Source organism: Mesorhizobium sp. NZP2234, assembly GCF_013170765.1.
GTDB lineage: Bacteria > Pseudomonadota > Alphaproteobacteria > Rhizobiales > Rhizobiaceae > Mesorhizobium > Mesorhizobium loti_D.
Window position 1 is genome coordinate 5772859 of the sequence record NZ_CP033364.1, and the last position, 461373, is coordinate 6234231.

At 62.2% G+C, this 461373-nt stretch carries 391 protein-coding genes, 3 tRNA genes and 13 pseudogenes (2 of these 407 cut by a window edge); 159 read left to right on the plus strand and 248 right to left on the minus strand.

Annotated elements, in window-relative coordinates:
• The 4 genes in view from EB230_RS28120 to EB230_RS28135 are tightly spaced (at most 54 nt apart) and all read right to left on the minus strand, a layout consistent with a single transcriptional unit that may run on beyond the window.
• Window positions 1-683: the 5' portion of a substrate-binding domain-containing protein gene (locus EB230_RS28120; RefSeq protein WP_172374346.1), read on the minus strand. 268 nt of this gene lie to the left of the window's left edge; 683 of the gene's 951 nt are visible here — the first part of the coding sequence; its start codon is at window positions 681-683; its stop codon lies off the left edge, out of view.
• Window positions 684-737: 54 nt separating this feature from the next.
• Window positions 738-1736, minus strand: a complete 999-nt coding sequence (locus EB230_RS28125) for an ABC transporter permease (protein ID WP_172374347.1) — start codon at window positions 1734-1736, stop codon at window positions 738-740.
• Complete coding sequence (locus EB230_RS28130) at window positions 1724-3319, minus strand: sugar ABC transporter ATP-binding protein (protein WP_172374348.1); 1596 nt, start codon at window positions 3317-3319, stop codon at window positions 1724-1726. Before EB230_RS28130 ends, EB230_RS28125 begins: the two co-directional genes overlap by 13 nt.
• A gap of 11 nt (window positions 3320-3330) precedes the next feature.
• Window positions 3331-4032 carry a GntR family transcriptional regulator gene (locus EB230_RS28135; RefSeq protein WP_056565107.1) on the minus strand — a complete coding sequence of 234 codons (702 nt, stop codon included), beginning with the start codon at window positions 4030-4032 and terminating at the stop codon, window positions 3331-3333.
• Window positions 4033-4243: 211 nt separating this feature from the next.
• Between EB230_RS28135 and EB230_RS28140 the strand changes: the two genes are divergently transcribed.
• From EB230_RS28140 to EB230_RS28150, 3 genes are read left to right on the plus strand one after another with little or no spacing between them, the layout of a single operon-like run.
• A complete protein-coding gene (locus tag EB230_RS28140) occupies window positions 4244-5470 on the plus strand; it encodes an iron-containing alcohol dehydrogenase (RefSeq protein WP_172374349.1) in 1227 nt (408 codons plus the stop codon).
• A 17-nt stretch (window positions 5471-5487) separates the two neighbouring features.
• Window positions 5488-6966, plus strand: a complete 1479-nt coding sequence (locus tag EB230_RS28145; protein WP_056565111.1) for an NAD-dependent succinate-semialdehyde dehydrogenase — start codon at window positions 5488-5490, stop codon at window positions 6964-6966.
• A gap of 10 nt (window positions 6967-6976) precedes the next feature.
• Complete coding sequence (locus tag EB230_RS28150; protein WP_065004915.1) at window positions 6977-7801, plus strand: alpha/beta hydrolase; 825 nt, start codon at window positions 6977-6979, stop codon at window positions 7799-7801.
• Between the two features lie 186 nt (window positions 7802-7987).
• Here EB230_RS28150 and EB230_RS28155 read toward each other — a convergent pair whose 3' ends face one another.
• From EB230_RS28155 to EB230_RS28210, 12 genes are all read right to left on the minus strand, one after another.
• Window positions 7988-9472, minus strand: a complete 1485-nt coding sequence (locus EB230_RS28155; protein ID WP_056565116.1) for an NAD-dependent succinate-semialdehyde dehydrogenase — start codon at window positions 9470-9472, stop codon at window positions 7988-7990.
• 499 nt (window positions 9473-9971) lie between these two features.
• On the minus strand, window positions 9972-10922 hold the full coding sequence (locus tag EB230_RS28160; protein ID WP_155772364.1) for a LysR substrate-binding domain-containing protein: 951 nt from the start codon (window positions 10920-10922) through the stop codon (window positions 9972-9974).
• Between the two features lie 7 nt (window positions 10923-10929).
• Window positions 10930-12807 (minus strand): hypothetical protein, encoded by a 1878-nt coding sequence (locus EB230_RS28165; RefSeq protein ID WP_056565121.1) that lies wholly within the window; start codon window positions 12805-12807, stop codon window positions 10930-10932.
• Window positions 12804-13268, minus strand: coding sequence for a hypothetical protein (locus tag EB230_RS28170; RefSeq protein ID WP_056565124.1), 465 nt, complete (start codon window positions 13266-13268; stop codon window positions 12804-12806). Before EB230_RS28170 ends, EB230_RS28165 begins: the two co-directional genes overlap by 4 nt.
• Window positions 13269-13296: 28 nt before the next feature.
• On the minus strand, window positions 13297-15492 hold the full coding sequence (locus tag EB230_RS28175) for a flotillin family protein (protein ID WP_056565127.1): 2196 nt from the start codon (window positions 15490-15492) through the stop codon (window positions 13297-13299).
• Between the two features lie 59 nt (window positions 15493-15551).
• Window positions 15552-16241, minus strand: coding sequence for a bacteriorhodopsin (locus EB230_RS28180; RefSeq protein WP_056565130.1), 690 nt, complete (start codon window positions 16239-16241; stop codon window positions 15552-15554).
• A gap of 9 nt (window positions 16242-16250) precedes the next feature.
• Window positions 16251-17651: an ABC transporter permease gene (locus EB230_RS28185; protein ID WP_172374350.1), complete on the minus strand. Its 1401-nt coding sequence runs from the start codon at window positions 17649-17651 to the stop codon at window positions 16251-16253.
• A complete protein-coding gene (locus EB230_RS28190; protein ID WP_065004914.1) occupies window positions 17648-19021 on the minus strand; it encodes an ABC transporter permease in 1374 nt (457 codons plus the stop codon). The genes EB230_RS28185 and EB230_RS28190 overlap by 4 nt, the downstream gene beginning before the upstream one ends.
• A 29-nt stretch (window positions 19022-19050) precedes the next feature.
• Window positions 19051-20007, minus strand: a complete 957-nt coding sequence (locus EB230_RS28195; RefSeq protein WP_056565134.1) for an alpha/beta hydrolase — start codon at window positions 20005-20007, stop codon at window positions 19051-19053.
• Between the two features lie 21 nt (window positions 20008-20028).
• A complete protein-coding gene (locus EB230_RS28200; protein ID WP_006326052.1) occupies window positions 20029-20433 on the minus strand; it encodes a hypothetical protein in 405 nt (134 codons plus the stop codon).
• A gap of 34 nt (window positions 20434-20467) precedes the next feature.
• Window positions 20468-22645 (minus strand): YbhB/YbcL family Raf kinase inhibitor-like protein, encoded by a 2178-nt coding sequence (locus EB230_RS28205; protein WP_065004913.1) that lies wholly within the window; start codon window positions 22643-22645, stop codon window positions 20468-20470.
• Between the two features lie 94 nt (window positions 22646-22739).
• Window positions 22740-23918 (minus strand): ABC transporter substrate-binding protein, encoded by a 1179-nt coding sequence (locus tag EB230_RS28210; RefSeq protein ID WP_155772362.1) that lies wholly within the window; start codon window positions 23916-23918, stop codon window positions 22740-22742.
• 269 nt (window positions 23919-24187) lie between these two features.
• Here EB230_RS28210 and EB230_RS28215 point away from each other — a divergent pair.
• Window positions 24188-24355 (plus strand): annotated as a pseudogene (locus EB230_RS28215) (histidine kinase dimerization/phospho-acceptor domain-containing protein); the annotation flags it as partial.
• A 275-nt stretch (window positions 24356-24630) separates the two neighbouring features.
• On the opposite strand, the gene EB230_RS28220 reads toward EB230_RS28215, so the two are convergent.
• The 9 genes from EB230_RS28220 to EB230_RS28260 form a co-directional block, all read right to left on the minus strand.
• On the minus strand, window positions 24631-25896 hold the full coding sequence (locus tag EB230_RS28220; protein WP_056565138.1) for an FAD-dependent oxidoreductase: 1266 nt from the start codon (window positions 25894-25896) through the stop codon (window positions 24631-24633).
• Between the two features lie 23 nt (window positions 25897-25919).
• Window positions 25920-26702 (minus strand): aldolase/citrate lyase family protein, encoded by a 783-nt coding sequence (locus EB230_RS28225; protein ID WP_056565140.1) that lies wholly within the window; start codon window positions 26700-26702, stop codon window positions 25920-25922.
• Between the two features lie 17 nt (window positions 26703-26719).
• Complete coding sequence (locus tag EB230_RS28230) at window positions 26720-28414, minus strand: GMC family oxidoreductase N-terminal domain-containing protein (protein ID WP_172374351.1); 1695 nt, start codon at window positions 28412-28414, stop codon at window positions 26720-26722.
• Window positions 28415-28428: 14 nt separating this feature from the next.
• The gene (locus tag EB230_RS28235; RefSeq protein ID WP_172374352.1) at window positions 28429-29907 is read right to left on the minus strand and encodes an aldehyde dehydrogenase family protein; all 1479 of its coding nucleotides are present in this window, start codon (window positions 29905-29907) and stop codon (window positions 28429-28431) included.
• 85 nt (window positions 29908-29992) lie between these two features.
• Window positions 29993-30850, minus strand: a complete 858-nt coding sequence (locus EB230_RS28240; protein WP_056565150.1) for an amino acid ABC transporter ATP-binding protein — start codon at window positions 30848-30850, stop codon at window positions 29993-29995.
• Entirely contained in the window at window positions 30847-31500 is a 654-nt protein-coding gene (locus EB230_RS28245; protein WP_056565153.1) for an amino acid ABC transporter permease, read from the minus strand. The genes EB230_RS28240 and EB230_RS28245 overlap by 4 nt, the downstream gene beginning before the upstream one ends.
• Window positions 31501-31574: 74 nt before the next feature.
• Window positions 31575-32417, minus strand: a complete 843-nt coding sequence (locus EB230_RS28250) for a transporter substrate-binding domain-containing protein (RefSeq protein ID WP_172374353.1) — start codon at window positions 32415-32417, stop codon at window positions 31575-31577.
• A 28-nt stretch (window positions 32418-32445) separates the two neighbouring features.
• A complete protein-coding gene (locus EB230_RS28255; RefSeq protein WP_172374354.1) occupies window positions 32446-33438 on the minus strand; it encodes a proline racemase family protein in 993 nt (330 codons plus the stop codon).
• 3 nt (window positions 33439-33441) lie between these two features.
• Window positions 33442-34122, minus strand: a complete 681-nt coding sequence (locus EB230_RS28260) for a GntR family transcriptional regulator (RefSeq protein WP_056565162.1) — start codon at window positions 34120-34122, stop codon at window positions 33442-33444.
• A gap of 111 nt (window positions 34123-34233) precedes the next feature.
• On the opposite strand from EB230_RS28260, the gene EB230_RS28265 reads away from it, so the two are divergent.
• Window positions 34234-35664, plus strand: coding sequence for an NAD-dependent succinate-semialdehyde dehydrogenase (locus tag EB230_RS28265; RefSeq protein WP_172374355.1), 1431 nt, complete (start codon window positions 34234-34236; stop codon window positions 35662-35664).
• Window positions 35665-36033: 369 nt separating this feature from the next.
• Here EB230_RS28265 and EB230_RS28270 read toward each other — a convergent pair whose 3' ends face one another.
• The 11 genes from EB230_RS28270 to EB230_RS28320 all read right to left on the minus strand — a co-directional run bounded on the left by EB230_RS28270 (window position 36034) and on the right by EB230_RS28320 (window position 48248).
• Window positions 36034-36963 (minus strand): LysR substrate-binding domain-containing protein, encoded by a 930-nt coding sequence (locus EB230_RS28270; protein ID WP_056565168.1) that lies wholly within the window; start codon window positions 36961-36963, stop codon window positions 36034-36036.
• Window positions 36964-37020: 57 nt separating this feature from the next.
• Window positions 37021-37935, minus strand: coding sequence for an SMP-30/gluconolactonase/LRE family protein (locus EB230_RS28275; RefSeq protein WP_172374356.1), 915 nt, complete (start codon window positions 37933-37935; stop codon window positions 37021-37023).
• 15 nt (window positions 37936-37950) lie between these two features.
• Window positions 37951-39453 carry an aldehyde dehydrogenase family protein gene (locus tag EB230_RS28280; RefSeq protein WP_172374357.1) on the minus strand — a complete coding sequence of 501 codons (1503 nt, stop codon included), beginning with the start codon at window positions 39451-39453 and terminating at the stop codon, window positions 37951-37953.
• A 26-nt stretch (window positions 39454-39479) separates the two neighbouring features.
• Window positions 39480-40940: an aldehyde dehydrogenase gene (locus EB230_RS28285; protein WP_210261354.1), complete on the minus strand. Its 1461-nt coding sequence runs from the start codon at window positions 40938-40940 to the stop codon at window positions 39480-39482.
• Window positions 40941-40975: 35 nt separating this feature from the next.
• Window positions 40976-41353 (minus strand): carboxymuconolactone decarboxylase family protein, encoded by a 378-nt coding sequence (locus EB230_RS28290; RefSeq protein WP_056565175.1) that lies wholly within the window; start codon window positions 41351-41353, stop codon window positions 40976-40978.
• A gap of 28 nt (window positions 41354-41381) precedes the next feature.
• The gene (locus EB230_RS28295; protein WP_172374359.1) at window positions 41382-41789 is read right to left on the minus strand and encodes a hypothetical protein; all 408 of its coding nucleotides are present in this window, start codon (window positions 41787-41789) and stop codon (window positions 41382-41384) included.
• 1 nt (window position 41790) lies between these two features.
• The gene (locus EB230_RS28300; RefSeq protein ID WP_172374360.1) at window positions 41791-43464 is read right to left on the minus strand and encodes a GMC family oxidoreductase; all 1674 of its coding nucleotides are present in this window, start codon (window positions 43462-43464) and stop codon (window positions 41791-41793) included.
• A 36-nt stretch (window positions 43465-43500) separates the two neighbouring features.
• Entirely contained in the window at window positions 43501-44472 is a 972-nt protein-coding gene (locus EB230_RS28305; protein ID WP_155772360.1) for an ABC transporter permease, read from the minus strand.
• The gene (locus EB230_RS28310) at window positions 44472-45422 is read right to left on the minus strand and encodes an ABC transporter permease (RefSeq protein ID WP_081294650.1); all 951 of its coding nucleotides are present in this window, start codon (window positions 45420-45422) and stop codon (window positions 44472-44474) included. Before EB230_RS28310 ends, EB230_RS28305 begins: the two co-directional genes overlap by 1 nt.
• Window positions 45419-46960, minus strand: a complete 1542-nt coding sequence (locus tag EB230_RS28315; RefSeq protein WP_172374361.1) for a sugar ABC transporter ATP-binding protein — start codon at window positions 46958-46960, stop codon at window positions 45419-45421. Before EB230_RS28315 ends, EB230_RS28310 begins: the two co-directional genes overlap by 4 nt.
• Window positions 46961-47033: 73 nt before the next feature.
• Complete coding sequence (locus tag EB230_RS28320) at window positions 47034-48248, minus strand: substrate-binding domain-containing protein (RefSeq protein WP_162258877.1); 1215 nt, start codon at window positions 48246-48248, stop codon at window positions 47034-47036.
• 315 nt (window positions 48249-48563) lie between these two features.
• Between EB230_RS28320 and EB230_RS28325 the strand changes: the two genes are divergently transcribed.
• The 6 genes from EB230_RS28325 (at window position 48564) to EB230_RS32775 (ending at window position 54747) form a co-directional block, all read left to right on the plus strand.
• The gene (locus tag EB230_RS28325) at window positions 48564-49328 is read left to right on the plus strand and encodes a hypothetical protein (RefSeq protein ID WP_056565190.1); all 765 of its coding nucleotides are present in this window, start codon (window positions 48564-48566) and stop codon (window positions 49326-49328) included.
• Window positions 49329-49331: 3 nt separating this feature from the next.
• Window positions 49332-50300: an electron transfer flavoprotein subunit alpha/FixB family protein gene (locus EB230_RS28330; RefSeq protein ID WP_056565194.1), complete on the plus strand. Its 969-nt coding sequence runs from the start codon at window positions 49332-49334 to the stop codon at window positions 50298-50300.
• A 1-nt stretch (window position 50301) separates the two neighbouring features.
• On the plus strand, window positions 50302-52257 hold the full coding sequence (locus EB230_RS28335; RefSeq protein WP_056565196.1) for a heterodisulfide reductase-related iron-sulfur binding cluster: 1956 nt from the start codon (window positions 50302-50304) through the stop codon (window positions 52255-52257).
• Between the two features lie 69 nt (window positions 52258-52326).
• The gene (locus tag EB230_RS28340; protein ID WP_056565200.1) at window positions 52327-53250 is read left to right on the plus strand and encodes an NAD(P)-dependent oxidoreductase; all 924 of its coding nucleotides are present in this window, start codon (window positions 52327-52329) and stop codon (window positions 53248-53250) included.
• Window positions 53251-53252: 2 nt separating this feature from the next.
• Window positions 53253-54047, plus strand: a complete 795-nt coding sequence (locus tag EB230_RS28345) for an N-acyl homoserine lactonase family protein (protein WP_172374362.1) — start codon at window positions 53253-53255, stop codon at window positions 54045-54047.
• A gap of 427 nt (window positions 54048-54474) precedes the next feature.
• Window positions 54475-54747 carry a hypothetical protein gene (locus EB230_RS32775; RefSeq protein ID WP_244493923.1) on the plus strand — a complete coding sequence of 91 codons (273 nt, stop codon included), beginning with the start codon at window positions 54475-54477 and terminating at the stop codon, window positions 54745-54747.
• Window positions 54748-54996: 249 nt separating this feature from the next.
• Here EB230_RS32775 and EB230_RS32490 read toward each other — a convergent pair whose 3' ends face one another.
• The 4 genes from EB230_RS32490 to EB230_RS28370 all read right to left on the minus strand — a co-directional run bounded on the left by EB230_RS32490 (window position 54997) and on the right by EB230_RS28370 (window position 59693).
• Window positions 54997-55197 carry a hypothetical protein gene (locus tag EB230_RS32490; protein ID WP_210261324.1) on the minus strand — a complete coding sequence of 67 codons (201 nt, stop codon included), beginning with the start codon at window positions 55195-55197 and terminating at the stop codon, window positions 54997-54999.
• A 289-nt stretch (window positions 55198-55486) separates the two neighbouring features.
• A complete protein-coding gene (locus EB230_RS28360; protein ID WP_210261325.1) occupies window positions 55487-57166 on the minus strand; it encodes a M28 family peptidase in 1680 nt (559 codons plus the stop codon).
• Between the two features lie 137 nt (window positions 57167-57303).
• Window positions 57304-58497: a M20 aminoacylase family protein gene (locus tag EB230_RS28365; RefSeq protein ID WP_172374363.1), complete on the minus strand. Its 1194-nt coding sequence runs from the start codon at window positions 58495-58497 to the stop codon at window positions 57304-57306.
• 53 nt (window positions 58498-58550) lie between these two features.
• Window positions 58551-59693 carry a CapA family protein gene (locus EB230_RS28370; protein WP_172374364.1) on the minus strand — a complete coding sequence of 381 codons (1143 nt, stop codon included), beginning with the start codon at window positions 59691-59693 and terminating at the stop codon, window positions 58551-58553.
• Window positions 59694-60129: 436 nt separating this feature from the next.
• Here EB230_RS28370 and EB230_RS28375 point away from each other — a divergent pair, with 436 nt between their 5' ends.
• The 4 genes and pseudogenes from EB230_RS28375 to EB230_RS28390 form a co-directional block, all read left to right on the plus strand.
• Window positions 60130-61446: an MFS transporter gene (locus EB230_RS28375; RefSeq protein ID WP_172374365.1), complete on the plus strand. Its 1317-nt coding sequence runs from the start codon at window positions 60130-60132 to the stop codon at window positions 61444-61446.
• Between the two features lie 205 nt (window positions 61447-61651).
• A complete protein-coding gene (locus tag EB230_RS28380; protein ID WP_172374366.1) occupies window positions 61652-62362 on the plus strand; it encodes an alpha/beta hydrolase in 711 nt (236 codons plus the stop codon).
• Between the two features lie 165 nt (window positions 62363-62527).
• Window positions 62528-63625 (plus strand): NADH:flavin oxidoreductase/NADH oxidase, encoded by a 1098-nt coding sequence (locus EB230_RS28385; protein WP_172374367.1) that lies wholly within the window; start codon window positions 62528-62530, stop codon window positions 63623-63625.
• 115 nt (window positions 63626-63740) lie between these two features.
• A pseudogene (locus tag EB230_RS28390) lies at window positions 63741-63905 on the plus strand (aldehyde dehydrogenase family protein); the annotation flags it as partial.
• On the opposite strand, the gene EB230_RS28395 reads toward EB230_RS28390, so the two are convergent.
• On the minus strand, window positions 63906-64991 hold the full coding sequence (locus EB230_RS28395; protein WP_172374369.1) for an AraC family transcriptional regulator: 1086 nt from the start codon (window positions 64989-64991) through the stop codon (window positions 63906-63908).
• Window positions 64992-65237: 246 nt separating this feature from the next.
• On the opposite strand from EB230_RS28395, the gene EB230_RS28400 reads away from it, so the two are divergent.
• The 5 genes and pseudogenes from EB230_RS28400 to EB230_RS32780 all read left to right on the plus strand — a co-directional run.
• Complete coding sequence (locus EB230_RS28400; RefSeq protein ID WP_172374370.1) at window positions 65238-65630, plus strand: carboxymuconolactone decarboxylase family protein; 393 nt, start codon at window positions 65238-65240, stop codon at window positions 65628-65630.
• On the plus strand, window positions 65623-66519 hold the full coding sequence (locus EB230_RS28405; protein WP_172374371.1) for an NAD(P)-dependent oxidoreductase: 897 nt from the start codon (window positions 65623-65625) through the stop codon (window positions 66517-66519). Before EB230_RS28400 ends, EB230_RS28405 begins: the two co-directional genes overlap by 8 nt.
• Window positions 66520-66604: 85 nt before the next feature.
• The gene (locus EB230_RS28410; protein WP_172374372.1) at window positions 66605-67486 is read left to right on the plus strand and encodes an alpha/beta hydrolase; all 882 of its coding nucleotides are present in this window, start codon (window positions 66605-66607) and stop codon (window positions 67484-67486) included.
• 76 nt (window positions 67487-67562) lie between these two features.
• Window positions 67563-67814 (plus strand): annotated as a pseudogene (locus tag EB230_RS28415) (aldehyde dehydrogenase family protein); the annotation flags it as partial.
• Window positions 67815-67823: 9 nt separating this feature from the next.
• Window positions 67824-67951 (plus strand): annotated as a pseudogene (locus EB230_RS32780) (acyl-CoA dehydrogenase); the annotation flags it as partial.
• On the opposite strand, the pseudogene EB230_RS28420 reads toward EB230_RS32780, so the two are convergent.
• The 6 genes and pseudogenes from EB230_RS28420 to EB230_RS28445 all read right to left on the minus strand — a co-directional run.
• Window positions 67948-68433 (minus strand): annotated as a pseudogene (locus EB230_RS28420) (Arm DNA-binding domain-containing protein); the annotation flags it as partial. The pseudogenes EB230_RS32780 and EB230_RS28420 overlap by 4 nt on opposite strands.
• A gap of 319 nt (window positions 68434-68752) precedes the next feature.
• Window positions 68753-70315: a glutamine-hydrolyzing GMP synthase gene (gene guaA / locus EB230_RS28425; RefSeq protein ID WP_056565210.1), complete on the minus strand. Its 1563-nt coding sequence runs from the start codon at window positions 70313-70315 to the stop codon at window positions 68753-68755.
• Between the two features lie 55 nt (window positions 70316-70370).
• Entirely contained in the window at window positions 70371-71036 is a 666-nt protein-coding gene (locus EB230_RS28430) for a 5'-methylthioadenosine/S-adenosylhomocysteine nucleosidase (protein ID WP_172374373.1), read from the minus strand.
• Window positions 71036-71494 (minus strand): PaaI family thioesterase, encoded by a 459-nt coding sequence (locus EB230_RS28435; RefSeq protein WP_013893903.1) that lies wholly within the window; start codon window positions 71492-71494, stop codon window positions 71036-71038. The genes EB230_RS28430 and EB230_RS28435 overlap by 1 nt, the downstream gene beginning before the upstream one ends.
• A 98-nt stretch (window positions 71495-71592) precedes the next feature.
• Entirely contained in the window at window positions 71593-72045 is a 453-nt protein-coding gene (locus EB230_RS28440; protein ID WP_056565217.1) for a TspO/MBR family protein, read from the minus strand.
• A gap of 75 nt (window positions 72046-72120) precedes the next feature.
• Window positions 72121-73410 carry an RsmB/NOP family class I SAM-dependent RNA methyltransferase gene (locus EB230_RS28445; RefSeq protein WP_172374374.1) on the minus strand — a complete coding sequence of 430 codons (1290 nt, stop codon included), beginning with the start codon at window positions 73408-73410 and terminating at the stop codon, window positions 72121-72123.
• Window positions 73411-73712: 302 nt separating this feature from the next.
• Here EB230_RS28445 and EB230_RS28450 point away from each other — a divergent pair, with 302 nt between their 5' ends.
• Window positions 73713-74390: an MIP family channel protein gene (locus tag EB230_RS28450; protein ID WP_172374375.1), complete on the plus strand. Its 678-nt coding sequence runs from the start codon at window positions 73713-73715 to the stop codon at window positions 74388-74390.
• A gap of 72 nt (window positions 74391-74462) precedes the next feature.
• Here the strand turns inward: EB230_RS28450 and katG are convergent, their stop codons facing one another.
• On the minus strand, window positions 74463-76661 hold the full coding sequence (katG, locus tag EB230_RS28455; protein ID WP_172374376.1) for a catalase/peroxidase HPI: 2199 nt from the start codon (window positions 76659-76661) through the stop codon (window positions 74463-74465).
• A 161-nt stretch (window positions 76662-76822) separates the two neighbouring features.
• Here katG and EB230_RS28460 point away from each other — a divergent pair, with 161 nt between their 5' ends.
• Window positions 76823-77731: a hydrogen peroxide-inducible genes activator gene (locus EB230_RS28460; RefSeq protein ID WP_056565229.1), complete on the plus strand. Its 909-nt coding sequence runs from the start codon at window positions 76823-76825 to the stop codon at window positions 77729-77731.
• Window positions 77732-77851: 120 nt separating this feature from the next.
• Here the strand turns inward: EB230_RS28460 and EB230_RS28465 are convergent, their stop codons facing one another.
• The 4 genes from EB230_RS28465 to EB230_RS28480 form a co-directional block, all read right to left on the minus strand.
• Window positions 77852-78658, minus strand: a complete 807-nt coding sequence (locus EB230_RS28465; RefSeq protein ID WP_056565232.1) for an amino acid ABC transporter ATP-binding protein — start codon at window positions 78656-78658, stop codon at window positions 77852-77854.
• Window positions 78655-79596 (minus strand): amino acid ABC transporter permease, encoded by a 942-nt coding sequence (locus EB230_RS28470; protein WP_056565235.1) that lies wholly within the window; start codon window positions 79594-79596, stop codon window positions 78655-78657. Before EB230_RS28470 ends, EB230_RS28465 begins: the two co-directional genes overlap by 4 nt.
• A gap of 57 nt (window positions 79597-79653) precedes the next feature.
• Entirely contained in the window at window positions 79654-80511 is an 858-nt protein-coding gene (locus tag EB230_RS28475; RefSeq protein ID WP_056565238.1) for an ABC transporter substrate-binding protein, read from the minus strand.
• Between the two features lie 90 nt (window positions 80512-80601).
• A complete protein-coding gene (locus EB230_RS28480; protein WP_172374377.1) occupies window positions 80602-81615 on the minus strand; it encodes an isopenicillin N synthase family oxygenase in 1014 nt (337 codons plus the stop codon).
• A 103-nt stretch (window positions 81616-81718) separates the two neighbouring features.
• Between EB230_RS28480 and EB230_RS28485 the strand changes: the two genes are divergently transcribed.
• Window positions 81719-82663 carry a nucleoside hydrolase gene (locus tag EB230_RS28485; RefSeq protein WP_172374378.1) on the plus strand — a complete coding sequence of 315 codons (945 nt, stop codon included), beginning with the start codon at window positions 81719-81721 and terminating at the stop codon, window positions 82661-82663.
• A 103-nt stretch (window positions 82664-82766) separates the two neighbouring features.
• Window positions 82767-83453, plus strand: a complete 687-nt coding sequence (locus EB230_RS28490; RefSeq protein WP_056565807.1) for a TetR/AcrR family transcriptional regulator — start codon at window positions 82767-82769, stop codon at window positions 83451-83453.
• 41 nt (window positions 83454-83494) lie between these two features.
• On the opposite strand, the gene EB230_RS28495 is transcribed toward EB230_RS28490, so the two are convergent.
• Together EB230_RS28495 and EB230_RS28500 are read right to left on the minus strand one after the other, a co-directional pair.
• Complete coding sequence (locus EB230_RS28495; RefSeq protein ID WP_246738995.1) at window positions 83495-83983, minus strand: hypothetical protein; 489 nt, start codon at window positions 83981-83983, stop codon at window positions 83495-83497.
• A 48-nt stretch (window positions 83984-84031) separates the two neighbouring features.
• Window positions 84032-84841, minus strand: a complete 810-nt coding sequence (locus EB230_RS28500) for a class I SAM-dependent methyltransferase (protein WP_246738865.1) — start codon at window positions 84839-84841, stop codon at window positions 84032-84034.
• A gap of 100 nt (window positions 84842-84941) precedes the next feature.
• Between EB230_RS28500 and EB230_RS28505 the strand changes: the two genes are divergently transcribed.
• On the plus strand, window positions 84942-85850 hold the full coding sequence (locus EB230_RS28505) for a LysR family transcriptional regulator (protein WP_172374380.1): 909 nt from the start codon (window positions 84942-84944) through the stop codon (window positions 85848-85850).
• Between the two features lie 41 nt (window positions 85851-85891).
• Here EB230_RS28505 and EB230_RS28510 read toward each other — a convergent pair whose 3' ends face one another.
• The 4 genes from EB230_RS28510 to hisS all read right to left on the minus strand — a co-directional run bounded on the left by EB230_RS28510 (window position 85892) and on the right by hisS (window position 91086).
• Window positions 85892-87664 carry an AMP-binding protein gene (locus EB230_RS28510; protein ID WP_056565252.1) on the minus strand — a complete coding sequence of 591 codons (1773 nt, stop codon included), beginning with the start codon at window positions 87662-87664 and terminating at the stop codon, window positions 85892-85894.
• 100 nt (window positions 87665-87764) lie between these two features.
• The gene (gene hisG, locus EB230_RS28515) at window positions 87765-88463 is read right to left on the minus strand and encodes an ATP phosphoribosyltransferase (protein WP_172374381.1); all 699 of its coding nucleotides are present in this window, start codon (window positions 88461-88463) and stop codon (window positions 87765-87767) included.
• Window positions 88460-89581, minus strand: a complete 1122-nt coding sequence (locus tag EB230_RS28520; RefSeq protein WP_172374382.1) for an ATP phosphoribosyltransferase regulatory subunit — start codon at window positions 89579-89581, stop codon at window positions 88460-88462. The genes hisG and EB230_RS28520 overlap by 4 nt, the downstream gene beginning before the upstream one ends.
• A gap of 11 nt (window positions 89582-89592) precedes the next feature.
• A complete protein-coding gene (hisS, locus tag EB230_RS28525; protein WP_056565810.1) occupies window positions 89593-91086 on the minus strand; it encodes a histidine--tRNA ligase in 1494 nt (497 codons plus the stop codon).
• A gap of 147 nt (window positions 91087-91233) precedes the next feature.
• On the opposite strand from hisS, the gene EB230_RS28530 reads away from it, so the two are divergent.
• Window positions 91234-91590 (plus strand): hypothetical protein, encoded by a 357-nt coding sequence (locus tag EB230_RS28530; protein ID WP_348646672.1) that lies wholly within the window; start codon window positions 91234-91236, stop codon window positions 91588-91590.
• 3 nt (window positions 91591-91593) lie between these two features.
• Here the strand turns inward: EB230_RS28530 and EB230_RS28535 are convergent, their stop codons facing one another.
• A complete protein-coding gene (locus tag EB230_RS28535; protein WP_056565261.1) occupies window positions 91594-92232 on the minus strand; it encodes a DNA-3-methyladenine glycosylase I in 639 nt (212 codons plus the stop codon).
• A 213-nt stretch (window positions 92233-92445) separates the two neighbouring features.
• On the opposite strand from EB230_RS28535, the gene EB230_RS28540 reads away from it, so the two are divergent.
• Window positions 92446-93186, plus strand: a complete 741-nt coding sequence (locus EB230_RS28540; RefSeq protein WP_056565264.1) for a L,D-transpeptidase — start codon at window positions 92446-92448, stop codon at window positions 93184-93186.
• Between the two features lie 263 nt (window positions 93187-93449).
• The gene (locus EB230_RS28545; RefSeq protein ID WP_172374383.1) at window positions 93450-94370 is read left to right on the plus strand and encodes a bifunctional 5,10-methylenetetrahydrofolate dehydrogenase/5,10-methenyltetrahydrofolate cyclohydrolase; all 921 of its coding nucleotides are present in this window, start codon (window positions 93450-93452) and stop codon (window positions 94368-94370) included.
• A gap of 10 nt (window positions 94371-94380) precedes the next feature.
• Here EB230_RS28545 and glcF read toward each other — a convergent pair whose 3' ends face one another.
• From glcF to EB230_RS28565, 4 genes are all read right to left on the minus strand, one after another.
• Entirely contained in the window at window positions 94381-95706 is a 1326-nt protein-coding gene (gene glcF / locus EB230_RS28550) for a glycolate oxidase subunit GlcF (RefSeq protein WP_172374384.1), read from the minus strand.
• A 10-nt stretch (window positions 95707-95716) separates the two neighbouring features.
• On the minus strand, window positions 95717-96922 hold the full coding sequence (locus tag EB230_RS28555) for an FAD-binding protein (protein WP_172374385.1): 1206 nt from the start codon (window positions 96920-96922) through the stop codon (window positions 95717-95719).
• A gap of 64 nt (window positions 96923-96986) precedes the next feature.
• Complete coding sequence (locus EB230_RS28560; RefSeq protein WP_056565817.1) at window positions 96987-98483, minus strand: FAD-linked oxidase C-terminal domain-containing protein; 1497 nt, start codon at window positions 98481-98483, stop codon at window positions 96987-96989.
• A gap of 273 nt (window positions 98484-98756) precedes the next feature.
• A complete protein-coding gene (locus EB230_RS28565; RefSeq protein ID WP_172374386.1) occupies window positions 98757-100079 on the minus strand; it encodes a DUF3422 family protein in 1323 nt (440 codons plus the stop codon).
• A 208-nt stretch (window positions 100080-100287) separates the two neighbouring features.
• On the opposite strand from EB230_RS28565, the gene EB230_RS28570 reads away from it, so the two are divergent.
• The 3 genes from EB230_RS28570 to EB230_RS28580 are packed head-to-tail and all read left to right on the plus strand — an operon-like array spanning window position 100288 to window position 103058.
• Window positions 100288-101091 carry an FCD domain-containing protein gene (locus EB230_RS28570; RefSeq protein WP_056565276.1) on the plus strand — a complete coding sequence of 268 codons (804 nt, stop codon included), beginning with the start codon at window positions 100288-100290 and terminating at the stop codon, window positions 101089-101091.
• 25 nt (window positions 101092-101116) lie between these two features.
• A complete protein-coding gene (locus EB230_RS28575) occupies window positions 101117-102253 on the plus strand; it encodes an alpha-hydroxy acid oxidase (protein WP_056565280.1) in 1137 nt (378 codons plus the stop codon).
• Window positions 102254-102290: 37 nt separating this feature from the next.
• A complete protein-coding gene (locus tag EB230_RS28580; protein WP_056565283.1) occupies window positions 102291-103058 on the plus strand; it encodes a metallophosphoesterase family protein in 768 nt (255 codons plus the stop codon).
• A gap of 35 nt (window positions 103059-103093) precedes the next feature.
• Here the strand turns inward: EB230_RS28580 and EB230_RS33030 are convergent, their stop codons facing one another.
• Window positions 103094-103225: a hypothetical protein gene (locus EB230_RS33030; protein WP_013893872.1), complete on the minus strand. Its 132-nt coding sequence runs from the start codon at window positions 103223-103225 to the stop codon at window positions 103094-103096.
• A 325-nt stretch (window positions 103226-103550) separates the two neighbouring features.
• Window positions 103551-104249 carry a type 1 glutamine amidotransferase gene (locus EB230_RS28585; protein ID WP_056565285.1) on the minus strand — a complete coding sequence of 233 codons (699 nt, stop codon included), beginning with the start codon at window positions 104247-104249 and terminating at the stop codon, window positions 103551-103553.
• Window positions 104250-104337: 88 nt separating this feature from the next.
• Between EB230_RS28585 and EB230_RS28590 the strand changes: the two genes are divergently transcribed.
• The 4 genes from EB230_RS28590 (at window position 104338) to EB230_RS28605 (ending at window position 108475) form a co-directional block, all read left to right on the plus strand.
• Entirely contained in the window at window positions 104338-104985 is a 648-nt protein-coding gene (locus tag EB230_RS28590; RefSeq protein WP_056565288.1) for a hypothetical protein, read from the plus strand.
• Between the two features lie 31 nt (window positions 104986-105016).
• Window positions 105017-105751 carry a 16S rRNA (uracil(1498)-N(3))-methyltransferase gene (locus EB230_RS28595; RefSeq protein WP_056565820.1) on the plus strand — a complete coding sequence of 245 codons (735 nt, stop codon included), beginning with the start codon at window positions 105017-105019 and terminating at the stop codon, window positions 105749-105751.
• Between the two features lie 247 nt (window positions 105752-105998).
• A complete protein-coding gene (locus EB230_RS28600; RefSeq protein WP_172374387.1) occupies window positions 105999-107372 on the plus strand; it encodes a glutamate--cysteine ligase in 1374 nt (457 codons plus the stop codon).
• Window positions 107373-107461: 89 nt separating this feature from the next.
• Window positions 107462-108475: a DUF937 domain-containing protein gene (locus tag EB230_RS28605; RefSeq protein WP_172374388.1), complete on the plus strand. Its 1014-nt coding sequence runs from the start codon at window positions 107462-107464 to the stop codon at window positions 108473-108475.
• 173 nt (window positions 108476-108648) lie between these two features.
• On the opposite strand, the gene EB230_RS28610 is transcribed toward EB230_RS28605, so the two are convergent.
• Window positions 108649-108939: a DUF1127 domain-containing protein gene (locus EB230_RS28610; protein ID WP_056565295.1), complete on the minus strand. Its 291-nt coding sequence runs from the start codon at window positions 108937-108939 to the stop codon at window positions 108649-108651.
• 233 nt (window positions 108940-109172) lie between these two features.
• Between EB230_RS28610 and EB230_RS28615 the strand changes: the two genes are divergently transcribed.
• The 3 genes from EB230_RS28615 to EB230_RS28625 all read left to right on the plus strand — a co-directional run bounded on the left by EB230_RS28615 (window position 109173) and on the right by EB230_RS28625 (window position 112913).
• Window positions 109173-110129, plus strand: a complete 957-nt coding sequence (locus EB230_RS28615; protein ID WP_056565299.1) for a LysR substrate-binding domain-containing protein — start codon at window positions 109173-109175, stop codon at window positions 110127-110129.
• Window positions 110130-110208: 79 nt separating this feature from the next.
• A complete protein-coding gene (gene xseA, locus EB230_RS28620) occupies window positions 110209-111774 on the plus strand; it encodes an exodeoxyribonuclease VII large subunit (RefSeq protein WP_172374389.1) in 1566 nt (521 codons plus the stop codon).
• Window positions 111771-112913, plus strand: a complete 1143-nt coding sequence (locus EB230_RS28625) for a P1 family peptidase (protein ID WP_056565306.1) — start codon at window positions 111771-111773, stop codon at window positions 112911-112913. The genes xseA and EB230_RS28625 overlap by 4 nt, the downstream gene beginning before the upstream one ends.
• Before the next feature lie 54 nt (window positions 112914-112967).
• On the opposite strand, the gene EB230_RS28630 is transcribed toward EB230_RS28625, so the two are convergent.
• The 10 genes from EB230_RS28630 to EB230_RS28675 all read right to left on the minus strand — a co-directional run bounded on the left by EB230_RS28630 (window position 112968) and on the right by EB230_RS28675 (window position 123496).
• On the minus strand, window positions 112968-113219 hold the full coding sequence (locus tag EB230_RS28630) for a DUF768 domain-containing protein (protein WP_056565310.1): 252 nt from the start codon (window positions 113217-113219) through the stop codon (window positions 112968-112970).
• Between the two features lie 396 nt (window positions 113220-113615).
• A complete protein-coding gene (locus EB230_RS28635; RefSeq protein WP_172374390.1) occupies window positions 113616-114305 on the minus strand; it encodes an SDR family NAD(P)-dependent oxidoreductase in 690 nt (229 codons plus the stop codon).
• Window positions 114306-114614: 309 nt separating this feature from the next.
• Window positions 114615-115634: an isopenicillin N synthase family oxygenase gene (locus tag EB230_RS28640; protein WP_056565826.1), complete on the minus strand. Its 1020-nt coding sequence runs from the start codon at window positions 115632-115634 to the stop codon at window positions 114615-114617.
• A gap of 261 nt (window positions 115635-115895) precedes the next feature.
• Entirely contained in the window at window positions 115896-116942 is a 1047-nt protein-coding gene (locus tag EB230_RS28645) for an ornithine cyclodeaminase (RefSeq protein WP_056565318.1), read from the minus strand.
• Window positions 116943-116967: 25 nt separating this feature from the next.
• Window positions 116968-117597: an FMN-binding negative transcriptional regulator gene (locus tag EB230_RS28650; protein WP_172374391.1), complete on the minus strand. Its 630-nt coding sequence runs from the start codon at window positions 117595-117597 to the stop codon at window positions 116968-116970.
• A gap of 65 nt (window positions 117598-117662) precedes the next feature.
• Window positions 117663-118544 (minus strand): branched-chain amino acid ABC transporter permease, encoded by an 882-nt coding sequence (locus EB230_RS28655; protein WP_172374392.1) that lies wholly within the window; start codon window positions 118542-118544, stop codon window positions 117663-117665.
• A 5-nt stretch (window positions 118545-118549) separates the two neighbouring features.
• Complete coding sequence (locus EB230_RS28660) at window positions 118550-119254, minus strand: ABC transporter ATP-binding protein (RefSeq protein WP_172374393.1); 705 nt, start codon at window positions 119252-119254, stop codon at window positions 118550-118552.
• Window positions 119255-119258: 4 nt separating this feature from the next.
• Window positions 119259-120425, minus strand: a complete 1167-nt coding sequence (locus EB230_RS28665; RefSeq protein WP_172374394.1) for an ABC transporter substrate-binding protein — start codon at window positions 120423-120425, stop codon at window positions 119259-119261.
• Between the two features lie 48 nt (window positions 120426-120473).
• Entirely contained in the window at window positions 120474-122318 is a 1845-nt protein-coding gene (locus EB230_RS28670; RefSeq protein ID WP_246738866.1) for a branched-chain amino acid ABC transporter ATP-binding protein/permease, read from the minus strand.
• An 11-nt stretch (window positions 122319-122329) separates the two neighbouring features.
• On the minus strand, window positions 122330-123496 hold the full coding sequence (locus tag EB230_RS28675) for an FAD-binding oxidoreductase (RefSeq protein WP_172374396.1): 1167 nt from the start codon (window positions 123494-123496) through the stop codon (window positions 122330-122332).
• 154 nt (window positions 123497-123650) lie between these two features.
• Here EB230_RS28675 and EB230_RS28680 point away from each other — a divergent pair, with 154 nt between their 5' ends.
• Genes EB230_RS28680 through EB230_RS28700 form a run of 5 tightly spaced genes read left to right on the plus strand, consistent with a single transcriptional unit; the run spans window position 123651 to window position 128632 of the window.
• Window positions 123651-124589: a MurR/RpiR family transcriptional regulator gene (locus EB230_RS28680; protein WP_172374397.1), complete on the plus strand. Its 939-nt coding sequence runs from the start codon at window positions 123651-123653 to the stop codon at window positions 124587-124589.
• Complete coding sequence (locus EB230_RS28685; protein WP_172374398.1) at window positions 124586-125233, plus strand: isochorismatase family cysteine hydrolase; 648 nt, start codon at window positions 124586-124588, stop codon at window positions 125231-125233. Before EB230_RS28680 ends, EB230_RS28685 begins: the two co-directional genes overlap by 4 nt.
• The gene (locus EB230_RS28690; protein ID WP_172374399.1) at window positions 125230-126552 is read left to right on the plus strand and encodes a glutamine synthetase family protein; all 1323 of its coding nucleotides are present in this window, start codon (window positions 125230-125232) and stop codon (window positions 126550-126552) included. Before EB230_RS28685 ends, EB230_RS28690 begins: the two co-directional genes overlap by 4 nt.
• The gene (locus EB230_RS28695; RefSeq protein ID WP_056565348.1) at window positions 126552-127319 is read left to right on the plus strand and encodes an N-formylglutamate amidohydrolase; all 768 of its coding nucleotides are present in this window, start codon (window positions 126552-126554) and stop codon (window positions 127317-127319) included. The genes EB230_RS28690 and EB230_RS28695 overlap by 1 nt, the downstream gene beginning before the upstream one ends.
• On the plus strand, window positions 127316-128632 hold the full coding sequence (locus tag EB230_RS28700; protein WP_172374400.1) for an aspartate aminotransferase family protein: 1317 nt from the start codon (window positions 127316-127318) through the stop codon (window positions 128630-128632). The genes EB230_RS28695 and EB230_RS28700 overlap by 4 nt, the downstream gene beginning before the upstream one ends.
• A 146-nt stretch (window positions 128633-128778) precedes the next feature.
• On the opposite strand, the gene EB230_RS28705 is transcribed toward EB230_RS28700, so the two are convergent.
• Window positions 128779-130218 (minus strand): FAD-binding oxidoreductase, encoded by a 1440-nt coding sequence (locus EB230_RS28705; RefSeq protein WP_172374401.1) that lies wholly within the window; start codon window positions 130216-130218, stop codon window positions 128779-128781.
• A 279-nt stretch (window positions 130219-130497) separates the two neighbouring features.
• Complete coding sequence (uxuA, locus tag EB230_RS28710) at window positions 130498-131682, minus strand: mannonate dehydratase (RefSeq protein WP_056565357.1); 1185 nt, start codon at window positions 131680-131682, stop codon at window positions 130498-130500.
• 100 nt (window positions 131683-131782) lie between these two features.
• Between uxuA and EB230_RS28715 the strand changes: the two genes are divergently transcribed.
• Together EB230_RS28715 and EB230_RS28720 are read left to right on the plus strand one after the other, a co-directional pair.
• Complete coding sequence (locus tag EB230_RS28715; protein WP_065005795.1) at window positions 131783-132568, plus strand: SDR family oxidoreductase; 786 nt, start codon at window positions 131783-131785, stop codon at window positions 132566-132568.
• A gap of 114 nt (window positions 132569-132682) precedes the next feature.
• Window positions 132683-133432 (plus strand): DUF1236 domain-containing protein, encoded by a 750-nt coding sequence (locus EB230_RS28720; protein WP_056565362.1) that lies wholly within the window; start codon window positions 132683-132685, stop codon window positions 133430-133432.
• 86 nt (window positions 133433-133518) lie between these two features.
• Here the strand turns inward: EB230_RS28720 and EB230_RS28725 are convergent, their stop codons facing one another.
• On the minus strand, window positions 133519-134133 hold the full coding sequence (locus EB230_RS28725) for an alpha-ketoglutarate-dependent dioxygenase AlkB (protein ID WP_172374402.1): 615 nt from the start codon (window positions 134131-134133) through the stop codon (window positions 133519-133521).
• A 137-nt stretch (window positions 134134-134270) separates the two neighbouring features.
• On the opposite strand from EB230_RS28725, the gene EB230_RS28730 reads away from it, so the two are divergent.
• From EB230_RS28730 to EB230_RS28750, 5 genes are all read left to right on the plus strand, one after another.
• Complete coding sequence (locus tag EB230_RS28730; protein ID WP_172374403.1) at window positions 134271-134471, plus strand: KTSC domain-containing protein; 201 nt, start codon at window positions 134271-134273, stop codon at window positions 134469-134471.
• Between the two features lie 81 nt (window positions 134472-134552).
• Window positions 134553-135515 (plus strand): SDR family oxidoreductase, encoded by a 963-nt coding sequence (locus EB230_RS28735; RefSeq protein ID WP_172374404.1) that lies wholly within the window; start codon window positions 134553-134555, stop codon window positions 135513-135515.
• Window positions 135516-135526: 11 nt separating this feature from the next.
• Window positions 135527-137239: an HAD-IIB family hydrolase gene (locus EB230_RS28740; protein WP_172374405.1), complete on the plus strand. Its 1713-nt coding sequence runs from the start codon at window positions 135527-135529 to the stop codon at window positions 137237-137239.
• 103 nt (window positions 137240-137342) lie between these two features.
• Entirely contained in the window at window positions 137343-137660 is a 318-nt protein-coding gene (locus EB230_RS28745; protein WP_056570559.1) for a hypothetical protein, read from the plus strand.
• A 57-nt stretch (window positions 137661-137717) separates the two neighbouring features.
• Window positions 137718-138161 carry a PPC domain-containing DNA-binding protein gene (locus tag EB230_RS28750; protein WP_172374406.1) on the plus strand — a complete coding sequence of 148 codons (444 nt, stop codon included), beginning with the start codon at window positions 137718-137720 and terminating at the stop codon, window positions 138159-138161.
• A gap of 34 nt (window positions 138162-138195) precedes the next feature.
• On the opposite strand, the gene EB230_RS28755 is transcribed toward EB230_RS28750, so the two are convergent.
• Together EB230_RS28755 and EB230_RS28760 are read right to left on the minus strand one after the other, a co-directional pair.
• A complete protein-coding gene (locus EB230_RS28755) occupies window positions 138196-139455 on the minus strand; it encodes a DUF763 domain-containing protein (protein ID WP_172374407.1) in 1260 nt (419 codons plus the stop codon).
• 100 nt (window positions 139456-139555) lie between these two features.
• Window positions 139556-140164, minus strand: a complete 609-nt coding sequence (locus tag EB230_RS28760) for an isochorismatase family cysteine hydrolase (RefSeq protein ID WP_056570553.1) — start codon at window positions 140162-140164, stop codon at window positions 139556-139558.
• Window positions 140165-140345: 181 nt separating this feature from the next.
• Between EB230_RS28760 and EB230_RS28765 the strand changes: the two genes are divergently transcribed.
• On the plus strand, window positions 140346-140738 hold the full coding sequence (locus tag EB230_RS28765; protein WP_281410925.1) for a GFA family protein: 393 nt from the start codon (window positions 140346-140348) through the stop codon (window positions 140736-140738).
• Window positions 140739-140740: 2 nt separating this feature from the next.
• Here EB230_RS28765 and EB230_RS28770 read toward each other — a convergent pair whose 3' ends face one another.
• From EB230_RS28770 to cyoA, 7 genes are read right to left on the minus strand one after another with little or no spacing between them, the layout of a single operon-like run.
• Window positions 140741-141277 carry a response regulator transcription factor gene (locus EB230_RS28770; RefSeq protein ID WP_056570570.1) on the minus strand — a complete coding sequence of 179 codons (537 nt, stop codon included), beginning with the start codon at window positions 141275-141277 and terminating at the stop codon, window positions 140741-140743.
• The gene (locus EB230_RS28775) at window positions 141267-142619 is read right to left on the minus strand and encodes an ATP-binding protein (protein WP_172374409.1); all 1353 of its coding nucleotides are present in this window, start codon (window positions 142617-142619) and stop codon (window positions 141267-141269) included. The genes EB230_RS28770 and EB230_RS28775 overlap by 11 nt, the downstream gene beginning before the upstream one ends.
• A complete protein-coding gene (locus tag EB230_RS28780) occupies window positions 142616-143428 on the minus strand; it encodes an SURF1 family protein (protein ID WP_172374410.1) in 813 nt (270 codons plus the stop codon). Before EB230_RS28780 ends, EB230_RS28775 begins: the two co-directional genes overlap by 4 nt.
• Window positions 143425-143802: a cytochrome o ubiquinol oxidase subunit IV gene (cyoD, locus tag EB230_RS28785; RefSeq protein ID WP_172374411.1), complete on the minus strand. Its 378-nt coding sequence runs from the start codon at window positions 143800-143802 to the stop codon at window positions 143425-143427. The genes EB230_RS28780 and cyoD overlap by 4 nt, the downstream gene beginning before the upstream one ends.
• Complete coding sequence (gene cyoC / locus EB230_RS28790; RefSeq protein WP_172374412.1) at window positions 143799-144425, minus strand: cytochrome o ubiquinol oxidase subunit III; 627 nt, start codon at window positions 144423-144425, stop codon at window positions 143799-143801. The genes cyoD and cyoC overlap by 4 nt, the downstream gene beginning before the upstream one ends.
• 9 nt (window positions 144426-144434) lie before the next feature.
• The gene (gene cyoB / locus EB230_RS28795; RefSeq protein WP_056570545.1) at window positions 144435-146432 is read right to left on the minus strand and encodes a cytochrome o ubiquinol oxidase subunit I; all 1998 of its coding nucleotides are present in this window, start codon (window positions 146430-146432) and stop codon (window positions 144435-144437) included.
• Between the two features lie 10 nt (window positions 146433-146442).
• The gene (gene cyoA, locus EB230_RS28800) at window positions 146443-147624 is read right to left on the minus strand and encodes a ubiquinol oxidase subunit II (protein WP_172374413.1); all 1182 of its coding nucleotides are present in this window, start codon (window positions 147622-147624) and stop codon (window positions 146443-146445) included.
• 214 nt (window positions 147625-147838) lie between these two features.
• Between cyoA and EB230_RS28805 the strand changes: the two genes are divergently transcribed.
• The gene (locus tag EB230_RS28805) at window positions 147839-149161 is read left to right on the plus strand and encodes an MFS transporter (RefSeq protein WP_056570568.1); all 1323 of its coding nucleotides are present in this window, start codon (window positions 147839-147841) and stop codon (window positions 149159-149161) included.
• A gap of 121 nt (window positions 149162-149282) precedes the next feature.
• On the opposite strand, the gene EB230_RS28810 is transcribed toward EB230_RS28805, so the two are convergent.
• Window positions 149283-150284, minus strand: a complete 1002-nt coding sequence (locus tag EB230_RS28810; RefSeq protein ID WP_172374414.1) for a bile acid:sodium symporter family protein — start codon at window positions 150282-150284, stop codon at window positions 149283-149285.
• A gap of 93 nt (window positions 150285-150377) precedes the next feature.
• On the opposite strand from EB230_RS28810, the gene EB230_RS28815 reads away from it, so the two are divergent.
• Window positions 150378-151220, plus strand: coding sequence for a LysR substrate-binding domain-containing protein (locus tag EB230_RS28815; protein WP_056570541.1), 843 nt, complete (start codon window positions 150378-150380; stop codon window positions 151218-151220).
• A 106-nt stretch (window positions 151221-151326) separates the two neighbouring features.
• Here the strand turns inward: EB230_RS28815 and EB230_RS28820 are convergent, their stop codons facing one another.
• From EB230_RS28820 to glmS, 4 genes are all read right to left on the minus strand, one after another.
• Window positions 151327-151650, minus strand: coding sequence for a hypothetical protein (locus EB230_RS28820; RefSeq protein ID WP_065005803.1), 324 nt, complete (start codon window positions 151648-151650; stop codon window positions 151327-151329).
• Between the two features lie 38 nt (window positions 151651-151688).
• Entirely contained in the window at window positions 151689-152405 is a 717-nt protein-coding gene (locus tag EB230_RS28825) for a L,D-transpeptidase (RefSeq protein ID WP_244494043.1), read from the minus strand.
• Window positions 152402-153370 carry a glycine betaine ABC transporter substrate-binding protein gene (locus EB230_RS28830; RefSeq protein WP_172374415.1) on the minus strand — a complete coding sequence of 323 codons (969 nt, stop codon included), beginning with the start codon at window positions 153368-153370 and terminating at the stop codon, window positions 152402-152404. The genes EB230_RS28825 and EB230_RS28830 overlap by 4 nt, the downstream gene beginning before the upstream one ends.
• 562 nt (window positions 153371-153932) lie before the next feature.
• The gene (glmS, locus tag EB230_RS28835; protein WP_171883291.1) at window positions 153933-155756 is read right to left on the minus strand and encodes a glutamine--fructose-6-phosphate transaminase (isomerizing); all 1824 of its coding nucleotides are present in this window, start codon (window positions 155754-155756) and stop codon (window positions 153933-153935) included.
• Between the two features lie 596 nt (window positions 155757-156352).
• Between glmS and EB230_RS28840 the strand changes: the two genes are divergently transcribed.
• Window positions 156353-157780: a hypothetical protein gene (locus tag EB230_RS28840; RefSeq protein WP_246738868.1), complete on the plus strand. Its 1428-nt coding sequence runs from the start codon at window positions 156353-156355 to the stop codon at window positions 157778-157780.
• A gap of 47 nt (window positions 157781-157827) precedes the next feature.
• On the opposite strand, the gene EB230_RS28845 is transcribed toward EB230_RS28840, so the two are convergent.
• From EB230_RS28845 to EB230_RS28885, 9 genes are all read right to left on the minus strand, one after another.
• Window positions 157828-159171: an HlyD family type I secretion periplasmic adaptor subunit gene (locus EB230_RS28845; protein WP_056567904.1), complete on the minus strand. Its 1344-nt coding sequence runs from the start codon at window positions 159169-159171 to the stop codon at window positions 157828-157830.
• A 26-nt stretch (window positions 159172-159197) separates the two neighbouring features.
• Window positions 159198-160949 carry a type I secretion system permease/ATPase gene (locus EB230_RS28850; RefSeq protein ID WP_065005144.1) on the minus strand — a complete coding sequence of 584 codons (1752 nt, stop codon included), beginning with the start codon at window positions 160947-160949 and terminating at the stop codon, window positions 159198-159200.
• A 364-nt stretch (window positions 160950-161313) separates the two neighbouring features.
• Window positions 161314-162231 (minus strand): class I SAM-dependent methyltransferase, encoded by a 918-nt coding sequence (locus EB230_RS28855; RefSeq protein ID WP_245303328.1) that lies wholly within the window; start codon window positions 162229-162231, stop codon window positions 161314-161316.
• A gap of 83 nt (window positions 162232-162314) precedes the next feature.
• Window positions 162315-163574, minus strand: coding sequence for a polysaccharide biosynthesis/export family protein (locus tag EB230_RS28860; RefSeq protein WP_172374416.1), 1260 nt, complete (start codon window positions 163572-163574; stop codon window positions 162315-162317).
• Window positions 163561-164829 carry a hypothetical protein gene (locus EB230_RS28865; protein WP_172375192.1) on the minus strand — a complete coding sequence of 423 codons (1269 nt, stop codon included), beginning with the start codon at window positions 164827-164829 and terminating at the stop codon, window positions 163561-163563. The genes EB230_RS28860 and EB230_RS28865 overlap by 14 nt, the downstream gene beginning before the upstream one ends.
• Window positions 164826-165830: an SDR family NAD(P)-dependent oxidoreductase gene (locus tag EB230_RS28870; RefSeq protein ID WP_056567893.1), complete on the minus strand. Its 1005-nt coding sequence runs from the start codon at window positions 165828-165830 to the stop codon at window positions 164826-164828. Before EB230_RS28870 ends, EB230_RS28865 begins: the two co-directional genes overlap by 4 nt.
• Window positions 165831-165875: 45 nt before the next feature.
• Window positions 165876-166550, minus strand: a complete 675-nt coding sequence (locus EB230_RS28875; RefSeq protein ID WP_056567890.1) for a sugar transferase — start codon at window positions 166548-166550, stop codon at window positions 165876-165878.
• Complete coding sequence (locus EB230_RS28880) at window positions 166547-167683, minus strand: DegT/DnrJ/EryC1/StrS aminotransferase family protein (protein ID WP_056567887.1); 1137 nt, start codon at window positions 167681-167683, stop codon at window positions 166547-166549. Before EB230_RS28880 ends, EB230_RS28875 begins: the two co-directional genes overlap by 4 nt.
• Window positions 167684-167734: 51 nt before the next feature.
• A complete protein-coding gene (locus tag EB230_RS28885; RefSeq protein WP_056567884.1) occupies window positions 167735-168457 on the minus strand; it encodes an NDP-sugar synthase in 723 nt (240 codons plus the stop codon).
• 573 nt (window positions 168458-169030) lie between these two features.
• Between EB230_RS28885 and EB230_RS28890 the strand changes: the two genes are divergently transcribed.
• On the plus strand, window positions 169031-169705 hold the full coding sequence (locus tag EB230_RS28890; RefSeq protein ID WP_056567881.1) for a response regulator transcription factor: 675 nt from the start codon (window positions 169031-169033) through the stop codon (window positions 169703-169705).
• Window positions 169706-169795: 90 nt separating this feature from the next.
• On the opposite strand, the gene EB230_RS28895 is transcribed toward EB230_RS28890, so the two are convergent.
• Entirely contained in the window at window positions 169796-171538 is a 1743-nt protein-coding gene (locus EB230_RS28895) for a PAS domain S-box protein (protein ID WP_172374417.1), read from the minus strand.
• A 290-nt stretch (window positions 171539-171828) separates the two neighbouring features.
• On the opposite strand from EB230_RS28895, the gene EB230_RS28900 reads away from it, so the two are divergent.
• Window positions 171829-172506, plus strand: a complete 678-nt coding sequence (locus EB230_RS28900) for a helix-turn-helix transcriptional regulator (RefSeq protein WP_172374418.1) — start codon at window positions 171829-171831, stop codon at window positions 172504-172506.
• A 178-nt stretch (window positions 172507-172684) separates the two neighbouring features.
• Window positions 172685-173815 (plus strand): NAD-dependent epimerase/dehydratase family protein, encoded by a 1131-nt coding sequence (locus tag EB230_RS28905; RefSeq protein WP_246738869.1) that lies wholly within the window; start codon window positions 172685-172687, stop codon window positions 173813-173815.
• A gap of 227 nt (window positions 173816-174042) precedes the next feature.
• Here the strand turns inward: EB230_RS28905 and EB230_RS28910 are convergent, their stop codons facing one another.
• The 6 genes from EB230_RS28910 to EB230_RS28935 form a co-directional block, all read right to left on the minus strand.
• On the minus strand, window positions 174043-175245 hold the full coding sequence (locus tag EB230_RS28910; RefSeq protein ID WP_172374419.1) for an acyltransferase: 1203 nt from the start codon (window positions 175243-175245) through the stop codon (window positions 174043-174045).
• 217 nt (window positions 175246-175462) lie between these two features.
• Window positions 175463-177697 (minus strand): polysaccharide biosynthesis C-terminal domain-containing protein, encoded by a 2235-nt coding sequence (locus EB230_RS28915; RefSeq protein ID WP_172374420.1) that lies wholly within the window; start codon window positions 177695-177697, stop codon window positions 175463-175465.
• Window positions 177698-177770: 73 nt separating this feature from the next.
• The gene (locus tag EB230_RS28920; RefSeq protein WP_172374421.1) at window positions 177771-179981 is read right to left on the minus strand and encodes an exopolysaccharide transport family protein; all 2211 of its coding nucleotides are present in this window, start codon (window positions 179979-179981) and stop codon (window positions 177771-177773) included.
• 1 nt (window position 179982) lies between these two features.
• Window positions 179983-181980, minus strand: coding sequence for an asparagine synthase (glutamine-hydrolyzing) (gene asnB / locus EB230_RS28925; protein WP_172374422.1), 1998 nt, complete (start codon window positions 181978-181980; stop codon window positions 179983-179985).
• A 1-nt stretch (window position 181981) separates the two neighbouring features.
• Window positions 181982-183241 (minus strand): polymerase, encoded by a 1260-nt coding sequence (locus EB230_RS28930; RefSeq protein ID WP_172374423.1) that lies wholly within the window; start codon window positions 183239-183241, stop codon window positions 181982-181984.
• Entirely contained in the window at window positions 183238-184455 is a 1218-nt protein-coding gene (locus EB230_RS28935) for a glycosyltransferase family 4 protein (protein ID WP_172374424.1), read from the minus strand. Before EB230_RS28935 ends, EB230_RS28930 begins: the two co-directional genes overlap by 4 nt.
• A 161-nt stretch (window positions 184456-184616) precedes the next feature.
• On the opposite strand from EB230_RS28935, the gene EB230_RS28940 reads away from it, so the two are divergent.
• The 3 genes from EB230_RS28940 (at window position 184617) to EB230_RS28950 (ending at window position 189572) form a co-directional block, all read left to right on the plus strand.
• Window positions 184617-187535, plus strand: a complete 2919-nt coding sequence (locus EB230_RS28940; RefSeq protein WP_244493989.1) for an AMP-binding protein — start codon at window positions 184617-184619, stop codon at window positions 187533-187535.
• A 224-nt stretch (window positions 187536-187759) separates the two neighbouring features.
• Window positions 187760-189265: a calcium-binding protein gene (locus EB230_RS28945; protein ID WP_056567853.1), complete on the plus strand. Its 1506-nt coding sequence runs from the start codon at window positions 187760-187762 to the stop codon at window positions 189263-189265.
• Between the two features lie 94 nt (window positions 189266-189359).
• Entirely contained in the window at window positions 189360-189572 is a 213-nt protein-coding gene (locus tag EB230_RS28950) for a DUF768 domain-containing protein (protein WP_065005147.1), read from the plus strand.
• 68 nt (window positions 189573-189640) lie between these two features.
• On the opposite strand, the gene EB230_RS28955 is transcribed toward EB230_RS28950, so the two are convergent.
• The 26 genes from EB230_RS28955 to EB230_RS29080 all read right to left on the minus strand — a co-directional run bounded on the left by EB230_RS28955 (window position 189641) and on the right by EB230_RS29080 (window position 219331).
• Window positions 189641-190660, minus strand: coding sequence for a Gfo/Idh/MocA family oxidoreductase (locus EB230_RS28955; protein ID WP_056567848.1), 1020 nt, complete (start codon window positions 190658-190660; stop codon window positions 189641-189643).
• Between the two features lie 24 nt (window positions 190661-190684).
• Entirely contained in the window at window positions 190685-192148 is a 1464-nt protein-coding gene (locus EB230_RS28960; protein WP_056567845.1) for an aldehyde dehydrogenase family protein, read from the minus strand.
• A 59-nt stretch (window positions 192149-192207) separates the two neighbouring features.
• Window positions 192208-192783 carry a DUF1349 domain-containing protein gene (locus tag EB230_RS28965; RefSeq protein WP_056567841.1) on the minus strand — a complete coding sequence of 192 codons (576 nt, stop codon included), beginning with the start codon at window positions 192781-192783 and terminating at the stop codon, window positions 192208-192210.
• A gap of 78 nt (window positions 192784-192861) precedes the next feature.
• Window positions 192862-193890 carry a proline racemase family protein gene (locus tag EB230_RS28970; protein ID WP_056567838.1) on the minus strand — a complete coding sequence of 343 codons (1029 nt, stop codon included), beginning with the start codon at window positions 193888-193890 and terminating at the stop codon, window positions 192862-192864.
• Between the two features lie 95 nt (window positions 193891-193985).
• Complete coding sequence (locus EB230_RS28975; protein WP_056567835.1) at window positions 193986-194669, minus strand: GntR family transcriptional regulator; 684 nt, start codon at window positions 194667-194669, stop codon at window positions 193986-193988.
• Between the two features lie 94 nt (window positions 194670-194763).
• Window positions 194764-195876, minus strand: coding sequence for an ABC transporter ATP-binding protein (locus EB230_RS28980; protein WP_056567832.1), 1113 nt, complete (start codon window positions 195874-195876; stop codon window positions 194764-194766).
• 8 nt (window positions 195877-195884) lie between these two features.
• Window positions 195885-196673 carry an ABC transporter permease gene (locus tag EB230_RS28985; RefSeq protein WP_056567829.1) on the minus strand — a complete coding sequence of 263 codons (789 nt, stop codon included), beginning with the start codon at window positions 196671-196673 and terminating at the stop codon, window positions 195885-195887.
• A complete protein-coding gene (locus EB230_RS28990; RefSeq protein WP_245303330.1) occupies window positions 196673-197581 on the minus strand; it encodes an ABC transporter permease in 909 nt (302 codons plus the stop codon). The genes EB230_RS28985 and EB230_RS28990 overlap by 1 nt, the downstream gene beginning before the upstream one ends.
• Window positions 197582-197624: 43 nt before the next feature.
• Window positions 197625-198773, minus strand: coding sequence for a PotD/PotF family extracellular solute-binding protein (locus EB230_RS28995; protein ID WP_056567823.1), 1149 nt, complete (start codon window positions 198771-198773; stop codon window positions 197625-197627).
• Window positions 198774-198911: 138 nt separating this feature from the next.
• Window positions 198912-200558 carry a choline dehydrogenase gene (locus tag EB230_RS29000; RefSeq protein ID WP_056567818.1) on the minus strand — a complete coding sequence of 549 codons (1647 nt, stop codon included), beginning with the start codon at window positions 200556-200558 and terminating at the stop codon, window positions 198912-198914.
• Between the two features lie 115 nt (window positions 200559-200673).
• On the minus strand, window positions 200674-201585 hold the full coding sequence (locus EB230_RS29005; RefSeq protein ID WP_172374425.1) for a dihydrodipicolinate synthase family protein: 912 nt from the start codon (window positions 201583-201585) through the stop codon (window positions 200674-200676).
• A gap of 140 nt (window positions 201586-201725) precedes the next feature.
• Window positions 201726-203849, minus strand: a complete 2124-nt coding sequence (locus tag EB230_RS29010; RefSeq protein WP_172374426.1) for a N,N-dimethylformamidase beta subunit family domain-containing protein — start codon at window positions 203847-203849, stop codon at window positions 201726-201728.
• 165 nt (window positions 203850-204014) lie between these two features.
• Window positions 204015-205166 (minus strand): inner-membrane translocator, encoded by a 1152-nt coding sequence (locus tag EB230_RS29015; protein WP_172374427.1) that lies wholly within the window; start codon window positions 205164-205166, stop codon window positions 204015-204017.
• A gap of 8 nt (window positions 205167-205174) precedes the next feature.
• Window positions 205175-205972: an ATP-binding cassette domain-containing protein gene (locus EB230_RS29020; protein ID WP_246683328.1), complete on the minus strand. Its 798-nt coding sequence runs from the start codon at window positions 205970-205972 to the stop codon at window positions 205175-205177.
• Window positions 205960-207087 carry a sugar ABC transporter substrate-binding protein gene (locus tag EB230_RS29025; RefSeq protein ID WP_056567802.1) on the minus strand — a complete coding sequence of 376 codons (1128 nt, stop codon included), beginning with the start codon at window positions 207085-207087 and terminating at the stop codon, window positions 205960-205962. Before EB230_RS29025 ends, EB230_RS29020 begins: the two co-directional genes overlap by 13 nt.
• Window positions 207088-207861: 774 nt before the next feature.
• On the minus strand, window positions 207862-209226 hold the full coding sequence (locus tag EB230_RS29030) for a Xaa-Pro aminopeptidase (RefSeq protein WP_348646673.1): 1365 nt from the start codon (window positions 209224-209226) through the stop codon (window positions 207862-207864).
• Window positions 209227-209319: 93 nt separating this feature from the next.
• Entirely contained in the window at window positions 209320-210378 is a 1059-nt protein-coding gene (locus tag EB230_RS29035) for an ABC transporter ATP-binding protein (RefSeq protein ID WP_172374428.1), read from the minus strand.
• Window positions 210379-211398, minus strand: coding sequence for an arginine deiminase family protein (locus EB230_RS29040; protein ID WP_056567796.1), 1020 nt, complete (start codon window positions 211396-211398; stop codon window positions 210379-210381).
• A gap of 46 nt (window positions 211399-211444) precedes the next feature.
• Window positions 211445-212254 carry an ABC transporter permease gene (locus tag EB230_RS29045; RefSeq protein WP_172374429.1) on the minus strand — a complete coding sequence of 270 codons (810 nt, stop codon included), beginning with the start codon at window positions 212252-212254 and terminating at the stop codon, window positions 211445-211447.
• Window positions 212251-213090, minus strand: a complete 840-nt coding sequence (locus EB230_RS29050; protein ID WP_172374430.1) for an ABC transporter permease — start codon at window positions 213088-213090, stop codon at window positions 212251-212253. The genes EB230_RS29045 and EB230_RS29050 overlap by 4 nt, the downstream gene beginning before the upstream one ends.
• Window positions 213091-213138: 48 nt before the next feature.
• A complete protein-coding gene (locus tag EB230_RS29055) occupies window positions 213139-214242 on the minus strand; it encodes an ABC transporter substrate-binding protein (RefSeq protein WP_172352118.1) in 1104 nt (367 codons plus the stop codon).
• 31 nt (window positions 214243-214273) lie between these two features.
• Complete coding sequence (locus EB230_RS29060) at window positions 214274-215380, minus strand: LacI family DNA-binding transcriptional regulator (RefSeq protein WP_172374431.1); 1107 nt, start codon at window positions 215378-215380, stop codon at window positions 214274-214276.
• A 119-nt stretch (window positions 215381-215499) separates the two neighbouring features.
• Window positions 215500-216213 (minus strand): GntR family transcriptional regulator, encoded by a 714-nt coding sequence (locus tag EB230_RS29065; RefSeq protein WP_172374432.1) that lies wholly within the window; start codon window positions 216211-216213, stop codon window positions 215500-215502.
• Window positions 216214-216279: 66 nt separating this feature from the next.
• Window positions 216280-217221 (minus strand): NAD(P)-dependent oxidoreductase, encoded by a 942-nt coding sequence (locus tag EB230_RS29070; protein WP_056567786.1) that lies wholly within the window; start codon window positions 217219-217221, stop codon window positions 216280-216282.
• A 3-nt stretch (window positions 217222-217224) separates the two neighbouring features.
• Complete coding sequence (locus EB230_RS29075; protein ID WP_172374433.1) at window positions 217225-217947, minus strand: class II aldolase/adducin family protein; 723 nt, start codon at window positions 217945-217947, stop codon at window positions 217225-217227.
• Window positions 217948-218356: 409 nt separating this feature from the next.
• Complete coding sequence (locus EB230_RS29080; RefSeq protein WP_172374434.1) at window positions 218357-219331, minus strand: sugar-binding transcriptional regulator; 975 nt, start codon at window positions 219329-219331, stop codon at window positions 218357-218359.
• A gap of 193 nt (window positions 219332-219524) precedes the next feature.
• Here EB230_RS29080 and EB230_RS29085 point away from each other — a divergent pair, with 193 nt between their 5' ends.
• From EB230_RS29085 to EB230_RS32785, 8 genes and pseudogenes are all read left to right on the plus strand, one after another.
• Window positions 219525-220868, plus strand: coding sequence for a sugar ABC transporter substrate-binding protein (locus EB230_RS29085; protein WP_172374435.1), 1344 nt, complete (start codon window positions 219525-219527; stop codon window positions 220866-220868).
• Window positions 220869-221032: 164 nt separating this feature from the next.
• On the plus strand, window positions 221033-221938 hold the full coding sequence (locus EB230_RS29090) for a sugar ABC transporter permease (RefSeq protein WP_056567771.1): 906 nt from the start codon (window positions 221033-221035) through the stop codon (window positions 221936-221938).
• 1 nt (window position 221939) lies between these two features.
• On the plus strand, window positions 221940-222794 hold the full coding sequence (locus EB230_RS29095) for a carbohydrate ABC transporter permease (protein ID WP_056567768.1): 855 nt from the start codon (window positions 221940-221942) through the stop codon (window positions 222792-222794).
• Window positions 222791-223735 (plus strand): carbohydrate kinase family protein, encoded by a 945-nt coding sequence (locus EB230_RS29100; protein ID WP_056567765.1) that lies wholly within the window; start codon window positions 222791-222793, stop codon window positions 223733-223735. Before EB230_RS29095 ends, EB230_RS29100 begins: the two co-directional genes overlap by 4 nt.
• Window positions 223732-224514: an amidohydrolase family protein gene (locus tag EB230_RS29105; RefSeq protein WP_172374436.1), complete on the plus strand. Its 783-nt coding sequence runs from the start codon at window positions 223732-223734 to the stop codon at window positions 224512-224514. The genes EB230_RS29100 and EB230_RS29105 overlap by 4 nt, the downstream gene beginning before the upstream one ends.
• An 80-nt stretch (window positions 224515-224594) precedes the next feature.
• Window positions 224595-225434 (plus strand): BtpA/SgcQ family protein, encoded by an 840-nt coding sequence (locus EB230_RS29110; RefSeq protein WP_172374437.1) that lies wholly within the window; start codon window positions 224595-224597, stop codon window positions 225432-225434.
• A gap of 33 nt (window positions 225435-225467) precedes the next feature.
• Window positions 225468-226538 carry a sn-glycerol-3-phosphate ABC transporter ATP-binding protein UgpC gene (gene ugpC / locus EB230_RS29115; protein ID WP_056567759.1) on the plus strand — a complete coding sequence of 357 codons (1071 nt, stop codon included), beginning with the start codon at window positions 225468-225470 and terminating at the stop codon, window positions 226536-226538.
• Window positions 226539-226694: 156 nt separating this feature from the next.
• A pseudogene (locus tag EB230_RS32785) lies at window positions 226695-226802 on the plus strand (Atu4866 domain-containing protein); the annotation flags it as partial.
• A gap of 87 nt (window positions 226803-226889) precedes the next feature.
• On the opposite strand, the gene EB230_RS29125 reads toward EB230_RS32785, so the two are convergent.
• Complete coding sequence (locus EB230_RS29125) at window positions 226890-227288, minus strand: Lrp/AsnC family transcriptional regulator (protein WP_210261326.1); 399 nt, start codon at window positions 227286-227288, stop codon at window positions 226890-226892.
• A 227-nt stretch (window positions 227289-227515) separates the two neighbouring features.
• On the opposite strand from EB230_RS29125, the gene EB230_RS29130 reads away from it, so the two are divergent.
• Window positions 227516-227866 (plus strand): hypothetical protein, encoded by a 351-nt coding sequence (locus EB230_RS29130; RefSeq protein WP_172374439.1) that lies wholly within the window; start codon window positions 227516-227518, stop codon window positions 227864-227866.
• Window positions 227867-228259: 393 nt separating this feature from the next.
• On the opposite strand, the gene EB230_RS29135 is transcribed toward EB230_RS29130, so the two are convergent.
• The 7 genes from EB230_RS29135 to EB230_RS29165 form a co-directional block, all read right to left on the minus strand.
• A complete protein-coding gene (locus tag EB230_RS29135; RefSeq protein WP_172374440.1) occupies window positions 228260-229438 on the minus strand; it encodes a Gfo/Idh/MocA family oxidoreductase in 1179 nt (392 codons plus the stop codon).
• A 4-nt stretch (window positions 229439-229442) separates the two neighbouring features.
• Complete coding sequence (locus EB230_RS29140; protein ID WP_056566324.1) at window positions 229443-229751, minus strand: putative quinol monooxygenase; 309 nt, start codon at window positions 229749-229751, stop codon at window positions 229443-229445.
• A gap of 1 nt (window position 229752) precedes the next feature.
• Window positions 229753-230727: an ABC transporter permease gene (locus tag EB230_RS29145; protein ID WP_056566321.1), complete on the minus strand. Its 975-nt coding sequence runs from the start codon at window positions 230725-230727 to the stop codon at window positions 229753-229755.
• Complete coding sequence (locus EB230_RS29150; protein ID WP_172374441.1) at window positions 230717-232303, minus strand: sugar ABC transporter ATP-binding protein; 1587 nt, start codon at window positions 232301-232303, stop codon at window positions 230717-230719. The genes EB230_RS29145 and EB230_RS29150 overlap by 11 nt, the downstream gene beginning before the upstream one ends.
• Window positions 232300-233469, minus strand: coding sequence for a Gfo/Idh/MocA family oxidoreductase (locus EB230_RS29155; protein ID WP_056566316.1), 1170 nt, complete (start codon window positions 233467-233469; stop codon window positions 232300-232302). The genes EB230_RS29150 and EB230_RS29155 overlap by 4 nt, the downstream gene beginning before the upstream one ends.
• Before the next feature lie 62 nt (window positions 233470-233531).
• Window positions 233532-234653 carry a substrate-binding domain-containing protein gene (locus tag EB230_RS29160; RefSeq protein ID WP_172374442.1) on the minus strand — a complete coding sequence of 374 codons (1122 nt, stop codon included), beginning with the start codon at window positions 234651-234653 and terminating at the stop codon, window positions 233532-233534.
• 41 nt (window positions 234654-234694) lie between these two features.
• Window positions 234695-235522 carry a sugar phosphate isomerase/epimerase gene (locus EB230_RS29165; RefSeq protein ID WP_172374443.1) on the minus strand — a complete coding sequence of 276 codons (828 nt, stop codon included), beginning with the start codon at window positions 235520-235522 and terminating at the stop codon, window positions 234695-234697.
• Between the two features lie 327 nt (window positions 235523-235849).
• Here EB230_RS29165 and EB230_RS29170 point away from each other — a divergent pair, with 327 nt between their 5' ends.
• Entirely contained in the window at window positions 235850-237217 is a 1368-nt protein-coding gene (locus EB230_RS29170) for an ROK family protein (RefSeq protein WP_246738870.1), read from the plus strand.
• Between the two features lie 49 nt (window positions 237218-237266).
• Complete coding sequence (locus EB230_RS29175) at window positions 237267-238295, plus strand: substrate-binding domain-containing protein (RefSeq protein WP_056566311.1); 1029 nt, start codon at window positions 237267-237269, stop codon at window positions 238293-238295.
• A 28-nt stretch (window positions 238296-238323) separates the two neighbouring features.
• On the opposite strand, the pseudogene EB230_RS29180 reads toward EB230_RS29175, so the two are convergent.
• Window positions 238324-238510: pseudogene (locus EB230_RS29180) on the minus strand (DUF1403 family protein); the annotation flags it as partial.
• 111 nt (window positions 238511-238621) lie between these two features.
• Window positions 238622-238726, minus strand: a pseudogene (locus EB230_RS33035) (hypothetical protein); the annotation flags it as partial.
• Between the two features lie 377 nt (window positions 238727-239103).
• On the opposite strand from EB230_RS33035, the gene bcsN reads away from it, so the two are divergent.
• From bcsN to EB230_RS29210, 5 genes are all read left to right on the plus strand, one after another.
• Window positions 239104-240159, plus strand: coding sequence for a cellulose biosynthesis protein BcsN (bcsN, locus tag EB230_RS29190; RefSeq protein WP_172374444.1), 1056 nt, complete (start codon window positions 239104-239106; stop codon window positions 240157-240159).
• A 197-nt stretch (window positions 240160-240356) separates the two neighbouring features.
• Window positions 240357-242552, plus strand: coding sequence for a UDP-forming cellulose synthase catalytic subunit (gene bcsA / locus EB230_RS29195; protein WP_056566305.1), 2196 nt, complete (start codon window positions 240357-240359; stop codon window positions 242550-242552).
• Window positions 242549-244894 carry a cellulose biosynthesis cyclic di-GMP-binding regulatory protein BcsB gene (locus EB230_RS29200; RefSeq protein ID WP_172374445.1) on the plus strand — a complete coding sequence of 782 codons (2346 nt, stop codon included), beginning with the start codon at window positions 242549-242551 and terminating at the stop codon, window positions 244892-244894. The genes bcsA and EB230_RS29200 overlap by 4 nt, the downstream gene beginning before the upstream one ends.
• Window positions 244891-245943 (plus strand): glycosyl hydrolase family 8, encoded by a 1053-nt coding sequence (locus EB230_RS29205; protein ID WP_056566300.1) that lies wholly within the window; start codon window positions 244891-244893, stop codon window positions 245941-245943. The genes EB230_RS29200 and EB230_RS29205 overlap by 4 nt, the downstream gene beginning before the upstream one ends.
• Window positions 245940-248093, plus strand: a complete 2154-nt coding sequence (locus EB230_RS29210) for a cellulose synthase (protein ID WP_172374446.1) — start codon at window positions 245940-245942, stop codon at window positions 248091-248093. Before EB230_RS29205 ends, EB230_RS29210 begins: the two co-directional genes overlap by 4 nt.
• A gap of 284 nt (window positions 248094-248377) precedes the next feature.
• On the opposite strand, the gene EB230_RS29215 is transcribed toward EB230_RS29210, so the two are convergent.
• Entirely contained in the window at window positions 248378-249706 is a 1329-nt protein-coding gene (locus EB230_RS29215; protein ID WP_056566292.1) for an aspartate aminotransferase family protein, read from the minus strand.
• A gap of 98 nt (window positions 249707-249804) precedes the next feature.
• Window positions 249805-250782 carry a LysR family transcriptional regulator gene (locus EB230_RS29220; protein ID WP_056566289.1) on the minus strand — a complete coding sequence of 326 codons (978 nt, stop codon included), beginning with the start codon at window positions 250780-250782 and terminating at the stop codon, window positions 249805-249807.
• A gap of 120 nt (window positions 250783-250902) precedes the next feature.
• Here EB230_RS29220 and EB230_RS29225 point away from each other — a divergent pair, with 120 nt between their 5' ends.
• The 8 genes and pseudogenes from EB230_RS29225 to EB230_RS29260 all read left to right on the plus strand — a co-directional run.
• Window positions 250903-253359 carry an FAD-dependent oxidoreductase gene (locus EB230_RS29225; protein WP_210261327.1) on the plus strand — a complete coding sequence of 819 codons (2457 nt, stop codon included), beginning with the start codon at window positions 250903-250905 and terminating at the stop codon, window positions 253357-253359.
• Entirely contained in the window at window positions 253356-255821 is a 2466-nt protein-coding gene (locus EB230_RS29230; RefSeq protein ID WP_065005675.1) for an FAD-dependent oxidoreductase, read from the plus strand. Before EB230_RS29225 ends, EB230_RS29230 begins: the two co-directional genes overlap by 4 nt.
• Window positions 255822-255835: 14 nt before the next feature.
• Window positions 255836-257398, plus strand: a complete 1563-nt coding sequence (locus EB230_RS29235) for a trimethylamine methyltransferase family protein (protein WP_056566282.1) — start codon at window positions 255836-255838, stop codon at window positions 257396-257398.
• Window positions 257399-257543: 145 nt separating this feature from the next.
• Window positions 257544-258509 carry a glycine betaine ABC transporter substrate-binding protein gene (locus tag EB230_RS29240; protein ID WP_172374447.1) on the plus strand — a complete coding sequence of 322 codons (966 nt, stop codon included), beginning with the start codon at window positions 257544-257546 and terminating at the stop codon, window positions 258507-258509.
• A 144-nt stretch (window positions 258510-258653) separates the two neighbouring features.
• A complete protein-coding gene (locus EB230_RS29245; RefSeq protein WP_210261328.1) occupies window positions 258654-259691 on the plus strand; it encodes a betaine/proline/choline family ABC transporter ATP-binding protein in 1038 nt (345 codons plus the stop codon).
• Window positions 259688-261214: an ABC transporter permease subunit gene (locus tag EB230_RS29250; protein WP_056566277.1), complete on the plus strand. Its 1527-nt coding sequence runs from the start codon at window positions 259688-259690 to the stop codon at window positions 261212-261214. Before EB230_RS29245 ends, EB230_RS29250 begins: the two co-directional genes overlap by 4 nt.
• 77 nt (window positions 261215-261291) lie before the next feature.
• The gene (locus EB230_RS29255; protein WP_172370967.1) at window positions 261292-261555 is read left to right on the plus strand and encodes a hypothetical protein; all 264 of its coding nucleotides are present in this window, start codon (window positions 261292-261294) and stop codon (window positions 261553-261555) included.
• A pseudogene (locus EB230_RS29260) lies at window positions 261549-261858 on the plus strand (integrase); the annotation flags it as partial. The gene EB230_RS29255 and the pseudogene EB230_RS29260, both read left to right, overlap by 7 nt.
• A gap of 109 nt (window positions 261859-261967) precedes the next feature.
• On the opposite strand, the gene EB230_RS29265 reads toward EB230_RS29260, so the two are convergent.
• The 9 genes from EB230_RS29265 to EB230_RS29305 all read right to left on the minus strand — a co-directional run bounded on the left by EB230_RS29265 (window position 261968) and on the right by EB230_RS29305 (window position 273144).
• Window positions 261968-262822: a hydroxymethylglutaryl-CoA lyase gene (locus tag EB230_RS29265; RefSeq protein ID WP_172374449.1), complete on the minus strand. Its 855-nt coding sequence runs from the start codon at window positions 262820-262822 to the stop codon at window positions 261968-261970.
• Window positions 262822-264324: a sugar ABC transporter ATP-binding protein gene (locus EB230_RS29270; RefSeq protein ID WP_172374450.1), complete on the minus strand. Its 1503-nt coding sequence runs from the start codon at window positions 264322-264324 to the stop codon at window positions 262822-262824. The genes EB230_RS29265 and EB230_RS29270 overlap by 1 nt, the downstream gene beginning before the upstream one ends.
• Window positions 264321-265463, minus strand: a complete 1143-nt coding sequence (locus EB230_RS29275) for a strictosidine synthase (RefSeq protein ID WP_172374451.1) — start codon at window positions 265461-265463, stop codon at window positions 264321-264323. The genes EB230_RS29270 and EB230_RS29275 overlap by 4 nt, the downstream gene beginning before the upstream one ends.
• Entirely contained in the window at window positions 265460-267574 is a 2115-nt protein-coding gene (locus tag EB230_RS29280) for an SMP-30/gluconolactonase/LRE family protein (RefSeq protein WP_172374452.1), read from the minus strand. The genes EB230_RS29275 and EB230_RS29280 overlap by 4 nt, the downstream gene beginning before the upstream one ends.
• Window positions 267575-267642: 68 nt before the next feature.
• Window positions 267643-268647, minus strand: coding sequence for a sugar ABC transporter substrate-binding protein (locus EB230_RS29285; RefSeq protein WP_056566257.1), 1005 nt, complete (start codon window positions 268645-268647; stop codon window positions 267643-267645).
• Between the two features lie 32 nt (window positions 268648-268679).
• A complete protein-coding gene (locus EB230_RS29290; RefSeq protein ID WP_196772402.1) occupies window positions 268680-269642 on the minus strand; it encodes an ABC transporter permease in 963 nt (320 codons plus the stop codon).
• A 62-nt stretch (window positions 269643-269704) separates the two neighbouring features.
• Window positions 269705-270457, minus strand: a complete 753-nt coding sequence (locus tag EB230_RS29295) for an enoyl-CoA hydratase/isomerase family protein (protein ID WP_172374453.1) — start codon at window positions 270455-270457, stop codon at window positions 269705-269707.
• A complete protein-coding gene (locus EB230_RS29300; RefSeq protein ID WP_081295166.1) occupies window positions 270458-271807 on the minus strand; it encodes a CoA transferase in 1350 nt (449 codons plus the stop codon).
• A 17-nt stretch (window positions 271808-271824) separates the two neighbouring features.
• The gene (locus EB230_RS29305) at window positions 271825-273144 is read right to left on the minus strand and encodes a hydroxymethylglutaryl-CoA reductase, degradative (protein WP_081295165.1); all 1320 of its coding nucleotides are present in this window, start codon (window positions 273142-273144) and stop codon (window positions 271825-271827) included.
• A 118-nt stretch (window positions 273145-273262) separates the two neighbouring features.
• Here EB230_RS29305 and EB230_RS29310 point away from each other — a divergent pair, with 118 nt between their 5' ends.
• Complete coding sequence (locus EB230_RS29310) at window positions 273263-274660, plus strand: PLP-dependent aminotransferase family protein (RefSeq protein WP_056566251.1); 1398 nt, start codon at window positions 273263-273265, stop codon at window positions 274658-274660.
• A gap of 149 nt (window positions 274661-274809) precedes the next feature.
• Here the strand turns inward: EB230_RS29310 and EB230_RS29315 are convergent, their stop codons facing one another.
• On the minus strand, window positions 274810-275049 hold the full coding sequence (locus EB230_RS29315; RefSeq protein WP_172374454.1) for a hypothetical protein: 240 nt from the start codon (window positions 275047-275049) through the stop codon (window positions 274810-274812).
• Between the two features lie 220 nt (window positions 275050-275269).
• Here EB230_RS29315 and EB230_RS29320 point away from each other — a divergent pair, with 220 nt between their 5' ends.
• Window positions 275270-276331: an aromatic ring-hydroxylating dioxygenase subunit alpha gene (locus EB230_RS29320; RefSeq protein ID WP_081295164.1), complete on the plus strand. Its 1062-nt coding sequence runs from the start codon at window positions 275270-275272 to the stop codon at window positions 276329-276331.
• Between the two features lie 591 nt (window positions 276332-276922).
• Here EB230_RS29320 and EB230_RS29325 read toward each other — a convergent pair.
• The 11 genes from EB230_RS29325 to EB230_RS29375 form a co-directional block, all read right to left on the minus strand.
• Window positions 276923-277612, minus strand: a complete 690-nt coding sequence (locus EB230_RS29325) for an SDR family NAD(P)-dependent oxidoreductase (protein WP_056566245.1) — start codon at window positions 277610-277612, stop codon at window positions 276923-276925.
• Between the two features lie 52 nt (window positions 277613-277664).
• Entirely contained in the window at window positions 277665-279119 is a 1455-nt protein-coding gene (locus EB230_RS29330; protein WP_172374455.1) for an NAD-dependent succinate-semialdehyde dehydrogenase, read from the minus strand.
• Window positions 279116-280420 (minus strand): 4-aminobutyrate--2-oxoglutarate transaminase, encoded by a 1305-nt coding sequence (gene gabT / locus EB230_RS29335; protein WP_172374456.1) that lies wholly within the window; start codon window positions 280418-280420, stop codon window positions 279116-279118. Before gabT ends, EB230_RS29330 begins: the two co-directional genes overlap by 4 nt.
• Window positions 280421-280567: 147 nt before the next feature.
• The gene (locus EB230_RS29340; RefSeq protein ID WP_056566239.1) at window positions 280568-280759 is read right to left on the minus strand and encodes a hypothetical protein; all 192 of its coding nucleotides are present in this window, start codon (window positions 280757-280759) and stop codon (window positions 280568-280570) included.
• A gap of 4 nt (window positions 280760-280763) precedes the next feature.
• Window positions 280764-282461, minus strand: coding sequence for a hydantoinase B/oxoprolinase family protein (locus tag EB230_RS29345; RefSeq protein ID WP_056566236.1), 1698 nt, complete (start codon window positions 282459-282461; stop codon window positions 280764-280766).
• Window positions 282462-282472: 11 nt separating this feature from the next.
• The gene (locus tag EB230_RS29350) at window positions 282473-284503 is read right to left on the minus strand and encodes a hydantoinase/oxoprolinase family protein (protein WP_172374457.1); all 2031 of its coding nucleotides are present in this window, start codon (window positions 284501-284503) and stop codon (window positions 282473-282475) included.
• A gap of 26 nt (window positions 284504-284529) precedes the next feature.
• Window positions 284530-285231, minus strand: coding sequence for a GntR family transcriptional regulator (locus tag EB230_RS29355; protein WP_056566229.1), 702 nt, complete (start codon window positions 285229-285231; stop codon window positions 284530-284532).
• The gene (locus tag EB230_RS29360) at window positions 285224-286285 is read right to left on the minus strand and encodes a branched-chain amino acid ABC transporter permease (protein WP_056566225.1); all 1062 of its coding nucleotides are present in this window, start codon (window positions 286283-286285) and stop codon (window positions 285224-285226) included. Before EB230_RS29360 ends, EB230_RS29355 begins: the two co-directional genes overlap by 8 nt.
• Entirely contained in the window at window positions 286285-287199 is a 915-nt protein-coding gene (locus EB230_RS29365; protein ID WP_081295163.1) for a branched-chain amino acid ABC transporter permease, read from the minus strand. Before EB230_RS29365 ends, EB230_RS29360 begins: the two co-directional genes overlap by 1 nt.
• An 11-nt stretch (window positions 287200-287210) precedes the next feature.
• Window positions 287211-287981, minus strand: coding sequence for an ABC transporter ATP-binding protein (locus tag EB230_RS29370; protein WP_056566222.1), 771 nt, complete (start codon window positions 287979-287981; stop codon window positions 287211-287213).
• Window positions 287982-288076: 95 nt separating this feature from the next.
• Window positions 288077-289273 carry an ABC transporter substrate-binding protein gene (locus EB230_RS29375; protein ID WP_172374458.1) on the minus strand — a complete coding sequence of 399 codons (1197 nt, stop codon included), beginning with the start codon at window positions 289271-289273 and terminating at the stop codon, window positions 288077-288079.
• A 165-nt stretch (window positions 289274-289438) separates the two neighbouring features.
• Here EB230_RS29375 and EB230_RS29380 point away from each other — a divergent pair, with 165 nt between their 5' ends.
• Both EB230_RS29380 and lhgO read left to right on the plus strand, forming a co-directional pair.
• Window positions 289439-290167, plus strand: a complete 729-nt coding sequence (locus EB230_RS29380) for an ABC transporter ATP-binding protein (protein ID WP_056566218.1) — start codon at window positions 289439-289441, stop codon at window positions 290165-290167.
• Between the two features lie 26 nt (window positions 290168-290193).
• The gene (gene lhgO, locus EB230_RS29385) at window positions 290194-291402 is read left to right on the plus strand and encodes an L-2-hydroxyglutarate oxidase (RefSeq protein WP_244493941.1); all 1209 of its coding nucleotides are present in this window, start codon (window positions 290194-290196) and stop codon (window positions 291400-291402) included.
• Between the two features lie 464 nt (window positions 291403-291866).
• Here the strand turns inward: lhgO and EB230_RS29390 are convergent, their stop codons facing one another.
• The 17 genes and pseudogenes from EB230_RS29390 to EB230_RS29470 form a co-directional block, all read right to left on the minus strand.
• Window positions 291867-292049: a hypothetical protein gene (locus EB230_RS29390; protein ID WP_056566212.1), complete on the minus strand. Its 183-nt coding sequence runs from the start codon at window positions 292047-292049 to the stop codon at window positions 291867-291869.
• A gap of 151 nt (window positions 292050-292200) precedes the next feature.
• Window positions 292201-292323 (minus strand): annotated as a pseudogene (locus EB230_RS33060) (acyl-CoA dehydrogenase); the annotation flags it as partial.
• Window positions 292324-292334: 11 nt separating this feature from the next.
• Entirely contained in the window at window positions 292335-293210 is an 876-nt protein-coding gene (locus EB230_RS29400) for a 3-keto-5-aminohexanoate cleavage protein (RefSeq protein WP_056566205.1), read from the minus strand.
• Window positions 293211-293220: 10 nt separating this feature from the next.
• Window positions 293221-293607: a RidA family protein gene (locus EB230_RS29405; RefSeq protein ID WP_056566377.1), complete on the minus strand. Its 387-nt coding sequence runs from the start codon at window positions 293605-293607 to the stop codon at window positions 293221-293223.
• Between the two features lie 44 nt (window positions 293608-293651).
• A complete protein-coding gene (locus EB230_RS29410; RefSeq protein WP_172374459.1) occupies window positions 293652-294962 on the minus strand; it encodes an aminotransferase class III-fold pyridoxal phosphate-dependent enzyme in 1311 nt (436 codons plus the stop codon).
• 21 nt (window positions 294963-294983) lie between these two features.
• A complete protein-coding gene (locus tag EB230_RS29415; RefSeq protein ID WP_172374460.1) occupies window positions 294984-297029 on the minus strand; it encodes an FAD-dependent oxidoreductase in 2046 nt (681 codons plus the stop codon).
• A 68-nt stretch (window positions 297030-297097) separates the two neighbouring features.
• Window positions 297098-298588 carry an aldehyde dehydrogenase gene (locus EB230_RS29420; protein WP_056566374.1) on the minus strand — a complete coding sequence of 497 codons (1491 nt, stop codon included), beginning with the start codon at window positions 298586-298588 and terminating at the stop codon, window positions 297098-297100.
• 258 nt (window positions 298589-298846) lie between these two features.
• Entirely contained in the window at window positions 298847-299653 is an 807-nt protein-coding gene (locus EB230_RS29425; protein WP_172374461.1) for an IclR family transcriptional regulator, read from the minus strand.
• Window positions 299654-299665: 12 nt separating this feature from the next.
• Window positions 299666-301024 carry an FAD-binding oxidoreductase gene (locus EB230_RS29430; protein WP_056566193.1) on the minus strand — a complete coding sequence of 453 codons (1359 nt, stop codon included), beginning with the start codon at window positions 301022-301024 and terminating at the stop codon, window positions 299666-299668.
• A gap of 4 nt (window positions 301025-301028) precedes the next feature.
• On the minus strand, window positions 301029-301829 hold the full coding sequence (locus EB230_RS29435; RefSeq protein ID WP_056566190.1) for an ABC transporter permease: 801 nt from the start codon (window positions 301827-301829) through the stop codon (window positions 301029-301031).
• A 2-nt stretch (window positions 301830-301831) separates the two neighbouring features.
• A complete protein-coding gene (locus EB230_RS29440; RefSeq protein WP_056566187.1) occupies window positions 301832-303136 on the minus strand; it encodes an ABC transporter permease in 1305 nt (434 codons plus the stop codon).
• Window positions 303137-303155: 19 nt separating this feature from the next.
• Window positions 303156-304205: an ABC transporter substrate-binding protein gene (locus tag EB230_RS29445; protein WP_056566184.1), complete on the minus strand. Its 1050-nt coding sequence runs from the start codon at window positions 304203-304205 to the stop codon at window positions 303156-303158.
• Between the two features lie 29 nt (window positions 304206-304234).
• Window positions 304235-305344 (minus strand): ABC transporter ATP-binding protein, encoded by a 1110-nt coding sequence (locus tag EB230_RS29450; RefSeq protein WP_244493940.1) that lies wholly within the window; start codon window positions 305342-305344, stop codon window positions 304235-304237.
• Window positions 305345-305737: 393 nt separating this feature from the next.
• Window positions 305738-306520 (minus strand): annotated as a pseudogene (locus tag EB230_RS29455) (IS481 family transposase); the annotation flags it as partial.
• 83 nt (window positions 306521-306603) lie between these two features.
• Window positions 306604-307089 carry a hypothetical protein gene (locus EB230_RS29460; RefSeq protein WP_155772546.1) on the minus strand — a complete coding sequence of 162 codons (486 nt, stop codon included), beginning with the start codon at window positions 307087-307089 and terminating at the stop codon, window positions 306604-306606.
• Window positions 307090-307156: 67 nt separating this feature from the next.
• Window positions 307157-307546: a Rid family hydrolase gene (locus EB230_RS29465; RefSeq protein WP_056566174.1), complete on the minus strand. Its 390-nt coding sequence runs from the start codon at window positions 307544-307546 to the stop codon at window positions 307157-307159.
• Window positions 307547-307571: 25 nt separating this feature from the next.
• Window positions 307572-308336 carry an SDR family oxidoreductase gene (locus EB230_RS29470; RefSeq protein ID WP_056566170.1) on the minus strand — a complete coding sequence of 255 codons (765 nt, stop codon included), beginning with the start codon at window positions 308334-308336 and terminating at the stop codon, window positions 307572-307574.
• 291 nt (window positions 308337-308627) lie between these two features.
• Between EB230_RS29470 and EB230_RS29475 the strand changes: the two genes are divergently transcribed.
• From EB230_RS29475 to EB230_RS29490, 4 genes are all read left to right on the plus strand, one after another.
• Window positions 308628-309485: a transporter substrate-binding domain-containing protein gene (locus tag EB230_RS29475; RefSeq protein WP_244493939.1), complete on the plus strand. Its 858-nt coding sequence runs from the start codon at window positions 308628-308630 to the stop codon at window positions 309483-309485.
• Window positions 309486-309563: 78 nt separating this feature from the next.
• The gene (locus tag EB230_RS29480) at window positions 309564-310340 is read left to right on the plus strand and encodes an amino acid ABC transporter ATP-binding protein (protein ID WP_056566167.1); all 777 of its coding nucleotides are present in this window, start codon (window positions 309564-309566) and stop codon (window positions 310338-310340) included.
• A gap of 9 nt (window positions 310341-310349) precedes the next feature.
• Complete coding sequence (locus tag EB230_RS29485; RefSeq protein WP_056566164.1) at window positions 310350-311021, plus strand: amino acid ABC transporter permease; 672 nt, start codon at window positions 310350-310352, stop codon at window positions 311019-311021.
• 12 nt (window positions 311022-311033) lie between these two features.
• Entirely contained in the window at window positions 311034-311705 is a 672-nt protein-coding gene (locus EB230_RS29490) for an amino acid ABC transporter permease (RefSeq protein ID WP_056566160.1), read from the plus strand.
• A 287-nt stretch (window positions 311706-311992) separates the two neighbouring features.
• Here the strand turns inward: EB230_RS29490 and EB230_RS29495 are convergent, their stop codons facing one another.
• The 9 genes from EB230_RS29495 to EB230_RS29535 all read right to left on the minus strand — a co-directional run bounded on the left by EB230_RS29495 (window position 311993) and on the right by EB230_RS29535 (window position 320784).
• Complete coding sequence (locus EB230_RS29495; RefSeq protein ID WP_056566156.1) at window positions 311993-312880, minus strand: hypothetical protein; 888 nt, start codon at window positions 312878-312880, stop codon at window positions 311993-311995.
• Between the two features lie 7 nt (window positions 312881-312887).
• Window positions 312888-313634 carry an SDR family NAD(P)-dependent oxidoreductase gene (locus EB230_RS29500; RefSeq protein ID WP_348646674.1) on the minus strand — a complete coding sequence of 249 codons (747 nt, stop codon included), beginning with the start codon at window positions 313632-313634 and terminating at the stop codon, window positions 312888-312890.
• On the minus strand, window positions 313615-314901 hold the full coding sequence (locus EB230_RS29505; RefSeq protein WP_172374463.1) for an acetoin dehydrogenase dihydrolipoyllysine-residue acetyltransferase subunit: 1287 nt from the start codon (window positions 314899-314901) through the stop codon (window positions 313615-313617). Before EB230_RS29505 ends, EB230_RS29500 begins: the two co-directional genes overlap by 20 nt.
• Window positions 314902-314914: 13 nt before the next feature.
• Complete coding sequence (locus EB230_RS29510) at window positions 314915-315889, minus strand: alpha-ketoacid dehydrogenase subunit beta (protein ID WP_056566145.1); 975 nt, start codon at window positions 315887-315889, stop codon at window positions 314915-314917.
• A gap of 1 nt (window position 315890) precedes the next feature.
• Complete coding sequence (locus EB230_RS29515; protein ID WP_056566143.1) at window positions 315891-316862, minus strand: thiamine pyrophosphate-dependent dehydrogenase E1 component subunit alpha; 972 nt, start codon at window positions 316860-316862, stop codon at window positions 315891-315893.
• An 88-nt stretch (window positions 316863-316950) separates the two neighbouring features.
• The gene (locus EB230_RS29520) at window positions 316951-317850 is read right to left on the minus strand and encodes an ornithine cyclodeaminase family protein (protein WP_056566140.1); all 900 of its coding nucleotides are present in this window, start codon (window positions 317848-317850) and stop codon (window positions 316951-316953) included.
• Between the two features lie 13 nt (window positions 317851-317863).
• Window positions 317864-319111, minus strand: a complete 1248-nt coding sequence (locus tag EB230_RS29525) for an FAD-binding oxidoreductase (RefSeq protein WP_056566137.1) — start codon at window positions 319109-319111, stop codon at window positions 317864-317866.
• Window positions 319112-319150: 39 nt separating this feature from the next.
• Window positions 319151-319903, minus strand: a complete 753-nt coding sequence (locus EB230_RS29530; protein ID WP_172374464.1) for an SDR family oxidoreductase — start codon at window positions 319901-319903, stop codon at window positions 319151-319153.
• Between the two features lie 200 nt (window positions 319904-320103).
• A complete protein-coding gene (locus EB230_RS29535; RefSeq protein ID WP_056566131.1) occupies window positions 320104-320784 on the minus strand; it encodes a GntR family transcriptional regulator in 681 nt (226 codons plus the stop codon).
• A gap of 180 nt (window positions 320785-320964) precedes the next feature.
• Between EB230_RS29535 and EB230_RS29540 the strand changes: the two genes are divergently transcribed.
• The 4 genes from EB230_RS29540 to EB230_RS29555 are packed head-to-tail and all read left to right on the plus strand — an operon-like array spanning window position 320965 to window position 325763.
• Complete coding sequence (locus EB230_RS29540; protein WP_056566128.1) at window positions 320965-321753, plus strand: aspartate/glutamate racemase family protein; 789 nt, start codon at window positions 320965-320967, stop codon at window positions 321751-321753.
• A 42-nt stretch (window positions 321754-321795) separates the two neighbouring features.
• Window positions 321796-323118 (plus strand): FAD-dependent oxidoreductase, encoded by a 1323-nt coding sequence (locus EB230_RS29545; protein WP_172374465.1) that lies wholly within the window; start codon window positions 321796-321798, stop codon window positions 323116-323118.
• 34 nt (window positions 323119-323152) lie between these two features.
• Complete coding sequence (locus EB230_RS29550; RefSeq protein ID WP_210261329.1) at window positions 323153-325198, plus strand: FAD-dependent oxidoreductase; 2046 nt, start codon at window positions 323153-323155, stop codon at window positions 325196-325198.
• A 37-nt stretch (window positions 325199-325235) separates the two neighbouring features.
• Window positions 325236-325763: a hypothetical protein gene (locus EB230_RS29555; RefSeq protein WP_172374467.1), complete on the plus strand. Its 528-nt coding sequence runs from the start codon at window positions 325236-325238 to the stop codon at window positions 325761-325763.
• A gap of 35 nt (window positions 325764-325798) precedes the next feature.
• Here EB230_RS29555 and EB230_RS29560 read toward each other — a convergent pair whose 3' ends face one another.
• The 5 genes from EB230_RS29560 to EB230_RS29580 form a co-directional block, all read right to left on the minus strand.
• On the minus strand, window positions 325799-326728 hold the full coding sequence (locus EB230_RS29560) for a DMT family transporter (protein WP_172374468.1): 930 nt from the start codon (window positions 326726-326728) through the stop codon (window positions 325799-325801).
• Window positions 326729-326819: 91 nt separating this feature from the next.
• A complete protein-coding gene (gene proC / locus EB230_RS29565; protein WP_348646675.1) occupies window positions 326820-327659 on the minus strand; it encodes a pyrroline-5-carboxylate reductase in 840 nt (279 codons plus the stop codon).
• A 266-nt stretch (window positions 327660-327925) separates the two neighbouring features.
• Window positions 327926-328609, minus strand: coding sequence for a hypothetical protein (locus EB230_RS29570; protein WP_172374469.1), 684 nt, complete (start codon window positions 328607-328609; stop codon window positions 327926-327928).
• Window positions 328610-328777: 168 nt separating this feature from the next.
• A tRNA-His gene (locus EB230_RS29575) sits at window positions 328778-328854 on the minus strand.
• 354 nt (window positions 328855-329208) lie between these two features.
• On the minus strand, window positions 329209-329667 hold the full coding sequence (locus EB230_RS29580) for a phasin (protein WP_056566362.1): 459 nt from the start codon (window positions 329665-329667) through the stop codon (window positions 329209-329211).
• A gap of 246 nt (window positions 329668-329913) precedes the next feature.
• Here EB230_RS29580 and EB230_RS29585 point away from each other — a divergent pair, with 246 nt between their 5' ends.
• On the plus strand, window positions 329914-333840 hold the full coding sequence (locus EB230_RS29585) for a PAS domain S-box protein (protein ID WP_172374470.1): 3927 nt from the start codon (window positions 329914-329916) through the stop codon (window positions 333838-333840).
• Window positions 333841-334084: 244 nt separating this feature from the next.
• Here EB230_RS29585 and EB230_RS29590 read toward each other — a convergent pair whose 3' ends face one another.
• On the minus strand, window positions 334085-336055 hold the full coding sequence (locus EB230_RS29590; protein WP_172374471.1) for an acetoacetate--CoA ligase: 1971 nt from the start codon (window positions 336053-336055) through the stop codon (window positions 334085-334087).
• Window positions 336056-336253: 198 nt separating this feature from the next.
• On the opposite strand from EB230_RS29590, the gene EB230_RS29595 reads away from it, so the two are divergent.
• Window positions 336254-338107 (plus strand): AsmA family protein, encoded by a 1854-nt coding sequence (locus EB230_RS29595; RefSeq protein WP_056566114.1) that lies wholly within the window; start codon window positions 336254-336256, stop codon window positions 338105-338107.
• A gap of 91 nt (window positions 338108-338198) precedes the next feature.
• Here the strand turns inward: EB230_RS29595 and EB230_RS29600 are convergent, their stop codons facing one another.
• The 6 genes from EB230_RS29600 to EB230_RS29625 form a co-directional block, all read right to left on the minus strand.
• Window positions 338199-339017 carry an ABC transporter permease subunit gene (locus tag EB230_RS29600; RefSeq protein WP_056566109.1) on the minus strand — a complete coding sequence of 273 codons (819 nt, stop codon included), beginning with the start codon at window positions 339015-339017 and terminating at the stop codon, window positions 338199-338201.
• Complete coding sequence (locus EB230_RS29605; protein WP_056566106.1) at window positions 339014-339982, minus strand: ABC transporter permease subunit; 969 nt, start codon at window positions 339980-339982, stop codon at window positions 339014-339016. Before EB230_RS29605 ends, EB230_RS29600 begins: the two co-directional genes overlap by 4 nt.
• A gap of 9 nt (window positions 339983-339991) precedes the next feature.
• A complete protein-coding gene (locus tag EB230_RS29610; protein ID WP_172374472.1) occupies window positions 339992-341131 on the minus strand; it encodes an ABC transporter ATP-binding protein in 1140 nt (379 codons plus the stop codon).
• Window positions 341132-341213: 82 nt separating this feature from the next.
• Complete coding sequence (locus EB230_RS29615; protein WP_056566100.1) at window positions 341214-342311, minus strand: polyamine ABC transporter substrate-binding protein; 1098 nt, start codon at window positions 342309-342311, stop codon at window positions 341214-341216.
• A 321-nt stretch (window positions 342312-342632) separates the two neighbouring features.
• Entirely contained in the window at window positions 342633-343586 is a 954-nt protein-coding gene (locus tag EB230_RS29620; protein WP_056566098.1) for a DMT family transporter, read from the minus strand.
• A 136-nt stretch (window positions 343587-343722) separates the two neighbouring features.
• Window positions 343723-345168, minus strand: coding sequence for an XRE family transcriptional regulator (locus tag EB230_RS29625; RefSeq protein WP_056566094.1), 1446 nt, complete (start codon window positions 345166-345168; stop codon window positions 343723-343725).
• A 236-nt stretch (window positions 345169-345404) separates the two neighbouring features.
• Between EB230_RS29625 and aceA the strand changes: the two genes are divergently transcribed.
• The 3 genes from aceA to EB230_RS29640 all read left to right on the plus strand — a co-directional run bounded on the left by aceA (window position 345405) and on the right by EB230_RS29640 (window position 347678).
• Window positions 345405-346694: an isocitrate lyase gene (aceA, locus tag EB230_RS29630; RefSeq protein ID WP_172374473.1), complete on the plus strand. Its 1290-nt coding sequence runs from the start codon at window positions 345405-345407 to the stop codon at window positions 346692-346694.
• Window positions 346695-346751: 57 nt separating this feature from the next.
• Complete coding sequence (locus tag EB230_RS29635) at window positions 346752-346994, plus strand: hypothetical protein (RefSeq protein WP_006202762.1); 243 nt, start codon at window positions 346752-346754, stop codon at window positions 346992-346994.
• A gap of 240 nt (window positions 346995-347234) precedes the next feature.
• A complete protein-coding gene (locus EB230_RS29640) occupies window positions 347235-347678 on the plus strand; it encodes a response regulator (protein ID WP_056566087.1) in 444 nt (147 codons plus the stop codon).
• Window positions 347679-347689: 11 nt separating this feature from the next.
• Here the strand turns inward: EB230_RS29640 and EB230_RS29645 are convergent, their stop codons facing one another.
• Window positions 347690-348406 (minus strand): HAD family hydrolase, encoded by a 717-nt coding sequence (locus EB230_RS29645; RefSeq protein WP_056566084.1) that lies wholly within the window; start codon window positions 348404-348406, stop codon window positions 347690-347692.
• 147 nt (window positions 348407-348553) lie between these two features.
• On the opposite strand from EB230_RS29645, the gene EB230_RS29650 reads away from it, so the two are divergent.
• From EB230_RS29650 to EB230_RS29665, 4 genes and pseudogenes are all read left to right on the plus strand, one after another.
• Window positions 348554-349990: a glutamine synthetase family protein gene (locus EB230_RS29650; RefSeq protein ID WP_056566081.1), complete on the plus strand. Its 1437-nt coding sequence runs from the start codon at window positions 348554-348556 to the stop codon at window positions 349988-349990.
• Window positions 349991-350011: 21 nt separating this feature from the next.
• Window positions 350012-350161: pseudogene (locus tag EB230_RS29655) on the plus strand (four helix bundle protein); the annotation flags it as partial.
• Between the two features lie 105 nt (window positions 350162-350266).
• Complete coding sequence (locus EB230_RS29660) at window positions 350267-351553, plus strand: FAD-binding oxidoreductase (RefSeq protein ID WP_056566078.1); 1287 nt, start codon at window positions 350267-350269, stop codon at window positions 351551-351553.
• Window positions 351554-351932: 379 nt separating this feature from the next.
• The gene (locus tag EB230_RS29665) at window positions 351933-352784 is read left to right on the plus strand and encodes an SH3 domain-containing protein (RefSeq protein ID WP_246738871.1); all 852 of its coding nucleotides are present in this window, start codon (window positions 351933-351935) and stop codon (window positions 352782-352784) included.
• 188 nt (window positions 352785-352972) lie between these two features.
• Here the strand turns inward: EB230_RS29665 and EB230_RS29670 are convergent, their stop codons facing one another.
• A complete protein-coding gene (locus EB230_RS29670; RefSeq protein ID WP_056566352.1) occupies window positions 352973-353719 on the minus strand; it encodes an SDR family oxidoreductase in 747 nt (248 codons plus the stop codon).
• Window positions 353720-354028: 309 nt separating this feature from the next.
• On the opposite strand from EB230_RS29670, the gene zwf reads away from it, so the two are divergent.
• The 3 genes from zwf (at window position 354029) to edd (ending at window position 358089) form a co-directional block, all read left to right on the plus strand.
• Window positions 354029-355498 (plus strand): glucose-6-phosphate dehydrogenase, encoded by a 1470-nt coding sequence (zwf, locus tag EB230_RS29675; RefSeq protein ID WP_172374475.1) that lies wholly within the window; start codon window positions 354029-354031, stop codon window positions 355496-355498.
• Window positions 355480-356196, plus strand: coding sequence for a 6-phosphogluconolactonase (gene pgl, locus EB230_RS29680; protein ID WP_172374476.1), 717 nt, complete (start codon window positions 355480-355482; stop codon window positions 356194-356196). Before zwf ends, pgl begins: the two co-directional genes overlap by 19 nt.
• A gap of 69 nt (window positions 356197-356265) precedes the next feature.
• On the plus strand, window positions 356266-358089 hold the full coding sequence (edd, locus tag EB230_RS29685) for a phosphogluconate dehydratase (protein ID WP_056566349.1): 1824 nt from the start codon (window positions 356266-356268) through the stop codon (window positions 358087-358089).
• A 66-nt stretch (window positions 358090-358155) separates the two neighbouring features.
• On the opposite strand, the gene EB230_RS29690 is transcribed toward edd, so the two are convergent.
• The 4 genes from EB230_RS29690 to EB230_RS29705 all read right to left on the minus strand — a co-directional run bounded on the left by EB230_RS29690 (window position 358156) and on the right by EB230_RS29705 (window position 364914).
• Complete coding sequence (locus EB230_RS29690; RefSeq protein ID WP_056566066.1) at window positions 358156-359823, minus strand: VWA domain-containing protein; 1668 nt, start codon at window positions 359821-359823, stop codon at window positions 358156-358158.
• Between the two features lie 389 nt (window positions 359824-360212).
• On the minus strand, window positions 360213-361211 hold the full coding sequence (locus tag EB230_RS29695; protein WP_056566346.1) for a GlxA family transcriptional regulator: 999 nt from the start codon (window positions 361209-361211) through the stop codon (window positions 360213-360215).
• 28 nt (window positions 361212-361239) lie between these two features.
• Entirely contained in the window at window positions 361240-362139 is a 900-nt protein-coding gene (gene folD / locus EB230_RS29700; RefSeq protein WP_056566063.1) for a bifunctional methylenetetrahydrofolate dehydrogenase/methenyltetrahydrofolate cyclohydrolase FolD, read from the minus strand.
• Window positions 362140-362322: 183 nt separating this feature from the next.
• Window positions 362323-364914, minus strand: a complete 2592-nt coding sequence (locus EB230_RS29705) for a GumC family protein (protein ID WP_056566059.1) — start codon at window positions 364912-364914, stop codon at window positions 362323-362325.
• A gap of 199 nt (window positions 364915-365113) precedes the next feature.
• On the opposite strand from EB230_RS29705, the gene EB230_RS29710 reads away from it, so the two are divergent.
• On the plus strand, window positions 365114-366409 hold the full coding sequence (locus EB230_RS29710) for a lipopolysaccharide biosynthesis protein (RefSeq protein ID WP_172374478.1): 1296 nt from the start codon (window positions 365114-365116) through the stop codon (window positions 366407-366409).
• A 12-nt stretch (window positions 366410-366421) separates the two neighbouring features.
• Here the strand turns inward: EB230_RS29710 and EB230_RS29715 are convergent, their stop codons facing one another.
• Genes EB230_RS29715 through EB230_RS29725 form a run of 3 tightly spaced genes read right to left on the minus strand, consistent with a single transcriptional unit; the run spans window position 366422 to window position 369305 of the window.
• A complete protein-coding gene (locus EB230_RS29715) occupies window positions 366422-367345 on the minus strand; it encodes a DUF6492 family protein (RefSeq protein WP_056566053.1) in 924 nt (307 codons plus the stop codon).
• Window positions 367342-368136 (minus strand): WecB/TagA/CpsF family glycosyltransferase, encoded by a 795-nt coding sequence (locus EB230_RS29720; protein ID WP_056566050.1) that lies wholly within the window; start codon window positions 368134-368136, stop codon window positions 367342-367344. The genes EB230_RS29715 and EB230_RS29720 overlap by 4 nt, the downstream gene beginning before the upstream one ends.
• The gene (locus EB230_RS29725; RefSeq protein WP_056566047.1) at window positions 368133-369305 is read right to left on the minus strand and encodes a glycosyltransferase; all 1173 of its coding nucleotides are present in this window, start codon (window positions 369303-369305) and stop codon (window positions 368133-368135) included. The genes EB230_RS29720 and EB230_RS29725 overlap by 4 nt, the downstream gene beginning before the upstream one ends.
• Window positions 369306-369476: 171 nt before the next feature.
• Between EB230_RS29725 and EB230_RS29730 the strand changes: the two genes are divergently transcribed.
• Genes EB230_RS29730 through proC (EB230_RS29740) form a run of 3 tightly spaced genes read left to right on the plus strand, consistent with a single transcriptional unit; the run spans window position 369477 to window position 372648 of the window.
• Complete coding sequence (locus EB230_RS29730; RefSeq protein WP_056566045.1) at window positions 369477-370475, plus strand: glycosyltransferase; 999 nt, start codon at window positions 369477-369479, stop codon at window positions 370473-370475.
• On the plus strand, window positions 370444-371772 hold the full coding sequence (locus EB230_RS29735; RefSeq protein ID WP_056566042.1) for an O-antigen ligase: 1329 nt from the start codon (window positions 370444-370446) through the stop codon (window positions 371770-371772). The genes EB230_RS29730 and EB230_RS29735 overlap by 32 nt, the downstream gene beginning before the upstream one ends.
• A gap of 60 nt (window positions 371773-371832) precedes the next feature.
• On the plus strand, window positions 371833-372648 hold the full coding sequence (gene proC / locus EB230_RS29740; protein ID WP_056566040.1) for a pyrroline-5-carboxylate reductase: 816 nt from the start codon (window positions 371833-371835) through the stop codon (window positions 372646-372648).
• Between the two features lie 2 nt (window positions 372649-372650).
• On the opposite strand, the gene EB230_RS29745 is transcribed toward proC (EB230_RS29740), so the two are convergent.
• Window positions 372651-373967 (minus strand): NAD(P)H-dependent oxidoreductase, encoded by a 1317-nt coding sequence (locus EB230_RS29745; protein WP_056566036.1) that lies wholly within the window; start codon window positions 373965-373967, stop codon window positions 372651-372653.
• Between the two features lie 339 nt (window positions 373968-374306).
• Between EB230_RS29745 and EB230_RS29750 the strand changes: the two genes are divergently transcribed.
• From EB230_RS29750 to EB230_RS29760, 3 genes are all read left to right on the plus strand, one after another.
• Entirely contained in the window at window positions 374307-375713 is a 1407-nt protein-coding gene (locus tag EB230_RS29750) for a PTS transporter subunit IIC (RefSeq protein ID WP_056566034.1), read from the plus strand.
• 74 nt (window positions 375714-375787) lie between these two features.
• The gene (locus tag EB230_RS29755) at window positions 375788-376249 is read left to right on the plus strand and encodes a PTS sugar transporter subunit IIA (protein ID WP_056566031.1); all 462 of its coding nucleotides are present in this window, start codon (window positions 375788-375790) and stop codon (window positions 376247-376249) included.
• A 20-nt stretch (window positions 376250-376269) separates the two neighbouring features.
• Window positions 376270-376557, plus strand: a complete 288-nt coding sequence (locus EB230_RS29760; RefSeq protein ID WP_056566028.1) for a PTS sugar transporter subunit IIB — start codon at window positions 376270-376272, stop codon at window positions 376555-376557.
• 37 nt (window positions 376558-376594) lie between these two features.
• Here the strand turns inward: EB230_RS29760 and EB230_RS29765 are convergent, their stop codons facing one another.
• Both EB230_RS29765 and EB230_RS29770 read right to left on the minus strand, forming a co-directional pair.
• A complete protein-coding gene (locus EB230_RS29765; RefSeq protein WP_056566025.1) occupies window positions 376595-377989 on the minus strand; it encodes a multicopper oxidase family protein in 1395 nt (464 codons plus the stop codon).
• A gap of 231 nt (window positions 377990-378220) precedes the next feature.
• Window positions 378221-379039, minus strand: a complete 819-nt coding sequence (locus tag EB230_RS29770) for an alpha/beta hydrolase (RefSeq protein WP_056566022.1) — start codon at window positions 379037-379039, stop codon at window positions 378221-378223.
• A 191-nt stretch (window positions 379040-379230) separates the two neighbouring features.
• Here EB230_RS29770 and EB230_RS29775 point away from each other — a divergent pair, with 191 nt between their 5' ends.
• The 5 genes from EB230_RS29775 to EB230_RS29795 are packed head-to-tail and all read left to right on the plus strand — an operon-like array spanning window position 379231 to window position 383852.
• Entirely contained in the window at window positions 379231-380484 is a 1254-nt protein-coding gene (locus tag EB230_RS29775; RefSeq protein ID WP_056566019.1) for an ABC transporter substrate-binding protein, read from the plus strand.
• Between the two features lie 3 nt (window positions 380485-380487).
• Complete coding sequence (locus EB230_RS29780; protein ID WP_056566016.1) at window positions 380488-381225, plus strand: ATP-binding cassette domain-containing protein; 738 nt, start codon at window positions 380488-380490, stop codon at window positions 381223-381225.
• The gene (locus EB230_RS29785; protein ID WP_056566014.1) at window positions 381222-381935 is read left to right on the plus strand and encodes an ABC transporter ATP-binding protein; all 714 of its coding nucleotides are present in this window, start codon (window positions 381222-381224) and stop codon (window positions 381933-381935) included. Before EB230_RS29780 ends, EB230_RS29785 begins: the two co-directional genes overlap by 4 nt.
• Before the next feature lie 10 nt (window positions 381936-381945).
• On the plus strand, window positions 381946-382821 hold the full coding sequence (locus EB230_RS29790) for a branched-chain amino acid ABC transporter permease (protein ID WP_056566011.1): 876 nt from the start codon (window positions 381946-381948) through the stop codon (window positions 382819-382821).
• Complete coding sequence (locus EB230_RS29795; protein ID WP_056566008.1) at window positions 382818-383852, plus strand: branched-chain amino acid ABC transporter permease; 1035 nt, start codon at window positions 382818-382820, stop codon at window positions 383850-383852. The genes EB230_RS29790 and EB230_RS29795 overlap by 4 nt, the downstream gene beginning before the upstream one ends.
• A 22-nt stretch (window positions 383853-383874) precedes the next feature.
• On the opposite strand, the gene EB230_RS29800 is transcribed toward EB230_RS29795, so the two are convergent.
• The 9 genes from EB230_RS29800 to EB230_RS29840 all read right to left on the minus strand — a co-directional run bounded on the left by EB230_RS29800 (window position 383875) and on the right by EB230_RS29840 (window position 394001).
• On the minus strand, window positions 383875-385191 hold the full coding sequence (locus tag EB230_RS29800; RefSeq protein ID WP_056566005.1) for an ArgE/DapE family deacylase: 1317 nt from the start codon (window positions 385189-385191) through the stop codon (window positions 383875-383877).
• 40 nt (window positions 385192-385231) lie between these two features.
• Window positions 385232-386137, minus strand: a complete 906-nt coding sequence (locus EB230_RS29805; protein WP_056566343.1) for a MurR/RpiR family transcriptional regulator — start codon at window positions 386135-386137, stop codon at window positions 385232-385234.
• Between the two features lie 170 nt (window positions 386138-386307).
• Window positions 386308-387957, minus strand: coding sequence for a DUF882 domain-containing protein (locus tag EB230_RS29810; RefSeq protein WP_056566002.1), 1650 nt, complete (start codon window positions 387955-387957; stop codon window positions 386308-386310).
• Window positions 387958-388180: 223 nt separating this feature from the next.
• A complete protein-coding gene (locus EB230_RS29815; protein WP_056565999.1) occupies window positions 388181-389323 on the minus strand; it encodes a hypothetical protein in 1143 nt (380 codons plus the stop codon).
• A 195-nt stretch (window positions 389324-389518) separates the two neighbouring features.
• Window positions 389519-390058 (minus strand): prepilin peptidase, encoded by a 540-nt coding sequence (locus tag EB230_RS29820; RefSeq protein ID WP_172374480.1) that lies wholly within the window; start codon window positions 390056-390058, stop codon window positions 389519-389521.
• Window positions 390059-390067: 9 nt separating this feature from the next.
• Complete coding sequence (locus EB230_RS29825; protein ID WP_056565991.1) at window positions 390068-390622, minus strand: tetratricopeptide repeat protein; 555 nt, start codon at window positions 390620-390622, stop codon at window positions 390068-390070.
• A gap of 52 nt (window positions 390623-390674) precedes the next feature.
• Window positions 390675-391631: a type II secretion system F family protein gene (locus EB230_RS29830; protein ID WP_172375202.1), complete on the minus strand. Its 957-nt coding sequence runs from the start codon at window positions 391629-391631 to the stop codon at window positions 390675-390677.
• A gap of 10 nt (window positions 391632-391641) precedes the next feature.
• Window positions 391642-392613 (minus strand): type II secretion system F family protein, encoded by a 972-nt coding sequence (locus EB230_RS29835; RefSeq protein WP_172374482.1) that lies wholly within the window; start codon window positions 392611-392613, stop codon window positions 391642-391644.
• Window positions 392613-394001, minus strand: coding sequence for a CpaF family protein (locus EB230_RS29840; RefSeq protein WP_172374484.1), 1389 nt, complete (start codon window positions 393999-394001; stop codon window positions 392613-392615). The genes EB230_RS29835 and EB230_RS29840 overlap by 1 nt, the downstream gene beginning before the upstream one ends.
• Before the next feature lie 530 nt (window positions 394002-394531).
• On the opposite strand from EB230_RS29840, the gene EB230_RS29845 reads away from it, so the two are divergent.
• The 11 genes from EB230_RS29845 (at window position 394532) to EB230_RS29895 (ending at window position 403016) form a co-directional block, all read left to right on the plus strand.
• Window positions 394532-394711 (plus strand): Flp family type IVb pilin, encoded by a 180-nt coding sequence (locus tag EB230_RS29845; RefSeq protein WP_172374486.1) that lies wholly within the window; start codon window positions 394532-394534, stop codon window positions 394709-394711.
• 117 nt (window positions 394712-394828) lie between these two features.
• On the plus strand, window positions 394829-395008 hold the full coding sequence (locus EB230_RS29850) for a Flp family type IVb pilin (protein ID WP_210261330.1): 180 nt from the start codon (window positions 394829-394831) through the stop codon (window positions 395006-395008).
• A 184-nt stretch (window positions 395009-395192) separates the two neighbouring features.
• Entirely contained in the window at window positions 395193-396248 is a 1056-nt protein-coding gene (cpaB, locus tag EB230_RS29855) for a Flp pilus assembly protein CpaB (RefSeq protein WP_172374488.1), read from the plus strand.
• 52 nt (window positions 396249-396300) lie between these two features.
• Complete coding sequence (locus EB230_RS29860; RefSeq protein WP_172374490.1) at window positions 396301-397737, plus strand: type II and III secretion system protein family protein; 1437 nt, start codon at window positions 396301-396303, stop codon at window positions 397735-397737.
• Between the two features lie 4 nt (window positions 397738-397741).
• On the plus strand, window positions 397742-398020 hold the full coding sequence (locus tag EB230_RS29865) for a hypothetical protein (protein ID WP_246738872.1): 279 nt from the start codon (window positions 397742-397744) through the stop codon (window positions 398018-398020).
• Between the two features lie 73 nt (window positions 398021-398093).
• Entirely contained in the window at window positions 398094-399527 is a 1434-nt protein-coding gene (locus EB230_RS29870; protein ID WP_172374494.1) for a pilus assembly protein TadG-related protein, read from the plus strand.
• On the plus strand, window positions 399524-400075 hold the full coding sequence (locus EB230_RS29875) for a TadE/TadG family type IV pilus assembly protein (protein ID WP_172374496.1): 552 nt from the start codon (window positions 399524-399526) through the stop codon (window positions 400073-400075). The genes EB230_RS29870 and EB230_RS29875 overlap by 4 nt, the downstream gene beginning before the upstream one ends.
• Before the next feature lie 2 nt (window positions 400076-400077).
• Window positions 400078-400713, plus strand: a complete 636-nt coding sequence (locus tag EB230_RS29880; protein WP_172374497.1) for a TadE/TadG family type IV pilus assembly protein — start codon at window positions 400078-400080, stop codon at window positions 400711-400713.
• Window positions 400710-401873 (plus strand): AAA family ATPase, encoded by a 1164-nt coding sequence (locus EB230_RS29885; protein ID WP_056565958.1) that lies wholly within the window; start codon window positions 400710-400712, stop codon window positions 401871-401873. Before EB230_RS29880 ends, EB230_RS29885 begins: the two co-directional genes overlap by 4 nt.
• Window positions 401857-402447, plus strand: coding sequence for a L,D-transpeptidase (locus tag EB230_RS29890; protein ID WP_172374498.1), 591 nt, complete (start codon window positions 401857-401859; stop codon window positions 402445-402447). The genes EB230_RS29885 and EB230_RS29890 overlap by 17 nt, the downstream gene beginning before the upstream one ends.
• Window positions 402444-403016: a hypothetical protein gene (locus EB230_RS29895; RefSeq protein WP_172374499.1), complete on the plus strand. Its 573-nt coding sequence runs from the start codon at window positions 402444-402446 to the stop codon at window positions 403014-403016. Before EB230_RS29890 ends, EB230_RS29895 begins: the two co-directional genes overlap by 4 nt.
• 90 nt (window positions 403017-403106) lie before the next feature.
• Here the strand turns inward: EB230_RS29895 and EB230_RS29900 are convergent, their stop codons facing one another.
• Complete coding sequence (locus tag EB230_RS29900; protein ID WP_056565949.1) at window positions 403107-403640, minus strand: hypothetical protein; 534 nt, start codon at window positions 403638-403640, stop codon at window positions 403107-403109.
• 442 nt (window positions 403641-404082) lie between these two features.
• On the opposite strand from EB230_RS29900, the gene EB230_RS29905 reads away from it, so the two are divergent.
• Genes EB230_RS29905 through EB230_RS29920 form a run of 4 tightly spaced genes read left to right on the plus strand, consistent with a single transcriptional unit; the run spans window position 404083 to window position 409670 of the window.
• A complete protein-coding gene (locus EB230_RS29905) occupies window positions 404083-405531 on the plus strand; it encodes a TolC family protein (protein WP_081295156.1) in 1449 nt (482 codons plus the stop codon).
• Between the two features lie 40 nt (window positions 405532-405571).
• The gene (locus EB230_RS29910; RefSeq protein ID WP_081295155.1) at window positions 405572-407704 is read left to right on the plus strand and encodes a type I secretion system permease/ATPase; all 2133 of its coding nucleotides are present in this window, start codon (window positions 405572-405574) and stop codon (window positions 407702-407704) included.
• Window positions 407705-407749: 45 nt separating this feature from the next.
• A complete protein-coding gene (locus EB230_RS29915; RefSeq protein WP_172374500.1) occupies window positions 407750-409039 on the plus strand; it encodes an HlyD family type I secretion periplasmic adaptor subunit in 1290 nt (429 codons plus the stop codon).
• On the plus strand, window positions 409029-409670 hold the full coding sequence (locus EB230_RS29920) for a ribbon-helix-helix domain-containing protein (RefSeq protein WP_056565941.1): 642 nt from the start codon (window positions 409029-409031) through the stop codon (window positions 409668-409670). Before EB230_RS29915 ends, EB230_RS29920 begins: the two co-directional genes overlap by 11 nt.
• A 144-nt stretch (window positions 409671-409814) precedes the next feature.
• On the opposite strand, the gene EB230_RS29925 is transcribed toward EB230_RS29920, so the two are convergent.
• Window positions 409815-410759 (minus strand): transglutaminase-like cysteine peptidase, encoded by a 945-nt coding sequence (locus tag EB230_RS29925; RefSeq protein ID WP_056565938.1) that lies wholly within the window; start codon window positions 410757-410759, stop codon window positions 409815-409817.
• Window positions 410760-411079: 320 nt separating this feature from the next.
• Between EB230_RS29925 and EB230_RS29930 the strand changes: the two genes are divergently transcribed.
• From EB230_RS29930 to EB230_RS29960, 7 genes are all read left to right on the plus strand, one after another.
• Window positions 411080-419998, plus strand: coding sequence for a VCBS domain-containing protein (locus tag EB230_RS29930; RefSeq protein ID WP_172374501.1), 8919 nt, complete (start codon window positions 411080-411082; stop codon window positions 419996-419998).
• A gap of 72 nt (window positions 419999-420070) precedes the next feature.
• Window positions 420071-420439, plus strand: coding sequence for a hypothetical protein (locus EB230_RS29935; protein WP_065005669.1), 369 nt, complete (start codon window positions 420071-420073; stop codon window positions 420437-420439).
• A 340-nt stretch (window positions 420440-420779) separates the two neighbouring features.
• Window positions 420780-421979: an ABC transporter substrate-binding protein gene (locus tag EB230_RS29940; protein WP_056565923.1), complete on the plus strand. Its 1200-nt coding sequence runs from the start codon at window positions 420780-420782 to the stop codon at window positions 421977-421979.
• Window positions 421980-421997: 18 nt separating this feature from the next.
• Window positions 421998-422726, plus strand: a complete 729-nt coding sequence (locus EB230_RS29945; RefSeq protein ID WP_244493935.1) for a thermonuclease family protein — start codon at window positions 421998-422000, stop codon at window positions 422724-422726.
• Window positions 422727-422857: 131 nt separating this feature from the next.
• Window positions 422858-423610 carry a GGDEF domain-containing protein gene (locus EB230_RS29950; RefSeq protein ID WP_244493934.1) on the plus strand — a complete coding sequence of 251 codons (753 nt, stop codon included), beginning with the start codon at window positions 422858-422860 and terminating at the stop codon, window positions 423608-423610.
• A gap of 506 nt (window positions 423611-424116) precedes the next feature.
• Window positions 424117-424383, plus strand: a complete 267-nt coding sequence (locus tag EB230_RS32795; RefSeq protein ID WP_244493933.1) for a hypothetical protein — start codon at window positions 424117-424119, stop codon at window positions 424381-424383.
• Between the two features lie 325 nt (window positions 424384-424708).
• Window positions 424709-425437, plus strand: coding sequence for a hypothetical protein (locus tag EB230_RS29960; RefSeq protein ID WP_155772542.1), 729 nt, complete (start codon window positions 424709-424711; stop codon window positions 425435-425437).
• A gap of 200 nt (window positions 425438-425637) precedes the next feature.
• On the opposite strand, the gene EB230_RS29965 is transcribed toward EB230_RS29960, so the two are convergent.
• Window positions 425638-425712, minus strand: a tRNA-Thr gene (locus EB230_RS29965).
• Between the two features lie 153 nt (window positions 425713-425865).
• Here EB230_RS29965 and EB230_RS29970 point away from each other — a divergent pair.
• The 9 genes from EB230_RS29970 to yacG all read left to right on the plus strand — a co-directional run bounded on the left by EB230_RS29970 (window position 425866) and on the right by yacG (window position 431472).
• The gene (locus EB230_RS29970) at window positions 425866-426042 is read left to right on the plus strand and encodes a hypothetical protein (protein WP_081295154.1); all 177 of its coding nucleotides are present in this window, start codon (window positions 425866-425868) and stop codon (window positions 426040-426042) included.
• 129 nt (window positions 426043-426171) lie between these two features.
• A complete protein-coding gene (murA, locus tag EB230_RS29975; protein ID WP_056565913.1) occupies window positions 426172-427464 on the plus strand; it encodes a UDP-N-acetylglucosamine 1-carboxyvinyltransferase in 1293 nt (430 codons plus the stop codon).
• Between the two features lie 178 nt (window positions 427465-427642).
• Window positions 427643-428074, plus strand: coding sequence for a DUF2948 family protein (locus EB230_RS29980; protein WP_056565911.1), 432 nt, complete (start codon window positions 427643-427645; stop codon window positions 428072-428074).
• A gap of 7 nt (window positions 428075-428081) precedes the next feature.
• Window positions 428082-429374, plus strand: a complete 1293-nt coding sequence (gene hisD, locus EB230_RS29985; RefSeq protein ID WP_172374502.1) for a histidinol dehydrogenase — start codon at window positions 428082-428084, stop codon at window positions 429372-429374.
• 6 nt (window positions 429375-429380) lie between these two features.
• Window positions 429381-429866 carry a UPF0262 family protein gene (locus EB230_RS29990; RefSeq protein WP_172374503.1) on the plus strand — a complete coding sequence of 162 codons (486 nt, stop codon included), beginning with the start codon at window positions 429381-429383 and terminating at the stop codon, window positions 429864-429866.
• A complete protein-coding gene (locus EB230_RS29995; RefSeq protein WP_081295153.1) occupies window positions 429854-430324 on the plus strand; it encodes a low molecular weight phosphatase family protein in 471 nt (156 codons plus the stop codon). Before EB230_RS29990 ends, EB230_RS29995 begins: the two co-directional genes overlap by 13 nt.
• Window positions 430325-430410: 86 nt before the next feature.
• On the plus strand, window positions 430411-430629 hold the full coding sequence (infA, locus tag EB230_RS30000) for a translation initiation factor IF-1 (protein WP_006200926.1): 219 nt from the start codon (window positions 430411-430413) through the stop codon (window positions 430627-430629).
• 22 nt (window positions 430630-430651) lie between these two features.
• Window positions 430652-431278, plus strand: a complete 627-nt coding sequence (locus tag EB230_RS30005) for a Maf-like protein (RefSeq protein WP_056565900.1) — start codon at window positions 430652-430654, stop codon at window positions 431276-431278.
• The gene (yacG, locus tag EB230_RS30010) at window positions 431275-431472 is read left to right on the plus strand and encodes a DNA gyrase inhibitor YacG (protein WP_056565898.1); all 198 of its coding nucleotides are present in this window, start codon (window positions 431275-431277) and stop codon (window positions 431470-431472) included. The genes EB230_RS30005 and yacG overlap by 4 nt, the downstream gene beginning before the upstream one ends.
• 99 nt (window positions 431473-431571) lie before the next feature.
• Here the strand turns inward: yacG and EB230_RS30015 are convergent, their stop codons facing one another.
• Entirely contained in the window at window positions 431572-432942 is a 1371-nt protein-coding gene (locus EB230_RS30015) for an alpha-glucosidase/alpha-galactosidase (protein WP_172374504.1), read from the minus strand.
• 399 nt (window positions 432943-433341) lie between these two features.
• Between EB230_RS30015 and EB230_RS30020 the strand changes: the two genes are divergently transcribed.
• Both EB230_RS30020 and EB230_RS30025 read left to right on the plus strand, forming a co-directional pair.
• A tRNA-Phe gene (locus EB230_RS30020) sits at window positions 433342-433417 on the plus strand.
• 212 nt (window positions 433418-433629) lie between these two features.
• Window positions 433630-434940, plus strand: coding sequence for an integrase arm-type DNA-binding domain-containing protein (locus EB230_RS30025; protein WP_109670623.1), 1311 nt, complete (start codon window positions 433630-433632; stop codon window positions 434938-434940).
• Between the two features lie 302 nt (window positions 434941-435242).
• Here EB230_RS30025 and EB230_RS30030 read toward each other — a convergent pair whose 3' ends face one another.
• Window positions 435243-436742 (minus strand): hypothetical protein, encoded by a 1500-nt coding sequence (locus tag EB230_RS30030; RefSeq protein ID WP_143972627.1) that lies wholly within the window; start codon window positions 436740-436742, stop codon window positions 435243-435245.
• Window positions 436732-439464 (minus strand): SIR2 family protein, encoded by a 2733-nt coding sequence (locus EB230_RS30035; protein WP_208760332.1) that lies wholly within the window; start codon window positions 439462-439464, stop codon window positions 436732-436734. The genes EB230_RS30030 and EB230_RS30035 overlap by 11 nt, the downstream gene beginning before the upstream one ends.
• A 426-nt stretch (window positions 439465-439890) precedes the next feature.
• Between EB230_RS30035 and EB230_RS30040 the strand changes: the two genes are divergently transcribed.
• Window positions 439891-442479 carry a DEAD/DEAH box helicase gene (locus tag EB230_RS30040; RefSeq protein WP_172374506.1) on the plus strand — a complete coding sequence of 863 codons (2589 nt, stop codon included), beginning with the start codon at window positions 439891-439893 and terminating at the stop codon, window positions 442477-442479.
• 262 nt (window positions 442480-442741) lie between these two features.
• Here the strand turns inward: EB230_RS30040 and EB230_RS30045 are convergent, their stop codons facing one another.
• Complete coding sequence (locus EB230_RS30045) at window positions 442742-443188, minus strand: DUF2971 domain-containing protein (protein WP_143977237.1); 447 nt, start codon at window positions 443186-443188, stop codon at window positions 442742-442744.
• Between the two features lie 354 nt (window positions 443189-443542).
• Here EB230_RS30045 and EB230_RS30050 point away from each other — a divergent pair, with 354 nt between their 5' ends.
• From EB230_RS30050 to EB230_RS30060, 3 genes and pseudogenes are all read left to right on the plus strand, one after another.
• Window positions 443543-443794 carry a hypothetical protein gene (locus EB230_RS30050; RefSeq protein ID WP_143977238.1) on the plus strand — a complete coding sequence of 84 codons (252 nt, stop codon included), beginning with the start codon at window positions 443543-443545 and terminating at the stop codon, window positions 443792-443794.
• A gap of 254 nt (window positions 443795-444048) precedes the next feature.
• Complete coding sequence (locus tag EB230_RS30055) at window positions 444049-445236, plus strand: Fic family protein (RefSeq protein ID WP_006329252.1); 1188 nt, start codon at window positions 444049-444051, stop codon at window positions 445234-445236.
• A pseudogene (locus EB230_RS30060) lies at window positions 445235-445719 on the plus strand (site-specific integrase); the annotation flags it as partial. The gene EB230_RS30055 and the pseudogene EB230_RS30060, both read left to right, overlap by 2 nt.
• 251 nt (window positions 445720-445970) lie before the next feature.
• Here EB230_RS30060 and ccoS read toward each other — a convergent pair.
• The 8 genes from ccoS to ccoN form a co-directional block, all read right to left on the minus strand.
• The gene (gene ccoS / locus EB230_RS30065) at window positions 445971-446120 is read right to left on the minus strand and encodes a cbb3-type cytochrome oxidase assembly protein CcoS (RefSeq protein ID WP_006329249.1); all 150 of its coding nucleotides are present in this window, start codon (window positions 446118-446120) and stop codon (window positions 445971-445973) included.
• Complete coding sequence (locus EB230_RS30070; RefSeq protein ID WP_143977239.1) at window positions 446117-448402, minus strand: cation-translocating P-type ATPase; 2286 nt, start codon at window positions 448400-448402, stop codon at window positions 446117-446119. Before EB230_RS30070 ends, ccoS begins: the two co-directional genes overlap by 4 nt.
• Window positions 448399-448896: a FixH family protein gene (locus tag EB230_RS30075; RefSeq protein WP_006329246.1), complete on the minus strand. Its 498-nt coding sequence runs from the start codon at window positions 448894-448896 to the stop codon at window positions 448399-448401. Before EB230_RS30075 ends, EB230_RS30070 begins: the two co-directional genes overlap by 4 nt.
• A complete protein-coding gene (ccoG, locus tag EB230_RS30080; RefSeq protein ID WP_172374508.1) occupies window positions 448893-450452 on the minus strand; it encodes a cytochrome c oxidase accessory protein CcoG in 1560 nt (519 codons plus the stop codon). The genes EB230_RS30075 and ccoG overlap by 4 nt, the downstream gene beginning before the upstream one ends.
• Window positions 450453-450656: 204 nt before the next feature.
• Entirely contained in the window at window positions 450657-451520 is an 864-nt protein-coding gene (gene ccoP / locus EB230_RS30085) for a cytochrome-c oxidase, cbb3-type subunit III (RefSeq protein WP_019856557.1), read from the minus strand.
• Window positions 451521-451522: 2 nt separating this feature from the next.
• The gene (locus tag EB230_RS30090) at window positions 451523-451672 is read right to left on the minus strand and encodes a CcoQ/FixQ family Cbb3-type cytochrome c oxidase assembly chaperone (protein WP_027033462.1); all 150 of its coding nucleotides are present in this window, start codon (window positions 451670-451672) and stop codon (window positions 451523-451525) included.
• A gap of 10 nt (window positions 451673-451682) precedes the next feature.
• Window positions 451683-452414 carry a cytochrome-c oxidase, cbb3-type subunit II gene (gene ccoO, locus EB230_RS30095; protein WP_006329238.1) on the minus strand — a complete coding sequence of 244 codons (732 nt, stop codon included), beginning with the start codon at window positions 452412-452414 and terminating at the stop codon, window positions 451683-451685.
• 11 nt (window positions 452415-452425) lie between these two features.
• The gene (gene ccoN, locus EB230_RS30100) at window positions 452426-454036 is read right to left on the minus strand and encodes a cytochrome-c oxidase, cbb3-type subunit I (RefSeq protein ID WP_097572454.1); all 1611 of its coding nucleotides are present in this window, start codon (window positions 454034-454036) and stop codon (window positions 452426-452428) included.
• 129 nt (window positions 454037-454165) lie between these two features.
• On the opposite strand from ccoN, the gene EB230_RS30105 reads away from it, so the two are divergent.
• Entirely contained in the window at window positions 454166-454705 is a 540-nt protein-coding gene (locus tag EB230_RS30105; RefSeq protein ID WP_019856553.1) for a hemerythrin domain-containing protein, read from the plus strand.
• A 3-nt stretch (window positions 454706-454708) separates the two neighbouring features.
• Here EB230_RS30105 and EB230_RS30110 read toward each other — a convergent pair whose 3' ends face one another.
• Complete coding sequence (locus EB230_RS30110; RefSeq protein WP_143977240.1) at window positions 454709-455464, minus strand: Crp/Fnr family transcriptional regulator; 756 nt, start codon at window positions 455462-455464, stop codon at window positions 454709-454711.
• Between the two features lie 156 nt (window positions 455465-455620).
• On the opposite strand from EB230_RS30110, the gene hemN reads away from it, so the two are divergent.
• Window positions 455621-456970, plus strand: coding sequence for an oxygen-independent coproporphyrinogen III oxidase (hemN, locus tag EB230_RS30115; protein WP_143977249.1), 1350 nt, complete (start codon window positions 455621-455623; stop codon window positions 456968-456970).
• 528 nt (window positions 456971-457498) lie between these two features.
• Here the strand turns inward: hemN and EB230_RS30120 are convergent.
• The 5 genes in view from EB230_RS30120 to trbL are tightly spaced (at most 12 nt apart) and all read right to left on the minus strand, a layout consistent with a single transcriptional unit that may run on beyond the window.
• The gene (locus EB230_RS30120; RefSeq protein WP_143977241.1) at window positions 457499-457771 is read right to left on the minus strand and encodes a DUF2274 domain-containing protein; all 273 of its coding nucleotides are present in this window, start codon (window positions 457769-457771) and stop codon (window positions 457499-457501) included.
• A 12-nt stretch (window positions 457772-457783) separates the two neighbouring features.
• On the minus strand, window positions 457784-458998 hold the full coding sequence (locus tag EB230_RS30125; protein ID WP_143977242.1) for a TrbI/VirB10 family protein: 1215 nt from the start codon (window positions 458996-458998) through the stop codon (window positions 457784-457786).
• Between the two features lie 11 nt (window positions 458999-459009).
• Complete coding sequence (gene trbG, locus EB230_RS30130) at window positions 459010-460026, minus strand: P-type conjugative transfer protein TrbG (protein WP_172375206.1); 1017 nt, start codon at window positions 460024-460026, stop codon at window positions 459010-459012.
• An 8-nt stretch (window positions 460027-460034) separates the two neighbouring features.
• Entirely contained in the window at window positions 460035-460760 is a 726-nt protein-coding gene (gene trbF / locus EB230_RS30135; RefSeq protein WP_109671454.1) for a conjugal transfer protein TrbF, read from the minus strand.
• Window positions 460761-461373, minus strand: the final stretch of a protein-coding gene (gene trbL / locus EB230_RS30140) for a P-type conjugative transfer protein TrbL (RefSeq protein ID WP_006329225.1). Its footprint extends 710 nt past the window's final position; the window shows 613 of its 1323 coding nt (coding positions 711-1323); its start codon lies off the right edge, out of view; it ends in the stop codon at window positions 460761-460763.

A 461373-nucleotide genomic window follows, 5' to 3' on the forward strand; every position in this document is an offset into this window, starting at 1 on the left:
AGCACGCCAAGCAGCATGTCGTCGTCATTGGCCCAGACCGCATCGATATGCGGATACTTGGCCAGGTAGTCCTGCATCAGCTTGAAGGCCTCGTCGCTGTTCCAATGCGCGTACTGGATGTCCAGCACCTTCAGTCCGGTGCCCTTGATCGTGTCCTCAAAGCCCTTGATGCGCTCATCGTCGATGACCGTCGGAATGCCGCGCAGCACCACGAGATCGCCCTTGCCACCCAGCTTGTCGATCATGAACTTCGCGGTATTGGAGCCCACCGCGATGTTGTCGCCGGCGAGATAGAGGTCCTGAATCGAGGAATCGGTCAGGCCTCGGTCGACGACGGTGATGAAGGTTCCCGCGCCCTTGATGGCCTTGACCGGCTGGGTCAGTTCTTCCGAACTGTACGGCAGGATGACCAATGCATCCAGTTTGCGGCTGGCGGACAGATCCTCGAGCGCGCTGACCTGCTCGGCGGCCGATGGCGACGTCTTGACGACCACTTCCACGCCCGGGAAAGCCGCGTTGATCTCCTTGGCGGCCTGCTGGGCATGATAGACGACACCCGCGGTCCAGCCATGGTCAGCCGCCGGTATCGACACCGCCACGACCTTCTTGTCCTGCGCCATGGCCTGTCCAGCCAGCAGCAGCGAGCCAAGGGCGGCCGCCGCGATCCATTTTCTACTCAACATTCTCTTCTCCCATGGACCTACAAAAACCTGGCTCCCGCGTGGTCCGGACACGGGCTATTTCGAATTGGAAAACCGCTGGATGAGCATGGCGATGATGATGATGACGCCCTGAACGGCGGCCACGAGGTACTCGGAGACGAAGTCCGACAACACCATCAGGTTTGCGATCAGTTCCAGGATGACCGCGCCGGCGACTGTTCCCCACACATGGCCCTTGCCGCCGCGCAATGCGGTGCCGCCGATCACCACGGCGGTGATGACCTGCAATTCCCAGAGCTGTCCGGTGGTCGGCGTGGCGGCGCCAAGGCGCGGCACGTAGCAGATCGCGGCGATCGCCACGCACGCGCCCTGGACTATGTAGGCGATGGTGCGGGTCTTGATGACCGAGATGCCGGAATAGCGCGCGACATCCTCATTGGCGCCCACAGCCGCGCATTTGCGTCCGTATTTCATCTTGTAGTGGATGAAGGATGCGACGGCGGCAACCGCGATGGATATCAGGATCGGGATCGGAATGCCGGCGACCGTACCGAAATAGACAGGTCGGTAGGCGTCGCGCAGCGACCGGTCGATCGGGATCGTGCCGCCGTCGGTCAGATAGGTGATCAGCGCCCGGAAAATTCCCATCGTGCCAAGCGTCGCGATGAACGGCTCGATCCGGCCCACCGTGACGATCAGCCCGTTGGCGAGCCCACACAGCAACCCGACCAGGATCGCAACGACCATTCCGGCGGGAATGGCCCACAGGCCGGCATGCGGTGCCATCGCGTTCATGAACATGATGGTGATGCCGGTGACGAAAGCGGCCATCGAGCCGACGGAAAGATCAAGCCCTCCCGACGAGATGACGAACGTCGCACCGACCGCGATGATCGCGATGAAGGCGCTGCGGGTGATCACGTTGGCAAGGTTGGTGGCCGAGAGGAAGTCCGGATTGATAAGAAAGCCCGCCACGAGCAAGGCAGCCAATGCCAGGAAGGGTCCGACGTCGGTCCAGGTGAGATTCAAATCGCTGATCCGGCGGGTCGTCGGGGATTCGGTCACGACAGCCATTCTGTTCCTCCCTTGGCCTTTGGCCCCGGCTTCGGGCCACTGGTTGCCAGCAGCGCCACATTGCTTTCAGTCATTTCGGCGCCGCTGAGTTCTCCGGTGACATGTCCTTCACGCATCACCAGGATGCGATCGCAGATACCGATCAGCTCCTGCATCTCCGAGGAGATGACGATGCAGGCCTTCCCCTTGGCGACCAGACCGTGGATGAAGGCGTAGATCTGCGCCTTGTTGGCGATATCGATGCCGCGCGTCGGCTCATCGATGATGACCACCGACGGGTTGGTCAAAAGGATCTTGGCCAGAAGCAGTTTCTGCTGGTTGCCGCCCGAGAGTTGGGCCGCCTTTGCGGCCGGGCTTTTCACCCTGATGTCATAAGTCTCGACGGCCTTTTCCAAGGCCTCCGTTTCGCGCCGGCGACCTATCGAAAGACCGGGATGGAAGACGCTAAGCGCGGAGAGTGTCAGATTGGGTGCCAAGCGCTCCTGCAGCAGCAATCCCTTGCCCTTGCGGTCCTCGGTCAGGTAGCCGATGCCGGCGTCGATCGCGGCGCGCTGCGACTGGAAGTGGACCGGCTTGCCCTCGAGCTCGACCGTGGCGGTTGCCGGGCGCAGGCCGACGATACCCTCGAACAGCTCGGTGCGGCCGGCGCCGACCATCCCGGCAAAGCCGAGAATCTCGCCCCTGTGGACCGTGAACGATACATCCTCGACATAGCCGGGAACGGTGGCGTTCCTGACACTCAGCATTGGGATATCGGATGATGCACCGGTCTTTTCGGGATAGAGCGCGGCCAACTCACGGCCGACCATGAGACGCGCCATGTCCATCTGGTTCAGCGTCCTGCCGGGATAGGTGCCCACCATCTTGCCGTCGCGCAGCACGGTCACCTTGTCGGCGACCCTTTGCACCTCGTCCAACCGGTGGCTGATATAGAGCACGGCGGTGCCGTGGGCCTTCAACTGCAGAACGATTTCCAGCAGCCGTTCGACCTCTCCGCCGGTCAGCACGGCGGTCGGTTCGTCGAAGATCACAACCTTGTAGTCGTCAAGCAACGCGCGAGCGATCTGCACCATCTGCCGGTCGGCCAGCGAGATGTCGCGCACCAACGCTGTCGGCGATACGAAACAGCCGATCTGCGCCAGCTTCTCGGCCGCCAGCCGCCGCATGGTACGGTCGTCCACGACCGGGCCGCGCGAAAGCTCACGCCCGAGAAACAGATTGTCCGCCACCGTCAACGCCTCGGCGAGCAGGATCTCCTGATGCACCAGCGCGATGCCGGCATCCTGTGCCTGGCTGGGCTTGGTGAATTTCACCGGGTGGCCGTTCATCGACAAGGTGCCGCTGCTTGGCTCGACATAGCCGGACAGCAGCCTCATCAATGTCGACTTGCCGGCCCCGTTTTCGCCGATGATGGCGTGGATCTCACCGGGCAGGATGTCGAGCGTGACGTCCGCGAGCACCGTCACCGGGCCGTATTGTTTCGAGAGGTGCCCGGCGCGCAGCACCGGTTCGACGGCGCCCGGCATGTCACCAGAGGACAGCGTGCTTCCTCCCTCCCCTGCGATATTGGCGGCAATGGACATCGGTTCCAGCCTCAATCGAATGCCGGAAGCAAGCGATCGCGGGAATGCTCGATATGGACGCGCATGGCCTCTTGGGCGGCGTCCGGGTCGGCCCGACCGAATGCGGCGAGAATCGCCTCATGTTCGTCGAGCGCTTCCTCGGTCACGCGGGAATGGTACATCAGGCGGAAGATGTGGAAGTGGGTGTGCTGGTGGCTCAGCGTCTCCCGAATGAGTTCGTTTTCGGAAAACTCCATGATCTTGTCGTGGAAGATCGCGTCCTGCCGGGCGAAATTCGAATAGCGCAGGCGATCATCCTTGCCTTCGCGCCGCGACATCACGCCGGCCGCTTCCAGCAAAGTGCTGAGCTTCGCTTCGTCCATGGCAGCGGCGGCTTTCGCCGCGGCATGCGGCTCAAGCAGAAGGCGCATCTCGTACAATTCGTCAAAACGGCGACGGGTAATCTGGGGTGCCGCGCGGTACCCAATGAGATGCGTCTTAAGCACCAGGCCTTCACCTTCGAGGCGGCCGAGCGCCTCCCGGATCGGTGTGTGCGAGACGTTGAATTCCTTGACCAGGCTATCGACGGTGATGCGTGAACCCGGCGCGATCTTCAGCGCCATGAGCTGAGCGAAGATGGCTTCGTAGACATCTTCGACCAGGCTGTTGGAGCGCTGGATACGCCCCGCTGCGCCAATCGTTTCGGTCGTATCGGGTGAGTTCGCGGTTTGCATCTTTTTGCCTCTTGACAGTAAGGACTGCTAACACGATGCTCCGGCCGATGCAATCCTATATCCTATACGATTTTAAAGCGGATATGTTTTTGGGCCGCCGCCTAGGTGTCGCCGCGGCGCGTCCAACGCCCTTCGCCGACAGGCGGCGGACATGTCGCGATAGCCTTTCCCAGTTCCCAGTTGAGCCGCCGTCAAAGGAAAAAAGATCATCATGAGCCTCTTCGCCGCCCTCCGGCTTCCGCGTGAAATCCTTTTCGGCAAAGGCCAGCGTCATGCGCTGCCGACAGTCGCCAGCAGGTTCGGGCGCCGCGCGCTGGTCTGTACCGACGAGCGCTTCGCCGGCACCGCGGTGTTCGCGGAGGTCGTCAAATCGCTCCAGGACGCCTCAATAGAGGTGCTGGTGCATGACCGCGTCCTTCCCGACGTACCGCGTGAAACAGTCAGCATCTGCGTCGACGAGGCGACGGGGTTCCGGCCCGAGATGGTGATCGGCATTGGCGGCGGCAGCTGCCTCGACTTTGCCAAATGCACCACCTTGCTGCTCAGCCATGGCGGCAAACTCCAGGACTACTATGGGGAGTTCAAGGTGCCCGGTCCCACGCTGCCACTGATCGCCGTGCCCACCACGGCGGGCACTGGCTCCGAAGTGACGCCGGTCGCGGTGATCTCCGATCCCGACCGGACACTCAAGGTCGGCATATCGAGCCCGTATCTGATCGCCGCGGTTGCCTTGTGCGATCCCGACCTCACGATGACCTGTCCGCCCGGGCTGACCGCGATCGCCGGCGCCGACGCATTGACTCACGCAATCGAGGCTTTCACCGCCATGCGGCGCGGCGAGGACCCGGACCTGCCGCAAAAGCACGTGTTCATCGGCAAGACGGCGCTGACCGATCATTTCGCGCTGCTGGCCATAAAGCTGCTGGGTCGCGGCCTGCAGAAAGCCTGCACGGACGGCACCGATGCCGATGCGCGTGCCGATGTGATGATGGGCGCGTTGGCGGCAGGGTGTGCATTCGGCACCGCCGGAACGGCGGCGGCTCATGCCGTGCAATATCCCGCCGGGGCGCTGACGCACACCGCGCACGGCTTGGGCGTGGCAACCATGATGCCCTACGTCATGACCTATAACAGGCGTGTGGCCGCCGCTGAAATGGCCGAGATCGGCCGCGCGCTCGGGCTCTCCGCAAATGGGCGCAGTGAAGACGAGCAGGCCGGCGCTGCCATAGAGGAGATCAGGCGGCTGTTCGCGGCGATCGGCATCACCTCGACGCTGGCGGATCTTGGCCTACCCGCCGATAAACTGGACTGGACCGCCGAGCAGGCGCTCGGCATCGACCGCCTCATCAAGAACAATCCGCGCCCATTCGATTTCGCCGCCATGCGACGCCTGGTTCAGGCAGCCCACGACGGCGACCTCGCGGCCTGCGCCAATTGAACGAACGGAAAAAGACGATGAACCTTGCCCAGCAAATCGACCAGGATGGCTATGACGTGCGCCGGTTTTCGCACGGGCTCTACATCGACGGCACGTGGCGCCCCTCTTCCGATGGCCAGCTCATCGATGTGGTCGATCCGTCCTCGGGAGCCGTGATCGCGGCGGTTCCCGATGCGACGCTCGACGATGCCGCAACCGCCGTCGAGGCCGCGGCCAAGGCCGCCAAGGGATGGCGAGAGACAGCGCCGCGCAAGCGCTCGGAAATCCTTCGGCGCTGTTTCGAACTCATGGTCGAGCGTTCTGAAACGCTCGCCATGCTGATCTCGCTGGAGAACGGCAAGGCGTTGCGGGACGCGCGTGGCGAGGTGGCATATGCGGCCGAGTTTTTTCGGTGGAACGCCGAAGAGGCCGTCCGGATCACCGGTGAATTCGGTACCGCACCATCCGGCACCAACCGGATCGTAGTCGACTATGAGCCGATCGGGATCTGCGTGCTGATCACGCCCTGGAACTTTCCCGCGGCGATGGCCACCCGCAAGATTGCGCCGGCACTGGCGGCAGGTTGTACGGTCATCCTGAAACCCGCCAGCGAAACGCCACTGACGGCATACGCTTTGGCCGCGCTCTATAGTGAGGCCGGCGTGCCGGCCGGCGTCATCAACGTCCTCACCACGACCAGTCCTGGTCCGCTGACATCGGCCATGCTGGCCGATCCGCGTGTCAGGAAGCTCTCCTTCACCGGCTCAACCGGGGTCGGCCGGACCTTGCTCGGCGAGGCGGCCAAGCATGTTATCTCCTGTTCGATGGAGCTCGGCGGCAATGCGCCTTTCGTCGTGTTCGACGATGCTGATCTTGACGCGGCGCTCGACGGTGCAATGATCGCCAAGATGCGCAATGCCGGCGAGGCATGCACCGCCGCCAACCGCATCTATGTCCAGTCAGGCATCCACGAACGGTTCGCTGACGGGCTTTCCAAACGCATGGCGGCGCTCAAAGTGGGAGCGGGCACCAATGCCGATACCGAGTGCGGCCCGATGATCACAAAAAAGGCCGTGGACAAGATCGACCGTCTCGTCAAGGACGCGGTGGATCGGGGAGCCAAGGTGCTTTGCGGCGGTTCTATTTTGGACCGCGAAGGCTTTTTCTATCCGCCTACCGTGCTGTCGCAGGTATCGCCCGAAGCCGACATGGCGCATGAGGAGATCTTCGGGCCGGTCGCGCCCATCACCATGTTCGAAACCGAGGCGCAGGCCATCGCATATGCCAATGACACGGAATATGGCCTTGCCGCCTATATCTATACGCGCGATGTGGGACGTGGAATGCGTGTGGCGTCGGGTATCGAGGCGGGGATGATAGGGCTCAACCGCGGGCTGATGTCCGATCCAGCGGCGCCCTTCGGCGGCGTCAAGCAAAGCGGCCTTGGCCGCGAAGGCGGTCAGCATCACGGCATCGCTGAGTTCATGGAGGCGAAATACATCGCCGTCACCTTCTGATCGGGCTCCCATGCAGAAAGACCCCTTCCGCACCCGCGACCACGTTGCCGATTTTGATGACATCGTGGCCGATATCGTGGCGCGCAGCGCCGCGACCCGGGCGACGCTGGCCATGGCGGGCGATCTCGCCTATGGCGAACACCCCGCCGAGAAGCTCGACCTGTTCTTTCCGCCGGGCCGGGGCGGCAATCTTCCGGTTCATATCTTCATCCATGGCGGCTACTGGCGCATGTTCTCCAAGGCCGACTATTCCTATGTCGCGGATACCGTGACCAGGGCTGGCGCGATCGCGGTGATCGTCGACTATGCGCTGATGCCCGAGGTGAGGATGGCGGCGATCGTGGATCAGGTCCGGCGCGCCAAGCAATGGGTGCTGGACAACATCGCCAGCCATGGCGGCGACCCCGGCCGGATAAGCCTCAGCGGCCATTCCGCCGGGGCGCATCTGGCGACATTCCTGTTTGAAAAGACGCCTGCGCCGGCACACATCCATGCGGCGCTGCTGCTGGGTGGCCTCTACGACCTGAAGCCCCTGCAGACGTCTTTCCTCGAGCCAATGATCGGCATCACCGACGAGGAGGCCGCGGCCTTCACGCCGATGACGCGGCAACACGATCCTGATACCGCGGTGACGATCGTGGTAGGTGCGCAAGAAACGCCGCCATTCCACAAGCAGGCGGCTGATTTCGCAACGCGATTGCGCGCGCTCGGGCTCGGTGTCCGCAACCTGTCCCTGGAAGATCGGAACCATATGAACAGCGTACGGGATCTGGGCATCAGCCGCACGCAAGCTGGCGATTGCCTGTTAGAAATTATCGAAGCGACGCGCGACTAGAGCGGCCGGGTTTCCGCGCAATGCCATAGACGGCGGCGGGCGGTATGTTCCGCACCGTCCTTCCGATCCATCTTGCTTCCGACCCAAGGTCTTCGAGCATCGCCAGGATCAGACCTGCCGCGTCAATTCCTGGTTCCATGCAACCGCCCCTCGGATTCCAAATGCAGCTCGCCAACCCTGCGTGCGTTAGGCGATACCGCCGAAGCAGAGATATTTGAGTTCCGTGAAGTCATCGAGGCCGTATTTCGAGCCTTCCCGCCCAAAGCCTGATTGCTTGATGCCGCCGAACGGCGCCACTTCCGTCGAAATCAGGCCAGTGTTGATGCCGACCATGCCGTACTCAAGGGCTTCGGCCACAGCCCAGACGCGCGACATATCCTTGGCGTAGAAATAGGCCGCCAGCCCAAACTCGGTGTCATTCGCCATGGCAATGACATCCTCCACCGTATCGAAACGGAACAGGGGTGCCAGGGGACCAAACGTTTCTTCACGGGCTACCGCCATTTTGCCTGTCACGTCGGTCAGGACGGTCGGCCAGATGAAATTGCCGCCCAAGGGGTGGTTCGGGCCGCCAGCCACGATGTTGGCGCCATGAGCGACGGCGTTCTCGATGTGGCGCCTGACCTTGGCGACGGCGCGATCGTCGACCAAGGGACCGATCTCGGTGCCTTCCGCGAAGCCGTCGCCCACCTTGAAGGCTTTCACACGAAGGGCAAGTTTTTCCGCAAACTCCTCATAAATGCCGGTCTGCACGTATAGGCGGTTGGCGCAAACGCAGGTCTGTCCGGCATTTCGATACTTTGAGACCACGGCTCCCTCGACAGCAGCGTCGATGTCGGCATCGTCGAACACGATAAACGGTGCGTTGCCCCCCAGCTCCATGCTGAGCTTCATCACCTGGGCGGATGCTTGCGCCATAAGTGTGCGGCCGACTTCAGTGGATCCGGTAAAGGTGAGTTTGCGTACCTTTTCGTTTTCGCAGACCTCATCACCGAAGTCCGAACTCTTGGTGATCGGGACTACGCTCAGCAAACCGGCGGGAACCCCTGCCCTTTCCGCGAGCACGGCCAGTGCCAAGGCAGACAAAGGGGTCAGGGCTGCCGGTTTGAAGACCATCGAACAACCGACCGCCAAGGCCGGAGCGATCTTGCGCGCCACCATCGCCGAGGGAAAATTCCAAGGCGTCACGGCCCCGACGACGCCTACGGGCTGCTTGATTACGACGATCCGCTTGTCACGAGCATGCCCAGGGATGGTGTCACCATAGACGCGCTTGGCCTCCTCGCCGAACCATTCGATGTAGGACGCGCCGTAAAGGATTTCGCCTTTCGACTCTGCGAACGGCTTGCCCATCTCGGCGGTCAAAATGGTGGCCAGATCATCCAGATTCGCGATTGTGAGATCGTACCAGCGACGCAGAACGGCAGCGCGCTCCTTGCCCGTACGGGCAGCCCAGGCCTTCTGCGCCACATGAGCTGCGTCGATGGCTTTCGCGATTTCCACTCGCGTGAAATCCGGCAATGTTGCCAGCACCTCGTTCGTCGACGGGTTGGTAACGTCGAAGGTTTGGCCGGACTGCGATCGACCGAGCCATTCGTTGCCGATCAATCCCGCTTCGCGGACCAGGTCCTTATCCTTGATCCTGCTTAGGAGTGTCGCTGATACGGCCATGACTATTCACCTCTACTGGATTGCTGGCGACCGCGCTTAAGCATCAGGCGCTCCGCGCGGTACGGACTTGGGGACGAGCATCCCCGGCGTCGAAGTGCCCCCAGCGAACGTATCGAGCGGTCGTAGGCAGGCCAAGCACGGCATTAATTCGTCAGCGCGACCTTCCGAACTGCCGCCGGCGACAAGTTGCGTGGGGGCTTTTTGTGCGAGTTCGGTCGCCGTCACCGGGTTGTCGGTACCGCCCTTGGTGTCGTGGCGTGCAACGGAGACACGTCTTGCAGGGGCGGTTTCCATCACGATCTTGGCTCTCCTTGATTCAGGTGACGGCCGTTCCCTCCAGCGCGCCTGGCATGGCTCGCTCCCTTACGTCCTTTTCCAATACCATCGCACCGGAAGGGGTCCCTCCGTCAAATAGCGTTTTGTAATGGGAGATATAGCGAAACGGCACACTCGACTCCCTACGGTGTGATGGTAAGGCCACGAGGCAATGCCTCTTATTCTAGCCCTGTCCCAACGACACCGTGTCTGCGCTACCCTGGGATTTCTTCAGTCGCTGCGCCAACCGGCGGATTTCGTCAATCAGGATGGGGAGGACGACATGCTGGGCCGCGCTTTCCTGCGGCCGCACCAGGGCGATGGTTCGCGTCATGTCCCTGTCGGCGATGGCGGAGGCACTCAATGCGTGTTGAGAGAGTTCACGGGCCACGCTTGAGTGAGGCAGAATGGTTGCATATTGCGTGGCCTTATCCGCGATCACGGTTTTGACCGCGCCAAGGGAATCGAGTTCCAGCTCTGGCTTGAGGGCAATGCCCCTTGCCTGGTAGACCCGATCGATAATTCGCCGCAACTCATGGATTTCGCTGGGGAGGATCAGCTTCAGACGGCCGATGTCGCTGAGCTGGCGCGGCGGTTGGAGCTTCACACCGGCATAGGACGTTACAAGTACAAGGCGCTCTGAGAACAGATCGATGATGTCGAGCCTTTCCGGCGAAGTAGGCCGATAGGTAAGCGCGGCGTCGAGACGTCCGCCGCGCATGAGGCTGGCGAGGTCGCCGCTGTAGGCCTCGACCACGTTCAGTGTCACGCCCTGACATTGAACTCCGACGAAACTGCGGATGTCCTCAAGGAACAGCGAAGCGATAGTTGGGCAGATACCCAGCGATATCTCGCCTTTCAGTTCATTGGAACGCCGACGCATCTCGCGAACGGCGTCATCCAGGCCATCTATGTGAAGGCGGGATCGACCCAGCAGGAACCGGCCTTCTGCCGTGGGCTCGGCTCCCCGTCCGCTGCGGTTGATCAGGGAAACGCCGACCTCCTTCTCAAGCAGTTTGATCTGCCGCGTCAGCGAAGGCTGCGCTACGCCGATGGATTGGGACGCCCGAGAAAAGCCCCCGTGCTCGCACACCGCAATGAAATAGCGCAGGCGCCTGAGATCGATGCCCTCCATCTCCCCGCTACCTGCCGGTGACACGGTCAAGGAGCCGGGCAATCCACGGCGTCGTGGTTGGCTCAAACAGGGGGTTGATGTCAGGCACGAGGTTTATCTGGTGGCGCGGTGGTTGATCTATCACGGATAGCCGGCCCTGATAGGCTAGCCACCACACGATAAAGACGCCGACGAACCAGAACAGCACCTGCCAGATTAGCAGCGATGGCACGCCCGGCGCCACGACAGTTCCTGCAAAAATCGGCTCGCTGAAGAACTTGTTGCCTAGGATCGCTCCAGGTCCGAGCGCGAAGAACGCCCAGAGCAGGGTCAGCGACCATTTCGCGGTCGTGGCCGCAGGGTTGCCATTGCGCGCCGGTTGGCTTTTCTCAAATGCATCGTGGAGGCGGTCCCTGCGATCTCTTTCAGCACCGCTTCGCGTGAACAGAGAGACCAGCAGGCACGCCGCAAAATTCGGGATCAGCCCCCATCCGGCCGAATGCACCGATAGAGGCCAACGACCCCACGGCAGGTCGATGAACAGTCGCTCGAACAGGACCAAGCCGAAGCTCTCTGTAAACACCACGAAGAGACCTCCGACAATTAGCCCCGTCAGCACACCGCTGCGGCTAATCCAACGCACCCAGCAAAGGCCTAACACTGCCGGCAGGAACTGCACGGACAGACTGAGCGTGAGAGACGAAAAGATCGTCGCGCCAAGCGGTGCATAACTCGCGGCGATGGCGACGGCGCCATAGACGAGGGCTAAGGTGACACGTGCCGCAAACCGCATCGTGCGTTGGTCCATGCCCGGAACAATATAGCGGGACGTGAGTTCGAGCGTGCAGATGGAAGCACCCGATCCAGCGAAAAACGCCACGGCAATTTGGGATGCCGCCACCAAAAGAACAATGAAGCCCACCGCCACCATCTGGTCGAGCGACGCCAGGCGCGTGGTGAAGGCGGTCAGGGTCCTTCCTGCCGCGATCTCGCCGGCTAGGATCGGCCCGACCAATATCAGTGCACCGGCCGCCACCCCCGCGATCATCCAGACCTGGCCAAATGCAAAGCCGCGATGCGGCTTACTTGTCATGCCGAGGAAGCTGAACCCGGGACTGATGGCGATGCCGCCCAAAGAGAGTGCGAACGTCAATCCCGCAAACGTCGTCCAGATGCCGCCGATCGGGAGTTCCTTGCCGATACCGGCTGTGAACTGGATCACTCCGGGGATCATGTCGGGCAGCACGCCCCCGGTGGTCGCAATGCCGCCAGCGGTAAACGCGAGCTTGCCAACTGTGAAGCCCGTGAAACCGCCGAAGAACAGGAGGAGGGCTAAGATCAGCAAGGACTGGGCGGCAACAAAATAGGCGGTGCCGCGCCAGCCGCCGATCACGCTGCAAACGAACAGCGCAAACGCAAACGCCCAGATTGCAAGCCCGGACGGGATGTCGCCCGCGGTTGAAGCCTCCACCAGTTCGCCCGCCTGAGACAAAGCCGTCGCCGCGAACGGGATGGTGAAGAGAAACAACAAGACAAGCATGAAAATGCGCAGGGTGGTGCTGCCAAAATAATCGCCGAGCAGGTCACCCAGGGTTCGCAACGAGGTCAGTCTCGAGGCGAGCCAAAGGCGCTTCTGCGTAAGGGCTGCGACGAGGGCGACGCAGATGATCCCGACAGCAATCTGATTGTATTGCAGGCCGAAGATGGAGAGCAAAACCAGGTGATCCGAAAGGCTAAGACTTGCCAAGGTAATGCCGGCACCAGCGAAGATGATCACCCAAGGCGGCAATGATTGACCGCCATCCACGAAGTCAGACGCCTGCTGGGTGTGACGGCCGCTGATGGTTGCAAGATAGAGACCGAAGACCGCAACGATAGCGAGCATGGAAACAAGCAGGGAGGTCATTCGGAGCCTCCCGTCGAACGGGTTGAATCTCGGTCACCCGAACGGAAGTCGCGGATGGCGTCGAACCCTTCAAATGCCTGTCGCGCGCCGTACCGGGTGATCAGGTAGAAAATCACCACGGCCCCTGTGGTGATAAAGCCGACGCTGAGCGGCATGAAGTTATTCACGGCCAATGGCGCGCCAACGAGCGACAGAGCTACGAAGAGGAGCAGGCCGATTCCATAGATGATGAGGCCAAGTCCCAATTCGCGGGGCGAGAATCCTGTGCCGTAAACAGCATTGACGATCACATGCGCCACAAATCCCGCCAGAATAATCGCGAACCCGGAGAGGAGATAGGGCGCCCCGCCTTGGCCGAATCCGTAGTCGAACAAGAATGCGGCCGGCAGGGCCGCTGCCAACCAGCACGCCATAACCAGGGCGTGGCGGTCTAGCGTTTCATTTGGGCCGAGCGGGGTCATGAAAAGTTCTCGCTAAAGTGGGCCGCGTTCAGTCGTCCTTGTCCTTAGGAGCGTCCGGCCCCTGGAAGTTGCGGAACGACATCCCGCCCGCGCTCCCGAGATTCTCGATCGGCAGCCCGAGGTCCTTCATGAGCCCGTCTACGAACGCCACCTGGGTACGGTACTTCATGGCGGAGTTCACGACGCGGTCGGTCATGTTGCCGCCACCCGAACCGCCATTGCCCGCGCCAGCTGTTTCCGAGGGACTGTTGAGGCCTGGCAGTCCATCGACCTGCAGGATCTTGATGGATTCGATATTTTCCATCGGCTTGACCGTCTCGCGAATAATACTCGGCAGATTGCTGACGAGGTTCTCGTAGATGGCACTCCGCCTGCTGGCGTCCGAACGGGTGTTCTCCGACTCGTTGAGCATGCGCTGCCCGGCGGCGTCCTTGGCGTAGCGGATTTCGGCTGCGTTGGACTCTGCGATTTCCGCCTGTGCCCTTAGTTCCGTAGCTTCCTTCTCGGCTCTTGCCGAAGAGACCACGCGCTGGGCGTCGCGCTCGATCCTGGACGAAGACTGGATAAGCTCGATCCGCTTGATGCGTTCGGCCACCTCTTCTTCGCGTGCGCTGTTGACCTGTTCTTCCTGTTCAACCTGCTTTTTCAGGGCTTCCGCAGCTTCCGTCTTCGCGTAGGCTTCCTCGATCGACTTGTTGATCACCGCGATGAGCCGTTCCTTGTCGACGATTTCAACCTCCTTCTGCTGTTCGATCTCATACTTATCGACAAACTTCCGCGCCGCGATGCGCAGTTCATCAATCTGCCGGTTGGCCTCGATCGACGCGTCCTGGATTTCTTGGAATGCCTTGGTCTCGGCAAGCTTGATTTTCTGGTTTTTCTCGATCTCGAGTTGCACGATTTCCTCGTCAACCCTCAAGCGTTCGACGTCGACATCGTAACGCTTCTGCAGGCGCGCCTTTTCCTGGTCTGCTTCGGCAAGCTCATTGCTGATGCGAACCTCTTTTGACTTCGCCACAGCCAGCAATTCAATGGTTTTGTCGGTTTCGATACGGTGTGTCTCGGTGACCCGTTGGCTCTGCAGTCTGGCCTGGTCGATCTCGGCCGATGACGTCGTCTCGATAATCGACAACTCCTGTCGCGACCGGATTTCCGATTCCTTCACATGCTGCTCGTTTTCGATCCTCTCGGCCTCGACTTCCCGGCGGTTCTGGATCCGTTGCATCTCGAGCTCGCGGCGCGACATGATCTCCGTCAATTCAGTCTCTTGCTGTTTCTTGATCTCCAGCGACCGCACCTCCGACTGGGTAGTGATCCGTTCGGAATCAATCAGTCGGTCCTTGGCGATCCGGATCCGCTCGCCTTCTTGCTCGCTGCGAATCCTGGCGTTCTGAATACTGATCGTGGAGCTGGACCGCTCTGCCTCGATTTCCGCCAGCTGCGAGGCTTTGCGGATTTCGATTGCCTGTGTCTGTTCGATGCGGGCGTACTCAAGGTCACGCTCGATCTCCAGAGCCCGCTGCTCCGTCTCGAAATCCTTGAGCTTGATACCGATCCGCGATTCGTTTTCGATGCGGTTGCGGAGCTGACGGCGCTCTTCAATCTGCTCGGTCAGCTGCGTCAGTCCTTCAGCATCGAACGCGTTGGACGGGTCAAATACGGAAATGGCGGTCTGGTTGAGGTTGGTCAGCGAGGCGTTTTCAAGCTCGAGACCGTTGGAGCCGAGAGTTGTCGCCGCCAGAGCGGCGACCTCGCTCATGTAACGACCGCGGTTGGTGTGGATCTCATCCATCGTCATTGTGGAAGCGATGGCCGACATCGCGTCGACGAACCGGCCCTGAACGATCTCCTTTAGCGCGGCCGGATTCTGGGTGCGCTCGCCGAGCGTCCTGGCGGCGGTCGAGACACCGACTTGCGTCGGCACGACCCGCACGAAGAACTCGGCGATGATATCGATGCGCATCTTGTTCCTGGTGATCAGGGATTGCTCGCCGAGCCTCCTGATTTCCACCGGGATCGCGTTCATGTTGACGCGGGTGATGTCGTGGACGATCGGGATGATCAGCGCACCACCGCCCATGACCACTCGCTCGCCCCCAAGGCCGGTCCGGACGAAGGACTGGTCTTTTGACGAATGTCTGTAAAGCCAGTGCAGCAGATAGACACCAATCGCGATGATGATCGTTATGAGAATAACGACTGCGATCACATCTGAGCCATTCATGGGAAGATCCTCCACTTAACCGCGAGCGCCGAGCACTTTGGCGCGAAGATTGACAGCCCTCAGAAACGCTCCTCGCCGGCGACGGCGAGTACGATCATTGAGACGGCGATGAGATTGACAAGGTCAGCAACGGTGTAGAGCACGATGATCGGCGCCACATGTCCCGTGCCGATGACGACATCCACGAAGTGCAGTATCGGGTAGATCGCCCAACCGATGGTCAGGATCAGCCTGATCCAGAAATAACCGAGCCGGATTGGCCGCGTCGACTTGCTGACGGCATCCGCCATCGCACCGAAATACATCTCGCCGAGAATGTAGAGCCAGAAGGCGATCGACAGCAGCACGCCGAGGGTCGGATTGAAAATCCGTGCGTCACCAAAGTATCGTGCGAGAACCATCAGGATTGCAGCTGCAAGTGTCCGCCAGAAGACACCTACAGGCACTTTTCCCGCAATGCTCGCAAAGAAGAACACCGATGCCACCTGCATCGGCTGAACCACAAACCACGCGACATAGCGCGAAGCCGCACTGAGCTGCTGGCCCGTCAGCCAAATGTTCGAAGCAGCGTAGTATTCAATGCCCGATGCGAGAAGGGCGACGCCTGACAGCGCCAGCGGAACCCGCCACCGCTCGGACGTCCACGTCAGGCCCAGCATCGCCAAGGCAGCGGTTGCAAACGTGGCAAGGGTAGCAACGCTGAGCGCGGTGCTCACAACGGCGCTGGACTGAAAGAGTGTTCCAAACATGGGCTTTCCCTAAACTTGGGCTCTGATGTCTGGGGCGCGGCCGTAGAGCGCGACCATCGGCAGGATCAGAAGACCGAAAATGAACTGTTGCCATTCGTATTTGAGCCCGATGCCGATCAGGAAGGCACTCAGGACTTGCAGGACGAGAACCCCGATCACTGTGTAGCCATAGCCGCCGTACCCGCCCATAAGCGAGGTTCCGCCGATCACCACCGCAGCCAGGGTTGTGAAAAGATACTGGTCGCCGACCCCTATGAATCCGCCGCCGCTCCATCCCAGCAGCAGGCATCCTGTCAGGGCGGCCGAGAAGCCGCTTATGGTGTAGGCCACGGTCCAGTATTTGAACTCAGAGACACCGATGAGCTTGGCGGAACGGCGATTGCCGCCAAGAGCATAAATATACCTGCCAAAGGCGGAATACCGCAGTCCGACAATGACGATGATCGCGATGACGATCCACAGGAGGATTGTCGGCGGAACGGCCAAACCGAAGGTACGACCGTTCATAGCAGCGAGGTTCTGGAGCCATTTGGGCACCGTCCCAAAAACATTGCCGCCAAATGACGACCCGATACTGGTCAGGATCTGGACCAGACCTGCAATCGCAAAGCCCATGCCGAGCGTCAGGATCAAAGCCTGGCCCTGCAGCCTGTATGACAGGACGCCGTTGAGAAAACCCAGAGTGGCGCCGATGAGCAGCACAAAGACGACTGCCAGCCACGATGGCACGCCGAGCCCGATCAGGAAGAGCAGCCCGATATTCGAGGACCCGATCACAAATGGGATCGACAGGTCCAAGCCGCCCAGCAGCGCAACCAGCGTTTGGCCAACGCAGGCGATTCCCAGGAAAGCGGCAAACAGCAGAATTGCCTTGATATTGGGTGCTGAGAGAAACCCGTTGATCGTGAAGGAGCTGATCACAATCAGCGCCAGCAGGACAATCAGCCCGATAAACGCGCTCCGGCCGTGAGCGAAACGGTTGCTGACCTTGAACGCGAAGACCAGGATCGCTTCCAGCAGCAGGAAGGCGATCAGGTTGCCAAGGCTTCTGAAAGACGGGACAGTAGCGGTAATCAGCAGGTACACGATCAGCATCACCGACATGGTGATGATCAGAACCCGGTTACCGGCCCAGACGCCGCCGGCAGCGGCGGGCGCGCTCCCGGTGTCCAGTGACGAAGGCCGTGGCTCAAATATGACCGCTATGTAGTTGATCAGGCAGAAAAGAACAGCGGCCAGCACGACCGTGTAGAGAATGACAACCTGGGCGCTGATCCCCTGCCAGAATCCCAAGCCAAAGCTGATCGCGGCAACTACGAACGTGACCGCCAGGTTAAGCCACACCAGAGCGCGCGATCGCGGAACAAATAAGCCGCCACCGCGGCTGCCGTCGCCAAACGTCTGGGTCATGCCGTGATCCCCACCAATTGTCCGGCCGCCGCAATGCCGGCCGCATGGCTTTGCTCGCCGACGACCAGAAACAGGAGCAGGATGAGTGCCGAGACGAACACATAGATGAACGCGCCGAGGCGCACTGATACGGCTTCAGACACGACCACACGGACCGTAAGGGTCAGCACGGCCAGTATCGCGGCGAAGCCAAAGACGGCCTTTTGAAGCGGGGAAAGGTCGGGTAACGCGACTCCGCTTCCCGACTGCGGGGGCAGCAGCAAATAGCGGGTCAACACGTCCGGATTGGTCTTCAAGGCATCACTGGCCACCGCCGCCACGCCATAGGTGTCGCGGGTGCTGACATACAGCATGATGCCGAGAACCACGCAGCCCAGGACGACAAATGCCGCAAAGGGCGAAATGAAATAAAGGTATCGCCCGATGACTGGGACGAGCAGGGTCAGCAGCAGCGAGAGAACGAGGATCAGCCCATAGAAAAGCTGTGTCACAAACGCTTGCGTCGAGCCGAAATTGAACGTGGCGAGCACATAGCCGATCAGGAAGAGGTTGAGCGCGCCGAGCAGCCCGCCCGCCACGCCACCGCGCCCGCCGGACAGGCTGACGCCCCCGAGCACGAGGGCGGTCACCGCCGTCAGCGTCATGGTGGTGCCCTGTGTCGGATCTCCGGACGAAATCAGCGCGGTATAGCAGATCGCGCCGAGGCCAACGAAGAGACCGGCGATGACATGAGCACCGATCCGAACCACGTTGATGCGCACGCCGCTGGTGTAGGCCGCGCGCTCATCGTAACCCATCAGACGCAGGTTTGTGTAGAACGAGGTCATGGTGAACAGCAACCATGCCGCGATAGCCAGCAACACGATCAGAAGGACCGGTGAAAAGATGGTGTTGCCGAGGCCCCAGGACGACATCCAGTCGGGCGCAGTGCCGCCAGGCCTCGGGAGGATGACGAGGTTGATGCCGGTCAGGGCCAGAAAGCCACTCAGCGCTACAATGATCGGCTGGACACGCACGAATATGATGATGAGCGCGAAAAAGAGCTGGTAGAGCACGCCGATCCCAAGGGCGACCAGGATGACACCAAAGGGACCCGTCACGATGCCAAGCCCGTTGAGCTTGACGATCGTAACATTGATGAAAGCGAGCAGCGGTCCGACTGCCAAGTCGACAGTGCCGCGTCCCGCCACAGCCAGGGCCACAAGGGAGAATGTCGCCAGTATCAAGGGCGCCGACACGATGATCGCGCTGCCGAATCCCGATAACGATACGAGGTTCGGCCCCCTGATGACCGCAGTGCTCAGGAGCAGCGCGATCAGCAGGATCGGGACCAGCAGGTAGGTGTTTTGGGAGGCCCTGGACTGAGACATTACCATTTGTCTTTCGTTGCTAACGCAACCTAGAACTCAATGACCTTCCGGCCCTCGTTGGGCCGCTCGTTGCGGGACGATGACCGGCTTTCGGAAATGCTCCGTCCCGACAGGGCATTGCTGCCTTGACCGCGTCTTTCCGGATCCGCATTGAGGATTTTCTTCAGCACGGGAGAGATGACCTCCTTGAATTTCGCCGGGTCTTCCGACGTCGGGAAGTGACCGCCGCCAAAGATGATGCACTCGGAATTCTTGACCTTTTCGGCGGTACGCTGGGTCATTTCCGGCGTACAGGCGAAATCGTACTCGCCAGTCAGGAAGTAGATCGGCACCTTCCCCGAGATTTTCTGGCACTGGTCGCGGAAATCCGAATCGACGCTGTAGAAATAGAGGTCGCCCTTGAAAATGCCCGGGCCGCCTTGCGCGTAGTACCACCAGGTCTCCCACCGGTAATCGTCGGGAGAGAGCGGCGCCATCAGACCGAACACCGAGGTCGCGACCACTTCGCCACCATGGATGTGGGGGTGATGCAGCGGATCGATCCACCATCCCGGCGAATAGTCGCAGGCTTCAAGAGCGATGAAGGCAGAAAACTCGCTTTCATAGCGCAGTGCCAATGCCAGGCAGATGTTGCCTCCCATTGACTGGCCCATCAGGACCGGTTTGCGCAGATCCAGCGCCCGGCAGAACGCCACGATGAACTCACAATAGAATTTGGTCGTGAGTTTGTATTCGTCTTCCATCAGATGGAAGTCTGCCGGCGGGATCGATTTGCCATGCCAAGGCATGTCGAAGGCAATGACACGGAAATTCTGGCTGATATCGGGATCGCAAAGCTGATGCCGGTACTGGCGCCCGTCAGTGCCGGCGGTATGCAGGCAGACCATCGGAATGCCTTCGCCGTGTTCCTCGTAGTACGTGCGATACGTTTTGCCTTCGCACTGGACATAAACGTAACGCCCCACAATCGGATCGTGTGTATTCATGACAACTCTCCTGCGCTGCCGTTAAACTTGTCGCATCAGCGAGAGCATACGCGTCAGCGCCCGCAGATTCTGCCAGAAGGGGAGCGAATTGCCCTCAATAATCAGCTGCTTGTGCAGCGGATGCGCCATCGCCCAGATGTCGTTGAACATCGGCGGTGGGATTTCCTGGGCAAACTTCGACCAGGCGCTGCTCGGAGCCTTGAGCCAAAACTCCACGCCCATGTCATTGGGGGTGAGACCCTGTGCAATCTTCTGAATCTTGCCCCCCCGAACATCCACCAGATACTCGGTGTCATCGAAACCCAGGACGAATTTGCTCGTAAAAAAACGGCCGACGACCGGTAAGATACGGTCATCGTTGACCTTTCTGGCCCATCGCTCGATCCACTCCAGATCAAAGCTGCTCCTGCTTCCATATCTACTCATATGATCCTCCTGATTGGGGAATTCCTGCCCGTTCCTAACCGGGTAATGACTTCTTTGCGGGCCCGTAAACTGCCACGAACGACGCGGCATCGATCGCAACCGGCATCACTGCAGCCGCAAATACCGCGAAATCGGCTTCGGCCGGCAACTCGACTTTGTCCACCTTCAGCGCATAGAGCGTGAAGAAGTACCGGTGCGCTCGATCCGGCGGCCAAGGTCCACCGTATCCCTTGCCAAATCCCGGGATCTTGAATGTCACGAAGTCGCTGTTGAACTCGACAGCGCCGTGCGGCATTCCCAGGCTCCCGCTCGCTCCTTCCGGCAGTTCCCTAAGTTCCGCCGGAATGTTTGCCACCAGCCAGTGTGCAAACGAGCGGGGAAAATTAAACGCCTCTGGCAGATCAGGATCGGTGATGGCCAACGCGAAGCTGCGCGTGCCTTCCGGAGGACCTGACCAAACCAACCTGGGCGAGAGGCGGTTGTCTTCGGCGAACCGGTCGGGGATAACGCGCCCCGGCGCAATATCCGGACAACTCAGCACGAAAGATGGTGTTGCCGCCATATGGTTCACCTCCTGGTTCAGCAGGGTCACAGACCTTGGCACCGGCCGGCCCTGTTCAAGTCTCGGACTATGGCTATCTGCGACCGGCATCGGGTTGTCCGGATCATTCTCGTTGGCGGCCTCCCCGGGCAATCGCGCCGTTGCGCGGCGACCGAACATGGCATTGAGGATGACATGTCCGTCGAACGGCGGCTCAAAATCAGCCGAAATCGCGCCATTGCGAAACACGTGAACCCGCGTGCACAGATTCAGGAATTCTTCGAGCTCGCTGGATAGGAACACCACCGCGTTGCCCCGGGCCGCGAATTCCTTGAGGTTGCGGTAAAGATCCAGCTTGGCCCCCACGTCGATGCCGCGGGCCGGATCGTTGAGCACCAAAACCACCGGCTTTTCGGCAAAGGCCCTGGCAATCAGCACCTTCTGCTGGTTGCCGCCTGACAGCGATGTGATCAGGTTCTGGGGGCTTCCCATTTTGACGGCCAGTTTGCTGGACTCCCACTCGAAAACCGGCGTCAGCTTGGTTCGGTTGACGAAGTTCAGCACACCGCCGGACCGGAATTCGCGATACACTGGGAGCAGCAGATTTTCGTATATGCTCAGATTGGCAAAGATGCCTTCTTTCTTGCGATCGCCGCTCACGTAGCTGATGTTGTTTCGTCGCGCCGATGCGAGATCAGTAACCTCGCTGGCCTTGCCGTCGTTAACCACCACCAGCCGGCCGGCAATCGGAGACTGGATGCCGGCGATGCACCTTACGAAGTCCGCCTGCCCTTGCCCGTCCAGGCCGGTGATCCCGATGACCTCGCCGGGGTACACCGTGAAATTGACAGCTGCAGCGTCTGACCAGACCCGAAGGTCAGTCGCGCGCAGAACCGGTCGGTCGCCAAGACGCGTCGGCAAAGGCTGATCACGGCTGGTCCCACTGCGCTCGGCGCCGGCAATGAGTTCGAGAATCCTGGACTCGGTGATCTCCTCTTTAGCCAGCTTGCCGACATCCACGCCGTCGCGCAGGACTGTCGCACGGTCTGCAATACGCACCAGCTCGGCGATACGGTGGGTGACGATCAGAATGCTCGCCCCCCCTTGCTTCAACTGCCGCATCTTGCGAAACAGCCTCTCCGTGGAATCGAAGTCGAGCGCCGCAGACGACTCATCGAGGATCAGGACCTTGGGATCGGTAAGGAGAGCCCTGGCGATCGTGACCCACTGTTTGACGCTCAGGGGCAGTTCGCCTACCAGGCCGGAGAGGTCGATTTCGAAGCCGAGGAGCTCGCGCATCAGCGCGGCTGCCTTGGCCTCCTTTTCCTCCCGGTTCATGGATGAACCCAGCAGGCTGTCTGCGCCCAGGTAAAGGTTGTCCAGCACCGAGCACTCATCTGCAACAAGCACCTCCTGAAAAACATTGGAGATGCCCAGCTGGCGCGCTTCGTGTGGAGACGTTGCCGACTTTCCAAGGATTGAGACCTGGCCGCTATCCGGAATCAGAACGCCCGAAATAACCTTCGCGAGCGTGCTTTTGCCCGAGCCATTACCACCAATGATCGCGTGAACCTCGCCCGCATAGGCCGTCAGGTTGCACCCGCCGAGCGCTACCGTCGGCCCGAAGGTCTTCCTGACCGATGAGAGTTCAACCGTGGGGTACGACATCATAGGTCCAGTTGGCCGACGTTGGTCGGCTAGACTTGCATGGAATGAAGGAAATGCCACCCCGTCGGCGTCGAAGGGGTGGCCAGACCGGTGGCAGTCACTGCGCCTTGAAGGTCTCGGGATCAGCCGGGCGCAGGAAAAACTGGTCCAGGTAATCCTTGCTTGCCCAGTTCTGTGCGCCGACGTTGTACCAGCCGTCAGAGTCTTCGCTGCAGTCGGCCGGGACGGCCTTTTCGAGCTGCTCGTAAGTGAGCGTCTGCGGCTTCGTTAGGATGGACTGGACCTTCGGCCCCTGTCCCTGAAGAGTGCGCATCATGATGTTCCACGCGAACTCAAAATCATCACCTGGGGGCCATGCCTGGACCGCCTGGCTGACGAAATCCTTGTTGTTGCGCCAATAGCAAAGCGCACCGATTTCGCCGCCGATCGAGAACGGCACCATGTCGCGTCCACTCTGTTGCAGAGCGCGCAAGGCACCCAACTCAGACGCCGACTGGATGATGATGCCGTTCAGGTCGCCCGGATTGGTGGCCAGCCATTTCTGGATCTCGGACTGGGCAACCTGGTCGGTCCACATGCCGGCAACTTGACCCACCACTTTGATGTCGGGGTATTTCGCCAGTGCCTTCAGCACGCCAACGTTCTGGGAATCCGATGCCGAAGCGCCGGGAATGCCTTCGACAACAAGGACGTTACCCTTGCCATTGATCTGCTTGGCCATCCATTCGCCGAGCATGCTGCCACCGACCACGAAATTCGCGGAGGAGTTCACAGCATATGGAGATGTCAGATACCCGGTGGCCGAAAACACCGGTATGTCACGCTGGTGAGCGTATTCAACGGTCTGGTTCAGCGAAGTCGGATTGGAGCAACAGACGATGATTGCGTCGACGCCCTGGTCAACAAGCTGCCGCATCTGCTGGATCTGCGTGGAGTCGTTCAGGTTCGACTGGGTAATGATCACGTCCTTGACGAGGCCGAGCTTCTTCCATTTCGGAATGAGTTCCTCCTGCAGACGTTTCATCACGTCAGCGCGCCACGTATTGCCCGCATATGAGCTTGCATAGCCGATCGTCCACGGCGGACCCTTCTTTGGCTTCCAATCGCGATACGCACTCTCCGCGAGCGGCTGCATCGGATCCATCATGTCCTTGTTGTAAAGTTCGTCCTGGATGTTCTTGGGCAGCTCATCCACGCCACCGGCAAATGCCGGACTGAAGCTGGCGATCGTTGCGACAACGGCAAGCGATCGCAACATGGTTGCGAATGTCGTCAATTTTTCCTCCCTTAGTGCCGGGCGTTGAGCCGTGTGCACGCTGAGTTCAGTGGAACCCGCGAGGGACTATCGGGCAATCAGGACCTTGGAGGTAATACATTTTTCAAATGCGCTCTATACGCTTTCGCTATGGAGATCTCTCGGCTGAAGGGTCCAAGATAGAAGCTATGGAGTTTCCCAAAGATTGGCGTGCTTTGGGGCCGAAGCGGCCAGTCAGCTCTTGAGCGATAGAACAGATCCCGCAGGCTCAAGCCATATGCCAGATACCAGCGCATGAGCTTCGCACCCCTCTGGCGGGCTTGAAGACCCAGGCACAGGTGGCGCTTGCAACCCCTGATGGTCCCGGTCGTGAAGAGGCGCTTCGTCATATCGTCACGTCTGTCGACCGCACCAGCCGAATCGTCCGTCAAGTGCTGGCGCTCGCGGCGCTCGAAGCGGCGCCGCCGCCCTCCGCAGCCTAGACCGAAATGGCGTGGCGATCTCCGATGGGGGCCAGGCGTGGATGACGATGAGCTGCCGCGCATCATCGAGCGGTTCCATCGAGGGCGCAACAAAGCGCTTCCGGCACCGGGCTTTGTCTTACGATCGCAACAATGGCGGCGGCGCGACTGGGAGCGATCCTTAGTTTCCGGAATCGACCCGACCGGCAGGGCTGGTCGTCGAGTTACAATGGCGCGCGACTTCCCGCTGAAGCCGCGTCACGCGTCCTGGATCAGAACCTATCCTTCCGGAAAGGTGCCAGATCGATCGCCGTCGGCAAACCGGCGGCAAGCTGCGACACGATCTTGCCGGTGACAGCGCCTCCGATCAGGCCCTGATGGCCATGGCCGAAGGCGTAGATGACGTTCCTCGCCCGCGACGCCCGGTCGATGACCGGAATGCTGTCGGGGGTTCCCGGCCGATGACCCATCCAGCGCGTGACCTCGCCGACCTCCAATTTCCGGAACATGGGTCTCGCCTGCTTCAGGAGAACATCCGCCCGGTGCATGTTCGCGGGCGCCCTCAAACCGGCGAACTCGACATTGCCGGCGATCCGCAGGCCATCTTCCATCGGCGAGGCGACGAACTTGCGGTCGGCCGAGATGGTCTGGATGCGCAAGCCGGTATCGGCGCCCTTGACCATGATGTGGTAGCCGCGCTCGCTTTCAAGCGGGATCCGGTCGCCAAGCTGGCGGGCAAGTTCGCCCGACCGGGCGCCGGCGCAAATCACCACGGTCTCAACCGGCATGCGATCGCCACCTTCAAGTCGCACCGCCGAAGGACCGCTGGCCCCCATGTCGAAGCCGATGACTTTCGCCCTGAAGAACCGTGCACCCTGTCGTGCCGCGTGTTCGGCGAGCCTGGCGACAAGCCGGCCAGGATTGGGGCACTGGCCCTGCTCGGGCAAATAGACCGCGCTCTTGAAGATCGGCGCCAGGGCCGGTTCGAGCTGACGGATTTCATCGGCATCGAGGATGTCCACCTTGACGCCGTGCTCGCGCCGCAGCCCGAGGCCATAGGCACCCTTCGACGGGCCATCGGCCGTTTCGTGGACGAAAAGCTGACCGCGCTTCTGCAGAAGATCCTCGCAGCCGGCTGCCTTGATCAGCGGCTCGTAGCACTCGAATGTGTAGCGGTGCAGCGAGCGCATCGCCGCTGATATCTCCTCGACGCGCGGTCTGCGGCTGGCGGCTAGGAAGCGCAACAGCCAGGGCAGCGCGTGCGGCAGATAGGCGAGCCGCACGATCAGCGGACCTTCCGGATCCATCAGCCATTTCGGCACGTTGCGAAGCACACCCGGCATCGCGTTCGGGATGCAGGATCCCGGGCAGATGCCGCCGGCATTGCCGAAGGAACATTGCTCCTCCGATCCGGGCAAGGCCGGATCGACCACCTCGACGGCAAAACCCTGCTCGAGCAAATAGTTCGCGGTGCAGACGCCGATGATGCCGGCGCCGATGACCGTCACCTTGCCGCGCGGCGTGCTTGTCGATGTCATGGCGATCGATCCGGATGTGCCGATCAGGGCGCGATCGCGCTCGGCGTGCCGGCGCGGAAGGCCGGCAGCGACCGCGCCACCATCTGCTGCAGCATGCGGAAGTCGGAGAGGTAGGCCATGAAGCGGTAGCCCATCTTGCGCATGTCGACACCATAGGCCACCGAGCCGCAATGGATGCCCGGAATGACGCCGGCTTCCTTGCACTTGGCGGCGATGTATTCGATCGCCTCGTAAACCGAGGGATAGCGCGGATCGAAGCCGGGCGCCTCGCCCATTGTGACGGCAAGGTCCGAGGGACCGACGAAGATGGCGTCGAGGTTCGGCGTCTTCAGAATGTCTTCCAGGTTCTTCACGGCCTGGTCGCTCTCGATCATCGCCATGGTGATGATGGTGTCGTTGGCGTGCTGAAAATAGTCCGCCCCGGCATAGAGCGAGGCGCGCAGCGGGCCGACGCTGCGGCCGCCCTTGGGAAAATAGCGGCAGGCCTTCACGAAGGCATCAGCTTCCTCGGCGGTGTTGACCATCGGGCAGATCACGCCATAGGCGCCGGCATCGAGCACCTTGCCGATGATCGCAGGATCGTTCCACGGCACGCGCACCATCGGCGTCGTATCGGTCGTCGAGATCGCCTGCAGCATCGGCACGGCGTCGACATAGTCGGTCGCGCCATGCTGGAGGTCGACGGTCAGCGCATCCCAGCCTTGCTGGGCCATCAGTTCGGCCGAGATCGACGACGGAATGCCGAGCCAGCCCGTCACCACTTCGCCGCCGGCGGCCCAGATGTCCTTCACCTTGTTCTTGCGCATAGCCTTGAGGTCCTTTGCTATTGTCGGGAATTCAAAATCAGGTCCGCCGCTTTTTCAGCGATGGCGATGGTGGTGATGTTGGTGTTGGCGGCGATGATCGTCGGCATGATCGAGGCATCGACGACGCGCAGGCCCTGCACGCCGCGCACGCGGCATTCGGCATCCAGCACCGCCAACCGATCGCCGTCGGCGCCCATCTTGCAGGTGCCGGAGACATGCCAGCCCGACCAGACGGATTGCTTGACCCAATCGGCGATCAGCTCTTCATTGCCGAGCATCGCCTGGATGCGGTCGGTGGTGCCGAACTTGCGCTTGAGCAAGGTTTCGCGGAAGAACGGCGCGTAGTCGAAGAGGTAGGCCGCGGTTGCGGTCTTGATCCAGTTCGACGGCTTGCGGACGCTGAGTGCACGCGCCTCGTCGCTGTAGCCGGCCAGGAACCAGGTGTTGACGTGCTGCTGGACGTCTGGCGACTGCATGATCTTGCAGATGCGCTTGAAGCCATCGACAAGGCGCATCAGGTCGCGGCCGTCGGAGGCCATGTTCAGATCGACGATCGGCTCATCGGTCTGCACCGCGGACTTCAACGTCACGGTGCCGCGCGAATAGGATTTGTTGACGCAGACATTGAGCGCGCCCATCGCCTTGCCGAGCGGATGCCAGCCGGCACGGTTGACGGGCATCAGCAGCATGTCGCCGGGATGGCAGTTGGCATGGTTCGAAGAGTATCTGACGCCCAGAAATATGTGGCGCCGCTGACCGGGCTTGAGCCGCGCGGATTTCTTGAAATGCGCGCCGACGGCCAGATGCGGATGATCGGTCAGGTTCTCGCCGACACCGGGGCGGTTGGCGACCACGTCGATGCCCAGCCGCTTCAGCTGCGCCGCCGGACCGATGCCAGCGCGCATCAGGATGGCCGGCGAATGCAGGGCGCCAGCTGAAACGATCGTCTCGTTGGCGCGATGAATCTTCGTGCGGCCAGCGATCGTGACCTCGACGCCGGTGATGCGCGGCCCCTCGGTCACCAGTCTCTCGACGAAGGCATTGGCGAAGATGTGCAGGTTCTTGCGGGCACGCGCCTCGGCGTCCAGATAGCCGATCGCGGTCGAGACGCGGCGGTCGTTCTCGTTCGACAAAGGCAGCGGGAACGAGCCGTCCTCGAAACTGCCATTGTAGTCCGGCCGGTAGGGATAGTCGCTTTCCGTCACCTTGAGGACGGATCGGGTAAAGCCGGCCCAGTCCTGCGGAAAGACGCGGCGGATCGGAATCCGCCCGGTCTTGTTGTGAAGCTCGCCATCGAAATCGAGATCGCGTTCCAGCTTCTTGAGATAGGGCAGCATGCCGTCCCATCCCCAGCCGGGCAAGCCGAGACCTTCCCATTCGTCATAGTCGTGCGGCATGCCGCGCACCGCGAACTGGCCGTTGATGCTGGAGCCGCCGCCCATCACCTTGGCCTGTTCGAGCTTGGCCGTCTTGACCACCTGCGCATTCTGCTTGGGCGAGCGGTTGAAGACGCGTAGCTCCGTCCAATGGTATTTCGGGTCGAAATAGGACAGGCCGGGATAGCTGTCGGCGATCACCTCCGGAACGTCGTCCGGCGGCGTGTCGGGCCCGGCTTCGAAAAGCGCGACCTGCTTCGTGCCGTTCTCCGAGAGACGGCTGGCGAGCACGGCACCCGCCGAGCCGCCGCCGACAATGATGTAATCGAATTGCATGTGCTTGCGCTCGCTCAGGCGTAGTTGGCCCAGATGGCCTTCTGGCGCAGGAACGCCTCGACGCCGGCACGACCCATGTCCTTGCCGAAGCCGGACCCCTTGTAGCCGCCGGCCGGGTAGGTGAACTCCGGGCCGCGCCCGTGCTGGTTGATCCAGACCATGCCGGCCTCGATCGAATCGGCCGCCTTGAGCGCTTTCTTCATGTCCGTGGTGTGGACGCTGGCGGCGAGCCCGTAGACCGGGTGCGCCGCCAGGGCGAGGCCTTCGTCGAGGTCGGCAAAGGTGCGCACCGTCAGCACCGGACCAAAGAACTCCTCCTTGAAACCGATATTGTCGTCGGCGACATTTTCAAGGATCGTCGGCGCGAAAAAACTGCCTTCGTTGCGTCCTTCCAGCACCGTGCCGCCAGTGATGACCGAGGCGCCTTCGCTGATGCTTGCGCGCACCATCGTATCGATGCGCTCAAGCTGCTTGCGGCTGATGATCGGCGCGAAGGTGGTCGTCTCGTCCCAGGTCGGTCCCGCCTTGATCGCCTTGGTCCGGGCAATGACGCGTTCTAGAAGTTGATCCGCGATCTTGTCCTCGACGATCAGCCGCGAACCGGCCGTGCAGACCTGGCCGGCATTGTCCATGAACGCCGCAGCGACGCGGCCGGCCACCACATCGATGTCGCCGGCATCGGCCAGCACCAGTTGCGGGCTTTTGCCGCCGAGTTCGAGCGTGACGGGCTTGATGCCGGACTGGGCAGCGAGCGTCATGATCGCCGCACCGGTCTGCGTCGATCCGGTGAAGGAGATTTTCAGGATGTCGGGATGGCGCACGATCGCCGCACCGGTCGTATGACCATAGCCGTTGACGACATTGAACAGACCGGCGGGAATGCCGGCCCTGGCGGCAAGCGCCGCCAATGCCAGAAGGCTGTGCGGCGTCAGCTCCGACGTCTTCATCACCACCGCATTGCCGGCGGCCAGCGCCGGGGCGAATTTCCAGGCGGCGGTGATCATCGGAAAATTCCATGGAACGATCGCGCCTACAATGCCGTAGGGTTCATGCTTGACGATGCTCAGCGCATTCGCCTCGGTCGCGGTGACCGTGCCTTCGATCTTGTCGCAGAACTCGGCGTAGTAGCGCACGACGCCGGCGGTACGTACCGCGTCGCGGACGATCGTCATCGAGATCAGCCGGCTCGACCCCATCGCTTCCAGCTGTCCGAGATAGGTCGCGTTCTCTTCGATCAGCGCCGCGAAGCGCATGAGCACGGCGGCGCGATCGCGTGGCGCGATCTTCGCCCAACGGCTTTGCGCCAGCCCCTTCTTCGCGGCATCGACGGCTTGCTGCACCGCGGCCTCCCCGCCATCGGTGATCAACCCCATGGGCTGGAGATCGGAAGGGCGCAGAACCTCGATCTCCGCGCCAGGCAGTTCAATGGACTGCCCGCCGATATGATGTCCCCTGGGAATGGCGATTGTGGCCGGATCGAAACTCAGTGTCATTGATGTCTTCCTTTTGCGGCCAGCTCGAAAGGGGGGCGCATTCGACGATGTCCGCTTGGCTGTTTTCGCGTGAAGCGGCGTGCCTTCAGCACGCCTTCTCGGCTTCACGCGCCTCGAGGAACGGGCGAAGCAGATCCGCCGATTCATGGAAGCGTCCGACAAATGTCTTCAGACGCGGATGTTCGGGATGCAGCAGCACCTTGGCTGGTGGCCCCTGCTCCGCCACCAACCCCTGATCGAGGAATACGACCCGGTCGGCGACCTCGAAGGCGAAGCCTAGCTCGTGGGTGACGATCACCATGGTCATGCCGCTCCTGGCCAGCTCGACCATCGCCTTCATGACTTCGCCGACCAGTTCGGGATCGAGCGCCGAGGTCGGCTCGTCGAACAGCATCACCTTCGGCTGCATGGCCATGGCTCTCGCGATCGCGACGCGCTGCTGCTGGCCGCCGGAAAGCTGGCGCGGATATTTCTCGACGTGCTGCCCCAGCCCCATGAGATCGAGCAGTCGCAGCGCCTTCTGGCGTGCCTGCTCCTTCGGCTCCCTCTTGACGATGACCGGGCCTTCCATGACGTTCTCGAGCGCCGTCATGTGCGGGAAGAGATTGAACTGCTGGAAGACCATGCCGGTCTTGGAGCGGATGCGGTTGACCTCCTGGGCCGGTATCTGGGCGCCCTTGCCATCGGCCCTCCTGTCGAACAGCGTTTCGTCATCGATGACGATGCTGCCGCTGGTCGGCATGTTGAGCAGATTGATGCAACGCAGCAACGACGTCTTGCCCGACCCGCTGGCGCCGATCAGCACCACCACCTCGCCTTCGACGACCGAGAGATCGATGCCGTTCAGCACACGCTTGTCGCCGAATTTGAGGCAGATCCCGTCCAGCCGCAGGACAGGCTTGTCGCTCTTGTCCGTCACGGCGCTTGGTTCAATGGCGCTCATTTCAGGCTCCCTCTTCTTTCGAGTTTCCTGGACAAGAGGGTCAGCGGGATCAGGATGATCAGGAAGATGACGCCGACGGCGGTGTAAACCTCCATCGGCCGATAGGTGAAGCTCGAGATGTAGCTCGCCTGATAGAGAAGGTCCGGAACCGTGATCATCGACAGCAGCGTGGTGTTCTTCATCTGGATGATCGACTGGCCCGCCAGGGGCGGGATCATCTTGCGGAATGCCTGCGGCAGGATGATCCGGCGCATGCGCTGGCCATAGGACATGCCGATCGCGGTCGCCGCATCCGTCTGGCCGGGATCGACCGACTGGACGCCGGCGCGCAGGATTTCGGCGTAGAAGGAGCCGACGTAGCAGCTCAGCCCGATGAAGCCGGCCCAGAATTTCGTGACATTGATGCCGGCGAAGATCGGGAAGGCGTAATAGACCCAGAGCAGCGTGACGAGCAGCGGAATGTTGCGGAAGAACTCGACATAGATCTGGCCGAGGATGACCAGCGGCTTGAACGTGCTGAGCTGGATAAGCCCGATGAACAGGCCGATCAGCATGCCGGCACCGATGGTGATGACGGTGAAGTAGAGCGTCATCAGCAGGCCCTGCCAGAGCAGCCCGATATTGTTGGTTATCACTGTATAGTCGAACATGGCGTCCTCACTGGTTCGATGCACGTCCAGTGGTGGCCTGACCGCCGCACCAGGCGGCGGTCAGGCTGTTGCGATCAGAAGGAGAACCCTGCCGGAAGGATCGACAGGTCGATGCCGCGGGCTTCCCACGAGCGGGCAAGCTTGCCCTGTGCAAGGCCGAGCGAACGCTCCTGCAGGATCCAGTTGGTCAGGAAGTTGATGTAGCCGGCATTGCCCGGCTTGCGGGCGACGGCCAGCGTTGCCGGATTGCGCAGGATCGGCTCGGGCAGCGAGACATTGCCGATCTTCTGGTTGGTGATCTGCAGCGCATCGAAGATGGAAAGCACGACGCCATCGGCGCGGCCGGCCTGCAGTTCCATCAACGCCAGGCCACGATCTTCCACTGGTGTGATCTTGGCCTTCGGCAGCAGCGCTTCGGCGACGACCTGCATGGTGCTGCCCTTCTGGACGACGACGGTCTTGTCGGGCGAATTGAGCTCGGCCCAGGTCTTGACCGGCTTGCCGGGAGGCGTCAGCACGGCCCAGGCGTCGGTGAACAGCGGCTCCCATAGATAGTCGACGACAAGACCGCGCTTCGGGTTCGGATTGACGCCGATGGCGATGTCGATCTTGTTGGACTGGAAGTCGGCGGCCAGATTGCCCCAGGTGGTCTCGACAGGCTCGAGCTTGACGCCGAGCTGGGTCGCGATCTCGCCCAGGAATTCGTAGTAGAAGCCGCTCCATTGGCCGGTGGCCGGATCCTTGATATAGCCCGGCTCTTCGCCGGTCATCACAGGAACCTTGAGCACGCCGCTGGCACGGATCTGGTCGATGACGGCGGACGGACTGTCGTCGGCGGAAGCAGCGATCGGCGCGGTGAGCAGGCCAAGACCGATGGTCAAAGCGGCCATGAACGTACGCATTACCGTGAATTTCATGTCATTCCCCTTTCTGAGTTATTTGTGGTTAGCGGGCTAGAAATCCCTTCGAGAGGGGGTCGCCCTTCTCGAAGTAGATTGTCTGGGTCGAGGTAATGAAGGCCGAGCCCTCGATCTCGATGATCATCGCTTCGCGGCCTTGCTCCTCGACGCGCCTTTGCAGGCGCGCTTCGAACGGAATGCCGAAGATATTCCTGGCGCGATAAGTCTGGTCGGGGCTGATCAGCCCCTTCCCGAGCAGATAGGTCAGGCGCGCCGAGGTGCCGGTGCCGCAAGGCGAGCGGTCGAACTTGTTGGATTCCAGGACAAGAAAATGCGTCGCCGAATGCGCGCTGTCGGCATCGTGGAAAAGCACGCTCGGCGCGGCAGCACCCGCCAGCAGAGGCAGGTCCTTCATCGCCGCCTTGATCGCGTCCTTGATCCTGGCGCCGGCCTGCATCAAGACCGATGCATTGTCCGGGGTCAGCTTGAAGCCGAGCGACGCGGCGTCCACCAGCGCATACCACATGCCGGCATAGACAATCGCGGCATCAACCTTGCCAATGCCTTCGACGGAAACACTCAAGCGCTCCAGCCCGACATAGCTCGGGACGTTGGCTATGCGCACCCGGTCCAGCGAACCGTCTTTGTTCCAGATCAGATGAACGGTCACGATGCCCGCAGGCGTTTCCAGCGTGAAGCTGTCGCCCGTTTCGACAGAGATCTGGCCTGTGAAGGCCAGCGTCCTGGCAAGGCCGATCGTGCCGTGACCGCACATATCGAGATAGACATAGGACGAGATGAAGAACGCGCCATAATCGGCGACATCGGAGGCGACCGGCACCAGACCGACCATGGCGGCATGGCCGCGCGGTTCATGCAGCAGCGCCGGGCGAAGATGGTCGAAGCGCCGGCGGAAATGGTCCCGCTTCTCCCGCACGCTCGAACCGGAGAGTTTCGGAACGCCGCTGAGGATGACGCGCGTGGGGTGGCCGGCGGTATGGGAATCGATGACGCTGAACGCTGACGAGAAGCTGGACACGGACTAGCCCTCTCCGAACGCGTCGCGAATGCCGGCCCGCATGCTTTGCCAGATTTCCCGGATGAGGTTTTCGGTCATGGCCTTGGCGCTTTCGCCATCACCTGCGGTGATCGCATCATAGATGCGGGCCGTGTCGTCCAGCGACAGCTGGATGATCTTCGGATCCTGCTCGTAGGCGTGATAGCGGTAGCGCAAGGCCTGCTTTTCCAGACCCCCTAGCAGGCGTGTCAGCGTCTTGTTGCCGGCCAGCGTGTAGGTCAGGAGAGAGCCGCGGACGTCGACGATGAAGAACTGCCGTGCATCGTTCCTGGCCTGTGCCTGCTTCAGCTCCGACAAGAGGTTCTTGAATTCGGCCTTCTTTTCGATGTCGGCGGATTCGGCCGCCTGCTTGGCGACCAGCCCTTCGAGTTCGATGCGACAGGTATAGACCTCGTCGAAATCGCGCTGCGACATCGGTGAAACCCAGATGCCGCGCCTGGCCTCGCGCATTACCAGGCCGTCGCGCTCGAGCAGCCTGAGCGCCTCGCGCACCGGCGACCGGCTGACGCCGTAACGCGCGGCGACCATTTCCTCGGTCAACCGCTCCCGCGACTTGAGGCGGCCGAAGATGATCTCTTCCTCGAGCATCTCAGCGAGATTCTCCGGGATGGCGACCGACAATTTCTGGATGCGCGCTAAAATCATGTCGACACCATACTGTATACAATGTACAGGTCAAGCCATCGCGGAAATTTTCTTGTGACGTGCAATCCGCCGGCGGCTTTCCGCGCCCGCCGGGCTGAAAGGGCCAGGAACATGTATCCAGAGACGATCGAGCTGCTGATTGACGGCGTGTGGTGCCAAGGGTCGGACGGCAAGTCCGAACCATTGATCAATCCCGCCACCGAGGAGGTGCTGGCCACCGTGCCGCATGTCACGGAGGCCGACCTCGACCGTGCTCTCGCCGCATCGCTCAAAGGCTTCAAGCTGTGGAAGACGATGACCGCGATGCAGCGCTGGGCGATCATGGACAAGGCCGCCGACCTGATCGAGCAGCGCAAGGAGACCATCGCGCGTGTCCTGACGATGGAGAACGGCAAGGCGCTGGCGGAGGCCACCGGCGAGGTGCAGTTCGCGGCGGACGCGACCCGCTGGTATGCGGAAGAAGGCAAGCGCGCCTATGGCCGCATCGTCCCTGCCCGGCTGCCCGGCGTGCGGCAGATGGTGTTCAAGGAGCCGGTCGGGCCTGTCGTCGCCTTCGCCGCCTGGAACTTTCCGGCCAGCAATGTCATCCGCAAGATTTCAGGTGCGCTCGGCGCCGGCTGCTCGATCATCCTGAAGCCGGCGGAGGAAACGCCGGGGACCGCGGTCGCCATCGCCCGCTGCTTCCAGGACGCCGGACTGCCGGCAGGCGTGCTCAACATCGTGTTCGGCGAACCAGCCAAGGTCTCGTCCTATCTGATCGCCTCGCCGATCCCGAAGAAGGTCTCGCTGACCGGATCGACGGCCGTTGGGAAGCTGTTGCAGAAACAGGCGGCAGATACGCTGAAGCGCTGCACCATGGAGCTGGGGGGCCACGCCCCCGTCATCGTTTATGAGGACGCCGATCTCGACAAGACGCTCGATACGCTCGTCGCCTTCAAGTTCCGCAATGCCGGCCAGGTTTGCACCTCGCCAACCCGCTTTTACGTGCATGAGGCTATCTATGACCGCTTCATCGAAGGCTTCGCCTCACGCGCCGAAAAGCTCAAGATCGGCGACGGCCTCGACGCAAACGTGCAGATGGGCCCGATGATCGCGCCGCGACGGCTCGACGCCATGGACGGCTTCGTCAGCGATGCGACAGCGAAGGGAGCGAGCGTCGTCACCGGCGGCAAGCGGATCGGCAAAAAGGGTTATTTCTACGCTCCGACCTTGCTGAAGAATGTTCCGGATGCCGCGCGCATCATGTCCGAAGAGCCGTTCGGGCCGATCGCGCCGACCACCACCTTCTCAACCTTCGACGGCATGATCGAACGGGCAAATTCGCTGCCTTATGGCCTGGCCTCCTTTGTCTTCACCCGCAATCTCAGCCTCGCGCAGAAGACCGAGATGGCACTGGAGGCCGGCATGGTCGGCGTCAACCACATGATGGTGTCGACGCCGGAAACGCCGTTCGGCGGCGTCAACGTATCCGGGTACGGCTCAGAGAGCGGCATCGAAGGCCTCGACGCCTATCTGCGGACGAAGTTCGTGACGGAGATGTAGAGCGCGCACATCGATGCGCTGCGGAGATGATTGGGGAGCGTGGGGATCAAGGCGAGGCATGGCTTCCGTTTTGCGAGCGCGATGCCGAGCCACCACACGATTTTCAATCGACCGCGAGCGCAATGATCATCTCGAGTTCCACCGTGATCTGGTTGGGCAGTGAACCTGCTCCAATGGTCGACCGGGCATGCATGCCTTATTCTCCAAACACGGAAACGAGCAGGTCCGAACAACCGTTCATGACAGCGGGATGGTCGGTGAAATCTGGGGGACGCGTTGATAAGTCCGAGGACCTTGACGATGTCCGCGACCCGGTCGATCGAGCCGGCCGCCGCGTCTGCGACGGCCAGCAGATGACGGCACCAACACTCATTCAGGATAAGTTGTCGGTTTCCAGATGTGGGTGGACATGATGTCCCGCAGTTCCGTGCGCACCGCGCGGAAGAGCGGCCGAAAATTCGAGGACATCGGTCGCTGCGACGAGGTCGCGAGGATCAGCTGTCGGGTGATCGGTGGGTCGAATGGCCAGACCTCGATGCGGCCAGCCTCGACAAGGAGATGGACGGAAGCATAGGGCAGAACCGTATAGCCTGTGCCCTCCTCGACCAGAAGCAAGGTTGACGGCATTGCCTCCAGCTCCATCTCGACACGCGGATAGATGCCATGCTCCGCCAGGGTGTTGTCGATAAGCCGCCGCAGCCCGTGCGGGCGGCTGGGCAGGATCATCGGCAACTCGGCGAAGATGTCGAGGCCGACCGGCGCGCGCGGCAGCACGCGCTCTGACAAGACCGGTCCGATCAGAAAAAGCTCGTCATCGGCCAGCGGTTCAGTCAGCACGGACGGATGGTTCGGCGAATTGTACAGCACGGCGGCGTCGATGCGGCCGGCAATCAGCCATTCCAGGATATGGCCGCTGAAGCCCTCGATCACCTGCAGCGCGACATTGGGAAACTCGTTCTTGATCTTCTTGACCAGCGGCACCGTCAACACGGTGCCGACCGAAGGCGGCACGGCCAGCACCAACCTTCCCTTCGGCGAGGATTTGAGGTTCGAGACTGCATTCTGCGCCAGCCGCATCCGCTCGACGATCTCGTCGGCATGAGCCTTCAGGAGCACGCCCGCCTCGGTCAGGACGACACCGCGTCCGTTGCGATAGAACAGCTCGACGCCGAGCTCCTCCTCAAGCCCGCGAATATGGCGCGTGACCATCGGCTGGGTGACGCTGAGGTCGAGTGCGGCCTTCGAGAAGCTGCCAGCCGCACCGACGGCGATGAATACCTGTAGCTGCTTCGTGTCCAACTCTCACCCCAACCATCCGCTGCCGCAGCGCTTCCAAGCCCCCCAGTGGTGTCCGTGTCACGTACCGAACGCGTACTTCTGGCCTCGGACATTCAGAAACACGGCATAGACCGATGTTGTCGCCGTGATGAACAGCCGATTGTTGCGCGGCCCGCCAAAGGCCAGGTTCGCAACCATTTCCGGCACCTGGATTTTCCCGATGAGTTCACCTTCGGGCGTGTGGCATTGTACGCCATCCCATGCGCTGATCCAGAGATTGCCCATAACATCAACGCGAAAACCATCCGGAATGCCAGGCGATATGTCGGCGAAGATGCGGGAATTCGCCAATCTGTCGCCGTCGACGTCAAACTGCCTGACGTGATGCGGAGCGCCGCGGTCGGTTAGAAAACCGGAGTCCGAAATGTAAAGGTGCTTCTCGTCGGGCGAGAAGGCGAGCCCGTTCGGCATGGAGAAATCATCGGCAACGACGGTGATCTTTCCCGATAGCGGATCGATCCTGTAGACGCGGCAGCCCGGCTGCTCCTGCAGGCCCTTGCGCCCTACATAATCGGAGATGATCCCGTAGTTCGGATCGGTGAACCAGATGCTGCCGTCGGACTTCACGACCACATCGTTCGGCGAGTTCAGCGGCTTGCCACCGTAAGCGGAGGCCAGCACCGTGATCGAGCCGTCCCATTCGGTACGCACGACACGGCGTTCGCCCTGCATGCAGGTCACCAGCCTTCCACTACGGTCGCGCGTGTTGCCGTTCGGGTTGGAGACATGGCTTCGGAACAGCGAAACCGCCCCCGTCTCCTCGTCCCATCGCAGCATGCGGTCGTTGGGAATATCGCTCCAGATCAACGAGCGGAGGTCGGCGAAATAGACCGGGCCCTCCGCCCAGCGATTTCCCGTGTGGATGGTTTCGAGGAATGCGACCGGATCGATCAAATCCCCGAATCGCGCATCGATCGTCTCGTAGCAGGACATCGGCCGCCCCCTCGCCTATGGCAGCCGGATCGCGACGGTCTTGGTCTCGGTGTAGAGCTGGAGCGCCTGTTCGCCAAGTTCTCGCCCCCAGCCCGATTGCTTGAACCCGCCGAACGGCATGGTGACGTCGTTGAAGTTATGGCAGTTCACCCAGACCGTGCCGGATTTGATCTTCGCGGCCAGCCGATGCGCGGCGCCTAGATTGTTGGTCCAGATCGATGCGGCAAGGCCATACTCGGTGTCGTTGGCATCCTTGGCGAGTTTGTCCAGGTCGTCGTCGTCGAAGGGCATCGCGCAGGCCACCGGCCCGAATATCTCTTCGCGGATCACCGACATGTCAGGCCGCGTGCGGGAAATGACCGTCGGCTTGACGAAATAGCCGACGTGGCCCGCACGCGCGCCGCCAGTGACGATCTCGGCGCCATCGCTCCTGCCTTCCGAGATCAGCCGGGTGATGCGTTCCATCTGCTGCTGAGAGACGACGGGGCCAAGCTCCGTCGCAGGATCAAGCCCGGCGCCGAGCTTCAGCTTTTCGGCCCGCTCGGCGATCCCGGACATGACCTTGTCGTAGATCTTCTTGTGAACGAAGAAGCGCGTTCCCGCGCCGCAGCTCTGCCCGGCATTGAAGAATGCCGCGCTCGAGGCGCCGGCCACCGCCATGTCGATATCGGCATCGCCAAGCACGATGGTCGGTGCCTTGCCGCCAAGTTCCAGGCTGACCTTCTTGAGATTGCCGGTCGCGGCGCGGGCAATCAGCCTGCCGACCTCGGTCGAACCGGTGAATGCCACCTTGTCGATGTTGGGATGGGCAGACATCGCCGCACCGACGGTTTCGCCAAAACCGGTCAGGATGTTGACCACGCCTTCCGGAAAGCCGGCGTCCTGGACCAGCTTGCCGAAATAGAGCGCGCCGAGCGGCGTCTGCTCGGCCGGCTTGAGCACGATCGTACAGCCGGCCGCCAAGGCCGGCGCCACCTTCCAGGCCAGCATGCTGAGCGGGAAGTTCCACGGGATGATCTGACCGACGACGCCGACCGGCTCGCGGCGGGTATAGGCGTGCCAGTCGCCGGGCGCATTGATCGTCATCGTCTCGCCATTGATCTTCGTGGCCCACCCCGCATAGTAGCGGAACGTCTCGGCCGTGAACGGCACCTCGCCATTGCGGGAATCACCGATCGGCTTGCCGCTCTCATAGGAATTGAGCGTCGCCAGCATATCGACATTGGCATCGATCAGATCGGCGAGTTTCCAGATCAGCCTGGCGCGCTCGGCCGGCACCATTTTGGACCAGGGGCCGTCGATCGCCTTGCGCGCGGCCTGGACCGCCAGATCGACATCGGCGCTGTCGCCGGCCGGCACGGCCGCAATGATCCGGCCGTTCGAAGGATCGACCACATCCAACGTCTTTCCCGAGGCCGCCGGGAGCCACGCGTTGCCGACAAGCATCGCATGGCTGCCGCCGACGAACGCCGCCACCTTGGGATCGAGTGGCGGCACGGCATCGAAACGTATGGTCATGGCTTCCTCCCGAAGCATCTGGTCGATCAGCGCTGGACGAACGGCGCGGGAATGGAATTCCCTGCATCGATCCAGATGCTTTTTTCCTGAAGATATTCGTAGATGGCGGTCTGGCCGTTCTCGCGGCCGATACCCGACTGCTTGTAGCCGCCGAAGGGGGAGAGATAGCTGGTGGCGCGGTACATGTTGACCCAGACGCTGCCGGCCTCGAGCCGCTCGGGCAGGCGGATCGCCCGACCGAGGTCCTGCGTCCACATCCCGGCCGCAAGCCCGTAGATGGTGTCGTTGGCGATAGCCACCGCCTCGTCCTCGTCGTCGAAGGGAATGACCGACAGCACCGGTCCGAAGACCTCTTCCTGGGCGATGCGCATGGACTGCTTCACGTTGCCGAAGATCGTCGGCTCGACGAACCAGCCGTCGGCAATCGACGTGTCCTCGGGTATCTTGCCGCCGAGCAATTGCGCAGCGCCCTCGCCATTGGCGATGCCGATGTAATCGAGCACTTTCGCGCGCTGCGGCAAGGTGGTGATCGGACCCACCTGGGTCTCGGGATCGAGCGGATCGCCGATCCTCGCGGTCTTTGCGAAGGCGACCAGCTTCTCCGTCACCTGGTCATAGACCGAGCGCTGCACGAGTGCGCGCGATCCGGCGATGCAGGTCTGCCCGGTCGCGGCGAAGATGCCCGAAACGAGGCCGGGAATGGCCGCGTCCATCTTTGCGTCGGCAAAGACGATGTTGGCGGATTTGCCGCCGAGTTCGAGCGTAACCTTCTTGAGCCCGCCGGCGGCGGCCTGATAGACGCGGCGGCCGGTGGCGTCGCCGCCGGTGAAGGCCACTTTGGCGACATCGGGATGCGTGACGAGGCGGTCGCCGATCTCGTGCCCGAAGCCGGTGACGATGTTGACGACGCCCTTGGGAAAGCCCGCCTTCTCGAAAAGCTGGCCGAAGAACAATGCCGACACCGAGGAGAATTCCGACGGCTTCCAGACGATCGTGTTGCCTGCGGCGAGCGCGGGAGCAAGCTTCCATGTCGCCAGCATCAGCGGCGAGTTCCATGGAGTGATCGCTGCCACCACCCCGAGCGGCTCGCGGCGCGTGTAGTTGAACACGCCCGGCTTGTCGATCGGGATGACGCGCCCCTCGATCTTGTCGGCGAGGCCGCCAAAGAAGCGGAACCATTGCGGGATGTATTTGCACTGCATCCGCATTTCATTGATCAGCTTGCCGTTGTCGCGGGTTTCGAGAACGGCCAGGTTCTCGGCCTCCTCCGCCACGAGGTCGGCAAAGCGCGTCATGATCTGTCCACGCACCGTTGGGGTCATTGTCCGCCACTCGCCACGGAACGCGGCCGCGGCTGCCTGAACGGCCGCATCGACATCGGCTATCCCGGCGCGCGGGACGAGCGCCCATGCCTTGCCGGTGAAGGGATCGAAGGATTCGAAATAATCCCCCGACCGCGCGGCGGCCGGGCGGCCGCTGATCAGCATGGAGAGCTTTTCCGTGGCGAGCGGCGGACGGGTTGTCATGCTCCGACTTCCTGCAAAGCTTCGCGCGCCACCCGGAAAGAATCCACGCCTGCGGGCACGCCGGCATAGATCACGACCTGTAGAAGGACTTCGCGGATTTCGTCCTTGGTCACACCGTTGGTCAGCGCACCCTTGACATGCATCTTCAGCTCGTGCGGACGATTGAGCGCGGCAAGCATGGCGAGGTTCAGCATGCTGCGGGTCTTCTTGTCGAGCGTGTCGCGGCCCCAGACGGCGCCCCAGCAATATTCCGTCACGAGTTCCTGCAGCGGACGATTGAAATCGTCGGCGCTGGCGAAGGACTTCTCGACGAATTCGGCGCCCAGAACCGATTTGCGGATTTCAAAACCCTTGTCGAATACATCTTTGCCCATTGGATTGTCCTTTCCGTTGATTGGGAGATCAAAGGCCGGGAGTCGGCCGATATTTGCGGCCGCGCGCAATGACGTGGCCGAGCGAGCCGTTGGTCAGGTAAATCTGCGTCGCCTTTGAATCGTAGGGGACGTTCTCCTGGCCGGGATAGCCGATCAGTTCGCGCACGCGCGGGGTCATGTAGTAGGTGGCGATGGCAATCGTTGTGATCGCCGAGAAGGCTTCGCCATCCTCCTCGTTAAGGCTTTCCAGGCAAGCCTCGGCGCCGCTGGCCGGATCGACCGTGATGCCGCGCGCAAAGCCCGGCTTCAGGTCCGTGCGAAAATCCAGTGACTTCTCGACGTCGGCGTAGCCGCAGACGTCGCTGAACTTCGGCATCTTGCCATGCGCGGGGATCAGGAAATCGGCGAGCGCGAAGAAGATGTTCTCGTTCGACATGTCAGGCCACCTTCTGGTTGCGGCGTTCGGCGATCATGCGGCGCGTGTTGCGCAGCGCGACCGCCATGATGGTCGCCGTCGGGTTGGTGGCGCCCGAGGTCGGGAAGGTCGACGCGTCCATGACGTAGAGGTTGGGCACGTCGTGGCAGGCGCCCCATTGGTCGACGACCGAGCGCTTCGGATCGTCACCCATCACGGTGGTTCCGATCAGATGCCAGCCCGATTCACGCACCGGTGTCGAAACCAGAGTCTCGATGGCGCCGGCGGCGCGCACCGATTCCAGGCAGCGATCGATATTGAACTTCAACAGCCGGTTGGAGTTCTCGTTGACCTTGTAGACGATCTGCGGCGCGGGCAGCCCGTCGGAGTCCGTCAGATCCTTGGACAGGATCACCTGGTTGCTCTCTTCGGGAAGATCCTCGCCGACAATGCCCCAGATCAGCGAGTGACCGAAGCGGCGCGCCACATTCTCGTGCAGGTTGGCGCCCCAGAAATCCTGGAACCGGCCGCTCTCGGCGACATAGACCTTGGATCCGGTTGCCCCGGACACGCCGACCGGTCCGCCCGAGGGCATGCAGTTCCATTTCGAACCGCGCACGAAGCCGCGGCTTTCGTCGGTCTCGTAGAACTCGAGCGAATAGACCTGCTGGCCAAAGGGGCCGCGCCAGGAATCGAGCGGATCCGTGTAGGAGGCAAGCACGCTGGCGAAGGGATGCATCATCAGCCTTTTGCCGACCATGCCCGATGAGTTGGCAAGGCCGTCCGGATTCCTGGACCCTCCCGACATCAGCAGCAGCCGGGGCGTGCCGACGCCATTGGCGCACAGGATGACCACCTTGGCGCGCTGGCGCCGCTCCCGGCCGTTCGCGTCTATATAGACGACGCCGGTCGCCAGCCCTTGCTCGTTGGTCTCGACTTCCTTGACCCGAGCACGGGTGACCAGCCGCGCGCCGGCTTTCAATGCCAACGGCCAATGCGACCGGTCGGTCGTGGATTTCGCGCCCTCCGGACACCCGGTAAGACAGGTTCCGCGGCGCACGCACGGATTGAGTTCGCCGAACGTCTCCGACGGTATGGCATTGCTGCCGGGCCACCAGTGCCAGCCCATCTTTTCCATGCCCAGCGCGCCGCGCAGACCGACGGAGCCGATGGGCAGCGCCGGGAAGGGATAGGCACCGCGAGGCGGATAGGCCGGATCGCCGGCGAGACCGGAAACGCCCACCTCGCGCTCGATCTCAAGCTGGTAAGGCAGCAGGTCCTCATAGCTGAACGGCCAGTCCTCGGCCACGCCGTCCATCGACCGCACGCGGAAGTCCGACGGCAGGAAATGCATCCATTGCGCGCCATAAAGCGTCGCACTGCCGCCGACGCCGGCGAACATCAGCGGGTTGATGTCCGTCGTCGACGTGTCGACGGGATAGTCGTTGGGATTGTCACGGACGTTGGGATTGGGATGCCAGAGCTTGGTGCTGACAAGCTCGTGCTCCGGACGCGCGCCGGTATAGTCGGCATAATCAGGCCATTCGCCCTGTTCGAGCACGACAACGGAAATGCCGGCACGCGCCAGATGAAGCGCGGCGACCGAGCCGGATGGGCCGGCCCCGACAATCACGACATCCACTTCCTCGTCGCGCCTTGCCCGTGCACCGCGATCCGCCAGAACTTCAACGGTCATTTTCTTCCTCCCTTGGGGTCCAACGGCAGCATCGGGTCAGGCGAGCCGCGTCCGGTAAAACGCCGCCGCGCCGATGATGATGACGCCCTTGATGATGAGCTGCATCTCGATCGGAAATCCGAGCAGCAGCACGAGATTGTTGATCACCACCAGAACAGCCACGCCAAGCAGCGCCGCGAAAATGTTGCCGCGCCCCCCGGTAAGCGCCACGCCGCCCATCACGGCGGCAACGATGGAGTCCAGTTCGTAACCTTGGCCGACCCAGTTCGAGACGGTACCGACATAGCCGAGCAGGAACAGGCCGCCTATTCCCGCGCAGACCGAGCAGATGACGTAGCAAAGGATGACCACGCGATCGGGCGCGACACCGTTGAGGAACGCGGCCTTCGGATTGCTTCCCACCATGAATATCTCACGGCCGAGGCGTGACCGGTGCAGCACGATGCCGAACGCGATTGCCAGGAACGCCAGGGTGATCAGATTGACCGGTACGCCAAAAATCCGCCCCGAGGCCAGAAAGCCCATGCCCGGCGGCAGGGTGCTGATCGGCGCCCCGCCGGTATAGGCGAAACGAATGCCCTGCAGGATGATCATCATCGCCAGTGTCGCGAGAAACGGGCTGACATTGCGCTTGGCGACGAGCCAGCCGTTCACCAGGCCCACCACGGCCGACAGGGCGATCGCGGCGATGAAGATCATCGGAATCGCTTCATTGGTGGTGGCTTTGAAAGCGGTCGCCAGCACCGCCACCGTCGCCATCAGCGAGGCCACTGACAGGTCCAATCCGCGCACCAGGATGACGAAGGTCTGACCGATCACAACCATGCCAAGCGGTGCCGCGATGGTCAGCACATTGACCAGGTTGGCCGGCCGCAGAAAGGTCGGTGAGGCGAGAGCCGCGACGATCATCAGCGCGACCAGGAAGACCACCAGCCCGTAGCGCTCGAAGACAGACGCCAGGGAAATGCCTTGCGATCGCGGCATCGGTGTATCGAGAGGCGCCATCATTATCTCCGCCTTGGTGTGTGGATGCCGACCGCGATGATGATGATAAGACCCTGGATGACCCACTGGTAATAGGACGAGACATTGACGAAATTCAGCAGGCTGTTGAGCATGGTGACGAGCAGCACGCCAAGGAAAGTGCCAAGCACGCCGCCTCTCCCGCCGGCCAGGATGGTGCCTCCGACCACCACCGGCGTTACCGACTGCAGCGTCAGCGCGGCACCGATGCGCGGGTCGCCAACGCCAGTTCGCGCAGTCAGGAAAATCGCCGCTATGCCCGCGCACAGGCCCGACAGCGCGTAGGCAAGCACCACGATGCGATCGACCGGCAACCCGTTCAGCCGCGCCGCTTCCCGGTCGCCGCCGACGAAGTAGATGCTGCGGCCCGTGCGCGTGCGCTGCAGCCAAAGCCCGGCGAGCGCGAAAATCGCGACGAGCACGACGGCGCTGAGCGGAACGCCGCCGACCTTTGCATAGGCAATATCCGCGAAGGCACGCGGTACGGAGCCGCCGGGCTCCTTGCGGTACATCAACGTTCCGCCGAAGATGATCGAGGACATGCCGAGCGTGACGATCAACGGATGGACACGCAGCACGACCGTCAACAACCCGTTGAGCGCGCCCACGGCGGTCGCGGCGACCAATGCGAGCGGCAGTGCAAGCCACACCAGATCGGGGCGCCATTCGAGGAAGTTCGCCAGAAAGACGGTGAGCGCACCAACCAGCGAACCGACCGCCAGATCGATGCCGCCCATCAGCACGACAAACGTCTGGCCTAGGCTGACCATGCCCAGCACGATGAGCTGCTGGAACAGGTTGCCGATGTTGCGCCAGGTCAGGAATCGATCGGACAGGAAGCCGCCGGCGACCGCAAGCAGGACCAGCAGCACCGCCACGATCAGATAGGAAAGCATCAGCCGGTTGCGGCGAAGATCCATCGTGATGGCACTCATCCTACCGGCTCCGCACGCTGATCGATTTCCGCATTGCGGTGCCCGACAGATCGTACCGCGAGATCCATGATCGCCTCTTCGCCGAGCGCATCGCCGTTGATTTCGCCGACGACATAGCCTTGAGCCATCACGAAGACCCTGTCGGAAAGGCCGACGATTTCGGGCAGTTCCGAACTGATCATCAGTACGCCGACGCCAGAATCCGCCAGCCGGCGCACGATGCGATAGATCTCCACCTTGGCCCCGATATCCACCCCGCGCGTCGGCTCGTCGAGGATAAGCAGCCTGCTGGCGATGCGCGACCAGCGGCTGAACAACACCTTCTGCTGGTTCCCACCGGAGAGATTGCCGATCTTCACGTCAGGCGACGGCGTCGCGACCGAAAAGTCCTGGATCTGCCGCATGGCCACCGCACGTTCCCGCTTGCGGTCGATCAGGCCATGTTTCGTTATGCCGCCGAGGTCGGGCGCTACGATATTGGCGGAAATCGGCAGGCCGAGAAACAGGCCGTCGTCCTTTCGGCTCTCGGTCAGAAAACCGAGTCCATGGCGTATCGAGCCCTTCGGAAGCTTCGCCGCAAATGGCTTGCCATCGAATTCGATCACACCATTCTCCACGGTGCGCGTGCCGAAGATCGCCTCGGCGACCTCAGTGCGCCCTGAACCGACCATGCCGGCCACGCCGACGATTTCGCCAACCTTGACGTTGAGGCTGACGTCACGGACGCGCGGACCAGCCTTGAGATTGCGAACGGCGAGCACATCCGGGCCGCTCGCCCGTGCGGTACGCCGAGGCGGATAGATCTGGCTGAGCCGGCGACCGACCATCCGGGTGATCATCTCCTCGCGCGTGAGCGCGCTTACCGGGCTCGTGCCGACGAGCTGGCCGTCCTTGAGGATCGTGACCGTGTCGGCGATCTCGAAGATTTCCTCCAGCCTATGGGAGACGTAGACGATGCCGACGCCTTCGTTGCGCAGCCTGCGCATGTTCTCGAACAAAAGATCGACCTCACGTCCGGCGATGACCGCCGTCGGCTCGTCCAGGATGAGCAGCCGCACCTTGCCGACCAGGGCTTTCGCGATCTCGACCATTTGCTGGTCGGCAAGCGGCAATTCGTCGATCCTGGCGTGGGTTGGGATGTCGACGCCGAGCTGTGAGAGGATTTCAGCGGCGCGGACGTGGCGGGCGCGGTTCGAAATGAGACCCAGCATGCCGCGAGGCTGCGTATCGACCAGGATGTTCTCGGCAACAGAAAGCTCCGGAAAAAGAGCAAGCTCTTGATGGATCACGTGGATGCCGGCAGCGCGTGCTTCCTTCGGCGACTGCCAGGAAACCGGCTTGCCGAGATAGGTCATGGTCCCGGAATTCGGTTTGGTCACGCCGCCCATGACGCGGATCAGCGTCGACTTGCCCGCGCCATTTTCGCCGAGAAGGGCATGAATCTCGCCGGGTTGCACGGCGAAATCAACCTTGTCCAGGGGTTTGACTCCAGGATAGTCCTTCTCGATCTGACTGAGTTCAATAACAGACGCTGACATATCCGGTGCTCGAACTGTTCAATGCACGTCCGGTGCGCGCCCAGGAGGGCGCACACCGGGTCGCTTGGGAGGCTTACTTCGGATAGTCGGGATTGAATGTGCTCGGATTGTAGCCGGCAGGCAGCCCGTTGCTTGGCGACAGATCACCCGGGTCGCTCATGCTGACATGGTCGAGCAGATGCCTGTCGCCCTTGACAGAGACCGTATCCGCGCCGGGCGACGTGACGACCTGGAAGCTCACCTCGACCTTGTCCGGGACCGAGATGCCCTTGAGCACGTCGAGCGCGGTCTCGATGCCGGTGATGCCCATCGACGTCGGATAGTCGATGCCGACCATCTTGATGTTGTGCTGGTTGGCCAGCTGATACATCCGGGCAACGTCGCCACCGGTCATCGGCGGGAATTCGCCGTCCTTGTAGCCGGCGTCAAGAAACGCTTCGATCGCGCCATAGCCCTGTAGGGCGCTGTCGGCCAAGACACCGTCGATGGCCTTGCCGTGCTTCTGGATCAGCGCGGCCATCACCGATTTGCCGGTTGCCGGATTCCAGTCGCAATACTGCTTCTCCAGCACCTTGATGCCGGGGAATTTCGAGAACACTTCCTCGTTCGCCTTGATGCGGATTTCCGCGACGCTCGATCCGGCGATGCCTGGCAGCATCACGATGTTGCCCTTGCCGCCCAGCGTCTCGCACAACCACTGCGCCTCGAGACGGCCCAACGCCCAGTCGGATGCCGTGACGTAGGTGATGTAGTTGGCCGGCGTCTTCACCTTGCGATCGACCATGACGACGGGAATGCCCTGTTCGGTTGCGCGGCCGACGACGGAATCGAGCGCGTCCTCGGTCGAGGCCGCAATGAGCAGGATATCGACGCCCTGGCTGATCAGATCCTGGATATCCGCGATCTGCTTGGAAGGATCGTCATTGGCGTCGGTGACGAGAAGATGGGCGATCTCGTCGCGATGCTGGCCGGCGGACCACAGAACGCCATGCTGAAAGGCGACGCGCCAGGCATTGGAAATCGAAGCATTGGAGAACCCGATCGTGTACGGACCCGCCTTCTTCCATTTCGAGGTGTCGACCATGGTATTGGCATTGGGGTTCCACATCCAGGTGCGCGGCGCGCCGTAGTAGCCAGGCTTCTTTTCCGCCGTCTCCGAAGCGACGGCCGCGCTGGTCTGGGCGAGTTGGATGGCCGGCGCGGCGGCCATGGCTGCCGCCACGGCCGGCATGCCCCGGATAAAGCCCTTGCGGGAAATCTTGTGGTCTAGGATGCTCTTTATTGACATTGGTTCCTCCTCCTTAACGCTCGACAGAGCGTTTAAAATTCTCCTCAGGAATTCTCGCACACGAGAAATTATAAACAAAGAATAGATGTTTATATCTCGGGCAAATCGCACGAGCATTCTCCTGACAACCTCCAACTCAGGAAAATTCGATTGGACGCGATTTGACGCAAATTAGCAGTCGATTACCCACGATCGTCAATCTGCCGTCTTGTAATAGCTGCTATTACCTTTTTGGCCATTGGGAGGAGCGAGGAATACGACTTATCTAGCAGTCGGTGCTGGGCGCTCGAGGTGCGTTCCGTCGGAGGAGAGGCCGTGAATATTCTTGTCGTCTTGCGCATGATCCCGGATTCCGCGGGCGAGCTGCAACTCGCCGAGGACGGCCGCAGCATCGATCGGGAATGGCTGGATTTCCAGCTCAACGATTTTGACGATCATGCTCTCGAGGAAGCAATCCTGCTCAAGGAGGCCTGCGGTGCCAAGGTGACGGCGGTGGCCGTTGGCGAAGGCGCCAACCGGGTCCTGCAGATGGCCGCAGCGCGCGGCGCCGAGGAAGTCGTGGCACTTCAATCAGAGGAGGACGCCATGATCTCCTCACGAGAGATCGCGGCTTCCATCGCGGCGATGGCGAGGGCAAAGTCGGCAGACTTGGTTCTGTGCGGCGTCCAATCGACCGAGGATGTCTTTGGCCAGCTCGCGCCCTATGTCGGCGCGCTGCTCGACTGGCCGCATGTGTCGGGAACCAACCGTATCGTTGCGAACGGCGCCGTGCTTCGGGTCACGCAAGAGCGCGGCGCGGGTGTCGCCGTCACCTATGAGTTGGCCACGCCGGCGGTGCTCGGCGTTCAGACCGCGTCGAAGGCGCCCCGTTATGTCTCGGGCAGCAAGCTTCGCGAGGCGTCCAAGACGCCCATCGGCCGCGCCACGCCCGAATTGTCGGGTTTCGAGCGTTCCGCCGAGATCATCACATTGCGCCTGCCAGTCCAGGGCGGCTCCGGCGAGAACCTCGGCGGCAATGCCGAGACAGTCGCGGATCGCTTGATCACCATCCTGGCAGCCAAAGGCCTGGCGAGGAACTAAGCCATGAAATTGATTGCCTGTACCGAAGGCCATTCCGGCAAGATCGAAGCCTTCTCCCTTGAAATGATCGCCGCGGCGCGGTCGCTGGCCCAGGCCGACGACGAGGTCGTTGCCTTTTTCGCCGGCCGTGACGCGGAAGGCGCATCCGCTTGCCTTGGTGCCGCCGATCGCCTGATAGTGGCCTGCTCCACAAGATTGGATGTCATTCCCGCCGAGGCCTACACGCTGCTTCTGCGCGACGTCGTCACCGCCGAAAGCCCCGGCCTGGTCCTGGTTCCCTATTCGGCAAACGGACTGGACGTGGCAGCGGACATCGCGGCGCGAACCGGCTGGCCGCTCATCTCCTATGTCAATGAAATCAAGCGGCATGGCGAAAGCCTGACGATCGTCGCGCAGATGTATGGTGGCAAGATACTCGCCGAATGCGAAGTGCGGCTGCCCGCGGTTCTGATGATCAACCCAGGGGCCTTCGCAGCGGCAGTGCCGGATCCGATCGCGGCCGTGAACGTGCAAACGATCGATGCCGAACCCGTACTCACCAGCGGCAAGGTGAAGATGGTGGCCATCGACATGCCGGATTATGCTGACGTCGATCTGACGGCAGCCGACAGGATCGTGTGCGTGGGCCGCGGCATCGGCGACGAGGCAAGCATCGATCTTGCTCGCAATTTGGCGACGATGCTGGGGGCGGAGATCGCCGGCAGCCGTCCTGTGGTCGACAATGGCTGGCTGCCGAAGCTGCGCCAGGTCGGCAAATCCGGCCAGAAGGTGAAGCCGAAGCTCTACCTGGCGCTCGGCGTGTCCGGCGCGCCCGAACATCTCGAAGGCATGTCGCAGGCCGAGCTCATCATTGCCGTCAACACCGATCCGAAGGCGCCCATCTTCAATGTCGCGCATTACGGCGCGACCTGTGACCTGTTCGATCTCGTCGCCAATCTGAGCGACAGGCTGCGGGCCGGCTCTGGCCGTTGAGATGGCATCGACCCTGCCACTGTGGATCCTGGTCGTCACAGCACTCGCGCTGACGGCCTGGCGCTCTCGTCGTTACGCGGTTGCTCTCGCCAATGCACCGGCAGCGGCCCGCTTCGACCGCCCGATGCTGCGTCTCCAGGGCGTGATGGTCGCCATCGGCATGCACCGGAAAATGCTCCGCAAGCCGCTTTCCGGCGTGCTCCACGCAATCATCTTCATTTCATTCTTCGTGCTGTTCACCGCCACGATCGATGCCTTCGGCTCGCGGCTGTTTCCCGGGTTCTCGCTAGCGGCCATCGGAGGCGAAACCTGGATTGCCGCTCTGCAGGATATCTTTTCGGTGCTGATGCTGATCGGCGTCGCACTTGCACTCTATCAGCGCTACGTGCTTAGGCCTGCCCGCTTCGATGGCTCGAACGGCAGCGATGCGGCAATCATCTACGTGTTGATCGTTCTGATCGTGGCGTCTCTGCTGCTCGAGGCGGCGGCGCGCATAGCCGGCGGCGCCGACGGCTCGTGGCGGCCCGTCGCGTCGGCGCTGGCAGGACTGCTCGAGCGTGCCGGCATACCGGGACATGCGGGCGAAGAGCTGTTCTACTGGGTTCACGTCGGTGCCATCCTGGCGTTCCTCGTCTATATCCCCGGTTCGAAACACCGGCACATGTTCCTTGCCGCGCCCAATATCTACTTCCGCAGCCTCGAGCCCCGCGGCCTGGCACCCGCGGTCCCGGAAGCGCGCGAGGCTCCAGGCATCGACAACCTGGGACAGTTCGACTGGAAACAGCAGCTCGACCTTCTGTCCTGCACCGAATGCGGCCGTTGCCAGGCGGTCTGCCCAGCCTATGCCGCCGGCCTGCCGCTCAGCCCGAAGTTGCTGATCACCGAAATGCGCGATGCGCTTGCCGCGGGACCATCGGCGGCCCCACTGGTCGGCGGCGTGATTTCCGAGGAGACGCTGTGGGCCTGCACCACCTGTCGTGCCTGCATGGAAGCATGCCCGGTCGAGATCGAGCATCTGCCCAAGATCATCGACATGCGCCGTCATCTGGTCGACGAAGGCCGTGTCAGCCCCGGTCTGCAGGAGGCGCTGTCGAACCTGACCCGTCTCGGCAACTCCATGGGCAAGCCTTCCAAGATGCGGGCCCGCTGGACCAGGGAACTCGGCTTTCCAGTCAAGGACGCACGCGAGGAACCCGTCGACGTTCTGTGGTTCGTCGGAGACTACGCGTCCTACGATCCGCGTGTTCAGGAAATCACCCGCAAGGTTGCCGAACTGCTGACCGCGGCCGGTGTCGACTTCGGCATTCTCTTCGATGCCGAGCGCAACAGCGGCAACGATGTGCGGCGTGCCGGCGAAGAAGGTCTGTTCGAGACGCTCGCTCAGTCCAACATCGATGAGATCAAGGCGTGCAGCTTCAACCGGATCATGACCACCGATCCGCATAGCCTGAATGCGCTGAAGAACGACTATCAGCATTTCGGCGCGGCGTTCGAGGTGCTGCACTATACGGCGCTGCTGGCGGAACTCATCGCGGCGGGAAAACTCGACCTGCATGTCGCCGACGGCGCCAGGGTCACCTATCACGATCCCTGCTATCTTGGACGCTACAATGGCGGCTTCGATGCGCCGCGCGAACTGATCCGGGCCGCCGGCTATACGCTTCATGACATGCCGCGCTGCCGGGAGAATTCCTTTTGCTGCGGCGCCGGCGGCGGCCGCATCTGGCAAGGTGACGACGGCGTGACCGAGCGGCCGAGCGAGAACCGCATCCGCGAGGCACTGAGCCTGGGCGACGTCGCTTATTTCGTCGTCGCCTGTCCCAAGGACAAGGTGATGTACACAGCCGCGATCGATGCACTCGGCGTGGCCGACAGATTGAAGGTCGTGGACATAGCGGAACTTCTCGTGCCGCGTACAAGCCAGGCGCTCGAAATGCCCACGGTGGAAACGACCTGACAGAATGCGATCCGGGAAATCGAGACCAAGCACCATGGGCAATAGGCCCCGAAGGAGGAGAGAGCGATCATGTCGACCCTGAAAATCGGCTTTGTTGGCATTGGAAAAATGGGCACGCCGATGGCCACCCGTCTCATCAAGGCCGGCTATGAGGTGATAGTCCACGATATCGACGCCAACGCCGTGCTGGAACTGACCAATTCGGGCGCAAGGGCCGCGGGCAGCGCAGGCGAGGTTGCCGATGCCGCGGAGATCGTCTTTGCCAGCTTGCCGAGCCCGCAGATCCTGGAAAAGATCGTGCTCGGCGATGGCGGCATCGCCGACGGCAAGGCGGTCCGCATCTTCGTGGACATTTCCACCACCGGCCCGCGAACGGCCGCCAGGGTAGCCGAAGGCCTTGCAGCCAAGAACATCGCCATGATCGATGCGCCGGTCAGCGGCGGATTGAAGGGAGCACGCAACGGCACCCTCGCCGTCATGGTCTCGGGTCCCAAGGCCGCCTTCGAGACCGCGAGGCCGGTCATCGAGAATTTCGGCCGGATATTCTTCATGGGCGAGGTTCAGGGCGCCGCCCAGACCATGAAGCTAGCCAACAACCTGCTTGCGGCGGCGGCCCTTGCAGTCTCCTCCGAGGCGGTGGTGATGGGCGTGAAGGCGGGCCTCGATCCGAAGGTCATGATCGATGTCATCAACGCGTCGAGCGGCCGCAACAGTGCCACCGAGGACAAGTTCCCGAAATCCGTGCTGCCGCGGACCTTCGATTTTGGTTTCGCGACGGGGCTGTCCTTCAAGGATGTGCGGTTGTGCGTGGATGAGGCGGAGGCGATGGGCGTGCCTATGGTGGTGGGCAGTGCCGTGCGCCAGTTGCTGAGCGTGACGAACCAGCTCTACGGGCCGGATTCCGATTTTACCTGTATGGTCAAGACGGTTGAGACATGGGCGCATGTGGAGGTCGGCTCGGCCCAGACCCCGGATGTCGCCAAAGCGAGCTGATCATGGGTGACGCCGAACTTTATGAGATCCATGCCGTTCGCTACGGCCATTTCGAACGCCGCTCGGGTGAGAATTTCCTGGGCGGAGACACACATGATGTTCCCATGCCGCTCGACTACTTCGTCTGGGCGATCGTCGGCGAGAAGCGCACTTTCATCGTCGACACCGGTTTCGACAAACCGACCGGTGACAAACGCGGACGCAGTGTCGTGAGGCCCGTCGATGACGGCCTGGCGGCAATCGGCATCAACCACGCCGATGTCAGCGACGTCATCGTCTCACACATGCATTACGACCATTGCGGGAACCATCATCTGTTTCCGAAGGCGACCTTTCACCTGCAGGATGCGGAGATGGAGTTCGCGACCGGCCGCTGCATGTGCCACCATGCCATGCGCCATCCCTTCGAGGCCGAAGATGTCACCACCATGGTGCGGCGCGTCTTTGCCGGAAAGGTTTGCTTCCACGACCCCGAGTCGAAGATCGCGCCCGGCATCACGCTCCACAAGGTTGGCGGCCACTCGCGCGGATTGCAGGTGGTGCGGGTGGAAACCGACAACGGCGCGGTCGTGATCGCGTCCGACGCAGCCCATTTCTACGCCAATATGGAGCGCGAAAAGCCCTTTCCGGTCTTCGACCGACTGAGCGACGTGATCTTCGGAGTGGAACGGATGAAGCAGCTTGCCAGTTCGCCCGCTCACATCGTACCGGGGCACGATCCGCTGGTGCTCAAACGCTTCGCGCGCAGCCGCCAGGACGTCGAGGACATTGTAAGCCTTGCCCACCCGTTGGACTGATCACGTCGATGACGGGACGGCTGGGATCCAGCGACACGTTCGGGCAACGGGCGGGTCACGGCCTTCGCCAGGAGCGCACCGGGCATTCGGACACGCGCGGCCTCGCCCGGATCAAGGCGACGACCGGCTTCATTGCCGAAGACCACATGGCCGACCTCGGAAGGCTCGATGCCGGCGCGCTTGATCGCTTCGGCGGCTACCCTGGCGCCAAGCGCGGCCTGCTCCTCGCCGCTAAGCGTTTCCACCTAAAGTACCGATGCCGGTACGTACACCCGAAAGGATGTAGGTCGTCTGGATGGTCATATGCCGTCACCGTTCCTTCTGGCATCCTGAGGAAGCGCGGTCTCCATTGCCGGATCCTACTCTTTCCGCCGAGCGAAAAACTCCGCGATGCGCGCCTTGATAGCCGGGGAACGGCCGCCTCGCCTTGCAGATCCTGCTCAAATTGAAGCTGTTCGCTCGCACCGAAATCAGCCGCGACCGCCTGCGCGTCGAGAGCCGCGAGCCGCGCGCAAATCGCCAGAGCGGCGGCATGCATACCGTCGTCCTCTGCGATCTCCCAGACAGGGCCGAGCGTTCCGCTGTGATCCGGTCGCCCAACAACATCATGCCGGACGCGCGTACGCGGCCAAGGGTGCGTGAAAGAAAAAGCGGGTTGCCGGCATCGGCCACGAGCGCGATGCCGACGAAAGGCTCATAGAAATAGGCCGAGCGGGCGGCGATGACGATGTCGGCGGCGAGCGCGATACCCACGGCAGCGCCGGCGCGGGGCCGTTCACGGCTGCCACGATGGGCAAACGCGATGCCCGCATGGTCTCGATGAGAGGATTGAAGTGGCGCTCCGCCGTTTGTATCCCGTCATTGCCACTCGATTATCTCGTAGCACCTAAGTCGTTGATTTTACGTATCAAATAATTTTTCGCGGAGCGCCATACCGTCAGGCACACCGTCAGAAAAACGCACTCCTGAAAACATTGGCTTTTTCGGCTAGATTTCGGAAACGCATCTTCCGCCATCTATCGCCGTCCACGACAAAGCGCCACCGCGTGGCGCTGGCCAGGCCGTAATTGTTCGCTTCCCGATCGACCGGATCGGACAGGACGAGCTGGATATGGCGTTCCAGGTCGTCGCGGGTTACCGATCGCCTCATGCGGCATCGAGGCGTAAGCTCCAACACCATCGCCTCCTATCGCGACACCTTCCGGGTCCTGTTTGCAGTCGCGGCAGACGCACCTTGGCAAGTTCCCATCGCAGTTGACACTACGGGATTTGGACGCGCCTTTCATCGGCGCATTCCTGGAGGACCTTCAGACAAGGCCAGACCGGGGCTTTGCTGACCGGCGCCTGCCTGCAGTTCCCCGGCTTGGCGTCGATCGGGGTCAAAGTGCGCAGTATGCGTCCTGTCCGTTCACGAAGTGATGGAGCGCGCTGCCCGGCTCTCAAGGGCCGGAGCGCAAGATCCTCAATGCATTGTTCAGAGCCGCCTCGACCCGGTTCGAAGCGCGGCGGCAATCCAGCTTCAAGAATGGGATCATTGGGCTCCCGGCACCTTCCGCCGCCAGAGCACGCAATGGATCCAGGACAGGATAGGGATTTTGAGGCAGCGCGGGATCGTGGACAAACCGGTCACCGGTCGTGTAGTCGAGCGGAACGAGCTCACGGCACAAAGCCATGGTCTCACGATCCGTGAGGCTTCGGCTCTCAAGTTCGTGTTGAAGTGCGGCTATCCTGCCCAATAGGCAGGTGACGTTGAAGCGATCCGAAATCTTCTTGCCAAGCAACTTAACCTCTGCCTGAAGTTGATCCACCTGAGCGCCAGGATCGATCGGAAGCCGCTCATCGGTGAGCAAACGCCAGATTGCATGGACATAGACGCGCGTATCGCGGACCAGCACTTCGTCATCCATCTTGTCTAGCGTGTCTTCCGGCGTATGCCACCACCAGCCAAAACTTGGCAGGTCCATTCCCTTCGTCAGGGTCGAGGATGCATCAGCGTCACCAGACAAAGACTGTTCACCGATCCCCATGAATATCGAGGGAACGCCAATGCCCCAGAACGACTGGTCCCCCGCTCGGCTTACTCTCTTTCCGCTGATTGTCTGCTTCCCCTGCGTCTGAACCGACTCGCGAGCAAGCTCCACGAGTTCGACCGAGGCAGGCGCGTGGATGAGCACATTGTTGTTCCTGCCGCCCGTCGAATCGACGTTCACGTGAGCGACACAGCGCGATTCCAGTTCCGACCAGTGGCTGTCAGCATACCATGCAGACCCGGTGTATCGCCCATGTGAATGGCCGGACCAGAAGCAAAGCCTCAATTCCCGTCTCATTTCATCCCGATATGACGAGAATATGCGGGCCACCTCCAGCATGGTGGCGTTGGCACCACCATTGTCCATGACGCCATAGTGCCATGTGTCGTGATGTCCGGAGAACAGTACGAAGGATGCCCCCGACTCGCGACCGGAAAGTGTCGCCTCAAGCAAGGGCGTGTCGCGCCAGCCTGTGTCGACTTCGGCATGAATAACCGCTTCAACGTGATCCGTGTTCTGGAGCCGGACCTTCAATGCGTCGCCGTCTTCCTTCGAGATCGTGACGACAATCGTCGTCGGAAGGCGTCCGAAGGTTGCCGAACCAGGACTTCCCCAGACAGGTGAGACGCACATCTCGTGAAGGTGTTCGTGCGGGCTGACGTGGATTATTGCAGCCACGTTAGCCTTCGAAGCCAGGAGTGCAGCGGCCGGTCGTGCCATGCCTTCAAGCACCACGATCTTGCCGCCGACATCATGGTTTTCCAGGTCCTCTGGCGCGCCGTCAGCGACGTAGACCACCGGACCGCGAAAACCGTCTTCTGGCGACGAGACTGAAAAGGAATGAGTGATGGCCTCGACTTCAACTCCTGCCACTTCCAGGGACGCGTTGACAGGAAGGCTGATGTAGGCAGGGTGCGATATCAAGCTTGTCGAAAAGCCGTACCCCTGGAGCGTGGCTTCGAGATACCGGAAGCTTTCTCGCTCCGCTGGCGAACCCGACAATTTCACGTACTTCGCAAACTCCTCGAGATGCCGGCGCATCGCGCTTCCGTCTACCTGATCGCAGAGCGCTTCGATCGTTGTGCTCACGTTGGTTTCCTTCACTCGATCTCTCTTGGACTTACAGCATCATGGTGCGGTAACGACCTTTGCCGACGCGCCTTCGTTTCTCACAGGCATGGACGTTTTTCTTGCAACAGAGCTGGAGGGCGAAAATTGCTCTAGAATCAGGCTACGAGCTCTTGCTCGACCAGCTTGATCCAGTACTTGATCCCCAGCGGTATGATGTCGTCATTGAAATTGTATTCGGGTGTATGCGGAGCGTGAAACGAACCGTCTTCGGCAACACCGTTTCCGAGACGCATGAAGGCGCCGGGCTTCAGCGCCATCATGTCTGCAAAGTCCTCTGATCCGGTGGTTGCGCGAAGATTCCTGTTGACGCTTGCCGGACCGACCACAGCCTCGGCAGCTGCAATTGCAGCCTTTGTCTCAGCGGGCTGGTTTATGATCGCGCCAGGTCCGCGACCAAACTTGAATTCCGCCGAACAACCCCAGCTGTCCGCCGTAAGTGTCGCCAGCCTTTCCATCCTGTCCTGTATCGACTGCCTGACCTCGGCAGAAAAGGAGCGGACGGTGCCTTTCATTACCAGTTCGGACGGTACCACGTTCCAGCTTTCGGTATTCCCGCCCGATATGTAACCAACGCTGATCACGGCGGTATCCAGCGGAGCAATGGTCCGACCTACGATGCCCTGCAGACCCAGTACGAAATGCGCCTGGGCATAGGTGATATCGGTCGAGAGGTGGGGGGAAAGACCGCCGTGTCCACCCTTGCCGCGAAAAGTCACCTCCCAGATGTCGGCAGCGGCCATCATCGCGCCTTCGCAAATTGCGAACTGTCCGACAGGCATTCCCGCGGTGTTGTGAAGCCCGAAGATGGACTCGCAGGGGTACTTATCGAACAATCCGTCCTTGATCATGCGCTTGGCGCCATTCAGGCTCTCCTCGGCCGGCTGGAAGATGAAGTGAGCGGTTCCAGCGAAATCGTTGTGGGCTGCAAGGTATCCGGCTGCGCCCAGCAACATGGCGGTGTGGCCATCGTGGCCACAGGCATGCATCTTCCCGGGGATAGTGGAGGCGTAGGGCAGACCGGTCGTCTCGAAGATCGGCAGTGCGTCCAGATCCGCGCGCAGCCCGATCCTCCTCCCCGATGGTCCCTTCCCGTGAATTGTGCCAACGACGCCCGTGACCCCAAGGCCGGTTGATGTTTCGATTCCCCAGCTTCTCATCTTCGCCGCCACGATCTGCGAAGTGCGCTCCTCTTCGAAGCCGAGCTCCGGATTCGCGTGGATACCGCGTCGTATTTCGACGAGCTCAGAAAGGTTCTCTTCGAGCCAGCTTTGAAGGTTCGTGGAGAGCATCTTCAATTCCTCATACTATTGGAAGCGGTTCGCCGTGCTGGGGCGCGGCACGGTCAATGCTTGAGAGGCCTGAACGCCAGTGACCAGTAGCCATCGATCTGTCGCAGCTCGACGAGCGTGCCGACTTTTCCAGATGGTTGCGCCAGCCGCTCGTGCAACTGTCTTGCATCGTCGCTCGACGCAGCCCGGGATTCGCCGTTGTCATCGAGTTTTGTAATCAACAGCTCGACGGTCGGCAGTTCCTGGGGGTTGCGCCAGGCAAGCTGTGCAATGCAACCGATCGAGTTCCAGAACGTGCGGAGGGAGTCCCACTCGTAGTTCGGAAAGGCGCCTGCCGAGGCAGCAGTCTCGGGCAATATGTCATGCATGATGAAGTTGCCGATGCTGTATAGGATCGGCGAGTTTCGGTGAAATTCGACGGATTGGATTACGTGGGGGCCATGGCCGATGATCACGGAAGCGCCCGCTTCGATCGCCGCATGCGCCAAAGGTCGTTGATAATCAGCAAGCTCATTCTGATGAAGGGCTGTCCACCCGAGTGGAACACCCCAATGAATATTCACGACCACGAGGTCGCTTCGCTGCGAGACGTCACAGATGGCTGCGCACAAACGCTCAAGGTCGTCCGTGACCACTTCGGTCTGCACATAAGGGGCCATTCCGGGGGTCTCGCCCAAGGTTATGGGATCGATGAGGTACCGGTTGCTAATGCGTACAGGAGCAATGCCGGCCCGTCTGGAGCTAGCGGCGCTGGCAGTCGGCAGGTGGGTGGAGATTCCGAAAAAGGCGATACGGGATCCGCCAATTTCAATGATGTGCGGATCCAGGCTTTGCTCCAGGGTGTCGCCGGCTCCCACGGGCACCATGCCCGCCGCTTTCACGGCGGCGATGGAGTCAAGAAGCCCGGCCGTTCCGAAGTCCATTGCGTGATTATTCGCGAGAGAGAGAACATTCACGCCCCAGGCCGCGATGTCCCCGGCAACCTTCGGATCCGCTCGAAGGGCAATGAGCTTTTCATTAGGAGCGCGGTCGCCGGTAAGCGTGAATTCCAGGTTACCGGTTGCCACATCCGCAGAGGAGATAATGCCGAACAGCCCATTGTTCGGGTCATGCGGCGGTCGTGACAAGATAATATCGCCAAGAGCCACCAGCCTTATCTTCCTGTCGACATCACTCAGACTTTCCTGCTCTGCCATCTTATCCCTCTGCGCTACCTACACTTTGCCGCATAAAAGCAAGGGACACGAGGATGGGTGTGCCATTTGGGGCGCCGACTATGCCAAGTGGGACGGCACTCACGAAGCATTGGTCGGCCCTGATGTCCGTCCTCGGAATTCTGCGCTACGGCCACTCCGACGCATCGCTCGCGTGCTGCGGCAGACAGGCAGCAGAGCCATGCATCTGCCGGAGGGACCTGGCTTCTCGAACCGTCACGCGCTGGCTCGGGACCACCTAGCCGGAGTTGTAACCGGCACACTTATTTCCGCACAAAGCGAGGGGTGCCCCGAAGCGTGAAAACAGCGTCCCATTTTGCAAAGAACGATGTCGTGGTGCTGTTTCCAATACACGTGTGGGTCTTCCTGCCTGGAAGTGCGCCACGCGTTTCATCAGCCATAAAGTGTGGGGAACACCATGACAATCTCTACGACAACGAGATATGAGGGGACAGGCGATGCCCGAAACAATGTGCTTCGTCGAGCCGTGACATCGTGTGCAGCAGGGCAAGTCTTCGAGGTCTTCGACTTCGGCATCTATGGGTTCATGGCTGCGTCAATCGCAAAGGCGTTTTTTCCGTCCAGCGACCCCCTAGCTGCTTTGCTTGGCACGTTTGCCGCGTTTGCGATCGGTTTTGTCGTCCGGCCTTTTGGGGCAGTTGTCATCGGGGCTTATGGAGATCGTCGCGGGCGCCGCGAAGCGCTTGTGGTGACGATCGGAATGATGGCTTTCTCGACAGGAGCCATCGGGCTAATCCCCAGTTACCAGACCATCGGGATCGCCGCTCCGATTCTGCTCGTGATATGCCGCATTTTCCAAGGATTTTCTGCAGGAGGCGAATGGGGTGGGGCGGCCGCCTTCTTAGTTGAGTACGCGCCCGACAATCGTCGCGGATTCATTAGTAGTTTTCAGCAGGCTGGTACGGCACTGGGGCTTTTGCTGGCGACTGTGACTGCGGCAAGCGTCAGCTTTTTTCTTGACGCGGAAGCTCTGCAATCCTGGGGCTGGCGGATTCCCTTCTTACTTGGATTTGTCCTCGGCCCGATAGGACATTACCTTCGTACACATGTAGCCGAGACACCGGCGTTCTCGAAGACCGCAAGTGGAAGCAAGTTGACCCGTTCGCCTTTCACGGAGGCTCTTGCCACACAAAAGGGGCCAATGATCGCAGCGTTCGGATTTAGCATTCTGCCATGCGTACTTTACTGGGAATTTTTCGTCTTTCTCCCGACTTACGCTGCCCAGCAGTTGAGCCTCAGTACATCTTCGACATTCTTTGCCAGCACGTTCTCGGTCGTGCTGTATCTCGTCTTGGCGCCAGCCGTAGGCGCTTTGTCAGATCGTATTGGAAGGAAACCCCTTGTGGTCCTTTCCGCGACCCTCGCAATCATCTTCGCGTATCCGCTATTTTCCCTCCTCTTTTCGATGAAAACCATCACCGGTTTCGTATTGACCCAGGTAATCGCGACACTCATATTTCTGCTGGTTACCGGCGTAATATGCGCCGTGCTGTCGGAAATGTTTCCAACGCGGATCCGTTACACTGCCCTATCGGTTAGCTACGGCTTCGCTGTTGCGATCTTTGGCGGCTTCGCGCCGCTTGTCTCTACGTATCTGGTTCAAGCAACCGGCGATCCGCTCGCCCCCTCCTTCTATGTCATCTTCGCCGGTGTGGTGAGCCTGATTTCGAGCTTCTTCATTCGCGAGGGGGCACGAAAGCCATTGCCCGAATAGGACAGGGGCCGAGACTGGGCGGTGCTGAGGCTCTCGATGCGAGATGCGTTGCGGTGCTGCCCGACTCACGATCGTAACCCGGTGCATTGCAGTGCTGGTTTCAGGATCAGCTGGCCGTCCCAAAATATCAAATCGTGGCCCCGTAATGATAACAACGCGATGTCTGCGTGATTATCTTAGTCCGATTGAAAACCGAGGAGCCGTGATGGCCACTTTCGTTCTTGTCCCGGGCGCCTTTCACGGCGGCTGGTGCTACGATCTTCTACGGCCCCATCTGGAACAGGCCGGGCACAAGGTCTTGACCCCAACGCTATCTGGCGTCGGAGAGCGAGCGCACCTTGCGCATCAAGGCCTCATTGATCTCGAGACTCATATTCTTGACATCTTCAACCTCATACAGCATCGCGACCTCAGAGATGTCGTGTTGTGTGGACATTCATACGGTGCGTTTGTCACGACTGGAGTTGCGGACAGGGTGCCGGATAGGATTGCAGCACTTGTCTACATCGACGGCATGATCCCACAGGATGGGGACACCCTTTTCTCCGTATTGCCCAATTTGGCCATTCCCTTCACCAAACTGGCATCCGGACACGGTGGAAGGCTTGTTGCGCCGCTCTCTGCGGCTACTTTCGGCGTGGGGGCATCCCATCAGGTCTGGGTAGACTCCAGACTCACCCCGCATCCTCTTCCATGCTTCACGCAGCCGATCAAGCTGAACGGATCCTCCAGAAAAATTAAGACCAACGTCTTTGTTTACAATTCAAGGGACATCGGTCTGCCGAGCCCCATTCCGGACCAGTACGAGTCATTCCGAGACAAGGATGGCCACCACGTCTTCTCTCTCAGTGGCGGCCACGATTTGATGATCGACTCGGCCGAAGATTTGGCTCGGATCATGCTCGAATTTGCATGATGTCCTGCGGCGGCGAGGCGTCATACTCCATTTGATAGAACAGGTCTCTTTCCGGTTATTGACCAATGGCGGAATTTTTCGCGTCGCGGGCGCGCGAAATGTCCTGCATCCGGGCGCGTACCACGCAGATCAGCTTCAACTGCCAACTCTGAAAGACTTAGGTTCATGAGCGCTCATCTTTTCTCTCCTGTCACTCTCGGTCCGAACACGTTCTCCAATCGCGTCGTGATAGCGCCGATGGCGCAGTACAGCGCTGTGAACGGGAATGCGAATGACTGGCATCTGATGCACTGGGGCAGTCTCGTCACGGGTGGGGCCGGTTTGGTGATGATCGAAGCCACAGGTGTCGAAGAGTTTGGGCGGCCAACGCCTGGCGACATCGGCCTGTACGATGATGAAAGCGAGGCAGCGCTCCGTCGGGTGGTTTCCGCACTCCGATCCTTCGGTTCGGCCAAGCTTGGGATCCAGCTCTTCCACGGAGGACGCAAGGGCTCAACGGATGTGCACTGGAACGGTGGTGGAGAGCTGCTGATACGGCAGGGAGGTTGGGAGACTATCGCTCCGTCTCCTATTCCATACCGCAATGGATGGCAGGTACCACGCGAGATGACCGAGCCAGACTTCATACGGGTCAAGAACGCTTTCGTCGACGCCACGATCAGGGCAGCGCGCATAGGTTTCGACGTCATCGAGGTTCATGCGGCCCATGGCTACCTGCTTCACCAGTTTCTGTCGCCGATCACCAACCTGCGAAGCGACCGATACGGGGGACCGATCGAAAACCGCATGAGGTTTCCGCTTGAGGTGTTCGAGGCGATATCGCTGGCTGTTCCGAACTGGATCACCCTGGGCGCGCGCATCACCGGGTCTGACTGGATTGAAGGCGGCATCGATGAAGACGAAGCTGTCATCTTCGCCAGCGCGCTGAAGGATCTCGGGTGCCACTATGTCGACGTCAGCAGCGGAGCGATCGATCCTCATCTTCAGAAGATCGTCATCGGCCCAAACTACCAGGTTGGCTTCGCCGACACAGTCCGACAACGGACCGGCATTGCCGTCAGGGCAGTCGGTCTTATCGTCACGCCAACACAGGCTGAAGACATCATCGCAAGCGGAAAGGCTGATCAGGTCGCAATCGCCCGAGCGGCTCTCGTAAACCCCCGCTGGGTTTGGAAGGCGGCTCGGGAACTCGGCGTGTCGATCGACTACCCAAAGCAATACGATCGCGCTGCTCCCGATGCCTGGCCGGGCTGGACATATTGATCAGTAGCGCGGGCAAGATGGAAACATGGTTCTGGAAACATGTCCCTCCTCCTGGATGCTGCACTCGTTGGGTCACGATGGATCGAATCCGATCTGAAGAAGTCCTCCGAGATACGAAGCCCTTGAACACGGGGTGGTAGGCATCAATACCGGCCTGATCCCGACCGCCCAGGCCCCCTTCGGAGGAATCAGGCTTTCCGGGATTGGTCGCGAGGGATCACGTTACGGGATCGAGGATCTCTTCGAAACGAAATATGTCTGCGTCGGCGAAATCAGTTGATTAATGCCCAGCGCTGTCCAGCAAGGACGCAGTGATAGGAAGCACTATATCCGACGCCCCATTGCGTCCTCTCCCGGCCCCCGACTGTTTTCGCCATTTTGTGGCAGAGCATCCGAAGGTTACTTGAAACCAGCGGCAAAACGCGCTCAGGCTCTGGAAACCAAGCGCGTCTGCCAGTTCCGTCAGCGAACAGTTTTGTCTACCGATGGCGCGCTGCGTCGCTTCGATGCGGACCTGCTGCACGATCGATGAGAAGTTCTCCCCTTCCTGTTCAAGTCGCCGATTGAGGGTGCGGCGGTTGATGTTGAAGCGAGATGCGACGGCCTCGGCCGAGCATTCACCATGCTCAAGCATGCGTTTGATCATCAACTTGACCCGAACGGAAAAACTGTTGGCCGGCCCATGTAAGACGGGCTCCAGGTGCTGAAGCGCAAGCTTGCGCAGAAACGGAGGCGAGGTAACAAGAGGCTTTGCCAGGATCGAGCGGGGTATTACCATGCCCGACAGCACTTGGCCGTATGTGACCGGACAGTTGAAGAATCTCTGCGCAAAAACGCTCCCTGCACCCTTAGCATGGGAGAATGACACCAACTCCGGCCGGAAGTCACCGCCCGTCAGCCACCGGATCTGCATCGTTACCCCGACCACGCAATATTGGGTTCCCTGGATCGACTGTTGCAGCGTGTTGCCGCATACCTCCATCACGATAAAGGGACTTTCAAAACGCTTGTCCAGTTGGATGAAGGTTCCATCGGCATGGAGGCTGAGATGGGAGCTGTATAGCTGGATTGCGGCCTCGACATTCTCGGCTTCACGCATCAGGAGTGTCACCGGTCCATAATCCGGAATTCCGCGCGCTACTGCGGCTCGGATTCCAAAATCCGGACAGCCAGATGCCTCGGCGGACTGTGCCAGCAATTCGAGCCAGTCATCGAACGAAATCATTCTGTCGGGGTCGTCGAAGAAGCTTGGATCCAGGCCCACCTTCACCAGCATGGCCGTGGGATCAAGGCCTACTGCTGATGCTGCTTCCGCATAGCCTCTCAGCGTCGCACTTCTAATCAGTCGCTTGGCGTGGATCGCCATGACGTTTCCAGACCCAATATGTCTACTGTCCCAAATAATCAAATGAATGCCATGTGTGTCAATAGCGGCGAGCACGCGCTCATGCTGCTGGCGCGGGGCGATCCTGACCGCTGCCCCAAAATGCAAAGCTCCTGCCTCACCATGCGAAGCGCCTGCCCCTCCAGTTGGTCTCTATGCACGATCATTCGATCGGCTCCGGCTGACGATAGGGGCTATCGGCGCCAGAAACCCGAGGAGGGACGTTGCATGGAAAAGAAGCAGAGTGAGAAGTTCAAGCGTGGCCTTGATACGCGCCGAGCCGTACTTGGCCCGGAATATGTAGATCGCTCGATAGCAACTGCAGACGACTTCAACTGGCCAATGCAGCAGCTGGCAACGGAATACTGCTGGGACGAAATCTGGAATCGCCCAGGTCTCGACCGGCGTACCCGCAGTGTCCTAAACCTTGCGATGATCTCGGCTCTAAACCGCCCCCATGAGTTGAAGCTGCACATCCGCGGCGCAATTAACAACGGCCTTAGTCGGGAAGAAATCCAGGAGGTCTTCCTTCAGGTCTGCATCTATTGCGGCGTGCCAGCTGCGATCGAAAGTTTTCGGCTCGCTCGGGAGGTGTTCCAGGAGATTGAACAGAATGGCTGAGGTTCAGAAACCAGTGGTCGCGTTCATCGGCCTCGGAATGATGGGCTTGCCGATGGCCAAGAATCTACTCAAGGCAGGTCACGATGTCGTAGCAACAGACCTCTCTGCTGGCGCTCGTGCAGATTTCGACCATGCAGGCGGGCAGAGCGTCGAAAACATCGCCGATCTTGCATCTTCCGCTGACCTAGTAATCACGATGCTGCCAAACGGCCGGATCGTAAGGGAAGTATTAATTGGCGATGCTGGTATCGCCGCAGGTCTGCGGGCAGGCACACCCATCATCGACATGAGCTCATCTGCGCCCTTCGAAACTCGCGAACTTGCAGACGACCTGAAGACGCTCGGTTTGAGATTGGTCGACGCTCCTGTCTCCGGCGGCGTCCGCCGGGCCGTAGACGGTACGCTGGCAATCATGGTGGGAGGAGTGGAGGAGGACATCGAGATCGTCATGCCGGTTCTGAACGTGATGGGAAAGAGCATCACAGTGACGGGTGCGGTCGGCTCCGGGCATGCAATGAAAGCCTTGAACAACTACGTCTCGGCTGCGGGACTTCAAGCTGCATGCGAGGCACTGTTGATCGGGCAGGAGTTCGGCATCGAGCCCGACGTTCTCGTCGACGTCCTGAACGTTTCGACAGGCCGAAACAACTCTACCGAGCTGAAGCTCAAACCTTTCATCATCCGAGAAGACTTCGCCTCCGGGTTCTCTATGGCGCTGATGGCGAAGGACATCGAGACGGCAGCCGAGCTTGCTCGCCGGCTGGGAAGGCCCGAACCAGGGCTGGAAGGAGCCGCAGCACTTTGGAAAGCGAGCCTCGCGCGTCTCGGCAAGTCAGCGGATCACACCGAAATCTATAATCACCTGAAGACCGAACGGTCCCGCCGTTAGGTGAATCGCGCTTTGGCGTGACGGCGGCTCAGGACATCCAAAGTGCCAGGACACGCTTAGGAGCGCAACATGTCAAGAGGATAGCATGAACACGAAAACGTTCGAGATGTCTCGCCGTGCTTTAATGAAGCTGACCGGAGCTGCAGTCGCCTTGTCTTCCGCATACAGTGGTTCAGCAGCGGCAACGAAACCGGCCGCCGAGCTTTTTTTGACGGATACCGGAACCGGCAAGAATCTGATGCTTCTGCATGGATGGTCCTGCGACTCGCATGATTGGAGCTGGCAGCTACCGGTGTTCGAGAGCAAATACCGAGTTGTCGCCGTCGATCTTCGAGGACATGGCAGGTCACAGGTTATGCCCTCCGGTGGGTACGCTCCCGAAGATTATGTCAATGACATCGAAGCTTTGATGTCCGGGAAATATGCAGGGCAGAAGTTCATCGTCATGGGGCATTCGATGGGCGGTCAGATCGCTGCTCGTCTGGCCGCTAAAAGGCCGGATCTTGTGACAGCCGTTGTCTCTGTTGATGGCTCTTTGGGGTTTTCGGAAGAGGTGGCGTCTGTGTTCAAACGGACTGCCGATGATTTGCAGGTCAGCGATCCCGGTGTGGTTGGTCCGGCGCTCTTCAAGTCCGCTTATGACGCGGCTACCTCACCGGCGATGACGCGCTGGCATGCAAGACGTCTCCAAGGGACACCAACTCACGTCGTGAGGGAATCATTCGGGCCATTGTTCTTTGGTCCCGACCAAGTAGGTATCGGGAAAGCGAGTGAAGATTTCTGCATACGGCTAACGGTGCCCTTATATCATCTTTGCCGAGATCAAGGACAAGCCGAGCGCATGCAAAATTGGTTCAGCAATCCAAAGTCCAAGGTTGATGTCTGGAGCAACGCGGGGCACTGGATCATGCAGGATCGGCCGGAAGACACGAACAAGGCAGTTACGGCTTGGGTTGATTCTCTATAGGCGGGTACCCCTCTGCCGGGAAGACAGTTGATTTGCCATCTGCATTGTATGGCTGTTCCGAAGAGGGGTACGACTCTCCGGCGATGTCTCCAACAGCATGCGCATCGCCCGCGAAGATGTCTTCGGTCCGATCCTCTCGATCATTCCTTTCGAGGACGACAGGATCTACAGGCTGGCATCGGGCGTCTGGACCTCGAACGTCCGCCGCGCCTTCACCATGGCCGACAGGATCCGGGCCGGCACGGTCCGGGTCAACACCTATCGCGCCGTCAGCTTCATGGCGCCGTTCGGCGGCTACAAGATGAGCGCCATCGGACGCGAAAGTGGATAGGCGGCCATCGATGGCCAGAAGGTGTGGATCTCCCGCATCCGGCATTCCGACCTGATGATCCTGCTCGCCCGCACCACGCCGGTCGACCAGGTGAAGAAGAGGTCGGAGGCATGTCGATCTTCATCGTCGACCTGACGATGTCACGGACGTGTATAGCGGTCGCCGGCGCTCCTCGGTCCTTCACTTTCCCGCAGAGCGCTCGGAGGTCTTCCGGTGCAATCTCCTTGAGGAGTCGGTTTTTCCAGGTCGGTGCAATGTCGCGATCGAAAATCGACCGGCGCATCGCGCGCGCGTGCTGTCGGCCATCCGTGCCTCCTTGAACCAGCGGTCCCCAAATTCCCCGAAGCTCTTTGTTTCCCTCAGGCGGCGCGGGCGAGATACCCTCCCCAACCATGCGGCGTGCATCGAGGCACAACTCGCGCGCGCGGACGAGTGTTATGCCGTCCGGCCCATATTGTCCGAGCGTCACGGTCTCGCGCCGGCCGTTCATCCGGTAGTCGTACCGGAAGGTCAACGCGCCCGAGCTCTTGATCAGGACGTACATACCGCCACGGTCGGCAACCTTGTAATCTTTTGCCTTGGATTTCAGATGTTTAAGCGCTGTGTCCGTCAGCAAGATGACCTCCGTTTCTGGCGGAAATCGACAGATTTGCGATCCAAAAACCGTCAGGCAAAATTCGGCCTGCTGGAACGCTGCTTTCTCCAATGAATTCAGCGTTTTAGCTTCCAAAAAAAAGACCGTCATCAGTCGAATTGGCCTGACGGTGCTGCGATTTTGGCGTACGGACAAGAAAACGGATTACCGTCAAAAAGACCGTCGGAACGGTCCTTTTGTACGCGATAGTCCGCGATCGATTATGAAGGTTTCTGCTTTTTAAATCAGCAGCTTAGAGCGGGTTGGCGATAGTTCGCGATAGGCCGCGAACGTCCCCAAATCATTCCCACTCGATCGTACCAGGCGGCTTCGACGTCACGTCGTAGACGACGCGGTTGATGCCTCGGACCTCGTTGATGATGCGCGTGGCGGCGGCGCCCAGGAAGGCCATGTCATAGTGATAGAAGTCCGCCGTCATGCCGTCGACCGAGGTGACGGCGCGCAGCGCGCAGACGAATTCGTAGGTGCGGCCGTCGCCCATCACGCCGACGGTCTGCACCGGCAAGAGCACGGCAAAGGCCTGCCAGATGGCGTCGTAGAGGCCAGCCTTGCGGATCTCGTCGAGATAGATGGCGTCGGCTTCGCGCAGGATCTCCAACTTTTCGCGCGTGATGCCGCCCGGGCAGCGGATGGCCAGGCCAGGACCCGGGAACGGATGGCGGCCGATGAAGCTCTCGGGCAGGCCGAGTTCCTTGCCGAGCGCCCTCACCTCGTCCTTGAACAGTTCGCGCAGCGGCTCGACCAGCTTCATGTTCATGCGCTCGGGCAGGCCGCCGACATTGTGGTGCGACTTGATGGTCACCGACGGACCGCCGGTGAAGGAGACGCTTTCGATGACGTCGGGATAGAGCGTGCCTTGCGCCAGGAAGTCGGCGCCGCCGAGTTTCTTGGCCTCTTCCTCGAACACTTCGATGAACAGCCGGCCGATGGTCTTGCGCTTCTTCTCGGGGTCGACCTCGCCTTCCAGCGCCGAGATGAATTTTTCCGAGGCATCGACCAGGATCAGCGGCAGATTGTAGTGCTGGCGGAACATCGCCACCACGCCCGCCGCCTCGTCCTTGCGCATCAGGCCATGGTCGACGAGAATGCAGGTGAGCTGGTCGCCGACCGCCTCGTGGATCAGCAGCGCCGCGACCGAGGAGTCCACGCCGCCCGACAGTGCGCAGATGACCTTGCCCTTGCCAACCTGCTTGCGGATCGCCTCGACCGCGTGCTCGCGGTAGGCGCGCATCGTCCAGTCGCCCTCGATGCCGGCGATGTTGTGGACGAAGTTCCTGAGCAGCCTCGCGCCATCGGGCGTATGCACAACCTCGGGATGGAACATTATGCCGTACATGCGGCGCTCGACATTGCCGAAGATGGCGAAGGGCGAACTTTCCGACTTACCGAAGACCTGAAAACCCGGCGGCAAGGCGATGACGCGGTCGCCATGGCTCATCCAGACCTGATGCCGCTGGCCCGTCGCCCACAGGCCCTCGAACAGCGGGCTGTCCTTCTCGATCTCGACGAAGGCGCGGCCGAATTCGCGATGATTGGAGCTTTCGGCGACACCGCCCATCTGCACGCACATCGCCATCTGGCCGTAACAGATGCCAAGCACCGGCACGCCGGCATCGAAGACGATCTGCGGCGCTCGCGGGCTGCCGATATCAGATGTCGAGGCCGGACCGCCGGACAGGATCACAGCCTTGGGATTGATGCGCTTGAACGCGGCTTCGGCCGACTGGAACGGCACGATCTCGGAAAACACGCCGGCCTCGCGGATGCGGCGGGCGATGAGCTGCGTAAACTGGCTGCCGAAATCGACAATCAGGACGGTGTCGGGGTGATTGGCTGTTGTCATGGCGAGCGTTTAGAGAAAGAAATGAGTCTGCGCAATGGGTTGCGTAGCCTGACTTTCAGACGGGTCTTGCCTGGCCATTGGATGGAGCAGTCCGCAGCAGACCCGACCCGATCGCCTGTTCGAGGCGCATGACGGCCTCAGCCAGCTTCTCGTCGATGACGTGCAGATATTCCGTCCAGTCGCCGACATGCCTGAGATCAGCCGCGCCGTCGGAAATGCCGCGCAGCCCGATCAGGGGCACATCGAACAGCTGGCAGGCGCGCAGGCAGGCGAAGGTTTCCATGTCGACCATGTCGGCCGCGATCGTGTCGTAGGCCCCGCCGGTGACGATCGCGCCGCCGGTCGACAGCGTGGCCTCCCTGATTTCGGGTATCCGCAGCGGCAACGGCACGATGGCCGGCAGGTCGAGGAACGGCGTCGCGCCTTTTTCGAAACCAAGCGGCGAAGCATCGATGTCGCGATAACCGACCGAGACGGCCTGATAGATTTCCGTTTGTTCCAGGGTCCGGCTGCCGGCCGAGCCGAGCGACACGACGAGATCCGGCAACGCCTTTTCCGACTTCAACCAGGAGAGTTCGGCGCCAAGCCGAACAGCGGCTTCGACAGGGCCGACGCCCGTCATCAAGGGCGTGAACAGCCGCTGCAGATGTGGACCATATTCTGCCTGCGCCGCCATGACGAAGAGGACATCCCTGCCGCCAATTCGCGTAACATTAGCCATCAGCCCGCAATCCCATCGCGGCCCACCACCGTCATCATCGTCCCCGTCATGGTCGCGATCAACTTGGCTTCGCCGTCGACGGCAAAAGCATAGGCCTGGCCATCGGCGACGATGATGGTGCGGCCAGGCTTGGTCACCGAGCCGCGAAACAGGAAGCGCTCGCCCCTGCCCGGCGCCAAAAGGTTGACCTTGAACTCGATAGTGAGCACGCCGGAATTTTCCGGCATCAGGGAAAAGGCCGCATAGCCGCAAGCCGAATCCAGCGCCGTCGAGATGACACCGGCATGCAGGAAGCCGTGCTGCTGGGTCAGTGCCGCGGAATAGGGCATCTCGATTTCGATGATGCCGGGCGTCACCAGTGTCAGTTCGGCGCCGATCGTGGCCATCGCCTGCTGGCGCGCGAAGGACGCCCTGACACGATCCTCATAGTCCGGAGCCGGTACGATCTTTGCTGCCATCGCAATTGCCTTCAGTTTTGCCGGAGAAGCTTATCGCAGAGGCATGGGCGGCAGGCAAATGCTTTTGCTGCACTGCAACAAAACGACATTGGAGGGACCTAGTTCAACCACAGGAGCGAAGCGTTGAGGGTGGCGGCGAAGGCCACCCATGCCGCGTAAGGCACGAACAGCCAGCCCGAAAGCCGGTCGCGGTTCCAGGCTCTCACGATGAACAGCACGATGCTGGCGAGAAGGAGCACGATGACGACCAAGGCGGGTCCCATCATCCTTGCGCCGAAGAAGGTCGGTGACCATAGGAAATTCAGGGCGAGCTGGAGGCCCCAGATCTTCATCGCCGCTCCTGCCGGTGCTCGCTCCCACGTTCTCCAGCCGGCCACCGCGATCAGCACGTAGAGCAGTGTCCAGGCGGGCGCGAAGACCCAGTTGGGCGGATTGAAGGGCGGCTTCACCAGCGATGCATACCAGGCGCCCGGCAACGTCGCATAGCCGATCAGCAAGCCTCCACCGAGCACCAGGACAAGGAAAAGCAGCAACGACAGATATTTTTTCAAGAATCCCACCCCCACAGCGACACGGCGCCGCGCATCTGCAACTGGGGCACCGGCGCTCCTTGTCAACGGCAGCGTTCAACTCACCTTGCGCATGGCGCAGAAGTAAAACCCGTCAGTGCCGCTCAGCGCCGGAGACAGCGAAATATCCACGCCAGCGCCAATTCTCGCGGCCGCCTCGTGGCCCGGAAAACAGCTATCCCAGAGCGCGCGGTGATCGAGCGGGGCAAAGCCACTGTCGCGCTCGCGAAACGCGGCGACCTGTTCGCCGTTCTCCTCGTCGAACACAGAGCAGGTGATGTAGACCAGCAGGCCGCCGGGCTTCACATACGCCTTGGCGGCATCGAGGATCGCGGATTGCTCACCCTTGCGGGCATCGAGCTGCCTTTGCGTCAGCCGCCATTTCGCATCGGGACGGCGCCGCCAGGTGCCGCTGCCGGTGCAGGGCGCGTCGACCAGCACGATATCCATATGGCCAGAGAGCGGAGCGAGTTCGGCCGGCTTGGTGACGACCTGCACATTGCGGTTTTCCGAGCGTCGGATGCGGTCGAAAATCGGCGCCAGCCGCGCCTTTTCGGCATCATGGGCAAAGATCTGGCCCCGATTGTCCATCGATGCCGACAGCGCCAGTGTCTTGCCGCCGGCGCCGGCGCAGAAGTCCAGCACCTGCATGCCGGCCTCGGCGCCGGCAAGCGTCGCCGCTATTTGCGAGCCCTCGTCCTGCACCTCGAACCAGCCTTTCTGGAAGGCCGGCTCGGACTGAACGTTCGGATGCCTGCCGTCGCCATCGATCGGCGGAATGCGGATACCGAGCGGCGCGATCCGCGCGGCCTGCGCCCCGGTATCGGCCAGTTCCTTGAGGACCTTGGCACGATCGGCCTGCAGCGTGTTGACCCTGATGTCGAGCGGCGGGCGGGTCGCCAGCGCCGCGCCCTCCCCGACCCATGCCTCGCCAAAGGCCCGTTCGAAAAGCGGCTGGCACCAATCGGGTATGTCGGCCCGCACCGCAGATGGGGCATCGGCAAGCCGGCGACCGGCGATCGTCTGCAGCTCGGTGGTGCTGAGCAGCGGCGGTGCGAACTTGTCACCGTCGAGCGTGTCGTTGAGCGACTGCGCCGTCTGGCTCCATTCCAGCAACAATGCGCCGAAGCCGATGGCGCGCGGCGTGTCTTCGCCAAGCAACCAGCCGGCGGAGCGTTTGTGGCGCAGCGCGTCGTAGACGATGTTGCCGATGGCCGCGCGATCACCGCCGCCAGCGAAGCGATGTGACAGGCCCCAATCCTTCAGCGCATCGGCCACCGGCCGGTGACGCCGGCCAATGTCCTCCAGCACTTCGATGGCCGCAGCCAGCCGTCCGCCCAGTCGCATCGGTCATTCCATCAAATCGTGATCTATCGCCTGCTCTTAGAGCCTTTCGCGTCCGGATTGAACCCCGCTCCGTCTCGCGACGAAGAGGCCGTCCGAAATCTGTCCGATCAATAAATCTCGCGCGCCGGCAACAGCAGATCGATCAATAAATGCAAGGTGTCTAATGTTCGCAACTGCCGACCGCAAGCACGACCTGTGGGACAACCGCTCTGCTTTCCAAGTTTTTCGGTTGGTAATACTCTTCACACCATGATTCGCGGCGTGGAAAACGCGGACCGGCGGATCGCTACGAGGAGAGGGCAATGAAAACTTATTTGGCGGAAGTTCTGGGCACATTTCTGTTGGTGTTCATCGGCACGGCGTCGGTGGTGACGGGCGGCTTCGGAGGCGCGCTGCCACTCGGCCAGGAAGGCATCGGTCTGGCGTTCGGCATAGGCCTCATCGCCGCTGCCTACGCGATCGGCCCGATTTCGGGCGCGCATCTCAATCCGGCGGTGACGCTCGGTGTCTTTCTTGCCGGGCGGTTGCCGGCCAAGGACGTCATCCCCTATTGGATCGCGCAGATCATCGGTGCCATCCTGGCTTCGCTGGCGCTGTGGATCATCGTCTCCGGCAAGACCAGCGAACCCATCACCAACTTCGGCGCCAATGGGTGGGACGTGGCAAAATGGGGGATGAGTTCGGCCTTCCTGTGGGAGCTGATCGGCACCTTCACCTTCGTCACCGTCATCCTTGGCGTTACCGCTGAAAAGCACTCGACAGCATTTGCCGGGCTGGTCATCGGCCTGACGCTGGCGGGTATTCACTTCGCCATGATCCCGGTCACCGGCACGTCGGTCAATCCGGCGCGCTCGATAGGCCCGGCGCTGTTCACCGGCGGCACCGCACTCAGCCAGCTCTGGCTGTTCATCGTCGCACCGCTTATCGGCGGCGCCATCGCCGGCGTCGTCGCCAAGGCGCGCGTCTTCGAGAAGGATTGATTTCAAGAGCCTGAATGCAAAAGGCGCGGGCCGTGGCCCGCGCCTTTTTTGTTGGATAGAGCTCTTTCTTGATCAGCCGGCGATGTCGAAGCGGTCGGCGTTCATCACCTTGGTCCATGCCACGACGAAGTCTTTCGCGAACTTCGCCTTGGCGTCCGCGGTCGCATAGACTTCGGCAAGAGCGCGCAGCTGCGAGTGTGAGCCGAAGATGAGATCGGCACGAGTGCCGGTCCACTTGACTTCACCGGTCTTGCGGTCGCGGCCTTCGAACACGTCCTTGGCATCGGACGTCGCCTTCCACTCCGTGCCCATGTCGAGCAGGTTGACGAAGAAGTCGTTGCTCAGCGTTTCCGGCTGCTTGGTGAAGACACCATGCTTGGACTGCCCGACATTGGCGCCGAGAACCCGCAGTCCACCGACGAGGACGGTCAATTCCGGCGCCGTCAGCGTCAGCAACTGCGCACGGTCGACCAGCGCCTCCTCGACGGTCAGCCGCTGCGTGCCGCTGACATAATTGCGAAAACCGTCAACGGTCGGTTCCAGCGGCGCGAAGGAGTGAATGTCGGTCTGCTCCTGCGAGGCGTCCATGCGGCCTGGCCAGAAGGGAACGTCCACGCTGTGGCCGGCGGCCTTCGCGGCCTTCTCGATGGCCGCGTTGCCGCCGAGAACGATAAGGTCGGCAAGCGAGACCTTCTTGCCGCCGGCCTGCGCGGCGTTGAAGTCCTTGGCGATCGCTTCGAGCTTTTCGAGCACCTTGGCGAGTTCGGCCGGCTGGTTGACGGCCCAGTCCTTCTGCGGGCTGAGGCGAATGCGCGCGCCATTGGCGCCGCCGCGCTTGTCAGAACCACGGAAGGTCGAGGCCGAAGCCCACGCCGTCGAGACCAGCTGCGACACCGACAGGCCGGAGGCCAGGATTCTGGCCTTGAGCGCTTCGGCATCCTGCTCGTCGATCAGCACATGATCGACCGCCGGGATGATGTCCTGCCAGGGCAGCTCTTCCTTGGGAACGAGCGGGCCGAGATAGCGCGCGACCGGGCCCATGTCGCGGTGGGTCAGCTTGTACCAGGCGCGGGCGAATGCGTCGGCGAACTGATCCGGGTTCTCGTGGAAACGCCGCGAGATCGTCTCGTAAGACGGATCGAAGCGCAAGGCGAGATCGGTGGTCAGCATGGAGGGGGCGTGGCGCTTGGCCGAATTGTGCGCGTCCGGCACCGTGCCGGCGCCCGCGCCACCCTTCGGCGTCCACTGATGCGCGCCGGCCGGGCTCTTGGTCAGCTCCCATTCGAAGCCGAACAGATTGTCGAAGAAGTTGTTGCTCCATTTGGTCGGCGTCGTCGTCCAGATGACTTCCAGACCGCTGCCGATGGCGTCACCGCCCTTGCCGGTGCCGAATTTGCTCGCCCAGCCAAGACCCTGCTGCTCGATGTCGGCGCCTTCCGGCTCTACGCCGACAAGTGCCGCATCGCCAGCGCCATGGGTCTTGCCGAATGTGTGGCCACCGGCGATGAGCGCGACGGTTTCCTCGTCGTTCATGGCCATGCGGGCGAAGGTGTCCCTGATATCGCGCGCCGAAGCCAGCGGATCAGGCTTGCCGTTCGGCCCTTCCGGGTTGACGTAGATCAGGCCCATCTGCACGGCGGCGAGCGGGTTCTGCAGGTCACGGTCGCCGCTGTAGCGCTCGTCGGCCAGCCACTTGCCTTCGGGGCCCCAGTAGACGTCCTGCTCGGGCTCCCACACATCGGCGCGGCCGCCGGCAAAGCCAAAGGTCTTGAAGCCCATAGATTCCAGCGCGACGTTGCCTGTCAGGATCAGAAGGTCGGCCCAGGAGATCTTGCGGCCATATTTCTGCTTGATCGGCCACAGCAGCCGGCGGGCCTTGTCGAGGTTGACGTTATCCGGCCAGCTGTTCAGCGGCGCGAAACGCTGCTGGCCGGCTCCGGCGCCGCCACGGCCGTCAGCGATGCGGTAGGTGCCGGCGCTGTGCCACGCCATGCGGATGAATAGCGGCCCGTAATGGCCGAAGTCGGCCGGCCACCATTCCTGCGAATCGGTCATCAACGCATGCAGATCCTTGATGACGGCGTCGAGGTCGAGGCTCTTGAATTCCTCGGCATAGTCGAACGCTTCGCCCATCGGGTCGGACAGAGACGATTGCTGATGCAGGATCTGGACATTCAGCTGGTTCGGCCACCAGTCACGGTTGGCCCGGCCGGCGGATCCATGCGCCACAGGGCATTTGCCCGCGCTGTTGTCGTCGGTTTTCGCGTCCATCTTAGTGCTCCGATTTTGCCGAGGTTTGTTTTTGCCGAGGTTGATTTTGCCGAGATCTTGGGGCCGGCCAGCGACCGCACCAATCTGGAATGATTCCAGACTAGGCCGCATTGCTGATAAAAACAAATTGCCTTTCCTGTTCATTTCGATAGGATTTTCTTATGATAGGCTTGACTGTCCGACAGATGCACTATTTCGACGCGCTGGCGCAGACGCTGCATTTCGGACGCGCGGCAAAACTCGCCGGTGTCAGCCAGCCGGCGCTGTCCTCGCAGATCGCCGAGATGGAGCAACGGCTGAACTGCCGGCTGTTCGAGCGCGGCGGCAAATCGGTCCGAATGACCGACGAGGCGGTTGCCCTTCTGCCGCGTATCGAACGCATCCTGGCCGACATACGCGACGTCGAAACGACAGCCCGGCGCGGCCGCACGGCCATGGAGGGGCGCTTCCGGTTGGGCATCATCCCGACCGTCGCGCCCTATCTTCTGCCGCGCGCCCTGCCCGAACTGAAGAAGCATTTTCCGGCCTTGCTGCTGGAATTGCGCGAGGCCGTCACGACCTCCCTGGTCGAGGACACCGCATCACGCAAGCTCGACGCTTTCATCGCGGCACTTCCGCTCGATCATCCGGGCCTGACCACCGAGGCACTGTTTCCGGACCGGTTCTTCCTCGCCGTGCCAGCCGGCGATCCGGCCTTCGCCTCGCCGCCGGTTCCGCCTGAGAGCCCGGCACTGGAGCGGCTGATGCTGCTGGAGGAAGGACATTGCCTGCGCGAACAGGCGCTGGCGGTCTGCGGCAATGTCCGTCCGGTGGCGATGGCAAGCTACGGCGCCACCAGCCTGACCACGCTCTTGCAGATGGTGGCGCATGGCCTCGGCGTCACGCTCATCCCCGAAATGGCGGCCGGACCCGCCGGCACCATCCCCGACCTCAAGATCGTGCCGTTCCAGGAGCCGATGCCGCAACGCATGATCTGCCTTGCCTGGCGGCGCAACAATGCAAGGCATGGTGAATGCGTCGAACTCGCCAAGATCATCCGCAGCCTCGGCGCGGCGATGCTGGCGGCGTGAGAAGCGACCAGCCGGACGATGGAGCGGTTTCATCGTCTCGCGGAGACACCGAACCACTCTATTCCTTTGTTTTGACGTAATTCCGGACGGAAAACCGTTTCACACTTTTCCTGGAATTGCCTAGAGAACCCGAGACAAGAACTCGCGGGTGCGCGGCGATTTCGGGCTGGCGATCATCTCGCGCGGCACGCCGCGTTCGACGATCACGCCGCCGTCCATGAAAACGAGCTGATCGCCGATCTCGCGGGCAAAGCCGATCTCGTGGGTGACGACGACCATCGTCATGCCGCTCTCGGCCAGATCATGCATCACCTGCAGCACCTCGCCGACCAGTTCAGGGTCGAGCGCCGATGTCGGCTCATCGAACAGAAGCACCTTCGGCTTCATCGCCATGGCACGCGCGATGGCCACGCGCTGCTGCTGGCCACCGGACAGTTCGCGCGGATAGCGGTCGACCTTGTCGGCAAGGCCGACGCGGCGAAGCAGGACTTCCGCCTCGGCCTTGGCCTGGTCGACGGGGATGCGCCGCACCTGTGTCGGCGCCTCGATCAGGTTCTCCATCACCGTCATGTGCGAGAACAGGTTGAACGACTGGAACAGCATGCCGATCTCGGCCCGGCGCTGACACAGGAGATCGTCCTTGACCTCGTAGAGCTTGTCGCCCTGGAGGTCGTAGCCGACGAACTGGCTGTCCACCAACAGGATGCCGCCGCTGAGTTTTTCCAGATGGTTGATGCAGCGCAGGAACGTGCTCTTGCCGGATCCCGATGGACCGATGATGCAGGCCACCGTCCCCTCGGCCACGTCGAAGTCGACGCCCTTGAGCACTTCAAGCTGGCCATAGGTTTTGCGCACGCCGCGCGCGAACACCATGGAATCGGCCGGGACGCCGAAGCGGGCGCGATTTTCGGACTTCACGTCGCTCATCGGGCAACGCCGCGCAGGCTGATCAAGTTGCGCAAGGCGCGCATCGCCAGGGGATCACGGCGCGTGTCGCTGCGGCCGAAATGGCGCTCCAGGAAATGCTGCCCGACCGACATGATGCTGACCACGGCCAGGTACCAGAAGGCGACCACGATCAGGAGCGGGATCGTCTCGAAGGTACGGGCATAGATGCTCTGCGCCGTATAGAACAGGTCATCAACGGCGATGAAGGTCACCAGCGAGGTCATCTTCAGGAGGTTGATCGCCTCGTTGCCGGTGGGCGGCAGCACGAAGCGCATGGCTTGCGGCAGGGTGATGCGCTTCAGGATCATGCGGTAGGGCATGCCGAGCGCGCTCGCCGCTTCCGACTGGCCCGACGGCACGGACTTGATGCCAGCGCGGATGATCTCGGCCATGTAGCCGGCCTCGCACAGCGAAAGCGCAACGACAGCGGAGAAGAACGGGGTCATGAAATCATTTGTTCGTACGGAAAAAAGCGTGCCCAGGAAAGGCACAGTGAGCGAGATTTCGCGCACCAGCAGCGACAGGTTGAACCAGAAGATCAGCTGGATCAGCGCCGGGACACCCCGGAAGAACCAGACATAGACGCCCGCGAAGGCGCGCAGCACCTGACTTGGCGATACCCGCATGATGGCGATGACAGTGCCGACCACGATCGCCAACACCATGATGATGACGGTGAGTACCAGCGTGTTGCCAAGGCCGCGCATGATCGAGGGGTGGAACAGGTAGCCGGCGGCCGTGCTCCAGGCGAAGGCCGGATTGCTGGCGAAGGCGCGAATGATGAGGAACGCCAGCAGCAAGGCGAACGCCGTGCCGATCCAGATGCCATAGCGGCGCTGCGGCACGACGGTCAGTCGCGACACGGCAGCGGCAACGCCCGGCTCGACGCCGATCTCGGTCGGGTGGGCCACGCCCATCAATCGTCTCCTGATTGCTGGCCGGCGCCTGACCGATGATCAGGCGCCGGGTCGTTTCTATTCGGCGCGCAGCGCGTCCATGGTCCCGACGAAGTAGGGTTCCTTGATGGCGTAAGCGCCCATGCCGTACTTGTCGAGAATAGCCTTGTAGGTGCCGTTCTTGAACAGCTCGGCGAGCGCGCCCACCATCATGTCGGCGGTTTCCTTATCGTCCTTGGCGATCGCCATGCCGAGCGGCGCGACCTCGTAAAGCGTCGGCAACACCACCAGCTGGCCCTTGCTCGTCACCTCGAAATAGCTCGACGCGGTCGCATCGTCCATGCGCGCGTCGACACGGTCGGACAGCACGGCCTGGACGATATCGGTCGAGGAGTTGAAGACCGACTTCTCGATGGCCGCCTGGCCCTTGTCGGTGCACTCCTTGCCGAGCTTGTCGACCAGGAAGTCGGAGGCGCTGCCGGCCGAAACGCCGATGCGCTTGCCGCAAAGCGGCATGTCGCCGCTGAAGCTCGCCTTCTTGTCGGGCGAGGTCGAGACGGCGAGACCGGCCTTCAGGAACATGACGAAATCGACCTGCTTCAGCCGTTCGGGCGTGGCCGAGAACGTCTCCCAGGCGATCTTGAAGCGACCAGCGGCCAGGCCGGGGATCATCGAGGGGAATGGCGTGCGCTGAACATCAAGCTTGGCGTCGACCAGCTTGGCCACCTCGCCCGCGAGTTCGATGATGATGCCGGTCTGCTTGCCGTCGGCATCCAGATATTCGAACGGCGCATAGTCCAGCGTGTTGGCGACAGCGAGCGTTCCGCTCTGCTTGACGTCGGTGGATTTCGCAACCTCGGCGGCCCGGGAAACCCCGCCCCAGGCCATGGTGGATATCGCCAGCGCAAGGCTGGCCGTTCGCAGATATGCATTCATGCTGTTCCCCTTTCTTGCTTGTTTGCAGTCTTCACCAGGCAAAGCCCGAGCCGGCCTCCGTTCAGGGACCTGCTCGGGCTCGACATTCGCTTAAGCGCCTGCCGCTTCGGCCGCCTTCTTCTTGCGATAGTGGTAGTTCTTGTCGATGCGCTCCATCAGATAGTCGCCATAGAGTACCGGTGCGTATTTCGGCTGCGTGCCGGCCGGCACGCAGACCGGCAGCGCCTCGATGATCTCGTCCATGGAGGGATCGAAGAAGAAGGGCTGCGAATAGCGCTCGCGTCCCGACCGGTTGATGACGCGGTGCGGCGTCGAGACAAACTGGTCATTGGACCAGCGCGCCAGGATGTCGCCGACATTCATCACGAAGGAATCCGGGACCGGGGGCGCGGGAACCCAATCTCCCGCCTTGTTCTTGACCTCGAGGCCGCCGACATTGTCCTGAGCCAGCAAGGTGATGAAGCCATAGTCGGTATGCGGCGCAGAACCGAAGAGCCCTTCTTCCTGAGGCTGGGTCGGATAGTGCAGCAGCCGCAGAAAGGTCGTCGGCTGCTCGAAATAGCGGTCGAGGCTGTCGGAAGGCAGTCCCAGCGAGAGCGCGATGGCGCGGACCATCTTGCGGGCAAGCGTGCCCATCTCATCGACATAACGCTCGATCGTCTGCCTGAAGCCCGCCACCGTGGCCTCGTCCGGCCACTGGTTGGGACCTTGCAGCGGCTTTTCGGCCAGGGCCCTAGGATCGTCGGCGCCGACCTCGTGCATGAAGAAGATCGATTCGCTCTGGTTCGGCTTGCTGACGGTCGCCACCGACGAGGTCACGATGGTCGAGCCGGCAAAGGGCAGGAAGCCGCGGAAATTCTTGTCGATCTTGAGCTTCGCCTTTTCCTCCTCGGGCAAGGCAAAGAAGCGCTTGGAGGCTTCGCGAACGGCTTCGACGTCGGCGCGCGGAATGGGATGGCCGGTCACGTAGAGGAAGCCGATCGTCTCGAGATAGCGGCGCAGCGTCGCCGCCGTTGCCCGGATCGCGGCTTCGTCGTCGCCATAGAGCGCCGAAACGTCGAGGATCGGAATTTCGGAAAAATCGCCGCGCTCTTGTGCATCCATTTTCGAACACCCTGTCTTGAACATAAGATACAGTACTGTATTTCTACACATCCGAACGGCCTCATCAATAGGCTTTCGATGGCAAAAGGAGAGTCGCGGCATCATGGCACCACGCAAGATCATCATCGACACCGATCCGGGCCAGGACGACGCGTTCGCCATCCTTTTCGCACTGGGCTCTCCGGCCGAGCTCGACGTGGTTGGCATCACCACGGTCGGTGGCAATGTGCCGCTGGCCCTGACGTCGAAGAATGCACTCAAGGTCGTCGAGCTTGCAGGGCGGCCCGATGTGCCGGTCCATGCCGGATGCCCAGCGCCGATGGTACGCAAGCTGATCACGGCCGAGTATGTCCATGGCGAAACCGGTCTTGACGGCGCCGACCTTCCCGAGCCGGTGACGCGGCTGCAGGACGAACACGCCGTCAACTACATGGTGCGGACCATCATGGATGCACCGGAGGGCGAGCTGACCGTCTGCACGCTCGGGCCGATGACCAATCTCGCCATGGCGATGACCATGGAGCCGAGGATCGTGCCCCGGCTGCGCGAAGTGGTGCTGATGGGCGGCGGCTTCTTCCAGGGCGGCAACGCCACGCCCGCGGCCGAGTTCAACATCTTCGTCGACCCGCATGCGGCGCACAAGGTGTTCGACAGCGGCGTGCCGGTGACCATGGCGGGCATAGACTGCACCTACACCGCGCTGATGACGCCCGAGTGGCTCGACCGCCTGCGCGCCACCGGCAGCCGCGCCGCGATCGAGGCGGCCAATCTGGCCGACTTCTTCCGCCAGTACGGCACGCACAAATTCGAAACGCCGGCGCGCCCCATCCACGATGCCTGCGTCACCGGCTATCTGCTGGCGCCGCAGATCTATGAGCAGCGCCAGTGCGCGGTGACGGTCGACATCGTCTCGCCGGAGACGATCGGCATGACCGTCGTCGACTGGTGGCACGTGACCGGCCGGCGCAAGAACTGCAACGTGCTGCGGCGCATCGACCCGGCGCCGTTCTTCGAACTCATGCTGGAGCGGATCAGCGCATTGCCCTGAGCCCGGCGTTCCGCGATAGATGGACACTCGAAGAGTCGCGAAGCGCATCGGAGCCGGCAAACAGATTGCAGGCGTTGGGCATGGCGATGAAGGTCTTGATCAGATGAAAGCGGACAGCACCCCTGCCAGAGGCAAGAGACCGTCCAAAGCCGCCCCGCCTGCGAAGGCGGCGCGGCAGACGCTGAGTCGCGAGGCCTGGATCGCGGCGGCACGCAAGGTGCTGGAAAAGCGCGGCATCGGCGAGGTCAAGATCGACCGCCTCGCCCAACAGTTCAAGGTGACGCGCGGCTCCTTCTACTTCCACTTCGCCAGCCTGGCCGACCTTCGCGACAGCCTGCTGCAGGAATGGCGCGACATCAATTGCGCGCCGTTCTGGGCGATGCGCGACATGCACGACATAGACGGCCTGCAGTTCTTCACCGACATCGTGCATGTCTGGGTGGACGAAGCGCCGTTCAGCCCTCTGCTTGACCTGGCGGTACGCGACTGGTCGCGCACGTCGAAGAAACTGACGCAGGAGGTCAAGGACATGGACGACCTGCGCATCGCGCTCCTGATCCGCTCCTTCCGCGCCATGGGCTATCCCGAGGATGAAAGCCTGGTCAGGGCGCGCATCACCTATTTCCACCAGATCGGCCAGTACGCGCTGTCCTTCAAGGAGGATCCGGCGGTGCGCAGAAGCTACCAGCCGCTGTTCGGAGAGGTGCTGCTTGGACCGCTCGTGCAGGAGCCGGGTTCGGCGCCGCGACCGAGCGAAATGCGGACCGGCCGTCGCCAGCAAGGGGCGTAGCGGCGGCGGGTTGCGGGACGCCCAGCCGATCTCCAAACAATCTACGAAGCCGTCGCCTCGTTGGCGACGGTGCGTGTCGCGTTCCGGTGCGGGCGCAGCAGAAAATAGAATGCGGTGACGTGCGTGATCATCAGCAGCGGCACGTAGATGACGGGGATGGCGTAGGTGGCGCCAAACAATCCTGCATGGGCCGGGAGGTCGGCCTGAATGGCTTGATAATAATCCACGATGAGGTCGACCACCCCGACGACATTGAAGGCGACGACGAACGGCCGGAAGAGCTGGCGTATCCGCACCGTGAGCAGCGCCAGCATGGCCAGCACCCCCGTTGCGAAGTCGCCATAAGCGGCGAAGGTGGCAAAGCTGGCGGGCAGGTCTGGGCTGACGACGCCCGGAAGGATAAAGACGAGCCCGAAGAAGCGAAAGCTGTGCAGCGTGGCGATCGCGCGTTGCGCCGCGACGCGGTCGATCGAGCTCAGCCACGGCCAGATATACGCAGCGAAGCAAAGCAGCCACGCGACATAACCCAGAACGAGATGGGTCTAGAAAAGGATTTCCGTCGACATTGCGGTCTCCTGTCAACTGTTGGTCGATGCGGCCTCGAACACCGCTGTCAGGACTCCGAGCCGGCTTTCCATGAGATTTCGTCCCAGATTGGCTGCAAGCTCGGCAAAGTCCGATCCCATCACCACGCCGAGATTTGGCGACGGCGGCGGACCAGACGCACGCAACTGCGCGAACCAGGCCTTGGCGGCCTCCGTGTCGTCTTGCCATGCCAGCATATGGAAGCCGGCCGGTTCGATCGCCTTGCGCGTCGCGTCGCTTGTCAGGAGGAAGCTCGTCGCCGGTGTTCGCGCCCAGGGAAGCGGATAGTGCGGCTGGCCGCTGCCCAACACGACATCGAAAGTTGCAAACCTGCCGCCTGACTTCAGCACGCGCCGAATCTCGCGGTACAGCCGCGCCCGCTCGGAGATGTTCATCGCCACATGCTGCAGCAGCACGATGTCGAAGCAGCCGTCATCGAACGGAAGCTCCAGCGCACTGGCGGTCTGGAACGACAACTGCCCACCCTGCCCCGTGCGCCCGGTCAGATAGCGCGCGGCATCCACGAAAGGCTCGCTGAGGTCCACGCCGGTAACCCGGCAGCCATAGGTCGCAGCCAGGAAGCGCGCCGGCCCGCCGACGCCCGAACCGACGTCGAGAACCGACATGCCGGCGGTGATGTCAGCCAATTGGGCAAGCTCAGCCGTCGCGGCAAGCCCGCGGGTGTGAAACTGGTCGAGGGCGCCCAGCTGCTGCGGCGTGAGAAGCTGATCCTCCGGGCCGAGGTCGGCCAGCACCGCCCTCAGCCGCTCGGTCAGGCCAGTCGCGCGATAGTGGTCGCGCACTCCATCAAGTTCATTGGTCATGGCAAGATGCTCCTGTCTCTCGGGCTCTTACCTAAACCCGCTTCCATCGTTCGACTATCCGCTGTAATCACAACAACCCATGAAGCAGAACTACACAATCCGGCACGGTGCGCTCGACGGCGTCGAGGTGTTCCTGGCTGTCGCCAGGCGCCGCAACTTCCGCCGCGCCGCCGCCGATCTCGGCGTGACAGCGTCGGCCGTGAGCCAGGCGGTGCGCGCGCTGGAAGCGCGGCTCGGTGCGGCGCTGTTTGTCCGCACGACACGCAGCGTCGGCCTGACCGAGGGCGGTCAGCGGTTCCTCGACCGTGCCGGCCCCGCCTTCGAGGAGATCGTCGCGGCCGGCGAGGCCGCGCGTGATCTCGGCCAGCGCCCGACCGGCCTGCTGCGCCTGTCCGTCCCGCGCGCCGTCGTGCCGTTGATCCTGGAGCCGATGATCGCCTCGTTCTGCCGAGCCTATCCCGAGATCGAACTGGAGATCGCCGCGAGCGACGAGATGGTCGACCTGGCGACCGGCGGGTTCGATGCCGGCATCCGCCTCGGCCAGTTCATCGCACCGGACATGATCGCGGTACGGCTCACTCCGGCATTCTCGTTCGTGGTTGTCGGCAGCCCCAACTATCTCAAGCGCCGCGGCCGCCCCGAGCGCGTCGACGACCTTCGCCACCACGCCTGCCTGCGCTTGCGCCGCTCGAACGGCGCCATCGCGCCCTGGTCCTTCGTCGACGGCAATGGAACGATCGAGGCGGCGGTCTCAGGCCCGCTGATCGCGCATGACTATCCGACATTGCTGGGGGCCGCGATGCAAGGCGTAGGGCTGGCGCAGATCCCTCGACCGGTCGCCGAAAATCCGATCGCCGCGGGAAAACTCAAGCCGGTGCTGGAAGGCATCTCCGCCACGACGCCCGGCGTCTTCCTCTATCACCCGGGCAAACGCCAGATCCTGCCCAAGCTGCGCGCCTTCATCGATCACCTCAAATCCGAAATGTGAGGTAAGGAACGATGCTGAAACCCTCGGCGCTTCCCCCCTGCTCACGCCGTCTTCTGCGCCACCAGCCCCAGCTCTTCCACCATCGCCTGGCGCATCAGGAACTTCTGCGGCTTGCCGGTCACCGTCATCGGCAATTCGGTGCGGAAGCGGATGTGGCGGGGGATCTTGTAGTGCGCGATCTGGCCGGCGCAGAAGTTCTTGATCTCTTGTTCGGTGGCGATCTGGCCGGGCTTGAGCACGATCCAGGCGCACAGTTCCTCGCCATATTTTTGGTCGGGAATGCCGAACACCTGCACTTCCCTGACCTTGGGATGGCGATAGAGGAACTCCTCGACCTCGCGCGGATAGACATTCTCGCCGCCGCGGATGACCATGTCCTTGACCCGTCCGACGATGTTGCAATAGCCCTCGGCATCGATGGTGGCGAGGTCTCCGGTGTGCATCCAGCCGTCGCTGTCTATCGCCTCGCGGGTCTTGTCCTCGTCGTCCCAATAGCCTTTCATCACCGAATAGCCGCGCGTGCACAGTTCGCCCGGCGCGCCGACGGCAACGGTGGCGCCGTCGGAATCGACGGCCTTGACCTCGACATGAGGGTGGATGCGCCCAACCGTCGAGACGCGTTTTTCCAGCGGATCGTCGACGCCGCTCTGGAAGGAGACCGGGCTGGTCTCGGTCATGCCGTAGGCGATGGTCACCTCAGACATATGCATCAGCGACACCACCTTTTTCATCACCTCGATCGGGCATGGCGAGCCGGCCATGATGCCGGTGCGCAGGCTGGAGAGATCGAAGGCGCTGAAATCGGCATGATCGAGCATGCCGACGAACATGGTCGGCACGCCATAAAGGCCGGTGCAGCGCTCCTGCGCCACGGCCTTCAGCGTCGCGCCGGGATCGAAACCCTCGCCCGGGAAAACCATGGTCGCGCCCTTCGACACGCAGCCCATCGTGCCCATCGACATGCCGAAGCAGTGATAGAGCGGCACCGGGATGCAGAGCCGGTCGTCGACGGTGAGCTTGATCGCCGAGGTGACGAAATTGCCGTTGTTGACAATGTTCAAATGGGTCAGCGTCGCACCCTTGGGCGCGCCCGTCGTGCCCGAGGTGAACTGGATGTTGATCGCATCGTTCGGCTTCAGTCCCTCTGAAATGCGGTCGAGACTGTCATGCTCGTCGCGGCCGGCCATGGCCAGCACGTCGGCGAAATTGAACATGCCTGGCGAATTCTCGTCGCCCATGCGGATGACGATCCTGAGCGACGGCAATTTGCTTGCCTTGAGCTTGCCCGGTGTCGCCTTGGCAATCTCCGGCGCCAGCGTCTCGATCATGCCGAGATAGTCCGAGGTCTTGAAACTGGCGGCCGTCACCAGCGCCTTGCAGCCGACCTTGTTCAGCGCATATTCGAGTTCGGTCAGCCGGTAGGCCGGGTTGATGTTGACCAGGATCAGGCCGATGCGGGCGGTGGCGAACTGCGTCACCAGCCATTCCCACCTGTTGGGCGACCAGATGCCAACGCGGTCACCCTTTTCGAGACCGAGCGCCAGGAAGCCGGCGGCCAGCGCATCCACCGTGTCCGACAGTTCGCTCCAGGTGAAGCGCTTGTCCTGGCCGACGAAAACGGCGGCATCCTGCGTGGCGTATCTGCTGGCGGTGTCGGAAAAAAGTGCCGGAATGGTCTTGTCGAGCAGCGGTACCTTGCGCTCGCCCGAGACATGCGCCCTGCCATCGACGGGTGCGATAAAGACGCTGCCGGCGCGCGCGCCGCGGCCGCGCAGATTGGTGGCGTTCTTCAGCTCGTCGAGATTGACCGGCATCGCTGTCTCCTCCCAGGCCGCATCGAGCCTATCAGCCTGCCGGGACGGTGGAAATCCCGTCGATGGTACTGGAGTTTTGTTCCGTGGAGGGGAGCGATCGTTACCCGACCGCCGCCGCCATCTTCGTGACGATGTCGCGCAAGATGGCTTCATCACCTGTGGCACGCGCCTTCTTCGACGCGACCAGACAGGCTTGCGACTTCAACACGACGCCGTCGCCCAGCACCTTGAGATGGTTGGCCCGCAGCGTCGAACCGGTCGTGGTGATGTCGACGATGACATCGGCAAGTCCGGCCGCCGGCGCGCCTTCGGTGGCCCCCAGGCTTTCGACGATGCGATAGACCTGGATGCCGTGCTTCTGCGAGAAGAATTGCTGCGTCAGCCGCCAGTATTTGGTGGCAATCCTCAGCCGCCTGCCATGACGCTGGCGGAAATCGGCGGCAACGTCGTCGAGGTCGGCCATGGTGTCGACATCGAGCCAGATCTCGGGCACGGCCACCACGACGTCGGCATGGCCGAAGCCTAGACGGGCGACGATTTCCGCGCGCGCTTCCCAGTCGGCCAGGTTTTCCCGCACCAAATCCTCGCCGGTGATGCCGAGATCGACCGCACCCTGGCCGATCTCGCCCGCTATTTCGGACGCCGACAGGAAGGCGACCTCGACATTGTCCAGACCCTCGACGCGGGCGTGATATTTGCGCTCGTCGCCGGGCAGGCTGATGGCGAGGCCGGCCCTGGCCAGCACGTCCAGCGCCAGCTCTTTCAGCCGGCCCTTCGACGGAATGGCCAAGGTGATCATGGTGCCGTCTCCCGCAACGCCTCGATGCGGTCGAGCCAAACCGAAAAGCCGACGCCGGGGATGGCCGTCTTGGCGCCAAGCAATGTCAGCAACCGGTCGTAGCGGCCGCCGCCAGCCAAGGGGCGCTCGTTATCCTGCACCGCGATTTCGAAGACCACACCAGTGTAGTAATCGAGCGGACGGCCGAAGGCGGCGTCATAGCGGATGTTTCCTGCCGGCAAGCCATGCGCCTCGATCGCCCGGGCACGGGCGGCGAATTTTTCCAGCGCGGCACCCAGTGAAAGCCCGGCACCAGCGGCGAAGGTCTCCAGCGCCTCAGCCGCGCCATCGAGTGGCACGTCGATCGCCAGAAAGCTTTTCAATGCCGCGAAGGCCTCATTCGACAGCCTCACGCTGCGCAATTCGGCCTTCTCGATCAATCGCCGCGCAATGTCGGACGGTGAGCGCCCGGCCGTTGCCGAAAGCCCAGCCTCTTCCATGCCGCCTGCGATGTGGGTCGAGAGACCTTCGAGATCGCCATCGAGGACAAGGGCGGCGACATCGCCTGAGAGCTGGCCGTTGCGCGGCGGGTTGGCGAGATCGGCAAGTGCCGCCTGCAGCATCGGCGCCGAGCCGAAGGCACGGGCCAGCCGCATGCGCCAGCCGCGCGGCAGACCGAGTGCGGCCAGCACCGCTTCGAAGATGCCCTGGTCGCCGAGCGTGACCGTCAGCGGCTGGCCGGGCAGCACCAGCGACAGCAGCGCATGCGCATCGGCCACCGAGCGGGCATCGGCTTGCGCCGTGTCGCGGTCGCCAAGATCCTCGATGCCGGCCTGGAAGAATTCATTGCCGCCTTCGCGACGCTGGCGGAACACTTCGCCCAGATAGGAATAGCGGCGCGGCGTGCCGGCCTGCGAGCTTATGTGGTCGAGACAGACCGGAATGGTGAATTCAGGCCGCAGGCACAATGTTTGCCCGGTCTCGCTTTCGGTGAGGAAGATGCGGCGCCGCAGATCCTCTCCGGCCATGTCAAGGAACGGGTCCGCCGGCTGCAGGACGGCAACCTCGACCGCGTGCGTGTCGCGCGCGGCGAAGAGGCTGGTGATGTCGGCTGCAATGGCGGGATAGCGCGAGGTCACTGGCCGCGCTCTTATTTCGCGCGATCGGCAGCCTGCGCCACCAGGATCTTCTTCACCTCGGCGACCAGTTCACTTTCCGCCACCGTGACTTGCGCCGGGCGGGCGGCGCGCCATTCGGCGTTGTCGGTGATTTCGGCGGACATGCGCGCGCCTTCGATCAAATCCTTGATCTGCAGCTCGCCCTTGGCGCGCTCGTCGCCACCCTGGATGATTGCGACCGGGCAGCCGCGCCTATCGGCATATTTGAGCTGCGCCTTCATCCCGGCGCCGCCGAGATACATTTCGGAGCGGATGCCGGCCGCGCGCAATTCGCCCACCATCTTCTGGTAGCGGCCGAGGCTCTCGGTATCCTTGTCCATGACCAGCACGACGACCGGTGCTATCACGTCGGCGCTGTCGAGCTTGCCGAGGTTCTTCAGCGCCGTCATCAACCTGGAAACGCCAATGGAGAAGCCCGTCGCCGGCACCGGTTCGCCACGGAAGCGCGAGACGAGGCCATCATAGCGGCCGCCACCGCCAACCGAGCCGAAGCGCACGATCTGGCCGTCCTCGTTGGGGATTTCGGCCAGAAGCTCGGCCTCGAAGACCGGGCCCGTGTAATATTCGAGGCCGCGCACGACGGAGCGGTCCATGGCGATGCGATCTTCGCCGTATCCGGCGGCCCGGACCAGGGCTTCAATCGTCGCGAGTTCGCCGACGCCTTCCTGGTAAGTCGCGTTGGCGTTGACGCTGGCATCCTGGCCCTGTGCATTGCGCGCTGTCGCCAGGAGAACCGCCCCGGCCTGCTTGTCATCCAGGCCGGCACCCTTGGCGAAATCGCCCTCGCCTTCCTTGCCGCCATCCCAGCGCCCCGGCCCAAGCAGAAGCTTCACGCCTTCCGGGCCGAGCTTGTCCAGCTTGTCGATCGCGCGCAGCACGGTCAGGCGGCGTCCGGAATTTTCATCACCGCCGAGGCCGATTGCCTCCAGCACGCCATCGAGCACCTTGCGGTTGTTGACCCGGATCACATAGTCGCCGCGCTTGATGCCGAGCGCTTCCATCACGTCGGCCATCATCATCGCCATTTCGGCGTCGGCGGCGACACCCGGCGTGCCGATCGTGTCGGCGTCGAACTGCATGAACTGGCGGAAGCGGCCGGGGCCGGGCTTTTCGTTACGGAACACCCAGCCGGAGCGGTAGCTGCGATAGGGTTTTGGCAGGCGTTCGTAATTCTCGGCGACGAAACGCGCCGTCGGCGCGGTCAGGTCGTAACGCAGCGACAGCCACTGGTCGTCATCATCCTGGAACGAGAACACGCCTTCATTGGGCCTGTCCTGGTCGGGCAGGAATTTTCCGAGCGCATCGGTGTATTCGATCAACGGCTGGTCGGCGGGCTCGAAGCCGTAGAGCTCGTACACCGAGCGGATCGTCGCCATCATCTTCTCGACGGCGCGAATGTCCTCGGCGCTGCGGTCGGCAAAACCGCGCGGCAGCCGCGCTTTCGTCTTTTCCGATTTATCGGCCATGAGATGCTTGCCCGGAGTTTCGTGATGCTTGCAGGTCAACAATGTTGCGATTTTCGCAACGCGCGTGTCCTAACCGATGAAGCCCAGAGCGGCAAGGGTCGCCGCCTCGGACCAGCCCGGATCAAGAGAAGACAGAAGCGAACTTCCGTGAAACAAAAACGCACGGAAAATGAAACAATCGCGCATGAGCGCGGCATCGTACCGACACAATCGGAGCCGATACAGCGCATCGACATGAAGGGGTTCGGGAATATGACCAGCGCAGTGAAATTCCATGCCGATGGCGACGCTGGCGCGCTGCCGGCGCGGCTGCGCCCGGCGGGCATCCATGCACCGAAAGTGCTTGGCCAGGCTGCGGGCCCGTTCGATGTGCCGGCCGCCACCGACAACGGGACTTCCCTGCGCGAAGCGCTGGTGACCGGGCTGCTGGTCATCTATCCGACGGTGGCGACGGTGGTGGCAATCATTGCCGGACTTTTCCTGGCCAGCGCCAACGGCACCTGAACGTCACTTCGGCCGCTTGAAAGCCTTCCGTTCCTTCTCGACCTGCTTGCGGCAGACGCAACCTTCGAGATGGTCGTTGACCAGGCCCATGGCTTGCATGAAGGCATAGACCGTGGTCGGGCCGACAAAGCTCCAGCCGCGCTTCTTCAATTCCTTCGAAATCCGCACCGAGACCGCCGTGGTCGGATTGGCACGCAAATGGGCGAGATCGACAATTCTGGGCCGCTCCTCCTTGCCGGGTTCGAATTTCCAGAACCAGGCGGCGAGCGAGCCGAACTCGTCCACCATCTCGCGGGCGCGCTTGGCGTTGTTGATGGTCGAGACGATCTTGCCGCGATGGCGGATGATGCCGGCATTGCCGAGCAGGCGCTCGACATCCTTGTCGGTGAAAGCGGCGACCTTGTCGAAGTCGAAGCCGGCGAAGGCCTCGCGAAAATTCTCGCGCTTGCGCAATATGGTCAGCCACGAGAGGCCCGACTGGAAGCCTTCGAGGCAGATTTTTTCAAACAGCCTGCGGTCATCGGCCACCGGCCGGCCCCATTCATGGTCATGGTAATGGAGATAATCGGGCAGGTTGCCATGCCAGAAGCAGCGCGCGACACCGTCGGGACCGGCAAGCAGGCCGGTGTTTTCATTGCTCATTGCGAAAAATCCATCCGTTAACGCGCTTCCGCGCCGCTTTTACCGTGGCTTTACCAGATTCCTGAACCGGGCGGTAACCACACCAAAGGGTTTACTGGCAGAACCGCATTTTACGCATTCCGATTCATGTTTCGGTTGCTGCTTGCGCGCCAATGATCGCTGAACCGGGAGCGTTTCCACCCGGTTGTATCAGACGATCAAGGTGCGTTCCCGATGAAGAGAGTTTTGTTTTCCGTGCTCGGCGCCGTGGCTGTATTTGCCGGCGTCACCCCCTCGGCCGCTGGCGACCGCTATGCCGACAGGCCGCCGGTCATGGTGAGCCCCGATCTTTCCGCCCCCTGGGTGCTGCAGCTTGGCCGCGCGCCCGGCATCGTGCGGCAGAGCCGCCAAATCGTGCAGCAGCCGCGCCTGCGCACCGCGCAACCGGCACAGCCCGACCGGGTGCAGACGGCCGCCGTGCAGCCGCCGGCCAAGCGCATGGTGATGCGCCCACAGATCAACCCGGTCTACCTGCCGCAGGAAGTCGCCTATGACGGCCCGCAGAAGCCGGGCACGATCGTCATCGATACGACGCAGAATTTCCTCTTCCTGGTCGAGAAGAACGGCAAGGCACGGCGCTATGGCGTCGGCACCGGCAAGCCCGGCTTCGAATGGTCGGGCACACACAAGATCACCAACAAGCGCGAGTGGCCGGACTGGCGTCCGCCGGCGGCAATGATCAAGCGCGAGGCCGCCAAGGGCCGCTATCTGCCGACCTACCTGGCCGGCGGCATCGAAAATCCGCTTGGCGCCCGTGCGCTCTATCTCGGCACGACCGAATACCGTATCCACGGCACCAACCAGCCGTGGACGATCGGCGGAGCGGTGTCGTCGGGCTGCATCCGCATGCGCAACGAGGACGTTGTCGATCTCTACGAACGGGTCAATGTCGGAACAACGGTCGAGGTGATATAATAGCTCCAGCGAATCACCTGACCGGGAAATACGTCGTTTCCGGAATTTGGAAGGAATAACGGGGGACGGGCCGTATGGGGATGCGGTCGGTCGAGAAGGGCAGTGCGGGAGACCGCGCTGCCCTTATCTTTTTTGATCGGCGTCGGGTGCCCGCGACACGGCCCGCGTCGTTGCGTGCGCAAAAGGCATGGCGGTTCGCTTTCGTGCTGCCATCTTCGATGTTCTTTTGCTATGTCGGCGCCAACGAAAGAAAGAGTTCATCCATGTCCCTGTCCGATGACAGCCGCTACCTCAAGGGCGGCCCGGTTGCCCAGCGCATCATCGCCGCCGTGCGCGAGGATGCGGCAATCGCCAAAGCCGAGGGTTTTCCGCCCAAGCTGATCTCGATCACCGTCGGCGATACCGACGCGGTTGACGTCTATGTGCGCAACCAGCGCGCCAAGGCTCAGCTCGCCGGCATCGATTTCGAGGAACGGCGTTTTCCCGCCACCATCACCGCGGGTGAACTCGAAGCCGCCATCCACGGCCTGAACGCGGATCCACGCGTCACCGGCATCATCATCCAACGGCCGGTGCCCGCCCATATCCCGATCAAGACGCTGCAGGCGGCGGTGCATCCGCTGAAGGACGTCGAGGGCATGCATCCGGCCTCGATCGGCAACATCGTCTACAACCAGCTCGATCTGGCGCCCTGCACGGCGGCGGCCTCGGTCGAACTGCTCAAGGAAACCGGCCTCGACCTCAAGGGGCTGGAAGTCGTCATCGTCGGCCATTCGGAAATCGTGGGCAAGCCAATCGCGTTCCTGCTGATGAGCGAAGGCGCGACGGTCACGGTCTGCCATCACATGACGCGGTCGGTCGCCGCACATGCGCGCCGTGCCGACGCGCTGTTCGTCGCGGTGGGCAAACCCCGGCTGATCAAGGCCGACATGGTGAAGCCAGGTGCGGCCGTCATCGATATCGGCATCAATTCCGAGGTCGGACCGGATGGGATGAGCCGCATCGTCGGCGACGTCGACACCGAAAGCGTGCGTGAAGTCGCCTCCTGGATCACGCCGGTGCCGGGCGGCGTCGGTCCGATCACGGTCGCGATCCTGCTGCGCAACACGATGGTGGCGCTCAGCCGGCAGCGCGCGCGGTACGAGGCGACCTACGGCACGGCGGACAAGCTCGCGGCGGAATAAGCGCCGACCCCTACTCGGCGGCGATCGGGCTCCCGTCCAGAACGCCGTCCGGCTTTGGCCCGCCATAGGCCCAATCGAGCAGTTTTACCGTGTGCACCACCGGCATCCTGGCGACGGAGGCAATTTGCGTGATGCAGCCGATGTTGCCGGTGGCGACGATGGAAGCTCCCGTCGCCTCGATGTTTTTCACCTTGCGGTCGCGCAGCTTGGCCGAAATCTCGGATTGCAGGATGTTGTAGGTGCCGGCCGAGCCGCAGCACAGATGGCCCTCGCGCGGCTCGCGCACGATGAAGCCGGCCCTGGCCAGCAGATCCTTCGGCTGGCGGACGATCTTCTGGCCGTGCTGCATGGAGCAGGCCGAGTGATAGGCGACGACAGTGCCCGGCTTGCGCACCGGCTCGGGCAGGTCGAGACCGGCCAGATATTCGGTGATATCCTTGGCCAGCGCCGACACACGCGCGGCCTTGTCGGCATAGGCCGGATCAAGGCGCAGCATGAAGCCGTAGTCCTTGATCGTCGTGCCGCAGCCGGATGCTGTTATGATGATGGCATCGAGCCCGCCCTGGTCGATGGCACGCGTCCAGGCATCGACATTCCGCCTCGCCGAGGCAAGGGCTGCCTGTTCGCGCCCCATATGGTGGACCAGCGCGCCGCAGCAGCCCTCGCCCGGCGGCACCACCACCTCGACGCCGAGGCGCGTGAGCAGCGAAATCGTCGTGTCGTTGATTGCCGGATCGAGCACCGATTGCGCGCAGCCGGTGAGGATGGCGACGCGACCCTTTTTTGCCCCCTGTCCGGCATGGATGCCCGGCGTGGCCGTCGGCGAAGCCGCCGGGATCGATATCGGCGCGAGCTTGAGCATCGCTCCAAATGGCTTCAGCGCCGGGATTGTCTCGAACAGACCAATGAAAGGCCTTCCCAGTTTCGCCAGTCTGAGCGCGGCGCGAAAGCGCGTGGGATAGGGCAGAACGAAGGCCAGCATGGCGCGGGTCAGGCGGTCGAGCAGCGGCCGCTTGTAGGTTTCCTGGATGTGAGCGCGCGCATGGTCGACCAGGTGCATGTAGTTGACGCCCGACGGACAGGTGGTCATGCAGGCCAGGCACGACAGGCAGCGGTCGATATGGGTGACGATCTCCTTGTCGGCTGGGCGGCCGTTCTCCAGCATGTCCTTGATCAGGTAGATGCGCCCGCGCGGTGAATCGAGCTCGTTGCCCAGCGTCACATAGGTCGGGCAAGTGGCGGTGCAGAAGCCGCAATGCACGCATTTGCGCAGTATCTTCTCCGATTCCGCGACATGCGGATCGGCAAGCTGGGCAAGTGAAAAATTGGTCTGCATCGCTGATTTCCTAGGCCATGCGGCCGGGATTGAGGAGGTTCCTCGGATCGAACTCCTGCTTCAGCCGTTGGCTGAGCGCGGCCAGTGCTGGCGCCTGCGGCTCGAATACCGGCAGGGCGGCGCGATGAGCGGGAGCGGCGCGCACCAGCGTCGCATGGCCGCCGCCATGTTTGCGCAACAGTCCACGCAGCAGAGCGGCTTCCGGGTCGCCCTGTTCCATGCGCAACCACACCAGTCCGCCCTGCCAGTCGTAGAAGGCGCTGACGGCGGCCTGCATGCGCAGTGTCAGGACCATCTGGTGACCTTGGGTAGGTGTCATCGAGACCCGCCAGACCGGTTTCTCGCTGCCGTCGGCGAAGGGCCTGATATCGCGCACATCTTGCCAGATCAGCCGGGAAGCCTCGCCCGAAATCTCCTCCAGCGGCCCGGCCTTGCCGAGCAGCGTCTTCAGCGCGGCGACGCGATAGGCGACGGACGGGCCAAAACCTTCGACCCGAAGCAAGGTGGCGGCTTCACTGCCGAGCGTGCCTCCCGCGACGCGCGCGGCGATCCGCTCGGGCAGATGGGCGGCACTCGACACTTCCGCGCTGGAGCCAAGCGCCAAGGCCATGGCGCTTGCCGCGGCATCGTCAAGCAGGCCACGCACGGCGAGCGTCACCTCGGTTTCGGCAGCCGGCAGCACCTTGAAGGTAACGTCGGTGAACACGGCCAACGTGCCCCAGCTGTTGGCCATCAGCTTCGACATGTCATAGCCAGTGACATTCTTGACCACGCGCCCGCCGGACTTGAAGGCCTCGCCCCGGCCGGAGACGACGTTGATGCCGAGGATATGATCGCGCGCCGCCCCCGCCTTCAGCCGGCGCGGCCCGGACAGGTTCGCGGCCAGCACGCCGCCGATCGTGCCTTTGCCCGGCTCGCCGCCGAGCAGCGGGCCGTAATCCATGGGCTCGAAGGCCAGCTGCTGGCCGTTTTCGGCCAGCAGCTTCTCGATTTCGGCCAGCGACGTGCCGGCCTTTGCCGACAGCACCAGGTCTGCGGGTTCGTAAAGCGTGACACCGGTGAGTTTCGACAGGTCAAGCGTGTGCTCCGTCTGCAGCGGACGGCCGATGCCGCGCTTGGAGCCGTGACCAAGGATTTCGATCGGCGTCTCTTCCACCACCGCTGAGGTAACGGAGGACAGGACTTCTTCTGACGTGGTCGGGGTGAAGGTGGTCATGGCCGTCCCTGGTTCCTCGCCCCCGCATTGCGGGGCGAGGAACCCCCGTTCTGATAGGCCATCCTCAGAACCTCGGAATATCCGGGAACGCCACCTGTCCCCGATGCACATGCATGCGCCCCAGCTCCACGCAGCGGCGCAGTTGCGGGAAGACTTTTCCCGGGTTGAGCAGATGGTTGGGATCGAAGGCGCATTTGACGCGCATCTGCTGGTCGAGATCGGCCTGGTTGAACATTTCCGGCATCAGGTCGCGCTTCTCGACCCCCACCCCATGCTCGCCGGTGAGCACGCCGCCGACCTTGACACAGAGACGCAAGATATCGGCGCCAAAGCTTTCGGCCTTGTCGAGTTCACCGGGCACATTGGCATCGTAAAGGATCAGCGGATGCAGATTGCCGTCGCCGGCATGGAAGACGTTGGCGACGCCAAGCCCGTATTTTTCCGACAGCTCGCGCATGCCGGCCAGCACGCGCGGCAACTCCTTGCGCGGGATGGTGCCGTCCATGCAGTAGTAGTCGGGCGAAATGCGGCCAACGGCGGGGAAAGCCGCCTTGCGCCCAGCCCAGAAAGTCAGCCGCTCCTGCTCGGATTGCGAGATGCGACAGGTGGTCGAACCATTGCGGATGGCGATAGCCTCGACCTCGGTGATGAGATGATCGACCTCGACGGCCGGCCCATCGAGTTCTACGATCAGCAACGCCTCGACATCCAGGGGGTAGCCGGCATGGACGAAATCCTCCGCCGCATGGATCGCTGGCCGATCCATCATTTCCATGCCACCCGGAATGATACCGGCGCCGATGATGTCGGCAACGCACTGGCCGCCCTGCTCGCTGGTGGGGAAACCGATCAACAGCGCGCGCGCTGTCTCCGGCCGCTTGAGGATGCGGACCGTGACCTCGGTGACGACGCCAAGCAGGCCTTCCGAACCCGTCATGACGCCAAGCAGGTCGTAACCTTCGGCGTCGAGATGGCTGCCGCCCAGCCGCACCACCTCGCCATTCATCAGCACCATCTCAATGCCGAGCACATTGTTGGCGGTAAGGCCGTATTTCAGGCAATGCACGCCGCCGGAATTCTCCGCGACGTTGCCGCCGATCGAGCAGGCGATCTGGGAGGATGGATCGGGGGCGTAATAAAAACCCTCCTGCTCGACGGCAATGGTGATGCCGAGATTGGTGACGCCCGGCTGGGCGACAACGGTGCGGTTGGGATAGTCAATGGCAAGGATGCGGTTGAAGCGGCTCATGACCAGCAGGACCGCGTCTTCCAGCGGCAGCGCGCCGCCGGACAGCGAGGTGCCCGAACCGCGCGGCACGACGCGGATGTTGCGGTCGTTGCAGTATTTCAGCACGCGGGAGACCTGCGCCACCGTTTCGGGCAGCACGACGACCAGCGGCAATTGCCGATAGGCGGTCAGGCCATCGCTCTCGAAGGCGCGCATTTGATTGGTCGCGTCAACGACGCCCTCGCCCGGCACGATGATGCGCATATCCGCGACAATCTCGTCGCGCCGGCGCATCGTGGCGTCGTCTGGTTTCGGCATGGCCAGGCCGGACATCAGCAGCCCCATTCGCTTTACTGGTCAATATCTTTTACCAGTTAAGCGAGCCGGTTGCAAATGCCGCGGCGTGAAGACACTCGTGCAAGGCGCGTGAGAAGCTTCCGTAGCGGCAATCTGCCGCTGTTTCCCCCTCCTTGTGGCGGGGTCGCGAACCTAGCGAGCGGGCTGGGGGTCAGCGCGGCGTTTCATGAAGCATCTCCCCGGCTCGCGATCTTCGCTTCGCTACGACCATGAGCCGACCCTTCCACAAGGGGGAGAGTGAGGCAGCCGCTACTCGCCTGGGTGCTTCGACGGCTCGGAATGCATCCGGCGCACGCGGCGCACGCCCCACCAGACCAGCAGGATGGCCACCGGCACCGAAGCGGCGGTGACGACCTCCGGCGCGAAGGCGTGGCCGAAGATCGAGGCGCCCTTGGCGACATAGCCGATGAGGCCGACGACGTAATAGGAGACGGCGGCGACCGACAGGCCTTCAACGGTCTGCTGCAGGCGCAGTTGCAGGCGGGCGCGGTTGTTCATCGAGGCGAGCAGGTCGCGGTTCTGCTTTTCGACCTCGACATCGACCCAGGTGCGCAGCAGCGTCGTGGCACGGGTCAGCTTTCGTGACAGATTGGCCTGGCGCTCCTCGACCGAACGGCAGGTGCGCATTGCTGGCGCAACGCGGCGCTGCAGGAACCCACCCCAGGTGTCGTAGCCCGGCACGGCCCCTTCCTCGAGCGCTTCCAGCCGCTCGACGACGATGCCGTCATAGGCGCGGCTGGCGCCGAAACGGTAGAGGCTCGACGCGGCGTCCGCCTCCAGTTCTGCGGCGAGTTCGGTCAGGTCCGCCAGCAACGTCTGGCTGTCGCGGGTCTCGGCGACCTTCATTTCCAGCGTGGTCTGAGCCAGCCTGTCCTCGATGCGGCGGGCGCGGCCCGACAGGGTCAGGGCCAGCGGCAACCCGAGCATGGCCAGCGTGCGGTAGGTCTCGATGTCGATCAGCCGCTGCGACAGCGCCCCGGTACGGGCCGGCGTCAGCCCGCGATCAAGCACCAATATACGGGTCATGCCGTCGCCATCCTGGCGAAAATCGGTGACGATTGCCGCGTTGCCGCGCTCGACCAGCGAGTAGCACAGGCTGGTCGGGTCGAAAGCCGCGATCAGCCGCTCGCTGACTTGCGTCCATTTGCGGATTTCGAGCCGGATGCCCGAGATGACGGTTCCCGGCGGCGAAAAGCCGTTGCCGAAGGGCGAATCCTCCTGGGTCCTGCCATTTTCAGAAAGCGGTCCTTCCCACAGATAGGTCGAGAATTCCGTATGCCGCTCCCAGCGCAGCGAGCCCTTGCCCCACTTCATCGCATGGTGGCGGGCCTGGCGATCGGGCGCGGCAATGCCGAGGCGCCGCGACAGTTCGGAAAGCACGGCGTGGTCGACGCCGGAGCCGCCCTCCGTCATGAAGGCGAGTTGCACGAGGACGCGCGGCTTTTCAATGAGCGGATGCGGCCGGGCGTGGACCTCGCCGAGTGCGCCGGGCCGGCCCTCATGCGCGGGAAAACCCATGACGCTGCCCTTGGCTCGTGGCTGGAACTCGAGATTGGACGGGTCGTCTGACACGGCTTGTCCCCCGGGTTTCTCTGAACCCTCTTGCGTTCGCGTCCCTCTAGGGCCAATCGCCTGACGACGCAAACAGCAAGTTTAGCCGAAGATCACAGAGCGCCGAGCGGTGAAACCGACGCGCTTCGACCAATTGGATAAATAATTTGACCAGTTGGCGACGCAGGCTTTATCCTATGCGACACCGGTTCACCGTCCAGGCATTCCGTTGAGCGACATTTTTTCCAGGATTGAGCATTCGCGCACCGCCGACGAGGTCGTGCAGCAAATCGAGAGCCTCATCCTCGAAGGGGTGCTGCGCACGGGCGATCGCCTGCCCGGCGAGCGCGAGCTGGCACGCCAGTTCGACGTGTCGCGGCCGATCCTGCGCGATGCCCTGAAGGCCCTCGAAGGGCGCGGGCTGCTGACGACCAAGGCCGGCGGCGGCACGCATGTCGCCGACATTATCGGCCAGCTGTTCACCAAGCCGGTGGCCGACCTGATCTCGATGCATCGCAAGGCGGTGACCGATTATCTGGAATACCGCCGCGAGATCGAGGGCATCGCCGCCGAATATGCGGCGCGGCGCGCCACCCCGGAGGACCTTGCGCTGCTCGACCGCATCATGGCGCGCATGGACGAGGCGCACCGCACCGGCGATTTCGACGACGAGGCTGAAATCGACGTCGAGTTTCATCAAGCAATCTGCGAATGCGCGCACAATATACTGCTCCTGCACACGCTGCGCTCCTGCTATCGGCTGCTGTCGGAAGGCGTGTTCCAGAACCGGCTGCTGGTGTTCAGCGTGCCCGGCGCGCGCGAGGCGCTGCTTGCGCAGCACAAGGCAATCCATGCCGCTGTAAAGGCCGGCGATCCCACGGCGGCCCGGCAGGCGGCGATGGACCACATGATTTATGTCGAGCGGTCCATGGCCGAGGCCGAGCGCAGCGGCGACTGGCAACGGGTGTCGCGGCTGAGGCTGCGGCAGCGTTCGGAAGCCGGCGATAGCGAACCAGCACGCAGACGCTCCTAGTCATTTCGATCAAGCGGGGACCATCATGAGCGACATTCTCACCATCGCAGACCTCAAGGATCTCGCCCGCCGGCGCGTGCCCAAGATGTTCTTCGACTATGCAGATTCCGGCGCCTGGACCGAGAGCACCTATCGGGCCAACGAAGAAGACTTCCAGAAGATCAAGTTCCGCCAGCGCGTCCTGGTCGACATGAGCAACCGCTCGCTGGAATCGACCATGATCGGGGAGAAAGTGTCGATGCCCGTGGCGCTGGCGCCAACCGGCATGACCGGCATGCAGCACGCCGACGGCGAGATGCTGGCGGCGCGGGCGGCCGAGGAATTCGGCGTGCCCTTCACCCTGTCGACGATGAGCATCTGCTCGATCGAGGATGTCGCCTCGGTAACGAAGAAACCGTTCTGGTTCCAGCTCTATGTGCTGCGCGACAAGGATTTCGTGCTCGACCTGATCGACCGGGCGAAGGCGGCAAAGTGCTCGGCCCTGGTGCTGACGCTCGACCTGCAGATCCTCGGCCAGCGACACAAGGATGTCCGCAACGGGCTTTCGGCGCCGCCCAAGATGACGCTGGCCAACATCATCGACCTGGCCAGCAAACCGCGCTGGTGCCTGGGCATAGCCGGCACCAAGCGCCGCACCTTCCGCAACATCGTCGGCCACGCCAAAGGTGTCGGTGACGTCTCTTCGCTGTCATCCTGGACGACGGAGCAGTTCGATCCGCAGCTGTCGTGGAAGGATGTCGCCTGGATCAAGGAACGCTGGGGTGGCAAGCTGATCCTGAAGGGCATCCTCGACAAGGAGGATGCACTGATGGCGGCCAAGACCGGCGCCGACGCGATCGTGGTTTCCAACCATGGCGGGCGCCAGCTCGACGGCGCGTCGTCATCGATCATGGCGCTGGAAGAGATCGCGGACACGGTCGGCGACAGAATAGAAGTGCACATGGATGGCGGCATCCGCTCCGGCCAGGACGTGTTGAAGGCGCTCTGCCTCGGCGCCAAGGGCACCTATATCGGCCGGCCATTCCTTTACGGCCTGGGCGCGCTCGGCAAGGAAGGGGTTACCAAAGCGTTGGAAATCATCCGCAAGGAGATGGACATCACGCTGGCGCTGTGCGGAAAGCGTCTGGTCACCGACATGGGCAAGGACCAGCTCCGGCGCTAGGGCCCGGTGACAGCCTGACCACGGAGACCACGAGGCGTTGGCGGAACCCGGCATCCATTTTCTCGACGCGCATGGGCCAGAGGATGTGCGCCTTTACGCGATCGGCGACGTGCATGGCCGGCTTGACCTGCTGGCCGCCATGCACCAGCGGATCGCGAGCGAGCTGGAATGGAAACCGGTTCGCGATTGGCGGGTGATCCATCTCGGCGACTATGTCGACCGCGGGCCAGATTCCAAGGGCGTCATCGATTTTCTGATCGAAGCCCGAGAACGCGATCCGCGCAACCTGATGCTGGCCGGCAACCACGACATCGGCTTTCTCGATTTTCTGGGAAACCCTGAACCGGAAGGGCTCTTCATGCGCTATGGCGGCGTCCAGACGGCGCTGTCCTACGGAGTCTCCCTCACCCCGGACGCCAGCTGGTTCGGCAAGACGGAGACGATGAGACGCGGACATCAGGCCTTGCTCGAAGCCGTGCCGCAAAGCCATGTCGATTTCCTGCGGTCGCTGCCGTTCTCGGTGACATCAGGCGACTTCTTCTTCTGCCATGCCGGCATCAGGCCGGGCATTGCGCTGGACAAGCAGAGCCCGCAGGACCTGATCTGGATCCGCGACATTTTCCATGATCACACCGGCCTGTTTCCGAAGATCGTGGTGCATGGCCACACCCCGGTCCCCGAGGCCGAAGTGATGGCCAACCGCGTCAATGTCGACACGCTTGCCTGGCAATCAGGCATGCTTACCGCGCTCGTCGTCGACGGAGCGGACAAACGCATCCTGGAAATGACAATAAAAGAAGCTTGAGCCGCGCCGCGGGAAGCGTCGCCAGCGAGCCGGCTTTAGCGAAGCGAAGCGGTAACGCCGTAGCCGTCGACGGCGTTGTGGTTGTTGGCGGCATCGGCGGCATAGATGCCGAGACCGCAAAGCACGATGGCGGACAACATGGCAAAGGACAGAAGCGCTGCTTTCACGGAGGTCATCTCTTGTTGAGCTTTCTGCATCTGTGCACCAGGCGGTTACCAATGCGTTGAAACGGAGAATTCGCTTCAAAGTTTCGACGATTTCGCGCTTCTAGGCGCGTTCTGTATCGAGGGTGTGTCGCACGGGTCACACAAAAGGTTCATCGCGGTTGCACTTCAGATGCAGAGCGCGCGCCTTCTAGAATGGCGGGCGGACACAAGCCAAGAAGGAAAGAGGTTTTCCCCAGCCGGTTTCACGGCCGCGTGCCAATTATGTCACGTGGCAGCGATGGACGCTCAGAGGCTGTTTCGAAATTCGCTCTGGCGAGTGAGTGTCTCAGATGGTCGCCACCCAGGCGCGGGCAATGGCCAGCCCGGCGGCATCGGCGTCGGGTCCGTTGCGGGCCATTTCGCCATCGAGCTTGCCGGCCCAGTCGGGATGGCGCGCGGCAATGGTGGGGGCGAAGGAGGTGCTCCAGTTCTTCACCATCGGCCGATCGGCCTCGAAATGGAACTGGAAGCCATAGACGGCGCGGCCGACACGAAACGCCTGGTTTTCGGCGACATCGTTGCCGGCGAGCCGTACGGCGTTTTGCGGCAGTTCGAATGTGTCGTCGTGCCACTGGAAGATCGGGAATTCTTCCGGCAGTTCAGCCAGCACCGGATCGGCCTTGGCATCCCGCGTCAGCGACACGCCGCGCCAGCCGAATTCGTTGGCGGCGCCGATGCGATTCTCACCCCCAAAGGCGCGGGCGACGAGTTGGCTGCCAAGGCAGATGCCGAGCACGGCGCGGTCCTTGCCGGCAAAATCGCGGGTCAGTTCGAGCAAGGCCGGGAAATAGGGATATTCATCGTCGGCCAACGCATTCTGGCCGCCGCCGAGCACCACCATGGCATCGTGCCCGGCCGCATCCCGCGGCAGCGGATCGCCCTTGTAAGGGAGGCGCACATCGAGATCGGCACCCGCTTCCGCGAGTGCGGCACCAACCTGGCCGAGGCCGGTATTGTCGTAGTTCTGGACCACCAGCACCCGCATCGCAAAACCCTGCTGACATGAAAATGATGCGACGAGCGATATCATGCCGCCCGCATAGCAGCCAAGATGCGTATCCCAGGAGAGAACTATGCCACTGCAGAACCGGGTCGATCCGTTCGGCGCCATCCACGCCGTGCCCGAGCGCGGCCTGTTCACCGGCAATCGCGGCATCATCCATGATCCCGAAACCAGGACGCTCTTGAAGAAACGCTGGGCGCTTCAGGCCTGGATCGTCTGCGTGTGCCGATTCCGCAATGTGCGGCGCGAGCCGATGGGCCGCAACAGGCCCGGCGGCAAGGCCGGCTGGACCGAGCTTTTCTTCCTCGACGAGGTTACGGCCTTGGCGGCGGGACACCGCCCCTGCTTTTTCTGCCAGCGCGAACGGGCCAGGGAGTTTGTCCAGCGCTTCGGCGAAGCCTTCGACATTGCCGAGCCGCGCGCCCCGCAGGTCGACAAGCTGCTGCACCAGGAGCGGCTGGCCTCGGGGGGCGAGCCGCCTGTGGTTGCCGTTGAAGACCTTGGCGGCCTGCCGGACGGCGCCATGGTTGCGGATGGCGGTTCAGCCTATGCCTTGCGCGGCGGCAAGGCACTGCGCTGGTCGTTCCCCGGTTACGGCCCGCCCGCTGATTTCGGCTCACTCGGCGAAAAGACGCTTTTGCTGCTCACTCCAGCGACGACGCTCAATGTCCTGCGGCATGGCTTTCGGCCGGTGTGGCATGCATCGGCCGAGGCTTGACGCAGGCGGCCGGCTCGCTCATTCCTCGGCGATGCGCGCCAATTACAAGATGCAACGCCTGTTTGTGCCCGACGACCTCGGAGCGGATGCCGAATTCGACGCCGGCCAGCAGCAAAGCCATTATCTGATGCATGTGCTGCGGCTTGGCGAAGGCGCCGAGATCCTGGTCTTCAATGGCCGCGATGGCGAGTGGTCGGCGGCCATCGCGGCGAAGTCGAAGAAGGCGGTCAGACTGAGGGTGCTGGCATTGCAGCGGCCGCAGCCGCCACTGCCCGACCTCATCTACTGTTTCGCGCCGCTGAAGCAGGGCCGCCTCGACTATCTCGTGCAGAAGGCGGTCGAGATGGGTGCGGGCATCCTGCAGCCGGTCATCACCCAGCATACGCAAGTCGCCAAGCCGTCCATCGATCGGCTGCGCGCCAACGTCGTCGAGGCCGCCGAGCAATGCGGTATCCTGGCGGTGCCGGAGGTTCGCGAGGCGGAAAAGTTCGAACGCCTGCTGACCGGCTGGGACAAGGAAAGGCGGCTGGTCTTCTGCGACGAGGACGCCTCGACCAACAATCCGCTGCCTGCCCTGCAGCAGGTGAAGGAGAAGAAGCTTGCGCTGCTGGTCGGACCCGAGGGCGGCTTTTCCGATGACGAGCGCAAGATGCTGCGCGCCCTGCCCTTCGTCACCGCCATTCCGCTCGGACCGCGCATCCTGCGCGCCGACACGGCGGCCGTGGCGGCACTTGCGGTGATGCAGGCAACTGTCGGAGACTGGTAGGATGTCATGTCTTGCAAGAGGCAGGGCGGATCGTGGCCTTCAATTCCTCTTGACCTGTGGCTCAGGATTTTTCGCTTGATCGGCTACTGACATTTCGTCCATTTACCGCCGGCGGCTCCACTGGCCGCTCTACAGTGCCGCGCGTCCTTTCGGACGCGCAAAGGACGCTGTAGCATTTTCATTTGGCCCATGATCCTTTCCGAAAATCGAAGATCGATTTCTGGGGTCATGTGCGGAGGGCTTGATCATGGCGCGCGACACAACCGATTTCCGGCCGATCGAAGGTGTCGACGAACTCGTCGAGCATCTGGCCGAAGGCAACAAGCCGCGCGACAAATGGCGCATCGGTACCGAGCACGAGAAATTCCCCTTCTATGTCGATGGCAACGCGCCCGTGCCCTATGGCGGCGAGCGCGGCATCCGCGCCATCCTCGAAGGCATGCAGGAAAAGCTGGGCTGGGACCCGATCATCGATGACGGCCGCATCATCGGCCTGGTCGAGCCGACGGGCCAGGGCGCGATCTCGCTCGAGCCCGGCGGCCAGTTCGAGCTTTCCGGCGCGCCGCTGGAGACCATCCATCAGACCTGCCGCGAGGGCAATGCGCATCTGGCGCAGGTGCGCGAGATCGCCGAACCGATGGGCATCCGCTTCCTCGGCCTCGGCGGCAGCCCGAAATGGTCGCTGGCCGACACGCCGAAAATGCCGAAATCGCGCTATGAGATCATGACGCGCTACATGCCCAAGGTCGGCACCAAGGGCCTCGACATGATGTACCGCACCTGTACCATCCAGGTTAACCTCGACTTCGAGAGCGAAGTCGACATGCGCCGCAAGATGCAGGTCTCGCTGAAGCTGCAGCCGCTGTCGACGGCGCTGTTCGCCAACTCGCCCTTCACCGAGAGCCGGCCGAACGGCCTGCAGAGCTGGCGCGGCGACATCTGGCGCGACACCGACAACCAGCGCTCCGGCCTGCTCGAATTCTGCTTCTCGCCCGAGTTCGGTTTCGCCGACTATGTCGAATGGGCGCTCGACGTGCCGATGTATTTCGTCATCCGCGACGGCCGTTATCACGACATGACGCACATCACCTTCCGCCAGTTCATGGCCCGCGCCGCGCGCAACGAAGTGCCGGACGGGCTGCCGACGATGGGCGACTGGGCGAACCACCTGTCGACGCTGTTCCCCGACGTCAGGCTGAAGCGTTTCCTCGAAATGCGCGGCGCCGATGGCGGCCCGTGGCGGCGCATCTGCGCGCTGCCGGCCTTCTGGGTCGGCCTGCTCTATGACGAGGCGGCGCTCGACGCGGCCGAGGCGTTGACCTCGAGCTGGACCTACAAGGAAGTGCTGGCCATGCGAAACGCGGTGCCGGAGCTGGGCATTTCCGCGCCCTTCCGCAACGCCACACTGCGCGAGATGGCGCGCGATGTGCTGGCAATCTCGCGCACGGGGCTGAAGAACCGCGCCAAGAAGAACCGTGACGGCTACGACGAGACCTCGTTCCTCAACACTTTGGACGAAGTGGTTGCGCGCGGCACGACCAGCGCCGAGGAGATGCTTTCGGCCTATCACACGCGCTGGGGCGGCTCGATCGAGCCGGTGTTCATGGAATACGCCTATTAACCGCGCGCGTTGAGGAGCGGCAGAAGCTGCTTCAATCGAGTGTTGAAACGAATTAGGCTCTCTTCCGAGGAATTCACGAGGAGAAGCCGATGCCTACCTTGTTCGACATGCTGACCCAGGCCCAGAACGGCAACGGCATGCAGGCGCTTGCCCAACAATATGGGCTTTCGATGCAACAGACACAGGCGGCGGTCGCAGCACTGCTGCCGGCCTTTTCGCAGGGGTTGCAACGCAACACCGCCGATCCCTACGGTCTCGGCGCCTTCATGACGGCGATGGCAAGCGGCCAGCACGCCAAATATTTCGAAGACGCGACCCGGGCGTTCTCGCCGCAAGGCGTCGATGAAGGCAACGGCATCCTCGGACATCTGTTCGGGTCCAAGGACCTGTCACGCGCCGTGGCCAGCCAGGCGGCGCAAGCGAGCGGCGTCAGCCAGCAGGTGCTGCAGCAGATGCTGCCCGCGATCGCCTCGATGGTGATGGGCGGCCTGTTCAAGCAGACGACAAATCAGATGCAGTCCGCGGGAGGTTTCGGCGGCGGCAACAATCCGCTCGGCGAGATCATCGAGCAGATGATGCGGCAAGGCGGCATGCAGGCCCCGGCACCACAACAACGTCAGGCTCCGCCGCCCCAGAACCCGATGGACAACCCGTTCGGCAAGGTCTTGCAGGACATGTTCGGCGGCGGCACGCCACAACCGCAAAACCAGCCGCAGCAAGCGCCCAACCCTTATGGTGACAATCCGCTCGGCAAGGTGCTGCAGGACATGTTTGGTGGCGGCGCGCCGCAGCCGCAAGCCCGACCGCAGCCCCAGCAGACGCAGAGCCCGTATGGTGACAATCCGCTGGGAAAGATCTTCGAGGAAATGCTGCGGCAGGGCGGCGGGGGAGGATTGGGCGGCGGGCAGCCGGCGCCTCAGCCTCAGGCACCGCAGCCGCGCCAGGCGCCGCAACCGCAGGCCAACCCGGGCGGCAGGCCGAGGAACCCGTTCGACGATTTGTTCGGCAAGATGTTCGAGACCGGCGCCCAGCAGCGCGACGACTATCAGAAGGGCGTGGAAACGATCTTCGATCAGTTCAAGCGCGATATGGATCGCAGGTAGGCGCCAAGGCGGCAACCATTTCCGAACACGCCGGAAAAAGAAAAGCCCGGTCCTTGGGAGGACCGGGCAGCGTGCAGGCAGGCCGGCGGGGAACCGGCAGGGAGTGGGAAGCCTGCAGAACCTTTGGTCGCGCTGAGCCCTGAAAAGGTTCAACGCGGCCGAAACTCAACCGATCAGGCCACCTTGCGGGCAAGATCCTCGATCGTCTCCACGCGATCGCTGGCGATTTCACGCAGCATCGCCGTCGGGTCGCGGCCAAACGGCACGTCGATGGCGACATGCAGGTCGGCGCGCGTCAGGCCGATATCGGCGAGCTCGGCGTCCGACATCTCGCCAAGGCGATAGAAGGCGCGGCGGTTTTTCCAGGCGCGGTAGAAATTGAAGACGGTGTTGGCCACGCGCATCGCAACAGCCGGACGCGAGGTGATGCGCGAGGTCTCGGTGGCGAAATCGATCGTGGTCACAGCAGTCTCCTTCGGAGTCGAGCGGACAAAGCCAAGCGATCGGCGCTGGCGACAGCGGCCGTTCCGGCTTCGATTCATTTTTAAAGATGCATGTCGTTGTCCCAAAACCGGTGTCCACTTTTGGGCGACATGCGTTGGCTTCATGTGGACGATACCAACTTGCCATCGGCCGATTGATTAATCCAACGAATGTTTCTAATCTTTAGCATCAACATCAATGATGGATTAGACCGATGAAAGCGCCGCTCGATCTCGATCAGTTGCAAACCTTCATCTCAATCGCCGATACCGGCAGCTTCACGCGGGCAGCCGAAGAGGTGCACCGCACCCAGTCGGCGGTATCGATGCAGATGCGCCGGCTGGAAGAGCGGATCGGCAAGCCGCTGTTCGAGAAGGAGGGGCGCAGCAACAGGCTGACGGAGGAAGGCGACAAGCTGCTCTCCTACGCAAGGCGGTTGCTCTACCTCAACCGCGAAACGCTGGCCGCCTTCGACGACCAGCGACTCGAGGGCACGATCCGCATCGGCACGCCGGACGATTATGCCGACCGTTTCCTGCCTGAGATCATGGCGCGCTTCACGCGCTCCAATCCGCGTGTCGAACTGACTGTCATCTGCGAGCCCACACCGGGACTGGTCGAACATATCAAGCGCGGCAATCTCGACCTGGCGCTGGTGACGCACAACGATGTGCGCGGCCAGTCGGAGGTGGTGCGGCGCGAACCGCTGCTTTGGGTCACCTCGGCCAACCATGCGACACATGAACAGGTAACACTGCCAATGGCCTTCGGCCGGCCGAACTGCATCTGGCGGCGCGCCGCCGTCGATGTGCTGGACCAGCAGAACCGCGACTATCGCATCCTGTTCACCAGTTTCTCGGCGACCGTCATCACCGCCGCCGTGCTTTCGGGCCTGGCGATCTCGGTGCTGCCGGAATGCGCGCTCAGGCCCGGCATGCGGGTGCTGGGCGAGGCCGACGGTTTCGGCGCCCTGCCCGACTGCCGCATCGGCATCATGCGCGGCCAGACCTCGCGGCCGGAGATCGTCGATGCGCTTGCCCGCCACATCTCGGAGAGCCTGGACAACATCTCGGTGCCGCTTGGCGAGGAGACGGGAACATTCGACTTCGCCGCACTCGCCTTTGCCAAGATGAAGCGGACGAGACCGAACCAGATCCTGCCCGGCTGGTAGGGAAGAATCGAGGCGCCTTGAGCGCGTGGCCGGATACGCGCGCCTTGACGTGAGGCGCCAACCAGCCCCCAATCGGCCGATGAGCGAAGCAGCATCCGAATCACGCACCAACGCCACCGAATACACGGTGAGCGAGATCTCCGGCGCGCTGAAGCGCACGGTCGAGGACGTCTTTGGCAATGTGCGGGTGCGCGGCGAAATCTCCGGCTATCGGGGCCCGCACTCCTCCGGCCATGCCTATTTCGCGCTGAAGGACGACCGCGCCCGGCTCGACGCCGTGGTGTGGAAAGGCACGATGAGCCGGCTGAAATTCCGTCCCGAGGAAGGGATGGAGGTGATCGCCACCGGCAAGCTCACCACCTATCCCGGCAAGTCCAACTACCAGATTGTCATCGACAATCTGGAGCCGGCCGGCGCCGGGGCGCTGATGGCGCTGCTGGAGGAACGCAAGCGCCGGCTGCAGGCCGAGGGGCTTTTCGATGCCGCACGCAAGCGCCGGCTGCCCTTCATGCCTCTTATCATCGGCGTCGTCACCTCGCCGACCGGGTCCGTCATCCGCGACATCATCCATCGCATCAAGGACCGCTTTCCGCTGCATGTGCTCGTCTGGCCGGTGCGCGTGCAGGGCGAGACGTCAGGCGTGGAAGTGACCAATGCCGTCGCCGGCTTCAATGCACTGGCCTGGGATAGCCCGATCCAGCGCCCCGATCTCTTGATCGTCGCGCGCGGCGGCGGCAGCCTGGAGGATCTGTGGGGGTTCAACGACGAAGCGCTCGCCCGCGCCGTTGCCGCCTCCGGAATTCCGGTGATCTCGGCGGTCGGCCATGAAACCGACTGGACACTGATCGACCTCGTCGCGGATGTGCGGGCGCCGACACCAACGGGCGCGGCCGAAATCGCAGTGCCCGTGAAGGCCGACCTCGAAGCGACGCTTGCCAGCCTTGGCGCGCGGCTCAAGGCGGCCGTCTCACGCAATTTCGAACGCAAGCGGCAGGCCGCGCGTGCGGCGGCGCGCGCACTGCCCTCGCCCGATCAATTGCTGGCGCTGCCGCGCCGGCGCCTCGATGAGGCGACATCGAGGCTCGGCCGCGGCCTGTCCGTCAGCGTCGATCGCAAGCGGGCGCGGCTCCAGGGCCAGAGGCTGACGCCGGCCACGCTGTCGCGGCGCATCAACGAGGCCCGCACGCTCACCGGCCGTGACCTCGCCCGCGCTCAGGCGGCGTTCTTCGCCATCGTGCGCGAGCGACGCGCGCGCTTTGCGCGCTCCGCGACGCGGCTGTCGCCGGCACCGATCGCACGAAGGCAGAAGCAGCAGACCGATGCACTGGCGGCGCTCGCAAGGCGGCAGGATCGCGTCATCTCGCTGCGGCTCGAGCGGCTGCGCGGCCAGTTGAGCCAGGCAGAGCGCCTGCTGACCACGCTGTCGCACAAGGCCGTGCTGGCGCGTGGCTTCGCGCTGGTGAAGGACGCCGACGGCGCGGTCATCAAGCAGGCCGCCGACGTAACATCGGGGATGGCGCTTTCGCTGGAGTTCGCCGACGGCACGGCGGATGCGGTGGCAACCAGTGGTGCGGCGCGGCCGAAGCCGGCTGCCAAGCCAGCGGCCAAGGCCAAGGAACCCGGCAACCAGGGATCGCTGTTCTGACCACGACCGGAAATCCGCACCATCTGGCCACGCCCGGCGGCAAGCCGCGCGCACGGAGCTTCGGCATAGGCTTCGACGGTACGCCCGGGCCGTTCAACGCAATCACCGACGTGTCCGGCGTCGCTGTCGGCCATGCGACATTGATTTCCGGGGAAGGTGCGCTCGTCGTCGGCAAGGGGCCAGTGCGCACCGGCGTCACCGCGATCCTGCCCAGGCCACGCGTCGATCTGGCCACGCCGGTCTTCGCCGGTATCTTCAGCCAGAATGGCAATGGCGAGTTGACCGGCTCGCACATCGTCGAGGAAACCGGTGCCTTCAACTTCCCGATCACCATCACCAACACGCACTCCTGCGGCGTTTCGCGCGACGGCACGCTGCGCTGGATGCACCAAGTGCTGCCGGCCGCGCTCGACAGCGGCTGGGGCCTGCCGGTGGCGGCGGAAACCTATGACGGGTTTCTCAACGACATAAACGGTAACCATCTGAGCTTTGAGCACGTGACCGAAGCCCTTGACGGCGCAACCAGCGGGCCGGTCGAGGAAGGCAGCGTCGGCGGCGGCACAGGCATGATCACCTTCGGCTTCAAGGCCGGGGCGGGCACGGCGTCGCGCGTCGTTGGATGGCAGGGACATTCCTACACGGTCGGCGCCTTCGTGCAGTCGAATTTCGGCAAGCGGCGCAATTTTACCCTTCGCGGCCTGCGTGCCGGGCCGGAACTCACGGAACCGGCGATCCGCGAAGGCACGCCCCGCGCCGAAAAGGGTTCGATCATCGCCGTTGTCGCCACCGATGCGCCATTCCTGCCGCACCAGATGAAGCGACTGGCCCGCCGTGTGCCGCTCGGCGTCGCCATGACCGGCGGCTTCGGCTATCACAGCTCGGGCGATATTTTTCTCGCCTTCACGACGGCCAATCCTGCCGCGGCACTGGCGCCGTCCGGCCGGATCGCCAATGCCGATTTCATTCCCGATACGGACATTGACCCGTTCTTCGATGCCGTGATCCAGGCGGTCGAGGAATCGATCCTCAACGCCCTCGTCGCCAATGACGACATGAGCGGGCGCGACGGCAATTTCGTGCCGGCACTGCCGAAGACCTGGTTGAAAGAAAAGTTCGGGTTGAAAGAAAAGTTCGGCTGAGACGACAACGCGGGCCGACGGGCCCGCGCATTCAGACAGAATGGCCGTTAAAATCTATTCCGCGGCCTTGCTGGAGGCCTGCTGGTGCTCGTCGGCCTCGGCCGCTTCCTCGAGCCGGGAAGCAATGAGCTCCTGGATATCGCCGACTTCTTCCTGGATGTCCTCCAGCGGGATGCCGACCTCGGCCGCCTTGGCGGCGCATTCCCTGGCCAATGTCTCGGCCTGCTTGTCGATCCTGGCCTGGGACTGGCAATGGACCTTTTCGCCGATCCATCCCCGCAAGAACTCGATGGCGTGTTCACTCATACTGCTGTTCCCTGGCGGCAAAGCCGGTTGGTAATCATAAACGTCGGCATCCCGCAAAGGATGCATCTTCCCATTCCAGCCGAGTCGCGGCCAGCCGGCAAGTCAATGCCGTCCAGGGTCCACAGAGCCGAAGGAAATCGAGGGGTGAAGAACATTTTCTGATTCTGAAGGACTGTACCGTTGGCGGGATCTGGCCCGCGCCGAGCAATTGCTTCTACCTTTTACGGCTTTCAGTCCGTTTCTTAATCTCAATGGCTGTCGCTACAGCCGCCTTTTGACGTTCGCCCTCAAGGCGCGAGCCAGCGAGGCCGCCGCTATATAGTGATATCCTCCCGCAATGTCGACTCCTGCCAACCGTGCCCACAGGTTGCACCAAAGTCGCACTCCCGCGCCCCATCAGAAGGTCTCAACCCAGGGCCTCAGCTCCATTTCCCAGGTCCAGGCGCTGCGGTGCTGGCGATGGATGGAGAGATAGGCTTCGGCGATGGCGCCCGGAGACAGTCGGCGATCCGGCGGACCGGGCTCCTGCCCGGACGAAACCGAGGCGATGGCGCCGTCGATGATGAAATGCGCGACGTGGATGTTCTTCGGCGCCAGCTCACGAGCCATGGACTGGGCCAGCCCGCGCAAGCCGAATTTGGGCATCGCAAAACCAGCGGACCCGGCGAACCCCTTCACGCTTGCCGTCGCACCGGTGAAGAAGATCGAGCCAGCCCCTTGGGCGACGAGCCGGTGCGCCGCCTGCTGGCCGACCAGGAACCCGCCATAGGCCCCAACCAGCAAAGCCTGCCGGACCGCCTCGGGATCAAGCTCGGCTATCGGCCCGCGAGCGCGTCCGCTGGCGTTGAAAACCACCAGCGAGAGCGGACCGGCCTTGTCGGCGACATCGAACAGACGCTCCACCGAAGCGGGGTCGGAGACATCCGTTGCCATGGCCTGCGCGCCTGTCTCAGCCTGCAATGCGCCGAGTTTCTCGATGTTGCGGGCGGCCAGAACGACGCTGAACCCTTCCTTGGCGAGGAGGCGCGCCAGCGAGGCGCTCAAGCCGGAACCCGCACCGGCGATGACGGCGACATTGGATGTCATGAGACCTCTCCTTCCTTGCACGGATCGCGGTCGGTGACTGGCGAATGAACGGGGGTGAAGCTTGCCGGATCAGCGCGGCGGCGGCAACGCCGAGGCACCTGGAATTGCTCCAGAAAAATGGCCGGGCGCGAAAACGGCCCGGCCAAAAAGAAGGTCATAACCTTCAGAGGGGAACACCGCTCGGCGAAATGGGAGGAAAACACCGAACGGATTTTTCTCTTTTGTACCGATTCTCGGACAGATACGACGGACGATTTTCTAAAGATTGGCCAGAATTGCGAAAATTCTATTCCTTCTTCGGCAGGGCGCTCAACCAACCCGGCTTTCCCCTTCAAGCAGATCCGCATAATGGCGCCGCGCGACGTCGGGATGCGAGCGCAGCCGGCTTTTCAGCACATTGGTCCCGACATCGCGAAACAGCGGATTGTCCGGATCGCTGGCCGGTCCACGCGCCTGCGCCGCCAGTTCCTCGGAAAGGCCAAGCAGCGGTATCGTCGCATCGAGCCTCGCGCTGAAGAAGAACGGCACGGAAATGCGCTCGACGCCGGCGGGTGGCGTCACGACCCGATGCACGGTCGCGCGCAAATAGCCATTGGAGGCCAGTTCGAGCAATTCGCCGATGTTGACGACGAGCGTGCCGGGAATGGGATCGACATCGACCCAGCTGCCGTCATAGTCGACCTGGAGTCCCTTGTTGTCATCCTGGAGCAGCAGCGTCAGGAAACCGCCATCCTTGTGCGCGCCCACGCCCTGGTCGCCGCCAGTTGCATCGCGGCCGGGGTAGCGCACGATCTTCATGCGGTGATTGGGTTCCCCGCGATAGATCGGGTCGAAGGCGTCCTCGGGCTGATCGAGCGACAGCGCGAAGGCTTTGAGCAACCGGATCGCCACGGCCGTCACCTTGCTCTGCCAGGCAAGCAGCGCCGGCTTGAGATCCGGCAGCGCCGCGGGCCACTGGTTCGGCCCCTGCAGCCGCGTCCAGGCCGGAATTCCCGGCCCTTGCGCGATCGTCTGACGTTCGACGCCGATGTCGAGTTGCTCGCGCCAGTCCTGCTTGCCCCTGGTCAGTTCGCCGCCTGCGCGCGTATAGCCGCGGAACTGCGAGGATTTGACCATCTCGATTGCAAGCTTGTCGGCTTCCGGCAAGGCAAAGAAGTGACGCGACGCGGTGAGTACCTCGCTGATCTCCGCCCAGGAGATGCCGTGTCCGGCCAAGTAGAAAAAGCCGATGTCACGCGAAGCGGAGCGCAAGTCCGCCAGAAATGTCCGGCGCTCGGACGCGCCTTGCTCAAGACGGCTCAAATCAAGCACGGGCACTATTCTTGGCATATCGGGCTCCTTTCCCAGTGCCTTCCGGGCGTTGTTTGAAATCACCGCTTCGGAAAACCCAGCCGATTGAACATGCAGGCACGTTTGCGCGACCATGGCCGCCATCAATGCGCGCAAGTCTCATCGACTTCGAATTGCCGGGAAAGAAACGATCGGCCCTTCGGCGCAGCCGCGACGAACAATTTTTCCATTCGGACGACCAGACTGATGATGATCGCGATCATGCCATGACAGACAGGCGTTGGGCGCGCCCAATCGCCATCAATCCTGCCGGGCCGCCCTCAACAGCATGCCAAACAGGTCGCGCGGCTCATCGGGGTCGGCCAGCATGTCGAGTTCCTGGTAGAGGCCGGTCGACTTCAGCTGATCCCTGACATAGCGCAGTGCCGAAAAGTCCTCGATGGCGAAGCCGACGGAATCGAACAGCGTGATCTGGCCGGTATCGCGCCGGCCCTTAACGGCGCCTGATATGACCTGCCACAGTTCAGTGACTTCATGATCCGGTGCGAGTTGCTGGATCTCGCCTTCGATGCGGGTCTGCGGGGGATATTCGACGAAAATATCGGAGCGCAGCAGGATATCGCGGTGCAGTTCGGTCTTGCCCGGGCAGTCTCCGCCGACCGCGTTGATGTGGACGCCGGAACCGACCATGTTGTCGGTGAGAATGGTGGCATACTGCTTGTCGGCGGTGACGGTGGTGATGATGTCGGCGCCCTCGACCGCCTCCTGCGCGGTCGTGCAGGCGGTCATGTCGAAGCCGAGCCCGGCCAGATTGCGGATGCATTTCTCGGTCGCCGAACGGTCGATATCGTAGAGGCGCAATGTGTCGATGCCGAGCAGCGCCTTGAAGGCCAGCGCCTGGAATTCGGCCTGGGCGCCATTGCCGATCAGCGCCATGCTGCGGGAGCCGGCCGGCGCCAGATGTTTTGCCGCCAGAGCCGACATCGCCGCCGTGCGCAGCGCGGTCAGGATGGTCATTTCCGACAAGAGCACCGGATAGCCGTTGTGGACATCGGCCAGCATGCCGAAGGCGGTGACGGTCTGGCGGCCCTCGCGCATGTTCTTGGGGTGGCCGTTGACATATTTGAAGCCGTAGACCTCGCCGTCGCTGGTCGGCATCAGTTCGATGACGCCCTCGGCGCTATGCGAGGCGACGCGCGGCGTCTTGTCGAACAGGTCCCAACGGCGGAAATCATCCTCGATATAGCCGGCAAGCTCAACGAGGAAGCGTTCGACGCCGATCTTCAGCACCAGCTTCATCATGTGGTCGACGCTGACGAACGGCACGATGTTGAGATTGGGGATCATTTTGTTTTCCTTGCCGGCGTTCCGGTCAGTCCTGGCGATGCGCGTTGTGCGTCTTCATCATCGCGGCAAGCGCCGGATCTTTCTCCTCCAGCGCGCTGATGGCTCCGCCCGTATCATGAAGGCGCTCATCCTGCCCCATCTTGAATTTGGCTTCGATCCGTTCGATCGGCAGGTCGAAGCCGATGATGTGGGGTATGCGCCGTTCCATGCCGCCCGGACCGAGTTCGCGCATGCGCCAGCGGTCCTCGCGATCCTTTTCCAGTACGTCGACCAGTTGCAGCAAATGCCGGGCAGTGGCGTGCGCGTCGAGCGGCACCGGACGGCCATGGCAATGCACCACGGCAAAATTCCAGGTCGGAGCGCTGTCGCGGACCGGGTTGCGCGGATACCAGGAGGACGAGATGTAGCCATGCGGCCCCTGGAAGACGGCTACCGTCTCCAGGCCCTGCGCAATCAGCTCGTTGTGCGGATTGGCCCTGGCGAGATGGGAGACCAGTGTTCCGTTTGCGCCCCGCGTGCGGTCGAGCACGAACGGCAGATGCGAGACGACGAGCCCTTGCGGCCCTGATGTCACCACCGTGGCGAAAGCGGCCGCCTCGATCAGGCCGAACACGGCGTCGCGCGACAAAGGCGCGAATTCCGGCTTGCTGTACATGAAGCTTCTTCTTGTTTGAGCATGATCCTATCCGAAAACCGATTCCCACTTTTCGGGATCATGCTCTAGCTACGCTGGACCCGGACCGCCGGGATCAAGCCTTGCGGCCGCAGCAGCAGCACGGCGATGACACCCGACAGCACGATGGCGTCGCGATAGGGCGCGATCGCCGCCGGCAGCGTCGCCTGCAGCAGCACCTCGATGATGCCGAGCAGGAAACCGCCCGCGACAGCCCCCGGCAGGCTGCCGAGGCCACCGACCACGGCGGCGATGAAGGCTTTCAGCACCGGCGTGAAGCCCATCAGCGGATCGACCGAGGCGCGTTGCGCCACCCACAGCATGGCCGCCAACCCCGCCAGCAAGCCGGAGAGCAGGAAAGCGGTGGCGATGATGCGGCTGGCCGGAATGCCCATCAGGCGCACGACGTCGAAATCCTCCGCCGCTGCGCGCATCGCTGTGCCGGTCACCGAGCGGCGCAGGAAGACCTCCAGCGCAATCAGCGCCAGCGCCGAGACGACAATCGAGATGCTGGGACCGACGCCGATGGTGAAATCACCGAAGGAGAAGGCGCCGGTCATCCAGCCCGGCATGGCGACGGCCTGCGGCCGGGCCGAAATACCGTTCTGGAAGATAACTTTCAAAAGGCTCGACACGGCGAAACTGGTCAGCAGAAGACTGGTGACGCTGGCGCCACGCATCGGCCTGAAGGCGATGCGCTCCATGGCGACAGCGGCGAGCGCGCCGCAGGACACGGCGACAAGCACGGCCACCGGGAAGGGAAAGCCGAGCACCAGCGACGCCAGAAGCGCATAGCCCGACAGCGTCATCAGCTCGCCATGGGCGAAATTGATGAGGCCGACGATGGAGAAGACAATGGCCAGGCCGAGCGCCAGCAGCGCATAGACGCCGCCGAGGCTGACCGCATTGATGATCTGCTGCGCGACCATGCTTCTTAAGCTCCCAGATAGGCTTGGCGGACGAGGTCCGAAGAGGCGAGTTCTTTAGCCGTGCCCGACAGCACCACCTCGCCATTGGCAAGCACGACGGCGCGGTCGGCGATTTCCAGCGCCAGTGCCGCATTCTGCTCGACCAGAAGGATGGTCAGGCCCTTGCGGCGCAGTTCGGCGATCAGGTCGAAGACGGTGTCGATCAGTTGCGGGGCAAGGCCGAGCGACGGCTCGTCGAGCAGTATCATGCGCGGCTTGCCCATCAAGGCGCGGGCGATGGCCAGCATCTGCTGCTCGCCGCCGGACAGGTTGCCGCCCTTGACGCGGTGGTAGCGACGCAGGATCGGAAACAGCTCCAGCATCTCCTCCTCGCGCACGCGCGCCTCGGCCGCCGGCTGATGCACCGCGCCGCCGAGACGCAGATTGTCGGCGACCGTCAGGCTAGCGAAGATGCGACGGCCTTCGGGAACCAGCGCGACCCCCTTGCGGGCGATGGCCTCCGGAGCTAGGCCCGTGATGTCGGCCCCGTCGAACACCACCTTGCCGGACGCAGCCGGCACCAGCCCGGCGACGGCGCCGAGCGTCGAGCTCTTGCCGGCGCCATTGGCGCCGACCAGCGCGATGATCTCGCCGCTGTCGACGGTGAGGTCGACACGGCGCACCGCCTCGACTTCGCCGTACCGGATCTTCAGGGCTTCGACGCTCAGCATGGCATCACGGCGCGGGAACGTCGGCGGCGGCGGGGATCAGGGTCTCGACATGCTTGCCCTCGCCGCCGTCGTAGCGCATCAGCGCCACGGGCCTGAGCGGCATGCGGTCGGTTCCGGCATAGGTGATCTTGCCGGTGATGCCTTCGAAATCCTTGAGGTTGGCGATGGCGTCGCGGATGGCCTTGGGATCATCGGAGCCGGCGGTCTTCACCGCCTGGTCGAGGATCAGCCCGATCTCGTAGCCATTGACCTCATAGGTCGATTCCGGCGTGTGGCCGGCATATTTGGTGAAGGCGGCGTTGAAGGCCTCGAGCTTGCTGCCCGGCTCGGCATAGCCGGCCGCGGTATAGACGACGCCGTCGACGAGCTTGCCAAGGGCCTTGATGGTCGGCGTGCCGATGGCATCGGCTCCATAGACCGGGATGGTAACGCCGGCGCCACGCAATTGCTGGATGAAGGCCGGGAAATCCGGCTCATAGGCGGCCGTCATGATCAGGTCCGGCTTATCGGCTAGGCCTTTGATATTGGTGATCTCGGCGGAGAAGTCCGGCTGGCCCATTGTGAAGGTGCCGCGGCCGACGACGGCGCCGCCCTTCTTCTCGAACACCTTGCCGAAATATTCCGGCAGATTGGCGGTATAGGTGGAGTCCGGCGAGGTCAGCAGGAACACCTTCTTCTTGCCTTCGGAGACGGCGAAATCGGCCACCGCCGTCGCCTGCACGTTGTCGGCCGGATAGGTGCCGAACATGACGTCGCCGACCGCACCTGTGAGCACGGGAGCGGAGCCGCACAAAGTCAGGGTCGGAATGCCGAGCGGCTGGGTGAGCTGGCCGGCTGAGATCGAAGGATCGGCATCGCAGGGCGTGATCATGACCTTGGCGCCGGCGTCGATCAGTTCCTGGGCGACGGTGGCGGTCTGCGCGGTGTCGGAGCGCGTGTCCTTGATCAGCAGCTTGACGGTGTATTTGCCGCCGAGCCCGCCCTTGGCGTTGAGCTCGTCAAGCGACATGCGCAAGCCGGCAAGGGCCGGCTGGTCGTAGGGGGCAAGGCCGCCGGTCTGCGCGGTCGCCGCACCGATGATGATCTCCTCGGCACTCGCCGTCGAAACGGCGGCGATGCCGGACACCGCCGCGCACAGGGCAGCGCGGTGGAGGCGATAGAGGCTTGGCATGTCGGTTCTCCTTCTGGATTTGTTATCGTTGGCTGTCGTCGTTGCGGTCTATGCGGGCTGGTTTTCAGGTGCCGCGGTCTTGGCGCGCGCCGTGCGGCTGCCGAGATAGGCGGCGATGACGGCGGGGTTGTTCTGGACATCGGCCGGCGTGCCGTCGGCGATGACGCGGCCATGGTCGATGACGACGATGCGCTCGCAAAGGTTCATCACCAGCCGCATGTCGTGTTCGATCAGCACGACGCCGATACGGCGCTCGGCGCGCACCGCTGACAGGATGGAGACGAGTTCTGCGGTCTCGACGGCGTTCATGCCGGCCGCCGGCTCGTCGAGCAGCAGGAAGCGCGGCTTGAGCGCCAGGGCGCGCGCCACTTCCAACCGACGGCGCTGGCCGTAGGCGAGCCGGGCCGCCGGCTGGTCGGCTGACTTCTCAAGGCCCATGCGGGACAGTTCGCGCATTGCGGCGGCCTCGGCGCGGCCGAGATCCGGTTCGACCTGGCGGGCGGCGACGACGACGTTTTCCAGCACGGTCATGTGCGCAAAGACGCGGATGTTCTGGAAGGTGCGGGCAATGCCCGATCGCGCAAAGCGAAAGGCCGAGGCCTGCCGCACCACGCCACCGACGGACACGGTTCCCGCACTGGGTTGCACATCGCCGGCCAGCATGTTGAGCAGTGTCGTCTTGCCGGCGCCGTTGGGTCCGATGATGCCGGTGATGCTGTCGGTCTCGAAGCTCAAGCTGACGTCGTCCACCGCGACGACGCCGGCATAGCGACGCGACAGATGGTCGGCCACCAGCCGGTCGACACCAACCTGTTGCGGCACCGCGGCCGAAGCCATGTCCGCCTGGCGCCCGGACCGGCGCAGAAGGTTGAGCTCATGCTCGCCGAAAAGGCCGGTGGGCCGGCGCCAGATGACAAGGATCATGGCGATGGCCAACACGCCCTGGGTCAAGCCGAAGAGGACCGGCAGATGCAGGCCGAGTACCTCGCCGCCGCCCTCGAAGCGGCGCACCACCTCGATCACCACGATGGTGACGATGACGCCGGCGAAGGCGCCGAGCGAGGAGGTCATGCCGCCGACGATCAGCATGGCGAGCATGGTGAAGCCGAGATCGAAATAGAAGTCGCGTGGCGAGAACGCGCCGAGGAACTGTGCCATCATGGCGCCGGCGGCCATGGCGGCGACCACGCCCGCCACCCAGGCGGCCAGCCGCGCGGTGCGCTGGTCGACGCCGACGGCGGCGGCGCCGCGCTCGTCATTGGCGGCGGCGCGGGTGGCAAGACCGAAGGAGGTCTCGCGGAACAGCCTCGCCGCGATCAGCGCCACCGAGGCGATCGCCGCGGCGGTCCACAGCCCGACCTCTCGCGGCACACCGTAGAAGGGCTGGCTGCCCCGGGTGATCTCGCGCCCGGCGACCAGCAGCGTGTAGACGATGATCAGCATGGCGAGCGTGGCGATCGAGGCACTCGATCCGGTCAGTCGAAGCAAGGGCGTGCCGGTCAGCAGGCCGATGACGACAGCCAGAACCAGGACGACGGCCAGCGCCGCGAAGAAGGAGAGTTGGTACCCGGCAAGGAATTCCGGCAGATCGCGCAACGCCGTGCGCTGCAGCGCGCTCGGCATGGTGAGAATGCCGGTGGCGTAGGCGCCAAGGCCGACAAAGGCGGCCTGACCGAAAGAGACGATGCCGCTATTGCCGGAGAAAATCTGCAGCCCAAGCACGGCCGTCAGCATGATCGCGGCATAGGTGACGACGCGCTGCATGGCGGCGCCGCCGAAGATGAAGGCGGCAAGCGCCACCAAGAGCAGCACCGCTACCATGCACAAGGCATCGGCCGTGGCGTTGCGGAACGCGGCCGGCATGAAGCCGCGCGGCTTGCTCTCGCTCATCATAACCGCCGCCATCACGCGGCCTTGAAACGGCTGAGCGAAAACGGCGCCAGGATCGGCTGAGGGCCTTCGGTTACCAGTTTGGCGATTGCCTCGCCGACTGCCGGCCCGGTCTTGAAACCGTGACCTGAGGACCCTGCCGAAACGACCAGACCTTCGACACCGGGCATGGCGCCGATGACCGGCAGATCGTCGGGGCTCATATCGTAGAGCCCGGCATAGCCAGGGCGGATGCCAAGCTCGGCCATTGCGGGCACACGGGTAGCAAAGGTCTCCAGAATCTCGACTGATTCGGATTCTTCGACGCCTTCCATGTAGGCGTCGGGGTTCTCGACGAAACGCGGCCGGCCGGCGTGCTCGTGACGCAGGCCAGTGCCGCCGCCCGCCCAGGTGCCGGCCAGGATGACGCCGTCATTGTCGGGCCGAGCGTAGTTGCAGGAAATGTCATCGCACCAGGCGAACGGCATCACCTTGCGGGCCTGGCCGGCAGCGTCGAGCACGGCCATCGGATGACGCTCGACATGCAGCGGCAGATCGAGGCCCACCGTCGCCAGCAGGCGGCGCGTCCATGGGCCGGCGGCCAGCACAACCGTATCGGCCTCCAGCACCGTGCCATCGGTCAAGGTGACGCCGGCGATGCGGTCTCCCTGCCGCCGAAGGTTTTCGACAAGCGTGTTCTGCAGGATCTTAGCGCCGTTGGCACGGGCGGCGCGGGCGATGGCGTTGGTGGCGCCGAAGGCATCGGCATAGCCAAATTCCGGTTCCCACAGCGCCAGCGCGACATTGTCCAGCGCGAAGCCGGGCGCTGCATCGGCAAACGCTTGTGGCGACAAGGTCTCGATGCGCGCGCCCTCGCCGCGGATGCGTTCGGCGGCCGTTGTCCAACTCGCCTTGTTGTCGTTGCCGCAGACCCACATCATGCCGATCTCGGTGACGAAGGACCCCTCGCCCGCGATCTCGGGCAGCGACACCAGGATCTCGCGGCCACGGATGGAAAGCTGCGACAATTCCGGCATCAGGTAGAATGCATGCAGCAGCGCCGAAGACTTGCCTGACGGACCACCAGCGGGATGGGTCTGCTCGACCAGCAAGACATTCGCACCGGCCTTGGCCAGATGATAGGCGGTGCTCGATCCAACAATTCCAGCACCAACGACGATGACGTCGCTTCCGTTTCGCATGGCTGTTCCCCACAGTCTCTTGGCTGCTTTCCGACAAGGTAAGGCTACTCTTCCGACTATGTCAACATCTCTTCATTGTTGACCTGAATTAAAATCCCTGTAATAAACTCGACATAACGAGGCTAAGAGCCCAACACCTATTTCGGGGAGGCCAATGGCGATACGCGATGTTCTGATGCGCGGGGATCTGGCGCTGACGCCATCGGAAGAGAAGATCGTCCGGCTGCTGTTGACGGACTATCCGACCTCCGGCCTTGGTACCGCCTCGTCGCTCGCCCGACGTGCCGGCGTCAGCGATCCCACCGTGGTCAGGCTGGTGGTCAAGCTCGGCTATGAAGGCTTTCCGGACTTCCAGGCAAAGCTTCTGGCCGAAGTCGAGGCCAGGCTGCATTCACCGCTGTTGATGATGGAGGCAAAGCGGCAAAGCGGCTCCAGCGACAGCGCCGTGCTCGCCTATCTCGATTCCGTCACAGCGGCCCTGCAGAAGGCCACCGCCGCGACGCCGGTGCAGACCTATGAGCGGGCCGCTCGCCTTTTGATGGAGGCCAAGGGAGAGATCGTGCTGGTCGGCGGCCGTTTCAGCCGCCACATCGCCGGCATGCTGGCCGGATACCTCGTGCAGTTCCGCACCGGTGTCCGCGATCTCGGCGTGCTCTCCCCCCAGGCGTTCGACACGCTGGCCGACCTCGGCCGCCGTGACGTGCTCGTCGTCTTCGACTATCGCCGCTACCAGCTCGACGTTATGGCCTATGCAAGCCAGGCAGCGGCGCTTGATGTACGCATCCTGCTTTTCACCGACCAATGGCTGTCGCCGATATCGGATTTCGCCGAAGTCACGATCGTCAGCCCGCTCGAAGTCGCCTCGCCCTACGACACGCTGGCGCCGGCAATCGCACAGATGGAAGCGCTTACCGCCCACATCGTTTCGACGCTGGGCGACGACGCCCGGGCTCGCATCGAGAGGATCGAGAAAGTGCGGCACGCCAACGCGGTGACGCTCGATAGCGACCCGCAAGAGAACGGCGCACGCCAGGCAGCCGGACCACGCAAGACACCCGGACCCAAATCACCAAAGCAGGACGACAAAGCATGACCCAAACCTTACCCAGGCGAGACGAAGCCTTCCGTGCCGGCGAGACGGCGCTGCTGGTCGTCGACATGCAGCGCATCTGGCTGGAACCGGGCGCCGATCCCTCGCATCCGGAGCGCGGCCCCGACCATTATTTCTATCGCAAGACATCCTCGCAGACGATCCCCAACCAGGAGCGGCTGCTTGCGGCGGCGCGCGCCAATGGCGTCGAGGTGCTGCACACCATCATCCAGAGCCTGACCGAAGACGGCCGCGATCGCTCGCTCGACCACAAGCTGACGCCGATCCATGTCGCGCCGAGCCTCCCCGAGGGCCTGCCGGTTGCATCGCTGGCGCCGGTCGGCGACGAGATCATGCTGCCGAAGACCTCGTCCGGCATCTTCAACTCGACCAATGTCGACTATCTCCTGAAGAACCTCGGCATCCGCTACCTTGTCGTGGTCGGCGTGCTGACCGACCAATGCGTCGACATGACCGTGCGCGATGGCGCCGACCGCGGCTATCTCGTCACCTGTGTGTCGGACGCCTGCGCCACGATCACCCAGGAGCGCCACGACATCGCGCTGAAGGCCTTCGGCGGCTATTGCTGGGTCACCGACACCGACACCGTCGTCGACCGTTTCAACGCCCTGGGAAAAAAGGCATGACATCGACCGTCGAGCCCCTCGTTGCCGTCGTCACCACGGATCTCTGCGCCGTCACGCGGGGCCGCTTCGTTGTCGAAAGCAGGCTGCAGAAGACCGCAGCGACCGGTGTCGGCTGGCTGCAGGCCAATCTGTCGATGACGCCGTTCAATTCCATCGTTGATCCCAATCCCTGGGGGTCGTCCGGCGACCTGCGGCTGATCCCCGATCTCAAGGCGCGCTTCCGCACCGAACGGACCGGAGCGGGGACGCGCTTCGACATGGTGGCCGGCGACATCGTCGAGCTCGACGGCAGCCCTTGGCTCGGCTGCACGCGGACCATGCTCAGGGATGCGTTGGCGGAGCTGAAGGCGGCGACCGGCCTTTCCGTCATCGCCGCCTTCGAGCATGAGTTCCACATTGCCGGCGGCAGCTTCGCGCCGGCGCATTCGATGTCCTTTGCCGCGCTGCGCCGCACCGATCCGTTCGCCCCCAATCTGATGGCGGCACTGGAGGAGGCGGGCGTCGGCCCCGAGGTGGTCATCGCCGAATTCGGCGACGAACAGTTCGAAGTGACGCACGAGCCCGCCGATGCGCTGACGGCGGCCGACCGCGCTGTCGCCATCCGTGAAATCACGCGCGAAGTGGCGCGCAATGCCGGCTGGCGCGCGAGCTTCGCACCCAAGACAGCGCCCAATGCCGTCGGCAACGGTGTGCACATCCACTTCAGCTTCGTCGACGAGGCCGGCAAGCCGGTGACCTACGATGCGGCGCAACCTGGCGGCCTGTCAGCCAAGGCTGGCGCCTTCTGTGCCGGCGTGCTGCGTCACCTCCCGGCGATCACCGCCATGACGGCCTCGAGCGTATCTTCCTTCTACCGGCTGAAGCCGCACAGCTGGAGCTCGTCCTACACCTGGCTCGCCGACCGCGACCGCGAAGCATCACTGCGCATCTGTCCGACGGTGACGATCGGCGGACGTGATCCCGCGCGGCAATACAATGTCGAATACCGGGCAGCCGACGCCACCGGCAACCCCTACCTGTCGCTGGCGGCGATCATCCGCGCCGGGCTGGAAGGGCTGAAGGCGGACCTGCCATCGCCGCCGCTGGTCACCGGCGACCCCACCCTGATGAGCGAGGCGGAGCGGACTAAGCTCGGCCTGGTGCGGCTGCCCGAGACCTTGCCGGCGGCGCTGGACGCGCTTCTCGCCGACAAGACCGTCACGGGATGGTTCGCGCCTGTCTTCATCGATACCTTTGTCGGACTGAAGCGACATGAGGCCGAGCGTCTGGCCGGCCTCGACCCGGCAGCCATCTGCGATCTCTACCGGACGCTTTATTGATGACTGCGCAGACTGAAAAAGATTGGCCCGACGCCGTCGAGGTTCTCAACGAGCACGGCCACTCGGATATTGTCCTGCTGTGCGAGCATGCGTCCAACCACATGCCAGCCGAGTATCGGCAGCTCGGGCTCGATGCCAGCCATCTGCAACGCCACATCGCCTGGGATATCGGCGCCGCGGAGGTGACGCGCCTCTTGTCGGCACGGCTCGATGCGCCCGCCTTCCTCAGCGGCTATTCGCGGCTGCTGATCGACCTCAACCGGCCATTGCACACGCCAGGCAGCATCCCGGTTCTGTCGGAAGATACCGGCATTCCCGGCAACGTCGGCATCGATGCGGCGGAACGGGACCGACGCGCCAAAATCATGTTTTCGCCGTTCCATGACCGGGTGGCCGCACATCTCGATCGACGGGCAGCCGAAGGGCGGTCGACTCGGATCGTGACGATCCACTCTTTCACGCCGGTCTTCCTGGGTGTCGCCAGGCCATGGCATGCGGGTGTGCTGCATGAGCATGCCGCCGGTCTCGCCGAAGCGATTCTTTCGGGCCTGCGCACCGACACGGCACTCAATGTCGCGGCCAACGTGCCCTATGTGATCAGCCGTGACGCCGATTACGCCGTGCCCGTTCACGGCGACGATCGCGGCATCCCCGCCGTCCTTATCGAAATCCGGCAGGATCTGCTGGCAAACAGGGCCGGCATCGAGGAGTGGGCGGACCGCCTTGCGGCGGCACTGCCGGCACACGAGACGGAGACGGTTTCGTGAGCAATCCGAGCCTGCGCGAACGCGACGCCGCGACAATCGCGCGGATCGGCAAGCTGCGCTTCTCGCCGCTCAGCGTCGTCGGAGGTCAGGGCAACAGGCTGATCGAGGAAGGCGGCCGCTCGCTGCTTGACCTGTCAGGATCGGCCGGCCCAGCGGTGCTCGGCTATGGCCATCCGGCTGTTGTCGAGGCGGTCGAGACCTCGGTCCGGAACATGGCCGGCGCCAGCCTGCTGCTCTATCCGAACGAGCCCGCCGTCTCGCTGGCTGAGCGGTTGCTCGCGATCACACCGGGAGAAGGAGAGCGACGCGTCTGGTTCGGCCATTCCGGATCGGACGCCAATGACTGCGCGGTGCGGGTACTGCAGGCGGCCACCGGCCGTTCGCGCTTCATCTCCTTCATCGGCTCCTATCACGGCAACCTCTCCGGCTCGATGGGCATCAGCGGCCACACCGCCATGACGCACACGCTGCCGCGACCGGGCGTGGTGCTGCTGCCCTACCCCGATCCGTTCCGGCCGAACTTCAGCGGCGAGGAGGTGCTTGCCCTGCTCGACTACCAATTCGAGACCACCTGCCCACCGCACCAGGTCGCGGCGGTGTTCATCGAGCCGCTGATGTCGGATGGCGGGCTGATCGTGCCGCCGCCGGGGTTCCTGAAAGCACTGCAGGAGCGCTGCCGCAAACACGGCATCAGGATCGTTGTCGACGAGGTCAAGGTCGGGCTTGCCCGCAGCGGCATGATGCACTGCTTCCAGCACGAGGGACTGACGCCGGACCTTGTCGTGTTCGGCAAGGGCATCGGCGGCGGGCTGCCGCTGTCGGCCGTGGTCGGGCCAAAGGAGATCATGGACCATGCGCCGGCCTTCGCCTTGCAGACCACCGCCGGCAATCCAGTGGCGACATCGGCAGGCAATGCGGTGCTGAAGACGATCGAGAGCGAAGGCCTGGTCGGGCGCTCGGCGCGGATCGGCACGCTGTTCTCAGACGCACTGCGGGCGCTTGGCGCAAAGCACGAGATCATCGGTGATGTGCGCGGCCGCGGCCTTGCCATCGGCATCGATCTGGTCAGGGACCGCGTCACCCGCGTGCCGGTGCCTGCCACGACCACGGCCAAGATCATTTATCGCGGCTATGAGCTGGGCGCGGCCTTCACCTATGTCGGGCTGAAGGCCAATGTGCTCGAATTCATGCCGCCGCTGACATTGACCGAGGACGAAGTGGCCGAGGGCGTGGCGATCGTCGACCAGGCGATCGCCGACGTGAACGCCGGCAGGGTCTCGGATGCGGACGTCGCCTCCTTCATGATGTGGTGAACGCGAAACGGGCGCTCCATCAATTTGCGCTGGCGGGTCGGTCCTGTCTCTCGAGGCATGAATGGAAGCGCCGTGACCCATGGCTATGCGAAAGGCCCGCGCCTCTGGCCGAGGCGCGGGCCTTTCGTCACTGCAACGCGGGCGGCTCAGGCTGCGCGCTGGCTTTGTTTCGGCCGCAAGTTCTGGTTCATGCGGAACAGGTTCAGCGGGTCATAGCGCTGCTTGATCTCCAGAAGCCGCTGGTAATTGCCGCCATAGGCCGCTTCGACCCGGTCGACCTCGTCTTCAGGCATGAAGTTCACATAGGCCGTGCCGGCGGCATAGGGTTTGGCGGCCTCATAGAGGCTGCGCGCCCAACCGATGCAGGCCCTGTCCATCGCCGGCTCGCGCCAGCGGGCATGGACATTCATGACGAAGTGCGAGCTGCGTTGCGGAAACGCCGTTGCGTTCTGCGCCACTCGGCCCGCCGCACCGCCGACATGGCCGATGAATATCTCGCATTCCGGCCCAGGAAGCTCACGTATCGCTTCGGTGACGATCTCGGCTGCCCTGTCGGAAAGCTCGGTGAAGTCATGGCTCTTCCAGTAGTTGCGGGCGCCCGGGGTGAGCAATGGGTCGAATGCCTGCTGCCAGCCGGTGAACGGGTTGGGGCCGACGACATCGGCAATCGGCGAGCCGATGGCGCGAAGCTTCTTCGTCGCCTTTTCACCTGCCTGGAGATCACCGCAATAGCACATGGCCAGCACTAGAACATCCTTGCCATGCCACTCGGCCGGCAAGAAGGGCAGCGGCGGCGCTTGCCGCATGACCACCCAGCAGGTCAGTTCGTCGGGCGCCGTTTCGAGCGCCTTGCGATACTCCTCCAGCACCTTCTCGGCATCGGCGAAAGGATGGACGACAAGCCCCGACAGAACCTGCGGACCCATCTGATGGAGCTGAAACTCGAATGCCGTGACAATGCCGAAATTGCCGCCGCCGCCACGCAGCGCCCAGAACAAGTCCGGATTTTCCGTCTCGCTGGCCCGCAGCAACCTGCCATCGGCGGTGACCACATCGGCGGAGACAAGATTGTCGATGGTCAGGCCGAATTTGCGGGTGATCCAGCCAAAGCCACCGCCCAGCGTCAGGCCTGATATGCCGGTGGTCGAATTGATGCCTGTCGGCACCACCAGCCCAAAAGCCTGCGTTTCGCGGTCGACATCGGCAAGCGTAGCGCCCGGCCCGACCCATGCCCGCCGGGTAGCGGGATCGACCCGCACCGACTTCATCGGCGACAGATCGATCATCAGACCGCCGTCGCAGACGGCGCTGCCGGCAATGTTATGGCCGCCGCCGCGCACGGAGACAAGAAGCCTGTTTTCCCTGGCGAAATTCACGGCACGGATGACGTCGGAGGCGCCGACGCAACACACAATCAGCCCGGGCCGTCGGTCGACCGTGGCATTCCAGATGGTGCGGACTTCGTTGTAGGCGGCATCTCCATGCTGGAGCAGCGTGCCGCGCAATTGTGCGGAAAGCACTTCGATGGCTGCGGCGTCGACTGTCGTCTTGCCGCGATCAAGCGTGGTGAGGCTCATGCTGTTCATGGTTTCCTCCCGATTTGCTTATGAGCCGTTCTCCTTCAAACGCCTTCAATTCTGCTCCCATATTAGATATCGCGCAAGTTTATGCGGGCTTTGAGCCAGATGGTGGGCCGCCGCTTGGTGCGCATCGAGCTCTCAGCCGCCGCCACCTCATCAAACCGGTGAGACTGCGTGCTTCGCGGATCAATGGCTGCGCCAACATCGAGGACGGCAAGATCGCGGCCATCTATGTCGTGCGCAATCCCGACAAGCTCAGGCACCTGCACTAGGAGCCGGATTCGATCAGGCCAACCCGAACGTCTCCACGGCGCGCATGATGCCGCGCAGTTCGGCGAGACCTTTCAGCCGGCCGATCAGCGAGTAGCCGGGATTGATCTTCTTCTTGCCGATATCGTCGGCCAGCAGATGGCCATGGTCCGGCCGCATCGGAATGCGCCAGTCGGCGCGACCTTCCTTGCGGCGGCGCGCCTCCTCCTGCATCAGCGCGAGAATGACCCGCGCCATGTCGGTGCCGCCCTCGAGATGCTCGGCTTCGTAGAACGAGCCGTCTTCCTCGATGGTGATGTTGCGCAGATGGACGAAATGAATGCGGTCGGCGAATTCCTTGATCATGGCGACGATATCGTTGTCGGCGCGCGTGCCGTAGGAGCCGGTGCAGAAGGTCAGCCCATTGGCCGGGCTGTCGACGGCATTGAGGATGAAGCGCGCATCCTGCGCGGTCGAAACGACGCGCGGCAGGCCGTAGAGCGAGAAGGGCGGGTCGTCGGGGTGGATGCACATGCGTACCCCCTCCTCTTCGGCGACCGGGATGATTTTGCGCAGGAACCAGGCGAGGTTGTCGCGCAATTCCTTCGGTCCGATCCCGTCATACTCCGCCAAAGCCTCGCGAAAACTGTCACGGTCATACTTGCGCTCGGTCGCCGGCAGGCCGGCGATGAGGTTGCGCTCGATCTGGTCGACCTGCTCCGACGTCAGCGCCTTCAGGCGCTTCTCGGCCTCGGCGATACGCGCCGGCGTATAGCTGGCCGCGCCGTTCTTGCGCTGCAGCACGAAAAGGTCATAGGCGGCAAAATCGATGGCATCGAAACGCAAGGCATAGCCGGTTGTCGGCAGGCGATACATGAGGTCGGTGCGCGTCCAGTCCACCACCGGCATGAAATTGTAGCAGATCGTCCTGATGCCGGCCTTGGCAAGCGTGCGGATGCTGTCGCGATAGTAGCCGGCGTAGCGCTCGCGTTCGGGCGCGCCGATCTTGAAGGAATTGTGGACCGGGATGCTCTCGACGACAGACCATGTCAGGCCGGCGGCCTCGATGATGCGCTTGCGCTCGAGCACATCGGCTTCAGGCCAGGCCCTGCCATCATAGATGTGGTGAAGCGCCGAAACCACACCGGTAGCACCAGCCTGCCTGACATGCTCAAGCGTCACCGGATCATCCGGGCCATACCAGCGCCAACACTGTTCCATTGCAACTTTCCTTTTTGCGAGAGACCGGCAACCTATTGTTTGACTCCGATGAGTGTCAAACTCAGAACCGGGTTTGATAGCGCATGAAGGAGCTCCCGCGATGAAGGATTTCGACGGCAAGGTGGCATTGGTGACAGGGACGACCGGCATCGCGCTCGCCACCGCAAGACGGCTGGCGCAAGGAGGTGCGGCGATCATCGCCTGCGGCATCGACCGGGCCGCCAATGCAGCCATTCAGGAAAGCCTTGCCAAGGCCGGAGCGGACGCGCTGGTGCAAACGGTCGACGTCTCCGTTTCCGATCAGGTGCGCGACGCGGTCGCGGCCGGCGTCGCGAAATTCGGAGGCATCGACGTCATCGTCAATTCCGCTGCGGTGCATCCCTACGGAACCGCGACGACGACCGACTGGGAAACCTGGAACCGGGCGATGACGGTCAATGTCGGCTCGATCTATCTCACTGCCCATTTCGGCATTCCGGAAATGATCAAGCGCGGCGGCGGGGCCATCGTCAACGTCGCCTCGGTGCAAGGCTTCGCCTGCCAGCAGAACGTCGCCGCCTATGCCACGACCAAGGGGGCCATCCACACGCTGACCCGCTCGCTGGCGCTCGACTACGCGGCATCAGGCATAAGGGTGAATTCGGTCAGCCCGGGCTCGATCCGCACGCCGATTCTCGAAAAGGCCGCGCGTGGCAACCATGGCAGCGATGCCGACGTCGAAGAGGCCTACAGGCGCTTCGGCGCCGCCCATCCGCTTGGCCGCATTGGCGAGCCGGAGGAAGTGGCTGAACTCATCGCTTTTCTGTGCTCGTCCAAGGCCGGCTTCTGCACCGGCGCGGACTACAAGATCGATGGCGGCCTGACCGCCGGCATTGGTGTGAAGTAGCGCCATGAAGGTCCCGGGCCATCGGGGGTGGCATTAACGCATCCCGTTCGGAACAATCTTTTTTGGCCGAAGTTCTCTCCATTGAAGGGACGAACTCTCCGAAGGAGATTTCCTATGAAACATGTTCTCATGACCAGCATGCTGGCGATCGGGCTCGGCTGCGGGACGGCGATGGCTCAGACGCAGCAGCCCGCCGAAACCCAATCAGGAGCGGACACAAACTGCGCTTCCGGCACGACCAACTGCCAGAACGGCACGAAGATGAAGGACCAGGCCCAGGGTACCAAGTCCCAGACTGACCAGCAGGCTCAGGGCAAGGCCAAGACGAAGACGGACGAGCAGGCGCAGGGTAAGGCAGCCACCAAGACCGACCAGCAGGCCCAGGATAAGGCCAAGGTCCAGACCGATCAGCAGGCCCAGGGCAAGGCCGGCGCCACCACGAACCAGCAAGCCCAGGACAAGACCAAGGTCCAGACCGACCAGCAGGCCCAGGGCAAGGCCGGCGCCACCACGAACCAGCAGGCCCAGGACAAGACCAAGGTCCAGACCGATCAGCAGGCCCAGGGCAAGGCCTCCGCGCAGGACAAGACCTCGACCGCGTCCATCAACAATGTGACGGTCGAACAGAAGACCCAGATCACCCAGGTGTTCAGGGAGACGAAGGTAGAGCCGGTCGCCAGCGTCAACTTTGACGTCTCCGTCGGCATCGAAGTTCCGCGGCACAAGATCAGGCTGCATCGTTTGCCGGCTCGCATCGTCAAGATCGTTCCGGCCTACGAGGCCTACGAGTATTTTGTTCTCGCCGACGGCCGGATCGTCATCGTCGATCCGGATACCTACAAGATCGTGCTGATACTGACCTAGCACGACATTGCTCAACCCGCCCGCAACACGCGGGCCGGGTTGAGCACTCATGTCAAGATGGATGCGAACAACTCCCCGCGCAAACCTCAGGGATTCCGAGGCCGCAACGTCCGCACGGTAATCGAGTAACGATGTTCGGCTACTGGCGGGATGCTGTGCTCCCATTCCGTGCGTGAAGCGCCGGTCATGAGATAGGCCGACCGTGGCTCGACGACGATGGTCCGGCGCTCCCATTTGTCACCATGCTTTCGCCGCAGCCGAAAGCTGCAGGGCGCCAGCAGGGAAACGCCGGCGACATCCTCGAAATGGGGCTTGTCGCGATGCCAGCCGATACCGGCGCCAGGCCGGTATTCATTGATCAGCACCTGCGCGAAGGCCTCGGCAGGCCGGTGCGCAAAGGCCGCGACCTGCTCACGCAAAGGCAGCAGGAAGTCGGGGATCGGCAGCGCCTCGACGACTTCGCGACGGTCATAGTCATAGCGCAGACCGAAACCGACGACCCGACGGTTTGCGAGATGGCCGTGGAAATCGAACGCCTGGAACGGCAGTCCTTCGAGATGCCGGGCAAGCTCCGTCTCTTCCCGCGGCGTGATCAATCCGGGCTGGTAGGCAAAACCTTCGGGCAGATCCTCCGCGGCACCAAAGAGATCATGCTGGAGCACCGGAGTGCGGCCGGTGGCTTTCGATTTGAGCGACGACATCCCGCCTAGATGGTGAGGACTGGACCGCAAGGCAATACGGAGCCCTTGCCGCGTGCGGACGGGTGATGCGATGAGCAAAGGCAGGGAACCGGGCCTGCGGCTGGCGGGTTATCTGGCTGAGCAGTCAGGTTGCCAACATGCCGTCGACCGCGATCCGGAACACACAATACGATCCCGCGACCAGAACCCTCTCCGTCTGGTTCGTGCCGAGCGGCCATCGCTACGATTACGCGGATGTTGCCCCGGCGACCTATGCCGCTTTCAGGAAGGCCGTCTCGAAAGGCCGCTTCTTCAATGAATTCATCCGCGATCACTACAGCTACCGCCGCGTGGCATGACGCGAGCGGCATGATGGCCTTTTTTGCGCAAACCTTTTTGCCTGACATGCGTTGTTCTTCCTCGAAGCCGAGGAGACAGCCATGCAGAAGACAGCCAGCGAAGCCGCCAAGCAACGTCACATTCAGCGCGGCATCGATGCCAAGGACAGATCGAGGGAGAACGGCAAGGCCGAGCACGCCATGCAGGCCGGCGCCCGAAAATATCCGGAGCCGCCTTTCCCCGAACAGCACCAATCCAAACCGGGGCATGAATGGGCGGTCGAACCGGCGCCGCTCTACGATGCGCCCTTTTACCTCGGGTCGAAAAAGCTCGAAGACAAGGTTGCTCTCATCACGGGTGGTGATTCCGGCATCGGCCGCTCGGTGGCGGTTCTGTTCGCTCGCGAGGGCGCGGACATCGCCATCGTCTATCTGGCCGAGGACAAGGATGCCAAGGTGACAAAATCCGCCGTCGAATCGGAAGGGCGGCGCTGCATCCTGGTGAAAGCCGACGTCAGCGAACGCGACCAGTGCCGCAATGCGGTGGAGCAAACGGTCAAGGCATTCGGCGGTATCGACGTGCTGGTCAACAACGCGGCATTCCAGATTCATTCAAAAGAATTCGGCGAACTGACCGAAGAGCATTTCGACACGACGCTGAAGACGAACCTCTACGGCTATTTCCATATGGCGCAGGAAGCGGTCCCTCATATGAAGTCGGGCTCGGCCATCATCAACACCGGTTCTGTCACCGGCATAGACGGGTCGAAGACACTGGTCGACTACTCCATGACCAAGGGCGGTATCCATGCCTTCACGCGCGCCCTTTCCGGCAATCTCCTTGCCAAGGGCATACGGGTAAACGCGGTCGCACCTGGCCCGGTATGGACCCCGCTCAACCCTTCGGACAAGGACGCGGGCGATGTTTCGAAGTTCGGCGCGGACACACCGATGAAGCGGCCTGCGCAGCCGGAAGAACTCGCACCGGCCTACGTGTTTCTCGCCTCGCCGCATTGCTCGAGCTACATCACGGGCGAGATATTGCCCGTGATCGGCGGCTATTGAGGTCCCGTGCAATGTATTTCATCGCTTTGGCGACGGATTACGACGGCACGCTGGCGCATGACGGGATCGTCTCCAGGAAGACGCTTGCTGCCCTTGAACGGTTCAAGAAAAGCGGCCGCAAGCTGGTGCTCGTCACGGGGCGCGAACTGCCAGACCTCAAGCGCGTCTTTCCCGAGATCGGCCTGTTCGACAAGGTGGTCGCCGAGAATGGAGCGCTGATCTACACGCCGGCAAGTGAGGAAGAGCGGGTGATCTCGCCGTCGCCCGATCCTAAGTTCGTCGCCAGATTGAAGAAGCAGGGCGTCAAGCCGCTTTCGGTCGGCCGGTCGATCGTCGCCACCTGGGAGCCGCATCAGGCGACGGTGCTCGAAATCATCAAGAAGACGGGACTGGAACTGGAAATCATCTTCAACAAGGGCGCGGTGATGATCCTGCCAAGCGGCATCAACAAGGCCACCGGCCTGGCCGCGGCGCTGCAGGATCTTCGGCTGTCGCCACACAATGTCGTCGGTATCGGAGACGCCGAGAATGACCATGCCTTCCTGAAGGCTTGCGGCTGCAGCGTCGCCGTCGACAATGCAATTGCCGCGGTCAAGACCACGGCGAACCTGGTCACGCGTGGCGCACGCGGGAAAGGCGTGGAGGAACTGGTCGACCGATTGATCAAGCGCGACCACGACATCCTGCCAAGGCGACATGACGGCATCGCGCTCGGCGCCGCCGGCGGCGACGACATCTATCTGTCGCCGACGGACACGGTCCTCATCGCCGGCAGTTCCGGCATCGGCAAATCCACCTTGGCCACAGCGCTCACGGAACGCTTCGTCGAAGGCGGGTTTCAATTTTGCATCTTCGATCCCGAGGGCGATTATGACGGCCTCGAAGGTGCCGTGCGTCTGGGCGACGGTTCGAGCGCACCGACCAAGGCACAAGTGCTGGACCTTATCGAGAAAGCCGACAGCAATGTCGTCATCAACGGGCTGGCGCTGCGCGTCAATGAACGACCGGACTTCTTCGCCGACCTGCTGCCTGGCCTCGGCAGTTTTCGGCGTCGAACGGCAAGGCCGCACTGGCTCGTCATCGACGAAGCGCACCATCTTCTGCCCAAGCGGCGCGACGATACACGCGCGGTCCTGTCCCTGGAATTGCCGGGCACGGTTCTGATTACAGTGCATCCCGAAGCGATCTCGACCGACGCGCTGCGCCTGGTGACCGCGATCATCGCCCTTGGTCCCAAGGCGAAGGACGTCATCAAGGTCTTCTGCAGCGAGACCGACATCGACCCGCCAAAGGACATGGCGTCGCCCAAGGGCGAGCGCGTGCTGTTCTGGCGACCGCGGAAACGCAAGAAGATCGCCAAGGTCAAGGTTATAGAGCCGCGCCAATCGCTCAAGCGGCACAGCCGCAAATATGCCGAAGGGCAACTCGATGAGGCGGGCAGTTTCTATTTCCACGGCCCCGACGATGCAATGAATCTCAGAGCCCACAACCTGATGATTTTCGCTCAGATCGCCGAGGGCATCGACGACAAGACCTGGGAGTTCCACCTGCGTGCCGGCGACTATTCCAAGTGGTTCCGCAATCAGATCAGGGACAAGGACCTGGCGCGCGAAACCGCCGAGGCGGAGAACGATAAAAAGCTCTCGGCCGAGGAGAGCCGCAAGCGTGTGCTTGACGCAGTGCGCCGCCGCTACACGGCTCCCGCCACGGCACCGGAAGACTAGCGCGCAACGCGTCCGCCTTGCCTGTTCATTGCGCTTTTCAGGCATCGCTTGGAACTCACCCGCCGGCTTCACGTTCAGACCCTGTTCAACAGGAGACACCGCCATGCCACGAGGCGACAAATCGAAGTACACCGACAAGCAGGAACGCAAAGCTGACCATATTGCGGAAGGCTACGAGAAGCGCGGCGTCTCGGAGAAGGAGGCCGAACGCCGTGCCTGGGCTACAGTCAACAAGGACGACGGCGGCGGCAAGAAGGAAGGCGGCTCCGGGCGCGGCAAGCATACCGGCCACCCGGCCGCACACAAGGGCGGCAAGAGCGGCGGCAATGCATCGGCCTCACGCTCTGCCGCAAGCCGGTCGGAATCGGCGAGGAAAGCCGCGGCAACGCGCAAGCGGAATGCCGAGCATCACGCCCATTGACCTCGACGACTAGCCCCTTGGCTTGTCTTGAAAGGCTGCCACGATGAGAGCACGGGCATGAAATCGCGGCTTGTCAATGAGACCAGCGGACAGCGAACATTCGTCGTCGTGCTCGACCCGGGCGAAGAAGCGTTCGGCGCGCTGACCTCCTTCGCGATCGACCAGGGGGTTGGCAGTGCTTCACTGACAGCGATCGGCGCCTTTGAAAGAGCGATTGTGGGCTGGTTCGACCCCAATGCGAAGACGTACCGCAAAATCCCGATCGACGAACAATGCGAAGTGCTGAGCGCTATCGGCGATGTGGCGCTGGGCGACGACGGCAATCCTAGCCTCCACATCCATACGGTGCTGGGATTGAGTGACGGCACGACCCGCGGCGGGCACCTGCCCGAGGCCATCGTGCAACCGACGCTCGAAATGACCTTGGTAGAGGCTCCCGGCCACCTGCGCCGCAGCAGACGTCCGGAATTGGGCGTGGCGTTGATCGACCTGGACGAGTGATTTCCGAGTTCGGACAGCAGAGGGCAGGCTGGCCTCATGCCCTCTTGTTCCGTTCCGCCGGCTTGTCCGGCGCCGGTTCCCAGCCAAAGACACTGCGGCCGCCAAGCAGATGCGACTGGTCGAATTCGCCGGCGATGATTTCCTTCAGGCTGGGGCCGGTGACGTATCGCTCAACCCGCCGCGACTGATCGTCGAGCCTCCTCAGCGCGCCGACTTCTTCTTCTCGACCGAGCTTGGCCTTTTGCACGGCCGACTTCAGCACGCCGATCGTCTCGTCATAGACCTTGAGCGGAACAGGGAACGGGTGCCTGTCCTTGCCGCCATGTGCCAGCGAGAACCGGCCGGGATCGGAAAAACGGCACGGCGCGCCATGCACCACTTCGGCGACGAGGGCCAGCGCGCGCACCGTGCGCGCGCCCACGCCGGGAACCAGCAGAAGCTCGGAAAAATCTTCCGGGCCGCGTTCGGCGGCGGCCGCCATGTTCCCGTGAAGACGACGCATCACGACATCGCTTTCGCGAACATCGTGGTGGGCCGGCATGACCAGATGCGGCAGCAGCGGCTGGTCGGAAGCGGATGCGGTGCCGGGGTCCAAGGCAGCGAACTCTCGCAGAATGCGGTCCGGCCCAAGGTCGTGGAGCAGATCCAGCTGTCCCTGGCGCGAGGCCTCGGCGCGATGGTCGGTCAGATTGACGATCTCGCCCTGGTTGGCGCCCTCGATCGCGGCGTGCGGCCGATCGACAAAACTCTTCAGTCCTTCCGACAGCCAATGGTAGCGGCGCGCCACCTTGCTGTCGCCGTTCATGCCTTGCTGCACCACCACCCAGTCGCCGTCATCGGTGACGATGAAACCGTGCAGATAGAGGTCGAAGCCATCCTGAACAGCGGCACTGTCCACCTTGGCGACCAGCCGGCTGACGGTTGCCAGGCGTGCTCCGTCGAAGCCGATCCGCTCGCCTATGGCGGCAAGTTCATGCGGGGTCTTGCGCGAATGCGCGCCACGGCCGCCGCAGACATGAATGCCGAGTTCGCCCGACAGCGGTGTCAGGCCGCGTTTCAAGGCGCCGACGACGCTGGTCGTGATGCCGGAGGAATGCCAGTCCATGCCCATCACAGCGCCAAAGGACTGGAACCAGAATGGATGCGCCAGACGCCTTAGCAGCTCGTTGCGACCGTAGTGATGAATGATCGCCTCGCACATGACGGCGCCAAGACGCGTCATGCGGTCGCCCAGCCATTTCGGCACGCGTCCCCCGTGAAGTGGAAGATCAGCACTGCCCGATCGTTGCGCCAAGTCCGTTGCCTGTCTGGTGTCCGTCCTGTCTCGACAGATAGGTATCCGAGTTCGCGCGAAGAAGCACCTGAGGCTTCAGCCTCCTCGACGCCTGGTGCCATCAAGTCCAGTTGGAAAGAACCGTCTCCATCTCGACCGTTTCGACCTGCTGCGCAAAGCGTTGGTGATAGACGGAGAGCAAGGCGTCATGCGTTTCATCGGACGAACTGCACAGCGCGTCCGTGACAAGAACGACACGATAGCCGAAATCGATGGCGCCGAGCACCGTGGCCAGGACACATACGTCGGTTTCACCTCCGGTGATGACCAGCGTATCGATCTCGTGTTGCATCAGAAAGGCTCGAAGATGGCCTTCAAACCAGGGCGAATAGATATGTTTGTCGATAACCGTCGCCGGCGGACAGCAAGCAGCCAATGACGGCAACAGCTCGACCATTTCCGGACCGATATTGTCGATCGCCATCGAGGCCCAGCGCTCATAATAGCGCTTCCATGTACCAACACCCAGCCCGGGCTTTTGCGCAGGCAGGAAGCGCGTGAAGACCGTCTGTCTTGCCCGTGTTTCCACCAGTCTCTCAATCTGCGGGAGGATACGCCTGATCCAGGGTGTCGCCCACGGCGACGGTTCGGCAAACAGCCGCTGCATATCCACGCAGACATGCATGCACCCGTGCCCCAACGGCCCATATGCCAAGCCCGGCACCGACATCAAGGCATCTCCGACCGGTGGCGCTTTCCCATGGACTTCTCCCATTGCCGTCCCGGACACGGGAACGTCACAAGCCGGGACTCGTTCCCCGAGTGGGCTGGCGGCAACCAACGCAACCGATCGACGTTTCCGTTGCTGCATTCGGATGAGACCATCGGAGAGGCCACGAGACGCCAAGATGATGCTGAGCGGCGGATGTCTCTGCGGCAGGGTTCGCTTCAATGTTCGAAGCGAACCGAGGGTGCACTACTGCCATTGCGATATGTGCCGGCGAGCAACAGGCAGCGCGTTCGCGGTTCTGGCGTGGGTGCCCTCTCAGAGCCTGACCTGGATCGGCGCGGAGCCGAACTGCCGCAGGTCGTCGCCAATCGCCCAAAGGGGCTTCTGTTCAGCCTGTGGATCGCCGCTCAGCCTGACCTATGACGCGTCGCCCGACGAAGTCGCGCTGCATGTCGGCACGTTCGACGATCCAGCCTCGCTGCAGCCCCACTACAATTATGGATCAAGCCGGCGGCTTGGCTGGGTCTGCTGCGGAATAGACCTGCCGCACCACGACACTGAAGAGCGATGGTAGAGCTATCTCACCACACGCTTCTCGAGCTTCCGGGCCAAGGTGCGCCGGTGCAAGCCGAGCCGGCGCGCGGTTTCGGAGATGTTGAAGCCGGTCTCGACGAGCGTTTCGTGGATGCGTTCCCATTCGAGATTCTTGATCGAGGTGGGACGGCTGCTCAGCGAAACCGAAACATCGCCTTCGGCGCGGCCGAAGGCGGCTTCGATATCGTCGGTGTTGGCGGGTTTGGCCAGGTAATGACATGCGCCGAGCTTGATCGCCTCGACCGCCGTGGCGATGCTGGCAAAGCCGGTCAGCACGACAATCCTCATCGAAGCATCGCGGGCGCTGAGCAGCTTGACGCACTCCAGCCCGGAGCCGCCGGCGCCAAGCTTGAGATCAACGACCGCGTAAGCCGGAACCGCTGTCTCGAGGGCGCGAGCCAAATCTTCCCTGCCATGGCAGACCATGACGTCGTAGTCGCGCTTTTCGAACGAGCGCTTCAGCGTTTTCGCGAAGGTGGCGTCGTCCTCGACGATAAACAGGGATCGATCAGGCCGCATGATCATCTCCATCGGTCAGCGCCGCAAGCGGCAGCGAGAGGGTAACACAGGCGCCCCGCTCCATATTACGCGCAGAAAAGTCGCCGCCGAGCTTTCGAACCACGTTGACGACAAGGAAAAGACCAAGGCCACCGCCCGGCCGTCCCTTGCTCGACATATAGGGCTGGCCGAGCGCGGCCAGAATACCCTGGTCAAAACCCGGCCCACGATCACGTACGGAAATCACCAGTTTCTCGCCCTGCCGCTCGGCGGTGACGTCGACCCAATCCTGTGATGCTTCCTGGGCGTTGTCGAAGACGTTGAAGATGACCTGCTTCAGCGCCGTGTCGGAAACGATCTGCTCGTCGGGTTCGAAATCGTTGCTGTAGCGCAGATTGAGCGGCTGGCGGCTGACACGCCATTCCTCGACAAGATCGTCAAGGAAATGGCGGATGCTGGTGCGGATCGTGCCTTCGCCCCGTGCCTGCCCCGAAGACATCAGGATGCCCGAGACGATGCTTTTGCAGCGCTCGATCTGCGCCTGCATTTCGGCCATGTCCGCCGCGAGTTCGCGGTTGCGCGTGACGCTGCGCATCTGGCGCCAGTCGGAGAGGATGACGGAGATGGTGGACAGCGGCGTGCCCAGCTCATGCGCGGCGCCCGACGCCAGCAGGCCCATGCGCACAATGTGGTCCTCCTCAGCCGATCGCTGGCGCAGATCCGCGAGATAGGCATCACGTTCGCGCAGATTGCGATTGATGCGCGTCATGAAGATCACGATCAAGCCAGCAGCCAGCACGAAGCAGATGAACATACCCCTGATATGCAGAACCAGCAGGTCGCTGCCGCCGTGATGCGGGATCGCGATAGGCTGGAACTGGAAGGTGAGGAAGACGAAGCAGGCGGAAGCGGCGGCCACCAGGCTCCAGGTGGACCAGGGTGTCAGCAGCGCGGCGCCAAGCGTGATCTGCAGCAGATAGAGCGACACGAACGGGTTCGAGGCGCCGCCGCTGAGGTAAAGCTGGGTCGTCAGCGCCGCCATGTCGAAAATGAGCGCGACGAACAGTTGCGCGTTGCTGATCGGACGCTGACCGCGCAAGGCGAGCAGGCTGAAGATGTTCAGCCCGACGAGGAAAAACACCACGCCCGCCATCTCCAGCAACGGAAGCGGGATATCGAACCAGTATTCCGTCACCAGAATGGTGAGGACCTGACCCGCCACCGCCAGCCAGCGCAGCTGGATGAGCAGGAGCAGGTTCTTCCTGTTCGCCGCGTCGGGATTGGCGACCGCGCCGCCCTTGCCGGCAAGGGTTGCCGCCGCGAAGGATTTGTCGTTGCGGAGCATTTGGGTCGGGACGCTCATCTTGCCGGTCCTTGCCGCCGACGGCGACCGATCATCGGCGCGGCCAGGGCAGCGGCAAGCATCGCAGCGAGCGTGAACCAGGTCAAAGCATAGACCAGATGGCTGTTGCGGAAAGTCACGACTGTCAGGCCGCCGCGCGGCCAGTCGCCGGATGCCCCCGCATCAACGAAATAAGGCGCGACATCTCTCAGGCCGCGCGCGGTTGCGATGGCGGCGACGTCGCGCGAATACCAGCGATTGGCCGCGGCATCGTTGCTGCGCAGGAAGCCGCCGCAGGGCTCGCTCATGCGCAACAACCCATCAATGACGGCCGGCGACGGAAAACCGCCGCTCTCCCGTTCGAATTCGGCCTTGCGCTCCTGGGGAATAAAGCCGCGATTGATCAGCACGACAAAGCCGCTGTCGGTTCGCATCGGCGTCAGCACCCAATAGCCGCCGCCAAGCTCCGTCACCGCCTGCACCAGCGTGTTGGCGCCGCCCAGAAAGCGCCCGGCCAATCGCACATGGCTGTATTCGCTGCTGGCCGCGGTCATTCCGTCCCAGGCGCCTGGGCCAGGCGCGTCGACAACCGGAGCATGGATACGTTGGTCGACGCGGGCGATCAGGTCGAGCTTCCAGACCCGCCTTTCCAGTTGCCATATGCCGAGCCCAACAAGCACCAGCACGCCGAGGAGGCCGAGCAGCCCAAGGAAAAATCGCGACGCGGGCGACCTGCCGGCGTCCCTGCGCGGCGCGCCGGACACGCCGATGCCAGCCTGTCCGATCCCTGTCTCGACAGTGGTCCTCCCCGCGCCCGGCGACGGGCTCATGGCATCTCGCGCATGTCGTGAAGCCCGGGCATCATGTTGGCGTTGAGATGGTACATCACCCAAAGCGAGCCGGTCAGCACGATGACGACCAGGATCAGCGTGAAGATCAGGGCCAGCATCGACCATCCGCCCTCCGAGGCGGTGTTCATATGCAGGAAGAACACCATGTGGACCACGATCTGTACCGCGGCGAAGACCATGATGACGATCGCCGTGGCCTGCTTGTTGTCGAGGGCGCCGGTCATGACCAGCCAGAACGGGATGGCGGTGAGGATCACCGACAGGACGAAGCCGGTCAGATAGCTTTTGAACGATCCATGCGCGGCTCCGCCATGGGCGTGGTCGTGACCGGCGGCATGATCATGGGCGCTCATCGCAACATCCCCATCAGATAGACAAAGGTGAAGACGCCGATCCAGACGACGTCGAGGAAGTGCCAGAACATCGAGAGGCACATCAGCCGGCGGCGATTGGCTTCGATAAGGCCGAACCGGGCGACTTGCGTCATCAGCGTCACCAGCCAGACAATGCCGAAGGTGACATGCAGCCCGTGCGTGCCGACCAGGGTGAAGAAGGACGACAGGAAGGCACTGCGCTGCGGCGTGGCGCCTTCGTGGATCATGTGGGCGAATTCGTAGAGCTCGATGGACAGGAAGGCGAGGCCGAACAGGCCGGTCACCGCGAGCCAGGCCTGGGTCGCCGCGATCCGGCCCTTGTCCATGGTCAGCATGGCAAAGCCATAGGTGATCGAGGAGAAGAGCAGCATGGCGGTGTTGACCGCCACCAGATTGAGGTCGAACAGGTCCTTGGGCGCCGGGCCCGCGGCGTAGTTGGTGCCGAGCACGCCATAGGCCGCGAACAGCATCGCGAAGATCAGGCAGTCGCTCATCAGATAGAGCCAGAAGCCGAGCATGGTGCTGCCGCCTTCGGCGTGCGCATGCTCTTCTTCCAGATGAAAGACCGGTTCGGTTCCGGTCGTGGTTGCCATCGAAGCCATGTTCGAACCCTAGCCCTGAGCGGCGAGGAGCGTCGTCCTCGCCTCCTCCGTCTGCGTGACCTCGGCAGCCGGAATGTGGAAGTCTCTGATATAGTTGAAGGTGTGGCCGATCGCGGTGGCTATGAGGCAGACGAAGCTCAGCGCCGCCAGCCACCAGATGTACCAGATCATGCCGAAACCGAGCGCGACGCTGAAGGCTGCCAGGATGATGCCGGTGCCGGTATTGCTGGGCATGTGGATCGGCTTGAAGCCCGAGAGCGGCCTCATATAGCCGGCCTTCTTCATGTCCCACCAGGCGTCGTTGTCGCGCACGACGGGCGTGAAGGCGAAATTGTAGGCGGGAGGCGGCGAGGACGTCGACCATTCGAGCGTGCGGCCATCCCAGGGATCGCCGGTCGGATCGGCAAGCGCCTCGCGCCTGCGGATGGAGACGAAGATCTGGATCAGGAAGGCGGCAATGCCGACGGCGATCAGCACCGCGCCGAAGGCGGCGATGACGAACCAGATCTGCAGCGAAGGATCGTCGAAGACGCGCATGCGGCGCGTCACGCCCATCAGGCCGAGTATGTAGAGCGGCATGAAGGCGAACCAGAAGCCGACCACCCAGCACCAGAACGACACCTTGCCCCAGAACGGATCGAGCTTGAACCCGAAGGCCTTGGGCCACCAGTAGGCAATGCCGGCAAACAGCCCGAACAGCACGCCGCCGATGATGACGTTGTGGAAATGCGCGATCAGGAACAGGCTGTTGTGCAGCACGAAGTCCGCCGGGGGGACGGCAAGCAGCACGCCGGTCATGCCGCCGACGGTGAAGGTGAGCATGAAGGCCACCGTCCACATCATCGGCAGTTCGAAGCGGATGCGGCCGCGATACATGGTGAACAGCCAGTTGAAGATCTTCGCCCCGGTCGGGATCGAGATGATCATCGTGGTGATGCCGAAGAAGGAATTGACGCTGGCGCCTGAGCCCATCGTGAAGAAGTGGTGCAGCCAGACAAGGTACGACAGGATGGTGATGACCACCGTAGCGTAGACCATCGAGGTGTAGCCGAACAGGCGCTTGCCGGAGAAGGTCGAGGTGACCTCGGAAAAGACGCCGAACAACGGCAGGATGAGGATGTAGACTTCGGGGTGACCCCATATCCAGATGAGGTTCACATACATCATCGGGTTGCCGCCGAAGTCGTTGGTGAAGAAGTTCGTGCCGACATAGCGGTCGAGCGACAGCAGCGCGAGCACCGCCGTCAACACCGGAAAGGACGCCACGATCAGCACGTTGGTGCACAGCGACGTCCAGGTGAAGACAGGCATGCGCATCATCGTCATGCCGGGCGCGCGCATCTTGATGATCGTGCAGATGAGGTTGATGCCCGATAGCGTCGTGCCGACGCCCGCCACCTGCAGCGCCCAGATGTAATAGTCGACGCCGACATCGGGGCTGTAGCCGATGCCGGAAAGCGGCGGATAGGCGAGCCAGCCGGTGCGGGCGAATTCGCCGACAAACAGCGACGCCATGACCAGGATCGCGCCGCCGACCGTCATCCAGAAACTGAAATTGTTGAGGAAGGGGAAGGAGACGTCGCGCGCGCCGATCTGCAGCGGCACGACGAAGTTCATCAGTCCCGTGACGAAGGGCATCGCCACGAAGAAGATCATGATCACGCCGTGCGCCGTGAATATCTGGTCGTAGTGATGCGAATTGAGGTAGCCTTCGGAACCATTGAAGGCGATGGCCTGCTGCAGGCGCATCATGATGGCGTCGGAGAAGCCGCGCAGCAGCATGACCAGGCCCAGCACCATGTACATGATGCCGATCTTCTTGTGGTCGACGCTGGTGAACCACTCGCGCCAGAGGTAGCCCCACAGCTTGAAATAGGTGATCACACAGAGAAGGGCGAGGCCACCGAGCGCCACCGCGACGAAGGTGGCGACGACGATCGGCTCGTGCAGCGGCAGCGAGTCCCAGGTGAGGCGGCCGAAGATGAATTTGGTCAGCGTATCGGGCATCGGCTGTCTCTCACAATTCGCGCCGCAGGAGGCCGAGCGACGGCGCATCCGCCTCGGCGCGACGGCTCTCGGTCCCGGGCCTCAGCAGCCCCGCCCCGCGCAGCGGGGAAAGATTTTTGGCCGGCCAATCCGTCGCCGTGGCATTGCTGGCCGCGCGCGCCGCGGCAGCCGCCTCCTCCGCCGTGCAGATGCTGGCGACATAGGACGGATCGTTCCCGAACACCGCGCCGCGCCGGGCGAGCTTGTCGTATTGCAACGGCAGCGTGTTGCGGACACCGGCAAGACCGAGGCCACCCTTGGCATCGATCGACATCATCTCGTTCATGCACATCTTGCCGCGCTCGACGCACAGGTTGAGGATGGCGCCGTAAAGGTCGGGATCGACGGAGGCATAGTGGCGGACCGGTTCGTTCTCGCTCGGCTTTTCGAGTTCGAGATAATTCTCGCGGTTGAGCGCCGCCGAGGCTGTCTTGCCCTGCGCCACCCACTGGTCGAAAGCCTGGTCGGACAGGCCGTGGAAGGCAAAGCGCATTCCCGAGAAGCCGGCGCCGCTGTAATTGGCCGAGAAGCCGCTGTAGGTGCCCGGCTGGTTGATGACGGCGTGCAGCTTCGTTTCCATGCCAGGCATGGCATAGATCTGCCCGGCCAATGCCGGGATGTAGAAGGAGTTCATCACCGCCGACGAGGTGATGCGGAAGTCGATCGGCTGGTTGACCGGCGCCGCCAGTTCGTTGACCGAGGCAATGCCGTAGTCCGGATAGATGAACAGCCATTTCCAGTCGAGCGCCACGACCTCGACCCTGAGCGGCTTGTGGTTTTGCGTGACCGGCTGGCCGGGCTCGATCCGGTCGATCCGGCGGTATGGGTCGAGCAGGTGCGTGCCGAGCCAGGTCAGCGCCCCGAGACATATGATAATGAGCAGGGGCGCGGCCCAGATCACCAATTCCAGTTTCGTCGAATGGTCCCAGTCCGGCGCATAGGTCGCCGAGGCGTTGGATTGCCGGTAGCGCCAGGCAAAAAAGACGGTCAGCGCCATGACCGGCACGATGATGATCAGCATCAGCAAGGTCGAGACCACGAGCAGGTCGCGCTGCTGGACCGCGACATCGCCGGCGGGCGCGAGCACGACCAGATCGCAGCCGCTCAACAATCCGGCCAGGGGGAACAGAAGCAAGGCTCCAAATCGTTTCATCAAACGCTGCCCTCGATGGACCGCGGCAACGGTTCATGTTGCAATGCGGTATCGATCAAGGGCTACTGCTCGCGGCGGCGCGGTGACATTGGACAATTTGTCCAATGCCCAGGTGGCATGGCTTTGGCCCAGTGTGCAGCGCACAATGGAACCTTTGGGGAATCCCCAGAATTGGGTCCCGGACACTTCATTCAACGCGGTGGCGACGGACAAGATGGCTCAGACTTCGACTGCCGAAACGAATAGCGAGCTGATCGGCTCGCATCATGGCCAGGTCAGCGCGGGCGATATCGCGGTTGGCGTGATCGTCGGCAGGACGTCGGAATTCTTCGACTTCTTCGTCTATGCGATTGCCTCCGTCATCGTGTTTCCCAGGCTGGTGTTTCCGACGCACGATCCGCTTGTCGGAACGCTCTATTCCTTTTGCATCTTCGCGCTGGCCTTCGTCGCCCGCCCGTTCGGCTCCGTGCTGTTCATGGCCGTCGATCGCGCCTATGGCCGCGGCGCGAAACTGACGATCGCGTTGTTCCTGCTCGGCACATCGACCGTGGCCATCGCGTTTCTGCCTGCCTATGGCGACATCGGCGCGGTCGCGGTGTGGCTTTTGGCGCTTGCCCGCATCGGACAGGGGCTGGCGCTAGGCGGAACATGGGACGGGCTGCCCTCGCTGCTGGCGCTGAACGCGCCGCGGAACCGGCGCGGCTTCTATGCCATGATCCCGCAACTGGGCGCCCCGATCGGCCTCATCGTGGCAAGCTCCCTCTTCGCCTTCTTCGTCGCCAACCTGTCGGCCGACGACTTCTTCACCTGGGGCTGGCGCTATCCCTTCTTCGTCGCCTTCGCCATCAATGTGGTCGCCCTGTTCGCCCGGCTGCGCATTGTCGTCACCCCTGAATTCTCGAAACTGTACGAGAGCGGGGACCTGCAGCCGACGCGCATCAGGGACACGATCCGGGCCGAAGGCCGCAATGTCGTCGTCGGCGCCTTCGCGCCACTGGCAAGCTTCGCCCTGTTCCACATGGTGACGGTGTTTCCGCTCTCCTGGGTGTTCCTGTTCACCAATGAAGGGCCGGCGCGTTTCCTGGCGATCGAAGCGGTGAGCGCACTGTTCGGCATTGCGGCGATCGTCGCGTCAGGGCCGCTGGCCGATCGCGTTGGACGCCGTGCGCTGCTTGGCGGTTCGGCGATCGCCATCGCGACGTTCAGCGGCTTTGCCCCGCAGCTTCTGGATGGCGGCGCAGTCGGCGAAGCCCTGTTCATGGTGCTGGGCTTCATCCTCCTGGGGCTGAGTTTCGGTCAATCGTCCGGCGTCGTTGCGTCGAGTTTTTCCCGGCAGCATCGCTATACCGGCTCGGCAATAACCTCGGATCTGGCATGGATGTTCGGCGCCGGCTTCGCGCCACTCGCGGCCCTGCTGCTCGCCGGCAATTTCGGCCTCATCGCCGCCGGCGCCTATCTGCTATCGGGCGCGGCTTGCACGTTGCTCGCCTTGTGGATCGACGGACGTCGTCCGGCCGCGGACCGCCAAGCCGATTGATCAGGTGCCTTCGATTGTGGATATGAGGCTGATCGGATTGGTGACCCAGCCCGTTGCCGCATTGCCTGCTCGGGGTGAAGCCCTCCGCGGCGCGCGATCCTCCTGCTACACGCAAACCCAACTAAGCCACCGAAGCAGCCGGCTTGGCTTGCCGTGCGGCGGACCGGTGCGCCGCACTGGCATATTTCTGGGCGATCATGGCGCAGACCATGAGCTGTATCTGGTGGAAGAGCATCAGCGGCAGAACGATCGCGCCGACGCCCTGGCCGGCAAAGATGACGTTGGCCATCGGGACGCCGCTCGCCAGGCTCTTCTTCGAGCCGCAGAAAGTGATCGTGATCTGGTCGGCCTTGTCGAAGCCGAGAAGCCGACTGCCATAGGCAGTGAACAGAAGCACCAGGCCGAGCAGCGCCATGTCGGCGACAACGACCACGGCGATGTCGCGCAGCGAGAACATATGCCATAGCCCCTCGGCGACGGCCGTGCTGAAGGCCAGATAGACGACCATCAGGATCGAGCCGCGATCGACAGGCATCAGCAGCGTCTTGCGAGAGCGTATCCAGTTGCCGATCCGCGGCTCCAGCAGCTGTCCGAGCGCAAAGGGCAGGAGCAATTGCACCAGGATCTGGCTCACCGCATTCCATGAAAATCCGCCGTGACCGCCAATGGAGAAGAGCAGTCCGACGAGCAGGGGCGTGAGGAACATGCCGAAGATGTTGGAGGCGGAAGCCGAGCAGATGGCCGCGGGGACATTTCCGCCAGCCATCGAGGTGAACGCGATCGAGGACTGGACCGTCGAGGGCAGGACACACAGAAAAAGGATGCCGAGGTAGAGCGGCTTGGGCAGGATCGAGGCAGGCAGATAGCCAAGCGCCAGACCCAGCAGCGGGAACAGGCCAAAGGTCGTCAGAAGGATGAGGAGGTGCAGGCGCCAATGCATCAGGCCGGCAATCACGACATCGCGCGAGAGCCGCGCACCATGCAGGAAGAACAGAAGCGCCACGGCAAGATTGGTCGCAACCGCGAACCATCCCGCGAACGCCCCGGTTGCTGGCGCGACAGACGCAAGCGCAACGGTGCACAACAGCAGGATCAGAAACGAGTCCGGCAGATAGCGGCGCATGACATGTTCGCTCCAGAATGGGTCCAAGGTCGTCTTTTCGTGCATTGCAAAATAGGATACAAGGAATAACAGTTATCGTGAATTGAGATATCAATGCTCGATCTGGTCCAACTTCGCAGTTTCGTCACCGTCCAGCAGATGGGAAGCTTCACCTTCGCGGCCGAGCGGCTGGGGTTGGGGCAATCCACCGTCAGCCAGCACATCAGCAAGCTGGAAGCCGCGATTGGCAGGCGGTTGCTGGCCCGGGATACGCACAAGGTGGTGCTGACGCCTGATGGTGAAGCCCTGCTCGGCCATGCCCGGACCCTGTTGTCCATAGAGGGGCAGGTGCAGGCGCTGTTCACCGCGCAGAGGCTGCGCGGCACGTTGAGGCTCGGCGTGTCCGAGGACCTGGTTGCCAGCCGTCTGCCACTGGTGCTGGAGGATTTCGTCCGGTCCCACCCATCCGTCGATCTCGAACTGACCGTTGCTCTCAGCGGCTTGCTCTACGAAATGCAGGATAATGGCGAACTCGATCTCGTCCTGGCGAAGCGCCGGCTGGGCGACAGCCGTGGCCGGCTCGTCTATCGTGAGCCGCTTGTCTGGCTCGCCCGCGATCCGGAACACGTCCTGTCGCTCGCGGCCTTGCCGTTGATCGCCTTCCCCCCGCCGAGCGTCACGCGCAGCATCGCGCTGGAAGCGCTCGAGCGACATCGCATGCCATGGCGCATTGTCTGCACATGCGGAAGCTTGAGCGGGCTGACGGCCGCCGCACGCGCTGGGATGGGGGTTCTGGTGCAACCGCAAAGCATGTCGCCTTCAGGCCTGAAGGAGATCGGCAGCCTGCCACAATTGGAGGATGTGGAATTCGTCCTCATCCCGAGCAAGGGCGCGGACAGGGCGCTCGTCTCAGCGCTTTCGGATGATATTCTGAACAAGGTGAAAGGCTTGCGCTGACCGGCAGCGTAGGTGGCGGTCAAGGCTAAAGCCCGGCCGAGCGCGCCCGTCCAATACGCTCAGCTCCTGGACGCCGCTCTTCGATGCTTATCGGCGTTTTTTAAAATCAGGCCGGCTGAACTGAAGCCACTTTACCGTCGGTATCGACGATGCAGCTGGTTGGTTTTCCCGCGACGTTCAGTTCGACCTGGAAGCTCTTGGAATCGAGCTTTCGCGAGCTGGTCGGCAACGCCTTGCCGCTATCGACGCCGCTCGCTTTCGCCGCCGCGCCGGCACAAAGAAGCTGGAGATCGGCCGGTGCTGTTTCGACCGTCGTCCTCGACATCTGGTCGGGCGTCGGCGCGCTCTGGCATGCCGCCAGAGCCGTTGCGATGGCGATCAAGGCCGCTCCGGCCCAGTGCCTCATCCTGATCTGTCTGCCGGTCACCATGGTGTTGTCCCCTGTGTTTATCGAACGTCCGTCCTCGCTCACACACCCTTGTAGAGCGCCGCGCCCTGCATCAGCACGATGACCTTCGCCCCGACCTTGATGCGGGAATGCAGATCGATGATGTCGCCATTGTTCATGCGGATGCATCCGGACGATACGTCCAGACCAATGGTCCACGGTTCGGGCGTGCCATGGATCCGGTAGATGGTGTCGTGGCCGTCTTCATAGAGGTAGAGCGCCCGCGCGCCGAGCGGATTGTCGGGCCCACCGGGCATGCCATTGGCCCAGGGCCGGGCTTTTGGATCCCGGGCAACCATTTCGGCCGGCGGTGTCCAGGTCGGCCACTCCGCCATGCGCCCAACCTTGACGATGCCGGCCCATCCGAAGCCCTCCCTGCCCACGCCGATGCCGTAGCGGATCGCCTGCTGGCCGGGCTGGACGAGATAGAGGAAGTGCTGGTTGCCGTCGATGATGATGGTGCCGGGCTGCTCGGCGGTCCGGAACTTGACCACCTGCGGGCGGAAGGATTCCGGTACCTGCCTGTGAAGCTTGTAGTACTGGTAGGCCTTGGTGCGATTGTAATCCGTCCACTGCCGCGTCTTGGGATCGTAGACCTGCGTTCCCGCGGCAAGGGACGCGGTGGTGGAAAAAACCAACCCCAGCGCCAGCACAACCGCGAGGCTTGCCGCATGCCTGCCGCCGGTTCCCGCCGCCCGTTCGTCCGTGCCGAACCTTGTCTTCCTGCGTCTGGTCATTGCTTGGCCCATCCTTCGACGCGCGCCTCGTTCCTGGCCACCCATTGCTCGGCGTAGGCAGAGGGCGCCTGCCGCTCGACCTGGAGCGCGTAGCTCATATCGATCGCCTCCTCCGGCTTGAAGTCGACGTGCTCCAGGAAGCGAACCACCTCCGGATGTTTCTTGCGCAACGAGGTCGCGTAGGCGATGTGGTAATGGGCCGTGTCCCAGCCGACCGCGGCGCTCGATTTCGAAAGCCATTGCGGGTCTTCCGTCGGCAGGACGATCTTCCATTTGGCGGCGTCGTATGGCGGCTCCGTCAGGCGGACTATGTCGTGCAATTTGAAGACCACATGCGGCGCATAGCAAGCGAAGACCATCGGCCAATCCGAGGCCTCCGCCGCATCCACAGCCGCCATGCCCACATCTTCCGGCATTTCGAGCAACGTCAGGTTCCTGGCATAGCCGTAGCTGTTGGCGCGGATGCGCTCGATGATGGTCGACGACCACGTTTGGGCGCCAATCCACATCTCGCCCTTGCCGTCTCCGTCCGTGTCGAGCGCCTCGGTCTTCTTCGGATCACTGAGGTCGGAAATATCCTTGAAGCCGTATTTGTCGGCCGCTGTCCGGTTGGCGCAGATGCCCTGCCAGGCCGGAACCCCGATCGGGCTGATCGCGACCGTACCGGCCTGAGTGACATACTTGTTGACCAAGGTGTCGAGGTTCGGCAGCCACACTTCCGGATGGATGTCGACCTGGCCGGAGTCCAAACCGGCGAATGCAATCATGGTGCCCATCTCCACCACATCCGCATCGAGCCCGAACTCCTTCTTGAGACTCACTTTCAGGATGTTGGCCGTCGCCTGGCCCGACGACCAGTTCGGCATTGCAATAACCAGATCAGCAGCGCGGGTGCGAATATCGCCGAACACAATCGCCGAGGCAACAACCGCCACTTTCAATGCCAGTTTCACCAGGTCGGCCATCAAGTGATCCTCTTCACGTGCTCATTTTGGTCGGAATCTTCGAAGACACCCAATCACTCAGCGAGCAGTCCATCGACAGCCGGTGTCGTTCGTCGATCGCCACCGAAGGTGCCTCCAACCTCTCAGCCAGATTGTTGGTCTGGCCCGAAGGTTGCGTGTGTTCGGATCCACAACGGACAAAGTAGCGCTTGCCGCGAAGCGGCGCCACCGCTGCTCCTGCGCGGTGACGTTGGCGGTCGGAATCATCGCAGGAGCCAAGATGAGCTGCGATTGCTTCGCGACGGTCATTGGAGCCCCCGAATCTGATTGGCGTTGCTGCCAAGCTTGCATCTGAGGCTGCATCGAAGGAGTACGTAACAGTAACAACCGTCAGCCCACGCAGGAAGCAGCGGGAACTGCAACCGCCGCCAGCACATGGTCGATGGAAGCAAACCCACTATTGCCATCACCGCCGAAGCGGCCTCCCGCCTCCGCCACATGGATGGAAAATCAGGGCGTCGTGCTGGATCCGGTCAGCAGTTGCCGGATGGTGCGGCCTGCCCCGGAAAGCGCGACATCCTCGTCACTCCACCGTGACCGATTTTGCCAGGTTGCGGGGTTGGTCGACGTCGGTGCCCATGAAGACGGCGGTGAAATAGGCCAGCATCTGGATCGGCAGCGCATAGATGATCGGCGAGATGATTTCGGGCACGTCCGGCAGGATGATCGTCTCCATCGTCTTCACGCTCGCCTGGGCCGCCCCCTTGCCGTCGGTGATCAGGATGATCTTGCCGCCGCGCGCCGCCACTTCCTGCATGTTGGACACGGTCTTCTCGAAGATGCGGTCATGCGGCGCGATGACGATGACCGGCATGTTCTCGTCGATCAGCGCGATCGGCCCGTGCTTCAGCTCGCCCGCCGCATAGCCTTCGGCGTGGATGTAGGAGATTTCCTTGAGCTTCAGCGCGCCTTCCATGGCCAGCGGGAAATTGGTGTCGCGGCCGAGATAGAGCACATCGGAATAGCGCGACAGGTCCCGCGCGATGCGCTCGATCTGCTCTTCGAGCTTGAGCACCTGGTTGGCATAGCGCGGCGCTTCCGAAAGCGCCCGCACCAGGGTCTTCTCCTCATCCTTCGAGATCGTGCCGCGCGCCACGCCGGCGCGCACCGCGAGCGAGGCCAGCACCGAGAGCTGGCAGGTGAAGGCCTTGGTCGAGGCGACGCCGATCTCGGGTCCGGCCAGCGTCGGCAGCACGACATCGGATTCGCGCGCCATGGTCGATTCCCGCACATTGACGACGGCGCCGATCTTCATGCCGGCCTTGCGGCAGTAGCGCAGCGAGGCCAGCGTGTCGGCGGTCTCGCCCGACTGCGAGATGAAGAAGGCGGCATCGTTGGCCGACAGCGGCATCTCGCGGTAGCGGAACTCCGAGGCGACATCGATGTCGACCGGCAGCCGCGCATAGCGCTCGAACCAGTATTTGCCGATCAGGCCGGCGAGATAGGCGGTGCCGCAGGCCGAGATCGCCAGCCGGTTGATCCCTGCGAAGTCGAACGGCAGGTCGAGCGGCTTCGAGACGCCGGAGACGAAGTCGACATAATGCGCCAGCGTGTGCGAGATCACCTCGGGCTGCTCATGGATCTCCTTCTCCATGAAATGGCGGCGGTTGCCCTTGTCGACCATGAAGGAGGTCGACAGCGACTGCTGGCGCTTGCGCTCGACTTGTCCGCCGTCGATGTCGAAGATGGCGACGCTGTCGCGGCGCACCACCGCCCAGTCGCCGTCCTCCAGATAGGTGATCGAATTGGTGAAGGGCGCCAGCGCGATGGCGTCGGAGCCCAGAAACATCTCGCCGTCGCCATGGCCGACGGCCAGCGGCGGGCCGTTGCGGGCGCCGACGATCAGGTCTTCGTCGCCCTTGAACATGATGGCCAGCGCAAAGGCGCCTTCGAGCCGCTTCAGCGCCTGGTGCGCCGCCTCGACCGGCTTCAGCCCCCTGGCCAGTTCGCGCGCCACCAGATGGGCGACGACCTCGGTGTCGGTCTGCGAGGAGAAGGAATAGCCGTCGCGGGTCAGTTCATCGCGCAGCTCGGCGAAATTCTCGATGATGCCGTTGTGGACGATGGCGACACCGTCGGAAAAATGCGGATGCGCATTGGTCTCGTTGGGCACGCCATGGGTTGCCCAGCGCGTGTGGCCGATGCCGATCGTGCCACCGAGCGGCTCGTCCTTGAGCCGGCGTTCGAGGTTGATCAGCTTGCCCTCGGCGCGCCGGCGGCCAAGCTCACCCTTCTCGATGGTGGCCACGCCGGCCGAGTCATAGCCGCGATATTCGAGCCGCTTCAGCGCGTCGACGATGAGCGGCGCAACCTGCGAATGGCCGACGATTCCAACGATACCGCACATGGCTTTGCCCCATAGCCTGCAGAATTCCAGCCCCATTGCACACGAGAGCCATGCTATCCCTCCCCGACCACGGGCTGATCGTTCATTTGAAGGAGCCCATGGACTTAATCGAAAGCCGACCTGTCGTGCTTGAAGTCCGAAGTCGCCCAAAGAGGGCGCAGTTCCGTGGCGGAGCCTGCGTGGTCGGCCAAGAGACATCTGAAGACGGGCAGTTCGTTCGAATGATGCGCTTCCGCCAGCCGAGGCGCATGTTGACTCAGCCGGCAAACCAAAACACACCCAACAGCCGGTTAGGCCCGGCCGCCTGATGCCCCCCTCCAAGAGGCTGTCGGGCCGCTTGATCCACATGGGGCCCGGACTGCCCCGGATGCCTGCAAGCGAGCGGCACTTGAGTCCACGCAGGAGACCAAACCTTGGCCTGTCGCTCATGATCTCGACCGCTCCTTGCCGTTAAGGCGCTGAAATCGCTGGCGCTCGGCATCGTTTGATTGCACGAAGACGCCGAACTGACCTCTCGATACAAAGGGGAAGCTTAATCCTCGCCTTGCTCGATCCAGGCATGCTGAAGGGGGATGTAGGGCATGAAGTTCAGAGATTTGATCAGGCGTGCCGACAACGCCGAGAAGTCCTTCGAGGATCTCGAAGCCGACTTGGCGAACGCCGTCGACGAGTGCCTTGGTTTGTCCGATCTGTCAGAGCAGGCAAGAGATGCCGTCGCGGACGAGACGCCCATGCAAGAGGACAACAGCGAACAGGACAAGAGCGCCCAAACCGGAGACAGTGCCGGCACTGCGGAACCCGCGCGACGACTGACCTCTCATACGCAGAGCCGTATGGCCGCCTTGACTTCGTTCGATGGACTGTTTCGCGATGCGAAGCTCCATTTCGAGGAGATCAACGCGAAACTGTCGGAGATCGCAAGCACACATCACCTGACCCGCGAATTGTTCCACATTCTTCACGCCGACATTCTGCGAGCCAACGAACTCGAGCTGGCGAATCTGAACCTGACCGCGGAGCAAAGGAGCCTGTCGGACAGGCTCAATGATCTGAATCGAAGGCAGCACGAGCGGGAAGGCATTGTGGAGGCCTTGCAGCAGCGCGAGGCAAGCCTGGTTCAAGACTGTGAGGCGCTTCGCGGCGCACTGGCCGGGGCAAGGCTGGAACTCGTGGAGGCCGCGAACACGAACGCAAAAAACGAAGCGGAATTCGGAGACCTCACTAACGCACTTGCAGCGGCTACCGTCGAGGCCGACAGACGCGCGCGCGAAAACAAACAGCTGCGGGAAAAGAATGTCAGCCTGTCGATCGACCTCGAAAAAGCGCTGAAGCGGGAAGACGAGGCGCGGCACAGGCTCGACGGGTTTTCCACGATCCATGCCAACGAAGCGGCACGAAACTCCGAATTGCTGGCTGCACTCGGCAAGAGCGAAAAGGAAGCGACACGACTCCATACGTCGCTTGAGGTCGCCCAGGCGAAACTGTCCGAGCTGACGGAAGCCGCCCGTATCATGGAAGCGGAGAAGAACGCCGAGATCGAACGCTGCCGTGCCGAAATTCGAGGATCGCGTTCCGAGATCCAGAACCTCCATTCACGACTGGAACTCGCATCAAACGCAAACAGCGAAGCCTCGAACGAACTCGCCAAGCTCAGGCTTCAATGGAGCGAGGCCGTGGCGGAAAAGCAGGTCGCGGATGAAAGGTTGGCCGCTCTCACCAAGGAGGCTGAAACCGACAAGCTGAACCTCTCGAAGATAACCGCCAATTTTTCACAGCTTTCCCTGCAGCAGGCGTCCGATCAGATACAACTCGATGTCCGCCGGCAGGAATGCGAAGACCTGCGGGCCGAAATTGCATCGGTAAACGCCAGGATCAGGGAACTCCTGCCGCTTGAGAGGCTCCATGCGACGACGAAGGCGAACGCCTTGCCGCACAAGAGCGATGCAGCCAAGGTTCCCGTGACGGCGGAGCGAACACCGCGCTCCATGCGCCGCGTTCGTCGCAGGGCGCTCACCGCATCGTAGGAAGAGGGCTGCCCATATCCGCGGCCCGGTTGCAACGATCCGTCACGTCACTGACGGAAAGCCCGCGACATCTGATCCGTGAGAGGCTTCAGCAGATAAGACCAGACGCTGCGTTCGTCCGTGCTTATATGAACCTCTGCCGGCATGCCTGGTTTGAGCACCTTGGCGTCGGTCAGGCAGGCTGCCTTGTTCTCGACATTGATACGCGCCGAGAAATACGAAAGCTGTTTCTGCTGATCCTTGATCAGGTCCGCCGAGATGCGCTTGACCGATCCCTGGCAAGCAGGCGTGGTGCCGGCGTCGAAAGCAGGAAACCGGATCGAGACCCGCTGGCCGGGACGAATATCATCTATGCGCGACGGCGGAATCAGCGCGTCGACGACGAGGTTGTCGGTGTCGGGGACAATCATCATGAGCACTTCGCCGGGGGCGATGACGCCGCCGATTGTATGGATAGAGGATTCCTGCACCGTTCCCGATTGCGGAGCGCGGATGGTGGTCTTGGTCAATTCGTCTTGCGCCACAACCTTGCGCTCTTCGAGTTCGGTCTGCTTGGCTTCGGTTTCGCGAAGCTCGCTGGTCACCTCACTGCGCCTCTGTTCATCGAGCTGAAGAATTTGCAGTTCGGTCTCGCTGATCCGGGCCTGCGCCTCGGCAACCGCCGCCGCGAGGCGCCCTGACTCTCCGTGCGCCCGGGTGGCATCCAATCTGATGTTGCTCAGTCGCTCCTTGGACACCAGCTTTTTTGTGAAAAGCGCCTGGACGTCGGCAAGATCCCCATCCAGCAAGACCACGGATTGGTCTTCCGCGGCTTGCTGTGCCTTGAGGCCATCGATCTGACGCTCGAGTTGCTTTGAGCGACTTTGCAACTGTGCCTTCTGCCCCGTCAACGCCGTGGCGCGGCTTTCAAACAGGGCGCGCTCGCCATTGACGAGTGCGGCCAGTTCCGGGTCGCCCATCCGCGTCTGGAGGCCGGAAGGAAGCTGCATCTCCGACAGGCCTTGTCGCTCGGCTTCCAACCGCGCAAGTCGAACGGTGGCGCGATCGAGATCCTCACTGATTATCTGCAGGTTGGCCCGCGTCAGCGTGTCATCCAGCCTGGCCACCACGTCGCCGGCCCGGACATGATCGCCATCTTGCGCGAATATGCCGCCAATCGTGCCGCCGGTCAGATGCTGCACTTTCTTTATGTTGCTCTCGACCACCACGGTGGCAGGCGCAATCACCGCGCCGGCGATCTTGGTCAAACCGAGCCAAAGCCCGCCGCCGACAATCAAAAGGGCCGTGATCGCCGCACCCAGGATCAGGTTGGCCCGGATATCATCCCGCGTCTCGGCCGAATTCGCCTCGGTCCTTCGGGTCGCATCGCCGAGCGGCACGTATGAAAACATCGTCGCGTCAGACACGGAGCAGCACCTCACGCATGACCGCTTACTCCCTTCTGCATCGGGACAACCGACGCCGGCCGTTCAGCGGGCGAGGGGAAGGGCCGGATAACGTTGGCCAGGACCTCCTCGCGCGAGCCGAAGGAGTGAAGCGTCCCATTCGACATTACGAGTACCTTGTCGATGTTGGTGAGGGCGGAAGGACGGTGCGCAACGACGATGACTATGCCTCCGCGCTGGCGCACCGCCAGGATCGCGCCGGCCAGGGCGGCATCGCCATCGACGTCCAGGTTTGAATTCGGCTCGTCGAGGACGACAAGAAACGGCTCGCCATAAAGTGCCCTGGCAAGCCCGACGAGTTGCCTCTGTCCGGCCGAAAGGGCTGCCCCTCCCTCGCCCACGCGTGTTTGAAAACCATTCGGCAATCGCATGATCATCTTGTCGACGCCCGCCGCCCTGGCGGCTGCCAGCACGCCCTTGGCGTCGCCCTTGCCGCCAAATCTCGAAATATTGTCGGCAACCGTTCCATCAAACAGTTCAACATCTTGCGGCAGGTAGCCGATATGGGCGCCAAGCTGTTCGTGACCCCATTGGTCGAGCGAGGCTTCGTCCAGCCTTACCGTTCCGCGAAGCGGCTGCCACACGCCCACCAGCGCGCGCACAAGTGTCGTTTTCCCGGAACCGCTTGGGCCGACAATCGCCATTCCCGCGCCCCCCTGCAGGCGGAAACTGACATTGGCCACGGTCGGTTTTTGCTGGCCTGGCGGGGCAATTGTCAGTTCCTCGACCGCAAGCATCGCCTGCGGGGCTGGCAGCTCCATGAGCTCGTCATGGCTGCCGAAGGCGGTCAGCGCCCTTGCCAGTTGGGAATAGCTCTGACGGAATGCCACAAACCCTCTCCAGTTTGCCATCGCCGCGTCAACCGGGGCCAACGAGCGGCCCAGCAATATGGAGGATGCTATGATCACGCCGGGCGACGCTTCACCTCCGATCACGAGATAGGCACCAAGTCCCAGGACGCAGGACTGCAAGGCCATCCGCAGCGCCCTCGACGTTGAACCGGTGGCGCCTACGATGTCGGAAAGGCGCTCCTGGTGCGTGAGATATGCGTGATTGACCTCCCCCCATCGGCGGGCGAGCCGCCCGGAAAGGCCCATCGCGCGGACAACCTCCGCATTGCGGCGGCCAGAGTCGGCAAGATTGCGCTGTGACACAAGCGTCTCGGAGGCGCGCGCGGCCGGGCCGCGGCCAAGGATTTCCGCGACAACCGTGAGCAGCACGACAACAATCGCGCCGCCCGTCGCCAGCAGACCGAGCGAAGGATGCAAAAGAAAGATGACCAGTAGATAAAACGGTATCCACGGTGCGTCGAAGACGACAGTCGGCCCTAATCCGGAAAGGAAGCCGCGCAACTGATCCAGGTCACGAAGCGGCTGTACCCGGCTCGCGTCCTGCCCGCCGATGAGCGGCAAGGACAATGAGAGCCCGAAGACCCGTTGCTGCAGAGTCTTATGGAGGCGATTGCCGATTCGAACCAGGAGGCGAAGCCGCACGAAATCCAGCAGGCCGTAAACCGCGTAAAGGCCCAGCATCCCGATCGTAAATCCGACCAGCGTCGGAACGCTCTGCGAAGGCAGAACGCGGTCGTAGACTTGCAGCATGTAGACAGAGCCGGTCAGGGCGAGAATGTTTATGACCGCCGAGAACACGCCAACGCCTACCAGTGCGGGCGCGGCGCCAAGCATAGCGCCACGCAGATCGGGCGAGTTTCCACCAAGGTTCATGGCTTGCGACCTCCGGTAAGAAGTCGTCGGGCAGGTTCACTGGCTCCGCCGGCCGTCAACATTTTTTTGGTTTTCAGGAGCGTTTCCCTTTTTGCCTTATAATATTACGCCCCACTAACGTACGTGGCCTTCGGTCAAAATGTAGCAAAATCGTGACGCTGGCCCGAAAAACCGGGAATCGACGCATCAAACCAGGGGAAAACTGCCGTTTTAAGGTGCGAGGGTGGCTGTACAGATCGCGTTTCAGGCAAACGAAATCGAGCCTGCGTCATTTTTCCTGGGGGTGAGTCGCCGCTGAGGCAAAGCCACGGCGCCCGGCTCATAGCCGCTTCACTGAACCATTTGAGTAAGCGATCTCGCCTTTCTAGTGCTTCCTCGCGATAACAAGGAAATGCTGCGCCAATTGTCCGGGAACGCGCAGGGTTCTGGATAGCTTCTCGAATGGCTCGATCAGTGCTTCACAGATTCCCGGCAGGAAGCGTCCCGGCCGAGGCAGATAGCCGTAAGGTATCACCTCCTCCACGAGGAAGCCCGAAGCGGTCAGGAGTTTCTTGAATCTGGTTTCGCTTAGCGTGTTGCGAACCGTGCGTCCAAGCGACCAATTGAGCAGCCGGCAAACCAGGCCGATGGGCGAAGTCGCATTCATATGAACGTTGCACACGAGCCGTCCGCCATCCTTCAGCTGCTGGTTTATCGCTTTCAGCGCCTCCCGTTTCAGCTGATCCTCGGCATTCAGAAAGAAGCGAAAAGCGGTTACGACATCGAAGGTCTCTTCGAGGGATTCCATCGTCATATCGATGTTGCGCAGTTTCACATTGTTCGGAACTTGCGCGCAGGCAAGCATGGATTTGGAAACATCGACGCCGACCACCTCGCCGAAAACCTGAGCCGCGACGTTGGTGATGCGGCCTGTTCCGCATGCAAAATCGAGGCAGTTTCGACCGGCTCCGCCCATTGGGCGAAGAATGTCCAGGATCATTGGCCTTTCGATTTTGTCCCACAACGCACCATAGTAGCCGGACTCGTACGTCATGTTGTAGTGCGTGCCGTAGCCCGGCGCGCAATGACTGGTCCTGTAGTCGTCCGACACCCGGTCGCCCTGAGTGTGGATCTGTTGGCTGGACGCCAGGTCCTGCCAAACTGCGCACTTGCGGGGTTGGGACTCGGCCATGAGAATTCGAACCGCCGAAGGCGTATCGACGGCATAAGCCGCCGGCTGCACCATCCGAGCCGTGTTCGTCAACCATTTCCGCTTCGCATCTCGCTTGGAACTGAGCCTCACCAGGATCTCCTGTTCGGTTCGTTCGACCCTCCAATCGAACAGTTTCCCAAGCCCCCTTCTATCGGCCGGCGGATCGAAGCCGCCTATTGGATCGCGGCACTTTGCAGATCACTGCTGAACTTGGCTTCGACGGTATCCCCCGGCATCACAATCGTATCTTCGTCAGCCGAGATTTTGCGCCACTCGTCGCCTATCTTGCGCACAATGGTGACTTGAGCCTGGATCGTTTCGCCGGCAATCGGCAATGGCTGGGCGGACGCTCCGGTCGGCTGCAACTTCTCGCTGGCGGCGCGGAGTCTGGCGGTGACATCCCCCAGCCGCGCGTTGGTGTCCTTCAGATCCGTCAGCAAGCCAACTTTCCTCTGATTGTCATTGCGTTCGCGCTGCCTGACATAGTCCTCCTGCTGGCGCCGCGCTCTCATGAGCTCGACCGAGGTTTGCAGCGCACCGCTTGAAGAGAGAAGCAAGGCGCGCCTGACATCGGCGAGCCGGGTGTTGGTCAGATTGCCCGCGTCGAACGCCTTCGTTACTTTCGCCAGGTCGTCCTGATCCGCCTTCACGCTCTCGGATTCGACCTGTTCGCGCTTCTGCAAAAGATCGATCTGATCGGCCGCGTCCTTCTGGCCCTTCTCAAGGAAAGCCTGTTCCTGCTGGAAGTCGCTCAGCGCTATCTTCAACGCATCCGCCTCAGCCTGGGCGATCGCTGCCCCGACGCTGGGCGACAGAGGCGACCCCTGCGGTGTCTGCTTGTCGAAATCCGCCTGGTCCTGAAGTTCAGCGCGGAGACGGGCGGCGTGAAAATACTCCTTGGTGTAGTCCCCCCAAAGTGTTTCGTAATCACGCCTGAGATCGACCGGGTCGGGTCCGGTCTGGCCCGCCCGTGACCGCAAGAGGCTGAAGCCGCCGGAGACGGCGAGCGCCTGCCGCACGGTCATGAGCGGACGGTAAGCCTGCTGTCCCGGCGTAAGCACGTCGCCCGTCACGTAGATCGGACGATAGTCGGCGATGATGGCCGTTATATCACCTGGTTTGACGACAACCATCTGCTCTCGTCCATCCGGCAAACGCAGGTGAAAGATCGTGGCCGGCAGAAGCGTCTGCATCCGGTTCTGCAACTCGGACGCGGTCAACCCCCCGACCATAACCATCCCGACTTCGGGAAGGGCGATATTGCCGTCCATCTGGACCACGGCTCGCTGCGTCCGATCCGGAATTGGCGCTATCCCTATCTCGACTGTATCGCCAGGTGACAGGCGATAGGGCTCGACCTCGCCGGCGGCAGCCATCGATGTCAGGAACATCCCGGCAACCGAGGCAAGAACGGTTCGTTTAGTGAAGGCCATTTGCGACAATCTCCTTCTGGTTCGGCACCGGCTCCGAAGGCCATTCAAGACGAGAAACGAAATCGTATACCGGGCCACCGGGCACGCCCCAATTGCTCGACCAGATCACCTGTGAGCCATCCGGAGACGGCGAGGCATGCGTCTCGCTCCAGTAATCGAAGTGCGCGTTTTGCGTGTCGACGACACGGCGGACCTCTCCGCTGCCGTCCAGGCGCAGTGCAATGACCTGCTGAGCGTAAGGCGCCCAATCCGGGTGCTGCGCTATTTCGGCTGGCGTACCGCCATAGCTCAGAAACACCCAGCCCGGCCTGTCCAGCGCCCTGAGCGACGCATGCATGGCCTCGCCATATTTCATCAGCGAGGTGACCTTGCCGTCAGCCAATCGGCGCTTGATCACCTGATATTTGTCGGGATCCGATTTGCTGATCCCGACATAGATTTCGCTGCCGTCGGCATCGACCGTCATGTCGCCGTGACCGGGCCGGTGGTGCTCCATCCACTTCTGGCGCAGGACGCCGTCGATGGAAAAGATGAAGTTCGGTTCATTGCCGTCCGGCAATGCCTGTGAGCACAAAATGTTGATCCCGAGCGGGGAGATCGAACAGGAGCCGGTGGTTCCTGGAAGCTGGGCAAGATCGATATCCGGGAACTTCTTCCGCTCCTTCAGGTCGTAGCCGAAGACCACCGCCTTGCCGTCATTACGCGTCGCACGCACGGCAATGCGGTTGCCATCGCGGCTCGGATTGCCTTTGTTAGGCCCGAACTGAAGTTTGCTGTAGGCCGACGAGGCGAACACGACATCCTCATGGTTGGTGCGTGGCGCCCAGGTTGAAATCTGCCGGCCGGCAACGCAGATCATCAGCTGGGCATCCCTGGGATGCCATTCGCATTCAATCGAGCGGTCGCGGTGGAATAATGGCACGTAGCTGTGGCCGTCGAGAAAGCACATGCCACCGCAACCATTGACGATCAAAAGAAGGCTCTGGTCGGCATTCCAGGCCTGTGCGCTTGAATAGCGGTGGGTGCAGTATTTCGTCCCGCATACACCGGCCAGGCCGAGAATTCCGGGTTCTGTGATCCGCAAGAAGACCGTGCCGGACGCCGGATCCCTTGTTTCACCGAGATAGTCCGGAAGGTTGGCCGCCACCGGCGGGCCCGATGCGTTGCTTGCCCGGCCGCCGGCCATGTAGAAGTTCAGGAATACGGCACCGGCAATCAGCAACAGTGCCACCACATGCCGGCGTAGCAGGGTCATGTCATATAACCCTTTTCGCGCCGCACCCGGCCTTCGCCAAGGCGCGCGCGCCACCATGCGATCGTCCGCTCGAGCCCATCGCGCAGACTGGTCTGCGCCCGCCATCCCGTCTCGCTTTCAAAGCGCGAGGAATCGGCGAGCAGGGCGCGAACCTCCGAATTTTGCGGCCGCAAACGGCTTTCGTCGCGATGGATCGGTTTTTTGGAACCGCTCAATTCGAGGACGAGGTCCAATACGTCGGAGATGGTCACCGCACGTTGGCTGCCGGCATTGTAGGCGTGGCCGAATTCGAGCCCCGCCAAGCCTGCCGTCAGGAACGCCGCGGCGGTGTCTTCGACAAAGGTCAGGTCACGGATCGGGCTCGTATCACCGACCATGATCGCCGGGCAGTTGGGGTCGAGGGCCTGCCGAATGATGGTCGGCACGATGGCGCGCTCACTCTGGCGAGGACCATATGTGTTGAAGGGCCGCATGATGACGACTGGAACATCAAACGACCTGGCGTAGGACTCCGCCATCATGTCGGCGCCGATCTTGGATGCCGAATAGGGTGACTGTCCCTGCAGCGGATGCGTTTCGCGAATGGGCATGGTCTGGGCAGTTCCGTAGACCTCGCTCGTGGAGGTATGCACTACCCGCTCCGTCTCCCATTGGCGCGCCGCTTCGAGCACGTTCACCGTGCCCAGGATGTTGGTTTCCACATAAGACTGGGCGGCCGCATAGGAATATGGAATCGCGATGAGGGCAGCCAGATGAAACACAACAGCCTGGCCACGCATGATCCGGTTCAGGAAGGCGCTGTCGCGGACGTCACCGCGGACGAGCTTCAGCCGGCCGCGGATGTTGTCCGGCAAATCGTCCAGCCACCCATGGCTGTCGAAGGAATTGTAGAGCGCCAGGGCCGTGACATCCGCCCCGTTGCGAACAAGCGCTTCGGTGAGATGCGAACCGATAAATCCATCCGCGCCTGTCACCAGAACTTTCTTGCCATTGTAGCTCATGACTGCGCATTCCCTTGACTTGATGAAGCGCTTTCCATTTGGAGTTCATACGTCGATCGGCGGTGATGGAACCCAGCCGACAACCGCCAGGAAGCCGCGTGCCATCCACATGATGTCGGAGCCGATGGTGCGCTGCGGATAGTAGGACAGGTCGAGTCTTGCCTTGGCCGGGAAAATGACCTCCCGGTAGAACAGGATCGGATCCACGGATTGGGGAAAGAAACGCGCCTCGTGCCGGAAAAGAACCTGCGTTGGGCCCAGCAGGCCAGGTTTGTAACGCAGAACGGCCTCCAGGCCACCGTGGAAGCAATCGGCGAAAGCCAGGCTCTCGGGTCGTGGTCCAACGATCGCCATCTCGCCTTTGAGGACATTCCATAGCTGCGGCAGTTCGTCGAGTTTGGTCGCGGCGAGGAACCGGCCTACGGTCGTCATGCGGCTGTCGCCAACCATGGTCAGGGCGAGGCCCTGGGAGCTGCAGTCCACCCTGAACTTGCGGAACTTGTACATGCGGAAGGGTTGGCCGCCGGCGCCCATACGGGTTTGCACGAACAAGACGGAGCGGCCACCTTCGAGCAGAAGCGCCACGGCAATCAGCAGCATCAGCGGTGCCAAAATGACGGACGCGGCGCCGGCGACCGCGAGATCGATCGAACGTCTCACGAAGCCATGCGTGGGGCTTGAGACGAGACGCCGGTGGAGGGAGAGGTCTGATGCATTCATGCCGCGGTTCCTGTCTGGGCGCCGCTGCTGAGCGCGGCTGCCAGCGCAGCCACAACTGCTTCCGCGACAGGTGACGTGATCTGGGGGTGCAGTGGAATTGTCAGCTCTCGCTGAGCAAAATCCTCTGTGCGCGGCAAATGAGTGTCGGGATACCGCTCACGATAGAACGTCATCTGGTGCACCGGCGGATAATGGATCGTGGTCTGTATCCCCAGCGTCCGCAGTTCGTCGATAACATCCTGCCGCCTCGCATAGCGCGGCAGGAGGATCGGCATGATGTGGTAAGCCGACGTCCGGGGTTCGCTGAAGGGAACTGTCACGGCAGGGCAGCGTTCCGCGATGAGGCGCCGGTACAGTACGGCCAGGATGCGCCTGATTTCGTTCCACTCCTGCAGGTTCTGCAGCTGAACCAGTCCGATCGCCGCCCGCAGCTCATCCATGCGGTAGTTGAACCCGAGCATGGTGACATCGTATTGCGGCGTACGACTGTTCAGCCGCTGATGTGTCCCGGTGGTCATGCCATGCCCGCGGGCCTGGCGAATCCTGTCGAGCAGATCGGGGTCGCGCGCAATCACGGCGCCCCCTTCCGCCGTTGTCATGTTCTTGTTGCCATAGAAGCTGAAGGCAGCCGCTGCGCCGAATGTCCCCACTTCCCTCAGGCCAGGGGCATGCGCGGCATCTTCGATGATATGCAGCCCTCTAGCCCGGGCGAAACGCTGCCATTGCTCCCGATTGGGGAGGTAGCCCGCGAAGTGGACGAGAATGACCGCCTTTGTGCGTGGCGTGCACCGCGCTTCGGCTTCCGCGAGCGACATCAGCGGCACGTCCGCCGACTCTATGTCCACAAAGACCGGCGTGGCCCCGACATACAGCACGGCATTCGCGGTCGCCACGAAGGTCAGTGACGGAACCAGCACCTCGTCGCCCGGGCCGATTCCCAGCGCATGCAGGATGAGATGAAGCGCCGCGGTACAAGAGCCGACCGCAACGCAATCCTGCGCGCCATGGATGTCGGCAAAGGCCTGCTCGAAAGCTTGTACCCGCTCTCCCATGGTAAGCCAGCCGCTATCAATCACCTTCGATAGGGCTACCTTCTCCGGTACACCTAGAATTGGTGCGCTCACCAAGAGCATCTTGACCTCCTGAACTGTTATTTGCTGGTTCGGCCTCTACATCTGAAGTCTTCACGCGGCCGCGGCGGCGACCTCGATCGAGGTCGACTGCTCTTCCCAGGCAATCGCCTGTGCGTTCTGGAAGTCGTCAACACGACCGATGTCGAGCCAGAGACCGTCGTGCTTGTACACATGCACGGCCGTGCCGCCCTGCATCATCTGGAGCATCAGATCGTCGAACCCGAATGGGATGCCGGAAGGAATGAACCGCAGGACATCCGGGTTCATGCAGTAAATGCCCATGCTGACGAGATGGGAAAGTGTCGGTTTTTCCCTGAAGAGCTGAACGGCATTGTCGACCTCGTCGATGACGCCGAAGTCCATCTTGATCAGTCGGCAGGCAGTGGCGATCGTAACCGGATCCTTGTGCATGCGGTGCGCGGCCACGAACCGGCTGAGGCTTAGATCGGTAAGAACATCGCCGTTGAGCACGATAAATGTATCGTTCAGTTCTTCCCTGATCAGGGACAGAGGCCCGATGGTGCCGAGCGGCTCCATTTCCTGGGTGTATCTGATCTTCAGATTCCATTGCGATCCATCTCCACAGACGCTGCGGATCAGGTGCCCGAGATAGCCGGTCGTGATGTAGACCTCTTCTATGCCGTTGCGCCGCAGCCACTTGAGAAGCAACTCAAGAACGGGCCGGGCTCCTATCGGCATCAAGGGTTTCGGCAAGACCGACGTGAAGGGCCGAAGGCGCGTGCCCATTCCGCCACATTGAATCACCGCTTTCATCCGATCCTCCCTGAATTACAATTTGGTTCTGTCCGGGCATCTCGTGTTCGAGTTCATTCGGACTGGCATCCGGTCCGACCCTCGGCGGCAATCCGAACATCATACGAGAAGGGTATGTGACAGCTGGGGTGGCTGTCGTCGTGCATTCGAATGGCAACGAGCCAACGCTTTTCCGGTATTGAATTTTCCGCGAAATCGAGGCCTGCCTGAGCGGTCAGGACTTGGCCGCGAGCAGCGTTCGCCGAGTACGGGTATTGGCCCTTGGGGCCCCAGCGAAGGCAGGTGCTGGCATCAAAAAGCCGTGAGGCACCGCGACCTCTCGTGCTCGATATCGCTCAGCAGGCCAGGTAGCTCGCGCAGGGTTAAAAAAAATAACAGAAGCTTTTTCGCAATTTAGGATTATATTATCCATGCGTGATGTTCGCGGGTGGGGACGCCGTGGATATCACTGTGATGTCACGACAGGTGGTTGATCACGACTTTCAGCATCGCCACAGTTGTGTCCATCACGGAGGAATGGGAGGTTTCAGCGGGTTTTCTCGTCGGGAACCGAGTGAGCGTTGGGGTAGTTCAATGTATCGGATCGTCATCGCTGACGATCACGGCTTGTATCGGCGCGGCTTGCGGCTGGCACTTATGGCTGGCATTCCGAATGCCGAAATATTCGAGGCTGCGTGTTTCGATGCCGTGGTCAATCTTCTTGAGGAGCAGGCATCCATAGACCTTGCGATCCTCGACCTTAACATGCCCGGACTGTTCAATCAGGAGGTTCTCGGTGACGTTCTATCGGCCTATCCTGGCACGCGCTTTGCGATCGTTTCCGGGGATGATTCGCGCTCTGAGATACTGACCGCTCTTTCGATCGGACTTCACGGTTACATCGTCAAGTCGCAGAAAGACGAGGAAGTCGTGCTGGCCGTAAACGAGATCCTCTCCGGCCGGATCTATGTGCCGGCGCTGTTGTCTCGAGCGTCGGCTGAGAGGCAATATCCGACCTTGCCCCCGGCGAAAAATCCAATTCGTCGGAGCGTGAACGGCGCCAATCTCGACAGACTCACACCGAGACAGCAGGATGTCCTCAAACTGATGGCGGAGGGATATTCGAACAAGGAGATCGCCCGCAATCTGGATATTGCCGAGGCGACAACGAAAATCCATGCTGCCGCCATTCTGCGCGAGCTCGGGGTCCGAAACCGGACCGAAGCAGCCGTTTTGCTGCAAAGCTGGCTGTCGAGGAATGTCAACTGACGACGGATCGCTCAAGGCGGGTGGTTTGGGTGACATGCACGGTATGAGAACTTAAAGCGTATCACGAGGCCGTCGCGCAAATGGCGCGCTTCAGAGTTCGATTTCCTTCCGCGACAGTCGCAATGAATACCGCAGTCCATGCTCCGATATTTCCAGTTTCGGGGAATGGCCGACAAGCGGCGTGCCGTCGACTCCGATTATCATGGAACCGAAACCGTGGCGCACGACCTTTGCGTTCTTCCGCCGCCCCGATTCCACCCAGTCGAACACAAGATCGTCGCCCGCGCCGGCGGGTGCGAATTGCCACTTAACCTCAACCCTGCCTTGTGAGTCACCCAGCGCACCGTGTTTCACGGAGTTTGTCGTCAGTTCGTGAAGTATCATCGCAAAGCTCTCGGCGGCGCCACCTGGTACTAAAACGGAGGGGCCGCTGATCGTTATATCCCGTGTTTCCTTGAAGGGCTGCAGTTCCTGGGCCACGAGCTCGTGGAGCAGCCCTGAAATATTGCTGTGGCCTGAAAGGAGCATGTGAGTCGCTTCCAGCGTTCTGATCCGATCGATCAGCATTTCCTTGTATTTGGCAACGTCGTTCTCGGGAACATTGATCATCTTCACCAGGGCCGTGATGACCGGGAACAGGTTGCTGAACCGATGGCGTTCTTCGCGCATGATGCGCTCGCGCTTCTTCACGGCAGCGCGAAGAAGCGTGGTTTGTCGACGCTCGGTGAGATCGGCAGCCACCCCGATGCGCAACGGTCGATCGCCGTGTTTTTCCTGCCGACCACGCAGGGCAATCCAGCGCACATGGCCGTCCGTCCGTCGGACACGGATCTCTATGTCGTAATTCACACCGGACGATGGTTTTGCCGAGGCCGCCAGCTTCAGCCAATCGGCCGGATGAATCACGGTCGAGAGCTCTTCCAGGGGGCGGACGCGCGTTGGCGGCAGGCCAAGGATGTCCCAGAACTTGTCGGAGCCCGTGACTGTCCCCTCCTTGAGATCGATACGCCACGTGCCCAGGCGTCCGGCAGACAGGGCGAGATCAAGCCATTCCTTCTGAGCCCGGAGAGCCTCGCGTGCGGCTCGGCGCTCGGAAATATCGTCGATCACCACGAACACGCTCTCGGTGGAGACCTCGTCGGGTCGCGACGAAGACAGGGCCAGACGAGCCCAGAATGCCTTGCCGTCCTTCCTCAACAGGCGAACATCCGCAGCGGATGACGCGGCGCCATTGCTCAGATCCTTCAACAAATCCCGCACGGCATCTCGATCGTCAGGAAGAACAAGCGCCTCCAGCTCCAGTTGCGCAAGTTCCTCTTCTCCGTAGCCGGTCATCTCAAAAAGACGTCTGTTCGATTGCAGCAGTTCGCCACTTCGATTGGCATTCGCAAAACCCAAAGCCGCGCGCTCGAAGGCCCAACGATAGCGGCCCTCGGCGGCATCGATGGCAGCAAGCCTTGCCTCAGCGACCTCAAGCGCCTCGCGCAAATCCTGTCGCAGGCGGTGAAACACAAACGCGATCAGCCCACCCGAAACCAGAAGGAAGATGGCGCGCGTCCAATCCTCCGCAGAGATTTGAGAGTTCAGGACGCGCCGTTCCCACAAGCCGGCGGCTGCCATGAGAAGTGTCGCGGCGATGGCGAGCAATCGCCCTTCGAGATATGCAATGACAATAATCGCCGGAATAAATGCAATAAATGCTGCATCCTGTCCAACATGTATTGTATTTTCTGCTTCGAATACTAAAGAGACCGCCAGCACCAACAGCGAAGCTACATGAGCTAACGGGGAGCCTGACACATTCAATTTCAGTCGGCGCAGAAATGAACCCATGCGCCAGACTACAACCTTCCGTCTAGTCCGTCGAGACTAGGCCATGAAAGGGCAACCTAGTACCACTGCCGGATTGCCACGCTTTTCCCGGCGAATAAGATCGAGGGTTGGAAGGGCTCATCAGAACGTACATTTCGACGAACGCTGCAGAATCGTTCTGCCGCGGAGTTCTTCAACTATGTCGAAACACAAGACAGAGGAGCGCGCTCTGGGCGATATGTAAAATTTAGAGCAAGTAAATAATGCGTAATTTACTTGCGTCAGAAGCAACTAGGGTTGGGGTAGAAGCTATGACACTGATTGACAGGCACAACGACGTGGCTGCGGGCAGCCAATACATCGTACTGAGGAATACTCGCAATGCACGCTCGACACAGCTCCCGGATCGATCGGACGCCAGAATTGGCGGGGCGCGGCGACGCAGTTTGGAATCCATAACCGGCATGCTCGACCGCATAGGCTGCGGCTATCTGGTGCTGGATCGCGACAGAAAAGTAATCGAATGGAACTGGGCCGCTCAAGACACACTAGAGCGCCAGGGCGAAGCGGCCGAAACGGCCAGCGAGCTTTCCGCGGGGCTAAGGCGACTGGTCGCGAATGTTCCGGTCCATTTCCAGCCAGGCTCGCTGTCATGGGTGGTGATCCGCAGCAGAGGCGACAGGCCGGTGATCCTGAATGAAACGGGTGTCATCGCACCCGACGGGACGAGCATCGTCGCCTTGCTGGATCGGGAGAACACCTCAGCGGCCAATCCTCAGACATTGCAAAGGATGTTTGGCCTGACCAGCGCGGAAACGCAGCTGGCATTGCGCCTGGCTCAAGGCGATGCGCCGCTGGAGATCGCTCGCAGTTGGCGCCTCAGCCGCACGACGATCCGCTCCCAGCTTGCCTCTCTGTTCGCCAAGACCGAGACGAAGCGCCAGGCAGAGCTGGTTGCTCTTCTGGGGCGCATTTCGGTCCTGCCGTGAGATAGGCAACCCCGCCGGATATCAGCATCCGTCCGGATCCACACGATCGGGAGCCAGCGTTGCAACGCAGCCGGCGGCTGCGTTGCTCAGGTCGTGGAACTGACGCCGCTCTCTCTCACCATTTCGATGCGGTCGCACACAGGCAGCGCCTGGGGTCTCGAAACAGGAGTGACTTGCTATGGCCGAACTGAATTCGACAGGGCGGAAGCTGGCGGATGCCGCTCGCGTGCAGTCTGACGGCGCTGTCTCGGAACTTGCGCGCGCTGGGCCGGTCGTCGTCACAGGTGCCGCTGGATTCATCGGATTTCATGTCGCGTCACGACTTTTGCGACACGGCGTCGAGGTTGTCGGCGTCGACAATTTCACGCCCTACTACGATCCAAGGCTAAAGGAAGAGCGATTTGCACGCCTCTGCGCCGAGCCGAGGTTCACGCCAATGCGGATGGACCTCGCGGACCAGGCGCTCGTGAAAGCGCTGTTTTCGGACTTCCGGCCGTCGCATTTTGTGCACCTCGCCGCTCAAGCTGGAGTGCGCTATTCGCTCGTCGACCCGCATGCCTATGTGCAGTCGAACATCGTCGCGTTTCTCAATGTCCTGGAGGGTTGCCGGCGCACCGGCGTCGGCCATCTCGTCTATGCTTCGTCGAGCTCAGTCTATGGCGCCAATCGAAGCATACCGTTTTCCGAGCACCATGGCGCCAGCCATCCGGTCAGCTTCTACGCCGCGACCAAAAGCGCCAACGAATGCATGGCGCATTCCTACAGCCACCTGTTCGGCCTGCCCGTGACCGGATTGCGCTTCTTCACCGTCTATGGTCCCTGGGGCAGGCCCGACATGGCGGTCTATACATTCACCCATGCCATAGCCGAGGGACGAACGATCGAAATCGCCAATGCCGGCCACGTGTGGCGAGATTTCACCTATATCGACGACATCGTGGAAGGCGTGGTTCGCGTGCTCGCCGCGCCGCCGCGCGCCGATCCCGATTGGGACAGTCAGGCAGCCGATCCCGCCACCAGTTCGGCGCCCTATCGGATCTACAATATCGGCAATGACCGGCCCGAGGAGATCAACCGCCTGATCGCCATCATCGAGACGGCGCTCGGCCGCCGCGCACTTCGCGTCAATGTGCCTTTGCCTCCGGGCGACGTTCTGGAAACCCGCGCCGACGTCGGCGATCTTCGCCGCGCTGTCGGCTTCGCGCCGGCAACCGCACTCGAGGACGGCGTGCAACGGTTCGTGGAATGGTACCGGTATTTTCACGGAAAGCAGGCCAGCCGGGAAAGGCAAGCGTTCATTCCGGCATAGAACAAGACAGCGGGTGGCTGGCGGTAACCGGAAAGAGGACAACGCCGGTTCATCAACCCAAAGCCCATGGGATCCACGTGCGAACGGATGGCGTTCGCCCTGCCCCCTGGAGCAGTTCATCATCTCATGGACATGGCGAACTTCTCTTAACTATTTGTTTTTCATTATTTTTTCTGGAAACCCGTTTTCCCTGGAATTGCCCTGGCCGGCAGCACTGTGGCGCTCGATCAGTCTGCCTTGGGATACGCCGGCACCGGAAATGGACGCAACTGCTGCCGGGCGCCGGACCCGACTCCCAAGAGGCGCCGGGCACGGCCAGTCAGCGGCTTCTCGAACAGGCGGTAAGTGATGAGTGCCACGCCGAAAGTGGTCGCCAGCGCCAACGCGATGAAGGTCCATGGGCCAAGCAACAAAATCAGGCCAGTTCGCCAGAAGATGATACGCATGGCGCGGATCACGAACGGATGCAGCAGGTAGAGAGCGAAGGACGCATCGCCAACACCAGCACCCCATCGCGCGGCCCGGCTTTCATGCCTCAACTCACTTGGCGCCAAGGCGGCACTCCAGACGATGAGAGATGCCGGGATGCCATAAACAACGGGACGGGCAATGCCGACCGAGATTTCGGGAAATGCAGCCGCGAGCATCAGCGCGGCCAGTCCCGTTGCAGCGACGCAGGCCCTGATGAGACCGGATGGCCGCAGGCCAGAGGCGCACATGATCCCGACCATCACGCCAAGGGCGAACTCGAGAATGATCGGATCGGTCCAGAACGCGAATGGCTCTCGCAAAGGCGCCGCGAGACGGCCCGCGAACACCATCCCAACCAGGGTCGTGAGCAGCACCGTGACGGCCCAGCGCATGGGGAGCACGATCGCCGCCGCAAACAATACGTAGAAAAGCATCTCATAGTTGAGTGTCCAGCCTAGCTCGTAGAGCGGCTGAACGACGCCGTCAGGGCGAGTGGCGGGGATGAAGAAGTAGGATTCGATTACGAACCTGGAATTGATGTAGGTCTGGTTGAGGAAGGTGGGAGCGAGCAACGCCACGACAAGATAGAGCGTGGTGACCGACCAATAAAGTGGGATAATCCGAGCTATCCGGCGAGAAAGAAAGAGACGCGCGCCACCCGTCTTTGCGAACAGCTGTCGCGACGTGTGCACCATGATCAGGCCGGAAATCACGAAGAAGATATCGACTCCAGCGCTCCATGGTATCGGATTCCAGGCTTGAAAGGTTCGGCCGGCCTCCAATTCCAGGCTCGCCGCATCATGTTGGGCGTGACGCAGCGCAACCGAAGTTGCCGCGAGGGCGCGCAGAACCTGGACCTGTGTGAGGGTTTGACGTTGACCGGGCTCGACAGGCGTCGATCTTTCGGACCGATGGCGCATCGAAGACGTCGAGGCCGACTCCATTGGTTCTTGTCCCATGGATGCTCCGCAGCTTGCCACAACACGGTGACGACCGTCCGGAACTCACGCATCCTTCGAATGACTGACACTGCCCGTAAAATATGATGGCCCTGCCAGCAGGCTTTCAGCCATCTCGGAGGTGCCAAGCCCATTCGCCGCGTGCCGATGAACATGCACCAGGCTTTCGTTCACCGACTGTTCGATGACGCGGACCGGCGCCGATGGATGAAGTGCCTCATTTGCCCGCCCTCAAGAACCAATTCCCCTGTTGGGCGTCAATCGCGCTCGGCCTGATCGAGAGCAGAGCAAAAACCAAGCCCGGCAAGATTTTCAGTCGCTTGCCGATATAGATGGCCATGGCAACGCTCCAGATACTCAAGGCAAGCGCGACACCCACGGCAGCGCCGATCGGGCCGTACATCGCGACGCCGACGGCACAGGCCACGATGTTGGCCGCGGCGCCGGCGACCATCGTCGTTGCGGCGGCCCATTCGTTTCCAGTCATGGTCAGGAGATTCTGCTGAGGCCCGCACAGCGCGACAAAGACATATCCCAAAATAAGAACACGCGCGATTGGCGCTCCCGCGCTGTAGCCCTCACCGAAATAGCTCAAGAACGGCTCGACGATCAACATCATGGGGATGGCCACCGCTATGGCGCCACCAGCGGAAAGCAACGTGGCTCGTGCGAAGAGCAGCTGCAGGGCCTGACGATCTCCCCTGGCATGCAGATCGGCCGCGGTTGGCGAAAACATGGTAGCGACGGCGATGCGAGAGAGCCCCACAAGCATCGCGACATTCAACGCCAAGGCGAAAATACCGGCTTCACGAATATGGTCTGTCCAGCCCAAGACCAGCACCCCTGCCCGGCTGACAAAAACATCGAGCCCGGTGATGAGCATGAGCGGTGGGGCCGCAAACCACCATTCCCTTGATTCATAACTAGGCTGAGTCTGCCGCAGCCCAGGTGGTTCAAACCTCCTCGCGGTGATGAACACCAGCCCTACCGTGAAGGCGGAACTGATCAGCACCGCCACCATCACCGCCGGCGCGTCCACAACCCGTAGTGCGGACTTGGCTATGATCGCCACCAATATCAGCAGGAGCCCATCTCGCACGATGCGCTCCGGCAAGAGCGCCGAGACGACGCCCCCAAAGGCACGTATGAGCGTAGCGCCAATGGCATAAGCGGTAATCAAGGGTACGGCCGCCATGCCAAGCACGATACTGATCTCAAGTCCGCTTCGCATGTGATCCGATTGCGCATGATCCGAGAAGACGAGGACCAGGGCAGCGCCCGTCATCCCGAATAGCGTCGCCGCAAGAAGCGATTTCTGCAGGGCGAATTTTATCACCCCCCGCGCCAGATCAAGCCTGCCGTTGGCTCTGTAGGCGGGCACAAAACGCAACAAGGATACATTGAAACCAAGCGTTGCCAGATAGGCGAGCACTGAGGTCCAAGCCAGAACATAGGAGTAGATGCCGTAATTGCCGGGCCCGATGAGACGTGCAATGGCCAGCTGTGCAAGGCTCGTCAGCCCGGCACCTCCGATATATATCAAAAGGGCGAAGACGCTTGCTCGAGCGAGCCGCGAGCCGACGTCCTTGTTCCGTCGAGGTGTGGCTGTTGAGGGAGGGGCGGCGGGATAAACTGAAGCCTTTCGAGACACGCGACTGTCGAGACCCATGACGTGGGTATCGGGGACGCCTTCTCTTCGGTCTTGACCTGCCAATCCCCTATCCATCCGCGAAAGCGCGGAAATGACTTGCTTCTCGACCGTACAAATACCCTTGAACGTCGATTGACTGTCGACATTGTCGACGGGAATGATTTTTCGGCCGGAAGTCGCGAGGAGGTCATTTATGGATTCGAACACACCAACGGAGAGCATATTCACGTTCAAGTCGGCCTCAAAAACCCGCTCCGCCGGCGGTTGGTGCTTGATCCGCTGCCGTAAACGGTTCTCCACGACATCGGACGGCACCACCAGCCTGATGGTGAGATCGGCCCGCGGCGCGAGGCTGAGCGCCGTTGCGAGCACGTCGTTGTCTGTGTTCCCATTGAAGGTCGCCAGCGTTCCAATCGCTTGAACGTATCCCTGGTCGAAAATTATAATATCAGGCGATCGCTTGGCCCGGCTCCAGCAATGCGAAAGATGCAGAAGATATCGCCAGATACGAGCGCGCCAGATTCTCTTCTTTGGCGTTATCAATCTTACAATCGACAGCGAAAAGGAAAGATCGTTCGCTATCCCCCCCGACGAAAGCAATATTCTTAAAGTCGAGAATATTGCCGACGCGATTCTCGTGATGAACAGAACGATTCCAAGATCAAGGCTTCCCGCCCTCGTGCTGGGCTTATAGCTGAGGGCGACCTTGGCGTTATAGCCTTTCCCACGCAATTGCTCCGCCAGCGCGTGTGCAAAGGTTGTCTTGCCGGATCCTGGCGGTCCAAAAAATTCAATGATCATTCCGGGTCAGGTCCGATTGTGGGAACGCACCTGGTTCCCTGTGGTATTGTCAGGAAGCGGAGGCGACGGCCCATCAAACCTTCGCCAACAGGAGGTCGGCGTTGTCCCCGACCCGGTAGCCGCCGTGCCTCTTTAGATTCACCTGGGTGAGCACGCTCCCCACTGGAACGGCGACGGATCCACCGCCCCGGAGCGACTCCAGAACACCACGGGCAATGCTGCGCCTCGTCCTGTCCCAGCGAACGGCGAAAAGCACCGCGTCAGCCCAGCGCTTCAGAAGTCTGGTTTCTGGGCCGCCGAGTCCCAGCGGCCCGTTCATGATGACGACGTCGTAGACCGAGAGCAGTTCGTCCGTGAACTGCGATTTGTCGACCGTCGACAGAAGCGTCAGCAGATCATCCGAAGGGGCTGGAGCGGCCATGAGATCGATGCCGATTTCTGGCATTCTCGTGATTGCATCCTGCAGCGTGCAGCGTTCACTCACATAGTCTCCGAAGGAGTTGTGGGCCTTGACGGTGCTGAATTCGCCACGAAACTCGTTCGTGAGCCGCACGTCCTTGCGATCGAGGTCGAGGAAAAGCACCTTTCCGCCCAGTCTGGTTGCCGCCAGCGCCAGGCTCCATGCCAATTCTGTCTTGCCCTCGTCCTGGATGCTGGACGTAACGAGGATGATATGCGGCGGCTGACCCCTGCCCTGGGTTGGCGCCGCGGTGACGAGAAGGGATGTCGCGGCTCGACTGAACGGTGAGTTCTGCTGGCCCAGTACCAGATGCCGCAGCTGTCTCGCGTGAAGTCCCGAAACCTTGGGAAGCAGCCCTATGCACGGAATCCCAAGCTCGGCCTCGGCTTCAGCTTCGCTGCGCAAGGTCTGATTGAAATTGTTGCGGATCAGAACGAACACCGCCCCCATCAGGCCAAACACGATCATGCCGGGTGGAATCAGGAAAATTGGCGACAGGGTCTTGGGATTTGACGGCGGCCATGCCGTTGAAAGAACCGCTACGCCTGGCGAAGGAGCGGCGATGCGCCGTATCAGATCCTGCTGGCGGCCAAGGAGCTCGTTGTAGTGCTGTGTCACGATGGCCACCTGCGGCTCGAGGGCACGCAATCCGGAAAGCTGGCTCGCGGTGTCGGCCACGGCCGCGTCGAGCACTCTCTTGCGGTCCTCGAGAGCCGCGACCTGCGCGCGGTAGACATTCGCCTCCGCGGCGATGTGCGCGATGGCCTGTTCCATCTCGAGGGTGATCGCGCTGCCCGGATCGCCGTTCGCGGCGGCCGGCTGGCGTGCCATCAGGTCCGTCAGCACAGGCGATCCGATCTCTTCGGCTATGGCCGAGACAGGGGCGCCCGCCTTTCGCAGGTCCTCGATATGGCTAAGGCGCGATTCCGAGGCGGAAAGATTGGCTTTCGACAGGAAAATCTGCCGGCCGAGTTCCGCTGTTTCATTGGCTGCGTTGTTGGCCGCACCTTGATCAACGGCGCCGTGTGTCAGCCGGTAGGTCTCCAGCCGATCGGTCGCTTCGACCAGATCCTTTTGTACTTGCGGCAGACCGGCGACCAGCGACTCCAGCTCGTGCTGATCCGATGCACGGCGTTTCTGCACGAGGTCTTCGATATAGACCTGAGCGAATGTGTTGGCGATGAGCGCCGCACGCGCCGGACTGGCATCGGTGAAGCCGATGGTGATGACGCGCGAGCGCAACTCTTGTCCGACCCTCATCCCGTTCCGCAGCGTCTTCAGCTCGGCGGCATCGGCGGCCTCAGCCGCTTCCGGACTTCCCGCCGCTGGCTTGTCCTGCGACCAGATCCGGTTCAGGAGATTGCTCACGAATGAGCCAGCGGCGGGCGGGACGGCACTGACGCCGTTTTTTCCGGCAGCATCGGCATCCTGAGCCTTGCGTAGCGCGACCAGAACTCGACGCAGGTGGGCTTGCGACGAGAGCATCGTCAGATGGTCATCTATGCTCGAATCCAGCGAGTCTTGAACGAGCGCCGTGCCGCCCGGATTGCCGGTGCTTGGGGCGTCGATGATGACCTGCGTCGTCGCCTCGAACAGTACCGGACGGGTAAGACCCGCCAAGCCGGCCAGGATGCCACCCAGAAGGGCAACGGTAAGCAAGAACCATTTTCTCGTCGCCAGGGTGACGACGAGCTGATGGAAGGGAGACGACGGTTGCATATGCTCGCGTGGCGGTCGCCTCATCCGCGAATTGGTGTCAAGCGTAGCGACGGCCATTTGCGTAGCGCGCGGAAGCCTGGCGCGGCTGGCTATGGAACCTTCCATCTCAATCCCCTGTCAGTTCTATATCGTAAGAAAGATGTGTTGACGGCACCGATGGCCGCATGGCTTCGTTGCGCCACGCCTGGAACATCAGCAGCGGCCACAAGTCGCGGAAATGATCCTGGTTGCCACGCAGGTGATCGCGCCAACATGCGTCGACCTTCGCACAGTCGATGATCCCGTCTCCGGACAGGCGTGTCGTGGCTATGATATCCGTTGCCCAATCGCGCAGGGGTCCTTTCAGCCAGGCTCCGACCGGAACGTCGAAACCTTGCTTCGGCCGATTGACCAGCGAGCGCGGGACATACCGATCGAGGAGCTGGCGAAGGATCCATTTGCCCTTGCCATTTCGGACCTTGGCACTGGTCGGCAGGCGCCAGGCGAATTCCACGACGCGATGGTCTAGGATCGGGCACCGCCCCTCGAGGCTGTTGGCCATGGTGGCGCGATCGAGCTTCACCAATATGTCGCCCGGCAGATAGCCTGTCATGTCGTCGAACAGGAGACGCGAAAGCAGGTCGTCGAGCTCTGCCGCAACGGCAAGCGACGCCGGCGGCTTGCGATGAAGGAGGCTGTTGGTGGAAGACCCCGTCAGTTGCCGAAGCAGCTCGTCTTCGTCTCGCGCCGCGAGCAGGCCGGCGAGGCGGTTCAACCTGTCACCGCGCAATCCGTGCCGCATACTCGCCGAAAGCGGCAGGCTGCCGAAGATGTCTCGGTGGGAGGCCTGGGCCAGCAATCCAGCCCCCGCTGCCAACATTCGACGAAACGATGATGGCAGCTCATGCTGCCTTCTGAGGCGCGTTGCCAGGAAGTGCCGGGAATAGCCCGCGAAACATTCGTCGCCACCATCACCCGATAGAGCCACGGTTACGTGCTGCCTGGCGAGGCGCGAGACCAGCAGCGTCGGTATCTGCGACTCGTCGGCGAACGGCTCGTCCCAGATCCGCGGCAGTTCCGGAATGACTTCAAGCGCCGCGGCCGGTGAAAGGTGAAGTTCGGTATGATCGGTGCCCAGATGCCGAGCAACCGCGGCCGCATGAGGGGCCTCGTCGAACCCGCTCTCACCGAATGCTATGGTGAAGGTGCGAACGGGCTTCCGGGACTGAGCCTGCATCAGCGCGACGACCGCCGAGCTGTCGATTCCGCCCGACAGGAAGGCGCCAAGCGGGACATCTGCAATCATCCGTTCCTTGACGGCAAGGCCGAGCAGCCTGTCGAGCTCTGTCGTAAGCTCCTCGTCGCTGCCGGCCATCGGATCCCGTTGCGCCTTGCTGGCGACATCGGCCAGCGACCACCAGCGGCGAACACGATGCGCAAGCGACCCGGCGCCGCGGGCATTGGCGAAATCCGCCGCCGTCACCGACAGAACTGAACCGGGCGGCAGCTTGAACACGCCCTGCCAGATGCAGAGGTCGTCCGGCACCCACCCTTTCGAAAGCATCGTCGCCGCCGCATCGACGTCGACTTCCGGGTTGAAGGCCGGGAAGCACGTGATCGCCTTCAGCTCCGAGGCGAAGACGAGCGCTTCACGTGTCGAGGCGACATAGAGCGGCTTTTTGCCCATTCGGTCGCGGGCGAGGTGAAGAATCCGTTTCTTCAGATCCCATAGTCCGAAAGCGAACATGCCGGCGAAGCGCTGGAGTGCCGTATCGAGGCCCCAGCTCTCGATCGCGCACAGCATGACTTCCGTGTCGCTGGTGCCGCGGAAATGATGGCCCTCCCCCTCCAGTTCGCGACGCAGATCGCGGAAATTGTATATCTCGCCATTGAAAGTGATGACGTAGCGGCCGCTCGCGGAATGCATCGGCTGGCGCCCCGCCTCCGACAGGTCGACAATGGCCAGACGTCGGTGGCCGAAGGCGATCCCGGCCTCACGGCTCATCCAGAATGCCTCGCCATCGGGCCCGCGATGACGAAGGGCCATCGCCATCGGCCCGATCGCCCTGAGGGCATTGGTATCGGCTGCATCTGGCGCCAAGAGAATTCCGGCGATCCCGCACATTCTAATATCTCCTCTGGCGAATGATCGTGGGAACCGACTGAGGCGTTCCAGCGACGAGGCAGAGGGTCAAAGAGAACCACACGATCGGGTGCCGGATGATCAGGTGCGGAGCACTGAAGACAGCGATAGATGCTGTAAGCGCCACGAGAGCGTCCAGCCTCGCACGCCAGGCGGACCAGGCGGCCGAGCCGAGGATCCACACCAGGGCCATGACTGAAATCAGGCCGCCCTGGGTGTAGAGATCGAGGATCGTGCTATGGGCCTCGAAGGGTCGCGGCAGAAACTGCTGATTGACCACGGGGGGAGTATCAAGGTGTGGGCCTGGGCCCAGCCCCAGAGATCCGGATCTTGCCCCCTTGTCCAATGCCGCGTCCCAAAGGTAAAGGCGAAGTGCCGCGGTTTCCGCGGTCGCTTCCCCGCCCTTGTCCTTGGTGAGGCTCTTGGCGAAATCTTCGGCGCTGGCGGCCTCGCTGATGGCGTAAGGCGCCATCGATACCGCCAATGGAAGGAACGCAACAGCGAGCAGGAGGCCAAGTTGTCGCGAAAGGCTGGCCTTGCCGCCATCGCCCGCCAGCAAGGCCCGCATCCGCAATCCGAGAAGGATCAGGCAGGCCAGGACTGTCGTATAGAGATAGGTATCGCTCTTTGTCAGCCTTCCGACGTAGAAGGTGAGGATCAGGCTGAATAGCCCAAGGCATCTTCCCAACGGATTGCTGGTGGTCATGGCAAGATGCAGGGCCAGGGGACCAAGCAGAGCGCAGTAGAGTGCAAGCTGGTTCGGATTCTCAGACCAACCGCAAAAGCGATCCCAGTACCAGGGACGGACGCCAGACTGATGGATCCAGCCGAAACCAACCCCTACCTGAATGACAAAGCAAGCACTCGCGATAGCGATCATCCACCAGGCGATACGACGTAAACGGACAGCCGCGTTCGGCTCCGCGGCGGCCAGGCAGGTGACGCAGGCCAACAACGCATACGCCATCGTGTCGTGCAACAAAGGATCGAGGAACAGCGTGGTCGTCAGAAAGCCGATGATGGAACCAACGCCCAGGGCAAGCGTCAGGATCAGCCAGAAACGTGCAAGTTTGGCCAGGGCCGGCGTTACCTCCAGCCGGCCGCCAGCAAGGACCCGCGTGATCGACAGCAATATCCAGAGCGTGAGGAAGAGTTCGCTGTAGCCGAACGGCAGCCCCGGGATGCTGAGCTGCACCGCGTAGGACATTGCTATGCCGAAGGCCAGGAACGCATCACGAATCATTGCCGCGCCTCACCCAATCGGGGGTTTCGCGCACGCTCTTCCATCATTGTCGCGGGGGCCGATCGAGCAAGACTGCCGCTGCCACCGAGCACGGTCTTGTATAGCTCGCAATACTGGTCGACGACCCACGACAGCGAAAAGCGCTCCCGTACGAGTCCGACGGAACGGCCGCCCATGATTTTTCCACGGGCGCGGTCGGACAGGATCTCAATTATTCTGGATGCGAATCCTTCCGCGTCGCGCGGCGCGACGAGATAACCGTTCCAGCCATCCTCGACCACGTCATTGCAGCCGGGCATTCTCGAGGCCACGATAGGCAATCCGGACAATCCCGCTTCCAACAGCACGCGCGGAATCCCCTCGCGATATTGCGTCGGAAACGCGAACAGATCGGCCATGCCAAGAAGGGCCGGAACATCCCGCCTTGGCCCCAAGGCGATCACGTGAGGAGCATATCGCTCGATATCGGACTTGTTGACCGCAAATGGACCTTCGGAATCCTGCGGGCCAACGAGCACGAAACGCGCGTTGGGCCTCTCGGAGAGGATGCGGGGAACCGCCTTGAGCAGGGTCGGGATCCCCTTCTGGCGGGTCAGCCGACCGACAAAGATTACGACTTCGGCCGAATGAAGGCCCAGTTCCTCGCGCACAGTGGCGGCTGACGGACCACGATACCGAGCTGTCGAGAATGCATTCAAGTCGATACCAGAACTGCGGATCAGTCGCGCTTTGCCGTTGCCCACCAGCCGGTAGCGCTCGAAGAAGGCTTGATCGTCGCGATTCTGGAAAACGGTCATCGCTGTCCACAACGATGCGAGGCCCTGGAGAGCGCAGAAGACCGGACGCAGCGCCAGAGCGCGCGGCTCCAGCGACGAGAATGTCCAACCAAGGCCATTGATGGTGCGGATGACCGGAACCTGCCCGCGCACGGCCAAGGGCGTCAGGAGGTTGGGCTTGGTGTCGAAACTCTGGACGATGTCCGGACGCAGTTCGGACATCAATTTGCGGACCCTTCCGAGAGCGCCCCATTCCCCGCCGCCGCTGCTAAAGCGGTCGAACCCAAATCGGCGATGTGGGATGCCATGGAGGGAAAATACCCCCCCCACATCGCTCGACACGGCAGTGACTCGAAAACCCTTCTCGCGCATCGCCAGCAGGAATGGGATTCTGAGACGGTGATCCTCGCCTCCGATGCAGACAAGGTGCGGGTTCATCCCATGCCCCCAGGATGCCGGCAGTATCCCGACCGCATCAAATGGCTGGCTCTTGGATCCGCTCTCATGACCGGTTCATCGCCCCTACACGCACAACGCCCAAACCCACGCTACCAAACCCACGCTAGGAGCAGGGCTTCCCGCTGTCCTCGTCTGTTTGAATGAAGCAGGCGCTGGACGATGCGGCGATGATAGGTCGGCGCATATCGGATCGCCGAGTCCGATCCGGAATCATTCGTTCTAACGATGCCACGACCAGCATGGTCGCGTACGACACTGCAAAGCCAATCAGCAAAAGGGGAATTGCGTTGGAAGCGTTCGGGCGCCCGCGTTCAAAAAGCCCGTTTCCACGCGCTTTGGCGTCTGTTGGCGGATTGGCAAGCCGGCAGGATGTTGCGATTATCCCCAATATCGGAATCGGACCTCCAGACGGCTTCACATGGAAACAGGCATCGACGCGCCCTCTGGACGTGGACGGACCAACCAGCCACCCGTTCCAATGGATGTGCGACGATTTCTCCGAAAAACCGGCGTTCTGGCATCTGAAGCGAGTTGTCGAAAGATATCCGGACAAAACCGCGATCAGTGACGGCTCCACATCGCTCAGCTTTGCGGAATTGTTGAACGCAGTCCAAAACCTGGCGAGTGCCATCGCTGGTTCGGTCCCGCCGGGCAAGGCGGTCGGGCTCCTTATCGGGAATGCGCTGTGGTATCCCGTGGCCATGCTCGCCGCCATGCGCGCTGGCAGGCCTGCCGTGCCGTTAAATCCCCGGGATCCGTTTCAGCGCCTCGCTGCAATTGCCACCAGCGCGCGGCTGGCCGCGATCGTCAAGCCAGGACCAGGTGGGCCGGCGGGCTGGCCGGATGCCTCGCCCCTGAAATGGATCGATGCGGCAAGCTGCATGGGCGCAACGGAAGGCAGCTTTCCGGCGCTGCCGTCCGATCCGTCGGTCGATGCCCCGGCAATCGTTCTGTACACGTCAGGCAGCACCGGGACTCCCAAGGGTGTCGTAAACAGCCAACGGGCGATCCTTCACCGCGTTCAGCAATATGTGGATGCCTGCCACATCGGCCCCGATGATGTGTTCATGCCGCTGACAGGGCCGGCGACAATCGCGGGATGCCGCGAGATGATGACCCCCATGCTGTGTGGGGGCACGTTGTATCTCCTGGATATAGAGAGTGCCGGCATTCGCGCGGCCCGCGACAATTTCAAGAGATGGCAGGTGACGGTCGCCTATCTCGTGCCCGCGCTGCTGCGTGTGCTGATGAATGGTGCCGCGTCCGACACATTCTCTTCGCTGCGGATCGTGCGCGTTGGTGGAGAAAAGATCTTATGGTCGGACATCGACCGGCTCCGCGCCAGCGTTCCCGAGTCCTGCTTTGTGCAGATCAGCTACTCATCCACGGAAACAACAGGCACGCAGTGGTTCCTGCCGAGGGATTATCCGGAGCAGGGCGCAACGGTCCCGGTTGGCTTCGTCCTCCCCGGCATCGAATACACGATCGTGGGGGAAGACGCATGCGAGGTCGCCTCGGGGGAGGAGGGCGAGCTCTTGATCAAAAGCAACTATACCACGCTGGGCTATTGGGTGGATGGGGAAAACGTTCCTCTTCAGGCAAGCTCCGCCGATCCCCGACTTCGGATCTTCGCAACGGGCGATCTGGTCAAGGTCGACGACACTGGACGGATGTGGATCGTCGGACGAAAGGGACGCCAGATAAAGATTAATGGAAGACGCGTCGAGCCCGCCGAACTGGAACTCGTCCTGCGCCGCGCGCCTCAAGTGAACGACGCCGTTGCGGTGGTGACGGACGCGAACGAACTGGTGGCCTTTGTCGTCCCGGCGAGAGCTGGCGGAAGCGAGTTCATCACTGAATTGCGCGACTTGATCAGGACAGCCTTGCCGCCGGCGGTTCATCCAACGCGGCTGCACAGTGTTGCCGAGATACCGCAACTCAAGGGCGGCAAGGTTGACGGCGTCAAGTTGCGGGATCTGGATCGCGCGCTGAATGCGCAAAACGCCCAAAACGCGCAAGATGTCCGGCCGGCGGCCGACCCACTTGACATCGCGGGCGTCGCGGCCGCCGTCTGGGAGAGGATACTCCCGGGTAAAAAAGCGGCTGGCAGCCACTGGGACGATGCCGGTGGCGATTCACTGAAGCTGCTGCAATTCGTCATGGAACTTGAGACAGCCTTGGGACGTGAACTCAACCTGGAGGCGTTCACCGTCGGGATGAGTTTCGCAGATGTCGTCAGGGCCGCGTCGCCGGGACAAGATACAAGCAAGTCGCGTGTCGATGCCTCCGACGCCAAGCCCATCCTGTTCATTGTGCCTGGATCAATCGGCTACGGTCCAAGCCTGGCGGCCTTCGGCGCCGAAATGGGCACTGTCGCCAAGGTTGTTGCGGTGCGCTACGGGGACCTTAACGATCTGCTCAAGGGCCATGACACAATACCGCTAATGGTGGATGCGGTCGTCGAGCAGATCAGCCAGGCCCAGCCGGAGGGCAATGTGAATCTGATCGGCTATTCGCTTGGCGGCGGCGTCGCGTTCGAGGCTGCCGCCAAACTTGCTGCCGCGGGTCGATCGGTCACGTTTCTGGGAATCCTCGACACCAACATCGGGCCTGGGCGGCACAACTACCGCGAAACCCTCGCGCGCACCGTCCAGCGCATCCGCACGCATAGAGTGACGGTGGATCGCATGATCTTGCGGGCGCTCGCAAAATTGTTTGCCCAATTTGGTGCCGAGGCTGTCCTGGCAAGGGGCATCGACTGGCTGAAATGGGGGGCTTTGGCCAGGACGCGATTCATTCTGCGCCTCGAGCTCGAGGAAATCCTGCGGATGCGTGCATTTGGCCAGTGGCTCGCGCGACCGAAGCCCGCATTGCCTATTACCGCCACCTTGTTCCGGTGCAGGCGCACAGGCGTTCCGGCAGACCTTGGCTGGAGTGCTTTCGTTGCCGATCTGAGCATAGTCCCGATCGTGGGCGGACACCTCGACATGCTCATTGAACCCTATCTCAGCCATAACCGTCCGTTGATAGAAAGGGCCTTTCTGGTGCGCGGCGCATAGCAAATAAACGGTCGCCATGAGCGCTCCGCAGTCGAGCGTGAAGCGCCAAATATCCTTGGATAGTCAACAGGCCTCGGAGCCAAGTCGGCCGTCCGAGTCCGCGGCGTTTTGCTCGCTGTGATCAACGATTCTATCAAGGGACGCCGGTTTTTGATTTGTCTCTAATGTATCCTCTCCACTAGGCAGGTGTGGGGCACCTACCGAATCGGACGAAGGATATCTGCATGACAACCCTCCACTATGCCTCGGGTGGGTCGGCCTCCCAGGTCGCAACCGCCGGATTCAACCTTGTCGACGTTTCATCCGTGGACGAACTCAACGCCCTGCCGGCTGGCACGAAAGGCCTGGTCTGGCTCGATGAAGCCAATGGGGCGACCTCGTCCTTTATCCAGAAAGTCACGCCCTTCATCGGCAATCCGAAGGTGTTTGGCTTCTTCCTGGTCGATGAACCGGACCCAACCGGCAAATGGGGAACCTACGCCACCGCCGCGAATTTGAAGGCGGAATCCGACTGGATCCATTCGAATTTGCCGGGCGCCAAGACCTTCATCACCATGATGAACATGGGGTCTTCCGCAAACCCTGATTTTTCGAACACCTATAATCCGGCCAACACGCATATCGACTATTACGGGTTGGACCCGTATCCGGTGCGCACCGGAACAAGCACGGTCGATTACAACATGATCGACAGGACCGTGGCCGCGGCTGTTGCCTCGGGCATTCCGGTCAGCCAGATCGTTCCGGTTTACCAGACATTCGGCGGCGGCAGCTTCACGACCGACACCGGCGGCCAATACGTCCTTCCCTCCGTCACCCAGGAGCAGACCATGCTGGACCACTGGTCCAAGCTGGTTCCGACCCCCGCCTTCGACTATGCCTATGCATGGGGTTCCCAACAGGGTGACACGGCGCTTGGCAACTCGCCGGCGCTGCAGGCCCTTTTCCTCCAGCACAACCAGAGCGACGCCGGCACGTCGTCAAGCGGCGGCACCGGTTCATCCGGCGGCACCACCACCGTGACGCCGCCGCCCACCACAACCACGCCGGTGCCCCCGACGACCAGCACACCTTCAAGCAGCGATCACGTCTTCTACGGCACTGGCGGGGCGGACGTAATGCACGGCACCACCGGCGCCGACACGATGGCCGGCCGTGGCTACAACGACACCTATTATGTCGACAACGTCGGTGACAAGGTGGTGGAAGTGAAGGGCGGCGGCAACGACACCGTGCTGGCATCGGTGAGTTATGCGTTGTCGGCCGGGTCGGAGATCGAACATCTCGCCACCACGAGCCGATCCGGAACCACCGCCATCAACCTCACCGGAAACGAGTTTTCCCAAACCATAGAGGGCAATGCCGGCAACAACGTCATCAATGGAGGTGGCGGGCGAGACGTACTGACCGGACATGGAGGCAAGGATGTCTTCGTCTTCAATTCCGCCCTCAAGGCCGGCAATGTCGACAAGATCACCGACTTTAATGCGTACCAGGACAAGATCCAGCTCGACCACTCTATATTTTCCGGCCTTCAAAAGGGCGCCCTTCCCACCTCGGCCTTCTTCGCCGGCGCGGGTGCTCACGACAGCAATGACCACATCATTTACAACAGCTTGACCGGCGCGCTCTCTTTCGACAGCGATGGGACAGGCAGAGCACATCAGATCCAGTTCGCCACTCTTTCTCCGCACCTGTCGTTGACGGCATCCTCGTTCATCGTAACGTGAGCCTTGGGGACGTCAGGCCCTGATCAACAGGGTCTGACGTTTTCTTGAATGCACCTCGGCGGAACGAAATCGCTCCAACGAGCTTTTGTTCGTCATGAGCGCTCGCGGCATCGAATTCCTGCAGAAATGGGTGGAGGAAAACGTTCCACCTTTTTCGAGGGCCGATCCGGCCCTTGCGGCTAAACTCGCCGAACAAGCGACCGCGGACGCCATCAAGGCGGGGATTCGGCCCGAGGAAATCTCGGAAGAAGTCGGAAGCATGCTGACCACCATGCTTGAAGTCCTCGATCACCGCGACACCGAGTGATTGCGCATCCGGCTGCATCGGCAGCCGGCATCGCCGCAGGCAGCGGTGTGTGGGGCCTGTATAAGGGGCTATCCTCGGTCCCTGTGGACCAGGACACGCGCCCTATCCGCGGCAGACCGCCTGATGGCATCGAGTACATGCATTCCCGCCACCGCGTCGCTGATTGGCCAGGACTGCTTGATCTCCCCCCTTATGGCGCGCGCAAACTCGCGGACCTCTTCTTCATATTGGTTTGCCGGCGCAAAGCGGATGACTTCGACATCCCGGTCATAAATATCGTCACGCTTGCGCAGCTTGATGATCGTCTCTTGTTTTGCCGAGGGCCAGACGGCGACCGGGATTTCCATCCAGCCGTCCGTACCGATAACCATGATCCAGTGTGCCCATGCCTGCAGCAGGGCGCCACTGAACAGAAGATTGCGGTTGTCGGGAAATTCGAGCAGGCCGGCGACGGCAATATCGACACCATCGGGCGCAAGCTTTTCGAATGTCGCGGTCGCGGCGATCGGCTCAGCCTCGAAGAGAAAGCGGGCTGCCGTTATCGGATAGACGCCAACGTCTCCCAAGGCACCACCGCCGAGTTCCGGCTGGAACCTGATGTCCTGCGGATTGTCGTTGGTCACACTGTAGGTTGCGTGGATCTGTGTTACGCGTCCGAGCCTGCCACTGCGGATGATTTCCCGCGCGGCGAGCCATCGTGGATGATATCGGACCATGAAGGCCTCCGATATCTGCACACCTGTCTGCAGTTGAACCTCGGCCAGGCGCAGGGCGTCCGCCGCATCCAAGGCAAGTGGTTTCTCGCACAAGACGTGCTTGCCAGCCCTCGCCGCGGCAATTGCATCTTCGACGTGCCGATTGTTCGGCGTCGGGATATAGATTGCCTCGACCTCGTCGTCGTTCAGCAGGTCGGAGAAAGACGTATAGTGCTTCGAAATACCGAATTCCGAGGCGACGCGGGCCGCACGAGATCCGTCGCGTGAGGAGATGGCTACAACTTCACACTCCGGTACGGCTTTCATCGCCGGTATCACCCAGTCGCGGGCGATCTTCGCTGTCGACACAATACCGAAACGGACCGGCTTCATCGTCTTGCTCTCTCTTGCATTTGATCACGGGTTCGGACGCAGGCGAATAAATGTGGATTTCGCCTGCATGAATTCCAGTAACCCGTCGGGACCGTTTTCCCTGCCGAGTCCGCTGGACTTGCTGCCGCCAAACGGCAGCTGGGGAACCGTCTCAAGATAGGTGTTGACATAGACAAACCCGCTTTCAAGGGCACTGGAGACAGCCATTGCGGTGTCGAGGTTAGAGGTCCAGATGCCATTGGCCAGGCCGTAATGTGTCAGGTTGGCCAGCGCGACTGCTTCGGAAACATCCTTGAAAGTGGTGACCCCAAGCACCGGTCCGAATATCTCCTCCCTGAAGATCGTCATGTGTGGCTCGACGCCAGTGAATATGGTCGGTTCGACGAAATAGCCGTCGTGCAGCCCCGGGCTCGTCGGCGCTCTCCCGCCTGTCACGAGCGTCGCACCTTCCTCCCGGGCCTTTTCGACGTAATCTAGGACCTTCCGCTGATGCTGCGCATGAATCATCGGGCCGAGATCGGCATCGACGTCGTCAGGCGTACCAAGCTTCAGCGCTTTGGCCTTTTCGGCCAGCTTCGCGACAAACTCCGATGCGATAGTTTCCTGGACCAAAAGCCTTCCGCCGGCGCAACACTCCTCACCCTGATTGATCGTGAAGGCAGCGAGTGCACCGGCGACCGCCGCATCGAGATGCGCATCGGCGAACACGATGTTGGCGCCCTTGCCCCCGAGTTCAAGCGCCACCTTCTTCAGCGACTGGCCGGCAAGGCTGGCGATCTTGCGCCCAACGGCGGTGGACCCCGTGAAGGAGATCATGTCGATGTCCGGGTGCAGGCACATGCCCTGGCCGACCACCTCGCCCGTGCCGGGCAGGACCGCAAGAACCCCGTCGGGGATACCAGCATGCTTGGCCAGTCGCGCATATTCGATCGCAGTGCCCGCTGTGAGCTCCGACGGCTTGATCACGACGCAACATCCCGCGACGAGGGCGTAGGGCAACTTCTGAAACAGGGTCACCGTCGGAAAATTCCAGGGAAGGATCATACCGATGACGGGAAGCGGCTCGTAAGTCACGAGGCCCAGTTTCTCGGCGCCCTCGTGATTGACGATACGGCCGGGAATGCTCCAGGCGAGCGATGCAGCATAGCGCAGCAACTCTACCGACCACTCGATCTCGCCCTTGGCGGCAGCGATCGTCTTCCCTGCTTCATCGGCCTCGATGCGGCTGAGCGTTACGAGATTCTCCAGGATGAGATCGGCCCAGCGCAGCAGGATCTTCCCGCGCTCGCTTGCCGCAAGCCCCTTCCATCCGCCTTTCCTGAACGTCTCCTTCGCGAGTACGACGGCACGGTCAAGTTCTGTTGTCCCGGCCAGATGAACTCTGGCGACGCTTTCGCCTGTGGAAGGCGAATTTCTCTCGAAGAGAGCGCTTCCCGCCGGCAACTCGGCAGCCCCGTTGATCCAGATGCCGTATTCACGTTTGGTCATTTCAGAATCTCGATGAAGATCGGCAAGGCAGGAGACGCTTCGCACCCTTGCGGCTCAGGTCAGTCATGCAGCTCTTTGGAGATCGGCGGCCCGACCACGAAGTCAGCGAAAGCCACCTCGAATCCCGCACGTTGAGGAGAGCAGCACATCATGCCGACATCCACCCGGTCGGATGGCGGGAAATAGCCTAGCCTTACGGGCTTCCAGCTGTTGTCGCCGGAGTCCAGATACTGGACGCGAACCGCTTCGCGATGCCGGGTGAGGCGGATCCTCACGCCCGCCGGGTCCGTCGGAATGGCAACCAGGGACCAGTCGGAAACATCGTTTGTGATAACGACGGAAAAGTACATCCGCCCGTCGGTAAACTCGATTCCGGCTTTCACCCAATGTGTTTCGCCGAGCCGCATCATCAGGCCGGCCTGATCGTAGAGGGCTTCATATTCACCCTTGATCGTCACCTCGGCGGTGAAATCCCCGGTGACGCTGCGATACAGAAAATGGCCATTGTCGCGCCAGAAGCCGTAAAAGGTTTCTCGCCAGAAGTCGGTTTCGTGGCCTGTCGTGACACGAAGGAGAGCGCCGTCGTTTGTGTATCGCGGTGGCTCGTTGAGCCATTTCAACTGTTCTTCCGCCATCTCCCCACCTTCCCATTCGTTTGTGCCTGTGGTGCCGAGACACTCAGTCAGCGCCTGGGCCACAAGGGTGCCTGTCGATCAATTGAACCAGGTGTCGGATAGGCGGTAGCCTTCCGGGAACGGATCCTCGGGATCCACGCCGTAGTGGCTCACACCCGTCAACCAGGCGCGACCAGAGACCTGCGGAATGACCGCTGGCACATCACCTGCCTTGGTTTCGGCGATGATCTCGCAGTCGAAAACCGTGTCGAGAATGGAGAGGTGCCTGAACTTCTCACCGACAGCGAGATCACCACGGGCATGAAGAAGCGCCATGCGCGCCGAAGTGCCTGTCCCGCATGGGCAGCGATCGAGCCGCCCGGGCGACACGACGACCGCGTTCTTGGACGTCTTGACGCCGTTGATGACCTCCACCGGGCCAGCAAACTCGGTTTGATTGATCGTATGGATGAGCGGATTTTCGGGATGAATCGACGGCAGCTGGACGGCTGCCGCCGCCTTGATCCGCTCGCCGATCTCGACAAGCTGCCTGGCCTCGCCGCGCGCGAGCGTCAGGCCTAGATCCGCCGAATTCACGATGCAGTAGATCATGCCGCCATACGCGACATCGACCCGCAGCGAACCGAGCCCCGGAACGTCGATCATGCTGTCGCGATGCATGACGAAGGAGGGGATATTGCGAAAGGTAATGCTCCGGCACTTGCCTGCCCGGCATTCGGCGATCACGTCCACCAATCCCGCAGGCGTGTCGACCCGCACGATCGTCTGAGGTTCCTTCATCGGTATCATTCCGGCCTCGAGCGCGACGGTCACCGTGCAGATCAGATTCGAGCCGGACATCGGCACAAAGTAATCGGACTCCATGACGATCATGCCGATGTCGGCATCAGGATGGATTGGCGGCGTGATGAGGTTGACGGCGGCATTCACGCTGCCCCTCGGATCGAACAGCAGCATGTTCCTGAGCCATGAGCTGTCGCGCTCCAGGTTTTCCATCCTTTCGAACATCGTCGCCCCGCGCGGGGGGAGAATGCCGCCCGTGATGACCCGGCCGACCTCACCTTCGGCGTGTGCGCCAACGACAGTTATAACGCGATCCAACTGCATGCCCGACTCCAGTGGCTTCTATATCCAATATCCAATATTTATTGAGAGCAAGCAATAGCCAATGGCGGCTTCGCCCAAAAATTACCACCCAACGATCAGGAGTTTTCGAAATCCGGCAGCGCCTGCAGGCCAGCCATCACGTCGTCGCGAGCGTCCTCGATGTGCTTCCTGAGAAGCTTCTGCGCCAGGGTCTGATTGCCCTCGGCGAATGCAACCGCCAGCGCCTTGTGGTCTTCCAGGGCTTTGGTCTGCGCCGATCGGGCATCGATCTGAAGACGGAGATATCTGTCGGCGGAATTGTAAAGCGATGACAAAAGGGCGAGAGATCGCGGCCGCCTTGCGGAACGGGACATCGCCTTGTGGAACGACCAGTTGAGTTCACTGAGCTTCGCTGGCGATTCCTTTGCCTCCACCCCTCTGGTATAGTCATCCAGGGCGCGTCGCACATGCTCGATGTCGACCTCGGTTGCCCGTTCGATCGCCTTCTTCAGGATGAACGGCTCAAGCGCAAGACGTGCTTCGAAGATATCGATCGCATCATCCACGGTCAGAGACGCGACAACCGCGCCCTTATGAGTGTGAATGACGACAAGTCCCTCCGCCTCGAGCTGCAGAAGAGCTTCACGGATCGGTATACGGCTGACCCCGGCTTCCTCGGCGATCGCTTCCTGCCTGATTTGCTGACCGCCTTTGTAAAACCCGGATATGATCCTGTCGCGGATCAGGTCAACGACCGAAGACGTGACGGTGCGGCGCTTGATGGCGACAGACGGATCCATTTATGACCTATCAGGAAAATTCCAAGCATATTGAATATAGGATATAGAATTGCAGCGCTAGTGCGGCGCTCCGTACTGCACGTGCAAATGGATGTCACGATGACGTCCGGGCAAGCGGCAGAACGGTCGCGCTGTCCTTTCGCCACGAGACATGGACCTTGTCGCCCGCCGTCGGAAGGGCCGCACCAGGCATGTTTTGAACCTGGACCCGGAATTTTTGGCCGCCCCGGCTGACCAGATGGAAGAAAGAGCGACTGCCTGAAAAAATCACGTCGGCAACTTCGGCATCCATCGCATAGTCGAGCTGCGCGTCGGATTGCCGGAAGGACATCGCTTCCGGCCGGACGGACATTACCGCGGCGTCATTCGCGGACACCGGGACATCATTCGAAACCACATCAAACGGTCCGTCCCTGGTCTCCAGCGAAAGCTGCCCGATGCCAGACCCAGTCAGTCTTCCCTCGAACAGATTTGTTTCGCCAAGAAATTTTGCCGCAAACAGCGATCTTGGGCGAAAGTACATATCCTGAGGTCTGTCGATCTGAACGATCCGGCCGTGATCGATCAGCACAACCCGGTCCGAAAGGATCATCGCTTCATCCTGATCGTGCGTGACATAAACGAACGTAGCACCCGTCTCCAATTGGATTCGTTTCATCTCTCCGAGCATATGTTGGCGAATCTTGAGGTCGAGCGCAGCCAAAGGCTCGTCGAGCAGCAGAACCCGGGGGCCATTCACCAGGGCCCGAGCCAGCGCCACCCGCTGGCATTGGCCACCGCTGAGCTCGCCGATGAAACGATGCGAAAGGCTTTCCATCTGCACGGTCCGGAGCATCGCCTGGACCCTTTTGCGGCGCTCGTCCTTCTCGACACCTTTGACCTTGAGGCCGTATGCGACATTGTCGAAGACGTCCAAATGGGGGAACAGCGCGTAGCGTTGGAACACCATGTTCACCGGCCGTTTTTCCGGGGGCAACGCAGCGACGTCCTTGCCGTCGATCTTCAGAGTACCGGATGTGAGCGCCTCGAAGCCGGCGATGATGCGCATCAAGGTGGTTTTGCCGCAGCCGCTCGGGCCGAGCAAGGTCACGATCTCCCCCTCGTTGATCGTGAGATTGATGTCGGTCAGGGCCTGAAAAAGGCCGAACTGTTTTTGACCGTTCGACAGTTCAATCAACGGTGCTTCTGTTGATATTCCAGTGTTCATTCGTAGCCTCAAGAGGACGCGCGTTCTGACAGGGCCGATGCTCGCTTGAACCGCCCGACGAGGAAGCCGATCGCCATGACGGCGATCGAGAACAAAAGGGCGAGCGTCGAGACCGAGTTGATCAGTGGCGTGACCGTGCGGCGCATCATCGACCAGATGTACATGGGCAAGGTGGTTTCGGTGCCGGCAACAAATGACGTGACGACGAACTCGTCAAACGACAAGGCAAAGCTCAGGATCGCGCAGGAGATCAAGGTCGGCGCGATCAGCGGAAGCGTTACCCTCCTGAATGTCCCGATCTGCGAGGCGCCAAGGTCGCGGGAGGCCTCTTCGAGTGTTCGATCGAAAAGCGCAAGCCGGGCCCGCATGGCGATCATGAGCATCGGCACGGACAGAACGACGTGAGAGACGACGATCGTGACCGTCGAAAGACGGATGCCCAGCTGCGCGGCCAAGACCAGCAATGAGACACCAAGGAAGAGGCCAGGCAGGGCGATCGGGGTGATGCACAGGATTTCGAGAACGCTTCGGCCAATCCTCCCTAGCCGCAACCAGGCAAGGGACGCGGCCGTTCCAAGGACAAGGGTGACGATAGCTGTTGCCGTGGCGATCATCAGACTTTTGACGAGAGCCTGGCCAAGCTGCGGATCCTCGAAGATCAGCGCGTACCATCTCAGACTGTAACCGTTGATGGGAAAGGAAAACGATTGCTCCGCATTGAAGCTGAACAAGACGATCACGACGAGCGGAATCAGGAGATACGCCAAGGTCGCGTAGACGACCGCCTTCAGCAACATCACGCAACCTCCTTGGCAGGTTTGGTTTTACGCCTGGCCGGAATGAGTCCCGTGAGGCGGCCTAGGGCAAGCACGAGCGCATAGATGACCAGCGACACAAGGAACATGAGAAAGGCCTGGGCGGCACCGAGCGGCCAATTGCCGGTCTTTCGGAATTGATCCGCGATAAGAAGGCCGGTCGTTTGGCCTGAGGACCCGCCGACCATCTGCGGCGTGACGTAGTCGCCTGCGACAAGGATGAATGTCAGCATGAAGGCTCCGATAAGGCCTTGCGCGGCGTTGGGAGCGACAACCCGGAAGAAGGCCCCCAAGGCCGATGTGCCGAGATCGCGCGACGCCTCGATAAGCTCCGCCTTGATCTCGCTCATCGCCGAAACGACCATCAGAATCGCGAATGGCAGATAGATGTGGGTCAACGTTATCGCGACCGCAAATGGGCTGAACAGGAACGCCTGGACGGGTGTGTGGACGATCCCGAGTTGAAGCAACACCGCGTTGAGCAGGCCGTTGGTGCCAAGCAATGTACGCCAGGCGTAGATTCTGACGAGGTAGCTGGAGAACCACGTGACGAGAACGAGATAGAAGATAATCTTCGATCTGGCGACGTAAGTCAGGTAATATCCGACAGGGATCGATAGACAGAGCGTTACGGACGCGGTGACGAGACCGATTACGATTGCGTTGTAGGTCACCCGCAGGAAGAGCGGCGATCGTACCGCCGATATGTAATTGGTCAGCACGAAGTCTGGAACGATGCGGAAGCCGGATGACATCCAGAAACTATAGGAGAACAGCAATATAGCGGGCACCACGAAGAACAACAGCATGTAGATTGCCGCCGGCGCGGCCAGAACGCCTCCGGTTCTTTGTGATGGAGTCATCGCAATTCCTTCAACAAGAAAGCGCAAGAGCCGGTCTCGTCGACCGGCCCCGACGACTGGTTACGGTGGATTACAAGCCTGCCTTGAATTCCTGCCAGGCCTGGACCCAGTCCGCATAGGTCGCGTGCTCGCCATCATCGTCGACGGGGGGAATACCCGGCAAGCCAGACGCGAATATTTCGTTGATCTTCGAATAGTCGATCCGCTTGCGAGCGTCGGCATCCAGAAGCTCGACGGCCTTCTTCGAAACCGGCGCCTGTACGACCGCCGTCGCGACCTTGGCCTGGATCTGGGGATCGAGAGACTGGTTGATGAACGCGTGCGCGGTATCGATGTTGTCGGCCGATATGGGAATGAACCAAGCGTCGACCCACAGCACCGGACCTTCTTCGGGAATCGCCATTTCGAGTGGCACGCCTTGCGCGCGCACCTGCGTGATAATTGACGGATCCGCGACAAGAACCGCCGCGACCTCCTTCGATGCCACGAAATTCGCAACATCGCCCTGATTGATCGAGATCAGGCGCGCCTGGTTTCGATACAAGACGTAATTCTCGAACGCCTTGCCTAACTCCTCGCGGGTCAGCAGAGGATACTTGTCTCCCAAGCCGACCAGACGGGCGATCAACGGCCAGTTGCCCGTCGCATCGTCCATTATCGCGATCTTTCCTTTCAGGCTTGGATCCAGCAGATCCTTGTAGGACGTGGGCTTTTTAATCATGTCGGAGTTATAGAGGAGGGTGTTGAAGCCCCATATGTAGGGCGACCCCCAATGCTTTCCGTCCGAGAACCATGTCGGCTTGTCGAAGAATACGTCAAAGAGATTGTCGGCGTTGTAATTCGGTATCTTGGACATATCGATTGGCGAAACGATCTTCATATCCTTGATATAAAGCTTGCTGTAGGCCTGATTATATTCGGCAAGATCGATGGGGGGAGGATTGCCGGCAATAAATTTGGCCTGGACATCATCCTGAGACGCTATCGAGGAGGTTTCCGCGGTGACACCATTGGTCGACCGCCACTCCCGCAGCTCATTCGTCATGTCGTAGCCTTCCCACGCCATGATCTGCAACGAGCCGCCAACCGCCGCACGGGCCGGTGTTACGAACAGTCGTCCCGTCGACACTCCAAGGCCGGCCCCTGCCAGGCCGAGCAGCGCGGTACGTCGGGTGAACTGGATTGTTTCAAGCATAGACGTCTTCGGTTCTTTCGCCATGTCATTCCCCTTTCGTGTTGGTTCACTCACGTTTTTATAATGGATATTGGATATAATAAATCAGCAGTCAAATCATTTATGGAGCGCGGCGCGGGCCAGGCAGTCCGGCTCCGCGGCCGATCGGCCTCCGGTGGATTTTCAGATCAAGCGCTTCTCGTCGGCGTAGTGCGCCACTTGCGCTGGCAGCGCCTGGCGACCTCGCACGCGATCGACCATCTTCTCGGCGATCATCATTGTCGGGCAGTGGAGATTGCCGTTGGGAATGCGCGGCATGACAGAAGCATCGATCACCCGGAGGCCTTCGACACCATGGACCCGGCCTTCGTCATCAACGACAGCCATATCGTCATTGCCCATCCGGCAACTCGAGCACGGATGGTATTGCGTCCCCATATTCTCCTTGAGCCAAGAGAAGACCTCTTCGTCGGATTTCTTGCGCAGGCCGGGAACGATGGCTTCGCCGCGGATGCTATCCCAACCCCTTTGTTGGATGATCTCGTCAGTATGACGAACGCCGTCGATCAGATTCCGCCTGTCCTGCTGCTGCTGGAGATAGTTCAACACGATTGACGGGTGCAGTCTCGGGTCAGCAGATTTGAGCGTCACCGCCCCTCGGCTTTCCGGCCGGCCAAGGCACACCTGATATTGGAATCCTTCCTCGATGTTGACCTTTCCATGCATCAGTTCGCCGAGCATCGGCAGGAACTCGTGCTGGATGTTGGCATACTCGACGGAATCGCTGCTTTTGAAGAAGGAGCCGACTTCCCACAGATTGGTAATGCCCAAGCCCTTCCTGAAGAACAGCCATTGTGCGCCGATGAACGCCATCTTGATGAGGTTCATGTCGACCGCCGGAGACACGCCTCTATGCGAGGCCCGGTACTTGACGGATACGGCGACATGATCCTGCAAGCCTTTCCCCACACCGGGAACGTCAGCCACGCTCTTGATCCCATACGAGGCAAGTTCCGCGGCGGGACCAACACCGGAAAGGAGAAGCACATGGGGCGAGTTGAAGGCGCCACCGCACAAGATAACCTCGCGCCCGGCTTCCACTGACTGAACCACGCCATCCTTCTCGAAGGTGACGCCGACAGCTTTCCGCCCACTGAAATCGACCTTGTGAACCAGGGCGTTCAAAAGCAGTTCGACATTGCCGCGCTTGATGGCTGGGCGAAGATAGGCCCTACCCCCACTCGCGCGGATACCATTATCGATGTTGGCCTGATAGGCATGGACGCCTTCCTGGCGATAAGCGTTGTAGTCTTCGCTCAACGGGTGCCCGGCCTGTTGCCCGGCTTCCAGGAACGCACGGAAGGGCTCGAGCTCGGCCTTCAGCGTCGTGATCCGTATTGGCCCCTGCCCGCCCCTGTATTCATTGCTTCCCTTGTCATACGATTCCAGTTTCTTGAAATAGGGAAGGCAATGGGCATAGGACCAGTTGGGAAGACCATCTTCCGCCCAGCGGTCGAAGTCGCGCGGATTTCCCCGCACATAGACCATGCCATTCAGGGATCCCGAGCCGCCAAGCATCTTGCCGCGAAGATGGGTGACCATGCGGCCATCGAGAGCCGCCTCGGGCCCTGTTTCGAATTCCCACGTCCGCTTTTTGTCAGTCAGCGGATAGGACATTGCGGCGGGCATGCGAACATAGATCGAATTGTCGTGCGGCCCCGCCTCGAGGACGAGAACATTGACATTACGGTCCTCGCCGAGCCGGGCGGCCACAATGGAGCCGGCCGCTCCAGACCCCACGACAATATAATCGTATTTCTTCGAACGCACCTGTCTCACTCCGGCTTCAAAATTCGGCGATGAAACCGGCGGACAACCGTAGTGCCACTGTCCGCAAGGTTCTTCTCAATATGACGATCCGAAGATCATGACGATGATCCAGAGATCATGCGGCCTGCGGCAGCGAGTAGTTTTCGAGCTGCTTGATCGCGTCTTTGATTGTGCGCGTCACGAATTCCCGCTCGTCGCCAACGAGCGGCAGGCGCGGTCCACGCACCCACTCGGGCGCGCCGTAGACTAGGCTCTCGGAGAGCTTGATGTACTGGACGAGCTTCACGTGAGTATCGAGGTGGAAAGCCGGCGTCAGCAATCTGTAGAGCTGCAGCGCCTCATCCTTGCGCCCCTGGTTGCAAAGGTTGAACAGCGTGACGCATTCCTTGGGCCATACATTTGTCATGCCCGACACCCAGCCGACCGCACCGAGCGCGACGCTCTCGACGACCTGATCATCGACGCCACAGAAAATCTGATACCGATTGCCGAGCGCAACATACATGTCAGTCACGCGACGGACATCGCCGGTCTCTTCCTTGACGGCTACGATGGTCGGAGAGTCCGCCAGTTCCTGCAAAACCCGAGGGGTAACGTCGACACCATAGGCGATCGGATTGTTGTATATCATGATCGGTAGCCCACTGGCCCTGGCAAGGCTCTTGTACCATTCGGCTGTCTCTCGAGCATCGGACTTGTACCCAAGGGTGGGGAACGCCATCAGGCCCTCCACACCAAGTTTCTCGAATTCACGGGCACGAAAATTGGCGTCGGCCTGGGTGATCTCGGCGAGTCCGGACAGAACTGGAACCCGCCCGCCCGCCGCTTCCTGTGCGCTGCGGATGACGAGTTCCTTCTCGGAAGGAGTGAGGCAGGCATTTTCGCCGAGCATCGGCAAAACGATCACGCCCGAAACCCCGTTGGCGATCAGCCTGTCAATGGCAGACTGATTAGCCTGTACATTGATCGAGCCGTCCTGATTCAGCTTGGTGGTTACGGCGGGAAACACCCCAGTCCAGTTGTTCATTTTTTCCTCTTGCGTTCGATGGCATACCGCACACCATCATTATATCCAATCTACAATATCCAATTTTTCGAGTCTAGCCCCGACCTTCCTGGCAGTTCGAAAACCTTGGACGAAGAGCTCCGTTTTCGGAATTGGGTGGCCTACGCCTTCCGCAGAAAGTGACGGAGCACGTTGCCCGTCAGCGTCGCAACATTGTTGTCGTAGTTGTCGTAGGCAAGCGACCCGGCCCAGCAGATCGACCCGACGGAGAATATCCCGCCGCCAGCACCGGTTTCGATGAAGACGACATCGGACCTGACATTCGGGTTGTTCGGTCCGCTGACATTCGGCTCGACCTGCGTGACGGACTCGAGGAACGGGTAGTAGGTGTCATTGTGCCGCGAGTTCAGGATCACGCGGGCATTGCCCGGCGTCCCGGCCGCGAAGTCAGCGCTGTCCAACTCGTCGCCCGCGGCGCCCCCGAGGACATAGCCAAAGTCGCCGATCATCTCATCGCCGATGCCCTCGAACATGAAGGCGAGGTCGGGACTGTACGAGTCCTGCGTGCGAGAATAGCCCGAAGCCGTGCCCCAACCGACGCCAGCCGATGCGACGCCGAAAAACAGGCGGCTGCTTTGACCTCGGTGGGAATAGAGGCCTCCGATCTCTCCCGTCGTGGCATGCATCAACTCAGCCGGATGAGACGTCCAGTTGCGCTCACCCGAATAGCCGCGCCGGCACTCCAGCGTCATGGTGTCGTCGCCGTCATAGCTCGTCACCCAATACCAGCCATTGCCGCCGAGATACATCAGGCTCCCGCCCTGGCCGGCATAGGCCTTCAGCGCATCCATCTCCAGTGATGTCGGATATTCCGGGTGAGATCCTGAGACAACGACATCATAGCGGGCCAGAAGTTCCAGGCCCATTCGATGCAGGTCCTCGTCCGTCGCCACGTCGAAACCGACGCCGGATTTCTCCAGCCAGCCAGTGATGTAAAAGTCAGCCGCAAAGTGCCGGCGCGCGGCGTTGAGCCAGGTGATGTAGTTAGGCGAAAAATTGACGACAGGCCGCTTCCAAGAGGAATGCATGACCCCGCTGCCATCCGCATGTCGATCGTAAATCGAAAGCCCCAGTTCGGGGTGCGTATGAACGAAAACATCCGTCTCATTGAGCTGGATCTTGTCGCGCATGCGCTTTTGGTGAGCCTCGCCGCGTTCACCGTATCCCAGATGCTCGTTGGCATAGGCGAGATAGGTGTTGGTGGGCGCCAGAAACAGGACCTTGTTTTTGGATCGCTCGGTCGGCTGGATGTAGAAGGGCAGATGCTCGACCTGATCGCCCTGCGTGAGCTTGGCGGCATAAATGCCGCTCGGCGTCGCCTCGGGAAACGTGGCACTGAAGTCAGTTTCCCATCGTGCATCGTTCAGATCATCCTCATGGAAATGGATGGCGGACCACTCGGATGGATTTTCCTGATAGCGGACCTTCGTTCCTTTCCACAGATGCCCCCGAACCCCGCGAGCCGGCCGATTGACAAGCGTCCCATGCAGGCCGTTGCCTGAAACATCGGTGACGATGCGTGTGTCGATCCCCATCGCAAAATCCCATGACGCGATCGGCCTTGCCCCCTCTCCGGGTGCGGACAACACGGAGGGATTGTCGATCCGGCCGTTGAACCGGTCCACCGGGCGGTCGCGCTCATCCAGGTTGGAACCTATGAGAATGCGATCGACTCGGGTGGGTTCGGGCGTATCCGGCAGCGCGAGAAACCGCGTTTGCCCAAAACGTTGGGATGGCCACAATCCATCGACGGCAAACTCAAGGGCGATGCCGCGATCGCTGCGCCCGCCCTTGATATGGATCCACTTCCCCTCGTGGTCATCGAGGTTCATGGAGAGAACCCTGGCGTCTTCTCCCCCGCCGACGCGCAGTTCAAGCTGGTCTCTCGCGATGACGAGAGACCAGGAAGCCGTGGTCCGGTCGGTGGCGACAGCCAGGATTGTCTGGCACTCGCGATCTTTGAGAGTTGGCTGGACCCAGACCTCGAAACCAAAAGTTGAGATTAGCGGGAAAAACGCGGGCACCACGATCGCGTACGAACCCGGGGCAAGATCCTGAAGCCGCCCCTGATAGAGACCGGCCGCCGCGTTGCCGATGCTTTCTTCTCTCACTGATTGGTCATCGCCATTGATCGCGACGCCATGCAGCCGGACAAACTCGACCGAATATGGCGCCTGGGCCGCGCTGACCTTGAAATCGATCGTACCGCCCGGCTGGATGCTCACATGGCTTGAATACCCTAGGATTTTCACCGTGTTTCCTCGACATACGCTGCCGCACACCCGGCTAAAGCCGCGGCCGAAGCGGGTTGCGTGCCCAAACTCATGATTTTGCATCCCGCGACAGGAGCCCATCGGCGGTGACGGCAAGCACCAGTATCAATCCCTGAACTAGGTACTTGATCTCGGTTGGGCACTGAGCAGCGAAAGCCCATTGGTGATGCTGCCGATAAGCAAGGCCCCAAGGAGGGCCGCCCATACGGACCCACGGCCGCCAAAAAGGCTGGCCCCGCCGATGACAGCGGCGGCCACCGCCTCGAGCAAGAGCGTTCCGCTGCCGGATTGAGCGGAAACGCCCAATGTGCGTGACGCGGAGATGATGCCGGCAATGCCGGCCAGCGCGCCAGCAATGATGAACGTATAAATGCGGATCTGGCCAACATTGATGGCGGCGCGTCGGCTGGCCTCCACGTTTCCGCCAATGGCGTAGAGATAGGTGCCGAACTTCGTCTGGGTCGTGACATAGGCCATGATCGAGAGGAGAACGATCAATATCGCCACCGGCGTTGGAACGCCGCGATCGAGGTTGAGAATGGCGACGACGAGACCGCCGGCGAGGCTCAAGGCCGCGATTGGCAGCAAAACATTGCTCGGGATTGATTGGTGGATGCCGAGACGCCTCTTGTGGTTTGACGATTGGACAAGGAGCGCGGCAACCACGCCGATACCGATGGCCAGAAGCAGGTAGCCGGCCATCGGCGGCAAGAAGCTGTTGGCGATCCACTGGATATCGGTCCCCGATAGCGGGATCGACCCGCTCCTCGGCAAGAGCATCAGCAGCACGCCCTGCATGGCAAGCGAGGTGCCGAGGGTAACGATGAAAGCGGGCGCCCGGAATCTCGAGATGATCAGACCCTGGACCAAGCCGACCGCCGATCCCGTGACAATTGCCGCCAACAGGCACAGCCACGACGGAAGGCCGACCGTTACCAACAAATAACCCATGACACCGGATGCCACCGCGCTAAGTGCGGCCACCGAAAGATCGATCTCCTTCACGATGAGAACGAGCACGAGACCCAGCGCCAGCATGGCCGTCACAACGATCTGAACGGCGAGGTTCGTCAGGTTTCGCGGCGAGAGGAAGCGGTCGTTCATCGCATAGAAGAAAGCCCAGACGAGCGCGATCGCGATAAGGACGGGGATAAACCGATACTTGCCGCTGACCCCACTCAGTATCCGTCTCTGCAGATCCCGGGAGCCCGTACGATCATTTTGCAAATTGGCACCCTTGCTTATCCGCAGGCCTTTTGAATTGTTCATGGGCTTTCCTAGGCGGCTGATGCGGACAGGCCGGTGATTGCCGAGACCAGATCGTCACGCGAGAACGTTCCACGGCTGAATTCAGCCACTTTGCGACCAAGCCGCAGGACGACAACCGTATCGGCCATCTCCTGCACATCGGCCAGGTCGTGCGAAATGACGATGACGCCATGATTGGTCTGGCGAAGTCGCATGATCAACGCCATGACCTCCTTGCGCTGGGCGACCCCGAGTGCCGCCGTCGGCTCGTCGAGCAATACAACTTTCGGCTCCCAGAGCACCGAGCGGCAGATGGCGACCGACTGGCGTTGCCCGCCCGAGAGACTGCCCACTGGCACCGTGAGGTCGCGCAAAGTACTGACCCCCAGTTCGCGCAACACCTTCCGCGCCCGGCTCTCCATGTCGGCACGACGCAAACGGCCGGCGGTCAGGATCCCGCCCTGCAGTTCACGCCCCAGAAACAGGTTCTGGACCGTATCGAGATTGTCGCACAGGGCGAGATCCTGATAGACGGTCTGGATACCCAGCCGCATTGCATCATGTGGCGCGGTGATCCTGACCTTTGCGCCGTTGACCCGCATTTCCCCGGCATCGGGCATGTTGATGCCGGCAATGGTTTTGACCAAAGTGGACTTTCCGGCGCCATTGTCGCCAACCAGTGCGACAACCTCTCCAGGACGAACCGCCAGGGATACGCTTTCGAGAGCGTGGACGCCGCCGAAGTGCTTGCTGATATTTATGAGTTCAAGAACGGGCTGGCTGTTCGTGTTTGTGGAACCCATCGCGCTCACCGTCACTTGGTGCACAAGGCGCTCTTGATGGCAGGGCCCGCGCAGACTTCCTCACGTGTCAGAATTCCCTTGTCGATCAGTTCCGCCTGCACGTTGTCGCGGGTGATGAAGACGTTCTCGTTGAAGATCGCCGGAACCGCCTTCATGCCGTTATCGTAGGTCCCGTTCACCATCTTCTTTTCTTCGCCATTCTTCTCGAGAAGGGCGACGACAAGCCGGACGGCGCTGTCGGCCATCGCACGATATGGCGGCACCATATCGTTCTCGATGTTGCCGGCGAGAAGATGCTGGATCGTTCCGGCCTGACTGTCATAGCCGCCGAAAACCTTGACCTTTCCAAGCAGATCCTGTGCCGCCAATGCGGCTATGGTGCCGTTCGCGGAACTGTCATTGTGGACAAGGATCGCGTCGATATCGCCACCGGCCTGCTGCAGGCAACCGTCCGTCGCGACGCGGGCATTTTCCTCCGAGAGCTGCAGGTTGTCGCTCTTGCAGACGATCTCGACTTCGCCTTTTTGAACCAGGGGGGCAAGCACCCTCTCGGTGCCGCTGACGATCTCGCGGTCAAAGAAGAAGGATGGGTCGCCCGTAATCAGGCCAATCCGGATTGGCTTCTTGGCATCCGCCAGCGTCTTTACCGCAAAGTTGGCAGCCGCCTCGCCGATCGGCTCAAACGGCACGGTGACATAGTAGTCGATGTCGCTGTTGTCGGAATTGTAGGCATACCCGACAATCGGAATGCTGGCATCGTGCGCCACCTGCACGATGCCCTGGCTTTGATTGGGCACAGCCGGCGCCAGAATGATTGCCTTGGCGCCTTGGGTCACGGCTGCCTGGGCCTGCTCGAGTTGCCTCGACGGATCGTTGTCGGCGCTCAGAACGACAAGCTTGAGATTGGGAGCGTATTTCTTCAATGCCTCATCCATCCCCGGTTTGTCATAGGCTTCAAACCGCGTGATTTGGGAATTGGGCGTAAGAAAGTATACCGTTCCCTCGATCTTTGAGGCCGCTTCCTCGGCTTGGGCCGTCAGGGTCTCCATCGCGCCCAATCCCGAAAAGGCAACCGTCAATGCGAAAAGGCCACGCGCAACATTCCCGGTGAGTTTCATACCATTCCCCTTGGTCTTCATATTTATAAAGGATATTGGATACAAAATAAAAGGCTGTCAAGCCGCATGATGACGGGTATGAGGGCCTGAGCTTCAAAAAAACGCTGTTCGCCCTTGAGCAGGCGCGCGCGCTGGTGTTCACGCGCTGATCCCGCAATTTCGGGCGAAGGGTGACCGGCAAACGAAGCCGAGGGATTATGCGCGCCACATGGCGGGCCCGTCGCGAACCCGTGCTGCTTGGGAGCTTTCTCCGAGCAGCAAGGCAGCCCCACAGAGGATATCCGCAGCCTCATGAAGGTCGCGGACCGCTATGGCCTTTAGCCGACGACACCGTTGACTGGGATCGCCTGTCGCATCAATGTATTGTTTTTATTTACTTTTTCGGCCGCAACTCTCGATCTGCATCACAATACGTAACACATTCCCGGTGTCGCTTATTGCGGTGCGGCTGGCGAGCGACGTCGAGGTTTGCGCGGCCGTTCGGAGCCTCGTTCCGGAATGACCGCGATGGGCCGTGAGCAGACCGCCAGCTTTTGGGTTTAAGTCGATCGAGACGACCTTGGCGCCAGCGCCCCTGGCGTAACGAGCGATCTTGAGCGCGTCCCGACAGGGTCATAACAGAGCAGCCGACCGACGAAGCGTTGTGACCCGGCGGCCTTGCAGAAAAGCTTTGGGCTTGCCCGATCTGATGGCCCGCAGGAAGCTTCTCGCCGACGTGCGCAACTTCCGTTTATTCGCAAGCCCGCCGAAGGTCCGGAAAGCGCTGGTTAGGCAACATCGACGGCCGGCCGGGACTCAGTCGCGGCCTAGAAGTTTGCCGCTGGTAAGCCAGAAGGGCGGCAGACAGAGCGGGATGGCGGACAGCAGCAGGATATCCTCCTTCACCGTGATGCCGATCCGCTCGGCGACAAACCGGCGGCGTGCCTCGAACCTCTTCGACAGCGCCGGGTGGCGGTGTGCGATCTCGGCACGCAAGCCGACATCGGCGAAAGTCACCGCATCCTCGCAATTGAGCGTCCATCCAAAGGGCATCGGCACGGGTATGATGTCGACCTGGAACGGCATGCCGGAGACGATGCGTTCTGTCGAGCCGGGCCGGATCGGGGAATTCATCCACTCGTCGAGGCCGACGAGATGGCCGGGATTGAGGGCGGGGCGCAGCTTGCCCGCCGCCAGGGTCGAAATCACGGCCTCATGGATCGCGCCGCCCTCGGTGCCGATGCCGGCCGCCTCATACCAGGCGATGAGGCCGCGGAAATAGGCCTTGGCCACGTCCAGAAATGCGTCGTCATGCTCGGCGAGCAGGCCGGCTCGGGCCGTCAGTCCGCCCCAGTAGCCAACCGCCGTGGTGACGCCGTCGCCACGGCCGGGCACGCGCGCCGTGGGACCGCGCAGGCCGATCACCTGGCCGGACGCATCATTGGTCGCGAACATCGGATGGCAGTTCATCGGCTCGCCAGCATACCCCATGCGCGAGGCCGCGGTCAGTTCGGTGTCTCCGAGCGTGAAGCCGCTCAGGATACGCCACACCGCCATTGAAGACCGGGCCGCGCCCCATTCGGCCTCGGCGATCTGATCGGCATCGACGACGGCGCGCAGCCCGTCCGTCTGATGCATGAGCACCGCCGTCGCATCGGCGATCGACGAGGCGGACACGATCAATGCGATCGCGTCGACGATGAAGGCCGGCACGAAGAAGGTGGGGCGTGGCGCGGACCATTCCTTCTTTTCGAGATATTTCCAACCGACCAGGCCGACACTGTCGCCCGCCGTGATGCCGGCCTCGCGCAGCACGGCCACGAGGTCCGGCTTCTGCATGCGGTCCTGCGCCATCAGGCTCAGGGATTGCGCCAGCATTGTGATGATGCCAGGCAGTCCGGCGACAGGCGTATAGCCGAGGTTCTCGTTGCCGGTGACGACGATGCGCTGGCCCGATTTGCCGAGCAGCAGGATCGCCTCCTCGAAACGCGGCTCGAAACCGGTCAGGAAGGCGATGTTGGCGGCATGCTCGCGATCGGCATAGACGGCGAGCCAGTCCGTGCCGGCGCGATCGAGCGCCTTGGCGCAACGGGCCTCATAGGTCGCTGGCGGAATGGCAGGGCGCTCGACGGGGATGCCGAAATCGGGAATGTCGACGGTGCGAAGGCTAATGCTCATCATGTCTCTCAATCTGTCAGGAAATGCGGATTTTCGGCTGAAGCCGATCGTCAGTTGGATGCGACGGCGACGGATGCCGTCCTGTTTGCCGGCACGTCATTCATCGGCAAGAAAGCCGATGCTGGAGGGCAGCACGCTGCAGGTGACCTTGTCGCCGGCAACGATGCCGCGCGCCGTCGCCGAGGATGCCAGGACCAGGAGTTCCTGGCCGTCCAGAGTGGACATGGTCATGCGCTCGGACGAGCCGACGAAGGAGATGTCGGCGACAATGGCGGGAAAGGCAATGGCCCCGTGGAGCGGCTCGCCGATGGCTATGGCCTCCGGACGCATCCAGACCGTCAGCGCCGATCGGCCATGCCGAGACGCATCGTAGCCACCGGGCATCGGCGCCCGGCTTCCGAACAGCTCGATGCCGCCATCGACGGCGCGCGCCGAAACGATGTTGTTGCCGCCGAGGAAGCCCGCGACGAAGCGCGAGGCGGGCGCGCGGTATATGTCACGCGGGGTGCCGACCTGAACGATCGCGCCATTGTGGAAGACGGCTATGCGGTCCGACATGGCATAGGCTTCCTCCTGGTCATGGGTAACATAGACGAAGGTCACACCGGTCTGCCGATGAAGCCGTTTGAGTTCGCGTTGCATGGTGTCGCGCAGCGTACGGTCGAGCGCCGATAGCGGTTCGTCGAGCAGCAGAATCTTCGGGCCGAAGGCCAGCGCGCGGCCGATCGCCACGCGCTGCTGCTGACCGCCCGACAATTCACGCGGCTTGCGCGCGGCCAGCCTGTCCAGGCCGACGAGATTGAGGATCTCCTCCACCCTCGCGGCGATCCTGGCCTTGTCCCATTTGCGGACCTTCAAGGGGAAGGCGATGTTGTCCGCGGCGTTCAGGTGGGGAAACAGCGCATAGCCCTGGAAGACCAGTCCGAAATTCCTGTCCTCCGGATCGACGCGCGTGATGTCGACGCCATCCAGCAGGATGGCGCCGTCGTCCGGCTTGGTGAACCCGGCGACCGACATCAGCAGCGTGGTCTTGCCAGACCCCGAAGGGCCGAGCAAGGTTACGAACTCCCCCGCCTCGATCGACAGATCGATGCCGTCGAGCGCGACGGCCGAACCGTAGGCCTTGCGGAGGTTTCGGACGTCGAGAAAGGACATTCAGATCGGGTCCCGGGCAAGCGGACCTGTCGAGCAGTGAATGCCGCCGCCGTTCAGTTCGATACATTCATAGTCCAGCGTCAGGATCTCGATGCCGGCGGCGTCGAGCCGGTCGGCCAGGCGCGGCGTGCGGGTGGCGTGCATGACGACCCGACCCGGTGCGATCGCCAGGCAGTTGAGCGAGAAGGCGTTGTCTTCCGGCGGGAGTTCGATCAGCTTCATGCCGCGCTTGTTGAGGTAGTCGATGAAGACATAGGGCAGTTCGTTGATGTTGATGATCGCCGTCTCCTTGTCGATCATCATGAAGCTGCCGTCGATGTGGATGCGATAGCCGGGCATCGGCACCTTGATCAGCTCGACGCCCAGGCTGTTGAGGATCATCTCGACCTGCCGCACGCCCTCGGCGTTGCAGGCGACGGAGACCGAGCAGACGGCAGTCTTGTCGTCGAGGAGCGCGAACCCACCGCCTTCGAACACCGCTTCGCCATGCAGCGTGCCGAGGATCGGGCAGCCGGCCCTGGCGAGCGCCTGGGTGACCATCAGTTCCTCGCCGCGGCGCGCCCGGCGGGCAAGGCGGGTGACGATCGCCCCGCCCTTCACGCCGATGACGCTGTCGCGGCAGAAGGTCGACTTGAGAGCGCCGGGGGCTGCCTTCTCGGTAAGGATGACGTCGACGCCCTCGGAGCGCAACAGCTTGGTGAAGCTATCGTGCGCTGCCTGCATGGCGGCGAGATCCGGCGGTGTCTTGCCCATGAAGTACCAGCCTTTTTCCGGATCGCCGAAACCGCCGATCTCGGGCATGGGCTTGTTCTTGTCGACGACATTGATCTCCTCTCCAGGCCGGTGCATCAGCACGGCGCGCAGCTTGCCGACATCATTGGTGCAACCCCAGGGCCGGCCCCAGACGCGGGTCTGCTCCTGCGGGTCGTGGAAAGCCGGCGTCGGGACGGAGCCGAAGGTCTGAAAGAACTTGGCCTCGCGGTATTCGTGCTCGCTCATTGCGGCGCTGTGGGCAGTCATGTCTTCGATTTCCTTTCTGAAACAAGCGAAGCGATTGAAGGTCGTGTCATGACCGGCGCTGGGCGATACGTTCCCAGACGGTCATGCGCAGGATGAGGCCGACGATGGTGACCGCCAGCATGACGGTAGCGATCGCGGCCAGCGCGGGATCGACGGCATCGGCGATGCTCGTCCAGATCTTGCGCGGCAGGGTGACGATGCCGCGGCTGGTGATGAAGAGCGTCACGGTGATCTCGTCCCAGGAGACGATGAAGGCGAGGATCGCCCCGGCGACCGTGCCCGGCACTATGTTGGGCAGGATCACGCGCCCGAAGATCGTCGCCGGGCGCGCGCCGAGCGAGCGGGCCGCCTGCACCAGACGCGGATCGAGGTTCGACAGCGAAGCGCCTATCGCCAGCACGGCGAGCGGTATCGCCAGGATCACATGGACGATGGTGACGCCAAGCCATGTGTCGAGAAGGCCCAGCTTCGACCACAGGCGCACCATGCCGACCGCATAGATGATCGGCGGCACGATCAGCGGCGAAAGCAGGACAATGCGCAGGATCGTCGGCCAGCGTCCGACATAGACCCATGCGCCCATGGCGAACGCCGCCGAAACGGCGGTCGCGACGATGCTTGAGGCCACGGCGATGCCGAGGCTGGTGAGGATGCTGGGCATCCAGCCCGCGCGCCAGTTGGCCAGGGCCGCGAAATGGTCGAAGGAAATGCCGTTGTTGGGCAGCGACAGATAGTCCCGGTCGGTCAACGCCACGGGAATGACCACGAGCACCGGAACGAACAGGAAGGCGAGCAGCAGCCAGGCCAAGAGCTTCGGCAGCGCGCGTTCGAGCAGACGGCGGGTGCGTGGCGTCATTTGCGGCCGCCTTCGAAGGCGGCGCGCAACGCCGGGCTGCGCATCGCCAGCGCGATGAGGGCGCCGACGACGAGCAGGAGCATCGTCGACAGTGCCGTCGCCACGCCCCAGCGCAGGGTCGAGGATATCTGCACGGAGATGTACTCGGCGACCATCAGCACCCTGCCGGCGCCAAGGATCGCCGGGGTGACGAGGAAGCCGAGCGAGAAGATGACGATGAACAGGCTGGCGATTGCCAGGCCGGGCATGCTGAGCGGCACCCAGACGCGAAAGAAGATGGTGACCGGGCGCGCGCCGAGCGATCGCGCCGCCTGGATGATCCTGTGGTCGATCTCCGAGAGGTTCGCGTAGAGCAGCATGATGGCGAAGGGCATCATGTAATGGACCATGCCGACGATGACGCCGAACTGGTTGTAGACCAGTTCGAGAGGTTCACCGACGGCTCCGCTGCCCACAAGGGCCGAATTGAGCACGCCGTTGCGGCGCAGGATGGTGATCCAGGCAAAGGCGCGCACCAGCACCGATATCCAGAACGGCACCATGACCATGAACAGGGCGACGCGGCGCTGCGCCGACGGCATGTGGACCAGCGCGAAGGCGACGGCATAGCTCATGACGATCGTAAGCGCGGTCGTCACCGCCGAGACGAAGACGGTCGTGCGCACGACGCGGCCAATCGCGGCATTCTGAAACAGAGCCACGTAATTGCCGATGCCGAAGGTCGGCTCGGTGAAACTGAGCGCCAGCACCTGAAGGATGGGCAGCACGTAGAGACACAGGGTCAAAAGCGCCGCCGGCACCGTCAGGCAGAAGGCCCAACGCTGGAATGACGTCATGGTCTTTCGAACCACCACCGGCCGATGGCCGGTGGTGGTCTCCAATGGTTAGCGCGAAATGAAGTCGAGGAACTTGTTCTGCAGTTCGGCCTCGTTGTCGGCATAGTATTGCGCCGAGACGGCCAGACCTGTCTTGGCGTTCTCGGGTGCCAGCGAATAGACCGCCTTGTCCTCGTCGGTCATCAGCGCCAGCGCCTTCGGGTTCGACGGTCCGTTTCCCATGAGGCGCAACAGCGTCACCTGGCCTTCCGGGTCCATCGACGAATTGATGAAGTCGAAGACCTTCTTGCCGGCGGGATTGCCCTTCGGCACCGACCAGGCGCTGGCGAACATCAGGTTCTGGTTCCAGGTCCAGGTGTAGTCCGGGTTTTCCTTGCGCAGCAGGTTGGCGCGCGTATGCCAGATATTGCCCATGACCACCTCGCCGTCGCGGAAGAGCTGCTGGCTCTGCGCGCCCGACTCCCAGAAAATCAGATTGGGCAGCAGCGGTTCGAGCTTCTTGAAGGCGCGGTCGACATCAAGCGGATAGATATCCTGAGGCTTAACGCCGTCGGCGAGCAGCACGGCTTCGAGCTGCCCCTGGATCCATTTGCACATGGTGCGCTTGCCGGGAAACTTTTCGAGATCGAAGAAGTCGTTCCAGCTCGAAGGGGCCGTGGCGCCGACCTTCTTGGCGTCATAGGCCAGCACATTGGAATAGGTGTAGTTGCAGATGCCGAACTCGGCCGAGAGCCCTTCGCCGACAAGAGACTTGTCGACGATGGAATAGTCGATCGGCTCGAGGTAACCGCCCTTGCCGAGCACGACGGCGTCCGTCATGCCGCCATCCGTGGCATCCCAGGTGACATTCTTGGAATCGACCATGGCGCGGATCGCGCCGGTCGCCGGGCCGGTGCCATCGATGACGACCTCCATGCCGGACTTGGCCTTGAAGGGCGCGCCATAGGCCTTTTGGAAGGCTTCGAGAGCGGCCCCGCCCCAGTTGCAGACAACGATTTCCGAGGCCGCGGCGGAGGCCCGCCCAGGCTTGAACGCGACTGCGATACCAAGGCCGGCCATGGCGGTGATGAAGCCTCGGCGATCGATCTTCCCAGTTTTGAACTTATCAAGCGCAATCAACGCTGCGTCTTGACCAAAGCGATTGATGGACATGTGTGTTCCCCTTTCACGTCCGTGGAAGCGACTAGTTTTCTTGCTTCTCCTCCCTGGCCGGCATCGGGAGCCCATCTGGGCCTCCAGTGCCGGTATGCACTATCGAACGTCCTGACGGACGGCCGTGCGGCGGCGCCACCGAACCGCGTATGACGAGTTCGACGCCGACCCGTTCGATCGCCGTTCCGGATTTCCTGCCGGCGATGAAATCGAGCAGCATGTTGACGCCGCGCGTGCCGAACTCGGCCGCCGACTGACGCACGGTGGTCAGCGCCGGCGCCAGCAGGTCCGCATTATGGATATCGTCGAAGCTGACGAGAGAAATGTCGTCCGGAATGCGGATCCCGGCCTGCCGCGCGGCCCGCATGGCGCCAGTGGCCAGCATGTCGCCGAAGGTGAAGATCGCGGTGGGCGGCTCGTCCTGCCGCAGAAGGTCGAGAAACGCCATCGAGGCCGGCGCCTCCTCGTATTCGCAGAATCTCAAAAGGGCGGGATCGGCATCAAGACCAGCCTCGCCAAGCGCCCGCGTGAAGCCGTCGAGACGTTCGGTGGTGCTGAGAAGCCCCTTCGGCCCGCCGATTGCGGCGATACGGGTATGGCCGCGCGATATCAGATGGCGTGTCGCCAGGAGGCCGCCATGGACGTTGTCGGCGAACAGGCGCGGCGCCTTCGCGCCCGGCACGTCCTCGTCGAGAAGCACGACGTTTCCGGTCTCGTTGATCCGCCGCAACAGCCGCCCGTCATCATGATGGTTGGTGAGGAGCAGGATGCCGTCGACCTGCCGGTCCTCGATGCGCGACAGGAAGGAGACTTCCTTCTCCACCAGGTTCCGGCTGTTGAACATCAGGAGATTGTAGCCATGCCGCGCGGCCTCGGCCTCCGACGCGCTGGCGATCTCGGCAAACAGGGGATAGGCGATGTCGGCGGTGATGAGGCCGAGTGTCTCGCTCTTGCCGCTGCTGAGCCTGCGGGCGATCGCGTTGGGGTGATAGCCGAGGCGCTCCGCCGCCAGCTGGATACGGCTCGCCGTCGGCTCGGGCAGGCTGATCTGCCCGTTCAGATAACGGGAAACGGATGTGACGGATACGCCGGCGGCCCGCGCAACGTCACGAATGGTGACCTTCAATCTTCCCGACAAGCGGCTCCACTCCCGCGAGACATGTGCAGATAACCGATTCAGTAAACCGGTTTCATAAACGGGCCAAAAAAAATCGCGCGCGCCTTCCGCGATGGAGAGGGAGCGAAGGACGGCGGCGCTCACGGGAGGTCTCCGGTCCGGAAGAATTCCTTATGTTCGCGCTCCAGGCTCAGCTGGTCGAAATCGGCATTTCGGATGTGCGCCGCCATCAGCAGTGCAGCTTCGGCCATGTTGCCGGCCCGCACCTTGTCGAAAATGGCACGGTGCTCGGCGATGATCGAGCGGATGTGATCCGGCTTCATGCCGATCAGGAACTGGACGCGCATCATGTCGGCCGAAACGTGCTGGCATGCGGTCCAAGCCCGAGGATGCGCGAAAGCGCCGAGCAGCCCTGCATGGAAGGCCATGTCGGCGCGGTGCAGGGCACCCATGTCATCGCCGAGGACGAGACGCTCCTGCGCCCGAAGCAACAGCTCGACCTCGTCCAGCAAGGCCGGATCCGGCTTGACACCACTGTTGGCGATCACCGCGCTTTCAAGCGTGGAGCGGATGAACACCGCCTCGCGGACGCGCGCCATGTCGATCAGCGAGACGCGGGTGCCGGTTTGGGGTGAGATCTCGATCAGACCCTCGTCGAAAAGCCGCGTGAACGCCTCGTGCACGGGGGTGCGGCTGATGCCGAGCGACTGCGCGACATCCGTTTCCGAGAAGTTGGCGCCGGGCATGACGCGCGCGGTGATGATCGCCTCGCGCAACTCGACATAGGCCTTCGACGAGATCCTGTTTCGACGCTCGTTCTGATCCGCTAGGAGTGAGGTGCCCAAGTTCAGCATGGCGGTATGCTGGCATTCAGGCACATTTCGAGTCAAGCATAATCTTTGTGCAGTTGCGAAATCGGCTCAATTTTCAACCAGCTTCCCAGGCCGGATCAGCTCCGGAACGCCGTGCCCCTGTTCGAGCGCCGTCGCGACGGCGGCAATGGATGCCGCGGCACCCTGAGGGGTCGGCAGGCCGGCGCGATGCGGCGTCAGCCGGACCCGGTCGTGCCGCCAGAACCAGTGTTCGGGCGGCAGGGGTTCGACGGCAAAGACATCCAGCCACGCGGCGCCGAGCCGTCCCTGATCGAGCGCGGCGCGCAGCGCCTCCTCATCGAGGTGGTCGCCGCGGCCGAGATTGACGACGTAAGCGCCGGGCGCGAGGCGGGAAAACAGCCGGTCCGACAATATGCCCCTCGTCTCGCGCCTCGAGGGCAGGAGATTGACGAGGACATCGGCGCCGTCGACGCAAGCGCCGAGCCCGTCGTCGCCGTGCAGGCAACCGACGCCGTCGATCCGACGGGCGGTTCTCGACCAAGCGGACACCGGGAAGCCGGCGTCCGAAAGCCCCCGCGCGACATGCAGGCCGAGGGGACCCAGTCCAAGCACGGCCATCCGCAGCGACCCGCGGGTCCGGTTCTGGCGATCGGGCGGGCGCCACAGGCGGGCCTGCTGATCCGCTCTGACAACAACATCGTCAAGCAGGCGCGCGAAAGCCGCGTGCATCGCATAGTCCAGCAATTGCTCGGCCTGACCTTGATCCCGCAGGCGTGCGACCGGGAGGTCCGGCGGAATGCGGGGATCGTGGAGAAGCTGATCCGTTCCCGCGCCGAAACAGAAGATCGCGCGCAGCGACCGTGGCAGCGCGGTCATGTCCTTCGGCAGATTCCAGGCGACCAGGAGATCGTATTCGGCGCCATCCGCCAGGTCGGGCCATCGGACGAAGTCCGCCGAGGGAAGCGCGGCGCGCAGCGCGCGCTCGAAGGGGGCACTGTAGGCAAGCGGATCGGCGATGACGATCCGCATCGATCAATGCCCGTCGAGGGGCATTCCGGCGAGCCGGCGCAGCGCCAGCCATTCCAGTTCCGCCGCGCCATCGGGATCGGCCGCATACTGGCTGGCGGTGCGCTCGCACACTTCCTCGCTCGGCAGGTGGATGGGGCGTCCGCTGCCCAGAGCGGAAAGCTGGATGCGACAGGCTTGTTCGAGATTGTACATCAGGGAGAAAGCCTCTCCGATGGATCGCCCGACGGTCAACAGCCCATGGTTTCTCAGGATCATGGCGCGATTGTCGCCGAGGTCGGCGACCAGGCGCTCCTGCTCGCCGGGATCGAGCGCGATGCCCTCGAATTCGTGATAGCCGATCTGCCCGTAGAAGAGCAGCGAGGTCTGGTTGAGCGGCAGCAGTCCTTCCTCGAGGCAACTGATCGCGACACCGGCCGCGGTATGCGTGTGCATGACGCAGACCGCATCCGGGCGCGCGGCGTGGACGGCAGTGTGAATGACGATACCCGCGGTGTTGATCGGCACCTGCTGGCCGCGCATCTGCTGGCCATGGTGATTGATGACCGCCAGCGATTCCGGCGTCACCTCCCGAAAGAGATCGCCGTAGCGGTTGATAAGCAGCAGCTCCGGCTCTTCGGGCAGACGCGCGGATATGTGCGTGTGGATGATGTCATCCATCCCAAACCGCGCGATCAGCCGATAGGCCGCCGCCAGATCCTCGCGCATAGCCATTTCAGCGGTCGACATCGGTGTGGATCATCCTTCCTGTTGATGCTTGCCGCATACTTGAATTCCTGTATGCAGTCAACTTTTCCAAATGAACCGACAGCCGGTCGCGCACGTCGGGTCCGCTTCTCCGGCCCGCAACCAGGGAAACTCGCTTCAGGAAACGCGTAACCACCCAGGACAACCGCGACGGCGAAGACAGCACCGACCCGCGCTCTTCGATCATGGTCCACGGGTGTGCTTCAGGGATAGAAGGGCGGCTCAGTTTGGCCGCGGCCTTGACCTACTACACCCGGCATTTGATCAAGGCCGCCGAAGCGCCTCCCCATTGCGGAACGCGCCAAGGCGCGAGGTCGCCTTGGCGTCATGCAAATGCAGGTGGCCGCCACGAAGACTGGGGCAGTCACCGGGCCGCGATGAAGAAACGGACCTAGCCGCGGCCGATCAGCGGAAGAAGGCCGGCCGCAAGATCGCCATCGACGATCAGCCGGTTGATCGTGCCCGAGCGCAGCAGGGCGACAAGCGCCTTCGCCTTGGACAGGCCGGCCGCAAGCAGGACAACGTCGCGGCTGCGAATATCCTCATAGGACACGCTCGGCGTGCGGCGGTTCAACGTATTGTCCAGCAGGGCGCCGTCCTTGTCGAAGAACTTGCCCAGCATGTCGGCGACGGCACCGGCATTGATGACCTGGTCGATCTCGTCGTCGTGCAGCAGGTCGTGATGGTAGATGAAGGACTGTTTCGAGCAGTCGCCAAAGGAGGCGATATAGAAATCGGCCGAGCGAGCAAGCTTCAGGGCCTGCTGGACGAGCTTCTGGCTCATGATCACCTGATAGTCGGCCTCGCTGTCGGCGATGAACGGGGCCGGCAGGATATAGGCCTCGCCTTCGCAAAGCTGTGCCAGGGAATGGACGCAATCGAACGGGTTGGTCCTGGCATTGCGGCTGAGCGAGCCCATCAGCGAGACGATCTTCAGGTCAGCCTTGTAGAGCTTTGGAAGTTCGTCGACCATCGCGGCGATCGTGCGTCCCCACGCCAGGCCGATCGTCACCGGCTCCGGCACGCGCAGCCGCCTCTCCAGGAACGACGACGCCGCGATGCCGACCGCGCGTCGTGCATTGTTCTCGTCCTCGTCCGCATTGCCGCCAGGCACCGCAATCGCCGGCGTGACGATGCATTCCCTGAGATCGAACGCCGCCTGGATCCGACCGGCAACATCGAGCGATTGCGCCGTCTCGTGCTGGATGGCGATCTTGACCAACCCTTTTTCACGAGCCCGCGCCAGCATGCGGTTTATCTTGAAGCGCGACAGGCCCAGCTGGTTGGCGATCTCCTCCTGATTCTTGTTGCCCACGTAATAGAGCCAGGCGAGCTGCACCAGCAGGTCTTCTTCATTATGCGTCATGCGTAAACTTTCGTGCAGAGCGTGCACATTTGTGGTTGACCGGCCTTTTCAGCTCATCTAGCTTCATTTGTGCAGCCATTGCAACAAAGTGCAACCGCCGCCAACAAAAATTCAAAGTCCGCTCTCACGCCTTGAACAAGGGGAACTGCCAATGTTGTCGTCCTTACTCCGGCGCGGCCTGAGCCGCAGCCGCGTGACTGTTGCTGCCGCGCTCGTCGCGACCTCGGCCCTGTCGCTTGCATCCGATCCGGCCAACGCCGAGATGAACTGGAAGGCCGCCGACGGCCAGACCATCAACCTGATGCTGATCTCGCATCCGTTCGTCGAAAGCCTGAAGCCGCTGCTGCCGGAATTCACCGCCAAGACCGGCATCAAGGTGACCTATGAGGAACTGGCCGAGCAGTCCGGTTTTGAAAAGCTGCTTGCCGACCTGTCATCCAAGACCGGCACCTACGACGTCTTCATGACCTCGCCGCTCAACAACTGGCAGTATGCCGCCGCCGGCTGGCTGGAGCCGCTCGACGGCCTGATCGCCAATACCGACAAGACCGCCGCTGACTACGACGTCAATGATTTCATTCCCTCCATCCTGTCGGCCGGCCGCTGGGACCTCACCCCGCTCAAGGGCATCGGCGAGGGTTCGCTGTGGACGCTGCCGATCAATTTCGAATCCTACCAGCTGGCCTATCGCCCGAGCCTTCTGAAGAAGCTCGGCCTCCAGGTGCCCAAGACCTATGCCGACCTGCTGGCCATGGCCGACAAGCTGGCCATCGATGGCCCCAACGGCAAGATGCACGGCATCATCACCCGCTTCGATCGCTACTGGGACCTGCCCTACCTGACCTTCGGCACGATGCTGCAATCCTATGGCGTCGAGATGCTGGACAAGGACGGCAAGCTGCAGATCTGCTCAGACAAGAGCATCGCGGCAACGCAGGATTTCGTCACCCTGATCAAGAAGGCGTCTCCCGAGGGCGCCGGCGCGTTCACCTGGTACGAGGCCATGCAGGGCTTCGCATCGGGCCAGTATGTGTTCTCGCTCAACGAGGCGAACCTGTTCGCACCGACCTATGAAGACCCCAAGCAATCCGCCATTGCCGGCGATGTCGGCTATGCACCGACCCCGCTCGGCCCCGACGGCAAGCGCGCCGCCGCCGCATGGATCTGGTCGCTGTCGATGAATTCCGCCTCCACCCACAAGGACGCCGCCTGGCTGTTCATGCAGTGGGTGACGTCCAAGGAGACGATGATCAAGACGCATCTGGCCGGCAACATGAACCCGGTGCGCAAATCGGCCTGGGATGCGCCCGAAGTGGCGAAGCTGATGGAGAGCTGGGGTGAGACGCCCGGCCAGTACATCCAGGCCGCCAAGACCGAAGCCGAGGTCGCGACCATCCGCTTCCCGCCGCATCCCGAGTTGACCCGCATGCTCGACCGCTGGGCCGAGGCGATCCAGAAATCCTATTTCGGCCAGGGCGACGTGAAGACGAATCTGTGCAACGCGCAGGCCGACATCCAGAAAATGCTCGACGAATAGTCGTCCTGCCCGGCTCCCGGGCTTGACCCGGGAGCGCCCTGTGGGTCTCAACAGGATCCGCCCCGCGCAAGCTCGCTCGCGCGCCGCATCGTTCTTCCCACACGGCGTCCCTTCGACGAAAATCGCCCACGGGCAATGTGACACCAGCAACCAGAACAGTTCCCATGGCCCGCATCACAGCCCAAGCCGACAAGACATGGATGAGCAAGGCCGCCTTCTATGCCATGCTGGCGCCGGCGCTCATCCTGCTCATGTCGACGACATATCCGTTCCTGAGCGGCATCTACACCAGCCTCACCAACCAGAAGCTCTACATCCCGGCCTCGAAATTCGTCGGCCTCAACAACTACATCAACCTGTTCGAGACGCCGCTGTTCTGGAATGGCCTTGCAAATACGCTGATCTATGCCGGCGCGGCGCTGGCGATCCAGCTGCCGCTCGGCCTCGCCTTCGCCATCCTGCTGGACGTTCCCGGCCGGCTGCAATCCTTCTTCCGCTCCGCCGTCGTGCTCCCGCTGCTGGTGCCGCCGGTGGTCGCCGGCCTCATCTGGAAGACCATGATGCATCCCCAGAGCGGCGTGCTGAACTGGCTGCTGGCGCAGATCGGCATCGAGCCGCTGTCCTGGCTCACCAGCCCGTCGACGGCAATGATGTCGATCATCCTGATCGACACCTGGCTCTTCACCCCACTGGCCACCATCATCCTGCTCGCCGGCCTACAGTCCGTGTCGGGCGAGGTCGTCGAGGCCGCACGCATCGACGGCGCCAATGCCTGGCAGGTCATCCGCTACGTGAAGCTGCCGCTGCTGGCCCCCTATCTGCTGCTGGTCGCGCTGTTTCGCGTCTCCGATTCCCTGAAGTCGCTGGAGATCATCTACTCCACCACCAAGGGCGGCCCGCTCGACGCCACCCGAACCCTGCATGTCATGGCCTATGAGGAGGCCTATCGCTGGTCGAGCCTCGGCCGCGCCATGACCATCGTCTTCGTGCTCTGGCTGGTCTGCTACACGATCAGCGGCGCGCTGCTGGCTTTCTGGCAGAAGCAGGAGGCGAAGAACCGTGGCCTCTAGCATGTTCCTTCGCACCCTCGCGCAAAAACTCGCGCTCGCGCTTTGCTACCTCGCCTTCGCCGGCTTCGTGCTGTTCCCGCTGGTCTGGATCTTCATGATGTCGATCAAGAACTTCGGCGACATCATCGCCTATCCGCCGCGTTTCCTGTTCACGCCCACGCTCGAAAACTATGTCGAGGTGCTGTTGGGCAACGATGCGCAGCGCGCCGGCGGCCAGGTCCCCGACCTCCTCAAGTTCCTGATGAACTCTGTCATCATCTCGGGCGGTGCAGTGCTGATCTCGGCGCTGCTCGGCATCCCCGCCGCCTATGCACTGGCGAGGCGCCGGGACAAGACGTCGGACAAGCTGCGTTTCACCTTCCTGTCGTTCCGCTTCGCGCCCGAACTCGCCGTCATCCTGCCGCTCTACGTCATCTACACGCGCATCGGCCTCTACGACAGTTATGTCGGCATGATCCTCGTGCACCAGTTGATCACCTTGCCGCTGATGATCCTGATCCTGGCGAGCTTCTTTCGCGACATGCCGATCGAGATCGAGGAGGCCGCGCGCATCGACGGCGCCCGCATCTGGACCATGCTCACCAGGATCGTCGTGCCGATCGCGAGGCCGGGCATCGCCAGCGCCATGATGATCGCCTTCATCTTCAGCTGGAACAACATGATCTTCGGCCTCGTGCTCGCCGGCGGCAGCACGCGCCCGGTCACCATGGGCATTCTGCAGGCCATGACCTTCGACCAGATCAAGTGGGGCATGATGGCGGCCTCGGCGATGGTTTCGGCGCTGCCCGGCATGATCGCCGCCGTGCTGTTCCAGAAACAGATTACCCGCGGACTGACTATGGGAGCGGTGAAATGAAGGACCTGGAACTCTTCTCCATCGGGTCGTGGACGATCTTCGACCATCTGCTGCGCATGAAGCGGCTGCCGCGCGACGGAGAGACCGTGCCGCTCGACATGCCCATGGAAGAAGTCGAGACCATCCATTTCGGCGATTGCAGCGCCAACATCGCGGCGGTTGCCGGTGCGCTGGGCATGAAGGTCGGGCTCGGCATGGTCGTCGGCGACGATTTCCGCAGCTCGGGCTACGCCGACCACATGACCCGCAACGGCGTCGACCTCGCCGGCGTCGAGGTGATCGAGGGCGCCCGTTCAGGGCATAGCTTCAATTTCTTCGACGCCGCCAATGGCGGCTTCTGCGTCTCCCATCTAGGCGTCGCCGAGAAGCAGGATGATTGGCGCACGCCCTATGGCGAGATCGACCGTTCCGGCGCCGTCGTCATCAGCGAGATGTTCGGCGCCTATACGCTGAATGCCATCGAGCACGCCCGCAAGACCGGCGCGCTGACCGCCATCAACGGCATGGTCGCCACCGCTGGCGATCTTGCGCCACGCTTCCTGGAAGCCTGCGAGGTCCTGTTCCTCAGCCGTGGCGAGGCCGACGCGCTGATGCAGGCGCTTGGCGTCGCGTCGGCGGCCGACATACTGACGCATGGTCCGCGTCTGGTGATCGTGACGCGCGGCGGCGAAGGCAGCGCCTGGTACACCGCCGGTGGCCGACAGGACATGCCCTCGGTCGCGCCCGATGCCTTCGTCGATTCCACCGGTGCCGGCGACTCCTTCGTCGCCGGCACGCTGAAGGGCCTGATCGGCGGCCATTCGCACGAGACGGCGGCGCGCATCGGCGCCACGGTCGCCAGTTTCATCATCGAGAAATGGGGATGCCAGTCGAACCTGCCCTCGCCGCAACGCGTGGCGCAGCGCTTCGAGGCAAACTTTGGAAGGAAGCTATCGCTGTGAGAGTAATCGACGCCCATATGCACTACGGCACCGACAAGAATGTCGCCGCCAACACCTGCGTCCCCTATCTGGTCAGGGGCGAACCCGACAGCGTCATCCGCCTGCTTGACGAGCAGGGCGCGTCGCATGGCGTGCTGTTCCCGCACGACCGCCGGCAGACGCCGCCTTGGGATGCCGACTACAACGAGGCCAATGGCGATGTCGGCCTCGCCGCGCTGAAATACCCCGACCGCATCGTCGGCGTTGCCCGCATCGACCCGACCTTCGGCGCCAAGCACACCCAGGAGCTCATTGACCGCTATGTCGGCGAATGGAACTGCCGCGGCCTGAAGCTGGTCGCCGGCTATGATTTCTACCGGCCCAACGACATGAAGGTCATGGGTCCGCTGCTGGACAAGGCCGAGGAGCACAATCTCACCGTCCTCATGCATTCGGGCGATGCGCCGCGCGACCTGCCCTATCTCCAGGCGCAGGCGGCCAAGGCCTATCCGAACGTCACCTTCGTGCTCGCTCATATCGGCATGCACGCCTTCCTATGGGAGGCGATCCTCGCCTGCCAGGAATACCCCAACATCAATGTCGATATGTCTCAGGCCTATCCGTTCGACATCATGACCTTCCTGAAAAACGTCTCGGTCGACCGCCTGCAATATGGCTCTGACGTGCCCTACCAGTCGCCGCGCGTCGAGCAGGAGAAGCTGCGCGTCGTCGGCCTCAGCGAGGAGGACCTTGAAAAGGTCTTCTGGAAGAACGCGGCGCGCATCTGGCGCATCGCTTGAAGACAAAAGAACACGAAGGCGCATCGGCTGACTTGTCGTCGTCGGCGCGCCCAAACACCGGAAGCCAAGGAGAGAAGAAGATGTCGAATCTCGACACGAAAAACACGCCGGTTCTGCAGCGCCTGTTCGGCACCAGCAAGCCCATCATCGGCATGGTGCATGTGCTGCCACTACCCGGCTCGCCCTACTACCGGAACGGGTCGCTGCAGGCTGTCTATGACCAGGCGGTCGAGGAAGCGCTGATCCTCGAGGAAGGCGGCGTCGACGCGATCCTGCTCGAGAATGCCGGCGACATCCCTTTCCGCAAGCCCGACGACATCGGCTTCGAGACGATCGGCGCCATGTCGGTCATCGGCGATCGCATCCGCCGCGCCGCGAAGCTTCCGCTCGGCTTCAACATCGTCGCCAACGCCGCCAAGGCCTCGCTTGCCTGCGCCAAGAGCTCGGGCGCGCAATTCGTACGCGTCAACCAGTGGGCCAATGCCTATGTGGCCAATGAGGGCATCATCGAGGGTGCCTCGGCCCAGGCCATGCGCTACCGGCGCGAACTCGACGCGGAGGATATCGTCGTGTTGGCCGACGTGCACGTGAAGCATGGCAGCCACGCCATCGTCGGCGACCGCGACATCGAGGACCAGGCCCGCGACGTCGAGTTCTTCGGCGCCGACATCCTGATCGCAACCGGCACCCGCACCGGCCATCCGACGGCGCCCGCCGAAGTCAAGCAGATCCGCGCCGGCGCCGTCGGGCCGATCCTGGTCGGCAGCGGCTTCAGCAGCGACAACGCCGCCGAGCTTCTATCAGTCGCCGACGGCGCCATCGTCGGCAGCTACGTCAAGGGCAACGGCAAGATGCACGGCGACAGGGTCGTGCTGGCCAAGGTCCAGGCGCTGATGGACGCGGTACGCAAGGTCCGCTGACATCCACACGGTCCGGAAGAGAGGGGCTGATCCATGGCATCCATCGAACTGCGCGGCGTCGAGAAATCATTCGGCGCTGCCGCCATCATCCGCGGCATCAACCTCAGCATAGGGGATGGCGAGTTCGTGGCGCTCGTCGGGCCCTCCGGCTGCGGAAAGTCGACGCTGCTGCGCATCATTTCCGGGCTGGAGAGCGCCTCGCGCGGCGACATCCTGCTTGACGGGCGCAAGGTCAACGACGACAGCCCGCGCGACCGCAACGTGGCGATGGTCTTCCAGAGCTATGCGCTCTACCCGCACATGACGGTGGCCGAGAACATGGCCTTCAACCTGAAGCTCTCCGGCAAGGGCAAGGCGGAGATCGCCACCCGCGTCGAGGAGGCCGCGCGCATGCTCGACCTCTCCGACCTCCTGCACCGCAAGCCCGGCCAACTGTCCGGCGGCCAGCGCCAGCGCGTCGCCATGGGCCGTGCCATCGTGCGCAACCCATCGGTGTTCCTGTTCGACGAGCCGCTGTCCAATCTCGACGCCAAACTGCGCGTGCAGATGCGCGGTGAAATCAAGCTCCTGCATCATCGCGTCCGCACGACCGCCGTGTATGTCACGCACGACCAGATCGAGGCGATGACGCTGGCGGACCGCATCGTCGTCCTCAACGGCGGCAACATCGAACAGGTCGGCTCGCCGCTCGAACTTTACAACAGGCCGGCCAACCTGTTCGTCGCCGGCTTCATCGGCTCGCCGGCAATGAACGTGGTCAAGGCCGAGCTTCGCCAGACGGCGGCGGGTATCAAGGCCGTGCTTGGCGATGGCTCGGAGATCGCCCTGCCGGCCCGCGCCTACACTTCGTCGACGAACCGCATCGTCTTGGGCATTCGGCCCGAAAGTGTGATCGTGGACCGCCAGGCCGGCGATCTTGCCGGCACGCTGAAAGTGGCGGAGCCGACAGGGCCGCAGACGCATCTGGTGGTCGACGCGGCGGGAACCGACATCCTCGCCATCGTCAAGGCCGATTTCGCCTCGCGCGACGGCGACCGTCTGTGGCTGTCGTTTCCGGCCGAAGCCCTTCACGTCTTCGACGCGGAAAGCGGAAAAGTCATCTGAAGCACCAGTCGGCCCCACGCGCCAACGTATCGGCTCCGTGCGTGGTCGTCGGGCCATCCCTCGCCGATTTTCCGAGGGATCGCGCGGAGTAAGTTCGAGGATCGGGAGGTTCCGGATCCGGCCGGCTATTTCTGCGTGGCGACCAACAATCGGGCCAAGGACCCCTTTGTCGGCCTGTGGATCACCACGGACGGCCACATTCGCCATAATCTGTTCCCAAACGGTCGCTATGACGAAGCGCGCGGCCGCCGAGAAAGTGCATACCCGGCTGCAGCCACGACATCGGATACAGCTTCACCCAGCCGGGCCATGACTAGTCCAGGTTCAGCACCACCATCGTGGAGGTCTCGGCTACCGACGGGATCGACTGCAGGACGTTGCTGATGAAGTTGCGGAGCGCGGCCATGTCCTTGACCCAGACACGCAGCAGGTAGTCGATGTTCCCGGTCCCAGCAGGCATTCGGTGATCTCCGGCCGTTTGGCGACTTCGCGCAGGAATTCACCGGCCCCTTCAGGGCCTTGCTTGCCCAGACGCACCGAGACGATGACACAGATTGCCAAGCCCATCGCGGACGGGTTGATCCGCGCAGCGTAGCCCTGGATCACACCGCCGTCCTCCAGGCGTTTCACGCGGCGCGCGCAGGGCGTCGGAGACAGGCCGACGCGCGCGGCCAGATCGACCGTCGAGACGCGCGCGTCGGCCCGCAGTTCGCGCAGGATCTTGCGGTCGATGGCATCCAGGATCGTCATGGCTGATTTCACCACACTTTACGCTGATCATAGAGAGAAACTGCAAGAAATCTCAAGATGGCGATGAGGACCCGTCGTCTACACGGGCACGCTTTCCAAGGAGGTCGCGCCGGGCTTGCGTGTCGGCTGGGTAGTCGCCGCACCGGAGATGATCCGGGCGCTGACCGTCGCCAAACAGGGCTCGGATATGTGCCCGCGGGCTCGGCCAGCGGCTCGTGCTGGACGCCATGAACGCCGGATTGCCCGAGCGGATTCAGCCGCAAATCCTGGCGCTCTACCGCGCGCGCCGCGACGCCTTGTGCGAGGCGATGGAAGGACATCTGGGCTCGCTCTTCGCCTGGGAAAAGCCGCAAGGCGGCATGTTCGTCTGGGCGACGGCGCGCAATCCATCGCTCGACACAGACGAGCTGATGCGGTTGGGGCTGGAGGAAGGCGTCTGTGTCACGCTCAGCAGCGTGTTCGACGTGACCGGCGAGGACCGTCGCGCCATTCGCGTCAACTTCACGCTCAACGCGCCCGAGCGGCTGCACAAAGGGGTGCGCCGGCTGGCTGCCGCGGCCCGCAGGCTTGGTCAATGACCGGAAGGGCTGCTTGATCGCTTGAAGGATGCCTTGTCGAACCCCGCTGGGCTGCGCGGAAGCTGGACGCGGGTCTGTGCGCTAACCACACTGGCATAGGTGAAAACGACGGGTGTTGCCGCGTCAAAAAGCGGACGTTCAGCCCGGCTGGACCTAGAGCTGAAGCTGACACGAAGCGAACTCATCGTGACCACGCCGTGATGGTCAACCCGAGCCAATTCCAAAACTGTTACGCGCGTCGCCTTGGCCTGGTACCATGGCCCGTTGCAGCAGCTGGGAAACACTGATCACACCAAAGGTCAGCATCGCGATCACGATGAGCAACGCGCGGATGCGTATGTTCTCGCATGGCCGGCAACCCAAACAAGGGGCCTGAGCAGTGCAGACCATATCTCAGATCGGAGCCAACCTCGTCCACGCCCCATTCTTCTTGGACGATTTCACGCAGGCCTCGATGAAGGCCATGCCTTCGACGCCATCCTCGATGGTCGGGAAGACCACATCCCTAGCCGGCTTGCCGCCCTTGCGGCGCGCCGCGCGGATGGCGCGCGCGGCTTCCTGGTAGATGTTGGCGAAACCTTCGAGGTAGCCCTCGGGATGGCCCGACGGCACCCGGCTGACACGGCCCGCCACCGGCAGCGCGCCGGCGCCGTTGCGGGTGATCAACTGCTTGGGCTGGCCGAACGGCGTGTACCAGAGATAGTTCGGATCGGCCTGCACCCATTCCAGCCCGCCCTTCGAACCATAGATGCGCAGCTTCAGCCCGTTTTCGTGGCCCGGCGCCACCTGGCTGGCCCAGATCATGCCCTTGGCCGGATGCGCCTTGCCCGGCGCCTTGAAGCGCAGCATGACGTTGACATTGTCGTCAAGCTGCCGCCCCGGCACGAAGGCGTCGAGATCGGCCGACAGCGAATCCAGCTCCAGTCCGGAAACGAAGCGGGCGAGATTGTAGGCATGCGTGCCGATGTCGCCCAGCGCGCCGCCGGCGCCCGCCTGCTTGGGATCGCCTCGCCATGACGCCTGCTTCTGGCCTGTCGCGGCAAGGTCCTCGGTCAGCCAGTCCTGCGGGTACTCCGATTGCACGATGCGGATGTCGCCGAGCACGCCCTTGGCCACCATTTCGCGCGCCTGCCGCACCATCGGATAGGCGGTGTAATTGTGGGTGAGCACGAACACCTTGCCGGTCTTCTCGACGATCGCCGCCAGCTTCTTCGCTTCGGCCAGTGTCGTTGCCAACGGCTTGTCGCAGATGACGTGGATGCCGGCCTCGAGAAAGGCCTTGGCTGCAGGCACATGCACATTGTTGGGTGTCACGATGGCAACCGCCTCGATGCCGTCGGGGCGCTTGGCCTCGGCCTTGGCCATCTCGGCATAGGACGCGTAGCTGCGCTCCGGATCGAGGCCGAGTTCGACCGCCGACGCCTTGGCACGCGCCGGATCGGACGACAGGGCGCCCGCGACCAGCACGAAATCATTGTCCATGCGCGCCGCGATGCGATGCACCGCGCCGATGAAGGCGCCCTGCCCGCCACCCACCATGCCCAGACGAATGGGTTCGAAACGATTGCTCATGGGTTTACTTCGCCATCTGGCTTAGCATGACGAAGCGACGGACATCGACCGGCCGTGCGACGAGGTCGTCGAGGCGCCCAAACAGCGGCTTCAGGTGGGGCATCGCCAGATGCCGGTCGAGATCGTCCTTCGAGCGCCAGTTCTCGTAGAACATGAACACGCAAGGGTCGGCAGGGTCGACATGAAAATCATAATTGATGCAGCCCTCCTCGGCCCGTGTCGGCGCGACGAAGCCCGACAGGATTTCCTGCAGTTCCTCGCGTGTTTCGGGTTTGGCAACGACAGTGCCGATGACCGTGTAGGGAACCGTCATATCACTTTCTCCCCTGGCTGAGCGCAACGGCAAGGATGATGATGGCGCCCCGCGCGATCAGCTGCTGGCTGAACTCCAGCCCCATCAGGATCAGGCCATTGTTGATGAGACCGATCATCAGCGCGCCGACAATCGTGCCGATCACCGTGCCGGAACCGCCGAACAGGCTGGTGCCGCCAAGCACCGCCGCGGCGATGACCGACAATTCGTCGCCCTGGCCGAGCTGGAAGCGTCCGGATTGCAGCCGACCGGCGTAGAGCATGCCGGCCAGTGCCGCCGCCATGGCCGAGATGATGAGGACACGGAATTTGATCGACTTGGTGTCGATGCCGGAATAGCGCGCCGCGATCTCGCCGCCACCGGTGGCCAGCACGCGCCGGCCGAAGCTCGTTCGCCTCAGCACGACATGGCCGACAGCGCCCAGCACCAGCATCCAGATCAGCAGCACCGGCACCGGCCCAACATTGCCGCCGCCAAAAATCCAGGAATAGCTCTTCGAGATGATCGGCACCGCCGCCGTATCGCTGATCCACATGGCGGTGCCAGTGGCAATGCCCATCATGGCCAGCGTGGTGAGGAAGGACGGAATGCCGATCCGCGTCGTCAACAGGCCATTGAAAGTGCCGACGATGACACCGGTGGCGAGACCGGCCATCACACCGGTGAGCGGTCCGCCGGCGTCGATTGCCATTGCCGTCGTCACCGAGGCCAGTCCCGCCACCGCCCCAACGGACAGGTCGATCTCGCCGGCCGACAGCACATAGGTCATGGCGATCGCCATCACCGCGATCATTGCCGTCTGACGCACGATGTTGAGCAGGTTGTTGGGGTTGAGGAAGCCTTTGTCGAACAGCGTGACCGCGAAAATGACGAAGATCACGACGAAGCCGATGTAGATGATATTCTGCCGCCAGTTGGTGAGGCCAAGCCTCGCCGTGAGCGAGGACGTCGATCCGGCAGGCTGGCTAGTGGACATGTGTTCCTCCCTGGCTCTTGGTCAGAGCGTTCTGGATGACGATCTGCAACTTGCGCTCGGCCGCCTGCAGCCGCGCGATCGGATCGTCCTTGGGCGCCGACGGATCGTCGAGATCGCCGCGGCTGATATCATCCATGACACGGCCTTCCGAGATGACGATGATGCGATCGCAGGCCGACAGCATCTCGGACAGCTCGGAGGAGATCATGATGATTGCCTTGCCGGCCTTGGCGAGTTCGCGCACCAGCATGATGATCTCCGACTTCGAGCCGATGTCGATGCCGGAGGTCGGCTCGTCGAGGACAAGGATTTCAGGTTCGGTCGACAGCCATTTGCCGATAACGACCTTCTGCTGATTGCCGCCCGAAAGCGTGCGCACCGCGCTGTCGCGCGAAGCTGTCTTGACGCGCAGTCTTGCGATCTGGCCGTCGGTCACGTCGCGTACCTTCTTCGTCGACACGAACGTCTTGCTGCTCAGCCGGTCGAGCACGGCGAGCGTCATGTTGGAAGCGACCGAATGCTCGGCGATGACGCCCTGGCGCAGCCGATCCTCCGGCACCAGCGCCACGCCGGCCTCGATGGCATCGCTTGGCCTGATGATCGCGACCGGCTTGCCGGCAATGCGGATCTCTCCCTCAACGATTGGGTCGATGCCGGCAATGACGCGCGCGATCGCCGAACGACCGGAGCCGAGCAGACCGGCGAGGCCGACAACCTCGCCGCTGTGGACGACAAAGCTGGCATTCCTGGGCTTCAGGGCTCCCGAAACATTGTCAAGCTCAAGGAGTGGCTTGCCGATGTTCGATTCGCCGCGCACCACATCCGACAGGCCGCGCGAGCGTTTGCCGACGATGTGCTCGATCATCGCCTCGATCGGCAATTCCGACAGCGGTGCGGTGATGACGTGGCGGCCATCGCGCAGGATGGTAGCGCGGTCGGCGATGCGGGCGATCTCATCCATGCGGTGCGAGACATAGATGATGGCCACGCCTTCCGATCTCAGCTTGCGCAGGAAGGTGAAGAGCCGCTCGACATCGGACACCGCCAGCGCCGTGGATGGCTCGTCCAGCACCAGGACCCTGGCGTTCTGCGAGATCGCCTTGACGATTTCGGTCAGCTGCCGCTGGCCGGCGCCCAGATTGCCGACCGTCGCCTTCGGATCGACCTCGACCTGCAGCATCTCGAACAGCTCCCTGGCGCGCCTTTCGGCGGCGAGGTCGTCGATCAGGCCGAACGCGCCCTTGGCTTCGCGGTTCAGAAAGACGTTCTGTGCCACGGTCAATGTCGGGATCAGGCTCATTTCCTGGAAGATCATGGCGATGCCCGCCCGGCGCGAGGCCTCGGGCGAGATCTCCGTCAGTGGCTTGCCGTCGACGAGAATGGTGCCACTATCGGGCACATGCACGCCGTTCAGCACTTTCAGGATGGTCGACTTGCCGGCGCCGTTGCCGCCCAGCAGCGCATGGATTTCGCCTTTCTCCACCTGCAGGTCGACGTCGACCAGCGCCTTGACGCCGCCGAAGGATTTGGTGACGCCCTTCATCTCAACCGCATGAACAGGCGTCGCTGAGGTCATGACCGTACCTTGGTCCACTGGCCGCTTTCGCCCGATTCGATCAGCGCGTCGGCGACCCGCTCGGTCTTGTAGCCATCCTCGAAATTCGGCGAAGGTTGTCTGCCCGAGACGATGGCCGAGAAGAAATCGAAGCACTCGACGATCTTGGTTTCTGAATAGCCGATGCCGAGCGCCGGGATCGGCCACAGTCCGGCCCCATAGGGATGCGCCGGACCGGAATAGACGGTCCTGAAGCCGCGAGCATCGGCAGGGTCATCGGCGAACATCACCTGCAATTCGTCGCGCCGTTCGTAGTTGAAAGCAATGGAGCCCTTGGTGCCATGGATCTCGAAGGTGATGAAATTGTTGCGGCCATAGGCGTTGCGGGTCGCCTCCAGCGAGCCGATGGCGCCATCGGCGAATTTCAGCAGCGTCACCACCTCGTCGTCGACATCGACTTCGGCGCGTTCGGCGCCAATGTTCTTCTCGGCTGCACCCAGCCTGTCGAGATTGCCGCGCTGGATCGGCCGCGTCTTGTTGTAGGTGCGCACCAGCGCGCTGACCTCGGCGATCTCGCCGACCAGATAGCGGGCAAGGTCGACGACGTGGGTGCCGATGTCGCCGATCGAACCCGACCCGGCGATCTTCTTCTGGAAGCGCCAGGACAGAGGCGAATCCGGATCGGCCGACCAGTCCTGCAGATAGGTGCCGCGGAAGTTCAGGATGGTGCCGATACGCCCCTCTTCTATGTACTGGCGGGCCAGCGCCACTGCCGGCGTGCGGCGGTAGTTGAAGGCGACCATGTGGATGACGCCGGCCTTGTTGACCGCGTCCAGCATGGTCTTTGCCTCGTCGCCGCCGCGCGCCAGCGGCTTCTCACAGATGATGTGCTTGCCGGCCTCGGCGGCCGCGATCGCGATCGCCGCATGGCTGTCGTTCGGGGTCACGATATCGATGACGTCGATGTCGGGCCGCTTTACCACCGCGCGCCAGTCGGCCGATGATTCCTCGAACCCGTAGCGGCGGCGGCCTTCGTCGGCCAACGCCTCGGTGACGTCTACCACCACCTTGCGTACGGGAATGGCGGGGGCCGGCCAGAAGAACATCGGCATTGCCGCGTAGGCAAGCGCATGGGCCTTGCCCATGAAGCCGCCGCCGATCATCGCCACGTTGAGCGTCCTGGTCATGATGGTCTCCTGTCGAATTGAAAAAGGTGCGGCCGGCAGAGAGGGCGCCGGCCGCGGGCGCGCTACATGCTGCTCTTGATCTTGTCGGTCGCTTCGGTGTGATAGACGGCCTTCCAGCCTTCCAGCAGTGTGTCCTTGGTGACCGGGAGTGCCGGCAAGGCGACGAAAGCCGGTGCCTCCTTGCCGAGCAGGCCGTAGCCGGCGAGCAAGGCTTCGGTGACGCCCTGGTCGAAAGGACGCTGGGCACCGAGGCCCTTCACGAAGCCGCCGCTGGCCATATTGATGGCGACGTTTTCGCCGAGGTCGCAAGTGGTGATGACGAGGTCATCGCGACCGGCGGTGCGTGCCGCCGAGATAACGCCTTCAGCCGGCACGTCCCACACGGCCCAGATGCCATTGATGGTCGGGTGGGAGGTGAGGATTGCCGAGGCCGCCTTGTCGGCGTCGCCGGTGAAGTCCGGGCCGCCAATGCCTTGTTCGGCGACGATCTTGATGTCGGGATAGTTGTCGGCGATCGTTTTCTTGAAGCCGTCGTAGCGCTGCTTGGTGACGAAGAAATCGGCAGCGTGGAAAACCAGGCCAATGTCGCCCTTGCCGCCCAACGCCTTGGCCATCAGATGCGCCGCCGCGACACCATTGCCGTAATTATCGGCGGAGACGACTGAGACATAATCCTTGCCGGCGACGAAGCCGGTCGGCACGTTGTCCATGAACACCAGCTTCACGCCCTTGTCGGCGACAGCCTTGTAGGCGGAGGCCGTCGCCGAAGGATCGGTCGGGATCGAAACGATGATCTTCGGATTCTGCGCCATCACCGTTTCGAGGTCGGCGACCTGCTTTTCCGGTTTGAAGCCGGCATCGGTGGTGGCGATCACGTCGATGCCCATCTTGCCGAACTGATCCTTGAGGCCGGCGACCTGCGCACGAGACCAGTCATTGCCGCCATAGTGCATGACGATCGCCACCGTCGCCTTCATGTCCTTGATCTTTGCCAGTTCCTCATCGGTCAGCTTGATGGATGCCGCCGATGCCGGGGTTTCGCCGTTCGGGCCCTTGGAGAGCACCGTCTTCTGCAGTTCGGCAAGTGCGGAATCCGGGTCGGCGAAGGCGGGCGACGCGGTGTAGAGACTGGTGGCTAGCAATGCCGCCGTGAAAGCCCCGGCTATTGTCTTGAAACGTGTCATCTTAGGTCTCCTCCCTGATGACGGGCGCAGTACCCGTCGGTTCAACTCTGTTTCAACGCCTCTTTCAGATAGTTCATGCTGAGTACCGCCCCTTCCCTAGGATCGGGCCAAGCGTCGAGTTCGGTGGCGATCCACCCGGAAAATCCGGTGTCCTTGAGCGCTTGGATGATCGGCGCCATGTCGAGGTCGCCGCGATCGAGCGGCGTGAAGGCAAAGGGATCACGCTGCAAGCCCTTCAGGTGCACGTAGCTGATGCGCTTGCTGAATTCGCGGATCTGCGCGGCCGGATCACCGCCCGCGGCCGCCAGATGCGCGGTGTCCGGACAGAAATCGATCGCGGTATGCTTGAAAACCTCGCGAACGTCGTCAGGGCCTTCGACGATGGTCGACAGATGCGGGTGATAGTGCGCGCGCAAGCCCGCCCCGGCCGCGATGTCGATGACCTTGTCGAGTGCCGCGCCGAGGCGCTTGAAATCATCGGCCTGGCGGCCGTTGGCGCGCTTGGCACCGCCGCCGACGACCAGATGTTCGGCGCCGAGTTCGGCAGCGACAGCCGCCCCGCGTTCGATCCGCGCCAATTCCTCGTCAAGGATATCGTCGAAGATGAAGTTCGCGCCGGAGTAGCCGGCGACGAGAGCGACGCCGGATTGGTTCAAGACAGCACGCAGGTCGCCAAGCCGTCCTTCATAGTCGAGGAGATTGCCGTCGAAGAGTTCGGTCCCGACATATCCGGCCGCGCCGATGTCGCGGATCGCCTGCTCCATGTCACCGAAGGTACGATAGGTGAGTTGGGTGATCGACGTGACGCCGACGGCATTGCCGCCGAGCGGGCCCCAGCAATTGGCGTGATAGGCGAGTTTCACCGGCATCTCGTATCCTCCCGTGCATAGTCGGCGCGCGACCCAGCCCAGCGTGGATCCCGGCATTGTTGTTCGGCCGATACTCGTGCGGCATCCGTCGCCTTCGCGAGGTCTGCCAACCTTGGCTCTCCTCCGAGCCTGCCGATACTTATGCGCTCTTTTCGGCCTTCGTCAATCATTAAAATGCAGAAGTCGGCATACTTTTGTTGATAAACAGCATAAGTTATCCCTTGATCCGAAAATGAGGCCACGTTACCCATGGCAAAATGGTGCGTTGCGCTGGGACGGCAGGGAGACACCTTGGCCGTCGACCAGACAGCACAGCGGGACCGGCGGATGAGGCGCGGCAAGGATATGGACGAGGGCAGCACCGAGGTAGCCGCGCCACGTCGTGCGGCTGGCCGGCCGCGCGCCAGCGAATCCGCGCATGGCAGCCTGGCCGCGCTGCTCAACCTTGTGCGCACCGGCGCGGCGACGACCCGTCAGGAGCTGGAGCACCAGTCCGAGCTTGGGCGTGCCGTTGTCACCGACCGCCTTGCCACACTGCTTCGGCTGGGACTTATCGAAGAAGGCGAACTCGGCCCCGCCATCGGCGGACGCGCGCCCCGTCATGTCCGCTTCCGTCCACGCATGGGTATAATCCTTGCCGCCGTACTCGATCATTCCTCGCTGGCGGTCGGTGTCTCCGACCTGTCTGGCCGCTTGCTGGCCGAACATCACGAGGCCGTGGAACTTGGGGCAGGACCCGAGCCGGTGCTGCAGCGGCTGGCGACGCTGTTTGCCTGGATGCTTGAGGAGCACGGCGGCGACGCCAGCATCTGGGGGGTGGGGCTGGCGGTCCCTGGAGCCGTCGAGAAGCCCGACGGCCAGCGGCTGTTCGCGCCGGCATTGAAGGCGTTTCAGAACTGGGATGGATTTCCCTTCGTGGAGCAGTTGGCCACGCTTGTGGATGCACCTGTCTGGGTGCGAAGCGGCGTTCAGACAATGACGATGGGTGAGCTGAAGTCTGGCAGCGGCATCGGCCTGACCGACATGATCTTCGTCAAGCTCGGACGCTCCATAAGTGCCGGCGTCGTCTCGGAAGGCACGCTCCATCGTGGCGCCCAGGGTGCTGCCGGCATGATCGGCTACACTTTTATAGAGGGCGGAAATCTTGAGTCTGTCGCCGGCAGCGAAGCGCTGGTGCGCGAGGCCCGTCAGGCGGCCGAAAGCGGGCGCAGCCCCTATCTTGCCGAAGTGCTGGCCCGTGCCGGCGAGGTTGCGGTTACCGATACCGGCCACGGCGCCCAGTTGGGCGACCCGTTTTGCATCGACCTGCTCGGGCGTTGCGGTCGCGCCGTCGGCGAGGTGCTGGCGCCGTTGGCCAATCTGCTCAACCCGTCGCTGATCGTGCTCGGCGGCAACGTCGCCGAGACCGGTGATATCCTGCTGGCGGCCGTTCGCGAGGCGGTCTATCGCCAGTCGCATCCGGTGGTTACGCGCGACCTGCGCATCGTGCGCTCTCAGATGGGCGGGTCGGCCGGGCTGGTCGGCGCCGCGCAGGTCGTGGCTGAAGCGCTGTTCGATCCGAGATTCCTGCAGGGATGGATTACCTTGGGCTCGCCACGCGAGCATCCGGAATTCAAGGAATTTCTCTCACGGGCCGCGCTCGACACCAGCACCCGGCCGGCCAAACCCCGGCCACCGGCTGGGACGCGTGGATAGTATCGGCGGAATCGATCGAGCGCTGCTGGCGCCTGAGGAGGATTGAACTATGGCAATCACCGGCCTTGGGCCGCATGGCGAACGAGCGGTTCCGGCCGACCAGGTCGGACTGTCGGATGCCGACGCCGATGCCGCCCGCAACCGGCACTTTTCGGTGGCCGTCGTTCTCCACACCACGATGAGCGACTGGGCCAAGGAGGAACTGGCCGGAATCGTCACCACGCTTGGCCGCTATGGTGCGGCGGTCGTCGAGGTCATCGACTGCGCCTTCGACATCGACAGGCAGATTTCCGAATTGCAGCGGCTTGCCGCCGAACAGGTGGATGCCGTCGTCTCCATTCCGATCGGCAGCAGCCGTGCGGCAGATGCCCATCGTGCGATACCGGCGGCCGGAAAGAAGCTTCTGCTGCTCGACAATGCCCCGACTGGGATGCTGCCCGGCAAGGACTATGTCAGCGTCATCTCCACCGACAATTTCGGCCTGGGGCAGATCGGGGCGGAGTTGCTGGCGCCTCATGTGGCCCAAGGTGGCAAGATCGGGGTCCTGGCCTATGGCGTGGATTTCTTCGCCACACACGAGCGCGAGATTGCCTTCCGCAAGTGGATGGCAGCCCACCGGCCGGATCTCTCGCTGGTGCGAGGCAAGTTTGCCGATGTATCGCAGGCGAAGGCCGCGACCGCTGGCCTGCTGCAGGCCAATCCCGATCTTGCCGGCCTGTTCGCAGTCTGGGACGTGCCGGCGACTGGCGCCGTCGCCGCGATCCGCGATGCGGAAAAGACGATCCCGGTGACAACCGTCGACCTCGGCAATGAGGTGGCGGCGGACCTGGCCGCAGGTGGCTTGATCAAGGGCATTGCCGCACAGCTACCTTACGACCAGGGCGTTGCCGCCGGCATCGCCACCATTCTCGGTCTGCTCGAAAGACAGCCGCCGCCCTGGATCGCGCTTCCCGGTCTCAGCGTCACCGTCAGCAATGTAGTGGAAGCCTATCAGGTCGTCTGGCGCACGCCGGCCCCTGCAGCCTTGCTCAGGGCGCGAAAACCACCGAAGAAAATGCTTAGCGGCAAGGCCGGCTGACATGCGGCGATCGGCACTCCTGAGAATGAGCGTCGCGCAGGGCCGCCTCGTCTTCTAAGCGGCCGGCGAGCAGCAAGCTGGCGGCGGCACAGCGGAGCGCGAACCGCTGCCGCCAGGCCCCGGCCCAGCCGGCTTGCGCGCGGGCCAGCAGGTCGAGCGAAGGCGCCGGCCTGGAAAGCGGCGTCGACCTCACAAGCGTCACTGCCAGGAATCAGACGGACCGATCGAACGGTAGCACAATATGTACCACATTCTCGGCGAACGAACGGACCGCAGGCGAGTGTCGAAGCCAGGGCATCATCCTCGCACAGTATCGGCCTTGGCGCTTCGACCGCACAGCTTTGCGGCAGCGATGTGATGCAGCCATGGTTGCGAACATTGCCATAGATGACCGCCGGCTCGCCGGTCCACACCGAGTTCACGATAAGGCTGTTGACTGTTGCGACTTTGCTATCGGCGAAAGCCAGGAGCCTTACGCCAATAACGCTCCGTATGCCGCGCAAGGCCGCAATGTAGTCGTTGTAGTCGTTGGGGTCGCAAGCGGAACGACAGCTTCAGGCCTTGAAAAGGTAATTGCGGACGGCCGGTGTCACCTGGCCCAAAAGGCTGACACGGCCTGCTGGAGATTCCGAAATTAAGGACGTTGGCCGATTCCAGTTCGGATCGGCTTGCCGCAGTGTCGAGCGTTTCGACCTCTGACGGCACGAACGCGGCAATTTTGACTCAGCTTCCGCTTTCCTTGGGGGCAAGTCCGGATTCTCCGTATTAGTTCTTCGTCGACGCGCGCGAATCTCTTAGCGTCGCCGACATGGACTTTGCTTGGGCCCGCCCAATCTGCCTGTTTGCACGAAAGCCCGCCGCTCCAAATGGCGACGCTGCGCTGTCGTGCGTTGGCGTGGCATCCGTTGCGAAGGCGATTGGCCAGGCACTGGTGCTGATGCTTGCCGGCTGTGCCCAGCCGCCCCCCCTTGTGCATTCCACCGGAACGAGCCTCGTCGCGCCCGAGACCGCGTTCGCGCTTCCAGCACCCGGCGGCCCGGCCGTCACTGCGGTGCTTGAGCGGCGGTTCGCCAATGCCACCCAGCAGGAAATCCTGCTGTCGACCTCGGCGCACACACCCGGCCAGAACATGTTGCGGGTGCAAATGTTCGGACCAGTGGACGCTGCCGCAGCTGGCGAGAGCCGGCTCCGCGAAGGCTATCTTGCCCTCGGCAACATCGGCTCGGAAATCCGACAGGCGCTGCCGGGCATCCGGATGCAGACATCGCCCTACTACGTGCAGAATAAATACGGCCCGTTCGGCTATGCGGCGGGCCGCTCGGCTTCCGGGGATACCTGTCTTTATGCCTGGCAACGTATCAGCTCGACGGGCATCACCCAGACCTGGATCGGTAACAAGGGCTCAATCCAGGTGCGCCTGCGCATCTGCGACCAGAACGAGCCGGAGCAGAAGCTGCTTGAGGTCATGTACGGCTACACGATCACGTCCTCCTTCAAGACGCGCAACTGGAACCCCTACGGTGAACCGCCTGCGCCGGAGGCTTCGCTTGGCAAGCCCGGGCAACCGATCTACCCGGTCGGGGTTGCGCGCTTCGAGACGGTGACATCACCGCAGGCCACACCACGGCCACGTCTCACCGCCCTTTCACCAAGGCAGGTTGTGGCCGACCCGCTGCCTGTGCTGCCTGCTCCCGTGGGCCCGATCGTTCCGCCGCCGCCTGGATCGTCGGCAATCACGCCCGCGCAGTCGACATTGGTGCCGTCTCCGCCCCCCGTGCCCTCGAAAGCCGCCGACAAGCCAGCGGCGCCGATTGTTCCGCCCCCGCCTTGCGCGGCGGCCGACGGGTCGGGGACGTGCAACTAGGCGCTGCATACGGTTTGTTAACCACCAGCGCAACTCGCTGGCGGACACGAAACCCATATCAACCATTGCGTGTTTCCATTAAACACCGGCCATCGGTGGTCATGCCCCCAAGATGTGGCGTCCGCCAGGTTCGCAGCCGGTTCCCGGGATGCCATCGACTGAAAAGCGGTGGGTGTCCGAATGCAAGGACGCAATGAATGCGAAAATTGCTGATCATTGCCCTCTGGGCACTGGCGTCGGTATGCGTGATCACACTGGTAACGCTGCCGATCAGCCTGGAAACCCAGTTGGTCACCGGCCTGTGCGTGCTGTTCGCCATGATGGTGTTAAAGCTCATCCGGCCTGATGGGATCTGGCGACTGGTTGCTCTCGCTTTCGGCACTGCCATCGTCATGCGCTACGTATATTGGCGCACCACCAGCACGCTGCCGCCAATCAATCAGCTTGAGAACTTCATCCCCGGCTTCCTGCTCTATCTCGCAGAAATGTACAGCGTGATGATGCTGGCGCTCAGCCTTTTCGTCGTGGCGCTTCCGCTGCCCTCACGCCCGTCGCGAGCGAATATGAACGACAGGCTGCCACAGGTCGATGTGTTCATTCCCACCTACAATGAAGACCCGGATCTGCTGGCCAACACGATGGCGGCGGCCAGGGGGATGGATTATCCGGCCGACAAGGTGCGGGTCTGGCTGCTGGACGATGGCGGTACGCTGCAAAAGCGCAACTCCGAGAAGATCGGCGATGCCAACATTGCCGAGCGGCGATACGCCCAGTTGAAGAAGCTGAGCGCGGAACTCGGCGTTACCTATCTGACGCGCGACCGCAACGAGCATGCCAAGGCCGGCAATCTCAACAACGGCCTTGCCCATTCGACGGGTGAACTCATCGCGGTTTTCGACGCCGATCATGCGCCGGCGCGTGATTTTCTCAAGGAGACCGTTGGCTACTTCGATGAGGACCCTCGCTTATTCCTGGTGCAAACGCCGCACTTCTTCCTCAACCCCGATCCGGTCGAGCGAAATCTGCGCACCTTCGAGAAGATGCCGTCCGAGAACGAGATGTTCTATGGCATCATCCAGCGCGGCCTGGACAAATGGAATGCATCCTTCTTCTGCGGCTCCGCCGCGGTTCTGCGCCGCGCCGCGCTCGCGGAAACCAACGGCTTCAGCGGCGTCAGCATCACCGAGGATTGCGAAACGGCAATTGAGTTGCATTCGCGCGGATGGCACAGCGTCTATGTCGATAAGCCGTTGATTGCCGGCCTGCAGCCGGCGACCTTCGCCTCCTTCATTGGCCAGAGAAGCCGGTGGGCGCAAGGCATGATGCAGATCCTGCGCTTTCGGTTTCCGCCCTTCAAGCGCGGCCTCTCGATACCGCAGCGCCTGTGCTACATGTCGTCGACGCTGTTTTGGCTGTTTCCGTTCCCGCGCACGATCTTTCTCGTTGCGCCGCTCTTCTACCTTTTCTTCGACCTGCAGATATTCACCGCCTCGGGCGGCGAGTTCATGGCCTACACGCTCACCTACATGGTCGTGAATCTGATGATGCAGAACTACCTCTACGGCGCCTTCCGCTGGCCCTGGGTCTCGGAACTCTATGAGTATGTGCAGACGGTGCATCTGCTGCCCGCTGTGATTTCGGTGATCCTCAATCCGCGAAAGCCGACCTTCAAGGTCACCGCCAAGGATGAATCGATCGCGACGAGCCGCCTTTCCGAGATAGGCAAGCCGTTCTTCGCCATCTTCGGCATCCTGCTCGTCGGCGTCTTCGTCACGGTCTGGAAGGTTTACGCCGAGCCTTTCAAGGCCGACGTGACGCTGGTGGTGGGCGGCTGGAACCTGATCAACCTGATCATGGCCGGCTGTGCACTGGGCGTCGTCTCCGAGCGGGGAGAGCGCGCCGCGACCAGGCGCGTCAAGGTCAGCCGGCGCTGCGATTTCGAGATCGGCGGCAGGTGGCTGCAAGGCACAATCGAGAATGTGTCCGCCAACGGTGCCCGCGTGCTGGTGTTCGGCGCGAACCTGGAAGAGTTGGCCAAAGATGCCACGGCCGGCATTCGCTTCAAGCTGTTCGCCGACGGCACGGAAGCCGTGTTGCCGGTGGTAATCCGCAACTTCGAACGGACAACCGACAGCATCGCGGTAGGCTGCCTCTACCAGCCGACGGAAGCCGTTCACCACCGCCTTGTGGCCGATCTGATCTTCGCCAACTCCAAGCAGTGGGAGCAGTTCCAGCTTTCGCGCCGGGGCAACCCGGGCCTGCTGCGCGGCACCGCATGGTTCCTGCGGCTGGCGATTTTCCAGACCTATCGCGGGCTGGTCTATTTCTGGCGCGACCTGCGTGGCCGCACCGGCGGTGAACCTGTCGCAACACTTGCCGAGAAGCGTCAATGAGACGTCGTCTGGCTTCGATCGCGCTGTTGGCGCTTGCCGTGTCGCCGGCCATGGCCCAGACCAGCCCGTTCGACATGTCGAAAGAAGCGCCGGCGATCGTGACGCCGGCGCCGCAACCCGCCGCGCCTGTTGCACCGCCGGATGCGTCCGCGCCGGGTAGCACAGCACCGATGGCGGCCGCGACGCCGCAACCGGCCGTGCCTTCCGCACGACGCTATGTCGTGCCGTTCGCCGAACTGGTGTTTTCCGGCGAATATTCGCGGCGCTCCTGGTCGATCTTCCTGACACCGGAACAGGCGGCTTCGAAGGCCGACTTCCACCTCGGCTATCAAAACGCCGTCGTCGTGGCGCCCGAAGCGTCGCGTCTGAAAGTGTCGGTCAATGGCAGCGATCTCGTCGATGCGCCGATCGCCTCCTCGGACAATCCCTCCGATATGTCTGTCGCCATCCCGGCAAAGCTGCTGCATGCCGGCCTCAACGACATCACCATGTCCGCGGTGCAGCGGCACCGCACCGATTGCACCGTCGAATCGACCTATGAATTGTGGACGCAGATCGATACGAGCAGGACCTTCATTTCCTTCGACGATCCCGAGGCCGGGCGCTGGAAACGCGTCGAGGACCTGCGCGCCATCGGCGTCGATGAAGCCGGCGCCACGACATTCAACCTCATCGTGCCGTCGATGAGCCAGACCGTCTCCACCGCGCCGGCGGTGCGCCTTGGCGAGGCCATGGCGCTGATGGCTAACATGCCCAACCAGGCCTTCGCCGTGAGCGAGGCCGGCCCCGCCGCGACGAAGCCGGGTGTGGCAAATATCGTCCTGGGGCCGGCCGCAGACTTGTCCAAGGTGCTGGCGGCCGTACCAGCCAGCGCGGAGGCCGGGCCAAGCGCGACGCTGATCGACGATCCCACGCTCGGCCCTTCGACATTGGTGGTGAGCGGGCCGAGTTGGCAGGCGGTCGACCTTGCTATCGACGACATCGCCAAGCAGGTCGACCGGCCGCGCGGCAGCCTGCGGACCAGCCTTGCGACGCGCACATGGCGCACGCCGGACGTCCCCATGCTGCTGGGTCCACGCCGATTGACGTTTTCCGAACTGGGGGTCAGCACGCTCGAATTCGCCGGGCGCAGGGTGCGCACCGACTTCGCGGTGGGCGTGCCTTCGGATTTCTACGCCGAGTCCTACGGTCAGGCGACGATCCTGCTTGATGCCGCCTATTCGCAGCAAGTGCTGCCGGGAAGTCATATCGACGTCTATGTCAACGACAGCATCGCGGCGACCGTGCCGATTACCACCTCGGGAGGCGAGATCCTGCGCCACCTGCCGATCAAGGTGACGATGCGGCACTTCAGACCAGGCGACAACACCATCGCCATCGAGGCTGTACTCATGACCGGGGTCGACGCGATCTGCGCGCCCGGCGCCACGGCGGAGGGCGCTCAACGTTTCGCCGTATTCGACAGCTCCGAATTCGTGATGCCCGCCTTCGCGCGAGTGGCCAGAATCCCCAATCTCGCGGGGACAAGCGGAACCGGCTATCCCTACAGCATCGCCGAATACGCGACTCCGCTGATCATGGATCGTACACAGCCCGAGACGGTCTCCGCCGGGGTCACGCTCTTGGCGCGCATGTCGGTCGCGGCGGGCCGCCTGATCCCGGTCGACACGTTGAGCGCGGCAACCGCCGTCAACGACAGGAATGCACTGTTCATCAGCGCTATTTCGCAAGTGCCGGCGGCGGTCCTGGCGCAGGTGGGCGTGGCGAGCGACGCCGGCTCGACATGGGGCGAACGCGTGAGCTCCATTCATCCCGACACCGACGCGACATTCAACCAGTGGCGTGAAAAGCTGCGCGGCAGCGGCTGGCGCGGCCAGGTCAGTTCGTTCGAGGACTGGATGAGTCGGACTTTCAACATCTCGATGAATTCGTTACGCATATTCCCTGGGCCGGAGGCACCGTTTGCGCCGCAGGGAAGTGTGGGCATCGTCGTGGCCCAGCAAGAGAGCCCAACGGGCGAGGCAACCTGGACGCTGGTCACGGCGCCATCCGTCAATGCGTTGCAGGACGGTGTGCGGTCCTTGAGCGGTCAGAGCGCCTGGCGCAAAATGACGGGTCATATCACCTCTGTGGATGCTGGAGACGATAAGGTTGTTTCCATGCCCGCCACCCGTTTCGACTTCGTCGAGACACAGCCGTTTTCGCTGTCGAACTATCGCCTGATCATCGCCAATTGGCTCTCAGCCAATGCGCTGTCCTATGCCGTGGTGCTGATTGTGCTGTCGATCCTGCTTGGCTTCGCCACATCCGTTCTGCTCGGTTCTCTGGGCAGGAGACGATGAGTAGGCTGAGGGTGATGATGCTGGCAGCGATGGTTTCCATCCTGACCGCCCAATCCGCGCCCGCGGTGGCAGGCGCAGCCATCACCACGGCGGAATGGACCCTTTACCGGGACAAGTTCCTCGACCCGGCCGGCCGAATCGTCGACAATGCCAATGCCGGCATCAGTCACAGCGAAGGTCAGGGATACGGACTGCTCTTGTCATATCTTGCCGACAACAGGGGTGATTTCGATCGCATCTGGGCATTTACCCGCACCGAGATGCTGTTGCGGAATGACGGGTTGGCGGCCTGGAAATGGGACCCCTCCGCGACGCCGCGCGTAACCGACACCAACAACGCTACCGATGGCGATCTGCTGATCGCCTATGGGCTGGCGCTCGCCGGATCCGCCTGGCGTCGCCCCGACCTGACCACCGCCGCCGCCACGATCGCCTCGGCGCTGGCCGCAGGCGGCCTGGAACGGGTGGGCGATGCTGTTCTGCTCAAGCCTGGCAATGCCGGGTTCGGCGCCGCCGACCGCCAGGATGGTCCCGTCGTCAACCCGTCCTATTGGGTGTTCGAGGCACTGCCGGTGATGGCCGAGCTGGCGCCGGACGGTCCGTGGCGCGAGCTGGCCAACAATGGCCGCGCCCTGATCGCGACCACAATGAAGATCGGGGAAGCGGGCCTGCCGCCGGACTGGGTGTCGCTGAAGGCTGCGCCACGCGCCGCCGACGGGTTTCCCCAGGATTTTGGCTACAACGCGATCCGCATCCCGCTTTATCTCATCCGCGCGGGAATTCGCGACCGTGCACTGCTGGAGCCGTTCGCAGTGCATATGGCCGACCCCGAAGGGAGGCTGCGCATCGTCGACGTCGCCAACGGCCAGACGCGGCAACTGCTCGACGATGCGGGCTACCGCATCATCCCAGCGCTGGTCGCCTGCGTCATCGACGGCAAGAAACTGCCTGACAGCGTGCAGTCATTTGCCCCGACCGACTACTATCCCTCGACCTTGCATCTGCTTGCGCTCTCCTATGCACGGCGTCACGAACCGGAGTGCCTATGAAGCTGTTCATGCTCACGGCCGCCGGTATAGGGCTACTCGGAGCGGTCGCGCTCCACGGCGGTTATTTCGATATGGTTCCGCCGATTCCGAGTGACGTTCAAATCGCCACCGGCGGCGGACAATCGCAGGCAGGCTACTCGCAGCCGCCAACGGTCGCGCAGGCGGGGCGGAGCGCGACGACGACTGCCCCAACGACGAATTCGGCGTCCACGACCGGTCCTCCAGCGGCGAATTCCGCTGCCACGCCGCCGCCACAAGTTGACGAAACGGCGCTGCGCTATTTCGCGTCCAAGGGCGACACGAGACGGCTCGAGGCGGAGATCGCCAGGTTGAAGGCACTGTATCCGCAATGGACACCGCCGGAGAACCCACTGGCGCCCAGCCAGGCAGGCGACCCGCGACTTGACCAGATCTGGAAACTCTATTCCGAGGGCAAGCTCGCCGAGGTGCGCAAGGCCATCGCCGACAGGCAGGCCGCGCAACCGGGCTGGCAGGCCCCGCCGGATCTGCTCGCCCGGCTGGCCGTCGCGGAGGCCAGGGAACAACTGGTCAACGCGTCCGACCTCAAGCAATACGACACCGTCATCCGTATCGGGTCGGCCAATTCCAGCCTGTTGACCTGCGGTGATGTCGATGTGCTGTGGCGGGTCGCGGAAGCCTTCGCGCAGACGGACCGCAAGGACCGTGCGCGCGACGCCTATCTTTACGTGCTGAACAATTGCAAGAAACCCGAGGAACGTGTCGCCACCATCCAAAAGGCGCTGCCGCTGCTGTCACGAGCGGACCTGGACCAGCTTCTCGCGACCGAGCAGAAGACAGCAGACGGCAAAGGTGAGTTCGCAAGCGTGCGCAACGACATTGCGAGGCAAAGCCTGGCCAATGGCGATGCCGATCCGAAGCTAATCGTGGCGCCGACGGACATCGCCACCGTCCAGACGCTGGCAGATCAGGACGGCCTGTCCTCCGACGACCTGCTGCTGGGTTGGTACTTCGTGCGCCGTGAGAACCCGAAAGAGGCAGAAAACTGGTTTCGCAAGGCCCATGACAAGGAAAACACGGCCGCCGCCTCGCAGGGCTTGGCATTGGCGCTGATCCAACAGGAGCGCTCGGCCGATGCCGAGGACATCCTCTATCCTTGGCGCGACACCAACGACGACACGCGTCGCGTCTACCTGGCCGCGGTAGCCAATCTGCTGGCGGTGACGCCGCAAGCGCCAATTAGTCCGGACGTGCTCCAGCGCATGGTCCAGGCCATCTATGCAGCAAAGGACGCCGCCGCCGCGCAACAACTGGGTTGGTATGCGGACGGCCTCAACCAATCGCAAACGGCGGCACAATGGTTCAAGCTGGCGCTTGACTGGAAGCCAGACGACGAACCTTCCGCCTATGGGCTGGCGCTGACGCTGTGGAAGACCGGCGACAAGGCCGGCGCGCGGGCCATACAGGCCGCCTGGGCGGGACGTTCCGAACGCATCCCCACGGTGGGCGAGCGAAGCATCGAGACGTCGGCGTTCGGCAAGGGCGCGGGGACCGGCGCGCGCGCGCGTCAACGTGCCAGCCGGGAGCAGGCGACAAACCAGACCGGCACAGGCCAGGACAATGTGCGGGTGGGCGGAATGACAAAACAGCAGGCGCGCGGCTGCTCCAGCACACTTGACCCGACCGGGTTGGCGCCGGCTCGGGCGTTGACGCGGGGCTGGTGCCTGATGGGCGCGAACCGGCCGATGGAGGCGGTCGCGGCTTTCGAAGTGGCTCTGCACGGTACCGGCAAGACCCGCGCTGATGCCGCCTACGGGCAAAGCCTAGCGTACCTGCGCGCCGGACTGTCGGATATGGCCGCGGTCGCGGCGTCCAAGGCGCCGCAAGATGCCGACCGTAGCGCGCAACTAAAGACAGCACTCCTGGAAGACCAGGCCAACAGCGCCTTCGATCAAGGCCGTTATGTCGAGACGATCATGGCGCTGGATGAGCGGTCGCGCATTGCGCCGGAGCGCACGGGCCTCATGGTACTGCGCGGCTATGCCTATCTGAAGCTACGCCGCTTTGCCGATGCCGAGCAGGTTTTCCGCGCCGCCGCTGGGACTGGGAGCCGCGAGGCCCTGAAGGGCCTAAACGACGTGAAGACTGCGAGAGAGGCAAAAATCCAGTAACCGCTGCAGGACTCGCGAGGGGTCGCTTCCTCCATACGGGTTTTCATCCGGGCCGATCGGCGCATCATGTTGCCACCAGAGCGCAATCAAATCCGCAATTCGGCTGACCTCGCTGTAATCAGCTATCAACGCCCGATTTTGCCAAAAGCTATCGGTCGGAAAATGTTCATGTTAGCCGCCGCCCGAAGGTGAGCGTACGGCAGCTTTCGGGCTTGGAGAGAGGATCGGCGGATGGCCACTATTCGATTCACTCTCCGTTGCCCATCGAACGCGGATATCAGTCATCAGAGTGTCGCTGTCCGGAAGCTGCGGACGAAGCGGTCCATTACGTCCTCGACATCCGCCATCGAAAGGCAAAGTGGCGGGCACATACGGATAACGTTCCGGTAGGGACCCGAGCGGCTCGCAACGAGGCCGTTGCGTCGGGTCTCCTCGAATACCGCGATTGCCGCCTCCGGTGCAGGTTCCTTCGTAGTCCCGTCTTTCACCAGTTCGATCGCAAGCATCAAACCTTGTCCTCTGATGTCGCCGATCAAGGGATACTGCTTCTTGAGTTCCTCCAGTCTCGTCTTCAGGGCGCCGCCAACGGCGCGTGCATTCTCTTGCAGTCGTTCTTCACGGATGACCTTGAGCACCGCGCGTCCGGCAGCGCATGCGACAGGATTGGCTCCGTAGGTATGAAACAGGAATTTATCAGCCATGGACTCGGCGACGTCTCGCTTCGCGATGACGGCGCCCAGCGGGATGCCATTGCCGACGCCTTTGGCGACAACGACAATATCAGGAACGACGCCATGGGATTCGAACGCCCAGAAGGCATCGCCCGTACGTCCGACGCCGGATTGCACTTCATCAATGATGCAAACGCCACCGGCTGCGCGAACGCGTTCGAAAGCGCCAGAAATATAGCCCTGGGGCATCGGTACGATGCCGCCGTAGCCCTGGACCGGCTCCACAATCATCCCGGCAAGCCGGCCGCTGGTCGAACTGGCTATGGCGCGCTCGACCTCGCCCAGATACGGCTCGACCCCTTCGCCATGAGCGCCACGATATTGGTTGGGCTCGGCCACGAAGGTCACGCCTCCAAGCTGGGGGACGGGGTGACGAAATCCCGAGATTCCGGTCACCGACTGAGCCCCGAAGGTGGCGCCGTGATAGCTCGAGGCAAGCGCAAGCATGTCGATATTGCCCGTATGCGTGCGCGCCATCAGCAAGGCGAGATCGATTGCTTCCGCGCCGCTGTTTGTGAAATGCACCACCCAGTCATGCCCCGCAGGCATCGTTGCAGCGAGTTCCTCGGCATACTGGGCGGGAACCGGATGATAGAACATCGTCGTACAGTGGGTCAGTTCAGCCAGTTGCTCGGTGGCCGCCTTCACCACCTGCGGGTGGGCATGGCCGACCGAAATGCAAAGGTTCATGCCAAGAAGGTCAATGTATTTCTGGTCCTTTTCGTCCCAGACGTATTGGCCTTTTCCACGCTTCAGGATCAGCGGCTCCTTGTAGGGAACGAACTTCCGCTGCGAAGCGGAATAGAAGCGGTTCCTTCGCTCGACGATGGACTCGGTCGACCAGTCGACCTCCAGATTCGAATGAACGTGAGGAGCATTCATGCCCGCCTCCTGCGTGTTTGAAACCGGGGGGATTGAACACAGAATGTGAAGGGCGCGCACGGGGCAAAATCGCCCATCAGGATAAATGATGGAGCCGATTAGTCATGCGATGCGGGACTGTCGACGACGTAGCAGTCGGCGGGAAGGTCGGGCAGGCGTGCGCTGATCGCTTGGGTCAGGACTTCGGCGGTGCGCGCGGCGAAGGCTTCCGGCAGGTTCCCCAGTTCGCGCTCCCGCGCGACGAGCAGGATGTTGCGCGTCAGTCCGGTGAAGGGCAAGGGGTGTACATCAATCTCCATGCCTTCGGCCAGGCCATCGATGAGCAGTGTTGGCGTCAGGATCGCAAAACCCATACCGGACGCGACCGGTGCCATCACCACACTGGAGCGGTCTCCTTCCATGGAGCGGGGTATCTCGATGCGCAGCCGGCTCAAATGCTGATCGACCCGCAGCCCCACCGGTGTCTCGCGCGAAAACCGTACGAAGGCGAGCTTCTTCGAAAGCTTCGTTATGTCACCGACATCCCCCGCGAACCCTTTCGGCGTCACCAGCAAGAACTTCTCAGTCATGATCGGATAGCGCGTAAGGCCTTCGATTTCAAAGAGTTCGCCGGATGTGACGGCGAGATCCGCTCGCCTGGCCCGCAGCAAGGCAACGTGGTCCGTAGCCAGGCCCGCGAAGAGGCTGAGCTCGGGAATGCCGAAGGTCTTGCGGGCAAGCACGGACAGGGCTGGCGCCAATGTTGTGGCGATGGATGCAAGGAGAGCGACGCGCAGCAGTGGCAGCGGCGCGGCATTGACGCGGCGCGCATCCGTGCGAAGCCCCTCGACCTCGGCCAGTATGACGATGGCGCGCCGATGAAGTGCTATTCCCGCCTTGGTAAGTTCGATCGGCCTGAGGTTGCGATCGATCAGGCTGACGCCAAGGGCGGTCTCCAGGTTCTTCAGATGCTGGGACGCTGCGGACTGCGTCATGCCCAGCATTTGCGCGGCTTGGGTGACATGTCTTGTCTCGACCACGGCGGCGAAAACCTCGATGGATCGGAACAGATTGAAATCGAAACTGCCGGTCTTCACTTACCAACTCCCAACGCATCGAGGCTTCATAAGTTTTCCTAATGTTGCAAAAATTCGGTTGAGTGCAAGTGGTTCGATGGAAAAGATCGCGCCGTTGCAACCAACAAAGGTATCGACTCGGTGAATGACAGCGCACGCATCGTGATCATTGGCGGCGGCGTCATCGGCCTGGGCATCGCCTATCATCTCGCCGAACTCGGGATGACCGATGTGGTCCTGCTGGAGCGCAACCAACTGACCAGCGGCACGTCCTGGCATGCCGCCGGGATCGTCGGCCCGCTGCGCGCCAGCCTCAACCTGACGAAGCTTGCGCAGTACGCGACGGAACTGTTTCCGCGCCTTGAGGAACTGACCGGACAGGCCTCCGGCTATCGGCGGACGGGCGGCGTTTGGCTGGCGCGACGGCCGGAGCGGATGGACGAGCTGAAACGCATCGCGCATATGGGCGATGTCTGCGGACTGAAGGTCGAGATCGTCGATCAAGCCAGCATATCGGAGCGCGTGCGCGGTATCGTCGTCGACGATATCGAGGGTGCGCTGTGGGTCGAGGAAGACGGTCAGGCCAATCCAGTCGACATCTGCGCGGCCTATGCAAAACGCGCCCGTGTCGCCGGCATTCGTATCCTGGAGGGGGTGGCCTGCGCAGGCTTCGTGACGAAGAACGGCCGCGTCGCCGGCGTCAAGCTCGCTTCCGGCACTATTATCGACTGCGAGACGGTCGTGAACTGCGCCGGCGCCTGGGCACGCGATATCGGCGCTCTTGTCGGCGTACCCGTGCCGCTGCAGGCCGTCGAGCATATGTATGTGGTGACGGAGCCGGTTGCGGGCCTGCAGGATCCGTTCCCGATCGTTCGCGACCTTGATGAATGCATTTACATCAAGGGTGATTCCGGAAAGCTGGTCCTTGGCGGGTTCGAGCCGAATGCCAAGATTTTTGACATTCGCGGACCGGCGGGCAGCAGGCCTTTCCTCGAATTGCCCGAGGATTGGAATCAGTTCGAGCCGTTCATGTCGGCTGGGCTGAAGCTTCTGCCGGCGCTCTCCGAAACCGGCATCAGGCACTTCATGAATGGCCCGGAGAGTTTCACACCCGACACAAGGCCGCTCATGGGAGAGTCACCATATCTGCGCGGTTTTTATGTCGCCGCCGGCTTCAACTCGACCGGCATGATGTCGTCGGCGGGAGCGGGCAAGGCTATGGCCGAATGGATCGTCGACGGAGAACCCGGCCTCGATCTGTGGGCGCTCGACATTGCCCGCTTCGACCGGTCCGCTGCGGCGCGGTCCTTCGTCGGGGCCAGGATGGAGGAGGCGGTCGCCGATCTCTTTCGCATGCACTGGCCCTACAAGCAGGCGACCGCGGGACGCGATATCAGGCGTTCCGGCTTTCACCAGGCCTTCGCCGATGCCGGTGCCGTGTTTGGCGCGCCAACCGGCTGGGAACGTCCGCTCTGGTTCGGCCAGGATGAGGCCGGTCGGACCCCCAACTATTCCGTGGGCGCCCAAAAATGGTGGGCTGCCGCCAAGGCCGAAGTCGACCGCATGTCTCGAGGCGTCGGCCTGTTTGAGCTCTCTCCCTTCACCAAGCTTGAGGTCACCGGGTGCGACGCGGTGAAGCTGATGCAGCATTTGTGTGCCAACGACATCGATGTCGCCGAAGGCCGCGCCGTCTATACGCAAATTCTCAACCCGCGAGGCGGCATCGAGGCCGACGTGACGGTTCTGCGAAGTGGCGAGGACACATTCCGGGTCATTTCCGGCGCGGCGACGAGACAGAAGGATCTTGCCTGGATTCGGCATCATGCACAGGATCTCGATCTCAATGCTTCGGTCTTCGACCTGACATCGTCCGAAGCCGTCCTCGGTGTCATGGGGCCACGTTCGCGCGAACTGCTGCAGAGCCTGACCGACGCCGATCTTTCAGATGCGGCGTTTCCGTTCTCGACCTCGCGGCGCATCGACATCGGAATGACCGATGTCCGGGCAACGCGTGTCAGCTTTGTCGGCGAACTCGGCTTTGAGCTCTACGTGCCGGTTGAGTGCGCGCAACATTTGCTGGCCACGCTCGCGGCGGCAGGCGCCGCGCACGGTCTTGTCTTCTGCGGTCACTATGCACTGGACGGCTGCCGGCTGGAAAAAGCCTATCGCCATTGGGGACACGATATCGGGCCAAAGGATACCCCTTTGGAAGCGGGCCTATCCTTTGCCGTATCCTGGAAGAAAGGCGATTTCATCGGTCGTGAAGCGCTGCTGGCGCAAAAGGCCGAAGGCGTGAAGCGCCGGTTGATGCACTTCGCGGTGGTGGACGCCAACCCGCTCCTTCTTCATGACGAACCCATCTACCGGGACGGAAAGCTTGCCGGCTTGACGACGTCGGGCGGTCTTGGTTTCCGCACCGACTTGAGCCTTTGCCTTGGCTACATCACTTGCGAGCCCGGCGAGACAGCGGCGCGGATGCAGGCGTCCCGCTACGAAATCGCAGTCGCCGGCACACGCCATGCGCTCCGGCCGCTCGACAGGCCCCCCTATGATCCGACTGGCGCCAGGATGCGCCCACGCGAGGAGAGAAACTCATGAGACAGCATGCCCGCGTCGTGATCATCGGCGGTGGCGCCATGGGCGTGTCCCTGCTCTACCATCTCTCCAAGCGTGGTTGGAGCGACGTCACCCTTGTCGAGAAGCATGAGCTCACCGCAGGCTCCACCTGGCATGCGGCGGGGCTTTGCACGCATTTCGCCCACAACGCCACGATCATGGCGATGCGCGCTCATTCGGTGCGGCTTTACCGGGAAACACTGACAGCCGAAACCGGGCTGCCGACCGGCTTTCACCCAAGCGGCGCACTGCGCATCACCCGGTCAAAGGATCGAATGGATGAATTCCGCCATGTGCAAGGCCTCGGCCGGTTCGTCGGTCATGATTTCCATATCCTGAGCCCGCGTGAACTCCAGGACATCTATCCGCTCTGCGTGACGAAAGGCATCATCGGTGCGATCTTCGAACCCAATGATGGTCATGTCGACCCGACGTTGGCGACCAATGCGATGGCGGTCGGCGCGCGCTCGCGAGGTGCCGAGATCATCCGCCACAATCAGGTCTTGGCAATCGAGCGCAAGGCATCGGGCGAGTGGCTTGTGCGCACGGCGCAAGGCGACATTGTTGCCGAGCATGTGGTGAACGCCGCCGGCACCTGGTGCCGCGAGATTGGCACCATGATGGGTCTTGACCTGCCAGTCGTGCCGATGCTGCACCAATATGTCGTGACCGACACCGTTTCAGAGATTGCGGACCGCATCGCCGCCGGGGCCAAGGAACTGCCGATCATCCGTGATCCGGAGGAGAGCTGGTATCTTCGCCAGGAGCGCGACGGCTACATTGTCGGCCCGTACGAGAAGTCGGCCCAGCCCTGGGCGGTCGACGGCGTCCCGCCGGCGTTCGGCATGGAACTGCTGCCGCCCGATCTGGACCGCGTGGAGCACATCATTGCACTGGCGATGGAGCGCGTTCCCGCGCTCGCCAACGCTGGCATCAAGACGGTGGTCAATGGTCCAATCACCTTCACGCCGGATGCCAATCCGCTGATCGGCCCGGCCTTCGGTCTCGGCAATGCATGGCTGCTGACCGGGTCGAGCATGGGTGTCATGGAAGGCGGCGGCGCCGGAAGCTTCCTTGCCGATTGGATCGTCGGCGGTGCGCCGCCAAGCGATGCGCTCGCCATCGATCCGCGCCGCTTCGGCAATTATGCCGACCGCGATTATCGCATCGACAAGGCGGTCGAAGGATTCGGCCTGCAATTCGGCATTCATTTTCCCAATGAGGAACGTGAAGCCGGACGCCCGCGCCGCACGACGCCCGCGCTGGACATGCAGAAAGACCAGGGAGCGGTGCTCGGTGCCGCCTATGGCTGGGAGCGGCCGAACTGGTTCGCCGCCGGCGGAGGCGATCGACACGTGCCGCTTACCTTTCGCCGGCCCGGCTGGTTCAATGCGGTGCGGGACGAATGCCTTGCCGTGCGCGACGGCGTCGGCGTCATCGACCTGTCGGCCTTCTCCAAGTTCGAGATCACCGGCGCTTGCGCCGGCGCATTCATGGCTTCTCTCGGCGCCAATCGGCCGCCGGCACGCCAGGGCCGCATAGGCCTCGTCCACGCGCTGACGTCAAAGGGCGGTGTTGCCTCGGAATTCACCGTGACGCGCCTTGGCGACGAGGCCTTTTATCTCACCAGCGCGGCGGTCGCCGAAAGGCACGACGAGGATCTGCTGCGCGTGCGCGCAGCCGCCTTTGCGGACGTCACGATCGAGAACGTAACCGAAAAGCGCGGCGTGCTGGCCATCATGGGCCCGCGCGCCCGTGACCTGCTCGAAACGGTGAGCGAGGTCGACCTGTCGAATCCTGCTTTCCCCTGGCTCTCGGCCCAGATCATTCGCATCGCCGGCATCAAGGCCGCGGCCCTCAGGGTCTCCTATGCCGGCGAGTTGGGATGGGAACTCCACGTCCAGCTTGTGCAGGTCGGCAATCTTTATGATGCGCTTACGAGGGCCGGCCGGCGTTTCGACCTGCGGCCGTTCGGTATCTACGCCCTGAACGCGATGCGGCTGGAGAAGGGCTATCGCGCCTGGGGCGCTGATCTGACGACGGAGCGAACGCCGCTGGAAGCCGGACTCGACACTCTGGTCAAAACCGAGGGGCGCGCTTTCGTCGGCCGCGAGGCCATGCTCGCACGCGTTGGCGACGGCGCCTGGAAAATGGTTCTTCTTGAAATCGACGATGACGGTCAACAGCTGCCCTTCTACGCCCATTCTGTCATGCAGGCGGATCGGCCTGTCGGCATCGTCACGTCCGGCGCCCACGGCTTCCGCATCGGCAAGACCGTTGCCCTTGCCTATCTGCGGCCAGGCATCTCGGCGGATGGGCTGACCGTCTCCATCCTGGGCAAGGAGTTCCCGGCGCGAGAACTGCCAGAACCCCCTTACGATCCCGGCAATTTGCGCGTTCGCGGCCTCGGTGCCGGCGAACCGGTTGCCTTGACCCCTGCCTGAGATCGGAGAAGAAAATGGACAAGGATGCGACGATCACGACCGAAACGTCAGCGCCACGAACCGGGGGCCGTGCTGGAAGACAGGGCAGCCGTACCGCGCAGCAGGCGCCGCGCCGTCCCTATATCAATCGCAGGATCGGCACCTTCAATATCCTGGACGAAGAAGGTTTGAGCCTGATCGAGGCGAACGCCGACCGGCTGCTCAAGGAAATCGGAATGGAGTTCCATGACGATCCCGAAATCCTTGATCTCTTCCGCAACGCGGGCGCCGACGTGCAGGGCACGAGGGTACGCTTCGAGCCGGGCATGTGCCGCAAGATCATCCGCGCCACCGCTCCATCCCAGTTCAAGCAACATGCCCGCAATCCCGCCAATACGGTTATGATCGGCGGCGACAACACCGTGTTATGCCCGTCCTGGGGGCCGCCTTTCGTCCACGACCTCGACCGGGGCCGGCGCTATGCCACGATCGGCGACTTTCGCGACCTGGTGAAGATCCACCACATGATCCCGCATTTGCACCATTCGGGTGGCGTCGTCTGCGAGCCTGTCGACCTGCCGGCCAACAAGCGGCACCTCGACATGCTCTACACGCATATCCGTCATTCGGACCGGGCGTTCATGGGCGCCTTCATCGGTTCCAAGCGGGCACAGGATGCGGTCGACATGGCCAAGATCGTCTTCGGCGAGGAATTCGTCGCCAACAACGCCGTGCTCTACAACGTGGCCAACACCAATGCGCCGCTCGTTCTCGACGCCAACATGTCCGGCTCTTTGAAGGTCTATGCTCGCAACAACCAGCCGGTCGCGTGCACGCCTTGGACGCTGGCCGGCGCGATGAGCCCTTGCACGGTCGCCGGCACGCTGGCGCAGGTGCTGGCCGAAGCGCTCGCCTGTCTCTCTCTCGTGCAGTTGATCAACCCGGGAGCGCCGTGCCTGATGGGGAGCTTCGCCAGCACCATCTCGATGCAGAGCGGCGCGCCGACATTCGGAACGCCGGAAGCGGGAAAGATGGTGCTTGCATGCGGGCAGCTGGCGCGCCGCGTTGGTGTGCCGTTCCACACGGTCGGCTCATTGTCGGCCTCCAAGCTTCCCGACGCCCAGGCCGAACAGGAAGCGACGTGGGGCATTCTAATGTCGATGTTTGCCGGCGCCAACGTGATCAATCACGCCACCGGCTGGCTGGAAGGCGGACTGGTCACCGGCTTCGAGAAGACCATCATCGACGCTGATCTCTGCGGTAAGGTCGCCAGCCTGTTCGAGGGCATCGATCTCTCGGTCAATGCGCAGGCGATGGAAGCGATCGAAGCGGTTGGACCGGGGTCGCATTTCCTTGGCAGTGCGCATACGCAGTCCAATTTCCTCTCTGCGTTCTACCGGTCGTCCAGCAGCGATAACAATTCCTTCGAACAGTGGAACGAGGACGGGCGGCTCGACGCCGCACAACGCGCCAACCGGCAGTGGAAGCGGCTGCTCGACGACTATCAAGATCCCGGCCTCGACCCGGCAATCGACGAAGCGCTGCAGGCCTTCATCGCTGGACGCAAGGCGAGCGAGCCTGACCAGGCCTATTTCTGAGCGGGACGTTTCATCGCGATGTGTAGCCTTATGCGGTCCATCGTTTTTCCTAATGCGAGGAAATTTAGGACGGATTGGCTGCACGTTCCGCTAACCTGCTGAATAGACTGAAACGAATTCAGCGCAACTTCGATTGGGGAACGACATGAAATACCACCTTCTTGAAAGAGCTTTCGGCGTCCTGCTTCTCGCGCCCGTCTCATCGGCGATCGCCGCTGACGTTACGATGCCTGATCCTAACTACGCCACCGCGACGGCGGTCATGAACGTCATCAAGGACGCCGCCGAGCAGGAACTCGGGCTGGACATCTCGACCGTCACCACAACCGCTGTTCCAGTGATCTGGGAGGCGATGGCACGCAACAAGGGCGAGGTCGACATCTGGCCGGACGTCTGGCTGCCGAATCAGCAGGGCCTGGTCGACAAATACGTAAAGGGTGCCGGCACCGTGAAGCTGGCGCAGAACGGCTACGAGGCCAAGCAAGGCTACTGCGTCACCCAGGTCACCGTCGACAAATACGGCATCAAGGATGTCTCCGACCTCGCCAATCCCGACAATGCCAAACTGTTCGATACCAATGGCGACGGCAAGGGCGAAATGTGGATCGGCGCATCGGGCTGGCAATCGACCAACATCGAGAAGGTTCGGGCCCGCGACTACGGCTTTGCCGATTTCTTCGACTTACAGGTGACCGACGAGGCGGTGGCGGCAGCTTCGCTCGACCGCGCCGCGAAAGCCGACAAGCCATGGGTCGGCTACTGCTACAGCCCGCACCAGAATTTCGCCCGCTACAAGCTCGCTTTCCTGACCGAGCCGAAAAATGATCCGGCAAAATTTGTCGTCGTGCAGCCCAACGATGACCCTCAATGGTTCGAAAAGTCGAAAGTCTCATCGGCCTATGCTGACACCACCGTGCACGTCGCTTATGCTGCCTCGCTTGCACAGCGTCAGCCCGATCTGGCCGCCGCGCTGGAGCGGACCCAGTTCAATCCGGACGACATCAGCAAATGGGCTTATGCGATCATCGTCGACAAGAAGCCTGCCGACGAGGTGGCCAAGGAGTGGATCAAGGCTCACCCCGGCGACGTCGCAAAGTGGTTCGGCCGCTGATCGTCGCGAAGCGCTGGAATTGCGCCCGCTGGCTGACCGGTCCTTGGCAGCCTGAAGATAAATCAGATGGGATAATCGTGGGCGCCCCTTGGCATGGCCTTATCGTTGAAAACTGACCTTCATCCGGCCGCTACCGCGATCGCGATGAGGGGGGTCTGGAAGGTCTTCGGCGCCCGCGCGCCGGAGGCAATGGCAGCCATCCAGCGCGATCGGCTGGACAGGGACGAAGTCATCAAGCGCTTCGGCTGCGTCGTGGGCGTAGCCGATGTAAGCATATCGGTCCGCCCGGGTGAGATCTTCTGCGTGATGGGCCTGTCGGGCAGCGGGAAATCGACGCTGATCCGCCACATCAACCGCCTTCTCGAACCTTCCGCCGGAGAGATTTTCGTCGACGGCGAGAACATCATGGCGAAAGCTCCGGCCGAACTGAGGGCGCTGCGGTCGCGCAAGATCAGCATGGTGTTCCAGAGTTTCGGGCTGCTTCCACACCGGACCGTGCGCGACAACGTGGCGCTTCCCCTAGAGATCCAGGGGGCCAGCAAGCAGCAGCGTTTTGATGTTGCCGAGGCAGCGCTCGCCAAGGTCAATCTTTCCGATTGGGGCGACCGCTATTGCCACCAACTGTCGGGCGGCATGCAGCAGCGCGTAGGGCTGGCCCGCGCGCTCGCGGCGGATTCGGCGATTCTCCTGATGGACGAACCGTTCAGCGCGCTCGACCCCTTGATCCGGCGGCAGCTTCAGGATGAATTCCTGGCGTTGTCGCGTTCGATGGGCAAAACGGTCGTCTTCATCACCCACGATCTCGACGAGGCGATCCGCATCGGCGACCGCATCGCCATCATGAAGGATGGCGTCATCATCCAGATCGACACGCCCGAGGATATCGTCACCGTTCCCAAGCACGATTATGTCGCCAAGTTCGTCGCGGACATATCGCGGCTGAAGGTGATCACCGCCGGTCGCATCATGGAACCTGTCGAGAGCTTCAGAAGGCGGAACCCTTCAGGGCTGGACCTAGAGCGATTGCGCAAGGTGAGTTCCCAGCAGCCACTGGGCGAGCTTGTGGAACTCGCGGCGCGAGATGCCGCGCCGCTCGCGGTGATAGACGGCGACGGGGTCGTTGGCGGTATCGTCGACCGGCAGGTCCTTCTAGAAGGGTTGCGAAAGGGCGGACGGTCGTGAACGCCTATGATCCGGTTTCCAAACAGCCGCTCGAGCAGGATCGATCGGCGGAGAATCGTCTCGTCGCGGAATTCGTTGTTCAAAACCCGGCCTATTATGTCGATGCGTTCGCGCGCATAAGGCGCGCGCGCAACTCCGTCTGGCCGTTCAATGTCACTGCAGCCCTGCTCGGGCCGGTATGGGCCGCCGCCCGTGGCATCGTGGTCCTGTTCTGGATCGCTTTTTTCCTCGAGATGTTCGCCGTCGTGCAAATCGGCGTTGGCGTCGCCGGCAACCTTGGCACGGCCGAACAGGCACGCGCCGAGCGGCTGACCAAGCAGGCGACAGCACGCGAAGAACAGGCAAAGGCCGCGGAGGCAGCGGGAGCGGACAATGCCGCGGGCTTGAAATCGTCGGCGGCAGCCCTGCAGAAGGCGGCAGACGCCGCGAATTCGCAGGCGGACGCAGCCAAGGGGAAGGCCCCCCTGCTGATAGGGTTGGGCCTCTTCACGTTGCTGCTGGCCAAGCTTGCGAGCGGCTTTCTTGCCAACCGGTTGCTTGAGCGACGGTTTGCGCGATGGCGATCGACGCCCACGATGGGGCACGGAATCAGCTACCCTCTTTCGCTGTGCGCTCTCGTTTTCTGCATTCTGGCTTACGGGTTCTCAGCCTATCGCTTTGCCGGGGCGGCGCCGGCCGCCTGGCTTACGGTCGCGCCGTCAAATCGCGACTGGCAGGCTGCCCTGTCCTCGACCCTGGATGGGCTGATGGAGGGGATTTCCCATGCTGGAGAAGGCTTTTTTGGTGCGATAACCGGAGCCATCTCCCTGGTGCTGGACGGGCTGTCCTACGCGCTGACGGGAATGCCGTGGCCTGTGACCATGGCGATCATCCTCATTCTGGCCTGGCAACTAGCCGGGCCGCGCGTCGCTATCTTCACCGCCGCGGCACTCGCCTATCTCGCCGTCCTTGGTTTCTGGGAAAAGAGCCTTGAAACAGTCGCTCTGCTGGGCACAGCCGCGATCCTCTGCCTGGTGATCGGCATCCCCCTCGGCATCTGGTGCGGGCGCCGGCCGCGCGTCTACACGGCGCTGCGGCCGGTGCTCGATTTCATGCAGACGATGCCCGCCTTCGTTTATCTTATCCCGGTCATTGCTTTGTTCGGCATTGGTAAGCCGCCCGGAGTCATAGCCACGCTGATCTTCGGTACGCCGCCCGTAGTGCGCTTGACCGCGCTTGGCTTGCAAGGCGTCCCTCCGGCCATTCGGGAAGCAGCGCAAGCTTATGGTGCCACGAAATGGTTTGTCTTGACACGCGTGGACCTTCCGCTCGCGATGCCATCCATCATGGCTGGGATCAATCAGACGATCCTGATGTGCCTTTCGATGGTTGTCATCGCATCGCTGATCGGCGCGAAGGGCCTAGGCGAGGATGTCTTGAACGCCCTTCAATACGCAGCCGTGGGGCAGGGCCTTATGGCAGGCTTCGCGATCCTACTGTGCGCCATGATCATTGACCGGATTGTACAGGGACGAACCAGGTAGGGCTCGCATAAATGGATGTGGGCGCGGTGTTAAGACGTTTGAAATGAAGCAGCCAACCCTGTGGCCTCGACTTGAAGATGTCCGCTTTTGGCGGCCTTGGAGGGACGATCGGCGGCCGGTGCGCCCGCTCCTATACGTCGTATGTTCTCGAGGCCAGGCATCTGCTGGTGGGCATACGCAAGCTGGTCTATGTCGCACTACGCCAAGACTGGATCGAAATCGACCCCACAGCGGCGGTCGAATGGCGGCCCGCCTATTCCGGCTGGAAAGCGTGGTCGCGCGAAGCGATGACGCAATTCGAAAACCGTTGGCCGCTAGGCACCGCGGCACGCACTTGCTAGGGCTTGCACTTTGGCTTGGCAACCGTCGCGGCGACGTCGCGGGTCTGCGTTGGGACCAGAGGGGTCACCGGATGCGGCCGATAGGCGCGGCGAGACTGTCCTGGTCAACGGCAATGGCGAGGCGTTCTCCGCCAAGTCGCTGACGGGGATGGCGCATTGGTGCAAGCTCGCCGCCCTCCCAAAAGGCCTGACGCCGCACGGACTGAGCAAATCGCTCGGGGTTTGTCTGGCCGAAGCAGAGGCCTTATGGACGTTCTCGGTCATGACGATATCGATCATGCCGAGCTCTATTCGCGCGAGGCATCCCCAGGTTCGGCTGGCGGTGCAGGATGGATCGAGTCGTGCGTCTGGTGGTGGGCCCGGAGGGGAAGTCATCTCGTCAACGAAAACAAACAGTTAGCGGGTGATTGCTCTACCTCAAGCTACGAGCAAATTCTTCAGCAAGTCGAAGTCCGTCGGGATCAACTCCCGTCGCGTAACCTTTTTGTGTTAGATGGGAGTTGATAACTCCGGTGCCAATGTTGCCTGCAGCACCTGGAGCATAAGGACAGCCCCCTAGGCCGCCCGCGGAACTATCGAACGTAGCAATGCCCCAATCCAACGCGACGTCCACATTCGCACGAGCTCGACCGGAAGTGTCATGGAAGTGGCAGGCTACCATCGGTGCTGGAACCCGGTCGAGCACGCGTTCCAGCATGAGACTTACGCGTTCCGGCAATCCCCGGCCGATCGTGTCCGCTACCGAGATCTCATGGCAACCCAGGTCCATCAGTTGCGAAGAAACCATTGCGGCTGCTTCGGGCGCGATTTCGCCCTCGTAAGGACAATCGACGGCACAAGACACGTAGCCGCGAACTGGAATGCCGTGCGACCTCGCGAGGCTTATCGCCGGCACGAATCGTTCCAGGCTTTCAGCTATGGTGCAGTTGATGTTTCTGGACGCGAAAGTTTCCGAGGCGCTGGTAAAGACGGCCAGTTCGTCAGCGCCCGCGGCAATCGCGGCGATGGCACCCTTGTCGTTGGGCACCAGCACGGAGCGTATCAAGCCTTTCCGCGCCGGCGCCCGTCGCATCACCGCGTCATGATCGGCCATCTGGGGCACCCATCTTGGCGAGACGAACGCGGTGACCTCGATACGAGAGAGACCGGCATCTGCCAGCAGACGGATGAGCTTCAGCTTGTCCTCGGTCGAGACGATATTTTTCTCGTTTTGCAGGCCGTCACGAGGGCCCACCTCGACAATCGTGACCTTGCGATCGCCGCTCATTAATGGACGGCCGCGTACATGATCGTTTCTTCCGTGGCAATCCGGCGGTCCATTTCCTCGACGATCTTGCCCTGGCGGGCAATGAGGATGCGGTCGGAAAGGCTTAGTATCTCCGGCAAGTAAGACGAGATTACCGCGACTGCGATCCCCTGGTCAGCAAGCTGGTTTATGAAGGTATGGATTTCGGCGATAGCGCCGACGTCGACGCCGCGCGTCGGCTCATCGAAGACCACAAGTCTAGGCTTCTGGACGAGCGCTTTGGCAATCACGACCTTCTGCTGATTGCCGCCGGACAGTTCGATGACTTTCGCGTCCGGGTCGATGGCCCTCACAGTGAGACGTTTACGCCATTCATCGGCAACGGATCGTGCTTGCTTCATGGACACGATGTTGAAGCCGCCAAAGGATTGTCCGCCGAGCTGGCCCATGTAGATGTTTTCGGCAATGCTCATCGTCTCAAAGAAGCCTTCCGCCTTTCGCTCTTCGGTCACATAGACAATGCCGTCGCGCACAGCCGGCGCGGGCACCAGATAGCGCTTGGACTGGCCATCGATCTTGACTTCTCCGCCATGAAAGAAATCACGTTTCAGAACCCCGGATACCACCTTCAGCGTCTCGGTCCGGCCGGAGCCGACCAGGCCGAAAATCCCGGTCACCTGCCCCGCATACAGCGAAAACGATGTGTTGCGCACCATATTGCCCATCGAGAGATTTTCCACCGAGAGCACTTTTGCGCCACGCGGCCTTGGAGCGCGCATGCGCGAGGCACCGCTGTAGATCTCATCTGTCAGCGTTCGACCGACCATGGCCTGAATGATCTTCTGCCGATCGAACGCGGCGGCCTTGTCCGAGGCCACCAGCCTGCCATCTCTCAGGATGGTAATCCGATCCGCAACCATGAGCGCCTCTTCAAGCGCATGCGAAATGAATATGATGGAGACCCCCTCGTCCTTCAGCTTCCTGATCAGCTTGAAGAAGTAGCTCTTTTCCTCCGGTGTGAGGGTCGCCGTCGGCTCATCGAAGATAATTACCTTTGCCTTGTGATGCACCGCTCGCGCGATCTCGACCATCTGCTTCTGTGCGGCGCCTAAAGAGCCTACGATGGCAGACGGATCAACGTGGAAGTTCAGGGACTGGAGGAATTGCTGAGCGGAAATATAAATGCCGCGAAGCCGGTTCAAAGGCTTCTCTTTTCCCAGATAAATGTTCTGAGCGACCGACATAGATGGAACCAGGCTGTTTTCCTGGTAGACCATGGCTATCCCTTTCGCGAGCCCCTCAGCGGGCGTTGCGAGCTTCTCCTCACGGCCGTTAATGAACATCTTGCCGCTGCTGAGCGGATAGACCCCGGCGATGATCTTCGTCAGTGTCGACTTCCCGGCGCCGTTCTCGCCGAGCAGCGCATGAATCTCGCCGGGTAGCAGCTGAAAGTCGACGTCCGAAAAAGCGGGATTGCCGCGAAAATCCTTTGTAGCGGCCTTGAGTTCGACAATCGGTGTCATGCCGCCGACCCCATGAGAACCGAGAGGTCGTCCGGCTCGGTCGGAGAGAGATGATCGAGCGCAAGGATTTCGCCGCGACCTTTGGAGGTGATAAACAGCCTGTCGCGGATTTCAACACAGGATGTGATGCCATGCCGGCGGCCATCGGCCCTGCTGTGGGCGCTCCAAATGGGCTGAAAGCTGTCATCGAGACGAAGCAGGAGGCCATATGAACGGCTCGGTGCCCAGGGTTTGTGGATGCCCAGTCGGATGACGCTACCCGCTTGCAGCGGTTCCTTGAAACTGCGTCCGCTCGAAAGCGTAGGTGCGATCCAATATTCCGGCGCAATGGTTTCCATCATTTCGCGCCTGTAGCGGTTTTCGCGCAGCACAAATTCCTGCAGCTGGGAGCGGACCGCAAACATCGTTAGCCAGTATCCATTCTGGCTGGCTGGCTGAATCCGTCCGGGATATGCCGGCAAATCCGCAAGCACCGTTGCGATGCTGCGGTCGACAACGTCCAGCGCCAAAAGGCGATGTTTCCAGGCTTCAGAAATGACCAGCTTGCCGTCCCTTGCTACGGTGATGCCCGAGGGAAATCCCAGGCCTCCTTTGATGAGGCTCGCGTTTCCGGCTCCCAGATCAATTCTCACGACGCTTCCGCTGCGGCCAAGATTCAAGAGGTCCCGGCTCCATTCGAGGGCCGAATGGGCGCTCGAACCATTGCAAACGACCAGCGTGTCCTCATCCAGGAAAACGGCTGCCGTTGGACAGTTGAGCTGCTGGCCGGACAGATTCGCGGCAAGTCGCTTGCCGTCATGCCGACCACCGACGATCGCGATACCAAGATTGTCCAAGCCCACGGCAAGGACCCCTTGCGGTGATGCGGATAGGAAGGTGATCTCGGTATCGTAAGTGCTCCGAATGGAGGTACTTCCGTTGTCGTGAAGTTCAACCAGCTGATTGCCAGACGTGAGCAGCATTTGCCCCCTCGCAATCGTCAGATTGTCCGCTCCATCTATCATCGAGATGCTGGCAATGCGCTCCAGGTAGTTGTTGGGCTTGAGCGCACCATCCATGACCGGAACCGTGATGGAATGATCGCCGCGCCCACCCATGAACTTGTCGAAGATACTGCCGATGCGACCAGACATGTTCATGCGTTTGCTCCCCAATAGGACGCTTGTGACGTCCAGGTTGGATCAGCGTCGGGCAGCTTGAGACGGCCTATCCGATCATTGTAGAGCCCGCCGAGATACAGATATCCCTTGTGCTCGCGCATCGACGTCACCATCGGGTGGTTCTTGCCTCCAAGGTCCCAATAGGATTCCACGATTTCGCCGTTCGGCTTGAATTTGAGCACGCACCCCGTGTTGATGTTCGGGAACAGCCATTCGTCGCGGGCGACACGCTTGGCCATGCGTTTGCGCAGCGACGGCATTCTCATCGCCAGGTCGAGAGCCGGCGATCGCATGCCGACAAGAGCCACCCAGAAACTTCCATCCGAGGCTCGATTGATGTTGTCGGGATACCCCGGAAGATTCGGGATCGTCGTTTCGCACGTGCCCTTCTTGGGACCGTCGAACCAGTATCGATTTACACGGCAGCCCCAGGTCTCGGCAAAGAAAAACGATTGTCCGTCGCCGGCCATGCAGACCCCATTTGGGAATTGCAAATTTCTGAGGATCGTTTTGGTCGAACGATCGCGTGGGTCAAAGCAGATCAGGCGGCCGTTGCCCCTGCTCTCCAGCGCATCTGTCGCCCAGTCGTGCATGTCGTAACGGATGGTTGCTTCAGAAAAAAAGATGCGGCCGTCCGGCGCGATGTCGAGGTCGTCGGCAAGCTTCAATCGGGAATCGTCGATCACCGACAGGACCGTCCGCTTGGTCTCGTCGGTCAGCTTCGTGACCTGTCGATCCGGCGAAACCTGATAGAGACCCATCCCCCCAATACAGACATTCAGGTTCTCGTTGGCATCAAAGGCCAGGCCAAGGGGATGGCCGCCAATATGAACGAATATCTCCCACTTGGTGTAGTCCGGCGCGAAGAAGCGAACGATGTCGCCGTGCCGATTTGGACAATAGAGATTGTCGTTCCGATCGAAAATAACGTCCTCCGGGCCTTCGATCTCGCCCTTGCCGATGAGCGAAACATCCTTCAGCCGATCGTTGAGTGCGTAGGGACTGTCAGATCCCGGGTCGGTCTCTGGAAGTGCCGGGAGACGGAAATACCCGGGTGACACATACACCTTGTTCAGAAGCTTGTGCCGGTTCTTCAGCCAACGGACGTCGATGGCCACCACGACGAGCAGAACAATTCCAAGGATCATGGAACTGATGCCGCCGCTGATACCGACGCGAACCATGCTGTCGGTCAGAATGAGCACGACCACCGCGCCCAGTACGGATTTCACCACCGACCCACGGCCACCGCCCAGACTGTTGCCTCCAAGGACGGCCGCGGTCAGCGCCGCGATTTCGAGGCCGACTCCGGTATCTGATCCGGCGCTGCCTAGGCGTGCCGCGAAGAACACGCCGGCCAACGACGCAAGCACGCTCGACCAGACATAGGTGGTGAAGATGGTGAACTTGACCCGCAGGCCGGCATTGTAGGCGGAACGACGGCTGCCGCCGACAGCCGTAATATGCCATCCGGCGCGCGCCCTGGTGAGAATGACGTGCCAGAGCCCTATGACGACGATGGCGACGAGGAACGAGAAGGGAATGCCAAGGACCTCGCCTTCTCCGATAAAGAACCAGAGATCGGACTCCGGGAAAACCGCCGATATCTGAACCGCGTAACGCAGGAGGATGATATCGACGATCGATCGAATGATGATGAGCGTGACCAGCGTTGTCAGGAATGCGCGGATCCGCAAATAGCCAATCAGGAAGCCATTGACCGCCCCGCACAGGGCGCCGACAGCCAAGGTCGCTATCACGGTGGCCCAGACCGGCCATTCCAGTAAGGTGATGCAAACAAGGGCCGTGATGTTGGCCAGGGCAAACACGCTGCCGACCGAGAGATCCAGGCCTCCCGCCAGCAGCACAACGCCCATGGCGACGACGACCAGCGAAAATTCCGACAGTTGGCGCGACGTCTCCGTTAGACTCGACAGCGTGAAGAAATGCGGATTCTGGAGAAGAAAAAAGCTGATCGTCATGATCGTCGCAAGCACGGGAACGGCGTTGTCGCTCCAGCGCTTGGTCAGCACTTCGCCAAGCACCTTTTCCGGAAAATAGCGAAAATAGAGGCGCTCGATCGCTTCCATCTTAAAATCCTAACTGCAGACATTGTCGGGAAGATCACCGCGTTTCCACGCGGTGACCCGATACAAAATTACTTTTTGAGCTGATCCAGATCCCAACAGCTGTTCGTCGACATCGTTTCCTTGCTGATGATCTTGTTTGGCGTGTACAGCGCGAACTTCACGGCGCCTGCCGCTTCTTTCGATTGCAGCAACACCTTGATCGCGTTGTTGAGATCGCGCCCCTGGCCTTCGACGTCGTAGGAAATGACCTCCTTGAACGTTCCGTTTTCCACGCCCTGGCATGCCGTCTTGTTGCCGCCGCCGGATGTGATGAGATAAATATCCTTGCCGGACTCCTGGATCGCGGCGCCGGTTCCGGCGTCCATCACATCCCAAAACCCGATGATGCCACACAGGTCTGGATTCTGCTGGATCACCGTCTGTGCGATACCGCGTGCCTTCGACTGATCCCAGTCGCCGGTCTGGCTGGAAACGATCTTGATGTCGTCATGACCCTTCAGCGTCTCGGAGATCGCATTGAGCTGATAGACGCTGGCCGCTGCTGTCGCCGGCCCCTGGATGATCGCGATCTTGCCGCTTTTGCCGCTCGCCTTGCCGCACTTCTCGATCATGCGATTGGCAGCATACTGGCCGATGCCATACCAGTCCGCCCCTACAAAGGCGTCCGTCTGGTAACTTGACTTCATGTTGACCTGGATCACCTTGATGCCCGAGTCCTCGGCCTTCTTCAGCGTGCGGGCGTAGGATGCAACGTCGAAATTCTGCACCACGATGACGTCGGGCTTCTCGGTGATTGCCTGGGTCAATGCACGCGTGCCGGTGTCCGTGCTCCAGTTGGCGTCGCGGATATCGAGGGTGTAGCCCAGCCGCTTCGCCTCCTTTTGCATGATCGCCGCCCACCCCTCCGGCAGATCGAAACTCATGGACATCGGCACGAAGACGACCTTCTTGCCGGCGAGTGAATCAAGCGTCGGCTGTCTCAATTCGTCGACCATGCCGTCCTGCGCATGGGCAGCTCCAAGTGAGAGAATGCCGGCCACCACCGCTGCCGCGGCATACTTTGCTATCATCATGTTGGTTTCCTCCCGTTGGATGATATTGAGCGTCAGATATCTCCCTGCTGCGACGTCTGTTCATCGCGAGGGTTGAGGAGTGCGTCCACGATCAAGGCGCCAAGCAGCACCGTGCTTTTGACCAGGTTCTGGACGGTGTAAGAGATGTCGAGGATCGTCATACCGTTGAGCAGGAGGCCGATCAGAATCGTGCCTACCAGCACGTTGCGGACCCCCCCTCGTCCACCAGTGAGACCAATGCCGCCCAGAATGACCACCAGCAGAACGTCGTAGATGAGTGTCGAATTGACCATCCTCATGTTCATGCTGGCGACGGAGGCCGCCGTCACGCAACCGGCCAGGAAGGCCATCACGCCCGAGAGCACGTATTGAAGAATGATGACCGGCCTGACGGGAATACCCGTGATCCGTGCGGTCGAGATATTGTCGCCGATAGCGTAGATGAACCGTCCGAATCCTGTCCTGCGAAGAAAGAAATAGAGGGCGGCGGCGCACACCGCGAAAAGCCAGATCGGGATCGGGATGCCTAGAAAGCTACCGCGCCCCAGAAACAGGAACCAGCTCAGATTGTCCGGCACATTGTTGACATCGAGCGTGGCGATCACGCCGCGCCCCAGTCCGTAAACGATCGCGGAAACAGCAAGCGTTGCGAAGATCGCGGGGATTTCGACATAGGCAATCAGAAAGCCCATGACGATCGCGACGACGATCACGAATGCAAGGCCGAGCACCAAGGCCGTTGAAAAGGCGTAGCCCTGGTTGGCGAGAACAATCGAGAACGTCAGCGACACGGCCATCACCGCGACCAGCGAAAGATCCACACCGCGGCCGATCACGACGACAGCCATGCCGAGGCTCAGCATCCCGAGCATGGCGACATTTCGGATCAGATTGAGGATGTTGTCCCGACTGAGAAAGTTGTCGAGCGTGATCGAGAAATAGGCGAAGAGAGCGATCGAGACCAGGAATACGATCAGTTCCTGCGTCACGCCTATGCGATGGCCGACGCCTTTGCCCGCGGCATTCGATGCCAGGTTTTGAGGGGTGCTGGACACGGTCACTTCCCCTTTCCGGCGAAAGCAGCAAGGCCACGCTTGGCATCGTCGCTCCTGAAAGTCCGCTGTCCCAGTATCGCTTCTTGGCGGAACGCCTCTGTCAGCGGCAGATCCTGCAATGTGAGTGCTGCTTCCTTGATCGTCTGGACGGCGGTTGGGCTCAGGCTTGCAATATGGTGCGCTGTTTCAAGAGCGACGCGCTCGACGTCCTGGCTGTCCACCGCCTGATTGACCACGCCTTTGGCGAGCATCTCGGCCGCCGTAAAACGCCTCGCGGTCAACATGATCTCCATCGCGTGAGCGTAACCGATCTGCCTGACGAGGCGCACCAGCGTCCCGCCGGCAGGCACAAAACCGAGCGTCGCTTCAGGCAGCTGGAAAATGGCGTCATGCGCCACAATCCGGATATCGGTCGCGAGCATGATCTCGAAGCCACCGCCAAAGCACATGCCCCGGATCGCGCTTATGATCGGCTTGAAGAACCCGGGAAACTTAATATGGGCCGGGTCCCAGGCAGAGATGTCGAAAGTATCCGCAGCAAGCGCCGGAATGGATTCTTTTAGATCGGCTCCGACACAGAAGGCGCGCTCGCCGCTGCCCGCCAGGACGACTACCCGAATGGCATCATCCTCCTTGGCGGCCTTGAAGACGCGGCCTAGATCCTCATACATGGCCAAGGTCAACGCATTGAGCTTCTCCGGTCGATTGATCCGGACAGTGGCGACGTAACCGTCTTGGGCAAGATCAATCGGCATCTAGATCACTCCCCCGGCCTTGAGCGCATGCAGTTCCTCTGGAGAAAGGCCTGCCAATTTCCCAAGGATCAGTTCATTGTGCTCTCCCGGCGCGGGCGCCGATTGGGGCGCGGCCTCAACCGCTCCCGAAAGCTTTATCGGCAGCCCAAACATGCCGATAAGTTTGCCGGCAATCGGAACTTTGACGATCATGTTCCGCGCGGCGATGTGCGGATCCTCGACGACTTCCGCAATGGTCTTGATCGCGCTCAGCGGGATCTTGTCGCCCGCAATTTCCTCCAGTTCGGCCTTGGTGTAGCGGCTGAACCAGCGGTTAAGCAGCGGATTGACCTTCGTCTCCGCCACTCTTGGATCGAAGCGCTTCTCCATCGTGTCGATCGCAGGGTCGCACGCCTTGTCCGGCTCGCCGAACAGAGCGCATGTGATGGCCCAGAACTTGTCCGTGTAGCCGCCGAAGAACACGTAACCATCCTTGCAGGGGAACTGGCCGTAGGGGCGCACGAAGGGATGTTCATTGCCCAGTGGTGACGCGATCTCGTTCTTCGCCGTGTAGCGGACAACGGCATTTTCCGTTAGCGTAAGCACAGAGTCCTGCTGTGAGACGTCAACCACCTGTCCGAGGCCGCTTTTTTCCGCCTCGCGCAGGGCGGCAAGAGTGCCTATGGCAGCATACAAGGACGCCGCGAGGTCGCCGATAATGGTGCCCACGCGAACCGGAGGCCGGTCCGCGTAGCCGTTCATCGACCACAACCCGCCTGAAGCCTGCCCGGTGTTGTCATAGGCAGGCTTTGACGCGTTTGGGCCGTTGCGACCATAACCGCTGATCGCGGTATAGATCAGCTTGCGGTTTTCGGCTTTGAGCACCTCGTATCCGAGATCCAGCTTGTCCATGGTTCCCGGTCGAAAATTCTCGACCAGGACGTCGGCTCGGCGTACGAGCTTTTTTAAAAGCGCCTTACCTTCAGCGGATTTGAGATTGATCGTAATTCCGAGCTTGTTGCGGTTGAACTGCGAAAAAAATGCGCTGAGTTCCTCTCTCTCTTCGCCGACGAAAGGCGGGAAGCCACGCGCGTAGTCCGGCTCGTCCGGATGCTCTACCTTGATCACGGTCGCACCAAGGTCAGCCAGCAACATCGAGCAGAACGGGCCGGCGACGACACGTGTGATGTCGAGAACAGTCAACCCGCTCAGGGGGCCCGTCCGTGTTGGAATCGCGTCATTCTGAAGTGTTTCGGTCACGTCATTCTCCCGGAAAACAGGCCTGGGAGATATCTGCCCGGATTTTTGGATCGCGCAATGAACATTGCCGGTCGCCGCATCGCCGACCGACCGCAAATGATTTTTCAGCATCGCGGTATCGCACGATCTCAGACCTTTTCCGCCCTGATCAGCTCAAGTACATCCTTGGCGCGATCGACGCGCACGTCATCATTCGCTGACAGCGTCGACGCCACTCTGTCGATCTCATCACCGGTTGCGCCGGCCACAATTGCGATGTTGCGGGCGTGCAGCGCCATATGGCCTCGCTGGATGCCCTCGGTGGCCAATGCACGCAACGCTCCCATGTTCTGCGAGAGCCCAACTGCCACCGCCACCTCGGCAAGTTCCTGAGCACTCTCGACGCCCAGGACCTTGAGGGCGGCACGGGCTGCCGGATGGGTCTTTGTAGCACCACCCACAAGGCCCAGAGCCATGGGCATTTCCAGAGTACCGACAAGATGGCCTTTGGCATCGATTTCCCATGTCGACAGCGAGGTGTAGCGGCCTGAGCGCGAAGCCCATACATGCGCGCCCGCTTCTATGGCGCGCCAGTCATTGCCAGTGGCGACCACAATGGGGTCGATGCCGTTCATGATGCCCTTGTTGTGGGTGGCGGCGCGGTAGGGGTCGACGATCGCAAGGGCACATGCTTCGACAATGCCGCGGGCGATACGATCACCCTTGTACTCGTCGGTCTGCAGCGTTTCGGGGGCGACCGTTACCATTGCGCGGGCGATGCGAAGATCGGCAAAGTTTGACAGAATGCGCAGCCGCACCACGCCGCCGCTTATCGCTTCAATCATCGGCGCGACGGCTTCAGCCATCGTATTGACGGTGTTTGCGCCCATGGCATCACGCACATCGACGATCAGATGAACGACAACCATGGGGCCGGCAGCCGTCTGATCAAACACATGTACTTCGATATCGCGGCACCCTCCGCCAAGCGATATCAGGACCTTGTCCTTGACATTTGCAGCGGCAATGATCGCCTCTCGTTCCCTCAGGATGCGGGCCCGCGCGCCGTGCGGGTCGCGCACTTCAAGAACTTGCACCTGTGCCCGCATGATCGGTCCGGTGCTCGAGGTGAAGAAGCCACCACTCTTGCGGGCAAGACGGGCCATGTACGACGCTGCTGCCACGACCGATGGCTCTTCGACGGCCATCGGAATCAGGTAATCTCGGCCATTGATTGTAAAATTTGTGGCCACGCCGATCGGCAGCTCAAATGTCCCAATGACGTTCTCGATCATGCCATCGGCCAGCGCAATCGGGAGGCCGCCGCCTGCAAAAACGCTGCGTTCGGTATCGGTGAGCGACATCACATCGCCCACCCGGCCAAGTCTCTCAGCTGGTGAGAGATTCCGCAGGTTCTCGATGCGCGAATTTATGGCGGAACGCGTTCTGCCGTTTTCTGTATCGGTCACAGGCGCCTCCCACGCGATGTGTAATTTTTCTTCTTGAAACAAGCATGATCATTGTTACCATCTCTCGAAAGGTACAGATTGCAGAATTTGTCTGAATCTGTACCCATAGGAGGCGACGTTGAGGGCGACAAATCCAAGCGGCAAATCCGGTGAAACTCTTGCGGAGAATGTCGCAGCGCGGCTGGTCCAGGACATTGCGTCGGGCAACCGGGCGCCAGGAAGCAAGCTCCCTTCGATCAGGAATGCGGCCCGCGAATACGGCGTGTCGAAGAACACCATTGTCGAGGCTTACGAAAGATTGGCCGCATCCGGTCATGTGACGCCGAAGGCACGGTCCGGATTCACGGTCAGCAAGACTGCGCAAACGAACGGAACGAGGCCAAAGCACGTATCGGAAGCCGTCGACATCGCTTCGCTTCTCAATGCGCAATTGGAGGAGAGTTTCGAGATTCGAGTTGGTGACGGCCGCCCGCCCCCGGCATGGACCGAGGAGTCCGAGATAAGGCGTCATCTTGGGTTGTTCGGTCGAGGCCCTTCCCCGGGGGCGGACGCCTACGGGTCCGCCTGGGGCTTTCCTCCTCTGCGGCAGCAGATTGCGCGACGCCTGGTGAACCAACACATTCAAGCCACTGAAAAGGAAATCCTGCTCACGTTCGGTGCCAATCATGCGCTCGATCTTGTCGTTCGGGCGTTCCTGGCACCTGGCGACGTCGTGCTCGTTGATGAGCCCGGATATTACCCTCTCTTTGCCAAGCTCAAATTGGCGCAGGTCCGAGTCATTGGCGTCCGGCGCCTGCCTGACGGACCAGATATCGAAGACTTTGCAGAGAAGGTTTCGGTGGAACGGCCGAAACTGTTCTTCACGCAGTCAATCGGCCACAACCCAACCGGCGGCTCCATCAGTCTGTCTGTCGCGCACTCTATTCTCACGGTTGCGGCGAAGCACAACGTAACCATCATCGAGGATGATCCTTTTGCGGATCTCTCCCTCGTTCCTCCCAATCGGCTTGCAACGCTCGACCAACTCAACCACGTGATTTCGATCGGCACCTTTTCCAAGACCCTGTCCGCGAGCTTGAGGTCAGGCCATATCGCAGGCCGCGCCGACAAGGTCGCCGCACTTGCAGAACTCAAGATGCTGACAACAGTGAACAGTTCTGGCCACGTAGAACGGCTCCTTCACCGCCTGACATCGGAAGGCCACTATGATCGCCACCTCAAGCGCCTTGCCCAACGCATCGAGACGGCAGCAACTCGCGTGCATTCAGCGCTCAGCCGGAATGGTTATTCGATCTTCGCCGGCAATGGCGGTGGCTACTACCTCTATCTCATGCTGCCCGGAGGCATCGACGACATAGAACTCGCCCGACTGGGCGCCAAGGAAAGCATTTTCATAGCGCCTGGAAGCGTCTTTTGCGTCGACAAACAGAGTCCAATGGCCGCCGGGATCCGCATAAATGTGTCACGGGCGGATGACGAAAGATTTTTCGACTTTTTGCTGCGAAAACTCTCCTAGTCTTGGGCATCGGCACAACAGGTGCCCGGCGCCCACATGGCATTGGTGCCGCCACGAATGGACCGATGACGCCATCGACCGCCGCGCGGAAAGGCTCCGCACAGTCATGTACGAAGCGCGTCCGCGACTTGGCGCGGATTTGTAATTGGTTAAGGCACGGCATTCTGGCTGCGAAGCAAATCCTCGATGGCCTTCGACTTGATCAGTTTGCTGAAGTGATGGCCCTGTATTTCGTCGCAATGGCTGTCGTGCAGGAGGGCAAGCTGCTCGTCCGTCTCGACGCCTTCGTCATCCTGATAGGCTTCGGGTATGCCGCTCAAAGCATCAAGAGTCTTGCGGCCGATCAGTGTGCGATGCGGCTGCGTGCTCTTCTGCGCCAGCCATTCCATGAATTCCGGCCCAGTATACCCGTAATAGGCAAAGCGATTTCTCGCCCCGCGCCGAGCCATCGATGGACAGCATGATTTCAGTGTCGGAGATGAACCGCAACTCCAGCAAATCTGCGTTGAGCAAAATTGCACGCTGGCTTACAGGCCGTGCGCAGCAGAGCCAGTTCCCTTGCGATGTCGCCCCGCTTACGACAGGATTGCCGCAACTGGAGGTTAGCCTATGACGCCAGATACCTTGCGACCCGACCACCCGCCACTCGACACTCCGCCCGTGCAATACCTGAACTTGGACCCGTCGCTCTATGTCCGCGATGATATCTGGCAGCAGGAGCGGTGCAATATCTTCGCGCACACCTGGCAGTTCATGGGGCCTGTCGCCTCGGTCGCGACATCAGGTCAATACCTTGCCATCGACATCGCCGGCACGCCGATCTTCGCCATCCGGGGCCGGGACGGGACCTTGCGCGGATTTAAGAACGTCTGCCGCCACCGGGGTGCGAAACTTCTGGCCGATGGCACGGGCAAATGTGGGTTGATCGTTTGTCCCTATCACAAATGGTCCTTTGCCGACACCGGACGGCTGGTGCAGGCCCCATGGTATGGCAAGGATCCCGCGATCATCGCCGAAGACTGGCCGCTGGAGACGGTGCAGTTGTCCGAATGGCGCGGGCTGCTCTTCGCGGCACTCGACCCGAAGGAAAGTCTTCTGGATCAACTTGGCTCTCTGCCCGCCGAACTGGCGGACGAGCCGTTGGAGACCTATGCCGCCACCGATCAGGCCACTGTCAGCTTTGCGGCGAACTGGAAGATCTACACCGACAATTTCGTCGAAGGCTACCACATCCCTGGCACGCATCCCTCGTTCTACGCTGCCATCGACTTCGAAGCTTTCCAGACCACCGCCCATCCCGGCTATGTCCGGATGACCGCACCGCCGAAAGACGGTCTGTTCTATCGCGGCAAATGGCTTTGGATGTGGCCGAACTGGACGCTGTCGCTTTTCGATGGCGGCATGAACGTTAGCCGGATCAATCCGACCTCACCGCATCACACAGACCAGCATTACCATTTCTTCTTTGCCGATATCGCTGCTGAAGCATCCGAGAGCAGGGCGAAATCAGTGCAAGGCACTCTGGCCGTGGTACGCGAGGACTACACCATCTGCGCCGATACGCATCGCAACTATGCCGCAGGGGCCTATAGCTCCGGCCCGCTCTCGGGGCGGCATGAGCGGGGCGTGCAGTATTTCCAGGAACGGGTCGCCGCGGCACTGGGACTGTGACAGCCCCTGGCGTTCCCTGTCCGCCGGAGAGTGCTCCGGCTCGGGGCCGGCACGAGCCCCCGGTGCCAGTCGAGAGTATCGGGCGGCCACGGTAAGACGAGTTACGAGCGTCGCGGCAATCGGAGCTCGCTCAAAGTGGAGAGCAGATCGGCGAACGCGGCTTTGACGACCAAGTTTAGCGCGCGCTGTCCGTACATTTTAGGATCAGTCCGAAAAATGATGCCCATCGAGCGGAAAAGCCCGCGGGCCGATCGCTGAGCTTCGGAAGGTGTAATCAATAGTTTTACGAAAAACCTGAAGTTTCGCCATTAGCTAATCGGTCAGCGTTTTCGTGGAATACGTCTGCTTTACGGCAAGATCCAAGACAAGCTGAATGACCGAAACGCGGCGCTAAGCTGGCCGTGCCTGGATCTGGCAAAGTCGGGCCGTTACCCGATCGACCGCTAGACTAGCCGGAAAGAAACGGCCTGGTATGGCCCGGCGAAGCTTTTAGCGATGAGAGCCAGCAGCGCGAGCACGATGATCGGCAAGGCCGAGCGACGCACTGTGGACAGAAACAACTGCGCGCGACGTCACTCCCTCTGCGCAGCGCTACCAAGCAAGAGGTTGGTTGCGGAAATCGACGAAATGAATGCCACCAGCGCCCGAACGGGCGATCAGTGTCTCGGCAATGCCGGCGGCGCTCGTCTCTATGTCGAGCGGTGCCCCATTGCCACCCATGTCCGTGCGTACCCATCCCGGCGACATGGCGATATAGGTTCGCCCGTCTCCTTTGCGGATCGCGAAACTTTTCATCATCTGATTGAGGGCCGCCTTGCTGGCGCGATAGATCTCCCATCCGCCGCCGGCATTGTCGTTGATGCTGCCCATGCCCGAAGACATCGCTGCGACAACGCCTTCGGGATCGACCAGATCGTGGAGCACTCCAATGACGCGCAGGGGAGAAAGCGCGTTCGTGACCATGACGTCCACGAAGTCCTGCGTCGGGACGATTTCCACGGCGATGGAAGGGTCGATGGCAACGCCCGCATTGACGAACAAAACGTCGAGCGCGCGCCCCGTGAGCGTCTTGCGAAGGGCCGTTATGTCTTCTGGTCTGTTGATGTCCATGTGCGCTATGGAAACCAGCCCATCGCCGGCAACGGTTTCCAGGGCGCCGTGGCCATGCGCGCTGCGTACGGTCGCGATCACTTCCCATCCGCGTGACACGAAGGCACGAACGAGCCCGAGACCCAGCCCTCGCGAGGCCCCGACGACGAGAGCGACTTTTCGATCTGGCATCCTAGTCCCTTTCTGGCCCTGCTCCTGTCTGGCGAATAATAAGCGCCATGCCTCACCCCACCTTCAGTCCGCCGAAGCAGGCATATTTCAGCTCCACATATTCCTCGATGCCGTACTTGGAGCCTTCGCGGCCGAAACCGCTTTCCTTGATGCCACCGAAAGGGGCAAGCTCGGTGGAGATCAGGCCTTCGTTGATGCCGACCATGCCGAACTCCAACTCTTCGAGGACGTGCCAGATGCGGTTGACGTGACGGGCGTAAAAATAGGCCATCAGGCCGTAGCGCGTGTCGTTGGCGAGGCGGATGACTTCCGCTTCGTCCTTGAAGCGAAAGACCGGAGCGATCGGACCGAAGGCTTCTTCCCGAGCCAGCCGCATCGGCGCCTGCATTCCGCTCAGCACCGTCGGTTCGAACCAGGTACCGCCGAGCGCATGCGGCTTGCCGCCAGTCTCGATGCGCGCTCCGCGATCCACGGCGTCGCCGACAAGCTCCGCCACTTTCGCCACGGCTTTCGCGTTGATGAGCGGCCCCTGCACCACCTCCGGCGCGGCGCCGTCACCGACTTTCAGGCTAGCAACCTGCTCGGTCAGCTTTGCCACGAAGGCAGCGTGGATGCCGTCCTGCACATAAATGCGGTTGGTGCAGACGCAGGTCTGGCCGGAATTGCGGAATTTCGAGGCGATAACACCAGCGACGGCGAGATCGAGGTCGGCGTCGTCGAAGACAATGAACGGTGCATTGCCGCCGAGTTCCAGCGACAGTTTCTTGAGCGTATCGGCGCACTGCCGCATCAGGAGCTTGCCGACTGCTGTCGAGCCGGTGAAGGAGAGTTTTCGGATGACCGGATGCTCGCAGAGCAGGCGCCCGATGCCGGCGGCGTCCTTCGACGGCACGATGTTGAGCACGCCGGCCGGAATGCCGGCCTGCCGGGCAAGCTCGGCCATTGCGAGCGCCGTCAGCGGCGTTTCCTCCGAGGGTTTGACGACCATGGTGCAGCCGGCGGCGAGTGCGGCCGCCGCCTTGCGGGTGATCATCGCCAGCGGGAAATTCCAGGGCGTGATGGCAGCACAAACGCCGATCGGCTGTTTCAACACGATGAAACGCCGGTCACGACCGGCCGACGGGATGACGTCGCCATAGACGCGTTTGGCTTCTTCCGAGAACCAGTCGACGAAGGAGGCGCCGAAGGCGACCTCGCCGCGTGCCTCGTAGAGGGGCTTGCCCTGCTCGGTCGTGATCATCTGGGCAAGGTCCTCGGTATGGGCGGTGATCAGGTCGAACCAGGCGCGCAGTAGCTTGGCCCGTTCCTTGGCCGGGCGCTGGCGCCAGTCCACGAGCGCGCGCTCGGCCGCCAGGATCGCCCGCTCGACGTCGGCGGCCGCAAGATCGGCGACGCGCGCGATAATCGTGCCAGTCGCCGGATTGCGAACCTCGAAGGTCGCGCCTGTGTCCGCCCCGGCCCAGGCGCCATCGATGAAGGCCTGGTCGTGAAGCAGCGCGAGTGTCATTGTCCGCTCTCCACCTTTTCCAGCGCTGCCCGCAGGCTGTCCTTGAGGATGGCGATGCCTTCGTCGAGATGGTCGAAGGGAATGGTCAGCGGCGTCAGCACACGCACGACATTGCCGTGCACGCCGCAGGAGAGCAGCAGCAGGCCCTTTTCGGCAGCGGTGTGCGTGATGGCTTTCACCAGTTCAGGCCAAGGCTGGCGCGTCTCGCGGTCACGCACGAATTCGATCGCCACCATGGCGCCAAGGCCGCGCACCTCGCCGATGCAGGAAAACTCGTTGCCCTCCTGCCAACCCTCGAAGACCGCCTTCAGCCGTCTGCCGACCTCGTTGGCGCGGTCAATCAGCTTCTCGTCCTCGATGATCTCCAGCACGGCGATCGACGCCGCGCATGATAGCGGATTGCCGGCAAAGGTGGAGCCGACGCCGCCCATCGGAATCTTGTCCATGATATCGGCGCGGCCGGTGACGGCAGCGATCGGGAAGCCGCCGCCAAGGCCCTTGGCCATGACGACGATATCGGCGGCAACGCCGGCATGCTCCATCGCGAACATTTTTCCCGTGCGGGCGAAGCCCGTCTGGATCTCGTCGGCGATCAGCAGGATGCCGTGCCTGTCGCAGATCTCGCGCAGCGTGCGCAGGAAGGTGACCGGCGCCGGGTAGAAACCGCCCTCGCCCTGCACCGGCTCGACGAAAATGCCCGCGACGCGCGTCGGGTCGACCTCGGAGCGGAAGAAGCGGTCGAGCGCGGTCAGGGATTCCTGCTCGGAAATGCCGTGATAGGGGATCGGAAACGGCAGGTGGAAGACATCCGGTACCAGCGGACCGAAGCCGGCCTTGTAAGGATTGGTCTTGCCGGTCAGCGTCATCGCCATCAGCGTGCGGCCATGGAAAGCCCCGGAGAAGGCGACGAATGCCGAGCGACCGGTCGCGACGCGGGCAATCTTGGCGGCGTTTTCCACGGCCTCGGCGCCGGTGGAGACGAGAAAAGTCTTCTTCGGGAAGTCACCCGGCACCAGGTCGTTCAGCTTCTCGCAGACCGCGACATAGTCGATATAGGGTGTGGTCTGGAACGAGGTGTGCGTGACCTTGTCGAGCTGGTTGCGCACGCGCTCGACCACCTTCGGATGGCGATGGCCGGTGTTGTTGACGGCGATGCCGGCGGCAAAATCGATGTAGCGCTTGCCTTCGACGTCCCAAAGTTCGGCGTTCTCCGCCTTCTCGATATAGACGTCGAGATGTTTCGACAGGCCAGCCGGAATGGCGGCAGCGCGCCGCGCCGTGAAGGCAGCGTTCGTGGACATGGGTATCTCCTTGGACAGTTTGTTATGGTGCGGCGCTATCGCGGCGCTTCAAGTGGCCGGCCCCATCCCTGACGGACGGGGCCGGCGCATCAATTGATTTGGAGGCGGATTAGGATTTCAGGCCACACGACCTGAAATCATCCGGCTCTAGACAGCGGCCTTGGCGCGGCGGGCGTCCCGTTCGATCTTCCAGTCGACGCATTCCTGAGAGCAATAGATGCTCCCGTCATGCATCTTCCTGCGAACGGAATCCTCGGCCGACGCCTCATAGATCAGCACGCCGCAGTTGGCGCATTTCGTGTAGCTTTCGATGTAAAGCCCGTTCAGCGAAAACTTCATGGTCTCAGGCCTCCTGATAGCCGTAGTGTTTGTGGGCGGCCGCCTTCGAGACGTAGCCCTCGCGGACATCCTCCGCGACCGCCACCGGATCGCGCTTTGCGGGATCGCCGTAGCCGCCGCCACCAGGAGTGACGAGCCGCACGCGATCACCGCGGCGAATGGAGACGTTGGAGTAGCGGCTGGTCGAGGCCTTGCCATAGGCCTCGCGCATCGTCTGCCAGTCTTCGCGGCCGTTCTTCATGACCAGCGTCGCGCCGACGCCGCCTTCCGTGCCGCCGTTCAGACCCCAGGGGGCGAGCAGATGGCGGTCGGTCATCTGCGAGCAGATGATTTCGTCGTTAAGGCACAGCATCTGCTTGGAATAGCCGACCCCACCGCGATATTCGCCGGCACCGCCGGCATCGACATTGAAGGCGAGGCTTTCGATGCGCCAGGGGAAGCGCGTCTCGTAAACTTCGACTGGCGTGATGCGGCAATTGCCGTTGATCGAGTCGACGCCGTCATTGCCATCGGCAAAGGCGCGGCCGCCCCAGCCGACCGCTTCGAGGTCGTAACAGGCGAAATACTCGCCTGTGTCGGCATCGACGCCGCCGAAGACGAAGTTGCAGTGGGTCGCACCCTCCGCCGCCATCACCCGGTTCGGGATCGCCGGGGCCATGGCGCCGAGGATCGTGCCGACGATGCGGGGATGGGTTTCGGTGTTGCCGCCGACTTCCGGCGCGGGGAAGTCCACGTTGACGATGGTGCCGGGCGGCGCCATGACGCGGATCGGCCGGAAGCAGCCGGAATTGCGTGGGATCGTCGGGTCGGTCATGTGCAGCACGGCGTTGTAGGCCGCCGATGTGGCAACGCCGAGCGTTGCGTTGATCGGGCCGGAGGCCTGCGGCGAGGAACCGTGATAGTCGACGATGATCTCGCCGCCGCGCTTATGCACCTCGACAGCGACCGTGTAAGTGCGGTCGGCGTCGATACCGTCGCTCTCAATCTTGTCGGAGAAGGCATAGATGCCGTCTGGGATCGCCTCCAGTTCGGCACGCATGCGGCGCTCCGAATAGAGCAGCAAGTCGTTGACCGTCTCCTTGATTTTCTCCTTACCGTACTTCTGGTAGATCTGCGTCATCTGCTTTTCGCCGAGGTCGACGGCGGCGATGAGCGCGCGCAGATCACCATAGTTGACGCGCGGCGTACGCACGTTGGCGAGAAGCAGCTTCCAGACCTCGATATTGTCCTTGCCGCGCTTCTTGATCTTGACCGGCGGAATGCGAAGGCCCTCCTGGAAGATTTCCGTCGCCTCGCCGCAGAAGCCGCCGGGCGCCATGCCGCCGACTTCGGCGATATGGCCGATGGCGACGGCAAAGCCCATGATCTCGCCGTCGACGAAGATCGGTTTGAAGAAGGTGTGCTCAGGCGTATGCAGGCCACCGCGATAGGGGTCGTTGTGCAGAATGACGTCGCCCTCCTCGATCTCGTCAATCGGGATTTCCTTGAGGCAGGATTTGACAAGCAGCGGCATGCCGCCGATCTGCGCCGGGCAATAGTCGGCGACCGCGATCATGTCGCCGTTCATGTCGGCAAGCCCGCAAGTGAAGTCGAGCGCCTCGTTGAAGATCGTCGAATAGGACGTCTTCATCAACACGATCCCCATCTCCTTGCAGAGAGAGACCATGCTGGATTCCAGAATGTTCATCGTAACGAAGTCCATGATGGTACTCCTCAGGCCGAAATGATCAGATTGCCGAGCCGGTCGACGCGGAGCGTCTGTTTCGGCTGCAAAATGGTGACGGAGGCGCTTTCCTCCACAATGGCGGGACCGGCGACGGTCTGCCCCTGCTTGAACGTGCCGCGGTCGTAGGTCTTCACCTCGTGCCAGCCGTCCTCGAAGCGTACCTTGCGGCTGCCCGAGGACGCCGGCGTGCCTTCGCCCTTTTCGAGCTCCCGCATCTTCGGCTTTTCGGAGACGGCGACGGCGACGACCTTGAGATTGACCGTCTCGATGGTCTCACCCGGAATGGAGAAGCCGAAGCGGTTCTGGTGCTCCTCGTGGAAGCGTTCCCAGAGGCTTGCTATGGTCTCCTCGGTGAACTGGTTGGCCGGGAAGCTCAGTTCCAGTTCGTGATTCTGGCCGAAGTAGCGGGCCTCGATGGAACGGTAGACCTCCACCTTCTGCTGATAACCCTGGGAGACCAGCTCGGCGATCGCGCCATCCACCAGTTCCGTCATCGCCGCCGTGGCGCGGGCACCGTCGAAGTATTTCGAGATCTGCTGCACCGTGCGATGCCGGTCAACACGCGCATCGGTCATGATGAAGCCGAAGGCTGAGAACTGGCCGGGATAGTTCGGCACTATGCCCTGCGGAATGCCGGAAATATCCATCAGGTCGCAGATATGCACCGGCCCCGCCCCGCCCGAGGCGACGAGCGTGAAGTCGCGCGGATCGAGGCCGCGCTGGAGGAGAACGGCACGCAGCGCACCCAGCATGTTGTTGTTGGCGATCTGCACCATGGCGAAGGCAGCCGCATCAACCTCGAGGCCGAGCTGATCGGCGATCGTCTTGACCGCGCGATGCGCTGCCTCGGCGTCGAGCTTCATTTTGCCGCCGAGGAAATAGTCGGGATTGATGCGGCCGAGTACGACATTGGCGTCCGTCACGGTAGCACTCTCGCCGCCACGGCCGTAACAGGCGGGCCCTGGTGCCGCACCCGCCGATTGCGGACCCATGCGCAACATGCCGCCCTTATCGATCCAAGCGATGGAACCGCCGCCAGCGCCGATCGTGTGGATGTCGATCATCGGGATCTGGATCGGCAGGCCCCATTCGATCTCGAAGTTCGTCGTCACATGCTCCATGCCGTCCACGACGGTAGAGCAATCGGTCGATGTTCCGCCCATGTCGAAGGTGACGAGGTTCTTGATGCCGGTAAGTTCGGAGAGGACGCGGGTGGCGACGACCGCACCGGTCGGACCGGAAAGCGTCATCTGCACAGGCGCATCGGCAGCGCCCTTCAGCGTCGATTCACCGCCGTTCGATTTGATCACGCCGATCCTGTCACCGATGCCAATGCCATCGAGGCGCTTCTGCATGCGGTGGAAATTGTCGGAGACGATGGGCTTCAGATAGGCGTCGGCAATCGTGGTCGAGGCGCGGTCGTATTCCTTCCACTTCGGCAGCACGTCGTACGAAATCGAGATCGGCATGCCGGGCAGTTCTTCCGCGAGGATGTCGCGGATGCGCTGCTCGTGGCTCGGATCGATATAGGAGAACAGCGTGCACACGGCGATCGCCTCGATCGTGCCGTCGGCCTTGATCGTTGCGGCCATCTGGCGCACGGCCGCCTCATCGAGCGCGGTGACGAGCTCGCCCTTGGCGCTGAAACGCCCGCCGATCTCATAGGTGTCGGCGCGCTTCATCAGCGGCTTGGTCTTGATCCAGGTAATGTCGTAGTGGCTGCGACGGTCGCCACGCTGGATGAAGGGAACATCGCGAAACCCGGTGGTCGTGACATAGGCGACCTTCGCGCCGCGGCGCGTCAGCAGCGCGTTGGTGGCGATCGTCGTGCCAAGACGGATCTTGTCGACGCTTGCGACATCCTCCACCTGTCCGAGCCCCTGGAGCACACCTTCGATCGGTTCGGAGGGTGTCGTCAGGTTCTTCCAGTTTTCGATGGTGCCGGTCGCCGCATCGTAGGAAACAAAGTCGGTAAACGTTCCCCCGATGTCGATGCCGATGATTTTCCTGTCAGGCATTATGTCCTCGTTTCTCATGGATAGGATCAGGACGAGCGGGGCTTTTCCCGGTCGTAAGCTTCAAGAAGGTGACGCCAGGAATCGCGGATGTGATCGCGGATGGCATCCATCGCCTTTTGGGGATTGCGGGTACGCAGCGCCTCGACGACCGGCCAGTGATCGACGGCCGCCGCCATCTGGCTCTCGAACTGGCGTTCCGCCATGGTAATCAGCATCTGCACTTCCGCCTGGATGTTGGTGAAGGCGTGCAGCGTCTGGCGGTTCTTCGAGAGCCGGCAGATCTCGAGGTGGAAGGCGAGGTCGTTCTCGACAAGCGCCATCTCGTCATTGGCATTGGCGGCAGCGACCATGGCATCAACGAAACCGGCAATGCGGTCGATGTCGGCGTCCGTCATCTGCGGCAGCGCCTGTTCCATCGCGAAACGCTCGACGACGACGCGGAAGGAGAAGATTTCGTCGATATCGCTGTGCAGGAAGGTGCGAACGAAGGTGCCCTTGCGAGGAACCGCGACGAGCAGACCGCGCTCCTCCAGCCGCCGGATCGCCTCGCGGATGGGGTTGCGGCTGATCCCGAGCTGGCGGGCCAGTTCCGCTTCGTTGATGCGTTGGCCGGGCTGGAGTCGGCCGAAGATCAGTTCGCGCACGAGTAACGTCGAAACCTGGTCGGACAGCATCCGGTGGTCGATGATGCCGATCGGCTCATCTGTATTGAAGAGATTGTTAGCCATTGATGAGCCCCTTCTCGCGCTGTGATTGCCCCGGCAGGCCTATCTCTCGCCCTGCCATGATCCCGTCTTTGCGGAAGACCAGTATCAACAGCATAATGCCCGCGATGATAAGTTCCTGCGTGCCCGCAGGCAGAGACCACTGCTGGCCGCCGATCGAAATCCCACCTTCGAGGCGGCGGAAGATATCGACCAACGCCGTGATGACGACAACGCCGACCACCGCGCCCGCAAGGCTGCCCACGCCGCCCACGATGAGCATGGCGAGCGCGAGGAAGGTGAAGCTCAAGAAGTAATTGTTGATCGACACGGTGCCGAGGTAATGCGCTTGCAACACGCCGCCGAGGCCGACCAGGAAGCCCGAGAGTGTGAAGGCAATGAGCCGCGACCAGTAGAGCGAGATGCCCGACGCGGCAGCGGCGACCTCATCTTCCCGCGTCGCTCGGATTGCGAGGCCAAAGGCGGAAATCTGGTAGAGATAGGCGATGACGATCGCGAGAACGGCGCAGATGAGCGCAATCCAGGCCGTCACATAGGTCGGCAGGCCGACGATCGAGGCGGAGCCCATCGTGACGCTGTCCCAATTGGAATAGACCACGTTCAGGATGAAGAGCACGGCAAGCGTGGAGATCGACGCCGCAAGGCCCGTGAGCCGCATGATGACGAGGCCGGTAAGGAAAGCGGCAGTGCCGGCGAGCAGCACCGAGACGATGGCGGACGGCAGCAGCGGAATGCTCTGGTCGCGCAGGAAATGCGGCAGGCCGGACATGGTGATCGGCTTCAGCATCTCGCAGCAGGTCTGCCAGGCCGAGGCATAGGCGGCTATCGCCACGAACGTGGCATGGCCGAAGGAAATGACGCCGGAATTGCCGACGAAGACGTAAAGTCCGACGACGATGACAATGCTGATCAGCATTTCTATGACGGTGCGCTGCAGGGACAGACCGCCGAACTGTCCGGTGACCACGACGATGAGCGCAAGCGGCACGACAAGCGCCAGCACCGGAAACCAGAAGCGGCCGATCGCTGCAAAGGATGGCATGGTCTTGCTCTTCATTACACACGTTCCTTCGCGGCGCTGGTGACGATCAGGCCTTGCGGGCGGACGAGGAGGATCAGGATGACGAGTGTGAACACACCGGCATCGCGGAAGGGGCGCAGATCGACCGGCAGGTAGGTTTGCAAGAGCACGCTGGCGACACCCACGAGGAACCCACCGAGTGCTGCCCCCGGCAGCGAGCCCATACCGCCGATGACGGTGGCGAAGAAGCCGTAGACGACGGGCATCAGACCCATGCGCAGGTCGAGCGTTCCCGTCTGAATCGTGAGCAGCAGGGACACCACACCTCCGAGCAGGCCTGAAATAGCGAAGGCGAGCGCGATCACCCGGTTCGCCGGCATGCCGAGCAGGCGGGCCATCTGGAAATTTTCCGCCGCCGCCCGCATCTGGATGCCTAGTGGTGTCTTCTTGAGGAAGAGAACCAGCGCGACGAGCAGGCCGGCGGTGACCCCCACGGTCAGGAGCTGCACTCCCGGTACGCGCACGCCGCCGATTTCCACCGCATTTGCGAGACTCTGCCCGATCCCGACCGATTTAGGTCGGCCGGTATGGATGAGCATGACGAGGTTCTGCAGGAAATAGCTGACGGCGAAGGAGGAGATGAGCAGCGTCGACGGGTTGGAATTGCGCAGCGGCCGGAAGGCGATGCGCTCCGTCAGCAGCGCCAGCACGACAACTACGAAAAGCACGCCGCCGATCATGAGGGCAGCGGGCAGCGCACCGAGCAGCAGCGGCGGCGTGACGCTCGCCGTCGGCACGACCAGCGCGTAGGCGCCGATGGTGATGTAGTCGGCCTGCGCGAAATTGACGAGCCGCATGACGCCGAAGACGAGGCCGATCGCCAACGCGACAAGGGCATAGAGGCTGCCCAGCGCGATGGCATCGACGAGAACTTGAACGATGTTGGCCATGGCGTCCGGTCCTAGATCGCAAGGGTACTGTCGGCCGCTTTTTCGCCCAGATAGGCGCGGCGCACGGCGGGATTCATCTGGATATCCTGCGGCGAACCCTCGGCGAGGCTCTGCCCGCCATCGAGCACATGGATGCGCTGGCACACCCCCATGATCACCTTCATGTTGTGTTCGATCAGCAGCACGCCGCAGCCGAATCGGGCCGGCAGCTCGGCGATGACCTCCATCAGCGCGTCGCACTCCGCGTCATTCATCCCTGAAGCCGGCTCGTCGAGCAGCGCGAAGGACGGCTGCAAGGCAAGTGCTCGGGCAATGCCGACGCGCCGCTCGTCGCCATAGGAAAGGCTGTCGCAACGGTGGTCGGCCTTCCCAGCGAGGCCCATCCAGTCGAGGATGTCGAGCGCCCGCTCCCGTGCCTCCCGACGAGACAGCCCACTGCCGATCGCCGCGACGGAGAGGTTCTGCTCCACCGTCATCGTCCGGAACAGCCGCGCCGCCTGAAAGCTACGGCCGATGCCGGCCCGGGCGATCTTGCGGGCGGTCAGCCGCGAGACGTCGATGCCGTCAAGGCGGATGCTGCCGCTCGTCGGCCGCTGGAAGCCGCTCAGCACATTGACCATGGTCGTCTTGCCGGCGCCGTTCGGGCCGATGAGGCCGAGGACTTCGCCGCGCCTGAGTTCGAGGTCGACCCCGCTGAGCGCCCGGATGCCGCCAAAGGCGACGGCAACACCGCGGGCTTCCAGCCGCTCTTTCGATCCCGATCTTTTCGATGGACGTGACATACCGGGCGAGACCTATCAGTAAGCTCGACTATGAATTTGCCAGGAGATTTGGTTCCGCCAGCCGCACCACCATGCGGCCGGCGGATCGCTGCCGGTTACTGACCGACGCGGAACAGGAGCTTCATGTCCGGCTTGAACGAGTTCCGGTAGACCTCGACGGCATGGAAGGAGCCGTTCTCGACCTTCATGATCAACCAGGGGCGGTCGACCTGGATATGCAGCTGATCGGTAAACGAGGTCGGGCCGGCCGTGAACGGCTGGTCCTTGAAGGAGTTCATGACGCCGACCACCGCTTCGGATTCAGTCGTCTTCGCCTGCTCGACCGCATACGCCCACTGCTCGATGAGGCTGTAGCCCAGCACCGAGTAGGAGGAGACCGGCGCCTCGCCGTAACGCGCCTTGTGGCTTTCAAGGAACTTGTTCATCTCCGGCCGCGGATCATCGCCGTAAAGCGACATGAAGGCGGGCAGGTAGAAATCCTTCAGGCCCGGTACGGCGTTGAGCCAATAATTGTCGACCATCGCCGTGTTGGCGAGGATTGGCTGGTCGATGCCGGCGGCGCGCAGCTGGCGCACTGCAGAAGCGCCACCCGGCGTGAACGAGCAGACGAAGACCGCGTCCGGCTGTTTTGCAAGCCCCTTGAGGCGGGTGATCTGCGAGGCGATCGACGGGTCGTCGTTCTTGAAGGTGTCGTTGCCGAGGATCGTTTCCTCGCCGCCACCCGCGGCCCAAGCCGCGCGGAATCCGGCGCAGGCCGACTTGTTGTATTCGATCGTCAGGTCTTCGAGCACGTAGACCGACTTCAGGCTCATCTTCTTTTGGGCATATTCGGCAATCGCGATGCCTTCCGACTGCGCCGCGCTGTTGGCGGTGAAGGTGAGCGGGCCGACGCCCTGCACGCCCATCTTCGGATCGGCGGCGCACAAGCTGAAGGCGATCTTGCCCGCCTGCTTGGCGGCGAGCGCAGACGGGGCGCCAAAATCGTAGTCACAGGAGACGACCAGCATGTCGACGCCGCTATCGACGAGCTGCGCGCCGACGGTTGCAGCGCGGGCCTGGTCCGTCTTGGTGTCCATGACGGAATACTTGATCTGGCGTCCCAGCAGGCCGCCAGCCTTGTTGATCTCCTCGATCTTCATGACCGCCGCCTTGTAGGGCGCGCTGTCGTAGTTCGAAAGCCAGCCGGATTCTGCGATGGCGAAGCCGACCTTGATCGGCTCTTCAGCGCGCACGCCAGCAATAGGCAACAGAAGGGCGATTGCGGCCGAGGCGGCCACAGCAACAGATTTCATCGTCGTTCCCCTTGGCGGTGAGCGGTGCACCGCTTCAATTATTTGTACATAGTCCTCTGTGGACAGAAGACAGAATGCGGGTTAGATTTTTTTTGTCAACGGCAAAAATGCGGCGGGGCCCTTCCGAGTTCGATCGGCGCCCATAGACCGTCAAAGGGGAACCACATGCTTGAAATACGCGGCCTCACCGCCGGTTATGGCCGGCTTGCTGCCCTGAAATCGGTCGATCTTGAGGTCAGAAAGGGCGAGATTATTTTCGTCGTCGGCCCCAACGGCGCCGGCAAGTCCACGCTTCTGAAGTCAATTTCCGGGCTCATGGCGCCGACGGGGGGCACGCTTGTTCTCAATGGCGAGTCGATCGCCGGCCAGGCGCCGGAAAAGCTGTGCCGGAAAGGTTTGGCACTGGTGCCGGAAGGCCGCAGCATCTTCCGGACACTGACAGTGCGGGAAAACCTGTTGCTCGGCGGCATGGTTCGCAAGGGCAAGGCCGAAGCGGCCGCCGACCTGGAGCGGGTTCTGGAAACCTTTCCGATCCTCAGGAACCGCTACCGCGGCGTTGCCGGCCACCTTTCCGGCGGCGAGCAGCAGCAGCTTGCCATTGCCCGCGCCATCCTGCAGCGCCCGTCGCTGATGATGATCGATGAACCGTCGCTTGGCCTTGCGCCGCTGGTGATCGACCAAGTCTACGAAAGCCTCCGCCAGCTTAACGCCAGCGGGCTGAGCCTGCTCGTCGTCGAACAGTCCACTGCCCGCATCCTCGACCTCGCTTCCCGCATCTACGTGCTGCGCAACGGCCATGTCGCGCTCGAGGGTTCGGCAAGCGAGCTTGCCGACGGGCATGCGCTGGAAGAGGCCTATTTCGGCTACGGCGACCGTCAGACTGCACACCCATAAGCAGGCAGACAGGGGCAAGGCATATGATTTTCGACTATTGCGTCATCGGCGGCGGGATCGTCGGCCTGGCGACGGCCATGCGGCTGCTTGAGACCTATCCCGGCAGCAGCCTGATCCTCCTGGAGAAGGAGGTGGCTCTCGGCAAGCACCAGACCGGCCACAACAGTGGCGTCATCCATGCCGGCATCTACTATCCCCCGGGCAGCCTGAAGGCCGAACTCTGCCGCAAGGGCGCGGATGCCACCAAGGCCTTCTGCCAGGAAAACGGCATCCGCTTCGATGTCTGCGGCAAACTCCTCGTCGCCACCTCCGCCCTCGAAGTGCAGCGCATGGAGGCGCTCCACGAACGCTCGAAGCAGAACACGATCGAAGTCCATAGCTTCAGCGAGGGTGAATTGAAGGAGCGGGAACCGAACATCAGCGGCCTCGGCGCGCTTTTCGTGCCCTCGACCGGCATCGTCAGCTATGCCGACGTCTGCCAGGCCATGGGCAGGCGCATCAAGGCGCTCGGCGGCGAGATCCGCCTGTCGACGCGCGTCACCGGCATTCGCGAAGCCAGGGATTCCGTCGACATCTCGTCGGTCGGCGAAAACTGGCAGGCGAAGCAACTGGTGGTCTGCGGCGGTCTCCAATCGGACCGACTGGCCGTGCTCGCTGGGCTCTCGATCGAGCATCGCATCGTTCCCTTCCGCGGCGAATACTATCGCCTGCCCGCATCGAAGAACGACATCGTCCGCCATCTGATCTATCCCGTCCCGGATCCCGCCTTGCCCTTCCTCGGCGTGCACCTGACGCGGATGATCGACGGCAGCGTCACGGTCGGGCCGAATGCCGTGATCGGCTTTGCCCGCGAGGGCTATCCACGGCTTTCGTTCAATGTTTTGGACATGGCCGACTACGCGCTGTTTCCCGGCTTCTGGAAGACCGTGTTCGCCAACCGCGGATCGGCGTTGGCGGAACTCCGTAACTCGCTCTGGAAGCCAGGCTATCTGGAGGAGTGCCGGAAATACTGCCCGAGCCTCGACCTCACCGACCTGCTCCCGCACGAAGCAGGCATCCGCGCGCAAGCCGTGCGCAAAGACGGCGCCCTCATCCACGATTTCCTATTCGCACAAACGGAACGCATGCTGCATGTCTGCAACGCCCCCTCACCCGCCGCCACGTCGGCGATCCCGATTGCGGAGATGATCGTGGGGCGCATGGCGGATGGACGTCGACGCATGCCAGCGAACTGAAAAAACGGCAGATCGGGATAGGGCCGGCTGGAAGCTGTGCACGGGCATCGCGAGACGCGCCCACAATCCGGCGCGATCACCCGCCGAGCAGTTCTATATTCCGGCAGCATGAACCGCGGATGTTGTACGCTCTGTGCTCGTAGCCTACCCGCAGCCAACCGAACGCCCGTTCGCCGCCGAAATGGGCCGAGTCCCGGACATTCCGCCACCGATGCGAAAGTCCGCTTTCAGATGACGCACAAGCTGATTTGAACGGCCGAGATGCTACGCAAGGCTGTCGTTTGACTACGGATCTGGAAATTCCGCTGCAAGCATGAAATTCGCCAGACAGTCGTCTGGATTCACAACCCAAGTGCTCGCTTCTTCCGATGGCCCAATCTACTCCGCCTCCTTCGCGGGCAACACCGGAAACATGCTCGCGAAGCGGCCGGAGGCGAGCGAAAAGCACTGTCGATAGATGCCAGCTACCTGGTCAGCTTCAGAAGCTCTCGCAACGGCAGTCCGGTCTCGGCAGCGAGTCGAGCGCCGAGCGCATTCACCTCTCCATCGCGTAGCGTGTCGATGAGGTTGCGAGCGAAGCCGCCCTCCCCGACTTCGACGGGCGCGCGCGACGAGTTGACGGTCGAGCTGCGTCCAGCGCTCGGCATCGACCTACCGTGCGATGTCGCTCGCCCGGTTGTGCATGCCCTGACGGATGTAGTCGCGCGAGATGACGAGGTTCTCACCATTGTCGGCGCCCCCTCGTACCAGCATATGAATGTGCGGATGTTCAGTGTTCCAATGGTCAAAGGCCTTCCATGGCGCGAGCTTGTCCGCGGCAAAGACGGCGACCCCGTCGCGCACCATGCGCTCGACTTCCGACAGTTGGTCTTCGATCAGGAAGGGATCTTCCCAGACGAATGCATTCTTGTCGACGGCCATGGCGATGCCCTCTAAGTTTTCAATAAAAGCTCAGATCTTGCCCGGCCTGGACTGGCGATAGTCGCGCCGAGCTTTTCCAGGAGCCATTTCGCCTTCTCGACGAGTTCGGCATTGCTCTTCACGAGTTCGGTCCGCGACATCCGGATAGTGTCCTCCATGCCGATCCGTACATGGCCGCCGAGCAGGTAGGACTGCATCAACATCGGATAAGCAGCCCGGCCAATGCCGAAACCTGTCCAGATGGCGTCCCGAGGCAGCATGTTGCGGGCGAACATCATCGTCTCCGGCGTCGTCGCGAAACCGTACTTCACACCGAGCACAAGGCTTACGAGTGGTGGACCGCGAAACACGCCGCTGGCGAGAAAGTCGTTGAGGAGATTGATGTCCCCGCTGTCGAAAAGCTCGAATTCGGGCCGGACTCCACAATCATAGATGATCTCCGCCATCTTCTTGACGTTGGGTGGCGTGTTGATCACGACCTCGCTGCCGAACGTCATCGTGTTGAGATCGAGTGTGCAGATATCGGGCCGTAAATCGCGGATATGCTCGACGCGGCGTTCGGCCGTCACGAAATTCGTCCGTGGGCCGGCAATTTTGGGATCCTCTTCACCGGGTTGGAACCGGCCGCCGGGGCCGGTGGTGATATTGAGGATCACCTCCGTGTTCTTGGCGCGGATCAGGCGAACAAGTTCGCGATAATGATCGAGTACCATCGATGGCCGGCCGTCGGGATAGCGGACATGAAGATGCAGGATGGCCGCGCCCGCATCGGCCGCCTCGAGTGCGGAGGCCGCGATCTGTTCCGGCGTGACCGGCAAATTTTCATTGTCTTCCAACCGCGTGAGGCTGCCGGTCACGGCGCAGGTAATGATGGTGTCCTTGGACATGTGATTTCTTTCAGCTTGCAAGGATAGCCGTGGCGGCGATCTCGACGAGCAGGCTGTCGTCGATGAGCGCCCCCGCCTGAACCATCGTCGTGGCCGGTCGAACGTCGCCAAAGACGGCGCCATGGGCCCTGCCGACAGCTTCCCAATCCTTCATGTCGCGCAGGAAGATACGCGTCTCGACGACATCCTCGATCGAGGCGTCGAGTTGGCGTAGCGCCGCGCCGATGCGCTCCAGGACCACGATGGCTTGCCCCTCCGCGTCACCGGGGTGAAGTACGCCGTTGGGTCCAGAGGCAGAGGTGCCCGATACGACAATGGTGTTTCCGGCGCGGACCGCCCGGGAATAGCCGATAGCCGATCCCCAGTTGTTGGTCACGGTGACCTTTTGCCTTTTCATACGCCGCTCCTTGGCTGTCCGGAGGTTTTCCTTGCCGCTGATCGTCATGCGAATGCCGGCAATGCTCGGTCGAAGGCCCGCACTATTTCATCGATATCCGCGTCTTCCATGACGGTGGAGAACGCCATCAGCCCGTTGCTCGCAATGATCACGCCTTGGTCGAACAATGCCTTGGCGAGGGCCGCAACCCGCGCGCCGCCATCGGCCGCCGCGAATGTGGAGCGGTAGTCGCTCAACGGTGCGTCCGTCAGGTGGACACGGCGCAGCGAACCCAGTCCGGTCACCTGTCCCTTGATTCCATGTCGGCTGAAACAAGCATGAATCCCTTGGTCGAAGCGATCGCCGAGCGCCTCGAGCTTCTCGAATAGAGGAGGCGTCAAATCTTCAAGAGCGGCTATCCCGGCCGACATCGACATGGGATTGGCACTGAACGTGCCGCCATGCGGCACCGCGGGCTGGCCCTTGCTCGGATCGAACACCGACATCACTTCCGCGCGACCGCCGATGGCCCCGATTGCAAAGCCGCCGCCGATAATCTTGCCGAGCGTTGTGAGGTCCGGGTCGATGTCGAAACGGCCCTGTGCGCCATTGTAACCAAGGCGAAACGTGATGACCTCGTCAAGGATCAGCAAGGCTCCGAGTTCGCGCGTGACGCGGCGCAGCATGGCCAGATATTCGGGCTTTGCCGGGACGAGACCGGCGCGGTTGGGCATGACATCAACGAGCACGGCGGCAAGGCTGTTGCCGCTGGCGCGCAGAATGGCCTCGGCGACCGGGGTATTATTGAAGGGAATGACGACGACATCGTCGAGCACGCCCTGGGGTGTCCCTTTGGCGGTCGGCACGGATCCCGGCCTGTCGATATCGCCCCAGGTAGCGGGGCTGGCGTCCTGGCTTGTCTCGGCCGGATCGTAGGTCCCGTGGTAGGCGCCCTCGCATTTTGCCATCTTCGGTCGGCCGGTATAGGCGCGCGCGGCCTTGATCGCGTTCATCACCGCTTCCGTGCCGGAATTGGTGTAGCGAAGCTGCTCGACGGACGGCAAACGATCGCACAGTATTTCCGACAGTCGGATCTCGCTCTCGGTGGGCATGCCGAAACAAGTTCCGGCTTCGAGCTGCCGTGTAGCCGCCTCGAGAATCCGGCGGTTGCCATAGCCATGGATCAGAGAGGTGAAGTTTCCCAAGGCGTCGATCCGGACATGGCAATCGACATCGGTGATCCGGCACCCATCGCCGCGCCAGGCATAAATCTGATGTGGTTTTCGATAGACAGTCGTACGGGTGTTTCCGCCAGGCATGACCTCGCGGGCGCGGGCATAGAGCTTTTCGGAATTTGGTGTCGCTGGTGCTGACATGAGAATGCTCATCGCTTGGTTCTAGGTGGCAAGGTTGATCCGCTCGCGACGCAACGTCGGGTTGCCGCTCTCGAATTCTTGGGCAAAACGGTGGCCTGAGTATACGGCGGCATAAATGGCAGCCGGCGCTTCGCAATCCCCGATGCGTGAGACGCGGCGCAGGCGGCCTGCATTGCCCTGATCAAGACGCGCGGTCAGTGCTTCAAACAGTTCGTTGCGCGGCAGCCGAGCCGTGACGAGGACAAGGGCGTCGACCTCCTTGTGCGCCGTTGCCCCGGTTCGCGCATCGACGAAGAGTGCCAGGCTGTCTCGGGTGCCGGCCAGCGCCATATGCGTAACCATCCCGACGCCGCGCTCATGGAGCCGCTTGGCCGTGCGGATGTTTTCAAGGGTATTGACGGTGAAGGAGGAGACGTCGGCCGCCGGCGTGACCAACGTGACTGTTTTGCCCGCTAGCGCCAGCTTTTCGGCGATCACGGCGCCCATGTAATAGTGGTCGTCGTCATAGACGATAATCCGCCCTGAAGGGATGTTGCCGCCCATAATGTCGTCCGGCGTGAAGACAGGCACTCCGGCCGACAGGGCAAGCGGTTTGAACGCCGCGCGCCCTACTCCATCGGCGCGCCATTGAGACCCAGTCGCCAGCACGACCTCATCTGCGTCGAATTCGAGAATGTCGGCCAATCCGAGATCGCTTTCGAGATAGACCCCGACATTCCTGAGCTTGTCGATCTGCGTGATGCGCCAGTCCCGAACCCTCAGCCACTCACGCAGGCCCGGCAGCTCGCCCTCGAGGGTCACACGGCCACCGAGACGGTTCTGCCGCTCAGCCAGGGTTACCTGGTAGCCGCGCTGCCCGAGGGCCCGGGCGCATTCGAGGCCCGCCGGTCCACCGCCGACCACGAGCACGGTCGCATCGCTTGATCTGGCGGAAATTCGTTCGGGGTGCCAGCCTCGCCGCCATTCCTCGCCCATCGTCGGATTCTGCGTGCAGCGCAGGTTCGTCATGGCAAAGTGGCTCGACACGCAGATATTGCAGCCGATGCACTCGCGGATGTCCTCGTAGCGACCCTCCTCGATCTTCTTCGGCAGGAAGGGATCCGCGATCGACGGGCGCGCGGCGCCAATCATGTCAAGCACGCCGCGGCGGATCAGGCTCGCCATGGTGTCGGGCGAGGTGAAGCGCCCTACACCCACGACCGGCCTGGTGGTGACGCCCTTGATCCCGGTCATGAACGGCTCGTGGTCGTTCTCCGATGCGAAGCGCGAGGTTGGTGAATCGTCCGCCCAGGTTCCTACCACGAGATCCCACAGGTCCGGCAGTTCGGCGAGCAGGCTGATCGCCTCGATCCCCTCCTCCGCGACACGAAGGCCCTCGGGGCCAAACAGCTCATCAATGATCAGGCGTACGCTGACAGCGCAGGCATCGCCGCCACCCTCTCGCGTCGCCTCGATCAACTCCTTCAGCAGGCGGACCCGGTTCTTCAGCGAGCCGCCATATTCGTCGGTTCGTTGATTGCGGGGCGAGATGAATTGGAAGGCGATGGTGGAAAAATTGCCGTCGACATTGAGGATGTCGAAGCCGGCCTTGCGCGCACGCTGCGCCGCGGCCTTCCACCAACCCAGCAGCGCCTTGATGTCGGATTTGTCCATGGCGCGAACCTGGACCGGATGGTGTCCGCTGACGGGCCGGTCCATCGGGCCGAGCGGCACTTCGCGGGTCATGCGATTGGCATTGTAGTAGGCGGGGTAGGCAAGTTGGACGCCGGCGAGCGAGCCGTGCTCGTGGACCGCTTCGACCATCAATGCGAGCGGAGGAATGTCGCCGTCATCCCACAGCATCTGCAGAACCTCCGGCATGAGGTCGCCAGAGGGATGAACCGAGCAATGCTCGGTGTTGACCACCGCCCATCCGCCTTCGGCCTTGATACCGCGCATCGCGGCATGGGCTTGCGGTCGCAAATTGCCCATGCCGTTGCAGTGAGGTGTCTGGTAGAACCGGTTGCGGGCGACAACAGGTCCGATCTGTACCGGCTCGAACAGGATATCGAAGCGTGGATCCCGCATGCGTGGCTCTTTCTGTACCTCGCATCATAGGGCGAGGAGACGTGCTTGGTCAGGGGGATGATCCGGCTCTAGGCGCGGATCTTGATCCAGGTTGCCTTGAGCTCGGTGTATTTGTCGATCGCATGCAGCGATTTGTCCCGTCCGAAGCCCGACTGCTTGTAGCCGCCGAAGGGCATCGTGATGTTGCTCTCGTCGAAATTGTTGACCCAGACCGAACCCGCTCTTAGCCGTCGGGCGGTGGAGAGCGCGACGTCGATGTTATCGGTCCACACCGCGGCGGCGAGGCCGTAGATGGTGTCGTTGGCAAGCGCGACTGCTTCTTCAGCCCCGGAAAAGGAGATCGTGGCAAGGACGGGACCGAAGATCTCCTCCTGCGCAATCCTCATCTTGTTGCTGACATTGTCGAAGACGGTCGGTTCGATGTAGTAGCCGCCGGTCTCGCCGAGGACACGCTTGCCGCCGGACTTGAGCTCTGCGCCTTCCCTGGCACCGATGTCGATGTAGTCGAGCACACGGTCCATCTGGACCTGGCTGACCATGGCGCCAAGCTTCGTGGCGGCGTCAAGGGGATCGCCAATGGTAAGCGTTTTCCCGACGGCGATAACCTTCTCCAGGAACACATCCTTGATCTTGGCGTCGACCAGCAGGCGCGAGCCGGCGTTGCAGACCTCACCCTGGTTGAAAAAGATGCCATAGGCCGCCGCCGTCGCGGCTTCATCGAGGTTGCCACAATCGGCCATGACGATATGCGGGGTCTTGCCGCCGCATTCGAGCGCAACGCGCTTCATGTTCGACTGGGCAGAATAGCTCATGAAGAGCTTGCCGACTTCAGTCGAGCCGGTGAACGTCACCGCGTCGACGTCCATGTGCAAGCCAAGTGCCTTGCCCGCGGTCTCGCCAAGGCCGGTAACCACGTTGAACACGCCATCCGGAATGCCGGCTTCCGCCGCGAGCTCCGCGAGCCGAATGGCGGAAAGCGGCGACTGCTCGGCTGGCTTGAGGATGACTGAATTGCCCGCTGCAAGTGCCGGTCCGAGTTTCCAGCATGCCATCAGCAATGGAAAATTCCATGGAACGACCGCTGCCACAACGCCTACGGGCTCGCGCGTGATCATGCCCAGTGCGCCGCCGCCGGTCGGAGCGATCTCGTCGTAAATCTTGTCGATAGCCTCGGCGTACCAGGCGATCGTATTGGCCGATCCCGGGACGTCGATGGACCGTGCATCGGAGATCGGCTTGCCCATGTTCAGCGTCTCAAGCAAGGCCAGTTCATCACCGTGTTGATGCATCAGCTCGGCGAACCGCTGCAGCACTTTCTTGCGCTCGCTCGGCGAGCGCCGCGACCAGGAACCAGAGTCGAAAGCCCTCCGCGCGGAACGTACCGCCAAGTCAACATCCGCCGCGTCGCAAGACGCGACCTGGGTCAGCGTTGTCCCGTTAGCGGGGTTGATCGCGCCGAACACGCCACCGGACACAGCGTCGACGAACCTGCCGTCTATGAAGGATTGCCCGCGCAGGGTGAGATTGGAGGCGGCCAGCCGCCAGTCGATCACGGTCATTGAATTGCCTTTCTCGATAATCGATACCATAAATCAATTTACGAGAAAGTAGGCTGAGGGCGTGTTTCGTGTCAATATAAAATCGACCGAGAGGTTGATTTCTCGCTGAAAAGGCTAATCTAGGAGAGTCCTACCTAGAAAAATACCAGGACGAAACCCGAAGATCCCAAATCAACGAGCGTCGATCTTTAATATAAATGCCAAATAGAGCGCCATAGAGCATTCCCAGCGCTTCGAAATAGAGAGATTACTTTCCAGTCAAGTGCTGGATTTCACGGTCAGCTGGAATTGCTTTTCGAGTATCTTGGAAAGTTTCTCCGCGAGTCGCTTGATGAGCGAGACGTTACGGTCTCGATTGGCCTCCAGGATCCCATGGATCGTGCCCGTCACGCAGAGGCTGTGCAGCGTACGCTGGCCCTCGATCCTGATCGGGGCGGCGATCCCGGCAAATCCATCCACATCCTCCCCGATGCAATATGCCACGCCGGTTTTGCGCACGGTCTCCAACTCGCCCAGAAGCTGGGCGAAGTCGATTTTTGTGGCTGCGGTGAACCGCTTCAACGGCCTGTCAAGCACGGAAGCGATAAAGTCGGGGTCCTGAAAGGCGAGGATCGCTTTGGCGGAGGCGCCGGCATGGGCCGGGATTTCAAGCCCTGGAACGATGTAGGCCCTGACCAGATTGCCAGGCGAGACCATGTCCACGCTGCGGACGGTATTGCCGGAAAGTCGCGCGATGAAGCAGGCTTGCCCCGTCTGTTCGGATAGTTCCTGGAGGGTGGGCCGCGCGACGACCTTGAGCCATTCGTCGCTGACGCCAGAAAAGAGCAGCCTTTCCAGCCGTCGCCCGAGCTTGAAGGTGGCCGTCTTTGGGCCGCTTTGCTCGATCAACTCAACATCGGCCAGACTCTTCATCAGCCTGTAGGCCGAGGCTTTCGGCAAATCGAGCATCTCGCCGACGGTCGTTCCCGAAATGCCGTCCGGAAAGCCGGCTACGATCTCGAGAATACGGACATAGCGTTCCAACGGCTTTTCTGTCGCCGTCTTGCTCGATGTGCTCTTGTCCATGATGTCCGCGCTCTAGCCCTTTGCGATTCGATCATCATGCCAGTCGAAATAGCGCATAGCCAAGGGCACGAACCACGGGGAGCCGCCATAGAACGGGGCCGTGGGGAATTTTTCGACATCGAAGACGGACGACGGGTCTCCTCGTTCAAGAATTCTGGCTGCAAGTTTCTCCCCGAAATGTGTTCCGAGCGGAATGCCGGCGAAGTTGTAGCCGAGAGCGAAATGCACGCCGTCCTTCGTTCCGATATGGGGCATGAAATCGAAAGTTCCAGCGCAGTGCCCGGTCCAGGCACGACTGAGCCGGACACCCTTGAGATCAGGCAGAATCCTCACCAGGCGATCGCGTAGCGCTCCGGCGAGAGGCGTCGCCGTCGGGCTCGCCGTACCGGTCATGCCACCAAAGAGAAGGCGGCTCGAATCGGGTGCCGGGCGCAGGAAATCGATATTCATCTTGGTATCGAGATAGGTACGGCGGTGCGGTATGACCCTGTCGATCGTTTCCGGCGGCAACAGCTCGGTTGCAATCAGAAAGCCGCGGAACGGAATGACCCGCCTTGCAAGCCATTTCAGGTCGCGGCTCGTATAGCCATTGGTCGCGATAATGACATGACGGGCGGCAATGCCGCCTCTCGACGTTCGAACGGTCTTCCCACGCGCGTCATGATCGACGCCCACGACATTCGTGAGGGGGTACAGCCTGACGCCGGCTTCGAGCGCCTTGCGGACAAGGCCTGCGTGATAAAGCCCTGGATGAATCGAACCGAGGTCTGGAATGACCGCGCCGCCATGGTAGCCGTCAGAGGCGATCTCCGATCGAACTTCATGCTTCTCGACCACGGAATAGTCAAAGCCGACGGCCTGTCGGGTCTGTTCGAGTTCTGTAACCAACGCTCGAAAATGGGCGTTCGAATTGGCGGCAATGAAGCGGCCGCAGGTTTGGTAGTGGCATTCGATCCGTTCGCGGTCGACGAAGGCCTGGACCCCACGGAGAGCGGCATCAAGCTCGCGATAGACCCGCACCGCGTGGTCGCGCCCGGACTTTGCCGTCAGCCATTCAACGGACCGCTTGAGCGTGCGGCCAACGAAACCGGCATTGCGGCGTGCGGCGCCTTCGCCGATCCTCTGCGCATCGAGAACGGCAACGTCACAACCCTCGCGCGCCAGATGCAGCGCGGCGACCAGACCCGTGATGCCGCTGCCAACGACGACGACGTCCGCCCTACCGTCAAGCAACGCCGGTTCCATGTTCTCGCTGACGGAGGGCAGCGGCGCCGCCGACCACCAATAGGGCTCCTCGAGATAATCGTCGGCGAACAATCCGGCTTCCGCCGCCCCGCTCGTCCCGGTCTCTTGCGACATGATGTGCAGCATCACCTTACCTATTCTTGTTGGCGTTGTAGGCTACGGCCATCAGGCAACTCGTCAGTATGATCATCACCGCGGCCGCAGCGAGGATCGTGGGATCGAGTTGCTCACGCAGTCCCGTGAACATCTGCTTTGGAAGCGTGCGCTGCTGAGGTCCGGCAATGAACAGGACCATCACCACTTCGTCGAATGACGAGGCAAAGGCGAAAACCGCCCCTGCGGCCACGCCTGGCGCGATGATTGGAAGCATCACCGTTCGAAATGCCGTTGCGCGGCCGGCGCCAAGACCTGCCGCAGCCCGCATCAGGTTGAAGTCGAAGCGCGTCAGTGCCGCCGTGACAGTGATGACAACGAAGGGCGAGGCCAGAATGGTGTGGGCAATGACGACGCCAGCGTAGGAATAGTTGAGGCCGAGCGGCGAAAAGAAAATGAACAGGCCGAGACCCAACACGACGACGGGAACGATCATGGGCGAGATGGCAAGCGCCATTACTGCCGTCCGGAAAGGAAACCTTGGATTGACGAGGCCGATTGCCGCGAGTGTGCCCAGCGTCGTGGCAACGACGGTGGTCGAAATCGCAATCACCAGACTGTTGATCATCGCCCCGATCCACAGGGGCGAGGAAAAGAGCTGTTCGAACCAGCGGAGAGACACTGCACGGAATGGGTAGGTGAACCAGGGATCGGCATTGAACGAAATCGGGAGAGCGACTGCCAGCGGCAGGACCAGCAGGAGAAGAGCGATCCCAACAAATCCGTAAAGCGGTATGCGAATGTAGGCGGGAAACTCGGTGTAGACGCGGCGGCCCATGGTCAGATCCGATCCGATGAGTGACGTGCGACATGGCGCGCCAGGGGGAGTGCCACAATTCCCGCTCCAAAAATGAGTATGACGCTAAGTGCCGAAGCGAGCCCCCAATTCAGATCTTCATTGGTAAACCTCGCAATGAAGAAGCTCACCATCTGATCGGACGGTCCACCCACCAATGCTGGCGTCAAATAGAAGCCAAGGCACAGCACGAAGGTGAGAAGTCCGCCGGCGGCGATGCCCGGAACCGCCTGCGGCAGAAAAATCGTCGCATGTGCCAGAAGAGGACCTGCACCGAGGCTGCGGGCGGCCTTTACATGGTTCGCTGGAATCGCGCGCATCACGCTGATCATGGGCAGGACCGTAAACGGCAACTGGATCTGGATCATCGCGATGATCGTCGCCATGCGCGTGTAAAGAAGGGGTAGCGGCTCGGATGTCAGTCCCGTTCCGGCCAGCGCATTGTTGAGAACGCCATTGGTCTGGAGGAAGACTATCCACGACATTGTCCGCACGAGGAGCGAGGTCCAGAACGGAAGGAGGATGAAGAACAGGAGGACCGCAGCGGTTCGCCCGCTCGAATTGGCGATGACGTATGCGACCGGGTATCCGATCACGATTGTGAGGCCCGTGACGACAAGGCTGATCAGGATCGTCCTGAGATAGATCGACCTGAAATCGTAGCTCGATTCCCGAGACAGGCTGCCATCGGCTTCGATCTTAACGGGAAAGCCGGTCGCCCAACGCAAATAGAAAGCGCTGTAGCGACTGTCATGTTGCTTGATGATGCTCCACACGCCACCTTGTCCCCACGCCCCGTCTGCCTTGATCAAGTGGGCTTTCCAGGCCTTCGGATCGGCGCGATCGAAATCCTCGGAAAGCGCCCGCTGAGCGTTGAGGATGGCACTCGCCCCACCGGTCAGTTCGTATCCCAGCCGACGGGCTAGCGGGCGCACGGATCCGACATGTCCCGCGGCCTCCAGTTCCTGCCCGAGCTTCATGAAGATGGCAGTGGCTGGAAGCTCGTCGCCATCCCAGGCCTGAAGTGCCTGCGTCGTCAGTGGCAGTGCCTTGGCGATTTCTCCGTCCGATATCGCCGTATGAACGACAGACCCTATGGGAATCACCAGGAACAGAAGCAGGAAGATCAGGAGCGGCGCCGCCGGAAGGGCAGCCCGAGTTGCCCTCCGGTTGTTGTCGCTCCTGATCGAGGACCGAACGACGACACCAGCCGTCGATGACGCGATGTTTCCCGTCAGGGCATCTTGCTGCGTCATTGCCAAGCCCACGTCGCCGTATGGCAGTGTCATCCAATAACTCCCACCCGGCCTACTGGGAAATCCAACTGGAGAAGCGCGCGTTCAGCGCGTCCCCGTTCTTGGCCCAGAACGCTCCGTCCTGGGCCAGCGCGCCCTCGCTGTTCTGAGGGGCGGACGGCAGGTTCGGCAGCACGTCCTTTGCTATGAGATCGCTGGCTGCCTTTACCGTTGGTCCGTAGGCGATGTAGTTGCTCAGTGTGGCGTTGACATCCGGCTTGACGCTGAAAGCCACGAACTCCTTGGCGGCGGCGAGATTCTTCGAACCGGAGGGGATGACCCACATGTCAAAGCCGCGGATCTGATTGGTCCAGGCGACCCCAAGATCGGCGTTTTCCTTGGCGTTGGCATCGGCAATGCGGCCGTTCCAGGCCAGCGCCATCTTCACTTCGCCGGATTTGAGAAGTTGTGGCGGCTGCGCGCCAGCCTCCCACCAGACGATGTCTTTCTTGATTGTGTCGAGCTTCTTGAAGGCTCGATCAACGCCGGCGGGCGTCGCCAGGGTTGCATAGATGTCGGACGCCGCCACACCATCCGCGAGCAAGGCGAGTTCGAGCGTGTCCACCGGGCTCTTGCGGAAGCCGCGTTTGCCCGGGAAGGTCGTCGTGTCGAAAATGTCGGTCAATTTGGTGGGCGCGTTCGGGAATGCCTGTTTCTGAAACGCCAGGATCGTGGCGTAGACGCTCGTTCCCACCGCGCAGTCGGTGAGGGCGCCTTCCACGAGGCCCGCGGACTTGAAGGCCGCGTCGTCACCAATCTTCTCGAGCAACCCCTGGTCGCAAGCGGTCGCCCCCGTTTGCGGATCGACGTCGATGACGTCCCAGGCGACATTGCCGCTATCGACCATGGCACGCAGCTTGGCCAGTTCGCCGCTCCAGGTATCCTGGGTCAAGGTGATGTTCTTTGCCTTCGCGTAGGGATCGAGGAAAGCCTTTGTCTGTGCCTCCTGCAAAGCCCCACCCCAGGAGACGACCGTCAGGCCGTCTGCCAGGGCTGGAAAACTCGCCGCAGTCAGGACAAGCCCGACAAGGCATGACTGTTTGAACGAACGCACTCCCAACATGTGATGTCCTCTCTGGATTTTCAGTTGTGTTATCTGCCGTCAAGCGCCCAGGCATCGTGGGGCTCCCAGTCGAGACGGACATGGCTGCCCATCTCCATCTGGATTCCGGCCGATGATGAGCTCTTCGCAATCAACCGTTCCCCGCCCGGCAGTTCGACGTGGATCCGGAACTGGTCGCCGCAATAAATGATGTCGCTGACCTGCCCGCTGAGCGTTCCGCCGCGGTCCTGCCCGGTGACGCGGACGCTCTCGGGCCTGATGGCGATCGTTGCCCGTCGATCAACCTTTGCGTGCGCGCTGCTGCGTGCCCAGATTTCTTGACCGCCGGCCAGTCTTGCGCGGGCCAAATCGCCTTCGATCGAGACGATTTTCGCATCGAGGCAGTTATTGTCACCAACGAACTCGGCTACAAAGCGGTTCGCGGGACGGCCATAGATATCCTGCGCTGAGCCGATTTGCTGGATGCGACCGTCGTTGAAGATGGCGATCCTGTCGGACATCGTCAGCGCTTCGTGCTGATCGTGTGTCACATAGACGACTGTCAGGGCAAGCCGGTCGGCGATTCTACGGATTTCGAGTTGCAGGTCCTCCCGCAGCTTCTTGTCCAGGGCGCCGAGCGGTTCATCCATCAGCACAAGGCTGGGCTCGAAGACAAGCGCGCGAGCGAGCGCGACCCTTTGTTGTTGGCCACCCGACAAGGCGGTCGGCTTGCGTTGCGCAAGGTTCGAAAGCTGGACCATCGCCAGCGCTTCGCCGACGCGAGCGGCGATCTGCTCCTTGGATGAGCCGCGCACTCGCAACGAATAACCAACATTTTCAGCGACTGTCATATGCGGGAAGAGGGCATAGTTCTGGAACACCATGCCGATGTTTCGCTTCTCCGGGGGTTTGTCCTGAATCGGCCTTCCATCCAGGGTGATTTCACCGCCAGACGGATATTCGAAGCCGGCGAGCATCATGAGCGTCGTCGTCTTGCCCGAACCCGAAGGACCAAGAAGCGTCAGGAATTCCCCCTTGGCGATGTCGAGGTTGAGATCGCGCACGACGAAGCTATGACCGTCGTAAGTCTTGGATATGCCGGTCAGGCCGACATGCATTGGCGGCTGAACCATGGCTGAAGATGATTGTCCCATTTGCATTGTTCTCGATTATTGAGAATCATTATTGAATATCGAGAATAGAAGCATTCGGGTTGGCCTGCGTCAATCCCCCATGCACAAATTGTGACCCACTGGGGTTTTGTTGCATTCACATCGTGCAGCATTCGCAATGCGCAGGATCAGCTTTCGCGGCGGCGTGATCGCACATCGAGCTTGCGGTAGAACGGCCTGTGCAGCATCCAACCCGCTCGCGTTAGGCGGATCAGATCGCTGACAAAACGCGTCCTAGGATCATGGTGGGATCAAGGAACGGCGATAACCTGTCAGCCCGCGGCCCCAAGCGGCGCCCATCGGCCATCGTTTCTTCTGATCAGAACTTTTGGTGCGGAGTCCGTCGCGGACGATCTCATCGAAGTAGAGCCTTGTGGAGCTCAAGAGGTTGTCCTGGGAAAGATCGAGGCGACTGATGGGTGGTTTTGACTTTAGGCTGCCGTGTGGGCGATGCCAGTTGTATCTGTGCAGCCAGACAGGCGGTTCAGCGGCGCGGTGATCTGAAGTGGGATAGGCGATTGCGTAGGCCCATTCTCGCAATGCCGTCTGGATGAAGCGCTCGGCCTTGCCATTGGTCTTGGGCGTATATGGCCTTGTCCTGACGTGCTTGAGACCGAGATCGCGGCAGGCCTTGGCGAAGGCCTTCGATCTGTAGCAGGGAGCCGTTGTCGGTCATGACGCGCGCTATCGAAACGCCGAGGCAGGCTTAGTAGGCGAGCGCCGCCTTGAGGAAGGCGATAGCGCTCTCCTTTTTCTCGTATCTCGCCTGGATGCTCGCGCTCGTAGCGTCGGATCGGTTCAGCCGGCTCGATGTCGCTCAGCCGCGACAGCCCGGCACGCTTGAGAACCCGGCTGACGGTGGCCGGCGACACGCCGACCTCATAGGCGATGTGCTTGCCGGTCCAACGTTGCCGCCGCAGCGCCACGATGGGCTCGGCGATCGACGCAGCAGTGGCCTGTGGCATATGGATGGGCCGCGAGGAAACGATCGATCATGCCGGCCCGCCCTTCGGCCTTGTAGCGCTCGACCCAGCACGCCACGATCTTGGCCGACACGCCATAGACGCGCGCCGCATGGGCTTGGGAAAGAGCGCCTTATATCACCGACAGTGCCATCTCCTCTCGACGTAGCGGTGCGAGACGGGCATTCTTGTGGATGTTCATTCGGACCTCCGGTGAGTGCTGAAGCGTGGTAACTCCAGTCTCCCCGGTCCGGTCCGAATGGACAACCTCCCGAAAGCTCACACCTAGCTCAGGCCGAAATAGAGGCGTTCAATTCGGTTGAGGACCAGCGATGGTTCGCTGTCGTGGTCGAGCAAGGTCGGTTGCTGGCCTTCCACCTCGACGAAAAGGCGCCATTTGCCATCCGCCCCGTTGAGCTTGCAGGCCGGAAACATCATGTGATGGTGCCAACTCTTGCCCGCCGTCGCGGCCGCACCAATCATATCAAGCAATTCGCTGCCGGCGGCGTCGATAGAGCCCTCGGCCGCCTTCTTGTCCGACAGGGCGTCAGTGCCATGGAGCAGCGCGAGCAGTTCCTTGTTTACGGCCACCGGCCTTTCATCGAAGAAGCAGCAGACCATCCGATCCTGATCTGTCAGTTCAAGAAGGAAGGTGTAGGCTTTCGGGTTCGGACTGAACGCGCAGTTCGGCGCCAGCACATGGAAATGCCATGCCTCCCGCTTTTCGTGGGCAGATTTCGCCGCCGCGGCCATCGCGTCCTTGTCCGCCATCTCGAAGGCGAATTTTCCATTGCAGGAATTGCACATCATCGATCCTTTCCGGCCGATCAGTTCCCGGTCATTCGCAACCGATGACGGCGACGGCGGCGATCTCGACCAGGACTCCCGGCACCGGGAAGCCGACCACGAGCGCGGCATTGGTCGGCGTGATGTCCTTGAAGATGACGCCAAGTTCCGGACCGACCTCCTTGAAGATTTCGGGCGCGCTGACATAGGTCGTGATCTGCACGATATCGCCAAGCGAGCCTCCAGCCGCCTGCAGCGCGGGCTCGAAGTTCTTGATGATCTGCCTGACCTGGCCGACGGCGTTGTCGGGCATGACGCCGGCCGCATAGTCCATCCCGATCGTTCCCGAGATATAGAGTGTGTCACCCGCCTTGACGGCGCGCGAATAGCCGTAGGCCTTTTCGAACTGCGAGCCTGAGGAGATGTTCTGACGCTTCGCCATGGTTTAGGTCTCCGATGATTGAAATTTACATGAGATAGCCGTTGGCCAGCCAACCGCCATCGACCCGAAGGTGATGCCCGGTAACCATGCCGGCCTCGGAACTGATGAGAAAACCGCAGGCAGCCGCTACCTCTTCCGGCTCAGCCAGCCGCCTTAGCGGCGTACGCCGCGACACAGCATCGACGTTGTATATGCCGCGATCGATCAGATCCTGCACCATGGTTGTGCGCGTGCCGGTCGGCACCACGCTATTGACGCGGATATTGAACGGCCCCCATTCCACCGCCAGCGAATCGGTGAGCGCGATCACCGCTCCCTTCGAGGCGCAATATGCGGTGCGTTTGGGCGCTCCTTGAAAGCCGTAGACGGATGATATGTTGACGATGGCGCCGCCGCCGTTGTCGGCCATTTGCCGGGCTACCGCCTGGCAGACGATCCACGTGCCTGTCAGATTGATGTCCACGACACGGCGGAACGTCTCTAAAGAAGCCTCAAGCGCCGGCTCGACCGCAACGACGCCGGCCGAATTGACCACCGCGTCGATACCGCCATAGCGCGCGACCATGTCGCCCACCGCCTCTTGCACCGCCGCTTCGTCGGTTACCGAAAGATGGAGTAGCGCGACCTCGCCTTGCCCGCGCAGCGCGAGGGTGCTTTCCTCAAGCGATGATCCGGGCAGATCGACCAAATAGAGCCTAGCCCCTTCCGCGGCAAGAAAGCGCGCCGTCGCAAGGCCGATCCCGGTGGCCGCGCCGGTAACCAGAATACGTCTGCCTTGATGCCGTTTCATCGAAACCCCTTCACGATCTTTTATATAACAAATTACATTTCTGCCATCATTGCAAGACGCGATATGGACAGACGCCAATATCCCAGAACCGCGACAACAGCGCTTTTTGGATCAAAAAATCGTTTATTTTCAAATTGATATATTGACGCACCCGGCCTGGTTGCGGTTCCGCCAAAACTCTTCGTTTGACATGATTTGAAAATTATGATATAACAAAATAAGAAAACCACAAAAATCGGCGGATGGAAGAGACCATGGCCGGCTAACCGACGAACAAGGGGATTTATGATCATGAAAATAGCAGATCTATGGAAACTTACCGCGGATCGTTTCGGCCGCGGTGCCCGGGCCGGCATGCTTGGCGTGGCCAGTATTGCCGCAGCCATGCTGGCAACCCCGGCCGCTCATGCCGACGGCTTCTGGAAAGCAGTGCAGGATCGTGGCGCATTGCGCTGCGCGGCCGCGATTTCTCCGCCCTACGTGATGAAGGATCTGAAAACAGGGGAGTATGGCGGCGCTTATCTCGACCTGTGCAAGCAGTTCGCAGACGTCCTCAAGGTCAAGGTCGAGTTCGTCGATACCACTTGGGACAATGTCGTCGCGGGTTTGCAGGCCGGCAAATGGGACATGTCCCCCGCACTGAACCGCACCCCTGCCCGCGCGCTCGTCATCAACTACAGCGCGATCGCCGGCTACGATGAGATGAACTTCGCCTACATGCTCGCCAATACCAAGGTAAAGGATCCGGCTCACGATCTTTCCACCTTCGACAAGCCCGGCATCCGCGTCGGCGTCATGTCCGGCTCGGCCCAGGATCACAAGGTCACCGAACGATTCAAGCAAGCCGAAATCGTTCGTCTTCCCGACGCCAACGGCCTCAATCTCGCCCTGCTCTCGGGCCGTGTGGACGTCGCGGGCGCGGACTCCACGACCAACTTGCTGCTACAGACCGCCAATCCCGAAAAGGTCGGCCTTGTCGACGCGTCGCCGGCTCTGATGAAGCAGGGCATCTCCTTTGGCCTGCCATCCACGATCTCGCAGCGCGATCTCGACGTCCTCAACATCTTCCTCGAGGAGAAGGTTGCGCTCGGCGAGGTTGACAGGCTGCTGAAGCACTGGAGCGAAATCTATCTCGCCGGTGCGAAATAAGATCTCTCGCCTTGCAACGGATGCCGCCTTGGTGGCATCCGTTCTTCATCCCAAAGAAAAACAAAGAGGGGTGGCGTCATGGCGTCTGGCTTCCTGAGCGTACACAATTTGCGCAAATCCTATGGCGGGCACGTGCACGTCCTGGATGGCATGAACTTCCAGATGGAGCCAAGCGAGCGCATCGTCGTCATCGGCCCCAGCGGCAGCGGCAAAAGCACCCTCCTGCGCTGTGTCATGGGGCTCGAAAAGATCGACAACGGTCGTATCGAGTTCGAAGGCGCGCGTTACATCGAGGCGCGGGCGAACGGCCGCAAGGACAATCTGATCGACACGGCTGTCCGTGCCAAGATCGGCATGGTTTTCCAGCACTATACGCTCTTTCCGCATCTGACTGTTCTCGGCAACCTGATCCTGGCGCCGATCCGGTCACGCGGCGAAAGCCGCGCGACCGCGACCGAACGCGCCATGCAACTGTTGAAGCGCCTCGGCCTGGAGAACCGCGCCGGCGCCTATCCAGGCATGCTTTCGGGCGGCCAGAAACAGCGCGTGGCCATCGCCCGCGCCCTGCTGCTCGATCCAAAGATCATGCTCTTCGACGAAATAACCTCCGCGCTCGATCCCGAACTTGTCGCCGAAGTTGAAGGGCTGATGCTTGAGCTCGCCGAGCAGAAGATGTCAATGATGATCGTGACGCACGACATGTGGTTTGCCAAGCGCATCGCCACGCGCGTCATCTTCTGCGCCGACGGCCGCATCGTGGAGGACGCCACGCCCGCCCGTATCTTCTCGGATCCGGCCGAGCCCAGAACAGCGGATTTCCTGAAAAAGGTGCTCCACGTCGAGACGATTTGCTGAGGGCACGCCATGAACGGCTATAGCTGGGATTTCTCCGTCATCTCCTCGGGCTGGCCGCAACTGATGAGCGGCCTCGCCATCACGCTGCAGTTGACCGTGATCTGCGCCGTCATCGGGCTCGTCGGCGGGTTCCTGGTCTGCCTGATGGCCATGAGCCGGTTCTTGCCGTTGCGTTGGCTGGCGGTCACGTTCATCGAATTGTTCCGCTGCACTCCGGCGCTCGTCCAGATCATCTGGATCTTCTATTGCCTGCCATTCTTCTTCGGCATCTTCATCGACCCGTTCACGATGGCGATCCTTGCGCTTGGCATGAACATCACGGCGTTCAACGCCGAGGCCTACAGGGCGGCGATCCAAGCCATCCCCTCGTCCCACTACGATGCGGGCACGGCGCTCGGCCTCTCTGCCTTCAAAAGGACTATATACATCGTCCTCCCCCAGGCGCTGCTGATTGCCATTCCGGTTCTGCTCACCAACACGATCGGCCTTCTGCAGCAGACGTCGCTGGTGGCGATCGTGGCGATCGGCGACCTGATGTACCAAGGCAAGAGCCTTGCCACGCAAAGCTACCGGCCAATCGAGATCTATTCGGCCGTCGCCCTCATCTACTTCCTCTTCTCGCTGCCCTTGTCGCAAATCGTCGGCTACTGCGAGAAGCGGCTTCGCGACCGTCTGGCCTGAGGAGCGACTCCCATGGATCTGGCAACATCGCTCTCCTTTCTCTACGATTACCGCTTGGCCCTGTTCACCGGTCTCGGCAATACGCTGTACTTTACAGCCATGGGCCTGGCGATCGGGCTGCCGCTCGGCTTTGCCGTCAGTGTCATACGTCAGTCCGGCCACCCGATCCTGAAGGCGATCGCGACAGCCTACGTGGAGATATTCCGCGGCACTCCGGTCCTGGTCCAGCTTTTCTGGTTCTTCTTTTGCCTGCCGGCGCTTCTGGGCATCGATCTTGGCAACGTCACCTCCACCATCGCGACGCTGGCGCTCTACATGGGAGCGATTTCCAGCGAAAGTTGCCGCGCCGCCCTCAAATCTATCGGCGCCGAGCAGCGCGACGCTTGCATCGCGCTTGGCCTCCCCTCCAGAGTCAGCGTGCCCTATGTGATCCTTCCGCAGACCATCATGCGCGCGGTGCCGACCCTGCTCTCAAACTGCGTGACGCTATTCAAGGAAAGCGCCCTGGTCTCGGCGGTCGGGATGGCGGATCTCATGTACCAAGGCCAGATGATCGCCGACGCCACGGCCCGGCCGATCGAGATCCTGACCGCGACGGCGCTGATCTACTTCTTCATCGCGTTCAGCGTCACGCGCATCGTGACCTACTATGAGCAGAGTTTCCTTGCGCGCCTGAAGCTCTGAGGCCATGGTGCGATTCACCGTTTTCACGGAAACGCCGAACCGTTCCGCGTCCTTTTTCATGCAGTTGCGGACGGAAAGCCGTTCGCTCCTTCCGGGATTGCCTCAGGCCTAAGATGTATTGAGAGGCCGGCTACGGGGCCATCCGTTCCAGCCTCAGTTGAGTCTGCTTCAACCCGCTCCGCGCTCGAGACTGTCGCCGTTGCGACCGGCTTCCCGAGAACAGCAAAGGCCGGAGCGCGAAATACGCTCCGGCCTGGTAGTGCACGAATACAGTGAAGGAACGGTCCCTATCGAACCCCTTGCCTTTGCAGCGAGACCAGCGTGGCCACGTTAAGGGCATTCCAGGGAATGTAGGCATCGAGCCATGCCGCCGCGCGGCCGGTGTAGAGGATCAACTCCTCGACGACATCGTCAACTGTTTCCGGCTGGGCGAGCAGGGATTTGGCCGATTCCAGCCTGGCACCGATCTCGTGGAGACCGCAGAAGCCGTCGATGCGCGCATTGAACGCCTCGATCAGAAAGGCGATGACCTCGCCGCGATTGCCGGCGTCGATGCCGTGACCGCCGCCACGCAGCCGCCAGAGCAGTTCATGCAGCTTGCGCAATTCACCCTCGGCCATTGCGAGCGGGCCATAGGGCAGCATCATGCCTTCGCGCTTCAGAAGCGTGAACATCTCTTCGGGCGCTTCCTGCCAGATGGCCTTGCGCGCCTCGCGCAGCGCAACGAGCCCAGGCGAAGACAGCGGCTTCTCCTTCGCGGCCAGCGGCAACGCGTCGGGGGCGGCCGTCAATTCGGCCAGGATCAGCCCCTGGCCGTGGTTCTCGACCACGTGGCGGCCGAATTCCTTGAGCCAGCCGATGTCGCCCTTGAGGCGGCCGAGCACGCAGACCTGCGCCTTCTCGGCCTGCAACTCGCCATAGATGAGTTCCAGGAACTGCCGTTCCGGCCAATAGAGGAACGTACCCGGCGGCAGGGTGAGAATATCCTGCGCCTTCTCGATGTCGGCGACAATCGGCGCATGCCAGAAGATATGCTGGCCGGCGATCTTGGCGCAGTGGATATCAAGCTTGGCCGGCAGCGACGCGACCAGTTTGCCGATCGTCTTCGGCGCCAGGTCAGGATAGAGCTCGACCTCGTGCGAGGCCCCGTTCAGATTAAAAAACAGCGATGGCATCCAGTCCTCATCCCTTGGAGAAGTGCGCGCCGCCGACAACCTGCCTGGTTGGCATCATCTCGATCGTTCCCAGGCTCACGGAAGGCGGTGTTTCAAGCATATGCAGAAGGGTTTCAGCCACGTCCTCGGGCATGACGCATTCAAATCCGCTGTAGAGGTCCTCGCCGCTTGCAAGTTGCTCATGGATGCCGGTGCGCACGCGGCCGAGCAGGATCTCCCCGACCCGTAGCCGGCTGCCGCGCAGATCATATCTGAGGTTCGCGGCCATGGAGTGCATCGCCGCCTTGGTCGCGCTGTACAGAGCAGGTCCCGTGCCCGGTGCGGTGGCGCAGATCGACCCGAGCAGCACGATCGTTCCCCTGTCGCGTTGCAGCATCGGCGGAACGAGCGCGCGCAGCACGTTCACGGTGCCGAGTATGTTCGTGGAAACCAGTTTGGAGGCCAGTTCGTCCGATGTGTCATAGAGCGCCACCTGCGGCCCGAGTAAACCCGCGCCATGGATCAGGACGCCCACGTCCAGACCTGCAAGCACCGCCTGGCTTGCACTGGCATCGGTGATATCGAGGACAAGCGTGCGGCAGCCCGTTTCCTCGCCCAGCGCGGCAAGTCCGGCACTCTTCGTTCCAAGAGCGATAACCGGGAAACCCGACCGCACCAACCGGCCGACGATCATCCTGCCTATCCCGCCGGTCGCCCCCGTTACGATAGCCGCCGGTTTCATGCCGCTATATTCCTTATGTTGCGCACGAAACATTCTGCAGGATTAGACGCGCCACCGTCGAGGGCTCCTCGACATGAGGCATGTGGCCGACGCCCGGCATGAAATGAACAGCCGCCGCCGCGCCGGCATGCAGCGCATGCCGCATCGGTATGATACGGTCCAGCTCGCCCCAGATGATCTTTTGCGGCTGGGTCAGGCGCTTCAGCACGCCGCGCAATTCCGATGCTTGGGTTCCATCGGGAAAGAACGCGGCGGCAAGCTCGATCTGCCGCTGCCTTGCGACATCGCCCCGCGCCTGCAGCGTGGCGGCGACGAAGCCCGGCGTCACGATCGAGGCGTCGGCGAAAAGCCTAAGCAGCCACGGCTTGAGACTCTCGGGCCGGGTCGCCCTGTTGTATCCGTCGACGAAGGCCCCATCGATCTCGGGGCCGAGGCCTGCCGGCGCCAGCAATGTCAGCGACTGGATCTCCAGCGCGCCGCTTTCCGCCAGTGCGAGGCAGACCGCGCCACCCAACGAATGCCCGACTAGGTGGACGCCTTCTATGCCCAATTCACGCAGGGCCGACGCCAGCACTTCGGCAAGACCATGGATGGAAGGCTTGCCTTCGGGCGGTGGCGACTTCCCATGACCAGGAAGATCAACGAGGATGATCGAAGCGCTGTTGCCGAGCGCGGCCACCAACGGCTGCCACGAAAGGCTGTCGCTCCCGAACCCATGGACGAGCAGGATCGGGATTCCGCCTGGCTTACCGCGCCGGGTGACATGGATGGCGCCGCTCGAAGGCCTTGCTGGCGCGACGGTCGCGGCCGGCCGGCCGATTCCTCGTGCTGTCGTTTCGTAGGCTTCGATATCCCGCAGCTTGATCCTGCCGGACACGCTCGACGCCGTCAGCTCGGAGAGGTCGATGCTCTTCTGCGCGGCCACGCGCCTGGCGAGCGGAGAGGCAAGCACCCGATTGACGGAGGGGCGACGGGAGCCGGTTTTCGCGACCTCCTTCGCAGCCAGGGTCGGCCGCTCCACAAGGGACTCGGCGGGTTCTGCGCCTGGCGACTGTATGGCGCCCGCTTCGGCAATCACGCCGAGAACGCCGCCCAATTCGATCTCCTGGCCGACCTCAGCCTTGATCTGTGCCAGGATGCCGGACGCCGGCGCCTCTATCTCCGTCGCAGCCTTGGCCGTTTCAACGGTGACCACAAGCTCGCCCGCCGTGACCGCGTCTCCCGGCTTCTTGTGCCATTCGACGACGACGACGGACTCCATATACTCCCCGCCGGCGCCCACAACTGTGATGTCGGTCACGATCTGGTCCTCCTCACTTCAGCGTATCGTGGACCGCCTGGGCGATCTTGGCAGCGTTGGGAAGAACAGCCATCTCGAGCGACTCGCTATAGGGGATCGGCATGTCCGGCAACGTCACCCGTGCCACGGGCGCGTCGAGATCGTCGAAAGCGTGATCCATGATCGTCGCCGACAATTCGGCGCCATACCCGCAGAAGCGCCAACCTTCATTGACCACCACCGCGTGATGGGTCTTGGCAATGGACGAGGTGATGGCCCCAAGGTCCAACGGGCGCAGGCTCCTGAGATCGATGACCTCGGCGCTTATCCCCTCGCCGGCCAGTGTCTCGGCCGCCTTCTGGCTTTCCAGGACCATGCGCGACGTGGCGAAGATGGAGACATCATTCCCCTCGCACACCGTTCTCGCCTTGCCGATGTCGACGATGAAATCAGCGTCGTCGGGAACCTCGTCGCGCAGATTATAGAGCAGCTTGTGCTCGAGGAAGATAACCGGCTGGCTGTCGCGAATGGCTGCCTTGAGCAATCCTTTCGCATCGGCCGGCGTCGCCGGCGCGACGACCTTGACCCCGGGAATATGGGCAACGAGTGAATCCAGAGACTTGGAATGCTGGGCGCCCGCGCCGGCGCCTCCGCCCCCCTGCGTGCGCAGGACGAAAGGCATGGACACGTCCTTCCAGAGATATTCATAGATGGACGCCTGGTTGATCAGCGCGTCCAGGACCAGCGGCATGAAATCCGCATACATGATCTCCAGCACCGGGCGCGTGCCGGTCATCGAAGCGGTCACGGCCATGGCGGCCAGGGCCTGCTCGGAGATAGGCGTGTCCCTGACGCGGCTTTCGCCAAACTCGTCCATGAGTCCGCGCGTCACCTTGAAGACGCCCCCATAGCGAGCGATGTCCTCACCGAAAAGGAAGACCGAGGGGTCGCGCAGCATCTCCTCGCGGAGTGCCTGATTGAGCGCCTCGGCATAACGCATCTTGGCCATGTCAGAGAACCTCTGCGTAAGGGGCGGTTTTTTCGTAGACCGCGAAAGCGGGGAATGGTGCAGCCAGCGCGGCATCGATCGCCGCCTCGACCTCAGCGGATGCTTCGCGTTCGATCTCCTGGAGGCGTTCGGCCCCGACGGCATCGACAAGCGACTGAAAGCTGATCGCTATCGGATCCCGCTCAGCCCAGGTGGCAAGCTCTTCCTCGCCCTGATATCCGCCCATGTCGGACGTCGAGAAGCCCTGCATCCGGTAAGTCTTGGCCTCGATCAGCGACGGACCTTCGCCTCGACGCGCTCGCTCGACCGCCGTGGCGACCGCGCGGTAGACCGCGACCACATCATTGCCGTCGATGATCTCGGACGGAATGCCGTAGCCGGCGCCGCGAATGCTGAGATCCTCGACCGGAGACTGCACCGAATGATGCACGGTCAGACCGTATTGATTGTGTTCGAGCACGAAGACGACAGGCAGCCTCCAGAGCCCAGCCATGTTCATGGACTCGTGGCAGATCCCTGTCTGCGCCGCGCCATCGCCGAAGAAGCACATGGCCACATCGGAGCCGCCGCGTATCTGGATCGACAGGGCCATTCCCGTTGCCGCAGGTATGCTGGCGCCGACGATCGCATTGCCGCCGATCATGCCGTTCGCCTTGTCGCCGATCAGCATGTGGCCGGCGCGCCCTCCGCAATAACCGGTTTCGCGGCCAAGGATCTCGGCCGCGATACCGTGCACGTCCAGGCCCTTGCCTACATAGTGGGCATGGCCGCGATGAGTGCTGGTCACGTAGTCCGAAGAGAACAACATCGCGGTCGCTCCAATTCCGACTGCCTCCTGTCCATCGCAGCGATGGATGGGGCCACGCGTCTTGCCAGCCTTGTGAAGATCGCCGAGGCGCTCCTCCAGCCGCCGCACGAGAATCATCCGGCGATGCATCTCGAGCCTTTCGGGAATCGATGGGGAGTTCTTCATGCGGCTTACCTTCGGGCGACAACAGTGACAGTACGATATTTGTTATAACAAATTAATTATCAAAGTCCGCCCGCCCATGCAAGCCTCATCAGCTCCTCTCCAGAGCCCGCAATACAAGATCGGCCGCGTAGGCATCCTCGGTGGCGATGCCAACCGAAATGAAAACCGTGGTGCTCGATGGATCGGCGACGGCCCGGCCCGCGAGGACTTCGCCGAGTTCGGCATGGATGCGCGCGCCCGACATGAGGATGTTTCCGGACTCCTGATTGGCGGCGTCCCTGGACTCGACCACAATGAGGGATTTCATCACCGTATCGTCCAGTTCGCGCCCATCGAGCCCGTTCCAGCCGACCGCGCTCACATGAGCGCCGGGCTTGAGCCACTCGCCTTTGACGATCGGCTCACGCGCCGAGGTGGTCGTGGCGATCACGTCGGCACCGCGCACGGCCGCCTCGCTGCTGTCGCAAAGCCGGGCGCCGGTCTTCTCGGCAAAAGCGCGGGCATGGTCGGCATTGCGGCTCCAGACACGGATTTCCTCGAAGGCACGCACCCGCCGCATGGTCTCGAAATGGCCGTGCGCCTGGGCTCCGCTACCCAGGATCGCCAGGACCTTGGCGTCCGGCGACGCCAACCGGCGCGCCGCCATGGCCGACACCGCGGACGTGCGCATCTGGGTGATATAGGTGCCGTCCAGCACGGCGCGCGGCAAGCCCGTCCACCGATCGAAGACTATGACAACGGCGTTGTGACTGTCGATCCCCCGCTCATGATTGCGAGGATAGTTGCCGACAAGCTTGACCGCCAGGATATCGGTCACGGCCGGCATCAGGCAGAGGTCGCCTCCCGCCTCCTCGTCGATGACCCGCATGCGCACCGGCTGGATCACCTTGCCGGTCGAGAAAGCGACCAGTGCTTGTTCCATGGCGTCGATCAGCGCATCGGTGTCCAGCACGGCGGCGATCTTGTCCCTGTCATAGTATGGCAGCATGGCAGGCAACTCCTCAGAAACGCTCGGGCCGGAATGGAGTGAGGTCCACGGGTGGCGTTTCGTCGGCGGCCAGCGCCGCGACTATGCGGCCGGTCACGCAGCCGCTGGACATGCCTACGTGCTGATGGCCGAAAGCGAGGATTATCTCCGGGGTTCGCGGCGATCGGCCAATCACCGGCAGCGCATCCGGCATTGAGGGCCTGAAACCCATCCAGGTCGACGACGGACTTTCTCGCAGGTCGGGCAGGAAACGCCGGGCCGTGCGTTCCAGATAGGCGTGGCAAGCCGGATTGGGACCTTTGTCCAGTCCAGCCAGTTCGACCATGCCTGCGCAGCGGAGCCCCTCATTCATCGGCGTCATGGCAAAGCCGGCCGTGGCGCTGGAACAGGTGCGGCTGATGATACCGCCATGGCCGCCGAAGACGACGTGGTAGCCACGCTCCGTCTCGAGCGGAACAGGCGCAATCGTTGTGCCAAACAGCCGCCTGGAGTGCGCACCGGCGGAAAGCACCGCCTGGTCGACGACATGCGCCCGTACGCCCTTCAGAACCAGCTTGCCGGCCGTATTCTTGTCGATCGACGCAATGTCCTCACGCAGGAAAGTGCCGCCCTCGGCACAGAAATGCCTGGCCAGCGTTGCGCAGACGTCGACCGGGCTGAGATAGTGCAGGGCAGACTTGAAATAGAGCCCCTTGACGAAGACGGGCGCCAGGTTCGGTTCGAGCCGGCCGACCTCGGCGGCATCGATCTCCTCCATGTCGCCGGCAAGGTCCCTGTACATCTGGATTTCAGTGGAAAGATCGCGGCAGTCGGCCTCGTTTTCATAGAGATGCAGGTAGCCACCGCCCCGGATGAGGCTGTCCGCGCCGCTTTCCCTGAAAAGCGGCAAGGCGAATTCGAGATTGCGCGACAACAGCGAATGCAGGGCATGCGAAATCCTGGTCACTTCGTCATGCGAGCAGTGGCGCAGAAAGGATATCAGCCAAGGCATCATCCGCGGCGCATAGGCCCAGTTGATGCTGAGCGGACTGCCGCCGGAGAACATAAGCTTCAACAGGCGTCGCGGTATGGATGGACTGTTGACCGGGACGAAGGCATGCGGGGCGATTGCGCCCGCATTGCCGAAGGACGCGCCGGTGCCAGGCTCGTTGCGATCGAGCAGAGTGACCCTAAACCCTGCCTTCTGAAGATAGAGCGCCGAGGAGATCCCGACGATTCCAGCGCCCACGACGGCAATATGCGTGTCACCTGGTGCAGACATTGGCATGGTCCCTGGCGTCCATCGGTGAAGCGGGCGGCGTCAGGCCGCGGGTAAGCGCTGGAACATCTTGGTGCCGCCAACAACCTGGTGGGTCGGAACCACCTCGATCTGGGCGACGCATACATGCGGCGGGGTCGACAGCACATATTGGATGGCGTCCGCGATGTCCTGAGGCCATAGGCACTCGTAAGGGTCATACAGCATCGCGTCGGACTTGGCGTGATCGCCGTCGAACATCTCGGCGTGCATCCCAGTGCGCACGCGTCCCGGACGAACCTCTGTTACGCGCACATCGGTACCAAAGAGCTCCATCCTGAGGTTGGCGCTCATATTGTGGATGGCCGCCTTGGAAGCGCTGTACATGGGCTGCCCCGCCGACGGATAGGGCCCGGCCAGCGAGCCGATGTTGACGATATGCCCACGATTGCGCTCGACCATTCCCGGCACCACAGCCGACAATGCGTTGTGCACGCCGATGACGTTCACATCGATGATGCGCTGGGCCGAACTGGTCGGCACTGAATAGAGAGCTCCGGTGACCCCGAGAACACCGGCGGCGTTGACCAGGATGTCGATATGCTGTCCCGAGAAGGCCTCCTTGAGCGCGGCTGCGTCGGTGACATCCATGAAGACGGTTTTGACATTATCTATGCCCTTGAGGGCGTCTAGTTTCTCCTGGTTATTCGACAAAGCGACCGTTTCGACGCCATGGCTGCCCAACATCTTCACCAGAGCCGCGCCAATACCGCCGCTGCCGCCCGTAACGAGCGCCCGCATCCCCTTCTCGAGCATTCCGCGATCCCTTCCTTACATGCCTTTGGTGTGAAAGCAATGTTATTTGTTATATCACATAAACGTCAAGTGCAAATTTTCCGCTGCAGGAGCGTCCCTGACGGCACCGTGGACGAGCACGCCTAGCCGAGGCCGTCCCCAGCACCGCAAGGGGAGGCGTTGGCGGCGACGGGAATGATGAAAAACGCAGCGCGTCGGAGCTACCGCCCTTCGCTCACAGCCTCAAAAAACGCCTGGGAAGAAAATTCAATGTCGTGAGCGATCGCCTTCGCCACGGCTTCGGGATCCGCTTCCCTGATGGCACGGATGATGGCGATGTGATTGAGCACGCCATTGTCCGTCTTGGCGAAGTCCGGATAGATGATCTTGAGGTAGGAGCCGGTCCTCAGCCAGCAGCTTTCGATCATCTTGACCAGGAACGGCATACGGGCCGCTTCATAGATGCTGAAATGGAAGCTCCAGTTCAGCTCCGTCAGCAGCTGGTAGTTCTTTTGTTGATTTGCTTCAATAAGTTGGTCATTCAGCGCACCGATGGCGATGATGTCTTTCGAGGTCAGGTTGGGCATCGCCTCGCGCGCCGCCAGACTCTCCAGCGATATGCGCACCTTGGTCAGCTCGCGGATCTTCTCCGTATCCAACTGCGGGATATAAATCGAGCCGTTGTCGCCCAGTTCGAGCACGCCCTCGGCCGCCAGATTGAACAGCGCTTCGCGGGCCGGTGTCAGGCTCACGCCAAGCGAGGCGGCAACTGCCCGCATCGTCAGCTTTTCGCCTGGCTGGAAGAGACCCGCCATTATGGCGTGCCGCAATTGCTCGCGGACCCGAACGCCGAGCGTCTCGGTACGTGGAAAGGGAGAAAAATTGGCAAGCGCTTCGACCATTGGACCGTCCCTTGGCGTCATTCCCGGTCATGACATATATCGCGCCCGACCTATTGATAAAGAAAATTCGCTTCTTTCCGCCACTTGTCCAGAAATTTGTTCCCGGATTCGTCGGCGGAGTTGCAAAAGTTTTATAACATATTACACTTAGCGGCAACCCGGGAGCAGCGGAGCCGTGACGTGAGAATTTGCTGGATTCATCCAACCACCCGTAATGACGCCCTCGAACCGTTATGGGCGAAGCTCGACGAGGTGGTCCGGCCCGTGCTTAACAAGGAGACGGAACTGGAGTTCCGCTTTCTGCCCAGGAGCGGCAATTTCGTCCGCTCCCTCTATGCCGAGCACATCAACTCTGTCCACATCGTCGAGGCGGCCATGCAGGCCGAACAGGACGGTTTCGACGGCGTCTTCCTGGGCTGCTGGAACGACCCTCTGTGGGAAGCGCGCGAAGTGCTCGATGTCCCCGTTGCCTCCGTCAGCGAGCAGTCCATGCTCGCCGCACTTTCCCTGGGCAGGCGCTTCGCGGTGGTGACCGTCTCCCAGAAGACCTCCGTGTCGATCGAGAATGACCTGCTGGCCTATGGCCTCAGCGATCGTGCGATCACCCGGCCGGTGCGCAGCATAGCCCCCGAATCCGACGGCGATCTGCTGGCGGGAGCGGTCAACGACCCCTACAAGGAATTCATCCCGCGCGTCGAGCAGGTGGCGCAGGAATGCATTCGTGACGGCGCCGACGTCATCCTCATCGGCTGCGCCTATTATGGCCCGCTGCTGCGCGCCGCCGGCTACACGGAAATTCCTGGGACCGGCGTCCCTGTCGTCGATTCCAGCACCGTGGCGCTGAAGTATCTTGAGACGATGACCGACATCGCGCTGCAGACCGGCCTGGTCAAGAGTAGGCGCCTCCAGCTCAAGCCTCCCGCCAGGGATGCGCTCGACCGGGCCCGTCAAAGCCTGGCACTCGCATAATCTTATCCAGATCGCGCAATTCGAAACGTGAGCGTGCGTGCAATGTCCCTGGCAAGTCCGATCGACAGCGAACTGCAAGGCGTGGTGTGGAAACGCACCCTGAAGGAGCACGTGCATCGCTATCCCGCTCTTTCCGGCACCGAGGAAGCCGACCTGGTCGTTGTCGGCGCGGGATATTGCGGCCTCAACATCGCCATCCATGCCGCGAAGGCGGGGCTGAGCGTCGCGCTGGTCGAGGCCGGCATCGTCGGCAACGGCGCATCGGGCCGCAATGGCGGGTACAATGTCCCCCAATTCCCCGGCGCCATAACGCCATCGGCGGTCCAGGCGATGATCGGCCGAAAGAAAGGCGAGCGCCTTTCCGCCCTTGTCCTTGACGGCGCCGATGCCGTTTTCCGCCAGATCGAGGCCTACCAGATCAACTGCTCGGCGGTTCAGAACGGCTGGGTGCAGCCAGCCCATTCCGAGGCGTCGCTTGGAAAGGTCCGCCGGGTCTTCGACGAATGGAAGGCATGGGGCGCGGATATCTCCTGGCTTTCGGCGGCCGACGTCGCGGACCTCGTGGGAGCCTCCGGCTATCTGGGCGGCTGGTCGAATCCGAGCGGCGGCACGGTCAACCCCTACGGGCTGGCGATAGGCCTGGGCAGCGCCGCAAGCCAGCAGGGCGTCAGGATTTTCGAACGCAGCCCGGTCGATGGCATCGACGATACGCCCCAGGGCGCTGTGGTGCGCTGCGGGCCAAACCGCGTGCGCGCGCGCCGCGTGATCGTCGCGACCAACGCCTATACGGGTGACTTCCTGCCCGAGGTGCAGCGTTCGGTGGTGCCGGTCTATCTCTATCACGCCGCGACCAAGCCGCTTAGCCAGAAACTGCGCAAGGAGATATTGCACAGCGGCCTTTGCTTCACGGACCTGCGCAAATCGGGCGGCTTCGGCCGCCTCGACGACGACGGGAGGCTGATCTCGGGTGGCGCTGTCTTTGCCTTCGGCAACAAGCGCGCCTACGGCATTGCCCACGCCCGAAAGAGAATGCGGCTGCTCTTTCCCCAACTCACGGCCGCCGATGTCGAATTCGACGACTATTGGGAAGGGTATTGCGCGGTCACCGACAGCTACCTGCCGCGCATGCAGCGCCTCGGCCGCGAGGTGTTCTCCGTCGTCGGCTTCTCGACGCGAGGTGTAAACCTGGCGCAGAATCTGGGCCGGGTCGTGGGTGAATTCGCGGCCGGCAAGCTGGCGCTCGACGACATCCCGGTCGAGGTAGCCGAAACGCGCCGGGATGTTCCCTTCTGGCGGATCAAGGCGCGCGCCGCGCGGCTGGTCTTCCCTTACTATCAGGCGAAGGACCGGCTCGGACTGAGCTGAACTGGTCCTTCATATTCTCGATCCGGAGCGTGTGATGGCAAACTACGATGTTCTTTTCCAGCCGTTGCGGATTCGCAACCTGACAATCCGCAACCGATTTCTCTCCACCAGCCATGAACCGGGCTACGTGCTGGCCGGCGACATCACCGACCGTTACATCGCCTATCAGGCCGAGAAGGCCAAGGGCGGGGTCGGACTGACCCAGTTTGGCGGAGCCACGGCGGTCTCGGCCGAAAACTCATTCTACTATGGCCAGATCAACGGCTCCGTCGACAAGGTCATCCCTCAGTTCAGGAAGATGGCGGCGGCCATCCATGAACATGGCGCCCTGTGCACCGTGCAGTTGACGCATGGTGGGCGGCGCGAGCGCTGGGACCTGACCAACTGGTTGCCAACCTTCTCGGCCTCGCCACTGCGCGAGATCATCCACGGCACCTTTCCCGCGACCATGGAAGACCACGACATCCGCAGGACCATCGACAACTACGCAGCGGCCGCCGCGCGCGTTCGTGATGGGGACGTCGACGGTGTCGAGATATCCTGTCAGGCCGGTACGCTGATCGAGCAGTTTTGGTCGCCAGCCATGAACAACCGGACCGACGGATACGGCGGCACGTTGGCCAACCGTATGCGCTTTGGACTGGAGATTCTCGAGGCGGTGCGCCGCAGACTCGGCGACGACTACGTCATCGGCATCAGGATGCCGGGAGACGAGATGTTGAAGGGCGGCCTCTCGCAAGATGACTGCATCGAGATCGCCAAGACCTACGCGGGCAGCGGCCTGATCGACTTCATCAGCGTCGTGGCGGCCCAGGCGGTGGACTACCAGTCGGAAGCCAGGATCTGGCCGACCATGTGGGTGCCCTCCGCCGCCTACCTGCCCCTGGCCAAGGCCATTCGCGACGAGGTGAAGGACAAGGTCAAGATTTTCCACGCCGCGCGCATGACCGATGCAGCGACCGCGGAGCATGCGCTGAAGAGCGGCTCGGTGGATATGGTCGGCATGACGCGGGCGCTCATAGCCGACCCCTACCACATCAACAAACTGAAGGCGGGTGATGAAGAAAACATCCGTCCGTGTGTCGGCGTCGGCTACTGCGTGGACCGCGCCATCCGCGGCATCGACGCGCTGTGTGCGCACAATGTCGCGACCTCGCGCGAGGCCACGATCCCGCAGATCGTTCGCCCCGCCGAAACCCGCAAGAAGGTGATGGTCGTCGGCGGGGGCCCCGCCGGCATGGAGGCGGCGCGCGTCAATGCGCGGCGTGGCCACGAGGTCGTGCTCATGGAGGCCGCTGGCGAACTCGGCGGACAGCTTCTGCTGGCCGCCCGCGCGACCTGGCGCCGCGACCTCGCCGGCGTCACGACATGGCTGGCACGGCAGATGGATGTCCTGAAGGTCGATGTCAGGCTCAACACCTATGCGGAGGCCGACGAGGTGCTCGGCGAAAAACCAGACGCCGTGATCATCGCTACCGGCGGCCTGCCCAATGTCGGCCGCTTTGTCGGATCGGAACTCGCCGCCTCGGTGTGGGACGTCCTATCCGGCCAGAAGGCCGTTGGCGGCGATGTGCTGCTGGTCGACGAAAACGGAACCGCTTCGGCAGCTTCCTGCGCGGAGTTCGCCGCCGCGCAGGGCGCACGCGTCCGCATCATCACCCCCGACCGCGAATTCGGCCGCGAGATCGGCGGCACTAACCTCGGTGCCCATATGTCCGAACTCTACAAGCGCGACGTCCGTATCGAGACCGACACCCGGCTTCTCTCCTTGCGCAGGCAGGGCAACAAAGTCATCGCCGTCACCCAGAACACCTACAGCGACAAGACACGCGAACTGGAGCTGGACCACGTGATCGGCGACAACGGTACCTTGCCCAATGACGATGTCTACACCACACTGAAGCCGCTTTCGCGCAATCTGGGCGAGGTGGACCTGCGCGCGCTTGCCGATGCCCGCCCGCAGACCATCCTTACCAACCCCGACGGGCAATTCTCCCTATACAAGGTCGGCGATGCCTGGGCCTGCCGCAACCTGCACGCCGCCATGCTGGACGCCGCCCGCATCAGCCATCCCCTGTGAACCCGTTCCAGAGGCCGTCCGGAAGGAAACCGATTCGATGAGCACGATCACCCACGGAAACGTCGACTACCGGGTCGTTCCCCTCGAAAACTGTCTTGAGCTGGTGAAGCAGATTCAAGCGGCGGGTCGGCGCTGGCATTCCCATGTCCTGTCACCGGGGTGCGATTTCAACCCCTACGACGGCCTCTATGCCATAGTCGTAGAGGACGATGCCGACGGCGTGGTCTATATCGCCCCCTCGGACGGCTTTCCCGAGGTCGATAAGGTCTTCGTCAAGATGCTGCATGGCGACGATATTCTGGACGTGCAGGCGACGCTTGGCGAGAACGGCGAACTGGCAAGGACATCGGCGCTGCTTGCCCGCGTTGTCGAGATCAACAGCCAGGGCATTGCCTGGCACCACCACATGAACTTCCCCGACTGCGTTCTCAATCCGCACCGCGGACGTTGGGCGATCACCGTGGAAAGCGCCTCCGGCACGTTCTCGGAAAGTTACGAAGCCGAGCCGAAGTCGGTCCTGCGCGAGATCGAAGTGCTCTATTTCCGCAACTTGGCGAATGCCTGAACAGGCAGTGGCGGTTCCCTTGCCGTTGCCGCGCGTCAGGGCACGTCCCTGGGCACGGTGTCGGCGTCGAGCGGCTCCTGCCTGACGACCTTCCGGTGGAATATGAACAAGCCGGCAAAGACGATGATGCAGGCCCCGGCCAGAATCCGACTGCCCGGCACATCGCCGAAGACCAGGACGCCCAGCACGATGCCCCACAACAGCAGCGTGTATTGGAACGGAGCTAGCATGGACACCGGCGCCAGCTTGATTGCACGGGTGATCATCAGATGTGCCAGGCAACCGACGATGCCGAGCAGCAGCATTGAGGCCGCCTGAGCCGGTGACGGCGTGATCCAGTCGAAGACCGCGAAGGCCATGCCGCCGATCAGCGCTCCGGTCATCTGGAAAACGCCGAGCGTCGTGTCGCTGGTCCTCGACAGCACCTTGTTGAGCATCAGCGCAACCGAATAGGAAATGCTGCCGGCGATCGGATAGATCGCGTCGGGCGTAAGCGAGGCCGACGAAGGGTCAAGTGCGATGACGACCCCGCCAAAGCCGGCTAGGATGGCGAGCCAGCGCCGCCATCCTAGCCGCTCGCCGAGAAAGACGTGCGACATCGCCGCGACATAGATCGGGCCGGCCATGTAGAAAGTGAGGACGTCGGCCAGCGGAAGGTGCACGACCGCGGCGTAGAAGAGGCCGGAATCGATGGTTGCCAGCGCGACCCGCAACACATGCAGCACTGGCCGGTCGACCTTCCAGAAGATTGGATCACCCTGTTGGTAGAGCATTGGCCCGAGAATGACGAAGGAGCCGATCGCCCTTGATGCCAGCACCTGGCCGACGCTGAAACTGGCAACGAGGATCTTGCCGAGCGCATCGTTCAGGGCGAAGAAGAAATTACCGAGCAGCATCAGTGCGATACCGATCCAGATCGCGTTGGCGTTCGCCGGACTGATCAGTCTGTGGAAGAATGCCGCCATGCCGATTTTACGATCCTCTGGGTTACGCGCTTCACACCCTAGGACGGCAGCTGGGAAGCGAACCTCGCAGACGCGGGCGCCGGCGACGAACTCAATGCGCGCCGAGTTCGACCGAGCGGACGCGTGCTGCTTCCACCGTCCGCGCCAGCAGTGTATCGAGCCCGCCCTCACCCATCAGCACGGCGAGAGCAGCGGCGGTCGTCCCATTTGGGCTGGTGACCTGCCGGCGCAGTACGGCGGGGTCGTCGCTGCTTTTCCGAGCGAGCAGCCCTGCGCCATAAATCGTCTGCAGAACGAGATCCCGTGCCAGAGCGTCCGGAAGTCCGCCCGCTGTACCCGCCCGTTCCAAGCATTCGAGGAAGTGGAAGACATACGCTGGCCCGGAGCCCGAGACCGCCGTCACGGTGTGCATCAACGCCTCGTCGTCAATGAAGACGACCTTGCCGGCTGGAGACAAAAGCCGCTCCGCCAGATGCCTTTGCTGCTTGCTCGTCATGAGGTTGGCGCAGCAAACGAGCATGCCGGCCCCCACCGCGGCCGCCATATTCGGCATGCAGCGCACGATCGGCACGTCTGTCCCGACAACATCAGCCATTGCGGCGATCTCGATGCCTGCGGCTACCGAGAGGAAGAAGGCGCCGTCTTGCGCAAAACGGAGATAGGCCGGCAGCAGATCGCACAGATGTTGCGGCTTGACGGCGAAGACGATGGCTGCCGGATCAAACCCGGGCGGTAGTCCGCTGATATCGACGGAGGCCGTCGCGCCGATAGCCTCGGCGCGCTCCCGAAGCGCCACCACCGGCTCGACTATATGGGCCTTGACCATCCTTTCCCCTGGAAGCCACCCAGCCAGAAGAGCGTAGCCCATGTTGCCGCAGCCGACCATCAGCACGTCGATCGGCTTATCTGCTTGCCTGACAATTTCGGTCACTAGCCAGATCCTTCCTGAGTGAGCAAAAAATGTTATGACGAATTTGTTATAAAATCAACTCGGGCAATTCGGGCCGACCACATTCTCACCGCTCGATCAACAGGCACTGTATCGTGAGGTGGTTGCCTCCAACATTTACAGGCTCGTCGGTTCAAGCGAGATCGACGTGGTCAAGGCCGCGATGTACGAAATCGGCGCCAAGCTAGGCGCTGCGAAATTCACCGAGGTCACCTCGCCTTCCATTTTCGGAAAGCTTCGATGCCGCATTAGAATCCAGTCAGTCGGGAACGGTGGACGACTGCGTTTAGACTTGTCGCTGCATGAGAGATCGGCGAACGGATTCTTCTGTTCGGGTGAACCGAGATGACGATAGTAGTCGCCATAAAGGGTTCGCAAGTTCCCCATATTTCGGTTTCCAGTCGACGCCGAACGGTCTGGCCTCCCCTTCTCGGGTGCAATTCTGTCCAACCAATATTTATGCACCGCACGCGCGTCGTCGCGTGTGATCTCTCCCATTGGCTTGTCGCCGAAAAGGTGATGAAGACATCGACGCTCATTTGGCGCTTTGCCTTCCATCGTTTCTTCTGATCAGAACTTTTGGTGCGGAGTCCGTCGCGGACGATCTCGTCGAAATAGAGCTTCAGCGCTTCCGAAATCTTGTCGTCAGGACGGGACACAATGCCAGTAACAGCGTCAACCACGGGAGAGCTGGCAGGCTCTCCGATCGTGGCCTCGGCCCGCTGTAGGATGGTATCCAGCGGCTCGGCAACGAGGATGTCGGTGAGCGGCCGACAGACGAACCCTAGCGCCTCTGCACGCTTGATAGCGCGCTGGTAACGAATGTGCGCAGCTTTTGGGTTTCGCCCAACATAAGAGACGACCATAGCGTTGTCGGCGGCTTCGTGGAGATCGCGTGACGTACGCGCCTTCAAACGGTCAGTGGTGTCCAAGGCGCGGCGTACGAAAGCACCGCAACCATCGAGCTCTCGTAGCTCCTTTGGGACTCGTCGGTGGAAGCGGTCGCCCCTCTGTTGCAGAAAGCGATCAGCATGGCGCAAGCGCGAAATCAGATAGCGCTAATTTATGCAGCAGAACCAATAACTTGCGGAAGAAGCCGGTGGTACCGTTGGCTGGGATCGAACCAGCGACCTCCGGATCCACAATCCGGCGCTCTAACCAGCTGAGCTACAACGGCACATTTGCCTGGGCGTGATCTCGTCGGAAACGCGTTCCACTTGACCCACTCTGTCGTTCGGCGATGCGTCCTTACGGGCTTATGGATTTTAATTCAAGGCTTTTGCGAAGCAAAGACCACTTCCCCACATCTCGCCGCGTCGAGCAGTATCCCCCGGGCAAAGAAAAAGGCCGGCGGGAGGAGGTGCCGGCCTTTTCCTGTTACGAGCCAGCGGGAGGAGGAGCTGGCTGGTCACCCCGGGAGCAGAGGGAGGAGGTTCCACTCGCCGGGTATTCCTTGATGGCTGGCATCATACGCCTGATCAGTTTGAAGAAAATGCGACCTTTTGTTGCATCTCCTGATCCTGCGCAAATATTAGGCAGCCTTAATGTCCTTGATCGCCTTCTCGAAGGCGGTCTTGATCGGCTTGGAGACGTCTTCGGCCGCCTTGGAAGCGACAGCCTGCAACTCCTTGGCCTGCTCGACCGACAACTCGACGCGCTTGCGCAGGAAGGCGGTCTGCAGTTCGATGACTTCCGACAGCGACTTGGCGCCGATAAGGGCTTCGAGATGCGAGAAACCGGCTTCGGCATTGGCGCGCAGTGCCGCGATGGTCTTGAGCGACAGGTCGCTGGAAACGGTCTTGGCGGTCTCGTAGGTCGACTCCAGAGCCTTCTGGGTCTCCTCGGCGCCGGTCTTGAGCTTGGCATAGGCCTCTTTCGACTGCTCAACGCCCTTTTCGGCGAAAGCGCGGATCTGGTCGGTGGCCTTGGAAGCGTCGAAGCTCGGGAATTCAACGTTTTCGATGGTCTCGGCAGTCTTGGTCCTGGACATTTTCCATCCTTTCAGCGGCAGCGGCTTTGACAGAAAGCCGTCTCGTTCATGTATGGTGGCAATATAAAGGCAAATTTTGTGCATTGCAATATCTTTGTTGCAGTGCACAAAAAATCTTTTGGGCCGTTAACCAAGAGCCCAAATTCCAGCCTTTGCACGTTCTGGCTTGTGGACCTTCATGGCTGCGGCTTTTATTAACAAAGCGTTAACTGCAATTTCGCCGCTCCGTGAGGGTTCGCCAAGCGCATGCCGTCCGAATATTCCTTCCTCGACGTCGCCGTGCTCGACGCGGTCCGCCAGCGCTTTGCCGCCGGCGACGCGATCGCGATCCTGTCGGGGGACCTGGAGCAGGTGATCTGGGCCAACGGGCCGGGCGCAGCCGTGTTCGGCTACCCCGACATTGAAGCGATCATCGGCGCCTCGGCGCGGCTGCCGCTGATCGCCCGCCGCCAGATCATGGCCACCAGCGGCTTTCCCGAGATCGGCAGCGACCGCGCCATCATGGTGCGGCTGGCAACGGGAATGACCAGCCGCGCTGTCAGCTTCCTTGCCAGTGCCGTGACGCTGCCCGATGGCGAGAAGGCGATCATGCTGGCGGTACCGGCCGCGCAGACAGGCTCGCGTAGTGCCGCCGAGATCGCCAGCCGGGCGATCGGCGGCTTCACCGAAGACGGCCATTTCATCGCCTTCATCGACGCGGGGGGCAATGTCGAGGCGGCATCGGACGGGTTTTCGAGGCTCGGCATCCAGCCCGCGACGCTGGCCGCCCTGGTGGCGGACGTGACCGCCGAAGGCGAGCGTATCGTCAAGCGCCTCGTTCCGGGCGGCAGCACCTCCTACCCGGCCGGCCTCGCGCGGCTGACGCCTGAGCGGCATCTCCTTGTGGTGATCGACGAGGATCAGCTCGAGGACAACATGCCTGCCGCAGAAGCTCCGGCGGACGGACGGTCCGAAGCGACGGAAAGCCGCGCCAACCGGATTGGCGGCGCGACAACAGCGGCCAAGAGCTTTTCCGCGGAATCCGAGTCCCACCAGGACAATCAGCCGCCGGCGGATGTTTCAAAGACAAAGGCGATCGAGGGACTGACGGGCAATGCCGCGCCCGAGCAGCCGCCAGCCCTCCCTCCAACCGGGCCAGCGCCAGCTGCCGCCGACAATGATCAGCCGGTGGCGGACCGCACGACTGCACAGCATGATCATTGGTACTTCAATGCCGGTGAGGACGACGCGCCCGCCGCGCCGGAGCCGAAGGCCGTGGCCGAAGCAATCGGCACCGAGGCTTCGGCGGACAGCGCGAAAAGGGACGAGGCCGCCTCCCCGACCGCATCGGCCACAGCCCCAACTCGCACCATAGATCGCTCGGCGGCACCGCTGCGCTTTGTCTGGCGCACCGACGCCGAGGGCAGGTTCAGCGCGCTGTCGCCGGAATTCGCCGACATCGTCGGCAAGCCGGCCGCCGACGTAATCGGCCGGCGTTTCAGGGATGTCGCGGCGACCTTCGGCCTTGACGCGTCCGGCGAGATAGCCGGCCTGCTGGAGCGACGCGACACCTGGTCAGGCCGCTCCGTGCTGTGGCCCGTGGTCGGCACCGACCTCAAGATTCCCGTCGACCTCGCGGCTTTGCCTGTCTATGGCCGCAGCCGCGCCTTCGAAGGTTTTCGCGGCTTCGGCGTTGCCCGCGCCAGCGACGCAGTCGTCGATCCGGAAGCGATCGGCATGGCCCTCGTACCCAATGGCCAGGCCTCAGCTTCGTCCGTACCGGAAACCGTCGAAGCTCCCACTGAAGAGCCAAAGACCGAGGAGCCGAACGCGGCGGACCCGTTCAAGGGCGAGGTGCCGGCGCTGACCATCGTGCCAAAACAGGAGCGGCGCTTTGCCGACAAGGTCATCCGGCTGGCCGAACACCGGCAACCGGCCAATGACAAGGGACTGTCGACGCTGGAGCGCAGCGCCTTCCGTGAGATCGGCGAGCGGCTGAAGAAGGAGAGCGCGCCGGCCGAGCCGCCGGAAACCGAAAAGCCCGGCATCGAAAGCCCGACGGAACCGGCGATCAAGACGCCGGCTGAGCCCACGGCGGAGGCCCCGGCCGCGAAGACAGAGGCTTCGATCGAACCCGCCGGCGAGATCGCGGCGACACATGATGCCGTGCCGGATCAGGAGGATGCGGCGCTGGCCGAGCCATCCGAGACCGATGCCGAGGACGAGGCCGATCTCGCACGACTTGATGGCGGTCACCCGGACGAAGTGAATGATGAGGAGCCCGTCAGCACCTTGCCAGGTGTGAGCGGCTCGTTGCTCGACTACGCCGACCGGAACGATGAATCCGGTCCTGTCGCGAACAATGACGAGCCCCCGGTTTCAGAACCCGCGGTGGCGGAACCGCAGGGGACCGAGCCGGTCGCGGCCGAAGGACCTGATACCAAAGACACCACGCATGCTGCCGTCGAGGATGACGACAGCATGACATCGGCTGATTTTCGCGATGCCGAGGACAATGAGGACTGGGCCGGCGGCGAGGAAGCCGCGGCCGCTGATGAGCAGGCCGCCGCACTCACCGGTGAAGCCGCCAGTGCAGCCGACACCGTCGAGAGCGCGGCTGAACGTCCTCGCTTGCGGGTGCCGCCGCTCAAGACCGAAGGGTTCGTGCCATCGGCTTTTTCCGTCGGCGACGAAAGCAAGGCTCCGGACACCTTGCTGCTCGGCAAGCTGCCGGTGCCGCTGCTCATTCATTCGGGCGACCAGTTGCACTATGCGAACGAGGAGTTCCTGAACCTGACCGGTTACGCAGCACTCGAGGACCTCGCTGATGCCGGCGGCCTGGGCGCGCTGTTTGCCGACCCCTATGGGGATGACGGCGCCTCCGACGGGAGCGACCGGACGCTGCGGCTGAAGACGCGCGACGGCCAGGAATTCCCGATCGACGCCATCCTGCGCTCCGTGCCCTGGCGAGACGGCAAGGCCCTGATGCTGGTCGTGCGCCGTTCCGGCGAGGATGACGCGCCTGTGGCCCTGCACGTGGTGGGCGAGGAGCCGACGCAGCCCGACATTTCCGAACTCAAGGCACGCATCGCCGAGATGCGCACCATCATCGACACCGCCACCGACGGCGTCGTGCTGATCGGCAGCGACGGCACCATCCGTTCGATCAGCCGCCCGGCCGAAGCGCTGTTCGGCTTCGACAGCGACGAGGTGACCGGCAAGCCATTCGCCTCGCTGTTTGCCATCGAGAGCCAGCGCGCGGCTCGCGACTATCTCATCGGCCTGTCCGAGCCCGGTGTGGCAAGCGTGATGAATGACGGTCGCGAGGTGATCGGGCGCGAAGCACAGGGGCGCTTCATCCCGCTGTTCATGACCATCGGCCGGCTGCCCAACGACAGCGGCTTCTGTGCCGTGGTGCGAGACATCACGCAGTGGAAGCGAGCGGAAGAGGATTTGACGCAAGCACGCGCGGTGGCCGAACGGGCATCCTCGCAGAAGACCGATTTCCTGGCTCGCATCAGCCACGAGATCCGCACGCCGCTCAATGCCATTATCGGCTTTTCCGAATTGATGGTCGACGAGAAGTTCGGGCCGGTCGCCAATGACCGCTACCGCGACTATCTGCGTGACATCAACCGCTCGGGCAACCATGTGCTCGACCTGGTCAACGACTTGCTCGACATCTCTAAGATCGAAGCCGGCCAGCAGGAAATGGCCTATGAGGCGGTGTCGCTCAACGACACGCTGGCCGAGACCGTGGCGATGATGCAGCCGCAGGCCAACCGCGAACGCGTCATCATCCGCTCAAGCTTCGCCTCGCGGCTGCCGGAAGTGGTGGCGGATCTGCGTTCCGTGCGCCAGATCGCGCTCAACATCCTGTCGAACGCCATCCGCTACACCCAGGCCGGCGGCCAGGTGATCGTCTCGACCGCGTACGAGACCTCGGGCGATGTCGTCATGCGGGTGCGCGACACCGGTATCGGCATGAGCCAGGCCGAGATCGAACAGGCGCTCAAGCCGTTCAAGCAGATCAATGCGCTGAAGCGCGGGCGCGGCGACGGCACCGGGCTCGGCCTGCCGCTGACCAAGGCGATGGTGGAAGCAAACCGTGCTCGCTTCACCATCAATTCGACACCCGGCGAAGGCACGCTCGTCGAGGTCGCTTTTCCCTCGACCAGGGTGCTCGCGGAATAGCGGCTCCAAAAGAAAAGGCGCCCAAAGGACGCCTTAAGAGATGGGATTGCTGTCACAACGGGGGCTTGAGCGAATCAGATCCTCCGGGGGCTGAGGAACGGGATTTCTCCCTCAAGTTACATGCGACTATCGGGGTCGGGCCTTAACAAGTCCTTACCGGGTCGCCAAAAAATTTACGAATGTGTACCACTCGTGAAATCTAGGTAAATTCCCGAGACATGATCCGTTAACCATGACGGGCCGGTCATTCGGCAAGCTGCGGCAGGTTGCGGAACAGCTCCAGCGCCTCCGGGTTGGCAAGCGCTTCCTTGTTCTTGATGGCGCGCCCATGCACCACGTCGCGCACGGCGAGTTCGGTTATCTTGCCAGACTTGGTGCGGGGAATGTCCGGCACGGCGACGATCCTGGCCGGGACATGGCGGGGGCTCGCGCCGCCGCGGATCTTGGCACGAATGCGTTTTTCCAGATCCTCGTCCAACTGGACGCCCACGGCCAGCCGCACGAACAGCACGACGCGCACATCATTGTCGAAATCCTGTCCGATGCACAGCGCTTCCAGGATTTCCGGCATCTGTTCGACCTGGTTGTAGATCTCCGCCGTGCCGATCCGCACGCCGCCCGGGTTGAGCGTGGCGTCCGAGCGGCCGTGGATGATCATGCCGCCGTGCTCAGTCCATTCGGCGAAATCGCCATGGCACCACACATTGTCGAAACGCTCGAAATAGGCCGCCTGGTATTTCTTGCCGTCGGGGTCGTTCCAGAAACCGATCGGCATGGACGGAAAGGCCTTGGTGCAGACCAGTTCGCCCTTCTCCTGCCGGATCGGCTTGCCGTCGTCATCCCAGACATCGACGGCAAGGCCAAGGCCAGGACCCTGGATTTCGCCGGCCCAGACCGGCTCGGTCGGCACGCCGAGCACGAAACACGAGACGATGTCGGTGCCGCCGGAAACCGAAGCCAGATGCACGTCCTTCTTGATGCCTTCGTAGACGAAGCGGAAATCCTCGGGCGACAGTGGCGAACCGGTGGAGGATATCGCCCGCACGGTCGACAGATCGTGACTGCCGATCGGCTTGAGACCGGCCTTGCGCACGGAATCGATAAACTTCGCCGAGGTGCCGAAGAAGGTCATCTTCTCGACGTCGGCGAAGTCGAACAGGACATTGCCGTTGGGATAGAAGGGAGAACCGTCATAGAGCAGCAGCGTCGCACCGGACGCGAGGCCCGACACCAGCCAGTTCCACATCATCCAACCGCAGGTGGTGAAATAGAAGAAGCGATCGCCGTCGACGAGCCCGGCATGCAGCCGATGCTCCTTGACATGCTGGATCAGCGTCCCGCCGGCCGAATGGACGATGCATTTGGGAATGCCCGTGGTTCCGGATGAAAACAGGATGTAGAGCGGATGCGAAAACGCCAGCCGCTCGAAGGTGACGGGCTTGACGGCGAAGGGCGCCAGCGCCTCCTCCATCGCCATGGCCTTGTCGATGACCGCGGCCACATCGACCGAGGTGCCGAGATAATCGACGAGCAGAACCTTGCTGACACTGCCGAGCTTGGCCGCGACCGCCGCGACCTTGTCGGCGACCTCGATCGCCTTGCCATTGTACCAATAGCCGTCGGGCGCGATGAAGATGACGGGCTCGATCTGGCCGAAGCGGTCGAGCACGCCCTGCTCGCCGAAATCGGGTGAGCAGGATGACCACACCGCGCCGATCGAGGCCGCCGCCAGCATCGCCGCGACGGTTTCCGGCATGTTGGGCATCATCGCGGCGATACGGTCGCCTTTCTTCACCTTGAGCGACAGGAAAAGCTGCTGCAGACGCGAGACCAGGCCATGCAGCTCATTCCAGGACAGCCGCCGCTCGACCTTGTCCTCGCCGCGAAAGACAATCGCCTCGCCGGCACCGGTCTTCTTCAGCAGGTTCTCGGCGAAATTCAGCGTCGCGTCGGGGAAGAAGGCAGCGCCGGGCATCTTGTCGCCATCGGCCAGCACGCGCTCGCTCCCATTGGTCCATTTGTCGCCGACAAGGCCGGAAAAGTCCCACATCAGGCTCCAGAACGTCTCGCGATCCTCGATCGACCAGCGGTGAAGGTCGGTATAGGAGGAGAACGTGGCGCCGGCTTTCGCCTCCGCGGCCTTCAGGAAAGCCGTCAGTGGCGAAGCTTCGATCCGGTCTTGCGTCGGGGTCCAGAGCGGTACTTCTGCAGCCATGATCGATCCTCCCACGGTCGTCATCGCTTATGCATATCGCAGCGCAGCAGAGCAAGATTTTGTTGGGCCGAGGCGACCAGGTGTGCGCAAATGCCATCGCCGGGCCATAAAGACTTGAAATGCCTCAGTCCTAAGTCGTAGTGACGACTGGGGCACACCCGTCGGGCGATTAATCGGAACGGAAGCATATAGGGCGAGATGCCATCATCCTTGATCCGCCGCGGAGTATGGGCGATCGGCGCTGCCGTGATCGTCATTGCTCTGGTGGTCGCCGCGCTGCCGCTGATCGCCTCGACGCGCATCGTGCGCGACCGCATTGCCTGGGAAATGAGCGCCTGGAGCGGCTTCCGGGTCGCCATCGAAGGCTCGCCGCGTATCGAGGTCTGGCCGAAATTCCGGGCAATCCTGACCGATGTGACGCTGTCCAAGTGGACGGATACCGATGCACCGCCGGTCGTCGAGGCCGAACGGGTGGAAATCGACCTCTCGGCCATGGCTGCATTGCAGGGCGACGTGGCGTTTTCCACGGCGCGACTGGTGCGTCCGACGATCCGCGTGCAGCGCACGACCGATGGCCTGTTCCTGCCCACCGCGCCGACGGGCGGGCGCATCGCGCGCTCCATCGACACGGCGCGCGGCGTGGTCAGTGCCGATCCCGCCAAGCCCGACCTCGACAAGCTGCCGACCGACGCCTTCGGCACGGTCGAGTTCAGGGACGGCCGCATGGTTGCTTCCGTGAACGGCAAGGACGTGGAAATCCTCAGCAGCCTTAGCGGCCAGGCGACCTGGGCGGCGATGAACAGCAATGCGACATTGTCGGCAACCGGTATCTGGCGTGGCGAAAGCGTCGCCCTGGACGCGGCCTCGCCGAAGCCGCTGGTGCTGTTTGCCGGGGGCATGGCGCCGCTCACCCTGTCCTTCAAGGCAGCGCCCGCCACCTTCTCCTTCGACGGCACCGCCAACATGTCCCAGAACGCCTATTTCGACGGCCAGGTGAAGTTCGCGGCACCTTCGCTGCGCCGCGTGTTGGAATGGTCGCAGGCCGGTATCGCGCCGAGCGCGGCGATCGGTTCCGTCAGCATTTCCAGCAAGGTCACGGCGTCGGCCGGTCGCGTCAAATTCGAGAACACCGCGCTCACGCTGGACAACAATCCGGGTATGGGCGCGCTGGACCTGTCGCTTGGCGACGCCCAGCCGGTGATATCTGGCACGCTCGCCTTCGATACGCTCGACCTCAGATCGTTCCTGTCCGCCTTCACGCCGCTGGGGCCGGCAAGCGGGGCTGGACCGGGTGACGTCGACACAAGCTTCGCCGATCGGGTCAATCTCGATCTCAGACTGTCGGCGGCGCATGCCACGGCTGGCAGTATCCAGCTTGCCGACGTCGCCGCCACCGCCCAGGTCAAGGACGGTCTTTCCGTCTTCGATATCTCCGACGCGTCGGCCTTTGGCGGCAACATCCAGACCAGCCTTCGTTTCGACCGCAAGCCCGAGGGAACACAGGTCGAGATCCGGCTGCTTGCTTCCGATGTCGACGGCGGGGCGTTCGGTACGGCCGCCGGAATGACCCGGCTGGTGCCGGTTGGCACGGGCACCGTTTCGGTCATCCTCAAGGGACCGGGCAGGACCTGGGATTCGATCTTTGAAAACGCCGATGGCTCGGTCTCGGCGACCTTCGGCCCCGGCGCGCTCAGCAAGTTCAACCTGGCGGCCTTTCTCAAGCATACCGAACAGGGCGGCTTCTTCGCGCTCGACGATGTTTCGGACGGAACACTGCCGATCGACGGCGCCGAAGTGAAGGCGACCATTTCGCGCGGCGTGGCGAGGCTGGACAAGGCCGAGGCCAATTCGGCGAAATACAAGATCTGGCTTTCCGGCATCGCCTCCTATGCGGGGCGTGGGCTGGCACTGTCGGGCGGCGTCATCCAACCTGACCAGGCGGCGGCGCAGAAGAACGGCCAGCAGGGGCCCAACCAGTCGTCCTTCTTCGTCGGCGGAACCTGGAGCACGCCGTTCATTTCCCCGATAAGCCGCGGCGTTTCGGGCGAATAGTAGAAGCACGCACCCTTCAGTTGAACGTCGCCTCGTGCGAGAACCGGTTGTCACCCTCGGGGCCAAGCCCGAGGGCACACTTTCGAGCTGCTCACCCGCGCTGCGCCGCCTGTTCGTCGATCTGACGCTGTACCTCCCGCCGCTTGTTGGCGATCGAGGCGACGATGACACCGACCGCGACGACGGCGATCAGGATGGTGCAGGCGGCATTGATCTCCGGTGTCACGCCGAGGCGGACCTGGCTGTAGATCTTCATCGGCAGCGTCGTGGCGCCCGGCCCCGAGGTGAAGCTGGCGATCACAAGATCGTCGAGCGACAGCGTGAAAGCCAGCATCCAGCCCGACACGATCGCCGGCAGGATGACCGGCAGCGTGATCTGGAAGAAAGTCTTCGCCGGCGTCGCGCCGAGATCCATCGCCGCCTCCTCCAGCGAACGATCGAAGGAGACCAGCCGCGATTGCACCACGACGGCCACGAAGCACATTGTGAGCGTGATGTGGGCGAGCGTTACCGTGAAGAAGCCGCGGTCGAGGCCGACGGCAACGAAGAGCAGCAGCAGCGACAGGCCGGTGATGACTTCCGGCATGACCAGCGGCGCGAAGACCATGCCGGAAAACAGCACCCTGCCCCGGAAGCGGGTGTAGCGCGTCAGGGTGAGCGCGGCCAGCGTGCCGAGCACGGTCGCCACCGTCGCCGAAATGACGCCGACACGCGCCGTGACCCAGGTGGCGTCCATCAGGCCCTGATTGTGGAACAGCGACACGTACCATTTGGTCGAGAAGCCGCCCCATACGGTGACGAGCTTGGATTCGTTGAAGGAGAAGACGATGAGCAGCACGATCGGCAGGTACAGGAAGGCGAAGCCAAGCACGATCGAGGTGACGTTGAAGCGGCTCCAGGTGGCGTTCATTTGCCCTGCTCCTGGGCACGCGCCTGTGCCTGTTGGAAAAGCATGATCGGCACGGTCAGCAACAACAGCAGGATGACGGCCACGGCAGACGACACCGGCCAGTCACGATTGGCGAAGAACTCGTTCCAGAGCGTCTTGCCGATCATCAGCGTCTGCGATCCGCCGAGCAGATCGGGGATGACGAACTCGCCGACGGCCGGGATGAACACCAGCAGGCAGCCGGCAATGACGCCGGGCAGCGACAGCGGGAAGGTGATCTTCCAGAAAGCCGATGTTGGCGGGCAGCCGAGATCCTTGGCCGCCTCGATCAGCGAATAGTCCATCTTCTCCAGCGACGAATAGAGCGGCAGCACCATGAACGGCAGATAGGAATAGACGATGCCGATGAAGATCGCCGTGTAGGTGTTGAGGATGATCAGCGGCTGACTGACGATGCCGGTGGCAAGCAATAGCTGGTTGAGCAGCCCCTCGGGCTTGAGAATGCCGATCCAGGCATAGACGCGGATCAGGAACGAGGTCCAGAACGGCAGGATGACCAGCATCAGCAGGGTCGGGCGGATGGTGGCCGGTGCACGTGACATGCCATAGGCGATCGGGTAGCCGACGATCAGCGTCAGCACGGTCGAGATCGCGGCAATGATGACGCTCGTCACATAGGCCTTGAAATAAAGCGCGTCCTGCGTCAGCCAGACATAGTTGTCGAAATTGAGGTCTCGGAACCCGGCGAAGAAGCCGGAGACGCCATCGCTGAAATCGAGCACCGGCGTGTAGGGCGGCATGGCGATCGCCGTCTGCGACATGGAAATCTTGAAGACGATGATGAACGGGATGAGGAAGAAGAACAGCAGCCAGAGGTAAGGGACGATTATGACGAGCCGGTTGACGAAGCCGGCACCCAGCCGCGTCAGGAACGGCGTGGCGACAGTCGATGGTCCGGCGGCATCGGTGACGGCGATGTTGGACATGTCAGCCCCCTACCGCGCCAGCACGACGCCGGCGTCGGGCCGGAAGGACACCCAGGCGCGGTCGTTCCAGGTCAGCGGATCGTCGGTCACCCGCGCCGCATTGAGCGCGCTTGCCCTGATGATCTGCCCGTCATCCAGCCTGATGTGGTAGACGGTCATGTCGCCGAGATAGGCGACGTCGTAGACCTCGCCTTCCAGCGCATTGACAGCGTCCGCCGGCTTCTTCGACGACACCTTGATCTTCTCCGGCCTGATGGCGAAAACGATGTCGGAACCGGCTGCGGTATCGGAGCTGTTTTCAACGACGATCTGGGCACCTGTCGCGCCGGTGATGCGGGTGGTGTTGGCCAAGCGCTCGGCGACCTTGCCCTCGAACATGTTCACGTTGCCGACGAAATGCGCGACGAAGCGCGAGGCCGGGGCTTCATAGACTTCCGCCGGCGTCGCCACCTGCATGACCTCACCCTTGTCCATGATGGCGATGCGATCGGCCATGGTCATCGCTTCTTCCTGGTCGTGGGTGACCACGACGAAGGTCAGCCCAAGTTCCTGCTGCAAATCCATCAATTCGAACTGGGTCTCCTCGCGCAGCTTCTTGTCGAGAGCCCCCAGTGGCTCATCGAGCAGCAGCACCTTCGGCCGCTTGGCGACCGAGCGGGCAAGCGCGACACGCTGGCGCTGGCCGCCGGAAAGCTGGTGCGGCTTGCGCTTGGCGAACTGCTCGAGCTTGACCAGTTTCAGCATCTCGGCGACGCGTTTTTCGATGTCGGGCTTGGGCATGCCTTCCTGCTTGAGGCCGAAGGCGATGTTGTTTTCCACCGTCATATGCGGGAACAGGGCATAGGACTGGAACATCATGTTGACCGGCCGGCGATAGGGCGGAATGCCACGCAGGTCCTGGCCGTCGAGCAGGATGCGGCCGGCCGTCGGTTCCTCGAAGCCCGCGAGCATCCTGAGCAGGGTCGACTTTCCGCAACCGGAGGCACCGAGAAGGGCGAAGAATTCTCGCTCGAAGATCGTCAGCGACAGATTGTTGACGGCGGTGAAGTCACCGAACTTCTTGGTGACTTTGTCGAACTGGATGTATGGCTTGGCGTTCGGGTCGTTCCATGGCGCGAAATCCCTGCGGATGCTGCCAAGCGATTTCATATCCCCACTCCGTGCTGTTTCTTGCTTCGTGCCCCAAAAATACGCGACCCCGGCAGTTGTCTGCCGGGGTCGCTTCAGATGCTTATTGGCCGGTGACGATCTTGGTCCAGCTGCGCGTGATGATACGCTGTGTCTTGGGATCGTAAGGGGAGACCGTGTAGAGCTTCTGCAAGGTCGCGGCGTCCGGATAGACAGCCGGATCCTCCAGCAGCGCCTTGTCGACAAATTGCTGCGATGCCTTGTTGCCGTTGGCATAGAGCACGTAGTTCGACGATTTGGCGATCACTTCGGGCGTCATCATGTAGTTGATGAATTCGAGTGCCTCGGCGACATGCGGCGCATCGGCGGGGATCGCCATCTGGTCGAACCACATCTGTGCGCCTTCCTTCGGCACGGAATAGCCGATTTCAACGCCTTGCTTGGCCTCGACCGCGCGGTTGCGGGCCTGGAACACGTCACCCGACCAGCCGACCGCGAGGCAGATGTCGCCATTGGCGAGCGCGTTGATGTACTCGGACGAATGGAACTTCCTGATGTAGGGACGGACCTTGAGCAAAGCTTCCTCGGCCTTGGCGATATCGTCCGGCGAAGTGCTGTTCGGGTCGAGGCCTAGATATTTCAACGCCGCCGGTATGATGTCGGCCGGCGAGTCCAGCACGTAGACGCCGCAGTCTTTCAACTTGGCAAGACTATCCGGATTGAAGAACACGTCCCAGCTGTCGATCTTGTCGGTGCCCAGTGCCGCCTGCACTTTCTTCGTGTTGTAGCCGATGCCGACCGTGCCCCACATGTAGTTGACCGAGTATTCGTTGCCGGGATCATATTTGGCGGTTCGCTCGGAAACCGTGTCCCACATGTTGGAGAGGTTCGGCAGTTTCGACTTGTCGAGCTTCTGGAACACACCGGCCTGAATCTGGCGGGCGAGGAAGTTGCCGCTCGGCACGACGACGTCGTAGCCGCTGCCGCCGGCGAGCAGTTTGGTTTCCAGGATCTCGTTGGAATCGAACGTGTCGTAGACGACCTTGATGCCGGTCTTCTTGGTGAAGTCGTCTATGATCGAACTGTCGATATAATCCGACCAGTTGAAGACGTTGACGACGCGATCCTCGGCATGCCCGGCGGGCGTGAACAATGTCAGAAATACCGAGGTCGCCGAAAGCCAGAGCGCTTTGCGGATCATGCTATTCTCCTTTGGTGAGTGTTCCGTCGCCGGCTCGTCGCGACGCGCGACCGGACTTTTGTTTCAGACTATTGAGCTTTCCAGGGGACAACAAGCGGCGATTGGCGCGCCGGTCGCGGCCGCGCGATTGACCCGGACTGGGGGGAATCGCAGTGCCGTCAGAAGCTTTCGCCGCCGCGCGGACAGAAATACAGAAATATGGTCCGGTCTCGATCGGGCCGCCGGGGAGACTTGGCAAGATACGCCTGTCTTGTTGTTGCCGTGTTCCCAGCCTGCCCGGGCGGCAGCGAGGTTGTCAATGGCAAAGCATCGGCCCCCGCATCAATTCGGCGACGGCACCCCAGTGACGCCTGCCCGCCGCGGCCGTGCCTGGCGTTTGAACTCGAGACCGATATGGACAAGCAGCGCCGTGACCACCACCGCGCCGCCGATGATGGTGCGTCCGGACGGCACTTCGGAATGGATGAGCCAGACCCATATCGGCCCAAGGATCGGCTCAAAAGTGCCAAGCAGTGCCGCGATGGCAGCCGGGATCAGCCTCGCGCCGGTGGCGAAGAAGGCAAGGCCGATGCCGAGATTGACCACGCCGAACGCGAAGAGAAAGCCCATGTCGCCGGCCGAGACCGTGAAGGTCGACGCCTGCGAGGCGGCAAGGCCCGCGGCCAGGATCGTGCCGAGACAGGTCGCCGGGGTCATCCTGACGCTGGCGAACCGCCTTGTGATGACGGTGGCGATCGAGAACATGAACGCGATCAGCAGCGCCAGCCCGTCGCCCATGGGCGAGACGGCGCCATTGAGCGATTCCGACACCATGATGGCGACGCCTGCGATGACGGCGGCAATCGCCACCCAGGTCACGACACCAATCCGTTCGCGAAACAGCGCCCAGGCAAACAGCGCCGCCAGAAGCGGCACGCCGGCCTGCATCAAAAGTATGTTGGCGACAGTGGTGTAGGCGAGCGCCACGACGAAGGAAGTCGATGCGATGGCGAAGCAGAAGCCGACGGCAAGGCCGGGCAGGCCCATGTCGCGAAACGATCTCAGCATGCCGCGCCAGCCGTCACGCCAGGCCATGAAGGCGAGCAGGAAGGCGGCGGCCCAAACCGAGCGCCAGAAGACAACCGTCCAGCTGTCACCCACGGTGATGAAGCGGGCGATGGTGCCGCCGAAACTCCACATCAGCGCCGAGAGGAAGACCAGAAGCATGCCGACGCGTTCCTCGCGCGGCGAGGCGGTCGAAGCGACAAGGGCCGGTGATGATGCTGCGTCTGTCATGGGCGCGACTGTCGAGCTTGTGTGGACGGGACGATGCGCAAGAGACGACAAAAAACTGCCCTGTTCGCGTAACGCAAAGACTTGACCCGCGGGTGATCCAGACACAGGCGACGATTGTGGCACCTCTGCCGCCGCGTTACTGGAAGTCGAAAGCGCTCAGGCCCGTCACCATCTCGTCGAGGCCGAGCGGGCGCGTCACCGGCGGTTCGGCACGCGCCAGGCAGCCGACACGCTCGCAAAGCCGGCAGGCGGGTCCGACCGGCGTCGCCACGACGGCGCCTGTTCCCGACTTTCCGGCGGCCGCGCCGGGCAGCGCCGCGCCATAGACGATGTCGTCGCGAAAGCCGATGTCGCAACCGAGCAGCAGCGCAGTGCGGCGCGGACGCTCCGAGAATGCGCCCTGCGGCCCCTCCAGCGTGCGGGCAAGGCACAGGAATTCGGCGCCATCGGGCATTTCCACCGCTTCGACGAAAACTTGGCCGGGCTGGGTGAAAGCGACGTGCACGGGCAGCTTCGGACAGCCGCCGCCGAAGCGGCTATGCGGAAAGCCCTGGCTGCCGGCCCTGCGGAAGCGGTTACCCGCATTGTCGACCTCCAGCATGAAGAACGGCACACCAGGTGCGCCCTGCCGCTGCAGCATCGTCAGCCGGTTCGCCGCCTGCTCGAAGGAGACGCCGAAGCGTGAGCGAAGGACGTCGATGTCGTAGCGCGCGCGGACGGCCGCCCCATGAAAGGCCTGATAGGGCATCATCAGCGCATGCGCCGCATAGCGACCGAGTTCGAAGCGGGCAAGGCGACGGGCTTCGTCCGTGCTCAGCTTGAGCGCCTGGATCTGACCGGCGACCACGACCGTCATGCGGATCAGGCAGGCTTCCATCGCCACTTCGCGCAACTGGTCGAACGGCGACAGCCGCTCCGACAGGAACAGGCGCTGCGAATGGCGATCGTAGCGGCGGCGCCAGTTCGGCATTGTGGCGACCGGCAGCACCTTGACGACGATGCCGTATTCGCGCTTCAGCCAGGCCTTCAAGGCACCGAACAGGTCATCGCCGGGATCAAGGACCGCGGTGAACGCCTCCGCCTCCTCCTCGAGTGCGGTAAAATGGTTCGGCCGCCGCTCGAAGGTCTCGTGCACCTCGTCGATCGGCAAACGGGCGCCCGAAAGCGCCGTCGCCCGGCCCTCGCGCGCCAGAAGCTCGTTGAGGTCGGACAGCCGCTCGGCCTGCTCGCGATAGGCGCGGAATAGTTTTATCACCGCGGCCGACGCATTGGGCGCCGCCTCGGCAAGTTCGATCAGCTCTTGATCTCCCGGCAATTCGCCGACCAGCAGCGGATCGGTGAACACCTCCTTCAAGGCCGCGACCGACCCTCTTGCCTCGCCCTGCAGCTCGTGCGGATCGACCTTGTACACGGAGGCCAACTTGAGGATCAGCTGCACCGTCAGCGGCCGCTGGTTGCGCTCAATAAGGTTGAGATAGGACGGCGAGATGCCGAGCCCCTCGGCCATCGCCGTCTGGGTGAGGCCCTTGGCATTGCGGATGCGGCGAATGCGCGGCCCCGCGAAGATCTTCTGGTCAGCCATCGACTGTCCTTGACAGAAATTTACACGGCATCCGCGATAATTCGATCCTCACCAGTTTTACAAACATGACAAATTTACAGCAGCCTTCTGTCAAACGCAACACAGGTTTTCCCTTATCTGCGACTATGATTGCTGATTTTTCTGGGAGATTTTGCGTCGCAATGTAAAGTCAGTCACATCGCAGCTCGCCAAAGATTGGTGCGCGGACAAAGTACAGCAATCCTTCGGAGTGACTCATGACTGATTTTTACAACCTCGTTCCCTCGGCGCCGGAAGGTCGCTTCGACGGCATTGAACGCCCATATTCGCCGGAGGATGTGAAGCGGCTGCGCGGTTCGGTCCAGATTCGTCAGAGCCTTGCCGAAATGGGTGCCAACCGGCTGTGGAAGCTGATCCACGAGGAGGATTTCGTCAACGCGCTCGGCGCCATGTCCGGCAACCAGGCGATGCAGCAGGTGCGCGCCGGGCTGAAGGCGATCTATCTATCGGGCTGGCAGGTCGCGGCAGACGCCAACACCGCCTCGGCGATGTATCCCGACCAGTCGCTTTACCCGGCCAATGCAGCGCCGGAGCTGGTCAAGCGCATCAACCGGACGCTGCAGCGCGCCGACCAGATCGAGACCTCCGAGGGCAACGGGCTCTCGGTCGAGACCTGGTTCGCTCCGATCGTCGCCGACGCGGAAGCCGGCTTCGGCGGACCGCTCAACGCCTTCGAGATCATGAAGGCGTTCATCGAGGCGGGTGCCGCCGGCGTCCATTACGAGGACCAGCTGGCATCGGAAAAGAAGTGCGGCCATCTCGGCGGCAAGGTTCTGATCCCGACAGCCGCGCATATCCGCAACCTCAACGCCGCGCGGCTCGCGGCCGACGTGATGGGCACGCCGACGCTCGTCGTGGCGCGCACCGATGCGGAAGCCGCCAAGCTTCTGACATCCGATATCGACGAGCGCGACCAGCCCTTCGTCGACTACGATGCCGGGCGCACGGTGGAAGGCTTCTACCAGGTCAGGAACGGCATCGAGCCCTGCATCGCGCGGGCCGTCGCCTATGCGCCGTACGCTGACCTGATCTGGTGCGAAACCTCCAAGCCGGACCTGGCGCAGGCCAAGAAATTCGCCGAGGGAGTGCGCAAGCATCATCCAGGCAAGCTGCTCGCCTATAATTGTTCGCCCTCGTTCAACTGGAAGAAGAATCTCGACGACGCGACGATCGCGAAGTTCCAGAAGGAACTCGGCGCCATGGGCTACAAGTTCCAGTTCATCACGCTGGCCGGCTTCCACCAGCTAAACTACGGAATGTTCGAGCTGGCGCGTGGCTACAAGGCGCGGCAGATGGCAGCCTATTCCGAGTTGCAGGAAGCCGAGTTCGCCGCGGAGGCCAATGGCTACACCGCCACGAAGCACCAGCGTGAGGTCGGCACCGGCTATTTCGACGCCGTGTCGATGGCGATCACCGGCGGCAAGTCGTCGACCACCGCCATGCATGAATCGACCGAACACGCACAATTCAAACCGGCCGCCGAATAGCGGCTCGGAAAATACCGAGGAAACGCCCAGCAGGGCTTCAGAAACAGGAGAAGACCAATGGCATCGATAAGCCGCGTCAAGGAACGGGCGGAAGAGCAATCGACCACGATGAGCGTCGACCAGCAGGCGACGATCCGCATGCTCGCCAACGATCTGCACAGACTGAACCAGTCGGTGATGAAGGCGGTCGAGGCGGGCGTCTCGGTGGAGCTGGTGCGCTCGGCCAGGCACCATGGCGGCGATGGCAATTGGGGCGATCTTCTGATCCCGGTAATCGTCACACAGCAGAGTCATGGCTGACCGGCAATCGTTGCAACCGACCTCTCACCTGCGCAGCGGATGCGCAGGTGAATTTTATTTTTATGCAACCAATCCATGGACAGGACAGTACAGTACTATTGCTTGACTCCACTGTTGGGGGAGGCGTCTCCAAGCTCTTTTATTTCAACTTGACATGGAGTGCGATCTCACGCCAATTGTCACCCAGATTTCAACTCTGCATTGAAATAGGGGCGAGCTTTTGGCCGACTTGGGTGCCCAGTGAGTAGCGAGGGGGAGACCGCGAAACATCCGAATCTGGTGACCCAGGGTTCAAGCGCCGAAACGATCCGCAGTCCCTCGCAAGTGCTTGTTGTCGGGAAATCGCCGATCAATCGTGTGGTGGTGTCGAAGATCGTCGAGCGATCCGGGCTCAGGCCAATCTCGGAATCGCCTGACATGGCGGCGAAGACCTTGCGAACACTTGTGCCGAGCGTGATTGTCCTGGACGGCGGCGCGGACAACAAGGACTGCGACAATCTGATGTCCGGCATCGAAACGCTGCGGCGGGCGTCGGGCAAATCGCTTCCTCCCGTCATCTTGCTTTCAACCAAGAACGGCACGCCGGAAAGCCTGGGCCTGCCGAGCGTGATCGACGTCGTGGTCGCGAAGCCGATCACGCCCGAACGGCTGCAACCGGTCATCGATCGCCTGATCAGCCGCTAACCAAGGCGCGATCAATCTCGCTTCGTGATGCTTTGTATCAGTTCGGGCAATTGCCCAAGGTTGGATATCTGGCGGAATCGCGGGTCGGCGACCGGCGCCTCGACATGCTCGAGCACCCAGGTCAGTTCGTGCGGCACATGGACACCCCAGCCGCCGGCCTCGATGGCCGGCACCACGTCCGACTTCAGCGAATTGCCCACCATCATGCTCTTTGCCGGACCGTCGCCGTGGCGGCTGAAGAGGCGGGCATAAGTCGCGGCGTTCTTGTCGCTGACGATCTCGACCGCATCGAACAGGTCACCGAGGCCGGAGCCAGCCAGCTTGCGCTCCTGGTCGAAGAGATCGCCCTTGGTGATCATCACGAGGCGGTACACGCCGGCGAGCTTCTCCACCGTCTCACGCACATGCGGCAAGACCTCGATCGGGTGAGCCAGCATCTCGCGGCCGGCATCGAGGATCCGCGCTATGACCGAAGCCGGGACCCGTCCGTCGGTGACCTCGATCGCCGTCTCGACCATCGACAGCGTAAATCCCTTGATGCCGAAACCATAAACGGCAAGGTTGCGCCGTTCGGCTTCGAGCAATCGGGCCGAAATCTGTTTCTCCTCGCCATGGTCGGCAAGCATGGCGGCGAAGCGCTTCTCCGTCATGCGGAAGAACTGTTCGTTCTGCCAAAGCGTGTCGTCGGCGTCGAAGCCTATCGTGGTCACTTCGCTACTGGTTCGCATCGTCGAGTTCTTGAGTTCAGGGACGGGCCGAGCCTAAGCCGAGCCGGGTGCGATTTTCAACCGCGGCGGCAAATGCCGGCAGCGGCTCCCCTTCCCTTCCACAGTGGGGCACGGCTATACTCCGAAATCCGCAACCCAATCTGGTGAATGATGCCGCCTGCAAAAAAGGAAGTCCGTCCGTCGAGCCGCGGAGGACGAGCGCGCACGCCTGCCTTCGTGAAAAACCTGCGTGGTGTGAAGAACTGGAAGGAAGTCAGCGAATGGCTGGAATGGCGTGGCATCGAGGATATCGAATGCATCACGCCTGATCAGGCTGGCGTGGCACGCGGCAAGATGATGCCGTCGAAGAAATTCACCTCCAACACCTCGCTGGCGCTGCCTTCGGCCGTCTTCATGACGACGATTTCAGGCGGCTATCCCGAAGATGGCAACGGCTTCCACTATCCCGAGGATGATGGCGACCTCAAATTGATGCCGGATCTTTCGACACTGACGGTGGTGCCGTGGGAAGAAGACCCGACGGCGGCCGTCATCTGCGACCTCGTCCACCAGGACGGACGCTCGGTCGAATTCACGCCGCGCAATGTGTTGAAGCGCGTGCTTGCAGCCTACGACAAGCTTGGGCTGAGGCCGGTGGTGGCGCCCGAGATCGAATTCTACCTGGTGCGCAAGAATCCGGACCCGGACTATCCGCTGACCCCGCCCGTCGGCCGCTCGGGGCGCGCAATCGGCGGCGGCGCCGGCTATTCGATCGCCGGCGTCAACGAGTTCGACGAACTGATCGACGACATCTACCATTTCTCCGAAAGCCAGGGCCTGGAGATCGACACGCTCATTCACGAGGAGGGCGCCGGTCAGCTCGAGATCAATCTGCGCCATGGCGACCCGATCGAACTCGCCGACCAGGTGTTCATGTTCAAGCGCACCATTCGCGAAGCCGCGCTCAAGCATGAAATCTACGCGACCTTCATGGCCAAGCCGATCCAGGGCCAACCGGGTTCGGCCATGCACATCCATCAGTCGATCGTCGACAAGAAGACAGGCAGGAACATCTTTTCGGCCGAGGACGGCTCGGAAACCCCGGAGTTCTTCCATTTCATCGGCGGCATGCAAAAGCACGTGCCGAACGCGCTGGTGATGTTCGCGCCCTATGTCAATTCCTACCGTCGGCTGACGCAGGCGGCTTCGGCCCCGGTCAACAACAAATGGGGCTATGACAACCGCACCACCGCGTTCCGCGTGCCACGCTCCGACCCTGCGGCGCGACGCGTCGAGAACCGCATCCCGTCCTCCGACGCCAATCCCTATCTGGCGCTGGCGGCATCGCTTGCCTGCGGGCTGATCGGCATCACCCGGAAGATCAAGGCCGAGCCTCCGGTGCTGACGACCGCCAATGCGGACGAGATCGACCTGCCACGCAGCCTGCTTGAAGCCGTCGACCTGTTCGAGGGCGATGAGGAGCTTTGCGCATTGCTGGGCAAGTCCTTCGCCGCCACCTATGCAGCGATCAAGAGGGCGGAATTCGAGACCTTCATGGAAGTGATCAGCCCGTGGGAGCGGGAGTATTTGTTGCTGAATGTTTAGGGGAGTAGGGGGTGACAGACGGTGGCGAAGATCGAATCGTACAGAGATTTGATCGTCTGGCAGCAGGCAATGGACCTGGCTGTATCAATCTACGAAGCGACAAGAGCTTGGCCCAAAGAAGAGATCTATGGATTGACAGCTCAGTTGCGCAGGGCAGCCACCTCCGTGCCCGGCTTCTGATCCGCAAATTGTTCCCTGAATAGGTTCACCCTACTGCCCTACTGCCCTACTGCCCTATTCCCCTATTCCCCTATTCCCCTATTCCCCGTGAGCACCATGCCTTACCAATCCCCCATTTCTCCCGGCCGCTCATGGTATGAAGACACGGCGGGACCTAGACCCGAATACCCGGCGCTCGACGGCGACCGGGCCTGCGATGTCGTCATTATCGGCGGCGGCTTTACCGGGCTGTCGGCGGCGACACATCTGGCCAAGGCTGGAACCAATGTCGTCCTGATCGAGGCGTATCGCTTCGGCGACGGCGCTTCCGGACGCAATGGGGGGCAGCTCGGCACCGGCCAGCGCGCCTGGGCCGAAGACCTGGAAGCGGAGTACGGCTTGTCCCGTGCCAAGGCTTTGTTCGATCTTGCCGAGGAGGCGAAGGCGCATCTCATCGAATTCGCCGCCGCCAACCAGATCGATATCGATTATATGCCGGGCCAGCTCTCCGTGGCGCACAAGCCTCGCTATGTCGACGACTACAAGGCGCATGCGGAGATCATGGCCAGCCGTTTCTCCTACCCGCATATCTCTTTCATGGATGCCAAGGAGACGGCGGAGCGGCTTGGTTCGACCGCCTATTTCGGCGGTACACGCGACACCGGCACCGGCCATATCCATCCCATGAAACTGGTGATCGGCACGGCGCGGGTGGCGGCGCAGGCGGGCGCGCAGCTGTTCGAGGGAACGCCATCGACCGGCATCGTTTCGACCGGCGGCAAGGTCAGGGTTTCGACGCCAAGAGGCACCGTGACGGCGCAGAAATGCCTGATCGCGGTCAACGCCTATGGCGGCGCGCTCGAACCGGTGAGTGCCGCGCACATCATGCCGATCGGCTCCTTCATCGGCGCGACCGTGCCTTTGGGGGCGGATTTGAAAGTGCTGCCCGGCGGCGAAGCGGTCGACGATTCCCGCTTTGTCGTGCGCTATTTCCGCAAGTCGAGGGATGGACGGCTGTTGTTCGGGGGACGCGAAGTCTATGGCGTCAACGACCCCAAGGACATCCACATCCATATCCGCCGTCAGATCGCGGAGCTCTATCCGGCATTGAAGGATATCGAGATCACCCATGGCTGGGGCGGCTATGTCGGCATCACGGTGCCAAGGAAACCGTTCGTGCGCGAAGTGATGCCCAATGTGATCTCGGCTGGCGGCTATTCAGGCCACGGCGTCATGCTGTCGAACTTCTTCGGCAAACTCTATGCCGAGACAGTTGCCGGCAACCGCGACCGGCTGAAGCTTATCGAGGACCTGAAAATTCCGCCATTTCCAGGCGGCCGCCGTTTCCGTACGCCCCTGCTTTTCCTGGCGCTCAACTGGTTCGCGCTTCGCGACAGGGTTTAGTGAATGTCCCCCAAGCTGGCTCCGCGGTTTGGGAGAACAACATCCGCGAAAAGAAGGCTTGAAGCGCGTCGCTGAACCCGTTTCGGCGCGACGCAGTTCGGACGGGATCGGATCGCCGTCACGATCTGATGTAATATTGTAATATTCATTGTAACATTTGTTGCCCTAGCGGCACATTGCGTAAATGCCGGCAAAGGGGCAGAATCCCTTATAATGGCGTACTGATGCCACAATCGCGGGTGAAAGGTTCTCGCTTCTGGGCGACTATTCGGGGATTGCTGCGGGCTTGCCCGCGTTGATTTTGGGACCGATGCCGATCAGACGCCGGACTTCCGGCACCGATCGAAAGAACATTGGCCCGCTTATGGAGGTGGTGAGAGTGAGAGAGCCCTTCAGTTTCGGTGCGCCGGAACGTCGGCGCTTTGCCATGCAGTTTGGATACGACATGCGGCCGTCCTTCTGGCAGGAAGTCCGTTCGAACTCGCATCTGGTGATTGCCGCGGTCGGCACCGCCGCGCTGCTTGGCGTCGCCGCGGTGGCGCTCTGGCTGGCATTGCCGACGAGCGAGCGGCAGGCAGCCGCCAGCCCGGAACAGAGCATTCCGGCCACTCCGGTAAAGACGACGAAGATCGTCCCTGGCGGAACCACGGTGGCCGCGGCGGTCGTGCCGGCCCGCAAGTCCGACCAGGTTTCATCGACCGTGGCGCCAGCAAAAGCAAGCATACAGGCGCTTGCGGCCAACGATCCCCGCTGGACCGAGGCACAGCCGAAGCCCGCTTCCGACTCCACTGCCCCCAATCAAACGGCCAAACAGGCTGCGCCGGCGGGCAAGGCAGTGGCGTTCGCGCAGCCGTCAACCAGCACCGATGCCGTTAACGAGCTTGCCAAGGTTGCCGCGCCGGCGCCGGCCGCGAATGTCGGCAAGCCCGATGGCGCGCGGACCGCCGCCATCCCTGAGACGCAGCCGCAAGTGCCGGAACAAAAACCCGCGAATGCACAAGGCGACGATGGCGCGGCCAAGGCGAAGCCGCGAAAAGTGGCGGCGGCAGGCACCGGCCGCGTCCTGCGGGCTGTGACCATGCGCAATGCTCCGAAGAAGGGCGCTACTCCCATCGACACCGTGCCTGCCCGGACTTCGGTGCAATTGATGGGCTGCAAGCAGTGGTGCGAGATTGTCTACAACGGCAAGCACGGCTGGGTCTACAAGAGCTACATCAAGCCCGGCACCTGAGGTTTAAACCGCCAGGCGACCACCCAAAGCGACGCCTCCTGCCTTGCTACTTGTGAGCCTGCAGGGCGCGATGGCGCCGCGCTCGACGTCTCAAGTCGCTCCGGATTTCTCCGCAGCCTGATCGATACAAGCTCATCGGATGAAGAGCCGCCGGAAACGTTGCAGGCGACGCGCCGATTTGCGTTGCATCAGATGCAGCGGCCGCCATCGACCTCCAGCGCCACGCCGGTGATGAAGGCGGCTTCATCCGATGCCAGCCAGAGTGCGGCGTTGGCGATATCGAGCGGGGTCGAAAGCCGGCCGAGCGGGATCGAGGCACGGAATGTCTCGCGGATCTCTGGGGTGTCGGCGCCCATGAACTTCTCCAGCATGCCGGTTTCACCGGCGACCGGGCAGAGACAGTTGACACGGATGTTCTTGGGCGCCAGTTCCACCGCCATCGATTTGGCGGCGGTGATCGCCCAGCCTTTCGAGGCATTGTACCAGGTGAGGCCGGGCCGCGGCCGCAGGCCCGCGGTGGAGGCCGTGGTCAGGATGACGCCACCGCCTTGCCGGTCCATGATCGGCACCACGGCAAGGGCCGCGTGATAGATCGCCTTCATATTGACAGCGGTAATCAGGTCGAAAGTGTCCTCGTCGACCTTGAGCATGTCGCCGTTGCGATGGGTGTAACCGGCATTGTTGACCATGATGTCGATGCGGCCGAAGGCGCTTTTTGCGGCATAGACCATCTCGTCGAATTCGGAGCGCAGCGAAACGTCGGTCTGCGTCCAGATCGCCGCCTCGCCGATTTCATTGGCGACGCGCTCCGCGCCCTTGGCATTGAGATCGGCGACAACCACCCTGGCGCCTTCTTGCGCGAAGCGCTTGGCCATGCCTTCGCCAAATCCCGATGCGGCGCCGGTGATGACGGCAACCTTGTTTTCCAGACGCATGCTTTTCCCGCTCATCGATGTCTTCCAGGAATTAATAAAGCGGCCGACCGCCATGGCCCATGCGGCAACTGACGGAGCGCCATTTCTCCCTTAGCTTTCGTCACATTCACGTTCTATGCTGCAACTGCGAAAGCTTCCGGGGTCTTCGTCCACCGACAAGCCTCCGGCAAGCGCCAGTGTCAAGGGCACATGTGGACCCAATCAATATCGTGCGATTGGTCCTTGATGTGACACCATGGCACTGGAAAATTTAAATCGATTAGAATATATCAGCCGCGTACTCGCGACCGGCGTCAAAGCGGACAGACCATGACCAGCCAGATCATCCCCGTCGACCCTTTCGACTTCATCATTTTCGGCGGCACCGGCGACCTGTCGGAACGCAAGCTGCTGCCGTCGCTCTACTACCGCCAGCGCGACCATCAATTCTCCGAGCCGACGCGCATCATCGGCACCTCGCGCTCGAAGATGAGCGACGAGGAGTTCCGGGCCTTCGCCAGCCAGGCGATCTCCGATCACGTCAAGCCGGCCGATATCGACGCCAAGGAGCTGAAGACCTTCCTGGCACGGCTTTCCTACGTCTCGGCTGATGCGACGAGCGGTGCGGGCTTCGACAAACTGAAAAAGGCGATCGGCGAGAGCGACAGCATCCGCGCCTTTTACCTCGCCGTTGCGCCGGCGCTGTTCGGCGATATCTCGCATAAGCTCAAAGAGCACAAGCTGATCACGTCGAACTCACGCATTGTGCTGGAGAAGCCGATCGGCCGCGACCTTGCCTCGGCGCAGGCGCTCAACGATTTGGTCGGCGACGATTTCCACGAGAGCCAGATCTTTCGCATCGATCACTATCTCGGCAAGGAGACGGTGCAGAACCTGATGGCGTTGCGCTTCGCCAACGCGCTTTACGAGCCGCTGTGGAACTCCGCCCATATCGACCATGTGCAGATCACGGTCGCCGAGACGGTCGGCCTGGAAGACCGCGTCACCTATTACGACAAGGCCGGCGCGCTGCGCGACATGGTGCAGAACCACATGCTGCAGCTGCTCTGCCTCGTCGCCATGGAGGCGCCGTCGTCGATGGACGCGGACGCAGTGCGCGACGAGAAACTGAAGGTGCTGCGGGCGCTGAAACGCATCAACGGCAACGAGGCGCCGAAACACACGGTGCGCGGCCAGTACCGCGCCGGTGCGTCCGCCGGCGGGCCGGTGAAGGGCTATGTCGAGGAGCTCGGCAAGGACAGCAACACCGAGACCTTCGTCGCCATCAAGGCCGAGATCGGCACCTGGCGCTGGGCGGGCGTTCCGTTCTACCTCAGGACCGGCAAGCGGCTGGCGACCCGGGTTTCGGAGATCGTCATCGAGTTCAAGCCGATCCCGCACTCGATCTTCGGCGACAGCGCCGGACCGATCTTCGCCAACCAGCTGGTCATCCGCCTGCAGCCCGATGAAGGCGTCAAGCAGTTCATCATGATCAAGGACCCGGGCCCGGGCGGCATGCGGCTGCGCCAGATCTCGCTCGACATGAGCTTTGCGCAATCCTTCGATGGCCGTGCGCCCGATGCCTATGAACGGCTGATCATGGATGTCATCCGCGGCAACCAGACGCTGTTCATGCGCCGGGACGAAGTCGAGGCGGCATGGAAGTGGATCGACCCGATTCAGAATGCCTGGGAAGGCGCCAAGCAGGAAGCACAGGGCTACACGGCAGGCACCTGGGGGCCGTCGGCCTCGATAGCGCTGATCGAACGTGATGGGCGGACATGGCACGAGAGCAATTGAACAGCGCCAGTTACAACTGGAACGCTTTCCCAGACCGTCCGCATCTGGCGGCGGCACTGGCCGGCCGTGTGGCCGATCGCCTGACCAAGGCGATAGCCGAACGCGGCACGGCAGTGCTGGCGGTCTCCGGCGGTACGACGCCGGGAAAGTTCTTTGCCGCGCTTTCGGTGGCGCCGATCGCCTGGGACAAGGTGATCGTGACGCTCGTCGACGAGCGTTTCGTGCCGGCCTCCTCGCCGCGTTCCAATGCCGGGCTGGTGGCCGCCAATCTGTTGCAGAACGCGGCCAAGGCAGCACGCTTCGTGCCGCTCTACCATGAGGCATCAGGCATCGAGGATGTCGCCGCATCCGACGATGCGGCACTGCGATCCCTGCCCTGGCCGCTCGACGTCGTGGTGCTCGGCATGGGGCCGGACGGCCACACGGCCTCGTTCTTTCCCGATGCCGACGATCTGGCAAGGCTGCTCGACCCGGCCTCCGACAGGATCATCCTGCCGGTTCATGCGGCCAGCGCGGGCGAACCGCGGCTGACTCTGACGCTCGCGCGCATCATCGATGCCGGCTTCATCGCGCTGCACATCGAGGGCGAGGACAAGCGCACCGCCTTCGACGGCGCGGTCGCGCCCGGACCGCGAAAGCCGATCCGTGCCGTGCTCGACGCCGCACCCAGGCCCGTAGAGGTTTTCTGGGCGCCCTGATTTTACGTTAGTGGTCCCGGCAATTGCGGGAGGATGTTTCCGGGACCTCGCCTGAAAGGACCGACCGCCATGACCGCAAGACGCGACATCGAAGCCATCACCGAGCGTATCCGCCAGCGCTCCAGACCGGGCCGCGAGCGCTATCTCGGCCGTATCGCCGAAGCGTCGAACCAGACCGCCAACCGCTCGGTGCTGTCCTGCGGCAACCTCGCCCACGGCTTTGCGGTCTGCAGTCCCTCGGAAAAGCTGGCGCTCGGTGCCGACAAGGTGCCCAATCTCGGCATCATCACCTCCTACAATGACATGCTTTCGGCGCATCAGCCTTTCGAGACCTACCCTGCCCTGATCAAGGAAGCGGCCCGCGAGGCCGGCGGCATCGCCCAGGTGGCCGGTGGCGTGCCGGCGATGTGCGATGGGGTGACACAAGGCCAGCCCGGCATGGAGCTGTCGCTATTTTCACGCGACGTGATCGCCATGGCCGCGGCGGTCGGCCTGTCCCACAACATGTTCGACGCCGCCGTCTTTCTCGGCGTCTGCGACAAGATCGTACCGGGCCTGGTGATCGCGGCGCTGACCTTCGGCCATCTGCCCGCTGTGTTCATCCCGGCCGGGCCGATGACGACAGGCCTGCCCAACGATGAAAAGGCCAAGGTCCGCCAGCTCTATGCCGAGGGCAAGGCGGGACGCGCCGAACTTCTGGCAGCCGAGTCCAAATCCTACCACGGGCCGGGCACCTGCACCTTCTATGGCACGGCCAATTCCAACCAGATGCTGATGGAGATCATGGGCCTGCACACGCCGGGCGCCTCCTTCGTCAATCCCGGCACGCCCTTGCGCGAGGCCCTGACCCGCGAGGCTACGAAGCGGGCGTTGGCGATCACCGCGCTCGGCAATGCCTATACGCCGGTCGGGCGGATGATCGACGAGCGCTCGATCGTCAACGGCGTCGTCGGCCTGCACGCAACCGGCGGCTCGACCAACCACACGATCCACTTGATCGCGATGGCGGCGGCGGCCGGCATCGCACTGACCTGGCAGGACATTTCCGACCTCTCGGAAGCGGTGCCGCTCTTGGCGCGCGTCTATCCGAACGGGCTTGCCGACGTGAACCATTTCCACGCCGCCGGCGGGCTCGGCTTCCTGATTCGCGAGTTGCTCGACGAAGGCGTCCTGCACGAGGACGTGCAGACGGTGTGGGGCGAAGGCCTGCGGCCCTACGCTGTCGAGGCAAAGCTCGGCGCCGATGGCTCCGTGGTGCGCGAGGCGTCGCCGCGTATCAGCGGCGACGAAAAGGTGCTGGCGCCATTCGGCAAGGCCTTCCAGCCGACCGGCGGCCTGAAGGTGCTGGCTGGCAATCTCGGCCACGCTGTCATCAAGACTTCCGCCGTCAAGCCGGAACGACGTGTCATCGAGGCGCCGGCCAAGGTGTTTGACAGCCAGCAGGGCCTGAACGACGCGTTCAAGGCCGGCACACTTACCGGCGATTTCATCGCCGTGATCCGCTTCCAGGGTCCGAAGGCCAATGGCATGCCGGAATTGCACAAATTGACCACCGTGCTCGGCATCCTGCAGGATCGCGGCCAGCGCGTCGCACTGGTCACCGACGGACGCATGTCGGGCGCCTCAGGCAAGGTGCCGGCGGCGATCCATGTGACACCGGAAGCGGTCGAGGACGGGCCGATCGCCAGGCTCCATGACGGCGACATCATCCGGCTGGACGCCGACGCCGGCACGCTCGAAGTGCTGGTGCCGGGGACCGAGTTCGCGCTGCGCCGTACCGCCGAAGCCGATCTCATCGGCAACGAGTTCGGCTTTGGCCGCGAGCTTTTCGCCGGCTTCCGCCAGTTGGTGGGCCGTGCCGACCACGGCGCCAGCGCCTTCGGAACCGCCTGATCGTCTTCTGGTTTTTCAACAAAAAGGGCGGCCTTGAGCCGCCCTTTTTGCTTGTTCAGCTGGCTGCTACTCGACCTTGAGCTCACTCCGCTCGCCGGCCTTGACCGTAAAGGGTGTTTCCTTGTCGGCCTTGTCGGTGGTGAAATTGGTTACGAGCACGTAGTCGCCCGCCCCCAGCGTGGTCTGCATCTTCTCTCCATAGGCGTAGGTCACCTGCTTGCGCTCGCCCTGGATGTTCTTCTTGGCCTCAAAGATCTTGAAGCCATCCGCGCCGGGCGCGTCGACGGCCAGGACGCCCGCGTTCAGCGTCACGTTGACATCGGTCATCTGCCCGACCGTCACGCTGAAGGGCTGTTCCGTGGACACGGCCTGCACATCGACGCCCATCACATAGTCGCCCGGAGGCAGGTCGAACTGGCTATCGGGCCCGTAGGCGTAGGTCACCTGATCGCGGGTACCGTCGAGCTTCTTGGCGGCCTTGTACACCTTCCAACCCACATCGGTTTCGGCTTTCTCTCCGCCCTGCGTGTAGAAAGCGTTGGCCTTGGCCTTGCCGACACCGACGATGATGTCCTTGTCGACGACCTGGCCGGCGACTAACTGCATGGTCTCGCTCGCCTCGCCGGCTCCCAGCTTCACCGTGACCTTGGTCTCGCCGGCCGGAACGACGTACTTGACCTCGCCGTAATTGCTGTCCGACGTGCCGCCGGGATAGGCGATGCTGATCTGCGCATTGCGGTCGACATCGGCCCCAGGGGCCGGCCGCGCATGGATGGAAATCTCCGCGGCATTCAGGTCAAGCGCCACCTCCGTCGCCTTGTCGGCCGTCAGCGAGACCTTCTGCTCGGCCTTGGCGGCGCCGCTGGTGGCGACGACGACGTAATTGCCGGCAGCAAGATGGAACTTGACGACGTTGTAGCCGGAGTCGACATGGTCGCCGCCGCTTCCCTTGGCGTCATCCTTGAAGATTTCGAAGTAGACGTCGGTCTTTGGTGCCTGACCACCTTCCTTCAGCAACGCTGTCGGGATCAGATTGTAGTCGACCTCGACTGCTTTCGGTTCAGGCGCGGGAGCCGGGGCTGGTGCTGGAGCCGGCGCGGGGGCTGGTTCGGGAGCCGCGACGGTCTCCACCAGCGCTTCCTGCAGCGCCTTCTCGTCGGAGGCCTGGATGTACTTGCCGCCGGTGTTGTCGGCGAGGCAGGCGATCTGCTTGCCTTCATCGGCGGTCAGGCCGAAGCCGACGACGTCGGCGGTGAAGTCGACGCCGGACGCCTCGAGTTCCTTGCCAAGCGCACACGGGTCGCCGCCGCAGGTTTCGAGCCCATCGGTGATGAGGACGACGGTCGCCTTGTCCTCGGTGTATTTCAGCGCTTCGGCCGCCTGCTTGACGGCCGCCGTGAGCGGCGTTTTGCCGAGGAATTTCAGACTGTCGGCGGCGTCCGTGATGGCGCTTGCCGAGCCCGCCTGGGGGGGCACGATCAGCTGGATGTCATCGCAGCTGCCTTTTTCGCGATGGCCATAGGCCATGAAGCCGATTTCGTCGTCGACGGGAACCGATTTGAGCACGGTCCTCAGCGATTCCCTGGCGATTTCGAGCTTGGGCTTGCCGTCGATCTGCGCCCACATCGACCCGGAAGCATCGAGAATGATGATGACCTTGTTGGCGGCAAAGCCGAACGTCGTCATCGACAAAAGGAGGATCGCCGCAGCGATGCTCCGTGCAAGTCCCGCCATCAAAATCTCCTGAGTAGCCGCCCCGCCTGCGGCCCAAAACTATTTGAGCGCGCGTCGCGACACAAGACCGGACGCGGCCATGTTGCTCAGGCGCCAACCGGCGGAGCCGGCCTGAAACTTTCGTGCTCGACGATGGCGCGGTATCGGACATCAGACCGCAATCTCTAGAGGGCGCGGAGCGCAGATTCGGCTCGGCCTTGGCCAGTTGCTGCAGGATCATCACGGCGTCGTCGATGCGACCGGCATTAAACAGGATGAGCGCCCTGTTGGCGATGATGGCGCGGGTTTCCGGATTCAACTGCTGCGCCTTGCCTATCTGGGCCAATGGCGTGGCGGTCTCGCCTGTCAACCCGGCGAAAGGTTGGGAGTCGGGGCTGCCTCCAGGCGGCTCAGTAGGTGGTGCGGCGCTCTTCGGAAGGCGGACGGCCAAACTGCAGCCGGTAGCTCTGGGCAAAATAGGAATGCGAGGTGAAGCCGGTGGCGATCGCCACGTCGAGGATCGGCATGTTGGTCTGGCGCAGCAATTCGCGCGCCCGCTCCAGCCGCAACCGCATATAATAGCGGCCGGGCGTGACATTGAGGTGGCGCAGGAAAAGACGTTCCACCTGGCGCACCGATAGACCCGCCGACTTGGCGAGTTGCACCGCTGACAAGGGTTCATCGAGATGGTCGGCCATCAGTTCGACGATCCGCCTCAACTTCTCCGACTTGCCGGTCAGGTCGCGCTCCGGACCGACGCGCTGGCGGTCGCCGGCCGAGCGGATGCGCTCGTGCTGGAACTGGTTGGCGACGCCATTGGCGAGGTTCGAGCCGAAATCGCCACGCACGATCTCCAGCATCAGGTCGATCGAGGTGGTGCCGCCGGCGCAGGTGTAGCGCTTGCGGTCGATCTCGAAGACATTGCCAGTGCAGTTGATGTCGGGGAAGCGCTCCATGAAGCCGGCGCGGTTCTCCCAATGGATGGTGCATCTGTAGCCGTCGAGCTGTCCGGCCTCCGCCAGCAGGTAGGAACCAACCGACAGCGCGCCGAGCGCGTTGCCGCGCCGGCCCCAGCTGCGCAGGGCCGCCAGCACCTTGCTCTTACCTGGAAATTCCGTCGTCAGGCCAACCGAGACGAAGAGGATATCGACCGGCGGCAGGTCGGCGACGCCGTAGTCGATCTTGAGCGGCAGGCCATTTGAGGCCATCACCGGATCGCCGTCGGCCGACACTGTGGTCCAGCCATAGAAATCGCGGCCGAGCAGACGGTTCGCCGAACGGAACGTGTCTATCGCGGCGGCCAGCGAGAACATGGAGAACTTATCGACCAGCAGAAAGGCGAACTGCCGGCCACCTTGAACGGGATCACTCGTGACCGGCCGTTCCTGGGAAACAGAGGGGTTCGGCAAAGCTGCGGCTTTCAGGTTCAACCCGGGCTCAGAAGGAGGGCCGTTTCAATCCGGCCGCAAGGTATGCGGAAGCTAACGTATTGGCCATCAGCATGGCAATGGTCATCGGCCCGACACCGCCGGGCACAGGGGTGATGGCGCCAGCCTCCCTGGCCGCCTCCGCATAGGCGACGTCGCCGACCAGACGCGACTTGCCCTCGCCTTTCTCGGGCGCGGGAATGCGGTTGATGCCGACATCGATGACGGTGGCGCCGGGCTTCACCCAATCCCCCTTGATCATTTCCGGCCGGCCGACGGCGGCGACAAGAATGTCGGCCGTGCGAGCAAGGGCCGGCAGATCCTTCGTGCGGCTGTGGGCGATGGTGACGGTGCAGTTGGCGGCAAGCAGCAGATTGGCCATCGGCTTGCCGACGATGTTGGAGCGGCCAACGACGACGGCGTTGAGGCCTGACAGATCCTTGCCGCGCACGCGCTCGATCAGAAGCATCGAGCCGGCGGGCGTGCAGGGAACAAAGGCCGTGTCGAGTTCGCCGGTGCCGAGCTTGCCGACATTGATGAAATGGAACCCGTCAACATCCTTCTGAGGCGCGATGGCCTGGATGATCTTGCCTGCGTCGATATGGGCAGGCACCGGCAGCTGAACCAGGATCCCGTTGATGGCCGGATCGGCGTTGAGCTCGGCGATGATCTTGAGCAGCGCCTGCTCAGAGGTCTCGGCCGGCAGCGTGTGCTGCAGCGAATGAAAGCCGCATTCCTTGGCAGTGCGGGATTTGGAGGCGACATAGACCTGGCTCGCCGGATCCTCGCCGACGATGACCACGGCCAGACCGGGCTTGGCCTTTCCCTTGGCGACCAGTTCGGCAGTCAGGGTCTTGACCGTCCGCACCACATCCTCGGCGACGCTTTTTCCGTCAATCACTTCGGCCATGAACCATCCTCAACACTGTTTCGTCCAACGCCGCTTTCGGGAACACAACGCAGCGGCGCCGGCAACATGCAGCGCGGCATTGTCACGAAAATCCCACCACGCAATCCCGCCAAAACGCCGTCCGATGCCGTTTACGCGAAACCGAGCCGCTTTTGTTCGGCCTCGACGACGTATCTTTGTGGCTCAGAAGTAGCGGCGGCGGGCGCGGCTCTCGGTGAGTTCGCGGACCGCCTCGCGAAATTCGCGCAGGCTGGCGCGGATTTCCTCGATCGGCGCGTGCTCTGTGCTTTCCTCGGCCTGCGGAGCCTCCACCGGTGGCTGAGCCGGATAGGCCGGTGGCTGCGGCTGAACGGGCTGCGATGGATGCGGCATTTGCCCGGCATAGGGCGCCATGGCCTGGGCGTAGGGATTGCTGGCCGGCGACTGCGCCTGCCACGGCTGCATTTGCGGATAGCCGGCCTGCTGTGCATGGGGATAGGGCGGCGGCGGATAGAGCGGGTGCAGCGGCATTATCGGCGACCGCGACGGCGGCCCCATCGGCTGGGAATAGGCGGCATCGAAGCCTGACGGGAAAGGCGGCCGCGCATAGTCCGATATCCCTGGCCGGGGCATGAAAGCGGCATCCGGGTTTTGGAAGCCGGAAGGCATGGCAGCATCCGCCGGCCGCGCGTTCTCACCAAAGGCGGCGAACTCGCTGGCATCATCCACCTCCGCGGAGGGCTTGCGGGACACGGCATCGCGCAGCTTCGCCATGAACGCACCGATACGGCCGGGCCTTTCGACGGGAGCGGCTCCGGCCTGTGCCAAGGGCGGTGGTGATGCAGGCGGTGGCGATGCAGGTGCCGGCGGTGGCGGCGCTGGGGGCACCGGCGCTGCCGGCATTGGCGGTGCGGGCGGCGGTGCCGTCCGCAATGCCTGGTCCTCGAGAGGCGGCTTGCGGTCGCGGCGCGACCGCGATGTCGCGGTCTCGCGCAGGCTTTCATAGGCGCCGCGCATCGCGCCGAGACCAATTCCAGAGGCAAAACCCAGGACCAGGCCGGCAAGCGCCATCAGGGCCCGCGACGGGCCTTTCGCTTCAAGCGGCGCGAAAGCCTTGGAGATGACGTTCATATTGGCGGTGTTGATGTCCTTCTGCTCGCCGGTCTCCTTGGCGCGCAGAAGATACTGTTCATAGACGGAGCGCTTGGCGCTGGCCTCGCGCTCCAGTTCACGCATCGACACCAGGTCATTGTTGACGTCGCCGCTGCGCACCTTGAGCTGGGCAAGGCGGGAAGAGAGATCCTGTTCGAGCTGGACGGCCCGTTTCAGGTCGACCTGCAGCGAGGAAGCGATGCGGCGCAATTCACCGGCGATGCGGTCGCGCGCGCCGGCGATCTGCGCGTTGAGCGCCTGGAGTTCGGGATGACGCGGGCCGAGCCGGATGGCGGCGCGGTCGGCCTCCTGCTTGAGCGTCGCATATTGCGAGCGCAGGTCGCTCATCGAGTTGGAGTTGATCTCCTCCGGCAAGGTGCCGGAAAGAACCGAATTGACGTCGATCGAGCGCGCTGAAGCCGCCCTTGCATTGAGCTCCAGCGTGCGGGCGCGGGCGATGGACAGCTGCTCGTTGAGCTTCAGCATCTCGTCGTCGCTGATCAGATGACCCTGTGCGTCAACGAGGTCATGCGAAGCCCTGAAATCCTCGACCTTGCGCTCGGCCGCCTCGACGCCCTTGCGCAGTTCATCGAGCCTTGCCGTCAGTTCGTCGGTCGCGCGGCCGGCCGTATCGGACTGGATCTGGCCGAATGTCTGCAGAAACACATCCGTCATCGTGTTGGCGATGAGAGCCGATTTCTCGCCATTCTGCGTGGTCGCGCTGACGGTGATGACGAAGGTCTTGCCGCCACGCTCGACCGAAAGGCTTTCGGCCAGATTGCCGACGGCAAGCGCACGCCGGCGAACCTCGTCGGCACCGCTCGCGCCATCCTGGCGCGACAGAACCGAGCGAATGAGAGACCTGATGCCGAGCCCGCCGGCACCCTGGCCATTGAACTCCGGATCGTTGGTCAGATTGAGCTTGTCGACGACCTTGTTGAGAACGGTGCCCGAGGTCAGCACCCTGACCTGGTTCTCGACAATGGCAAGGGTGGCGTCGGAGGCGACGACATTCTGGGTGAGGTCGCGATCGGTGAGCTTGAGGTCGCGCGGATCGACGATCAGTTCGGCGGTGGCTTCATATTTCTTCGGCGTCGACAACGCGATCGCTATACCGAGGCCGGCACCGATCAGCGTGGTCGTGATGATCAGCAGCTTTGACCTGGCAATGCCGCGCACCACCTGCATCGGATCGATCAGCGGTTTCCAATGCTGGTCGTCCCCACGATCGCCGAAAGAGCCATCCGTTTCGCCAGATCGGCGGGATACGGATGTGTCATAAGATCGAGCGCTGCCGGAAGGTTTTTCAGGTGCCATCCGTGCGCCCTGCACGGCCGGCGGCAGATCGCCGCTGCCGGCGTCCTCCCGCGAGCGCCAGGCATCGTCCTGTGCGGCCGCTTCCGGCTGCTCGTCCGGCCGGAACGGCTCAACTTCGACGGCGGCCGCGGATGGCGTTGGGTTCGTCCGCGCCTCACGCCGTGAACGGGCAAGGCGATGGCGCGTGGCGGCATCTTCGCGCCATGACGGGTCCGCCCGATCCCCTATCGAGACCAGGGACGCGTCGTCCTCACCGCGCATGGCCTGGCCGAGCGCCAGCAATGAACGCTCGCGCCTCCAGTCTTCACGGTTTTCCCTGTCGACCATTGTCTTGGAGCTTTACCCTTTGGCCACTTGGCAGCGGCGGTCGGCTATTCGTTAAGCCACGCTAAACAAGCATAGGAAACAAAAGGTTAATTTCGGCAGGCCCGCGTGCAAGCTTTTCATAACCTCAAGTGCCGGATTTTCCGGGCATTCGGGCCTCAGAACGGCACGTTAAGCTTTCCCGCCTATGGCTTCCCGGTACATGACCGAAGCTCGCGGCATACCGCAAAGGCGTGCTCTCGCCCGGATCGGCACTTTCGTGGCCGAGCGACGGGGGCTGGTCCGCGACTATTTCTCGGCGATCAGCGGCGCCGGCGGGCGACTGGTGTTTTCGCTGGCCTATTTCATCGCGCTCGCCAACACCTTGTCGATCTCCGAGTTCGGCATGTTCGCCACCGCTTCGGCGGCCGGCGTGATGCTGTCGCGGATCCTGGCCTTCGGTTTCATCTCGGCGCTCTATCGCACCGCCACCATCCGCCCCAACCTGATCGGCACCTTCACCGCCGGCTTCCTGCTGCTCGGCATCGTCTCGCTGCCGCTGCTGGCCGCGGCCTCGTTCGGCGTCTACCTGATCTTCTTCGCCGGCACCGTGCCTCTGTCGGTGTTCTCGGCGATCGTGTTCGCCGAAGCGCTGTTGTGGCGGCCGGTGGAGGTGGCCCTGATCGTCAACAACGGGCTGGGCAAGTTCGGCCGTGCCGCCGTGCTGGCAATCCTGGCGACGGCGCTGCGGGCGCTTGGCGCGGTGCTGTTCATGATCTCGGCGCAGCACAGCATCTGGGCGTGGTCGTGGTTCTATATCGGCGCCAATACCGCCTCGCTGCTACTGGCCTTCAGCTGGTTCTATCCGCGCCAAAGACTGCGGCTGCGCATCGCGCTTTATCTGCGGCGGCTTGCCGATTCCATCTATGTCGCCGGCGCCGAAGTGCTGTTTTATCTGCAATCGGAATTCGACAAGCTGCTGGTGCTGGCGATCGGCGGCCCGCATCTGGCCGGTATCTATGCCATCATCATGCGGCTGGTCGACCTGACCGCGATCCCGATCCGCACCTTCTCCATGATGCTGGTGCAGCGCATGATGCGCGCGCCGGACCTGTTGTCGCGGCTGACGGTCAAGAGCGGCATCGAAGGGGGCGTCTTCCTCGTTTCGACGCTGGCGCTGCTGGTGCTTGGCATCGTGCTGCACTTCTTCCCCAACGCGCTTGGCAGGAATGTCTCCGAGGCCGCGCCGCTGGTGGCGCTGGCGATCTGCGTTCCGGGGCTGCGCAATCTGGTCGAATACCAGGCCGAACTCCTCTTCGCGCGCGGCCAGACGCTGGTACGGGCGCTCAATCTGGGCCTGCTCGCCGCACTGAAGGCGCTGCTTTTGACCTATGTGCTGACCACCATCTCCGATACGTCGAAGCTGGTGCTGTCGCTCAATGTCGTCTTCCTGTTGCTCTATCTCGCGTCGATGCTGCTGACCTATTCGGCAATGCGCAAACCGGCGAAGGCAATCTGAATTCGGGTGAGGCTAATCGAGCCCGATCAGGCGGCGGATGCGGCCGATATCGGTGCCGATGAAGGATTGCATGCCGATCGCCACCTGATCCGGCGCCATGCCGGCAACGAAGCGGCGGAACTCGTCGTCCGACAACGCTTCGCCCGTCCAGTGGACGCGGCAGAATTCTTCCGAACCGTGGAAGTGGCCGGCGCCGTCCAGCAGATCGTCGACATAGCGGCCATAGATCATGCATTCGGAGAATCTGCGCGCCGAGCCGACGACCTCGACCCAGTCGCGGCCATGGACCTTCTCGATCTGACCGCACATGGCAATCACGGCGTCGCGACGCCAGGCAATCAGGGTCGAGATGTAATCGTGGGCCGATATGCGGGACGGGTCGATGCCAAGTGCCGAACCCGCATTGCGTGACCAGATGCGATGCTCGTCATGACCCTCATCCGCCAGCACGCCGTCGCGGCGAAACAGGCGCGCCTTGCCGTCGCGCCAGAAGGCGGCACAGTGGAAAGGCTTGAGGAAAGCGACGTCGGAATCGCAGAAGACCAATACGTCTTCACTAGCATGGGCCGAAATGGCGATACGGCGCAGTTGCTGCACGTGCCAGCCGCGCAGCGGCTGCGTCTTCAGGCTGAGCCAGACACGCCGGCGGAACAGGCTGAGCGGGTCGTCCAAAGCGCGCAGCCAGCGCGGCAGCAGGTCGCGCTCATCGACGATAGTGCGCCGGCTTGTTTCCAGCTGGCGGAAAAGCGCGACATCGCGACGCTCGACCAGGATGTAATGGTGCGCGGCACCCGAGACATGCCGGTCGAGGGTCTCGCACAACAGGCGGCAGCGTTCGAAATCCGGCGCATAGCTTGCCGTCACCACCGCCGCCGTCGGCGTTTTCGGCAACAGGCCCGGGCCGGCAAGGGCGTCTGGAACGAACCGTTTGTTCAACGGAATTCTCCCGCCGTCTCGGCTCCGCGCGACCATCTCTGCTTGATGACCCGCCACAAGAACACCGGATTGCCGACCACATAGCGGCGCCAGAGGCGGCCCGGCTCGACCGCCAGCCGGAACAGCCATTCCAGGCGCAGGCGGCGCATCCACAGCGGCGCGCGCGGCACCGAGCCGCTGAGGAAATCGAGCAGCGCACCGACAGCGACCGGCATGGTGCAATGGCGCTCGTCGATATGACGCGCTATCCACAGTTCCTGTCTTGGCACGCCCATGGCGACCAACAGCATGTCGGGCCGCAGCGCCGCGATCCGGCCGATGATCTCCGGTTCCTGCTCAGCGGAGAAATAGCCGTCATGAACGACCACGAAATTGTGCTGCACGGCAAGGGCGGCCAGCTTGACCGACGCCGCCTCGGCATTGACACGCGTCGCGCCGAGCAGCCCGACGGTCAGCGGCCGCGTCGAGGCCTGCAGGAAGGCTGGCACGAAATCGGTGCCGTTGAGATTGTCCGGAAACGGCGAGCCATAGAGAAGCTTGGCGGCGAGATCGACGCCAATGCCGTCCGGCAGGATGAGGAAATCATCGAGCGCCTCGGCGAAGACCGGGTCGGTATAGGCGATATTGGCATTGTGGGCGTTGAGGAAACTGACCTTGGTGAAGCGCCGCTCGGCGATCAGCCGGTTCAGCAGGGCGATCGCATCGTCCCAGCGGATGGCGAGCACCGAAATGCCGAGGACCGTCTTCAGGCTGTCGAGGCCGAATGCGGCGCGGGCGGTGTGCATGTTCATGCAAACACCTCCCGCCTGACTGCCCCCAGCTTTTCCAGGCCGAGTTGGATGGCGGTATCGAGCGCCTTGACCTGCCGGCGATGGAATGCGCTGCCGTCGACGTCCCGGATGTCGGCCGCGGCAGCCTCCAGCGACCTGGCGAAAGCGACTGGATCGTCGGTGACGACGCAATTGTCGGGACGATGGTCGATGCCGCGCAGCGAGCGGCCGGTGGCGACCGACGGCAGACCGAGTTCGAAGGTTTCGATGGTCTTCAGTTGTACGCCGCTGCCGGCGGTGCTGATCAGCGGGATGACAGCCGCGCCGCTTACGAACGCCCTTGCATCCGGGACACGGCCGACAAACTCGACACCAGGATGCACCGAGGTCACACCGGAAGGCATGTGGCCGGCGATGCGGATGCGGAAATCCGGCCGCAGATGCGGCACCACCTTGGCCAGGAACCAGTCGAGGCCGATGCGGTTCGGCTGCCAGGTCCAGGTGCCGATCAAGGCGGCGTCGCACTCGATCCGGCGCGGGCCTTTCAGCGCGGGCGCGCTGGCGCCGGTCACCAGCGGCAGCACCGCCGAGCGGTTATCGGTGGCGACGCCGAGTGCAGCGCGGTCTTCCTCGGCCAGCGTGAAGACGAAGCGCGCGCGGCGGCAGAGACGCTCTTCGACGATCTTGAGCAGCCTTGCCTCGCGGCGAAACAGCAGGCGCTGGAAAAGGCCGCCGGCGGCGGCCGCATTCTCCCGCGCCGAGAGATGCTCGACATTGTGGGCGACGAAGAGCGAAGGCCGGTCTTCCAGAAGCTTTTCGAAGGCACCGGCGAACTGCACGGAGTTCAGCACATAGCCATCGAACGGACCGGCCCGTTCGATGGCGGCCCGAACATCGCGGTCGGACACCGCGCGCAACTTGACCGATGAGAAGGTCAGGCCTGACAGCATCGCCTTGCCGACCCAGCTGAGCTTTTTCAGTGCCGAGGCGCTTTCCGTGCGAACGTCGACCGCACCCAGCACCACGGTGTTTTCAGGATCGGAAGCGGCTTTCCCGGGCCAAATGAAGCCGATGACCGTGACGCGCGCGCCAGCCCGCCGCAAGGCGGCGATGATCGCGGCATTGGCGATCTCGTAGCCCGAGGCGAGAGCACCGTCGGGCACGATCGATGTGACGAACAGCAGATGCATCTCACCTATCCTGTGGTGTAGCCGGTAGCAAAACGCGGTGAACCCTTGATTAAGCGAGCACAATCGACGCCCGAAAGCCCCTGCCCGACGGGCTTCTCCATGCAAGGTGATTAACGAAACCTTATCACCGTGGTGCTACCAGAACGCGACTCACCATGTGGCTGGACACGGATGATCCCTTTGCCATCGGATGGTTCGGTATCGATCGCTGGACGGTCTCCCCGGCTTGACGTGGAGGCTGTCGAAGCGGTGGTCACCTTGCCGACCTTCAAGCGGCCCGAACAGGTGCTGGAGACGCTGGCTTCGCTCCGCGCCCAGCGGACCGGCAGGCGCTTTGCGGTCATCGTCATGGAGAATGAAGCCGAGGCGCGTGACGGCGCCAAGGCGGTGCTGCCGCTGTTCGAGAGCGGCGAGATACCGGGCATGGTCATCATCGCGCATGAGCGCGGCAATTGCAGTGCCTACAATGCGGGCTGGCAGACGGCGATCCTGCACTTCCCGAACTTCAGGCACCTGCTGGTCATAGACGATGACGAGATCGCCGATCCGCATTGGCTGGAACGCATGTGCCTGGCCGCCGAGACGCTCGGCGCCGATATTGTCGGCGGCCCGCAGGTGCCTGTCTTCGCCGACCCCGCCCACGCGAAATGGGCCGAACATCCTGTCTTCGCGCCACCTTACCGGGAGACGGGACGCGTGGCGGCGCTCTATTCGTCGGGCAATCTCCTGGTCGGTCGCAACGTGCTGATCGCCATGGGGCCGCCCTTCCTCGATCTCAGGTTCAACTTCATGGGCGGCGGCGATTCCGACTTCCTCAGCCGATCGGCCCAAAGGGGCTTCGTGCTCGGCTGGTGCGCCGAGGCAAAGGTGCGCGAAACCGTTCCGGCACGGCGTATCGAAGCCGACTGGATCCGGGCCCGCAGCCTGCGCAACGGCGTGATCTCGACATTGGTCGAGAAGAAGAAGCGCGCCGGCACGCCGCTGGCCGGCGTCAAGGTATTCGCGAAGAGCCTGGCACTGCTTGCCGCTTCGCCGTTTCGCGGCCTGATCCGGCTGGCGCGGACCGGATCGCCGGCGATCGCCGTCTACCCCATCCATGTGGCGCTCGGCCGCGTGCTGGCCGAATTTGGATATGCCAATGAGCAGTATCGCCAGCCCGAGAAAAACTGAGCGCGCCCCGCTCAGCGACGCGTTCACGCGCGACGGCGTCGCGACCGCGGTCGCCGCGCTCCTGTTCACCGTCATCATGGTATCCTTCCGGCCGTTCCAGCCGGCCGGCGCCGAACTCACCGGCGAGGGCGGCGACATCGTCAACCAGCTCGGCTTTGGTTCGCTCGGCGCCATTTCGATCTTCTCGTTGATGGCTTTCGCCGATCCCCGCATCGTGCGCTCGCTGCTCAGCCCGTCCTGGATACTGATGCTGGGTTTCTTCTTCCTGTCGGTGGTGCTGGCGACCGACCCGCCCTCGGCCATGCGCGCGGCTTCCTTCACCATGATCGGCATCCTGACCATGGCAACGATCCTGGCGCTGCCGCGTGATGCCGAATCCTTCTCCAAAGTCATCATCTTCACCGCCGTCGTGGTCATGGGCCTTTCCTATCTCGGCCTGATCGTCTTTCCGCATGAAGCGCTGCACACGGCCGACTCGCAGGAGCCGGAACATGCCGGCCTGTGGCGCGGCGTTTTCACCCACAAGAACATCGCCGGCCCGATCATGGCCTGCTTCAGTTTCGCCGGCCTTTACCTCTACCGGCGCGGACAGCGCTGGTGGGGCGCGGGCATCTTCTGCGCTGCGATGATCTTCATGCTGCACACCGGCTCCAAGACGACCGCCGGGCTGGTGCCGTTCTCGATCCTGATCGTGGTGCTGCCGAGCCTGATGGGCATGCGGCTCGGTACGCCGATCCTGTTTGCGCTGGCGATCATCGCGACGGCGGTCGGCACGCTGGGCATTGTCTTCCTGCCGCCGGTGAAACATCTGGCGGCGATCTATTTCCCCGACATGACCTATACCGGCCGCACGACGCTGTGGGAGTTCGCCGGCTCGATGCTGGCGAAGAAGCCGTGGACCGGCTACGGCTATGAGAGCTTCTGGGGCACGCCGCTGCTGCTCAACCAAGATCAGCCCTTCGATCGTCCCTGGGACATCAGAACGATTGTGCACGGCCATGACGGCTATCTCGACATCGCCGTGCTGATGGGCGTTCCGGCGCTTTGCGTGGCGGTCTACACCTTTCTCATCGCGCCGCTGCGTGACTACATGCGCATTCCGCTGCGCAAGGAAAACATCTATCTCGGCGACTTCTTCATGATGGTGGTGCTGTTCACCGCGCTGAACGCCTTCCTGGAAAGCTTCTTTTTCCATCGCGGCGATCCGGTCTGGCTGTTCTTCGTGCTTGGCGTGCTTGGCCTGAGGCAAGTGTCGCTGCGTCCGATCGCGGTGCGCAAGCCTGCCCGCCCAGTCTGACAGGGCTTTCCGGACGCGGCGCGAACGTTTATGTGAGGCCTTTCCTCGGAGGGCTTTCAGATGACGATCAGGCTTGTTCTCGCCGGCTGCGGCAATATGGGTTACGCCATGCTCGCGGGCTGGCTGAAATCCGGCAAGCTTGCGCCGTCGGCGGTTTTCGTCGTCGAACCCAACGCCGATCTTCGCCAACGCGCCGCCGCACTCGGTTGCGGCACGGCTGGAGATGCCGGCGCTCTTCCAGCCGACGCAGTGCCTGATCTGGTCGTCATCGCGGTGAAGCCGCAAGTGATCCGCGACGTCACCGCCGACTACAAGCGCCTTGGCGACGGGCGCACCACGTTCGTCAGCATCGCCGCCGGCACGCCAGTGGCGACCTTCGAAGGAATCCTGGGAAACCGCGCGCCGATCGTGCGCTGCATGCCCAACACGCCTGCTTCGATCGGCAAGGGCATGATGGTGGTGTTCTCCAATCAACTGGTTTCCGACGACACCAAGCGTTTCGTCGCCGACCTGCTGTCGGCCAGCGGCGAAGTCGCGACCATCGACGACGAGGGCCTGATGGATGCCGTGACCGCCGTGTCGGGATCGGGGCCGGCCTATATCTTCCACTTCATCGAAGCGCTTACGGTGGCCGCGGAGAAGGCGGGCCTGCCGCCGGCAACCGCCAAGCTGCTCGCGATGCAGACAGTCTATGGCGCTGCCTCGCTTGCCGCCGAAAGCCAGGAGGAGCCAGGCGTGCTGCGCCAGCAGGTGACCAGCCCGAACGGCACGACGGCGGCCGCCCTTGGCGTGCTGATGGGCGACGACCGGCTAACCAATCTGCTCACCGAAGCGGTTGAGGCGGCGCGGCTGCGGTCAATCGAGCTGGGGAAGTAAACTCAGGTCGCCCCGTACAGCATCTCGTCCTGCAGCCGGCGCAAGGCGAACAGCCTTGTCGTCGGGTCGGGCACGGCGTTGTCGGCGGTCAGCAGTTCGCCTTTCCTGACCGGCTTCAGCACCCTGCCACCCTCGAGCAGGCCGACCGGCAGGGCGCGCTGGGCACGAGCATCCTCGACCGTCATCGTCCAGGAGCGATAGCAGGTCTCGCCGATCGCATCGAAAATCTCGCCGGCGGCCAAATCCCGCTTGGCGACGGCGCAGACTTCGGCGACGGGCCTTGGCAACGGCACCATGTCGGGCTTGCCGAAAAGCATGATGCGGGCGGCGGTCAGCGGCACTTCCAGTGACGTCAGATGATAGGGCCTGAACAGGCTGTAATAGGGACCGTGGCCGATATGCAAATCGTCCATGCGCTCGATGATGCGCGGATGGGTCGCCTCGACGATGACGAAGACGCCGGGCGCGACGCCCTTGCCGATGGTATAGTCGACGACGCCCTTTTTCGTGAGCAGCCCGCCGTCCTCGCGCGGGATCAGCACCTTGACGAGATCGTCGCGGTCGGCTTTCGGGCCATGCATGCCCGGCACATCGGGCACCAGGCCGGTGGCGTTGGCGATTGCGCACATCTCGACCATGGTCTTGGAACCGTCGACGAACTCGACCAGCATGCGCGGGTTCATGTTGCGGCGGATCGCTTCCTCGCGATAGTCGTCGGGCACGGCGTCACGATTGAGCGGGTTGTTCTTGCCCTTGCCGGCCGAGATGATGGTCAGGCCGAGCGCGGAAGCAAACTCGATCAGTTCCATGCAACTCGACGGCTCGTCGCCGGCGCCGACCGAATAGACCACGCCAAGCCGGTCGGCCTGCTGCTTGAGGTAACAGCCGATGGTGACGTCGGCCTCGACATTCATCATCACCAGATGCTTGCCATGCTCCATCGCCATCAGGTCGAAATCGGCGGCGACGCCCGGCTTGCCGGTGGCGTCGATGACGACGTCGATGAGCGGATTGGTGACCAGCATCTCGTTGGACGTGATGGCGATCCTGCCACTCTCGATGGCGCCGGTGACTTTCGACGCGGAGTCGGCTTCGACCGCCATCGCTTCATCGCCATAGGCGATGCGAATGGCCTCGCGCGCGGTGTGCGGACGCCGCGTGGAGACGGCGCAGACCGAAATGCCCGGCATCAGCATGCCTTGCGTGACCAGATCGGTACCCATTTCGCCCGAACCGATGACGCCGATGCGCACCGGGCGGCCCTCGGCGGCACGCTGGGCGAGATCGCGGGCAAGGCCGGTCAAGGCGACATTGGTCATGCAGATGTCCACAGCTTCTTGATTTGCGGCCGCATTAGCAGGGACTGGTCCCGTGTGCCAACGAAACCGCTCGCAAGCCGCGATTCCCAGCCCAAAATGCCCGAAAAAGGCGCCCTCACCCGACCGATTGGCCCAAAGGGTTGCCAATTGACATTGTTGTGAACAGTCTAAATAAAACATTCGTTTGCTGACAAAGGCAAATGTTCATCGGACCGATGGGTCGACGGGCGTTCGCCGCGAGGCAATTTGGGGAGTGCCTTTGCGCCAAGCTGGCGGCAAAGGCGTGGCTGAGATCAAGGAGCATTGCGAGGCGTAGGCTCGGGCTCCAGGGGAGGAAGAATGGATACAGTTCTCGCTGGCCTGAAGGGGGCCATCGACACGCTCGGTGCGACAATCCTGCTGCCGATCGTCATTTTCATCATAGCCGTGGTCTTGGGGGCCAAGGTCAGCAAGGCCTTCCGTGCCGCCGTCACCATCGGCGTCGCCTTCATCGGTATCAACCTTGTGCTTGGGCTGATGTTCACGTCGATCGGCGACGTCGCCAAGGCCATCGTCACCAACACCGGCATCCATCGCGACATCATCGATGTCGGCTGGCCCTCGGCGGCGGCGATCGCCTTCGGCTCGTCGGTCGGCCTGTGGGTCATTCCGGTCGGCATCCTGGTCAATATCGTGCTGTTGCTGACGCGCATGACGCGCACGCTCAATGTCGACGTCTGGAATTTCTGGCACTTCGCCTTCGTCGGCTCGCTCGTCGTCGCCGCCACCAACAATCTGGCCTACGGCATCGCGATCGCGGCCCTGGTCGCAGCGCTGTCGCTGCTGTTCGCCGACTGGTCGGCGCGCGCGGTGCAGCAATTCTATGGCGTGCCCGGCATTTCGGTGCCGCATCTCGCCTCGGCGCAGATCCTGCCGATCGCCATCATCCTGAACTGGATCATGGACCGCATTCCCGGCATCAACCGCATCAACATCAACACCGAGACCATCGAGCGCCGCTTCGGCGTGTTCGGGGAACCGGTCGTGCTCGGCCTGATCATCGGCCTCGTGCTCGGCGCCATCGCCTTCTACAATGCGGGCGATCTCGGCACGGTGCTGGCCAAAGTGCTGGGCACCGGCATGACACTGGCGGCTGTCATGCTGCTCCTGCCGCGCATGGTGAAGATCCTGATGGAAGGCCTGCTTCCGGTTTCCGACGCGGCGCAGGAGTTCGTGCGCAAGCGCACTGGCGACCGCGAGCTGCTCGTCGGCCTCGATTCGGCGATCCTGATCGGCCATCCGGCCGCGATCTCGTCGTCGCTGATCCTGGTGCCGATCGCGATCATCCTGTCGGTGATCCTGCCGGGCAACCGCGTCATCCTGTTCGCCGACCTCGCGGTCATCCCGTTCATCGTCGCCATGACCGCGCCTCTGGTCAAAGGCAATGTGTTCCGCATGGTGGTGATCGGCACGGTGACGCTGGCCATCGGCTTCTATGTCGCCAACGCGCTGGCGCCGCTGTTCACCAGTGCGGCCGTCGCATCGGGCTTCAAGCTGCCGGCGGATGCGCTGCAGATCACCTCGGTGGTCGACGGCTTCCTGTGGGTTCCCTACGTGATCATCGAGGCGATCCAGGGGCTTGGGCTGGTCGGCATCATTCTGATCGCCGTCGTCATCGCCGCGCTGTTCATCCTCTACCGCCGCAACCCGCTCGGCTGGGAACGGGCAGCGGGCGCCGAGGACGAGCCGGCCGAAGGCACCGCTTAAGCGCCATCGCGCCTTGAACTTGAAACCGTCGTGCGCCCTCCTCGGGCGCACGACTTTTATAGACGGAGCAGAACATGTTCGACAGCCTCATGCAGCTTCTGGATCCCGAAGCGATCGTGCTCGGATCGGATGCCTCGACCAACGAGGAGATCATCCGCGTCCTGGCCGAACGGCTCGAGAGCCTTGGCTATGTCAAAAGCTCCTATGCCGATGCGGTCGTGCGCCGCGAAATGACCATCCCGACGGGGCTGCCGCTGGAGCGCGCCGACAATGTCGCGGTGCCGCATACCGATCCCGAACATGTACTGAAGCCCGGCATCGCGATGGGCACGCTGAGAAAGCCGGTGACGTTCGCCAACATGGAAGATCCCGACGAGAAGCTGCCGGTCGGCTTTGTCTTCCTGCTTGCCATCAATGACAAGGACAAGCAGATTGAAGCGCTGCAGTCCGTCATGGCCACCATCCAGAATCCAGAGGCATTGGACGGCTTGAGGTCCGCCAGGACGCTTGACGACGTACGTGCCGTGCTCGGCTGATAACCAGGGAGAAGCAAGAGATGTCCAGACAAAAAACTATTCTCTTTGCCTGCGGCACGGGCATCGCGACATCGACGGCGGTCAATGTCGCGGTCACCGAGGCCATGAAGAAGCGCGGCCTGACCTTCAACGCGCAACAGGCGAAAGCCACCGAAGTGCCGGGGCTGGCCGACAGCGTCGACTTCATTGTCGCCACCACCCCGATCTCGGCTTCGGTGACCAAGCCGGTCATCAAGGGCCTCGCCTTCCTCACCGGCATCGGCAAGGACAAGGTGCTCGACGAGATCGAGGCGCAACTGCGCAAGTAGATCACCGACGACGCGGCTCCGGCAACGGCGCGCGGCGTCAGGCCACCCTGACGTAGCTCGTCATGCCCGATTTCTGGTGCTCGATGATGTGGCAGTGCAGCAGCCAGTCGCCCGGATTGTCGGCGACAAAGCCGAGCTGAACCTTCTCGTTGGGCTGGATGAGATAGGTGTCGGAAATCAGCGGCTGCACTTGCCGTGTCGAGGACGACAGCACCTTGAAGCTCATGCCGTGCAGATGCATCGGATGCGACTGCGGCGTCAGGTTCTCCATGTCGATGACATAGCTCTTGCCGAGCTTCAGTTCGGCCAGGGGCGCGGTCGGGTCCGGCGTATCGCCCGGCCACGGCACCTTGTTGATGGCCCAGAAACCATAGCCGAGCGAACCGCATATGCTATCGCTCGGGATGTTTTCGGCCGTGGCGCTGAGCGCCAGCGAAATATGCTGGGCGGCGGTGAGGTCCACCTCAGCCACCGGATTGACCTCCAGCGGCGCAACATCACCAATGGCGCGCTTCAGCGAGCGGCCGACCGCGCGCAAGGTGGCGAGCACCTTGGGCTTGGTGCCCCTGACGTCTCGCAGGCTGACGACCGCGCCCTCATCATCCGGCATGCGGATGGCTAGCTCCATGCGCTGGCCCGGCCCCAGCAGCAAGGCATCGGGCGAAAAACGCCGCGGCACCGGATTGCCGTCGAGCGCCATCACGATCGCCTCGGCGCCGTCGACCCGAAAGGCGTAGATGCGGGTAACATCTGATATCGCCACCCGCAGACGCACGAGCCCGCCAGCCGGCGCGTCATATTGCGGCTGATCGAGCCAGTTGGCGGTGCGCACCGTGCCGTAGGTGCCGGTCCTGGCGGCATCGCGCGGCCGGAACTGGTCGATGAACTGGCCGTCGTCGCCAAGACGCCAATCGCGCAGATTGAGGACGAATTCGGCGTCGAATTTCGGGTCGTTCGGATTCTCGACCACGATCACGCCGGTCAGGCCGTGGCCCATCTGCTCCAGCGTGTTGCAATGCGGGTGATACCAGAATGTGCCGGCATCGGGCGGGGCGAAGGCGTAGTCGAAATGATCGCCGGTATAGACATAGGGCTGCACCAGGAAGGGCACGCCATCCATCTTGTTCGGCAGGCGAATGCCGTGCCAATGGATTGTCGTCGGATCGTCGATGGCGTTGACCAGGCGAGCGGCGAAGGGTTCGCCCTTCTTCATCCTCAGTACCGGCGGCATTCCGGCGCTGCCATAGGTCAGCACATTGTTGGTCGGGCCGACGTCCATCAGGCTGGCCTGGATTTTCGCCGTCTGCAGCACCACCGGTTCAGGACTGGCCGCGGCCCAGCTGCCAAACCTGCCGATGGCCGAGAGTCCGACCCCACCGGCGCCAGCAACCGCTGCCGTTTTCAGAAGCCCGCGGCGTGTGAATACGGTCATTTAACGGTCCAACTGCTGAGGTGCCGGGCATCCAGTGCCGCCTTCGACCACAGGCGAGCCACTGGCGCAATGCCGATACTTTGCATATTGGCGATTGTTTGCGCCATGCCTTCGCAACCGAAGACGGTTTTACGTGCATGCGCCTATTGAAGGCACCGGCAAGATCGGAGCCATTGCCTCGCAGTATTCTGCCTGCCGACAGCTGTCGGTCGCGAAGGCCGTCCCGCGAAGTTACCCCTTGTCGACGCTCGCCAGGAAGCGGGCGAAGATTGGATCGAAGCGGTCGGGCGAATCCCAGAACGGCGCATGGCCCGAATTGTCGAGCAGATGCGCCTTGCCTTCCCACAGGTTGGAAATCTTCACGGCCGCGACGAAATCGGTGTTGACGAACGGTTCGTCGATGCCATTCAGAACGGCGATCGGCGGCGTCTTGCCGGCGACGATCTCGCGCTGGTTGCGGCCGGTGCCGGCCGCGAATTTCTCGAACATCAGGCGCCGTGCGCGACCGTCTGTGCGTGCGACAGTGTCGAGGAGAAATGGTTCGAACGGCTCACCGCAGGTGCTGCGCGCATAGGCCTCGACATCGGCGGGAGTGAAACTTTCCTGCCCGGCAAGGTGCATGTGCGGGCTCGGCTTGAAGCCGTTGCCGACCTCCGAGGGCGCCACGGGCGGGGTGCCGGTAATCATCAGCCCGAGCAGGCCGGGAAAGCGATCGATCATCTCCAATCCGATATGGCCGCCAAGCGACCAGCCGAAGACGATGGCCTTGCCGATACCGAGCAGCCCCAGCACTTCGGTCATCGCATCGGCATAACCCTCCATGCTGTAGGACCGGTCCGGATCGATCGCATCACCCGATGCCCCGTGGCCCGGCAGATCGGGGGCGATGATGTGGTAGCGCTCGCCCAGAGGGCTCTCGAGCTGGTTGCGGAAAACAGCTCCGGAAGAGGAGTTGCCGTGGATCAGCAACACGGCGGTGCCTTTGCCACCGGTCTCGCGAACGGCGATCTTGCCGTGGCTGGTTTCAAGGGTCTTCTGAGAGATCGTCATGGTCCGCTCCGTCTGGAATTGCCTTGTTTTAGTGCAGATGCGCAGCAAAGCGCCACAGCTTCCATACCTTTTGCGGGAACCGTCTTCCCGGTCAGGTTGCGTTGAAAAATCCTTTTCAAATAAGAACAATTATGCGTAGATTGTCAATTATCCAACTCCCGATGAACGGGAGGAAAACAGGGAACCGCACGATGAAATCCAAATCCGCAGGCAACAGAATCCGCCATATGCTGATGAGCAGCGCGCTGATCGGCGTGTTTGCCACGGCGAGCGCGCCCGCTTTCGCCGACGTCGTCAAGATAGGCCTGCTCGCACCCATCACCGGGCCCGCCGCGGCGGACGGCCAGGAATTCCAGCGCGGCGTGCAGATGGCGATCGACGAGGCAAACGCGGCCGGCGGCGTTGCCGGCAACACGTTCGAACTGGTGGTCGGCGACGTCAAGGATCAATCAGCCGGCAATGTCACCAGCGCGGTCGAACGCCTGCTCGGCGATCCCGGCGTGCAGTTCATGCTCACCGGTTACGCCAGCTTGACGAATTTCGAGATCGACAACATGGCCGAGGCAGAGATGCCCTACATGCTCGCGGCCACCTCGCAGCAGACCAAGGACATCATCGCGCCGAACCCTGACAAATACATGTGCTGCTGGTCGCTGACGCCATCCTTCGACGCCTACAACACCGACGTCACCCTGTTCGTCGAGAAGCTCGCGGCCGACGGCAAGATCACCTTGCCGACCAAGAAGGTCGCCATCATCTCCTCGGACAACGCCTACTCCAAGACCATCTCCGAAGGCATGAAGAAGACCTTCAAGGAGAAGGGCTGGACCATCACGGTCGACGAGATCGTTCCGTTCGGCGAAGTGACCGACTGGCGCTCGATCCTCGCCAAGGTGCGCGAGAATGTCCCGGACGTCGTCATCAACACCGACTATCTGCCGGGCAATTCGGCATCCTTCCTGAACCAGTTCCTCGAGCAGCCGACCAAGAGCCTGGTCTTCCTGCAATATGCGCCGAGCGTTCCGGAATTCGTCGAACTGACCGGCAAGAAGTCGAACGGTGTCATCTACAATCTCCTGGGCGGAGCGCTGACGACGCCGAAGAACCCGCGCGCCGACGAGGTGGCGGCCAAGTTCAAGGCGAAATACGGTGTCGAGAGCGGGACCTATGGCGTCGGCCTCTACGAAATGACCAATGTCTATTTCGACGCGGTCAAGAAGGTCGGTGGCGCATCGGACCACGCCGCGATCATGAAAGCGCTGTCGGAGACCGACAAGCAGGTCGCCGAGGGCCGGTTGAAATTCGATCCCGCAACCCACCTTGCCACGCAGGGCGACGACTATATCCCAATCACCTTCTTCCAGATCTGGGACGGCCAGCGCACACTGATCTCGCCGGAGAAATACGCAACCGGCGCCTTCAAGCCGCAGCCCTGGATGCAGTGAGGCATGGCCCTGCTTGAACTGGACGACGTGTCGAAGGCCTTCGGTTCGCTGAAGGCCGTCGATGGCGTGTCGTTCAAGGTCGAGGCCGGCGAGATTTTCGGCATCGCCGGCCCGAACGGCAGCGGCAAGAGCACGCTGTTCAACATCATCACCGGCATCCCGTTCGGACCTGACCGGGGCCGCATCCGCTTCGACGGGACCGCCATCAACGGCAAACCAGGGCACGCCATCGCGCGCCTCGGCCTCGCCCGCACCTTTCAGCGCGAGACCTCCTTCGACGGGCTGACCGTTTTCGAGAACGCCTTGATCGGCGCAAGCTACGGCAAGCAGGAAAAGGCGGCCGCGGCCGCCCGCGAAGCCGCCGCCGAAGCGCTGGAGTTCGTCGGACTGGGGTCCTCGTCGTTCGGGAGGCTGGCGGGCGAACTGTCCGTCTTCGAGCGCAAATGCCTGATGCTTGCGACCGCGATCGCCATGCAGCCGCGCATGCTGTTGCTCGACGAGCCGGCGTCGAGCCTGACCAAGCCCGAGATCGAGACATCGATCGGCCTGATCCGCCGCACCGCCGAACGCGGGATCACCATCCTCCTGATCGAGCATGTGCTGACCTTCCTGATGAGCCTGTCGCAACACCTGCTGGTGCTCAACAACGGCCGCGTGCTCGCCGCCGGCGAACCGGGGAGCGTGATCGCCGACCAGCGCGTCATCGAAGCCTATCTCGGAACCAGGAGGGCGGTGGCGTGAATCCCATTCTCACCGTCGAGGGCGTGACCGCAGGCTATGGCCGCGTCACCGTGCTGCACGACATTTCGCTGGAGGCAGGCCGCTTCGGCAATGTCGGCCTGTTCGGGCCCAACGGCCATGGCAAGACGACGCTGCTGCGCGCCATCTCCGGGCTGCTGCAGCCGAAAAGCGGCCGCATCCTGTTCGACGGGCAGGACATCGCCGGCCGTAGCGCCCGCGCCATCGTCGGCACCGGGCTGATCCATGTGCCGCAAGGCAACCGGCTGTTTCCCGACCTCTCCATCGCCGACTGCATGGCGCTGGGCGCCTATTCGTCGCGCGCCCGCCCGCATGAGGCGGAGAACCGCGAGAAGGTGGTCAAGCTGTTCCCCAAACTGGCCGAACGCTGGCGCCAGCGCGTGCGCACGCTGTCGGGCGGCGAGCGCCAGATGGTGTCGATCGGCACGGCGCTGATGAGCCACCCGCGCCTGCTGATCCTCGACGAGCCGACGCTGGGCCTCGCACCCAAGATCAAGGACGAGCTCTGCGCTTCCGTCATGGACATTTCGCGCGGCGGCGTGCCGCTGATCGTCGTCGAGCAGGACATCGAATTCCTGCTCGAGCTGACGCAGCAACTCTACCTCGTCAATCATGGCGCGGTGGCGACCGAGATCAAGCCGGGCGAAAGCCTCGACCACGGCGAGATCATGTCGATGTATTTTGGCCATTAGGATTTCGAACATGAGCGCATTGGCGGAAATCCTGTTCGGCGGCCTGTTCCAGGGCTCGCTCTACGCCATGATGGCGGTCGGTCTGGCCCTGGTCTGGACGACGATCGGCGTGTTCAATTTCAGCCATGGCGTGTTCATGATGCTCGGTGCCTATGTCGCCTGGCAACTGGTTGAACTCGGCCTGCCGGCGGCGGTGGCCTTTCCGGTCGCCGTCGTCGTCATGGCCGGCGTCGGCTGGATCCTGCAGGCGAGCGTCGTGCGGCCGCTGATCGGCCGGCCCAACATCGTGCTGGTCGTCGTCATCACCACGCTTGCCGCCGGCTCGCTGATCGAGAACGGCGCCTTGACCATCTGGGGGCCGCGTTCGAAGCAGATCCCGGCACTGATCGACGGCAACGCCACCATAGGCGGCGTCGGCGTGTCGCTGCACCAGATCGCCATCATCGTCATCACGCCGTTGATCCTGGCGGCGCTATGGATGTTCCTTAACCGCACACGGCTCGGACTGGCGCTGCGCGCCGTGGCGCAGAACGAGGATGCCAGCCATCTGGTCGGGCTGAATGTCACCGCGCTCTACGGACTGGCCTTCGCCATCGCCGCTTCGCTGGCGGGGCTCGCCGGCATCTTCATGGGCGGCTATCGCTTCATGTCGCCTGTCATGGGCAGCGACCCGCTGCTCAAGGCGCTGATCGTCGTCGTCTTCGGCGGCATATCCAGCATATCGGGACCAATCTTCGCCGCCTATCTGATCGGCTTCTTCGAGGCCGCCTGCAGCTACTATTTCGGCCTCTACTGGACGCCGGCATTGCTGTTCGGCGTGCTTATCCTGACCCTGATGGTGCGCCCCGAGGGCATCTTCGCCAGCCGCTCGCGAGGCCTCGCATGACCGACACGACCTCGACGATGGCACCAATCCGCACGGCAGCGGGAACCCCGATCGCGCCGGGCCGCACGCCGTGGAAGCATGAGGCCGTCGGCTTCGTGCTCGGCTTCGCGCTTCTCGCGCTGCTGCCGCTGGTCTTCGGCGACACCTATGCCCGCCACATCCTGATCATGGCCTTCATCTATGCCATCGTCGCCTCGAACTGGGACCTCAGCCTCGGCTATGGCGGCGTCTTCAATTTCGGCCATCTGGCGCTGTTCGGCATCGGCGTCTATGCCTACAGCCTGCTGACCAAGCTGGCCGGGCTCGACCCCTGGATCGCGCTGTTCGCCAGCGGCATCATCGCCACGCTGGCGGCGATCCTGGTAACCATCCCGATCCTGCGGCTGAAAGGCATCTACATCATCCTGGTGACCTTCGGCTTCGCGCAACTGGTGATGCAGGTGATCCTCAGCCAGTCCGACATCACCGGCGGCACGCAAGGCATCGTGCGCATTCCAGGACTCTACTGGTTCGACCACAACATGGTCCGCGACGGCAAATCAGCCTATTTCTACATCGCCCTGGCGCTGCTGGTGGCAAGCACTTTGTTCCTGCGCGTGTTCGTGCGCTCGCGTGCCGGCGCCAGCATCGTGGCGTTGCGCGACAACGAGGAATACGCCATCAGCCGCGGCATCTCGATCGTGCGCCAGCGCATGCTGACGCTGGCCGCCAGCGCCTTCTTCACCGGCATTGCCGGCGCCTTCTATGCCGCTTACCAGCGCAATGCCTCGATCGACGTCTTCGGCATGAGTCTGGCGACCATCATCCTGTCGATGGTGCTGCTGGGCGGCACCAGCACCATCTATGGCGCCATCATCGCCTCCTTCGTGCTGACCGTCTTTGCCGAGTGGATGGCCGATTTCGGGGCATGGCGCCCGATGATCACGGCGGTGCTGATCATCGGTGTGATGCTGGCCTATCCGAGCGGGCTGGCCGGCATGATCAAGGCCGCATGGGGCGCTGTGGCCGGGCGGATCAAACGCCCGGCCTGACGGCCGGAAACAGCAGCGCTGCTCAGCGCACGCCGCACCAGTCGATCACCGAAGCGGCAATCACCTTGGCGGTCTCGACCACCGATTCCACCTCGACATATTCGTTGGCGCCATGGAAACCGTCGCCCGACGGGCCGAAGATGACGCCATCGACACCCGCGCCGGCATAGTGCGCGGCATCGCACACGGCGACGAAGCCGCGTGCCTGCGGCGCCTTGCCGACCGCGGCCTTGCGCTTCATCAGCGACGTCACCAGCGGATGGTCGACGGGCGTATTCATCGGCGGGAAATGAAGACCGCCGAGCTCCCACTGAATGGTCGGCGGATTGTCGCGCAGCCAGGCGTCGGTCTGGGCGAAATGATGGACGAACGCCTCGAAGTCGCTGCGATAGTCGGCCGAATTCTCGTCCGGCAGGAACTTCATGTCGAGATCGAGCACGGCGACATCGGGGATGATGGCCGGGTTGGTCATCACCGTCGGCAAGCCATGCTCGCCAAGACCCGTGCCGCCATGCACGACGCCGATATTGATGGTGTTCATGCCGAGCGGCAGCAGCGGGTGCGACTTTGCCCGCGTCCGGTCCAGCTCATACTGGCGGACGGCCGCAATGAAGCGCGCCGCGATCTCGATCGCGTTGACGCCCGGCGTCAGCCGGTCCTTGTCGTGGCGCTGCGGATAGATCTCGTTGTAGCGCAGCGCCGAATGCGCGTTACGGCCACGGATCGTCACCCGCGCCCATTCAAGACCGCCCTCGACCGGCAGGACATCGCCCCAGGTCGGCTCCGCGACAAGCACCGCCTTGGCGAGCTTGCCCTTCTTCACCGCGTCTATCGCGCCGAAGCCGCCGGCCTCCTCGTCAACGACGGAATGGATCGCCAATCGGCCTTGCAGCGTGATGCCAGCCTTTTTGATGGCATGCGCGGCGGCCACGCAGGCCGCGACGCCGCCCTTCATGTCGACCGCACCGCGACCATAGAGCCTGCCATTGGTGATCTCGCCGCCGAACGGGTCAACGGACCAGTCCTTCATCTCGCCCACCGGAACCACATCGATATGCCCGCACAGAATCAGGCTGCGGTCTTCGTTTCCAGCCCACTCGCCAACCAGATTGGGCCGGCCGGGCAAGGCATCCCATTGTTCGGTGCGGAAGCCATCCCGCTTGAGGATCGGTTCGAGCAGCGCCTGGACATCCGCCTCGCGGTTGATCGCCGGGTTGGCTTCGAATTTGGGATTGACCGAGGGTATGCGGACCATGTCGCGGGTCAGCCCGATCAGCCAGTCGCGGTCGGCCTCGATCTCGGCCTGCACGGCATCGATGATGGTCTGGGTGTCGGGCATCGTCGTTCCTTCCTCGCATCGCCGCGCTGTCGCTTCGACGCTATTTCCTGGGGGTTCTGGGTTTGGCGGCTTCGTTCTCCGGTGCCGACAGAGCGGCATCGAGGGTGACGGCATTGGCGCTGCGGATCTTCTCAATATCCTCGATGCGCTTGCGCACCCCGGCGCCATGGCCTTCCAGCGCATGGGCGAAGACCGTTTCCATCTGCGCGACGGCGGTGGCCAGCGTGTCGAAGGGCGAGTTGGCGTCGATCGCCGCGACCATGGTCAGATCGGCGATATCAGATATCGGCGACAGCCACACATCGGTGAACAACAGGATGGAGACGCCGCGTTCGTGCGCCTGTTGCGCGAAGCTCACCACGTCCGACTGGTAGCGCCGATAGTCGAACACGACGAGGAGGTCGCGCCTGCCAAGGTCGATCAGGAGATCGAAATCGGCAGGGCTGAGCGAACCGATGTCGCGCACGCCCGAGCGGAATTGCAGGAGGTAGCCGGCAAGCATGGAGGCGATATGCCGGCTGAAGCGGCCGCCCAGCAGCACGACCTGGCCCTTGGTTTCGAGCAGCAAATTGACCGCGCGCGTATAGGCCTGCAGCGGCACCGCCGTGCGTGTGCGCTCCAGGCTGTCGGAAACCGAGTGGAAATAGGCCAGTGCCGTGCCTTCGCTGGAGCCGCCCGGGCGCTTGGCCTCCATCATCAGCAGCGGCGAGTGCAGCCTGGATTCGACCTCGGTGAGCAGACGCGCCTGGAAATCGGCAAAGCCGACATAGCCGAGCTTGGTCATCAGCCGTGTCACGCTGGGGTCGCTGACCCCGGCGCGCCGTGCCAGACGGGTCGCTGTTCCAAGCCCCGACATCGGATAATCGGCTAGCAGGACCTGGACGATCTTTTCTTCCGCCGACGTGAACGCCAAGGTCGTGTTGGCCAGTTCTTCGCGGATCGACATGGTCATCGCCTCTCGCTGACGGGAAGACGATTACCTTACAATTTCATGTGAGATTGTCAAATTTGGAAAATATCTTACAGAACCGTCAGCGCGGTTTCGGCAGGGGTGACGGCCCGAGCATCCGTGTTGCACGACATCTGTCCACGCCGGCCGAACGGCCGCGTCCGCCCCTATTTGAAGCTGGCGATGGGCAGGAACTTGACCGCCGAACCGGTGAAGCGGCGGTGATCGGACGTCTGTCCACGCGGCTGGAATCCGTCGAGATAGACCTGCTCCGGCGCCGTGCGGATGAAATTGGCGGCGATGACAGGTGCCGCCGTCGGCCCGGCTGCCATGCCAAGGCGTCCCGCAAGCGGCCGGCCGGTTGACGCGGCTGGCACAATCATGGCGGTGGCTTCGGGATCGAGACGCGGCTGGACACGATCGGCCTTCGGGCTCGTCCTGACGCGATCCTCGGGTTTCGATGCAGGGACCGCAACCTGTCGAACTGGCAGTCCATGCCCATCGTCGGGATGATGCATGGCCAGCAAGGCAGCGACGGCATCAGCGGATTTGGCTGCTTCCGGCTGAGGCGCCGGGCTTGTCCGGCTCTGCGGCCGCCATGTCGGCACGGGGATGTTGAGCGCCACCATGACCGGCGCAACGGCCGCCGGAGCGGCATCCGTCTTGCCCAAGGGCAGTTCGGCATTGGCTGCCGCCGGCTTGACGCCCGCCAATTCGGCACGTGCCGAGGACGCGCTGGCTACCGCGAACGGTGCGGGTTGCGGCGTCGGAATGCTGGCCGTCGCGGTGGCACGCGGGGCGAAGGCCGGCAGCGGTACCGAGTCCGGCGCCATCGCCATGACGATTGCTTCCGGTGTCTTGCTGTTTTGCTCAGCGAGCGGTTCCTCGGCCGTACCGGCGGAAGCCACCTGGATGTCCGCGCGCCGGGCATCCTGCGGCGGCACGATGGCGATGCCTTGTCCCGCGGTCTTGGGTTCGACGGACCTGGCCGGTTTGCGTGGCGCAGGCACCGCCTCCGCGACATCCTCCGCCTCGTCCGCGCCGCGCCCGCCCAGAAGCGTTGCCAGCAGGCCTCGCGCCGGCCTGCGTTGACCGCCGTCGGCGCTTGCCAGCTCGATATTGGGCGTGCCGGCGGACTTGCGCGACTTGTAGGCGGCGAGCGCCTGGTCATAGCCGGGCAGCGGCCGGCCGTCGCTCGGCACATGCAGCGTGTTGCCGTTCGGGAAGACCCTGGCGAGTTCCTGCCGGCTGATGCCCGGCCAATGCCGCACATTGCCGACATCCATGTGAATGAAAGGCGAACCGGAGGTCGGGTAGTAGCCCACGCCGCCGCCCTGCATCTTGAGGCCGATGTCGCGCAGCTTCTTCAGCGGCACGTCCGGCAGGAAGAAATCCATCGCGCGGCCAACCATGTGCTGGCTTTCCCGGGCAACGCCCTTCGAGCGGCTGCGCAGCATGGCGTTCGTCGCCGGTGAGCGATAGGCGCTGACCACATGGATGTAGGATGTCGAGCCGCTGGCGCGATAGGCCTGCCAGACAAGGTCGAGCAGGCGCGGATCCATCCTGGTCGGCTCGTTGCGGCGCCAGTCGCGCAACATGAAATTGATTTTCTTCAATCCCGCCTGATCATAGCGCCCGTTGCGCTTGAAGACGATCTCGGCCTTCTCGCCGGTATGAAGATGTTGAATCCTCAAGGCGCGCGTCTCGGCGGACGCGCTGGTGACGCACAGGCAAAGGAATGCGACCACGATGGCCGGCAGCCATGTCCAACGATGGGAGGCGCCGGGTGCGCTCTGTTCGCTTTCAATCACGTTCATGCCTTGCACATTGATTCTGTTTCGGGCGATTTGACGTCTTTCGCCAGCCGCCGAGCCTTCTTTCTAAACCTCGACCTGACAAGCAGGGTTGAACAGGCGGACGAGCAGCCGTCGCACAAACTCGTCCTGTCGATGAACAGCATCTTGGTTAACGAATCGTGTCCGTACCGGGAATGGGCCTTTCCGCACTGGCCGCTGCCCGGACTGAATTCAATCGATGGCTTCAGCGAAACAGATATTTCGAGACTTCCGGATTGCCGCGCCGCCACATCACATTGTCCAGGAAGTAATGGTGCACGTTGATGAATATCCAGGCGATGAAGAGGAACAGCGACGAGCCGAGCACCGCCTTGTCATAGGGAACGATGGCGGACAGCGCCATCGGCACCAGCCAGAAGCCGAGCGCGCCTAGAATTGCGCCAAAGACGATGAAGGCCAGGACGCGCAGCCTGTAGAGCGGCCCAAGAATGGACAGGGCCTTCAATCCCGGCTTCGCGACGGCATCCGCGCGGTCGCGCTCGACATTGGTCTGGTAGCGCCAGACCACCGCCAGGTATTGCAAGGAATGGAGCGCCGGCACGACGAGCAGCCAGAGCGGGTTCAGCGTCACGAACAGTATCCAGGCATAGAGCGACACGACGTAGGCAACGACGCCGTTATAAGGCAGCGCCCCACCATGCCTGCGCCAGCGATTGATGAACATCACGGCGGTGGCGGCAGACGAGGCGGCGGCAATCGACATGGCGATGGTGATGAGCCATGGCGGGACCGCGAAGGTGTAGTACTCCAGACCCCAGAATTGCCTCTCGGTGATCACCACGTTCGTCTGAAGCCAGGCGAACAGCCACACGGCATAGCCGTTGAACAGCAACACCTTCTTGTCCTGATCGCTGAAGAATTTGCGCTTCAGCACGGCATCCACCATCAGCATGCCGTAGCCTTGCTTGACATAATGCCAGCCGACGAAAAAGCCCATCGCGTTGGTCGCATAGCCCAGAAGACGGACGTTGCCCGTCAGCGAGCCATAGGCAAAGAAGGCGATCATGGCGAGCGGGACGACAATGCCCGCGAGAACATAGCGGATCTGGAGATTGCGGCCGTACCCCTCACCACGCACCTTGCGGGCGAAGTTGCGATAGAAGATCTGGTACGAATGGCCGAAATGCGGCTGGTTTATGAGGTGCGAGAGCAGGAACATCGTCAGCGTAACGGCGGCTTCGTAGCGCAGAGGCAGAAAGTACAGGACCGGCAGGATCAGAAGCGCGCTTCCGCCAAGCATGAAGAAGTCGATGAACGGGCCAAAGAGATATTTTTGCGGCGTGGCAGCGACCGAAGCCGGGGCATCCGCCGAAAGGTGAAGTGCCATGGTACCTTCCCCTGTGGATGGTTCATCTAGCCATCGAATTGACTGCTGGACAAGACATGACCGCCGACGCAAGGCGGAGCGGTCACCATGTCGTTGCGATGATGCTCCCCGCCGTGCCGGATTGGCATCTGCGAAAAGCCCACGCGGGCTGGACCGGTCTTGGTGCGCGAATTCAGCGGGACCGGCCTGTAGGGTTCAGTTGAACTGGCCCAGGACTCCAGAATTGGTCGCCTGCACCAGATTTTCATAGATAAGGAAGGCTATCGTGCAGATCGCGGCCAGCGAGATCGGAACGCCGAACGGCACAACACCTTTGCGGTCGAGGTGCTGGGCATAAAGGCGGAAGGCGCCTTCAGGCAGCATGAAAGGATTTTTCACGATCAAGGCCGTGGTGAGGGCAAAAACCAGCAGGGGGAAAGAAAAGACCGCAAGGCCACTGCCCCCGATCACGAAAGGCATGGCCGCCATCAGCTTGACATCGCCTGCTCCAACCTTGCGCAAGACCCAGAACGGGAAGAGCGCGAGAAACAGGAGAAGGCCGGCAAGCGCACTCAAGCCCATATCCCACCATGACCCGGCCTGGACCGATAGAAGCTGGAGCGACCCGAGCCCCATGCAAAGCAACAGCAATACATTCTGGTTGGATATTTTCTGGGTGGTGAAATCGAGCCAGGCGACCCTGGCCAGCAAAGGGACGGCAAGAGCCTTCAGCAGCAAAGATGCGACAAGCAGCATGCGGGCACCCTAGCGCTCGATGTTCTGTACGCTCGACGACAGCAGCTTCAGATTGTTGGCCACGGTGGGATCGTTGGGCGCCAGTTCGTAGGCCTTGAGGAAGTTGCTGCGTGCATCCTGCAGCTTGCCGCGCAGCAGATAGGAATAACCGACATTGTTGTAATATTCCGGCGTCGCACCAGCCAGCTTGAAAGCCCTGCCATAGGCCCGGTCGGCGAGGTCGAAACGGTGGATGCGATCGCACGAAGCGGCCAAACCCATCCAGGCGTTACCATCATTGGGGGCCAGTTGCGTCGCCTTGAAGAACAGCGCGCCGGCATTGCCGTAGTTTTCCGCGCGGAACTGGTTCTTGGCTTCTGCCACGGCCTGGTCCGAGGCGTAGTATTCCACGTCACTGACGGTCTTCAACCCATCGAAGGCATCGCCAAACGACGTGACGTCGCCTTTCGACGGCTCGTTGGTGCGCACGACACCACCAGTTGTGTCCGCCCCGTTCGTTTGACAGCCGGCGAGCGTCATCATCGACAGAATGGCTGCGGCTGCGAGGCGCATTGGCCTTGTCATTTTTGCCCCCAAGAGTCCACGACTCTATTTTAGAACCAAAGCATATACCTATTCAGAAGAAAATGCCCTTCATGCGAATGATAAGGGGCAGCATGATAACCATCATCACCACCGGGAAGATGCAGAGCCCCAATGGAATCATCATCTTGACCGGCAAGGCATTGGCGCGTTCCTCGGCCTGAAGAATCCGCTGGCCGCGCATTTCGTCGCTGTAGACGCGCAAGGCGTCCGTCAGGCTGGTGCCCAGTTCTTCCGACTGCCGGAACAAAACCGCCAGCGCCCGCGCCTCTTCGAGGCCGATACGGTCCGAAAGCTCATGCAGCGCTTCTCGCAGCGGCTTGCCGGCGCGCAATTGCAGATTCATGATCGATAGCTGAATGCCGAGCCATTTATGGGTGCCGGCCAATTCCGTGCCGACGCGCTCAACCGCCGCCTCCAGGCTCATGCCCGCATCGGCGCAAGTGATCATCATGTCCATGAAGTCGGGAAAGCCGCGGCGATATATCTGCTTCTGCCCATTCTCGAAGCGGTCGAGCAGGATGCTTGGCACCACGATGCAGGCGAGACCGAAGAGAGAAGCACCGGCAAAGGCGAGAAACCCGGGCAATTGGGGCGGCAACAGCCGGGACAGGAGCGCGTAACTGGCCAGAAAACCGATACAGACCGCACCGAGCCGCGACAGCGTGTAGATTATCGGCGCACTTGCTTGATGGAATCCAGCTCGAAACAATTTCGCTTCCAGCGCATTCGGCTGACCGCGCTCCTTCTCCAGCGCGCGGAAGTAGGCATCCACCGGCCGCTGCGCCGAAATCCTGGCCAATTGTTCCTGGCCCAAAAGCGAGCGGCGATTGGTTATGCCCTCGGACAACAGGCTGCGGGCAACCAGCCTTCTGGTCTGGAGGACTGGCGTGATGACGAACGCGACCACCAAAAAAAGCGCCGCCGCCGCCCCAAAGACGGCGAGAGAGAGCAGCACGGGCGAATTTCCAATATTGGTCACGAAGTCTATGTCCCGCCCCTCAGAGATCGAAATTGACCATCCGATACATGATGAAATCGCCCAGCAGCGCCCACGATCCAAAGATCAGAAACACCGGCAGAATGAGCGGACTGTCCCACACATCTCCATAAAATTTCGGAGCGACGACATAGAGGATGCAGAACATGAGGACTGGAAACAGCGAAATGATCCAGGCCGACACACGGCCCTCGGCCGAAAGCGCCTTTATCTTCAGTCGCATCTTGCGCCGTTCGCGCAGCACGGATGACAGGTTGGCCAGGATCTCGGTGAGGTTGCCGCCGGTCTTGGATTGGATCGAGAGCGACACGGACAGAAGGTGAAGCCCCTCGAACCCCACTCTCTCCGACAGCTTTCGGACCGCCTGTTCGAGACTGAGGCCGAATGTGATTTCATCGGACACAATGCCGAATTCGGTTCCCAGCGGATCCGGCATTTCACGAGCGACCAGCCCGATCGCCACGGTGGTCGGGTGGCCGGCGCGTAGCGAGCGTACGATCATGTCGAGCGCATCTGGCAGTTGCGTGGCGAATTTCTGGATACGCTTGTTCCGGGCGCGCCGCAGAACCAGAATCGGCAACGCGAATCCGACAAGCAGAAAAACAATGACCGCGACCGGAACGGAAAAATCCAGAAGCAAAGCCATCACAAGTGCCAGCGCGAGGCCCGCGAACAGGAACACTGCCGCGAAAGCCAGTGGGTTACCGGTGATGCCGGACTGGGTGTAGAGCCGGTTCAGCCCTATCGCACCGAAGCTGAAATCGCCGGACCCTGTCAGGCCGCGCTCTTGCAGCAGTCCCTGCAAGCTCTGTTCCGCGGTCGATTCTTCTCCCAGCCGCTTGAGCCGCCGGTTGATCGCGCCCGCACGCGCTCGTCTTCCGGCGAAGGACAGATAGAAGGATTCGCCGGCAAGGATAACCGACGCCGCCGCCAGCACGTAAATGAAGTAGAGCAAAGCCTGCCCTGTCAGCATCAGAGTGGAACCTGTGGGTTGAAGGCGTCCTTGGCGAACTGATGGCCGAGCGTCGCCGCTTCCTGGGCAAAGCGCGGCCGAACACCGGTGGCGCGGAATTCGCCCACGATGCTGCCATCCGGGCCTATGTCGCGCCGGACGAAGTGGTAGATTTCCTGAAGCTGGACGACATTGCCCTCCATGCCGGTGATTTCCGATATGGACGTCACGCGCCGGCCGCCGTCGGAGAGACGTTGCGTCTGCACGATGATGTCGATGGCCGACGCGATCTGCGCCCGGATTGAGTCATGGCTCATTGGCATGCCGGCCATGCCGACCATCTGCTCGAGCCGCGAGATGGCGTCGCGCGGTGTGTTGGCATGGATGGTGGTCATCGAGCCTTCGTGACCGGTGTTCATCGCCTGCAGCATGTCGAAGGCTTCCTCGCCGCGCACCTCGCCGACGATGATGCGATCGGGCCGCATGCGAAGCGCGTTTTTCAGAAGTTCGCGCTGGCGGACCTCGCCCTTGCCTTCGACATTAGGCGGCCGCGTCTCGAGCCGGCCGACATGCGGCTGCTGCAACTGCAACTCCGCCGCATCCTCGATGGTGATCAAGCGTTCCCTGGACGGGATGTAGGCTGACAGGGCGTTGAGCAAGGTCGTCTTGCCGCTGCCTGTGCCGCCGGAAACCAGGATCGACTTGCGCGCCTGCACGGCGATGCGCAGCAGCTCGATCATCGGCTGACGGATTGAATTGAGCGCCATCAATCGTTCGAGCGAATATGGATTCTTGGAAAATTTGCGGATCGACACCAGCGGGCCATCGACCGAGACCGGCCGCACCGCAATATTGACACGAGACCCGTCTTCCAGGCGGGCATCGACCATCGGCGCCGATTCATCGACGCGCCTGCCGATCGCCGAAACGATCTTGCCGATGACGCGCAGCAGATGCGCCTCGTCGCGAAACCGGATCGCGGTCTCCTCGATTACACCGCGCCGCTCGATGAAGACGCGATCGTGGGTGTTGATCAGGATGTCGGAAATCGAATCGTCCTTCAGCAGCGGCTCGATCGGCCCCAGCCCCAGCATTTCATCGGCGGTGTCGCTGGTCAGTTGGTCGAGTTCGCGTGCGTTCAGCGGCACGCTTCTGTTTCGGACGAACTCGCGAACGATCGGGCGGATCTCATCCAGGATCTCATCCTTGGAGGCATTTTCAAGAGTGGCGAGGTTGAACCGATCGATAAGGTGGCGATGAAGTTCGACCTTGAGCGTCAGAAAATCGTCGCCATGCGATTCGATATCAGCGGCTGGCGAAAGGGACGGAGTGACAGGCAGCACCGCCGCCGACTCGGCCTTTGTCGCCACCTGCTGTTCGCCTGCTCCCCTGATGAATCGCCCCAGCATAATTGCTTATATTCCTCTCAGACGCATATTAGTGGAAACTAAACGTTAACCACCGCCGGCACAAGCGCCAGGATGGCCTGCGTACAGCCAATACTTTCAACATAGTTAAAGCCGTTGGCCCGGTAATCCTTTGTTTATTTGATATGGTTCGCGGCCTGCAATCGTTCGATTCGCCCCCCTTCCGTGCACGGCCATCCCTCCACCCCGGAACCACCACGATGCCTCACTTAAACCCTTAGATATAAAGGAATATGCAGTATTGCTAATTTATCCATAATCGTGCCGCATGCAGGACGGAATTGTGAACGAATGGTTAAGAAGGATTGAAAAATGATACGAATCAATACCTTGCCAAGATGTTGATCCGCTGTTTTCTTGGCGAATCAGGTATATGAAAGTTAAGGGACCCTTAATCTCGTTTGACTCTGCTTTTTTGCGCGACCTAGGATCAACGTGACGGGGGATGCTGGGTATGGGGTACATCCTTGGCTCTGTCTCGTCGGGTTCAACCTCCAAAGGGAGAAATTGACATGAAGAAGCTCATGACGATGACCCGGCAGTTCCGCGACGATGAAAACGGCGCTGCCATGGTCGAATACACGATCCTGCTCGGCATCATCACGGTGGCGACGATCGGAACCATCGTGGCAGTCGGCGGCTGGGTCGGCAACAAGTGGACGGTCTTGAACACTTCGATCAACGGCCACTGATCTGAGATCGGCAAACGGACCTAAGCCCCTGTGGTTTAGGTCCGTTGCAAGAGAAATGCGGAACGGACTCGTTCCCGCTCTTCTCATGCAGTTCAGACCGAACAAGAGGAAGTTTCCGTGAAAAAGCTCATGATGGTAACCCGGCAGTTCCGCGACGACGAAAACGGCGCTGCCATGGTCGAATACACGATCCTGCTCGGCATCATCACCGTGGCAGTTATCGGGACGATCGTGACGGTCGGCGGGTGGGTCAATACCAAGTGGACGGCCCTGAACGACAACCTTACAGGCCATTGAAGATGAGATCCGGCAAACGACCCAAGCTCAAGTGGCTTGGACCATTTGCAAGAGAAAGTCAGGACGGATTGGGTTCCTGCTCTTCTCCGGTTCAGACCGCCGCCAATTGACAGTCGATATCCAGGCCTGAGCATGCGCCCGGGCCTGGATCCTTCCAGATGTATAGCGGCCGAGGGCAGGAACCATGCGCGCAAACACCGTCATCATGATCGTCCTTGCCGGCGTGTTCGGCGTGCTGGCCGTGGTGCTCGCCAATATCTGGCTGGCCAACCAGCGCAGCGCCATGGCGCGGACGGAGGATGTTCAGCGCGACACGGTTGTCGTGGCCGCCGTGGCGCTGAAGTTCGGCGACACGCTGTCCGCCGACAAATTGCGTGAGGTCGCATGGCCGTCGGGCGCGATTCCGGCTGGCGCATTCAAGACCACGGAAGAACTCCTGACGAAGGACGTTCCGGCCGGCGGAGCCCCCAAGCAGGCATTGCAGGCGATCGGCGTCAACGAACCCGTGCTCGCCAGCAAGATCACGGGTCCGGGCCAGCGCGCCACGCTTTCGGCGGTTCTCGGCGAGGGCATGAAGGCCGTTTCCATCCGCGTCAACGACGTGCTCGGCGTCGCCGGATTCGTCTTTCCGGGCGACCGTGTCGACGTGTTGCTGACGCGAACCGTGCGCGGCAATGATGGCGCGGACCAGAGTTTTGTCGACGTGCTTCTGCAGAGCATGAAGGTGCTCGCCGTCGACCAGGTTGCGGATGCGAGCAAGGACAGCCCGACTGTCGTCAAATCGGTGACACTCGAGGCCAGCACCAAGGATGCGCAGAAGCTGACGCTGGCGGCAGGCGCCGGACAATTGTCGCTGGCCCTTCGCCAGGCCGCGGCCAGCAAGGGCGAGACCACCGAACGTGTGACGCTTTCCGACCTGACCGGCGAAACACCGGCCGACGTCGCCGCAAGGCAGGCGGAGCTCAGCAAGAAGGCAGCGGCGGAAGCGGAGGCCGCGGCTGAGCGCAAGCGCGCGGACGACAAGATCGCCGGCCTTGCGCAGGCGGTGGAGCGGGTTGGCAGCCAGATCGACCAGTTGAGCAAGGTGAAGCCGGCTCCTGCCGTGACGTCGGCGCCGGAAGTCCACGAAGTCGTCAAGGAAGTCGTCAAGTACGTGCAGCCGGAACCGCCGGCGCGCGCGACGGTGGGCGTCTTCCGAGGTGTGAAGCTCGAAACATATGACGTGCCGCGGCAGCCATAAAGGCGCCGCGACCAGTTTGGCGCCGCCGCCAGCGGCGATTGGGGAGACCGGGATGCAAGGGTTTTGGGTGAGGATGGGGGCGGCCGCGTTGTCGGCTCTGGCTGCACTGTCGCTATCGAGCCTTGCGGCCGATGCGGCCGACCGCTTCATCGACGTGTCGAACCCCAGCGTCCATCGTGTTTTCCTGCCGATGTCGCAATCGGTGACTTTGCAGGTGAATGCCAACCTGGGCGATATCGTCGTCGGCGACGAGAAGATCGCCGATGCCCAGCCGATGACCGACCGCACCCTCTATGTGATCGGCAAGGGCGCCGGCACCACCACGGTCAATCTGTTCTCCACCGACAAGCGCTCGCTCGGCGTCATCCAGGTCGAGGTCGGCGTCGATGTCTCCGACATGGCGCAAGCGATCCGCCAGGTGGCGCCCAAGTCGCGCATCGAGGTCGGCTCGGTCAACGGCAGGGTCAGGCTTGCCGGTCATGTCAAGGACGGCGCCACGCTGGCGGCGATCATGGAAGTCGCGCAGCAATATGGTCCCGACGCCATCATCAACTCGGTCATCGTCGACGACAGCCAGCAGGTCAATCTGGAAGTGCGCGTGCTGGAAGCAAAGCGCAACTCCGGCCGCGACCTCGGGGTGTCGCTCAGGAGCAGGGGCAGCAGTGCAACCGCGTTTGGAACGGGTATCGCAGCTACCACTCCAGATGGCGCTGCCCCTGGGACCCTGGTGACGGGTCTGCTGTCGAAAACCAATCCTTTCGCGACGCTGATCACCCAAGTGATCGACAGCAACATCAAGGTCGATCTGATCATCGAGGCGCTTGAGGCCAAGGGCGCGGTGCGCACGCTTGCCAATCCCAATCTCACCACGCTTTCCGGCGAGCAGGCAAGCTTCAACGCCGGTGGTGAAGTCCCTATCCGGACTCTCGACAAGAATGGCGAGATAAGCATCGTCTACAAGCAATTCGGCGTCAATCTTCTGTTCACGCCGGTCGTACTCGACGACGGCAAGATCCACATGAACCTGGCGCCGGAAGTCAGCGACCTGAACGGCTTCACCACCGCCGGCGATCCGATCTTCACCAACCGCAAACTGTCCACCGTCGTGGAACTGCGCGACGGCCAGAGCTTCGCGGTCGGCGGGCTTTTGTCCAGCAGGACCACCAAGCTGCAGAACCAGGTGCCTTGGCTCGGCCAAGTGCCGGTCATCGGGACGCTGTTCCGCAATTCGAGCAATCAGAAGGAAGAGACCGAACTGGTGGTCATCGTCACGCCGCACATCGTGCGGCCGGTGAAGCCCGGCGAGCAGCTGGCGACGCCGTTCGACAAGACGCGGCCGGCCAATGATCCGGAATTCTTCGTCCTTGGTCAGCTCGAGGTGAACAAGGACATGATCCGAAAATATGAGACCGGCGACGGCGTCACCGGCCCCTATGGGCACATGCTCGACTTCAAATCGAAGGACAAGATGCTCTATGTCAAGAAATAGGATCTTGATCCCTATCCTGTGCGCCAGCGCATTGTCAGGCTGCGCCGCGGACTATCTGAATCACTACGATTCAGTGACTTTGGCGGCCGGCGACTCGCAGAAATACAACTCGCTGGCGCAGACGGTCGATCCATTCAATCCGGCGTCCAGGAATACGCACATCGAAGGCGACGGTGCGCGCGCGGCCGCCGTGGCGCACAGCTACAAATTTCCACCACCGCCGCCGCCGCCACCGGCCATCACGGTCAATGTCGGCGGGGCGGGTGTGACTACGGGGCAGTGAACAGAAGGACGCGGTTTCAGCGCGCCAGGCCATACGAGGGGTCCTGGCGTCAGGGGAGCAAGGGGCAAGGACCATGCTGCGGACCATTCGCGCATTCTGGCGCGACCAGAGGGGAATAGCGCTGATCCTCGTCAGCATTACGCTGCCGGCAATCATCGGCTTTTCGCTGCTGGCGATCGACATGAGCCGGGTCAATAACCTCCACAATGATTTGCAGAAGGGCGCCGATGCGCTGGCTTTGGCTACCGCCGCCGAGTTGGACGGTCGGTCGGACAGTATCACGCGGGCCGATCGAGCCCTGACGAATATCGTTACCGGCAACAAGTACACATTTTCCACCGCCCCCGGTGGGCCGGCCACTCTGTCCTCGGCCGGCGTGACGAGGCGCTACCTGAAATCCCTACCTGCTACCGATGGCGCAGCGATCACAGCAGCAAACGTCATCACCGACGAAGTGACCGACGCATCGAAGGCGCGGTTCGTCGAAATCAAGGTCACGCCAGTCGGCTTCGCCGCGATCTTCCCTGCTACTTTCTTGTCTTCCGGGGCCAGCAATTCGATGAACGTCGGAGCAACTGCCGTCGCGGGGTTTTCGAGTTCGGTTTGTGACTTCACTCCGATGTTCATGTGTAACCCATATGGCAATTTGGATGCCTTGGGCGCGACGCTGCGCGGACATAAACGACCGATGATACATCTCAAAATACAGGGCGGAGGCGCCAGCGTTCAGTATGGCCCGGGCGACTACGGATTCCTTCAAACGCCATCCGGAAGTTCGGCGACACAGGATATCACTGGCATGTTCGCTTCCACGAAACCCCAGGCATGCTACCAGGATGATGGCGTCGACACCAAGCCGGGAAACATTCCTCCGGTAAATGACGGCATCAACGTCCGCTTCGATATGTATGCCAAGAACGGATACGACCCGGCAACCTACCCCCCGGCCCCGAATGTCCTCAAGGGCATGGTCAAGCAGGTCGACAACCAGGGCAACTGCTCCTACGTGGCGCCAACGGCGGCGCAGGCATCAAGCTATAAGGCACTCCCACAAGACACATGCTTGCCGAATTGCAATACCGCCGTACCTGACAGGCTCGGCGATGGCGTCTGGGATCGAGCCGGCTATTGGGCCGTCACCCATGGCGGATCGTTCCCGCCCGCCGGACTCGATGTTAATGCCAGTCGCTGGGAGGTCTACAATTACGAACTCACCCACCCTGCGACCGGCGCTGAAGCGTCGTCCCCGCAATGCAACCCGCAACGAGCATCCACCGATCCGAAGCGCCGGATGATCTACGTCGCCATAATTGATTGCGTCGCAAATCAGGTCAAAGGCTCAGGTGGAAACTACCCCGTCCAGGCGTTTGCGAGCGTGTTCCTCACCGAGCCCGCTGGCGGCGCGCCGAACGCCGACATCTGGGGTGAAATCATCGACATCACGACAAAGGCCGGCAACGGCACGCTAGACAATTTCCTTCGTGACGAGGTCCAGCTTTACCGATGACCGCGATGTTCCAGACGCTGTCCCGATATCTTGATCGATTTCGACACGACCAACGCGGCGCGGTGATTGTCGAGATGACACTGATCACGCCGCTGATGCTGATCTTGTCCGCCGGGGTGTTCGAGTTCGGCAATCTGATCCACGACAAGCTGCTGATGGAGGCCGGACTTACAGACGCCGCCCGCTATGCCGCGCGCTGCAACAGTCAATTGTATACCGACTCCGGGCTGGCGGCGATCAACTGTTCCACCATTGCCGCGAACATCGCCGTCTACGGCAAGCCATCTGTAACGGTTGTTAACGGCGTCGTGACTGATAGTCCGCGCGTGAGCGGCTGGCAGACATCGAATGTCACCGTGACCACGAACAATTCCTGCCTGGACACCGTGGTGGGCGGCGTTACCCAATATCGCTCCACCACGGCACAGGTCTGCACCGTCCGCGCGTCCGGTACCTACCCATACACCGGTGTCGGGATGTTGTCGTTCATCGGCATCGGTCCGATAACGCTGCAGGGCTACCACGACGAGCGGTTGATCCGGTTCTGACCATGATCCAGCGTTTCGCAAAATCGGAAGACGGGGCGGTGATGGTGGAAATGACCATCGTATCGTTGCTGCTGTTTACGCTCGTATTGGGCTTCGTCGACTTCGGCTACGCCTTCTATCAATGGAACGCGGCCACCAAGGCGGTGCAGGTCGGCGCCCGGCTGGCTTCGATATCGGAGGCTGTGGCGACCAACCTCGCGACTGCGGGCCCGACCTCGTCTCCCGGCGCCCCGACTGTCGCCGGCGCCTATGGTCCCTTCGTTTGCACCTACACCGCCGGCACGGGCGGCTGTAGCAACAGTGGCGGCTTCAGCGCAGCCAATTTCAGCCGCATCTTTCGTGGCGACACCGCAAACACCAATGACGATGTCTGCCCTGCGCTTGCCGCAAACCAGCGGCCCGGTATGTGCCATTTCTTCCCGGGCCTGCTGCGCAGCAACGTCGTCGTCACCTACACGGCCACCGGCCTGGGCTATCAGACCCGGCTAGGCGGCCCGGTGCCGACCATCACCGTCAATCTCCAGAATATCACCTTCCAGTTCTTTTTCCTGAGAGGACTGATGGGTTTCACCAACATCAACATGCCCTCCATGCTGAGCACGGTCACGGGCGAAGATCTGAAGAGCACCTGGCCATGAATGCCATCAACACCAAGGTTACACCGACCAAGCGAAAGCAGGTGGCGTTGTTTTCGTCCGATCCGGCTTTCAAGCGCGAGGTGGCGACGCGGCTCGATGCCCTGGCGATCTATGATGTCAGGATCTCCGAGACGGATGATTTCCTGAAAGGTCCGCCCGCCGATACGCGCCCCGGCATCGTCATCCTCGATCTGGGCAATGGCGCCCTGCTCGGCAGGTCAGGCATTGTCGAGGCACGCGCGCTGTGGGCGTCGGTGCCGCTGATCGCGGTTTCCGATGAGCTGACGTCGGAACAGACGCGCGTGCTGGTGCGCATGAATGCTTCGGACTGGCTGCACAAGCCGCTCGACGGCAAGGAACTGCTCAACGCGGTGACCTTCCATGATACCGGCAACCAGGGAACCAAAAGCCGCATCATCACCTTCATCAGCGCCAGCGGTGGCGCCGGCGCCACGACGCTCGCTTTGTCGGCGGCCGAATTCCTGGCCTCGAAATCGACCGAGCGCGCGGCTTCGACCTGCCTGGTCGATCTCGATTTCCAGAGCGCCAATTGCGGCGCCTACCTCAATCTGTTCAACCAGTTCGACCTGGCGGGCATCATCGGCCAGCCGGAAAGGCTCGATGTCGAGCTGATGGATGTCATCAAGCTGTCGCGCCCGTCGGGTCTCACCCTCTACGCGTTCGAGAGGCCGCAGCTGCCGTTCGAGCCGCAAGGCAGCGATTTCGTCTTCCGGCTGCTCGACCTCGTCGCCTACCGCTTCGACGACATCGTCATCGACCTGCCCAATCTCGAAACGCCGTGGCACAATTCGGTGCTTTCGACGAGCGACGAGATCTTCATCGTCTTCGAACTCAACGTCGCCTCGCTGCGGCAAGGCAAGCGGCTCTACAAGAAGATCCGCGAGCTGCGCGGCAATGCGGTCAGCATCACGCTCGTCGCCAACAAGCACAAGCGCAAATGGTTCGGAAACCATTTCTCGCGCAGCGAGCTTGAGAAGATATTCAAGGCGCCGCACATCAAATCGGTGGCCCTGGACAACACCCTTCTGGCCGATGCCTTGAACCGGGCGATCCTGCCTTCCGAAGTGGACGGCCGGGCGCGCTTCAACAAGGATCTGAAGAAGATGTTCAAAGAGCGGCTCGATGACGCTGCCCGGTAGACATGACGCCGCCGCGAGGCTGATCGGCGCCGGCGTGCTCGGCCTGGCGCTGGCGCTGTCGGCCCAGGACTTCGCCCAGGCGCGATCGAGGCTTTCGGATCGGCCACCGCTGCCGGCGATGGGCCCCAGCCTGCGCAAGGCGGTTGCCTTCGCAACCACGGAGCAGCCGGGAACGATCGTCATCCGCAAGAACGAGAAGGCGCTTTATCTGGTGACCCGTCAGGGCCAGGCGCTGCGCTACCAGATCAGCGTCGGACGCGACGGATTCGGCTGGACCGGCGTCGTGAAGGTCGGCGCGAAAACGGAATGGCCGCAGTGGCGCCCGCCCAGGGAAATGCGCGCCCGCCAGCCGGAACTGCCGGAGCTGGTGCCTTCAGGCCCCTATAACCCGCTCGGCGCACGGGCGCTCTATCTGCTTCGGGACGGGCACGACACGCTCTATCGCATCCATGGCACCAACGATCCCTCGGGCGTGGGGTTCGACGGCACATCTGGATGCTTTCGCCTTACCAACACGGATGTGATCGATCTTTTCAAGCGGGTGCCAATAGGCACCAAGGTGGTGGTTCAATGACGACGATCAGTGACCCGCACGTGCCGACCGTGGCCGCCGAGCCCATCGAACCGCAACTGCTCGACAAGGATGCGAGCCGGTCGCGGCTGGCCGTCGTGGTCGGCGTCGGGTTGACACTGTTCGCGGTGCTGAACGCGACCGCCGCCATCTACCTCTATCGCGGCATCACCGACCTGCGCGCCGTGGAGGGACGTCTGGAGGAGCTTGGCGCGTTCGAGCAGCGGATCGTTGCCCGGCTCGACACGGTCAACAACGGTTTTCAGAGCCGATTTGAAAGGCTGGACAGCCAGTTGCAGGGCAGTTTCAACGAAGTCAACGGCAACATATCCCGGCTGGAACAAAACGCTCCGCCAGCGCGTGACGATGGCAGCGCGGGCGCGGCGGAACCCGCCGTCGTCACCACCAGCACCGTGGCCGATGCATCCTCCAACAATATCGCGGCCGAACCCGCCGCTGTCGATACGCCGCGGCCAGCCAAGCGCAAGAGCACCGCGCCCCCTGCCCCTAACCCCTCCTACCAGCGAACCGAAACGCCGGACGGAAAGGTCTATTATCGCAAGATCAATTGAGGCGGCTCCGGATTTGTCGAAGCCGCCGGATCCGGGAAGCTGCTGATGTCCGGATCATTTGGCACTCTCTCGAACGCCCCCGTGCGCCGGCTAGATATCGCGTCGCAAAGTCATGAGACGCAGGGCGGGAGACTCTCCACGCAGCCGCGTTTCGCGGAGGAACGCGACATGGCAGTACGCACAGGCCGCGAAGCCCAGAACAAGCACGAGACTGTTCTGCCAGGTAAAATCGACCATCAGTGCGACTTGGAGGCCGTTCGACAGCGGGAATGCCGCGACAGTGCTCGCCGTCTCCGAATGACTGCTGGAAGCGATCATCAGTCCGGCAAAGAGCAGGGCGACGTGGTTGGCGAGGAAGAAGGCGGCCGGCCGCCTCATACGGCAAGCGCCCCAGCACGCCGCCGCCGCCGCAACCAGGATGACGGCATCCAGGACCATCGATCCGCCCAGTCCAAGATGGACCTGTTGCCAGAACATCGCCGTGGGGTGCAGTTCAAGCCAGATCCGCCACATGGCAGGGCTGGCGGCATAGCGTCCGAGCAGCAGGGTCGCTATTCGCTCGCTTGCCAGAAGCATCAGGATCAAAGCCGGAAAAGCGAAGAGTAATATCGGCCTGCGCTTCATTTTATCCTCGACAATCTGGCGTCAGCATAGACTGCAGAGATTGAGTGAAGCTTAACGCAGGGCGCGACTGCTTGCTTGGGGGCTCATCCCGGCGGCCAGCAATTCAGCATCGGTCCATTCGTCCCGCCACGGCGTGATCTTGGCTGAAACGTCATCAAATTTCCGCGACGGCCTTTTCAGTTCATGCGGGCCTAAGAGTCTCCCGCGTGGACCACGCCGTGCCTTTCGGCTTTCCGCTCCTGGAGACGGTCAGGCACACCCAACGGGCCAGTTGTTGTGCCATTTTTGCTACATTTCACAACCTTATGGTGAGAATTCTCCTTTTGTTGGCTTCTAATTTAATATTCACTCACATATCGCGTGAAATTGTTGGATAATCAGGCGAGCTGAGGCTTGGTTTTAGCGCTGGAAAAAAGCGTTGGGAAACGTTGGGGCGGATTAGATGAACACGACAAGCATGTCGACCATGGGCAGGCGCCTTGGTCTTTTGATGGCGGCTACGATGTTGGCCTGCGGAAGCGCGAGTGCACTCACGCTCAAGGAAGCAGTGGCGGTTGCCGTCGAATCCAATCCCGAAATCGGCCAGGCCATAGAAAATCGCGAAGCAATCGAGTTCGAATTGCGTCAGGCCAAGGGGCTCTATCTTCCCAGCGTCGACCTGGAAGCGTCGGCAGGTGCTCGCCGTCTCGACAATTCCTCCCGACGCGTGCTCTCCATACAGGACGACGCGCTTTATCCGGCGGAAACCGATCTGACGGTTTCGCAAACGCTCTATGACAGCGGTGCGAGACGGGCCGAACTGAACCGCCAGGCCTCGCGCGTCGACGGCGCGTCGTTTCGTGTTTTGGAGCGGTCCGAATTCATCGGCCTCTCGGTTGTCCAGGACTACCTCGAATACATGCTTCAGGCCTCGATCGTTTCAGAGGCAAAGAAGAATCTCGGCTTTCATCAAGCAATGCTGCACGACATCCAGGAAGGCATTGCCGGCGGCGGGTTGAACGAAGCCGACCGGCAGCAGGCCGAAGAGCGGCTGTTCGCAGCCAAGGCCCGCATGCAGGAAGCCTCGGAGGAGCTTGAGGCCTCGAGGATACGCTTCTTCAAGACTGTCGGGAAACCGTTGACCAATGCGTCGAGGCCGGCCGATGTTTCCGGCGCACTGCCAAGGTCGCTGGACGATGCGATCGGCCTTGCGCGGGAGAGCAATCCGCGCGTCCATATGGCCAACAGCGACATCGCCGCCGCAGCCTCCCTGGTCGACGCGGCCCGCGCGAAGTACGGCCCCTCGATCGTCGCCGAAGGCGTCGCCCGGGCCGGGTATGACATCGACGGCGACAATGGTGACACATCCGACCTGCAGGCACGCCTGGTGCTGCGGTGGAACCTGTACCGGGGCGGCATCGACAAGGCCAACGAGCAGGAGCAGATCCGTCGCACCAGCGAGCAGCGCCTCGCGATGCATCAGGTGCTGCGGGAAATCGAGGAAGCCGTTCGCACCTCCTGGGATCGCCGCTTCCGGCAAGCCGACCTGGCAAAGACCCTGAAGCTGCAGGCCGCCTCCAACGAGAAGCTGGTTGCGTCCTATCGCGAGCAATTCAAGGTCGGGCAGCGCTCGCTGCTCGATGTGCTGGATGCACAGAATACGCGGTTCAACACGGCGACGCTGGCCGACACCGCCTCCTATGCCTCGCTCTTTGCCCAGTATCGGCTTCTGGCGGCGACCGGACAGTTGTTGAAGACGATGGACATCCGCCCGCCAAAGCAGGCCGCGGCCTACGCGCGGACCGAGTTCGCCGCACCGGAAACGGCCGACACGGAAACCTACGCGCGCACCCCTTCGGAACAGAAGAACGATCTGCCGTTCGATATCCTGGCGCCGGTCAGGAAAAAGTAAGCGGATGTAAGGGGCGATCGAAAGTCCCCGTGGGCGGATCGTGAACCAGCAACCCAATATCCTCTCCCCGAAGGAGGCGTTCAAAGCCTGCTTCTCGGCCATTGCCGGGTATCTCGGCAGACCGAGCGCGCACACGGTGCTGTTCGCCGGCGTGCCGCTGTCGGACACGCGTATCGACATCGATGCCATCCGGCATCTTGCTGAGCGCATCGGCCTTGAGATCACCGAATTCAGCCATCGCGACTTTCTTCGGGGGCGTCTCGATCTTCCCGCCATTGTGTTTCGCGCCGGCCAATTGCCGGTTGCCCTGCTGGCCGAAACAGAGGACGGCGCGTTCACCACCGCTCCCCAGGAAGACGGCCGCGTAACCATCACCAGATCAGAGCTGGCCGCCAGCTACATCAGTGGCGGCGTTTCCTTCTCGATAACCTATGCAAACGCAGCCGAAGGGATGAGCGTCGGTTCCGCGCCGAAGATCGAGCGGCGACACTGGCTGACGGGAACGATGGGCCCGTTCTGGCGCACTTATTCGAAGGTCATCCTGTCGGCAGTATTCATCAACCTGCTGGCCATCGCCTCGCCGATATTCACCATGAATGTCTACGACAGAATCCTGCCGAACAAGGCGATATCGACGCTCTGGGTTCTGTCGCTCGGCATCGCCGCGGTCATCCTTTTCGACCTGCTTTTGAAGACCGCCAGGGCGTCCCTCATCGACTATGCCGGGCGCAAGGCGGATCTGCGCATCTCATACATGCTGTTCGAGAAAGTGCTGAACTCATCCCTGTCGGCACGACCGGGCTCGACGGGTGAATATGCAAATCGGGTGACGCAGTATGAGTTCGTGCGCGAATTCTTCACGTCGAACACCATCAGCGTTTTCATCGACACGGCCTTCGTGTTCGTCTTCCTCCTGGTCATCTATGCGATAGGCGGCTGGCTGGTCATCATACCGGCGCTGGCCTTCGTGGCTTCCGTGATCGTCGGACTGGTCACGCAGCGGAGCATCGGCAAGCGCGTCGCGGCCTCCATGAACGAGGCCTCGCAACGGCAGGCCCTGCTGGTCGAATCCATCTCCACGCTGGAGACGATCAAGTCGCTGCGGGCCGAGGCGTATCTGTTGCGAAAATGGGGAGAGCATTCCAAGAACGCGTCGAACACGTCCGAAAAGATCAAGCAACTGTCGGCGGCCGCGGGCAATATAACGCAGGCCATCCAGCAGATGGTCACCGTCGCGCTGATCGTTGCCGGCGCCTACGCCTTCTCTGAAGGGCACGTCTCCACCGGAGCCATCATCGGCACCGTGATGCTGGCCAGCCGGGCGGTGTCTCCCCTTGGCCAGATCGCCATCACCTTGTCCAGACTTCGCCAGGCCATGCTCTCCTTGCGCATGGTCAACTCGATCATGGAGCAGCCGGAGGATCGCCCCGACACGGTGGGTTTCGTCAACCGGCCCATTCGCAATGGAGCCATGGTGTTCAGGAACGTCGGCTTTGTCTATCCAGGCTCCGAAAATGAAGTCCTGACCGGCCTGAATTTCTCGGTAAGGCCAGGCGAGCGGATCGGCATCATCGGCCGCATAGGCTCGGGAAAGACAACCATGGGCCGGCTGATCGGCAGGCTCTTCCTGCCGACATCAGGCGAGCTGCTGCTGGACGGGATCGACATCCGCCAGTATCACCCATCGGAGGTTCGCGCCGCGGTCGGCATCGTCGCGCAAGCCAACGATCTGTTTTCGGGCACCATCAAGGAGAACCTCCTGATGGCATGTCCGGAGGCGACCGATGAGCAGATTGTCGAAGCGGCCAAGGCCGCCGGCGTCGACGATTTCGTCTCCCGTCACCCGCGTGGCTACGACATGAATGTCGGCGAGCGCGGCACCAATCTCTCGGGCGGCCAGAGGCAGACGATGGCGATCGCCAGGCTGTTGCTGACCAAACCCAAGATCGTCTTCCTGGACGAGCCGTCGGGGTCGATGGATCTGGCCTCCGAGCGGCAACTGATCAAGCAGCTCAAAGTGGCTTTCGACCGGAACACGACGCTGATCGTTTCGACGCACCGCTTCAGCATGCTCGAGCTGGCCGACCGGCTTATCGTCATCGAGCAAGGCAGGATCGTTGCCGACGGACCAAAGGACCAAGTGATACAGGCGCTGCAGAAAACAAACGCCTGAAAAACAAACTTATTTAACGTATTCAATGCGTTGGGGCCATATGACATGCTTGCAAGGGAAGATCGGCCGCCGCTCTTCGCGTCGGCGTCCTTATTGATCGTAGGGGCACTCTTTGTGTCTTCCGTCGCCTGGGCGTCCTTTGCCGAGGTCGATGAGATCGCACGCGGCGAAGGCAAGATCATACCGGCATCCAAAACCCAGATCATCCAGGCCAGCGAGCCGGGCGTCGTCCAGGAAATTGCCGTGACTATCGGGCAGGTCGTCAAGAAGAACGACCTCATCATCCGCCTCGACAATACGTTCAACACCTCCAGTCTTGGCGAGCAGCAGGCCAAGGCGCGGGCTCTGGAGACACGCATCGCGCGGCTCAAGTTTGAACAGGCCGGTAATCTCGAAGGCTCATTTCCGTGCCCTTCCGAAATTCAGAAGGTGGCGCCGGAAATCTGCGACAACGAGCAGAAACTGCTCGGCGCGCGCCGCGACAATTTCCAGGTCAAGCTCTCGGTTCTCAAGTCGCGCCTCGATCAGCGCGCGAATGAATTGGACGAAGCCAACGCCAATCTCGAGCGCCTCACCAAGAACCTCGAAGTCAGCGACCGGGAAACCGCGCTGGTCGAATCCATGGTCAAGAAGGGGCTGATGGCGAGGACCGAGCAGATCCGCGTCGAGCGCGAGCAGACCGAACTGCATGGGCAGCTGAACCTCGCCGGTGAAACCATCAAGAAGGCCAAGGCGGCCATCACCGAGGCCCAGCTTCAAGTCAACGAGCTCGGCCTGCAGTTGCAACAGGAGGCGCTGAGCGATCTGACGCAGGCGCTGGCCGACCTTTCGGTTGTCGATGAAACCATACGCGGGGCCACCGACAAGGTGGCGCGCACGGACATTCGCTCCCCTGTCGACGGGATCGTGAACACGCTTGATGTCAACACGCTTGGTGCCTTCGTGCAGCCCGGCGCGGTCGTGGCCGGCATCGTGCCGACTTCCGAGACGCTGCTGGTCGAAGCGCGGGTTTCACCCCGGGATGTCGCCTTCATCAGGCCGGACCAGGACGCGCTGATCAAGATAACCGCTTATGATTTCTCGATCTTCGGCGGCATCGAAGGCAAGGTCTCCAACATCACCGCCGACAGCCTGGTCGACCAGAAGACGGGCGAGCCTTATTACCAGGTGCGCGTGGCAACGGAGAGGTCGACACTGACCCGGGATGGCAAGACCTATTCGATCATCCCCGGCATGATCTGCTCGGTCGACATCAAGACCGGACGCAAAACCATCCTCACCTATCTGCTGAAGCCGATCAACAAGGCCCGTGAGGAGGCAATGAGTGAGCGATAGCGCCACCTCCCCTCTCGCCGGTCGCGAGCGGCTTCTTCCACCCATGGCGACAGAGGATTTCGGGCTTGAATTCCGGGTTGTTGCGCGTGGCGGTACGCGACGCGGCATTCGTCTGGAGCGGGCTTTCTGGACCTCGCTGAAGCAGATGGCCGAAAGCCGCAAATGCACCATCGGCATGCTCATCGACGAGATCGCGGAAAGCCATACCAACACAGGAAACCTGACATCGGCAATTCGTGTGGCCTGCATGCGCGGATTGGCCGACGAAAACCAGACCTTGCGAAGGCTCGCCTCGATCAAGACGATCAGCGCCATTCTGGTCAGCTGCCCGTCACCGGCTTTCGCACTGTCTTCGTCGAAGAAGATCCTGACCTTCAACGCGCCGTTCCAGCAACTGGTCCGGCGTCAATTGCCGGTGGCGCCGAATGAAGATTCGCGCAACGACCTGAAGCTCGCCCTGGACCTCAATGTCGCCGACATATTCGCACGGCTCGACGCCAATGGCGAAACGCCGGTCGCCACCGGTTTCGTCATCGGGGCGGGCGACCGCCGCTACCGTGGGCAGTTGAACGCGGTGCGGGCGCCGGTGCTCGAGCCGGAATTGCTGATGGCCTTCGTTTTCGGCGGCTGAAGCATGTCGTCCGAAAATGTCCCGTCCCGGGAAGGCGACAGGCGCGAAAACAGGAGCTGAAGCGCCTCGCACGGATCCATTGCGACCCGGCGCACTTCACGGCGAAGACGCACCGAACCGGGCGCTTCGCCTTTCTCAGAGCGCTTACGGCTGCAGGCCTTCGCCAGGTGCGACCGTCGCAAGGCCGCCTTTGATATCGGCGACTTGGGCCGCGCCGGCCCTGGCGCCGTGGATCCACGCGCGGTCGGTGCTGAACGAGTACAACGGCACATAGTCGGGGAGATCGCTGTCGCGCGAGACAACGTTGCTCAGGCTGTCCAGGATGAACACACCGCTGCCGGTGCTGACAGACAGCACGGCATGGAAGAAACCGCGCTTGCGGTCCTGCAGCACAACGAGCGACATGCTCTGCGCCGGAATGCCTGCGCGCAACAGCGCCGCCATCTTGAGAATGGCGAAATCCTCGCAGTCACCTGCCCGCCGCTCGAGAGTTTCCGAAGGCTTGGCCCAGTAGTCGAGCTTGCCGTAAACCACGCTGTCCTTCTTGTAGGCGATTGCGTGGTTTACGCTTGAGTTGATGAAGGACAGCTTGTCGATGAACCGCTTGTCCTTGGCAACATTGACGATGGCGGTGAAGATGCTGTTCTTGCCGTCGCACGCGCTGCCCGTGGAACAGTCGACGATGGCCTTGTAGACCGGTGCCCAACGCGCGGAAACCGGGAAATTGTGCATTGACAGCGCAACCGATCCAAACACGCCGGGAATTATCGACGCCGTCTGGATGGGATCGATCCCGACATTGCCCTGCATCGCCGAAGAGCCGCTTTCCCGATCGATGGAGGCAGGCCCGTAGCTGCCGAAAACCGAACCGATCCTGTAGGCCGAGGCGGGCTGCCAGGGCTGCGGCCGCAGCAGCGAAATACCACCGAGGGTGGGAGGCGTTTCGACCCTTGCCAACAGCGAATCGACCGGACCGACGCTGCTCGGGAACGCGCTCGCGGACGATGGCTGCGGCAGGCCCGTGATTCCGATTGCCAGCAGCAGCGCCTTGAGCCCGATTGCCCCCAGGGCAGATTTTTCTTTTTTCATAACGCCCACCTTTGACTGTGGACGCTACCAATTCCGCCTCAAGTTATTGCAAATGAAGGTGGATAAGTTTCCTGTACTTGATAAGTCCCATTTTGTTTAAAAATTTATGCAATTTACTTGTGTTTACCAAGCAACCGGAGCCGACCCGCGAAAGACGTATCTAATGCCAGTCCATGTATATCAGGTTATATGTTTCAAGTTTACCACGCGTAAAAAATCCTGAAGACCGCATATCCGAATATATGAAACAGATTGCAGGATAGTTGCAAAGTGGAAGGCGCCACTGTCTCTTTCCGGGAAATGCCGGAGGGGTTTTGGCTATGACGAACAGTAACGATTTGGACACCGTCTCGAATTCCTGGGACGAGCACTCTGAACACAATGGCTTGCCGTCGCAGGCGCAGATTCAGGTCGCGGAAGCAGCCACGGCGCAAAAGGCGGCTCCGGCAGCCGCCGAACCGGTTCCGGTCGACGTCGGCAACGGCACGCCCGTCAAACCGGAACCACCCGCGGAGGCCAAGGCCCCGGCGGCGGCGCACGAATATGTGGCCGACACCAGCAACGTGGTGAAACTGCCAGCCAACGTCTCGATCGACAACATCAAGGTCGACGGCCACAATCTCGTGCTCGAACAGGCCGACGGTTCGGTGATCGTCATCAAGGACGGCGCCCTCAACGTGCCGACCTTCATCATAGGCGACGTCGAGGTGCCGCGCGTTGCCTTGATCGCGGCGTTGGAAGCAAGCCATGTCGATGTCGCCTTTGGCGCCGACGGGTCGATGTCGGCGGGCCCGGGAGGGTCGACATCGAGCGCAGGCGGAGACTTCTCGGTTCCCCCAGGCGGTATCGGCGACGGGTTCGGCCTGTCGGCACTGTTGCCGCCGACGGACCTGGCGTTCGGCCAGCCGGACAACCGCGAGCTGTTCCCGTCTCTTCTCAAGCCCGATTCCACACCGTCGATCGGCGGCCTGACGCCCGAGCTCGGTGGCGGAGACACCATCGTGTACGAAAAGGGCCTGACCTCGGCTCCCGACACCAGTGAGATCAATACCGGCACGTTCACCATCTCCTCCCCCGACGGCGTCGGCTCGCTGACGATCGCCGGCCAGGTGATTTCGGGTGCCGCGCTTGCCAACAGCGCATCCACTTCGGTCAGCATCACCACGCCGCTCGGCAATACGCTGACCATCACCGGCTACGATGCCAGCACCGGCCAGGTGAGCTACAGCTACACGCTTGTCCACAGCGAGCCCCATCCCGGCGCCGGCATCGATTCCATCTACGACAACATGACCGTGACCGTGACCGACACCGACGGCGACACCTCCGCTCCCGCCACGCTTTCGGTCCAGATCGTCGACGACGTGCCGGTTGCGCACAATGCGAATGCCGGCGCGCTGACCGAGGACGGCGCCACGACCACGGTCGGGGGCAACGTCACGACCGACTACAACAACACGTTCGGCGCCGACGGCCCGGCGGCTTCGGGCTCGGTGGGCTGGGGCACGGCGACCGCCACGCTGAACGGCAACACGGTCAACCTGGCCGACTACGGCACGCTGGCGCAGAATGCCAACGGCACCTGGAGCTTCGTGCTGGACAACAGCAAGCCCGCGACGCAGGCGCTGGGCAGCGGCGATACCATCAACGTCTCGCTCGGCTACACGCTGACCGATCATGACAGCGACGCCGACAGCAAGACCATCACATTCGAGATCAACGGCACCAATGACAACGCGACCGTCACGGTCACGCCGAGCGACGACGCCAATGCCGATGGCGCCGCCAGCGTCGTGTACGAACACGGTCTGACCTCGGTTGCCGACACCAGCGAGACCGACACCGGCACATTCAAAGTCACGGCCACCGACGGCATCAAGGACGTGACCATCGGCACCGAGACCCACACGCTGGCCGACTGGGTCGGCAAGACCATCAACACCGGCGAAGGCACGCTGACGATCACCGGCATGACGCCGGCGGGCGGCGGCACCGAAGCCACCTTCGCCTACAGCTATACGCTCAACGGCGCGCAGACCCATCCTGCCGGCAACGGCAACAACACGCTGCCCGACAGCGTCGCGGTCGCCGTCGACGGCATCGGCGGCACCCATGGCGAGGGCACCATCAGCATCGTCATCGTCGACGACGTGCCGGTTGCGCACAATGCGAATGCCGGCGCGCTGACCGAGGACGGCGCCACGACCACGGTCGGGGGCAACGTCACGACCGACTACAACAACACGTTCGGCGCCGACGGCCCGGCGGCTTCGGGCTCGGTGGGCTGGGGCACGGCGACCGCCACGCTGAACGGCAACACGGTCAACCTGGCCGACTACGGCACGCTGGCGCAGAATGCCAACGGCACCTGGAGCTTCGTGCTGGACAACAGCAAGCCCGCGACGCAGGCGCTGGGCAGCGGCGATACCATCAACGTCTCGCTCGGCTACACGCTGACCGATCATGACAGCGACGCCGACAGCAAGACCATCACATTCGAGATCAACGGCGCCAATGACAACGCGACCGTCACGGTCACGCCGAGCGACGACGCCAATGCCGATGGCGCCGCCAGCGTCGTGTACGAACACGGTCTGACCTCGGTTGCCGACACCAGCGAGACCGACACCGGCACATTCAAAGTCACGGCCACCGACGGCATCAAGGACGTGACCATCGGCACCGAGACCCACACGCTGGCCGACTGGGTCGGCAAGACCATCAACACCGGCGAAGGCACGCTGACGATCACCGGCATGACGCCGGCGGGCGGCGGCACCGAAGCCACCTTCGCCTACAGCTATACGCTCAACGGCGCGCAGACCCATCCTGCCGGCAACGGCAACAACACGCTGCCCGACAGCGTCGCGGTCGCCGTCGACGGCATCGGCGGCACCCATGGCGAGGGCACCATCAGCATCGTCATCGTCGACGACGTGCCGGTTGCGCACAATGCGAATGCCGGCGCGCTGACCGAGGACGGCGCCACGACCACGGTCGGGGGCAACGTCACGACCGACTACAACAACACGTTCGGCGCCGACGGCCCGGCGGCTTCGGGCTCGGTGGGCTGGGGCACGGCGACCGCCACGCTGAACGGCAACACAGTCAACCTGGCCGACTACGGCACGCTGGCGCAGAATGCCAACGGTACCTGGAGCTTCGTGCTGGACAACAGCAAGCCCGCGACGCAGGCGCTGGGCAGCGGCGATACCATCAACGTCTCGCTCGGCTACACGCTGACCGATCATGACAGCGACGCCGACAGCAAGACCATCACATTCGAGATCAACGGCACCAATGACACACCCACGATCACGGGCGACACCACGGGTGCGGTCGTCGAGGCCGGCAATGCCGACCCCGGCACTGTGATTGCCGGCACGACCTCGACCGATCCGGGCGCGCTGACGGCCGGCTCGCCGACGGTGAGCGGCACGCTGACCGCGCACGATCCCGACGCGGGCGCCACGGCCACCTGGAGCGGCGATACCGCCGGCACCTATGGCAGCTTCGCCGTCAACCCGACCACGGGCGTGTGGACCTACACGCTGGACAACAGCAAGCCCGCCACCAACGCACTGGCCGAGGGTGCCAGCGTGACCGAGACCTTCACCGTGACGGTGACGGACGACAAGGGCGCGACCTCCACCCAGAACGTGACCGTCACCATCACCGGCGCCAACGACAGCCCGGTCATCAGCTATGCGGCGGGCAACGCGGCCGGCGGCGTGACGGAAGACAGCACGCTGACCACCAGCGGCCAACTGGCCTCGGCCGATCCCGACACCGGCCACACGGCCACCTGGAGCGTCAGCCCCAACAGCCCGCAGGGCACCGGCACGGCCTACGGCACATTCAGCGTCAACAGCAGCGGCCAGTGGACCTACACCCTCAACAACGGCAGCGCCGCCGTGCAGGCACTGGCGCAAGGCCAGAGCGTGACCGAGACCTACACGGTGCGCGTCACCGACGACAAGGGCGCCTGGGACGACCAGCAGGTCACCGTCGTCATCAACGGCACCAATGACACACCCACGATCACGGGCGACACCACGGGTGCGGTCGTCGAGGCCGGCAATGCCGACCCCGGCACTGTGATTGCCGGCACGACCTCGACCGATCCGGGCGCGCTGACGGCCGGCTCGCCGACGGTGAGCGGCACGCTGACCGCGCACGATCCCGACGCGGGCGCCACGGCCACCTGGAGCGGCGATACCGCCGGCACCTATGGCAGCTTCGCCGTCAACCCGACCACGGGCGTGTGGACCTACACGCTGGACAACAGCAAGCCCGCCACCAACGCACTGGCCGAGGGTGCCAGCGTGACCGAGACCTTCACCGTGACGGTGACGGACGACAAGGGCGCGACCTCCACCCAGAACGTGACCGTCACCATCACCGGCGCCAACGACAGCCCGGTCATCAGCTATGCGGCGGGCAACGCGGCCGGCGGCGTGACGGAAGACAGCACGCTGACCACCAGCGGCCAACTGGCCTCGGCCGATCCCGACACCGGCCACACGGCCACCTGGAGCGTCAGCCCCAACAGCCCGCAGGGCACCGGCACGGCCTACGGCACATTCAGCGTCAACAGCAGCGGCCAGTGGACCTACACCCTCAACAACGGCAGCGCCGCCGTGCAGGCACTGGCGCAAGGCCAGAGCGTGACCGAGACCTACACGGTGCGCGTCACCGACGACAAGGGCGCCTGGGACGACCAGCAGGTCACCGTCGTCATCAACGGCACCAATGACACACCCACGATCACGGGCGACACCACGGGTGCGGTCGTCGAGGCCGGCAATGCCGACCCCGGCACTGTGATTGCCGGCACGACCTCGACCGATCCGGGCGCGCTGACGGCCGGCTCGCCGACGGTGAGCGGCACGCTGACCGCGCACGATCCCGACGCGGGCGCCACGGCCACCTGGAGCGGCGATACCGCCGGCACCTATGGCAGCTTCGCCGTCAACCCGACCACGGGCGTGTGGACCTACACGCTGGACAACAGCAAGCCCGCCACCAACGCACTGGCCGAGGGTGCCAGCGTGACCGAGACCTTCACCGTGACGGTGACGGACGACAAGGGCGCGACCTCCACCCAGAACGTGACCGTCACCATCACCGGCGCCAACGACAGCCCGGTCATCAGCTATGCGGCGGGCAACGCGGCCGGCGGCGTGACGGAAGACAGCACGCTGACCACCAGCGGCCAACTGGCCTCGGCCGATCCCGACACCGGCCACACGGCCACCTGGAGCGTCAGCCCCAACAGCCCGCAGGGCACCGGCACGGCCTACGGCACATTCAGCGTCAACAGCAGCGGCCAGTGGACCTACACCCTCAACAACGGCAGCGCCGCCGTGCAGGCACTGGCGCAAGGCCAGAGCGTGACCGAGACCTACACGGTGCGCGTCACCGACGACAAGGGCGCCTGGGACGACCAGCAGGTCACCGTCGTCATCAACGGCACCAATGACACACCCACGATCACGGGCGACACCACGGGTGCGGTCGTCGAGGCCGGCAATGCCGACCCCGGCACTGTGATTGCCGGCACGACCTCGACCGATCCGGGCGCGCTGACGGCCGGCTCGCCGACGGTGAGCGGCACGCTGACCGCGCACGATCCCGACGCGGGCGCCACGGCCACCTGGAGCGGCGATACCGCCGGCACCTATGGCAGCTTCGCCGTCAACCCGACCACGGGCGTGTGGACCTACACGCTGGACAACAGCAAGCCCGCCACCAACGCACTGGCCGAGGGTGCCAGCGTGACCGAGACCTTCACCGTGACGGTGACGGACGACAAGGGCGCGACCTCCACCCAGAACGTGACCGTCACCATCACCGGCGCCAACGACAGCCCGGTCATCAGCTATGCGGCGGGCAACGCGGCCGGCGGCGTGACGGAAGACAGCACGCTGACCACCAGCGGCCAACTGGCCTCGGCCGATCCCGACACCGGCCACACGGCCACCTGGAGCGTCAGCCCCAACAGCCCGCAGGGCACCGGCACGGCCTACGGCACATTCAGCGTCAACAGCAGCGGCCAGTGGACCTACACCCTCAACAACGGCAGCGCCGCCGTGCAGGCACTGGCGCAAGGCCAGAGCGTGACCGAGACCTACACGGTGCGCGTCACCGACGACAAGGGCGCCTGGGACGACCAGCAGGTCACCGTCGTCATCAACGGCACCAATGACACACCCACGATCACGGGCGACACCACGGGTGCGGTCGTCGAGGCCGGCAATGCCGACCCCGGCACTGTGATTGCCGGCACGACCTCGACCGATCCGGGCGCGCTGACGGCCGGCTCGCCGACGGTGAGCGGCACGCTGACCGCGCACGATCCCGACGCGGGCGCCACGGCCACCTGGAGCGGCGATACCGCCGGCACCTATGGCAGCTTCGCCGTCAACCCGACCACGGGCGTGTGGACCTACACGCTGGACAACAGCAAGCCCGCCACCAACGCACTGGCCGAGGGTGCCAGCGTGACCGAGACCTTCACCGTGACGGTGACGGACGACAAGGGCGCGACCTCCACCCAGAACGTGACCGTCACCATCACCGGCGCCAACGACAGCCCGGTCATCAGCTATGCGGCGGGCAACGCGGCCGGCGGCGTGACGGAAGACAGCACGCTGACCACCAGCGGCCAACTGGCCTCGGCCGATCCCGACACCGGCCACACGGCCACCTGGAGCGTCAGCCCCAACAGCCCGCAGGGCACCGGCACGGCCTACGGCACATTCAGCGTCAACAGCAGCGGCCAGTGGACCTACACCCTCAACAACGGCAGCGCCGCCGTGCAGGCACTGGCGCAAGGCCAGAGCGTGACCGAGACCTACACGGTGCGCGTCACCGACGACAAGGGCGCCTGGGACGACCAGCAGGTCACCGTCGTCATCAACGGCACCAATGACACACCCACGATCACGGTTGATACCGGCAATCCTGGTGGCGCCAACGATGTGGTGTACGAAGCCGGCCTGCCCGCAGGCTCCAAGGTCGGTCCAACTACCATCGATGTCGACGGCACATTCAAGGTTTCGGATCCGGACGGCCTGAGCGATGTTGCCTCTGTCACCGTCAAGGGCACGACCATCCTCATCGCCAATCTGGGCAACAACAATGTAATCAACGGTGATCACGGCACACTCACGATCACGAGTTACAATGCGGCAACCGGGGTTGCGACCTATGTCTACCACCTGACCTCTCCAACCACCGATGTGCCCAACGTAACGGAAACCGACGTCTTCGGGCTAACGGTTACGGACAAGACCGGCGCCAATGCCTCGGCAGCGATCACCATTGAGATCGTCGACGACGTTCCGACTTTAGGCGCCGTGCAGAATCAGCAGACCAACGATGATCCTTCGCAGACGCCTGCGGTCGGCACGCTCCATTTTGTCGCCGGTGCCGATGGCGTCGGATCAGCAATGACAATCACGGCCGATACAACTGGTCTGACCTCAGCGGGACATCACCTTGTGACGGCGCAGTCAGGCAATGTTTTGACCGCCTACGCCGACAATGACGGCAGCGGAACCTTCACCACGGGCGATACGGCGGTTTTCACCCTTACCGTCAATCCCACCGCCGGCACGTCAGGGCAGTATGTGTTCGACTTGCTGGCGCCGCTCGATGGCACGGTGACCCCTGTTTCGATCGGGAGCGGCAGTTCTTTCGGCGCAGGCCCAACTGCATCCATCGTTGTGGATGTGAGCAAGACGAACCACGAGCATATCGTCATGGTGACGGGCTGGGGTGCGTCTATCGATAACAAAGGCGATGTCTCATCCCCAATGTCCCCAAGCCAGGAAGCGGCGTGGCTATCGGGGGGCAACCCGGTATTGAAGCAGGACGTCAACGTGAACGGCTCGGCAGCCGGTTGGGGGCTGGACAACAATAATTTCGATCAAGGGGAGTTCATGCGTTTCGACTTCGGAACGCCGAACTCTTACGCAAACTCTTACACCGATCCAGCTGGCACCAACCCCTATGTTGCGCCAAATGGTATCACCATGGATAACGTCTCCTATGCGACGTTCACCTTTGGCGCGGTTGATCCTGTCACCAACAAGATTGAATTCGTCGCCCATTACGTCGACGGAACATCGCAAGCCTTTACTCCAGCGACCGGCGCTACGTCGGTGACCATCCAATCGCCGACCGGATTACAGATTGCCTGGATCGATGCGTACGAGTCCTCGGGCTCGACGAAACTCAACCTGACGAGCGTCGGGACGATTTCCACCAGTGTCGACCATACGATCCCCTTTACCCTGCAACTCGGGGATGGCGACGGGGACACGACAACGACCGCCAATTTCTCAGTCCACGTGAAAGACGGATTGGCGCCTCTCGCTGTTGCCGCTCCGATCTTGCTCGACCTCAACCACGACGGGATCCACACCACCGATCTGACGCACTCCACCGTTTCGTATGACTACAATGGCGACGGCGTCGCTTCGAAAACCGCGTGGGTCGACCAGCATGACGGCATCCTGGCGATCGATCTCAACGGCGACGGCAAGGTGAGCAATGCGCCGGAGTTTGTGTTCACCCAGCAAGCCCCTGGTGCCAAGACCGACCTTGCCGCGCTCGAGCAGCTCTACGACACGAACCATGACGGCAAGCTGACCGCCGCCGATCACGACTTTGCGCAATTTGGTGTCTGGCAGGATGCCAACGGCAACGGCGTATCGGATCCAGGCGAGTTCAAGTCACTGGCCGCCTTGGGCATCGTCGAGATCGGTCTCGAGAGCAACAATCAGTACTCGGTTTCGGCAGACGGCTCGGTCTTGACCTATGGCGAAGCCACCTTCACCACCGCCGATGGCCAGACAGGTGCGGTTGGTGACATCGGCTTCGGCAATTTCGATGGTGCAGGCCCCGCGGGCACGTCGACCATCGCCGGCACTTCAGGCGCTGACACTTTCAAAATCGACAATCTGAACATCAAGGACCTGATCTCGGACTATCATAGCGGCGAAGGCGACAAGATCGACTTGAGCGCGTTGTTCGACAAGGCGCCAGTCGGCAACATCGCCGACTATGTGCATTACAACAATGCGACCGGCGCCGTGAGCGTCGACACCAGCGGCTCGGGCAACACGGCCAACTTCGTGGATGTCGCCGTTCTGCAGAACACGCCGGCCGCCGGGACGATCAACATCCTCTACGACGACACGCAGCATCAACAGCACACGGCCACGATTTAGTACTTATGCGTGGCCGTGCTCCCGTGCTATGCATTAGCGAAACATAAAATTGCAGTTTGGAGAGGGACTTACATGAAGCGTTGTGGAAGATTGCTGGCTACGGCCGCCGCGCTGCTGCTGGCTGGATCGACGGGCTTCGCCGCCGACATCATCGAGGGACCTGTAGGCGACTATTGCCGCACCGTCGGCACGTCCAACCTGGTGCTGACCGACAATATCGTCGATCTCAAGCAACAGGTGGTGAAGCTGATGGACGAGTCGGTTGCCGTCGCCAACAGTTCGGAATGGATCAATTCATCCCGGCCGGCATTCGTGTGGGCATCGGAAGCCAAGGTCGCCTGCGGCATGGCCTATGGCTATCTGAAGACGAACTACAAGGACGAAGACACACTCAACAAATGCGAGTGCTTCCACGATCGCATGGTCGAGTACATGCACTGACCGGATAGGCCGTGCCTGTTGGCCGTCATGACAGCCGAGCGATCGATCCTGGGGGCGGTCGCCGGCATAATCCCCCTGACCAGCGTCGCCCGTTTGCCGCGCAGTCCAGTGGAACTTGGCGCGGACGGCCCGTACACCACCGCACGAAGCATCGCGCCGGGCACAATGAGCCGGGTCCCGGGTGATCCGCGCCCGCTGCCGCAGGCGAGGTCGACCAATGCTCAAGGCGGTGAGGGCCCGCCTCCTTGAAGAGCACGGCAAAACAGCACGGCACATCCGCCGCAACATGAATTGAAGACCAGACCGGGAAATACCCGGCGACAGATAGGGTGGAGCAATCATGGAAGCAGGCCGGCAGGTCCGCAACCCGCCGATTTTGGCAATCACCCTGGCGCTCGCCACGATAGTGTCGGGCTGCCAGTCGAAAGGCGGCGTTTCCGACGTGCTCGATCCGGCCGCGGTTGCCGCGCCCGCCGGCCAGAGCGGCGCCGCCGGCGCCGGTCCGGCCCAGGCGAGCCAGTCGCTCGGCACCGGTTCGACCAAAGTCACGATGTTGCTGCCCTTGTCGGCTCCCGGGACGTCGGGGGAGAACGGCAGGAAGATGCGTGACGCCGCCAAGCTGGCGATGACCGATATCGGCAATGGATTGCTGACGCTGACGATCGAGGACACCAAGGGCGACAGCGCACAGGCCAGCAAGCAGGCCGTGCAGGCCATAACGACGGGATCGAAAGTGGTCATCGGTCCGACCGAACTGCCGGCGGCGCAGCATATTGCGACGCTGTCCGGATCGAAGCGGCCGCCGGTCCTGGCGCTTGCCGACAATTTCGCTGGCGGCGCTGGGGTTTATGCCGTGCGTCTCAGCGAAGCCGACAGCGCCGCGGCGGGCGCAGCTGGGCTCGCCGCGAAAGGCCGCAAGAAGTTCGTACTGCTGGTCGCGGAAGGCTCAAACGCCAGCGCCGTGGAGAAGCGGGTGGCGAATGGCCTTAGCATCTATGGCGCAACGCTCGCGGTCACCCTGCCTTATTCGGCCGGTGACGGCGGCGCGAAGGCCATCGACCAGATGGGCTCGCTCGTGGACGCTCCCGACGCGGTCATCGTTGCCAGCGGCGACGGCAGCCCCTCGCCCGTCCTTGCCGCTCTCAAATCAAAGGGCATTCCGGGAAAGGCAATCTCCGTCGTCGGAACGGACCGCTGGCTGGAACATCCCATGGATCCGTTGTTCGAGGGGGCATACATCGCCACGCTCGATTCAAGCGAAACCGGACCGATCGCCGACCGTTTCAGGACGACATACAACTACCCGGCCGACGTCAATGTGGCCTATGCCTATGATATGGTTGCCCTGACAGCTGGGATAGCGAGCGCGGTCGGACCTGACGGCTTCAGCAAACAGGTGCTCGAAAACCCGAACGGGTTTCGCGGATCGACAGGTTTGTTCCGTTTTCGCGCTGACGGATCCAGCCAAAGATCGATGCCATTCTATCGGATAGAAAAGGGTGCGCTCAAACTGGTTGCCAAATCGACGTCGGGTTTCTGACCGGCTGCCGGGGGGACCTTGCTTGAACGCCGCGATGGCCTGATGGGCACGCCTCGGCATGTCCGACTGATGATCGCGGTCGGGAGCCTTGAACTGCTGGTCGGAATAGTCCTGATCATGCACGCCGGAGCCTTGCTTTCGGTCGACCGGCCCGGCCCTGCTCCGCCGCTGGAAAATTCCGGCAAGCAGGCGGCCCCGGCGGACACCGCCACTGTCGACGGATCAAGACGAGAACCGGCACGGCGGATTGCCGAGAGCCTCATCGCCCCGCCGCCGGTTGACGCCTCGGAAATCGAGCGGGTCGAAGCCCGGCCGCCGCTCGGTGAACTCGGCCTCGCCATCCGCCCCAGGACGCCAATGCCGCAAGACTGGCGCGAAACCCTGCTCTACCATCCCATTGCAACGTCGTCGGCGACTTTCGAATCGATGGGGCGGAAAGTGGCGATCAGCGGGGCCCTGGACATCGACGTGGCCCAGACCTGCTCCTTTCGCGACGAAGCCTGGCCCTGTGGGCTGCGCGCCCGCGCGGCCTTCAATGCCTGGCTGCGGGGGCGCGCGCTGACCTGTTTCCTGCCGCCGGAAGCCGAGCGCTTTGCCATCGCCGCGCCGTGCCGGCTGGGCAAGCAGGATGTCGGCGCCTGGCTCGTCGCCAATGGTTGGGCCATGGCGCTGCCGGGCGGCATCTATGGCAAGGCGGAAGCAATTGCCAAAGATGCCGAGATGGGTATCTTCGGGCCACCGCGATAGGCTGGGAGGGGCAGGCTCGGTCGCCAAGGTCGCGCGATGACAAGGATGGATCGTTCAAATTGTACGGTTCGGCGAAACCGAAATTACGGCAGACAGGCCTTATATCAGCCGATCTGACAGGAGATCGGCCGATGACGAGACCAATGGCGACCACCACTGCCCAGGCCTGGAAGCACGTCGCGTGGCTGACGTTCCTGGGAACCGCCGGGAGCCTCGGCCTTTCCCTTGGACTGAACTACCTGCTCCTGTTCAGCGACACGCTAACGCCGTTCGCCCGCAGCATGATCACCGCGGGACTGCTGCCGGTGATCATCGGCCTGCCGCTTTTCGCGCTGATCGGCTGGAACCGGGTCGAAATCCACCGCTACCGCCAGGAACTCAACAAGTCCGGGACGTATGACAGGCTGACGGGCTGCCTGAACGGGCCGGTCTTCACGTCGATGATTGAACGACGGGCCGCCAGGCGATCGGGACCAGGACCACGCTCGGGCGCCTTCCTGATCATTCATCCCGAACACCTTCGATCCATCAACATGCGCTTTGGCCTCGAATGGGGCGACGAGGCCTTGCGGCTCATCGTCTCGACCATACAGTCGTCGGTGCGCGAGGAGGATCTGGTCGGACGCATCGGAGCCTCGATGTTCGGGGTTTTCCTCTCGGGCGCGACGGAAGCAGAGGCCAAGGAAGTCGGCGAACGTATCCGGACGCGTGTCGCACAGGTCTACTTCGCGCCAAAAGGCACCGAGGATGCCCTCACCATAAAGGTCGGCGGTGTGATGTTGGAGAACGAGATGGAGTTCTCGGACATGTTCCGGTCCGCCGAACAACACCTGTCCGACGCGCAGGATGACGCCGGGTTCGAACTGACGCATATGCACAGCTGACAACGGCCGGGGCGCCAAGGCAGGCCGATTCAAGAACCAGGAAACTGGTTCTGCGAGAATATAGGAAACGGCCTTTCCGCCCATTGGCGAGCCGGGATGATCCTGTCAGGCGAGCCCACGCTCCAACCTCGTAGCGGCCGACGACGACGCTTCCGTTGGTGGTGGCCTCTGCGTCTGCACCGAGCTTGGCATGCGTCCGCCGAAGACCGCCGCCACCATGCGAGTGCTGAAGCCATTGTCGCGGATTGCCATTGCGGCGGTCCCGGCGCTCCAGCGGTATGCTTCAAGAGTGCGTCCCACGCCATTCAAGGTGCTCTGTCTGCCGTGGAGCGCGTGGTTCAGGTCGGGAAGGCCCGGGCCATTTCGGTCGCAGGAGACCTCAAGGCTGGAATGACGGCTCTCGATGAATCGCTGCCTTATCGATTCGTTCAGATTGCCAATACCCCGCTGGAGCCCAACATTGACAAGTTGAAGGAGCGCTCACGGGCACAGAACGTTTGTGACGCATGGGATATTCTCTGGCCGAGATCGAATCGTCGAGACGTCAAATACGTAAAAGGAAATACTGGCCGCTCTTGGCGACCTGCCGCGGCAGTCCGACTGAAGTTGCCGGCGCATTTCTAGCCGATTACGCATTCGCAACCAATTCAGCAGGCGTCACCCTGGTCTCCATGTTCAAGAAGAAGCACCTCGATTTCAATCTGCTGCGATTGGAGAACCATCCAACGCCCGAGCGGCCAAATGCCATCGCCGCCGCGCTCGCCATGGCCTGAAAGACTGATCAACTCGCGGCCTGCCGAGGTCTCCAATCAGGCGCGAAGCGGCCATTGATTGCGGATCGCGGCTATGCATCGAGCACAAGCGCATCCTCGACGTTGAACCCAAGCCATCCTGACAGGCTCACCGATCGATTCCTTACAAATTCGTAAGGAGCGGTTCATGCGAACGGAGGAAGCTGGCTAACAAAAAATGGTGCGAATTCACGTGCGTAGCAGCCTGCTGGTTGCTTCGAGAACGTGTTCGAATTCGCCCCTTGGTCGTTGTTCCCGTGGCCGGTCGGGGGACTTGGCTTGGAACATATCACCGGAGCCGGATCGCGTGATTGTCGAGTTATTTGGCCCTGCCGGGTCGGGCAAAACAACATTTGCACATGCACTTCAGCGCCGTCTGCAAGCTCAGGGCTACGTTGCGAAAGTCGTGCTTTCCTATCAACCCGGTGCCCATTCCACACCATTTGACCCTGGCGGGCTTTGGTACGCTTTCCAGCGTGTTGTCAGGGCGATACTGCGAACGGCCGCGTTTGCCTTGCGTCCCTTGAACAAGGCGGATGAACTCAGGCTGACAGTCAAGCTGGTCCGAACTTTAACGCCGAAAAATCCGATTTGGTTGATAAGGTTCAGCCGCTACATCCTTGCTCTATCAGTGGCTTGGCAGTATTCGGTCGGCGATCGGGAAATTGTGATTTTCGATCAGGGTTTCATTCAGGCCGTCTGCTCTCTTAGCCTGTTTAGCGGAGTTGCGGACACGGCGTCACTGGCAACGGTCCTGGATCTGATACCCACTTCGGATCTTGCGATAAGTGTGGACGCCGCCGAACCATTATTGTCGAAACGGCTGAAGGACCGGCTCTTTCATCAGAGCTATATGGAGCGGCTGTTCGAGGCAGATCCGAAAACCAACTTGCAATCGATACCAATCATCCACCGGGTAAAAAGCCTCCTTCTCGGCAAAGAGAGATCAACATTAAGCATCGACATGTCCGATGAACGCAGCCTCCAGGAGGCTGTATTTCGCGTCGAAAGAGAGATTGCCGAAATGCGTGGCTAGGATCGTTTCAGGTCAATCAAGCGGCCACGATCTCAAGGCAGGTGCAGGTAAGGTAATCACGCCGCGGGGTTGCGAGAACGCAAGGGAGCAAAGTCCGTGGAAATTCCACCGGCAAAATGCCGTGCTGCGCCTTCGTCCGCCTGCCAGTGCCGGGAAAAAGTGACCGGCAACGACATCACATTGAAACTGGTTGGAAGAACTGGTGCTGCGAGAGAGGATTGAACTCTCGACCTCTCCCTTACCAAGGGAGTGCTCTACCACTGAGCTACCGCAGCCGCTGATGGCGGGGCTTCTGCCATATCGAACCGGTAAGCGCAAGGCCAAGAACAACGCTTCTGTGAAAGCCTTTGCCGGATAGCTTTCAATGACATGGCGGCGCCACAATGTTGGCTATCCCTGAACGACAGGCTGCCGGCCGGGACGGGACGATGAGCGACAAGACGATATCACCGAAAAAGGGCGGCACGGACCGCAAGGACCGGCTCGCCGAGCAGTTGCGCGCCAATCTGCAGAAACGCAAGGCGCAATCGCGCTCGCGCCGTACAGGGGAAGCCGACCAGAGGCCGGATGGGCTCGGCACGGCCAGGGAAATACAAAAAGATTAACTCAAATCGGCCACTCTTGGACCGGAGCGGGCGAAATCCTATTTCTTGAACCAGATTGGCCAATGGTCTAGACGGGCCGATACTCAAACGATTGAACCGGCCTTTTTGAGCCGAGAGGGACGTTCTTCCATGGATCGCATCAGAATTGTCGGCGGCAACAAGCTCGCCGGAAGCATTCCGATCTCGGGCGCGAAAAATGCCGCCTTGCCGCTGATGATCGCCTCGCTTTTGACCGACGACACGCTGACGCTGGAAAACGTGCCGCATCTGGCCGATGTCGAGCAGCTGATCCGCATCCTGGGCAATCACGGCGTCGACTATTCGGTCAATGGCCGCCGCGAGAAGCAGAATGAAGGCTATTCGCGCACCATCAATTTCTCCGCCCGCAACATCGTCGACACGACGGCACCTTACGAGCTGGTGTCGAAGATGCGCGCCTCGTTCTGGGTGATCGGCCCGCTGCTGGCCCGCATGGGCGAAGCCAAGGTGTCGCTGCCCGGCGGCTGCGCCATCGGCACGCGCCCGGTCGACCTGTTCCTCGAAGGCCTGCAGGCGCTCGGCGCCGATCTCGACGTCGACACCGGCTATGTCATCGCCAAGACCAAGAATGGCCGCCTGGTCGGCAACCGCTATGCCTTCCCGAAAGTCTCGGTCGGCGCCACCCATGTGCTGATGATGGCGGCATCGCTGGCCAAGGGTGAAACCGTGCTGGAAAACGCCGCCTGCGAGCCCGAAATCGTCAACCTCGCCGAATGCCTCAACGCCATGGGCGCGAAAATTTCCGGCGCCGGCACGCCGACCATCACCATCGATGGCGTCGAAGCGCTGTCGGGCGCTCGGGTGCGCGTCATTCCGGACCGCATCGAGACCGGCACCTATGCCATGGCCGTCGCCATGACCGGTGGCGATGTCGTGCTCGAAGGCGCGCGTCCCGAACTGCTGCAGACCGCGCTGGACGTGATTTCGCAGACGGGAGCCGAGATCACACAAACCAATTCCGGCATCCGCGTGAAGCGCAACGGCGCCGGCATTTCGCCGGTCGACGTGACGACCGCGCCCTTCCCGGCCTTCCCGACCGATCTGCAGGCGCAGTTCATGGGCCTGATGACCATGGCCAAAGGCAAGTCGCGCATCACGGAGACGATCTTCGAAAATCGCTTCATGCATGTGCAGGAACTGGCCCGGCTCGGCGCCCACATCACGCTTTCAGGCCAGACGGCGATCGTCGACGGCGTGGCGAAGCTGAAAGGCGCGCCGGTCATGGCCACCGATCTTCGTGCTTCCGTCTCGCTGGTCATCGCCGGCCTTGCCGCCGAAGGCGAGACCACCGTCAACCGCGTCTATCATCTCGACCGGGGCTTCGAGCGGCTGGAGGAGAAGCTCTCCAATTGCGGCGCGGTGATCGAGCGGATTTCGGCGTAGCAAGGGCGACCCTGCCTTCGGCGCTGGCGATTTGCGAAAGCAGATGTTGCATCCAATCTCCCTCCTTGCGGGGGAGATCGGCAGCTTGACCGGTCGCAGCTCCCTTGGCGCGGTTGCACGGATCGCCAAGACCGCCTAACAGAAGGGCTGAACCGTCAACTTCAGGTGCAAATTCCGCATGGCCCTCAAGCTTATCGCGCTCGACGACCAGGATCTGAGCATCGTTTCGGCTCATGTCCAGGACGCCGTCCTGAAAGTCAGTGATCTCGAATACCTGCCCTCGGCCAAGCGCTTCGTGCTGACCATGAACCGTTTCGTCTGGGAGGCGAAGTCGGGCCTGTTTCGCCAGCACAATGAGCGGCGGCAGGCCGTTCTGCATTTCGATCGGGTGCTGGGCGCCAAGACCAATGGCATTGCCCGCGACAAGCCCGCCGAGGTGCTGTCCCTGCTGGCGATCAGCTTCATCGAGATCAGCAAGCCGGCAGGCATCGTCGAGCTGATCTTTTCGGGCGGCGGCACCATCATGCTCGATGTCGAATGCATCGAGGCACGCCTTGCCGATATTGGCGGCGCGTGGGAAGCCACGTCGCGTCCCGTCCACAAGGCTTGAGCGCCCCATGGCCATCACGCTTCGCCAGTCCGATGCCGATTTCGAGCAGCGTTTCGCCTCCTTCCTGACGACCAAGCGGGAAGTATCCGCCGATGTCGAGGCCGCGGTGCGCGCGATCATCTCTCGGGTGCGCGCCGATGGTGATGCGGCGCTGATCGACTATTCCAGTCGCTTCGACCGCGCCGACCTGAAAAGCGTCGGCATCGCCGTATCGAAAGACGAAATCGCCAGTGCCTATGATGGCGCCGACGCACAGACGATCAAGGCGCTCGAATTCGCGCGCGACCGCATCCGCGCCTATCATGAACAGCAGCTTCCGAAGGACAATCGCTATACGGATGCCGCCGGTGTCGAACTCGGCTGGCGCTGGACGGCGATCGAAGCCGTCGGGCTCTACGTGCCGGGCGGCACCGCAAGCTATCCAAGCTCGGTGCTGATGAATGCCATACCGGCCAGGGTTGCCGGCGTCGAACGCGTCGCGATCTGCGTGCCCGCCTCCGGCGGCGCCATACCGCCGCTGGTGCTTGTGGCGGCCGACATCGCTGGCGTTTCCGAAATCTATCGCGTCGGCGGCGCCCAGGCGATCGCTGCCCTTGCCTATGGCACCGAAACGATAAGGCCGGTGGCCAAGGTCGTCGGCCCCGGCAATGCCTATGTCGCGGCAGCCAAGCGGCAGGTTTTCGGCACGGTCGGCATCGACATGATCGCCGGCCCCTCGGAAGTGCTCGTGGTGGCCGACGGCAACAACGATCCTGACTGGATCGCCGCCGACCTGCTCGCCCAGGCCGAACACGATGTATCGGCGCAATCGATCTTGATCACCGACGATCCGGCCTTCGGCAAGGCAGTCGAACAAGCGGTCCAGCGCCAGCTGCAGAGCTTGCCGCGCGGCGAGACCGCGGCTGCGAGCTGGCGCGATTTCGGCGCGGTGATCGAGGTCGCGACCATCGAGGCCGCGCTGCCGCTGGTCGACCGCATCGCGGCCGAACATGTCGAACTGGCCATCGACGATGCCGAAGGTTTCCTGTCGCGGATGCGCAATGCCGGTGCCGTCTTTCTCGGCCGCCACACGCCGGAAGCCATCGGCGACTATGTCGGCGGTTCCAACCACGTGCTGCCGACGGCCCGCTCGGCGCGCTTCTCGTCGGGCTTGTCGGTGCTCGACTTCGTCAAGCGCACCTCGGTGCTGAAACTCGGGCCGGAGCAGTTGCGTGTCCTGGCGCCGGTGGCGATCGCGCTCGCCAAGGCGGAAGGGCTCGAGGCGCATGGGCGCTCCGTCGCCATACGGCTGAACATGTAGGCTGAGATGACGGGCCCCGATCAAACCCGCGCAAAGCTGATCGATGTCGAACTCGATGAATCGATCGGCCGTTCCACGCCCGATGTCGAGCACGAGCGGGCGGTGGCGATCTTCGACCTCATCGAGGAGAACAGTTTTCAGCCCGTCAACGACAGCGGCGTCGGTCCCTACCGGTTGAAACTGTCGCTGGCCGAGCAGCGTCTGGTCTTCGCCGTGGCGCGCGAGGACGGTACCGCGGTGGTCACCCACATCCTGTCGCTGACGCCGCTCCGGCGCATCGTCAAGGACTACTACATGATCTGCGAAAGCTATTACGACGCCATCCGCTCCTCGACGCCGAGCCATATCGAGGCGATCGACATGGGCCGGCGCGGTCTGCACAATGAAGGTTCGCAGACTCTGATGGACCGGCTCTCCGGCAAGATCGACATCGACTTCGACACGGCGCGACGGCTGTTCACGCTGGTCTGCGTGCTGCACTGGCGGGGCTAGCCCTGGTACCCGGCGCCCTGCCCCGCTCGATCCTGTTCCTTTGCGGCATGAACGCCGTGCGCTCGCCGATGGCCGAGCAACTGGCGCGCCGGATGCTGCCCGCCACCATTTTTGTCGCCTCGGCCGGCGTGCGTGCCGGCGAACGCGACCCGTTCGTCGACGCCGTGCTTGCCGAGGAGGGCCTCACGCTGGGCGAGCGTCATCCAAGGACGCTCGACGATCTCGAGGACGACTATTTCGACCTGATCGTCACGCTGGCGCCGGAGGCGCACCATGCCGCGCTGGAGCTCACGCGCTCGCTCGCCGTCGAGGTCGAATACTGGCCGACGCAGGACCCAACCGGTGCCAGCGGCACGCGCGAGCAGATCATGGCGGCCTACCGCGACGTGCGCGAGCGGCTGAAGTTGCGCATAAGCCGGCGTTTTTTGCCTCCGGAAGCAAAAAACGCGACGGATTAAGCGTGTTCACAAGCGCTCGATTATCATATAGGTTCCGCCGAAATTCGGCCTGGGCGCCGGAACTGCCATCCAAGCAAAGGTATCGAATGCCGAAGGAAGAAGTCCTCGAGTTTCCGGGTGTCGTGACGGAATTGTTGCCCAACGCGATGTTCCGGGTGAAACTCGAAAACGAACACGAGATTATCGCCCATACGGCCGGCCGCATGCGCAAGAACCGCATCCGCGTGCTGACCGGCGACAAGGTTCTGGTCGAGATGACGCCATACGACCTGACCAAGGGCCGCATCACCTACCGCTTCAAGTAAGATCAAGGCCGACTGGTCCGCGATGAGCATTTTGCAGAAGCTGGTGCTTGCCTCGGGGTCGCCGCGCCGCATCGAACTCTTGCAGCAGGCCGGCATCGAGCCGGACCGGATCCTGCCAGCCGATATCGACGAAACGCCGTTGCGTGCCGAGCATCCGCGTTCGCTCGCCAAGCGGCTGTCGAAGGAAAAGGCCGAGAAGGCGTTCGCATCGCTGAAGACCGAGACGGACTATGCGCCAGGCTTCGTGCTGGCCGCCGACACGGTGGTCGCGGTTGGGCGGCGTATCCTGCCCAAGGCCGAAACGCTCGATGATGCCGCCAACTGCCTCGGCTTGTTGTCCGGTCGTTCGCACCGTGTCTATTCCGGCATCTGCCTGATCACGCCAGGCGGCAAGCTGCGTCAGCGGCTGGTCGAGACGCGGGTGCGTTTCAAGCGGCTGCCGCGCGAGGAGATCGACGCCTATGTCGCCTCGGGCGAATGGCGCGGCAAGGCCGGCGGCTATGCCGTCCAGGGCCTCGCCGGCACCTTCGTCGTCAAGCTCGTCGGCTCCTACACCAACATCGTTGGGCTGCCGCTCTATGAAACGGTGGCGCTGCTGTCGGGCGAAGGCTTCAAGATCCATCAGAGCTGGCTCACCGCACGGCCATGAACTCCGACTCCAAGGTCACGCCGCTACGCCGAAAGCGCCCCTGCCCCGAATGCGGCAAGCCATCGGCGCGCGACACCTTTCCGTTCTGCTCGACGCGCTGCAAGGACATCGACCTCAACCGCTGGCTGAAGGGTGCCTATGTCATCAAGGCACGCGACGACGAGGAAGAGCCCGACGCCGACGAGCCGAAATAAGGCCAGGCCATCGGCACGGAGCCAGTGGCGGTTGATCACATGCAAAGGGAACGTCAGTACAAGCGCCGTCGGTGAGGTCTTTCCCGCGGTTGCCTTTGATCAGGCCGCGTGCGTCTTGCGGCTTGTCCGCGCCCAGGCCGGCAGCCAGTCGCCATGGGCCTCCAGGAGATCATCGACCAGCGACCAGATCTGGTCGAGATCGAGCTCCGCCGCCGTGTGCGGATCCATCATTGCCGCGTGGTAGATGTGCTCGCGGTTCTTGCTCACCAGCGCCCGCACCGTCAGTTCCTGGACATTGATGTTGGTGCGGATCAGCGCCGTCAGCTGCGGCGGCAGGTCGCCTATATAGGTCGGCTGGATGCCAGAGGCATCGACGAGGCAAGGCACCTCGACGGCACAATCGCGGGGCAGCGAGGTGATGCAGCCATTGTTGCGGACATTGCCATAGATCACCGACGGTTCGCCGGTCCAGACCGAATTCATGATCGAGGAGGCATATTCCGAGGACTGCTCGACCTCGATGCGGTCGGCCGAACGATAGGCTTGCGCCTGGCCCTTCCAGCGCTCGATCTGTTCGATGCAGCGCTTGGGATATTCGTCGAGCGGGATGCCGTATTTCTCGATCAGGTCGGGGCGGTTTCCCTTGATGAAATAGGGCGTGTATTCGGCGAAATGCTCCGAGCTTTCGGTGACGAAATAGCCGAGCCTGGTCAGTATGTCGTAGCGCACCTTGTTGGGGCAGCGCGGGTTCCAGCCGGTTTTTGGCGCGCGGCCTTCGCGATAGGCGCGAACGAGATCCGGATAGAGATCGCGATAGGAACCGTCCGGCTGGCGATGCTCGAATTTCAGATAGAACGACATGTGGTTGATGCCGGCCGAGCGATAGCGGATCTCCTCGTAGGGAAGATCGAGATCGTGCGCCAGTTCCTTCGCCGTGCCCTGCACCGAATGGCAGAGGCCGACCTGCCGGATGTCAGGGTATTTCTCCGATATCGCCCAGGTGTTGATCGCCATCGGGTTGACGTATTGCAGCATGATCGCCTGCGGGCAGACGGCGAGCATGTCCTCGCAGATCGCCCACAGATGCGGCACGGTTCTCAAGCCGCGCATGATGCCGCCGACGCCGAGCGTGTCGGCGATGGTCTGGCGCAGGCCGTATTTCTTCGGCACTTCGAAGTCGGTCACGGTGCAAGGCTCGTAGCCGCCGATCTGAAAGGCGACGACGACGAAGTCCGCACCGACCAGCGCCTGGCGCTGGTCGGAATAGGTCTCGGCCCTTGCTTTCACGCCGAGCGTCGCGATCAGCTTGTTGACGACGACAGCGCTTTCTTCCAGCCGCTGCGGATTGATGTCCATCAGCGCGATTGTTGCTCCCGACAAGGCCGGTCGCTGCAGCACGTCGCCGACAATGTTCTTCATGAACACCGTCGAGCCAGCGCCTATGAATGTGATCCTGGGATTTCTTGCCACGCCACTCTCCGGCATAAGTTCAGGCTTGATGCGGCCTCGACTATGCCGCGTGCAAGCCGCCCCCGTCCAGCCTGGGCGAACCGGACGACAGCCTGCGGGCGCTGGACATCGCGCTTTCGCCTGCTGAACTCGAGTTCGAGCTCGATCGCATGGTCGCGCCGGTGAAGAATGGCAGCGCTGGAACGGAGGCCAATTGGCCACAAGGGGCCGGACCTCAGGCCATTCCGGCGATGAAAGCACCCGAGGAAGCCGCCTTTCGACGGCATCTCTTTTCCTACCAGAAATCGACAGCTGGGCGCTGGACAGGCCGAATTCCCGTGCTATAACCCACGCGCTTTCAAGGGGCGCCCGTGGCGCCCTCATGAAATCCGGTTCACGAGAATTCGTTTGCCGGAACAGGCCCAGATAGCTCAGTTGGTAGAGCAGCGGACTGAAAATCCGCGTGTCGGTGGTTCGAATCCGCCTCTGGGCACCATCCCCTCTTCTCCCGACAGTCTCTTTCGCCGAAGCCTCTACGCTTCCATCTCGTCAACTAGCTGAAATCCTTACTGATTTCGGCGCGCAAAGCGCGGATGGTCGGGTTTTGTGGAATTTCGGCGCAGTTGGTCCAACGAGGCGGGGGGCTGGTATTTTCGCTGGTATTGGAGATCCTGATGGTATCGATGCAGCCAAATGGAGGTCCCGAAAATGGCCCTTTCCGACGTAAAATGCCGAAATGCCCGACCCATTTCTAAGCTCGTAAAATTGTCTGACGGTGGCGGGCTCCAGCTTTGGGTGCAGCCTACCGGATCTCGCCTATGGCGCCTCGCCTATCGTTTTGGCGGCAAGCAGAAGCTTCTGGCGTTGGGCAGCTATCCCCTCATCTCCCTCGCTGAGGCACGAGAGGCGCGCGATACCGCCAAACGTCTCCTCCTACGTGGCATCGACCCCGCACAGGAGCGTAAGTCGCAAAAGACTTCGGCGGAGGACACCTTTCGCTCAATCGCGGAGGACTATGTCGACAAGCTGAAGAAGGAGGGACGTGCCGACCGGACCATCACCAAGGTCAAATGGTTGCTCGACTTTGCCTATCCAACGTTTGGGGACAAAAGCGTTCGGGAGATCGATCCGGCCACAATTCTTGCCGCTCTCCGCAGCGTGGAGGTTCGCGGTCGATACGAGTCGGCAAGGCGAATGCGCTCCACCATCGGCAGCGTGTTTCGATATGCAATCGCAACCGCACGCGCCGATGTAGATCCGACGATCGCCCTGAGGGGCGCACTCGTCGGTCCGACGGTCACGCCGCGTGCCGCGGTTACCGATCCTAAGGCCTTGGGAGGCTTGCTGAGGGCGATTAATGCATTTGACGGACAGCCGACAACCCGAGCCGCTCTGAGGCTGATGGCCCTGCTGTTCCCCCGCCCCGGCGAGCTGCGCGCGGCCGGATGGGACGAGTTCGATTTCGAGAGCTCCGTGTGGAGCATCCCTGAAGGACGCATGAAGATGCGACGGCCGCACCGCGTACCTCTTTCCAGGCAGGCCGTCAGCGTCCTGACCTCACTTAGAGAAATCTCTGGTGGTGGATCGCTGTTGTTTCCTAGTGTTAGATCGGGTTCGCGTCCGATTTCCGACAACACGCTTAACGCCGCCCTTCGCCGTATGGGCTATGGCAAAGAAGAAGCTACCGCGCACGGCTTTAGAGCAACGGCATCAACTTTGCTAAACGAATGCGGCAAGTGGCACCCGGACGCCGTAGAGCGGCAGCTGGCCCACATTGAGAACAACGACGTTCGGCGCGCCTACGCCCGGGCAGAGCACTGGGAAGAGCGCGTCAGGATGATGCAATGGTGGGCCGACTATCTGGATGAACTCGAGAGCAAAAACTCGCGGGTGATCTCAATCGGGGGACGCGAGGCAAGCCTGCTGTCCATACATCCTCGCGAGGGTCTAGTTTGGAAGCCAACAGCGACGGTTCGCCAAACGACGAGACGAACCTCCAACCTCCGAAAATCACACTGAACCCCGTCGAAAACACCGAAACTGGGCAACCAATGTTGCAGGCCCGGAGGGTCATCGTTTTCCACAGGAAATCAATACGTTATGTTGGCCACGCATTTCCTTCGTATTCTCTCGTATGGTCTGGCGAACCTAAGGACCAGGAGGAGGACTAAATTAGTATTCCCTCCGCGGTGTCTCGTCGTCCCACAAGAAGGGTCGATTAACCCGTGACGAACGTGGCTGGTTTGGGCCGACACCGGACCGGTCGCTTCAGACATCCAAAATGCGAACGCGGACACTCGGACGGTGCAACCCCGTAGTGTCTAAACGAAGTAGCGGAACGAGGTTTCGGCAAGATCATCGTCGCCGTACTCGTCCAGAATGCCGCCTACACGGCGGGCGAAAGACAAGGACACCGGCCATTTTCCCCTGATGTCGGCTGTGTTCCAGTTCATCCGGGTGAGGTTGAGAACGTCCTGCGCGGCGGCGACAGCGTTCTCGGCGCCAAGACAGCGAACTTCGAATGGCTGGGGCACATGCGGTCCTGGGTAGGTGCCGAGCTCCGGCATGAACCCGGAAGTGAATAGGAACGATCGGTCGTTATTGACTGTGCAGACCGTTCCGACTTTCGGAGGATAGGCGCCGTACCGGAGCAGCCGGAAGAGGCTGGGAACAAGGGTGACCATCGATACGATGGGCGTGTTCTTGAGCGCAGCAGCGAAGCCCGTCTGTTCGGCGGGATCGAAATAGGACGTCTTGTGAAGCACGACTCGGAGCGGCGCTCCCCCAGTGCGCAGCTCATATTCGGCAAGGACGTTCTGCGTCAGCTCGAACGCCTGCTGTTCGGAGAGGTGAACGTTCCGACCCTGTTCGGGCTCGACGGGAACGCCTTCCCCGCGGATCGCGAACCCTTCACCATCACTCGAGAAGGCCTGAGCAAGGCTGGACCGGACAATCGCGCGCCGCGTCGTGCGAAAGTGGTGAAAACTGATGCCGACGAAGCAGGTTTCTGGCCCCGTGGGCGGTAATCGCCAAGGGACGCCGCCGGCCTTGTAATAGAGGCCGACGGCAAAATTCCAGGCGCGGGTGGCTGGGTCTTGGTTTCTCGCCGTGTCGCTGAGCAGGACTTCTGTGACCAGCTGGATCGGCAATCGGCTCCGTAGAGCCCGCGCCTTCAGGGCCAGCCTGAGGTCCCGTCTCAAGAAATCCTCGGGTGTCTGCTCGACCTCATCGAGGGTGTCGAACAGGTCCAGCTGATTGCTCGGGCGGGCGCGCCGGATCTCCTTGGCGCGCTTGCGTTCACTTTCGGTCGCTTTGCGCTCGACTGAGCTAACCTTGTTGAAGATGTCGTCGGGGATACACATCAGGACGATGTCGGGACGGTTTAGGTCACGGGACGCGAGTCGCAAATGCGCGTCAGCGTACAAGTCGACCACGCGCTGGAACGCCTGGTAGGCGTCGCCCTGCAACGCACGAGCAAGCTCGTCGTGGCTATCCGAGCTGAGTGCGATCGAGGACGCGTCCGGGGCGACCAATCGTTTATGAAACGCCTCCTTAAAGCCGGGAAAGGCCTTCTTGAGCAGGCTTGGCTCGCCCAGAATCGGGATTTCCCCACTGCATCGCTCCAGCCACCGCCGCGCCGCCGCTACCTGCTGGGCCGGGCCAATGACCCCGACATGAATATTGTCCTTCCGAGCCGACCCGAACCGAAGGTCAAAAGGACCCGCAGACAGGAGCCCGACTTTGGGATCGGTATGTGTGCTCGCGCCGCCGAACTGAAGTCGCGGCGGGGACAACTCGACGATGGCTAGCTCAATCGACATCGTCGGGCTCGCTTGGGCCTAGATCATCCGCGTCGCGGCGGGACCCATCTCTGTCCTCGTCGTCAGGCTCAAGCGCAAGCGCTTCCAGTTCGGCGTCCAACTTCTGGAGATCCTCGTCGATCTCAGAGTCGCGCTGGGCCAACTCGTCGAACGCCGACACGTTGAACGAAATCGTCGGCGTGCGATGGGATAGGAGCACGGAAGGAGCGAACCGCGTGAGGTCGTTATCCCGGCGTTGCTCAAGTGCGAACAGGCCCTCAGTTTCGCCGGACAGGACCGCGAGCCAGAAAGAGACGTCCTGCAGAACGCTCGGATTGAAATCACGCGCCGCGCGCCGTGTAGAGAGGGCGTTCGTTCGCTCCCGACTGATTGGGTTACGCACGCCGTCCCGGGTGAATGCGTACCCGGGGGTCAGAACAACCGCCCAGTCGCTACCGAAGCGCAGAACGGAGAAGCTGACCGCCTTGTGCTCGAAGTAGACGATGTCGGCGGATTCGCGCTTGGTGCGCGCCTTAACCACGGTTCGGGTAGCCTTGCGAAGGCGGCCTTGATAGCTAACCTTAAGCTCAGGCTCGTCGCCGCGCGCGAAGTAGGCGCGCCGTCGATCATACTCGATCTGGAGATCCTTGGCCTTCAGGTGCTCGAACAGCAGCTCATGAAGCAGCTTCAGCGCGATCGATTCACCTCCCGGCAATCGGATGAGTTCGTCGAAGTCCAAGGCCTCGATCTCCCCTGGGTCGAACGGCGTGACCATCGACTCGGCGAGCCCCTCCAGGTCATAGAGAGAATAGAAGCGGCCGTCGCTCACATGGCCCGGTGGGACTGCGAGACCCTCCGCGTCGCGATAGAAGGTTCGGTTAGAACCAGCGCTGGTGGCGGCGTGCCAGACCTTCGCCGGCATGATCTCGATTGGGACGAGGTTGGACGAGTAGCGGACGGTCTCCTCTGCGATTGGCAATGCGGTGTTGGTGATCTCGTCGACGGCTTCCGGCCGCGCCTCGATCATGACCGTGAACTGAGCGTTGTCGGCAGAAGGCCCGAATGACACCGACCCATTGTTGTTCACGGTGGCGAGGACCATGTCGGAGAGGCCTGATCCCCGCCGGTCCATCTGGCCGCCGCCGTAGAAAAGGTCCGATATGGCGGGATTCCGGTAACCCTTGATCGGGCTGGTTCGTTCCGCGATCGCGTCTTGGAACGACTGCCCGCCGACTAGAACGGCGATTTCCTCGATAAGGCCGCCAGGGCTCGTGACAGCAATCGATTTTGGCTCAACGATGACTTGGACGGCCTCGTCTCGATCGTAGTCGCGGTGCACGATCGCATTGACGAGCATCTCCTTGATGGCGATTGCATTGTACGCATTGACCGTACGCGAAACCTCGGCCTTCAGCCGGAACTGGAAGTTCACAAGGGCAAGAAGGTCGATAAGATCGTCTAGTTGGCTCCAAAGATTGCCGGTGATCGTACGCCGGACCGTGAACTCGCCTTCACGAGAAGTCGGCTCAAGTTCGATGTCCTCGCCGAAGCGGCCCCGCAGCCAGTGGCCGGGTCCTGTCGCACGGAACTCGACCCGGGCTTGAGGGAATTCGACAGAAGGATTACGCGAGAACAGTAGCCAACCCGCGAGCGTCGGACAGACGCTCCCGCCGACCGGCCGCACCAGATCGAGCCGGTCGGTCATCTCCTCGACCCAGGCGGCATCAACGTCTCCCGGTCTCCAGAGGTCGGTTCGGTCCGCATATTGCCGCAGGCGGGCTTGCAGAAGCGGCTGTTCGAAGCCGGAGACATCAAGCTCATTGAGCGGGCGCATGTCTGCGGGCATGCCGCCGACGCTGTAGCCGGAAGGCCGGCGCGTTGGCCGTGCTCCTGCAGCGATCATGCTGGCCAGTAGATCCTTCTCGAAGAGGTCGTCGAACCCTCGAATTGGTACGAGCTGGAAGTTGGAGCCAATTGCGCCCGCCAACTGCTCGACCCAAGGCGAATGAGGGCCGACCAGATCATCCTCTAAGACGCACCAGTAGACGCCGTGGAGGAAGCCGCCGGACATGGCTTGTGCCAAGAAAAGGTCTTTCATCACGGACGCTTCGGCACCCCGATAACCGACCGCGATAACCGGATGGTCGCGAAACAGAGGTCGCAGGCGTTCGGCCAGCGATGGGTCGAGGGATTGAACCTCGTCGGCCAAGTTCCTATCGGTGTAGTGCTTCACTGACCCATGCAGGAAGACCAATTGCGGATCGTGCGGCGCGGAGCTGAACATCACGTAGTCAGCCGGCGTGCTGATGCTGACCAGTCGGTGGGGTCGGTTCTGCTGAATCGCCGCCCGTTCAAGGCATTGATCGAAGTTGGTTGTCAGGACGGTGGATATCCATCCCTGGTGCAGGATTTGCGTCAAGGCAACGTAGCCGCGCGAGGGCGGTACCTCAGGCGGGTTGATGAGCTTTTCAAAGAACTCGCGTCGATCGCTCTTCACCCCTAGCAGGTTGTCGATTGCTTCGGGGTAGAGATCGGCGGCGGAGAGCTCTGTTTTGTACCAAGGCTGGGCGGCCAACCAGGGCCAATAATCAGACCGGCGAATGGTGAAGTCGTCCGGGTGACGGCCGTTCTCCTTGCACCATGCCCACCGTGCGGCCTTCTCAACCGTTTTGGCCGCTGCAGGGATCCCGGAGGTAATCGAGGCGCCGGCGCCCAAGAGAAGAACCGGCTCGGAGTTGTCCATCAGGAGCGATCTCAATCGTCCAGGCGAAGACGTCCGCATGGCGAACGTCGAACTATCAATGCTGAGTACTCCCGCCTGGGTCATTCATCAGCCCTAGTCATCGCCATCTCTCTGCCAACCGCCGACAAGTGCGGTACAACCTCAAGATTCGCTCGAGTCTTATCAATTAGCAGAACGGAACGTGAATTCGAAGTGAGGCCGTCCGTTTATCAACCAGCATCGGGATAATCCCGGCTGCAGTAACATGGCCTCTCTCGGTGACGCGTACAGCGACCCAGCGCGGGTTATCGGACATAAACTATCTATCGGGTACCAGCCGGGGGTCTTTCATCGGGCTGGTAGTTCCTCTGTGTGTGGAGAATCGCCCTTGTCTCTGGCGGCCGATCGGAAGAGCAGATAAGGGCCAGATTGGTAGGAGTGGAAACAATGGCATTCAAAAGCGCGACATCGACAGAGATTGTTCCAACAAGCCCGGAGGAAATTCTTCTCACGCTTCCGCGCCGTACGATCCCGGGCGTCCTGCTGCATCAGGGCGAGATTATGCGGAGCTACGCCGCTCAGGCAGTCTCTGACTCGGATGTAGCATTGCAGCTTCCAACGGGGAGCGGAAAAACTCTGGTCGGGCTCATAATTGCCGAGTGGCGCCGCCGCAAGTTCGAAGAGCGGGTAGTCTATCTCTGCCCCACCAAGCAGCTGGTGAACCAGGCAGTGGAACAGGCCCGGACACAGTACGGGCTGACGGTGAACGGCTTTACGGGAAGCAATCGGGATTACGACCCACAGGCCCGCGCCGAGTATCAGAACGCCGACCGGGTGGCTGTGACGACCTACAACTCGCTTTTCAACACCAATCCGTTTTTCTCGAACCCGGACGTCGTCATCATAGATGATGCCCATGCCGCCGAGAACTATATCGGTGAGATGTGGACTGTCCGCATCCAGCGGACCAAGCAGCAGCACCGAGCGCTGTTCGAAGCACTGAGTGGAGTGCTGCAGCCGCACCTGGACGCCCACGATTTTTCGCGACTTACGGGCCGTTGGGACAGCAATCCGGAGGACCGACGCTGGGTCGATAAGCTGCCCACGCCCGTCTTCGCTGAGATTAAGGACGAGCTCACGGCGGTGATCGACGCCCATGCCGAAGAACTGGACATTCGGTGGGCGTGGTCGATGATCCGAAGCCATCTCGTTGCGTGCCACCTCTACATTTCGGCGACCGAAATTCTCATCCGCCCCTTGTTGGCACCGACATGGCAGCATCCGCCGTATCAGAATGCGCGGCAGCGCATCTTTATGTCGGCCACACTCGGGGCGGGCGGCGACCTGGAGCGCCTCACAGGCCGCCGCAGGATCAAGCGCCTCCAAGTGCCCGACGGCTGGGATCGCCAAGGGATTGGGCGCAGGTTCTTTATCTTTCCTGACAGCTCGCTCGAGGTCCATGACGTAGTGACGCTGCGCCACCAGCTGATGCAACGCGCCGGGCGGAGCCTGGTCCTCGTGCCCAGCGATCAACAGGCTGAGTCGGTCCGAGAGGATGTCAAGGCCAATCTTGGCTTCGCGACCTTCGGCGCAGAGGCCATCGAGGAGTCGAAGCAGCCGTTCGTTACCACGCCCCAGGCGGTGGCTGTGATAGCTAACCGCTATGACGGCATCGACTTTCCGGGCAATGATTGCCGTCTGCTGTTCATCGAAGGCTTGCCTCGCGCTGCCAACCTCCAAGAGCGGTTCATCATGCTTCGAATGGGGGCGTCGCAACTGTTCAACGATCGGGTGCAGACGCGCGTGCTGCAAGCGATCGGCCGCTGCACGCGGTCGCTGCAGGACTATTCCGCGGTGATAGTCTCCGGCGAGGAGCTGCCTGACTATCTCGCCGACAGGCGGCGACGCGTTCACCTTCACCCGGAATTGCAGGCCGAACTCGAATTCGGCAACGAGCAGTCGGTCGGCACGACGATGGCCGACATCATCGAGAATTTCGAGATATTCCTAGCGAACGACGCCCGCTGGGATGCGGTGAACAACGATATCCTTCGCAAGCGGGCGGCGGCAGTGCAACAGCCCTTCCCAGCGCTGGGCGAGTTGCAGGCGATTGTCGGCCAGGAGATCGAATTTCAGAGCAGGCTCTGGCAGAGCGATTTCGAAGGCGCTGTGGAAGCAGCGGAGGGAGTGCTGGGTGGACTCACCGACCCGGACCTCCGAGGTTATCGAGCGCTGTGGCACTACCTCGCCGGCTCAGCCGCTTGGTATGGAGGACGCGCCGGCATCGCCTCGCTGGACGTCAAGGCGCGCGGCCATTTTAATCATGCAAAGCGCGCCGCCACCGATCTGCCTTGGTTGGTCAAGCTGGCCCGCTATCACGCGGACATGGAAGCTCCTCTTGGCCGCAGTCCCCGTCTGCTGCGACAGATCGAGCGCGTTGAGGGCGTGCTGGAGCGGCTCGGCACCGTGACCGACCGGGAGTTCAACAAGCGCGAGCGGGAGATTCTGGAAGGTCTCGCCTCGAAGAACGGTTTTGAGCAGGCGCAGGTACGCCTAGGCGAGATTCTCGGCTTCCACGCGGGGAAACGCGAAGTCGACGCGTCGCCGGATCCCTGGTGGGCGGCGGATGATCTGTGTTTCGTGTTCGAAGATCATGCCGGAGCAACAAACGATGTGCTGGACGCTACCAAGGCGCGACAGGCCTTCTCGCATCCCAACTGGATTCGCGACCACGTTGCTTTGCCCGATAATGCCATTATCCTGCCGGTACTGGTCACGCCGGTGACCAAGGCGAAGTCGGGGGCGGTTCCGCATCTCCACACCGTGTCGCTATGGGAAATCGACGAGTTTCGGGAATGGGCAGGTCAGGCGTTGCGGACATTGCGGCAACTGAGACGTACCTTTAGTCAGGCCGGTGACCTAGTCTGGCGTGCGGAAGCTGCTGAGCGCTTCGAACAAGACGGGATGGGTGCCGACCAGATCTACAAGTGGCTGAAAGGACGTATCGCGAGCGGTATCTTACAGAGTATCCCATAAGAATGGGAGAATACCCACTCACCGCGAAATTGGACTATAGGTTGCCCGAGCGGGCCTCAGGCAGGTGCAACGTCCGCTTCTAAGGAACCAACGATCACATAGCAACGGCCGACATGAGGCGCGTTTCAGACAGACACAATGGGGTAGCATGCAGAATGACATTCCGGCCACCGCGGTGATATCAGACGTTGAGGTACGTCCCGGGCGGGCAGCCTGCCTTCTTTTCACTCTCACCAGCCGAACTGCCACCGCCTTGCCGCCGTTAGGGAGTCTGCGGACGAACAGGCGGCCACAAACTGAGCTTGCGTTGACGGGTGACCTCGAACTTGGCGAAGTCGACCCGTGCCAGCATCACCTCGACGCCCATCCCCTTCACCATCTCCCGCATCTGCTCGTAGGAACGCTCGCGGAACTTCGGACCTGCAATGATTTTCTTCAACCGCAGGTCAGGCCCGAATGGCTGGAAGTAGTGCGTCTGGCCTTGGATGACCTCGGGGTTCACCAGTGGCAGTAGCCAGCGCCACTCGTCTTCATACGCCCAACCGTCAGACTTTATCCGCGCCAACTCTTTAAGGTGCTCAGGCCCTATTTCGGCATACGACGACAGTCCGAGGTCGACCAGGCGCGGCCTCGTTTTGCGGTAACGGACCTTGAAGAAGTCCCCTTCCGAAACGTCAAACCCAAGCACCATCCCGCGAAATTTCGCCATAGTGCCCCCACATCTGCGGCTTCGACCACGTTTCGCTCATACAGATGAGGCCCTGCTCCTGGTCTAGCCGGCGGCGGTACGAGGACAGGTGGATGCGGTCGCGCTTGTCGTCGAGCACGATGCCTATGAATTCGAAGGCGTCATTGAGGTCTTCGATGCGGGAGATCCGTAGGCACCGCTTCTTGATGGCAGCGACCGCGTACCGGGCCTTCAGGACGCAACGGAGCTACAACTGCCGGCATCCAACGCCGGTGAATATATTGCCGGCGAGCCGCCGCATGTCTGACGCCTCGCAGAATTGTTGACTGAACTGCCCACGCTGCCTAACTGCATCACCTGAGCAGAAGACAGAGCGTGAATCTGCCGAACATTATTTGCGAAAACGCGCTTGCCAAGAGCTTCTTCGAGCGCTGCGCGGAGTCGCTACCGAAATTCCACAATCCGTTCATCGGCGCGCTCTATGACTGGCAGACGTTGCTTACAGGTGTATTTGCTCTTGTCGGGTCGTTCGAGTCCTCGCGCAGCCTGGTCGCAGCGTCGCCTGCTTCCGCAGTCTCTGGAGAATCATTTGGAGTCGCCTGTATTTTCCTGGTCATATGTCCCTAGTCAGCGCGACCGGCGAAGTTCGGCCAAGCGATCGGCCAAATCGACCTACCGATCGCAAATTTGTACATACTATCAATGCGCTAAGCATAGCGAATATCGGCCATCATCGGCATCGGCATTGGCGTCGTCGATCAACCGTCTCGGTGAAGCTGAGGTAGCGGCTAACATCGGCCAAATGATCGGCCAGTTATGGGCGCTCAGCTAAAATTTCTGTTGACATATACGTACTTAGCGCGATCTAACATCGGCCAATCATGGAAGAGACCGTACAGCGCATCGAGCCGGCGCGCCTGGAAGACGTTGCGGAGCCTATCTCCGACGCGCTGGCTGAGCTGTCAGCAAGCTCGGCGGTTCTCGGCGCCAAGCTGCATCCGCGCACGGCTGCGAACCTGGCGGATCTCGTGCGCATCATGAACACCTATTACAGCAACCTGATCGAGGGCCACAACACGCGCCCCCGCGACATCGAACGCGCCCTCGCCGGCGAATTCGACAAAGACCAGGAACGACGCAACCTGCAGGTGGAAGCCGCGGCCCATGTTCGACTGCAGGGGGAAATCGATCGCCTGGCAGCGGAGGGTCAGCTCCCAGAACCGGCTTCGCTTGATTTTTTGCGCTGGCTGCATGCGGAATTCTACCGTGACGCCGATGAGGCGATGTTGCGCATTCGCGGCGCAGACAGAGAATTCTTGATGGTTCCGGGTCGGTGGCGATCACAGCCCGAACATGATGTTACTGTCGGCCGCCACCAGCCGCCGTCAAGCGATCGCGTCGAAGCGTTCATGGAGCATTTCGCTAGCCGGTACCGCTTCCAACGTACGGGCAAAGCGGCTAGGATATTGGCGATTCCGGCCGCGCATCATCGGTTCAATTACATTCATCCCTTCCCAGACGGCAATGGACGCGTCAGTCGCTTGATGAGTCACGCCATGGCCCATGAGGCAGGAATCGCCGCGCACGGGCTGTGGTCGATTTCCCGAGGCCTGGCGCGGGGTCTGGAAAGCCGCGGCGACTATAAACGCATGATGGATCACGCCGACATGCCACGCCAAGGCGATCGCGACGGCCGCGGTAATCTTTCTATGCGGGCGCTGGCAGATTTTACCTTATGGTTTCTACGCGTATGCATCGACCAGGTCAGTTTCATGTCCAGCCTGTTCGATTTGAACCAACTTGCCCGGCGCCTGCAGCGGTTCGTTCAACGCTACGACCTGAAGCCGGAAGCTTTCCGGCTGCTCGAAGAGGCGCTTCTGCGCGGCGAGTTCGATCGCGGTGAGGCCTCACGTATCGCTGGCTTGCCGGAACGTACGGCCCGCCGCGTGTTTACCGAGGTGCTCGAGCTTGGCCTGCTAGCGTCCGATACCCCGAAAGGACCGGTATCGCTACGCTTCCCGGTCGACACGTTGGACGAACTGTTTCCTAAGCTATTTCCGGAAACTTAGCGTCGCATAACTGCGCCTACTGTTTCCCCGCCCGGGCGAGTTGCGAGCCGCCGGATGGGAAGAGTTCGACTTCAAAGGCTCGGTGTGGACCATCCCGGAAGCAGGCAAGAAAATGCGGCGGCCGCGCCGCGTTGCACTTTCGAGGCAGGCCATCAAAATCCTGACCGATCTCAGAGACATTTCCGAGGGCGAGGCGCTGCTGTTTCCAACTGCGCGATCGGGTTCTCGTCCGATTTCCGACAATACCCTTAACGCCGCCCTGCGTCGCATGGGTTACAGCAAGAAAGAAGCAACGGCTCACGGTTCCCGAGCAACGGCATCAACTCTGTTGAATGAATGCGGCAAGTGGCATCCAGACGCAAGAGAGACAGCTGGCCCATATTGAAAAGAACGACGTTCGGCGCGCTTACGCCAGGGCGGAGCACTGGGAAAAGCGCGTCAGTATGATGCAGTTGGTGGGCCGATTATCTGGAACGAAATTGAGAGCACGAAACCTGCAGTTGAACCCAACCAAGTGTAACTGCAACCCCGTGTCCGCACCTATCGTGAACATGAACATCAGCTTTGCGTACGTTATGACATTGGCCGCGTCTATGTTGGGGCGGAACCGGCGACGCAGTCCTTCGAGGGACAGGGGCTTTTCACAAATCTACGTCAAGCGGCTTAATTGGTTGTGGAGCTTCATTCGTTATTCCGAGTCGGCGTCAGCACAGCGTCGGGAACAGCGGTCTGGCTCAGCGTTCCGGCTTGTCGTCCCGGAGGATGCGCTCAGCGGCTCCGTCAAGATCCTCATATTGGCCACTCTTCAATGCCCACAGAAAGCCAGTCAGCCCCAGTGCGCCAAGAAATAGGGCGACTGGCATGAGGTAGACGAGTATCGTCATGATGACCGCGCTGATGGGTGAATGCCAGAATGCGTTGCCGAAGAAGCCCTCGTCAGCTCGGCGAGCATAAAGCCCTGCAGCCGCAGCCCGTTTCCGATCACCAGCAGCGATGAGGCGGACATCGCCACCGCCGCGATCAACGGCGTGACGTGGCCGAAGATGGCGATCGGCACGGCAACGGCGTTGTAGATGATCGCGATGGCTATGTTCTGGCGCATCAACCGCCCTGCCTTCCGCGAGACGTCCAGCGCAAGGGGTACTGCCGAAAGGCTTTCACGCAGAAACACGAAATCGGCCGCGTTGCGGCCAATATCGGCGGCGGTGGCGGGAGCGATCGAGACGTGCGCCGCGCCCAGCGCTGGTGTGTCGTTGAGTCCGTCGCCCACCATCAGGACCTTGTGGCCGGCCTTGGTCAGCATTTCGATCCGCTCAACCTTCCCGGATGGCGGCAGCGCCGGAACAAAACGGTCGATGCCCAATATTCTTGCGACATCGCCACAGACGTCCGCGGTATCGCCCGACAGCATTTCGACCGAGACCCCTGCATCGTTCAATTGCGCCATGACGCTCCCGGCATCGGCCCGCAACGCATCCTCGAAAGCGAAGGAAGCGACAATCATCCCGTTCTTCGTGAGAACCGTTCCGCCGTAGCCATGTTTGCCTTCGCCGCCGGTTCGAGCCTTCCATCCAGCCCATCCGCGTCGACCCAGCCGCCAGGTATTTCCGGCGTCAGTTGCTTCGATTCCAAATCCCGGATGCTCGGTGACGGCACGGAATTTGTGTTGCCCGCCAGGCGTGGCAAAACCGGCTATGGCCTTTGAAAACGGATGCCGCGAGTGCGCTGCCAGGTCGGCTGCAACTGCCAGCATGGCGGGATCGATCGATGACGCGTTGACGAGCCGGGGCTGGCCAAGCGTGAGCGTTCCGGTCTTGTCGAACACCGCTATATCAATCGTCGCCAGGCGTTCCATGGCCGAACCGTCCTTGACCATGATGCCGTTCTCGAACAGGCGCCGTGCGGCGACCACCTGTACGATCGGCACCGCGAGGCCAAGCGCGCACGGACACGTGATGATGAGAACAGCGATGGCGATCGTCATCGCCCGGTGCCAGTCGCCGGTCGCCGCCATCCAGCCCAGGAATGTTACCAACGCGGTGAGATGAACCACGGGCGCATAGAGTGCCGACACGCGGTCGGCGATACGACGATAGCGGGCACGACCGCCCTCGGCGGCTTCCATCAGTCGAACCATTTCGGCGAGGAACGAATCCTTGGCGGCAGCCGTCGCCTCGATCGTCAGCGGGCCGGTAAGATTGAGCACGCCGGCCTGTACTGCTGCGCCCGGGGCCACGTTTTTTGGCGTGCTTTCGCCTGAGGCCAGTGAGCAGTCGAGATCCGACGCCCCCTGAATGATCTTGCCGTCGACGGGGATTCTTTCACCGGCTGCGATCAACAACCGCATGCCTGGTTCGATCTCGCCGACCGGCAGATAGTCGCGCGCGCCGTCGCCGCGCTGCACCATGGCGCCACGCGCGGCCAGCTGAGACAGGCCTTTCACCGCGGTGCGGGCACGTTCGCGCATCACATGATCGAGGGTCCTGCCGATCAAAAGGAAAAACAGCAGTGATACCGACGCGTCAAAATAGGCATGGTCGCCATGGTTGATCGTCTCATAGAGGCTCATGGCATAAGCGAGCGACACCCCAACCGCGATCGGCACGTCCATGTTCATGCGGCCGTGGCGCAGTGCATTCCAGGCCGAGCGGAAGAAGATGCCGCCGGCGAAGGCGAGCGCCGGGATGGCGATCAATGCGGAGACCCAGTGAAACAAGTCGCGGGTTGCACCTTCGGCGCCGGACCAGACCGAGACCGAAAGCAGCATGATGTTGCCTGCCGCGAAGCCGGCAACAGCGACGGCGCGGATCAACTCGGCAAGCGTCTTGTCCTTCTTATCAGCGTCGGCTTCGAACAGGTGCGCCTGAAAGCCCAGCCGTCCCAGCGCGGCGACAAACGGAGGCACAGAGTCCCCACGCCACCGGATCGCGACCCGTTTCGTCGACAGGTTGACACGAGCGCCTTCGACGCGATCGAGCCTTCCGAGAGCCGTCTCGATGGCCTGGATGCAGGCCGCGCAGTGAACCGTCGGCACTGAAAGGTCGGTCTGCCAAAGATTGTCGCCAAGCGATCGGCTCGCCAACCTGATCTCCTGGCTAGACGGCAGGACCGATGTGGTACTGGTCAGATCCAGCGCCAGTTCCGCGCTGGGTGCACAACAGCTCATTGCAGCGCTCCTTGCGAAATCATGATCCGGCGAACGTCGCGATAGGGCTCTGTCAGACCGGCATCGGCGTCGACTTCGACGATCCAGACGCCATCCCTTGGCAAGTGCTGCGCGGCAAATTCCTGGTCCGAGACGAGGGCGAGAGTGACGGCCTTGTCCCCAGCCTCGTAGGCGGGATGACGAAACAGTATCTTGACGCCATGCAAGGGGACCGGCTTGCCGGTGGTATCGCTCAAGCTGTAGCGGACCTCACCCCGAGCGATCGTCAGTTTGCCGGTCCAGCCGAGTGCCGCCTGCGCGCGCCCTTCCTCGGCCTTTCGGTTGAATTGCTGGCTGGCCACATAGGTGTTCTCGACGACAAGGCCGGTCCAGCTCGTGCTGGCGAGTGTCGCCATCGTGAGATTGACCGCGATGATCACGCCGAAAAAGCCGAGAATGGTGAGCAGCATGTGCCTGCCGGTGAACTCACGCGTCTTTTGCGTATTGGTGCTCATCTGGCGATCTCCGGGGCGTTGAAGGTGGCGGTGTATTCGTCCGATTCGAAGCTCGCTCTGTCCTCGACGCGGAACTTGAAGGTTTGTGCAGCGTGCCGAACCTCACCCGCTGGCTGGCGCACGAAGACCTTGAGCATGTTCAGCCGGTCGGGTTGGACCGCGATGGCGAAGAAGCGAGCTGCCGGCAGATCACTGCCGACGACGCTCATTTCGGCTCCCTGCAAGCCCTGCATCGTGACGACGATCGTCCTTGGCTCGGGGATCATGTTAAGCAGCTTGACGGTGTAACCGTTGCGGATCGAGCCGTCGGACAGGGTCACGAATTGCGGATTGCGGTCGTGCAGGACGTTGATCTCGAGTCGGTCGCGCGTCAGCAGCGAATAGATCAAGGCAAGCCCGACCGCCGTCCACGCGCCCATGTAGAAGAAGGTCCTCGGCCGGAAGATCTTGCGAATATGGAAATGCGCCAACCTGGCGGAGAATGTGCTGTCGGCCGTTCTGACGAGTGAAGGGTTCACGGGACCGGAGCCGCCTGCGGTCGCCACCGCCATGTTGGCGTTGTAGTCGGACAGCGTCGCATAGGAGATCAGCCCGCGCTCCTTGCCGAGCTTGTCCATGACGCCGTCGCAGGCATTAAGGCACAGCGCGCAAGTGATGCATTCGAGTTGCTGGCCGTCGCGAATGTCGATCCCCATCGGGCAGACTGCGACACAGGCATTGCAGTCGACGCAGTCACCGACCGGCTGCCCCGCAGCCTGGACCTTCTTGGCGTGCCGCGAACGAGGTTCGCCACGCCAGTCATTGTAGGTCACAGTGAGCGAATTCTCGTCGAGCATGGCAGCCTGGATGCGCGGCCACGGGCACATGTAGGTGCAGACTTGCTCGCGCATCAGCCCGCCGAATGTGTAGGTGGTGGCCGTCAGCACCGCGATGGTGACGTAGGCGACCGAAGCGGCGGTGCCGTTGAATACGTCGCCGATCAGCGTCGGCGCATCGGCTAAATAGAGGATCCAGGCGCCGCCGGTAGCTGCCGCTATGACCAGCCAGATGGCGTGTTTCGACACACGCAGCACCAGTTTGCGCGCGGTCCAGCGGCCGGCGTCGAGCTTCATGCGAGCGTTGCGATCGCCTTCGATCGCCCGCTCGACAACTAGGAAAAGATCGACCCATACCGTCTGCGGGCAGGTATAGCCGCACCAGGCGCGGCCGACGGTGGACGTGATCAGGAAGAGGCCGATGCCGGCCATCATCAAAAGGCCGGCGACATAGTAGAATTCCTGCGGCCATATCTCGATGAAGAAGACGTAGAAACGGCGGTTGGCAAGATCGATCAGCACGGCCTGATCAGGAGCAAACGGACCTCGATCCCAGCGCAACCAGGGCATCAGATAATAGATGCCCAGCGTGACCGCCATCACCAGCCATTTGAAGCGGCGAAAGCTGCCCGAGGCGCGTTTAGGGAAGATTTTCTTGCGCGGAGCATAGAGCGGCTGTCGTGTCTTGGCGGAGTTGACCGCTTTTGCCTCGAGCCGCTCCATCTGCGTTTTATCCAGCACGTGCATCTCCACTCGCGCGCGGCCTATGACATCGTTGTGCGACGGACTGCTTCGACAGACGTCCGGTCTGCAGTGAGCCCGCTTCGCCGTGTGGGCCGCGCCGCCTTGCTGCAGGTCAATCGCCGCATGCCGGAATGGTGTCGGGGCCCGACTCGTGCCGGGCCCCGTCGCTTGGCGGGGAGGGCCGAGAATAGGCTTCCGTTCCTATTCTCCGCCGCCAAGCGAATGGACATAAACCGCAAGTTCCTTAACCTTGGTCTCGCCGAGACGCCCGATCCAGGCCGGCATGACACCGTGCTTCGGCGCGCGGACTTGGACGGCGATGGCTGTCTCGCCGGGTGCGTAGAGCCAGATCGCATCGGTCAGATTGGGCGCGCCGAGCTCTTTGTTGCCTTTCGCATTATCGCCATGACAGGCGACGCAGTTTTCCGCGAATACCTTGGCGCCGGGCTCGATAAGACTTGCATCCTGGACCTTGCCCGAGAGGCTGGCGACATAGGCGCCGACCTGTGCGATCTGTTCGGGCGTGATGATGTCACCGAAGGGGGGCATTTCCGACTGCCGAGTATCCGGGTCGGATGCGAAACGGATGCCGTGCGCGATCGTTTGCTGGATCTGCTCGGTCGTGCCGCCCCACAGCCAGTCATCGTCGTTCAGGTTTGGAAATCCCTTCGACCCTTGGGCGCCCGAGCCGTGGCATTGCACGCAATTGACCTTGAAGGTAGCTCCGCCGGCCGCTACCGCGAATTCACGCAGCGCGTCGTCGGCTGCAATCTCGGATACGGTCTTCTGCTGGATGGCCGCCACATATTTGCCCTTGGCGGCTTCGGCAGCCGCCAGCTCAATCTTGACAGCGTTGCGGCTGGAATAGCCAAGCACACCCTTGGTCGCGGAAGACAGCATCGGCCAAGCCGGATACGCAATTGTATAAGCCACCGCCCAAGCGACGGTGATGTAGAAGGTTATCACCCACCATCGGGGCAATGGGTTGTTGAGCTCCCTTATCCCGTCCCATTCATGACCGGTCGTTGAGATGCCCGAGACTTCATCGATATGCTCGCTGCTCATGATCAGTCGTCCTTGAGTGGAATCTGGGCGGCTTGATCGGCCTGTGTTTTGCCGCCGGGACGCAAGGCAAAGGCAATGCAGCCGACGAAGAAGAGCGCCATGGCAAGCAGACCCCAGCTGTCCGCGAATTCCCGCATCAAATTATAGCTCATTGCGTCCCCCTCAGCGGTAGCCGGCTGCATCGTCATAGGTCTTGAAATCGACCAGTGTTCCCAGCATTTGCAGATAGGCGACGAGGGCATCCATCTCGGTCACCTGCTGCGGATTGCCGTCCAGATCACCGACTTTGGCTTTCGGATAGCGTTTCTCGACGCCGGAGGCATCGGCATTCGGGTCGGCCTGGGCCATCAGATCGGCATTGGCGTGCGCGATCATGTCATCGGAGTACGGGACGCCAACACGCGCGTTCGCAACCAGATGCGTCGAGAAGTCCTTCACCTCGATCGGAGCGTCCTTCAGGAAGGCATAGCGAGGCATGATAGATTCCGGCACCACCGAACGTGGATCCATAAGGTGCTGAACGTGCCATTCGTTGGAATAGCGGTTGCCGACTCGTGCAAGGTCAGGGCCGGTGCGCTTCGAGCCCCACTGGAAGGGGTGGTCGTACATGGACTCGGCGGCCAGGCTGTAGTGGCCGTAGCGCTCGACCTCGTCCCGGAAAGGCCTGATCATCTGGCTGTGGCAGAGGTAGCAGCCCTCGCGCACATAGATGTTGCGTCCGGCGAGTTCCAGTGGCGAGTAGGGCCGCATGCCTTCGACTTTCTCGATCGTGTTGTCGAGATAGAAAAGCGGCGCAATCTCGACGATGCCGCCGACGGTCACGACAAGAAGAGAGCCAACGAGAAGAAGCGTGGCGTTCTTCTCGATGATCGCGTGTTTGTCCATCAAGCCCATTGTCTGGCTCCCTATTCGGCAGGCCGGAGGGCGGGCTCGGAACCTGGCATTGGTTGCTCTTCGCGCTGGTGGCCAAGAATGGTCATGGTCACGTTCCAGGCCATGAGCAGGGCGCCGGTGAGGTACATCGCACCGCCGATGGCACGCATGACGTAGAAGGGATGCATGGCGGCGACGGTTTCGGCGAAGGAGTAGACGAGGAAACCCTGCTCGTCGTATTCGCGCCACATCAGGCCCTGCATGATGCCGGAAACCCACATCACCGCGGCGTAGACGACGATTCCGAGCGTCGCCAGCCAGAAGTGCCAGGTGACGAGCCGCAGCGAATAGAGACGTTCACGGTTCCACAGTTTCGGCACCATGTAGTAGATTGCGCCGAACGAGATCATGCCAACCCAGCCGAGCGCGCCGGAATGGACATGGCCGATGGTCCAGTCCGTGTAGTGCGACAGCGAATTGACCGTCTTGATCGACATAATCGGACCTTCGAAGGTCGACATGCCGTAGAAGGCGACTGCCATCACCATCATGCGGATGATCGGATCGGTGCGCAGCTTGTCCCAGGCGCCAGACAGCGTCATCAGGCCATTGATCATACCGCCCCATGAGGGCATCCACAGCATGATCGAGAACGCCATGCCGAGCGTCTGCGCCCAGTCGGGTAAGGCGGTGTAATGCAGGTGGTGCGGGCCGGCCCAGATGTAGAGAAAGATGATCGCCCAGAAGTGGACGATCGACAGGCGGTAGGAATAGACCGGCCGGTTCGCCTGCTTGGGCACGAAATAATACATCATGCCGAGGAACCCGGCGGTGAGGAAGAAACCGACGGCGTTGTGGCCATACCACCATTGCGTCAAGGCGTCCTGGACGCCGGAGAAGGCGGAGTAGCTCTTCGAGCCCAGGAACGACGCCGGCATCGACAGATTGTTGACCACATGCAGCATCGCGATTGTCACGATGAAGGACAGGTAGAACCAGTTGGCGACGTAGATATGCGGTTCCTTGCGCTTCAGGATCGTGCCGAGGAACAGGATGAGATAGGCGACCCAGACGATGGTCAGCCAGAGATCCACATACCATTCGGGTTCGGCGTATTCGCGGGCTTCGGTGATGCCGAGCAGGTAGCCGGTCGCGGCCATGACGATGAACAGCTGGTAACCCCAGAACACAAACCAGGCCAGTTTGCCGCCAAACAGCCGGGCGCGGCACGTGCGCTGCACGACATAGAGAGACGTGCAAAGCAAAGCGTTGCCGCCGAAGGCGAAGACGACGCCGGATGTGTGCAGCGGCCGCAGCCGGCCGAAATTGAACCAGGGTTGGATGTTGAGGTGAGGGTATGCCAGCTGCAGGGCAATGATCACACCGACGAGCATGCCGACGACGCCCCAGAATACCGTTGCAATGGCTCCGTAGCGGATCGGGCCATCCATGTAGGCGGAGGTGTCGATCGGAGCCGCCGGCTTGAAATCTGTGTTGCGCAGCAGGATCGCGGTAAAGCCAGCCACGGCGAAGAACAAAACCCCCATATGCTGGCGAAAAGGTCCTTCTACGCCGAAGCCGGCAGCCACCAGGGCCGCAAAAGCAAACAGGCTTAGAACGACGATCTCCGTGCCGAATTTCATGACATGTCCCCGACCAGGATTCCAATGCGCGGACGCCAAATCCGCGGTGCATTAATTCCGTAGTTGCCGCCTGCTCGCCCTGATCCATGTCAGAGCCGCACGATTTTGCTTCGGGCAGCATCGAGTTCGGTGCAATCAGAAGGTGGCGATTTGAACAAGGAAACGCAGCACGGGCCAACCCGCTCGTGGACAAGTGCGGCTTTCTCGCGCCAGGTCGGCACAGAGGCGATTCCGGGCGAGGTCATGAAGCTTGCCCATCGGGAAAAGCTGGAGCTCTGCTTCTCGCTGGAAAGCATTGCCGATGCACTGCCGAACGTCGACCGCCTCAAATGTCTTGGAACGGCCAAGAAGATCGTTCCGCTGCTCCGTGACATTCATGGGTTTGAGGAGAGGGTGATTTTCCCTGCGTATGAGGCGCACTTGACTCCGGCCGAGGCCAAACTTGCCTCTACCAGCCGGTTGCGCATCGAGCACCTTGAGGATCAATGCTTCGCTGGCGAGGTGGCCGAAACGCTCCTAGCGATCGGTCATGGTGATCCGATAGAGAGCGCGGAAGCTGTCGGATTCATGCTACGCGGCTTCTTCGAAGGCTTGCGGCGACACATCGCTTTCGAACGCGAGCATGTCCTGCCGCGGATCGTAATAAGCGACGAAGGCCCCGACGCTTAGGTCTCATTCAAAGGCCGGTTGCCGCGCGCCTCGGCCGCCGCAGTGCTGCTCCAGCCGGCTCATGCTGTCGACCGTTACATGGCGTTTGTTCTCGATCCGGATCACGTCGTCAGCCCGCAATCGCGTAAGCTGGCGGCTCACGGTCTCGTTCGTCAGTCCAAGGAAATCAGAGATGTCGGCACGTGTCAGCGGCAGATCGAAGCATGCCGACCCAGCCGCCGGGTCGATACTGGAATCCATATTCCGGGCGATCATGAGGAGAAAGCTCGCCACCTTCTCCGGTGCGGTCTTGCGCCCGAGAGTCACCATCCATTCAAGTGCCTCGTCGAGTTCGTCCAGCGTCTGCTTGAGCAGGCGATGCTCGAGTCCCGGTGATTCCTTTATTATCCGTTCAACGGCCGCCTTCGGAAACGAGCACAGCGAGACGGAGGTTGCCGCTTCCACATTGATCGTGCTTTTCACCTTGAAGGGCCGTCCCAGAAAATCCGGTGCGAACCGAAGACCGACAATCTGCTGGCGGCCGTCCGAAAGGCACTTCGTCAGCTTCACAACACCTGAAAGCAAGTTTGAATAGCTGTCGACGGCCTCGGCGTCGGCGATCAGTTCGACCCCCGGCTCGAGCTTGTGCCGCGACGAAGTTTTGGCGAGCCCAACCAAATGGTTTGGATCGAGCGCACCGCAGACGCCGCGATGTCGTGCTGCGCAAGACAGGCAAAGAACGGGAATGCCGGAGCTGTGAATGTCTTGCCGTACTGTCATTACGCTCGCGCTACCGATCCCAAGTTTCGGCAGGATAGCAAGCGATGGCAGAGAAATCCTTGCGGCAGTTTGTCCGTGCTGGAGGCTGACCGAAATCAGGGCATTGGCTCTTCGACGCGTCCAGACTTCGGCGAGGCAAAAACGGCGGACCACCAAATGAGACCGAATTTAGCTGCCAGGCTTGGCGAGAACGTCCCGCGTTATACCAGTTACCCGACCGCGCCGCATTTCCATCCTGGCGTCGACGCTGATGTCTATCGAAGCTGGTTGAAGGCGCTCGAAAGCGGTGACGAGGTCTCGCTCTACCTGCACATCCCTTATTGCGACCGGCTGTGCTGGTTCTGTGCGTGCCATACAAAGCAGACCCGCCGCTACGAGCCGGTGGCTTCGTATCTCCGCTCGCTTCACGCGGAGATCGCGACTGTCGCCGGTCTTGTCGGCGGCAAGGCCCATGTCCGCGCCGTGCATTTCGGCGGCGGCTCGCCGACCATGCTGAAGCCCGAGGATATGATAGCCTTGGGAACTGTCCTGCGGGATAGCTTCGATTTTCTTGCCGATGCGAAGATCAGCGTCGAAATCGAACCCAACGACATGGACGAAGCCCGCCTTGATACACTTGCCGAGATCGGCATGGCGCGGGCGAGCCTCGGCGTTCAGGATTTCGATCCGAAGGTGCAGAAGGCGATCAACCGCGAGCAGAGCTTTTTGCAGACCAAGGCGGTTGTCGACGGCATTCGCTCTCGCGGCGTAGGGTCCGTGAACCTCGATTTGCTTTACGGCCTGCCGCATCAGACCAGGGAGAGCGTCTGTTCCACCGTGGCGCAGGCGCTGACTCTGGAGCCGGACCGGATGGCGCTGTTCGGCTACGCGCATGTGCCTTGGTTCAAGAAGCATCAGACTATGATCGACGAGGCATGGTTGCCAGGTCCGGCCGAACGGTTCGCTCAGTGGCAAATTGCCGCCCGTCTGATCATGGGCGCCGGATACGAGGCGATTGGAATAGACCATTTCGCCAAGCCGGATGATGCGCTTGCAGTCTCGGCTCGCGCGGGAACAATCCGCCGCAATTTCCAGGGCTACACCGAGGATCGCTGCGAAACACTGATCGGGCTCGGGCCGTCATCGATCAGCCGGTTTCGACAGGGCTATTCGCAGAACATGCCGTCGACAGCCGAATATGGACGCATGGTCGAGGGGGGACATCTGGCCACGGTCCGCGGCATCGCGTTTTCCGAAGATGACCGTGTTCGCGGCTGGATCATCGAGCGCTTGATGTGCGATTTCGGCTTTTCAGCAGCCGATCTGGTGGAACGCTTCGGGGAAGCCGGACAAAAGCTTCTTTTCCAAGCAAGCTCCATCGCCATTGGCGACCCTGCTCGACCGCTTGAACTCCAAGGTGACAGTTACGTCGTATCGGCGGAAAGTCGTCCCTTTGTAAGGAGCATTGCAGCGAAGTTCGACAAATATTTCGAAAGTGGAACGGCCAGGCACTCAGTGGCAGTCTGAGTGCCACAGACGAACGTCACCGTCTTCAGTCGATCGCGAACCTCCTCAAAATCCCCGAAACCAGCAGCTAACAATTCGATAGTGCATATGACGCCACTTTACGATGGTGTGACGACACGGGTATTTCCCAAAGGGGGTCGCATGGCAGAGGGCTGGGACCCGCCGGAACCCTGCAGGCAGGGCTCCACTTAAAGCAGGTTGGATTGTTCGGCCCAGTCTTTCACTGAATGTCAGCGACGCACCCCATTGCGGCTTCCGCTACTCAGCGCTGCGGCTCTTGAATACCCCTTTGAGATGAGCTCATTCTGAGTAACAACCGCACGGCGTTCCCACGTGTCTGAAACCATGCATGAGTGCGGCTAGCACGCCCTGCGCCTTGTTCGCGGTTTCCGGGCCGCCCCGGCACTTACTTGACCTCCAGCTGCTCGAAGTTCGCGCATAGGCCTTACATGACGGATCGGTAGGCCGCGACCGCCGGGAAATTAGGCACCCGGGCGGCTGCGCCAATTGACCAACTTTATGCTTCGATTACTCGGAATCTGAACCTGACATGCGTCGCGATTTCTCTGACATGCCGGCGGCAGGCAAGCTTTCCTTTCTGGCCTTGGCAAACGCTCTGTCACCTTCCAGAAACCCTGCCAGCATGAACGGTATGAGTTCCGCTACCGTTTCAGACTCGCCATAGGTCTGGCGGTAAAGCGCCGCATAGTCCTTGAGTGCTTGGTTCAGGTCCGCGCTAACGGTGATGGTCATCTTCGAAGGTGTCCGGTCTGGAAGCTTTCCAAGTTTCAGATCTGCCATGATTACTCCTGTTCAAGTCGGGTATGGGCGCAGCACAAGATCCTTGTGTACAATCACGCGTAGGGGCCAACCGGGGCGGACGATAATGGTGGGTTGAATATTCAGGTTTTTTTCGGTGATGCGCTGGCCGGCTTGACTGATGTTTTGCTGAGTGGATTCCCGGATCGCCTTAACTAGGTCGCTTTCGTTTTCCCCAAAGCTCAACTCGGTACCAACGCCCAGTAGCGTCGCTAGAGCAACTCCCTTGATCAGCTGCCAGGTGTGAAAATCGACCTTGTCTTCAAGCCCGGCATAGCCGGCAGTATCCGTCGCTGGCAGATTGTCGATTTCGATCGAGGAACCGTCGGGCAGGATTATTCGCTGCCAGACCAGCAATGCGCGCCTCTGCCCAAAAGCCACGACGCTGTCATAAGTGCCGATGAGGCGTGAGCCTTGCGGAATGAGCACAATGCTGCCGGTGACTGTGTCGTGCACATTCTCGGTGACCTGCGCGACGACAAGGCCAGGCAAGTCGGAATTTATGCCGGTGACGAGACTGGCCGCGATCACGCTGCCGGCCATCAGTTGGTAGGGCGAGGCCGGCGTCTGCAGCGCGTGCTGATTGTAGATCCCGCTTGTGTTTCGCTGACTGATAAAATCGAGCTTGCGCTGTTGGTTGTTCTGGTCACCCTCGGCTGGGGCAACGGAAGCTGACACGCGCGTCGCTCCGGATTGCGGAAGCGCCTCAGACGGCTGCTGCGCACTCGGCCCGCCGCCGGCGACATCTGTCTGTCTGGGTCGATTGTCGATCCGGAACAAGACTTGCGACTCGCGCGCCTCAATTGCTTGCTGGGCAAGGCGCTGCTCCTCGGCGGAGATATCCTGCCCTGGCGCGATGCCGAGCTGACGTTGGCGTTCAAGGATGGGGCGACCGAGGTCGCCGGGCAGTGGCGGTCCGAGCACAGGGGCCTTCGGCATGATCCCGGAATAGTCCTTGGGAAGCGCTTCTAGTCCCTCGGCGGGTGGCTTGCGCTCGGTGTTATAGCGGTCCTCTGCCTGGTGCTTGATACGCCATGCCGGTCCTTGAAGCGCCATCATCGTGACGCCCAGAATGGCACCGGATCCGACTGCAGCGATGGCGACGATCAGACCGCGCCTGAATCGGACAGCGCGGCGGGGCGAGGCTCGCAATTGCAGCTGCTCGGGATCGAGTTTCGGCGGCGCATCGGATCGGGAAGTATCGGTCATGAGCGCTCCCCTCACCTGCTGGGCCGCGCAAAGAGCGGAATCCGCCGCGGCGGTTGCCGGCCGTCAGTCCTGGTGATGCGCACCACTTGCTGCTGTTTGGCGCCGAGGCGCAGTTCGGCGGCAGCAAAGAGGCGATCGACGATGTAATAGTTGCCGCGCATACGGAAGTTGACGAGCTGGTCATTGCCATCGGCGCCGACGATGAAGAGAGGAGGCGCTTCACCCTGATCAATGCGACGGGGGAATTCGATATAGACCTTGCTGCCATCGTCGAAAGCGCGCATCGGCCTCCAGGGTGGTGTGTCGCCGGTGATTGAATACCGGAAGCGGATATTCTCGAGCGCCACATTCGAAGCTACCGGCATGGCAGCCTCGGCTTGAGCGTTGCGCTGGCGTAGCGCGATGATCTGGTCCTCGCTATAGGTCCAGGAGATCGCCGCCATTGAGGTTTTCTCGGTGCTTTGAAGCTGCAAATGGTAGGTGCGTCGTTCTGTGGTGATCACCAGATTGGTGGTAAGCCCCGGCGCGAAGGGTTTTACCAGCACATGGGTGCGCTGATTGTCACCGGTGCCGCTGACGGTATCGCCGATCACCCAACGCACCGTGTCGCCGGCCGACACGGCTGTTAGCTTCTCGCCCGGCTGGAGTGCGATATCGGTAACGCGCTCCGGTGCGGCGTAGAGCTGATAGAGCGCGCCATCGGCGAATGGATAGACCTGAACCGCATTCATGTACCCATACCTGGTGGGTTGCTGCGTCGCTGCTTTATTGGCATCGGAGACCCGTTCTTCAGGAGAGCGCTTGTCTTCGGCCACCCTGCCCGGATTGGGCTGTAACTGACCGGGTAGCGGCAGCGGCTTTGGCACCTCGACTATCTTGACCGGCTTCTCCGGCGGCTTCTCGATTGCGGCTGGTTTGAAATCGGCAGCATCATAGTAAATCTCAGGCGGCGGTACCGGCTTCGACGCGCAGGCGGAGAGGACCGCTGTAGAGGCCGACAGGATCAGCACGGCACGGACCGGCGACATTCTATTCTTCATTGGTGGACTCCTTTTGGGGAAACGGACGTCGGCGCAGCACTGTCGAGCTCGCGCGACCAGTCGATGGCGTTGATGAAGACGCCGAGCGGGTTGTTGCGCAGTTGGTCAGTATTGCTTGGCGGGCGGATCACGATGGTGAGGATCGCGGTCCAGCGCGTCGTGCTGGCAAGGCTGCCGCGCTCAAAAACCTGCTCGGCCCATTTGACCTGGAACGAGCTGTCGGAAGCCCTGACCACGCTGGTCACTTGCACCGACACGCTGCGTGTGCCGATCTGGCCGAAAGGATCGTTCGCCTTGGCGTACTCGTTGAGAAAGAGCGCCGCGCGGTCGGTGGCGAAGTCATAGGCCGAAAGCCAGTTCTGCCGCACCAGCACCGGATCGGTGGAAACGGAACGGACATTCTGAATGAAGCGGCCGAGATGCCACGCGATCTGGGCATCGGAGGGCTCGTAGTCCCGGATTGCCGGTGCAACGGCGCGTGCCTCGCCGAAGCCGTCGACCTCGACGACGTAAGGCACGACGCGGCTCTGGATCGACTGCCACACGAGTCCGCCGGAAAGTCCGGCCGCCAAGGTCAGACAGCCAAGAGCCATGAACCGCCAGTTGCGGGCCTGCACTCGAGATGAGCCTATGCGCTCGTCCCAGAGCTGCGCGGCCTTCTGATACGGCGTGACCGGCTCGGGCGTCTTGCCGTAACGTTGAATGGGTCGCTTGAATAGCATTTAGTCGTCCTTGTCGTTGAGAGAGGGATTGGCGCTGCCTCCCGGCCTGTCGCCTTCACGGACGGCCTGCATGGCGGCGTGACGGTGGGCACGGGCTGTCTGTTCGGAACGCAGGCGCCTGGCCCAGCCGGGCGCGGCATCAGCGACCGGACCAGTAGGGCTTCCGGTCATGGATGCGGTCGGCGCACCACCGGTCGCGGTCCAGGCAGCTTCGCGCCCGGCATCAACGCTGCGCCCGAAGCCTCCTGCGGCAGATCGTGCCGCCCGCATTGCGGCGCCGCCGGCGGCGCTGGTCACACCATGCATTCCAGCAGCTACACCGGGCAGGCCGGACTCGGGCGATGTTGCGCGCCCCATCTGCCAGGCCGTAGAAGCCGCTGACCCCATGGTCGTGCCGGCACGGAGTGCGGTGAGACCGCTGCCGGTTGCCATGCGCGCGCCGGCAAATGCTGCGCCTGCGGCAACGAGCGATGCACCGGCTGCGGCTGCCGTGGTTCCAAGTGCGGCGCCCGCGCCAAGCTGCGGCGCGCCCGAGACAAGACCGGAGGCTATCCCAGGTCCGAAAATGCCGAGACCAAGGAGCGCCAAGGCGCCCAGGACCTGTGACATGGCG

Coding starts and splice junctions, on each gene's coding strand:
- EB230_RS28675 (WP_172374396.1), bottom strand. CDS start 123,496: ATGCGAAACGGAAGCGACGTCATCGTCGTTGGTGCTGGAATTGTTGGA.
- EB230_RS30110 (WP_143977240.1), bottom strand. CDS start 455,464: ATGACAGTACGGCAAGACATTCACAGCTCCGGCATTCCCGTTCTTTGC.
- EB230_RS32490 (WP_210261324.1), bottom strand. CDS start 55,197: ATGAGGCGATCGGTAACCCGCGACGACCTGGAACGCCATATCCAGCTC.
- EB230_RS29490 (WP_056566160.1), top strand. CDS start 311,034: ATGGATCTGGCAACATCGCTCTCCTTTCTCTACGATTACCGCTTGGCC.
- EB230_RS29320 (WP_081295164.1), top strand. CDS start 275,270: ATGACGCCAGATACCTTGCGACCCGACCACCCGCCACTCGACACTCCG.
- EB230_RS29600 (WP_056566109.1), bottom strand. CDS start 339,017: ATGAACGCCACCTGGAGCCGCTTCAACGTCACCTCGATCGTGCTTGGC.
- EB230_RS28730 (WP_172374403.1), top strand. CDS start 134,271: ATGCCGTCGACCGCGATCCGGAACACACAATACGATCCCGCGACCAGA.
- EB230_RS28815 (WP_056570541.1), top strand. CDS start 150,378: ATGCTCGATCTGGTCCAACTTCGCAGTTTCGTCACCGTCCAGCAGATG.
- EB230_RS28195 (WP_056565134.1), bottom strand. CDS start 20,007: ATGAATACACACGATCCGATTGTGGGGCGTTACGTTTATGTCCAGTGC.
- EB230_RS29005 (WP_172374425.1), bottom strand. CDS start 201,585: ATGAACAACTGGACTGGGGTGTTTCCCGCCGTAACCACCAAGCTGAAT.
- EB230_RS29285 (WP_056566257.1), bottom strand. CDS start 268,647: ATGATGATAGCAAAGTATGCCGCGGCAGCGGTGGTGGCCGGCATTCTC.
- EB230_RS28865 (WP_172375192.1), bottom strand. CDS start 164,829: ATGACCCTGCTACGCCGGCATGTGGTGGCACTGTTGCTGATTGCCGGT.
- EB230_RS29845 (WP_172374486.1), top strand. CDS start 394,532: ATGAAGAAGCTCATGACGATGACCCGGCAGTTCCGCGACGATGAAAAC.
- EB230_RS28760 (WP_056570553.1), bottom strand. CDS start 140,164: ATGTCGGTGCCGGGCTTGGCATATGGGCCGTTGGGGCACGGGTGCATG.
- EB230_RS28165 (WP_056565121.1), bottom strand. CDS start 12,807: ATGACCTCCCTGCTTGTTTCCATGCTCGCTATCGTTGCGGTCTTCGGT.
- EB230_RS28940 (WP_244493989.1), top strand. CDS start 184,617: ATGAAGCAGGCGCTGGACGATGCGGCGATGATAGGTCGGCGCATATCG.
- EB230_RS29775 (WP_056566019.1), top strand. CDS start 379,231: ATGAAATCCAAATCCGCAGGCAACAGAATCCGCCATATGCTGATGAGC.
- EB230_RS28450 (WP_172374375.1), top strand. CDS start 73,713: ATGAAAACTTATTTGGCGGAAGTTCTGGGCACATTTCTGTTGGTGTTC.
- EB230_RS28980 (WP_056567832.1), bottom strand. CDS start 195,876: ATGAACACTGGAATATCAACAGAAGCACCGTTGATTGAACTGTCGAAC.
- zwf (WP_172374475.1), top strand. CDS start 354,029: ATGACCAGCCAGATCATCCCCGTCGACCCTTTCGACTTCATCATTTTC.
- EB230_RS28320 (WP_162258877.1), bottom strand. CDS start 48,248: ATGTCAATAAAGAGCATCCTAGACCACAAGATTTCCCGCAAGGGCTTT.
- EB230_RS28655 (WP_172374392.1), bottom strand. CDS start 118,544: ATGGTCGCGCAGCAGATCATCAATGCGGTCAGCCTCGGCGGCGTCTAT.
- EB230_RS29445 (WP_056566184.1), bottom strand. CDS start 304,205: ATGTTGGGAGTGCGTTCGTTCAAACAGTCATGCCTTGTCGGGCTTGTC.
- EB230_RS29405 (WP_056566377.1), bottom strand. CDS start 293,607: ATGAAAAGGCAAAAGGTCACCGTGACCAACAACTGGGGATCGGCTATC.
- EB230_RS28890 (WP_056567881.1), top strand. CDS start 169,031: ATGTATCGGATCGTCATCGCTGACGATCACGGCTTGTATCGGCGCGGC.
- EB230_RS29735 (WP_056566042.1), top strand. CDS start 370,444: ATGAGCAGTATCGCCAGCCCGAGAAAAACTGAGCGCGCCCCGCTCAGC.
- EB230_RS28845 (WP_056567904.1), bottom strand. CDS start 159,171: ATGTTTTCATACGTGCCGCTCGGCGATGCGACCCGAAGGACCGAGGCG.
- cyoA (WP_172374413.1), bottom strand. CDS start 147,624: ATGAAACGATTTGGAGCCTTGCTTCTGTTCCCCCTGGCCGGATTGTTG.
- EB230_RS29670 (WP_056566352.1), bottom strand. CDS start 353,719: ATGCGTCTGGAAAACAAGGTTGCCGTCATCACCGGCGCCGCATCGGGA.
- EB230_RS29805 (WP_056566343.1), bottom strand. CDS start 386,137: ATGTCGATCCGCGAAGAACTGGCCAACACGACCTTGGCGTTCACGTCG.
- EB230_RS28970 (WP_056567838.1), bottom strand. CDS start 193,890: ATGCAGTTGGATCGCGTTATAACTGTCGTTGGCGCACACGCCGAAGGT.
- EB230_RS29925 (WP_056565938.1), bottom strand. CDS start 410,759: ATGAAAAAAGAAAAATCTGCCCTGGGGGCAATCGGGCTCAAGGCGCTG.
- EB230_RS28905 (WP_246738869.1), top strand. CDS start 172,685: ATGGCCGAACTGAATTCGACAGGGCGGAAGCTGGCGGATGCCGCTCGC.
- EB230_RS28300 (WP_172374360.1), bottom strand. CDS start 43,464: ATGACCGTTGAAGTTCTGGCGGATCGCGGTGCACGGGCAAGGCGCGAC.
- EB230_RS29300 (WP_081295166.1), bottom strand. CDS start 271,807: ATGCTGAAAAATCATTTGCGGTCGGTCGGCGATGCGGCGACCGGCAAT.
- EB230_RS28750 (WP_172374406.1), top strand. CDS start 137,718: ATGAAATCGCGGCTTGTCAATGAGACCAGCGGACAGCGAACATTCGTC.
- EB230_RS28780 (WP_172374410.1), bottom strand. CDS start 143,428: ATGAGCCCGTCGCCGGGCGCGGGGAGGACCACTGTCGAGACAGGGATC.
- EB230_RS29245 (WP_210261328.1), top strand. CDS start 258,654: ATGAGGGGGGTCTGGAAGGTCTTCGGCGCCCGCGCGCCGGAGGCAATG.
- EB230_RS28335 (WP_056565196.1), top strand. CDS start 50,302: ATGGCATCGACCCTGCCACTGTGGATCCTGGTCGTCACAGCACTCGCG.
- EB230_RS29450 (WP_244493940.1), bottom strand. CDS start 305,344: ATGCAAATGGGACAATCATCTTCAGCCATGGTTCAGCCGCCAATGCAT.
- EB230_RS29730 (WP_056566045.1), top strand. CDS start 369,477: ATGATCCCTTTGCCATCGGATGGTTCGGTATCGATCGCTGGACGGTCT.
- EB230_RS29140 (WP_056566324.1), bottom strand. CDS start 229,751: ATGACGGTTCCCTACACGGTCATCGGCACTGTCGTTGCCAAACCCGAA.
- EB230_RS28715 (WP_065005795.1), top strand. CDS start 131,783: ATGAAGGATTTCGACGGCAAGGTGGCATTGGTGACAGGGACGACCGGC.
- EB230_RS29110 (WP_172374437.1), top strand. CDS start 224,595: ATGTCGAATCTCGACACGAAAAACACGCCGGTTCTGCAGCGCCTGTTC.
- EB230_RS28770 (WP_056570570.1), bottom strand. CDS start 141,277: ATGCGGCCTGATCGATCCCTGTTTATCGTCGAGGACGACGCCACCTTC.
- EB230_RS28190 (WP_065004914.1), bottom strand. CDS start 19,021: ATGTCTCAGTCCAGGGCCTCCCAAAACACCTACCTGCTGGTCCCGATC.
- EB230_RS29415 (WP_172374460.1), bottom strand. CDS start 297,029: ATGCGGGATCCACGCTTCGATATCCTGTTCGAGCCGGTACAGATCGGA.
- EB230_RS28735 (WP_172374404.1), top strand. CDS start 134,553: ATGCAGAAGACAGCCAGCGAAGCCGCCAAGCAACGTCACATTCAGCGC.
- pgl (WP_172374476.1), top strand. CDS start 355,480: ATGGCACGAGAGCAATTGAACAGCGCCAGTTACAACTGGAACGCTTTC.
- EB230_RS29275 (WP_172374451.1), bottom strand. CDS start 265,463: ATGAACATGTCTGGTCGCATCGGCAGTATCTTCGACAAGTTCATGGGT.
- hisG (WP_172374381.1), bottom strand. CDS start 88,463: ATGATCACCTTGGCCATTCCGTCGAAGGGCCGGCTGAAAGAGCTGGCG.
- asnB (WP_172374422.1), bottom strand. CDS start 181,980: ATGTGCGGGATCGCCGGAATTCTCTTGGCGCCAGATGCAGCCGATACC.
- EB230_RS28280 (WP_172374357.1), bottom strand. CDS start 39,453: ATGACCATACGTTTCGATGCCGTGCCGCCACTCGATCCCAAGGTGGCG.
- EB230_RS28860 (WP_172374416.1), bottom strand. CDS start 163,574: ATGGCCTTCACTAAACGAACCGTTCTTGCCTCGGTTGCCGGGATGTTC.
- EB230_RS28430 (WP_172374373.1), bottom strand. CDS start 71,036: ATGGCTAATGTTACGCGAATTGGCGGCAGGGATGTCCTCTTCGTCATG.
- EB230_RS29810 (WP_056566002.1), bottom strand. CDS start 387,957: ATGAACGTGATTGAAAGCGAACAGAGCGCACCCGGCGCCTCCCATCGT.
- EB230_RS29070 (WP_056567786.1), bottom strand. CDS start 217,221: ATGCGGATCGTCATCGCCGATCCGCTTGCCTACAGTGCCCCCTTCGAG.
- EB230_RS28600 (WP_172374387.1), top strand. CDS start 105,999: ATGGCGCGCGACACAACCGATTTCCGGCCGATCGAAGGTGTCGACGAA.
- EB230_RS29950 (WP_244493934.1), top strand. CDS start 422,858: ATGACGAGACCAATGGCGACCACCACTGCCCAGGCCTGGAAGCACGTC.
- EB230_RS29545 (WP_172374465.1), top strand. CDS start 321,796: ATGTCCCTGGCAAGTCCGATCGACAGCGAACTGCAAGGCGTGGTGTGG.
- EB230_RS32795 (WP_244493933.1), top strand. CDS start 424,117: ATGGGATATTCTCTGGCCGAGATCGAATCGTCGAGACGTCAAATACGT.
- EB230_RS28130 (WP_172374348.1), bottom strand. CDS start 3,319: ATGTCCATTGCCGCCAATATCGCAGGGGAGGGAGGAAGCACGCTGTCC.
- guaA (WP_056565210.1), bottom strand. CDS start 70,315: ATGACAACAGCCAATCACCCCGACACCGTCCTGATTGTCGATTTCGGC.
- EB230_RS29100 (WP_056567765.1), top strand. CDS start 222,791: ATGAAGGACCTGGAACTCTTCTCCATCGGGTCGTGGACGATCTTCGAC.
- EB230_RS30075 (WP_006329246.1), bottom strand. CDS start 448,896: ATGAGCACCAATACGCAAAAGACGCGTGAGTTCACCGGCAGGCACATG.
- EB230_RS28575 (WP_056565280.1), top strand. CDS start 101,117: ATGAGCGACATTCTCACCATCGCAGACCTCAAGGATCTCGCCCGCCGG.
- EB230_RS29535 (WP_056566131.1), bottom strand. CDS start 320,784: ATGGTCGAAGCGCTTGCCAATTTTTCTCCCTTTCCACGTACCGAGACG.
- EB230_RS29055 (WP_172352118.1), bottom strand. CDS start 214,242: ATGTCCATCAATCGCTTTGGTCAAGACGCAGCGTTGATTGCGCTTGAT.
- murA (WP_056565913.1), top strand. CDS start 426,172: ATGGATCGCATCAGAATTGTCGGCGGCAACAAGCTCGCCGGAAGCATT.
- EB230_RS28365 (WP_172374363.1), bottom strand. CDS start 58,497: ATGCTCTCCACGAACCTTCAAAGCTGGCTCGAAGAGAACCTTTCTGAG.
- EB230_RS28435 (WP_013893903.1), bottom strand. CDS start 71,494: ATGGCAGCAAAGATCGTACCGGCTCCGGACTATGAGGATCGTGTCAGG.
- EB230_RS29815 (WP_056565999.1), bottom strand. CDS start 389,323: ATGGCACTTCACCTTTCGGCGGATGCCCCGGCTTCGGTCGCTGCCACG.
- EB230_RS29130 (WP_172374439.1), top strand. CDS start 227,516: ATGAACGCCGGATTGCCCGAGCGGATTCAGCCGCAAATCCTGGCGCTC.
- EB230_RS28900 (WP_172374418.1), top strand. CDS start 171,829: ATGACACTGATTGACAGGCACAACGACGTGGCTGCGGGCAGCCAATAC.
- hemN (WP_143977249.1), top strand. CDS start 455,621: ATGAGACCGAATTTAGCTGCCAGGCTTGGCGAGAACGTCCCGCGTTAT.
- EB230_RS28140 (WP_172374349.1), top strand. CDS start 4,244: ATGAGCCTCTTCGCCGCCCTCCGGCTTCCGCGTGAAATCCTTTTCGGC.
- EB230_RS29090 (WP_056567771.1), top strand. CDS start 221,033: ATGGCCCGCATCACAGCCCAAGCCGACAAGACATGGATGAGCAAGGCC.
- EB230_RS28135 (WP_056565107.1), bottom strand. CDS start 4,032: ATGCAAACCGCGAACTCACCCGATACGACCGAAACGATTGGCGCAGCG.
- EB230_RS29325 (WP_056566245.1), bottom strand. CDS start 277,612: ATGCCAGATCGAAAAGTCGCTCTCGTCGTCGGGGCCTCGCGAGGGCTG.
- EB230_RS29045 (WP_172374429.1), bottom strand. CDS start 212,254: ATGACGCCACGCACCCGCCGTCTGCTCGAACGCGCGCTGCCGAAGCTC.
- EB230_RS28400 (WP_172374370.1), top strand. CDS start 65,238: ATGGAAAAGAAGCAGAGTGAGAAGTTCAAGCGTGGCCTTGATACGCGC.
- EB230_RS29605 (WP_056566106.1), bottom strand. CDS start 339,982: ATGTCCAACATCGCCGTCACCGATGCCGCCGGACCATCGACTGTCGCC.
- EB230_RS28670 (WP_246738866.1), bottom strand. CDS start 122,318: ATGATGAGCGAGAGCAAGCCGCGCGGCTTCATGCCGGCCGCGTTCCGC.
- EB230_RS29155 (WP_056566316.1), bottom strand. CDS start 233,469: ATGACCAGGACGCTCAACGTGGCGATGATCGGCGGCGGCTTCATGGGC.
- EB230_RS29265 (WP_172374449.1), bottom strand. CDS start 262,822: ATGAGCGGCGATCGCAAGGTCACGATTGTCGAGGTGGGCCCTCGTGAC.
- EB230_RS29075 (WP_172374433.1), bottom strand. CDS start 217,947: ATGTCGACCGCTGAAATGGCTATGCGCGAGGATCTGGCGGCGGCCTAT.
- EB230_RS29770 (WP_056566022.1), bottom strand. CDS start 379,039: ATGACGATCTCTCAGAAGACCCTTGAAACCAGCCACGGCAAGATCGCC.
- aceA (WP_172374473.1), top strand. CDS start 345,405: ATGACTGATTTTTACAACCTCGTTCCCTCGGCGCCGGAAGGTCGCTTC.
- EB230_RS29525 (WP_056566137.1), bottom strand. CDS start 319,111: ATGTCTGCACCAGGTGACACGCATATTGCCGTCGTGGGCGCTGGAATC.
- EB230_RS28185 (WP_172374350.1), bottom strand. CDS start 17,651: ATGACCCAGACGTTTGGCGACGGCAGCCGCGGTGGCGGCTTATTTGTT.
- EB230_RS29080 (WP_172374434.1), bottom strand. CDS start 219,331: ATGACGCATAATGAAGAAGACCTGCTGGTGCAGCTCGCCTGGCTCTAT.
- EB230_RS30090 (WP_027033462.1), bottom strand. CDS start 451,672: ATGAGCTATAATTTGATGCGGGAATTCGCGGACAGCTGGGGTCTGCTT.
- EB230_RS28330 (WP_056565194.1), top strand. CDS start 49,332: ATGAAATTGATTGCCTGTACCGAAGGCCATTCCGGCAAGATCGAAGCC.
- EB230_RS29150 (WP_172374441.1), bottom strand. CDS start 232,303: ATGACCTCAGCGACGCCTGTTCATGCGGTTGAGATGAAGGGCGTCACC.
- EB230_RS28265 (WP_172374355.1), top strand. CDS start 34,234: ATGTATCCAGAGACGATCGAGCTGCTGATTGACGGCGTGTGGTGCCAA.
- EB230_RS30025 (WP_109670623.1), top strand. CDS start 433,630: ATGGCCCTTTCCGACGTAAAATGCCGAAATGCCCGACCCATTTCTAAG.
- ccoN (WP_097572454.1), bottom strand. CDS start 454,036: ATGAAATTCGGCACGGAGATCGTCGTTCTAAGCCTGTTTGCTTTTGCG.
- EB230_RS28160 (WP_155772364.1), bottom strand. CDS start 10,922: ATGGAGGGCATCGATCTCAGGCGCCTGCGCTATTTCATTGCGGTGTGC.
- EB230_RS28945 (WP_056567853.1), top strand. CDS start 187,760: ATGACAACCCTCCACTATGCCTCGGGTGGGTCGGCCTCCCAGGTCGCA.
- EB230_RS29835 (WP_172374482.1), bottom strand. CDS start 392,613: ATGCTGACAGGGCAGGCTTTGCTCTACTTCATTTACGTGCTGGCGGCG.
- EB230_RS29390 (WP_056566212.1), bottom strand. CDS start 292,049: ATGCCGAGCGCTGGACGCAGCTCGACCGTCAACTCGTCGCGCGCGCCC.
- EB230_RS29890 (WP_172374498.1), top strand. CDS start 401,857: ATGACGCTGCCCGGTAGACATGACGCCGCCGCGAGGCTGATCGGCGCC.
- EB230_RS29795 (WP_056566008.1), top strand. CDS start 382,818: ATGACCGACACGACCTCGACGATGGCACCAATCCGCACGGCAGCGGGA.
- EB230_RS29940 (WP_056565923.1), top strand. CDS start 420,780: ATGGAAGCAGGCCGGCAGGTCCGCAACCCGCCGATTTTGGCAATCACC.
- EB230_RS29210 (WP_172374446.1), top strand. CDS start 245,940: ATGAAGCTGTTCATGCTCACGGCCGCCGGTATAGGGCTACTCGGAGCG.
- EB230_RS28470 (WP_056565235.1), bottom strand. CDS start 79,596: ATGGGCGTGGCCCACCCGACCGAGATCGGCGTCGAGCCGGGCGTTGCC.
- EB230_RS28395 (WP_172374369.1), bottom strand. CDS start 64,991: ATGGCGATCCACGCCAAGCGACTGATTAGAAGTGCGACGCTGAGAGGC.
- EB230_RS29025 (WP_056567802.1), bottom strand. CDS start 207,087: ATGAAGACCAAGGGGAATGGTATGAAACTCACCGGGAATGTTGCGCGT.
- cyoB (WP_056570545.1), bottom strand. CDS start 146,432: ATGCCCGATACGCTGACCAAATTCATCTTCGGCCGCCTCACCTGGGAC.
- EB230_RS29030 (WP_348646673.1), bottom strand. CDS start 209,226: ATGATGAGCATTAGCCTTCGCACCGTCGACATTCCCGATTTCGGCATC.
- EB230_RS28850 (WP_065005144.1), bottom strand. CDS start 160,949: ATGAACCTTGGTGGAAACTCGCCCGATCTGCGTGGCGCTATGCTTGGC.
- EB230_RS28510 (WP_056565252.1), bottom strand. CDS start 87,664: ATGCCGGTCAATCTCGACGAGCTGAAGAACGCCACCAATCTGCGCGGC.
- EB230_RS29520 (WP_056566140.1), bottom strand. CDS start 317,850: ATGCTGCCATACTATGACAGGGACAAGATCGCCGCCGTGCTGGACACC.
- EB230_RS29270 (WP_172374450.1), bottom strand. CDS start 264,324: ATGACACCGATTGTCGAACTCAAGGCCGCTACAAAGGATTTTCGCGGC.
- EB230_RS29840 (WP_172374484.1), bottom strand. CDS start 394,001: ATGCTGGGGCGATTCATCAGGGGAGCAGGCGAACAGCAGGTGGCGACA.
- EB230_RS29645 (WP_056566084.1), bottom strand. CDS start 348,406: ATGCGAACCAGTAGCGAAGTGACCACGATAGGCTTCGACGCCGACGAC.
- EB230_RS28825 (WP_244494043.1), bottom strand. CDS start 152,405: ATGACCAGACGCAGGAAGACAAGGTTCGGCACGGACGAACGGGCGGCG.
- EB230_RS29720 (WP_056566050.1), bottom strand. CDS start 368,136: ATGAACATGCACACCGCCCGCGCCGCATTCGGCCTCGACAGCCTGAAG.
- EB230_RS28645 (WP_056565318.1), bottom strand. CDS start 116,942: ATGATCCCCAATCTCAACATCGTGCCGTTCGTCAGCGTCGACCACATG.
- EB230_RS28920 (WP_172374421.1), bottom strand. CDS start 179,981: ATGGAAGGTTCCATAGCCAGCCGCGCCAGGCTTCCGCGCGCTACGCAA.
- ccoP (WP_019856557.1), bottom strand. CDS start 451,520: ATGAGCAGCGAGCATATCGATGAAGTCTCGGGCATCTCAACGACCGGT.
- EB230_RS28765 (WP_281410925.1), top strand. CDS start 140,346: ATGCTGAGCGGCGGATGTCTCTGCGGCAGGGTTCGCTTCAATGTTCGA.
- EB230_RS28205 (WP_065004913.1), bottom strand. CDS start 22,645: ATGATGTCGTACCCCACGGTTGAACTCTCATCGGTCAGGAAGACCTTC.
- EB230_RS30070 (WP_143977239.1), bottom strand. CDS start 448,402: ATGAGCTGTTGTGCACCCAGCGCGGAACTGGCGCTGGATCTGACCAGT.
- EB230_RS28880 (WP_056567887.1), bottom strand. CDS start 167,683: ATGCTCTTGGTGAGCGCACCAATTCTAGGTGTACCGGAGAAGGTAGCC.
- EB230_RS29200 (WP_172374445.1), top strand. CDS start 242,549: ATGAGACGTCGTCTGGCTTCGATCGCGCTGTTGGCGCTTGCCGTGTCG.
- EB230_RS28805 (WP_056570568.1), top strand. CDS start 147,839: ATGGCTCAGACTTCGACTGCCGAAACGAATAGCGAGCTGATCGGCTCG.
- EB230_RS29430 (WP_056566193.1), bottom strand. CDS start 301,024: ATGCTGCACATCATGTCGCAAGAGACCGGGACGAGCGGGGCGGCGGAA.
- EB230_RS29585 (WP_172374470.1), top strand. CDS start 329,914: ATGCCGTCCGAATATTCCTTCCTCGACGTCGCCGTGCTCGACGCGGTC.
- EB230_RS30005 (WP_056565900.1), top strand. CDS start 430,652: ATGAGCATTTTGCAGAAGCTGGTGCTTGCCTCGGGGTCGCCGCGCCGC.
- EB230_RS28960 (WP_056567845.1), bottom strand. CDS start 192,148: ATGACCAAACGTGAATACGGCATCTGGATCAACGGGGCTGCCGAGTTG.
- EB230_RS29435 (WP_056566190.1), bottom strand. CDS start 301,829: ATGGGCCGCCGCGTCTACACCGAGTTTCCCGCCTACATTCGCATACCG.
- EB230_RS28705 (WP_172374401.1), bottom strand. CDS start 130,218: ATGAACAGCATGAGCCTCACCACGCTTGATCGCGGCAAGACGACAGTC.
- EB230_RS28695 (WP_056565348.1), top strand. CDS start 126,552: ATGACTGCGCAGACTGAAAAAGATTGGCCCGACGCCGTCGAGGTTCTC.
- EB230_RS29125 (WP_210261326.1), bottom strand. CDS start 227,288: ATGACGATCCTGGATGCCATCGACCGCAAGATCCTGCGCGAACTGCGG.
- EB230_RS28250 (WP_172374353.1), bottom strand. CDS start 32,417: ATGAAATTCACGGTAATGCGTACGTTCATGGCCGCTTTGACCATCGGT.
- cpaB (WP_172374488.1), top strand. CDS start 395,193: ATGCGCGCAAACACCGTCATCATGATCGTCCTTGCCGGCGTGTTCGGC.
- EB230_RS29240 (WP_172374447.1), top strand. CDS start 257,544: ATGAAATACCACCTTCTTGAAAGAGCTTTCGGCGTCCTGCTTCTCGCG.
- EB230_RS28720 (WP_056565362.1), top strand. CDS start 132,683: ATGAAACATGTTCTCATGACCAGCATGCTGGCGATCGGGCTCGGCTGC.
- EB230_RS29760 (WP_056566028.1), top strand. CDS start 376,270: ATGTCCAGACAAAAAACTATTCTCTTTGCCTGCGGCACGGGCATCGCG.
- EB230_RS29750 (WP_056566034.1), top strand. CDS start 374,307: ATGGATACAGTTCTCGCTGGCCTGAAGGGGGCCATCGACACGCTCGGT.
- EB230_RS29510 (WP_056566145.1), bottom strand. CDS start 315,889: ATGGCCAAGATGCGTTATGCCGAGGCGCTCAATCAGGCACTCCGCGAG.
- EB230_RS29590 (WP_172374471.1), bottom strand. CDS start 336,055: ATGGCTGCAGAAGTACCGCTCTGGACCCCGACGCAAGACCGGATCGAA.
- EB230_RS28145 (WP_056565111.1), top strand. CDS start 5,488: ATGAACCTTGCCCAGCAAATCGACCAGGATGGCTATGACGTGCGCCGG.
- EB230_RS28305 (WP_155772360.1), bottom strand. CDS start 44,472: ATGATGGCGCCTCTCGATACACCGATGCCGCGATCGCAAGGCATTTCC.
- EB230_RS28665 (WP_172374394.1), bottom strand. CDS start 120,425: ATGCCAAGCCTCTATCGCCTCCACCGCGCTGCCCTGTGCGCGGCGGTG.
- trbG (WP_172375206.1), bottom strand. CDS start 460,026: ATGTCGCCGGTCCGTGCCGTGCTGATCCTGTCGGCCTCTACAGCGGTC.
- EB230_RS29870 (WP_172374494.1), top strand. CDS start 398,094: ATGCTGCGGACCATTCGCGCATTCTGGCGCGACCAGAGGGGAATAGCG.
- EB230_RS29635 (WP_006202762.1), top strand. CDS start 346,752: ATGGCATCGATAAGCCGCGTCAAGGAACGGGCGGAAGAGCAATCGACC.
- EB230_RS28740 (WP_172374405.1), top strand. CDS start 135,527: ATGTATTTCATCGCTTTGGCGACGGATTACGACGGCACGCTGGCGCAT.
- EB230_RS28180 (WP_056565130.1), bottom strand. CDS start 16,241: ATGTTTGGAACACTCTTTCAGTCCAGCGCCGTTGTGAGCACCGCGCTC.
- bcsN (WP_172374444.1), top strand. CDS start 239,104: ATGGACTTTGCTTGGGCCCGCCCAATCTGCCTGTTTGCACGAAAGCCC.
- EB230_RS29065 (WP_172374432.1), bottom strand. CDS start 216,213: ATGCTGAACTTGGGCACCTCACTCCTAGCGGATCAGAACGAGCGTCGA.
- EB230_RS29205 (WP_056566300.1), top strand. CDS start 244,891: ATGAGTAGGCTGAGGGTGATGATGCTGGCAGCGATGGTTTCCATCCTG.
- glmS (WP_171883291.1), bottom strand. CDS start 155,756: ATGTGCGGTATCGTTGGAATCGTCGGCCATTCGCAGGTTGCGCCGCTC.
- EB230_RS29895 (WP_172374499.1), top strand. CDS start 402,444: ATGACGACGATCAGTGACCCGCACGTGCCGACCGTGGCCGCCGAGCCC.
- EB230_RS28275 (WP_172374356.1), bottom strand. CDS start 37,935: ATGTCCTGCTACGAGACGATCGATGCGCGATTCGGGGATTTGATCGAT.
- EB230_RS28490 (WP_056565807.1), top strand. CDS start 82,767: ATGAAAGCGGACAGCACCCCTGCCAGAGGCAAGAGACCGTCCAAAGCC.
- EB230_RS29400 (WP_056566205.1), bottom strand. CDS start 293,210: ATGTCCAAGGACACCATCATTACCTGCGCCGTGACCGGCAGCCTCACG.
- EB230_RS30055 (WP_006329252.1), top strand. CDS start 444,049: ATGGAAGAGACCGTACAGCGCATCGAGCCGGCGCGCCTGGAAGACGTT.
- EB230_RS29050 (WP_172374430.1), bottom strand. CDS start 213,090: ATGACGTCATTCCAGCGTTGGGCCTTCTGCCTGACGGTGCCGGCGGCG.
- EB230_RS28405 (WP_172374371.1), top strand. CDS start 65,623: ATGGCTGAGGTTCAGAAACCAGTGGTCGCGTTCATCGGCCTCGGAATG.
- EB230_RS29580 (WP_056566362.1), bottom strand. CDS start 329,667: ATGTCCAGGACCAAGACTGCCGAGACCATCGAAAACGTTGAATTCCCG.
- EB230_RS30045 (WP_143977237.1), bottom strand. CDS start 443,188: ATGGCGAAATTTCGCGGGATGGTGCTTGGGTTTGACGTTTCGGAAGGG.
- EB230_RS29470 (WP_056566170.1), bottom strand. CDS start 308,336: ATGAAACGGCATCAAGGCAGACGTATTCTGGTTACCGGCGCGGCCACC.
- EB230_RS28590 (WP_056565288.1), top strand. CDS start 104,338: ATGCCACTGCAGAACCGGGTCGATCCGTTCGGCGCCATCCACGCCGTG.
- EB230_RS28200 (WP_006326052.1), bottom strand. CDS start 20,433: ATGAGTAGATATGGAAGCAGGAGCAGCTTTGATCTGGAGTGGATCGAG.
- EB230_RS29765 (WP_056566025.1), bottom strand. CDS start 377,989: ATGACCGTATTCACACGCCGCGGGCTTCTGAAAACGGCAGCGGTTGCT.
- EB230_RS29485 (WP_056566164.1), top strand. CDS start 310,350: ATGAACGGCTATAGCTGGGATTTCTCCGTCATCTCCTCGGGCTGGCCG.
- EB230_RS28380 (WP_172374366.1), top strand. CDS start 61,652: ATGGCCACTTTCGTTCTTGTCCCGGGCGCCTTTCACGGCGGCTGGTGC.
- EB230_RS28235 (WP_172374352.1), bottom strand. CDS start 29,907: ATGACACTGAGTTTCGATCCGGCCACAATCGCCATTCCCAGGGGACAT.
- EB230_RS28975 (WP_056567835.1), bottom strand. CDS start 194,669: ATGGATCCGTCTGTCGCCATCAAGCGCCGCACCGTCACGTCTTCGGTC.
- EB230_RS28775 (WP_172374409.1), bottom strand. CDS start 142,619: ATGAGCGTCCCGACCCAAATGCTCCGCAACGACAAATCCTTCGCGGCG.
- EB230_RS28560 (WP_056565817.1), bottom strand. CDS start 98,483: ATGTCCGGCCTGGCCATGCCGAAACCAGACGACGCCACGATGCGCCGG.
- EB230_RS28460 (WP_056565229.1), top strand. CDS start 76,823: ATGATAGGCTTGACTGTCCGACAGATGCACTATTTCGACGCGCTGGCG.
- EB230_RS28685 (WP_172374398.1), top strand. CDS start 124,586: ATGACCCAAACCTTACCCAGGCGAGACGAAGCCTTCCGTGCCGGCGAG.
- EB230_RS28555 (WP_172374385.1), bottom strand. CDS start 96,922: ATGACCACCTTCACCCCGACCACGTCAGAAGAAGTCCTGTCCTCCGTT.
- EB230_RS28745 (WP_056570559.1), top strand. CDS start 137,343: ATGCCACGAGGCGACAAATCGAAGTACACCGACAAGCAGGAACGCAAA.
- EB230_RS28175 (WP_056565127.1), bottom strand. CDS start 15,492: ATGAATGGCTCAGATGTGATCGCAGTCGTTATTCTCATAACGATCATC.
- cyoC (WP_172374412.1), bottom strand. CDS start 144,425: ATGGCTTCGATGGCAACCACGACCGGAACCGAACCGGTCTTTCATCTG.
- EB230_RS29800 (WP_056566005.1), bottom strand. CDS start 385,191: ATGCCCGACACCCAGACCATCATCGATGCCGTGCAGGCCGAGATCGAG.
- folD (WP_056566063.1), bottom strand. CDS start 362,139: ATGGCCGAAGTGATTGACGGAAAAAGCGTCGCCGAGGATGTGGTGCGG.
- EB230_RS29480 (WP_056566167.1), top strand. CDS start 309,564: ATGGCGTCTGGCTTCCTGAGCGTACACAATTTGCGCAAATCCTATGGC.
- uxuA (WP_056565357.1), bottom strand. CDS start 131,682: ATGGAACAGTGTTGGCGCTGGTATGGCCCGGATGATCCGGTGACGCTT.
- EB230_RS29170 (WP_246738870.1), top strand. CDS start 235,850: ATGAGGCGCGGCAAGGATATGGACGAGGGCAGCACCGAGGTAGCCGCG.
- EB230_RS29145 (WP_056566321.1), bottom strand. CDS start 230,727: ATGTCCACTAGCCAGCCTGCCGGATCGACGTCCTCGCTCACGGCGAGG.
- EB230_RS30035 (WP_208760332.1), bottom strand. CDS start 439,464: ATGGACAACTCCGAGCCGGTTCTTCTCTTGGGCGCCGGCGCCTCGATT.
- EB230_RS28485 (WP_172374378.1), top strand. CDS start 81,719: ATGGCACCACGCAAGATCATCATCGACACCGATCCGGGCCAGGACGAC.
- EB230_RS29330 (WP_172374455.1), bottom strand. CDS start 279,119: ATGACACTCGCGCTGCTTCACGACCAGGCCTTCATCGATGGCGCCTGG.
- EB230_RS28545 (WP_172374383.1), top strand. CDS start 93,450: ATGTCCCTGTCCGATGACAGCCGCTACCTCAAGGGCGGCCCGGTTGCC.
- bcsA (WP_056566305.1), top strand. CDS start 240,357: ATGCGAAAATTGCTGATCATTGCCCTCTGGGCACTGGCGTCGGTATGC.
- EB230_RS28315 (WP_172374361.1), bottom strand. CDS start 46,960: ATGTCAGCGTCTGTTATTGAACTCAGTCAGATCGAGAAGGACTATCCT.
- EB230_RS29175 (WP_056566311.1), top strand. CDS start 237,267: ATGGCAATCACCGGCCTTGGGCCGCATGGCGAACGAGCGGTTCCGGCC.
- ugpC (WP_056567759.1), top strand. CDS start 225,468: ATGGCATCCATCGAACTGCGCGGCGTCGAGAAATCATTCGGCGCTGCC.
- EB230_RS28230 (WP_172374351.1), bottom strand. CDS start 28,414: ATGCAATTCGATTACATCATTGTCGGCGGCGGCTCGGCGGGTGCCGTG.
- cyoD (WP_172374411.1), bottom strand. CDS start 143,802: ATGAGCGCCCATGATCATGCCGCCGGTCACGACCACGCCCATGGCGGA.
- EB230_RS28870 (WP_056567893.1), bottom strand. CDS start 165,830: ATGAGCTACAATGGCAAGAAAGTTCTGGTGACAGGCGCGGATGGATTT.
- EB230_RS28585 (WP_056565285.1), bottom strand. CDS start 104,249: ATGCGGGTGCTGGTGGTCCAGAACTACGACAATACCGGCCTCGGCCAG.
- EB230_RS29970 (WP_081295154.1), top strand. CDS start 425,866: ATGAGCGACAAGACGATATCACCGAAAAAGGGCGGCACGGACCGCAAG.
- EB230_RS29660 (WP_056566078.1), top strand. CDS start 350,267: ATGCCTTACCAATCCCCCATTTCTCCCGGCCGCTCATGGTATGAAGAC.
- EB230_RS28690 (WP_172374399.1), top strand. CDS start 125,230: ATGACATCGACCGTCGAGCCCCTCGTTGCCGTCGTCACCACGGATCTC.
- EB230_RS29495 (WP_056566156.1), bottom strand. CDS start 312,880: ATGCCATCGCTGTTTTTTAATCTGAACGGGGCCTCGCACGAGGTCGAG.
- EB230_RS29980 (WP_056565911.1), top strand. CDS start 427,643: ATGGCCCTCAAGCTTATCGCGCTCGACGACCAGGATCTGAGCATCGTT.
- EB230_RS29860 (WP_172374490.1), top strand. CDS start 396,301: ATGCAAGGGTTTTGGGTGAGGATGGGGGCGGCCGCGTTGTCGGCTCTG.
- EB230_RS29705 (WP_056566059.1), bottom strand. CDS start 364,914: ATGGTCGACAGGGAAAACCGTGAAGACTGGAGGCGCGAGCGTTCATTG.
- EB230_RS29365 (WP_081295163.1), bottom strand. CDS start 287,199: ATGGCCAACATCGTTCAAGTTCTCGTCGATGCCATCGCGCTGGGCAGC.
- EB230_RS29780 (WP_056566016.1), top strand. CDS start 380,488: ATGGCCCTGCTTGAACTGGACGACGTGTCGAAGGCCTTCGGTTCGCTG.
- EB230_RS28245 (WP_056565153.1), bottom strand. CDS start 31,500: ATGTTCGACTATACAGTGATAACCAACAATATCGGGCTGCTCTGGCAG.
- hisD (WP_172374502.1), top strand. CDS start 428,082: ATGGCCATCACGCTTCGCCAGTCCGATGCCGATTTCGAGCAGCGTTTC.
- EB230_RS28125 (WP_172374347.1), bottom strand. CDS start 1,736: ATGGCTGTCGTGACCGAATCCCCGACGACCCGCCGGATCAGCGATTTG.
- EB230_RS29935 (WP_065005669.1), top strand. CDS start 420,071: ATGAAGCGTTGTGGAAGATTGCTGGCTACGGCCGCCGCGCTGCTGCTG.
- EB230_RS29460 (WP_155772546.1), bottom strand. CDS start 307,089: ATGGCGGACAAGGACGCGATGGCCGCGGCGGCGAAATCTGCCCACGAA.
- EB230_RS29035 (WP_172374428.1), bottom strand. CDS start 210,378: ATGTCCTTTCTCGACGTCCGAAACCTCCGCAAGGCCTACGGTTCGGCC.
- EB230_RS29040 (WP_056567796.1), bottom strand. CDS start 211,398: ATGACTGCCCACAGCGCCGCAATGAGCGAGCACGAATACCGCGAGGCC.
- EB230_RS29560 (WP_172374468.1), bottom strand. CDS start 326,728: ATGGCGGCATTCTTCCACAGACTGATCAGTCCGGCGAACGCCAACGCG.
- EB230_RS28615 (WP_056565299.1), top strand. CDS start 109,173: ATGAAAGCGCCGCTCGATCTCGATCAGTTGCAAACCTTCATCTCAATC.
- EB230_RS29255 (WP_172370967.1), top strand. CDS start 261,292: ATGTCCGCTTTTGGCGGCCTTGGAGGGACGATCGGCGGCCGGTGCGCC.
- EB230_RS29350 (WP_172374457.1), bottom strand. CDS start 284,503: ATGCCTGACAGGAAAATCATCGGCATCGACATCGGGGGAACGTTTACC.
- hisS (WP_056565810.1), bottom strand. CDS start 91,086: ATGGCCGATAAATCGGAAAAGACGAAAGCGCGGCTGCCGCGCGGTTTT.
- ccoO (WP_006329238.1), bottom strand. CDS start 452,414: ATGGGCTTGATGGACAAACACGCGATCATCGAGAAGAACGCCACGCTT.
- EB230_RS29420 (WP_056566374.1), bottom strand. CDS start 298,588: ATGACCGTGATCGACTGGCGGCTGGCCGCCTCCAATCTCACCCTGCGC.
- EB230_RS29615 (WP_056566100.1), bottom strand. CDS start 342,311: ATGATCCGCAAAGCGCTCTGGCTTTCGGCGACCTCGGTATTTCTGACA.
- EB230_RS28985 (WP_056567829.1), bottom strand. CDS start 196,673: ATGTTGCTGAAGGCGGTCGTCTACGCGACCTTGGCGTATCTCCTGATT.
- EB230_RS29875 (WP_172374496.1), top strand. CDS start 399,524: ATGACCGCGATGTTCCAGACGCTGTCCCGATATCTTGATCGATTTCGA.
- EB230_RS28630 (WP_056565310.1), bottom strand. CDS start 113,219: ATGAGTGAACACGCCATCGAGTTCTTGCGGGGATGGATCGGCGAAAAG.
- EB230_RS29990 (WP_172374503.1), top strand. CDS start 429,381: ATGACGGGCCCCGATCAAACCCGCGCAAAGCTGATCGATGTCGAACTC.
- EB230_RS29315 (WP_172374454.1), bottom strand. CDS start 275,049: ATGGAATGGCTGGCGCAGAAGAGCACGCAGCCGCATCGCACACTGATC.
- EB230_RS28370 (WP_172374364.1), bottom strand. CDS start 59,693: ATGGCAGAGCAGGAAAGTCTGAGTGATGTCGACAGGAAGATAAGGCTG.
- EB230_RS28875 (WP_056567890.1), bottom strand. CDS start 166,550: ATGAATGCATCAGACCTCTCCCTCCACCGGCGTCTCGTCTCAAGCCCC.
- yacG (WP_056565898.1), top strand. CDS start 431,275: ATGAACTCCGACTCCAAGGTCACGCCGCTACGCCGAAAGCGCCCCTGC.
- EB230_RS28950 (WP_065005147.1), top strand. CDS start 189,360: ATGAGCGCTCGCGGCATCGAATTCCTGCAGAAATGGGTGGAGGAAAAC.
- glcF (WP_172374384.1), bottom strand. CDS start 95,706: ATGCAGACCAATTTTTCACTTGCCCAGCTTGCCGATCCGCATGTCGCG.
- EB230_RS29095 (WP_056567768.1), top strand. CDS start 221,940: ATGTTCCTTCGCACCCTCGCGCAAAAACTCGCGCTCGCGCTTTGCTAC.
- EB230_RS30030 (WP_143972627.1), bottom strand. CDS start 436,742: ATGTCGATTGAGCTAGCCATCGTCGAGTTGTCCCCGCCGCGACTTCAG.
- EB230_RS28220 (WP_056565138.1), bottom strand. CDS start 25,896: ATGACATCGACAAGCACGCCGCGCGGCAAGGTGACGGTCATCGGCGCC.
- EB230_RS28915 (WP_172374420.1), bottom strand. CDS start 177,697: ATGATCATTGAATTTTTTGGACCGCCAGGATCCGGCAAGACAACCTTT.
- EB230_RS29295 (WP_172374453.1), bottom strand. CDS start 270,457: ATGCCGATTGATCTTGCCCAAGACGGTTACGTCGCCACTGTCCGGATC.
- EB230_RS28535 (WP_056565261.1), bottom strand. CDS start 92,232: ATGAGCAATGAAAACACCGGCCTGCTTGCCGGTCCCGACGGTGTCGCG.
- EB230_RS29345 (WP_056566236.1), bottom strand. CDS start 282,461: ATGGACTTCGTTACGATGAACATTCTGGAATCCAGCATGGTCTCTCTC.
- EB230_RS29425 (WP_172374461.1), bottom strand. CDS start 299,653: ATGGACAAGAGCACATCGAGCAAGACGGCGACAGAAAAGCCGTTGGAA.
- EB230_RS29355 (WP_056566229.1), bottom strand. CDS start 285,231: ATGGCTAACAATCTCTTCAATACAGATGAGCCGATCGGCATCATCGAC.
- EB230_RS28895 (WP_172374417.1), bottom strand. CDS start 171,538: ATGGGTTCATTTCTGCGCCGACTGAAATTGAATGTGTCAGGCTCCCCG.
- EB230_RS28640 (WP_056565826.1), bottom strand. CDS start 115,634: ATGCCAAGAATAGTGCCCGTGCTTGATTTGAGCCGTCTTGAGCAAGGC.
- EB230_RS28150 (WP_065004915.1), top strand. CDS start 6,977: ATGCAGAAAGACCCCTTCCGCACCCGCGACCACGTTGCCGATTTTGAT.
- EB230_RS28505 (WP_172374380.1), top strand. CDS start 84,942: ATGAAGCAGAACTACACAATCCGGCACGGTGCGCTCGACGGCGTCGAG.
- EB230_RS29360 (WP_056566225.1), bottom strand. CDS start 286,285: ATGAAGAGCAAGACCATGCCATCCTTTGCAGCGATCGGCCGCTTCTGG.
- EB230_RS29790 (WP_056566011.1), top strand. CDS start 381,946: ATGAGCGCATTGGCGGAAATCCTGTTCGGCGGCCTGTTCCAGGGCTCG.
- EB230_RS29690 (WP_056566066.1), bottom strand. CDS start 359,823: ATGGCGGGACTTGCACGGAGCATCGCTGCGGCGATCCTCCTTTTGTCG.
- EB230_RS28830 (WP_172374415.1), bottom strand. CDS start 153,370: ATGGCCGACCTGGTGAAACTGGCATTGAAAGTGGCGGTTGTTGCCTCG.
- proC (WP_056566040.1), top strand. CDS start 371,833: ATGACGATCAGGCTTGTTCTCGCCGGCTGCGGCAATATGGGTTACGCC.
- EB230_RS29755 (WP_056566031.1), top strand. CDS start 375,788: ATGTTCGACAGCCTCATGCAGCTTCTGGATCCCGAAGCGATCGTGCTC.
- EB230_RS29235 (WP_056566282.1), top strand. CDS start 255,836: ATGGACAAGGATGCGACGATCACGACCGAAACGTCAGCGCCACGAACC.
- EB230_RS28995 (WP_056567823.1), bottom strand. CDS start 198,773: ATGGCGAAAGAACCGAAGACGTCTATGCTTGAAACAATCCAGTTCACC.
- EB230_RS28635 (WP_172374390.1), bottom strand. CDS start 114,305: ATGACATCCAATGTCGCCGTCATCGCCGGTGCGGGTTCCGGCTTGAGC.
- EB230_RS28965 (WP_056567841.1), bottom strand. CDS start 192,783: ATGGCGGAAGAACAGTTGAAATGGCTCAACGAGCCACCGCGATACACA.
- EB230_RS29725 (WP_056566047.1), bottom strand. CDS start 369,305: ATGCATCTGCTGTTCGTCACATCGATCGTGCCCGACGGTGCTCTCGCC.
- EB230_RS29550 (WP_210261329.1), top strand. CDS start 323,153: ATGGCAAACTACGATGTTCTTTTCCAGCCGTTGCGGATTCGCAACCTG.
- EB230_RS29900 (WP_056565949.1), bottom strand. CDS start 403,640: ATGAAGCGCAGGCCGATATTACTCTTCGCTTTTCCGGCTTTGATCCTG.
- EB230_RS28310 (WP_081294650.1), bottom strand. CDS start 45,422: ATGAGTGCCATCACGATGGATCTTCGCCGCAACCGGCTGATGCTTTCC.
- katG (WP_172374376.1), bottom strand. CDS start 76,661: ATGGACGCGAAAACCGACGACAACAGCGCGGGCAAATGCCCTGTGGCG.
- EB230_RS28465 (WP_056565232.1), bottom strand. CDS start 78,658: ATGAGCGACGTGAAGTCCGAAAATCGCGCCCGCTTCGGCGTCCCGGCC.
- EB230_RS29595 (WP_056566114.1), top strand. CDS start 336,254: ATGCCATCATCCTTGATCCGCCGCGGAGTATGGGCGATCGGCGCTGCC.
- EB230_RS29340 (WP_056566239.1), bottom strand. CDS start 280,759: ATGAAGTTTTCGCTGAACGGGCTTTACATCGAAAGCTACACGAAATGC.
- EB230_RS30040 (WP_172374506.1), top strand. CDS start 439,891: ATGGCATTCAAAAGCGCGACATCGACAGAGATTGTTCCAACAAGCCCG.
- EB230_RS28680 (WP_172374397.1), top strand. CDS start 123,651: ATGGCGATACGCGATGTTCTGATGCGCGGGGATCTGGCGCTGACGCCA.
- EB230_RS29555 (WP_172374467.1), top strand. CDS start 325,236: ATGAGCACGATCACCCACGGAAACGTCGACTACCGGGTCGTTCCCCTC.
- EB230_RS29465 (WP_056566174.1), bottom strand. CDS start 307,546: ATGGCGAAGCGTCAGAACATCTCCTCAGGCTCGCAGTTCGAAAAGGCC.
- EB230_RS28660 (WP_172374393.1), bottom strand. CDS start 119,254: ATGCTGAGCGTCGAAGCCCTGAAGATCCGGTACGGCGAAGTCGAGGCG.
- EB230_RS28290 (WP_056565175.1), bottom strand. CDS start 41,353: ATGGGCAAAGATGTATTCGACAAGGGTTTTGAAATCCGCAAATCGGTT.
- EB230_RS28155 (WP_056565116.1), bottom strand. CDS start 9,472: ATGGCCGTATCAGCGACACTCCTAAGCAGGATCAAGGATAAGGACCTG.
- EB230_RS29885 (WP_056565958.1), top strand. CDS start 400,710: ATGAATGCCATCAACACCAAGGTTACACCGACCAAGCGAAAGCAGGTG.
- gabT (WP_172374456.1), bottom strand. CDS start 280,420: ATGTCCACGAACGCTGCCTTCACGGCGCGGCGCGCTGCCGCCATTCCG.
- EB230_RS29915 (WP_172374500.1), top strand. CDS start 407,750: ATGCTTGCAAGGGAAGATCGGCCGCCGCTCTTCGCGTCGGCGTCCTTA.
- EB230_RS28930 (WP_172374423.1), bottom strand. CDS start 183,241: ATGATTCGTGATGCGTTCCTGGCCTTCGGCATAGCAATGTCCTACGCG.
- EB230_RS29380 (WP_056566218.1), top strand. CDS start 289,439: ATGCTTGAAATACGCGGCCTCACCGCCGGTTATGGCCGGCTTGCTGCC.
- EB230_RS30125 (WP_143977242.1), bottom strand. CDS start 458,998: ATGACCGATACTTCCCGATCCGATGCGCCGCCGAAACTCGATCCCGAG.
- EB230_RS28820 (WP_065005803.1), bottom strand. CDS start 151,650: ATGGTGACCGGCAGACAGATCAGGATGAGGCACTGGGCCGGAGCGGCC.
- EB230_RS29500 (WP_348646674.1), bottom strand. CDS start 313,634: ATGTTTCGTGCGCAACATAAGGAATATAGCGGCATGAAACCGGCGGCT.
- EB230_RS29475 (WP_244493939.1), top strand. CDS start 308,628: ATGAAAATAGCAGATCTATGGAAACTTACCGCGGATCGTTTCGGCCGC.
- EB230_RS29825 (WP_056565991.1), bottom strand. CDS start 390,622: ATGACAAGGCCAATGCGCCTCGCAGCCGCAGCCATTCTGTCGATGATG.
- EB230_RS28240 (WP_056565150.1), bottom strand. CDS start 30,850: ATGAGCGCCATTGAACCAAGCGCCGTGACGGACAAGAGCGACAAGCCT.
- EB230_RS29905 (WP_081295156.1), top strand. CDS start 404,083: ATGAACACGACAAGCATGTCGACCATGGGCAGGCGCCTTGGTCTTTTG.
- ccoS (WP_006329249.1), bottom strand. CDS start 446,120: ATGACGATACTCGTCTACCTCATGCCAGTCGCCCTATTTCTTGGCGCA.
- EB230_RS28955 (WP_056567848.1), bottom strand. CDS start 190,660: ATGAAGCCGGTCCGTTTCGGTATTGTGTCGACAGCGAAGATCGCCCGC.
- EB230_RS28225 (WP_056565140.1), bottom strand. CDS start 26,702: ATGCGCAAGAACAAGGTGAAGGACATCTGGGCCGCCGGCGGCGAAGTG.
- EB230_RS28385 (WP_172374367.1), top strand. CDS start 62,528: ATGAGCGCTCATCTTTTCTCTCCTGTCACTCTCGGTCCGAACACGTTC.
- EB230_RS29375 (WP_172374458.1), bottom strand. CDS start 289,273: ATGAAATCTGTTGCTGTGGCCGCCTCGGCCGCAATCGCCCTTCTGTTG.
- EB230_RS29440 (WP_056566187.1), bottom strand. CDS start 303,136: ATGACACTGCCATACGGCGACGTGGGCTTGGCAATGACGCAGCAAGAT.
- EB230_RS29410 (WP_172374459.1), bottom strand. CDS start 294,962: ATGTCAGCACCAGCGACACCAAATTCCGAAAAGCTCTATGCCCGCGCC.
- EB230_RS28935 (WP_172374424.1), bottom strand. CDS start 184,455: ATGAACCCGCACCTTGTCTGCATCGGAGGCGAGGATCACCGTCTCAGA.
- EB230_RS29710 (WP_172374478.1), top strand. CDS start 365,114: ATGACCGAAGCTCGCGGCATACCGCAAAGGCGTGCTCTCGCCCGGATC.
- EB230_RS28605 (WP_172374388.1), top strand. CDS start 107,462: ATGCCTACCTTGTTCGACATGCTGACCCAGGCCCAGAACGGCAACGGC.
- EB230_RS28475 (WP_056565238.1), bottom strand. CDS start 80,511: ATGAATGCATATCTGCGAACGGCCAGCCTTGCGCTGGCGATATCCACC.
- EB230_RS29165 (WP_172374443.1), bottom strand. CDS start 235,522: ATGCCGGTGAAACTCGCCTATCACGCCAATTGCTGGGGCCCGCTCGGC.
- EB230_RS29625 (WP_056566094.1), bottom strand. CDS start 345,168: ATGGCTGACCAGAAGATCTTCGCGGGGCCGCGCATTCGCCGCATCCGC.
- EB230_RS29370 (WP_056566222.1), bottom strand. CDS start 287,981: ATGTCACGTCCATCGAAAAGATCGGGATCGAAAGAGCGGCTGGAAGCC.
- EB230_RS29620 (WP_056566098.1), bottom strand. CDS start 343,586: ATGACAGACGCAGCATCATCACCGGCCCTTGTCGCTTCGACCGCCTCG.
- EB230_RS28285 (WP_210261354.1), bottom strand. CDS start 40,940: ATGCTGATCAGCGGCCGCCCGGCCGCCGCGCGGTCGGGGGATTATTTC.
- EB230_RS28445 (WP_172374374.1), bottom strand. CDS start 73,410: ATGCGACTGGGCGGACGGCTGGCTGCGGCCATCGAAGTGCTGGAGGAC.
- EB230_RS29160 (WP_172374442.1), bottom strand. CDS start 234,653: ATGACACGTTTCAAGACAATAGCCGGGGCTTTCACGGCGGCATTGCTA.
- edd (WP_056566349.1), top strand. CDS start 356,266: ATGACCGCAAGACGCGACATCGAAGCCATCACCGAGCGTATCCGCCAG.
- EB230_RS29515 (WP_056566143.1), bottom strand. CDS start 316,862: ATGAAGAACTCCCCATCGATTCCCGAAAGGCTCGAGATGCATCGCCGG.
- EB230_RS29610 (WP_172374472.1), bottom strand. CDS start 341,131: ATGAAATCGCTTGGCAGCATCCGCAGGGATTTCGCGCCATGGAACGAC.
- EB230_RS29650 (WP_056566081.1), top strand. CDS start 348,554: ATGATGCCGCCTGCAAAAAAGGAAGTCCGTCCGTCGAGCCGCGGAGGA.
- EB230_RS28170 (WP_056565124.1), bottom strand. CDS start 13,268: ATGACCCCGCTCGGCCCAAATGAAACGCTAGACCGCCACGCCCTGGTT.
- EB230_RS29530 (WP_172374464.1), bottom strand. CDS start 319,903: ATGCTCGAGAAGGGGATGCGGGCGCTCGTTACGGGCGGCAGCGGCGGT.
- EB230_RS29135 (WP_172374440.1), bottom strand. CDS start 229,438: ATGAGCAATCGTTTCGAACCCATTCGTCTGGGCATGGTGGGTGGCGGG.
- EB230_RS29215 (WP_056566292.1), bottom strand. CDS start 249,706: ATGAATGCTCCTCACGTTCATTCGAATCTGGAGGTCGACTGGTCGACC.
- EB230_RS29880 (WP_172374497.1), top strand. CDS start 400,078: ATGATCCAGCGTTTCGCAAAATCGGAAGACGGGGCGGTGATGGTGGAA.
- EB230_RS29230 (WP_065005675.1), top strand. CDS start 253,356: ATGAGACAGCATGCCCGCGTCGTGATCATCGGCGGTGGCGCCATGGGC.
- EB230_RS28480 (WP_172374377.1), bottom strand. CDS start 81,615: ATGGATGCACAAGAGCGCGGCGATTTTTCCGAAATTCCGATCCTCGAC.
- EB230_RS29745 (WP_056566036.1), bottom strand. CDS start 373,967: ATGACCAATGTCGCCTTGACCGGCCTTGCCCGCGATCTCGCCCAGCGT.
- trbF (WP_109671454.1), bottom strand. CDS start 460,760: ATGCTATTCAAGCGACCCATTCAACGTTACGGCAAGACGCCCGAGCCG.
- EB230_RS28725 (WP_172374402.1), bottom strand. CDS start 134,133: ATGTCGTCGCTCAAATCGAAAGCCACCGGCCGCACTCCGGTGCTCCAG.
- EB230_RS30120 (WP_143977241.1), bottom strand. CDS start 457,771: ATGGCAGATCTGAAACTTGGAAAGCTTCCAGACCGGACACCTTCGAAG.
- EB230_RS28650 (WP_172374391.1), bottom strand. CDS start 117,597: ATGTACAGCAAGCCGGAATTCGCGCCTTTGTCGCGCGACGCCGTGTTC.
- EB230_RS28375 (WP_172374365.1), top strand. CDS start 60,130: ATGACAATCTCTACGACAACGAGATATGAGGGGACAGGCGATGCCCGA.
- EB230_RS28595 (WP_056565820.1), top strand. CDS start 105,017: ATGCGCGCCAATTACAAGATGCAACGCCTGTTTGTGCCCGACGACCTC.
- EB230_RS28885 (WP_056567884.1), bottom strand. CDS start 168,457: ATGAAAGCGGTGATTCAATGTGGCGGAATGGGCACGCGCCTTCGGCCC.
- EB230_RS28345 (WP_172374362.1), top strand. CDS start 53,253: ATGGGTGACGCCGAACTTTATGAGATCCATGCCGTTCGCTACGGCCAT.
- EB230_RS29930 (WP_172374501.1), top strand. CDS start 411,080: ATGACGAACAGTAACGATTTGGACACCGTCTCGAATTCCTGGGACGAG.
- xseA (WP_172374389.1), top strand. CDS start 110,209: ATGAGCGAAGCAGCATCCGAATCACGCACCAACGCCACCGAATACACG.
- EB230_RS28340 (WP_056565200.1), top strand. CDS start 52,327: ATGTCGACCCTGAAAATCGGCTTTGTTGGCATTGGAAAAATGGGCACG.
- EB230_RS29280 (WP_172374452.1), bottom strand. CDS start 267,574: ATGGAAGCGATCGAGCGCCTCTATTTTCGCTATTTTCCGGAAAAGGTG.
- EB230_RS29015 (WP_172374427.1), bottom strand. CDS start 205,166: ATGAACAATTCAAAAGGCCTGCGGATAAGCAAGGGTGCCAATTTGCAA.
- EB230_RS28410 (WP_172374372.1), top strand. CDS start 66,605: ATGAACACGAAAACGTTCGAGATGTCTCGCCGTGCTTTAATGAAGCTG.
- EB230_RS28910 (WP_172374419.1), bottom strand. CDS start 175,245: ATGGGACAAGAACCAATGGAGTCGGCCTCGACGTCTTCGATGCGCCAT.
- EB230_RS29820 (WP_172374480.1), bottom strand. CDS start 390,058: ATGCTGCTTGTCGCATCTTTGCTGCTGAAGGCTCTTGCCGTCCCTTTG.
- EB230_RS28260 (WP_056565162.1), bottom strand. CDS start 34,122: ATGATTTTAGCGCGCATCCAGAAATTGTCGGTCGCCATCCCGGAGAAT.
- EB230_RS28540 (WP_056565264.1), top strand. CDS start 92,446: ATGAAGAGAGTTTTGTTTTCCGTGCTCGGCGCCGTGGCTGTATTTGCC.
- EB230_RS28295 (WP_172374359.1), bottom strand. CDS start 41,789: ATGTCGAACGAGAACATCTTCTTCGCGCTCGCCGATTTCCTGATCCCC.
- EB230_RS28810 (WP_172374414.1), bottom strand. CDS start 150,284: ATGCGCCGCTATCTGCCGGACTCGTTTCTGATCCTGCTGTTGTGCACC.
- infA (WP_006200926.1), top strand. CDS start 430,411: ATGCCGAAGGAAGAAGTCCTCGAGTTTCCGGGTGTCGTGACGGAATTG.